General features: G+C 72.4%; 406 protein-coding genes, 12 tRNA genes and 8 pseudogenes (2 of these 426 only partly in view). 195 read left to right on the forward strand and 231 right to left on the reverse strand.

What is annotated here, in order from left to right:
- Positions 1-111, reverse strand: the beginning of a protein-coding gene (locus AF335_RS01975; protein WP_102916493.1) for a carboxymuconolactone decarboxylase family protein. 300 nt of this gene lie to the left of the window's left edge; the window shows 111 of its 411 coding nt (coding positions 1-111); it begins with the start codon at positions 109-111; its stop codon lies beyond the left edge, outside the window.
- 323 nt (positions 112-434) lie between these two features.
- Here AF335_RS01975 and AF335_RS01980 point away from each other — a divergent pair, with 323 nt between their 5' ends.
- Both AF335_RS01980 and AF335_RS01985 read left to right on the forward strand, forming a co-directional pair.
- Positions 435-848, forward strand: coding sequence for a hypothetical protein (locus AF335_RS01980; protein WP_102916494.1), 414 nt, complete (start codon positions 435-437; stop codon positions 846-848).
- 14 nt (positions 849-862) lie between these two features.
- On the forward strand, positions 863-3,601 hold the full coding sequence (locus AF335_RS01985; RefSeq protein WP_244926882.1) for a KGGVGR-motif variant AAA ATPase: 2,739 nt from the start codon (positions 863-865) through the stop codon (positions 3,599-3,601).
- A 58-nt stretch (positions 3,602-3,659) separates the two neighbouring features.
- On the opposite strand, the gene AF335_RS01990 is transcribed toward AF335_RS01985, so the two are convergent.
- Together AF335_RS01990 and AF335_RS01995 are read right to left on the reverse strand one after the other, a co-directional pair.
- Positions 3,660-4,241, reverse strand: coding sequence for a TMEM165/GDT1 family protein (locus AF335_RS01990; RefSeq protein WP_102916496.1), 582 nt, complete (start codon positions 4,239-4,241; stop codon positions 3,660-3,662).
- Between the two features lie 182 nt (positions 4,242-4,423).
- Complete coding sequence (locus tag AF335_RS01995) at positions 4,424-5,260, reverse strand: ABC transporter permease (protein WP_244926883.1); 837 nt, start codon at positions 5,258-5,260, stop codon at positions 4,424-4,426.
- Positions 5,261-5,486: 226 nt separating this feature from the next.
- On the opposite strand from AF335_RS01995, the gene AF335_RS02000 reads away from it, so the two are divergent.
- The 4 genes from AF335_RS02000 to AF335_RS02015 all read left to right on the forward strand — a co-directional run bounded on the left by AF335_RS02000 (position 5,487) and on the right by AF335_RS02015 (position 9,780).
- Positions 5,487-6,155: an HNH endonuclease family protein gene (locus tag AF335_RS02000; RefSeq protein ID WP_102916497.1), complete on the forward strand. Its 669-nt coding sequence runs from the start codon at positions 5,487-5,489 to the stop codon at positions 6,153-6,155.
- Positions 6,156-6,239: 84 nt separating this feature from the next.
- Complete coding sequence (locus AF335_RS02005) at positions 6,240-8,285, forward strand: alkaline phosphatase D family protein (protein ID WP_102916498.1); 2,046 nt, start codon at positions 6,240-6,242, stop codon at positions 8,283-8,285.
- A gap of 90 nt (positions 8,286-8,375) precedes the next feature.
- Positions 8,376-8,855 carry a DoxX family protein gene (locus AF335_RS02010; protein WP_102916499.1) on the forward strand — a complete coding sequence of 160 codons (480 nt, stop codon included), beginning with the start codon at positions 8,376-8,378 and terminating at the stop codon, positions 8,853-8,855.
- A gap of 286 nt (positions 8,856-9,141) precedes the next feature.
- Entirely contained in the window at positions 9,142-9,780 is a 639-nt protein-coding gene (locus AF335_RS02015) for a DedA family protein (RefSeq protein ID WP_102916500.1), read from the forward strand.
- Between the two features lie 308 nt (positions 9,781-10,088).
- Here AF335_RS02015 and AF335_RS02020 read toward each other — a convergent pair whose 3' ends face one another.
- Together AF335_RS02020 and snpA are read right to left on the reverse strand one after the other, a co-directional pair.
- Positions 10,089-10,313, reverse strand: a complete 225-nt coding sequence (locus tag AF335_RS02020) for a hypothetical protein (RefSeq protein WP_087928295.1) — start codon at positions 10,311-10,313, stop codon at positions 10,089-10,091.
- Between the two features lie 112 nt (positions 10,314-10,425).
- On the reverse strand, positions 10,426-11,088 hold the full coding sequence (snpA, locus tag AF335_RS02025) for a snapalysin (RefSeq protein WP_102916501.1): 663 nt from the start codon (positions 11,086-11,088) through the stop codon (positions 10,426-10,428).
- Between the two features lie 205 nt (positions 11,089-11,293).
- Here snpA and AF335_RS02030 point away from each other — a divergent pair, with 205 nt between their 5' ends.
- Complete coding sequence (locus tag AF335_RS02030; protein ID WP_244926884.1) at positions 11,294-12,268, forward strand: LysR family transcriptional regulator; 975 nt, start codon at positions 11,294-11,296, stop codon at positions 12,266-12,268.
- Positions 12,269-12,358: 90 nt separating this feature from the next.
- Here AF335_RS02030 and AF335_RS02035 read toward each other — a convergent pair whose 3' ends face one another.
- The 5 genes from AF335_RS02035 to AF335_RS02050 form a co-directional block, all read right to left on the reverse strand.
- Entirely contained in the window at positions 12,359-12,931 is a 573-nt protein-coding gene (locus AF335_RS02035; protein WP_102916503.1) for a dihydrofolate reductase family protein, read from the reverse strand.
- A 248-nt stretch (positions 12,932-13,179) separates the two neighbouring features.
- Positions 13,180-13,356: a hypothetical protein gene (locus AF335_RS34340; RefSeq protein ID WP_170127558.1), complete on the reverse strand. Its 177-nt coding sequence runs from the start codon at positions 13,354-13,356 to the stop codon at positions 13,180-13,182.
- Positions 13,357-13,537: 181 nt separating this feature from the next.
- Positions 13,538-15,814 (reverse strand): S9 family peptidase, encoded by a 2,277-nt coding sequence (locus AF335_RS02040; RefSeq protein WP_102916504.1) that lies wholly within the window; start codon positions 15,812-15,814, stop codon positions 13,538-13,540.
- A 47-nt stretch (positions 15,815-15,861) separates the two neighbouring features.
- Positions 15,862-16,527: a DUF4097 family beta strand repeat-containing protein gene (locus AF335_RS02045; RefSeq protein WP_102916505.1), complete on the reverse strand. Its 666-nt coding sequence runs from the start codon at positions 16,525-16,527 to the stop codon at positions 15,862-15,864.
- Between the two features lie 135 nt (positions 16,528-16,662).
- Positions 16,663-17,649, reverse strand: a complete 987-nt coding sequence (locus AF335_RS02050) for a methyltransferase domain-containing protein (protein ID WP_228773326.1) — start codon at positions 17,647-17,649, stop codon at positions 16,663-16,665.
- Between the two features lie 422 nt (positions 17,650-18,071).
- Here AF335_RS02050 and AF335_RS02055 point away from each other — a divergent pair.
- Positions 18,072-18,835: pseudogene (locus tag AF335_RS02055) on the forward strand (GntR family transcriptional regulator).
- A 25-nt stretch (positions 18,836-18,860) separates the two neighbouring features.
- Positions 18,861-19,307, forward strand: coding sequence for an NUDIX hydrolase (locus tag AF335_RS02060; protein ID WP_102916506.1), 447 nt, complete (start codon positions 18,861-18,863; stop codon positions 19,305-19,307).
- Positions 19,308-19,393: 86 nt separating this feature from the next.
- On the opposite strand, the gene AF335_RS02065 is transcribed toward AF335_RS02060, so the two are convergent.
- Positions 19,394-19,465: transfer RNA gene (locus tag AF335_RS02065), tRNA-Val, on the reverse strand.
- A 127-nt stretch (positions 19,466-19,592) separates the two neighbouring features.
- Between AF335_RS02065 and AF335_RS02070 the strand changes: the two genes are divergently transcribed.
- The 3 genes from AF335_RS02070 (at position 19,593) to AF335_RS02080 (ending at position 22,438) form a co-directional block, all read left to right on the forward strand.
- Positions 19,593-20,420 carry a DUF4097 family beta strand repeat-containing protein gene (locus AF335_RS02070; RefSeq protein WP_102916994.1) on the forward strand — a complete coding sequence of 276 codons (828 nt, stop codon included), beginning with the start codon at positions 19,593-19,595 and terminating at the stop codon, positions 20,418-20,420.
- Positions 20,421-20,617: 197 nt separating this feature from the next.
- On the forward strand, positions 20,618-21,925 hold the full coding sequence (locus AF335_RS02075; protein ID WP_102916995.1) for a coiled-coil domain-containing protein: 1,308 nt from the start codon (positions 20,618-20,620) through the stop codon (positions 21,923-21,925).
- 294 nt (positions 21,926-22,219) lie between these two features.
- On the forward strand, positions 22,220-22,438 hold the full coding sequence (locus AF335_RS02080) for an FmdB family zinc ribbon protein (RefSeq protein ID WP_102916507.1): 219 nt from the start codon (positions 22,220-22,222) through the stop codon (positions 22,436-22,438).
- Positions 22,439-22,540: 102 nt separating this feature from the next.
- Here AF335_RS02080 and AF335_RS02085 read toward each other — a convergent pair whose 3' ends face one another.
- The 4 genes from AF335_RS02085 to AF335_RS02100 all read right to left on the reverse strand — a co-directional run bounded on the left by AF335_RS02085 (position 22,541) and on the right by AF335_RS02100 (position 28,054).
- Complete coding sequence (locus AF335_RS02085) at positions 22,541-23,203, reverse strand: O-methyltransferase (RefSeq protein ID WP_102916508.1); 663 nt, start codon at positions 23,201-23,203, stop codon at positions 22,541-22,543.
- Positions 23,204-23,403: 200 nt separating this feature from the next.
- Entirely contained in the window at positions 23,404-24,207 is an 804-nt protein-coding gene (locus AF335_RS02090) for an HAD family hydrolase (protein ID WP_102916509.1), read from the reverse strand.
- Entirely contained in the window at positions 24,204-26,882 is a 2,679-nt protein-coding gene (locus AF335_RS02095) for a phosphoribosyltransferase (RefSeq protein ID WP_102916510.1), read from the reverse strand. The genes AF335_RS02090 and AF335_RS02095 overlap by 4 nt, the downstream gene beginning before the upstream one ends.
- Positions 26,879-28,054, reverse strand: a complete 1,176-nt coding sequence (locus tag AF335_RS02100; RefSeq protein WP_102916511.1) for an HpcH/HpaI aldolase/citrate lyase family protein — start codon at positions 28,052-28,054, stop codon at positions 26,879-26,881. Before AF335_RS02100 ends, AF335_RS02095 begins: the two co-directional genes overlap by 4 nt.
- Positions 28,055-28,290: 236 nt before the next feature.
- Between AF335_RS02100 and AF335_RS02105 the strand changes: the two genes are divergently transcribed.
- Positions 28,291-29,178 (forward strand): TerD family protein, encoded by an 888-nt coding sequence (locus AF335_RS02105; RefSeq protein WP_102916512.1) that lies wholly within the window; start codon positions 28,291-28,293, stop codon positions 29,176-29,178.
- Between the two features lie 120 nt (positions 29,179-29,298).
- On the opposite strand, the gene AF335_RS02110 is transcribed toward AF335_RS02105, so the two are convergent.
- The 6 genes from AF335_RS02110 to AF335_RS02135 form a co-directional block, all read right to left on the reverse strand.
- Positions 29,299-30,045, reverse strand: coding sequence for a TerD family protein (locus AF335_RS02110; RefSeq protein ID WP_184743727.1), 747 nt, complete (start codon positions 30,043-30,045; stop codon positions 29,299-29,301).
- A 104-nt stretch (positions 30,046-30,149) separates the two neighbouring features.
- Positions 30,150-31,280, reverse strand: coding sequence for a DUF475 domain-containing protein (locus AF335_RS02115; RefSeq protein ID WP_102916513.1), 1,131 nt, complete (start codon positions 31,278-31,280; stop codon positions 30,150-30,152).
- A 48-nt stretch (positions 31,281-31,328) separates the two neighbouring features.
- The gene (locus AF335_RS02120; protein ID WP_102916514.1) at positions 31,329-31,904 is read right to left on the reverse strand and encodes a TerD family protein; all 576 of its coding nucleotides are present in this window, start codon (positions 31,902-31,904) and stop codon (positions 31,329-31,331) included.
- A gap of 124 nt (positions 31,905-32,028) precedes the next feature.
- Positions 32,029-32,604, reverse strand: coding sequence for a TerD family protein (locus AF335_RS02125; protein WP_087928280.1), 576 nt, complete (start codon positions 32,602-32,604; stop codon positions 32,029-32,031).
- A 224-nt stretch (positions 32,605-32,828) separates the two neighbouring features.
- Positions 32,829-33,287 carry a peroxiredoxin gene (locus AF335_RS02130; protein WP_087928279.1) on the reverse strand — a complete coding sequence of 153 codons (459 nt, stop codon included), beginning with the start codon at positions 33,285-33,287 and terminating at the stop codon, positions 32,829-32,831.
- 210 nt (positions 33,288-33,497) lie between these two features.
- Positions 33,498-33,920: a DUF3052 domain-containing protein gene (locus AF335_RS02135; RefSeq protein WP_095584221.1), complete on the reverse strand. Its 423-nt coding sequence runs from the start codon at positions 33,918-33,920 to the stop codon at positions 33,498-33,500.
- Between the two features lie 493 nt (positions 33,921-34,413).
- On the opposite strand from AF335_RS02135, the gene aceE reads away from it, so the two are divergent.
- A complete protein-coding gene (aceE, locus tag AF335_RS02140; RefSeq protein WP_102916515.1) occupies positions 34,414-37,146 on the forward strand; it encodes a pyruvate dehydrogenase (acetyl-transferring), homodimeric type in 2,733 nt (910 codons plus the stop codon).
- 264 nt (positions 37,147-37,410) lie between these two features.
- Here aceE and AF335_RS02145 read toward each other — a convergent pair whose 3' ends face one another.
- Positions 37,411-37,818, reverse strand: coding sequence for a peptidase inhibitor family I36 protein (locus tag AF335_RS02145; protein ID WP_102916516.1), 408 nt, complete (start codon positions 37,816-37,818; stop codon positions 37,411-37,413).
- Between the two features lie 124 nt (positions 37,819-37,942).
- Complete coding sequence (locus AF335_RS02150; protein ID WP_102916517.1) at positions 37,943-39,535, reverse strand: MFS transporter; 1,593 nt, start codon at positions 39,533-39,535, stop codon at positions 37,943-37,945.
- Positions 39,536-39,653: 118 nt separating this feature from the next.
- Here AF335_RS02150 and AF335_RS02155 point away from each other — a divergent pair, with 118 nt between their 5' ends.
- The 5 genes from AF335_RS02155 (at position 39,654) to AF335_RS02175 (ending at position 44,902) form a co-directional block, all read left to right on the forward strand.
- Positions 39,654-40,313 carry a TetR family transcriptional regulator gene (locus AF335_RS02155; protein WP_102916518.1) on the forward strand — a complete coding sequence of 220 codons (660 nt, stop codon included), beginning with the start codon at positions 39,654-39,656 and terminating at the stop codon, positions 40,311-40,313.
- A 98-nt stretch (positions 40,314-40,411) separates the two neighbouring features.
- A complete protein-coding gene (locus AF335_RS02160; protein WP_184743712.1) occupies positions 40,412-41,635 on the forward strand; it encodes an alpha/beta hydrolase in 1,224 nt (407 codons plus the stop codon).
- Positions 41,636-41,929: 294 nt separating this feature from the next.
- Positions 41,930-42,790, forward strand: coding sequence for a DUF4429 domain-containing protein (locus AF335_RS02165; protein ID WP_102916519.1), 861 nt, complete (start codon positions 41,930-41,932; stop codon positions 42,788-42,790).
- Between the two features lie 124 nt (positions 42,791-42,914).
- Complete coding sequence (locus AF335_RS02170; RefSeq protein WP_102916520.1) at positions 42,915-44,228, forward strand: sensor histidine kinase; 1,314 nt, start codon at positions 42,915-42,917, stop codon at positions 44,226-44,228.
- A complete protein-coding gene (locus AF335_RS02175) occupies positions 44,225-44,902 on the forward strand; it encodes a response regulator (protein ID WP_102916521.1) in 678 nt (225 codons plus the stop codon). The genes AF335_RS02170 and AF335_RS02175 overlap by 4 nt, the downstream gene beginning before the upstream one ends.
- 209 nt (positions 44,903-45,111) lie before the next feature.
- On the opposite strand, the gene AF335_RS02180 is transcribed toward AF335_RS02175, so the two are convergent.
- On the reverse strand, positions 45,112-46,128 hold the full coding sequence (locus AF335_RS02180; RefSeq protein ID WP_102916522.1) for an aldo/keto reductase: 1,017 nt from the start codon (positions 46,126-46,128) through the stop codon (positions 45,112-45,114).
- Positions 46,125-46,568: a MerR family transcriptional regulator gene (locus AF335_RS02185; protein ID WP_228773339.1), complete on the reverse strand. Its 444-nt coding sequence runs from the start codon at positions 46,566-46,568 to the stop codon at positions 46,125-46,127. The genes AF335_RS02180 and AF335_RS02185 overlap by 4 nt, the downstream gene beginning before the upstream one ends.
- 130 nt (positions 46,569-46,698) lie before the next feature.
- On the opposite strand from AF335_RS02185, the gene AF335_RS02190 reads away from it, so the two are divergent.
- Entirely contained in the window at positions 46,699-47,538 is an 840-nt protein-coding gene (locus AF335_RS02190) for a serine hydrolase domain-containing protein (RefSeq protein WP_102916524.1), read from the forward strand.
- Between the two features lie 112 nt (positions 47,539-47,650).
- On the opposite strand, the gene AF335_RS02195 is transcribed toward AF335_RS02190, so the two are convergent.
- Entirely contained in the window at positions 47,651-48,334 is a 684-nt protein-coding gene (locus AF335_RS02195) for a pirin family protein (RefSeq protein ID WP_102916525.1), read from the reverse strand.
- A 56-nt stretch (positions 48,335-48,390) separates the two neighbouring features.
- Between AF335_RS02195 and AF335_RS02200 the strand changes: the two genes are divergently transcribed.
- The 7 genes from AF335_RS02200 (at position 48,391) to AF335_RS02230 (ending at position 55,256) form a co-directional block, all read left to right on the forward strand.
- Positions 48,391-49,575, forward strand: a complete 1,185-nt coding sequence (locus AF335_RS02200) for a PucR family transcriptional regulator (protein WP_102916526.1) — start codon at positions 48,391-48,393, stop codon at positions 49,573-49,575.
- Positions 49,576-49,664: 89 nt separating this feature from the next.
- Entirely contained in the window at positions 49,665-50,618 is a 954-nt protein-coding gene (locus AF335_RS02205) for an ACP S-malonyltransferase (RefSeq protein ID WP_102916527.1), read from the forward strand.
- Positions 50,619-50,632: 14 nt separating this feature from the next.
- Entirely contained in the window at positions 50,633-51,679 is a 1,047-nt protein-coding gene (locus tag AF335_RS02210) for a ketoacyl-ACP synthase III (RefSeq protein WP_102916528.1), read from the forward strand.
- Between the two features lie 93 nt (positions 51,680-51,772).
- The gene (locus AF335_RS02215) at positions 51,773-52,021 is read left to right on the forward strand and encodes an acyl carrier protein (RefSeq protein WP_102916529.1); all 249 of its coding nucleotides are present in this window, start codon (positions 51,773-51,775) and stop codon (positions 52,019-52,021) included.
- 67 nt (positions 52,022-52,088) lie between these two features.
- On the forward strand, positions 52,089-53,351 hold the full coding sequence (fabF, locus tag AF335_RS02220; protein WP_102916530.1) for a beta-ketoacyl-ACP synthase II: 1,263 nt from the start codon (positions 52,089-52,091) through the stop codon (positions 53,349-53,351).
- A 169-nt stretch (positions 53,352-53,520) separates the two neighbouring features.
- A complete protein-coding gene (locus AF335_RS02225; protein ID WP_102916531.1) occupies positions 53,521-54,177 on the forward strand; it encodes an RNA polymerase sigma factor in 657 nt (218 codons plus the stop codon).
- Positions 54,174-55,256: a CU044_5270 family protein gene (locus tag AF335_RS02230; protein WP_102916532.1), complete on the forward strand. Its 1,083-nt coding sequence runs from the start codon at positions 54,174-54,176 to the stop codon at positions 55,254-55,256. Before AF335_RS02225 ends, AF335_RS02230 begins: the two co-directional genes overlap by 4 nt.
- 132 nt (positions 55,257-55,388) lie before the next feature.
- Here AF335_RS02230 and AF335_RS02235 read toward each other — a convergent pair whose 3' ends face one another.
- Positions 55,389-55,883 carry a DUF3145 domain-containing protein gene (locus AF335_RS02235; protein WP_102916533.1) on the reverse strand — a complete coding sequence of 165 codons (495 nt, stop codon included), beginning with the start codon at positions 55,881-55,883 and terminating at the stop codon, positions 55,389-55,391.
- A 325-nt stretch (positions 55,884-56,208) separates the two neighbouring features.
- Between AF335_RS02235 and AF335_RS02240 the strand changes: the two genes are divergently transcribed.
- Together AF335_RS02240 and AF335_RS02250 are read left to right on the forward strand one after the other, a co-directional pair.
- Complete coding sequence (locus tag AF335_RS02240; RefSeq protein ID WP_102916534.1) at positions 56,209-57,117, forward strand: SGNH/GDSL hydrolase family protein; 909 nt, start codon at positions 56,209-56,211, stop codon at positions 57,115-57,117.
- A 421-nt stretch (positions 57,118-57,538) separates the two neighbouring features.
- Positions 57,539-57,979: a MarR family winged helix-turn-helix transcriptional regulator gene (locus tag AF335_RS02250; protein WP_102916536.1), complete on the forward strand. Its 441-nt coding sequence runs from the start codon at positions 57,539-57,541 to the stop codon at positions 57,977-57,979.
- Positions 57,980-58,482: 503 nt separating this feature from the next.
- On the opposite strand, the gene AF335_RS02255 is transcribed toward AF335_RS02250, so the two are convergent.
- The 3 genes and pseudogenes from AF335_RS02255 to AF335_RS02265 all read right to left on the reverse strand — a co-directional run bounded on the left by AF335_RS02255 (position 58,483) and on the right by AF335_RS02265 (position 60,493).
- On the reverse strand, positions 58,483-58,674 hold the full coding sequence (locus tag AF335_RS02255; protein WP_102916537.1) for a hypothetical protein: 192 nt from the start codon (positions 58,672-58,674) through the stop codon (positions 58,483-58,485).
- 11 nt (positions 58,675-58,685) lie between these two features.
- The gene (locus AF335_RS02260; protein ID WP_102916538.1) at positions 58,686-59,537 is read right to left on the reverse strand and encodes a helix-turn-helix domain-containing protein; all 852 of its coding nucleotides are present in this window, start codon (positions 59,535-59,537) and stop codon (positions 58,686-58,688) included.
- 138 nt (positions 59,538-59,675) lie between these two features.
- Positions 59,676-60,493, reverse strand: a pseudogene (locus AF335_RS02265) (IS5 family transposase).
- A 204-nt stretch (positions 60,494-60,697) separates the two neighbouring features.
- Between AF335_RS02265 and AF335_RS02270 the strand changes: the two are divergent.
- Complete coding sequence (locus tag AF335_RS02270; RefSeq protein ID WP_228773661.1) at positions 60,698-61,219, forward strand: ATP-binding protein; 522 nt, start codon at positions 60,698-60,700, stop codon at positions 61,217-61,219.
- 49 nt (positions 61,220-61,268) lie between these two features.
- On the opposite strand, the gene AF335_RS34345 is transcribed toward AF335_RS02270, so the two are convergent.
- The 3 genes from AF335_RS34345 to AF335_RS02285 all read right to left on the reverse strand — a co-directional run bounded on the left by AF335_RS34345 (position 61,269) and on the right by AF335_RS02285 (position 65,301).
- Positions 61,269-62,981: a choice-of-anchor A family protein gene (locus tag AF335_RS34345; protein WP_170127560.1), complete on the reverse strand. Its 1,713-nt coding sequence runs from the start codon at positions 62,979-62,981 to the stop codon at positions 61,269-61,271.
- Positions 62,982-63,200: 219 nt separating this feature from the next.
- On the reverse strand, positions 63,201-63,923 hold the full coding sequence (locus tag AF335_RS02280; RefSeq protein ID WP_376697776.1) for a L,D-transpeptidase: 723 nt from the start codon (positions 63,921-63,923) through the stop codon (positions 63,201-63,203).
- A 583-nt stretch (positions 63,924-64,506) separates the two neighbouring features.
- Complete coding sequence (locus AF335_RS02285) at positions 64,507-65,301, reverse strand: MgtC/SapB family protein (protein WP_102916540.1); 795 nt, start codon at positions 65,299-65,301, stop codon at positions 64,507-64,509.
- An 89-nt stretch (positions 65,302-65,390) separates the two neighbouring features.
- Between AF335_RS02285 and AF335_RS02290 the strand changes: the two genes are divergently transcribed.
- The gene (locus tag AF335_RS02290; RefSeq protein ID WP_102916541.1) at positions 65,391-66,680 is read left to right on the forward strand and encodes a C15 family peptidase; all 1,290 of its coding nucleotides are present in this window, start codon (positions 65,391-65,393) and stop codon (positions 66,678-66,680) included.
- A gap of 7 nt (positions 66,681-66,687) precedes the next feature.
- On the forward strand, positions 66,688-67,413 hold the full coding sequence (locus tag AF335_RS02295; protein WP_102916542.1) for a carbon-nitrogen hydrolase family protein: 726 nt from the start codon (positions 66,688-66,690) through the stop codon (positions 67,411-67,413).
- 51 nt (positions 67,414-67,464) lie between these two features.
- Here AF335_RS02295 and AF335_RS02300 read toward each other — a convergent pair whose 3' ends face one another.
- Entirely contained in the window at positions 67,465-68,262 is a 798-nt protein-coding gene (locus AF335_RS02300) for an EI24 domain-containing protein (RefSeq protein ID WP_102916543.1), read from the reverse strand.
- Between the two features lie 302 nt (positions 68,263-68,564).
- Positions 68,565-69,584 carry an NADP-dependent oxidoreductase gene (locus tag AF335_RS02305; protein WP_102916544.1) on the reverse strand — a complete coding sequence of 340 codons (1,020 nt, stop codon included), beginning with the start codon at positions 69,582-69,584 and terminating at the stop codon, positions 68,565-68,567.
- Between the two features lie 88 nt (positions 69,585-69,672).
- Here AF335_RS02305 and AF335_RS02310 point away from each other — a divergent pair, with 88 nt between their 5' ends.
- Positions 69,673-70,104 (forward strand): MarR family winged helix-turn-helix transcriptional regulator, encoded by a 432-nt coding sequence (locus AF335_RS02310; protein WP_102916545.1) that lies wholly within the window; start codon positions 69,673-69,675, stop codon positions 70,102-70,104.
- A gap of 19 nt (positions 70,105-70,123) precedes the next feature.
- Here the strand turns inward: AF335_RS02310 and AF335_RS02315 are convergent, their stop codons facing one another.
- From AF335_RS02315 to AF335_RS02325, 3 genes are all read right to left on the reverse strand, one after another.
- Positions 70,124-70,636, reverse strand: coding sequence for an isochorismatase family protein (locus AF335_RS02315; RefSeq protein WP_102916546.1), 513 nt, complete (start codon positions 70,634-70,636; stop codon positions 70,124-70,126).
- 298 nt (positions 70,637-70,934) lie between these two features.
- Entirely contained in the window at positions 70,935-72,794 is a 1,860-nt protein-coding gene (locus AF335_RS02320; RefSeq protein WP_184742987.1) for a DUF6297 family protein, read from the reverse strand.
- Entirely contained in the window at positions 72,791-73,513 is a 723-nt protein-coding gene (locus AF335_RS02325) for an ABC transporter ATP-binding protein (protein ID WP_102916547.1), read from the reverse strand. Before AF335_RS02325 ends, AF335_RS02320 begins: the two co-directional genes overlap by 4 nt.
- Before the next feature lie 166 nt (positions 73,514-73,679).
- On the opposite strand from AF335_RS02325, the gene AF335_RS02330 reads away from it, so the two are divergent.
- Together AF335_RS02330 and AF335_RS02335 are read left to right on the forward strand one after the other, a co-directional pair.
- Positions 73,680-74,279, forward strand: a complete 600-nt coding sequence (locus AF335_RS02330) for a hypothetical protein (RefSeq protein WP_102916999.1) — start codon at positions 73,680-73,682, stop codon at positions 74,277-74,279.
- 435 nt (positions 74,280-74,714) lie between these two features.
- Complete coding sequence (locus AF335_RS02335) at positions 74,715-75,278, forward strand: class F sortase (RefSeq protein ID WP_102916548.1); 564 nt, start codon at positions 74,715-74,717, stop codon at positions 75,276-75,278.
- 65 nt (positions 75,279-75,343) lie between these two features.
- Here the strand turns inward: AF335_RS02335 and AF335_RS02340 are convergent, their stop codons facing one another.
- From AF335_RS02340 to AF335_RS02365, 6 genes are all read right to left on the reverse strand, one after another.
- Positions 75,344-75,769: an OsmC family protein gene (locus AF335_RS02340; RefSeq protein WP_087928244.1), complete on the reverse strand. Its 426-nt coding sequence runs from the start codon at positions 75,767-75,769 to the stop codon at positions 75,344-75,346.
- A 162-nt stretch (positions 75,770-75,931) separates the two neighbouring features.
- A complete protein-coding gene (locus tag AF335_RS02345; protein WP_102916549.1) occupies positions 75,932-76,528 on the reverse strand; it encodes a histidine phosphatase family protein in 597 nt (198 codons plus the stop codon).
- Positions 76,521-76,910 carry a thioredoxin gene (gene trxA / locus AF335_RS02350; protein WP_102916550.1) on the reverse strand — a complete coding sequence of 130 codons (390 nt, stop codon included), beginning with the start codon at positions 76,908-76,910 and terminating at the stop codon, positions 76,521-76,523. Before trxA ends, AF335_RS02345 begins: the two co-directional genes overlap by 8 nt.
- Positions 76,911-77,185: 275 nt before the next feature.
- A tRNA-Ile gene (locus tag AF335_RS02355) sits at positions 77,186-77,259 on the reverse strand.
- A gap of 180 nt (positions 77,260-77,439) precedes the next feature.
- Positions 77,440-77,512: transfer RNA gene (locus AF335_RS02360), tRNA-Asn, on the reverse strand.
- Positions 77,513-77,517: 5 nt separating this feature from the next.
- Positions 77,518-77,590 (reverse strand) — tRNA-Asn (locus AF335_RS02365).
- A 210-nt stretch (positions 77,591-77,800) separates the two neighbouring features.
- Here AF335_RS02365 and AF335_RS02370 point away from each other — a divergent pair.
- Together AF335_RS02370 and AF335_RS02375 are read left to right on the forward strand one after the other, a co-directional pair.
- Entirely contained in the window at positions 77,801-78,088 is a 288-nt protein-coding gene (locus AF335_RS02370; RefSeq protein WP_095583351.1) for a hypothetical protein, read from the forward strand.
- A gap of 41 nt (positions 78,089-78,129) precedes the next feature.
- Positions 78,130-79,554, forward strand: coding sequence for an FGGY family carbohydrate kinase (locus tag AF335_RS02375; protein WP_102916551.1), 1,425 nt, complete (start codon positions 78,130-78,132; stop codon positions 79,552-79,554).
- Positions 79,555-79,609: 55 nt separating this feature from the next.
- On the opposite strand, the gene AF335_RS02380 is transcribed toward AF335_RS02375, so the two are convergent.
- From AF335_RS02380 to AF335_RS02400, 5 genes are all read right to left on the reverse strand, one after another.
- The gene (locus tag AF335_RS02380) at positions 79,610-80,806 is read right to left on the reverse strand and encodes an RNA polymerase sigma factor (protein ID WP_102916552.1); all 1,197 of its coding nucleotides are present in this window, start codon (positions 80,804-80,806) and stop codon (positions 79,610-79,612) included.
- Positions 80,807-81,393: 587 nt separating this feature from the next.
- Positions 81,394-83,313: a DNA primase gene (gene dnaG / locus AF335_RS02385; RefSeq protein ID WP_102916553.1), complete on the reverse strand. Its 1,920-nt coding sequence runs from the start codon at positions 83,311-83,313 to the stop codon at positions 81,394-81,396.
- A gap of 30 nt (positions 83,314-83,343) precedes the next feature.
- Positions 83,344-83,829: a GNAT family N-acetyltransferase gene (locus AF335_RS02390; protein ID WP_102916554.1), complete on the reverse strand. Its 486-nt coding sequence runs from the start codon at positions 83,827-83,829 to the stop codon at positions 83,344-83,346.
- Positions 83,826-85,091: an NAD(P)/FAD-dependent oxidoreductase gene (locus AF335_RS02395; RefSeq protein WP_102916555.1), complete on the reverse strand. Its 1,266-nt coding sequence runs from the start codon at positions 85,089-85,091 to the stop codon at positions 83,826-83,828. Before AF335_RS02395 ends, AF335_RS02390 begins: the two co-directional genes overlap by 4 nt.
- A gap of 165 nt (positions 85,092-85,256) precedes the next feature.
- Entirely contained in the window at positions 85,257-86,582 is a 1,326-nt protein-coding gene (locus tag AF335_RS02400; protein WP_102916556.1) for a deoxyguanosinetriphosphate triphosphohydrolase, read from the reverse strand.
- Between the two features lie 149 nt (positions 86,583-86,731).
- Between AF335_RS02400 and AF335_RS02405 the strand changes: the two genes are divergently transcribed.
- Positions 86,732-87,421: a SanA/YdcF family protein gene (locus AF335_RS02405; RefSeq protein ID WP_102916557.1), complete on the forward strand. Its 690-nt coding sequence runs from the start codon at positions 86,732-86,734 to the stop codon at positions 87,419-87,421.
- Positions 87,422-87,756: 335 nt separating this feature from the next.
- Here AF335_RS02405 and AF335_RS02410 read toward each other — a convergent pair whose 3' ends face one another.
- Both AF335_RS02410 and AF335_RS02415 read right to left on the reverse strand, forming a co-directional pair.
- Entirely contained in the window at positions 87,757-88,701 is a 945-nt protein-coding gene (locus tag AF335_RS02410) for a trypsin-like serine peptidase (protein WP_244926885.1), read from the reverse strand.
- Between the two features lie 88 nt (positions 88,702-88,789).
- Positions 88,790-89,575 carry a sulfite exporter TauE/SafE family protein gene (locus AF335_RS02415; RefSeq protein WP_102916558.1) on the reverse strand — a complete coding sequence of 262 codons (786 nt, stop codon included), beginning with the start codon at positions 89,573-89,575 and terminating at the stop codon, positions 88,790-88,792.
- Positions 89,576-89,763: 188 nt separating this feature from the next.
- Between AF335_RS02415 and AF335_RS02420 the strand changes: the two genes are divergently transcribed.
- Positions 89,764-90,681, forward strand: coding sequence for an oxidoreductase (locus AF335_RS02420; RefSeq protein WP_102916559.1), 918 nt, complete (start codon positions 89,764-89,766; stop codon positions 90,679-90,681).
- A gap of 110 nt (positions 90,682-90,791) precedes the next feature.
- Here the strand turns inward: AF335_RS02420 and AF335_RS02430 are convergent, their stop codons facing one another.
- Positions 90,792-91,373, reverse strand: coding sequence for a hypothetical protein (locus AF335_RS02430; protein ID WP_228773204.1), 582 nt, complete (start codon positions 91,371-91,373; stop codon positions 90,792-90,794).
- A gap of 244 nt (positions 91,374-91,617) precedes the next feature.
- Between AF335_RS02430 and AF335_RS02435 the strand changes: the two genes are divergently transcribed.
- From AF335_RS02435 to AF335_RS02450, 4 genes are all read left to right on the forward strand, one after another.
- Positions 91,618-93,498, forward strand: a complete 1,881-nt coding sequence (locus AF335_RS02435; RefSeq protein WP_102916560.1) for an APC family permease — start codon at positions 91,618-91,620, stop codon at positions 93,496-93,498.
- A 265-nt stretch (positions 93,499-93,763) separates the two neighbouring features.
- A complete protein-coding gene (locus AF335_RS02440) occupies positions 93,764-95,029 on the forward strand; it encodes an ABC transporter substrate-binding protein (RefSeq protein WP_102916561.1) in 1,266 nt (421 codons plus the stop codon).
- The gene (locus AF335_RS02445) at positions 95,026-95,970 is read left to right on the forward strand and encodes a carbohydrate ABC transporter permease (RefSeq protein ID WP_102916562.1); all 945 of its coding nucleotides are present in this window, start codon (positions 95,026-95,028) and stop codon (positions 95,968-95,970) included. The genes AF335_RS02440 and AF335_RS02445 overlap by 4 nt, the downstream gene beginning before the upstream one ends.
- Before the next feature lie 2 nt (positions 95,971-95,972).
- The gene (locus AF335_RS02450) at positions 95,973-96,839 is read left to right on the forward strand and encodes a carbohydrate ABC transporter permease (protein WP_102916563.1); all 867 of its coding nucleotides are present in this window, start codon (positions 95,973-95,975) and stop codon (positions 96,837-96,839) included.
- Here the strand turns inward: AF335_RS02450 and AF335_RS02455 are convergent.
- From AF335_RS02455 to dusB, 3 genes are all read right to left on the reverse strand, one after another.
- The gene (locus AF335_RS02455; RefSeq protein WP_102916564.1) at positions 96,797-97,825 is read right to left on the reverse strand and encodes an ArsR/SmtB family transcription factor; all 1,029 of its coding nucleotides are present in this window, start codon (positions 97,823-97,825) and stop codon (positions 96,797-96,799) included. The genes AF335_RS02450 and AF335_RS02455 overlap by 43 nt on opposite strands.
- Before the next feature lie 813 nt (positions 97,826-98,638).
- Entirely contained in the window at positions 98,639-101,353 is a 2,715-nt protein-coding gene (gene ppdK, locus AF335_RS02460) for a pyruvate, phosphate dikinase (protein WP_102916565.1), read from the reverse strand.
- A 390-nt stretch (positions 101,354-101,743) separates the two neighbouring features.
- A complete protein-coding gene (gene dusB, locus AF335_RS02465) occupies positions 101,744-102,895 on the reverse strand; it encodes a tRNA dihydrouridine synthase DusB (RefSeq protein ID WP_102916566.1) in 1,152 nt (383 codons plus the stop codon).
- An 86-nt stretch (positions 102,896-102,981) separates the two neighbouring features.
- On the opposite strand from dusB, the gene AF335_RS02470 reads away from it, so the two are divergent.
- Together AF335_RS02470 and AF335_RS02475 are read left to right on the forward strand one after the other, a co-directional pair.
- On the forward strand, positions 102,982-104,439 hold the full coding sequence (locus tag AF335_RS02470) for an MFS transporter (protein ID WP_102916567.1): 1,458 nt from the start codon (positions 102,982-102,984) through the stop codon (positions 104,437-104,439).
- Positions 104,436-104,894 carry a MarR family winged helix-turn-helix transcriptional regulator gene (locus tag AF335_RS02475; RefSeq protein ID WP_102916568.1) on the forward strand — a complete coding sequence of 153 codons (459 nt, stop codon included), beginning with the start codon at positions 104,436-104,438 and terminating at the stop codon, positions 104,892-104,894. Before AF335_RS02470 ends, AF335_RS02475 begins: the two co-directional genes overlap by 4 nt.
- Before the next feature lie 60 nt (positions 104,895-104,954).
- Here the strand turns inward: AF335_RS02475 and AF335_RS02480 are convergent, their stop codons facing one another.
- Complete coding sequence (locus AF335_RS02480) at positions 104,955-105,782, reverse strand: helix-turn-helix transcriptional regulator (RefSeq protein WP_244926886.1); 828 nt, start codon at positions 105,780-105,782, stop codon at positions 104,955-104,957.
- Between the two features lie 178 nt (positions 105,783-105,960).
- Between AF335_RS02480 and AF335_RS02485 the strand changes: the two genes are divergently transcribed.
- The 3 genes from AF335_RS02485 to AF335_RS02495 all read left to right on the forward strand — a co-directional run bounded on the left by AF335_RS02485 (position 105,961) and on the right by AF335_RS02495 (position 109,389).
- Positions 105,961-107,418 (forward strand): MFS transporter, encoded by a 1,458-nt coding sequence (locus tag AF335_RS02485; protein ID WP_170127561.1) that lies wholly within the window; start codon positions 105,961-105,963, stop codon positions 107,416-107,418.
- 151 nt (positions 107,419-107,569) lie between these two features.
- Positions 107,570-108,574 (forward strand): aldo/keto reductase, encoded by a 1,005-nt coding sequence (locus AF335_RS02490; RefSeq protein WP_102916570.1) that lies wholly within the window; start codon positions 107,570-107,572, stop codon positions 108,572-108,574.
- Between the two features lie 236 nt (positions 108,575-108,810).
- Complete coding sequence (locus tag AF335_RS02495) at positions 108,811-109,389, forward strand: TetR/AcrR family transcriptional regulator (RefSeq protein WP_102916571.1); 579 nt, start codon at positions 108,811-108,813, stop codon at positions 109,387-109,389.
- Positions 109,390-109,568: 179 nt separating this feature from the next.
- On the opposite strand, the gene AF335_RS02500 is transcribed toward AF335_RS02495, so the two are convergent.
- The 3 genes from AF335_RS02500 to AF335_RS02510 form a co-directional block, all read right to left on the reverse strand.
- On the reverse strand, positions 109,569-110,213 hold the full coding sequence (locus AF335_RS02500; RefSeq protein WP_102916572.1) for a response regulator: 645 nt from the start codon (positions 110,211-110,213) through the stop codon (positions 109,569-109,571).
- Positions 110,201-111,460 carry a sensor histidine kinase gene (locus AF335_RS02505; protein WP_376697777.1) on the reverse strand — a complete coding sequence of 420 codons (1,260 nt, stop codon included), beginning with the start codon at positions 111,458-111,460 and terminating at the stop codon, positions 110,201-110,203. Before AF335_RS02505 ends, AF335_RS02500 begins: the two co-directional genes overlap by 13 nt.
- 177 nt (positions 111,461-111,637) lie before the next feature.
- Complete coding sequence (locus AF335_RS02510) at positions 111,638-113,020, reverse strand: glycine--tRNA ligase (RefSeq protein WP_087928218.1); 1,383 nt, start codon at positions 113,018-113,020, stop codon at positions 111,638-111,640.
- Positions 113,021-113,206: 186 nt separating this feature from the next.
- Here AF335_RS02510 and AF335_RS02515 point away from each other — a divergent pair, with 186 nt between their 5' ends.
- From AF335_RS02515 to AF335_RS02530, 4 genes are all read left to right on the forward strand, one after another.
- Positions 113,207-114,187: a metal ABC transporter substrate-binding protein gene (locus AF335_RS02515; protein ID WP_102916573.1), complete on the forward strand. Its 981-nt coding sequence runs from the start codon at positions 113,207-113,209 to the stop codon at positions 114,185-114,187.
- A gap of 17 nt (positions 114,188-114,204) precedes the next feature.
- Positions 114,205-115,035 (forward strand): metal ABC transporter ATP-binding protein, encoded by an 831-nt coding sequence (locus tag AF335_RS02520; RefSeq protein ID WP_102917004.1) that lies wholly within the window; start codon positions 114,205-114,207, stop codon positions 115,033-115,035.
- Positions 115,035-115,925 carry a metal ABC transporter permease gene (locus AF335_RS02525; RefSeq protein ID WP_102916574.1) on the forward strand — a complete coding sequence of 297 codons (891 nt, stop codon included), beginning with the start codon at positions 115,035-115,037 and terminating at the stop codon, positions 115,923-115,925. The genes AF335_RS02520 and AF335_RS02525 overlap by 1 nt, the downstream gene beginning before the upstream one ends.
- A 96-nt stretch (positions 115,926-116,021) precedes the next feature.
- On the forward strand, positions 116,022-116,432 hold the full coding sequence (locus AF335_RS02530) for a Fur family transcriptional regulator (RefSeq protein ID WP_102916575.1): 411 nt from the start codon (positions 116,022-116,024) through the stop codon (positions 116,430-116,432).
- 62 nt (positions 116,433-116,494) lie between these two features.
- Here AF335_RS02530 and AF335_RS02535 read toward each other — a convergent pair whose 3' ends face one another.
- A complete protein-coding gene (locus AF335_RS02535; protein ID WP_102916576.1) occupies positions 116,495-117,328 on the reverse strand; it encodes an isoprenyl transferase in 834 nt (277 codons plus the stop codon).
- A 30-nt stretch (positions 117,329-117,358) separates the two neighbouring features.
- Positions 117,359-118,105, reverse strand: a complete 747-nt coding sequence (recO, locus tag AF335_RS02540) for a DNA repair protein RecO (RefSeq protein WP_102916577.1) — start codon at positions 118,103-118,105, stop codon at positions 117,359-117,361.
- Positions 118,106-118,353: 248 nt separating this feature from the next.
- On the opposite strand from recO, the gene AF335_RS02545 reads away from it, so the two are divergent.
- A complete protein-coding gene (locus tag AF335_RS02545) occupies positions 118,354-119,094 on the forward strand; it encodes a hypothetical protein (RefSeq protein ID WP_102916578.1) in 741 nt (246 codons plus the stop codon).
- 510 nt (positions 119,095-119,604) lie between these two features.
- Positions 119,605-120,213, forward strand: a complete 609-nt coding sequence (locus tag AF335_RS34350; RefSeq protein WP_170127562.1) for a hypothetical protein — start codon at positions 119,605-119,607, stop codon at positions 120,211-120,213.
- Between the two features lie 339 nt (positions 120,214-120,552).
- Here AF335_RS34350 and AF335_RS02560 read toward each other — a convergent pair whose 3' ends face one another.
- Positions 120,553-121,482, reverse strand: a complete 930-nt coding sequence (locus AF335_RS02560) for a zinc-binding dehydrogenase (protein ID WP_102916580.1) — start codon at positions 121,480-121,482, stop codon at positions 120,553-120,555.
- Between the two features lie 96 nt (positions 121,483-121,578).
- Between AF335_RS02560 and AF335_RS02565 the strand changes: the two genes are divergently transcribed.
- Entirely contained in the window at positions 121,579-122,238 is a 660-nt protein-coding gene (locus AF335_RS02565; protein ID WP_102916581.1) for a TetR family transcriptional regulator, read from the forward strand.
- 59 nt (positions 122,239-122,297) lie between these two features.
- Here the strand turns inward: AF335_RS02565 and AF335_RS02570 are convergent, their stop codons facing one another.
- On the reverse strand, positions 122,298-122,750 hold the full coding sequence (locus tag AF335_RS02570) for an ATP-binding protein (protein WP_102917005.1): 453 nt from the start codon (positions 122,748-122,750) through the stop codon (positions 122,298-122,300).
- Positions 122,751-122,997: 247 nt separating this feature from the next.
- Between AF335_RS02570 and AF335_RS02575 the strand changes: the two genes are divergently transcribed.
- The 3 genes from AF335_RS02575 to AF335_RS02585 are packed head-to-tail and all read left to right on the forward strand — an operon-like array spanning position 122,998 to position 124,586.
- Positions 122,998-123,849: a helix-turn-helix domain-containing protein gene (locus AF335_RS02575; RefSeq protein WP_102916582.1), complete on the forward strand. Its 852-nt coding sequence runs from the start codon at positions 122,998-123,000 to the stop codon at positions 123,847-123,849.
- 10 nt (positions 123,850-123,859) lie between these two features.
- Complete coding sequence (locus AF335_RS02580; protein WP_102916583.1) at positions 123,860-124,039, forward strand: DUF397 domain-containing protein; 180 nt, start codon at positions 123,860-123,862, stop codon at positions 124,037-124,039.
- 49 nt (positions 124,040-124,088) lie between these two features.
- Entirely contained in the window at positions 124,089-124,586 is a 498-nt protein-coding gene (locus tag AF335_RS02585; protein WP_102916584.1) for a hypothetical protein, read from the forward strand.
- A gap of 34 nt (positions 124,587-124,620) precedes the next feature.
- Here AF335_RS02585 and AF335_RS02590 read toward each other — a convergent pair whose 3' ends face one another.
- Both AF335_RS02590 and leuA read right to left on the reverse strand, forming a co-directional pair.
- Positions 124,621-125,367 (reverse strand): tellurite resistance TerB family protein, encoded by a 747-nt coding sequence (locus tag AF335_RS02590; RefSeq protein WP_102916585.1) that lies wholly within the window; start codon positions 125,365-125,367, stop codon positions 124,621-124,623.
- Positions 125,368-125,565: 198 nt separating this feature from the next.
- Positions 125,566-127,347 (reverse strand): 2-isopropylmalate synthase, encoded by a 1,782-nt coding sequence (gene leuA / locus AF335_RS02595; RefSeq protein ID WP_102916586.1) that lies wholly within the window; start codon positions 127,345-127,347, stop codon positions 125,566-125,568.
- 379 nt (positions 127,348-127,726) lie between these two features.
- On the opposite strand from leuA, the gene AF335_RS02600 reads away from it, so the two are divergent.
- Both AF335_RS02600 and AF335_RS02605 read left to right on the forward strand, forming a co-directional pair.
- On the forward strand, positions 127,727-128,785 hold the full coding sequence (locus AF335_RS02600; protein WP_102916587.1) for a M4 family metallopeptidase: 1,059 nt from the start codon (positions 127,727-127,729) through the stop codon (positions 128,783-128,785).
- Positions 128,786-128,814: 29 nt separating this feature from the next.
- Positions 128,815-129,087 carry a protealysin inhibitor emfourin gene (locus tag AF335_RS02605; protein ID WP_102916588.1) on the forward strand — a complete coding sequence of 91 codons (273 nt, stop codon included), beginning with the start codon at positions 128,815-128,817 and terminating at the stop codon, positions 129,085-129,087.
- Positions 129,088-129,132: 45 nt separating this feature from the next.
- On the opposite strand, the gene era is transcribed toward AF335_RS02605, so the two are convergent.
- From era to AF335_RS02645, 8 genes are all read right to left on the reverse strand, one after another.
- The gene (era, locus tag AF335_RS02610) at positions 129,133-130,074 is read right to left on the reverse strand and encodes a GTPase Era (protein WP_102916589.1); all 942 of its coding nucleotides are present in this window, start codon (positions 130,072-130,074) and stop codon (positions 129,133-129,135) included.
- A 262-nt stretch (positions 130,075-130,336) separates the two neighbouring features.
- Positions 130,337-130,684 (reverse strand): hypothetical protein, encoded by a 348-nt coding sequence (locus AF335_RS02615; protein WP_146045403.1) that lies wholly within the window; start codon positions 130,682-130,684, stop codon positions 130,337-130,339.
- A 50-nt stretch (positions 130,685-130,734) separates the two neighbouring features.
- A complete protein-coding gene (locus AF335_RS02620) occupies positions 130,735-131,085 on the reverse strand; it encodes a cytidine deaminase (RefSeq protein ID WP_102917006.1) in 351 nt (116 codons plus the stop codon).
- 87 nt (positions 131,086-131,172) lie between these two features.
- A complete protein-coding gene (locus AF335_RS02625) occupies positions 131,173-132,048 on the reverse strand; it encodes a helix-turn-helix transcriptional regulator (protein WP_221504903.1) in 876 nt (291 codons plus the stop codon).
- Between the two features lie 157 nt (positions 132,049-132,205).
- Positions 132,206-133,519 carry a hemolysin family protein gene (locus AF335_RS02630; RefSeq protein WP_102916592.1) on the reverse strand — a complete coding sequence of 438 codons (1,314 nt, stop codon included), beginning with the start codon at positions 133,517-133,519 and terminating at the stop codon, positions 132,206-132,208.
- A complete protein-coding gene (ybeY, locus tag AF335_RS02635; RefSeq protein ID WP_102916593.1) occupies positions 133,516-134,013 on the reverse strand; it encodes an rRNA maturation RNase YbeY in 498 nt (165 codons plus the stop codon). The genes AF335_RS02630 and ybeY overlap by 4 nt, the downstream gene beginning before the upstream one ends.
- Positions 134,014-134,042: 29 nt before the next feature.
- Complete coding sequence (locus AF335_RS02640; protein WP_102916594.1) at positions 134,043-136,118, reverse strand: PhoH family protein; 2,076 nt, start codon at positions 136,116-136,118, stop codon at positions 134,043-134,045.
- 165 nt (positions 136,119-136,283) lie between these two features.
- Complete coding sequence (locus tag AF335_RS02645) at positions 136,284-137,453, reverse strand: carbohydrate kinase family protein (protein ID WP_102916595.1); 1,170 nt, start codon at positions 137,451-137,453, stop codon at positions 136,284-136,286.
- Positions 137,454-137,524: 71 nt separating this feature from the next.
- Here AF335_RS02645 and AF335_RS02650 point away from each other — a divergent pair, with 71 nt between their 5' ends.
- Both AF335_RS02650 and AF335_RS02655 read left to right on the forward strand, forming a co-directional pair.
- Complete coding sequence (locus AF335_RS02650) at positions 137,525-138,865, forward strand: 6-phospho-beta-glucosidase (RefSeq protein ID WP_102916596.1); 1,341 nt, start codon at positions 137,525-137,527, stop codon at positions 138,863-138,865.
- A gap of 307 nt (positions 138,866-139,172) precedes the next feature.
- Positions 139,173-139,958 carry an HAD family acid phosphatase gene (locus tag AF335_RS02655; RefSeq protein ID WP_102916597.1) on the forward strand — a complete coding sequence of 262 codons (786 nt, stop codon included), beginning with the start codon at positions 139,173-139,175 and terminating at the stop codon, positions 139,956-139,958.
- Positions 139,959-140,033: 75 nt separating this feature from the next.
- Here the strand turns inward: AF335_RS02655 and AF335_RS02660 are convergent, their stop codons facing one another.
- From AF335_RS02660 to AF335_RS02680, 5 genes are all read right to left on the reverse strand, one after another.
- Entirely contained in the window at positions 140,034-140,945 is a 912-nt protein-coding gene (locus AF335_RS02660) for a ribonuclease Z (RefSeq protein ID WP_102916598.1), read from the reverse strand.
- A 4-nt stretch (positions 140,946-140,949) separates the two neighbouring features.
- Positions 140,950-141,309, reverse strand: coding sequence for a histidine triad nucleotide-binding protein (locus AF335_RS02665; RefSeq protein WP_102916599.1), 360 nt, complete (start codon positions 141,307-141,309; stop codon positions 140,950-140,952).
- 40 nt (positions 141,310-141,349) lie between these two features.
- Positions 141,350-142,441, reverse strand: a complete 1,092-nt coding sequence (locus tag AF335_RS02670; RefSeq protein ID WP_102916600.1) for a tetratricopeptide repeat protein — start codon at positions 142,439-142,441, stop codon at positions 141,350-141,352.
- Positions 142,438-143,802 carry an ATP-binding protein gene (locus tag AF335_RS02675; protein ID WP_102916601.1) on the reverse strand — a complete coding sequence of 455 codons (1,365 nt, stop codon included), beginning with the start codon at positions 143,800-143,802 and terminating at the stop codon, positions 142,438-142,440. The genes AF335_RS02670 and AF335_RS02675 overlap by 4 nt, the downstream gene beginning before the upstream one ends.
- A 308-nt stretch (positions 143,803-144,110) precedes the next feature.
- Positions 144,111-144,680 (reverse strand): hypothetical protein, encoded by a 570-nt coding sequence (locus AF335_RS02680; protein ID WP_146045404.1) that lies wholly within the window; start codon positions 144,678-144,680, stop codon positions 144,111-144,113.
- Positions 144,681-145,023: 343 nt separating this feature from the next.
- Here AF335_RS02680 and AF335_RS02685 point away from each other — a divergent pair, with 343 nt between their 5' ends.
- From AF335_RS02685 to AF335_RS02715, 7 genes are all read left to right on the forward strand, one after another.
- Positions 145,024-146,280: a glycosyltransferase gene (locus tag AF335_RS02685; protein ID WP_102916603.1), complete on the forward strand. Its 1,257-nt coding sequence runs from the start codon at positions 145,024-145,026 to the stop codon at positions 146,278-146,280.
- A complete protein-coding gene (locus AF335_RS02690; protein WP_102916604.1) occupies positions 146,277-147,917 on the forward strand; it encodes an ArnT family glycosyltransferase in 1,641 nt (546 codons plus the stop codon). The genes AF335_RS02685 and AF335_RS02690 overlap by 4 nt, the downstream gene beginning before the upstream one ends.
- 266 nt (positions 147,918-148,183) lie before the next feature.
- Positions 148,184-149,512: a glycosyltransferase gene (locus AF335_RS02695; protein WP_376697786.1), complete on the forward strand. Its 1,329-nt coding sequence runs from the start codon at positions 148,184-148,186 to the stop codon at positions 149,510-149,512.
- Positions 149,500-151,980, forward strand: coding sequence for a galactose oxidase family protein (locus AF335_RS02700; RefSeq protein WP_102916606.1), 2,481 nt, complete (start codon positions 149,500-149,502; stop codon positions 151,978-151,980). The genes AF335_RS02695 and AF335_RS02700 overlap by 13 nt, the downstream gene beginning before the upstream one ends.
- A 230-nt stretch (positions 151,981-152,210) precedes the next feature.
- A complete protein-coding gene (locus AF335_RS36105) occupies positions 152,211-153,389 on the forward strand; it encodes a DUF1266 domain-containing protein (protein WP_146045405.1) in 1,179 nt (392 codons plus the stop codon).
- Between the two features lie 29 nt (positions 153,390-153,418).
- Positions 153,419-153,697: a hypothetical protein gene (locus tag AF335_RS02710; RefSeq protein ID WP_146045406.1), complete on the forward strand. Its 279-nt coding sequence runs from the start codon at positions 153,419-153,421 to the stop codon at positions 153,695-153,697.
- A 61-nt stretch (positions 153,698-153,758) separates the two neighbouring features.
- Positions 153,759-154,217 (forward strand): ribonuclease domain-containing protein, encoded by a 459-nt coding sequence (locus tag AF335_RS02715; protein WP_170127563.1) that lies wholly within the window; start codon positions 153,759-153,761, stop codon positions 154,215-154,217.
- On the opposite strand, the gene AF335_RS02720 is transcribed toward AF335_RS02715, so the two are convergent.
- Positions 154,198-154,428: a DUF6255 family natural product biosynthesis protein gene (locus tag AF335_RS02720; protein WP_102916609.1), complete on the reverse strand. Its 231-nt coding sequence runs from the start codon at positions 154,426-154,428 to the stop codon at positions 154,198-154,200. The genes AF335_RS02715 and AF335_RS02720 overlap by 20 nt on opposite strands.
- The gene (locus AF335_RS02725) at positions 154,425-155,027 is read right to left on the reverse strand and encodes an ATP-binding protein (RefSeq protein WP_311775554.1); all 603 of its coding nucleotides are present in this window, start codon (positions 155,025-155,027) and stop codon (positions 154,425-154,427) included. The genes AF335_RS02720 and AF335_RS02725 overlap by 4 nt, the downstream gene beginning before the upstream one ends.
- Positions 155,028-155,183: 156 nt before the next feature.
- On the opposite strand from AF335_RS02725, the gene AF335_RS02730 reads away from it, so the two are divergent.
- Together AF335_RS02730 and AF335_RS02735 are read left to right on the forward strand one after the other, a co-directional pair.
- Positions 155,184-156,035: a helix-turn-helix domain-containing protein gene (locus AF335_RS02730; protein ID WP_102916610.1), complete on the forward strand. Its 852-nt coding sequence runs from the start codon at positions 155,184-155,186 to the stop codon at positions 156,033-156,035.
- A 10-nt stretch (positions 156,036-156,045) separates the two neighbouring features.
- A complete protein-coding gene (locus tag AF335_RS02735; RefSeq protein WP_102916611.1) occupies positions 156,046-156,243 on the forward strand; it encodes a DUF397 domain-containing protein in 198 nt (65 codons plus the stop codon).
- Positions 156,244-156,248: 5 nt separating this feature from the next.
- Here the strand turns inward: AF335_RS02735 and AF335_RS02740 are convergent, their stop codons facing one another.
- From AF335_RS02740 to hrcA, 9 genes are all read right to left on the reverse strand, one after another.
- Positions 156,249-156,608, reverse strand: a complete 360-nt coding sequence (locus tag AF335_RS02740) for a hypothetical protein (RefSeq protein ID WP_146045407.1) — start codon at positions 156,606-156,608, stop codon at positions 156,249-156,251.
- A complete protein-coding gene (locus AF335_RS02745; protein ID WP_102916613.1) occupies positions 156,608-156,955 on the reverse strand; it encodes a hypothetical protein in 348 nt (115 codons plus the stop codon). Before AF335_RS02745 ends, AF335_RS02740 begins: the two co-directional genes overlap by 1 nt.
- An 89-nt stretch (positions 156,956-157,044) precedes the next feature.
- The gene (locus AF335_RS33895; protein WP_146045408.1) at positions 157,045-157,407 is read right to left on the reverse strand and encodes a hypothetical protein; all 363 of its coding nucleotides are present in this window, start codon (positions 157,405-157,407) and stop codon (positions 157,045-157,047) included.
- Between the two features lie 59 nt (positions 157,408-157,466).
- Positions 157,467-161,750: a DUF6531 domain-containing protein gene (locus AF335_RS02750; RefSeq protein WP_102916614.1), complete on the reverse strand. Its 4,284-nt coding sequence runs from the start codon at positions 161,748-161,750 to the stop codon at positions 157,467-157,469.
- Positions 161,747-162,115: a hypothetical protein gene (locus tag AF335_RS02755; RefSeq protein WP_102916615.1), complete on the reverse strand. Its 369-nt coding sequence runs from the start codon at positions 162,113-162,115 to the stop codon at positions 161,747-161,749. The genes AF335_RS02750 and AF335_RS02755 overlap by 4 nt, the downstream gene beginning before the upstream one ends.
- 371 nt (positions 162,116-162,486) lie before the next feature.
- The gene (locus AF335_RS02760; protein ID WP_102916616.1) at positions 162,487-163,239 is read right to left on the reverse strand and encodes a 16S rRNA (uracil(1498)-N(3))-methyltransferase; all 753 of its coding nucleotides are present in this window, start codon (positions 163,237-163,239) and stop codon (positions 162,487-162,489) included.
- Positions 163,236-164,363 carry a nitronate monooxygenase gene (locus tag AF335_RS02765; RefSeq protein ID WP_102916617.1) on the reverse strand — a complete coding sequence of 376 codons (1,128 nt, stop codon included), beginning with the start codon at positions 164,361-164,363 and terminating at the stop codon, positions 163,236-163,238. Before AF335_RS02765 ends, AF335_RS02760 begins: the two co-directional genes overlap by 4 nt.
- Before the next feature lie 489 nt (positions 164,364-164,852).
- Positions 164,853-165,992 carry a molecular chaperone DnaJ gene (gene dnaJ / locus AF335_RS02770; RefSeq protein ID WP_087928174.1) on the reverse strand — a complete coding sequence of 380 codons (1,140 nt, stop codon included), beginning with the start codon at positions 165,990-165,992 and terminating at the stop codon, positions 164,853-164,855.
- The gene (gene hrcA, locus AF335_RS02775) at positions 165,993-167,009 is read right to left on the reverse strand and encodes a heat-inducible transcriptional repressor HrcA (RefSeq protein WP_095584345.1); all 1,017 of its coding nucleotides are present in this window, start codon (positions 167,007-167,009) and stop codon (positions 165,993-165,995) included. It lies immediately after the preceding gene.
- Positions 167,010-167,203: 194 nt separating this feature from the next.
- On the opposite strand from hrcA, the gene AF335_RS02780 reads away from it, so the two are divergent.
- A complete protein-coding gene (locus AF335_RS02780; protein ID WP_102916618.1) occupies positions 167,204-167,935 on the forward strand; it encodes an MBL fold metallo-hydrolase in 732 nt (243 codons plus the stop codon).
- A gap of 89 nt (positions 167,936-168,024) precedes the next feature.
- Positions 168,025-168,855 (forward strand): DUF3097 domain-containing protein, encoded by an 831-nt coding sequence (locus tag AF335_RS02785; RefSeq protein WP_102917008.1) that lies wholly within the window; start codon positions 168,025-168,027, stop codon positions 168,853-168,855.
- A gap of 163 nt (positions 168,856-169,018) precedes the next feature.
- Here AF335_RS02785 and hemW read toward each other — a convergent pair whose 3' ends face one another.
- The 3 genes from hemW to lepA form a co-directional block, all read right to left on the reverse strand.
- Entirely contained in the window at positions 169,019-170,251 is a 1,233-nt protein-coding gene (gene hemW, locus AF335_RS02790; protein ID WP_102916619.1) for a radical SAM family heme chaperone HemW, read from the reverse strand.
- A gap of 69 nt (positions 170,252-170,320) precedes the next feature.
- A complete protein-coding gene (locus AF335_RS02795) occupies positions 170,321-172,210 on the reverse strand; it encodes an AMP-dependent synthetase/ligase (protein ID WP_102916620.1) in 1,890 nt (629 codons plus the stop codon).
- A gap of 255 nt (positions 172,211-172,465) precedes the next feature.
- On the reverse strand, positions 172,466-174,328 hold the full coding sequence (lepA, locus tag AF335_RS02800) for a translation elongation factor 4 (RefSeq protein WP_102916621.1): 1,863 nt from the start codon (positions 174,326-174,328) through the stop codon (positions 172,466-172,468).
- 220 nt (positions 174,329-174,548) lie between these two features.
- On the opposite strand from lepA, the gene rpsT reads away from it, so the two are divergent.
- Positions 174,549-174,815 carry a 30S ribosomal protein S20 gene (gene rpsT / locus AF335_RS02805; protein ID WP_102916622.1) on the forward strand — a complete coding sequence of 89 codons (267 nt, stop codon included), beginning with the start codon at positions 174,549-174,551 and terminating at the stop codon, positions 174,813-174,815.
- A 534-nt stretch (positions 174,816-175,349) separates the two neighbouring features.
- Here rpsT and holA read toward each other — a convergent pair.
- Positions 175,350-176,336, reverse strand: a complete 987-nt coding sequence (gene holA / locus AF335_RS02810; RefSeq protein ID WP_102916623.1) for a DNA polymerase III subunit delta — start codon at positions 176,334-176,336, stop codon at positions 175,350-175,352.
- Positions 176,337-176,527: 191 nt separating this feature from the next.
- On the opposite strand from holA, the gene AF335_RS02815 reads away from it, so the two are divergent.
- Complete coding sequence (locus AF335_RS02815; protein WP_102917009.1) at positions 176,528-176,755, forward strand: hypothetical protein; 228 nt, start codon at positions 176,528-176,530, stop codon at positions 176,753-176,755.
- 202 nt (positions 176,756-176,957) lie between these two features.
- Here AF335_RS02815 and AF335_RS02820 read toward each other — a convergent pair whose 3' ends face one another.
- From AF335_RS02820 to AF335_RS35015, 7 genes are all read right to left on the reverse strand, one after another.
- Positions 176,958-177,746, reverse strand: a complete 789-nt coding sequence (locus AF335_RS02820; protein WP_102916624.1) for an arylamine N-acetyltransferase family protein — start codon at positions 177,744-177,746, stop codon at positions 176,958-176,960.
- 52 nt (positions 177,747-177,798) lie between these two features.
- Complete coding sequence (locus AF335_RS02825; RefSeq protein WP_102916625.1) at positions 177,799-180,261, reverse strand: ComEC/Rec2 family competence protein; 2,463 nt, start codon at positions 180,259-180,261, stop codon at positions 177,799-177,801.
- Positions 180,258-181,058, reverse strand: a complete 801-nt coding sequence (locus AF335_RS02830) for a ComEA family DNA-binding protein (protein ID WP_102916626.1) — start codon at positions 181,056-181,058, stop codon at positions 180,258-180,260. The genes AF335_RS02825 and AF335_RS02830 overlap by 4 nt, the downstream gene beginning before the upstream one ends.
- A 98-nt stretch (positions 181,059-181,156) precedes the next feature.
- Positions 181,157-182,002: a DegV family protein gene (locus AF335_RS02835; RefSeq protein ID WP_102916627.1), complete on the reverse strand. Its 846-nt coding sequence runs from the start codon at positions 182,000-182,002 to the stop codon at positions 181,157-181,159.
- A 112-nt stretch (positions 182,003-182,114) separates the two neighbouring features.
- Positions 182,115-182,864, reverse strand: coding sequence for a hypothetical protein (locus AF335_RS02840; protein ID WP_102916628.1), 750 nt, complete (start codon positions 182,862-182,864; stop codon positions 182,115-182,117).
- Between the two features lie 221 nt (positions 182,865-183,085).
- Complete coding sequence (locus AF335_RS02845) at positions 183,086-185,974, reverse strand: leucine--tRNA ligase (protein WP_102916629.1); 2,889 nt, start codon at positions 185,972-185,974, stop codon at positions 183,086-183,088.
- Between the two features lie 595 nt (positions 185,975-186,569).
- Positions 186,570-186,788, reverse strand: coding sequence for a hypothetical protein (locus AF335_RS35015; protein ID WP_146045410.1), 219 nt, complete (start codon positions 186,786-186,788; stop codon positions 186,570-186,572).
- A gap of 490 nt (positions 186,789-187,278) precedes the next feature.
- Between AF335_RS35015 and AF335_RS02855 the strand changes: the two genes are divergently transcribed.
- Entirely contained in the window at positions 187,279-188,805 is a 1,527-nt protein-coding gene (locus tag AF335_RS02855) for an NADH-quinone oxidoreductase subunit NuoF family protein (RefSeq protein WP_102916631.1), read from the forward strand.
- A 63-nt stretch (positions 188,806-188,868) separates the two neighbouring features.
- Here AF335_RS02855 and AF335_RS02860 read toward each other — a convergent pair.
- From AF335_RS02860 to AF335_RS34365, 10 genes are all read right to left on the reverse strand, one after another.
- Positions 188,869-188,941, reverse strand: a tRNA-Ala gene (locus tag AF335_RS02860).
- Between the two features lie 159 nt (positions 188,942-189,100).
- Entirely contained in the window at positions 189,101-190,906 is a 1,806-nt protein-coding gene (phsA, locus tag AF335_RS02865) for an O-aminophenol oxidase PhsA (protein ID WP_102916632.1), read from the reverse strand.
- Between the two features lie 145 nt (positions 190,907-191,051).
- The gene (locus tag AF335_RS02870; RefSeq protein WP_030366518.1) at positions 191,052-191,285 is read right to left on the reverse strand and encodes a hypothetical protein; all 234 of its coding nucleotides are present in this window, start codon (positions 191,283-191,285) and stop codon (positions 191,052-191,054) included.
- Between the two features lie 124 nt (positions 191,286-191,409).
- Positions 191,410-191,482 (reverse strand) — tRNA-Ala (locus tag AF335_RS02875).
- Between the two features lie 125 nt (positions 191,483-191,607).
- The gene (locus tag AF335_RS02880; protein WP_102916633.1) at positions 191,608-192,249 is read right to left on the reverse strand and encodes a histidine phosphatase family protein; all 642 of its coding nucleotides are present in this window, start codon (positions 192,247-192,249) and stop codon (positions 191,608-191,610) included.
- 32 nt (positions 192,250-192,281) lie between these two features.
- On the reverse strand, positions 192,282-192,716 hold the full coding sequence (gene rsfS, locus AF335_RS02885) for a ribosome silencing factor (RefSeq protein WP_087928157.1): 435 nt from the start codon (positions 192,714-192,716) through the stop codon (positions 192,282-192,284).
- A gap of 158 nt (positions 192,717-192,874) precedes the next feature.
- Positions 192,875-194,524 (reverse strand): LCP family protein, encoded by a 1,650-nt coding sequence (locus AF335_RS02890; RefSeq protein ID WP_102916634.1) that lies wholly within the window; start codon positions 194,522-194,524, stop codon positions 192,875-192,877.
- Between the two features lie 22 nt (positions 194,525-194,546).
- Positions 194,547-195,152, reverse strand: a complete 606-nt coding sequence (gene nadD / locus AF335_RS02895; RefSeq protein WP_102916635.1) for a nicotinate-nucleotide adenylyltransferase — start codon at positions 195,150-195,152, stop codon at positions 194,547-194,549.
- A 53-nt stretch (positions 195,153-195,205) separates the two neighbouring features.
- A complete protein-coding gene (locus AF335_RS34360; RefSeq protein WP_170127565.1) occupies positions 195,206-195,379 on the reverse strand; it encodes a hypothetical protein in 174 nt (57 codons plus the stop codon).
- 143 nt (positions 195,380-195,522) lie between these two features.
- On the reverse strand, positions 195,523-195,693 hold the full coding sequence (locus AF335_RS34365) for a hypothetical protein (RefSeq protein WP_170127549.1): 171 nt from the start codon (positions 195,691-195,693) through the stop codon (positions 195,523-195,525).
- Positions 195,694-195,805: 112 nt separating this feature from the next.
- On the opposite strand from AF335_RS34365, the gene AF335_RS02900 reads away from it, so the two are divergent.
- The gene (locus tag AF335_RS02900; protein ID WP_102917010.1) at positions 195,806-196,939 is read left to right on the forward strand and encodes a M48 family metallopeptidase; all 1,134 of its coding nucleotides are present in this window, start codon (positions 195,806-195,808) and stop codon (positions 196,937-196,939) included.
- Between the two features lie 153 nt (positions 196,940-197,092).
- Here AF335_RS02900 and AF335_RS02905 read toward each other — a convergent pair whose 3' ends face one another.
- The 5 genes from AF335_RS02905 to proB form a co-directional block, all read right to left on the reverse strand.
- Positions 197,093-198,184, reverse strand: coding sequence for an SCO2583 family membrane protein (locus AF335_RS02905; protein WP_102916636.1), 1,092 nt, complete (start codon positions 198,182-198,184; stop codon positions 197,093-197,095).
- A gap of 109 nt (positions 198,185-198,293) precedes the next feature.
- Positions 198,294-198,914, reverse strand: a complete 621-nt coding sequence (locus AF335_RS02910) for an SCO2584 family spore wall biosynthesis protein (protein ID WP_102916637.1) — start codon at positions 198,912-198,914, stop codon at positions 198,294-198,296.
- A 50-nt stretch (positions 198,915-198,964) separates the two neighbouring features.
- Entirely contained in the window at positions 198,965-200,284 is a 1,320-nt protein-coding gene (locus AF335_RS02915) for a glutamate-5-semialdehyde dehydrogenase (RefSeq protein ID WP_102917011.1), read from the reverse strand.
- A 508-nt stretch (positions 200,285-200,792) separates the two neighbouring features.
- The gene (locus tag AF335_RS02920) at positions 200,793-201,323 is read right to left on the reverse strand and encodes a hypothetical protein (protein WP_184742999.1); all 531 of its coding nucleotides are present in this window, start codon (positions 201,321-201,323) and stop codon (positions 200,793-200,795) included.
- A 155-nt stretch (positions 201,324-201,478) separates the two neighbouring features.
- On the reverse strand, positions 201,479-202,591 hold the full coding sequence (gene proB, locus AF335_RS02925) for a glutamate 5-kinase (protein ID WP_102916638.1): 1,113 nt from the start codon (positions 202,589-202,591) through the stop codon (positions 201,479-201,481).
- Positions 202,592-202,916: 325 nt separating this feature from the next.
- Here proB and AF335_RS02930 point away from each other — a divergent pair, with 325 nt between their 5' ends.
- Entirely contained in the window at positions 202,917-204,953 is a 2,037-nt protein-coding gene (locus AF335_RS02930) for a hypothetical protein (RefSeq protein WP_102916639.1), read from the forward strand.
- Positions 204,954-205,520: 567 nt separating this feature from the next.
- Here the strand turns inward: AF335_RS02930 and obgE are convergent.
- From obgE to AF335_RS03010, 18 genes are all read right to left on the reverse strand, one after another.
- A complete protein-coding gene (gene obgE, locus AF335_RS02935; protein WP_102916640.1) occupies positions 205,521-206,957 on the reverse strand; it encodes a GTPase ObgE in 1,437 nt (478 codons plus the stop codon).
- A 123-nt stretch (positions 206,958-207,080) separates the two neighbouring features.
- Positions 207,081-207,338: a 50S ribosomal protein L27 gene (rpmA, locus tag AF335_RS02940; RefSeq protein ID WP_087928146.1), complete on the reverse strand. Its 258-nt coding sequence runs from the start codon at positions 207,336-207,338 to the stop codon at positions 207,081-207,083.
- Positions 207,339-207,349: 11 nt separating this feature from the next.
- A complete protein-coding gene (gene rplU / locus AF335_RS02945) occupies positions 207,350-207,670 on the reverse strand; it encodes a 50S ribosomal protein L21 (RefSeq protein WP_087928145.1) in 321 nt (106 codons plus the stop codon).
- A gap of 226 nt (positions 207,671-207,896) precedes the next feature.
- A complete protein-coding gene (locus AF335_RS02950; RefSeq protein ID WP_425329106.1) occupies positions 207,897-210,821 on the reverse strand; it encodes an Rne/Rng family ribonuclease in 2,925 nt (974 codons plus the stop codon).
- A 64-nt stretch (positions 210,822-210,885) separates the two neighbouring features.
- On the reverse strand, positions 210,886-211,290 hold the full coding sequence (locus AF335_RS36540) for a hypothetical protein (RefSeq protein ID WP_425329107.1): 405 nt from the start codon (positions 211,288-211,290) through the stop codon (positions 210,886-210,888).
- 373 nt (positions 211,291-211,663) lie between these two features.
- On the reverse strand, positions 211,664-211,909 hold the full coding sequence (locus AF335_RS36110; RefSeq protein WP_211304070.1) for a hypothetical protein: 246 nt from the start codon (positions 211,907-211,909) through the stop codon (positions 211,664-211,666).
- 221 nt (positions 211,910-212,130) lie between these two features.
- Entirely contained in the window at positions 212,131-212,916 is a 786-nt protein-coding gene (locus tag AF335_RS02955; RefSeq protein ID WP_087930673.1) for a TIGR03936 family radical SAM-associated protein, read from the reverse strand.
- 247 nt (positions 212,917-213,163) lie between these two features.
- The gene (locus AF335_RS02960; protein ID WP_102916641.1) at positions 213,164-215,086 is read right to left on the reverse strand and encodes a TIGR03960 family B12-binding radical SAM protein; all 1,923 of its coding nucleotides are present in this window, start codon (positions 215,084-215,086) and stop codon (positions 213,164-213,166) included.
- Between the two features lie 136 nt (positions 215,087-215,222).
- Positions 215,223-216,851 (reverse strand): CYTH and CHAD domain-containing protein, encoded by a 1,629-nt coding sequence (locus AF335_RS02965; RefSeq protein ID WP_102916642.1) that lies wholly within the window; start codon positions 216,849-216,851, stop codon positions 215,223-215,225.
- A gap of 57 nt (positions 216,852-216,908) precedes the next feature.
- On the reverse strand, positions 216,909-218,108 hold the full coding sequence (gene rodA / locus AF335_RS02970) for a rod shape-determining protein RodA (protein ID WP_102916643.1): 1,200 nt from the start codon (positions 218,106-218,108) through the stop codon (positions 216,909-216,911).
- Positions 218,105-220,258 carry a penicillin-binding protein 2 gene (gene mrdA / locus AF335_RS02975; protein ID WP_102916644.1) on the reverse strand — a complete coding sequence of 718 codons (2,154 nt, stop codon included), beginning with the start codon at positions 220,256-220,258 and terminating at the stop codon, positions 218,105-218,107. Before mrdA ends, rodA begins: the two co-directional genes overlap by 4 nt.
- A gap of 34 nt (positions 220,259-220,292) precedes the next feature.
- The gene (mreD, locus tag AF335_RS02980; protein ID WP_102916645.1) at positions 220,293-220,961 is read right to left on the reverse strand and encodes a rod shape-determining protein MreD; all 669 of its coding nucleotides are present in this window, start codon (positions 220,959-220,961) and stop codon (positions 220,293-220,295) included.
- A 3-nt stretch (positions 220,962-220,964) separates the two neighbouring features.
- Entirely contained in the window at positions 220,965-221,897 is a 933-nt protein-coding gene (gene mreC / locus AF335_RS02985) for a rod shape-determining protein MreC (RefSeq protein WP_102916646.1), read from the reverse strand.
- A 224-nt stretch (positions 221,898-222,121) separates the two neighbouring features.
- Complete coding sequence (locus AF335_RS02990; RefSeq protein ID WP_004950903.1) at positions 222,122-223,141, reverse strand: rod shape-determining protein; 1,020 nt, start codon at positions 223,139-223,141, stop codon at positions 222,122-222,124.
- 287 nt (positions 223,142-223,428) lie between these two features.
- Complete coding sequence (ndk, locus tag AF335_RS02995; protein WP_102916647.1) at positions 223,429-223,842, reverse strand: nucleoside-diphosphate kinase; 414 nt, start codon at positions 223,840-223,842, stop codon at positions 223,429-223,431.
- Positions 223,843-224,024: 182 nt separating this feature from the next.
- Entirely contained in the window at positions 224,025-224,372 is a 348-nt protein-coding gene (locus AF335_RS03000) for a DUF4233 domain-containing protein (RefSeq protein WP_102916648.1), read from the reverse strand.
- Position 224,373: 1 nt separating this feature from the next.
- Entirely contained in the window at positions 224,374-225,906 is a 1,533-nt protein-coding gene (gene folC / locus AF335_RS03005) for a bifunctional tetrahydrofolate synthase/dihydrofolate synthase (RefSeq protein ID WP_244926887.1), read from the reverse strand.
- Between the two features lie 38 nt (positions 225,907-225,944).
- The gene (locus AF335_RS03010) at positions 225,945-227,402 is read right to left on the reverse strand and encodes a peptidoglycan D,D-transpeptidase FtsI family protein (protein ID WP_102916650.1); all 1,458 of its coding nucleotides are present in this window, start codon (positions 227,400-227,402) and stop codon (positions 225,945-225,947) included.
- A 109-nt stretch (positions 227,403-227,511) separates the two neighbouring features.
- On the opposite strand from AF335_RS03010, the gene AF335_RS03015 reads away from it, so the two are divergent.
- From AF335_RS03015 to AF335_RS03035, 5 genes are all read left to right on the forward strand, one after another.
- Positions 227,512-228,696 (forward strand): PAS domain-containing sensor histidine kinase, encoded by a 1,185-nt coding sequence (locus AF335_RS03015; protein WP_102916651.1) that lies wholly within the window; start codon positions 227,512-227,514, stop codon positions 228,694-228,696.
- A complete protein-coding gene (locus tag AF335_RS03020; protein WP_102916652.1) occupies positions 228,693-229,412 on the forward strand; it encodes a response regulator transcription factor in 720 nt (239 codons plus the stop codon). The genes AF335_RS03015 and AF335_RS03020 overlap by 4 nt, the downstream gene beginning before the upstream one ends.
- A 396-nt stretch (positions 229,413-229,808) precedes the next feature.
- Entirely contained in the window at positions 229,809-230,957 is a 1,149-nt protein-coding gene (gene wecB / locus AF335_RS03025; RefSeq protein ID WP_244926888.1) for a non-hydrolyzing UDP-N-acetylglucosamine 2-epimerase, read from the forward strand.
- 115 nt (positions 230,958-231,072) lie between these two features.
- Positions 231,073-232,437: an XrtP-associated glycosyltransferase gene (locus AF335_RS03030; protein ID WP_102916653.1), complete on the forward strand. Its 1,365-nt coding sequence runs from the start codon at positions 231,073-231,075 to the stop codon at positions 232,435-232,437.
- 173 nt (positions 232,438-232,610) lie between these two features.
- Positions 232,611-233,783: a hypothetical protein gene (locus AF335_RS03035; protein ID WP_102916654.1), complete on the forward strand. Its 1,173-nt coding sequence runs from the start codon at positions 232,611-232,613 to the stop codon at positions 233,781-233,783.
- A 161-nt stretch (positions 233,784-233,944) separates the two neighbouring features.
- Here AF335_RS03035 and AF335_RS03040 read toward each other — a convergent pair whose 3' ends face one another.
- The gene (locus AF335_RS03040) at positions 233,945-236,578 is read right to left on the reverse strand and encodes a valine--tRNA ligase (protein ID WP_102916655.1); all 2,634 of its coding nucleotides are present in this window, start codon (positions 236,576-236,578) and stop codon (positions 233,945-233,947) included.
- Between the two features lie 226 nt (positions 236,579-236,804).
- On the opposite strand from AF335_RS03040, the gene AF335_RS03045 reads away from it, so the two are divergent.
- The 5 genes from AF335_RS03045 (at position 236,805) to AF335_RS03065 (ending at position 240,978) form a co-directional block, all read left to right on the forward strand.
- Positions 236,805-237,755, forward strand: coding sequence for a hypothetical protein (locus tag AF335_RS03045; RefSeq protein WP_102916656.1), 951 nt, complete (start codon positions 236,805-236,807; stop codon positions 237,753-237,755).
- A gap of 65 nt (positions 237,756-237,820) precedes the next feature.
- Entirely contained in the window at positions 237,821-238,591 is a 771-nt protein-coding gene (locus tag AF335_RS03050; RefSeq protein WP_102916657.1) for a hypothetical protein, read from the forward strand.
- 24 nt (positions 238,592-238,615) lie between these two features.
- Positions 238,616-239,635 (forward strand): hypothetical protein, encoded by a 1,020-nt coding sequence (locus AF335_RS03055; RefSeq protein ID WP_102916658.1) that lies wholly within the window; start codon positions 238,616-238,618, stop codon positions 239,633-239,635.
- 125 nt (positions 239,636-239,760) lie between these two features.
- Positions 239,761-240,390, forward strand: coding sequence for a hypothetical protein (locus AF335_RS03060; protein WP_146045411.1), 630 nt, complete (start codon positions 239,761-239,763; stop codon positions 240,388-240,390).
- A gap of 51 nt (positions 240,391-240,441) precedes the next feature.
- On the forward strand, positions 240,442-240,978 hold the full coding sequence (locus tag AF335_RS03065; RefSeq protein WP_102916660.1) for a flavoprotein: 537 nt from the start codon (positions 240,442-240,444) through the stop codon (positions 240,976-240,978).
- Between the two features lie 81 nt (positions 240,979-241,059).
- Here the strand turns inward: AF335_RS03065 and AF335_RS03070 are convergent, their stop codons facing one another.
- The 6 genes from AF335_RS03070 to AF335_RS03095 all read right to left on the reverse strand — a co-directional run bounded on the left by AF335_RS03070 (position 241,060) and on the right by AF335_RS03095 (position 246,815).
- Positions 241,060-241,938 carry a hypothetical protein gene (locus AF335_RS03070; protein ID WP_102916661.1) on the reverse strand — a complete coding sequence of 293 codons (879 nt, stop codon included), beginning with the start codon at positions 241,936-241,938 and terminating at the stop codon, positions 241,060-241,062.
- A 161-nt stretch (positions 241,939-242,099) separates the two neighbouring features.
- Positions 242,100-243,377 (reverse strand): ATP-dependent Clp protease ATP-binding subunit ClpX, encoded by a 1,278-nt coding sequence (gene clpX, locus AF335_RS03075; RefSeq protein WP_087928123.1) that lies wholly within the window; start codon positions 243,375-243,377, stop codon positions 242,100-242,102.
- Between the two features lie 178 nt (positions 243,378-243,555).
- The gene (locus tag AF335_RS03080) at positions 243,556-244,230 is read right to left on the reverse strand and encodes an ATP-dependent Clp protease proteolytic subunit (protein WP_087930670.1); all 675 of its coding nucleotides are present in this window, start codon (positions 244,228-244,230) and stop codon (positions 243,556-243,558) included.
- Between the two features lie 65 nt (positions 244,231-244,295).
- The gene (locus AF335_RS03085) at positions 244,296-244,901 is read right to left on the reverse strand and encodes an ATP-dependent Clp protease proteolytic subunit (RefSeq protein WP_184743047.1); all 606 of its coding nucleotides are present in this window, start codon (positions 244,899-244,901) and stop codon (positions 244,296-244,298) included.
- A 314-nt stretch (positions 244,902-245,215) separates the two neighbouring features.
- Positions 245,216-246,607: a trigger factor gene (gene tig, locus AF335_RS03090; protein WP_170127566.1), complete on the reverse strand. Its 1,392-nt coding sequence runs from the start codon at positions 246,605-246,607 to the stop codon at positions 245,216-245,218.
- 131 nt (positions 246,608-246,738) lie between these two features.
- Positions 246,739-246,815: transfer RNA gene (locus tag AF335_RS03095), tRNA-Pro, on the reverse strand.
- A 152-nt stretch (positions 246,816-246,967) separates the two neighbouring features.
- Between AF335_RS03095 and AF335_RS03100 the strand changes: the two genes are divergently transcribed.
- Positions 246,968-247,038, forward strand: a tRNA-Gly gene (locus AF335_RS03100).
- A gap of 129 nt (positions 247,039-247,167) precedes the next feature.
- Here AF335_RS03100 and AF335_RS03105 read toward each other — a convergent pair.
- A complete protein-coding gene (locus AF335_RS03105; protein WP_102916663.1) occupies positions 247,168-247,362 on the reverse strand; it encodes a hypothetical protein in 195 nt (64 codons plus the stop codon).
- Between the two features lie 263 nt (positions 247,363-247,625).
- Here AF335_RS03105 and AF335_RS03110 point away from each other — a divergent pair, with 263 nt between their 5' ends.
- The gene (locus AF335_RS03110; RefSeq protein ID WP_102916664.1) at positions 247,626-248,711 is read left to right on the forward strand and encodes an acyltransferase family protein; all 1,086 of its coding nucleotides are present in this window, start codon (positions 247,626-247,628) and stop codon (positions 248,709-248,711) included.
- 61 nt (positions 248,712-248,772) lie between these two features.
- Here the strand turns inward: AF335_RS03110 and AF335_RS03115 are convergent, their stop codons facing one another.
- Both AF335_RS03115 and AF335_RS03120 read right to left on the reverse strand, forming a co-directional pair.
- Positions 248,773-249,261, reverse strand: coding sequence for an HD domain-containing protein (locus AF335_RS03115; RefSeq protein WP_102916665.1), 489 nt, complete (start codon positions 249,259-249,261; stop codon positions 248,773-248,775).
- A 28-nt stretch (positions 249,262-249,289) separates the two neighbouring features.
- On the reverse strand, positions 249,290-250,426 hold the full coding sequence (locus AF335_RS03120; RefSeq protein ID WP_102916666.1) for a PP2C family protein-serine/threonine phosphatase: 1,137 nt from the start codon (positions 250,424-250,426) through the stop codon (positions 249,290-249,292).
- Between the two features lie 148 nt (positions 250,427-250,574).
- Here AF335_RS03120 and AF335_RS03125 point away from each other — a divergent pair, with 148 nt between their 5' ends.
- A complete protein-coding gene (locus tag AF335_RS03125; RefSeq protein ID WP_102916667.1) occupies positions 250,575-251,804 on the forward strand; it encodes a GNAT family N-acetyltransferase in 1,230 nt (409 codons plus the stop codon).
- A 31-nt stretch (positions 251,805-251,835) separates the two neighbouring features.
- Here the strand turns inward: AF335_RS03125 and AF335_RS03130 are convergent, their stop codons facing one another.
- Positions 251,836-252,648 carry an Fpg/Nei family DNA glycosylase gene (locus AF335_RS03130; protein ID WP_102916668.1) on the reverse strand — a complete coding sequence of 271 codons (813 nt, stop codon included), beginning with the start codon at positions 252,646-252,648 and terminating at the stop codon, positions 251,836-251,838.
- 278 nt (positions 252,649-252,926) lie between these two features.
- Positions 252,927-253,412, reverse strand: a complete 486-nt coding sequence (locus tag AF335_RS03135) for a ribose-5-phosphate isomerase (RefSeq protein WP_102916669.1) — start codon at positions 253,410-253,412, stop codon at positions 252,927-252,929.
- Positions 253,413-253,608: 196 nt separating this feature from the next.
- On the opposite strand from AF335_RS03135, the gene AF335_RS03140 reads away from it, so the two are divergent.
- The gene (locus AF335_RS03140; RefSeq protein WP_228773237.1) at positions 253,609-255,039 is read left to right on the forward strand and encodes an amino acid permease; all 1,431 of its coding nucleotides are present in this window, start codon (positions 253,609-253,611) and stop codon (positions 255,037-255,039) included.
- A 19-nt stretch (positions 255,040-255,058) separates the two neighbouring features.
- On the opposite strand, the gene AF335_RS03145 is transcribed toward AF335_RS03140, so the two are convergent.
- The 3 genes from AF335_RS03145 to AF335_RS03160 form a co-directional block, all read right to left on the reverse strand.
- Positions 255,059-256,648 carry a protein kinase domain-containing protein gene (locus AF335_RS03145; protein ID WP_102916671.1) on the reverse strand — a complete coding sequence of 530 codons (1,590 nt, stop codon included), beginning with the start codon at positions 256,646-256,648 and terminating at the stop codon, positions 255,059-255,061.
- Positions 256,649-257,195: 547 nt separating this feature from the next.
- Entirely contained in the window at positions 257,196-257,663 is a 468-nt protein-coding gene (locus AF335_RS03155; protein WP_146045412.1) for a hypothetical protein, read from the reverse strand.
- Between the two features lie 86 nt (positions 257,664-257,749).
- Complete coding sequence (locus tag AF335_RS03160) at positions 257,750-258,352, reverse strand: biotin transporter BioY (RefSeq protein WP_102916673.1); 603 nt, start codon at positions 258,350-258,352, stop codon at positions 257,750-257,752.
- A 280-nt stretch (positions 258,353-258,632) separates the two neighbouring features.
- On the opposite strand from AF335_RS03160, the gene AF335_RS03165 reads away from it, so the two are divergent.
- The 3 genes from AF335_RS03165 to AF335_RS03175 all read left to right on the forward strand — a co-directional run bounded on the left by AF335_RS03165 (position 258,633) and on the right by AF335_RS03175 (position 262,461).
- Entirely contained in the window at positions 258,633-260,027 is a 1,395-nt protein-coding gene (locus AF335_RS03165) for an amino acid permease (protein ID WP_102916674.1), read from the forward strand.
- A 191-nt stretch (positions 260,028-260,218) separates the two neighbouring features.
- Complete coding sequence (locus AF335_RS03170) at positions 260,219-261,646, forward strand: amino acid permease (protein WP_102916675.1); 1,428 nt, start codon at positions 260,219-260,221, stop codon at positions 261,644-261,646.
- Between the two features lie 176 nt (positions 261,647-261,822).
- Positions 261,823-262,461, forward strand: coding sequence for a superoxide dismutase (locus AF335_RS03175; protein WP_095582548.1), 639 nt, complete (start codon positions 261,823-261,825; stop codon positions 262,459-262,461).
- A gap of 148 nt (positions 262,462-262,609) precedes the next feature.
- Here the strand turns inward: AF335_RS03175 and AF335_RS03180 are convergent, their stop codons facing one another.
- Positions 262,610-263,254: a hypothetical protein gene (locus tag AF335_RS03180; protein ID WP_102916676.1), complete on the reverse strand. Its 645-nt coding sequence runs from the start codon at positions 263,252-263,254 to the stop codon at positions 262,610-262,612.
- A gap of 60 nt (positions 263,255-263,314) precedes the next feature.
- A complete protein-coding gene (locus AF335_RS03185; protein ID WP_102916677.1) occupies positions 263,315-263,953 on the reverse strand; it encodes a DsbA family oxidoreductase in 639 nt (212 codons plus the stop codon).
- A gap of 107 nt (positions 263,954-264,060) precedes the next feature.
- Between AF335_RS03185 and pepN (AF335_RS03190) the strand changes: the two genes are divergently transcribed.
- Positions 264,061-266,658 carry an aminopeptidase N gene (gene pepN / locus AF335_RS03190; protein WP_102916678.1) on the forward strand — a complete coding sequence of 866 codons (2,598 nt, stop codon included), beginning with the start codon at positions 264,061-264,063 and terminating at the stop codon, positions 266,656-266,658.
- 176 nt (positions 266,659-266,834) lie between these two features.
- Positions 266,835-267,890 carry a hypothetical protein gene (locus tag AF335_RS03195; protein ID WP_102916679.1) on the forward strand — a complete coding sequence of 352 codons (1,056 nt, stop codon included), beginning with the start codon at positions 266,835-266,837 and terminating at the stop codon, positions 267,888-267,890.
- Positions 267,891-267,939: 49 nt separating this feature from the next.
- Here AF335_RS03195 and AF335_RS03200 read toward each other — a convergent pair whose 3' ends face one another.
- Entirely contained in the window at positions 267,940-269,661 is a 1,722-nt protein-coding gene (locus tag AF335_RS03200; protein WP_102916680.1) for a TIGR03767 family metallophosphoesterase, read from the reverse strand.
- Between the two features lie 497 nt (positions 269,662-270,158).
- Here AF335_RS03200 and AF335_RS03205 point away from each other — a divergent pair.
- The 4 genes and pseudogenes from AF335_RS03205 to AF335_RS03220 form a co-directional block, all read left to right on the forward strand.
- Positions 270,159-272,846, forward strand: a pseudogene (locus AF335_RS03205) (S8 family serine peptidase); the annotation flags it as partial.
- Between the two features lie 185 nt (positions 272,847-273,031).
- A complete protein-coding gene (locus AF335_RS03210; RefSeq protein WP_244926889.1) occupies positions 273,032-273,394 on the forward strand; it encodes a hypothetical protein in 363 nt (120 codons plus the stop codon).
- Positions 273,391-273,666, forward strand: a complete 276-nt coding sequence (locus AF335_RS03215; protein WP_102916681.1) for a hypothetical protein — start codon at positions 273,391-273,393, stop codon at positions 273,664-273,666. The genes AF335_RS03210 and AF335_RS03215 overlap by 4 nt, the downstream gene beginning before the upstream one ends.
- A gap of 139 nt (positions 273,667-273,805) precedes the next feature.
- Positions 273,806-274,834, forward strand: coding sequence for an aspartate-semialdehyde dehydrogenase (locus tag AF335_RS03220; protein WP_102917016.1), 1,029 nt, complete (start codon positions 273,806-273,808; stop codon positions 274,832-274,834).
- A gap of 65 nt (positions 274,835-274,899) precedes the next feature.
- Here the strand turns inward: AF335_RS03220 and AF335_RS03225 are convergent, their stop codons facing one another.
- Entirely contained in the window at positions 274,900-275,496 is a 597-nt protein-coding gene (locus AF335_RS03225; RefSeq protein WP_376697787.1) for a DUF1203 domain-containing protein, read from the reverse strand.
- A 72-nt stretch (positions 275,497-275,568) separates the two neighbouring features.
- Between AF335_RS03225 and AF335_RS03230 the strand changes: the two genes are divergently transcribed.
- The gene (locus AF335_RS03230) at positions 275,569-276,792 is read left to right on the forward strand and encodes a TerD family protein (RefSeq protein WP_102916683.1); all 1,224 of its coding nucleotides are present in this window, start codon (positions 275,569-275,571) and stop codon (positions 276,790-276,792) included.
- Positions 276,793-276,873: 81 nt separating this feature from the next.
- On the forward strand, positions 276,874-279,441 hold the full coding sequence (gene pepN / locus AF335_RS03235) for an aminopeptidase N (RefSeq protein WP_102916684.1): 2,568 nt from the start codon (positions 276,874-276,876) through the stop codon (positions 279,439-279,441).
- Between the two features lie 74 nt (positions 279,442-279,515).
- Here pepN (AF335_RS03235) and AF335_RS03240 read toward each other — a convergent pair whose 3' ends face one another.
- The 5 genes from AF335_RS03240 to AF335_RS03260 form a co-directional block, all read right to left on the reverse strand.
- On the reverse strand, positions 279,516-280,490 hold the full coding sequence (locus AF335_RS03240; protein WP_102916685.1) for an acyl-ACP desaturase: 975 nt from the start codon (positions 280,488-280,490) through the stop codon (positions 279,516-279,518).
- Positions 280,491-280,718: 228 nt separating this feature from the next.
- Entirely contained in the window at positions 280,719-281,570 is an 852-nt protein-coding gene (locus AF335_RS03245) for a DUF5753 domain-containing protein (RefSeq protein ID WP_102916686.1), read from the reverse strand.
- 265 nt (positions 281,571-281,835) lie between these two features.
- Positions 281,836-282,054, reverse strand: coding sequence for a hypothetical protein (locus tag AF335_RS03250; RefSeq protein ID WP_102917017.1), 219 nt, complete (start codon positions 282,052-282,054; stop codon positions 281,836-281,838).
- A gap of 61 nt (positions 282,055-282,115) precedes the next feature.
- Complete coding sequence (gene malQ / locus AF335_RS03255) at positions 282,116-284,263, reverse strand: 4-alpha-glucanotransferase (RefSeq protein ID WP_102916687.1); 2,148 nt, start codon at positions 284,261-284,263, stop codon at positions 282,116-282,118.
- Positions 284,264-284,467 (reverse strand): hypothetical protein, encoded by a 204-nt coding sequence (locus AF335_RS03260; RefSeq protein ID WP_102916688.1) that lies wholly within the window; start codon positions 284,465-284,467, stop codon positions 284,264-284,266.
- A gap of 217 nt (positions 284,468-284,684) precedes the next feature.
- On the opposite strand from AF335_RS03260, the gene AF335_RS03265 reads away from it, so the two are divergent.
- The gene (locus AF335_RS03265; protein WP_102916689.1) at positions 284,685-287,909 is read left to right on the forward strand and encodes a beta-N-acetylglucosaminidase domain-containing protein; all 3,225 of its coding nucleotides are present in this window, start codon (positions 284,685-284,687) and stop codon (positions 287,907-287,909) included.
- Positions 287,910-287,981: 72 nt separating this feature from the next.
- Here AF335_RS03265 and AF335_RS03270 read toward each other — a convergent pair whose 3' ends face one another.
- Positions 287,982-288,518, reverse strand: coding sequence for an HNH endonuclease (locus AF335_RS03270; protein WP_087928093.1), 537 nt, complete (start codon positions 288,516-288,518; stop codon positions 287,982-287,984).
- A gap of 258 nt (positions 288,519-288,776) precedes the next feature.
- Between AF335_RS03270 and AF335_RS03275 the strand changes: the two genes are divergently transcribed.
- Positions 288,777-289,859, forward strand: coding sequence for a mechanosensitive ion channel family protein (locus AF335_RS03275; RefSeq protein ID WP_102916690.1), 1,083 nt, complete (start codon positions 288,777-288,779; stop codon positions 289,857-289,859).
- A 19-nt stretch (positions 289,860-289,878) separates the two neighbouring features.
- Here AF335_RS03275 and AF335_RS03280 read toward each other — a convergent pair whose 3' ends face one another.
- On the reverse strand, positions 289,879-290,397 hold the full coding sequence (locus tag AF335_RS03280) for an FBP domain-containing protein (protein WP_102916691.1): 519 nt from the start codon (positions 290,395-290,397) through the stop codon (positions 289,879-289,881).
- 196 nt (positions 290,398-290,593) lie between these two features.
- Between AF335_RS03280 and AF335_RS03285 the strand changes: the two genes are divergently transcribed.
- From AF335_RS03285 to AF335_RS03355, 15 genes and pseudogenes are all read left to right on the forward strand, one after another.
- Positions 290,594-291,835: an ROK family transcriptional regulator gene (locus AF335_RS03285; RefSeq protein WP_102917018.1), complete on the forward strand. Its 1,242-nt coding sequence runs from the start codon at positions 290,594-290,596 to the stop codon at positions 291,833-291,835.
- A 91-nt stretch (positions 291,836-291,926) separates the two neighbouring features.
- Positions 291,927-293,273 carry an ABC transporter substrate-binding protein gene (locus AF335_RS03290; protein WP_102916692.1) on the forward strand — a complete coding sequence of 449 codons (1,347 nt, stop codon included), beginning with the start codon at positions 291,927-291,929 and terminating at the stop codon, positions 293,271-293,273.
- An 11-nt stretch (positions 293,274-293,284) separates the two neighbouring features.
- Complete coding sequence (locus tag AF335_RS03295) at positions 293,285-294,247, forward strand: carbohydrate ABC transporter permease (protein ID WP_102916693.1); 963 nt, start codon at positions 293,285-293,287, stop codon at positions 294,245-294,247.
- Between the two features lie 4 nt (positions 294,248-294,251).
- Complete coding sequence (locus tag AF335_RS03300; RefSeq protein WP_102916694.1) at positions 294,252-295,115, forward strand: carbohydrate ABC transporter permease; 864 nt, start codon at positions 294,252-294,254, stop codon at positions 295,113-295,115.
- Positions 295,116-295,148: 33 nt separating this feature from the next.
- Positions 295,149-296,420: a 6-phospho-beta-glucosidase gene (locus AF335_RS03305; protein ID WP_102916695.1), complete on the forward strand. Its 1,272-nt coding sequence runs from the start codon at positions 295,149-295,151 to the stop codon at positions 296,418-296,420.
- Positions 296,411-297,396, forward strand: a pseudogene (locus AF335_RS03310) (N-acetylglucosamine kinase). The gene AF335_RS03305 and the pseudogene AF335_RS03310 overlap by 10 nt, the downstream one beginning before the upstream one ends.
- Positions 297,397-297,835: 439 nt before the next feature.
- Positions 297,836-298,240, forward strand: a complete 405-nt coding sequence (melC1, locus tag AF335_RS03315; RefSeq protein ID WP_102916696.1) for an apotyrosinase chaperone MelC1 — start codon at positions 297,836-297,838, stop codon at positions 298,238-298,240.
- Positions 298,241-298,289: 49 nt separating this feature from the next.
- The gene (melC2, locus tag AF335_RS03320; protein ID WP_102916697.1) at positions 298,290-299,114 is read left to right on the forward strand and encodes a tyrosinase MelC2; all 825 of its coding nucleotides are present in this window, start codon (positions 298,290-298,292) and stop codon (positions 299,112-299,114) included.
- A gap of 272 nt (positions 299,115-299,386) precedes the next feature.
- Positions 299,387-300,775, forward strand: coding sequence for a hypothetical protein (locus tag AF335_RS03325; RefSeq protein WP_376697778.1), 1,389 nt, complete (start codon positions 299,387-299,389; stop codon positions 300,773-300,775).
- Between the two features lie 239 nt (positions 300,776-301,014).
- On the forward strand, positions 301,015-301,932 hold the full coding sequence (locus tag AF335_RS03330; RefSeq protein ID WP_376697779.1) for a glutamate ABC transporter substrate-binding protein: 918 nt from the start codon (positions 301,015-301,017) through the stop codon (positions 301,930-301,932).
- A 105-nt stretch (positions 301,933-302,037) separates the two neighbouring features.
- Positions 302,038-303,372, forward strand: a complete 1,335-nt coding sequence (locus AF335_RS03335; protein ID WP_102916699.1) for a hypothetical protein — start codon at positions 302,038-302,040, stop codon at positions 303,370-303,372.
- Positions 303,365-306,036 (forward strand): annotated as a pseudogene (locus tag AF335_RS03340) (serine/threonine-protein kinase). Before AF335_RS03335 ends, AF335_RS03340 begins: the two are co-directional and overlap by 8 nt.
- A 3-nt stretch (positions 306,037-306,039) precedes the next feature.
- Positions 306,040-307,302: a PP2C family protein-serine/threonine phosphatase gene (locus AF335_RS03345; protein WP_102916700.1), complete on the forward strand. Its 1,263-nt coding sequence runs from the start codon at positions 306,040-306,042 to the stop codon at positions 307,300-307,302.
- A gap of 154 nt (positions 307,303-307,456) precedes the next feature.
- On the forward strand, positions 307,457-308,818 hold the full coding sequence (locus AF335_RS03350; protein ID WP_102916701.1) for a vWA domain-containing protein: 1,362 nt from the start codon (positions 307,457-307,459) through the stop codon (positions 308,816-308,818).
- Between the two features lie 95 nt (positions 308,819-308,913).
- On the forward strand, positions 308,914-309,942 hold the full coding sequence (locus AF335_RS03355) for an FHA domain-containing protein (protein WP_102916702.1): 1,029 nt from the start codon (positions 308,914-308,916) through the stop codon (positions 309,940-309,942).
- A gap of 34 nt (positions 309,943-309,976) precedes the next feature.
- Here AF335_RS03355 and AF335_RS03360 read toward each other — a convergent pair whose 3' ends face one another.
- Positions 309,977-310,939 (reverse strand): methyltransferase domain-containing protein, encoded by a 963-nt coding sequence (locus AF335_RS03360; RefSeq protein ID WP_102916703.1) that lies wholly within the window; start codon positions 310,937-310,939, stop codon positions 309,977-309,979.
- Positions 310,940-311,032: 93 nt separating this feature from the next.
- Here AF335_RS03360 and AF335_RS03365 point away from each other — a divergent pair, with 93 nt between their 5' ends.
- Positions 311,033-311,437, forward strand: a complete 405-nt coding sequence (locus AF335_RS03365; protein ID WP_102916704.1) for a globin — start codon at positions 311,033-311,035, stop codon at positions 311,435-311,437.
- Positions 311,438-311,590: 153 nt separating this feature from the next.
- Here the strand turns inward: AF335_RS03365 and AF335_RS03370 are convergent, their stop codons facing one another.
- The 7 genes from AF335_RS03370 to AF335_RS03400 all read right to left on the reverse strand — a co-directional run bounded on the left by AF335_RS03370 (position 311,591) and on the right by AF335_RS03400 (position 321,156).
- On the reverse strand, positions 311,591-312,352 hold the full coding sequence (locus AF335_RS03370) for a DUF8185 domain-containing protein (RefSeq protein ID WP_102916705.1): 762 nt from the start codon (positions 312,350-312,352) through the stop codon (positions 311,591-311,593).
- Complete coding sequence (locus AF335_RS03375) at positions 312,349-312,825, reverse strand: acyl-CoA thioesterase (RefSeq protein ID WP_102916706.1); 477 nt, start codon at positions 312,823-312,825, stop codon at positions 312,349-312,351. The genes AF335_RS03370 and AF335_RS03375 overlap by 4 nt, the downstream gene beginning before the upstream one ends.
- A 2-nt stretch (positions 312,826-312,827) precedes the next feature.
- Positions 312,828-314,492, reverse strand: a complete 1,665-nt coding sequence (gene ettA / locus AF335_RS03380) for an energy-dependent translational throttle protein EttA (protein ID WP_102916707.1) — start codon at positions 314,490-314,492, stop codon at positions 312,828-312,830.
- Positions 314,493-314,708: 216 nt separating this feature from the next.
- Positions 314,709-316,151, reverse strand: coding sequence for a Cys-Gln thioester bond-forming surface protein (locus AF335_RS03385; RefSeq protein ID WP_102916708.1), 1,443 nt, complete (start codon positions 316,149-316,151; stop codon positions 314,709-314,711).
- A 221-nt stretch (positions 316,152-316,372) separates the two neighbouring features.
- The gene (locus tag AF335_RS03390; RefSeq protein WP_102917020.1) at positions 316,373-316,909 is read right to left on the reverse strand and encodes a single-stranded DNA-binding protein; all 537 of its coding nucleotides are present in this window, start codon (positions 316,907-316,909) and stop codon (positions 316,373-316,375) included.
- Positions 316,910-317,104: 195 nt separating this feature from the next.
- Positions 317,105-319,465 carry a YfjP family GTPase gene (locus tag AF335_RS03395; RefSeq protein ID WP_102917021.1) on the reverse strand — a complete coding sequence of 787 codons (2,361 nt, stop codon included), beginning with the start codon at positions 319,463-319,465 and terminating at the stop codon, positions 317,105-317,107.
- Between the two features lie 29 nt (positions 319,466-319,494).
- A complete protein-coding gene (locus AF335_RS03400) occupies positions 319,495-321,156 on the reverse strand; it encodes a dynamin family protein (RefSeq protein ID WP_102917022.1) in 1,662 nt (553 codons plus the stop codon).
- 305 nt (positions 321,157-321,461) lie between these two features.
- Here AF335_RS03400 and AF335_RS03405 point away from each other — a divergent pair.
- Positions 321,462-321,534 (forward strand) — tRNA-Arg (locus tag AF335_RS03405).
- A 204-nt stretch (positions 321,535-321,738) separates the two neighbouring features.
- Here the strand turns inward: AF335_RS03405 and AF335_RS03410 are convergent.
- The 10 genes from AF335_RS03410 to AF335_RS03455 all read right to left on the reverse strand — a co-directional run bounded on the left by AF335_RS03410 (position 321,739) and on the right by AF335_RS03455 (position 328,976).
- Positions 321,739-322,206 carry a hypothetical protein gene (locus AF335_RS03410; RefSeq protein WP_146045414.1) on the reverse strand — a complete coding sequence of 156 codons (468 nt, stop codon included), beginning with the start codon at positions 322,204-322,206 and terminating at the stop codon, positions 321,739-321,741.
- A 139-nt stretch (positions 322,207-322,345) separates the two neighbouring features.
- Entirely contained in the window at positions 322,346-323,773 is a 1,428-nt protein-coding gene (locus AF335_RS03415; RefSeq protein ID WP_102916710.1) for a tyrosine-type recombinase/integrase, read from the reverse strand.
- A complete protein-coding gene (locus AF335_RS35350; protein ID WP_244926891.1) occupies positions 323,770-323,970 on the reverse strand; it encodes a helix-turn-helix transcriptional regulator in 201 nt (66 codons plus the stop codon). The genes AF335_RS03415 and AF335_RS35350 overlap by 4 nt, the downstream gene beginning before the upstream one ends.
- Before the next feature lie 542 nt (positions 323,971-324,512).
- Positions 324,513-325,127 carry a hypothetical protein gene (locus AF335_RS03425; RefSeq protein WP_102916711.1) on the reverse strand — a complete coding sequence of 205 codons (615 nt, stop codon included), beginning with the start codon at positions 325,125-325,127 and terminating at the stop codon, positions 324,513-324,515.
- A gap of 92 nt (positions 325,128-325,219) precedes the next feature.
- Positions 325,220-325,471, reverse strand: a complete 252-nt coding sequence (locus tag AF335_RS03430; protein WP_102916712.1) for a hypothetical protein — start codon at positions 325,469-325,471, stop codon at positions 325,220-325,222.
- Between the two features lie 19 nt (positions 325,472-325,490).
- Positions 325,491-325,682 carry a hypothetical protein gene (locus AF335_RS03435; RefSeq protein ID WP_102916713.1) on the reverse strand — a complete coding sequence of 64 codons (192 nt, stop codon included), beginning with the start codon at positions 325,680-325,682 and terminating at the stop codon, positions 325,491-325,493.
- Positions 325,683-325,702: 20 nt separating this feature from the next.
- On the reverse strand, positions 325,703-325,840 hold the full coding sequence (locus tag AF335_RS36365) for a hypothetical protein (protein WP_311775555.1): 138 nt from the start codon (positions 325,838-325,840) through the stop codon (positions 325,703-325,705).
- Positions 325,841-326,094: 254 nt separating this feature from the next.
- A complete protein-coding gene (locus AF335_RS03445; RefSeq protein WP_228773209.1) occupies positions 326,095-328,215 on the reverse strand; it encodes a cell division protein FtsK in 2,121 nt (706 codons plus the stop codon).
- Complete coding sequence (locus tag AF335_RS03450; RefSeq protein WP_102916715.1) at positions 328,212-328,514, reverse strand: hypothetical protein; 303 nt, start codon at positions 328,512-328,514, stop codon at positions 328,212-328,214. Before AF335_RS03450 ends, AF335_RS03445 begins: the two co-directional genes overlap by 4 nt.
- 87 nt (positions 328,515-328,601) lie before the next feature.
- Positions 328,602-328,976: a hypothetical protein gene (locus tag AF335_RS03455; RefSeq protein ID WP_102916716.1), complete on the reverse strand. Its 375-nt coding sequence runs from the start codon at positions 328,974-328,976 to the stop codon at positions 328,602-328,604.
- A 360-nt stretch (positions 328,977-329,336) separates the two neighbouring features.
- Between AF335_RS03455 and AF335_RS03460 the strand changes: the two genes are divergently transcribed.
- Complete coding sequence (locus tag AF335_RS03460) at positions 329,337-330,125, forward strand: GntR family transcriptional regulator (protein WP_102916717.1); 789 nt, start codon at positions 329,337-329,339, stop codon at positions 330,123-330,125.
- A 5-nt stretch (positions 330,126-330,130) separates the two neighbouring features.
- On the forward strand, positions 330,131-330,889 hold the full coding sequence (locus tag AF335_RS03465; RefSeq protein WP_244926892.1) for a glycosyltransferase family 2 protein: 759 nt from the start codon (positions 330,131-330,133) through the stop codon (positions 330,887-330,889).
- Here AF335_RS03465 and AF335_RS03470 read toward each other — a convergent pair.
- Positions 330,882-331,637: a GntR family transcriptional regulator gene (locus AF335_RS03470; protein ID WP_102916719.1), complete on the reverse strand. Its 756-nt coding sequence runs from the start codon at positions 331,635-331,637 to the stop codon at positions 330,882-330,884. The genes AF335_RS03465 and AF335_RS03470 overlap by 8 nt on opposite strands.
- A 149-nt stretch (positions 331,638-331,786) precedes the next feature.
- On the opposite strand from AF335_RS03470, the gene AF335_RS03475 reads away from it, so the two are divergent.
- The 4 genes from AF335_RS03475 to AF335_RS03495 all read left to right on the forward strand — a co-directional run bounded on the left by AF335_RS03475 (position 331,787) and on the right by AF335_RS03495 (position 333,685).
- The gene (locus tag AF335_RS03475; RefSeq protein WP_102916720.1) at positions 331,787-331,996 is read left to right on the forward strand and encodes a hypothetical protein; all 210 of its coding nucleotides are present in this window, start codon (positions 331,787-331,789) and stop codon (positions 331,994-331,996) included.
- Between the two features lie 302 nt (positions 331,997-332,298).
- Complete coding sequence (locus tag AF335_RS03485; protein WP_102916722.1) at positions 332,299-332,532, forward strand: hypothetical protein; 234 nt, start codon at positions 332,299-332,301, stop codon at positions 332,530-332,532.
- The gene (locus tag AF335_RS03490) at positions 332,529-333,272 is read left to right on the forward strand and encodes a GntR family transcriptional regulator (RefSeq protein ID WP_146045415.1); all 744 of its coding nucleotides are present in this window, start codon (positions 332,529-332,531) and stop codon (positions 333,270-333,272) included. Before AF335_RS03485 ends, AF335_RS03490 begins: the two co-directional genes overlap by 4 nt.
- Positions 333,269-333,685, forward strand: coding sequence for a hypothetical protein (locus tag AF335_RS03495; protein ID WP_102916724.1), 417 nt, complete (start codon positions 333,269-333,271; stop codon positions 333,683-333,685). Before AF335_RS03490 ends, AF335_RS03495 begins: the two co-directional genes overlap by 4 nt.
- Before the next feature lie 60 nt (positions 333,686-333,745).
- On the opposite strand, the gene AF335_RS03500 is transcribed toward AF335_RS03495, so the two are convergent.
- Both AF335_RS03500 and AF335_RS03505 read right to left on the reverse strand, forming a co-directional pair.
- Complete coding sequence (locus tag AF335_RS03500) at positions 333,746-334,669, reverse strand: FkbM family methyltransferase (protein ID WP_102916725.1); 924 nt, start codon at positions 334,667-334,669, stop codon at positions 333,746-333,748.
- 86 nt (positions 334,670-334,755) lie between these two features.
- Positions 334,756-335,988 (reverse strand): amidohydrolase family protein, encoded by a 1,233-nt coding sequence (locus AF335_RS03505; RefSeq protein WP_102917024.1) that lies wholly within the window; start codon positions 335,986-335,988, stop codon positions 334,756-334,758.
- A gap of 565 nt (positions 335,989-336,553) precedes the next feature.
- Here AF335_RS03505 and AF335_RS03515 point away from each other — a divergent pair.
- On the forward strand, positions 336,554-337,096 hold the full coding sequence (locus AF335_RS03515) for a hypothetical protein (RefSeq protein ID WP_102916727.1): 543 nt from the start codon (positions 336,554-336,556) through the stop codon (positions 337,094-337,096).
- A gap of 208 nt (positions 337,097-337,304) precedes the next feature.
- Here AF335_RS03515 and AF335_RS03520 read toward each other — a convergent pair whose 3' ends face one another.
- Entirely contained in the window at positions 337,305-337,796 is a 492-nt protein-coding gene (locus AF335_RS03520; RefSeq protein ID WP_102916728.1) for an RICIN domain-containing protein, read from the reverse strand.
- A gap of 348 nt (positions 337,797-338,144) precedes the next feature.
- Here AF335_RS03520 and AF335_RS03525 point away from each other — a divergent pair, with 348 nt between their 5' ends.
- Entirely contained in the window at positions 338,145-338,654 is a 510-nt protein-coding gene (locus AF335_RS03525) for a DUF3515 domain-containing protein (RefSeq protein ID WP_244926893.1), read from the forward strand.
- A 638-nt stretch (positions 338,655-339,292) separates the two neighbouring features.
- Complete coding sequence (locus tag AF335_RS03530; RefSeq protein WP_146045416.1) at positions 339,293-339,868, forward strand: hypothetical protein; 576 nt, start codon at positions 339,293-339,295, stop codon at positions 339,866-339,868.
- Positions 339,869-340,523: 655 nt separating this feature from the next.
- On the opposite strand, the gene AF335_RS03535 is transcribed toward AF335_RS03530, so the two are convergent.
- The gene (locus tag AF335_RS03535) at positions 340,524-341,000 is read right to left on the reverse strand and encodes a DUF5994 family protein (protein WP_102916730.1); all 477 of its coding nucleotides are present in this window, start codon (positions 340,998-341,000) and stop codon (positions 340,524-340,526) included.
- 304 nt (positions 341,001-341,304) lie between these two features.
- On the opposite strand from AF335_RS03535, the gene AF335_RS03540 reads away from it, so the two are divergent.
- The 6 genes from AF335_RS03540 to AF335_RS03565 all read left to right on the forward strand — a co-directional run bounded on the left by AF335_RS03540 (position 341,305) and on the right by AF335_RS03565 (position 344,216).
- Entirely contained in the window at positions 341,305-341,865 is a 561-nt protein-coding gene (locus AF335_RS03540) for a DUF5994 family protein (protein ID WP_102916731.1), read from the forward strand.
- Between the two features lie 271 nt (positions 341,866-342,136).
- On the forward strand, positions 342,137-342,421 hold the full coding sequence (locus tag AF335_RS03545; RefSeq protein ID WP_102916732.1) for a hypothetical protein: 285 nt from the start codon (positions 342,137-342,139) through the stop codon (positions 342,419-342,421).
- 64 nt (positions 342,422-342,485) lie between these two features.
- Positions 342,486-342,734, forward strand: a complete 249-nt coding sequence (locus tag AF335_RS03550) for a hypothetical protein (RefSeq protein ID WP_102916733.1) — start codon at positions 342,486-342,488, stop codon at positions 342,732-342,734.
- Positions 342,735-343,186: 452 nt separating this feature from the next.
- Positions 343,187-343,531: a type 1 glutamine amidotransferase family protein gene (locus AF335_RS03555; RefSeq protein WP_102916734.1), complete on the forward strand. Its 345-nt coding sequence runs from the start codon at positions 343,187-343,189 to the stop codon at positions 343,529-343,531.
- 5 nt (positions 343,532-343,536) lie between these two features.
- Positions 343,537-343,860 (forward strand): hypothetical protein, encoded by a 324-nt coding sequence (locus AF335_RS03560; protein ID WP_102916735.1) that lies wholly within the window; start codon positions 343,537-343,539, stop codon positions 343,858-343,860.
- A 26-nt stretch (positions 343,861-343,886) separates the two neighbouring features.
- On the forward strand, positions 343,887-344,216 hold the full coding sequence (locus AF335_RS03565; RefSeq protein WP_102916736.1) for a hypothetical protein: 330 nt from the start codon (positions 343,887-343,889) through the stop codon (positions 344,214-344,216).
- A 229-nt stretch (positions 344,217-344,445) separates the two neighbouring features.
- On the opposite strand, the gene AF335_RS03570 is transcribed toward AF335_RS03565, so the two are convergent.
- Together AF335_RS03570 and AF335_RS03575 are read right to left on the reverse strand one after the other, a co-directional pair.
- Positions 344,446-344,685 carry a chaplin gene (locus AF335_RS03570; RefSeq protein ID WP_102916737.1) on the reverse strand — a complete coding sequence of 80 codons (240 nt, stop codon included), beginning with the start codon at positions 344,683-344,685 and terminating at the stop codon, positions 344,446-344,448.
- A 227-nt stretch (positions 344,686-344,912) separates the two neighbouring features.
- Positions 344,913-345,881, reverse strand: a complete 969-nt coding sequence (locus AF335_RS03575) for a polyprenyl synthetase family protein (RefSeq protein WP_228773210.1) — start codon at positions 345,879-345,881, stop codon at positions 344,913-344,915.
- A gap of 605 nt (positions 345,882-346,486) precedes the next feature.
- Between AF335_RS03575 and AF335_RS03580 the strand changes: the two genes are divergently transcribed.
- The 6 genes from AF335_RS03580 to AF335_RS03605 all read left to right on the forward strand — a co-directional run bounded on the left by AF335_RS03580 (position 346,487) and on the right by AF335_RS03605 (position 350,347).
- Positions 346,487-348,019: a styrene monooxygenase/indole monooxygenase family protein gene (locus AF335_RS03580; protein WP_228773211.1), complete on the forward strand. Its 1,533-nt coding sequence runs from the start codon at positions 346,487-346,489 to the stop codon at positions 348,017-348,019.
- Positions 348,020-348,329: 310 nt separating this feature from the next.
- Entirely contained in the window at positions 348,330-348,800 is a 471-nt protein-coding gene (gene crcB, locus AF335_RS03585) for a fluoride efflux transporter CrcB (RefSeq protein WP_102916738.1), read from the forward strand.
- A gap of 167 nt (positions 348,801-348,967) precedes the next feature.
- On the forward strand, positions 348,968-349,291 hold the full coding sequence (locus AF335_RS03590; RefSeq protein WP_102917027.1) for a DUF190 domain-containing protein: 324 nt from the start codon (positions 348,968-348,970) through the stop codon (positions 349,289-349,291).
- Positions 349,288-349,647, forward strand: a complete 360-nt coding sequence (crcB, locus tag AF335_RS03595; protein WP_102916739.1) for a fluoride efflux transporter CrcB — start codon at positions 349,288-349,290, stop codon at positions 349,645-349,647. The genes AF335_RS03590 and crcB (AF335_RS03595) overlap by 4 nt, the downstream gene beginning before the upstream one ends.
- Before the next feature lie 98 nt (positions 349,648-349,745).
- Positions 349,746-350,090 carry a DUF6247 family protein gene (locus tag AF335_RS03600; RefSeq protein WP_102916740.1) on the forward strand — a complete coding sequence of 115 codons (345 nt, stop codon included), beginning with the start codon at positions 349,746-349,748 and terminating at the stop codon, positions 350,088-350,090.
- A complete protein-coding gene (locus AF335_RS03605) occupies positions 350,087-350,347 on the forward strand; it encodes a hypothetical protein (RefSeq protein WP_102916741.1) in 261 nt (86 codons plus the stop codon). Before AF335_RS03600 ends, AF335_RS03605 begins: the two co-directional genes overlap by 4 nt.
- A 10-nt stretch (positions 350,348-350,357) precedes the next feature.
- Here AF335_RS03605 and AF335_RS03610 read toward each other — a convergent pair whose 3' ends face one another.
- The gene (locus AF335_RS03610) at positions 350,358-351,257 is read right to left on the reverse strand and encodes a LysR family transcriptional regulator (protein WP_102916742.1); all 900 of its coding nucleotides are present in this window, start codon (positions 351,255-351,257) and stop codon (positions 350,358-350,360) included.
- Positions 351,258-351,345: 88 nt separating this feature from the next.
- On the opposite strand from AF335_RS03610, the gene AF335_RS03615 reads away from it, so the two are divergent.
- From AF335_RS03615 to AF335_RS03625, 3 genes are read left to right on the forward strand one after another with little or no spacing between them, the layout of a single operon-like run.
- Positions 351,346-352,050 carry a succinate dehydrogenase cytochrome b subunit gene (locus AF335_RS03615; RefSeq protein WP_102916743.1) on the forward strand — a complete coding sequence of 235 codons (705 nt, stop codon included), beginning with the start codon at positions 351,346-351,348 and terminating at the stop codon, positions 352,048-352,050.
- Between the two features lies 1 nt (position 352,051).
- Positions 352,052-354,043, forward strand: a complete 1,992-nt coding sequence (locus tag AF335_RS03620; RefSeq protein WP_228773212.1) for a fumarate reductase/succinate dehydrogenase flavoprotein subunit — start codon at positions 352,052-352,054, stop codon at positions 354,041-354,043.
- The gene (locus tag AF335_RS03625) at positions 354,040-354,792 is read left to right on the forward strand and encodes a succinate dehydrogenase/fumarate reductase iron-sulfur subunit (RefSeq protein WP_102916744.1); all 753 of its coding nucleotides are present in this window, start codon (positions 354,040-354,042) and stop codon (positions 354,790-354,792) included. Before AF335_RS03620 ends, AF335_RS03625 begins: the two co-directional genes overlap by 4 nt.
- A gap of 98 nt (positions 354,793-354,890) precedes the next feature.
- Here AF335_RS03625 and AF335_RS36370 read toward each other — a convergent pair whose 3' ends face one another.
- From AF335_RS36370 to AF335_RS03640, 4 genes and pseudogenes are all read right to left on the reverse strand, one after another.
- Positions 354,891-355,724 carry a CAP domain-containing protein gene (locus AF335_RS36370; protein WP_342353941.1) on the reverse strand — a complete coding sequence of 278 codons (834 nt, stop codon included), beginning with the start codon at positions 355,722-355,724 and terminating at the stop codon, positions 354,891-354,893.
- A gap of 347 nt (positions 355,725-356,071) precedes the next feature.
- A pseudogene (locus tag AF335_RS36375) lies at positions 356,072-356,710 on the reverse strand (RNA polymerase sigma factor); the annotation flags it as partial.
- Positions 356,634-358,148, reverse strand: a complete 1,515-nt coding sequence (locus AF335_RS03635) for a PH domain-containing protein (protein ID WP_102916745.1) — start codon at positions 358,146-358,148, stop codon at positions 356,634-356,636. The gene AF335_RS03635 and the pseudogene AF335_RS36375, both read right to left, overlap by 77 nt.
- Positions 358,145-358,672, reverse strand: a complete 528-nt coding sequence (locus AF335_RS03640) for a PH domain-containing protein (RefSeq protein WP_102916746.1) — start codon at positions 358,670-358,672, stop codon at positions 358,145-358,147. Before AF335_RS03640 ends, AF335_RS03635 begins: the two co-directional genes overlap by 4 nt.
- Positions 358,673-358,758: 86 nt before the next feature.
- Here AF335_RS03640 and AF335_RS03645 point away from each other — a divergent pair, with 86 nt between their 5' ends.
- On the forward strand, positions 358,759-359,361 hold the full coding sequence (locus tag AF335_RS03645) for a TetR/AcrR family transcriptional regulator (RefSeq protein WP_102916747.1): 603 nt from the start codon (positions 358,759-358,761) through the stop codon (positions 359,359-359,361).
- Between the two features lie 117 nt (positions 359,362-359,478).
- Here AF335_RS03645 and AF335_RS03650 read toward each other — a convergent pair whose 3' ends face one another.
- Complete coding sequence (locus tag AF335_RS03650; protein ID WP_102916748.1) at positions 359,479-361,608, reverse strand: FUSC family protein; 2,130 nt, start codon at positions 361,606-361,608, stop codon at positions 359,479-359,481.
- Positions 361,609-361,780: 172 nt separating this feature from the next.
- Between AF335_RS03650 and AF335_RS03655 the strand changes: the two genes are divergently transcribed.
- Entirely contained in the window at positions 361,781-362,176 is a 396-nt protein-coding gene (locus tag AF335_RS03655) for a VOC family protein (protein WP_102916749.1), read from the forward strand.
- A 30-nt stretch (positions 362,177-362,206) separates the two neighbouring features.
- Here the strand turns inward: AF335_RS03655 and AF335_RS03660 are convergent, their stop codons facing one another.
- The 4 genes from AF335_RS03660 to AF335_RS03675 all read right to left on the reverse strand — a co-directional run bounded on the left by AF335_RS03660 (position 362,207) and on the right by AF335_RS03675 (position 365,944).
- Positions 362,207-362,413 carry a helix-turn-helix transcriptional regulator gene (locus AF335_RS03660; protein ID WP_102916750.1) on the reverse strand — a complete coding sequence of 69 codons (207 nt, stop codon included), beginning with the start codon at positions 362,411-362,413 and terminating at the stop codon, positions 362,207-362,209.
- Between the two features lie 526 nt (positions 362,414-362,939).
- Positions 362,940-363,950, reverse strand: coding sequence for a Gfo/Idh/MocA family protein (locus tag AF335_RS03665; protein ID WP_102916751.1), 1,011 nt, complete (start codon positions 363,948-363,950; stop codon positions 362,940-362,942).
- A gap of 5 nt (positions 363,951-363,955) precedes the next feature.
- Complete coding sequence (locus tag AF335_RS03670) at positions 363,956-364,978, reverse strand: Gfo/Idh/MocA family protein (protein ID WP_102916752.1); 1,023 nt, start codon at positions 364,976-364,978, stop codon at positions 363,956-363,958.
- A 48-nt stretch (positions 364,979-365,026) separates the two neighbouring features.
- Positions 365,027-365,944 (reverse strand): sugar phosphate isomerase/epimerase family protein, encoded by a 918-nt coding sequence (locus tag AF335_RS03675; protein WP_102916753.1) that lies wholly within the window; start codon positions 365,942-365,944, stop codon positions 365,027-365,029.
- A gap of 180 nt (positions 365,945-366,124) precedes the next feature.
- On the opposite strand from AF335_RS03675, the pseudogene iolC reads away from it, so the two are divergent.
- The 7 genes and pseudogenes from iolC to AF335_RS03710 form a co-directional block, all read left to right on the forward strand.
- A pseudogene (gene iolC, locus AF335_RS03680) lies at positions 366,125-367,117 on the forward strand (5-dehydro-2-deoxygluconokinase); the annotation flags it as partial.
- A 662-nt stretch (positions 367,118-367,779) separates the two neighbouring features.
- On the forward strand, positions 367,780-368,667 hold the full coding sequence (locus AF335_RS03685; RefSeq protein WP_102916754.1) for a Cgl0159 family (beta/alpha)8-fold protein: 888 nt from the start codon (positions 367,780-367,782) through the stop codon (positions 368,665-368,667).
- A 40-nt stretch (positions 368,668-368,707) separates the two neighbouring features.
- Positions 368,708-369,589 (forward strand): 5-deoxy-glucuronate isomerase, encoded by an 882-nt coding sequence (gene iolB / locus AF335_RS03690; RefSeq protein ID WP_102916755.1) that lies wholly within the window; start codon positions 368,708-368,710, stop codon positions 369,587-369,589.
- Positions 369,586-371,481 (forward strand): 3D-(3,5/4)-trihydroxycyclohexane-1,2-dione acylhydrolase (decyclizing), encoded by a 1,896-nt coding sequence (gene iolD, locus AF335_RS03695; protein WP_102916756.1) that lies wholly within the window; start codon positions 369,586-369,588, stop codon positions 371,479-371,481. Before iolB ends, iolD begins: the two co-directional genes overlap by 4 nt.
- Positions 371,482-371,500: 19 nt before the next feature.
- Complete coding sequence (locus AF335_RS03700) at positions 371,501-372,994, forward strand: CoA-acylating methylmalonate-semialdehyde dehydrogenase (protein ID WP_102916757.1); 1,494 nt, start codon at positions 371,501-371,503, stop codon at positions 372,992-372,994.
- 184 nt (positions 372,995-373,178) lie between these two features.
- Positions 373,179-373,406 carry a heavy-metal-associated domain-containing protein gene (locus tag AF335_RS03705; RefSeq protein WP_102916758.1) on the forward strand — a complete coding sequence of 76 codons (228 nt, stop codon included), beginning with the start codon at positions 373,179-373,181 and terminating at the stop codon, positions 373,404-373,406.
- 39 nt (positions 373,407-373,445) lie between these two features.
- Positions 373,446-375,716 carry a heavy metal translocating P-type ATPase gene (locus AF335_RS03710; RefSeq protein ID WP_102916759.1) on the forward strand — a complete coding sequence of 757 codons (2,271 nt, stop codon included), beginning with the start codon at positions 373,446-373,448 and terminating at the stop codon, positions 375,714-375,716.
- 390 nt (positions 375,717-376,106) lie between these two features.
- Here the strand turns inward: AF335_RS03710 and AF335_RS03715 are convergent, their stop codons facing one another.
- The 5 genes from AF335_RS03715 to AF335_RS03735 all read right to left on the reverse strand — a co-directional run bounded on the left by AF335_RS03715 (position 376,107) and on the right by AF335_RS03735 (position 383,251).
- Complete coding sequence (locus tag AF335_RS03715; RefSeq protein WP_102916760.1) at positions 376,107-377,393, reverse strand: citrate synthase; 1,287 nt, start codon at positions 377,391-377,393, stop codon at positions 376,107-376,109.
- Positions 377,394-377,603: 210 nt separating this feature from the next.
- Positions 377,604-379,823 (reverse strand): SF1B family DNA helicase RecD2, encoded by a 2,220-nt coding sequence (recD2, locus tag AF335_RS03720; RefSeq protein WP_102916761.1) that lies wholly within the window; start codon positions 379,821-379,823, stop codon positions 377,604-377,606.
- A 223-nt stretch (positions 379,824-380,046) separates the two neighbouring features.
- Positions 380,047-380,949 (reverse strand): sugar phosphate isomerase/epimerase family protein, encoded by a 903-nt coding sequence (locus AF335_RS03725; RefSeq protein WP_102916762.1) that lies wholly within the window; start codon positions 380,947-380,949, stop codon positions 380,047-380,049.
- On the reverse strand, positions 380,946-382,103 hold the full coding sequence (locus AF335_RS03730; protein WP_102916763.1) for a dihydrodipicolinate synthase family protein: 1,158 nt from the start codon (positions 382,101-382,103) through the stop codon (positions 380,946-380,948). Before AF335_RS03730 ends, AF335_RS03725 begins: the two co-directional genes overlap by 4 nt.
- Positions 382,100-383,251 carry a Gfo/Idh/MocA family protein gene (locus AF335_RS03735; protein WP_102916764.1) on the reverse strand — a complete coding sequence of 384 codons (1,152 nt, stop codon included), beginning with the start codon at positions 383,249-383,251 and terminating at the stop codon, positions 382,100-382,102. The genes AF335_RS03730 and AF335_RS03735 overlap by 4 nt, the downstream gene beginning before the upstream one ends.
- 64 nt (positions 383,252-383,315) lie before the next feature.
- Between AF335_RS03735 and AF335_RS03740 the strand changes: the two genes are divergently transcribed.
- From AF335_RS03740 to AF335_RS34370, 3 genes are all read left to right on the forward strand, one after another.
- On the forward strand, positions 383,316-384,119 hold the full coding sequence (locus tag AF335_RS03740) for a sugar phosphate isomerase/epimerase family protein (RefSeq protein ID WP_102916765.1): 804 nt from the start codon (positions 383,316-383,318) through the stop codon (positions 384,117-384,119).
- 68 nt (positions 384,120-384,187) lie between these two features.
- Positions 384,188-384,811: a TetR/AcrR family transcriptional regulator gene (locus tag AF335_RS03745; RefSeq protein ID WP_228773213.1), complete on the forward strand. Its 624-nt coding sequence runs from the start codon at positions 384,188-384,190 to the stop codon at positions 384,809-384,811.
- Between the two features lie 699 nt (positions 384,812-385,510).
- A complete protein-coding gene (locus AF335_RS34370; RefSeq protein WP_102917029.1) occupies positions 385,511-386,155 on the forward strand; it encodes a hypothetical protein in 645 nt (214 codons plus the stop codon).
- A gap of 48 nt (positions 386,156-386,203) precedes the next feature.
- Here the strand turns inward: AF335_RS34370 and AF335_RS03755 are convergent, their stop codons facing one another.
- The 5 genes from AF335_RS03755 to speB form a co-directional block, all read right to left on the reverse strand.
- Positions 386,204-387,637, reverse strand: a complete 1,434-nt coding sequence (locus tag AF335_RS03755) for a S28 family serine protease (protein ID WP_102916767.1) — start codon at positions 387,635-387,637, stop codon at positions 386,204-386,206.
- A 166-nt stretch (positions 387,638-387,803) separates the two neighbouring features.
- On the reverse strand, positions 387,804-391,652 hold the full coding sequence (locus AF335_RS03760) for an ABC transporter ATP-binding protein (protein WP_102916768.1): 3,849 nt from the start codon (positions 391,650-391,652) through the stop codon (positions 387,804-387,806).
- Between the two features lie 153 nt (positions 391,653-391,805).
- The gene (locus AF335_RS03765) at positions 391,806-392,852 is read right to left on the reverse strand and encodes an esterase-like activity of phytase family protein (protein ID WP_102916769.1); all 1,047 of its coding nucleotides are present in this window, start codon (positions 392,850-392,852) and stop codon (positions 391,806-391,808) included.
- Positions 392,853-393,649: 797 nt separating this feature from the next.
- Positions 393,650-395,803 (reverse strand): potassium-transporting ATPase subunit KdpB, encoded by a 2,154-nt coding sequence (kdpB, locus tag AF335_RS03770; RefSeq protein ID WP_376697782.1) that lies wholly within the window; start codon positions 395,801-395,803, stop codon positions 393,650-393,652.
- 184 nt (positions 395,804-395,987) lie between these two features.
- A complete protein-coding gene (gene speB / locus AF335_RS03775) occupies positions 395,988-396,968 on the reverse strand; it encodes an agmatinase (RefSeq protein ID WP_102916770.1) in 981 nt (326 codons plus the stop codon).
- Between the two features lie 180 nt (positions 396,969-397,148).
- On the opposite strand from speB, the gene AF335_RS03780 reads away from it, so the two are divergent.
- On the forward strand, positions 397,149-397,943 hold the full coding sequence (locus tag AF335_RS03780) for a phosphatase (protein ID WP_102916771.1): 795 nt from the start codon (positions 397,149-397,151) through the stop codon (positions 397,941-397,943).
- Between the two features lie 31 nt (positions 397,944-397,974).
- On the opposite strand, the gene AF335_RS03785 is transcribed toward AF335_RS03780, so the two are convergent.
- From AF335_RS03785 to AF335_RS03800, 4 genes are all read right to left on the reverse strand, one after another.
- Entirely contained in the window at positions 397,975-398,211 is a 237-nt protein-coding gene (locus tag AF335_RS03785) for a hypothetical protein (protein ID WP_146045418.1), read from the reverse strand.
- An 87-nt stretch (positions 398,212-398,298) separates the two neighbouring features.
- Positions 398,299-399,186: an acyl-CoA thioesterase II gene (tesB, locus tag AF335_RS03790; RefSeq protein WP_102916773.1), complete on the reverse strand. Its 888-nt coding sequence runs from the start codon at positions 399,184-399,186 to the stop codon at positions 398,299-398,301.
- A 10-nt stretch (positions 399,187-399,196) separates the two neighbouring features.
- Positions 399,197-400,354, reverse strand: a complete 1,158-nt coding sequence (locus AF335_RS03795; RefSeq protein WP_102916774.1) for an acyl-CoA dehydrogenase family protein — start codon at positions 400,352-400,354, stop codon at positions 399,197-399,199.
- Positions 400,355-400,462: 108 nt separating this feature from the next.
- Positions 400,463-401,089 carry an SACE_7040 family transcriptional regulator gene (locus AF335_RS03800; RefSeq protein WP_244926896.1) on the reverse strand — a complete coding sequence of 209 codons (627 nt, stop codon included), beginning with the start codon at positions 401,087-401,089 and terminating at the stop codon, positions 400,463-400,465.
- Between the two features lie 88 nt (positions 401,090-401,177).
- Here AF335_RS03800 and AF335_RS03805 point away from each other — a divergent pair, with 88 nt between their 5' ends.
- Genes AF335_RS03805 through AF335_RS03820 form a run of 4 tightly spaced genes read left to right on the forward strand, consistent with a single transcriptional unit; the run spans position 401,178 to position 407,096 of the window.
- On the forward strand, positions 401,178-402,809 hold the full coding sequence (locus tag AF335_RS03805; RefSeq protein WP_102916776.1) for a carboxyl transferase domain-containing protein: 1,632 nt from the start codon (positions 401,178-401,180) through the stop codon (positions 402,807-402,809).
- Positions 402,810-402,822: 13 nt separating this feature from the next.
- Positions 402,823-404,991, forward strand: a complete 2,169-nt coding sequence (locus AF335_RS03810; RefSeq protein WP_102916777.1) for an ATP-binding protein — start codon at positions 402,823-402,825, stop codon at positions 404,989-404,991.
- Positions 404,988-405,926 (forward strand): hydroxymethylglutaryl-CoA lyase, encoded by a 939-nt coding sequence (locus tag AF335_RS03815; protein WP_102916778.1) that lies wholly within the window; start codon positions 404,988-404,990, stop codon positions 405,924-405,926. The genes AF335_RS03810 and AF335_RS03815 overlap by 4 nt, the downstream gene beginning before the upstream one ends.
- A 9-nt stretch (positions 405,927-405,935) precedes the next feature.
- Positions 405,936-407,096, forward strand: coding sequence for an acyl-CoA dehydrogenase family protein (locus AF335_RS03820; protein WP_102917031.1), 1,161 nt, complete (start codon positions 405,936-405,938; stop codon positions 407,094-407,096).
- 126 nt (positions 407,097-407,222) lie between these two features.
- On the opposite strand, the gene AF335_RS03825 is transcribed toward AF335_RS03820, so the two are convergent.
- Positions 407,223-408,845, reverse strand: a complete 1,623-nt coding sequence (locus tag AF335_RS03825) for a beta-N-acetylhexosaminidase (protein ID WP_102917032.1) — start codon at positions 408,843-408,845, stop codon at positions 407,223-407,225.
- Positions 408,846-409,054: 209 nt separating this feature from the next.
- On the opposite strand from AF335_RS03825, the gene AF335_RS03830 reads away from it, so the two are divergent.
- The 3 genes from AF335_RS03830 (at position 409,055) to glmS (ending at position 412,211) form a co-directional block, all read left to right on the forward strand.
- Positions 409,055-409,966: a DUF4429 domain-containing protein gene (locus AF335_RS03830; RefSeq protein WP_102916779.1), complete on the forward strand. Its 912-nt coding sequence runs from the start codon at positions 409,055-409,057 to the stop codon at positions 409,964-409,966.
- An 87-nt stretch (positions 409,967-410,053) separates the two neighbouring features.
- Positions 410,054-410,329 (forward strand): hypothetical protein, encoded by a 276-nt coding sequence (locus tag AF335_RS03835; protein WP_087928022.1) that lies wholly within the window; start codon positions 410,054-410,056, stop codon positions 410,327-410,329.
- 61 nt (positions 410,330-410,390) lie between these two features.
- Entirely contained in the window at positions 410,391-412,211 is a 1,821-nt protein-coding gene (gene glmS / locus AF335_RS03840; RefSeq protein ID WP_102916780.1) for a glutamine--fructose-6-phosphate transaminase (isomerizing), read from the forward strand.
- A gap of 417 nt (positions 412,212-412,628) precedes the next feature.
- Here the strand turns inward: glmS and AF335_RS03845 are convergent, their stop codons facing one another.
- Positions 412,629-413,150 (reverse strand): universal stress protein, encoded by a 522-nt coding sequence (locus AF335_RS03845; RefSeq protein ID WP_087928020.1) that lies wholly within the window; start codon positions 413,148-413,150, stop codon positions 412,629-412,631.
- A 441-nt stretch (positions 413,151-413,591) separates the two neighbouring features.
- Here AF335_RS03845 and AF335_RS03850 point away from each other — a divergent pair, with 441 nt between their 5' ends.
- The 8 genes from AF335_RS03850 to AF335_RS03885 all read left to right on the forward strand — a co-directional run bounded on the left by AF335_RS03850 (position 413,592) and on the right by AF335_RS03885 (position 421,588).
- Entirely contained in the window at positions 413,592-413,948 is a 357-nt protein-coding gene (locus AF335_RS03850) for a hypothetical protein (RefSeq protein WP_244926897.1), read from the forward strand.
- Positions 413,949-414,316: 368 nt separating this feature from the next.
- Entirely contained in the window at positions 414,317-415,687 is a 1,371-nt protein-coding gene (locus AF335_RS03855) for a helix-turn-helix domain-containing protein (RefSeq protein ID WP_102916781.1), read from the forward strand.
- A 5-nt stretch (positions 415,688-415,692) separates the two neighbouring features.
- Entirely contained in the window at positions 415,693-416,298 is a 606-nt protein-coding gene (gene orn, locus AF335_RS03860) for an oligoribonuclease (RefSeq protein WP_102916782.1), read from the forward strand.
- Positions 416,299-416,399: 101 nt separating this feature from the next.
- Positions 416,400-416,472 (forward strand) — tRNA-His (locus AF335_RS03865).
- Positions 416,473-416,882: 410 nt separating this feature from the next.
- Positions 416,883-418,217, forward strand: coding sequence for an ABC transporter substrate-binding protein (locus tag AF335_RS03870; RefSeq protein WP_228773214.1), 1,335 nt, complete (start codon positions 416,883-416,885; stop codon positions 418,215-418,217).
- Complete coding sequence (locus AF335_RS03875; RefSeq protein ID WP_102916783.1) at positions 418,214-419,206, forward strand: carbohydrate ABC transporter permease; 993 nt, start codon at positions 418,214-418,216, stop codon at positions 419,204-419,206. The genes AF335_RS03870 and AF335_RS03875 overlap by 4 nt, the downstream gene beginning before the upstream one ends.
- Positions 419,207-419,251: 45 nt before the next feature.
- Entirely contained in the window at positions 419,252-420,124 is an 873-nt protein-coding gene (locus AF335_RS03880) for a carbohydrate ABC transporter permease (RefSeq protein ID WP_102917035.1), read from the forward strand.
- Between the two features lie 84 nt (positions 420,125-420,208).
- A complete protein-coding gene (locus AF335_RS03885; protein WP_102916784.1) occupies positions 420,209-421,588 on the forward strand; it encodes a GH1 family beta-glucosidase in 1,380 nt (459 codons plus the stop codon).
- 39 nt (positions 421,589-421,627) lie between these two features.
- Here AF335_RS03885 and AF335_RS03890 read toward each other — a convergent pair whose 3' ends face one another.
- From AF335_RS03890 to AF335_RS03920, 7 genes are all read right to left on the reverse strand, one after another.
- Positions 421,628-422,290, reverse strand: a complete 663-nt coding sequence (locus tag AF335_RS03890; RefSeq protein ID WP_102916785.1) for a class I SAM-dependent DNA methyltransferase — start codon at positions 422,288-422,290, stop codon at positions 421,628-421,630.
- A 95-nt stretch (positions 422,291-422,385) separates the two neighbouring features.
- The gene (locus AF335_RS03895) at positions 422,386-422,868 is read right to left on the reverse strand and encodes a hypothetical protein (RefSeq protein WP_102916786.1); all 483 of its coding nucleotides are present in this window, start codon (positions 422,866-422,868) and stop codon (positions 422,386-422,388) included.
- A 103-nt stretch (positions 422,869-422,971) separates the two neighbouring features.
- Entirely contained in the window at positions 422,972-423,259 is a 288-nt protein-coding gene (locus AF335_RS03900) for a hypothetical protein (RefSeq protein WP_102916787.1), read from the reverse strand.
- Positions 423,260-423,322: 63 nt separating this feature from the next.
- Positions 423,323-424,165: a helix-turn-helix domain-containing protein gene (locus tag AF335_RS03905; RefSeq protein ID WP_102916788.1), complete on the reverse strand. Its 843-nt coding sequence runs from the start codon at positions 424,163-424,165 to the stop codon at positions 423,323-423,325.
- A 33-nt stretch (positions 424,166-424,198) separates the two neighbouring features.
- Entirely contained in the window at positions 424,199-424,735 is a 537-nt protein-coding gene (locus AF335_RS03910) for a DUF6879 family protein (RefSeq protein WP_102916789.1), read from the reverse strand.
- 311 nt (positions 424,736-425,046) lie between these two features.
- Positions 425,047-425,916: a spermidine synthase gene (locus AF335_RS03915; protein WP_102916790.1), complete on the reverse strand. Its 870-nt coding sequence runs from the start codon at positions 425,914-425,916 to the stop codon at positions 425,047-425,049.
- A 29-nt stretch (positions 425,917-425,945) separates the two neighbouring features.
- Positions 425,946-426,383: a hypothetical protein gene (locus AF335_RS03920; RefSeq protein ID WP_244926898.1), complete on the reverse strand. Its 438-nt coding sequence runs from the start codon at positions 426,381-426,383 to the stop codon at positions 425,946-425,948.
- 302 nt (positions 426,384-426,685) lie between these two features.
- On the opposite strand from AF335_RS03920, the gene AF335_RS03925 reads away from it, so the two are divergent.
- The gene (locus AF335_RS03925) at positions 426,686-428,086 is read left to right on the forward strand and encodes an NsdA family TPR-like regulatory protein (RefSeq protein ID WP_102916792.1); all 1,401 of its coding nucleotides are present in this window, start codon (positions 426,686-426,688) and stop codon (positions 428,084-428,086) included.
- 16 nt (positions 428,087-428,102) lie between these two features.
- Here AF335_RS03925 and AF335_RS03930 read toward each other — a convergent pair whose 3' ends face one another.
- Entirely contained in the window at positions 428,103-428,705 is a 603-nt protein-coding gene (locus AF335_RS03930; protein WP_102916793.1) for a histidine phosphatase family protein, read from the reverse strand.
- Positions 428,706-429,020: 315 nt separating this feature from the next.
- Here AF335_RS03930 and AF335_RS03935 point away from each other — a divergent pair, with 315 nt between their 5' ends.
- The 10 genes from AF335_RS03935 to AF335_RS03980 all read left to right on the forward strand — a co-directional run bounded on the left by AF335_RS03935 (position 429,021) and on the right by AF335_RS03980 (position 437,572).
- A complete protein-coding gene (locus AF335_RS03935) occupies positions 429,021-430,022 on the forward strand; it encodes a phosphatase PAP2 family protein (protein WP_102916794.1) in 1,002 nt (333 codons plus the stop codon).
- The gene (locus AF335_RS03940; RefSeq protein ID WP_411158110.1) at positions 429,928-431,622 is read left to right on the forward strand and encodes a hypothetical protein; all 1,695 of its coding nucleotides are present in this window, start codon (positions 429,928-429,930) and stop codon (positions 431,620-431,622) included. Before AF335_RS03935 ends, AF335_RS03940 begins: the two co-directional genes overlap by 95 nt.
- Positions 431,613-433,193 carry a hypothetical protein gene (locus AF335_RS03945; RefSeq protein ID WP_102916795.1) on the forward strand — a complete coding sequence of 527 codons (1,581 nt, stop codon included), beginning with the start codon at positions 431,613-431,615 and terminating at the stop codon, positions 433,191-433,193. The genes AF335_RS03940 and AF335_RS03945 overlap by 10 nt, the downstream gene beginning before the upstream one ends.
- A 25-nt stretch (positions 433,194-433,218) precedes the next feature.
- Positions 433,219-434,589, forward strand: a complete 1,371-nt coding sequence (locus tag AF335_RS03950; RefSeq protein ID WP_244926899.1) for an AAA domain-containing protein — start codon at positions 433,219-433,221, stop codon at positions 434,587-434,589.
- Between the two features lie 248 nt (positions 434,590-434,837).
- Positions 434,838-435,059: a hypothetical protein gene (locus AF335_RS03955; RefSeq protein WP_228773216.1), complete on the forward strand. Its 222-nt coding sequence runs from the start codon at positions 434,838-434,840 to the stop codon at positions 435,057-435,059.
- Positions 435,043-435,555: a DUF6879 family protein gene (locus AF335_RS03960; protein WP_102916796.1), complete on the forward strand. Its 513-nt coding sequence runs from the start codon at positions 435,043-435,045 to the stop codon at positions 435,553-435,555. Before AF335_RS03955 ends, AF335_RS03960 begins: the two co-directional genes overlap by 17 nt.
- Positions 435,556-435,593: 38 nt before the next feature.
- Positions 435,594-436,403 carry a helix-turn-helix domain-containing protein gene (locus tag AF335_RS03965; protein ID WP_228773217.1) on the forward strand — a complete coding sequence of 270 codons (810 nt, stop codon included), beginning with the start codon at positions 435,594-435,596 and terminating at the stop codon, positions 436,401-436,403.
- A 62-nt stretch (positions 436,404-436,465) separates the two neighbouring features.
- Positions 436,466-436,759: a hypothetical protein gene (locus AF335_RS03970; RefSeq protein ID WP_146045419.1), complete on the forward strand. Its 294-nt coding sequence runs from the start codon at positions 436,466-436,468 to the stop codon at positions 436,757-436,759.
- Positions 436,760-436,794: 35 nt separating this feature from the next.
- Positions 436,795-437,019: a DUF397 domain-containing protein gene (locus AF335_RS03975; RefSeq protein WP_102916799.1), complete on the forward strand. Its 225-nt coding sequence runs from the start codon at positions 436,795-436,797 to the stop codon at positions 437,017-437,019.
- Positions 437,020-437,101: 82 nt separating this feature from the next.
- Positions 437,102-437,572, forward strand: coding sequence for a hypothetical protein (locus AF335_RS03980; protein ID WP_102916800.1), 471 nt, complete (start codon positions 437,102-437,104; stop codon positions 437,570-437,572).
- Between the two features lie 54 nt (positions 437,573-437,626).
- Here the strand turns inward: AF335_RS03980 and AF335_RS03985 are convergent, their stop codons facing one another.
- Complete coding sequence (locus AF335_RS03985; protein WP_102916801.1) at positions 437,627-438,631, reverse strand: recombinase family protein; 1,005 nt, start codon at positions 438,629-438,631, stop codon at positions 437,627-437,629.
- Positions 438,632-438,940: 309 nt separating this feature from the next.
- Here AF335_RS03985 and AF335_RS03990 point away from each other — a divergent pair, with 309 nt between their 5' ends.
- From AF335_RS03990 to AF335_RS04025, 8 genes are all read left to right on the forward strand, one after another.
- Positions 438,941-439,198 (forward strand): hypothetical protein, encoded by a 258-nt coding sequence (locus AF335_RS03990; protein ID WP_102917039.1) that lies wholly within the window; start codon positions 438,941-438,943, stop codon positions 439,196-439,198.
- Positions 439,164-439,685 carry a DUF6879 family protein gene (locus tag AF335_RS03995; RefSeq protein ID WP_102916802.1) on the forward strand — a complete coding sequence of 174 codons (522 nt, stop codon included), beginning with the start codon at positions 439,164-439,166 and terminating at the stop codon, positions 439,683-439,685. Before AF335_RS03990 ends, AF335_RS03995 begins: the two co-directional genes overlap by 35 nt.
- Positions 439,686-439,702: 17 nt before the next feature.
- Positions 439,703-440,551 (forward strand): helix-turn-helix domain-containing protein, encoded by an 849-nt coding sequence (locus AF335_RS04000; protein ID WP_102916803.1) that lies wholly within the window; start codon positions 439,703-439,705, stop codon positions 440,549-440,551.
- 62 nt (positions 440,552-440,613) lie between these two features.
- On the forward strand, positions 440,614-440,898 hold the full coding sequence (locus tag AF335_RS04005) for a hypothetical protein (RefSeq protein WP_102916804.1): 285 nt from the start codon (positions 440,614-440,616) through the stop codon (positions 440,896-440,898).
- Between the two features lie 33 nt (positions 440,899-440,931).
- A complete protein-coding gene (locus tag AF335_RS04010; protein WP_102916805.1) occupies positions 440,932-441,156 on the forward strand; it encodes a DUF397 domain-containing protein in 225 nt (74 codons plus the stop codon).
- 78 nt (positions 441,157-441,234) lie between these two features.
- Entirely contained in the window at positions 441,235-441,702 is a 468-nt protein-coding gene (locus tag AF335_RS04015) for a hypothetical protein (RefSeq protein WP_102917040.1), read from the forward strand.
- Between the two features lie 35 nt (positions 441,703-441,737).
- On the forward strand, positions 441,738-442,403 hold the full coding sequence (locus tag AF335_RS04020; RefSeq protein ID WP_102916806.1) for a nucleoside/nucleotide kinase family protein: 666 nt from the start codon (positions 441,738-441,740) through the stop codon (positions 442,401-442,403).
- A 72-nt stretch (positions 442,404-442,475) separates the two neighbouring features.
- The gene (locus AF335_RS04025; RefSeq protein ID WP_102916807.1) at positions 442,476-443,066 is read left to right on the forward strand and encodes a lytic polysaccharide monooxygenase auxiliary activity family 9 protein; all 591 of its coding nucleotides are present in this window, start codon (positions 442,476-442,478) and stop codon (positions 443,064-443,066) included.
- Positions 443,067-443,153: 87 nt separating this feature from the next.
- Here the strand turns inward: AF335_RS04025 and AF335_RS04030 are convergent, their stop codons facing one another.
- The 6 genes from AF335_RS04030 to AF335_RS04055 all read right to left on the reverse strand — a co-directional run bounded on the left by AF335_RS04030 (position 443,154) and on the right by AF335_RS04055 (position 447,250).
- The gene (locus AF335_RS04030; RefSeq protein WP_102916808.1) at positions 443,154-443,996 is read right to left on the reverse strand and encodes a cytochrome c biogenesis CcdA family protein; all 843 of its coding nucleotides are present in this window, start codon (positions 443,994-443,996) and stop codon (positions 443,154-443,156) included.
- A 7-nt stretch (positions 443,997-444,003) separates the two neighbouring features.
- Positions 444,004-444,816 carry a DsbA family protein gene (locus AF335_RS04035; RefSeq protein ID WP_102916809.1) on the reverse strand — a complete coding sequence of 271 codons (813 nt, stop codon included), beginning with the start codon at positions 444,814-444,816 and terminating at the stop codon, positions 444,004-444,006.
- A gap of 78 nt (positions 444,817-444,894) precedes the next feature.
- Positions 444,895-445,308, reverse strand: a complete 414-nt coding sequence (locus tag AF335_RS04040; protein ID WP_102916810.1) for a hypothetical protein — start codon at positions 445,306-445,308, stop codon at positions 444,895-444,897.
- 218 nt (positions 445,309-445,526) lie between these two features.
- Entirely contained in the window at positions 445,527-446,069 is a 543-nt protein-coding gene (locus tag AF335_RS04045) for a hypothetical protein (RefSeq protein ID WP_221504913.1), read from the reverse strand.
- Positions 446,070-446,351: 282 nt separating this feature from the next.
- Positions 446,352-446,425: transfer RNA gene (locus AF335_RS04050), tRNA-Lys, on the reverse strand.
- A 66-nt stretch (positions 446,426-446,491) separates the two neighbouring features.
- Positions 446,492-447,250, reverse strand: a complete 759-nt coding sequence (locus tag AF335_RS04055) for an IclR family transcriptional regulator domain-containing protein (RefSeq protein WP_102916811.1) — start codon at positions 447,248-447,250, stop codon at positions 446,492-446,494.
- A 418-nt stretch (positions 447,251-447,668) separates the two neighbouring features.
- Here AF335_RS04055 and AF335_RS04060 point away from each other — a divergent pair, with 418 nt between their 5' ends.
- On the forward strand, positions 447,669-448,793 hold the full coding sequence (locus AF335_RS04060) for an LLM class flavin-dependent oxidoreductase (RefSeq protein ID WP_376697788.1): 1,125 nt from the start codon (positions 447,669-447,671) through the stop codon (positions 448,791-448,793).
- Between the two features lie 228 nt (positions 448,794-449,021).
- Here the strand turns inward: AF335_RS04060 and AF335_RS04065 are convergent, their stop codons facing one another.
- The gene (locus tag AF335_RS04065; RefSeq protein WP_102917043.1) at positions 449,022-450,752 is read right to left on the reverse strand and encodes a putative bifunctional diguanylate cyclase/phosphodiesterase; all 1,731 of its coding nucleotides are present in this window, start codon (positions 450,750-450,752) and stop codon (positions 449,022-449,024) included.
- 436 nt (positions 450,753-451,188) lie between these two features.
- Here AF335_RS04065 and AF335_RS04070 point away from each other — a divergent pair, with 436 nt between their 5' ends.
- The gene (locus AF335_RS04070) at positions 451,189-452,409 is read left to right on the forward strand and encodes a M6 family metalloprotease domain-containing protein (protein ID WP_102916812.1); all 1,221 of its coding nucleotides are present in this window, start codon (positions 451,189-451,191) and stop codon (positions 452,407-452,409) included.
- 175 nt (positions 452,410-452,584) lie between these two features.
- Here AF335_RS04070 and AF335_RS04075 read toward each other — a convergent pair.
- From AF335_RS04075 to AF335_RS34375, 5 genes and pseudogenes are all read right to left on the reverse strand, one after another.
- Positions 452,585-452,658 (reverse strand) — tRNA-Lys (locus AF335_RS04075).
- Between the two features lie 218 nt (positions 452,659-452,876).
- Positions 452,877-453,431 (reverse strand): annotated as a pseudogene (locus AF335_RS04080) (bifunctional DNA primase/polymerase); the annotation flags it as partial.
- 490 nt (positions 453,432-453,921) lie between these two features.
- Positions 453,922-454,287 carry a hypothetical protein gene (locus AF335_RS04085; RefSeq protein WP_102917044.1) on the reverse strand — a complete coding sequence of 122 codons (366 nt, stop codon included), beginning with the start codon at positions 454,285-454,287 and terminating at the stop codon, positions 453,922-453,924.
- A gap of 95 nt (positions 454,288-454,382) precedes the next feature.
- Entirely contained in the window at positions 454,383-455,210 is an 828-nt protein-coding gene (locus AF335_RS36115; protein WP_146045420.1) for a C40 family peptidase, read from the reverse strand.
- Positions 455,207-455,318 carry the end of a hypothetical protein gene (locus tag AF335_RS34375; RefSeq protein ID WP_170127568.1) on the reverse strand. Its footprint extends 200 nt past the window's final position, so only the last 112 of its 312 coding nucleotides appear in the window; its start codon lies off the right edge, out of view; its stop codon occupies positions 455,207-455,209. The genes AF335_RS36115 and AF335_RS34375 overlap by 4 nt, the downstream gene beginning before the upstream one ends.

A 455,318-nucleotide genomic window follows, 5' to 3' on the forward strand; every position in this document is an offset into this window, starting at 1 on the left:
CAGGTCGTCGGGGATGCCGGAGATGAAGTGCGGAACGAGTCCCAGCCTCTCCTTGATCTCCGCCTCGACCTCGGCACGGCTACGGGCGGCCATGGCAGCCACCCCCTTCATGGGAGCCGGGTAGCTGTTTCTCCCTTCTCACAATAGGACAGATCAGAACTGGAGTGCGAGGGTTTCACCCGTTTCCACCCGTCCGAGATACGGCGCCGGAGCCGGGGTAGCCTCACCCCGCCTCATGGGCGGGCCGATCGGTAGTCCAGTCGTCGAAAACCTGCCCAGGAAGCAAGCAGCCCACCCCGAGCTGGACGATTCCCGCCGATGTGCCATCACCCGCCGATCGGCCGCAACCGCCCCCTTGACTCCCGTTCCCTTGCCGGTAGTTCAGTTGGTCGATACCTCGGAATGCGAAGTCACTCCGATGCCATGATGTTCATATGGTGCTTCAGGTGGGGGTCAGGGCACTCCAGCAGCGCAGGATTCAACTACGCGACAGCTCCGACGCGGTGACCGCGACCGGGGACGCAGCTACAGCCGGTTTGCTTCTGTTCTACGCGGCGGAGTGCGCTCTCAAGGAGCGGCTGCTGGTACGCCGGGGACTCCGTGACTCCTCGGGCCTGGAGCCCACTCATGATCTACGGAGGATCGCCAAGGAACTGCGGCTTCCCCGGCATCTCGGTGAGCGACTGGACCGGCTTCGGAATTGCCGACTGCATCCGGCCACCCGCGGCTCCGTGACCCTGGCCGATCTACACCAGGCCTGGCGTTATGGTGCGAAGCTGGACGCTGCGGACGAGAAGGAAGCCCACGAAGTGCTCCGCATTCTGATCACATGGTGCGAGCGGGACTGAGGAGTGGAATACCAGTGGCCGACCTGAACGAGCTGGAGGGGCCGAGGCCTCCCGACCATCTGTTCACCTGGGTCGACGTGGATGAACATCTCACCCTCCTGGCGGCTGAAGGCCGGTGGCCGGAGTGGCTGTACGCAGCGGACGGCTGGTGGGACGGCTTGGAACTCGTCGTCGCCCGCGACACGAACACGGACCGGGTGAGGGAGTGGCTGGATCTCGCCTTCGGCGCCGGCTCGACCGAGCGGCACGACGGGGAACTCATGCTGGGCCTTGACGACCCCCGGACAACCGCGTTCACAGGCGTGCCCGTGATCCTCAGTCATGAGCCGGAGAACGCCGAGCAGCCGCGTCGGGTCCCACTGTTGCGTGAGAAGCACATCACCCGGCAGTTGGCAGACCCCTTGGACCGCCCGAAGGACGGGCGCTTCGCCGGCGACGTCCAGTTGGTGGCTTTCCACTCCTTCAAGGGCGGTGTGGGTCGCACGGTGCACGCAGTCGCCATGGCCGACTCCGTGGCCCGGCGTGGGGGCAATGTGCTCCTGGTCGACGCGGACCTGGAGGCCCCGGGCATTACCTGGATGCACAAGGCCCAAGGGGGGCAGCTCGACTTCTGCTACGCGGACCTTTTGGCCCTGCTGCAAGGTTCCGATGAGGGGGGCTGCTCGGCGGCCATAGACATCGCAGCCGCGTATCTACCCAATCAGCAGGTAGGCCGGTACCCGGGGACCGGACGCATCACGGTCGTCCCGACAGGCCGGGGAAACCTGATGGGCCCCCCGTTGATCGAACCGGCGGATCTCCTCACACCCGGCCGGTCGCCGTACTTCCTCACCGAGGCACTGGCCGCCCTGGCAGCACGCGTCGGAGCGGACACCGTGGTCGTGGATCTCCGCGCGGGCGCGTCCGAGCTGTCCGCGCCCGTTCTGCTCGACCCTCGCGTACAACGCGTTTTCGTCACGACCCTGAGCCATCAGTCCCTCGCGGGTACCGGACAGCTCGTACGGCAACTGGGGCGTCGGGCGCCCGCTGTTCAAGGTGTCGACCCGGCGAGCTCGGTCATCATCACCCAGTGCCGTCCGGACGTGCACGCCGCGCAAGTGGAGCAGGCTCGTGACGAACTCGGCAGTGCCCTGTTGGCAGCGCTGACGCCGTCGAGCGAGGGCATCGACTCCACGACGAGCGGCGTGGACTCGGCCATCCTCTCGCGACCGGTGGTGAGCCCGTTCCGCGAGGAGCTACTGGCACTTCCTTCGAGCTGGGAAGCCGTCCTACGCGTCCTGGACAACTGCAAACTGGCGGATGTCCTGGAGCCGATCACTCCGATGCCCGCCCCGACCTCCGGGGCCCCGCAGGATTCCGAGGCCCCCCCGGCACCCGTGGACTACCGCGCGCTGCGCAGGAACCTCGCGGACACCGCGAACCGCTTCATCCACGCGGAGCGCGAGGGCATGTCCTCCGCCAGCGGCTTCCTCGTGACCGACCCGCTTCGCAGGCTGCTGGGAGACCATCGCACCGAGCCACCCCTCGCCCTGGTGGTCGGGGCCAAGGGGGCCGGCAAGACCTTCATGTACGCCAAGGCCTGCGCCGCCCGGTCCTGGGGCAGGTTCGCCGAGCAGTCCCAGGTGGAAGGGGTGCGGCTGGACGCTCCTGTGGTGCCCCTCCTGGAGTCGGTCAACCTCGAAAGCCACGAGCTGGCCCCGCAGGACCTCAGGGACGCCTTCGCTGCCGGTCACAGTGGAGGAAATGGAAAAGCGGATTCGTTCCAAGAGATCACCGATCGGCTGAAGAGCGGACTCTCCAGGCTCGACAGTCAGGACGAGGTCGGCTGGCGACGCCTCTGGCTGGAGTGCCTGGCCGCCGCGGCGGGTGTCCTGCCCCAACCCGGCGAGAGCGTGGAGAGCGCGCTGACCGAGCTGGGCAGACAAGCGAGGGCAGTTTTCGTCATCGATGGGCTGGAAGACCTTCTCCAGACGTTGGACAGCGAGGTCAAACGAACAGCGCTGCGCGTGCTGCTGATCGATGTGCTCGCATGGCTTCGGTCATTGCGAGGAAGGCCCCTGGGACTGGTGGTCTTCGTCCGCCAGGACCTGGTGACACGGGCTGTCCGGCAGAACAGCGGCCAGCTGCTGGGCAGGTATGAGTCCTACGCTCTGCGCTGGGACAAAGAAGAGGCACTGCGGCTGGCCCTGTGGGTGGCGGCTCACGCCCAGGCCCTCCCCTCCCCCGTGGCCACCACGGAGATCACCGAGCTGCCCGAGGAAAAGCTCCTGGAATCCCTCATCCAGTTGTGGGGATGGAAGATGGGGACGGAGAAATCCAAGGAGGCGCGCTCCCATCTCTGGGTGCCCGCCGCCCTCGGCGACTTCCACGATCAGGTCCAGGCACGGGACGTGGTCAAGTTCCTCGCCGAGGCGGCACGCCTCTCCATTCCCCAGACGACCTGGGAAGACCGCGTCCTGGTGCCCAGTGCCATGCGCAACGCGCTCCTCGAATGCAGCAAGAACAAGATCTCGGCGATCCAGGCGGAGAACCAGGAGGTCGGCGACCTCCTGGCCAGGCTCCAACTATTGGAAGCGGTGAACGTGCCTTTCTGGCTCAAGGCAGTGGGACTCACCGTCGAGGAAGCCGACTTCCTGGTGGACTCCGGCGTATTCGCCCGGGAGAAGGACGGCCGGTTCTGGGTCGCGGAGATCTACCGGCACGGTCTGGGGTTCGGAAGTGAGCGGCGGGCGAAAGTCTTGTGGCGCCGCTGAGGCGACGGGACGGCCGGGGGCCTCGCCTGTGCATACGCCCCCCGGCCGCCAGGCCCCCTCAGCCCGTGACCGCCTCATACAGGCTGAACCCCGCCAGCGCCAGCATCACCACCGCCGCGATCTTGGTGATCAGCGCCAGCGGTACGTACTTCATCAGGGTGCGCCCGCCCAGGATGCCGAGGCCCGCCACCGCCCACAGGGCCAGGACCGCGCCGACGCCGACCGAGACCGGGTCGTCGTAGCGGGCCGCGAGGTTGGCGGTCATGATCTGGGTGAGGTCGCCGAACTCGGCGACGAGGATGAGCATGAAGCCCGCGCCGGAGACCTTCCAGAAGGACTGGTCGGCGGGCTTCTTGATCTCCTCTTCGCCGTCGTCCTTCTTGAGGAGCAGCATGGCCGCGCCGCCGAGGAAGAGCAGGCCGACCACCGCTTGGACGAGCCGGTGCGGCAGCAGGGTCAGGACGCTGCCCGCCGCGATGGCGAGGGCGACGTGGACGGCGAAGGCGGCGGCGACGCCGACGAAGACGTAGCTCGCGCGGTAGCGGGCGCCGAGCATGAGGCCGGCGAGGGCCGTCTTGTCCGGCAGTTCGGCCAGGAAGACGACGCCGAAGACCAGGGCGGCGACGGTGAAGCTGAACACGGGGGTGATACCTCGATCGGTCGGGCTGCCGGACCGAGAGACCTGAGCTGATTCCGGGGTCGCTTCGGCACGGCAGCGTCGTGGACACTGCGGCCGAAGGTCTCGCTGGCCCTTCCGTGCGGACGGGCCTCCGGGCGCCGGCCGAGGCGAGCTCGGCAGTATGTCGACGGTCCGGCGAAGAGCTACTCCCCTTCTGCTCCGTCCAGGGTACGCGACCCCCGGCGGCGGCGTGCCGTACGGCCGGGGGCGCGGGGCTCCCGGTGCAGCCTGCCGCGGGCCACCAGCTCCAGGACCACCGCGGCCGCCACCGCCTGCACGGCCATCAGCGCGACCAGCACGAACAGCTGCACCGCGCCCGCCAGCACCGGGGACGCCCCGCCCAGCAGCATCCCCACGAAAGCGCCCGGCAGTGTGACCAGCCCCACGGTCCGCGTCTGGTCCAGGCCCGGCAGCAGGGCGTCGGAGGCGGCCGGGCGGGCGATCTCCAGGCGGGCGTCCCGGTCGAGGAGGCCGAGCGCCAGGCCCGCCTCCACCTCGCCGTGCCGGGTGCGCAGCTCGTCGAGCGCGCGGCGGCCCGCCAGCACGGTCGCGGTCAGGGCGCCGCCGATGAGGATGCCGGTGACGGGCACCAGGGCGATCCCCTTGAGCGGGACGAGCCCGGTCAGCAGCAGCACCACGACCACGGGCACCACTCCGGCCCCGATGGGCACCGCCGTCCACCACCAGGTGCCGTTCTCCGTGACGCGGCGCCCGGCGGTGCGTACGGCCACGGTGAACATCAGCGCGAGGAAGCACAGCAGCAGCGGGACGGCCCGGACCACCCAGCCGATCAGCGCGGACACGGCGGCCAGTTGGACGGCCGCCCGCAGCCCGGCGACGGCGATGGGCCGGGCGTAGCCGCGCCCCCGGGCATCGGTCAGGTGGGCGAGGGCCGCCACCCCCGCGGCGGTCACCAGCAGCACGGCGAGCACCGCCCCGAGGGTGGCGTTGACGGGCAGCAGGGCCGTGGCGGCGAGCACCCGGCCACCCTACGGGCGCGAACACTGTTACCGGCGGGCACACGTGGCGGCGTGTCAGAAACCGAGGCCGGGGCGCCTGTCGCGCAGTGAACTTCACGTCCGCAAGCCCTTGCTTTGACATGACCCCGTCGCCACGCTGTTACCTGGCGACCACCCCCCGGAAATCGGACGCCGCGATGCTGGCCGCGCTCGCCGGCCGACAGCCCCCCACTCCAAAGGAGTTCCCATGTCCGGAATATCTGGTTCCGTCTCCCGCCGCGCCGTCTACGCGCGTCGTACGGCCGTCGCCGGCGGCCTCACCGCCCTGCTGGCGTCCTTCGTGCTCAGCGCCCCCGCCGCCCAGGCCGCGCCCCCCACCCCGCCGGACGCCGCCACCGTGCGGACGTACCTGGCCGAGCTCAAGGTCGGCGCCGAGGGCACCATGGACGGCTACAGCCGCGCCAAGTTCCCGCACTGGATCACCCAGTCCGGGCAGTGCAACACCCGTGAGGTCGTTCTCAAGCGCGACGGCGAGAACGTCGAGCAGGACGCCAAGTGCGCGGCCGTGAAGGGCACCTGGTTCTCCCCGTACGACGGCGCCACCTGGACCGACGCGCAGGACATCGACATCGACCACATCGTGCCGCTCGCCCAGGCGTGGCGGTCGGGCGCCAACACCTGGACCACCGCGCAGCGGCAGGCGTTCGCCAACGACCTGACCCGCCCGCAGCTCATCGCGGTCACCGACCGCGTCAACCAGGCGAAGGGCGACAAGGACCCGGCGCAGTGGATGCCGCCGCTCGCCTCCTACGCCTGTACGTACGCCCGGATGTGGGTCACGGTCAAGCACCACTACGACCTCACCGTCGACCCCGCCGAGAAGAACAAGCTGACGTCCGTCCTCAGCGGCTGCTGACCGCGGGTTCCCCGCCGCTGAACCGGAAACTCCACCGGCCGCTCCCGTCGTTCCGTACGGTACGGAACGACGGAGGAGGGCCGGATGCCGGCAGCTCTGCGACTGGGCCCACTGCTGCGGTACGTCGACTGGGAGACGGGGACGAGCGCCACCGTCTGGGTGGAGACGGACCGGCCCTGCGAGGCCGAGGTCCGCTGCGCGGACGGCGCGGGCGGCACCGCGCGCACCTGGCGGGTGGCCGGCCACCACTACGCCCTGGTGACGGTGACGGGACTGAGTCCCGGCTCCGGGACCGCGTACGGGGTGTTCCTGGACGGCGAGCGCGTGTGGCCGCCGCCCGGCTCGCTCTTCCCGGAGAGCACGATCCGTACGCCCGTCGTGCCCGGCGGGACGGTCGCGGGGGCGCTCCGGGTCACGTTCGGCTCGTGCCGGTGGGCCGCGCCGCCGCCGGAGGCGGGCCACCACGGCTTCCTCCATCCGGGCGGGGCGGCGAGCTCCGACGAGCCGCCGGACCCGCCTGTTTCTGACGAGCCGCCGGACTCGCCCGTTCCCGACGACTCGCCGGGCCCGCTCGTCCCCGGCGACCCGGCCGGTGCCATCGATCCCACCGGCCCCACCACTGATCCCACAGGCCCCACCGGTCCCGTCGCCGACCCCGCCGGCCCGGACGCCCTGGACACCCTCGCGAGCGCCCTCGCCCGCGCCGGAGGCACGGGCGAGGCGCGGCCGGACGTCCTCCTGCTGCTGGGCGACCAGGTCTACGCTGACAAGACCTCCGCCGCCGTGCGCCGCTGGATCGCCCGCCGCCGCTCCCTCACCGAGCCGCCCGGCCCCCAGGTCGCGGACTACGAGGAATACACCCGCCTCTACTACGAGTCCTGGCTCGACCCCGAGATCCGCTGGCTGCTCTCCACCGTCCCCAGCCTGATGATCTTCGACGACCACGATGTCATCGACGACTGGAACACCAGCGCCGCCTGGGTCGCCGAGATGCGGGCGAAACCGTGGTGGCGGGAGCGGGTGCTGGGCGGCCTGATGTCGTACTGGGTGTATCAGCACCTGGGCAATCTCTCCCCGGCGGAACTGGCGGCCGACAAGCTGTACCAGGCGGTCTCGCGCGGCGGGGAGGGCTACGGGGAGGACGGCACGGACGGCGCGGGCGAGGACGGCACTGCGGTCCTGCGGGAGTTCGCCGCCCGCGCCGACGCCGATCCGGCCGCCGCCCGCTGGAGCTTCCGCCGTGACTTCGGCCGCGTCCGGCTGCTGGTGGCCGACAGCCGCGCCACCCGCGTCCTGGAGGAGGGCGGCCGGGCCATGCTGGACGCCGCGGAAGCGGACTGGCTGCGCGCGCAGGCGCTGGACGCCCCCGGTTCGTACGACCACCTCCTCATCGGCACCTCGCTGCCCTGGCTGCTGCCGCCGGCCGTGCACGACGCGGAGGCGTGGGACGCGGCGCTGTGCGCCGGGGAGCGCGGGCCGCGCTGGGCGCGCCTGGGCGAGCGGATGCGCCGGCGGGCCGATCTGGAGCACTGGGCGGCCTTCCCGTCGTCCTTCGAGGCACTCACCGCGCTCATCGCCGAGGTGGGCGGCGGGCCGGGGGCGCCCGCCACGATCGCCGTCCTGTCGGGTGACGTCCACCACTCGTACGTCGCGGAGCCGGAGTGGCGGGGGTCCCCGTCGAAGCCGGGGCCGGGGCCGGGGGCCGGGTCGCCCCGAGCCGTCCGGAGCCAGGTGGTGCAGCTCACCTGCTCCCCGGTGCACAACAGCGCCCCGGCCGCGCTCCGCCTCGCGTTCCGCTTCGGCTGGAGCCGGGCGGGGCGGTGGCTGGGCCGCGGCCTGGCCCGGCACGGCCGGACGGGCCGCCCGGCCATCGGCTGGCGGCGCACGGGCGGGCCGTGGTTCGGCAATCAGCTGATGACGCTGACCCTGCGCGGGCGCTCCGCCCGGCTGCGGCTCGACCAGGCGCGGCCGGGGAAGTGCCTGACGGTGGCGCACGAGGCGGTCTACGGAACGACGGACAGAGTGCCGTACCCCCGGGCAGAGCCCCTGGCGAGGGGCGTTCCGGCCGCCCCCGGAACCGGTGCCGGGGGCGGTTCCTCACAGGGATCCGACAAGGGACAAGCACAATGAATCAAGAACTTGAACTTGCAAGTATCGATTAGGGGTACCTAACCTGGACCCCTCGCGTTTCCTGTCCCCTGACACGAGGAGCCCCACCTCATGCCCCCCACCACCGCTCCCTCCCCTTCCGCCGCCGCCTCCACGGCCACCGCGGCGAACGCCTCCCCGGCGCTCTCCGAGCGGCTCGACGCCGCTCGCCCCTACGCCCTGTCGGCGTTCCGCATAGTCGTCGGCCTGCTGTTCGCCTGCCACGGCATCGCCTCGCTGTTCGGCGTGCTCGGCGGCGCCGCGGGCACCGGCGGCACGATCGAGGCGGGCACCTGGCCGGGCTGGTACGCGGCCGCCATCCAGCTCGTCGGCGGTGGCCTCGTACTGCTGGGCGTGGGCACCCGCACCGCCGCCCTGGTCTCGTCCGGTTCGATGGCGTACGCGTACTTCGACGTGCACCAGAGCATGGCGCTGTGGCCGATCCAGAACGGCGGCGAGGCTTCGGCGATGTTCAGCTGGGCCTTCCTCCTCCTCGTCTTCACCGGCCCCGGCGCCCTCTCCCTGGACCGCCTCTTCGGCCGTAAGAACTGACGCCCGCCGCGCCGGCGGCGAATGCGCGGGCCGGTGCACGGCCCGGCGCGAAGGCCGCCTCGCGCGCTCCCGTACGACCCCGTGCGGGTCGCACGTCGCGCACGTCCGGGAGGTCCGGCTCGTCCCGGACCTCCCGGACGTGCGCTTTTGTTAGTGATTCGAATAACATCTCCGGGCCCTGCTCGCACGTCACAGCAGCCCCAGGCGTACGCTGTGCGGTTGTGAAGGCCGCCCCTGCCGCTCCCCTGCGACGTCGCGGCGGGGGACCGTACCGGGAGATCAGGACGTGCTGGAGCAGTTGGGGGCCTTGGCCGGCTCACCATGGATCTATGTGATCGTCGGGCTGTCCGTACTCCTGGACGTCTTCCTTCCCGTCCTGCCGAGCGGGCTCCTCGTGGTCACCGCCGCCACCGCCGCGGCGGGCTCCGCCGCCGACGCGGTGGGGGGCGCGGCCCAGGGCCACGCGGGCTTCCCCGAGATGTTCGCACTGGCGATGTGCGCCGCGACGGCGTCCGTCCTCGGCGACATGGTCGCCTACCGCCTCGCCTGGCGCGGCGGCGACCGCTTCGACCGCGCGATGGCGCGCTCCCGCAGGCTCACGGCGGCCCAGGAGAAGCTGGGCACGGCGCTGCTGCGCGGCGGCGGCCCGCTCGTCGTGGTCGCCCGTTTCGCACCGGCCGGCCGGTCGGTGGTGAGCCTCGGCGCAGGGGTGATGCACCGCAGGGTGGCGGAGTTCCTGCCGTGGTCCGCGCTGGCGGGCCTGACCTGGGCGGCCTACAGCGTGAGCCTCGGCTACTTCGGCGGCCAGTGGCTGGGCGCGAGCTGGCTCGGCACGGCCGTCTCCTTCCTCGCCCTCTTCGCCGCGGGCGCGGGCGCCGCGTTCGTGGTGCGCCGCCCCGGTGAACCGGAAGCGCAAGCTCAGTAACCTTCCGTAGGCCCCGTTACGGCGGCGGCCGTACGCCCGGGTGCGCCCCGCCTAGGCCGGGGCGGAACGGCCGCGCACGAACATTCGTACGGATATGCCGGGCCCTCCTACGTCATCCGGGCCACACCGTCCCCGCACGCCCCCGAGGGGCTCCCCGGCCCGGCTACGGCCGGGCGGAAACGGCGGTGCCGTGCCCGGTGAGCATGGGCACGGCGAGGTGGAAGTTGCCGACGGGCAGCGCTCCGTCACTCCCGGTGGCGCCGGTCCGGGGACGGGTGAAGCGCGGGTTAACGGTCCTGGTGCGGCGCTCAGAGCTTGGTCAGTTTGGTGTACGGGCCCGGGATCCGCTCCTGCCTGGTGGCGAAGTCGACAAGCACGGCGATGTCTTCCTCGACACCGATGACCCGGCCGAGGCCGTACCGGTCGTGGGCCACCCGGTCGCCCACGTCGAACTTCTGCACGGGGCCGGGTGCGGGCGGGGCGTTGAAGGGACTGGTGGGCAGATGCCGTCGATGCGCTGGTGGCTTCGTCATTGGCCTCAGTATGCGCCCTCCGCGGGCGGGCGGCTCCCGCGAACGGGGCGGTGGCCCGGCTCCTCGGGGAGGAACCGGGCCACCGCGTGCGCGCGCGAGCGCTCCCGTCCGGTCAGTGGACCTTGGTGAAGGCGTCCTTGTCGAACGCCTTCAGGCCATTGGCCCACAGAGCGTTGACACGGCTCTTCTCGGCCGCGTTCGGGTAGGGGTTCTGGCAGGACGTGCCGGGACCGCCACCGGACATCAGCTCGCTGCACGGGCCGGAGTAGTGATCCGGGAGACCGAGGACGTGACCGGTCTCGTGCGCGGTGACGCGGGTGGAGTTGTACTGCTGGTTCTGCCGGTAGTCGAGGAAGACGTACCCGCGCCCGTGGCCGTCGGTGCTGGCGTACGAGCCGCGGGAGTCGTTGCCCTCGTAGTACCGGAAGTCGGCGTTGCTGCCCGCACGCAGCTGGACATTGCTGACGGAGCTGTTCCAGATCTGCGCGCTGCTGGCTATCTGCTGGGCGAATCTGGGCGCGGCGCTCGGGTCGTACGTGACGGTGACGACCTTCAGGCCGGGCGACTTCGCCGCCTTGGTCATCGCGGACTTCATCACGGCGTCGAAGAACGCCTTGTTGTTGGCCTCTTCGGCGGCCGAGCCGACGTACGAGGACTGGGTGACGGTCTGCGAACCGGTGACGGTCGGCGTGGCGGCGGAGGCGGGCACGGCCGTCATGGCCGCGGCCAGGCCGAGGCCGAGCGCGGCCGACAGCACCATGGTGGAGCGATTCATGTGGGGGACTCCATTCGTTCCGAGAACCCGGGGCCGCATGGGTGGGTCGGCCGGGGGTTCACCGGGTGAACTGCTGGTCCCGCAGAGTCTCTGACGAGTTATCAGTGGTACGGATGATGCCAATTGGCGATAGGCCCAGACAATCGCCTACCCTGCCCTCCGCTGTGCCTGGTGTGACTCGCGAGGTGCAGTTATGCTCCCTCCTGTGGAGCTCGAGGTCAGGCACCTCCGGGCGCTTTGCGCCATCGCGGATGCGGGAAGTGTGCGCAAGGCCGCGCTGCTGCTCGGTATGACCCAGCCCTCGCTGACCACTCAACTGCGCCGTATCGAGGGGGCCATCGGCGGCCTCCTCTTCACCCGCGGCCAGACCGGCAGCCGCCCCACGCCCCTGGGGCACTCGGTGCTCTCCCGCGCCCGGCCCATCGTCGCCGAGATGACCGCGCTGGTGACGGCCGCCCGGGACGCCGCCGTGGGTGCGGGCGGGGCGAGGCTGCGGGTGGGCAGCGTCGGCAGCCGGGTGGTGACGGGCTGGCTCCGCCGGATCCACGACCGGCTGCCCGATACGGACATCACCATCCACATAGAGGTGTCGGCGAACACCCTGCTCCAACTGCTCGCGACGAACCAGCTGGACGTCGCCTTCGTCCACGAGACCGCGGGCTTCCCGCTGCACCTGCCGGCGGAGGTGCAGCGACGCGTCCTCGTCGAGCGGGAGCCGCGCTTCGTCACCCTGTCCGCCGGCCATCCGGCGGCCGCGTCACCGGCGGTCACGCTCGCCGAACTGGCCGACGACTCCTGGATCGTGGACCCCACGGCCGACCACGAATGGGCGGCACTGCGCCGCGTCTTCACCGCGGCCGGGCTCGATCCGCGCCTGCTGCACGTCCGGGACAACACCACCGCCGCGGACCTGGTGGCCTCCGGCGAGGCCGTACGCCCCTGCCAGCCCACCGCCGAGGCCACCCCGGGCACCGTGATCCGCCCCCTGGCCGGCGACCCCCTCACCGCCGAACTCTCCCTGGCCACCCGCCCCTGCGCCCTGCCGCTCCCGGAACTCGACGCGCTCTACGGCGACCTGGCGGACGCGTACGCGGAGGCGACGTCCCGCAGCGCGGCCTACCGGGCGTGGCTGGCGGCGTCGGACCCTTCGGGCGGGCGGGTGTCCGGGCCGGGGCCCTAGGCCCGTGTCCGGTGGATCATGTGACCGTCTCGGATGCGACTCGTCGCCATGGCCGAAGACGCGACGGCACAGCGAGTGCGGGAACCGCTGTCAGCGGACGACGTCGAAGATGTTCTTCTGCAGGCCGTTGGCGTAGACCTCGTGCTCGACCAGCTTCAGCTTCTGCGTGTCCTTGTCCGTGGCGCTGAACAACCGCTTGCCGGCGCCGAGCAGCAGCGGGAAGACGAGCAGGTGGTAGCGGTCGATCAGGCCGGCGTCCGAAAGGGCCTGGTTCAGGGAGGCGCTGCCGTGCACGATGATCGGGCCGCCCTCCGTCTCCTTCAGCGCGGCGACCTCGTCGAGTGAGCGCAGGATCGTGGTCTCGCCCCAGTTCGCCACCAGATCGTTGTCGGTGAGCGTGGTGGAAACGACGTACTTCGGCATCACCTTGTAGCCGGCGAAGTCCGCCATGTCGGGCCACACCGGGCTGAACGCCTCGTAGCTGGTCCGGCCCATCAGTATCGCGGTGGCTTCCTGCTGCTCACGGCCCTTGATGTCGAACGCCTCGGGGAGGAACTCGATGTCCTTGAAGGTCCACCCGGAGTTCCGGTAGCCGGGCTCGCCGCCCGGAGCCTCCACGACGCCGTCGAGCGAGATAAAGGCCGTGCTGATCAGGGTGCGCATCAAGGGTTCCTCGGTGTCTCGTGTCCGGTTCTCAGCAGATCCGGTCGGTGCGCGATTGGACCACACTCGCGGCTCCGGCGCACCAACTTTGATCTTGACTGCGGATCACGGAGAAACTCGTCGGTCGTCGCCCATCCTTCCCAGCAGCACACCGGGGAGAGCCGCACACGCCGGACCGCTGCCTGATCGCCTACGAGATGTTGCCGTCGGGCATGATCCGCCGGACCGGGCCCGGCTCGCGCCGGGGCTCAGGCCACGGCACAGCGCGGCCCCCGCCGGCTCGCCGCGGCCCACTCCGCCCGCAGCCGCTGGTACATGCGCCGCTCGGCCCCGGTGAGGGCCCGCCCGCTGCGCGCGGACAGGAAGTGGCGGATCGCGCGGTTGATCTCCTCAGGGCTCCGCTGCCGGGATGGGGTCGAAAGCATGGCCCCAGACTATGATCCGCGGACGCCAGGGCGGCGCTCACCACGACCGAGTTCGCGGAACGCTCATCAAACGGTCATGAAGCCGACGGGTTGCGACGCGGGGCGGACATGGTCGGCAGGGATTCGGCGCGCGGGTGCCCTGCCGGCCTGGCAAGAGATCCGCCGCCACCCGCCGGACCGCTCAGGCGAACAGCTCGCCGAGCAGCTCGGGGCCGATGACGATGGGGGCGGGGCGGTACGCCGGGGGCCGCGTGCCCATCAGCTCGCGGACCAGGAAGTCCCAGGAGCGCTTGCGGACGTAGGCGAGGCAGTCGATGAACATGTGCTCGGCCCCGGGCACGATCAGCAGCTCGAAGTCCTTGTCCGCGGCGACGAGCCGGTCGGCCAGCCGCAGCGTGTGGTCCGGGTGCACCCGGTCGTCCATCTCGCCGTGGACGAGCAGCAGCTTGCCCGCCAGCCGGTCCGCGATCTCCACATTGGACGTACGGGCCCAGGCCCCGGGGTCGTCCGCGCCGTCGTACGCCTCCACGAAGTCCAGGCCGAAGCAGGGGGCGTCGTGCGAGCCGGAGAGGGCGACACCGGCCTTGTACACCTCGGGGAAGTCCAGCATCGCGCGTACGGTGGCGAAGCCGCCGCCGGAGTGGCCGAACGCGCCCACCCGGTCCAGGTCCATCCACGGGCGGGTCGCGGCCAGCTGCCGCAGCGCGGCGACGTGGTCGGCCAGGCCGCCCGCGTCGGCCAGGCGGCCGTACGAGGCGTCATGGAAGGACTTGCTCCGCCCCGGGGTGCCGCGCCCGTCGACCGCGACCACCACGAAGCCCAGCGCGGCGAGGGGCTCCGCGTCGAGCCCCATCCCGCCGGGGTCGAAGCCCGGCTCGACCCGGTTGACCTGCGGGCCGGGGTACACGTTGTCCACCACCGGGTAGCGCCGGGCCGGGTCGAAGCCGTGCGGCCGGTACAGCACCCCGTAGATGTCCGTCACCCCGTCGGCGGCCTTGACGCGGAACCGCTCCGGCGGCGTCCAGCCGGTGGCCGTGAGCTTGCCCGTGTCGGCGCGCTCCAGTTCGGCCAGCACCCGCCCGGTCCAGTCGCGGACGCGGGTCACCGGCGGGGTGTCGACGGTGGACGCGGAGTCGACGAAGTAGTCCTGGCCGTCGTGGAGGGTGACGACGTGGTCCAGCTCGTCGTCCGTGACCTTGGCGAAGCCGGAGCCGTCCAGACCGGCCCGGCACACCGTACGCCGGTACGGGTCCGCTTCGATCAGCCCGGAGGCGGTGAAGTACACGACCCGCTCGGCCTCGTCGACGTGCAGGATCCGCCGCACGGCCCACTGCCCGGAGGTGACCTGTCCGAGCGGCGCGCCGGTACGCAGGTCGTAGCGGTACAGGTGGCCCCACCCGTCCCGCTGCGAGTACCAGAGCACCTCGTCGGCCAGCACCCGCACGATCGGCGGCTCGTACATCCACTGGTTGGGCTCGACACGGGTGGGCCCGGTCTCGCTCAGTACGGTGGTGACCTCGCCGGTGGCCGGGTCCAGCCGGTGCAGGGTCAGCGTGCGCCGGTCGCGGGGCCGGGCGAGGTAGTACACCGCCGAGCCGTCGGGGGCCCACCACGCCCACTCGCCCGTGACCGGCGACACCATCGGCATGAGCAGCGGCTCGGCCTGCGCGCGGACCACCGTGCCCTCGGCGACGTCCAGCACCACCAGCTCGGCCAGCGGCATGTTCTCGTCCCCGGCGTAGGCGTACCGCTGGGTGTGCGTGCGGGGGGCGCCGCCGTCGGCGGGCCCGGCCTCCACGAGGTGGGTCCGCCGGACCGCGCGCTCGTCGGTCCGGTGCGTCAGCACCTTCGTCGAGTCGGGCGACCACGCGACCGCGGGCGGCAGGTGCGGAAGGCCGAACTTGCGCAGCAGGGTGCCGTTGCCGAGGCACTCCGGGTTGGTGCCGTACTGGTAGGCGGGCTCGCCGTCGGTGGTCAGCGCCCACTCGCGGCCGTCGGACAGCGAGCGCGCCCACAGGTCGTACCCCCGCTGGGACACGGCGACCGTCCTGTCGGGCGACGGCACCGCCAGCGGGTCGCCCGGCGGGGTGAACTCGGCCCGCTCGCAGGCGTAGTCGTCCAGGCGGCAGCGCCAGTACTCGCCGAACGCGTGGAACTCCACGGCGTTTTCCGCGGTTTCGAAGGATATGAACGGCAGGGCGTCGGGTTCGACCCGCTGCCCGGAGGCGACGGCCAGCGAGGCGGCGAGCCGGGCGTGGTCGAAGGCCGGCTCGCGGGTGCCCGCCGCCGGGTCGACGAGGACGAACCGTCTGCCGGCGCCGTTGCTCACCGCGTAACGGAAGCGGGCGCCTCCGTCGAGCCACTGCGGCCTGACCCTGTCGCCGACGACGAGCTCGCCGGGGCGGGCGAGTCGGCGGAGGAGTTGCTCGGCCGCCTGGTAGTCCTGAGTGGTGCTCATTCTTTCCGTCCTTCGTCGGTGCCGGTCCTGGGCGTGCGGGGTGTCGGTCAGAGGCTGCGGGCGGTGATGTCGCCGTAGGCGGTGGTGGCGTGGATGGTGAGGTCGGGGGTGCTGCCGGTGTTCTTGAGGGAGTTGTGGATCCGGCCGTAGGCGGTGCCCGCGTCGAGGGTGGCGGAGGTGCCGGTGGCGGTGGCGATCGTGAGGTCGCCGGCCTGGGTGCGCAGGGTGACCGTGCCGCGTACGGCTTCGGTGACGCGGATGTCGCCCTTCTCGGTGGCGATCTCCGCGGGGCCGGTCAGGCGGCCGACCTCGACGTCACCAGCGGCGACAGTGGCGTAGAGGCTCGCGGCCTCGTCGAGCTTGACCGACGCCTGCGCGCCCTCGAACGTGACGCCACCGAGCCGTCCGACGCCGCGGAGCTCGGCGGCGGCCGCCTTCGCCTGGACGTGGGAGCCGGCCGGCAGCTGCACCGTCACCTCCACGGCACCGGAGGCGCCCAGGATCTGGTTCTTCACCGGGCCCGCGATCCGCAGGACCCCGTCCGCGTATTCGACGGTGGTCTGCTCCGCGGCCTTTGTGTCGCGGTTCTTCGCGGGGTTCGCGGGGAGGACCTCGACCGTGGTGTCGGCCCGGTCGGCGGCGATGAACCGTACGAGACCGGCGGGGATGTCCAGGACGGTGGTGACCGGGGCGGCGGTGGCGAACTTCAGCATGGGGGCTCTCCTTGAGCTCGTCGTTTCTGACGAGGGAAAAGCTACGTTGCGTTTCGGTAGACGGCAACGCGCCCATTGCTTGCGATCTGCATTTATGCAGGTCAGGGCGGCAATATTGTTGCAACGGCTCTGGATTTAATGCAACGTTAACCGCTTGAGCGTTGCAATGAGATGAAGGTGAACGCTATGCGGACGGCATGGAGACGCGCGATCGCGTGTGAGGTCATGCGCAAACGACGAAGCGGCCGACCCCGAAGCGACGGGGCCGGCCGATGGTGCTGCTTTACGCCTCGGCGTCAGGGGCAGGAGCCCGAGGCCGGTTCGTCGAGCCGGACCCGCTGCCCGGCCTCGTCGACGGTCAGCCCGAAGCGCGCCCGCTCCGGGCTCCCGAGAGCGTGCCATCGGAGGAACGGCCCACGCACCTCGTCCCACAGCCTTCGGGGGCCGTACTGCTCGACCTCGTACGTTTCCCGTCCGGGGACGTACTCGACGGTCGCCCAGGACTTCCGGTCGTCGGCGAGGAGCCACAGCGTGGCCTCCCCGCTGCCGTCGTCCGCCTCGTACCACCGGTACCGCGCGTCGGTGACGTACAGACCGATGAAGAACGCGGGGTCGTCCTGGAGGACGTGCTGCGGTGCGATGTCCGTGACGCCCTTCGCCCAGGACCGTCACCGGGCGGTACCCGGCCTCCCGGAGATTCGCCACCGCGACCGTCAGGACGGCGGGGTCGATCTCGACGGTGATCACGTTCGAGTCGTCCAGCCGGTGGCACAGCCATGCGGCGTGGTAGCCCGTACCGGTACCGATCTCCAGGACGCGGTGTCCCGAGCCCACCTCGAGCAGGCCCAGCATTTCGAGCATGATCGAGGGCATGGACGAGGAGGAGGTCGCGAGCCGGAACCCGCCGTCCTTCAGGGCCTCACCGTCGTTCACCTGGGTGACGAGAGGGGCGTCCGAGTAAACGGACGCCGCCCAACGCTCGGAATCCTCCGCGAAGTTCACCCCTTCGAAGACCTCGGGCACGAACCGCGCGCGATCCACGGCCGCGACCGTGTCGCGCCACTCGGGGAGCAGCGCCCCCTTCTCCTCCAGGGTCCGGAGGAGACACCGCTGCGTGACCATCCGGCCTCACTTCTTCGGGGGTTCGTACGGCTTCGTCCGCCCCGGGGGCTTTTCCCGGTGACCGTCACTGTCGGAGGTGTCGGGCTTGCCGGAGTGGTCTCCGCCTTGCTTTCCCCTCTTCGCCGCGCTCCCTGGGGGGTGTGAGGGAATCTCGCTTGCTGTGGATCGGGGGGTGTGGTCGTCCGGTGGTCCCGCGAGCCGCCGGGGTGGCGGGCGGTGCCACGGCCGGGTGGGTGCCGACGTGTCGTCCGGCAGCCGAGCGACCTCGCCCGTCATCTCTAGAGATGACCCAGTGAATTCGCCTCTCCAGAGGCGCCAACTCCTTCTCTGGATAGGTTGTTTCCTCAAGGCGGGAACCCCGTTCCGTGATATCCGGCCGCCTCCCCTTACGCTGTTCCGGAGAGGAAAGAGGTGATCACCCGATGGCCGACCAGGGCGCTGGCCGCCGACCCAAGTACCAGCGGATCGCTGACGATCTGAGGAAGGCGATCCAGGCCGGGGAGTACGGTCCGGGTGAGCGGCTGCCGGGTGAGAACAATCTGATGGCGAGCTATGGCGTAGCGCGTATGACCGCCCGCCAGGCGCTGGGCATGCTGCAGAGCGAAGGAGTCGCCGAGGCGCGCAAGGGCGCGGGGGTCTTCGTCCGGTCCTTCCGGCCGCTGCGACGGAAGGGGATCCAGCGGCTGGCCGAGGGGACCTGGGGTTCGGGGCAGTCCATATGGGCCACCGAAATCGAGGACCGCGCACTCGCGGTCGATCAGATCGACGTCACGGAAACGACGGCTCCCGAGCACGTGGCCGAGGCGTTGGGGCTGGCCCCGGACAGCACCGTCTGCGTGCGGAGCAGGCGTTTCGTCCTCGACGGCAAGCCGGTGCTGCTTTCCACCTCGTATCTGCCCGCGGACATCGTGGCCGGGTCCCCGATCCTGCGGGAGGACACCGGACCCGGCGGGACGTACGCGCGTCTGGCGGAACTCGGTTACAAGCCCGTGCACTTCCGCGAGGAGATCCGCTGCCGGATGCCGTCCGGTGACGAGGCCGAGCGGCTCGGTCTCGCGCAGGGACCCCGGTCGTCCTCATCTGCCGCACCGCGTTCGCCCAGGGCGGCAAGGCCGTCGAGGTCAACGAGATGACGCTGGACGCCGCCGCGTACGTGCTGGAGTACGAGTTCGACGGGCCCGCCTGACCAGGCTCCTCCTATCCTTTCGCGCATGGGAGCCACCGCGCGTGAGTCCACACCCCTCCACTCCGTCTCCGTGGCAGGGGCCGTCGTACGGGAGGACGGACGGATGCTCGCGATCCGGCGGGCCGACAACGGCCGGTGGGAGCTGCCCGGCGGGGTGCTGGAGCTCGACGAGGCTCCGGGCGAGGGGGCGTGCCGGGAGGTGTTGGAGGAGACCGGCGTCGAGGTCGAGGCGCAGCGGCTGACGGGCGTCTACAAGAACATGGCGCGCGGCATCGTCGCCCTCGTCTTCCGCTGCCGGCCCGTCGGTGGCGCCGAGCGGCTGTCCGACGAGACCGCCGAGATCGCCTGGCTGACCCCCGACGAGGTCCTCGCGTCGATGACCGAGGCTTACGCCGTGCGCCTCCTGGACGCCCTCGGCGACGACGGCCCGTACGTACGGATCCACGACGGCCGGCGGCTGCTGCCCACGTGACAGGCGGCGGGCAGCCGGCTGGGCAGGTCCGCCCCCATGAACAGCGAAAGACCCCCGGCCGAGATCGGCCGGGGGTCCCGCAAGGGTGGGCACAGACGGATTTGAACCGCCGACATCTGCTTTGTAAGAGCAGCGCTCTACCGCTGAGCTATGCGCCCTGGATCGAAGCGACAGCCTACATCGCCGGGGGCGGGTCCTCGCAAACCGCCGGGCGGGGGTTATCCCCACCCCGGAACCGGTAGGGAGCTTCATGGCGCCGCACCCCCGTCCGTCCGTACGGTGATCATGCACGATCGGCCGCCGCCGTCCGCCTCCCCCGACTACGGAGTCACCGTGAAGCCCCGCACCCGCACCCGTACCCGTTCCGCCGCCCGTCTGTCCCTCGTCGCCGGAGGCGTGCTGCTCGCCGGTACGGCGCTGACCGGGTGCGGGAGCGCGGACCTCGACGAGGCCGAGCCGGAGTACAAGGCGTTCCCCCTCTCCGGGCGGGAGCTCACGGTGGACACGGACAACTCCGAGCTGGAGATCGCGCCCGCGGACGTCAAGGAGGTCAAGGTCACCCGCTGGTTCGCCGGGTGGACCATGGGCGGGTCGGCCAAGGCCGGCTGGGAGATGGACGGCGGCACCCTGAAGCTGCGCGAGCACTGCGACGGGATCAGCTCGAACTGTGCCTCACGGCACAAGGTCGAGGTGCCGCGCGGGGTCGCCGTCACCGTCAAGGACGGGAACGGCACGGTCAAGGCGCGCGGCTTCTCGACCGACCTCAAGGTGTCCTCGGACAACGGGGAGGTCCGGGTCACGGACGCGACCGGCGCCCTCGACCTCTCCAGCTCCAACGGCAACGTCATCGCCACCGGTACCGGCTCCCGCCAGGTCAAGGCCCGCTCCGACAACGGCAACGTCCAGCTCGCCATGGCCCGCGTCCCGGACCGCGTCGAGACCTCCAACCACAACGGCAACATCAAGATCGAGCTGCCCCGCACCCCGTACCGGGTCGACGCGTCGAGCAGCAACGGCACCGCCAAGGTCGAGGTCCCCACCGACGACGCCAGCGGTCACTCCGTCTCCGCGCGGGCCCACAACGGCAACGTCAAGGTCGTGATCGCGAACTAATGGTCCCGTGTGTTCGTCCTTAACGGGTGGGACAATGGCACCCGGGCCAGGGGCGATCCATCGGGAGAGGGCAAGTGACGGCGACCTTCGCACAGTCCGCGGATTCGGCGCGCCGCCGTTCCCTCCGTTCCGCGCGGGCCGGGACCGCCCGCCGGCCAGGCGCCGGCCGGGCCCTCGCCGCCGCCCTCCGGGACACCGTGGCGCTCGCGCTGCTCCCCGTCCCCCTGCTCCTCGCCGCCGCCCCCGCCGCCTTCGCCGGTGGCGGCACGCGCCGCTGGGGACGGGGGCGCGGCGAGAGCCGGCGCGCCGACGCCCAGGCCGCGAAGGACGCCGCCGCGGCCGCCTTCTACGAGCTGGACACCGCCCAGCGCGACCTGCGGATCTCCATCGAGACGATCACCGCCGTCGACCCCTCCCCCGCCGCGCGCAAGGCCGCCGCCGACTTCGCCCTCCTCGGGCACCGCATCGACGAGGTCTCCCACACCTACATCACCGCCGTCGACTCCCACGACCTCGACCGCGACGACCTCGACGCGGGTGCGGCCGGCCGGGCCCGTACGGACCTGGCCGGCGCCAAGGACGAGCTGGACCGGATCAAGGCCGAGCTGGACCGGTTCGGGCAGGGCCTCGGCCCCCTGCTGGCCACCGCCGAGACCCAGCTGGCCCGGCTCGCCCCCGCCGTGGAGCGGGCCCGCCAGGCGCTGCGCGCGGCCGGCGAGGCCCTGGAGGCCGTACGGGCCTCCGGGCTCACCGCCGACGACCTCGCCGCCCGCCTCGCCGCCCTCGGGCCCGAGCTGACCCGGCTCAACCAGGGCGCCGGGCAGCACGGCGTGCAGGAGACCCTCCAGCGCGCGGACCGCGTCCTGCGCGAGGCCGAGGCCGTCCGCGGCGAGGCCGACGGCCTGCCGCAGAAGGCCGCCGAGGTCGACAAGCGGCTCGTCTCCCTGCGCACCCGCGCCCAGGCGCTCACCACCCGCGCCGCCGGCGTCGAGCCCGTCCTCAGCGAGCTCCGCCGCCGCTACAGCGCCGCCTGCTGGCAGGACCTCCAGCAGGTGCCCGAGGAGGCGGCCCACGCCGTCGCCCAGGCCGAGGAGAAGCTCCGCGAGGCGCGCACCGCCCGCGCCGAGCAGCGCTGGCCGGACGCCCTGGCCCGGCTGTCGACGGTACGGGCCCTGCTGAACACCACCGACGAGGCCGTCTCCGCCGCGGGCGACCGGCTGCGGCGGCTGGACGAGGTGTCCTTCGACCACGGCAAGGAGGTCGAGCGCACCCGCTTCGCCATCCGCGACGCCCAGCGGCTCGCGATGGCCGGCCGCAACACCCCCGACCCCCGCCACGCCGGCCCCCTGGACGACGCCGTGGCCCGCCTGGACCGGGCCGTCGCGGGCCTGGAAGGCCGGCATCCGGACTGGTGGGCGTTCCTCACCGAGACGGAGGCCGTGCGGCGGACCGTGACCCGGGTGGTGCAGGAGATACGGGACTCTCGCGGCGCCGCCGGTCGCTGACCCCTCCGGGACGGCCCGGAGGGCCGGAAGGCCGGAGGGCCGGAAGGCCGGAGGGCCGGAAGGCCGGAAGGCCGGAAGGCCGGAAGGCCGGAAGGCCGGAAGGCCGGAAGGCCGGAAGGCCGGAAGGCCGGAAGGCCGGAAGGCCGGAAGGCCGGAAGGCCGGAAGGCCGGAAGGCCGGAAGGCCGGAAGGCCGGAAGGCCGGAAGCCGCCCCCGGATCCGCGGCGCGTCCCCCACCCGCCCCCACCGCAGGCGCCCCGTGTCCCGCCCCCGCCTCGCTGGCTATGCTGCCCGCATGCCTCGCTACGAATACCGCTGCAAAGCCTGTGGTGACACCTTCGAGCTCAGCCGGCCGATGGCCGAGTCCTCGGCCCCGGCGGTGTGCCCCGAGGGGCACACCGACACGGTGAAGCTGCTGTCCACGGTCGCGATGACGGGCGGCTCCTCGTCCGGGTCCGCGCCCGCGCCGTCCGCCGGTGGCGGAGGGTGCTGCGGGGGCGGCTGCTGCGGCTGAGGTTCGCCCTCGACCGCCGGGGCCGCCCTGACCGATGAGCTGCCCCGGCCCGCCCTGCCCCGGCCCGGCCTGCCCCGACCTGCCCCCTGCCTACCCCACCCGCTACCCCACCCGCCTCGCCAGCGTCAGCCCGTCCGCCACGGTGATCATCACGGACTCCATCCGCTTGTCCGCCGCCACATGCGTGTTGAACTCCTTCACCGCCGCCCCCATCGGCCCCGGCCGCTCCGCGACCACATCGCCGCTGAAGAGGACGTTGTCGGCCACGATCAGCCCGCCGGGCCGCAGCCTCGGCACCAGCTCCTCCCAGTACGGGATGTAGTTGCCCTTGTCCGCGTCGAGGAAGGCCAGGTCGATGTGCGGCTCCGCCGGCATCGCCCGCAGCGAGTCCAGCGCGGGCGCGATTCTCAGGTCGATCCGGTCGGCGACGCCCGCGTCGGCCCAGGGCTCGTGCGCGTAGGCCGTCCACTCCTCCGAGATGTCCAGGGAGATCAGCCGACCGCCGGGGGGCAGCGCCCTCGCCATGACCAGGGCGGACAGACCGGTGAAGGTGCCGACCTCGACGATGTGCCGGGCCCCGGTGAGCCGGACGAGGAAGGACAGCAGCGGCGCCTGTTCCTCGGCGGTCTGCTTGTTCGCCACGGCGGGGAGGACGGAGTGGGTGAGGTCGATCAGCGCCCGCTCCTCCGGAGGGAGCGGCGGGTGGTGGGCGAGCACGTACGCGTACAACTCGGGGGTGATCCGGGGGCCCTTGAACTCTGGCACGCGATTCTCCTCAGCGGGTAGGGGAGTTACGGCTCCGGTCCCGATGACGGATGCGTCGGACGTATCGGATACATCAAATACATCAGACACGTCAGGTACGACGTATCCGGCGCGGAAACCGACAAGCGGACACCGACAAAGGGCCCGGCCGCGCGCACCATGAGCGTGCGCGACCGGGCCCCTCCGAGCGTACGCCGCGGCTACCCCGCCACTCCCGCGAACGCCGCGAGGATCTCCTCCCCCGCCGCCACCCCTCGTGTCTCCAGCGCGGTGACGTGCGGGGCGGTCCAGCCGGCGTCCGCGAGCTCGCCGTGGCCCGGGCGCCAGCCCCGGTCGGCGGCGAGGAGCAGATCGGCGTCGAGCAACGAGTCGCCCGCGGCGAGCACTTCGGCCGCGCCCGTCCGCCGGGCGACCTCGGCGACCGCCGCGCTCTTGGTGAGCGGCCGGGGCACCGCGTAGAGCTTGCGGCCCTGGAGCGAGACGGACCAGCCGCGGGCGCCGGCCCACTCGGTGAGCTCCTTCACCCAGGCGTCCGGCAGCAGCGGGCGGTCCACGACGAGGTAGGCGAACAGATCCTCGGCCGTACGCTCCTTGAGCAGCCAGGCCGGGTCGGCGGTACGGACCAGGTGCGCCCGGACCTCGTCCAGCGGGGCGCACTCGGCGGCGAGCCGGCGCTCCACGTCCCGCCGCCAGCCGGGGTCGGACTCACCGCGTACGAGCAGCTCGCCACCGTTGGCGCAGATCGCGTACTCGGGTACGGGCCCGGGCAGGTGGATCCTGCCGTACTGCTCGCGGGTGCGGGTCGTGGTGGGGACGAACACGGCGGTGCGGGCGAGCGCTTCGAGCGTGCCGGCCGCGGTCTCCGTCATGTACGAGAGCGGCTTGCTGTCGTAGACCTCCACGCACAGCAGGCGCGGCGCCCGGTGGTCGGGCCCGGTGAGGCCGAGGGCCGCCGTCGAGTAGATCAGCGTGCGGTCGAGGTCGCTGGCGACGAGGAGGGTCACGGCGCCGTCACCGCCTTGCCGTCGGCGCCGGTCGCGCCGCGCGTGTAGCGGGGGTGGATCAGGCCGACGCAGCTGTACGGCAGGCCGTCCACCTCCTCCACGGGGACGCCGCGCTGCCCGGCGAGCAGCCGGACGTGGTCCAGGTCGGACCCGGCGCCGCGCTGGGCGAGGATCTTCCAGGGGACGCGGCGCAGCAGGACGCGCGTGGTCTCGCCGACGCCGGGCTTGACCAGGTTCACGTCGTGGATGCCGTACTCCTCGCTGATGCGCTCGACGGCCGCCCAGCCCTCCCAGGTGGGCGCGCGGTCGGCGGCGGCGAACTCCTTGACGTCGGCGGCGACGTCCTCCTCGACCTCGGCGAAGCGGGCGGCGACGGTGTCGAGGAAGGCGCGGGAGACGTCGGCCCCGGCCAGCTCGCGGTAGAACTTGGCGCCGTGGAAGTCGTCCGGGCCGACGAGGTCCGCGCGCAGCACCGTGCGGGAGATCAGCCCGGAGACGGTGGAGTTGAGGCAGGCGGAGGGGATGAGGAAGTCGTCCCGGGTGCCGTAGGTGTCGACGCAGTGGCCCGGGTCGGCGAGGACGGCGATCCTCGGGTCGAAGCCGTCGAACCCGCGCAGCGCCTCGGCGAGTTCGCGGGTGATGGCGCCCTTGCCCGTCCAGCCGTCGACGAAGACGACGTCGGCCGGGTCGTGGTGGGCGGCGAGCCAGCGCAGCGCGACGGGGTCGATGCCGCGGCCCCGGACGATGGAGACGGCGTAGTGGGGCAGGTCGAGGCCGTGCGCGTGGCGGGCCCAGCGGCGCATCAGGACGCCCACGGGGGTGCCGGCGCGGGCCAGCGAGACCAGGACCGGACGGGGGGACCGCTCGGCGAGCACGGTCTCGGTGACCACGCCGACCGCCCTGGCCATACGGGCGGCGGAGGCGTCGAGCGCGGCGTGGAAGAGGGCCTGGTAGTCGGCGCTCGGCTGGTACTCGACGGGCAGCGACTCGGCGTAGTGCGCGCCGCCGCTCTGGATGGCCTCCTCGCGCTCCTCGGTGGGCGCCTCCAGGCTGACGTCCGAGAGGTCCTGGAGCAGCCAGCCGACGTCTTCGGGGGCGTACGAGGAGAAGGCGGGGCCGCGAAGCGGTTCGGGCGTGGGGATGTGGACCTCCGGTGCGTAGGAGGGGACGGTGACGAGCACGACGTGCCCGGTATGGGCGCCGAGCCGGTCCAGCAGACCGCCGGGGGCGTGCAGTCCGGGCGTGTCGGCCGCCGAGTCGACGACGGCCACGACGGCGTCAAAGCCGGCGCCCGCGACGTTGTACGCGTAGCGCTCGCCGGGGCCGTCCGCCGGGTCGTCGTGGGCGGGGAAGGCGATACGGGTCCGGATCGCGTACCCGGGGTCGTCGACGGGGAGGACGGGCGAGCGGGTGGTGGTGGAGAAACGGACCTCGGCGGGGCCGGTACGGGGTTCCGTGCGGGGTCCGGTGCGGGGTCCGGTACCCGTGCCGGTGTCCCGGAGTACGTCCTGGAGCGCGGCGGCGAGGCGGAGGGGGGCGTACATGAGCTCTTCGTTGCCGAGCACGAGGACGCGGCGGGGCGCGTCCGGCCCCGCGGGAGGCGTTTCCCCGTCCGTGGGCACGGTGGCCGGCGCGGCCAGCGCGCCCGCGACGCGGGCGGCCATGCCCGGCAGGGCGGCCTCCAGGCGCGCCCGGTGCCCGGGGGTGAAGCCGTGCCGGCCCCCGTCGGGCAGGCCCTCGGGCCAGCCGACATCGACGCGGGTCAGGCGCGCGGAAGCCGCCCGGCCGCCGTCACCGGGCCTCGCCGGACCGGCCTCATGAACCCGGTCGCCGTCCCGCCGGAGTGCCTCCGGCCCTGCGGGGTCCGGAAGCGCGCCCGCACCCGGAAGAACGGCCCCTTCCGGCACCGCCCCGCGGTCACCCGCGTCCCGCCCGAGGCGCGCCTCGTGCCGGGCCACCAGCTCCTGGCCCCGTTCCAGCACCCCCTCCGGCAGGAGCACCGTGCCGGAGGCGAGGGCTATCAGGTCCACGCGGGCGCCCAGGCCCGCCGCGAAGTCGTCCAGGCGCGCGCGGTCCGCCGCGCTCCGCATGTCGACGAGGGCGACGACCACGTACCGCTCGCGCGGGAAGCTCGCGTGGAGGGTGGTGATGGTGTTGAGGACGGTGCGGCCGGTGGAGAACTCGTCGTCGACCAGGACCAGCGGTCCGTCGCCCGCCAGGAGCTCCGGGTCCTCCGGCAGCAGCAGGTGCGACGTGGCGTGGCTGTGCTCCTCCTCGAAGCCGCCGACCGGCCGGACACCGACGACCGGGCGGCGCGTGGAGTGCAGGTACGGGGCGAGGGCCAGGCCGTCCGCGACCGCGTGGCCCAGGCCCGTCGCGGTCTCCGCGTAGCCGAGGACGACCGCCCGCGCCGCGGCCTCGTCACCGAGCAGGTCCCGGACGCGGCGGCCGAGGTCCACCCCGGACCCGTACACGACGGCGGGCGCCGCCGGCACGTGCTTGCCGAGGACGTGGGAGACGAGGAGGTGCGCGCGCTTCTTGTTCCTCCGCACCGCGAGGCCCAGCAGCGACCTCAGTTCCGGGTCACCCTCCAGCCCCACGCCGAGCCGGTCCGCCACCCACTGCCCGGACCACTGCCCGGCCTCCTGCCGCGACTCCCGTCCCGATCCCGTCACGCCGTCGCCCCCACGCTCGCCGCCAGCAGCTCCACAAAGCTCACGTCCTCCCGCGCGACGCCGAACACCTCGGCGCGCAGCATGATCCGCTCGGCCCAGGCCCGGTGCGGCTTCACTTCGTTCATCTTGTTCGTGTAGGCGGAGCGCATCACTCCGCCGCCGTCGCGTTCCGGCCGCAGGATGTCCTCGGCGTCGCTGAACTCCTCGTGGCTGACCACGGACAGCGCGTGCACCAGGGCGACGTGCGAGGGGTGGATGCAGGTCTTGCCCTGGAGCCCGTTGGCCCGGTCCAGCTGGATCTCGCGGAGCAGGCCGTCCATGTCGTGCTCGATGAGGGCGGTGCGCAGCTCCTCCGCCGGGCCGGCGAAGGGCGTCCGGCGCAGCTGGGGCTTGAACATCCGCTCGTGCTGGCGGAAGTACTCCCAGACCGGTCCGGTGACGGTGAAGCCGCTGCCGTCCGCGCGGCCGAGGACGTTGACGACGTCGGCGATCACGGAGGCGACGAGCTGGACGTCGTAGGCGGTCATGTCGGGCGCCCGGCGCAGTCCGTACGCGGAGCAGAAGTCCGTCACGCCCAGCCGCAGGGCCAGCACCCGGTCGCGGTACTTGTCGACGGTGCGGGCTATCCCGGCGAGCGCCTCGGTGCGGGTCTCCAGGTGGAGGAGCTCGGGGGACTCCAGGACGGGCATGGCGAACAGCCGCCGGCCGCAGTCACCCTCGGCCAGGGCGAGCGCTTCGAGGAAGGGGACGCCGCGCTCCTCGGTGAACTTCGGCAGGACGAAGCCGGAGAGCAGGCGTCCGGCGGGGCCCAGGCGGCGCACGAGGTCGGTGATCTGGCCGGGTTCGCGGACCCGGACGAACAGCAGCGGCAGGCTCCGGCCGTCGGCGGCCTGCCGGTCGAGCTCGGCGAACTGGCGGACGAGGTTCTCCTCCGCGCCCTCCACCTCTTCGTCGCCGATCGAGTCCTCCAGGCAGAGGACCATGGACACCACGCCGCGCTCGGCCTGCTTGCGGATGTCGTGGGCGAGGGCGGGGCGGGTGGCGGGGCTGTAGAGCGTGGCGCCGAGGGCGACGGCGAGCGTACGGGCCGGGGAGTCGGCGTCGAACGCGCCGGGCTCTCTATGGAACAGCCCATTCCGCACCGAGGGCGCAAGGTGTTCGAAATGCCTCATTACTCTCCCCGTGTGCCACGTCCCACCGGACCGTCCAGCCGGAAGCGTGGCCGATTATCGTACGTCCGGCGACGGGTCAAGAGTTCCCCAAGCGCATGAAAATCTGGCCAGCCGCATGGGTACACTGCGCGTCTTCATCGCGACGTACGGCCGCTTCCCCGGCGTCTCCCCCACCGTCCTCCGGTCGGGTGGGACCTGCGTTGTCCCCGGCCCGCACGGGAGGGCAGGATTGCGGCATGACGCACGCCATGCCGAAGGGGTCGAACATCCCGCTGGACGCCCGGAACGTACGGGCCGTACTGCGCTGGACCCCCGGGCCGGGTGTCCCGGACGTGGACGCCTCCGCACTGCTGGTGGACGGCGGCGGCCGGGTGCGCTCCGACGAGGACTTCGTCTTCTACAACCAGCCCCGCCACCCCTCCGGGGCCGTCCGGCACCTCGCCAAGAAACGGCTGGTCGAGGGCGCCACGGACGCGATCGAGGCCGACCTCGCGGCCCTGGAGCCCGCCGTCGACCGCATCGTGCTCGCCGCGTCCGCGGACGGCGGCCCCTTCGGGCTCGTCCCGGACCTGTGCGTGCTGCTCTACGACGCCGCCGCGGCCGGCGCCCGGGCCGACGAACCCCTCGCGCGCTTCGACGTCCGGCCGGAGACCGGCTCGGAGACCGCCATGATCTGCGGCGAGCTCTACCGGCGCGGCGAGGGCTGGAAGTTCCGGGCCCTGGGGCAGGGGTACGCGTCCGGGCTGGTGGGGCTGGCGACGGAGTTCGGGATCTCGGTCGACGAGGAGGAGGGCGGCGAGGCCGACGACGCCGGGGCCGACTCCGCGGCGGCGGGCGCGGCCGTGGCCGAGCCCGCACAGTCGGCCGATCCGGAGCCTCAGCCTGTGCCGCAGCCGCAGCCGCAGCCGCAGCCCGTGGCACAGCCTCAGCCGCAGTCCGGGTACGGGTACCCGCCGCCGCCTCCCATGCCGCCTTCGCCGCCCGTGCTCCCGGCGCAGCCGGCGTACGGACATCCGCAGCAGCCCGCGGTGCAGCCCGCCTATGGGTATCCGCAGGGGCGGCCGGTGCCGGATCCCGGGTTCCGGCTGCCGCCGCAGGGGCCGCAGTTCCAGCCGAACCGGTAGGCCCCGCAGGGCTTTTCCCGGCCGCGCCCCTTCCCGCCGCCCGGGGGCTTCGCCCCCGGGCCCCCTTCCGCGCTGCCGCGCGGTGTCCTCAAGCGCCGGACGGGCTGAGAACTCAGCCCCTCACACCTTCGTCTTGTACCCCCGCCCCCACTGGAGTCCCCACCCGTACAGCCGGTCCAGCTCCGCCTGGAAGCCGTACACATACTTCATCTCACGCCGCAGCGTGACCTCCCCCTTGTTGTTCTCCAGCATCACCACGGCGCACGACCGGGCCTCCGGCGCGCGCTCGTGGAGCGCGATCTCGATCCGGGGGCCGTTGCCGGGGTAGAGCGTGACCATCGCGTGCGTACGGTCGAACGCCGGGGTCCCGTCATAGATGTAGACGAAGATCAGCAGGCGTTTGATCTGCGCGTGGTGGTCCATGTTGACGTAGATGGTCTCGCCTGAGCCGGAGCCGAACCGGTCGTCCCCGCTGAGCTTGACGTACGGCGGGCTGTTGAGACTGCCCATTATCGAGCCGAGGGGCTGGACCACCCCTTTCGAGCCGTCCGCCAGCTCGTACATACAGGCGAGGTCGAGGTCCACATTGACGAAGGCCGGACCCTGCGACTGCACCATCTCGGGCCGGAACTTCCGCAGCGGGTGGCGCAGTCCCTCGCTCAGCGAGGGGCGCTCGCCGAAGTCCGAGGAGGTGCGCATCCGCCAGGAGAGGTTCACCCGGAGGTTTCCGGTGACGGCGCCCTGCTTGGTGAGGGAGAAGGTGGGATGACGCTTGGTGAGCTCCACCGCGCCGCTGGCGCCGCCGAAGTCGAGCTGCTGTGTGCCCGGCCGTCCCCAGCCGCCGAGGAACTTGTCCCAGATAGCCATGGCCATGAAACCCCCACCCCATTCGAGCGCCGACCGCGAAAGGGGCGGCCGTGAGGTGACCCTCACGACCGCCCCGATCAGAGCGTTCCTCAAATGTGCCAGGGTCACACCCCGGAGGAGACTTCCGCCTTCTCCCCCGCGCCCTCGGCGATGGCCCGGTTGCGGCGCACCGAGGACCAGAAGGACCAGCCGATGAGCGCCACGCCGATGAGGCCCGTGACGAGCTCGGGGACCTCGTACCGGATGCTGATCATGAGGATCACGGCCAGCGCGCCGATGGCGTAGTGCGCGCCGTGCTCCAGGTAGACGTAGTCGTCCAGGGTTCCCTTGCGGACCAGGTAGACCGTGAGCGAACGTACGTACATGGCACCGATGCCCAGGCCCAGCGCCATCAGGACGATGTCGTTGGTGATGGCGAAGGCGCCGATGACACCGTCGAAGGAGAAGGACGCGTCCAGGACCTCCAGGTAGAGGAACATAAAGAACGCGGCCTGGCCGGCCAGCAGGATCGCCGGCTTCTTCTTGCCGGTCCTCTTGGCCTCCTCCTCCGCCTCATGCTCGCGCTCCTCCTCTTCCTCGAGCTTGTCCTCGAAGTAGCCGGAGAGCCCGCCCACGATCAGGTAGGTGATCAGACCCGCGATGCCCGCGAGCAGCACCGTGGCCGCCTTGTCGACATGCGTGCCGCCGTGCTGGTGCGCCTGCGTGGCGAAGGTCATCGCCGAGATCAGCAGGACGATCAGCGCGATGCAGACGGACAGCATGTCGATCTTGCCGAGCTTGGCCAGCGGCCGCTCCAGCCAGGCGAGCCACTGGATGTCACGGTCCTCGAAGATAAAGTCGAGGAAGATCATCAGCAGGAACATCCCACCGAAGGCCGCGATGGCCGGGTGGGCGTCGGTCACCAGCTGCTGGTAGTGGTCCTTCTCGTTCAGCGCGAGGTCGACCGCCTCGATGGGGCCGATCTTGGCGGTGATCGCCACGATCACCACCGGGAAGACGAGGCGCATACCGAAGACAGCGATCAGGACGCCGACCGTGAGGAAGATCTTCTGCCAGAAGGCATTCATCTTCTGCAGGACCCCGGCGTTGACCACGGCGTTGTCGAAGGACAGCGAGATCTCGAGGATGGACAGGATCGCGACGATGCCGAACGCTTTCCAGTCCCCATAGAGCCACGCTGCCGCCAGTCCCACGGCGGTGACGCCGAAGGACCAGCCGAAGGTTTTCAGAACCACTGGCCACCCAATCGTGTAAGTACGAGGTCCCCCGCGCGGTGCGCGGCTTTACGAAACGTTGACCCCGAAGTCTAGAGCGATGCCCCGTAGCCCTGACGCGTACCCCTGTCCCACCGCCCGGAACTTCCACTCGCCGCCGTACCGGTAGACCTCGCCGAAGATCATCGCGGTTTCGCTGGAGGCGTCCTCGCTGAGGTCGTAGCGGGCGAGCTCGGAGCCGTCGGCCTGGTTGACGACGCGGATGTAGGCGTTGCTGACCTGGCCGAAGCTCTGGCCGCGGGCGTCGGCGTCATGGATGGAGACCGGGAAGACGATCTTGTCGCAGGCCGCCGGCACCTTGGTGAGGTCGACCAGGATCGACTCGTCGTCGCCCTCGCCCTCACCGGTGAGGTTGTCACCGGTGTGCTCGACGGACTCCTCGGGGCTCTTGAGGTTGTTGTAGAAGACGAAGTACTCGTCCCCGAGCACCCGGCCCGAGGCGCACAGCAGGGCGCTGGCGTCGAGGTCGAAGGGCGCTCCGGTGGTGGAGCGCGCGTCCCAGCCGAGACCGACGGTCACATTGGTGAGGTTCGGTGCGGCCTTGGAGAGGGAGACATTGCCTCCCTTGGCGAGCGTGACGCCCATGTTTTCTGTTCCTCCCCGGGATGGAAAAAGGGTCGTGATGTACGTCCGGCGCCGCACGCCGGTGCCCATGACCATGCCATGGGCGGGCGTGCGGCGCCGGGCGCCGCCGGTGTACCGGCCGGACTCAGACGTTGACGCCGAAGTCCTGCGCGATGCCGCGCAGACCCGAGGCGTAGCCCTGGCCGATGGCCCGGAACTTCCACTCGGCGCCGTTGCGGTACAGCTCGCCGAAGACCATGGCGGTCTCGGTCGAGGCGTCCTCGCTGAGGTCGTAGCGGGCGAGCTCGGTGTTGTCGGCCTGGTTCACGACGCGGATGTAGGCGTTGCGCACCTGGCCGAAGCTCTGCTGGCGGCCCTCGGCCTCGTAGATCGAGACCGGGAACACGATCTTGTGGACGTCGGCGGGCACCCCGGCCAGGTTGACCTTGATGGCCTCGTCGTCGCCCTCGCCCTCACCGGTGAGGTTGTCACCGGTGTGCTCGACGGAACCGTCGGGGCTCTTGAGGTTGTTGAAGAAGACGAAGTTCTGGTCGTTGGCGACCTTGCCCTGGTCGTTCGTCAGCAGCGCGCTGGCGTCCAGGTCGAAGTCCGTACCGGTGGTGGTACGGGCGTCCCAGCCGAGACCGACGATGACCGCGGTCAGGTTGGGGGCCGCCTTGGTCAGCGAGACGTTGCCGCCCTTGCTGAGACTGACTCCCACGAGTCCTCCATTGGTTCGAGGGGGCCGGAACCATTCGGCGAGACCTGTGCCCCCGTTGTGCGATGGCATCCGATCAACGTTTGGATCCTAGTGACCGGTTCCCACCGATTACAGGCTTCTTGCACGCGGACCGTACCCGGAGCGCGCGGACGGCCGAACCTCGGCCGGACGAGAGCCCCGGGCGTCTGGGGAAAAACTTACGGAAAAGGGTTCGGCGAGGGACCTCAGAGGGCCGCGAGGGCCGCGGTGTACTCGTTCAGGTCGCGCGCGTCGGGCAGCCCGTTGACGACGGTCCAGCGGACCACGCCCTCCTTGTCGATGATGAAGGTGCCGCGCACCGCGCAGCCCTTCTCCTCGTCGAAGACGCCGTAGTCGCGGCTGGTGGCGCCGTGCGGCCAGAAGTCGGAGAGCAGCGGGTAGTCCAGGCCCTCCTGCTCGGCGAAGACGCGCAGCGAGAACGGGGCGTCGTTGGAGACGGCCAGCAGCTGCGTGTCGTCGTTGGCGAACTTCGGGAGCTCGTCGCGCAGGGCGCACAGCTCGCCGGTGCACACGCCGGTGAAGGCGAAGGGGTAGAAGAGCAGGACGACGTTCTTCTCGCCGCGGAAGTCGGAGAGCCGGACGGTCTCGCCGTGCTGGTTCTTCAGCTCGAAGTCCGGAGCCTTGGTGCCGACATCGATCGCCATGGATTCGCTTCCCTCTCTCGACAGGAGCCGGTCCCTGGGCGCTGGGCGAGTCGCTCCCTCCCGCGACCCCGGCCACCGGCGGGTAGGCGGCCAGTGTGTCACTGCGCGCCGGCGCACCACGCACCGCGCCCCCCGGTGGGGCCTTCCCCAGCCTTCGCTGGGTGGGGCCGCCGGGGGGCGCGGTGGCGGTTTTCGGCTACGCCGGGGGCGTCAGCGCTTGGGGGCAACCATGCGGGTGCCCGTCCAGTCCTTGGCCACGCTGATGCTCTTGGTCTGGCTCAGGCCCGCGGTCTGGGACGCCTCGTTGATGTCGCTCGGCTCGATGTAGCCGTCGCGGCCGGTCTTCGGGGTCATCAGCCAGATGTCCCCGCCGTCCTCGAGCATGCCGATGGCGTCCACGAGCGCGTCCGTCAGGTCGCCGTCATCGTCACGGAACCACAGGACGACGGCGTCGGCCACGTCGTCGTAGTCCTCGTCGACGAGGTCCTGGCCGGTGATCTCCTCAATGGCCTCGCGGAGCTCCTGATCGACATCGTCGTCGTAGCCGATCTCCTGGACCACCTGTCCGGGCTGGAAACCCAGCCTGGCGGCAGGGTTGGTCCGCTCCTCCGCGTGGTCCGCGGTCGCGCTCACGGATTGCCTCCTGTCATCTTTCGAGAAAGTGTCTTGTGTCCCTCGCATACGCGAGGCATTGGCGGTAGTCCACACGTGCCGGGCGGTTCGCGCAAGTACCGGGCCATCGAGACCGCCGAAACGGTGACGGAAGCGGCCGTCTCGCCGCAACTCCAACGACGGAAGAGCACAGGCGAGTGATTCACGCCACAGTATTCTGCCGGGTTTGCCGAGGCGCACCGCCGGATTGCGGCGATCAGGCCCGAACGGCCGTACACGAACGACCCCCATAGGGGGCGTATGGTTGCGATTTGGCCGTCGAAAGTCGGCCGGTCCTCGCCTTGTCGTCTCGCCAAGCGGTGGTTACCGCCCAGTAGAGATGACGTTTTCGCTGTCGCGGTCCACGATGGGAGCGCGCGCGACTTAGCCAGAGGCAGCAACAGAGACAGCGTTTGCCCGCGTGCGCATCGAATGCGTGCAGAGCACGACACGACCCGAACAGCGAAGGAACAGCGTGGCTTCCGGATCCGATCGCAACCCGATCATCATTGGCGGCCTTCCCAGCCAGGTCCCTGACTTCGATCCCGAAGAAACCCAGGAGTGGCTCGACTCGCTCGACGCAGCCGTCGATGAGCGAGGCCGGGAACGTGCCCGCTACCTCATGCTTCGCCTGATCGAGCGCGCACGCGAGAAGCGCGTGGCCGTGCCCGAGATGCGCAGCACCGACTACGTCAACACCATCGCGACCAAGGACGAGCCGTTCTTCCCCGGCAACGAGGAGATCGAGCGCAAGGTCCTCAACGCGACCCGGTGGAACGCGGCCGTCATGGTCTCCCGGGCCCAGCGCCCCGGCATCGGTGTCGGTGGTCACATCGCGACCTTCGCCTCCTCCGCCTCGCTGTACGACGTGGGCTTCAACCACTTCTTCCGCGGCAAGGACGAGGGCGACGGCGGCGACCAGATCTTCTTCCAGGGCCATGCCTCCCCCGGCATCTACGCCCGCGCCTTCCTGCTGGACCGGCTCTCCGAGCGCCACCTGGACTCCTTCCGCCAGGAGAAGTCCAAGGCGCCCTACGGCCTCTCCAGCTACCCGCACCCGCGGCTGATGCCGGACTTCTGGGAGTTCCCGACCGTCTCGATGGGCCTCGGCCCCCTCGGCGCGATCTACCAGGCCCGGATGAACCGCTACATGGAGGCGCGCGGCATCGCCGACACCTCCAAGTCCCACGTCTGGGCGTACCTGGGCGACGGCGAGATGGACGAGCCCGAGTCGCTCGGCCAGCTGTCCATCGCCGCCCGTGAGGGCCTGGACAACCTGACCTTCGTCGTCAACTGCAACCTGCAGCGCCTCGACGGCCCGGTGCGCGGCAACGGCAAGGTCATGCAGGAGCTGGAGTCGCAGTTCCGCGGCGCCGGCTGGAACGTCATCAAGCTCGTCTGGGACCGCTCCTGGGACCCGCTGCTGGCGCAGGACCGGGACGGCATCCTGGTCAACAAGCTCAACAGCACCCCCGACGGTCAGTTCCAGACGTACGCCACCGAGACCGGCGCGTACATCCGCGACCACTTCTTCGGCGACGACCAGCGTCTGCGGAAGATGGTCGAGGGCATGTCCGACGACCAGATCCTGCACCTGGGCCGCGGTGGCCACGACCACAAGAAGATCTACGCGGCGTACGCGGCGGCCAAGGCGCACAAGGGCCAGCCGACCGTGATCCTCGCGCAGACGGTCAAGGGCTGGACCCTGGGTCCGAACTTCGAGGGCCGCAACGCGACCCACCAGATGAAGAAGCTCACGGTCGAGGACCTCAAGCGCTTCCGTGACCGTCTCCACATCCCGGTCGCCGACAAGGAGCTGGAGTCCGGCCTGCCGCCGTACTACCACCCGGGTCGCGACTCGGAGGAGATCCAGTACATGCACGACCGCCGTAAGGCGCTGGGCGGCTATGTGCCGACCCGCGTCGTGCGGTCGAAGCCGCTGGCCCTCCCGGAGGACAAGGTCTACGCGACCGCGAAGAAGGGCTCCGGGCAGCAGTCGATCGCCACCACCATGGCCTTCGTCCGCATCCTGAAGGACCTCATGCGGGACAAGGAGATCGGCAAGCGCTTCGTGCTGATCGCCCCCGACGAGTACCGCACCTTCGGCATGGACGCGTTCTTCCCCTCGGCGAAGATCTACAACCCGCTGGGCCAGCAGTACGAGTCCGTGGACCGCGAGCTGCTGCTCGCGTACAAGGAGTCGCCGACCGGCCAGATGCTGCACGACGGCATCTCCGAGGCGGGCTGCACGGCCTCGCTGATCGCGGCGGGCTCGGCCTACGCGACGCACGGCGAGCCGCTGATCCCGGTCTACGTCTTCTACTCGATGTTCGGCTTCCAGCGCACGGGTGACCAGTTCTGGCAGATGGCCGACCAGCTGTCGCGCGGCTTCGTGCTGGGCGCGACCGCCGGTCGTACGACGCTGACCGGTGAGGGTCTCCAGCACGCGGACGGCCACTCGCAGCTGCTGGCGTCCACCAACCCGGGTGTCGTCTCCTACGACCCGGCGTTCGGTTTCGAGATGGCGCACATCGTCAAGGACGGTCTGCGGAGGATGTACGGCGAGAACGCCGAGGACGTCTTCTACTACCTGACCGTCTACAACGAGCCGATCCAGCACCCGGCCGAGCCGGCGGACGTGGACGCCGAGGGCATCCTCAAGGGTCTGTACCGCTTCAAGCAGGGCGAGGCGGGCGCCGTCCCGGCGCAGATCCTCGCCTCCGGTGTGGCCGTGCCGTGGGCGATCGAGGCCCAGCGCATCCTCGCCGAGGAGTGGAACGTCAAGGCGGACGTCTGGTCGGCGACCTCCTGGAACGAGCTGCGCCGCGACGCCATCGAGACGGAGGAGCACAACCTCCTGCACCCGGAGGAGGAGCTCCGCGTGCCGTACGTCACGCAGAAGCTCCAGGGCGCCGAGGGTCCGTTCGTGGCCGTTTCCGACTGGATGCGGGCCGTTCCGGACCAGATCTCGCGCTGGGTGCCGGGTGCGTACCAGTCCCTGGGCGCCGACGGCTTCGGCTTCGCGGACACGCGTGGCGCGGCCCGTCGCTTCTTCCACATCGACGCGCAGTCGATCGTCCTGGCGGTGCTCACCGAGCTCGCCAAGGAGGGCAAGGTCGACCGCTCGGCGCTGAAGCAGGCCGTGGACCGCTACCAGCTCCTGGACGTCACGGCGGCCGACCCGGGCGCCGCGGGCGGCGACGCGTAGTCGTTTCGCACTGGGCGGTACCACCGCTTTCCACGCCACGGCCCCCCGGCCGGCATCCGCCGGCCGGGGGGCCGTGGCGTTTCCCGGGAAGAGGCAGCCCTGTCGCCGCCTCTTCCCGCTTCGCGCGGTGTCCTCAATCGCCGGACGGGCTGGATTTGCCCGGTTCCGGGCGACAACTCAGCCCGTCCGGCGTTTGAGGACCGGGGCCCGGGGCGGAGCCCCGTTCGGGAAGGGGCGGGGTGGGGAAAAACCCGCCGTCAGCCCCTACCGCTCCCAGACCTTGTACGCCCGCACGACATACGCCGTCTCCGGCACCCACGTCCCCGACGGATACGTGTCGAACTCGCCCGTCTCCCCACAGGTCGCGCTCTGGTACGTAGTGACAGGGCGCCCCGTGCGATTGGCGAGGGACGCCGCCGCCGTGCCGGCCGGTAAGGTGACGCAGCTCTCGATGGAGATGTCCGCGAGTTCGCCGGTGGCGCGCGTGCCGTGGAAGCCGGGTTTCGACCAGAGGCACAGCTGTCCGGCGGCGCACTGGCCGAGCCGTCCCCTGTCCACGGCGTCCGCGGTGGGCGCGGCCAGCAGGGCCAGACAGGCGGCGGCGGTGACGGCGGCTGCCCCGGCGGTGATCCGGGCGGCGTTCCGGGTCGCGGCAGCGTGAATCGTACGCATAGGCTTCACTCCCTGTGTCGGCTGTGTCGCACACCGCATCCTGGCGGGGGTGGCTCGGCGATGCCAAGAGGGCCCCGCACCGCGGGGCCCTCTTGTGTCCGGATAGGGGAAAACGCCGGGCCCGTCAGACGTGGGCGGCGCCGGCGCCGGCCTCGGCGTTGTCGCCGCGCTTGGTGAACAGCGCGCACACGGCGGCGAGCAGTCCGACGCACCCGCCGACGGTGAAGGCCAGGCCCATGCCTGACACGAAAGTGTCATGGGCGACATCGGTGATCCGCTGGGCGAGCTCCGGTGTCGCCTTCGGCGGGACGGGCGCCATGCCGACGGCGACGGCGTCCGACGCCTGGGCCATCTGCGCGGGCGTGCCCTGCGGAAGGCCGGCCTCGGCCCACCGGTCGGGCAGCAGGTTGTCCACCCGGGCGGCCATCACGGCGCCCAGGGCTGCCGTGCCCAGCGAACCGCCGACCTGCATGGCGGCCTGCTGGAGTCCACCGGCCAGGCCGGCGTGCTCCATGGGGGCGTTGCCGACGATGACCTCGGTGGCGCCGACCACGACCGGCGCGAGGCCGAGGCCGAAGAGACCGAACCAGATGGACATCGCGACGGAGCCGGAGTCGGGCTCCAGGGTGGCCATGCCGAAGCACGCGGCGGCGGCGAAGATCATGCCGGCGACCATCGGGATCCGGGGACCGATCTTGGTGATGATCGCGCCCGCGGTCGGCGATCCGACGATCATCATTCCGGTGAGCGGCAGCATGTGCAGGCCGGCGTTGACCGGTGTCATGCCGTGCACGTTCTGGAGATAGAAGGTGACGAAGAACAGGCCGCCGATGAAGGCGAAGGCCATCAGCACCATCAGGATCGTGCCGGCGGTCAGCGGCAGGGAGCGGAACAGGCTCAGGGGCAGCAGGGGCTCCCGGACCTTGGTCTGCCAGAAGGTGAAGAGGACGAACGCGACGATCGCCCCGGCGAGGAACAGCAGGGTGCGGGAGTCGCCCCAGCCCCAGGCGGGTGCCTTGATCAGTGCCCACACCAGGCAGAACATCGCGGCGGAGAGCAGGACGATGCCCAGGATGTCGAAGGAGCTCGACGTTTGTTCGGGGCGGTGGTCCTTGAGGATGAGCACACCGACGACGAGCGCGACGACGCCGACGGGCACGTTGACATAGAAGACCGACTGCCAGTTCACATGCTCGACGAGCACACCGCCGAGGATCGGTCCGGCGGCCGTCGAGGCGCCGATGACCATGCCCCAGATGCCGATGGCCATATTGAGCTTCGCGGGCGGGAAGGCGGCCCGGAGCAGTCCGAGCGCGGCCGGCATCAGCAGGGCGCCGCACAGGCCCTGGACGACGCGGAACGCGACGACCGCCGAGACGCTGCCCGAGAGGGCGATGGCGCCGGAGGCCACGGCGAAGCCGGTCGTGCCGATCAGGAAGGTCAGCCGGTGACCGAAGCGGTCACCCAGCTTGCCCGCGGTGATCAGGGACACCGCGAGGGCGAGGAGGTAGGCGTTGGTGATCCATTGGACGTCGGCCAGCGAGGCCCCCAGGTCCTTCTGGATCGCGGGGTTCGCGATAGCGACGATGGTGCCGTCGAGCGTGACCATCATCACGCCTATCGCGACGGAGAAGAGTGTCAGCCAGGGGTGACCCCGTAAACCCTTTCGGGGCCCAAGATCCGGCGTCGCGTCGGCGACGGTGGTCTGTGACGTCATATTTCGAGATTATGGCAGCGTCTGACAATTGACAAACATGTGCATGAGTCGGTATCTGTCAAATCTGCTCATGTCTATCCTGAACAGCGGAAATGCGTCGGAGGAGAGGCGAATCCCCATGCACGCCATCGAGGGCGCGGGCGCCCGGACCGGGCCGCCCGGCCTACGCGAGCGCAAGAAGCGGCGTACCCGGGACACCCTGATCCGCTGCGCCCTGGAGCTCTTCGCCCTGCAGGGCTACGAGCGGACGACGGTCGACGCGATCGCCGAGGCCGCGGACGTCTCCCCGCGCACCTTCTTCCGCTACTTCGCGGGCAAGGAGGAGGTCGCCTTCGCGCTCCAGGACTCCGTGGAATCCTCCTTCTGCGCCGCCCTGCGCGAGCGCCCGGCCGCCGAGTCCCCGCTCGCCGCGCTGCGCGGAGCGGTGCTGACCTCCTGGGACAAGCTGGGCGAGGACGTCGGGTCGATCGTCCCGCTGGAGCTGCACATGCGGACGTACCGGATGATCGAGTCCACCCCCGCACTGCTCGCCGTCCATCTGCGCCGGCTGTCCGAGGTCGAGGAGCGGCTCGCGCACGAGATCGCCCGCCGCGAGGGGCTGGACCTCGCGGCGGACCCCCGGCCCCGGGTGCTGCTCGCGGCCTTCGGCGGGGTGATGCGGGTGACGGGCCGGATCTGGGGCGAGCAGGGCGGCGCCGGCATGACGGAGCTACGGCGGATCATCACCGCCCATCTGGACCAGCTCGGCCCGGCGTTGGCGGAAAACTGGCGGACCTGATCGCGAATCACCTGGGCACGAGCAATTGCCCTCATTCAAACGTGAGATAGCTCACTGACTTCCCGGACGCAAGCGGGTTTCTCCTACGCTGGTTCGCGGTGACTTCTTTCCCGGAGCTCGGCTCCCCCTCCTCCGTTCCCTGGACGACCACGGCCGCCGTGTGGCGCGCGCTGCTGGCGCTGGCCGTCGTGTTCGTCATGCTCGCGACGACCGGCTGGACGGCCGTAAGAGGTCACGCGGCGACCGGCGACGCACGGTCGAAGAGCCTCCAGGCATGGCTGCACGGCTCCATAGGCGGGCGGCCGCTGCCCGCCGCCACCTCGGGCCCCGACGTCCTGGCCCGGTTCTTCGGCTCCCTCACGGGCGCCGAGCGCGACCGGCTCGCGGAGCGCTACCCGCTCGTCGTCGGCAACCTCAACGGTGTCCCCGTGTCCCTGCGCTATCACGCCAACCGCGTCGCCCTGGACCGGGCCCGCGAGGTCGAGAAGCACCGCATGGGCGAGAGCGGCCTCACCCCCGTGGGCCGCCGCGAGGCGGGCCGCCGGATGCACCGCTTCGAGTCGCTGATGGGCACCGGCCGGCAGATCCTCGCCTTCGACCCCGGCGGCGCCGGCCGGGTCGCCGAGGTCATCGGCGACCTCGACCGGGCCGAGCGGGTCTCCGTCGTGGTGCCGGGCGTCGACACCAACGTCCTGTCCTTCGAGAAGACCCAGCGCGCCTACACCGCGCCGGTGGGCATGGCCCGCTCCCTGCACGACGCCGAGCGGACGGCCTCCTCCGGCACCAGGACGGCCGTCATCGCCTGGGACGACTACACCACCCCGGCCGGCGTCGGCATGGACGCGGCCACCGGCAAGCTCGCCGCCGAGGGCGCGCTCCGGCTGCGCGCCCTGGTCCGGGGCCTGCCCGGCACCTCCCCCGTCTCGCTCTTCTGCCACAGCTACGGCTCGGTGGTCTGCGGGGTCGCCGTCCGCGACATCTCCCCGCGCGTCACCGACGTCGCCGTCGCCGGCAGCCCCGGCATGCGCGCCGAGCACGTCTCCGAGCTGCGCACCTCCGCCCGGATCTGGGCGATGCGCAACCCCGACGACTGGATCCAGGACGTCCCCCACCTGGAGGTCGGCGGCCTCGGCCACGGCGCGGATCCGGTGTCCCCGGGGTTCGGGGCGCGCCTGCTGTCGGCGAAGGGGGCGGACGGTCACGGCGGGTACTTCGAGCCGGGGACGACGAGTCTGGCGAACTTCGCGGCGATCGGGGTGGGAGTACCGGGGGAGATCCGCTGTGCGGGTCCGGACACGGGGTGTGCGGCCGGCTTGGTCTGACGTGCGCCTGCGGCGGGCTTTGTCCCCTACCCGCCCCTTCCCGTAACCGGGGGCAGGCCCCCGGGCCCCCCTTTTCCTCGCTCCGCGCGGACCGGGGTCCGGGGCGGAGCCCCGCACGCGGCGGAGCCGCACATCGGATACAGCGGGAAGGGGCGGGGCCGGGGAAAAGCCCCGCGCAGCGGCACCCCGCACGCGCCCCGGCACCCTCCATTCCGCTTCCACCCCACCTTGACGCGCGTAGCGCATCCGCCCGGAGGGGGGACGCACAGCCCCCCGCCGCATACGATGAGCCGCATGGGTGATGTGCTGGCCGGTTTCCACGCCGCCTGGGAGTTCGACACCGACTCCGTGCTCATCCGCTTCGAACGGGGGATCCGCACGCCGAGGCTGCTCCAGGCGCTCGGCGAGCGGCGCATCCCCTACGAGGCGCTCGCGGCCGTCGAGCAGGCCCCGGGGAAGCGCGGCACGGTGGTGCTGCGCGCTGTCCCCAGACCGGGCGCGGATCCGCTGATGGACGTCGCCAACGGCCAGCTCAAGGAGGTCTGCGACCCCTACCGCCTGGTGCTGCCCGCCGAGCGCGACGCCCTCGCCGAGTACTACGCCGACGAGATACGGGCCTCGCTCGGCCCCTGCGCCGACCAGCCCGCGGAGCGCCACCTGGTGGCCGCCCCGGCGCCGCCGCTGTCCTTCAAGGCGTACGACGGCAAGGCGTCCTTCGACGGCGCGTCCGTCGCCTTCCGCTGGTTCTGGACGGGCGCCTCCTCCGCCAAGTGGAAGGCCGGCGACCAGCGGTTCGCGGTCGGTGAGCTGGCGGGCGTCGAGTGGCGCTCCCCCGAGTTCGCCGGCGGCCATCTGCGGCTCGTGCCGCGCGACGGGGACTCCCGGCAGCCGGGCCCGGCGGACCAGGACCCGGCGGCGGTCGTCTTCGGCATGGGCTACGGCCTCGTCCACGAGTCGCTGCCCTTCGCGGCCGCGGTCCTGGCGGCCGTCCGCGCCGGGGCCCGCGGGCTCCCCGCGGCCCGGGTCCCCGCGCCCCGCCCCGACCCGGGCGGCATCGCCGACCGCATCCGTCACCTGGGCGCGCTGCACGACGCGGGCCTGCTCACCGACGACGAGTTCAGCACCAAGAAGGCGGAGCTGCTCGCGGAGCTGTAGCGCGCCGGACGACCCCGTCCGGGACCCCGGCACCGGCTGGTACCCCTGCTACCCCGGTATCACCCGGAAACCGGCACTCCGGGGTGACGCCCCTGCTGACCAGGGCATCTAGGCTGAGGAAGTCATGTCCCAGTCACCCCGCGCCACCACCCGGCCGTCCCCGCTCGCCTTCGCGCGTGATGTGCTCACCCCCGCCGGACCGCCCGTGCCGCTGCTCGGCCGGGCGCGGAGCCGGTTCGTACGGTCCCTGCCGTATGTGATCACCGGGGCGTTCGCCGTCGTCCTGCTGGGCACCACGGCCACGGTCCTGTCCGAGAACTACGGGCTCCCGTCCGACCTCGCGTTCACGTTCGCCCTGCTCCAGGCCGTGCCCCTGCTCTTCGCCGTCCGGCGCCCCCTGCTGGTCTGGGCGATCGTCTTCCCGGCCGACATCGCCGCGGCGGCGGCGCTGCTCGCCCTGCCGATGCGGGGCGAACAGCCCTGGCCCTGGCCGCCCATGGCGATCTTCGGCATGCTGCTGCTGATGCTCCTCATCGGGCTGCGCGAGCGGCGGCGCACCCTCGTCGCCGTCTGGACCCTGACGGCCCTCGCGAGCCTCGTCTTCCAGTTCGTGTCGCCCGAGCGGAGCTCCCTCATCTCGGTGACGACGCTCGTGCTGGGCGCCGTGGTGCTGACCGTCGGCGGGGCGCTGCGCGAACGCGGCGACGCCCGGCGGGCGCTGGCCGAGCAGGAGACCATCAGCGAGGCGGAGCGGGCCCGGCGGACCCTGCTGGAGGAGCGCACCCGGATCGCCCGTGAGCTGCACGACGTCGTCGCCCACCACATGTCCGTGATCACCGTGCAGGCGGACAGCGCCCCGTACCGCCTGACCGGTCTGCCGGCCGAGGCGGAGGGGGAGTTCGCCTCGATCGCGGCCACGGCCCGCGAGTCGCTCACGGAGATGCGGCGGCTGCTGGGCGTGCTGCGCAGCGAGGACGCCTCCGGCGGGGAGCCGGGCGGGGTCGAACGGGCGCCGCAGCCGGGCGTCGAGCGGATCCCCCAGCTGGTCGAGGCAACGGTACGGGCGGGGCTGCCGGTGCGGCTGTCGATGCCGGATCCGCTGCCGGAGGCGGTCCCGCAGACCGTGGACCTCTCGGCCTACCGGATCACCCAGGAGGCCCTCGCCAATGTCGTCCGGCACGCCCCGGGCGCGGCGACCCGGGTGTCGGTGTCCGTCGATCCCGACCGGGGCAGCCTGATGGTGCTGGTCGTCAACACCGCCCCGGAGAACGACTCCCCGCCGCTGGAGACCAGCGGCACGGGCCACGGTCTGGTCGGGATGCGCGAGCGCGTCCGCCTGGTCGGCGGCACGCTCGACACCGGCCCGCTGCCGGACGGCGGCTTCCGGGTGGCGGCCCGGCTCCCGTTCACGACAGAAGAGGAACCCCCCACCGCATGACCATCAAGGTGATCATCGTCGACGACCAGGCCATGGTCCGCGCGGGGTTCGCCGCGCTGCTCGCGGCCCAGGCCGACATCGACGTCGTCGGCGACGCCCCCGACGGCCGGCAGGGCGTGGAGCTGAGCCGCCGCGCGCATCCGGACGTCGTCCTGATGGACGTCCGGATGCCGGAGATGGACGGCCTGGAGGCCGTGCGGCGGCTCCTCGATCCGCCGCCGGGCGTCATCCACCGTCCGAAGGTGCTGATGCTCACCACCTTCGACGTCGACGACTACGTCTACGAGGCGCTGCGCGCGGGCGCCTCGGGGTTCCTCCTCAAGGACGCGCCCCCGGCCGACCTGATCTCGGCGGTCCGGGTCGTCGCGGCCGGCGAGGCGCTGCTCGCCCCGTCCGTGACCCGCCGCCTCATCGCCGACTTCGCCCGGCAGCGCCCCGCCACCCGCCGGGACCCGTCCCTCCGTCTCAACGGCCTGACGCCGAGGGAGACGGAGGTGCTCGAACTGATCGCACGGGGGCTCTCCAACCAGGAGATCGCGGGGTCGCTGGTGCTGGCGGAGCAGACGGTGAAGACGCATATCGGGCGGGTGCTGGCGAAGCTGGGGCTCCGCGACCGGGCCCAGGCGGTGATCTTCGCGTACGAGTCGGGGCTGGTGGCCCCGGGAGGCCGGTAGGGACGGCCGGACGTGCCGGACGGACCCGCGCGGCGAACCGCCCGGCGCGATACCCCGGTCCGGAAGGCGGAAGCCCACCGGCCCGCAAAGCGGCCCGTCCCATGAGGCCCCGGTCCGGAAGGCGGGACCCCGCCCGGGCCCGCGGGGCGAGCCGCCCGGCGCGCGACACCCCGGGCCCGAGGACGGAACCCCGCCCACCGGCCCCCCGGTTACTCCCGGCCCACCGCCGTGAACGACATGTCCGCGTACCGCCCGCCGGCGACCTTGTCCGCGATCGGCTCCAGCTCGGCCAGCTCCGCCGCCGTCAGCTCCATGCTGATCGACGCCAGGTTCTCCTCGATGCGCGACCGGCGCCGCGTGCCCGGGATCGGGATCACGGCCAGGCCGTGCACCCGGGCCCGCTGCTGCACCCAGGCCAGGGCGATCTGACCGGGCGTCGCCCCGCGCTCGCCGGCGATCCGCCGCACCGGCTCCAGCAGGGCCGCGTTCGCCGCCGCGTTCTCGCCGGTGAAGCGCGGCTGCATGCGGCGCCAGTCGTCGCTCGTCAGCTCGGCGTCCGCCTGTACGAAACTGCCCGTCAGGAAGCCCCGGCCGAGCGGCGAGTAGGGCACGAAGGCGATGTCCAGCTCCGCGGCCGTGGCGACGACGCCCTGCTCCACGTCACGGCTGAAAAGCGACCACTCCGACTGCACGGCGGCGATGGGGTGCACCTTGTGCGCGGTGCGCAGCTCGCCCGGCGAGACCTCGCTCAGCCCGAGGTGGCCGACCTTGCCCTCCGCGACCAGCTCCGCCATGGCGCCGACGGTGTCCTCCATCGGCACCTCCACATCGCGGCGGTGCATGTAGTAGAGGTCGATGTGGTCGACGCCGAGGCGGCGCAGGCTGCCCTCGACGGAGGCGCGGATGTACGCGCGGTCGTTGCGGATGCGCTGGAAGGAGGGGTCGTCCTCGCGCCGCTCGATGGCGAACTTGGTGGCCAGCGTGATCTCGTCCCGGTGCGCCCGGACGAAGGGGGAGATGAACTCCTCGTTGCGGCCGTGGCCGTAGACGTCGGCGGTGTCGAAGAGGGTGACGCCGCGGTCCAGGGCGCGGCCCAGGGTGGCCCGCGCCTCGGTCTCGTCGGTGGGCCCGTAGGCGTAGGTCATGCCCATGCAGCCGAGGCCCTGCACGCCGACCTGCGGGCCGCCGTTGCCCAGGGCGACGGTGGATATCTTGTCGTTGCTCATATGCTCAGAACCCCTTCGGACGCCCGGCGGTGGGCGGCGTAGATATCGATCTTGAAGTCGAGGACGTCGAGCGTGCTGTGCAGTTCGGCGATGCGCCGCCGTACGTCCTCGCGATGCGCGCTCAGCAGGTGCTCCCGCTCGGCGAAGGTGTGGTCGCCCTCCCGTACGAGCTGGGCGTAGCGGACCATGTCGGCGACCGGCATCCCGGTCAGCCGCAGCTTGCCCACCAGATCGAGCCAGTCCAGGTCCTTGTCGGTGTAGCGGCGCTGGCCGGTGTGCGAGCGGTCCACGTGCGGCATCAGTCCGATGCGCTCGTACCAGCGCAGGGTGTGGGCGCTGAGGCCGGTGTAGTCGACGACCTCGCTGATCGTGTAGCGGTCGCGCCCCTGCGGGCGGGCGTGCCGCTGCCGGTCGAGCTGGCTGCAGGCGCGCACCGACATCGGTACGCGGTCCGTCACGGTCATGCGATTCCCCCTCGTGCCTTCGCGATGCCCCCACGCTAGAGACTTGGAGTGCACTCCAGGCAAGCGAGATCCGGAGGTGATTCCCGGCCGGGTTAGGCTCCTTGCCATGGAGAGCCTGCGCATGATCGAAAACTGGCCGGTCCCCACCGCCGCCGCGGCGGTCGTCCGGTCCGACGGCAGCCTGGCGGGGTCCTACGGGCCGACCGGCCACCGATTCCCGCTGGCCTCCGTCACCAAACCGCTCGCCGCGTACGCCGTGTTGGTGGCGGTCGAGGAGGGCGCGGTCGAGCTGGACGAGCCGGCCGGTCCCGAGGGTGCCACGGTCCGGCACCTGCTCGCGCACACCTCGGGCCTGGCGTTCGACGAGCACCGGTCGATGGCCGAGCCGGGGACCCGGCGGCTGTACTCCAACGCGGGCTTCGAGGTGCTGGGCGACCATATCGCCAAGGCGACGGACATCCCGTTCCCGGAGTACCTGCGGGAGGCCGTGCTGGAGCCGCTCGGCATGGCGGCGACGGACCTTCCCCCGGCTACCGCTGGGGGGACCCCCGGCTCGCCCGCCAAGGACGGCGTCTCGACCGTGGCGGACCTGGCCCGCTTCGCGGCCGAGCTCCAGGCGCCGCGGCTGCTGTCGCGCGCGACGCTGGACGAGGCGACGTCGGTGGCCTTCCCGGGCCTGACCGGCGTCCTGCCGGGGTACGGCCACCAGCGCCCCAACGACTGGGGCCTGGGCTTCGAGATCCGCGACGGCAAGGCGCCGCACTGGACGGGGGCGTCGTCGTCCCCCCGGACGTTCGGGCACTTCGGCCAGTCGGGCACGTTCCTGTGGGTGGACCCGGAGGCGGCCGCGGCGTGCGTGGCCCTGGCGGACCGCCCGTTCGGCCCGTGGGCGGTCGAGGCGTGGCCGCCACTGACGGACGCGGTACTGGCGGAGCTGCGGGGGTAATCAGCCCGTCCGGCGCTTGAGGACACCGCGCGGAGCGCGGAAAGGGGGCCCGGGGGGGGGCGCCAGCCCCCCCCGGTTCCGGGAAGGGGCGGGTAGGGGACAAACCCCCCGCTCACCCGAACCGCGGCTCCGCATGCATCTCCCACACCAGCAACTCCGCCGCCACCTGAACCCCCACCTCCACACCCTCGGCGTCGAGCACCCGCACCGCGTCCCCCGCGGACAGCGTGTCGGACCCCATCCGCACGACCCCCCGCACCACATGCACGTAGACCCAGGGCGCGTCCGGCAGCACCACCGTCCCCCCGGCCCCCGCCCGCCGCACGTGCAGCACCGCGTCCGCCCGCGCCAGGGCGTACGGCGCGTCCTCGGACAGAGCGCGCACCACCTCGTACGACGGTTCGCCGCCGTAATCCGAAGGGGTGAGCCACATCTGTACGAAGCGGAGCGGGTCCGGCGACTCGTTGCGTTCCGAGTGCCGCACGCCGGATCCGGCGCTGAGCCGCTGGAGGTCCCCCGACCGTACGACCGTGGCGTGGCCGGTCGAGTCCTCGTGGGTGAGCTCGCCCTCGACCACCCAGGTGACGATCTCGACGTCGCGGTGCGGGTGCGGGGGGAAACCCGCCCCGGCGGCCAGGTTCTCCTCGTTGCAGGCGGCGAGGGGGCCGAACCGGACGTTGTCGGGGTCGTAGAAGCCCGAGAAGGAGAAGGCGTGCCAGGTCTCGATGCCGGCCTCGGGGTCCCCGCCGGGGAAGCGCTCCCCGGCGCGCTGTACGGCGCGTCGCACGTGCGTCATCGGGCTACGGTAGCCCGGCGACCCCGCTCGGGACGCGAATAAGGCAGGCTTGTCCCGTGCCTGAACCCGCCGCTAACACCCCGCATCCGCACAGCGCCACCCTGCGCCGCCTGGAGAAGTCCGCCGGAACGCTGGCCGCCGCCGCCATCGCCCGGATGGACGCCCAGCTGCCGTGGTACCGGGCGATGCCCCCGGAGAACCGCTCCTGGATCGGCCTGGTCGCCCAGGCGGGCATCGCGGCCTTCACCGAGTGGTTCCGGCATCCGGAGACCCCCCAGGCGATCAGCACGGACGTCTTCGGCACGGCCCCGCGCGAGCTGACGCGGGCGATCACTTTGCGCCAGACGGTGGAGATGGTCCGTACCACCATCGAGGTCATGGAGTCGGCGATCGACGAGGTCGCCGCCCCGGGTGACGAGTCGGTGCTGCGCGAGGCGCTCCTCGTCTACGCCCGTGAGATCGCCTTCGCCACCGCACAGGTGTACGCGCAGGCGGCGGAGGCGCGCGGTGCCTGGGACGCCCGGCTGGAGTCGCTGGTCGTCAACGCGGTGCTGTCGGGCGAGGCCGACGAGGGGGCGCTGTCCCGGGCGGCGGCCCTCGGCTGGAATTCGCCGGCGCATGTCTCGGTGGTGCTGGGCACCGCTCCCAACGGGGACAGCGAGCTGACGGTCGAGGCGATCCGGCGGGCCTCGCGGCACGCCAAGCTCCAGGTCCTGACGGGTGTGCTCGGGGACCGGCTGGTGGTGATCGCGGGCGGCTCCGACAATCCGCTCCAGGCGGCGAAGGCCCTGATCGGGCCGTTCGCGGCGGGTCCCGTGGTGGCCGGTCCGGTGGTCTCCGACCTGCTGGCGGCGACGCGTTCGGCGCAGGCCGCGGCGGCCGGTCTGAAGGCGTGCGCGGCCTGGCCGGACGCGCCCCGCCCGGTCCTCGCGGACGATCTTCTTCCGGAGCGCGCGATGGCCGGCGACGCCACGGCCCGCGAGCAGCTGGTGGAGGAGATCTACAGACCGCTGGAGGAAGCGGGCTCCGCGTTGCTGGAGACCTTGAGCGTCTACCTGGAACAGGCGAGTAGCCTGGAGGGTGCGGCGAGGATGCTCTTCGTACACCCGAACACCGTGAGATACCGCCTCCGACGTGTGACGGACGTCACCGGATGGTCACCGTCCGATGTGCGCTCGGCGTTCACGCTGCGGATCGCGCTCATCCTGGGCCGTCTGGCAGACGCCGAGACACCCGCCTAGCATTTTGTCGAACATCAACAATTCCCCTGACGGTTCTTGGTCCCTGTCCTCACGGGTGGGCGAGGCCGTCCACGAGAGAGAGTGTGAGGGTGCTCGTACTCGTCGCTCCCGGCCAGGGCGCTCAGACGCCCGGCTTCCTGACCCCCTGGCTCGACCTCCCCGGTGTCGAAGACCGACTCCGTGAGTGGTCGGCCGCCATCGGCCTGGACCTGGTCCACTACGGCACGAACGCCGACGCGGACGAGATCCGTGACACCGCCGTGGCCCAGCCGCTGCTGGTGGCCTCCGCGCTGCTCTCCGCGCGGCAGCTCTTCGCGACGGCCGAGGACTTCTCCCGGCTGGTCGGCGCCGCCGCCGGGCACAGCGTCGGCGAGCTCGCCGCGGCCGCGCTGACCGGCGTGCTGCCGGACCGGGCCGCGCTGGAGCTCGTGCGCAAGCGCGGTCTGGCCATGGCCGAGGCCGCCGCCGTCACCGAGACGGGCATGGCGGCCCTGCTGGGCGGTGAGCCCGAGGTCGTGCTGCCGCACCTGGAGAAGCTGGGCCTGACCCCGGCGAACGTCAACGGCGCGGGCCAGATCGTGGCCGCGGGCACCGCCGAGCAGCTGGCGGCGCTGGCCGAGGACAAGCCCGAGGGCACCCGCCGCGTCGTCGCGCTGAAGGTCGCCGGCGCCTTCCACACCCACCACATGGCCCCGGCCGTGGTGGCGCTGGAGGAGGCGGCGCGCGAGCTGTCGGTCGCCGACCCGCACACCCGGTACGTCTCCAACAGGGACGGCGCGGTCGTCACCACCGGCGAGGACGTCGTCCGCCGGCTGGTCGGCCAGGTGGCCAACCCGGTCCGCTGGGACCTGTGCATGGAGACGTTCAAGGAGCTCGGCGTCACCGCGATCATCGAGCTCGCCCCCGGCGGCACCCTGGTGGGCATCGCCAAGCGCGCCCTGCCCGGCGTGCGGACGCTCGCGCTCAAGACCCCGGCCGACCTCGACGCGGCTCGCGCGCTCATCGCCGAGTACGCCACCGACGCCGCGACCCCGGCCGAATAAGGAGCCCCGAGAGCATGACCGCGAAGATCAGGCCCAGCAAGGGCGCCCCCTACGCGCGCATCCTCGGCGTGGGCGGTTACCGCCCCACGCGGGTGGTTCCCAACGAGGAGATCCTCAAGCACATCGACTCGTCCGACGAGTGGATCCGCTCCCGTTCCGGCATCGCGACCCGGCACTGGGCGGGCCCCGAGGAGACGGTCGCCGCGATGTCGGTCGAGGCGGCCGGCAAGGCCATCGCCGACGCGGGCCTGCGGCCCGAGCAGATCGGCGCCGTGGTCGTCTCCACGGTCTCGCACTTCCACCAGACCCCGGCGGTCGCGACCGAGATCGCGCACCGGATCGGCGCGGGCAAGCCGGCGGCCTTCGACATCTCGGCCGGCTGCGCGGGCTTCGGCTACGGCCTGACGCTCGCCAAGGGCATGGTCGTCGAGGGCTCCGCCGAGTACGTCGTGGTCATCGGCGTCGAGCGGCTCTCCGACCTGACCGACCTGGAGGACCGCGCGACGGCCTTCCTGTTCGGCGACGGCGCGGGCGCCGTGGTCGTGGGCCCGTCCCAGGAGCCGGCCATCGGCCCGACGGTCTGGGGTTCGGAGGGCGACAAGTCCGGGACCATCAAGCAGACGGTGGGCTGGGACGAGTACCGCACCACGCCCGTCCCCGGCGGCAACGGCCCCGAGGTCCGGCAGGCGCTGGAGGAGATCCGCTTCCCGGCCATCACCCAGGAGGGTCAGGCGGTCTTCCGCTGGGCCGTCTTCGAGATGGCGAAGGTCGCCCAGCAGGCGCTGGACGAGGCCGGCATCGGCGCCGACGAGCTGGACGTCTTCATCCCGCACCAGGCCAACATGCGCATCATCGACTCGATGGTGAAGACCCTCAAGCTGCCGGACACCGTCACGGTCGCCCGTGACGTGGAGACCACCGGCAACACCTCCGCGGCCTCCATCCCGCTGGCCATGGAGCGCCTCCTGGCCACAGGGGCGGCGAAGAGCGGGGACACGGCGCTCGTCATCGGTTTCGGGGCGGGTCTCGTCTACGCCGCCACGGTCGTTACCCTCCCCTAGGCGAGATCCGCGCGGCCGGCCGGGCCGCACCGCGCGGCATCGCACAGCAGTTTCCTATAACGCAGATCCACCGCACATAGAAGGAGCGCCGCAATGGCTCACACCCAGGAAGAAATCGTCAAGGGCTTCGCCGAGATCGTCAACGAGATCGCCGGCATCCCGGCCGAGGACGTCAAGCTGGACAAGTCCTTCACGGACGACCTGGACGTCGACTCGCTGTCCATGGTCGAGGTCGTCGTCGCCGCCGAGGAGCGCTTCGACGTCAAGATCCCCGACGAGGACGTCAAGCACCTGAAGACGGTCGGCGACGCCGCCGAGTACATCCTCAAGCACCAGGGCTGACCTGAGCGTTCGTCGCCACCCCAGCGGTGGCGGTTCCAGCACCTCTAAACGTGGAGACAGAATTCCTGTGAACCCGACCAATCGCACCGTGGTCGTCACCGGTATCGGCGCAACCACACCGCTGGGTGGCGACAGCGCATCGACCTGGGAAGGCATGCTCGCCGGCCGGTCCGGCGTGCGCCCCCTCGAAGGCGAGCGCTTCGCCGACCTCCCGGTCCGGATCGCCGCCCGCGCGGCCGTCGACCCCGAGGACGTCCTGCCCCGCCCGCTCACCCGCAAGCTGGACCGCTCGGCCCAGTTCGCGCTGATCGCCGCCCGCGAGGCGTGGGCCGACGCGGGTTACACCGCCAAGGCCGGCGAGGACCCCGCCATCTCGCCCGAGCGCCTGGGCACCGTCATCGCCTCCGGCATCGGCGGCGTGACGACCCTGCTCGACCAGTACGACGTGCTCAAGGAGAAGGGCGTCCGCCGCGTCTCCCCGCACACCGTGCCCATGCTGATGCCCAACAGCCCGTCCGCCAACGTCGGCCTGGAGGTGGGCGCCCAGGCGGGCGTGCACACCCCGGTCAGCGCCTGCGCGTCCGGCGCCGAGGCGATCGGCTACGCCGTCGAGATGATCCGCACCGGCCGTGCCGACGTGGTCGTCGCCGGTGGCACCGAGGCGGCCATCCACCCGCTGCCCATCGTGGCGTTCGCCAACATGATGGCGATGTCGAAGAACAACGACGAGCCCGAGAAGGCTTCCCGCCCGTACGACAAGGCCCGTGACGGCTTCGTCCTCGGCGAGGGCGCCGGCGTCGTCGTCCTGGAGTCGGCCGAGCACGCCGCCCGGCGCGGCGCCCGGGTCTACTGCGAGGTGCTGGGCCAGGGCCTGTCCGCGGACAGCCACCACATCGCCCAGCCCGAGCCGACCGGCCGCGGCATCGCCACCGCCCTGCAGCACCTGCTGGAGGCGACGGACCTCAAGCCGTCCGAGGTCGTCCACCTCAACGCGCACGCGACGTCCACCCCGCAGGGCGACGCGGCCGAGATCAAGGCGCTCCGCAAGGTCCTCGGTGACGACCTCGACCACGTCGCGATCTCCGCGACCAAGTCGATGACCGGTCACCTGCTGGGCGGCGCCGGCGGCATCGAGACGGTCGCGACCGTCCTCGCCCTGTACCACCGGATGGCCCCGCCGACCATCAACGTCGACGACCTGGACGAGGACATCGACGCGGACATCGTCCGCGGCGAGCCCCGCCCGCTCCCCGAGGGCACCATCGCGGCGATCAACAACTCCTTCGGATTCGGCGGCCACAACGTGGTCCTCGCCCTCCGCTCGGTCTGATCCCGCGCGTCCGACCCCGCGCCCAGGCGCATGACAGCGGCCCGCCCCGGTTCGTCCGGGAGCGGGCCGCTGTCGTTCCCCCGCCTCCCCCGGCGGCCCCTGTACGAGGTGACCTGGATCACGGGAACCCCCTGACCGCGAGCGGACAAGTCCTGGTGTGAAACATTCCATGCACGACCGCATACGTCGCGGAGATCCCGGAGCGTTCCGGGAGCTGTTCGACGCCCATGCCTCCCTGGTCTACCGGCACGCCGCCCGGGTGACCGGCGACCGGTCGCTGGCCGAGGACGTGGTCTCGCTGACCTTCCTGGAAGCCTGGCGGCTGCGGGAGAAGCTGCGCGACGAGGGGGACAGCCCGCGCCCCTGGCTGATGGGCATCGCGGTGAACGTCCTCCGCAACACCGCCCGGGCCGCGCGCCGCCACGAGCGGGCGCTGGCCCGCGTGCCGGTACGGGACACCCTGCCGGACTTCGCCACCGAGCTCGTGGGCCGGATGGCCGACGCCGAGCAGCTGGCCGCCGCCAAGACCGCGCTGGGCAAGCTGCGCCGCTCCGAGCGCGAGGTGGTGACCCTGTGCGTCTGGTCCGGCCTGAGCTACCCCGAGGCCGCCGAGGCCCTGGGCGTGCCCGTCGGCACCGTACGGTCCCGGCTGTCCCGGGCGCGCGGCCGGCTCCGCAAGCTCGCCGAACGCGAACTCCGGGAGAACGCCGACCGGGCGGCACAGCACGCGCAGCCGCCCAGGCCGCCACGGATACCGCAGACACCACGGACGCCCCGCACAGCACAGATCTCGCAGTCGCCGCAGAAGGAGGACGGGAACCGATGAAGCGCACCCCGAAGGGACGGCACGAGCCGATCGGCCACGCCGAGTTCGACCTGCTGCTGCCGGCCCCCGCCGAGCCCGCCCTCACCGCCGACCGGCACACCCGGCTCAAGGAGCACCTGATGGACGAGATCCTGGCGAGCCGCGCCGACGCCGCCACCGCCGGGACTCCCCGCCGTCCGCGACTGCGGCGCGCGGCCTGGATCGCCCTGCCGGTGGCCGCGACCCTGGCCGTCGGCGCCCTCGCCGTCGGGCCGTGGGACCTGGGTTCCGGCAGCGCCGACGGCGGCGTACAGGCGCTCACGGGACCGCACCCCGAGCCGCCCACCGTGACGCTGGAGCCCGGCACCACCGAGAACCTGACGGCCGTCGTCGACCGCATCTCGCTCGCGGCCGCGCGGCAGCCGGTGCTGGAGCCCCGGAGGGACCAGTACATCTACATCGAGAGCCTGGTGTCCTTCAAGAGGAGCGTGTCGAAGGGCGGCGAGGAGACGAGCTGGGTCGAGCCCCTGCACAAGCGCCAGATCTGGAAGTCGCCGGACGACAGGAAGGGGTGGCTGTACGAGCCCGCGGACAGCTTCGGGGAGAAGAACGGGGAGAGCTTGGACGTCGGCCCCGCCCGTGGCAGTTCCCGCCGGCACTCCTACGACCGGATGCGGGCCCTCCCCACCGACCCCGACGCGCTGCTCCGGAAGCTCTACCCGGAGGGCGGGAAGGCGGGCGACCCGGAGGCCGACTGGGACGCCTTCAAGGAGGCCGGCGACATGCTGCACGAGCAGCTCGCACCGCCGGAGACCAGCGCCGCCCTCTACAAGGCGGCGGCGAAGATCCCGGGCGTCACCCTCGTGGAGAAGACCACGGACGCGCGGGGCAGGCCCGGTGTCGCCGTCGCGTTCGTCCGGGGCGACAGCCGCTTCGAGTGGGTCTTCGACAGCACCACCTACGCGTACCTCGGCCAGCGCGAGGTGCTGACCAAGGAGTCCGACGGGATGAAGGCCGGCAGCGTGATCGGCCAGACCTCGGTCGTCACCCGGGCCGTGGTGGACGCCAAGAAGGAGCTCCCGGGAGGGGGCAAGGTCTGACGGAAGGGAACTCCGGCCCGTGCGGCGTTCCGGGGCCGGGCCGGTGTTCCGTGTACGGAGCCGGGGGCCGGGCCGGTGTCCCGCGTACGGGGGCCGGGGGCCGGAATCGTGCCGGCCCGTGCGTGCCCCCGCTCACACCACCTGGTGCAGCCACCGCACGGGCGCGCCCTCGCCCGCGTACCGGAAGGGTTCCAGCTCGTCGTCCCACGGCTTGCCGAGCAGCTTGGCCACCTCGGCCTCCAGCGCGGTCTCGCCCCGGCCCGCGCGGGCGAGCGCCGCCCGCAGCCGGTCCTCGGGGATGAGGATGTCGCCGTGCATACCGATGACCGCGTGGAAGATGCCGAGCTCGGGCGTGGAGCTGTAGCGCTCGCCCTCCGCCGTGGCGCAGGGCTCGGCGGTCACCTCGAAGCGCAGGAGATGCCAGCCGCGCAGCGCGGAGGCGAGTTTGGAGGCGGTGCCCACCTGACCCTGCCAGGAGAACTCGGCACGCCAGGTGCCGGGCGCGGCGGGTTGTCGGATCCAGTCGAGTGTGACGCGCACGCCGAGCACGCCCGCGACGGCCCATTCGACGTGCGGGCACAGCGCGCGCGGCGCGGAGTGCACGTAGAGAACTCCACGTGTCGTCACCGGGACCTCCAGTGCGGTTCGAGGTTCGCCTTCCCCAGCGGCCTCGCACCCGTACCGGTCCCGCCTGGGACAGCAACAGACATTCTGCCCCAATGGCCACTCCCGCACCAGCCCGCGAGGTTACCAACAGTAAACACCATCGGGAGCAATTCTCCCGAAAAGGGACAGGATGTGACGTGTTGTCGTTTCTTCCGCGGTGCCGGAGGGCGAAGGATGTCGGGGCTCGGCGCATCCGCCCCGGGGAAAAGCTACCGTGCGGCGACACCCTCCCGGTGACGTACCGTCGGACCCGAACGGATATCACCCGGCCGGATGGGGGAACGCGATGCGCGGCACCGCGAAGAGCAAGGTGCGCGGGGCCCTGAGGGGCGCCGTCGCGGTGGTCGCGGCGGCTTCGACGGCTCTGCTCGTCACGTCCTGTGACGGCCAGCACGACGCCGGGAACGACGCCGCCCCGCACGCCTCCGCCGCGCGGCCGAGCCCCTCCCCCACCCCCGACTGGAACCCGAGACCGCAGTCCATCGCCTCCCTCGGCGACTCCATCACGCGCGGCTTCGACGCCTGCTCGGTCCTCAAGGACTGCCCCGAGGCGTCCTGGGCCACCGGCACCAAGGTCGACAGCCTCGCCCGCCGGCTGCTGCCCTCCCCCGCGACCAGCAGCTGGAACCTCGCGAAGACCGGCGCCCGCATGGCGGACCTCCCGGACCAGATGCACACCGCCGTCGAGCGGAAGCCGCAGCTGGTGACCGTCCTCGTGGGCGCCAACGACGCCTGCCGCAACGAGGTCTCCTACATGACCCCGGTGGACGACTTCCGCGCCGACTTCGAGTCCTCGGTCGCGGAGCTGCGCAAGGCGCTGCCCAAGTCCCAGCTGTACGTGGCCAGCGTGCCGGACCTGAAGCGGCTGTGGACGGCCGGGCGGAACAACGGCCTCGCCAAGACGGTCTGGAAGCTGGGCCTGTGCCCGACGATGCTCCGCGACCCGGACGCCCAGGACCCTGCCTCGGAGGAGCGCCGCGCACAGGTCGACAAGCGGGTGGGCGAGTACAACGCCGTACTGAAGGACGTGTGCCGGCGGGACAAGCTGTGCCGCTACGACGCGTCGGTGCACAGTTACGACTTCGACGGTGACCAGCTGAGCAAGTGGGACTGGTTCCACCCGAGCAAGAGCGGGCAGGGACGGCTGGCGGAGATGGCCTACCGCGAGATCACGGCGGTCCGCCCCACGGGGTGACGGCTCGCCGCCACCGGCCGAGGAGGGGCGGGGCCCGTCAGGGAACCCCGCCCCGGTCTCGCCGGGCCGGACGACCGCCCGGGTGCGGCCGTACGGCGGGCCGTACGGCGAAGACGCGGGGGCCCGAGGCGATAACCTGGGCCGCCCTCCGGTCGAACCGCGCCGCGGTGTGCGCGGACGCGGACCGCCGACCGGACATCCGTACCCTCGCTCCAGATGCCCGGCCCTCGGCGACCGGTCGATAAGCCCAAGCCATGGCCAGAGGCGTAAGCCGGGACCACCCGCGCCTTCTGCCGAGCACGGTATCGGATGAACACACCTTCCTCATAAGCAAGTTCACCCCCACGCGGGTCAACTTCGCGCGTCCGGCCGCTCGCGCCGCCTTGACCTCGACCGGACTTGAGGTCCTACGTTCCGGGTCATGACGACGCCCACCGCCCCCACCGAACCCGCACCGCCCGCCGCGCTCCTGGCCTGGAAGGCGTACAAGTCGATCCTCGCGCACGTCCAGAGCGGACTGGCCCTCACCGACGTCACCCAGCCGATGTGGTGGACCCTCAACCACGTCTCCAAGGCCCCCACCGGCCTGACCCGCACCGAGGTCCGCTCCCGCCTCAAGGTCTATGACATGGACCCCGATCTCATGCTCCACGCCGTCGACAGCCTTCTCCACCGGGGGTGGCTCGCGGCGGAGGGGGATGTCGTGGTGCTGACGGACGCGGGACGTGAGGGGATGGAGCGGGTGCGGGAGACGATGGCGGGGGTACGAGCCGCATTGCATGCGGGGATCTCTGACGAGGAGTACGGGGTCGCTGTGGCGGTGCTTCAGCGTTTGATCGCGAATGCGGGTGGTGGGGCCTGAGGGGTTTTCCCCGCCCCGCCCCTTCCCGCTGTATCCGATATGCGGCTCCGCCGCGTGGCGGGGGCTGCGCCCCCGGGCCCCGGCCGCGCTGACGCGCGGTGGCCTCAAGCTCCCCCGGCTACCGCTGGGAGGTGCCCCCAGCCGGGCTTGATCCTGGCCCGCGTCGGGGCCGGGGCGGGATCCGGGGCCCGCGCCGGGGCCGGATCCGGTCAGGGGCGGCGCTCCCCGAAGCGCTCGGATCTCGCCCGGGCCTGCGCCGGGTCCGGTTCGCCGGGGGCGGCGTTCTCCCCCGGGCCCGGGCCCATCCCGACCTTCCCGCAGAGCGGGATCCCTGCCCGGTACGGGCAACCACATTCAGCCCGGCCTGCGATTGAGGCCACCGCGCGGAGCGCGGCCGGGTCTGGGGCGGAGCCCCCGCCACGCGGCGGAGCCGCACATCGGATGCAGCGGGAAGGGGCGGGGCTGGGGAACAAACCCCCGACCACCCCGGTGACGGCAACGGATCAAAGCAAGTGATCGGCCTTACCGGCCTTGATGTCACGGATCAGAGCGCGGAGCGCGTCCCGCGAATCGGTGAGATAACGGTCCTCCGCGCCGCTGACGGCGATGTACGCATTGCCAACGGCGTCGATGCCTATTCGGAAGCAATTGTTCCCAGCGCCGCAGAACGGCTCTTCCCAGACGATGTGGTTCATGATTGCCTTCCTCAAAGATCACGGGTGATGTGATGGATGAAGTCACGTGACCGCACCGGATCGAGGGCATTGCGCTCCATCCAGTCCAGATGCGCCCCATAACGGGCCACCTGCGCCTCCGCGTACTCAAAGCACGGGCCCCCGGCCGAGTCGAGCTGCACGCAATCGAGCTGGGGCACGGGCCCCTCGGCATACAGCGTCGCGTGACCCGCGCCGGGAAACGCCCCCGTTTCGACGGGCAGCACGCGCAGTTCGAGATGGTGGCGCTCGGACATGAGCACAAGGTGGTTCAGCTGCTCCAGCGTCACCTTCCTGCCTCCGAACTGCATGCGCAGCGCGGCCTCGTGGATGTACCCCACGTAATCGAGCGGGCTGTCCCCCTCGAAGACCTGCTGTCGTTGCATCCGATGCGCCACGTGGAGTTCGACCTCCAGGCGGGGCATGGGCGGAATCACCGACCCGAAGATGGCGCGCGCGTACTCCTCCGTCTGGAGAAGTCCGGGCAGGTGCATGACCTGCGAAGTGCGTACCCGCACCGCGTGCCACTCCAACTCCGCGATGTCCAGGAGACCCGCCGCCAATGTGCCTCGGAACTGCTCCCACCAGCCGCGCTTGCGGTCGGCGGCCATGTCCACGAGAGCCTCGACATAACGCGCGTCGGTACATGCGTAGTTGCAGGCCAAGGTCCGCAGACGGTCAGGCGTGATCGCGCGCACACCGGACTCGATATTGGAGATCTTCGTACGGTCGATGCCGAGCAGCCTGGCCGCATAGTCGGTCGAGCGCCCGGCGGCCAACCTCATTTTGCGCAGCTCGGTGCCCAGTCGCTTCTGTCGTTCGGTAGGTGTCGTCCTTGGCGGCATGCCACCTTCCTACAACGCGGCACCGGGACGCCTCACACCCACGATCCAGCGTTCACCCGATCGAGGCAATAACCCCCGAAGGGTGTGGCACTGGTGCCACGTCGTCATTACTTTTAGTGCCACATCGCTTAAGAGGCGCTAACAAAGGCGTTTAACGTGACGGTGGGTGATGAGGCAGGTGGCGAGGCCGAGGAATGCCTCGTGGATGTCATCGCGCCGCTCCCACCGGATCCGCAGGCGGCGAAAGCCGTGCAGCCAGGCGATCGTCCGTTCCACCACCCACCTGAAGGTGCCCAGGCCGGAGCCGTGTTCCCTGCCCCGTTCGGCGATGACCGGGCGGATGCCTCGTTGCCAGAGCAGGCGCCGGTACTTGTCGTGGTCGTAGCCGCGGTCCGCGAGCAGGGCATCCGGCCGCCGGCGGGGGCGGCCGACCGTACCGGCCACGGCGGGGACCTTGTCGAGCAGGGGCAGAAGCTGCGTGACATCGTTACGGTTCCCACCGGTCAGCGACACCGCGAGTGGGATGCCCTGTCCGTCGGTCAGGACGTGGTGCTTGCTGCCCGGCCGCCCACGGTCGACCGGGCTGGGCCCGCTTTTGGGCCCCGCCGGGCCGCCCTCACATGGGAGGAGTCGATCACCGCCCGCGACCAGTCCAGCTTGCCCTTCGGCCGCAGCTTCCTCAGCAGCACCACATGCAACTGGTCCCAGACGCCGGCGTCGTTCCACGCGGCCAGCCGCCGCCAGCACGTCATACCTGAGCCGAAGCCCAACTCCTGCGGCAGATACTCCCACTGAATGCCCGTATGCAGCACGAACAGGATCCCGCACAACGCCTGCCGATCCGGCACCCTCGGCCGGCCCTCCACCAGCTTCGGCCCCGGCCCGGGCAGCAACGGCTCCACCAGCGACCACAGCTCATCCGACACGATCCACGGCCGCGACTGACGTTTCCCCACGGCCAGACCAACGAGCAGACAAGCCCACAGTCACACGATCAACAGCTTTTGTTAGAGCCAGTAAGCGCAACGTGAGCCGGAAGCGCATCGGCGCGAGCACGCCCGCACACTCCTGCCCTGGGAGAGGCATGCCCCCGCCCAGGGAGACAAGCCACCGGCCACTGCGTGCGCACCCCAACACCCCACACCATTGGGAGCCGCCGCATGCCCATGCAGCCCCTCACCCTCTGCCCCCTGATCGTTCAGGACGTCACCCTCCACCCCGAGCAGGACCCCGCCCCGCCAAAGGACCCCGCCGGGCTGGCGTACAGCTTCACCGTGCCCGCCGAACCCCGTTCACCCGCCGTCGCCCGCAGGACCGTAAGGGCGGCCCTGTACGCCCACGGGCTGGCCGAATTCGTCGACCCGGCGCTCCAGGCGATCTCCGAACTGGTCACCTGCGGAGCCCTGTTCGCGCCGGGGCAGGACCTCTACTACTCCCTCCGCTGGCGTGACGGCGTCCTCCGGCTCGTCAACTGGGACCCGCACAGCAGCCACAGCGACCCCGCGCAGGCCGCGCTGTGCACCGGCAGCAGGAAGCGCCTCCTGCTCCTCCTCGCCTGCGTCGTCCGCGAGTGCGACGGGACCTGGGGCATCAGCGAACCCGCCCCGGCCACGGAAGGCACCAGGGTATGGGCCAACCTGCCCGAAGCCGGGGCGAAGTCCTACGGAGTACGACGCTGCTGAGGCCGGTCGAACGGGGACGGCGAGCGTCGTCCCCGCCCGGCGCCCGGGGTCACCTCCCGCCGTCCCCCTTCCCCTTCCCCGGTTCTCCCGGGGCGTTCTTCAGGGTCACCTTCACGCCCGCCGTCGCGTTCGCCGCCGTCAGGGCGTACGGCCCCGACACCGGGTTCTTCGGCATCACGTAGCCCTCGGGGACCGCCGTCTCGCGCAGGTAGTACGTGCCGAGCGGCTGGTTCGGGAAGGTGCAGCGGCCTTGCCGGTCCGTGGCGCAGCCGGTGCCGACGCGGGTGTCGGGCCGGGTGCCGGTGGTCTGGAGCCCGGTGACGCCGTTGGTCTCGCGCCAGAGTTCGAAGACGGCGCCCTGAAGCGGGTGCTTGGTCTTGGCGTTCTGCTTCACCAGGTGGACCGTCCCGGTCGGCTCCACGGGCTTGGTGTTCGTGACCGTCACGGAGACGCCCTGTGCGGCATTGGCCGCCGTCAGGGTCAGTGGGCCGAAGACCGTGGTCGCCGGGGCCGGGTAGCCGGCCGGGGGCCGGGTCTCCTGCCAGTAGTACGTCCCGGTCTCCACCGTGCTGCGGCACTCGCCCTTCGCGTCGGTGGTGCAGACACCGCCCACCGGGGTGTCCCGGCCGTCCCCGGCGGTCTGGAGCCCGGCGACGTCGTTCGTCTCGCGCCACAGCTGGAACCGGGCGCCCGGCAGGACGTTCCCGCTCTGGGCGTCCTTCTTGACCACTGTGACGTTCCCGCGCGTCGGGGGCGGCGGCGCGCAGTCGGGGAGGTCACCGTTGAAGGGGTACGCGTGGATCTCCTGCCCGCCCCCGCCCGTCGCGGCGGACGTGTGGGTCAGGGACCCGGTGGTGAGGAAGCGGCCGTTGATGCCGGGCAGGGTGACCGTCGTCTCGCCCGCCCGGTTTCCGGCCAGGATGCTGCCCTGGAACTGGCCGGTGCCCTTGAGCTCTACGGTGGCCGCGTCGGGGAAGTTCCACAGCAGCCGCTCCCGCAGCCTGTTCAGCGGGGTGTCGTCGGTGAGACCGCCGCTGAAGGTGTTGATGACGCGGGCGGGGCCGGTCAGGTTGACCAGGATCGTCGCCTCCGGCGGGATGTTGAGGAAGCGGACGCCCTGCTGCGCTCCGTCGCGTCCGACGAGGTCGAAGTCGACGTTGAAGACCTGGAGCCGCGAGGTGCCGTCGCCGGTGAACAGGGTCTCCGCCATCGTGTTCCGGGCGGTCCCGGTGGCCGGGCGGCCCTGTCCGTCGGCGCCGTGGGCGTAGCAGCGGCTGGCCGTGGCCAGTTCGTCGCGCAGCCGCTCGTAAGGCTGGGCGGCGTTCGGGTCGAGGGTGTTGCGGCCCCTGATCGTGCCGGTGGCCGGGCCCGCGTGCCGGACCACGCCGGCCTCCGCGTCCAGGATCTGATCGGGGGCGATCCGGACCGCGCCCCCGGTGGTCAGCCAGTCCGTGCCCGGGGAGGGCGGCACCCGGGAGCCGACGCCCGCCACGCCGATGTTGTACAGGCGGCTGACGCCGGAGACCTTCTCCATGTCGAAGGAGCCGAGGGTGACGACCTTGCCCTCGGCCTCCGCCGCGCGCCCGCGCACCCTGAAGTCACCGCCGACGAAGACGTTGATGTTGTCGTCCCGCCCGGCGATCGGGCCGTTGCTCACCTGTGGGTAGACGGCGGGGCAGTCGCCGGGCAGGCAGGGTCCCAGACCGCCGGGGAGGGGCGCGGCGACGGCGGGTACGGCCGTCCCCATGATCGCGAGCGCCATGAGACAGGCCACCGTGCGCAGCGGTGGGCCGGGGCGCCACCAGGACCGGGAAACGTCAGGAGCTGGATTCGGACCCTTGTTCATACCGCCCTCGCTTGGTCGACATTGTCACCCTGCGAATCATGACGATATGTCGCTATTTTGGTATGACGGCACGCCGGGACGCCGCCTCGAACAGCTCGCCTGCCCCATGTCCCGGCCCGGTCTCACGTCCCGGTCTCACGTCCCCGGCTTGCGCCCCCAGACGTAGACGCTGTCGTCCACCGCGAGCACGCCCCACAGCCGCTGCGCGTCCGTCACGGTGAGGTTGACGCAACCGGCGGAGCCGCCGCCGTCGAAGAGCTCCCCCGGGTGGCCGTGGAACGCCTGTCCTCCAGAGAAGAACTGGGCGTACGGCATGGGCGCGTTGGCGTACAGCGTGGAGAAGTGGTCCTTGTGCTTCCAGTAGACCTTGTGCCACCCGGTGCGGGTCTCCTGCCCCAGCCGCCCCGTCCGTACCGCCGCCGGGCCGAAGAGGACCCGCCCGCCGTTCTGCACCCACATCAGCTGCCGGTCGAGGTCCACGCAGGCGACCTTGCGCGCGGGCGTGGGCACGGGGCACGCGCCCGCCGCGTTGGGGGCCTTCCTCGCCTGCGCCACCAGCATCGTCCGGTACGTGACCAGGCCCGCGTACCCGTCGGCCGGCTTGATGCCCTCCTTGCGCTGGAACGCGGCGATCGCCGCGCAGTCGGCGGCGGACTGCCATCCGTCCTGGGGCCTGCCCAGGTGCTCCTCCAGTTGCCACTGGTACGGGCCCGTGCCGGCGGAACACGCGGCGGCCGCGCGCGCGGACCCGTCGGTGGCGGTCCCGGCGGTGGCGGCCGTACCGGACAGCAGCACGCCGGTGGATATCAGCAGGAGGAGCGCGAGGGCGCGGGGGGTGACAGTGCGTATGCCCGCCACTCGGGAGCCTGTGCCGCGTATGCCTGTGGCCGTGGCCGAGCGCTGACGGCGGGCCGCCGGGCGGCGTCTTCCACGCAGCCTCATGAGGGGGTCCCTTCGGAGATGCTCGCGGGGCCAGCCTCGCATCGCTCCCCGGCGCCCGCCTCCGGGGTCGGGCCATCCGGAGGCGGTGCGGTGGGGGGTGCGGCGGGAGGGGGTGCCGCTGCGCGGGGCTTTGTCCCCTACCCGCCCCTTCCCGAAACCGGGGGCAAGCCCCCGGGCCCCCGGCCGCGCTGACGCGCGGTGTCCTCAAACGCCGGACGGGCTGAGTTGTCGCCCGGAACCGGGCTGAGAGGTTGTTGCCCGGACCGGGCGGAAAGCCGAGCTCGGACCGGGCGAAAATCCAGCCCGGCTGGGGGCACCTCCTGGGGGCACCCCCAGCGGTAGCTGGGGGAGGTAGCTGGGGGAGTTTGAGGCCACCGCGCGTCAGCGCGGAACGGGGACCGGGGCGCCAGCCCCGGTTCGGGAAGGGGCGGGGTGGGGACAAAGCCCCGCGCAGCGGACCCGCACCGCACCGCCCCACCCCTCCCCCGCCCCGCCCACCTCACTCCGTGCTGTCGCGCACCGACCGCAACCCCACCCCCAGCACCCCCTCCCAATCCGTCAGCTCCTCCACCAGCGGATACGCCGACCCCTTGCCCTCCAGACTGAGGACGACGCCCGCTTCCTTGACCTTCCCCCGCTCCCGGCCGTCGGCCTTGTCGGGCCCCTTCTCGGCGGTCTTCTCCGTGGCCTCCGCGTCCACATGGACGTCCGTCACCCGGAACCCCTTCTTCGTGCACAGCTCCAGGATCCGGCCCAGCAGGCCGCGCCGGGTGCGGTAGGAGAGGTGGAGCTCGAAGCGGTCGCCGGGGACCATCGCCATGCGGCGGGTGACGACGGGGAAGCCCCGGACGACCAGGAAGTGCACCAGCGTGGCCGCCAGGCCGAGCAGGGGCAGGCCGCCGCCGCAGGCCATGCCCAGGGCGCACGTCAGCCAGATCGTGGCGGCCGTCGTCAAGCCGCGGACCGCGTCACGGCGGACGAAGATGAGGCCGCCGCCGATGAAGCCGATGCCGGACACGATCTGCGCGGCCACCCGGGAGGGGTCCTGCCGGACGTCCACGCCCACCAGCCCCGACACCGCGCCGAAGCCATGGATCGAGACCTCCATGAAGAGCGCGCTGCCCACCCCGACCAGCGCGTGCGTCCGGAGGCCCGCGCTCTTCTGCTGCAACTCGCGCTCCAGGCCGATGAGCGAGGAGAGCAGCAGCGCGATGCCCAACTCCGCGAACTGCCGCACTCCTTGGCCTCTGCCGGGATCGAAGAGCGGGGCCGCCGAGAGCTGCGCTATGTCCATTTCCTCATTGTGGCCGGAAATCGACTGTCCGCAAGGGTAGTTGGCCTCCCTCTATCGCCTGAGCAGCACCATTGGCTACCTTCCGCCTCATGAAGCCCTTGAGACTTGGCGCGATGGCCCTCGGTGTCGCCCTGCTGGCGGTCACCCCCACGCACGCCGCCCCCGCCCCGGCTCTCCCGCCGGCACCACTCCCGCCCACCGCCGAGGAGCAGCGCCTCCCCGGCAAGGTCCCCCAGGAGATCCTCCGGAGCAGCGGCTTCGACGACGTCGCGCCCGGCTTCTCCCGCGCCCTGGAGCGGGCCCGCGGCCTGTCCGACGCGGAGCGGCTGGCGACCGACGACGGGCGGCGGCTGTGGCGGCGGGCCGTGGACCGGGCGCAGGGCCGGGGGCCGGCCGCGGGCCCCGGTGGAGGGGAGCTCAGCCGGGACGACGACCGGCCGCTGTACTGGGCGCGGCTGGGCATGACCCGGGCCCTACGGGAATGGAAGCCGTCCTTCCAGGTGACCGGGCGGCAGCGCGCCGAGCTGATCGGGAAGGTGGAGCGGGCCTCGCGCGGGCAGGACTCCGTCGACCTGCCCGCGGGCGGCGCCGTGAAGCGCGTCCTGATCACCGGCTTCGACCCCTTCCAGCTGGACTCGGACGCCCGCCGCTCGAACCCCTCGGGCGCCGCCGCCCTGGCGCTGGACGGCACGACGGTCGACACTCCGTCGGGCCCGGCCCGGATCGAGGCCGTCGTGTTCCCGGTGCGCTGGGACGACTTCGCGGCCGGGACGGTGGAACGGACGCTCCTGCCGCACTTCCGGCCCGGCCCGCGCCGGGTCGACCTGTTCACCACGATCAGCCAGGGCCGGCCGGGCCGCTTCGACGTGGAGCGCACCAACGGCGCCTGGCGCGGCGGGTACCCGGACAACGTGAACCTGTCCCGTACGGGGGTCGTGCCGGTGCCGCCCGGCGTCCCGACCGTCCGGCCGCAGCCGCAGTGGACGACGACCACCCTCCCGTACGCGGCGATCACGGCCGCGCGGACGGGCCCGTACCCCGTGTACGACAACACGGCCGTCACCGAGATACCGGCGGGCGCGACCGAGCCCGTGGACCGGCCGGACGGGCCGACGCCGGGCTCGACCGCCCGGGAGGGCGGCGGGGGCGACTACCTCTCCAACGAGATCGCGTACCGCGCGACCCTGCTGCGGGACGCGACGCGCCTGCGGGTGCCGGGCGGCCATCTGCACACCCCCGTGCTGAGCTTCGGCGAGGGCAACACCGATCCGGCGACGGGCCGGATCAGCGACCCCGCGTTCGTGGCGAACCGGCTCGCGATCGTCGCCCAGGTGCGGTCGGTCACAAGCACGGCCGTCGCGGCCGCCGGGACGCCATGATGGGCGGGTGATCATCGCAGCAGCCCAGTTCTCCGCCCGGCCGTGCGACATCGGGGCCAACGTGGCCCGGATGGCCGGCTTCGTCACCGATGCGGATGCGCGCGGCGCCTCGCTCGTCGTCTTCGCCGAGCTCGCCGCCACGGGGTACGAGCTCGACGCGATCGTCTCCGGCGGGGACCGGCTGACCATGGAGCCGGACGACCCCCGGCTCGCCCCGGTGCGGGAGGCGTGCCGGGCGGCGGGGGTCGCGGCCGTGGTCAACTGCGCGGGACGGTCCGCCGCCGGGCCGGTGATCAGCTCGTTCGTGTACGGCCCGGACGGCGCCCCGCTCACCCGCTACGACAAGACGCGCGTCACGGACGACGAGCGGGCGGCGGGCTTCGTGCCCGGCTCCGGGGACGGCCGGTTCACCCTGGGCGGCGTCGCCTTCGGGCTCCTGATCTGCTTCGACGCGCACTTCCCGGAACTCACGGCCCGCGCCGCCGCCGACGGCTGCCGCGTCCAGCTGGCCAGTTCGCTGTACGGGCGGGGCGGCGGCGAGGAGGAGGTGCGGACGGTCTTCCCGGCGCTGGCGAAGGACCACGGCCTGTACATCCTGCTGGCCAACCACACCGGCCCGTCGGGCCCGTACGAGGGCTGCGGGCGCAGCGGGGTGTGGGGTCCGGACGGCCTTACGGTCGCTTCGGCGCGGGAGGGCGAGGGCCTGGTGGTGGCGGAGCTGCCGTTCGGCTGAGGCGGTGTCCCCGCCGCCCGGCCGGGACCGGGAACGCCGCGGTCCGGGCCGTCAGAGGCCGGGGACGTCCGCGCCCCGCCGGGGGTCCTCGGGGACGTCCTCGACCGCCGGCGTCTCGTCCATCAGATCCCTGACCAGCAGCGTCGCACCGGCCACCGCGCCCGGCATGACGAACACGGCGACGAGCGGCACCAGGAAGAGCAGGGTCAGCGGCACGCCGAAGCCGAGCGCGAGGAGCTTGCGGGAGCGCAGCAGCCGGAGCCGTTCGCGCAGGGGGACGCCGCGGCGCTGGAGGGCGACGGCGGTGAGCTCCTCGGTGAGGAAGAAGCCGGAGACGCAGAAGCCGAGCGCGGGGATGACGGTCTGCCCGGCGACGGGCACGAAGCCGAGCGCGAAGAGCAGGACGCCCCAGAGGGCGACGCGGACGAGGACCGCGAGGCTCTCGCGGGCGGAGATCCACAGTTCCCGCCAGAGCGGCAGCCCGGACTCGGGGGCCGTGCCGCCCTCGGCCAGGTCGACCCGCTCGGACAGCTCCTCGTAGAAGGGCTGGCCGACCAGCAGGGTCACGGCCGTGAAGGAGATCAGCGCGAGCAGCAGGCCACCGCCGAAGAACAGGGCGGTGAGCGTGGCACGGAGGATCCCGGGCCAGGGCGAGGACCAGTCGTCGGCGAAGGGGGTGGCCCGGACGACCACGTCGTCCGCCCAGAGGACGAGGGCGACGAGCGCGGCCGCGTAGCCGACGAGCGTGACCAGGCCGGGCAGCAGTCCGAACCCCCATTGCCGCCGGTTGCGCCCCACCCAGCGCTGGCCCTTGGCCAGGTAGGTCATGCCCGTCATCAGATCTCGCATGGCGGGAAGGGTATCCGCCAGGTGGCGGGTGGGTGGGTGTGCGGGTGGGTGGGGCGGGTGGGCCGCTGCGCGGGGCTCTTTCCCCAGCCCCGCCCCTTCCCGAACCGGGGCTCCGCCCCGGACCCCGGTCCTCAAACGCCGGACGGGCTGAATTTCAGCCCGTCCGGCGCTTGAGGACACCGCGCGTCAGCGCGGAAGGGGGTCTGGGGGCTTGCCCCCAGTTACGGGAAGGGGCGGGGCTGGGGAAAAGCCCCGCGCAGCGGCAACCCCGCCCCACCCCACCCGCCACGCGGACGACACCGTCACGCAGAAAGAGAAACGATCATCTTCCCCGTGTTCTCACCGCGCAGCAGCCCCAAGAACGCATCAAGCGTGTTCTCAATACCCTCAACCGTGGTCTCGCGGTACTTGAGCTCGCCCGAGCGCACCCAGGCCCCCACCTCCTCCACGAACCGCTGCTGCAGATGACGGTGATCAGCCACGAGCAGCCCCTCGATCCGCAGCCGCTTGGCGATGATCGCGATGAGGTTGCGCGGAGCCGGGTTGGGCTCGGTCGCGTTGTACTGCGCGATCATGCCGCAGACCGCGATGCGGCCGTGGGTGTTCATGGAGCCGATGGCGGCTTCCAGGTGCTCGCCGCCGACGTTGTCGAAGTAGACGTCGATGCCGTCGGGGGCGGCCTCCTTCAGCTGTTCGGCGACCGGGCCGTCCTTGTAGTTGAAGGCGGCGTCGAAGCCGTACTCCTCCACAAGGAGCTTGACCTTCTCGGCGGAGCCCGCGCTGCCGATGACGCGCGAGGCGCCCTTGAGCTTGGCGATCTGGCCGACGAGGCTGCCGACCGCGCCCGCGGCGCCGGAGACGAAGACGACGTCGCCTTCCTTGAGGGCGGCGACCTCCAGCAGGCCGGCGTAGGCGGTCAGGCCCGGCATGCCGAGCACGCCGAGGTAGGCGGGCAGCGGGGCGAGGGCCTCGTCGACCTTGACGCCCAGCTTGGCGTCGACCACCGCGTACTCGCGCCAGCCGAGGTGGTGCAGGACGTGGTCGCCGACCTGGAAGGCGTCGGAGCGGGAGGCCACGACCTCGCCGACGGCGCCGCCCTGCATGGGCTCGCCGAGCTCGTACGGCGGGACGTACGACTTCACGTCGTTCATCCGGCCGCGCATGTACGGGTCGACCGACAGGTGGATGTTGCGCACGAGGATCTGACCCTCGCCGGGCTCAGGGATCTCCGTCTCACGCAGCGCGAAGTCCTCGGGCTTCGGCCAGCCGTGCGGGCGGGCGACAAGGTGCCATTCACGGCCGGTGGTAGGCGTTGCGGGCATGGAACGTAGCCTCCTCGATATTTCAGCAGCTGAAACAACCATGCGCCTCGATATTTCATGTTGTCAAGCAACGCGGTAACCTGAAGGCATGACCCCTCGAACCGACGCCCTGAGCCGAGAAGTGGTCGACCTCATCGCGACCGTCGTGGCGCGCTACCACGAGGAGTACGAGGAGGCCGCCGCCAAGCACGCGCTGACCGGCGCCCAGGCGAAGGTGCTGGCCTTGCTCACACTGGAGCCGGTGCCGATGCGCCGCATCGCCCAGAAGCTGAAATGCGAGCCGTCCAACGTCACCGGCATCGTCGACCGCCTGGAGGCCCGCGGCCTGGTCGAGCGCCGCCCGGACCCGGACGACCGCCGCGTGAAGCTCGCGGCGCCGACACCGGAGGGCCGCCTCACGACGGCCCGGCTGCGCGAGTCGCTGGACTTCGCGCGCGAGCCGCTGGGCGGGCTGTCGACGGAGGAGCGGACGATGCTGCGCGATCTGCTGAGGCGGATGCTGGGCGACGACGCCGGGTAAGAGGGGCGGGGGCCCCGCGTCACACCACCCGTACCGCGTCCGCCTTCACGACCGTCCCCAGCCTCGGCATGTCCAGCGTCACGGACGCCCGGTGCTCGTCCTCCGTCAGCGCGCTCATCGCGTCCTCGACGAACACCAGCTCGTAGCCGTGGTCGGCCGCCGCGCGGGCCGTGGACTCCACGCCCAGGTTCGTCGCGACGCCGCCGAGGACGAGCGTCCGCACCCCGCGCTCCCGCAGCCGGGCGTCCAGGTCCGTGCCGTGGAACGCCCCGACGGTCCGTTTGACGACCTCGATGTCACCCGGCTCGGACACCCCGGCGAGCAGCCCGCTGCCGGGCGGCTGCTCCGCCGGCCCGGGCCGCTCGACCCGCACCACCACGACGGGCGCCCCGGCCGCGCGGAAGGACCTCGCCAACTCGCCTGCGGTACGGACCACTTCGTCCCCGCCGTACGGCGCGAGGGGCAGCGCGACGACGCGCTCCATCAGGTCGATCAGTACCAGGGCGGTGCGGCGCGGGTCGATTTCCGTCATGGCCAGACGGTACCGGCCGGGGCGGGGGCGTAGGAGGCCGGTGGATCACCGGACGGCTGACGGCGGGTAAAGCTTGCACGACACGGCGGTGAGGGGACGAGGGCGGTACCGGTAAGGGGAGTTGCCGCTGCGCGGGGCCTTCCCCGCCCCGCCCCTTCCCGAACGGGGCTCCGCCCCGGACCCCGGTCCTCAAACGCCGGACGGGCTGATTTTCAGCCCGTCCGGCGATTGAGGACATTCGGGAAGGGGCGGGGTGGGGAGTCCTCCGCCGTCAGAACCCACCTGCCGCGCGAGTCCGTCAGTGGCGCACCAGCCTGTTCGCCGAACGGGCCGCGAAGTACAGCAGACCCGCCGTCAGCAGCGCCGCCACGACGGCGACACCGCCCACGCCCGCCGCGTCCGGCCGGTGCGGCACGGCGCCCAGGGCGAGCGCGAGACCGCCGACGGTCACCAGCGGTCCGGCCGCGTACCAGGCGAGGAAGATCAGCACCCCCGGATCCCCGACGGGGGTGCTCACCCCGGTGAACATCAGGCTCGTACGGGCCGGTCCCCGGCACGCCGCGAACACCGCCGCCGCGGCGAACGGCAGCGCGCACAGGGGCCACAGCAGGAGCGCCCAGGGCGCGCCCGCCACCGCGAACGGCACGGCGGCCACCAGGGCCAGCAGGGCGCCGGTCACGGCCGGTACGACCGTGTGCTGGAGCATCAGCGTCCGCAGCCGGAACGGGGACCAGGCGGCGCGCCGCACGTCGTCGGTCTCCAGCCGGGCGGGCTCCGCGAGGGCGCCCACGGCCACGTAGCCGAGGAGCAGGGCGACGACCGTGCACAGGTCCCGCCTGCCGCCGTCGAGTTCCGTGCCCAGGGCGGCCGCCGCGGTGGCGCAGACCGTCCACATCAGGGCCTTCGCGAGCCGGCCGGGCGAGCGCAGCAGCGCCAGCGCGTCCCGCCAGACGGCCACGAGGTACTTGGAGCGCGGCGCGGGCAGCCGGGCCCGGTGGACGCGGCCGGAGCCGGTCGCGTCGAGCAGCGCGAGCCTGGCGGCCCTCAGCTCCACGGTCCACATCACCGACGACACGGTCTGCGCGGTCGCGGCCCGCCTGCGCAGCTGCGCGGTCGGCACCCGGGCCGCGTCCCGGTGCCCCAGGAGGAGACCGGCGGCGGTCAGCAGGACGAGCGCCGCGAGGGCGATCCACCAACCGGGCGCGGCGCCCCCGGTCGCGGCGATCACGGGCTGGGCGGCCCACCCCCAGGGCCCCGACCACAGCTCGGCCCGCTCCAGGAGGACGGAGCGGTGCCCGCGCACGGCGAGGACGACCTGTGCGGCGAGCAGCATCAGCACGAGGACGGCGAGGGGCGTGAAGCGGCGTACGCGCGCGGCGAGGACGGCCCGGCGCTCCACGGCCATGCCCACGGAGACCGCGAGCAGGGGCAGGCAGAGCGTGGCGGGGAGGAGGGCGAGCAGCGCGGACCCCAGGGAGGCCAGGCCCGTCACCCGCAGGGCGACGGCTCCCCCGGCCGCGACCAGCAGCCCGGGGACGACCGCGAGCCCCGCCGACAGCCGGAACCAGGGCCGTAGCACCTTCTCCCGGCGCACGGGCTGGGCCAGCAGCCACCCCACGGAGGGCGCGGGCACGACGACGGGCCCGCGCCACAGCGCGTCACGGGCGGCGGCCAGCGCGAGGGCGGCGGTGATCAGCGTGCAGAGGGCGGGCAGGGCGCGCTGGAGATCCGCGCCGAGCCCGCTGTAGTCGGCGCCGAGCTCGACCCGCCGCATGAAGTGGAAGGCGTAACCGCTGCCGTAGCCGACGACGACGAGAAGGAGGGTGTAGACGACGACGGCGAGGTCGCGGCTCTTCCGGCGGCGGTGCGCGCGGCGCTTGTCGCGCAGCCAGCGGAGGGTTTCGGGGGTGCGGTCGTCGTCCTCCACGGTCCAGGTGGGGGCGTCGTCCTCGGCGGGGGTGAGGGCGTCGTCCCCGGCGGGGGCGGAGGCGTCGTCCTCGGCAAGGGTGGAGGCGCCGTCCCCGGCAGGGGTGGGGTGGGGGTCGGTGGGACACCCGGCGTCGGGGCCGGGGACGTCTCCGTCCTCGGGCCCGGCCGGCGCCCCGGGCTCCCTCCCCCGCTCGTCCCCCCGCTCGTTCCCCCGCTCGTTCCCGCTCATCCGCGCAGCCCCAGCGTCCCCAGGACCTCCGCGGGCGGCCCCTCGGCCACCACCCGGCCGTCCTCCAGGGCGATCATCCGGTCCGCGACCGCCTCGGCGAGATCCGCCTGGTGGGTGGCGAGCAGCACCGCCACGCCGTCCGCCTTCTCGCCGGTCAGCAGCTCGGCGAGGCGGACGCGGGCGTCGGGGTCGAGGCGCTGTTCGGGCTCGTCCAGGACGAGGAGGTCACGGGGGCGTACGAGCGCGGCGGCCAGCAGCAGCGACTGGAGCTGGCCGGAGGAGAGCGAGCCGGGCAGCGCGCGGGCGTGGTCGGACAGGCGGCGGTCGGCGAGGACGTGGTCGATCCACCCCCGCGCGTCCTCCACCGCGTGGGCGACGGTGACCAGTTCGAGGTGCTCGCGCACGGTCAGGTCCGGGTAGGTGGCCACGGTGTCGCCGACGACGGCCACCCTGGCCCGTACCTCGGGGTCGTCCTCGGAGACCGGCCGGCCGGCGAAGAGGGCGCTGCCGGTGGTCGGGGTGTCCCGGCCGCTCGCGATGCGCAGCAGCGTGGACTTGCCGGAGCCGTTGTGGCCGAAGAGGGCCGTGCAGGTGCCGGGTTCGAGGTCGAGGTCGAGCGGGTGCAGCGCGTGCCGCTCGCCGTAGACGCGGCCGACACCGCGCAGCCGGAGGAGCGGTGGGGTGGTCGGGGTCGCTGCGTGGTCGCCGGGCGCGGCCATCGGGCCTCCGTATGTGGTGATCTTGTCGTCCCCGACCCTAACGAACCGGGGCGAACGGCCGTTCAGGAGCGGGCCCGCACGGAGTTGTCCGGTTCTCGCCCCCGCGCCCGTCCGGCGCCCGGCCGGGTGCGGGTCCGGGGTGCGGCGATGCGCGACCATGGCACGCATGAGCGCAGCGCCCGACCCCTTGTCCGGGTCCACCCCTGTCTCCGGTCCCCTGTGGTTCCAGCTCGTGCTGCTGCGGCGGATGGCCGACCACCACCCGGAACTGGTCGAGGACGCCCTGCGCGAGCTGGGCGTCGACCGCACGACGATGCGGGAGGCGAACCGCCGCTGGCAGGCCATGGTGCGCTCGCCGAAGAGCCGTGGCGCCGGGACGCGCTACCGCTCGGTGCTCGGCCCGCCCGGGACCACGGGCGAGCGCCGGATCGGCGACCTGACCTTCGACGTGGCGACGTGGCGGATGCCGCTCTGGCCCGCCCTGCGCTTCGAGGTCCTCTCGGCCCCCGGCGGCGCCGTCTGGAACGAATGGCTGGTCCGCGCCCCGGGGGCCCCGGCCCCCACGCTCCGGACGGTGGAGGACCTGCGGCCGTGGTCGTGCACGGTCGACGAGGTGGCGCGGGCGTTCGCGCCGGCCAGGCCGATGGAGGGGACGGCGCCTTCGCGGTGGGGGCTGGGGTTCTCGGCGGTGGATGCGGGTGGGGTTCGGGGGGCGTATGTGGCGGAGTTCACGTGGGGGTTGCTGCAGCGGGTTCGCTGCGCGTAGCGGGGGTTTGGGCGGGGTGGGGGGTGGGTTCGGGTGCGGGTGCGGCGGGCCTTTTCCCCTACCCGCCCCTTCCCGGAACCGGGACTGGCGCCCCGGGCCCCTTCCGCGCTGACGCGCGGTGGCCTCAAACGCCGGCCGGGCTGGATTTTGCCCCTGTCCGAGCTCGGCTTTCCCCCGGCCCCGGGCAACAACCTCCCAGCCCGGCCCCGGGCAACAACTCAGCCCGTCCGGCGATTGAGGACCGGGGTCCGGGGCGGAGCCCCGGTATCGGGAAGGGGCGGGTAGGGGAAAAAGCCCCACGCAGCGGCACCCCGCACCCGCCCACCCCTCCTCCTTTAGGCCGAGGCGGACTGGCCGTTTACCCGAAGCGCACCCCCGCCCGCCCTCCTAGCGTGGAAACCCGCCCGCCCCACCCGCCCACCCCAGACGGACCCCATGCGCACCAGAACCCTCACCGCCACCCTTCTCCTCACCCTCACCGCCCTGCTCACCGGCTGCTCCCTCACCGGCAGCACCCCGGGCAACGGCGAAGCCAGCGGCACCCCCGCCTCCGCCGAGGAGCCGTCCCGGGTGTCGATCCCGTCCATCGGCGTGGACAGCGCCCTGCTGCGCCTCGGTCTGAACGGTGACGGCACCGTGCAGGTGCCGCCGTCGGAGAAGGGGATGACGGCGGGCTGGTACACCGGCGGCGCCGAGCCGGGGACGCCCGGGGCGGCCGTGATCATCGGGCACAACGACACCCGCGCGGGCAAGGCCGTCTTCCACGATCTGGGGAAGGTCGGCGAGGGGGCGGCCGTGGACGTCGAGCGGGGTGACGGGAAGGTCCTGCACTTCACCGTCACGGGCACCGAGAAGGTCGGCAAGAGCGCCTTCCCGACGCGGAAGGTCTACGGGGAGACGTCCGAGCGGGCGCTGCGCCTGGTCACCTGCGCGGGCGACCTGGACCGGAACGGCCACCCGGTGGAGAACCTGATCGTTTACGCGACCCTGAAGTCGTAAGGCACACGGCTTCGGGGCCGGTGGAGCGCCCTGAGGCGTCCCACCGGCCCCGGTTACGGACCGGCTCAGACCAGCTCGGCCGTGAGCGTGATCGTCGTACCCGTCAGCGCCTGGCTGACCGGGCAGTTCTTCTTGGCGTCCTCGGCCGCGGCGGCGAAGCCCTCGGCGTCCAGGCCGGGGACCTCGGCGCGGACGGTCAGGTGGATGCCGGTGATGCCCTCGCCGGGCTGGAAGGTCACGTCGGCCTTGGTCTCCAGGCGGGTGGGCGGCGTGCCGGCGCCGGCCAGGCCGTGCGAGAGCGCCATGGAGTAGCAGCTGGAGTGGGCGCCCGCGATCAGCTCCTCGGGGCTGGTCTTGCCGTTGGCCTGCTCGGCGCGGGACGGCCAGGAGACCGGCTGGGAACCGATGCCGGACGAGTCGAAGGTGACGGTGCCGCTGCCCTTGAGCAGGTCACCTTCCCAGACGGTGTGCGCGGTGCGGGTCGTGGCCACGAGGACATCCCTCCATAGGAAAGAAATTGATCATATGAAGACCGGGGGTGGTCGGACCACCGCCCCCGATCACCGGCCCGGCCCCGATCATCGGCCCGGCCCCGCCCGGGGCCCGGTTCCGACACGCTCGGCGGAACCACCGGGGTGGGGCCGGGGGCGGCGTCAGGCCGAGGGCAGGTTCCAGGCCACGAGCGCGGGCCGGCCGTGCTCGGTGCCGATGCGGCTCACCGTAGCGGTGTCGAGCCGGAAGAGGGCACCGGCCGTGGCCGGCAGTCCGAGTCTGCGGGCCGTCAGGACGCGCAGGAAGTGGGCGTGGGCCACCAGGGCGACGTCCGGGCCGTCCGGCTCCGCCAGCCAGGGGGCGATCCTGGCCAGCACCCGGTCGGCGCGGGCGCCGACCTGGGCGGCGGTCTCCCCCGGGTGCCCGGCGTCCCCGGGGACGACGCCGTCGTCCCACAGGTACCAGTCGGGGCGGGTGCGGTGGATCTCGTCGGTGGTGACGCCCTCATAGCCGCCGTAGTCCCATTCCCGCAGGTCGGGATCGGGCTGCGGATCGAGGCCCGCCAGTTCGGCGGTGCGCAGGGCGCGCTTCAGCGGGCTGGCGAGCACCGGCCCGACCGTGCGCCCGGCGAGCAGCGGCCGGAGCGCCTCCGCCTGCCGCTCGCCGTGCTCGGTCAGCGGGATGTCGGTGAGCCCGGTGTGCCGTCCGGTGCGGCTCCACTCGGTCTCCCCGTGCCGGATCAGGAGCAGCTCACTCACCGGTGGGCTGCGCCTTCGCCTGCTGCTCGGCCACGGAGGCGCGCACCTCGTCCATGTCCAGGGCGCGGGCCTGCCGGATGACGTCCTCCAGCGCGGCCTCGGGGAGGGCGCCGGGCTGGGAGAAGACCGCGATGTTGTCCCGCACGATCATCAGGGTGGGGATCGACCGGATCTCGAAGGAGGCGGCCAGCTCGGGCTGCGCCTCGGTGTCGACCTTGGCGAACACCAGGTCGTCGTGGCGCTCGGCGGCGCCCTCGTAGACCGGCGCGAACTGCCGGCAGGGGCCGCACCAGGCGGCCCAGAAGTCGATGAGCACGAACCCGTTGCCGGAGACGATCTCGTCGAAGTTGTCCTTGGTGAGCTCCACCGTGCTGCTGCTCATGTACGGCTACCTGCTTCCGGTCTCGTGGCGTCGAGTGGCCCAGCAGCGGCAACAGGCCGCCACCGGGACGTATTCCTCCGAGCCCGGCACCTGCCCACCACCGCCGGTTTCCGAACGGACTCCCGTGGGACCTCGCGTACGGACCGGGCGCGGGCACCGGAGCCGTGCCGGGGACCCGCCCGCTCCGCCCCGGAAACACGAAACCCCGGCCGGTCGAAACCGGTCGGGGCACCGAAGACGCTGGTTGCATCGTTTCTGCACCAACGACGCGTGAGTGGGGCGGGTGGGACTCGAACCCACGGCCGACGGATTATGAGTCCGCTGCTCTAACCGGCTGAGCTACCGCCCCGTTCACGGCGCGTCGCGCACATCTGTGCGCGCCGTCTGCCGCAGCATAGCCGCTCATACGATCTGCTGCCCCTGAGGGTCCGCATTGCGTGACCGACCTGACCATGAGGACTTCGATCACGACCGGATGGTTCCCTCCGGGTACGAAAAAAGGACCCCTTTCGGGGTCCTTCTTCGTTTGCTCCTCCGACTGGACTCGAACCAGTAACCTGCCGGTTAACAGCCGGCTGCTCTGCCAATTGAGCTACAGAGGATCGCGCTCCCCCGACTGGACTCGAACCAGTAACCTGCCGATTAACAGTCGGCTGCTCTGCCAATTGAGCTACAGGGGATTGCTGCGGTTGCCTCGAATGCACTGTCGACCGGGGTTCCGGGCGGCGTGCGCTCGCTGCGACACATACATTAGCGCAAGCAGGGGGGTGCTCCGCCAATCGGTGCCCCGGGAGTGACCTTCGCACCCGGCGGGTAGGCGCGGAGCACAGCCCGCCGGCCTCCGCGATGACGTGTGGGGCACGAGGGATCCGAGGGAAGGGTGGAGCGTGATGCGCTACCGGCTGACGTTCATCATCGGAGCAGCCGTCGGGTACGTACTCGGCACGCGGGCCGGCCGCGAGCGGTACGAGCAGTTGCGCAAGGGGGCACAGCGGGTGGCCCAGAACCCGGCGGTGCGCAATACGGCGGAGTCCGCCGCGCAGAACGGCCGGGCCCTCGCCTCCCGGGCCCTCGACCGGGTCGGCGACCGGCTGCCGGGCCCCGTGAGCGAGCGGGTCCGCTCGCTGCGCGAGCAGCGCGCGGCCACCGAGGACGACTGGGGGACGAGCAACACCTGACCGGTGCTGGACGGCCGGCCGGGGTTTGGCAAAATCACCGCATGGGCATAGTCGCCGGGCTGGACAGTTCCACCGAGAGCACACGGATCGTCGTCTGCGACGCGGACACGGGGGCCGTGCTCCGGCAGGGGTACGCCCCGCACCCCACCACCTCCGAGGGCGATCCACAGGCGTGGCTGATGTCACTGGGCGAGGCCGCCGCCGGGGGGCTGCTGGAGGGCGTGCAGGCCATCGGCGTCTCCGCGCAGCAGCAGGGGATGCTGACCCTGGACGCGGGCGGGGTGCTCGTCCGGCCCGCCCTGCTGGGCAACGACAAGCGGATGCAGCCCGCCGCCGCCGACCTCACCGACGCGCTGGGCGGCCGGGCCGCCTGGGCGCAGGCCGTGGGGTCGGTGCCGCAGGCCGGGCAGGCGGTGGCGAAGCTGCGCTGGCTGGCGCGGAACGAGCCGGAGTCCGCGCGCCGGACGGCCGCCGTGCTCCAGCCGCACGACTGGCTGGTGTGGCAGCTGCTGGGCCGGCCGGTGCGGCGTACGACGGACCGCGGCGACGCCTCCGCGACGGGCTACTGGTCGGCGGCGACCGGCTCCTGGCGGCCGGACCTGGTGGAGCTGGCGCTGGGCCGCCAGGTGGCGCTGCCGGACGTGCTGGCGCCCGCCGAGCCCGCCGGGCACACCCCGGAGGGCCTGCTGATCTCCGCGGGCACGGGCGAGACGATGGCGGCGGCCTTCGGGCTCGGCGTCGGCCTCGGCGACGCGGTGGTCTCGCTCGGGGCCTCCGGTTCGGTCTTCGCCGTGCACCACGAGGCACTGGCGGACCCCACGGGCACCATCATCTCCTTCGCCGACGCGACCGGCATGCACCTGCCCGTGGTGCACACGCTGAACGCCGTGCGGGTGCTGCGCGGCACGGCGGAGCTGCTGGGCACGGACCTGGCGGGCCTGTCGGAGCTGGCGCTGCGGTCCTCGCCGGGGGCGTACGGGCTGGTCCTGCTGCCGTACCTGGAGGGTGAGCGGACCCCGCACCTGCCGCACACGGCGGGCACCCTGTCCGGGCTGCGGCGCGAGAGCATGAAGCCGGAGCACCTGGCGCGGGCGGCCTTCGAGGGCATGCTGTGCGGTCTCTCGGACGCGCTGGACGTGCTGCGTTCGCGCGGTGTCCCGGTGCGCCGGGTGTTCCTGCTGGGCGCCGCCGCGGAGCTGCCCGCCGTGCAGGCGGTGGCCCCGCAGCTGTTCGGCACGCAGGTCGTCGTCCCGCAGCCCGCGGACTACGCGGCGCTGGGCGCGGCCCGGCAGGCGGCGTGGGCGCTCGGGGTGCAGCACGGGCGGCTGTCCCCGCAGCAGCCCCCGCTGTGGCCCGCGGCGGCCAGCCAGGTGTTCGAGCCGGGCGAGGACCTGCCGGTGGGCCAGGCGGTGCGGCAGCAGTACACGACGGTGCGCGAGCAGACCCACCCCGGGGCCTTCCAGTAGGCCCTGCGGGGCCGTTCGCGGGAAGCGCGCGACTGACGGGCCCGGCCCCGGCCCGTCAGTCGAGGTAGCCGCGCAGCTGGTCCGCGAAGGCGTGGTCGCGGAGCTTGTTGAGGGTCTTGGACTCGATCTGGCGGATGCGCTCACGGGTGACGCCGAAGATCCGGCCGATCTCCTCCAGGGTGCGGGGGCGGCCGTCGACCAGGCCGTACCGCAGCTGGACGACCTTCCGCTCGCGTTCGCCGAGGGTCGACAGGACGGCCTCCAGGTGCTCGCGGAGCAGCAGGAAGGCGGCCGATTCGACGGGTGAGGCGGCGTCGCCGTCCTCGATGAGGTCGCCGAGGGCGACGTCGTCCTCCTCGCCGACGGGCGCGTGCAGCGAGACGGGCTCCTGGGCGAGCCGCAGGACCTCGCTGACCCGTTCCTGGGTGAGGTCGAGCTGGGCGGCGACCTCCTCGGCGGTGGGTTCGTAGCCGTGCTCCTGGAGCATCCGGCGCTGGACCCTGACCACGCGGTTGATGAGCTCGACGACGTGCACGGGGACGCGGATGGTGCGGGCCTGGTCGGCGAGGGCGCGGGACATGGCCTGGCGGATCCACCAGGTGGCGTACGTCGAGAACTTGTAGCCGCGGGCGTAGTCGAACTTCTCGACGGCCCGGATGAGTCCGAGGTTGCCCTCCTGGACGAGGTCGAGCATGGTCAGGCCGCGGCCGATGTAGCGCTTGGCGACGGAGACGACCAGCCGCAGGTTCGCCTCGATGAGGCGGCGCTTGGCCATCCGGCCGAGGACGACCAGGCGGTCGAGGTCGACGGCGAGCTGGGAATCGAGGTCGGGGGTGCTGCCGAGCTTCTCCTCGGCGAAGAGGCCGGCCTCGACGCAGCGGGCCAGCTCGACCTCCTCGGCGGCGGAGAGCAGCGGGATCCGGCCGATCTCGCGGAGGTACTGGCGGAAGAGGTCGGAGGAGGGGCCGCTGGTGTCGGCGCGGGCGGCGTCGGCGGCGCGCTCGGCGGGATCCTGGTCGGCGTCGGGGTCCGGCCGCAGCGTCGTGACACCGCCCCTGCGGGCGGCGGGGCGTGGCTCCGGTGGCGGGTCGGCTCCGGGCGGGGCGTCGGCGGGCAGGCGCTCGGCCGCGGGGGGTTCGGCCTGCTGGGGCACGGCCGGGACCTGCTGGGCGGTCGGCAGGGGCGGTGTCTGGGGCCGGGTGGGCGTCCGGGTCTGCACGGGGGCGACCTCCAAGGTGATCGCTGCTGTGATGGCGGAACGAGAGGGCGCGGCGGTGGCCGGGCCACCGCCGTCCCATGGATCACGTGCGGCTTCGCGGAGGGTTCCGGGTCCCTGCGGCCGGACCTGCCGCGCTCCGAGGACTCAGGCACCGCCCACCAGTGTGGGGTACGACGCGGGCCCGCCACGAGGGGCGTGCGGGTACTTTCTGAGTCCGTTCCGTGACCGGCGGTCACGGAACGGAACCGCGGATCCCGTCGGGTAGGGGCCGGGGCGGCGCGGCTGACGGGAGCGGCCCGAGGGGGGCGGCGTGTGCCGCCGCGCGGGGCTTTTCCTCCGCCCGCCCCTTCCCGGCCGGGGCTCCGGTCCTCGGATTCCCCCGGCTGAGCGGGCTCGGCGAAGTCCGGTGCGGTTCGGCAGCGCCCGAAGGGGCGCGGGGCTGTGACATGGTGCGGCTCCGCCGCGTGGGCGCGACCGGCCACGACGCACCCGCGGACGGTGCACCGGACTTCGCGCGGAGCGCTCAGCGCCGGGAGGTGCCCCCTGGCGGGCTGATTTCCGCCCGTCCGGCGTTTGCGGACACCGCGCGGCAGCGCGGAAAAGGCCGGCGCGGGGCCGGGTCAGAGAGCCGCCGCGCCGCGGTCCTTGAGGGCGCGGCCGTACTGCTCCAGCACCCAGAGTTCGTTCTGCACGGCGGCCAGGTGGTCCGGGGCGGCCTGGCCGCCCAGCCGGACCAGGCCGCCCTGGACCTCGCGGATGCGGCGCTCGACCGCCCGCAGGCGGACCTGGACGAGCTGCATGCCGGCGTAGACCTCGTCCACGTTCTTGCTGCGGATGGCCTCGACGGCGAGCTCGGTGACCAGCTTGCGGACGGTGTCGTCGGGCGCCGCGTCGCGGACGCGCGTGAGATAGCCGTCGGTGGCGCCGGTGACGCCGCCCGCCTCGTCGACGGCGCGGCGCACCAGAACGTACGGCGCGGCCGTGAACTCGTCCTCGCCGTAGGCGTCGAAGGCGGGGGCGACCAGCTCGGGTCGCTGGAGGGCCAGCTTGAGCAGCTCACGCTCGGTGAGCGCGGCGGGGCTCCGGAGGTTGAGCGCGGGGCCGCGGGCGCCCTGCGGCGCCCCTGCGGGCGGGTGTGCGGAGCCCGTGGCGGGGGCGGGGGCCGGTGCCCCGGCCCGGCGCTGGGAGCCGCCGCGGTCGCCTCTCTCGCGGGCCCAGCGGGCCAGCTGGCCCACTCTCATGACGACGAACTGGGTGTCGAGGATGCCGAGCAGGCCGGCGAGCCGTACGGCGTACTGGTGCCGGATGGAGGGGTCCTTGATGTTCGCCACGATCGGCGCGGCCTCTTCCAGGGCCGCGGCCTGTCCCTCGGGCTCCTCGACCGCGTGCCGGGCGACCAGGGAGCGGATGGCGAACTCGAAGAGCGGGGTGCTCTCCTCGACCAGCCGCCGCACCGCGTCGTCGCCCTCGGCGAGGCGCAGCTCACAGGGGTCCATCCCGCCGGGGCTGACGGCGATCTTCGTGCTGGCGGCGAACTTCTGGTCGTCCTCGAAGGCCCGCAGGGCCGCGCGCTGCCCGGCGGCGTCCCCGTCGAAGGTGAAGATCACCTTCGCGCCGGAGTTGTCCATCAGCAGCCGGCGGAGGATCTTGATGTGGTCGCCCGCGAACGCGGTGCCGCAGGTGGCGATGGCGGTGGTGACGCCGGCCAGATGGCAGGCCATGACGTCGGTGTAGCCCTCGACGACGACGGCGCGGCTGGTCTTGGCGATGTCCTTCTTGGCGAGGTCGATGCCGTAGAGGACCTGGGACTTGCGGTACAGCGGGGTCTCGGGGGTGTTGAGGTACTTCGGGCCGTTGTCGTCGTCGCGGAGCTTGCGGGCGCCGAAGCCGATGACCTCGCCGGTGATGTCGCGGATGGGCCACATCAGACGGCCGCGGAAGCGGTCGATGGGCCGGCCGTTGCGGCTGTCCTGGGCGAGGCCGGAGAGGATCAGCTCCTTGTCGCTGAAGCCCTTGCCGCGCAGGAAGCGGGTGAGGTGGTCCCAGCCGGCCGGGCTGTAGCCGACGCCGAAGTGCTGGGCGGCGGCCTGGTCGAAGCCGCGGCTCGCCAGGAACTTCCGGCCGATCTCCGCCTCGGGACTGTCGAGCTGCTCCGCATAGAACTTCGCGGCGTGCTTGTGGGCCTCGACCAGGCGGATGCGCTCGCCCTGCTGGCGGCCGGGGGTGTACCCGCCCTCCTCGTAGCGCAGGGTGATGCCGGCCTGGGAGGCGAGGCGCTCGATGGTCTCGGCGAAGGAGAGGTGGTCGATCTTCATGACGAAGTCGACGGTGTCCCCGCCCTCCTGGCAGCCGAAGCAGTAGAAGAGTCCCTTGGCCGGGCTGACCTGGAAGGACGGGGACTTCTCGTCGTGGAACGGGCAGAGGCCCTTGAGGTTGCCGCCGCCGGCGTTGCGCAGCTGGAGGTACTCGGACACGACGGCGTCGATCGGGACCGCGTCCCGGACCGCCTTCACGTCGTCATCGTTGATCCGTCCTGCCACGTGTGAAGTCTACGGCCGGGCACCGACACCTCAGGCCGCCGGGCGCCCGGGACCCCCTCCGGAGAGCTTGATCGTGAAGACGAGGTGGGGGCCGATGCCCGCCACGGTGAACTCCTCGCCACGGGCGGTGAAGCCGTGGTGCTCGTAGAAGCCCCGGGCGGAGGTGCGGCCGTTGCACCACACCAGGCCGGCGCCGCGGGCGGCGGCCTCGGCGAGGCCCGCCCGCAGGACGGCCGCGCCGTAGCCGAGGCCGCGCACGGCCGGGTCGGCGGCCATGCCGCGGAAGCGGTACGCGGCCTCGCCCGTACCCGGCACCGGCTCGGGGACGAAGGTGACGCAGGCCCGCACCGCCGCCTCCGCGCCGTCGGCCGCGGCGTAGGCGGCGATGTGGAAGGTGCCGGGCGCGGCGTCCTCGGCGAAGACCGCCGAGGACGCCGGGTGCCCGGGGCGCAGCACGGCGTGCCGCAGGGCGAAGACCTCCGCGACGGGCACCAGGGCGGTGCGTATCGCCCTCATGGGGTGATCAGGGAGTCGAGCGGGACGCCGGGGTCGGCGAGGGCGTCGGGGTCCGGCCGGGCGCCGGAGCGGATGAGCTTCTGGATGGGGTCGGTGACATCCCACACATTCACGTTCATGCCGGCGAGGAGGCGGCCCTCGGAGAGCCAGAAGGCGACGAATTCCCGCTTGCCGACGTCGCCGCGGCAGACGACCTGGTCGTACGAGCCGGGGGGCGCCCAGCCGGAGTACTCCAGGCCGACGTCGTACTGGTCGGAGAAGAAGTACGGGACCCGGTCGTAGGAGACCTCCTGGCCGAGCATGGCGCGGGCGGCGGCGGGTCCGCTGTTGAGGGCGTTGGCCCAGTGCTCGACGCGCAGCCGGGTGCCGAGCCAGGGGTGCTCGGCGGCGGCGACGTCGCCCGCGGCGTAGATGTCGGGGTCGGAGGTGCGCAGGGAGGCGTCGACGGCGATGCCGCCGCCGTCGGCGCGGTCGACGAGGGCGAGGCCGGCGGCCTCGGCGAGGGCGGTCCGGGGGGCCGCGCCGATGGCGGCGAGGACGTCGTGGGCGGGGTGCTCCTCGCCGTCGTCGGTGCGGGCGGCCAGGACCATGCCGTCCTGGCCGGTGATCTCGGTGAGGCGGGCGCCGAAGTGGAAGCGGACGCCGTGCTCGCTGTGCAGGTCGGTGAAGAGCTGGCCGAGCTCGGGGCCGAGGACGGGGTGCAGCGGGGTGGGCTCGGCCTCCACGACGGTCACCTCGGCGCCGTAGCCCCGGGCGGCGGCGGCGACCTCCAGGCCGATCCAGCCGGCGCCGGCGATGACGAGGTGGCCGTTGTCCCTGCCGAGGGAGGCGAGGACGCCGCGCAGCCGCTCGGCGTGGGAGAGGCGGCGCAGGTGGTGGACCCCGGCCAGGCCGGTGCCGGGGATGTCGAGGCGGCGCGGTTCGGAGCCGGTGGCGAGCAGCAGCCGGTCGTAGTGGACGCGGGTGCCGTCGCCGAGGCGGACGGTCCTGGCCGCGCGGTCGAGGTGGACGGCCGGCTGGCCGAGGTGGAGCTCGATGTCGGCGCGCGCGTACCAGCCCGGCTCGTGGACGAAGAGGCTCTCGCGGTCGTCCTTGCCGATGAGGTACCCCTTGGAGAGCGGCGGCCGCTCGTAGGGGTGGTCACGTTCGTCGCAGATCAGGATCACCCGGCCGGTGAAGCCCTCCGAGCGGAGGGTCTCGGCCGCCTTCGCGCCGGCCAGCCCCCCTCCGACGATGACGAACGTCTGGTGTGCGTCGACCACTTGCTGCCTCCTCGCTGCCACGCAGTGCGTCTGCGCTACCGCCCCCCGGTCGGAACCGCCCGTGCGAAGGGTCCCGCACGGAGCCGACGGCCGGAAGAGGGACTGTCCCGGACGGTCAGTACCCGCATGGTGCGGGGGAACCACCCGGATTCTGTGGACATTCGGTCACCCTTTTGCCACGGTCCGCCGCCGGGTGAGCCGGGTTCGCAGCGAACGGGCGGAGACATCGGTGAGCGCGGCGATCTGGTCGACGACGGCGCGCAGCCGGCCCGCGTCGTCGTCGGCCGCGGCGAAGAGGGAGCGGAACTGCGGGTCGAGGCCGTCGGGGGCGCCGGCGACGAGGGCCTCGGCGAGCTCGGCGATGACGACGCGCTGGTCGGCGCGGAGCTTCTCCTGGTCCTCGCGCTGGATGACGTAGCGGTCGGCGACGGCCTTGAGGACGGCGCACTCCAGGCGGGTGGCGCGGGGGACGACGAGTTCGGCGCGGTAGCGGGTGAGGCGGCCGGGGCCGTAGGCGGCCCGGGTGGCGTTCTCGGCGGCGAGGCAGAAGCGGCCGATGAGCTGGCTGGTGGCGTCCTTGAGGCGGGCCTGGGCGACGGCCGAGCCGTCGTAGCCGTGCGGCCACCACTCCTGGTCGAGGAGGCGGTCGAGGGCCTCGGCGAGCTCCTCGGGGCCGGCGCCGGGGGCGTAGCGGCGGGCGGCGACGGCGAACACGTCGCGCCGCTCGGGCTCGGCGAGGAGGCAGTTCGGGTCGAAGTGGCCGGCGTGCAGGCCGTCCTCGACGTCGTGCACGGAATAGGCGACATCGTCGGCCCAGTCCATCACCTGGGCCTCGAAGCTCCGCCGGCCCTCCGGGGCGCCCTCCCGGAACCAGGTGAAGACGGGGAGGTCGTCCTCGTAGACACCGAACTTCGGGGAGGCCGGGTCGGTGGGGTGCCCGCCGCGCGGCCAGGGGTACTTGGTGGCGGCGTCGAGGGCGGCCCGGGTGAGGTTGAGGCCGACGCTGACGGGCTCGGTGCCACCGGGGCGGGTCACGAAGCGCTTGGGTTCGAGGCGGGTGAGGAGGCGGAGGGACTGGGCGTTGCCCTCGAACCCGCCGCAGGCCCGGGCGACTTCGTCGAGCGCGTGCTCGCCGTTGTGGCCGAAGGGCGGGTGGCCGAGGTCGTGGGCGAGGCAGGCGACCTCGACCAGGTCGGGGTCGCAGCCGAGCGCGGCGCCGAGCTCCCGGCCGACCTGGGCGCACTCCAGGGAGTGGGTCAGCCGGGTGCGGGGGCTGGCGTCCCACGCCTGGTCGCTGACGCCGGGGGTGACGACCTGGGTCTTGCCGGCGAGGCGGCGCAGCGCGGCGGAGTGCAGGACGCGTGCCCGGTCGCGCTGGAAGGCGGTGCGCCCGGGGCGTTTGTCGGGCTCGGGCGCCCAGCGCTCCAGGTCCGAGGCGTCGTATCCGGCGAGGCCGGGCTGTTCCGGTGCGGTCCGTGCTGAGCCGTTCATACCCCGACGGTAACCGCAGGGTGTGACAGGAGCGACGGCGTGGGGAGCGGCGGCGGGCTTTCCGGCCGTTGTCGCCCGGGGCCGGGAACCGGGCGGTGACCTGCGACGTTTGTTCCAGGGCGACGGGGAGGTCGAGGAATATGGGTGGCATGGCCGAGCGGGTCCGGCGGCGTCTGCCGAGAACGCGGCGGGGCCGGCGGCGTGCGGTGTGGGCGGTGGTGGCGGGCTGTGTGCTGGCGCTGCTGCCGGTCACCTGGGTGTACGCGGCGGCGGAGCCCCGGGTGCGGGACCTGCGGAGCGTGCCCGCGGCGCCGGTCGCGATGGTGTTCGGCGCCGGGTTGTGGGAGGGCAGGCCGTCGCCGTATCTGGCGCACCGGCTGGACGCGGCGGTGGAGCTGTACAAGGCGGGCAAGGTCCGGGTGGTGCTGGTCACGGGCGACAACAGCCGTGCGGAGTACGACGAGCCGGACGCGATGCGCGCGTATCTGACGGAGCGGGGGGTGCCGGACGACCGCGTCGTCAGCGACTTCGCGGGCTTCGACACCTGGGACTCCTGCACCCGGGCCGCGCGGGTCTTCGGGGTGCGGAAGGCGGTGCTGGTCAGCCAGGGGTTCCACATCCGGCGGGCGCTGGCGCTGTGCGGGGCGGCGGGCATCGACGCGCACGGCGTCGGGGTGGACGCGGTGCACGACGTCACCTGGTACGCGGGTGGCGCGCGGGAGGTCTTCGCCTCGGGCAAGGCGGCGCTGGACGCCCTGGTCCGGCCCGGGCCGCGCTTCCTGGGCCCGCACGAGCCGGGGGTGGAGCGGGCGCTCCAGGACGCGGGGCGCGGGCGCTGACCGGGCGCGGACGGCGGCGGCCGGGGCGATGGGTGACCCGTACGGCTTCCGGGTGAGCGGAGCTACGTTTTCCACCGCCCGGGGCGCGCCCCGGGGGGGGCACTCCCGGAGGTGATGCGGGCGCCCCCCACGATCCCGGGGGCCCGGACACCCGGTCGGCCCGGGTGCGCGGCCTCGCACCACGGTCCGCCCGGCATCGGTCTCACCGCCCGGCCGGACAGGGTGGCCTCCGGCGGCGACCATGGCGGACGTGTCGGCAGGGACGCGGCACGGGGAACTCCCCCACCCGGAGCACGGGCCCGGCGGTGGTGGGTGCGGTCCGCGCCGGCAGGCGGTCAGTCGCGGCGCGGCTCACGGCCGTTGACAGCGTCGAGGTAGAGCCGGAAGATCGCGTCGTCGTTGACCGGGCTGTACGAGATCCGTGAGCCCTCGTCCCCGTCGGGGCCGCCGCCGTTGAGCCCGCCCAGCACGCCGACCAGGTCGCCCGTTCTCGTCTTCTCGTCGAAACGGGTGAGCCAGGGGCTGCCGGAGGTGCCGGAGAGGAAGCCCTCACAGGTCATCCGCTCCTGCTTCCGGTCCTCCAGCCGCTCCGTCAGGGCGGTGCAGCGGATGGCCTGGTCGGCGGGGTCGTCGTCGGCGTCCGGATAGCCGATGACCGTGACCCGGTTGACGTAGCCGGGCGTACGGACCAGCCGGTTGGCGCCCGTGACGCGCTCGATCTGGCGGCCACGGGCGTCCGGCTTGACGGTCGCGAAGGCGAAGTCCAGGTCGGACCCCTCGCCGCTGTCGGAGCGCCGCGGGTCGGTGAACGCCCGGTCCACCGGCCAGACCCCGTACGGCTGCCGGTCGGCGCCCGCGCGGTAGCCCGGCACGAAGACGGCGTCCTCGCCGACGGAGCAGTGGCCGGCGGTCACGATCAGATTGCCCTTGGGGCTGTGCACCACGCTGGCGGTGCAGTGGTGGTCCCGCATGTCCTCGCCGGCGGTGAAGAGGACGCCGACCGAGGGCACCCCGTCGAAGTGGCGCGCGCTGCCGGTGATCCGCTGGGCCTCGGGGGCGGCCGCGCCGCCGCCCGCGCCGTCGGTCCCGGGGGCGGCCGCCGCCCGCTCCGGCCCCCAGAAGCGCCGGGCCTCCGTGCTGGACCAGTTACCGGCCCGGGCGTGCCCGCCGGCGCCCTTCGGCACCGCGGCGGCCAGTGTGACGACATACAGCCCCGCGAGCACGGCCCGGACCCACCGGACCCGCCACCACCGGGAAAAACCCACGTCAAACCCCACCACGTCGGAACGGTAAAGGTAATCGACAGGCTAACCACAAGCACCACGAGCGAACCCTCACCGGTCCGATCAGCTGACGGACGTCACCCGATCAACCGCCCCACTGGTCGTACCCCAGCTTGCAGACGAGCGACACCACGACCACCACCAGCACCCCTCGTACGAAGCCGCTCCCCCGTTTGAGGGCCGCCCGCGCGCCGAACGCGCCGCCGGTGAGGTTGCACAGGGCCATGGGCGCCGCCAGCTGCCAGAGGACGGAGCCGTGCAGCGAGAACGTCACCAGCGCGCCCACGTTGGTGCAGACGTTGACGATCTTGGCGGTGCCGGAGGCCGCGACCAGGTCCATGTGGAGGATCCCGGCGAGGGCGATGACCAGGAACGTGCCCGTGCCGGGGCCTATGAGCCCGTCGTAGAAGCCGATGCCCAGCCCCGCCACGAGGATCGCCACCAGCACCCGGCGGCGGCTCACCGGCGCGGCGGTGTCCCCGGCCGTGCCGAAGGACGGCCGCAGCAGGAGGAAGGCGAGGACGGCGAGCAGCACCCCCATGATCAGCGGGCGCAGCACGGCGCTGTCGATGCCGGCCGCGAAGAAGGCGCCCGCCAGCGAGCCGCCGAGGGCGGCGAGGCCGATCCGGACGGCGGTGCGCAGGTCCAGCCGGGCGCCGCGGACGTAGGAGACGGCCGCCGCGGACGTGCCGCAGATGGCGACGGCCTTGTTGGTGCCGAGGACATGGGCGGCCGGGATGTGCGGCAGGGCCACCAGCAGGGCGGGCAGCTGGAGCAGCCCGCCGCCGCCCACCACGGCGTCGATCCATCCGGCGGCGGCCGCGGCGAGGCAGAGCAGGAGCAGTGTCGTCAGCGATATGTCGTGGACCACTGGGGGGATCGTACGGGGTTTCCCAACTGGGTTGGAGCGGCCGGGCGGTGGGGCGTGGGCGGCTCCGGCGGGGCCGATGCGGGGACGGGCCCCGTGGCACGGCCCGTGGGCGGCACCCTTCGCCTAGGCTGTGCCCGCAGGCTACTGACGCGTACGACCCGTACCGACGGCAGAGGAGCGCGGCGGACGTGAACGGCTGGACCGCGAACGACATCCCCGACCAGAGCGGCCGCACGGCCGTGGTGACCGGCGCCAACAGCGGCATCGGCCACGCCACGGCCCTGGAGCTCGCCCGGCACGGCGCGAAGGTGGTGCTGGCCTGCCGGGACGCCGCCCGGGGCAAGGCGGCCGAGGAGCGGATCCGGGCGGCGGCGCCGGGCGCGGAGGTGCGGTTCGCGCCGCTGGACCTGGCGGACCTGGCGTCCGTACGGGAGTTCGCCGAGGACCTCCCCGACGACCGGGTGGACCTGCTCGTCAACAACGCCGGGGTGATGGCGCTGCCGGAGCGCAAGACGGTCGACGGCTTCGAGATGCAGTTCGGCACCAACCACCTGGGGCACTTCGCGCTGACCGGGCTGCTGCTGCCGCGCCTGCGGGAGGCCGGCCCCGGGGCCAGGATCGTCACCCTGTCCAGCGGGCTGCACGTCCTCGGCACCGTCGACCCGCGCGACCTCCATATGGAGCACCGCTACCGCCGGTGGATCGCCTACGGGCGTTCCAAGAGCGCGAATCTGCTCTTCACGCATGAGCTGGCGCGCCGGCTCGGCGCGGCGGGCTCGCCGGTCGTGGCCGCCGCCGCGCACCCCGGCTACGCCTCGACGAACCTCCAGACCGCGGGCGTCCGCATGGAGGAACGGGCCCTGGCGGAGCGCGGGGTGGAGCTGCTGAACAGCGCTGTCGCGCAGAGCGCGGCGGAGGGGGCGCTGCCGGTCCTCCACGCGGCCACGGCCCCGGACGTCCGCCCGGACGACTTCTTCGGCCCCCGGCTGCTGATGTGGCGCGGGGCGCCGGCGCGGTCGTGGCGGGCGAAGTGGACCCTCGACGACCGCGCGAGCGCGGGCCTGTGGGCGGTGTCGGAACGGCTGACGGGGGTCGGTTACCTCTGACACGGGCAACCACATTCCAGCCCGTCCGGCGCTTGAGGACCGGGGTCCGGGGCGGAGCCCCGGAAGCGGGCAGGGTCGGGCAGAAGGGTCGGGCAGGGGACAGACCCGCCCTACCCCAGCCCCGCCCTCTCCAGCAGCTCGCGCGCACCGTCCCCGTCCACCCGCTCCCCCACCGCCAGCAGCACCGGCGCCCCCTCGCGCAGCAGCCCGCTCCGCCGGGCGCACCGCGCCCCCGCGTCGAGCTGGTGCCAGAGCAGCGGGTTCGCGATCAGCACCTGAGGGTCCAGTTCCACCCGGCCGCCGCCCACGTCGCGCAGGACCAGCCGGGGGGTGATCCCGTCCGACCGCCGGACCTGGGTGAGCAGGTCGGTGCGTACGCGCCGCTCGCGCAGCAGCCCCTTGGTGGCCAGCCAGCCGTCGCCCGCGGTGACCCGCTGCGGCAGCAGCACGGCGAGGAAGAGCGCGCCGAGGCAGGCCCAGCAGCCGCCGCGCCAGCCGTCGAGGGCGCCCCGCGCCAGGTCGATGGAGACCAGCACGCCGGCCAGGCCCAGCCCGCACAGCCAGGCGGCCCGTGCCTCGCCGCGCCATTCCCGGTTCCGGGCGAGCACCCGGCCGGCCGTCGGCGGCGCGCCCGGCCGCCCGTGCGCCGTCCGCCCGTGTGTCCGCACCCGCAGATGCTGTCGCCGTCCCATGGCCCGGACGCTAGGACCGCGACGGCGGCCGCGCGCCGGATGTTGATGCCGATCTGACGCCACAGCGCCCAACTCTGACGGCGCTCTGACGCGAAGCACATCCTTCGGCGTCAAGAACGCGTGAAGATCCCGCCAAATCGCGCCAAGGCGGCGCAAAGGCCGGACGCCCCGCCGCGCGGGCGGGCGCAACCTGAGCACCTCGGGCCGCACGGAGCGCGGCCCATCGCCCAGGAGGTACCCCCACATGTCCACGCCGGCCAAGACGGACGACCGGCCCGCGCTGCCCGCCGGGTCCGGCGAGGAACCGCCCGATACCGGGGCCGGGCGCCCCTCCGACGACAAGCACCGGCTGACCGCGACCCAGGGCCTGGCCGCCCTGTCGCTGGACGCCATGGCGTCCGTGGCCTACGGGCCCGAGGCCATCGTGCTGGTGCTGGCGGCGGCGGGCGCGCACGGCCTCGGTTTCACCCTTCCGGTCACGCTCGCCATCGCGGCGCTGCTGGCCGTGCTCGTCGCCTCGTACCGGCAGGTCATCGCGGCCTTCCCGGACGGCGGCGGCAGCTACGCGGTCGCGCGGCGGCACCTGGGCCGGCGCACCGGCCTGGTGACGGCGGCGTCGCTGGTGCTGGACTACGTGCTGAACGTGGCGGTGTCGGTGACGGCCGGCGTCGCCGCCCTCACCTCCGCCGTGCCCTCCCTCTACGACGACCGGCTGTGGATCTGCCTGGGCGTGCTGGCCCTGGTCACCGCGGTGAACCTGCGGGGCATCGTGGAGTCGGCGAAGGCGTTCCTCGTGCCGACCGCCGTCTTCGTCGGGTCGATCCTGGTCATGATCGTGGTGGGGCTGTTCCGGGACGCCCCGGCCGGCACGGAGGCGGCGGCGGGCCACGCCTCGGCGCTCTCCGGCAACGCCACGACCGTCGGCGCCCTGCTGCTGCTCAAGGCGTTCGCGGCCGGCTGCTCCGCGCTGACCGGCGTCGAGGCGGTGGCCAACGCGGTGCCGTCGTTCCGCGCCCCGGCCCCCCGGCGGGCCCAGCGCACGGAGGTCGCGCTCGGCGCGCTGCTCGGTGTGATGCTCGTCGGCCTCTCGGTGCTCATCGGCCGCTTCCACCTCCAGCCCGTCGAGGGCGTCACCGTGCTGGCCCAGCTCGCGGACGCGTCACTCGGCCACAACGCGGCCTTCTACGTGGTGCAGTTCGCGACCGTCGTGCTGCTGGCGCTGGCCGCCAACACCTCCTTCGGCGGGCTGCCGGTCCTGATGGGCCTGCTGGCCCGGGACAACTACCTGCCGCACGTCTTCGGCCTCAAGGCCGAGCGCCAGGTGCACCGGCACGGGGTGCTCGCCCTCGCCGCCGTCTCCGCGCTGCTGCTGGTGCTGTCCGGCGGCGACGTCAACACGCTGGTGCCGCTGTTCGCGATCGGGGTGTTCGTCGGCTTCACCATCTGCCAGGCGGGCATGGTCCGGCACTGGCTGCGGGAACGTTCCTCCGGCTGGCGGGGCAGGGCCCTGCTCAACGGCTTCGGCGCGGTCCTCACGGGCGTCTCGGCGGTCGTCGTCACGGCGACGAAGTTCACCGAGGGCGCCTGGCTGATCGTCCTCGCCCTCCCGCTGCTGGTGGCCGCCTTCGAGGCCGTCCACCGCGCCTACGGGCGGATCGGCGAGCGGCTGGGGCTGGGCCGGGTACCCGAGGCGCCGCACCGCTGCCGGTCCGTGGTCGTCGTGCCCGTCTCGTCGCTGTCCCGGCTGACCAGCAAGGCGCTGACCTCCGCCGTGTCGCTGGGCGACGAGGTGCTGGCGGTGACCGTCACCCAGCCCGACGCCGAGGGCCGGCGGGCCGCCGAGTCGCTGCGCCGCGACTGGGAGCTGTGGAACCCGGGCGTCCCGCTCGTCGAACTGCCGGCCCCCACCCGCGCCCTGGGCCGCCCGATCGTGGAGTACGTACGCGCGCTCGGGGACCGGCACCCGGACGACCGGGTCACGGTCCTGATCCCGGAGGTCGAACCCGCCCGGCTGTGGCAGCGGATGCTGCAGAACCAGCGCGGCGCGGTCGTCGCCCACGCCGTCCGCCGGGACACCGACGCGGTGATCTGCCGACTGCGGTTCCGCGTCGACGCCCGCGGCTGACGGCCTCGGGGCCGGCCGGGCACCTACGGGTACGGGGGTCACGGTGACGGCTGAGCCGGGGCCGGCCGGGTTTCCACGCCGGGGGTCGCCGCCACGCGGAGCCGGGACCGGGGTCCCGCCCGGACGCCGACCCCCGGCCCCCCTTCCGGGCCGGATCGCCGCCACCGGCCCGGAAGGGGACACACGGCGGTAAGCCCCCTGTCGTAATCCCCCCGCATCGTTGATCGTTGGTCCGTACGGTCCCGACGCGAGGGGAAGTGCCGACATGCCGATCAGCCGCAGACAGCTCATGGCCGGCGGGGCCGGCCTCGCACTCACCGGCGCCCTCGGCTCCGCGTGCGGCTCCAACACCGGGCGCGGGAGCGGGGGTTCGAACGGACCCCGCCTGTCGCAGTGGTACCACCAGTACGGGGAGGCGGGCACCCGGCAGGCGGTGATCCGGTACGCCGCCGCCTACCGGAAAGCGGACGTCCGGATCGAGTGGCGGCCGGGCAACTACGACCAGCAGACCGCGGCCGCGCTGCTGTCCTCCTCCGGCCCGGACGTCTTCGAGGTCGCCGGGCCGACGCTGGACCAGATCCAGGGCGGCCAGGTCGTCGACCTCACCGACCTGATCGGGGATGTCAAGGGCGACTTCAGCCGGACCGTCCTCGCCCCCAAGACCCACGAAGGCCGCGTCTGGGGCGTCCCCCAGCTCGTCGACACCCAGCTGCTCTACTACCGCAGGAGCATGCTGAAGGACGCCGGGGTGCGGCCGCCAGGCAGCCTGGACGAGCTGATCGACGCCGCCCGCGCGCTCTCGACCGGCAAGGTCAAGGGCCTCTTCCTCGGCAACGACGGCGGCGCGAGCGCCCTCCACGGCACCCCTTTGTACGCCGCCGGCCTCGCCCTCGTCACCGACGGGGGCGAGGTGGGCTTCGACGACCCGGCCGCGGCGCGGACCCTCGGCAAGCTGCACCGGCTGTACGCCGACAAGTCGCTGCTGCTGGGCGCCCCCACCGACTGGGCCGACCCCTCCGCTTTCCTCCAGGGGCTCACCGCGATGCAGTGGTCCGGGCTGTGGGCGCTGCCCCGGATCCGCAAGGAGCTCGGCGACGACTTCGGGGTGCTGCCGTTCCCGCCGGACGGGCCGGCCGGCAGACCCGCCGTCCCGGTCGGGGCGTGGACCGCCGCCGTCAGCGCCCGCAGCGAGCACCGCGACGCGGCCAAGGCGTTCGTGAAGTGGCTGTGGATCGACCGCACGGACCTCCAGGAGGACTTCGCGCTCTCCTACGGCTTCCACATCCCCGCCCGGAACTCCCTCGCGGCCAAGGCGGACCGGCTCAAGGAGGGCCCCGCGGCGGAGGTGGTGCGGTTCGCCGAGAAGCACGGCAGCCCCGCCCAGCCCCTGCTGTGGACGCCGCCGAGCCAGACCGCCTATCAGGACGCCCTCAACCGCGTCATCAAGGGCGGCGCCGACCCCGCCGCCGAGCTGCGGGCGGTCGTCCGCAAGGCCGGTGCCGAGCTGCGCCGGGTCCGGAAGCGGGCATGAGCGCGCCCGGGAAGGCGCGCGGGAGGCAGCGCGGGCGCCCGGTCCGGCAACGGAACCGTACCCTCTGGTTCTGGACCTTCGTCGGCCCGTTCGTAGCGGGCCTCGCCCTGTTCACGTACGTACCGCTGGCCTGGAGTGTGTACCTCAGCCTCTTCGACGCCCACAACACCGTCTCCCCCACCGACTTCGTCGGACTCGGCAACTACACGGCGATGCTGGGCGATCCGGCCTTCCGCTCCTCCCTGGTCACCTTCGCGGTCTTCACCGCCTTCATCGTGCCCGCGACCTACACCCTCTCCCTCGGCCTGGCCCTGGCCGTGAACAGGCTGCGCTTCGCCCAGGCGTTCTTCCGGTCCGTGTTCTTCCTGCCGGCCGCCTGCTCGTACGTCGTCGCCGCGATGGTCTGGAAACTGTCCGTCTTCAACGGGGTGCGCTTCGGACTGGCCAATACCGTGCTCGGCTGGTTCGGCGCCGAGCCGGTCGCCTGGCTGGCGTCGACCGATCCGCCCTGGTACTGGCTCGTCATCGGCACCGTGCGGCTGTGGCTCCAGGCCGGTTTCTACATGGTGCTGTTCCTCGCCGGGCTCCAGCGCGTCCCGGTCCGGCTGTACGAGGCGGCCGCGCTCGACGGCGCCCGGCCCGGCTGGCAGACGTTCCGGCACATCACCTTCCCCGCCCTGCGGGCCACCTCGGTCGCCGTGGTGCTGCTGCTGGTGATCGGCGCCTTCCAGGCGTTCGACGAGTTCTACAACCTGCTCTCGGACACCCGCGGCTATCCGCCCTACGCCCGGCCGCCGCTGGTCTACCTCTACTACACCGCGCTCGGGCAGGGGCAGGACCTGGGCCTGGGCAGCGCGGGCGCCGTGATCCTGGCGCTGATCATCGCCGTGGTCACCGTCGTACAGGCCCGCTGGTCGGGCCTCGGCCGCAAGGAGGAGTGAGGATGCGTGCGAGGAACACACCGGCGCGGACGACCGACGACGCCCTCGTCAGGGCCGGGCGGGCGCTGCGGCTGGTGCTGCTGATCGCGCTGGGCGCGCTGTTCCTGATCCCCTTCTACCTCCTCGTCCGCAACGGGCTCGCCTCCGAGGCGGAGATCACCGCCGCCGACTGGACCTTCTTCCCGCGCCGTCCCCACTGGTCGAACGTGCGCGAGCTGTTCGCCGACCCGGACGTGCCCATGGCGCACGCGCTGCTGAACTCCACGCTGATCGCGGTGGCCACGACCGCCGGGACCCTGCTGCTCGCCTCGCTCGCGGGGTACGGCCTGGCCCGCATCCCCTACCGGCACGCGAACGCCGTCTTCTACGCCGTCCTGGGCACCCTGATGGTCCCGGCGGCCGTCACCTTCGTGCCGTCCTTCGTGCTCGTCTCCTCGCTGGGCTGGGTGTCGACCCTGCGCGGGCTGATCGTGCCGACGCTGTTCAGCGCCTTCGCGTGCTTCGTCTTCCGCCAGTACTTCCTGGGCTTCCCGCGCGAGCTGGAGGACGCGGCCCAGGTCGACGGGCTCGGCTACTGGCGCACGTACTGGCGGGTGGTCGTGCCCAACTCCCGGCCGGTGTTCGCGGCGGTCGGCACGATCGTCTTCATCGGCGCCTGGAACTCCTTCCTGTGGCCGCTGGTCATCGGCCAGGGCCGGAGCTCCTGGACGGCACAGGTCGCCCTGTCGACCTTCACCACCGCGCAGACCGTCAACCTCCATGAGCTGTTCGTGGCGGCGACCGCCTCGATCGTGCCGCTGCTGCTGGTGTTCCTGCTGCTCCAGCGCTACATCGTGGCGGGCGTCGAGCGCTCGGGGATCGACGACTGAGCCGCCGACCGCACCCTGGGCCGGTGCCCGCCGCGCAGCAGCGCCGCGCCCAGGGGGGTGAGCGTGTGCATCACGGCGCTGCCGTTGCGCAGCGTCAGCACCAGGCCGGCCTCCCGGAGCACCCCGGCGTGCTGGCTCGCGGAAGCGGCGGACACCCCGACGCGGCGGGCGAGCTCGCTGGTGGTGCAGCCGCCGCCGATCGAGCCGAGGACGGCCGAGCGGGTGTGGCCCACCAGCTTGCCCAGCGAGCGGGGCGCGGTGACCTCGGCGGGCGCGCACTCCGACATGTGCCGGGCGGGGTAGACGAGCACGGGGGCCAGCTCGGGGTTGACGTAGGCGACGGGGGTGCGGCGGCAGAAGAAGGAGGGCACGAGGAGCAGCCCCCGGCCGCCCAGGTGGATGTCCCGGTCGACCGGGTAGTCGGCCTCCAGGACCGGTGCCCGCCAGCGCATCATCGGCGGCAGGGAGGACAGCAGGGCGTCGGCGCCGCCGTCGAGGAGGGCCCGGCCGCGCACCGCGCGGTCCGCCTCTATCTGGGCCTGGATGTGGGACCAGTAGGGCGCGATGGCCGCCTCGTGGTACGCCTGGAGCGCGCCGGTCAGCTTGGCGAAGGCCCTGGAGTCGCCCTCCGCCATGGATCGTATCCAAGCCGGGAGGGTGCGGACCGTGGAGAGCCGGCCGAGCTCCTGGTGGACCCGCTCGGGGGGCGTCTCGCGCAGCGCCTGCATGCCCGAGTCGAGTCCGAGTACGCCTTCGGGCGGGGTGAGGAAGTCCGGAAAATAGCCGCGGGAGGGAACCAGCGGCGCGAGAAGCCGCGTTTCACCATTCAACCGAGCCCGGGTTTCCGACCGCCAATCGCCGAAGATCGACTCGCCTTGTTTGTCCCGGAGTCGGTGCAGGCTCAATACGGATTCCCAGAGTGCGTCCGGGTCTCCGGCCAGGCGCAACCGGGCCAGATCGAGTCCCGTGAAATGGACGCGCAGCACCAAACCCCCACATGAGACATCGCAACCACCCCCCGCTCACTGAGTATGCACACCGATACGAGCTGTTACCACGCCCTTTTGGCCACAGTTGAAAGGACTCGCGCGGAACATGTCGGAAGCGAAATGCTATTCACGCACTCAGGGCCGCCTCCGCTCGTTCCCGTGGGGGGTGGCGGGCGAAAAAGCGGCCGCTGAGTATGCGAGTTGCCGCCCGAGCCGATGCGGGCGGCAACAACTCCCGGTGGGGGAGTAAAGAGGGGCGGCGCTCCCGCACGGGCGCCGCCCCTTCGCCGTCCGGCGGGGGTTGGCCGGGTGCGGTGCCGCGTTACACACGGGTTACCCCGGGACTCCGGCCCCTTCACCTGCGGGCCGGCGGGGCCTGATCACCCCTTGGCCTCCGGCCCTCGCCCGACTCCTTCACCTGCGGCCCGGTAGGGCTGGCCACCCCTCGGCCTCCGGCCTTGACCCGACTCCTTCACCTGCGGGCCGGTGGGGGCTGGTCGCGCAGTTCCCCGCGCCCCTGAGGGGGCCGATGCACGGTTCTCACGTGCGGGCCCTCGCCCCACGGCCCCCTGACGAGGCGTGGCACGCGGCCCTCGTGAGCCGGACGGGACGGCCCCGCGTCCCTGACACCGGTAATGCCGGACGGGCCGGAGCGCACCCGCAGGTGGTCTCCGGCCCGCAGCACATCCAGCCCGTCCGGCGATTGAGGACGCGACCGGAGGGAGCTCCCGCCGCAGGCGGCAGGCGACCCGCAAACGGCCTACGCGGCAGGCGACCCGCACGGCAGACCGCCCGCGTCACCCGGTCGGACTACCGGCTGTCACTACCCCCGCCCAGCGCGGCAGCGCGCCCCGCCTCCAGGCGGGCGACCGGGATGCGGAACGGCGAGCAGGACACGTAGTCCAGGCCCACCTCGTGGAAGAAGTGCACCGACTCCGGGTCGCCGCCGTGCTCGCCGCAGACGCCGAGCTTGAGGTCGGGGCGGGTGGCCCGGCCGGCCTGGACGGCCGAGCGGACGAGCGAGCCCACACCGTCCCGGTCGATGGTCTCGAAGGGGCTGACGCCGAAGATGCCCTTCTCCAGGTACGCGGTGAAGAAGCTCGCCTCGACGTCGTCGCGGGAGAAGCCCCACACGGTCTGGGTGAGGTCGTTGGTGCCGAAGGAGAAGAACTGGGCGGCCTCCGCGATCTGGCCAGCCGTCAGCGCGGCGCGCGGCAGCTCGATCATGGTGCCGATGGTCAGCTTGAGGCTGGTGCCGGTGGCGGCCTCGACCTCGGCGATGACCTGGTCGGCCTCCTCGCGGACGATCTCCAGCTCCTGGACCGTGCCCACCAGCGGGATCATGATCTCGGCGCGCGGGTCGCCCTTGGCGTTCTTCCGCTCGGCCGCGGCCTCGGCGATGGCCCGTACCTGCATGGCGAACAGACCGGGGATGACCAGGCCGAGGCGGACACCGCGCAGACCCAGCATCGGGTTCTGCTCGTGCAGCTTGTGCACGGCCTGGAGGAGGCGCAGGTCGTTCTCGTTGGCGTCCTCGCGGGCCTCGGCGAGCGCGACCCGGACCGACAGCTCGGTGATGTCCGGGAGGAACTCGTGCAGCGGCGGGTCGAGCAGCCGCACGGTGACCGGCAGCCCGTCCATGGCCTCGAAGAGCTCGACGAAGTCGGCCTTCTGGAGCGGCAGCAGGGCACCGAGGGCGTCGTCGCGCTCGGCGTCGGTGTCGGCGAGGATGAGCCGCTCGACCATCTCGCGGCGCTCGCCGAGGAACATGTGCTCGGTGCGGCAGAGGCCGATGCCCTGGGCGCCGAAGCGGCGGGCCCGGGAGGCGTCCTCGGCGTTGTCGGCGTTGGCCCGCACCCGCAGCCGGCGCATCCGGTCGGCGTAGGCCATCACGCGGTGCACGGCCTGGACGAGCTCGTCGGCGTCGTCGGCGCCCGCGTGCATCCGGCCCTCGAAGTACTCGACGACCGGGGACGGTACGACCGGTACCTCGCCGAGGTACACCTTGCCGGTGGAGCCGTCGATGGAGACGACGTCGCCCTCCTCGATGACGACCCCGCCCGGGGCGGTCATGCGGCGGCGCTTGGTGTCGACCTCCAGCTCCTCGGCGCCGCAGACACAGGTCTTGCCCATGCCGCGGGCGACGACGGCCGCGTGCGAGGTCTTGCCGCCGCGCGAGGTCAGGATGCCCTCGGCGGCGATCATGCCGTTGAGGTCGTCGGGGTTGGTCTCGCGGCGGATGAGGATGACCTTCTCGCCCGAGCGCGACCACTTCACGGCGGTGTAGGAGTCGAAGACGGCCTTGCCGACGGCGGCGCCCGGCGAGGCGGCGATGCCGCGCCCGAGGAGCTCGGTCTTGGCCTTCTCGTCGAAGCGCGGGAACATCAGCTGTGCGAGCTGGGCGCCGGTGACGCGCTGGAGCGCCTCGGCCTCGTCGATCAGGCCCTGGTCCACCAGCTGGGTGGCGATGCGGAAGGCGGCGCCGGCGGTGCGCTTGCCGATGCGGGTCTGGAGCATCCAGAGCTTGCCGCGCTCGATGGTGAACTCGATGTCGCACAGGTCGCGGTAGTGCGTCTCCAGCGTCTCCATGATCGAGATCAGCTGGTCGTACGCGGCCTTGTCGATCCGCTCCAGGTCGGCGAGCGGCACGGTGTTGCGGATGCCCGCGACGACGTCCTCGCCCTGGGCGTTCTGGAGGTAGTCGCCGTAGACGCCCTGGTGGCCGCTGGCGGGGTCGCGGGTGAAGGCGACACCGGTGCCGGAGTCAGGGCCGAGGTTGCCGAAGACCATGGAGCAGATGTTGACGGCCGTGCCGAGGTCGCCCGGGATGCGCTCCTGGCGGCGGTAGAGCTTGGCGCGCTCGCCGTTCCAGGAGTCGAAGACGGCCCTTATGGCGAGGTCCATCTGCTCGCGGGGCTCCTGCGGGAAGTCGCGGCCGGTCTCCTTGGCGACGATGCCCTTGAACTCGTCCACGAGGACGCGCAGGTCGGCGGCGTCCAGGTCGACGTCGGTGGTGACGCCCTTGGCCCGCTTCGCCTCGTCGAGCACGTCCTCGAAGAGCTCGCCGTCGACGCCCAGCACGGTCTTGCCGAACATCTGGATGAGACGCCGGTAGGAGTCCCACGCGAAGCGCTCGTCGCCGGCCTGGGCGGCGAGGCCGGTGACGGACTCGTCGGAGAGGCCGATGTTCAGGACGGTGTCCATCATGCCGGGCATGGAGAACTTGGCGCCGGAGCGCACGGAGACCAGCAGCGGGTCGTCGGCCTGGCCGAGCTTCTTGCCCATCCGCGCCTCAAGGGCGTCGAGGTGGGCGGTGACCTCGTCACGGAGTGCCGTGGGCTCGCTGCCGCTGGCGAGGTAGACCTTGCACGCCTCGGTGGTGATCGTGAAGCCGGGCGGCACCGGGAGACCGAGGTTGGTCATCTCGGCGAGGTTGGCCCCCTTCCCGCCGAGCAGGTCCTTGAGGTCCTTGTTGCCCTCGGTGAAGTCGTAGACGAACTTCTGGCGATCTGTGGTCTCCGGCACGGGACTCGACTCCTCACTGGGGTCCCCCCGTACTCAGGTGGGGGAGGGCATGCTCAAACGGGCTGACGGCGGGGAGCGTACCCAGATCGAAGGCCCCTGAGGAGGTCCACTCCACGGTCATAGGGCTGCAACCACCCGTCTGCCGTCAGATCGAAAGTCACGCTCCGGCAAAGGCGCCTTCGACCCCTTCTTCGACACTTAAAGCCAGGATGACAAAGAGCGTCCAAGCAAGCACGCACCGTCGATAAAAACCGTCAACTGCCATCAGGTGCCATCAAGAAATGAAAACAAGAAGGGTGGCACGGAGTGCCACCCTTCTGAAGATGCAGACCGGCTTCAGTCGCTCATCTGAGCGCACCCCTGATCAGGGGTGGCGAGAATCACGCGCCCTCAGCCGCCGGAAGTGTCAAGTTCGGCGTCCGCGCTCACGGCCACACAGGCGTACGGATCGTCCAGCCAGCCCTCCGGGAGAACCACCCGGTCGCGGCCGGACGTGCGGCCACGGGGGCCGTCCGCGCCGGCGGGCCACGCCTGGTCCAAATCGAGCTCGCTCAGAAGAGCGCCCAGTTCGTCCAGGGATGAGGCGATTGCCAGCTTCTTCCGCATGTCCGAGCCGACCGAGAAGCCCTTGGTGTACCAGGCGACGTGCTTGCGGAAGTCGATGACACCGCGCTCCTCGCTCTCCAGCCACTCCCCCAGCAGCCGCGCGTGGCGCACCATCACGGCGGCCACCTCGCGGAACGTGGGCGCCGTGGGCGCCCCGCCGTGCTCGAAGGCGGCCACCAGGTCGCCGAAGAGCCAGGGGCGGCCCAGGCAGCCGCGGCCGACGACCACGCCGTCGCAACCCGTCTCGCGCACCATCCGCACGGCGTCCTCCGCCGACCAGATGTCGCCGTTCCCGAGGACCGGTATCTCCGGCACGGACTCCTTCAGCCGGGCGATGGAGTCCCAGTCGGCCGTGCCGCCGTAGTGCTGGGCGGCCGTGCGGCCGTGCAGCGCGATGGCCGTGACGCCCTCGTCGACCGCGATCCGCCCGGCCTCCAGGTAGGTCATGTGGTCGTCGTCGATGCCCTTGCGCATCTTCATGGTGACCGGCAGGGGGCCGGCGTTGCCGACCGCCTCGCGCAGGATCGCGCGCATGAGGTTGCGCTTGTACGGCATCGCGGCGCCGCCGCCCTTGCGGGTGACCTTGGGGACCGGGCAGCCGAAGTTCAGGTCGATGTGGTCGGCCAGGTCCTCGTCCACGATCATGCGGACGGCCCGGCCGACGGTCTCCGGGTCGACCCCGTAGAGCTGGATCGAGCGCGGCTTCTCCGAGGCGTCGAAGTGGATCAGCCGCATCGTCTTGGCGTCCCGCTCGACGAGCGCCCGCGTGGTGATCATCTCGCTGACGAAGATGCCCTTGCCGCCCGAGAACTCCCGGCACAGCGTGCGGAACGGCGCGTTGGTGATGCCCGCCATGGGGGCCAGCACCACCGGCGGCCACAGGGTGTGCGGGCCGATGGAGAGCGGCGCGAACGGCGAGCCGGCGTCATTGGTCATACCTCCCATTGTCCCGTACCGCTCCGGCTCCTCCGGCTGTAGGCTGAAATTAATTGGACTCGTACAACTACTTCTGGTGGTGCCGTATGACGGAGCCCTCCGTACCGGCCGGCGACCCCGCCGATGGACCGGCCGCTCCCCTCTCCTCCCGCAGGCGCCTGCTGGTGCTGGCCATCTGCTGCACCAGCCTGCTGATCGTGAGCCTCGACAACACGATCCTCAACGTGGCCCTGCCGTCCATGCGGCGGGATCTCCACACCTCGATCGCCGGCCTCCAGTGGACGATCGACGCCTACACGCTCGTCCTCGCCTCGCTGCTGATGCTGGCCGGCTCGACCGCGGACCGGATCGGCCGCAGACGGATATTCCAGACCGGCCTCGTGCTGTTCGCCCTCGGCTCGCTGCTGTGCAGCCTGGCACCGAGCCTGACGTGGCTGGTCGTCTTCCGGATGATCCAGGCCGTGGGCGGCTCGATGCTCAACCCCGTCGCCATGTCGATCATCACCAACACCTTCACGGACCCCAGGGAGCGGGCCCGCGCGATCGGGGTGTGGGGCGGCGTCGTCGGCCTCAGCATGGCCGCCGGACCGATCGTGGGCGGCGCCCTCGTGGAGTCCGTCGGCTGGCGCTCGATCTTCTGGATCAACCTGCCGGTCGGCCTGGCGGCCCTGGTGATGACCGCCCGCTACGTCCCCGAGTCGCGCGCCCCCAGGCCGCGCCGGGTGGACCCGGTCGGCCAGCTGCTGGTGATCGCGCTGCTCGGCTCGGTGACGTACGGGATCATCGAGGGCGCCGCGGCGGGCTGGACCTCACCGCTGATCCTGGGCTGCTTCGCCGTCGGCGCCGGCTCGCTCGCCGGGCTGCTGGCCTACGAGCGGCGGCGCGCGGAGCCCCTCGTCGAGCTCGGGTTCTTCCGCAGCGCCCCGTTCAGCGGTGCCACGGTCATCGCGGTCAGCGCCTTCGCGGCGCTCGGCGGCTTCCTCTTCCTCAACACCCTCCACCTCCAGGACGACCGCGGTCTCTCGCCCCTCGACGCCGGGCTCTACATGCTGCCGATGGCCGTCATGTGCCTGGTCTTCGCGCCGGTCTCGGGCCGGCTGGTGGGCTCCCGGGGGCCCCGGCTGCCGCTGCTGCTCGCCGGAGCGGCGATGACGGCCAGCGGTGTGATGTTCGCGGGCTTCGACGCCTTCTCCTCCGACCTCACGACGATCACCGCCTATGTGCTCTTCGGCATCGGCTTCGGCCTGGTCAACGCGCCGATAACGAACACGGCGGTCTCCGGTATGCCGCGCTCCCGGGCCGGGGTGGCCGCGGCGGTGGCGTCGACCAGCCGGCAGGTCGGCAGCGCGCTCGGCGTCGCCGTGATCGGCGCGGCGGTCGCCGCAGGGCTCCAGCTCACCGGCTGGTGGATCATCACCGGCTGCGGCGCGGCCGTCCTGCTGCTCGGTACGCTCACCACCGGCCGCTGGGCCGCCGGTACGGCCGAGCGGACGGCGGCCCGTCTCGACCTCGAACGGACCAGGATCCCGGTGACGACACCATGACCACGCACTCACCCCCACCCGCGCGGAACGCGGCCGCCGAGCGCGCCTGGGGCAGCCTCCGGCAGATCGTCCTCGGTGGCAACGAACGCCGCAAGGAGGTCGTCGAGGCGCTCGGCATGAGCTTCTTCCGCGTCAAGGCGCTCCGCAGGATCGCCCGGGAGCCCGTCGCCCTCCGCGATCTGGCGGACGAGCTGCTGACGGACCGTCCGTACACGACGCTCGTCGTGGCCGACCTCGCGGAGCGGGGCCTGGTCGAACGCACGGCGAACCCGGTGGACCGGCGCTCGAAGATCGTCTCGGTGACGGCGGCGGGCAGGGCGGCGGCGGAACGGGCGGAACGGATACTGGGGGCGCCGCCGCCGGCGCTGCTGGCGCTGCCGGAGGAGGACCTGGCGGCGCTGGACCGCATCACCGCGCTCCTGGCGGGCGGCCCCCCGCACGGCCCCGGACGGTGACGGAGCCGCCGGCCGCCGCGGGAGTCGCCCGCGGGCCGGCCCGGCGGCACCCTCACCGCCTTACCGCAGCAGCTCCAGCCGTTCCCGCGTCGTCTCGTCCGCCGGGACGAACGTCACCAGCCGCGCCCCCGACTGCGGGCCCACCCACAGGCTCGTGAGGTTCAGCCGCAGCAGCCCGGCCTCGGGGTGCTGGAACACCCGGGCCGTGCGGGCCGTCGGCGGCGCCACCTCATGGCGGGCCCAGAGCGCCCGGAATTCGGGCGACGCGTCGAGCAACCTCTTGAGCAGGCAGTTCCACGCCGGGTCGGCGATGTGCTCGGCCATGGAGGCCCGGAACTTCGCGGCCATCGACTGGATCACCTCCGGCCGGTCCACGAACGTGTCGCCGATCCGGGGGTGGGTGAAGGCGAGCCACAAGCAGTTGTGCTCCTCGACGGGCAGCGAGTCGAGGCCGCCCATCAGCCGCCCGTACGCACGGTTGTAGGCGCGGATGTCGTAGCGGGCGTTCTGGACGCACGCGGGGAACGGCTCCAGGCGCTCCAGCATCATCCGCAGCTGTTCCGAGACGCCCAGGCAGGTCGTGTCGGGCATCGGATCGGCCGTCTCCGCGAGGGCGAAGAGGTGGCTGCGCTCGACGCGGTCGAGCATCAGGGCGCGCGCGATGGAGTCGAGGACCTGCGCCGACACCTTGATGTCGCGCGCCTGCTCCAGCCACGTGTACCAGGTGACGCCGACGGCGGCGAGGTGGGCGACCTCCTCGCGGCGCAGCCCGGGGGTGCGGCGGCGGGGGCCGCGCGGCAGCCCGGCCTGCTCCGGGGTGACGCGCTCGCGGCGGCTGCGCAGGAAGGCCGCGAGCTCGCCGCGGCGCGCGTCGGCGGCGCCGGGCACGGCGTGCGGGGCGTAGGGAGCGGCCGGAGCGGGGCGGGGGCGGGGAGGGGCCGGGTCTCCTGCAACATCGTGGTCATGCCTCCAGCGTGCGGGGCGCGCGGTCCCCGTTCCAGGTAGTACTTGTACCAGGATAAAGAGGCTCTGGTACCAGGCTGGGACCCACGGCATCGTCCTCCTCGTGAGCGATACCCGAACCACCCCCCTTGCCCCCGCGGCGGCCACCACCGCCGCCCCCGTACGACCGCCGGCCCCGGCGCCGGGCCTGAGCGCGCTCGGCCTGATCACCGTGCTGACCGGCGCGGCGCTGCCGATGCTGGACTTCTTCATCGTCAACGTCGCGCTGCCCACCATCGACCACGATCTGCACGCGGGCCCGGCCATGCTGGAGATGGTCGTCGGCGGCTACGGCGTCGCGTACGCCGTGCTGCTCGTCCTCGGCGGGCGGCTGGGCGACATGGTGGGGCGCAAGCGGCTGTTCCTGTGGGGCACCGCGGCGTTCGGCGTGACGTCGGTGGCCTGCGGTCTGGCGCCGGACGCGTGGTCGCTGGTGGTGGCCCGGATCGCGCAGGGCGCCGCGTCGGCCCTGATGCTGCCGCAGGTGCTGGCGACGATCCAGGCGACGACCGCCGGCGCGCGCCGCACCAAGGCACTGAGCCTGTACAGCTGCACGGCGGGCGTCGCGGCCTCGGTCGGGCAGGTGCTCGGCGGGGTGCTGGTGTCGGTGGACGTGCTGGGCACCGGCTGGCGCTCCATCTTCCTGGTGAACGCCCCGGTGGCCGTGGTGGCGCTGGTGCTGGCGGTGCGGGCGGTCCCGGAGACTCGCTCGGAGCACCCGACCCGCGTGGACGTACGCGGCACCCTGCTGCTGACGGTGTCGCTGGTCTCGCTGCTGGTGCCGCTGACGGAGGGCCGGTCGACGGGCTGGCCGGTGTGGTCGTGGGTGCTGCTGGCCGTGTTCCCGGTGTCGGCGGTCGCCTTCGCGGTGGTGGAACGGCGCGAGGAGGCCGCCGGGCGGACGCCGCTGATACCGCCGTCGCTGCTGCGGATCCACTCGGTGCGCAGCGGGCTGGCGGTGATCGTGCCGTTCTCCATCGGCTGGGGCGGCTTCATGTTCGTCGTCGCGGTGGTGCTCCAGGAGGGGCTGCGGCTGGGTCCGATGGCGGCCGGGCTGGCACTGGTGCCGATCTCCCTGGCCTTCCTGGCCGGCTCGCTGGCCGGGCCCCGGCTCGCGGCCCGGTACGGGCGCGGCGTGGTGACGGCGGGGACGCTGCTCCAGGCGGCCGGGCTGGTGGGCCTGGCCGCGACCTTCCACTGGGGCTGGGACGGGCTGGGCGCCGTGGGCCCGGCACCGGCGCTGGCGGTGCAGGGGCTGGGCCAGGGGCTGCTGTTCCCCGTGGCGATCCGGGCCGTGCTGAGCGAGGTGCCCGTGGCCCAGGCGGGTGTGGGCGGCGGGGTGATGACCACGACGCAGCAGGCGTTCATGGCGCTGGGTGTGGCCACGCTCGGCTCGCTCTTCCTGTCCCTCGCCGGGTCCATGGGGATGCGGGACGCGGTGGTGGTGACGCTCGGGGTGCAGCTGGTGACGGTGGTGATCACGGCGCTGCTGAGTCTGCGGCTGCCGCGGAAACTGGCCTGAAATCACCGCCGGGCCCCCGCACCGGGGCCCGGCGGCCTCCTTCGCGACACACATGGAATGACAGATATTGAAATCTGTCATTCCATGTGTCACTCTTCCTGTGTACGCACTCCGCCGTACGCACTTCCGCAGCCCCGCGAAGGAGTCCCCCGTGCTGCACCGCACCCTCGGCACCACCGGCCCCCAGGTTTCCGCTCTCGGTCTCGGCGCGATGGGCATGTCCGCCCTCTACGGCGAGGCCGACCGCGCCGAGTCGATCGCCACCATCCACGCCGCCCTCGACGCAGGCGTCACCCTGATCGACACCGGCGACTTCTACGGCATGGGCCACAACGAACTGCTCATCAACGAAGCCCTGCGCACCGCCCCGGCGGGCGCCCGCGAGAAGGCCCTCACCAGCGTCAAGTTCGGTGCGCTGCGCACCGTCGAGGGCGGCTTCACCGGCGTCGACGGCAGCCCGAACGCGGTGAAGAACTTCGCCGCGTACTCGCTCCAGCGCCTCGGCACCGACCACATCGACGTCTACCGCCTCGCGCGGCTCGACCCGAACGTCCCGATCGAGGAGACCGTCGGCGCCATCGCCGAGCTGGTCGAGGCCGGTCATGTCCGGCACATCGGCCTCTCCGAGGTGAACGCCGAGACGATCCGCCGGGCCGCCGCCGTGGCCCCGATCGCCGACCTCCAGATCGAGTACTCGCTGATCTCTCGCGGCATCGAGAAGGAGATCCTGCCGACCGTCCGCGAGCTGGGCATCGGCGTCACCGCGTACGGCGTCCTCTCGCGCGGCCTGATCAGCGGCCACTTCACCCGGGACCGGCAGCTCGCCGCGAACGACTTCCGCGGCATGAGCCCGCGCTTCCAGGGCGAGAACCTCCGGCACAACCTCGACCTGGTCGACGCCCTCCGCGAGATCGCCGAGGCGAAGGGCGCGACCGTCGCCCAGACCGCCATCGCCTGGGTCCTGGCCCAGGGCGAGGACATCGTCCCGCTGGTCGGCGCCCGCCGCCGCGACCGCCTCACCGAGGCGCTCGGCGCGCTGGACGTCCACCTGGACGCGCAGGACCTCGCCGCCATCGAGCGAGCGGTCCCGCCGGGCGCCGCAGCCGGCGACCGCTACCCGACCGACCAGATGGCCCACCTCGACAGCGAGCGGTAGACAGACCTGGTTGTGGGCAGGCGCTCCCGGACGGTTGTGGGCAGGCGTTCCGCAAGGGCTGGGGGCACCCCCGGCCGAAGGTTGGGGGAGGGTGGGCACAACCCACCCACCGGCCCGCACCCGCCCACGAGACGGCCAGCCCACCCGGGCCCCGGCCCACCCCGGCCGGGTACGGTCGCTACCAGGCGCCGCGCCCGCCGCGCGCCACCCCCGTCCCGAAAGGACCCCACCCCCCGATGCCCGAGCCGCTGACCCCCACCCGCATCCTGGAAGCCACCGAAGACGTCCTCCGCCGCTTCGGCCCGGCGAAGGCCACCGTCGTCGACGTGGCACGGGCCCTGGGCGTCAGCCACGGCAGCGTCTACCGCCACTTCGGCAGCAAGGCCGCGCTCCGCGAGGCCGTGACCCAGCGCTGGCTGGACCAGTCGCACACCACGCTGTCCGCCGTCGCCGACGCGGAGGGCCCGGCCGGGCCCCGGCTGCGCGAGTGGCTCGCCGCCCTCTTCGCCGCGAAGCGGCGCAAGGCGGGTGACGACCCGGAGCTCTTCGCCACGTACATGGTCCTCGTCGGTGAGAACAGCGGCGTCGTCGAGCGGCACATCGAGACGATGATCGAGCAGCTGGCCCGCATCGTGGGGAGCGGTGTCCGCGACGGCGAGTTCCGCGCGGCGGACCCGGCGGCGACGGCGCGGGCGCTGTGGGACGCGACGAACCGTTTCCACGACCCGGCGTACGCGGCGGAGTGGTCCCGCCCGGGGATCGACGAGGCGTTCGAGGTCGTGTGCGACCTGGTCCTGCGGGGTCTGCGGGCGTAAGCGCCTACGGCGCTTGTCCTCGATCGCCGGACGGGCTGGAAAATCCAGCCCGTCCGGCGCTTGAGGACCGGGGTCCGGGGCAGAGCCCCTCACACGGCGGAGCCGCACATCGGATGCGGCGGGAAGGGTCGGGCAGGGGAAAGCCCCCGGCACGGACCCCACCGACGCCACCCCACCCCCTACCCCACCCCCAGGAACCGCAGCACCGCCAGCACCCGCCGGTGATCCGCGTCGGCCCGCGGCAGGTCCAGCTTCGCCAGGATCCCGTTGATGTGCTTCGCCACGGCGGACTCGCTCACCACCAGCCGCTCCGCGATCCCCGCGTTCGACCGGCCGCCCGCCATCAGCTCCAGCACCTCCCGCTCGCGCCGGGTCAGCCGCTCCAGCGGATCCCGGTGGCGGCGCAGCAGCAGCTGGGAGACGACCTGCGGGTCGAGGGCCGTCCCGCCGGCCGCCACGCGGCGCAGGGCGTCGATGAACTCCTCGACGTCCGCGACGCGTTCCTTCAGCAGATAGCCGACGCCCCGGGTGTCACCGGACAGCAGGTCGGCGGCGTAGCGCTCCTCCACGTACTGGGAGAGCAGCAGGAGCGCCGTGTCCGGCCACTCGCGGCGGATGACGAGCGCCGCGCGTACGCCCTCGTCGGTGAAGCCCGGCGGCATGCGGACGTCGAGGACCGCGAGGTCCGGCCGGTGCTCAGCCACGGCGGCCAGTGCCGCCTCCGCGTCGCCCACTTCCGCGACCACGTCGAACCCGGCCGTCTCCAGGACCTTCACCAGGCCGATCCTGAGCAGGACGGAATCCTCGGCGATCACAGCGCGCACGGCAGCTCCACGGTCACAACGGTCGGGCCCCCGGGAGGGCTGCTGATCGAGAACGTGCCGTCGACCGACGCGACGCGCTTGGCGAGCCCCGCCAGGCCCGTACCGCCCGGGGAGACGTCGGCCCCGCCCACGCCGTCGTCGGAGACGACGACGAGAAGTATCCCCCCGAAGCGTTCGACCGTGACGTCGGCCCCGGACGCCTGGGCGTGCTTGACGACGTTGGTGAGCGCCTCGGAGACCACGAAGTAGGCGACGGCCTCGATGGTCGGCGACGGCCTCGACGCCAGGTCGACCTTGAGCCGGACCGGCAGCGGTGCCCGTGCCGCGATGCCGGACAGGGCCGCGTCCAGGCCCCGGTCCTCCAGCACGGCGGGGTGCAGACCGCGTACGAGGCTGCTCAGTTCGGCGATGGCCTCCTTGGCCTCGCGGTGCGCCTCGTCGATGACCTTGCGGGCGTCGTCGGGCAGGTCCGGCAGCGTGACCTTGGCCAGGCCGAGGTTGACGGCCATCGAGACCAGCCGCTGCTGGGCGCCGTCGTGCAGGTCCCGCTCGATCCGGCGGCGCTCGGCGTCCGCCGCGTCGACGACGTCCGCGCGCCGCTCGGTGAGGTCCTCGACCCGCCGGGCCAGCCGCTCCTCCCGGCTGGGGCCGAGCAGCCGCAGGGCCGTCCGGCCGTCGGCGCGGGCGAGGGCCCCGGTGAGCCAGGCGGTGGCGTAGAGCCCGGCGAGCCCGGCGGCGGTGAGGTACGCGGCCTGGGTGGTGTATCCGCTCTGGGAGAGCCGCCACCATGTGGGCAGCGCCCAGACCCAGACGTAGACGGTGGCCGCGCAGCACGACACCAGTCCCAGGAGGGCGGTGAGCGCCCCGCCGAGCGCGACCAGCGGCCCGGCCAGCAGGTGGTAGACGGCCTGCCGGCGGCCGGCCCGGGTCCCGATCCCGTACCGTCCGGCGCCCTGCCGGGCCTCCGGTATGTCCACCCTGACCAGCGCCCGGAACCGCTCCCGCTGCACGGCGGTCAGCCAGGGGGTGGCGGCCGCGACGACGGCGAGGGGCGCGAGCACGGCCGCGATGACGAGCAGCGGGTGCGAGGGGTTCACGGTGAGCCACGGCACGGCCAGCAGGAGGCAGGAGGCGAGCTGGACGCCGATGCCGGTGGCCATCAGGGCGAAGGGGCGCCGGGCGTCGCGGAAGGGCCGGAGGAGGGGCCGGATGAAGGAGGGGCGGCGCAGCGGGGTGGGGATTCGCATGTACCGAACGTTATGGGCGCAGGTCAGAGGCCGTCGATGGTGCGGGTTTCCGAGTCGGGGGTGTAGCCAGTGCCACCCTTCCGGCCCGGGAGAGACCGGAGGCCCCGGTTCCCACCGAGTGGGAACCGGGGCCTCCGGGTCCGGCCGGGAAGACCGGCCGGAAAGGACTGAAAAGGATCAGCAGCCCAGCAGACGCGCGCCCAGGTACGCCTGGATCTGGTCCAGCGACACGCGCTCCTGCTTCATCGTGTCGCGCTCGCGCACGGTCACGGCGTTGTCGTCGAGGGTGTCGAAGTCGACCGTGACGCAGAACGGCGTACCGATCTCGTCCTGGCGGCGGTAGCGGCGGCCGATGGCGCCCGCGTCATCGAACTCGATGTTCCAGTTCTGCCGCAGGTCCGCCGCGAGGCCCTTGGCCTTCGGGGACAGCTGCGGGTTGCGGGACAGCGGCAGCACGGCGACCTTGACCGGCGCGAGGCGCGGGTCGAGGCGCATCACGACGCGCTTCTCCATGACGCCCTTGGCGTTCGGGGCCTCGTCCTCGTTGTACGCGTCGAGCATGAAGGCGAGCATGGCGCGGTTGAGACCGGCCGCCGGCTCGATGACGTACGGGAAGTAGCGCTCGCCGGCCTCCTGGTCGAAGTACGACAGGTCCTGGCCGGAGCCCTTGGAGTGGGCCTTGAGGTCGTAGTCGGTGCGGTTGGCCACACCCTCCAGCTCGGAGTACTCGGTGCCGCCGAAGTTGAAGCGGTACTCGATGTCGACGGTGCGCTTGGAGTAGTGGGAGAGCTTCTCAGCGGCGTGCTCGTACCACCGCATGTTCTCCTCGCGCATGCCGAGGCCGGTGTACCAGTTCCAGCGCTGCTGCATCCAGTACTCGTGCCACTGCTCGTCCTCGCCCGGCTTGACGAAGAACTCCATCTCCATCTGCTCGAACTCGCGGGTGCGGAAGATGAAGTTGCCCGGCGTGATCTCGTTACGGAAGGACTTGCCGGTCTGGGCGATGCCGAACGGGGGCTTCTTGCGCGAGGTCGTCTGGACCTGGGCGAAGTTGGTGAAGATGCCCTGCGCGGTCTCGGGGCGCAGGTAGGTCACCGCGCCGGAGTCCTGGGTCGGGCCGAGGTGCGTGGACAGCAGGCCGGAGAACTGCTTGGGCTCGGTGAAGGCGCCCTTGTTGCCGCAGTGCGGGCAGTTGAGGTCGGCGAGGCCGTTCTCGGGGAGCTTGCCGTGCTTGGCCTCGTACGCCTCCTCCAGGTGGTCCGCGCGGAAGCGCTTGTGGCAGGAGGTGCACTCGGTCAGCGGGTCGGTGAAGGTGGCGACGTGACCGGACGCCTCCCACACCTCGCGGGCCAGGATGACCGACGAGTCGAGACCGACCACGTCGTCGCGCGAGGTGACCATGGAGCGCCACCACTGACGCTTGATGTTCTCCTTGAGCTCCACACCGAGCGGTCCGTAGTCCCAGGCGGCGCGCTGGCCGCCATAGATCTCACTGCACGGATAGACAAAGCCACGGCGCTTGCTCAGGCTGACGATGGTGTCGATCTTGTCGGCGGCCACGGTGCTCTCTTCATTGCGACGACGAACAGCGAATGGTTCAGGTTACCGGCGCTGCACCCCCTCTCATCAAATCGGCTCTGGCCTTGGCTTGACCCGATCCCTCCGGAAGCCGCCCATAAGCCGCTCCTCGGTCTCCTGAGCACAGCTTGTTGACAATCGTTTCCATTTTTGTTGAAAATGACTGTCATGAACGTAAGCCGTCGCCACCTCCGCGCCCCCCGAATAACCACGGCCGCCGTCGCCACGGCCGCAGCCCTGGGGCTGCTCACCCTGTCCGCGTGCTCCTCCGGCACGGCGGACGAGGCGGCGGACGGCAAGCTCAAGGTGGTGGCGTCGTTCTATCCCATGCAGTTCCTGGCCGAGCAGATCGGCGGCGACCACGTCAGCGTGACCAACCTGACCAAGCCGGGCCAGGAGCCGCACGACCTGGAGCTCAAGCCCAAGCAGACCGCCTCCCTCAGCGACGCCGGGGCGATCGTCTACCTCAAGGGCCTCCAGCCCGCCGTGGACGAGGCGGTCAAGCAGTCCAAGAACAAGCACATCGCCGACGCGGCCTCCCTCACCAGCACGGAGGAGCACGGCACCGAGGTCGACGGCCACGACCACTCCTCCGGCGACAACCACTCGCACTCGCACTCCGAGGCCGGCGCCGACCCCCACATCTGGCTCGACCCCGTGAAGTACGCCGAGGTCGCCAAGGGTGTCGCCAAGACGCTCGGCGAGGCCGCCCCCGACCACAAGGCGGACTTCCAGAAGAACGCCGACGCGCTGGCCAAGCGGCTGGACGGGCTGAACAAGAAGTTCTCGGACGGCCTGAAGAACCGCGCCTCCGACACCTTCATCACCACCCACGCCGCCTTCGGCTACCTCGCCGAGCGCTACAGCCTCACCGAGGAGGCCATCAGCGGCCTCGACCCGGAGTCCGAGCCCAGCGCGGCCCGGATCAAGGACCTCCAGAAGCTGGCCAAGGAGCACCACGTCTCCACGGTCTTCTTCGAGACCATCGCCAACCCGTCCACGGCCAAGACCCTCGCCAAGGACCTGGACCTCAAGACGGACGTCCTCGACCCGCTCGAAGGCATCACCGACAAGTCCAAGGGCGACGACTACTTCGGGGTCATGGAAGCCAACCTCGCCGCCCTCCAGAAGGCGCTCGGCACCAAGTGACGGAGGTCAACACCACCATGGACGATCGCCCCGCCATAGCGCCCGGCACGGAGCCCGGCGCCGAGCCGGCCCCGGAGCCGGCCGGCGAGCCCGTCATAGCCCTCCGGGGGGTGACGGCGACCCTCGGCTCGCGCCCGGTGCTGCGCGGCGTCGACCTGACCGTACGGCCCGGCGAGGTCGTGGCGCTGCTCGGCGCCAACGGCTCCGGCAAGTCCACGGCCGTCCGCGCCGTCGTCGGCCAGGTGCCGCTCACCGGCGGCGAGCTGGAGCTGTTCGGCCGCCCCCGGCGCCGCTTCCGCGACTGGGCGCGCGTCGGCTACGTCCCGCAGCGCACCACCGCCGCAGGCGGCGTGCCGGCCACCGTGGGCGAGGTCGTCGCCTCCGGGCGGCTGGCCCGCACCCGCTTCGGCATCCTGCGCAAGGCCGACCGCGAGGCCGTCGTCCGGGCCCTGGAGCTCGTCGGCATGGCCGACCGGATCAAGGACTCCGTCGACGCCCTCTCCGGCGGCCAGCACCAGCGGGTGCTGATCGCCCGCGCGCTGGCCGGCGAACCCGAGCTGCTGATCATGGACGAGCCGATGGCCGGCGTGGACCTGGCCAGCCAGGAGGTCCTCGCGGACGCCCTGCGCGCCCAGGTCGCCCGGGGCGCCACCGTCCTCGTCGTGCTGCACGAGCTCGGCCCCCTGGAGCCGCTCATCGACCGCGCGGTCGTCCTCCGCGACGGCTGCGTCGTGCACGACGGGCCGCCGCCCGAGGCCGTGGGCCAGCACGCGCTCCCCGGCCACGACCACGTACACCCGCACGCCGGCCCGGTGGCGGAACCGATTCGGACAGGGCTGCTGACCTGATGGAAATCCTCGAACCCGCATTCATGCAGCGGGCCCTGCTCGCCGCCCTGATCGTCGGCGTCACGGCCCCCGCCATCGGCACCTACCTCGTCCAGCGCCGCCAGGCGCTGATGGGCGACGGCATCGGCCACGTCGCCCTCACCGGCGTCGGCCTCGGCTTCCTGCTCAACGCCAGCCCGGTGTGGATCGCCACCGCCGTCTGCGTCGTCGGCGCCGTGATCATGGAGCTGATCCGCTCCTACGGCAAGGCCCGCGGCGACATCGCCCTCGCCATGCTGTTCTACGGCGGCATGGCCGGCGGTGTGATGCTGACGAGCCTCTCCGAGGCCGGCTCCAACGCCAACCTCGTCTCGTACCTCTTCGGCTCGATCACGACCGTCTCCGAGGAGGACATGACCGCGATCTGCGTCCTGGCCGCCTTCGTGATCCTGGTCACCATCGGCCTGCGGCGGCAGCTCTTCGCGATCTGCCAGGACGAGGAGTTCGCCCGCGTCACCGGCCTCCCGGTGCGGCTGCTCAACCTGCTGGTCGCGATCACCGCCGCGGTGACCGTCACCGTCGCGATGCGCGTCGTCGGCCTGCTGCTCGTCAGCGCCCTGATGGTCATCCCGGTGGCCGCCTCCCAGCAGATCTCCCGCAGCTTCGCCATGACCTTCGGCCTGGCCATGGGCATCGGGGTGCTGGTCGCCGTCTCCGGCACCGCCACCTCGTACTACGTGGACGTGCCGTCCGGCGCCACGATCGTGCTCCTCGCGATCGGCGTCTTCGTCGCCCTGACGGTCCTCGCCGCGCCCCTGGCGAGGCGGCGCGCACGGCGCACCGAGGCCGCCGAGGGCTGCACGCTCCAGGTGCCCGAGGCACGCGCCGCCACGGACGACGTACGGGTCTGAGCCCGGCGCGGACTTGGCCACCCGGTCGCGGAGGCTGGCACAATTGGCGGCGCGACATGTGCGGATGGGTGTTCAGGCGAGCTTTTGGAGGCAACTGTGGCGACCGCGGGTCCCCCGGTACGCGGCCGGTCCACCAAGCAGCGGGCGGCGGTCGCCGCCGCGCTCGACGAGGTGGACGAGTTCCGGAGCGCTCAGGAGCTCCATGACATGCTCAAGCACCAGGGCGCCTCGGTCGGCCTGACCACCGTCTACCGCACCCTCCAGTCGCTCGCCGACGCCGGCGAGGTGGACGTGCTCCGCACCAGCGAGGGCGAGTCGGTCTACCGCCGCTGCTCCAGCGGGCACCACCACCACCTGGTGTGCCGGGACTGCGGCAAGGCCGTCGAGGTCGAGGGCCCGGCCGTGGAGAAGTGGGCCGACTCCATCGCCGCCGAGCACGGCTTCGTGGACGTCGCCCACACCATCGAGATCTTCGGCACCTGCGGGGAGTGCGCCGCCAAGCGCTGACCCGCCGTGCACACGAAGGGCCCCGGGCGATGCCCGGGGCCCTCGTGCTTCCACCGGTCACCTCACGCGGTGCCCGGCTCCTCCTCCTGCTGCTGCTCATTGGGGATCGCCCCGCCGAACCGGCGGTCCCGCGAGGCGTATTCCAGGCAGGCGCGCCACAGGTCGCGGCGGTCGAAGTCCGGCCAGAGGACGTCCTGGAAGACCATCTCGGCGTAAGCGCTCTGCCAGATCAGGTAGTTGGACGTGCGCTGCTCGCCCGAGGGACGCAGGAACAGGTCCACGTCCGGCATGTCCGCGTAGTACAAGTACTTGGCGAAGGTCTTCTCCGTGACCTTCGACGGGTCGAGCCGGCCCGCCTTCACATCGGCGGCCAGCGCCTGCGCCGCGTCCGCGATCTCCGCGCGCCCGCCGTAGTTCATGCAGAAGTACAGCGTGAGCTTGTCGTTGTCCTTGGTCTGCTCCTGGGCGATCTGGAGCTCCTTGGCCACCGACCGCCACAGCTTGGGCATCCGGCCCACCCAGCGCACCCGGATGCCGAGCGCGTCGAGCTGGTCGCGGGTCTTGCGGATGAAGTCGCGGTTGAAGTTCATCAGGAAGCGCACCTCGTCCGGCGAGCGCCGCCAGTTCTCGGTGGAGAAGGCGTACAGGGAGATGCTCCCGACGCCCATCTCGATCGCGCCCTGCAGCACGTCCAGCACCCGCTCGGCGCCGACCTTGTGGCCCTCGGTGCGCGGCAGGCCGCGGTCCTTGGCCCAGCGGCCGTTGCCGTCCATGACGATCGCCACGTGCTCGGGGACCAGCTCGCCGGGGATCTTCGGCGGCCGCGCCCCGGACGGGTGCGGGTCGGGTGTGCGGTAATCGCGTCGGGAACGGCCCAGAATGCCGCGTCGTGCCATGCGTGCCACTACTCCTTGGTCCCTGTTTCCCTATTTCTCGACATACCGGAGCGAACGGAGGCCCCGCTCCAGGTGCCAGTGCAGATACGCCGCGACCAGGCCGCTGCCCTCTCTGACATGGCGCGCCTCACAGGCGTCCGCCGTCGCCCAGTCCCCCGTCAGCAGCGCGCCGAGGAGCTCGATCGACTCCGAGGAGGGTACGACGCTTCCCGGAACCCGGCACTCCGCGCAGACCACACCGCCCGCGGCGACCGAGAAGAACCGGTTGGGACCGGGCATTCCGCACTTGGCGCAGGCTCCGAAGCTGGGCGCGTAGCCGTTGACGGCCAGGGAGCGCAGCAGGAAGGCGTCCAGGATCAGGTGCGGGGCGTGCTCGCCCGCGGCGAGCGTCCGCAGGCCGCCTACCAGCAGCAAGTACTGCTGTACGGCGGGCTCGCCCTCGTGGTCGGTGAACCGCTCGGCGGTCTCCAGCATGGCGGTGCCGGCGGTGTAGCGCGCGTAGTCGGTGACGATGGCTCCACCGTACGCGGCGATGGTCTCGCTCTGGGTGCAGAGCGGCAGACCGCGGCCGACGAGCTCGCCCCCGCGCGCGAAGAACTGCACGTCCACGTGGGAGAAGGGCTCCAGCCGGGCCCCGAACTTCGATTTCGTGCGGCGCACCCCGCGGGCGACGGCCCGGACCCGGCCGTGCCCCCGGGTGAGCAGAGTGATGATCCGGTCCGCCTCGCCCAGCTTCTGGGTGCGCAGCACGATGCCGTCGTCGCGGAACAGACTCATGGAGCCATTGTCCCGTACGGGCGAGGTGGGACGGACCGGGGTGGGGCGGGAAGGGACCGGGAAAGGGGGCAGGACAGAGGGCGGCACAGCGGGCAGGACAGGGGACGGCACAGGAACGGACTGAACCACTCCGAAACCGCAGGCAGAATGTGCGCCATGTTGATCTCTCCCCCGATCTCCTCGCCATCCGGGAGCGCCCGTTGAGAACGGCCCGTCCGCGTAGCCGGAAGCGGCCGCCTGCGATAGCCGTGGCCCTTCTCGGCCTGCTTTGCGCCCTCATATCGGCGTACGTCCTGTTCGTCACCGTGCCGGACAAGCGCGCCGACGGCCGCGCCTTCGCGACCGCGCCGGCCTGCCTCCAGGCCGATCCGTCCACGGAGTGCCGGCGTCCGGACGCGGCCACGGTCCGGGACACCGCGACCGAGGGCGAGGGCAGGTCGGCCCGGCACTGGCTGACGGTCACGGAGAAGGACGGGCCCTCGTACCGGCTGGACATGATCGGCTCGCCCAAGGTGTTCGGGACGGTGCGGGCGGGTGACCAGGTGACGGTGACGTCCTGGCGGAGCAAGGCCCGCTTCGTCGAGTTCAAGGGCGCCCGGCAGTACACGGCCGACCAGCCGAAGGACGGCTACCGCCTCCCGCTCTCCTGCGGCCTGGCCCTGCTGGCCCTGAGCGGCACGCTCCTCCGCCTCACCGTGCGCTGGACCCGCCGCCCGGCGACGGCTCCCGCGTTCGGCTACCGGGAGGTGATCCTCCCCGGGGTGGCGGGCCTATGGCTGACGGCGGCGGCGTTTATGTCCCCCCTGGTCACGGACTCGGCCCAGACGGGCCTGCTCCTGGCGGCGGCCGGGGGCGGGGGGCCGGTGCTGGTGGTGTCGTTGTGGCGTGCGCGCATGCGGCGTGAGCCGCGACGGGGGTTTCCCCTACCCGCCCCTTCCCGAATGTCCTCAATCGCCGGACGGGCTGATTTCAGCCCGTCCGGCGATTGAGGACACCGCGCGGAGCGCGGAAAAGGGGGCCCGGGGCGCCAGCCCCGGTTCGGGAAGGGGCGGGGTGGGGACAAAGCCCCGCGCAGCGGACCCACACCGCCCCACCCCCACCCACCTCAGCGCCTCCCCGCCCCCCACCCCGCGGCCGAAGCAGCATCACCGCCAACACCGCCGGCGCCGTAATCAGCAACGTCATCGTCACCAACGTCAGCCCCCGCTGCATCTTCTTCCCCGAAGTCCCCGTCGCATCCCGGTAGTTCGGATGCGCGGGAAACCGCGGCGGAACCACCGCAGGCGGCGGAGCCGTACGGAACGGCGGCGGCGTTTCCGTCGACGGCGCGGCGGCCGGCGGCGCGGGAGCGTTCCCGATGGGTACGGGCCCGGGTGGCACGGCGGGAGCGGCAGGGGCGGGAGGAACGGGCGCTCCGGGCCCGGGCGCGGGCTCCTCGGGAGCCGCCGGAGGGGCGGGCGCCGCGGGAGCGGGCGGTACGGGGGCGGGCGCCGGTGGCGGTGCGGGCACCTCAGCTGCGGGGGGCGCGGGAGGTGCGGGAGGAACGGCAACTGGCGGCGCGGGAGCGGCGGGAGCGGGCGCGGGAGGAACTGCGGCGGGCGGTGCCGCGGGGCGGGTGCGGGAGGAGCGGGGCTGCGGGGGCGGGCGCGGGAGGGCGGGCGCGGGCGCTGCGGGGGCGGGCCCGGGAGGAACCGCAGCGGGAGGCGCGGGAGCGGCCGGCGCCGGAGGGGCAGGAGCCGGAGGGGCAGGGGCGGCCGGGGCGGGCGCGGGAGGGGCGGGCGCGGGAGGCGCAGGAGCCGGAGCAGGCGGCGCGGGTGCGGGAGGCGCAGGTGCAGGCGGAGCGGGCGCAGGCGGCGCAGGTGCAGGCGGCGCAGGTGCAGGCGGAGCGGGCGCAGGCGGCGCAGGTGCGGGTGGAGCGGGGCCGGAGGAGCGGGGCGGGCGGGCCGGAGCAGGTGGCGCGGGCGCGGGAGGAGCGGGGGCAGGCGGAGCCGGGGCCGGAGGAGCAGGAGCCGGAGGGGCCGGAGCAGGAGGAGCGGGCGCAGGCGGCGGAGCCGAATCGCGGCACTTCAGCCACGCGTTCGCATCCACGGCCACGACATGCGCCTTGACGTCCAGGCACCCCTGCCCGTTGTCCACCAGGTCGGCTCTGACCGCCCCGCCCAGCAGCTCCGCGTCGACCCGCGACGGCGGATGCCGAGGCAGCAGATCCGGCAGACCGGTGACCAGCGCGTCCACCACCGGCGCACCGCTCACCCCGACGTTCGCCCCCGCGTCGGCCGCCACCGCCTCGCCCGTGCACACGAGCACCGCGGTCATGGCCAGACCTGCCGCATACCTTGCCCTCAGGCGTCCCCTCACGCGGAACAGGCTGCGCGCCCGCGCGGTCGTCCAGTCCCCGTTCGCCCCGGAGTTCATCCGATAGACGGAACACCCGCCCAATCGTGCGATCAGGCGATGTCCAGAATCGCCTTCCCGTGCAGCCGCCGCTGGAGAAGGGCGTCGACGGCCTCGGCTGCCCCGCCCCAGCCGCCCCGCCACGAGATCTGCGGTTCGAGCTCGCCGGCGGCGACCCGGTGGGCGAGCCAAGTCAGATCGGACGCGAGGCCCGAGCACTCCGGCAGGGAAAAGGTGACGATCGAGCGATCGTGCCGCCCGTTGTCGGCGAAGAGCGCGCCGAAGGGGAAGTTCTCACCCTGGTGCGCGGAGTGCCCGACGGCGACCAGCGTGCCGCCCTGCGCCAGGAGCCCGTAGGCGTCGACGAGTTGCTGCCCGCCCACCATGTCCACGACGCCGTCCACCGGCTCTCCCACCGCCTGGGGCCCGGCCACGACCTCGTGCGCCCCGGCGGCCCGCAGGCTGTCACCGTGCTTGTCCGGGTCCCCGGTGGACGCGATGACGTGCGCTCCCCCGAGGCGCGCGAGCCGCACCGCGTACCGGCCGGCGCCGCCCGTCGCGCCCGTGACCAGTATTCGCCTGCCCAGGATCGGGCCGACCCGGTGCAGAGCGCGCAGCGCGCTCGCCCCCGCGACGGGGACCGTGCTGACCGCCCCCGGATCCGCCCCGGCCGGGACCGTACCGATCCAGTCGGTGTCCACGGCACGGAGTTCCGCCCACGCCCCGGCCACGCCGAGCGTGACGACGGGCGTACCGGCCGCCGGCCCGGACCCGTCGGCGGCGGCCCGCTCCACCACTCCGGCCGCGTCCCAGCCGAGAACGGCCCCGTCCGGCGCCTCCTGCAGCATGAACCGCACCTCGCCGTAGTTGAGGGACGTCGCCGTCACCCGGATCAGCGCCTGGTTCGGGGCCGGTTCGGGATCGGGCGCCTGACCGAGGCGCAGTCCGGCGGGGGCGGAACGGTCGACGAGCAGAGCACGCATGGCGGTGCACCCTTCACTGAGGATCAAGGAATCCAGTTATGCCACTGAGTGGCATAAGCGCGCAAGTGGCACTCGCCTCTCGGATACGATCACCCCATGACCGCTGAGCCCCCGCCGTCCGGCGACGCCCGCCTCCCCCTGCGCGAGCGCAAGAAGCTGCGCACACGGCAGGCGCTGATCGACACCGCCCTGGAGCTGTTCACCGCCCGGGGCTTCGGCGGGGTGACCCTCGACGAGCTCTGCGACGCGGTGGAGATCTCCAAGCGCACGTTCTTCCGCAACTTCGCGGGCAAGGAAGACGTGGCCATGGCGCCCACGCAGGATCTGTGGCGGACGTTCCTCGACGACCTGGAGACCCGCGAGCCGGGCGACCGCCCGGTGGCCGAAATGCTCCAGGAGGCCCTGTTCGCCTCGCTTGAACGAATGACCGAGGACGGCTGGGCCCACCGCGTCCTGCTGAGCCGGCGACTGGCGGGGAAGACCCCGTCCATGGACGCGCACGGCCTGCACTTCTGCCACGGGACGAGCCGTGCGGCTCTCGACATCCTGCACCGCCGGTTCCGCTTCGACGCCCCCGACGACCTCCGCCCGCGCCTCGCCCTGGACTTGCTGATCGCCGCCTCCCACTGCGCGATCGAGCAGTGGACGAACCGGCCGGGCACGCCCACCCGCGAGGACCTCGCGACGGACCTGCGCGCCGCGTTCGCGGCGCTGCCGGGCAGTCTGACGCTGACGGCCGCCGTACGGGCGGAGTAGGCGGGCCCGGGCGCCGGGCCGGGCGGCAGAGCCGACCCGGGCCGGGCGCCCCTCCCCACTCACCCCACGGACGAATCCCGCAGCTCGAACCACACCCGCTTGCCCACGAGCGTGAGCCCGTCCCACTCCCACGCCACCCCGGACGCCTCCGACAGCCGCTGCACGAGCATCAGCCCCCGCCCGCCTTCCGCGTCCACGGCAGCCTCACGCCGCCACGGGAGCCGACCGGGGTCGGTGTCGCTCACCCCCACGACCACGTGGTCGTGATGCACGGCCACCTCGACGGCGAGACTGGTCACGCGCGCGTGCCGCACGACGTTGGAGACGACGTCGGACACGCAGAGGCAGGCGTTCTCGATGAGGGCGTCATACCCGCTCGCGACGAGCGCGGCGGCGACGAACTCCCGTGCGACGCGGGCGGTTCCCGGCCAGGCGGGAGCCGTGAACCGGTAGTTGGACGCAGGTTCCGCGCCGTCGGTAGTGCGGGGACGGTCGAGCGTTGCCGTACTCATGGGGTCTCCCTTGAGGCTGATGACGATCTGCCGCGCCTTGTCGACACCCGTGGCCCGACTGCCGCAAACCCACAACTGGCATGCAGACAGCTGCACTTCGAGATGCCCCAGCGACATCACGCGATGTGAGCCAGACCATAGGGCACATGCATGTGACCACTCAAGCGAAGGCCAACGCCTGTGCCCCTTCGGTGGACCCGCAAGACTGTGCGCTGCACACTTGGCACGCAGACCAGAGAGGGAACCCATGCCACCCCGGAGCAGCCCAACCGCGAGGCAAGCACGGCTCGGCGCCGAGCTCCGCAAACTGCGTGAATCAGCTGGCCTACTCACACGAGCGGCCGGTGAGCTGCTCGGCGGAAACCAGGCGCAGATCAGCCACATCGAGTCCGGGCGCTGGGGCGTCAGCTCCGAGCGAGTCCGACGGTTCGCCGCCATCTATTCGGTTGCCGATTCCAAGTTGATCGCCGCTCTCTGCGCCATGGCAGATGAGCGAGGCAAGGGTTGGTGGGAGAGCTACCGAGCAGCCCTGCCTGTGGGGTTCCTCGACATCGCGGAGCTCGAACACCATGCGCAATACTTGCGGGCCTTCCAGACGCTCACCGTCCCGGGCATCTTCCAGACCGGGGACTACGCGCGCACGATCTTCAGTGGCCGTATTCCCGCACTGCCCGCCGCCCAACTCGATGTCAGGGTCGAACACCGCGTGCGGCGGCGTGCCATCTTCGAACGACCCACCCCGCCGCCCTTCGAGGCGATCATCCACGAGGCCGCCTTGCATGCGCTCTACGGCGGCCGGAACGTGGCTCGTGAGCAGCTGCGTTACTTGCTGGAGGTCTCCGAATGGCCCACCGTGGAGGTGCGGGTCATTCCGTTCACCACCGAAGAGTTCATCGGGTCCGCCCAGAGCATGCTCTACGCGGGCGGAGTCGTCCCGCAACTGGACACAGTGCAGCTGGACTCCACCTACGGTTCGATCCTCCTGGACGCCCCGTCGCAGCTTGCCAGCTACCGGGCCACGTATGACGCGCTCGAACGCGTATCCCTAGAAGTAGACGAGTCCCGAGATGTCATTTCCCGTATCGCAAAGGAACTGTGAGCGGCTCGCGATGAGCGGATCCATAACGTGGCAGAAATCCTCGTTCTCCGAGGCCGAAGGCAGCTGCGTCGAGCTGAGACGTCACGATGGGCACGTCGGGATCAGGGAGAGCGAGCATCCCGAGGCCGTTATCTACACCACCCCCACAACCGCCCGCGCCTTCCTGACCCGCGTCAGACAGCTCCCGTAACGGACACCCCACCACCCCGGGCTCGTCGAGCCCGCACCCGGAGGCGCACATGAACCACCCGTCACAGAACGCCCAACAGACCCCCCTCTGGCACAGATCCCTCCACTCCACATGGATGCTCGCCGCAGGCGTCATCCTGGCGGCAGCACTCCTCACAGTCGCGTTCCTCGACGCGGAATACCGGTCGGTGTCCCTGGTCCTGCTCCTGGCCGCCGCGAGCTTCCTCGCCGTAGGCGCGATCAAGGTCTCGGTCACGCCGCGAGGCGTCGCGGTCACCTCGGCTCTGCTGCCGTTCCTGCGTCGGCGCATACCGCTGCACCGGATAGACCGGGCCGACGCCCGCTGGACCCGGCCGATGGAGATCGGCGGCTGGGGATATCGCTGGAAGCCGGGGCTCCGTGCCGTGTCCCTCCGTGAGGGCGACGCCCTCTGGCTCACGCTGGATCGGGGCAAGCAGTTCGTCATCACCATCGACGACGCCGGAACGGCCGCCGAGCTGATCAACAGCCATGCGCCCGCCGCCCGCGAGGGGCGGGAAACGCGCTGACGACCCCCGCCCGGGACGCCGCCCAGGCCCCCGCCTAGGACGCCGCCGGCCGCGCCGCCGCCAGCAGCCGGTCCGTGTCCTCCGGACACAGCAGCAACGCCCGCCCCACCGTCGCCAGAACCTCCCGCTCCGCCGGCCGGTACGGGCCGTCCGCCAGGGCGATCCGCGCGCCCTGGAGCAGGATCGTTTCCCGGCCCGCCGGGGCGAGGTGCGGAGCCAGTGGTTCCAGGGCCTCGTGGAGTTCGATGGCGAGTGCCGTGCCCCGGGGGTCGAAGCCGTCGCGCCCGCAGCCCGCCGTGCCGTCGCCGAGGCCGCCGCCGCCCGCGTACATGCCGGGGAGGCGCCCCGTGTCCGCGGCGAGGGCCTCGATGAGGGTGATCAGCTGTTCCTCGCTGCAGTCGACGAAGCCCGCGGCCCGTACCGCGCCGACCGCCGCGCGGCGGACCGTACGGGCCTCGGTGCCACCCGCGGCGAGGACGGCCAGGGCGACGGTGTGGACCGCGTCGCGGAGCATCGCGGAGAAGCGGGTGGTGGTGGGGTGGTCGAGGACGTCCATGCCGTAGCGGGTGCGGCAGGCGGTGCACTCGACGACCGGGCCCACCGGGCCGCGCGGCAGCAGTGGGACGCCGAACGCGACGAGACGGCGGCGGCCGGTGCGGCGGCGGTAGTTGCGGTCGCCCCCGCACCCGGGGCAGTAGAACTCGCCGTCGCCGACGGTCCGCCATACGGTGCGCACGCCCACCACGCACCGGTCCGGACCGGATCGGCCTCGCGCGTACATCACGGCGCACCTCCATAACGCCACGACCCCATGGTCGCGTTGACGTGATGTTAGCCACATCGTTGATGTGGCGTCAGTACCCCGTGCGCTGAGTCCGGGCGCCAGTTGGCCGAATACCTCGCCGGGCCACCGGATACGGTGGATTCGGCAACGGCCGCTTGACGCCCGGACCGGACCCGGCCGGGCCGGGCGCCGGCCTCAGCCGCGGTGGGCGCGGTTGACCGCCGAGACGACGGCCTTGATCGAAGCGCGGGTGGTGTTGGGGTCGATGCCGATGCCCCAGAGGACCTTGCCGTCGATCACGCACTCGATGTACGAGGCGGCCTGGGCGCTGGCGCCCTCGCTCATGGTGTGCTCGGTGTAGTCGAGCAGGCGGGCGTCGACGCCGATGCCGGCGAGGGCGTCGAAGAAGGCGGAGATCGGACCGTTGCCGGTACCGGTCAGAACCGTTTCGGCACCGTCCACGACCGCGTCGACGGTCAGAACGTCGGTGTCCTCGCCAGCGGTGGTGGTCTGGTGGGAGCGGAGGGCGATCCGGCCCCAGGGGTTGCCGGCCATGGGCAGGTACTCGTCCTGGAAGACCGACCAGATCTCCTGCGGGGTGACCTCGCCGCCCTCGGCGTCGGTCTTGGTCTGGATGATCTTCGAGAACTCGATCTGCATCCGGCGGGGCAGTTCCAGCTTGTGGTCGTTCTTCAGGACGTACGCGATGCCGCCCTTGCCGGACTGCGAGTTGACGCGGATGACGGCCTCGTACGAACGGCCGACGTCCTTGGGGTCGATGGGCAGGTAGGGGACGGCCCACTCGATGTCGTCGACGGTCTTCCCGGCGGCGGCCGCCTCGGCCTCCATGGCCTCGAAGCCCTTCTTGATGGCGTCCTGGTGGGAGCCGGAGAAGGCGGTGTAGACCAGGTCGCCCGCGTAGGGGTGGCGCGGGTGGACCTCCATCCGGGTGCAGTACTCGGCGGTACGGCGGACCTCGTCGATCTGGGAGAAGTCGATCTGCGGGTCGACGCCCTGGGAGAAGAGGTTCATGCCCAGGGTGACCAGGTCGACGTTGCCGGTGCGCTCGCCCTGGCCGAACAGGCAGCCCTCGATCCGGTCGGCGCCGGCCATGATCGCCAGCTCGGCGGCGGCGACGGCGGTGCCGCGGTCGTTGTGCGGGTGCACGGAGAGGCAGATGTGCTCGCGCCGGGAGAGGTTGCGGGACATCCACTCGAAGCGGTCGGCGTGCGTCGAGGGGGTGGAACGCTCCACGGTGGCGGGCAGATTGAGGATGATCTCGCGGCCGGCCTCGGGCTGCCAGACGTCCATGACGCCTTCGCAGACCTCCAGGGCGAAGTCCAGCTCGGTGTCGGTGAAGATCTCCGGCGAGTACTGGTAACCGAAGACCGTCTCATCGCCGAGGATCTTCTCGGCGTACTCGGCGACCAGCCGGGTGCCGTCGACGGCGATCTGCTTGACCTGCTCGCGGGAGCCGCGGAAGACGACGCGCCGGAAGACCGGGGCCGTGGCGTTGTAGAGGTGGACCGTGGCGCGGTGGGCGCCGCGCAGGGACTCGACGGTCCGCTCGATCAGCTCCTCGCGCGCCTGGGTGAGGACGGAGATCGTCACGTCCTCGGGGATCGCGCCCTCTTCGATGATCGACCGTACGAAGGCGAAGTCGGTGGCGCCGGAGGAGGGGAAGCCGACCTCGATCTCCTTGTAACCCATGCGCACCAGGAGGTCGAACATCTCGCGCTTGCGGGCCGGGGACATCGGGTCGATCAGGGCCTGGTTGCCGTCACGCAGATCGGTGGAGAGCCAGCGGGGGGCGGCGGTGATCCGCCGGTCGGGCCAGGTGCGGTCGGGGATGTCGACCGCCTCGTAGCGGCCGTACTTGTGGACCGGCATTCCGGAGGGCCGCTGGGTGACGGTGGCGGCGGTGACGGGCGTGGGGCGGCCGACGGCCACGGTCTCGGAAGTGCGGGGCTCGGGCATCTGCGTGGGGCTCCTCGGGTGTCCGCGTGGACGGCCGACGGGGGCTGGCTGCACCGGGCGGGGCGACCACAGCACCGAACTCCGCGGGGAGGGGGTCGGCCTACGACTGCAAACCCTCACCGCGGCAGCTAAGGAGAAGCAGCCCGTAACGCATGATGTCCAGCACGCTAACCGAGGCGGCCGCGATGCGGAAGGTGCGTATCAGCATGCGGGACACGGCCCGGTCGCACGAGTGGCGTCGATGGCACGCGCGCGCCCGGCGGTACCGCGGGGAGGAAATGCGGAATCGCTGTCCTTCAAATGATAGCCAACCACTCGATTTAATTAATCGCGACGCCAAGCAGTGACAAACCGGAGACTCGGTGCCACATTGCACGCCATGAAACGCGCTATCCATCCGGTCTTCTGCACGATCGTGCCTCCGCACGTCCTCGACAAACTCGCCCAGTCGGAGGACCCGACGGTCTCCGGGCCCGCCCGGCGCACCCTGGAGCACGACTCCCTCCAGCGCACCCGGCGCCGGATCACCACGCTGCGCGGCGCCGCCGCGCCCACGGGCACCCCCTCCGACAAGCCGCAGCGCACCATCTACGACGCGGGGCACCAAGAGGTCACGCCCGGCCGCAAGGTGCACGCGGAGGGCGACTCGCCGGTCAAGGACGCCACCGTCAACCGCGCGCACGCGGGGCTGGGCGCCACCTTCGACCTGTACCTCAAGGTGTACGGGCGGCACTCCATCGACGACTCCGGGCTGCCACTGGACGCCACCGTCCACTACGGCGAGAAATACGACAACGCGTTCTGGGACGGCTCCCAGATGGTCTTCGGTGACGGGGACAACGACCTCTTCCTGGATTTCACTATTCCGGTTGATGTCATCGGCCATGAGCTCACCCACGGAGTCACCCAGCACACGGCCAATCTGGAGTACTACGGCCAGTCGGGCGCGCTCAACGAATCCGTCTCGGATGTCTTCGGCTCGCTGATCAAGCAGTACGCGCTGGGGCAGTCCGCCGACCAGGCCGACTGGCTGATCGGGGCCGGGCTGCTGGGCCCGAACGTGGACCGGGGCGTGGCGCTGCGCTCGATGAAGGAGCCGGGCACGGCCTACGACGACAACGTGCTGGGCAAGGACCCGCAGCCGACCACGATGGAGCACTACGTCAGGACCTCGCGCGACAACGGCGGGGTGCACATCAATTCCGGCATCCCCAACCACGCCTTCTATCTGCTGGCCACCGACCTCGGCGGCAACGCCTGGGAGCGGGCCGGGAAGATCTGGTACGCCACGCTGACCGGCGGCGAGCTGTCGTCCGACGCCGACTTCGCGGACTTCGCGCGGCTGACGGCGGCGACGGCCCGCAGCCTCTTCGGCGAGGGGGACGAGATCCAGGCCGTGCTCAAGGCGTGGTCGTCGGTGGGGGTGCCCGCCTCGTAGCGGCGGGCGAACGGGGTAAGGATGGCGTCATGCGGATTGCCATCACCCGAACCGGCGGTTTCGCCGGTATCGAGCGGCGGGCCGAGCTGGACACCACCGGCCGGCCCGACGCGACCCATGTACAGGCCCTGGCCCACCGGGCGCTCGCCTCGGCCGCCGAGGAGGGCACGGCGGTGACCGGGGTGCCGGACGGCTTCCGGTACGAGATCAGCGTGGACGGCCGTACGATCCACTGCGCCGACCCGCACCTCACCCACGATCAGCGTGAGCTGATCCGGTTTGTGCTCAAGGAAGGCGCCTGACGCGGGGCCGCGTCAGGCGTCGTCCACGGTGAGCGGCGGCGAGGCTCAGAAGCCGAGCTTGCGCAGCTGCTTGGGGTCGCGCTGCCAGTCCTTGGCGACCTTCACATGCAGATCGAGGTAGACCGGGGTACCGAGGAGCGCCTCGATGTGCTTGCGGGACTTCATACCGACCTCCTTCAGCCGGGAGCCCTTGGGGCCGATGATGATGCCCTTCTGGCTGGGGCGCTCGATGTAGACGTTGGCGTGGATGTCCAGCAGCGGCTTGTCGGCCGGGCGGTCCTCGCGCGGCAGCATCTCCTCGACCACGACGGCGATGGAGTGCGGCAGCTCGTCGCGCACGCCCTCCAGGGCGGCCTCGCGGATCAGCTCCGCGACCATGACCTGCTCGGGCTCGTCGGTGAGGTCGCCCTCGGGGTAGAGCGGCGGGCTCTCCGGGAGCAGCGGGGCGATCAGGTCGGCCAGCAGCGCGACCTGCTTGTCGCCGACGGCCGAGACCGGGACGATCTGCGCCCACTCGATGCCCAGCTCGGCGCCCAGCTGCTGGATGGCGATGAGCTGCTCGGCGAGCTGCTTGGAGTCGACCAGGTCCGTCTTGGTGACGATCGCGATCTTCGGGGTCTTCTTGATCCCCGCGAGTTCCTTGGCGATGAACTTGTCACCGGGGCCGAGCTTCTGGTCGGCGGGCAGGCAGAAGCCGATCACGTCGACCTCGGCCCAGGTGGTCCGCACGACGTCGTTGAGCCGCTCGCCGAGCAGGGTGCGCGGCTTGTGCAGCCCGGGGGTGTCCACCAGCACGAGCTGGGCGTCCGGGCGGTGCACGATGCCGCGCACGGTGTGCCGGGTGGTCTGCGGCCGGTTGGAGGTGATCGCGACCTTCGTCCCCACCAGTGCGTTGGTCAGGGTCGACTTGCCCGCGTTGGGGCGGCCGACGAAGCACGCGAAGCCCGCGCGGTGAGGGGGCTGGGAGGGGGAGGCAGCACTGTCCATACGGGGTATTCTCCCCGATCCGTCGGCGGGTGCCGACCAGTGGGCGGGTGGTGGGTTCCGTGCGGGCCGTATGCCCTGCGGGCGGCCCTTTCCCCTACCCGTCCCTTCCCGGAACCGGGGGCTGCGCCCCCGGGCCCCCTTTCCGCGCTGACGCGCGGTGTCCTCAAGCGCCGGACGGGCTGATTTTCAGCCCGTCCGGCGCTTGAGGACATTCAGGAAGGGGCGGGGTGGGGAACAGGCCCGCCGCAGGCGCCCCCACCGCTCAGGCCCGCCGCCTCGCCAGCACGCTCCCCAGCAGAAAGACCCCCGCCACCGGCAGCAGCAGCGCGGCGACGAGCACGATCCAGTCCGTGCCCTCCCCACGCCGCCAGCCGAGGATCAGGGAAGTCCACAACAGCACCGTGGCGGCCACGGGCGTCCACGCGCCCACGGCCTCGGCGCGGGCGGCCGCGCGGGGTCGGCCGCGTGTCAGCAGCAGCTGGCGGATGCCGTGCGGCCACAGGACGAGGAGCCAGGCGGAGGTCGCCCAGTCGAAGCCCTTCCCGAGCGCCCAGTCGATGAGAACGCCCACCGTAAGGATCGCTCCGGCGACCACCAGCGCGATGTTCATGACGCGCGACCCCCGGGCCGCCTCCGGCGCCGCCCGCTCCCCCATGGCGCTCAGCCCGCCGGGAGCGTGGCGCGCAGGGCGCCGTCGGGGCCCGCGAGCAGGACGGGCGTGCCGGGGCCGCCGAGGTCCCGTACGGCGGCCCGGTCCTCGTCCGGCAGGGCCTCGGCCTCGGAGACGACGGCGGCGGCCTCCAGGGACTTCGCCCCGCTGGCCACGGCCATCGCGACGGCGGTCCGGAGCGCGGAGAGGCGGAGGGAGTCGAGGGAGACGGTCCCGGCGACGTACGTACGGCCCGTCTCGTCGCGCACGGCGGCGCCCTCGGGGACGCCGTTGCGGGCCCGCGCGGAGCGAGCCAGCGTGATGATCTTGCGGTCTTCGGGGTCCAGCGTCGTCTCCGTCATAGCGGCGAGCATATGCAGCACGGCCGCCCCCGGGGAGGGAGGGTCCTCACCGGCCCGGGGAGGCTCCTCCCGGGCCTTTCCGCCGCCTTACGGAGAGCCGTATCGGTCCTCGACCGGCGGTATTCCGCCGCTCCTGCCCTCCAGGGAGTTCAGCCACGCCACCTTCGCCGCCGTGCCCGACTCCGGCACCGGGTCGTGCAGCACGATCACCAGGTCCGGCCGGGCCGGTACGGGCAGCCGGGTGGTCTCCAGGTAGAGCGTGCCGACGAGCGGGTGCTCGTACTCCTTCATGGTCCGGACCGGGGGCCGGACGTCGTCGCGCGCCCATATCCCGGCGAACTCGGGGCTCCCGGCCGACGCCTCCGCCACGACCTCCCGGAAGCCCTCGTCGCCGGGGTGCTCCGCGCAGGCGGCGCGGAACCGCGCGACGATGCGCCGGGCGTTCTCGTCCCAGTTGGTGGCGCGGGCCCGGTGTACGGGGTCGGTGAAATAGCTGACCAGGCAGTTCTGCTTGGCCCCGGGGCGGAAGCCGAGCACCAGGCCGGCCGAATCGTTGTGGGCGACCAGGTTCCAGTAGGGGTCCATGATGTGCGCCGGGCGGGGCATCATGCCGTCGACGAGCCTGCGCAGCCCGTCGCGCGGGTACTCCGGGGCGTACGCGGACTCCGGCCGCGGCGGCGGGTTCAGCCCGGCCAGCGCGTACAGCCGGCGGCGCTCCGGGCCGTCCAGCCGCAGCACGCGCGCGACCGCGTCGAGGGCCTCCGGGGGAACGGTGATCTCCCGCCCCTGCTCCAGCCAGCGGTACCAGGAGGCACCGACTCCGGCGAGGACCGCGAGCTCCTCGTGGCGGAGGGCCGTGTCACCGGGGTTCATGCGGGTCCGACAGCTCGTCAGGAAGGCCGCCAGTTCCTGGCGGGGGTGCGGGTGCGGTAGCGGGCGCTCTTCGGTAGGGCTGGCGCTCAACGGCGTCCCTTCGCGTGGTGGTCGGCCCCCACGATAGGCACGGACGTTCGGGGGTTTTCCCCACCCCGCCCCTTCCCGAATGTCCTCAATCGCCGGACGGGCTGAAAATCAGCCCGTCCGGCGATTGAGCGGAGCCGGGAAAAGCCGCCCGCAGGGCCTACCGCGAACCCGCCGCCTCCACCCGCACCGGCTCCACCAGCACCGTCACGATCCGGTTCCGCCGCCCCGCCGCCGACTCCGCCGTCAGCTTCAGCCCCCGCAGCACCGCGTCGGCCAGGCCGTACGCCGCCAGGTCCACCGTCGCCGTCGCGCCCGCGATCGGCACCCGGCCCAGCGACTTCGCCAGCAGGCCGCCGACCGTCTCGACGTCCTCGTCGTCGAACTCCTCCAGGCCGTACAACTGGCCCAGGTCGCCGATGTCGAGGCGGGCCGTGACGCGGTAGCGGCCGTCGCCGAGCTCCTCGACGGGCGGCAGTTCGCGGTCGTACTCGTCGGTGATCTCGCCGACGATCTCTTCGAGGATGTCCTCGATCGTGACGATGCCGGCCGTACCGCCGTACTCGTCGATGACGACCGCGCAGTGGATGCGCTGCTGCTGCATCTCGCGCAGCAGATCGCCCGCGTTCTTGGTGTCCGGCACGAAGACCGCGGGCCGCATCGCCGTCGAGACCAGCTCGGACTCGGCGCCCCGGCTGATGTGGGTCTTCCGGACGAGGTCCTTCAGATAGACGATGCCGACGATGTCGTCCTCGTTCTCGCCGGTCACCGGGATGCGGGAGAAGCCGGAGCGCAGCGCCAGGGTCAGCGCCTGCCGGATCGTCTTGCCCCGCTCTATGACCACGAGGTCGGTGCGGGGCACCATCACCTCGCGTACGAGCGTGTCGCCGAGCTCGAAGACGGAGTGCACCATGCGGCGCTCGTCGTCCTCGATCAGCGATTCCTTCTCGGCCAGGTCGACCATGGCCCGCAGCTCGGCCTCGGAGGCGAAGGGGCCCTTGCGGAAGCCCTTGCCCGGGGTGAGGGCGTTGCCGATGAGGATCAGCAGCTGGGGCACCGGGCCCATGATCCGGGCCAGCGGCAGCAGGACGTACGCCGCCGCGGTCGCGGTGTTCAGCGGGTGCTGGCGGCCGATGGTGCGCGGGGAGACCCCGACGGCCACATAGCTGACGAGGACCATCACCGCGATGGCGACGGTCAGCGCCTGCCAGGTGGTGTCGAACTCGCGCAGGCAGACGTAGGTGACGACGACTCCGGCCGCCATCTCGCAGGCGACGCGCACCAGCAGGGCGACATTGAGATAGCGGGTCGGGTCGGCCGCGACGGCCATCAGCTTCGCGCTGCCGCGCCGCCCGGACCGTACGGCCTCCTCGGCCCGGAACCGGGTGGTCCGGGCCAGGCCGGTCTCGGCACAGGCGGCGAGCCAGGCGACGACGAGCAGCAGGACGGCTACGGCGATGAGCTGCCCGGTCACGTGAACGTGGGGGCCGGCGAGGGCCCCTCGATGCCGCGCTCGGCGCGCCAGCCGTCGACGATCGCCGCCTGGAGGCCGAACATCTCGGCCTTCTCGTCGGGCTCCTCGTGGTCGTAGCCGAGCAGGTGGAGGACGCCGTGGACGGTGAGGAGCTGGAGCTCCTCGTCCATGGAGTGGCCCGTGGGGGCCTCCTCGCCCTGCTTCTTGGCGACCTCCGGGCACAGCACGATGTCACCGAGCAGGCCCTGCGGCGGCTCGTCGTCGTCCTTGGCCGGCGGGCGCAGCTCGTCCATGGGGAAGGACATCACGTCGGTAGGACCGGGGAGGTCCATCCACTGGATGTGGAGCTGCTCCATGGCCTCCGCGTCGACGACGATGACCGAGAGCTCGGAGAGGGGGTGGATGCGCATCCGGGCCAGGGCGTAGCGGGCGACGTCGAGGACCGCCTGCTCGTCGATGTCCGTGCCGGATTCGTTGTTGACGTCGATGGCCATGGTTCGCGGGTCTTCTCGCTTCTGGGGGTCTACAGCGCTTCGCGGCTGTCGAACTGCTCGTACGCGTCGACAATACGGCCGACCAGCTTGTGCCGGACGACGTCGGTGCTGGTGAGCCGCGCGAAGTGGACGTCCTCCACACCGTCCAGGATCTGCTGGACCTGCCGCAGGCCGCTCTTGGTGCCGCCCGGGAGGTCGATCTGGGTGATGTCACCCGTGACGACGATCTTGGAGTCGAAGCCCAGCCGGGTGAGGAACATCTTCATCTGTTCGGCGCTGGTGTTCTGCGCCTCGTCGAGGATGATGAAGGCGTCGTTCAGGGTGTTGTGCGTCAGCAGGTAGTCCTGTGTGACGTACAACGAGTCCTCCGCCGCGACCTGGATGCAGACGGCTTCCTCGCGGCCTGCGGGCTCGATGCTGTCGATGAAACGCATCGGGCGGCCACCGCCCCCGGCCGCGTGGTACTTGTCGCGTTTGCGGGCGAGGCGGAAGGGCTCGATGCCTTCGGGGAGACGGATGTCGACGATATGGGCGTCATGGCGGTGAGCAACCTCGCGGCCGTTCGCCTTCCCGGGCTTCCGTCCTTCGGCCGCCCGGCGACGGGTGTACGCGACACCGCCCAACGACTGCACCAGCGAGATCACATCATCCCGCAGGAGGATCGACGTGGTCGTGTACTGGATGCGACATGTGCGGTCCGCCTGCGAGACCGGACCGCCGTCGGAGTCGAGCAACCCTTGGAGGGCGGCCAGACGCACCTCGGCGGAGTTCTGGAGGTAATCGTCCGGGACGAACTTCGTGTGTGACCGGCTGCCCAGCAGGTCCAGGGTGCGCAGCATTCCGGTGACCGGGTTCTCCAGGGTGACCACGTCACCCTGCGCCTTCACACGGTTCAGGGTGTAGTCGGCCCGGCTCTTCCAGCGCACCTCGACACCGGGCAGAGCCGCTTCCAGAGCGTCGGCGAGCTCCGGGTCCCCGGTGGCGAACCCCGGGGTCGTACGCCCTGTGAGGCAGCCGTCGCCCAGCAGGAGGCCCAAGGCGTACGGGTCCATGGGGACCTCACGCTCGGGGAACTCGACCGGCGCAGTGAGCAGCGGCAGCTCGTAGCGTCGGGCGTGGGCAGCGCGCAGGTTACCGATCATCTCCTTGGTCTCCAGGACCCGCCACGGCTTGTCGCGACGCTTGTCCGAGGCCGTGCGGACCGTCCAGAGGTGCTCGCCGCAGCACAGGGTCCAGGCCCCGTCCTGGGCCGTGACGCGGTAGATGTCCTTCTCGCCCTGCGGATAGACGCCCAGGACCGGGGTGGGCTCACCGTTCGAACCGATGACCAGGTCACCGACCTGGAGGTCCCCGATGGGGCGCCAGCCGTCCGGCGTGAGGACGTTCGTGAAGACGGGCTGCGCACGGCCGCGCATATAGGCCAGCGGCGCCACCTCGATCGTGCCCGCCGCCATCAGCCGCGGGATCGAGTCCGGGTCGAGCATGTCGTGCAGGGCGTCGTAGAGCGGCCGCAGATAGGGGTCGATCTTCTCGTAGAGCGTGCCGGGCAGGAAGCCGAGCCGCTCGCCCGCCTCGACCGCCGGCCGGGTCAGGATGATGCGGTTGACCTGCTTGGACTGGAGGGCCTGGACGGCCTTGGCCATGGCCAGGTAGGTCTTGCCGGTGCCGGCGGGGCCGATGCCGAAGACGACCGTGTGCTTGTCGATGGCGTCGACGTAGCGCTTCTGATTGAGCGTCTTCGGGCGGATCGTGCGCCCTCGGTTGGAGAGGATGTTCTGGGTGAGGACCTCCGCGGGGGTCTCCCCGCCGCCCTCGCCCTCGTCGCGCAACATCGCGATCGACCGTTCCACCGCGTCCTCCGTCATCGGCTGTCCGGTGCGGAGCACCAGCATCATCTCGTCGAACAGGCGCTGTACGAGGGCCACGTCCCCCGGGGCCCCGGTGGCGCTGACCTCGTTGCCCCGGACATGTATGTCCGTGCCGGGGAACGCCTTCTCGATCACGCGCAGGAGGCTGTCGCCGGAGCCCAGGACCGTCACCATGGGGTGCTTGGCCGGGACCGTGAAGCGGGCCGTCGCCTGCGGCTGTGCGGGTGTCTGAGTCATGGGCCGGCTCTGGGGCCTGCTCATCCCTCTTTCCGTGTCTCACTGCGTCCGGTTCTCGGTCCGGCCCGGGTCCGCCGGGCCGGCTTTCGTCCGCTGACCTTGCACGTCAAGGGTACGACGGTCCGCCTGCGGGCCCGAGGGGTTTTACGGGTGGCGGAAGGGGTCTCACGGCTGGCGGAAGCCCAGCGTGGGCACGGCGCGGCGCAGCGGCCAGGGCCGGGCGGCGGCGGGCAGCAGGCCGTCGAGGAAGGCGTAGCGGCGGAGGGTGGCCGGGGTCTGGTCGTCGTAGGACCGCACGTGCTTCCACCAGGCGGCGACCTCCGCCCAGCCGGGCGCGGAGAGTGACCCGCCGAATTCCTGTACGGACAGGGCGGCGGTGAGCCCCGCGAAGGCGAGCCGGTCGGCGAGCGGCCAGCCGGCCAGGGTGCCGGTGACGAAGCCCGCGACGAAGACGTCGCCGGCGCCGGTGGGGTCGAGCGCCTCGACGCCGATGGCGGGCACCTCGGCGCTCTCGCCGGTGCGGCTGTCGACGGCGAAGGCGCCCTTCTCGCCCATGGTGACGACGGCCAGCGGCACCTTCTCGGCCAGGGCCCGGGCGGCGGCGCGCGGGCAGTCCGTGCGGGTGTAGCGCATGGCCTCCTCGGCGTTGGGCAGGAACGCCTCGCAGTGCTCCAGGTCGGCGAGGTCGGCGGGGTCCCAGCGGCCCGTCTCGTCCCAGCCGACGTCGGCGAAGACCCGGCTGCCGCGGCGGGCGGCGGTGGCGATCCACTCCTCCTCGCGGCCGGGCACCAGCAGGGCCACACAGGCGCGGGCCGGGGGCGGGCACTCGGGGGCGGGTTCCTCGGGCGGCGGCGCCTCGTGGCCGTGGGAGACCATCGTGCGCTCGCCCTCGTAGGCCATGGAGACGGTGACCGGGGAGTGCCAGCCGGGGACGGTGCGGGAGAGGCCGAGGTCGATGCCCTCGCCGCGCGAGAGGGCGTCCCAGCAGTACTCGCCGTACATGTCGTCGCCGAAGGCGGCGGCGAGCGAGGTGCGCAGGCCCAGCCGGGCGAGGGCGGTGGCCATGTTGGCGACGCCGCCGGGGCTGGAGCCCATGCCGCGGGCCCAGGACTCGGTGCCGCGCACGGGGGCGGAGTCCAGGCCGGTGAAGATGACGTCGAGGAAGACGGTGCCGGTGAGATAGACGTCGGTCTCCGGGTCACCCTCCCGGCGGACCTCGGCGAGGGGGTCGAGGACGGGTGCCGGACCGGTGCGGCCCTCGGGTTCCGCGGGCCCCGGGAAGCGCTCTCCTCGGAAGGCGGACGGCACCGTCGCATGAGGCGAATGGATCGTCATCCTCGCTCGCTGCTCCTCTCAGGGGATGCGGGTCCGGACAGTCTGCCCGATGCTGCGATACGTTCCGTTCCATGAGGCTGACGATTCTCGGCGGTGGCGGATTCCGGGTTCCTCTTGTGCACCGTGCCCTGTTGGACGACGCGCGGCGCGACGCGCCGGGCCGGTGCACCGAGCTCGTCCTGTACGACACCGACCCCATCCGGCTGAAGGTGATCGAGTCCGTGCTGTCCGCGCAGGCGGGCGACGTGCCCGGCGCGCCGGTCGTGCGGGTCGCGAGAGACCTGGACGAGGCGCTGCGCGGCGCCGACTTCGTGTTCTCGGCGATCCGGGTGGGCGGCACGGCGGGACGCGTGCGTGATGAAAGGATTCCGCTGGGCGAGCGGGTCCTGGGCCAGGAGACGGTGGGCGCGGGCGGGGTGCTCTACGGGCTGCGGACGATCCCGGTGGCGATGGACATCGCCGAGCGGGTCGCGGCGGTCGCCCCGGACGCCTGGGTCATCAACTTCACCAACCCCGCGGGGATGGTGACCGAGGCCATGGAGACCGTCCTGGGTGAACGGGTGATCGGCATCTGCGATTCACCCGTGGGGCTGGTGAGGCGTGCGGCGCGGGCGGTGGAAGCGGATCCGGACGAGGTGCGTTTCGACTACGTGGGCCTCAACCACCTCGGGTGGCTGCGGTCGTTGACGCTGGACGGGCGGGAGCTGCTGCCGGGGCTGCTGGCAAACGAGAAGGCGCTGCTCTCCTTCGAAGAGGGCAAGCTCTTCGGCCCGGAGTGGCTCCAGGCGCTGGGCGCCCTGCCCAACGAATACCTGCACTACTACTACTTCCGCCGGGAGACCCTGCGCTCGGTGCTGGAGTCGGTGGAGACCCGGGGCGAGTTCCTCGACCAGCAGCAGGGCGCCTTCTTCACCTCGGCCGCCGCCGCGCTCGACAAGGCGTACGAGCTGTGGGAGCGGACCCGGCGCCGCCGGGAGGAGACGTACATGGCCGAGAGCCGGGCGGCGAGCGGCGGCTGGCAGCGCGACTCCTGCGACCTGGACGGCGGCGGCTACGAGCGGGTGGCGCTCGCCCTGATGCGGGCGATCGCCGGGGACGAGCGGACCCGGCTCGTCCTGAACGTCCGCAACGGCACGACGGTGCCCGCGCTGGACTCCCGGGCGATCATCGAGACGGTGTGCGAGGTGAGCGCCAAGGGCGCCCGGCCGCTGCCGTGCGCCCCGCTGCGGGAGGACCAGCTCGGGCTGATGCTCCAGCTCAAGGCGGTCGAGCGGGCGGCGATCGAGGCGGCGCTGCGGGGCGACCGGGGCGCGGCGCTGCGGGCGCTGGCGCTGCACCCGCTCGTCGACTCCCCGGCGGTGGCGGCCCGGATCCTGGCGCGGTCGGAGATGTACTCGGTGCCGGCGGCGTAGCGGGAGGACGGGCGTGCGGGGACGGCGCGCGGGCGGCGTCCGCGGCCGGTGTCCGCGGCCGGGCATCGGCACCGCATCGGCACCGCATCAGCATCAGTGTGACGGGAGAGGCCGGGCGGCAGGCGGCCCCGGCGGCGGTCCAGCGCGGTCCGCCGGGGCCCCGGGCCGCCACCCGCACCACCCTCACCCTCCGGCCTGCGGCTTTCTTGACCTACTCATGGGGCGCCGCTGTGACCTCCGTCGTTGACCGGGCCGGTCCGGCCGCTTAGCTTCGCGCTGCACCCGTCGTGTTACCCAGGAGTATGAAGTGCCTTCGAAGCGCAACCGCATCCGTATCGCCGCCGTGACCGCGGCCCTCGCCGCCGGCGCCGGCCTCTACGCGGCGGGTGCGGCCTCCGCCGACCACTCCGCGCCGCGCACGGACAAGGAGATCCCGAACCTCGCGCAGGTCCAGGAGAAGATCAAGGCTTACTACGGCGACACCGTCGACAAGAACGGCCAGCACTTCGCCTCGCCCGACAGCAACTACGCCAAGCAGGTCGCGGAGATCGAGAAGAAGGCCAAGGCCCAGATCGACCGGGCGGTGCGCAACAGCAAGCACACCAAGACCAAGCCCGCCATCGTCCTCGACCTGGACGACACCACGCTGCTCACCTACAACTACGAGCTCCAGCAGGGCTTCCACTTCACGCCCGAGTCGCAGGACGCGTATCTGAAGTCCACCGACATGGCGGCGGTCTTCGGCATGCCCCAGCTGGTCAACTGGGCCCAGTCCAAGGGCGTGACGGTCTTCTACGTCACCGGGCGCGGCGAGCACCAGCGCGACTGGAGCGTGCGCAACCTCAAGAACGTCGGCTACAAGCCGGCCGCCGACCCCGCGCACTTCTTCCTGAAGAACAAGCAGACCCCGCCGGCCTACCTGCCCTGCGGCGCCACCTGCACCACGGTCGAGTACAAGGCGGGCACCCGCAAGCACATCGAGTCCCAGGGCTTCGACATCGTCGCCAACTTCGGCGACCAGTACAGCGACCTCCAGGGCGGCTACGCCGACCGGACGTACAAGCTGCCGAACCCGATGTACTACCTGCCGTAAGGGTCTCCGGAGCCTCCGTAAGGACGACGCCATTCAGGTCTCGTCCTTACGGACGGTGTCGTCCTTACGGGCGGCTCAGCGCTCCCGCTTGGGCACGGGGACGCGCAGCAGATCGCGGGCGACGGTCAGCCCGCCCGTGAAGCCCGCCGCCCGCGCCTGCCGCTCGAAGACGGCGGGGTCGTCGTAGCGCTGCGAGAAGTGCGTGAGCACCAGGTGGCGCACGCCGGCCGCGGCGGCCACCCGGGCCGCCTGGCCGGCCGTCAGATGGCCGTGCTCGACGGCGAGCGACTCGTCCTCGTCGAGGAACGTGGACTCGATGACGAGCATGTCGCACCCCTCCGCCAGGGCCTCCACGCCCTCGCACAGCCGGGTGTCCATCACAAAGGCGAACCGCTGCCCCCGGCGCACCTCGCTGACGTCGTCCAGGGTGACCGCGCCGAGCGCGCCCTCCCGCTGGAGGCGCCCCACGTCCGGGCCCGCGATGCCGGCCGCCGCCAGCCGCTCGGGCAGCATCCGGCGCCCGTCGGGCTCCGTCAGGCGGTAGCCGTAGGACTCGACGGGGTGCGAGAGGCGGCGGGCCTCCAGGACGTACGCCGGGGTGCGCGCGAGCACCGCGCCGTCGCCCGACACCGGCTCCTGGCCCAGGTCCACCGTCTCGCGGTAGGCCGTGGCGTACCGTAGCCGGTCGAAGAAGCGCTTCCCGCTCGCCGGGTAGTGCGCGGTGACCGGGTGCGGCACCCGGTCGAGGTTGATCCGCTGGATGACCCCGGCGAGCCCGAGGGAGTGGTCACCATGGAAGTGGGTGACGCAGATCCGGTTCAGGTCATGGGCGGCCACCCCGGCGCGCAGCATCTGCCGCTGGGTGCCCTCGCCGGGGTCGAAGAGGATGCCCTCGCCGTCCCAGCGCAGGACGTAGCCGTTGTGGTTGCGGTGGCGCGTCGGCACCTGGCTGGCGGTGCCGAGGACGACCAGTTCCCGTACGGACAAGGGTCTAGCCGGGGGGCCAGTTGAGGCCGCGTCCGCCGAGCACGTGGGCGTGCGCGTGGAAGACGGTCTGGCCGGCGCCGCTGCCGGTGTTGAAGACGACGCGGTAGCCCGAGCCGTCCACGCCCTCATCCTCCGCGACCCGGCCGGCCTCGCGCAGTATGTCCGCGGCGATCTCCGGCTCGGCGGCGGAGAGGGACGCGGCGTCCGGGTGGTGCACCTTGGGGATCACCAGGACGTGCGTGGGCGCCTGGGGGTTGATGTCGCGGAACGCGACGGTCGTCTCGGTCTCCCGGACGACGGTCGCGGGCACCTCCCCCGCGACGATCTTGCAGAACAGGCAGTCGGCCTGCGGTTCTCCCGCCACCGGTGGCTCCTCGGGGTCGTCGGCTCGTACGGTCCGGATGTTACCCGCGCGTCTTCAGGCGCTTGGACCTGGCGCTGTAGATCATGCATCCCGCCAGTCCCACCCAGCCGGAATTGAGGAACACGCCCACGAGCCACTGGGGGCCGTAGGGGAAGGTCAGCAGCAGCACCGCGCACAGGACGCACCAGACGACGCCGCAGGCCGTCACCTTCAGCGCGGGCTCGGTCCGGAGCATCCGCAGGAAGTAGCCGCGGACGGACCGGGGGAGCTTGCGGAGCGTCAGCAGGACGCAGCAGGCCCACATCGCCGCGATGGCGCCGAGGCCCACGGCCTGCGCGCCGAGCGGGATCGACGGGCCCAGCCCGCGTCCGCTCGGGGCCGTGTCCCCGGCCACCGCCGTCGCCATCGCGAGGACCAGGGAGGCCAGCGCCGGCCAGCGCGCCTGCTTCAGCAGCCTGGGCGCGATCACCCGGAGGTTGTGCTGGGCCTGCCGGGAGCCGGGCTTGACGGACAGGGCCGCCGCGAGGTCCTCGGTGGCGGCGAACAGGTCGCCGTTCGGGTCCTCCGTGCGCAGGGCCGCGAGGTTGGTGCGGGCGTCGGCGTTGCCGGGGTCGAAGGTGAGGACCTGGCGCATCGCCTGGGCCGCGATGTCCTTGCGGCCCAGGCCGTCGGCGGCGGAGGACAGCGCGAAGTGGGCGGTCGCGCGCTCCGGTTCCAGGCGTATCGCCTCCAGGGCCGCGTCGTACGCCTCCTGGAGCCCGGCCCCTTCCGGGAGCCCCCGCAGGGCGTGCGACAGGACCACCCGGGGCGCCGGGTCCTCGGGCAGCAGCCGGACGGCCTCCCGGGCCGCCTCGACGGCCTGCTTCGTCCAGCCGCAGACGCGGAAGGCTTCGCTGCGGCGCAGATACGCGTCCACGAACTCGGGGCTCACCCGGAGGGCCTCGTCCGCCGCCCGTACCGCGCCCGTCCAGTCGCGGGCCTCGAAGCGGCAGACCGAGAGCCGCTCCCAGGCCCGGGCGTCGTCCGGGAACTGCGCCAGATGGCCGGAGAGCGTCTCCTGCGCCTGGGGGTAGCGGTCGACGTCGATCAGCGCCATGGCGCGGGCGACGACGGGGTGGATCGTCTCGCTCACAGCATCTTCTTCCGCTTCAGGTACGCGAGCAGCTCGTCGTACGCGCCGCCGTCGTTGGCGAACTGCGCCACGTTGCGGGCGGCGGCGAACCACGGGCCGGTGGAAGGGCGCAGCTGGTCGAGGGCGCCGAGCAGGTCGGCCATCTCGATCATGCGGGCCCGGCCGGTGCGCACGGAGTCAAGGAGCGCGCGCTCGGCGGCCGACTCGCAGAGGTGCTGGAGGTCAGCGCCGGAGAACCCCTCGGTCCGCTTGGCCAGTTTGGCGAGGTCGATGCCGGCGACGGGCCGGTCCTTGAGGTGGTGGTGGATGATCCCCTCGCGGGCGGCCCGGTCGGGCGGCAGCACGAGCAGCATCCGGTCGAGGCGGCCGGGGCGGCGCAGCGCGGTGTCGACGTCCCAGGGGTGGTTGGTGGCGGCGAGGACGAAGACGCCTTCGTTGGCGCTGCCGTCGACACCGTCCAGCTCGGTGAGCAGCTGGTTGACGGTGTTGCGCATGCCGGTGTTGCGGATCTGGCTGCGCTTGGCGCCGAGGGCGTCCAGCTCGTCGAGGAAGAGGACGCAGGGGGCGTTGCGGCGGGCGGTCTCGAAGAGCTGCCGCAGGTTCCGCTCGGAGTTGCCGATCCACATGTCGAGGACGTCGCTGATGCTGACGGACATGAAGCGGGCGCCGAGCTCGCCCGCGACGGCGCGGGCGATGTACGTCTTGCCGCAGCCGGGCGGGCCGTACATCAGCAGGCCGCCGCGGAGGCTCTTGCCGTAGAGCTTGCGCAGCTCGGGGTTGCGCATGGGGGCCAGGAAGGCGGCCTCCAGCCGGTCCTTGACCTCCTGCATGCCGCCGACGTCGGCGAGGGTGACGTCGGCGGGCTCGACCTCCCAGAGGGAGGAGTCGTCGGCGGTGCCGGAGCCGTCGACGGCGAGGGGGGCCTCGGGCAGCGGGGGTTCCTGCGGGTCCTGGGGCGGGACGGCGGGCGACTGGACGAAACGGGGCGGGACGACGCCCGCGAGCTCGTTCTCGGCGCGCTTCCAGTCGTACGCGGGGCCGCCGGTGGCGGGGGCGGCGGTGGCAGGGTCCGCGGTCACGGTGGCGGGCGCGACGGGGTCGGCGACGGGAGGCGCGTCGGATCGCGTGGTGGCGCTCGGTGCGGCCGGGGGTGCGACGGGAGCGACGGCGCGGGCCATGAGGGTCTGCGCGTCGGTGTTGCCCGGTTCGCGCTGGAGGGCCCCGGCGGCCTGGGCGATGGCGTCCTGGACGTGTCCCGCGTCGAGCAGGAGCTGGGCGAGGTGCAGGCGCAGGGGCACGTCGTGGGGGGCGGCGTCCACGGCGGCGCGCAGGCTCTTGATGAGGGGGGACTCGTCGGGCATGCCCCCACCCTAAGCGGGGCCTTGCGGCGGGTGGAGCGGGGTTCTGGGGCGGGGGTGGGTGCCGCCGCCGGGGGTGCGGGGGTGCCGCTGCGCGGGGCTTTTTCCCCAGCCCCGCCCCTTCCCGATACCGGGGCTCCGCCCCGGACCCCGGTCCTCAAGCGCCGGACGGGCTGATTTCAGCCCGTCCGGCGCTTGAGGACACCGCGCGGAGCGCGGAAAGGGGGCCCGGGGGCTTGCCCCCGGTTCCGGGAAGGGGCGGGTAGGGGAACAGGCCCCGCGCAGCGGCAACCCCACCCACCACCCGCCCCCTACTTCCCCTTCGGCCCGCCACTCCCCTCCGTACAATCCGGCGACGGCCCAAGACGCCCCCCGGACTTCCCCGGCCTCACATCCGGCTTCGCATCCGGCTTCTCCGTCCCACCGCCACTCCCCCCGGTCGTCGTCCCGCTCCCCTCACACTCCCCCAGCACACTCGCCGTGAACGCCGTCTTCCCGTCCACCTTCCCCGTCAGCCTGCCCTGGACGCACGTCTCCCCGTGGATCCCCGTGACCCGCCCATAGACGATGATCTTCTGCCCGCCGCCCGTGCGGCCCTCGCAGTCGACCCCGACGGCCGAGACCGGGCGCGGTGAGCCCTTGTCCGTGGAGCCGCCGGGCTCGGCCGTGCTGATGCAGGACAGCCACTGCACGGGATAGCCGTCGTGCTGGAGCCGGCCGGTGGCTCGTTTGTCGGTGGTGACGGCGACGGACACCGAGTCGAGCCCGCCCGCCTCCGCCGGTTCGCAGCCGGCGAGCATCAGGGCGGCGGGGCCCACGAGCGCGGCCACCCCCGCGGCGTACAGCACCTGTCGGGCCCGTAGGCGCCTCAATGCACCCATAGAGGGCAGCTTCCCACCGCCCCGGGCGGCATGGAAGGGCGGCCCCGGCCAGGTCCGCGAGCGCCCCCGGAGCGCGCCCCTGTGACCCTTTCACCACCCAACTGCCGTTACTCGTCTGTAAGTTCGGAAACACGGGATTTATCAATTAAGCACCTGCGTTTCATCTTCCCCCCTTACGCTCTCCAGCGAAGGGGAGGCACACGCGCACTGGGGAGTCGCGTGAGGGGGCACGCCACACAGCGGCCGCCGGGGGGCTCGGCGGCCGTATGACCGATGGCCGACTTCGCGCTGCCGTAGCGCGCCGTCCCGCGCGTCCTATTTGTGGGTCCTAGGGGGGACTTCTGTGCTCACGTCGGTACTGGTCTGCGTCGTTTCGCTGACGCTCTTCTGGATGGCCGCCTTCACGCTCTGGTGGCAGATGCACGCCTGGCGCACGCCCGAGACGCTCGCGGCCACCCGTTTCGAGCGCCCGAGCGGCCACGGCACGCTGACCTTCTCCCTGCTCGTCCCGGCCCGCCATGAGCAGGCCGTCCTCGAACACACCGTCAGACGCCTGCTGCTCTCCACCCACACCCGTTTCGAGATCCTCGTCATCGTCGGCCACGACGACCCGGGCACGGCCGAGGTCGCCGAGCGGGTCGCGGCCGCCGCGCCCAACCGGGTGCGGGTGATCACCGACACCCACGCCGCGAAGAACAAGCCGAAGGCCCTGAACACCGCCCTGCCGCACTGCCTGGGCGAGGTCGTCGGGGTCTTCGACGCCGAGGACCAGGTGCACCCGGCGCTGCTCAGCCATGTCGACCACGCCTTCCGCAGCACCGGCGCCGATGTGGTGCAGGGCGGCGTCCAGTTGATCAACTTCCACTCCAACTGGTACAGCCTGCGCAACTGCCTGGAGTACTTCTTCTGGTTCCGCAGCCGGCTGCACCTGCACGCCCTGAAGGGCTTCATCCCGCTCGGCGGCAACACCGTCTTCGTCCGCACCGACGTGCTGCGCGAGGCCGGCGGCTGGGACCCCGAATGCCTGGCCGAGGACTGCGACCTGGGCGTACGGCTGTCCAGCAGGGGCAAGCGCGTCGTCGTCGCGTACGACGCGGAGATGGTCACCCGCGAGGAGACGCCCGGCTCCCTGATGAGCCTGCTCAAACAGCGCACCCGCTGGAACCAGGGCTTCATCCAGGTCTACCGCAAACGCGACTGGCTCCGGCTGCCGACCCTGGGACAGCGGATGCTCGCCCGCTACACCCTGATGACCCCCTTCTTCCAGGCGTTCACCGGGATCGTCATCCCGCTCAACGTCCTTGTGACGTTCCTCCTGCACGTACCCGTCCACGTCGCCGTGCTGACGTTCCTGCCGGCCGTGACCGCCTTCATCACCTTCGTCTTCGAGATCGTCGGCCTGCACGACTTCGGCAAGCAGTACGGGTTCCGGATCCGCCTGGTCCACTACCTCAAGCTCATCGCCGGAGGGCCCTTCTACCAGTTCCTCCTCGCCGGGGCCGCCGTCCGCGCGGTCTGGCGGGAGCAGCGCGGCCGCAACGAATGGGAGCTCACCCGGCACGTCGGCGCGCACCTCACCCGTGAGGACGTGACCTCATGACCACGTTCCTCCCCACCGCCCGGGCCCGCACCGGCACCCTCTACCGGCCCGTCCCGCCGGGGCGCGGCACCCCGGTCACGCCCCGGCGCGTGCTGCGGCTGCGCCGCTCCCGCCCGGACCTCGCGCTCTGCGGGCTGCTACTGATCGCGGTCCTGCTCGTCCAGGGCTGGAACATCACCGGCTACCCCAACCTCAGCGACGACGAGGGCACGTACCTCGCCCAGGCGTGGGCCGTCCAGCAGGGCAAGGGCCTCGCCCACTACACCTACTGGTACGACCACCCGCCGCTGGGCTGGCTGCAGATCGCCGCCCTGACCTGGCTCCCCTCGGTCATGGCGCCCGATCTCCTCACCGTCGCCCCGATGCGCGGCGCGATGCTGCTGGTGACTGCGGTGAGCGCGGTGCTGGTGTACGTGCTGGGGCGGCGGCTCGGCCTGCCGCTCTGGGCGGCGGGGCTCGCCATGCTCCTCTTCGGGCTGTCCCCGCTGTCGGTCGTCCTCCAGCGGGAGATCTTCCTCGACAACATCGCCGTGATGTGGACGCTGCTGGCCTTCTGCCTGGCCGCCTCCCCGCGCAGGCACCTGTGGCACCACTTCGGGGCCGGCGTCGCGGCCGCCGTGGCCGTGCTGTCGAAGGAGACCATCCTGGTCGTCCTGCCGGCGCTGCTGGTGACGATGTGGCGCCACACCCACCGCGACACCCGCAAGTTCGCGGTGACGGGCGCGGTGACCGCCTGTGTGCTGATCGGCCTGGCCTATCCGCTGCTCGCGCTCCTCAACCACGAGCTGTTCCCCGGTCCCGGGCACGTCTCGCTCGTCGACGGCGCCGTCTACCAGATGAGCCGGGCCGGTTCGGGCTTCCTGCTCGCCCCCGGTTCCGCCGCCCACCAGGTGCTGGGCGCCTGGCTGTACTACGACCGGGTGCTGCCGCTCGGCGGCCTGGCCGCCGCGGTGGCGCTGACGCTCCTCGCCCGCCGCTCCGTGACCGCCCGCGCGCTGGCCGGGCCCGCGCTCGCCGTGCTGATCCTCGCGGTCGTCGCCCTGCGCCCCTCCGGCTACCTCCCGGCGATGTACGTCATCCAGGCGCTGCCCTTCCTGGCCCTGTCCCTGGCCGGGCTCGCCGCGGCCGTCACCGGGAAGACACTGCGCACCCGGCCGGGTTTCCGGCGCCGCTGGTACCCCGCCCGCTGGACCGCGGTGGTCCTGCTGACCGGGGCGGCCGCGGCGTACACCGTGCCGCGCTGGTACGACGGGGACCGCGCCGCCGTCACCACCGACGTCAACTCCCCCTACCGCGCCGCGACGTCCTGGCTGCGCGACCGGGACCGGGTCGCGGACCCGGCCCGTACGCGCGTCCTCGCCGACGACGCGATCTGGCTCGACCTCGTGCACGCCGGCTACACCCCGGGCACGGGCGCCATCTGGTTCTACAAGGCCGACCTCGACCCGGCCGTCGCCCGCAGCCTGCCGGACGGCTGGCGCGACCTGGACTATGTGGTCGCCTCGCCCGCCGTGCGGCGCGACGCGGCCCATCTGCCGGTCGTCCAGGGGGCGCTGGAGCACTCGCGGACGGTCGCGGTGTTCGGGCGCGGGTCGGACCGCATCGAGATCCGGCGGATCACGGAGGCGGCGCGATGACGATCTCCCGGGACTATCGCGCGTCGCCGCCGGGGACGGAGGCGCACACGGGGACGGGGGCGGGGCTGCCGGCCGGTACGGGCCACCCGGCCGACACGGGCCATCCCGCTGACACGGGCTTCCCGGCCGGTACGAGCCACCCTGCCGGTACGGGCTTCCCGGCCGGCGCGGCCCACCCTGCCGATCCCGGTTTCGCGCCGGGTCGCGGCATCCCGGCGGACTCCCACCCCCTGACGGACTCCCGTCCCCTGACAGGCTCCCGTCCCCTGACGGACTCCAGACTTTCGGAATCGGAATCCGGCCTTCCGGCCGCGTTCCCCTCCCCCACGCGCACACGGGCCCCCGGTACCGGCGCCGCGACCGTCACCGTCATCGTGCCCACCTTCAACGAGTCGGCGAACGTCCGCGAATTCCTGCGGCGCCTCACCGAGGCGCTCCCCGCCCGCTTCCCCTGCGACGTCCTCTTCGTCGACGACAGCACCGACGACACCGTGGAGGCCATCCGGGAGGCGGCGCGCTCGTGCCCGTACCCCGTCTCCGTCATCCACCGCCGAGAACCCGTCGGAGGGCTCGGTGGCGCGGTCGTCGAGGGCATGCGGGGCGGGCTGCGCGGCGGCGCGCCGGAGCCCGGCTGGTTCGTGGTGATGGACGGCGACCTCCAGCACCCGCCCGCCCTCGTCCCCGACCTCGTCGAGGCGGGGCTGCGGGAGGGCGCCGACCTGGTCGTCGCCAGCCGTTACCGGCCCGGGGGCAGCCGCGCCGGGCTGGCCGGCGGCCACCGCGTCGCGGTCTCGCGCGCCGCGACCTGGCTGGCCAAGGGCGCCTTCCCCCGCCTGCTGAAGGGCGTCAGCGACCCGATGAGCGGGTTCTTCGCGATCCGCCGCGAGGCCGTCGCGCGGGCCGGCGCCGACACGCTCCGGCCGCTCGGCTACAAGATCCTGCTGGAGCTGGCCGTACGCTGCCGGCCGGCCGTCGTCACCGAACTGCCCTTCGCCTTCCAGGACCGCTTCGCGGGCGAGTCGAAGTCCACGGCCCGCGAGGGCCTGCGCTTCCTCGGCCATCTCGCCGCGCTGCGCACGGCGTCCTCCGTGGCCCGGATGCTTCTCTTCGGCCTCATCGGCCTCACGGGCTTCCTGCCGAACCTGCTGGGACTCCAGCTGCTGACCACCGCCGGGCTGCACTACCTCCCGGCGGAGATCGTCGCCAACCAGTTCGGCGTGCTGTGGAACTTCCTGCTCATCGAGGTGCTGCTGTTCCGCGACCGGCGGCGGCACCGCCACTGGGCGGACCGGGTCGGCCGCTTCGCGCTGCTCGCCAACGCCGATCTGCTGCTGCGCATCCCGCTGATCGCCTTCTTCGTGGGCTCGCTCCGCCTCGGGGTGCTGCCCGCCACGGCGGCCGCCCTGCTCACCACCTTCGTGCTGCGCTTCGCGGCCACGGAGGCCCTCGTCTACCTGCCCCGTAAGAGCACATCGGCGCGGCCCGGCAAGGGCGGCGCCGAGAACAAGCACCGCAAGCACCGCCACGGGACCGCACGGCGCCGGCGCGCCACGGCCGGGGACCGTGGGGAAGGGACCCGCACATGCCACCGCTGACGCCCTCGGCGCCCGCCGAGCCACCACCGCCGCCACCGCCGCTCACCGGCGGGCCGGCCGCCCGCGCCCGGCGGGCGCGACGGGCCCGTATCGCCGCCGCGACGCTGCTCGCCTCCACCGCCTCCTTCGGCCTGCTGCTGTCCGCGCCGGGCCCGGCGCGGGCCGGTTCGAATCTGATCGTCAACCCCGGTTTCGAGACCTTACGGACCGGTGGGGAGCCGACCTGCTGGGAGAAGTCGGGCTGGGGCGACAACGACTTCGCGTACGCCACGACGGACGACGCCCACAGCGGGAAGAAGGCCATGTCCGTCACCCTGACCCGGCGGGTCAGCGGTGACCGGAAGGCGCTGATGCTGGAGGACACCTCCTGTGCGCCCTCGGTGACGCCGTCCCATCAGTACGACCTGTCGCTCTGGTACAAGAGCACCACTCCGGACGTCTCCGTCACCGTCTTCCGGCACGATGTGAAGAACGGCTGGCAGTACTGGACGGACCTCAAGACCCTTCCGGTCAGCGGCGGCTACGCGCGCGCGGAGGTCCGTACGCCCGTGGTGCCGCCCGGCACGGACCAGATCACCTGGGGCGTCTCCGTCTACGGCACGGGCAATGTCACCACCGACGACTTCGCCATGGAGGACGCCACCCAGCCGGCCCCCGGCGACGTGTGCACGGCGGGCGACGCCTGCACCAAGGGGAGTTGGGCGGTGATGCCGTTCAGGAACCCGGTGCGCAGTATGCACTCGGTCGTCCTCCACAACGGCAAGGTGCTGCTGGTCGCCGGTTCCGGCAACGACCCGGAGCTCTTCAAGGCGGGCACCTTCACCTCGGCGGTGTACGACCCGAGGACGGGCGGGATGAAGACGATCCCGACGCCCGTCGACATGTTCTGCGCGGGTCACGTCCAGCTGTCCGACGGCCGTGTGCTGATCATGAGCGGCAACAAGGCGTACCCGGCGGCGGACGGCAGCCACGGCTACGAGGGCTTCAAGGACAGCTATCTCTTCGACCCGTCGTCCGAGACGTACACCAGGACCAACGACCTCAACGACGGCCACTGGTACCCCTCCGCCACACTGCTCGGCAACGGCGACGTGATCACGTTCGGCGGGCTGCGCGAGGACTCCACGGGCAGTGTGACGGCCGAGCGGTTCAGCCAGGAGCAGCAGAAGTGGCTGCCGGCGGGCCAGGTGAACCAGACCTGGTCGTACTGGGGCCTCTACCCGTCCATGATCCTCATGCAGGACGGGCGGCTCTTCTACTCCGGCAGCCATGTCTTCGGCAACGGCACCCCGGGCACGGGCGCGTCGGTCTACGACTACGACCGGAACACCGTCACCGACGCCCCCGGCCTCCAGGACAAGGACCACCGCGACCAGTCGGCGAGCGTGCTGCTGCCGCCGGCGCAGGACCAGCGCGTGCTGACCATGGGCGGCGGGAACGTCAACACCAACCCCGAGGGCAACCGCCTCACCGACGTCATCGACCTCAAGAAGCCCGCGCCGCGGTACGCGCCGGGGCCGCTGATCCCGCAGGGCACCGTGGACCAGGGCCAGGGGCCGAAGCCGGAGACGGGCGCGCAGGGCAAGATGTACGTGTCGGCGGTGCTGATGCCCGACGGCAAGGTGCTGGAGACCGGGGGCGGGCTGCACGACCGGGCGGATCCGGTGTTCGAGGCGTCGATGTTCAACCCGGCGGGCGACACCTTCCAGCCGGGCCTGGCCACGGACCCGATCCCGCGCACGTACCACTCGTCCGCGTTCCTGCTGCCGGACGGCAGGGTGATGGCGGTCGGCGACAACCCCGGCAACGGCTCGTTCGACGACCATGTGTCGATCTACACCCCGCCGTACCTCTACAAGGGCGCGCGGCCCCAGATCACCTCGGTCGCCTCGGACAAGTGGCAGTACGCGAGCACCCAGCGCGTCACGGTGGACCGGCCGGTCGTCAAGGCCGAGCTGATCCGCCCGGCGGCCGTCACCCACTCCTCCGACCCCAACCAGCGCTTCGTCGACCTGCCGATGACGGTCGGCGCGGACGGCACCACCATCGACCTCAACGTCACCAGCAACCCCAATCTGGCGCCGCCCGGCTGGTACATGCTGTACGCGGTCGACGCGGCCGGTGTCCCGTCCGTGGCCACCTGGGTCCACCTGGGCGGTCCGGAGGCGATGGCTCCGGCGGCCGGGCCGATGGTCCACGACTTCGCGCACGGGATGCCCCGGGCGGCGGCGCGGAAGCCGGCGGAGAAGCACGCGTCGGCCGAGGTCGGCACGCAGGTCGCCGGCTGCGACCGCCACTACGGCACGGAGAACGTGTGCGTGCCGACGAAGTTCCCGAAGTCGGTGCCGGCGACGACGGCGGCCCGGTGCGCGTGGCTGTCCTCGCACGGCTACAAGAACCTGCGGGTGAACGGCAAGGACGACCCGCTGGGGCTGGATCCGGACCGGAACGGGCGGGCGTGCGGGTGAGGTCGCGGGGGAACGGGGAACGTATGCGCCGACGGCTGGTTGCGCGGGTGAACGTACGTGTCTGCGGCTGAGGCTGCCGGAGAGGAACGTACGCGCCAACGGCTGAGGTCGCCGGAAAGGAACGTACGCCCGGCGGCTGAGGCCGACGCGCCCGGGCGGGTGCCCCCGGCCCTCCTCGGAGGCCGGGGGCGCCCGCGTACCGAGGGGCACCCGGGTCCTAGGGTGTCCCGGTGACGTCGACACCTCCGAGAACACGCGCGCTGGCGGCGCGCCGGCCCTGGCAGCCCCCGACCGAGTTGGAGCGGAGGTTGCGGGACGCCTCGCTCGCCGACGACGAGAAGGGCTATCTGCGGATCCTGACGGAGACCGACCTCTACCTGTACCAGTCGAAGGACGAGGTCGACGCGGGCGGCCCCCGGCACTGGCGGACCATGGAGGACGAGCTGGGGAACTGGTGCGTCACCGTCTGCACCGCCGGGGAACGGCTGCCCCGCCGCGCGGGGTGGGTGGCCGCGTGCCGGACGCTGGAGGACCTCGCCGAGCACTGGCCGGACGCCCGCTTCTCCCTCTATGTGAACCCGGGCTCCCCCTCCGGTATGCGGCTGCGGGCCCGTGCGTGGGACCGCCGCGGGTGGCGTAAGGCGGCGCGGGAGGCCGGGGTGGAGCACCCCCCGGCCGTGCTCACCAAGCTGACGGGCCCCCGGTCGGGCCCGCTCGCCCACGCCCTGGCCTGCGGGGCGCACCTGTCGGTGACCAACGGCGTGCTGTGGAACGAGATCGGTGACGTCTACCGCGACTACGAGCGGGACGTCCACCTGCTCCGGGACGTCTGGGGAACCGGGACGCCCCAGGAGTGGCAGCGCCAAATGAACGCCCTGCTGGCCGCCCGCAACAGCCCTCCGGAACCCGAACTCGCCCTCCGCGTCCGCCGCGAGCTCTCCCGGGACGCCGCCACGCTCGGCGCGGAGGCGTGGCGCCGCGCCTGCACGGCCGTCCTCGACGAGATGGCGGCCCCGGCGGAGGCGGGCGCCGCCGTACAGGAGGTCATCGGCCGCATCCTCCGCTACGAGGCCCGCTTCCGCGCCGACGGCCTCCTCCCGCCGGACGGCTACGTCCGCAGCGCCGTCGGCTACGACTACGGCCGCGCGGTCGGCTTCGCCCGCTGGGGCCTGAGCGCCCGGCTGTGCCCGGCGGAGGCGGCCGAGGGCGCGATCCTCCGCGCGGGCGCCGCGTGCCGCGAGGCGTACGACTCGTGGGAGGACTTCTCGGCGGGGTACGCGCTGGGGCGGGTACTCCGCTTCGACACGGAGGAGTTCGGGGAGTGGTACACGGCGGTGCTGGAGCCGCACCGGCTGCTGACGAGGGATGAGGGGAGCCCTTGGCGGACGGTGGGGTGGCGGGAGGCGTAGGGGCGCGGTTACGGGGCTACGATCCCCTGATGCCCATAATGATCGACATCCTCTTCATCGTGGCCGGCGTCGCGGCGGTGGCCTTCGGCATCGCCATCGCCTTCAACATCCGGGGCGTGGTGACCCGCAAGGTGGCACGCAATTACAAGAAGCTCGAACTCATCCACCAGGCGAACGGCCGTCTGGACCCGGTGTTCGTACCGTTCTTCGGTACGGCCGGGTATCTGCGGTTCCTGGGGGTGATCCTGATCCCGTCCGGTCTGCTCATGGCGCTGGCGGGGAGCGTACTGTTCTCCCACCGTATGTGAGGGGCCCCGGGCATACGGGTGACTCCGCGTATCGCGGGATCGTGATCCCCGTTGATCAGGCGTGAGAGCTTTCCTCAGATGTTCGCCCGCGGTCACCGGCGCCCTGTTCCTGACGTTCGCCGGCATCCCGCTGCTGACCGTCACGCCCGACCCGACGGTGCCGGCCGCGACCGTCCTTCCCGGTGGTGTATACGACCCGCCATGGCCGGTCGAGAAGTTCCCGGCCCAGGTGGGGAAGGCGTGCGACACCTGGAAGGACCTGACCTGGCCGACGGCACCACGGGCCAAGGACTACCCGGTCCCGGGTACCGCCCTCGTCATCCGCGGCAGCAACGTCTACCGCAACCTCGGCGGCGACCTCCCGAAGACGGGCCATTACCGCGAATACGACGTCAACCCGCGACGGCCGGGCGCACGCCGCGACGCGGAACGCGTCGTCCGGGACGAGACGGCGCACACCGTTTGGTACACGGGTGACCACTACGCCAACTTCAGGAAGATCACGTCCGGTTGCGAGTAAGGCGGGCGCCCGCGGCGATGTTCCCGGCGGCCGAGCGATCGGCGGCCCACCGTTCGGGGGCGCTCAGGGTGACGGCCCAAGGGGCCTCGGGGAGGAGCAGCGCCGCGTAGCCGGTGAACCGCCGCGTCCCGCAGTCGCCGCAGCGGGACTCGCCCCGGGCGCTGCTCCGCCCGAACCGGTGCGCGCAGCTCCGTAGCACCCGGGCGATCACCAGACCGCTCCCTTCGGGAGGAGATGGGCGCTACGGAAGTGCCTGCGCACGGCGATCCCGGCGTCGACGGCCTTCTCACCGCCCTCGTCGGCGACGAGCCGCCGTCGCTCGGCGTCGAGGTGGACGCACTCGCCGCACCCGAGGGGCGAGACGGACGAGGAACCGCGCGGCTCTCCCGCCGGGGCCGAGAGCTCGAACCACAGCGTCTTGCCACCAACGGCCCCGAACCGCTCGGGGTCGAAGCGGTGACTCCCCCACGTACTGGCACACCGCCGCACGAGGAGCAGCCCCCGCCCGGCTTCGAGACCGGCCTCCTCCGCACCGAAGAAACCCGGCACGTCGGGACTGCTGTCCCACACGCTCACCCGAATCCACCGCCCCTCCAGCCCCCGCAGCCTCAGCGACGAGGGCCCGTCGGTGTGCTCGTAGGCGTTGGTGACAAGCTCGGAGGCCAACAGCTCGGCGGTGTCGGAGAGTTCCCCCATGCCATGCCCGTCGAGCACGGCCCGCAGGGTGGCCCGGGCGATCCCGGGCGCGCGGGGGTCGTGCGGCAGTTCGAGGGTGTACGTCCAGGGCGGCGGCGCGGATACGGTGGCCATGAAGTCTCCTGGCGAAGAGTGGAGTTGAGCCACGTGCAGTGGCGTGCGCCACACCGTATCGCCAGATGTATAAGTTATTCGCCGAACTGGGCGTATAACTCACTTGAGTACCCGTACGGGCGACGAGTGCTCAGCGTGTACGAACGAGGAGAGAACGTGCCCGTCAGAAAGAGCTCGACATCCCGGCAGCTCCGCCTCGGCAGCGAACTGCGCAAGCTCCGCGAAGCCGCCGGAACGTCCTCGACCGAGGCAGGCCGACTGCTCGGCACCAGTCAGGCCCAGATCAGCAACATCGAGACCGGCCGCGTAGGCGTCAGCGGCGACCGCGTGCGCGCTATGGCGAGTAACTACCACTGCACGGACGAAGCGCTCGTCGAGGCACTGGTCGTCATGGCGGGAGAACGCCGACGCGGCTGGTGGGACCACTACCAGGACTTACTTCCGGTCAGCCTTCTCGATCTCGCCGAGGCCGAACATCACGCCGCTGCTCTGCGCGTCACCCAGGTCATCACCGTGCCGGGCCTCCTCCAGACACCTGAGCACGCCCGCGCGATCTTCCGTGAGTTCGTCCCCACGCTCAAGCCTCATGAGGTCGAGCACAGGGTGTCCCACCGGATCAAACGGCAGGAGGTCCTCTTCCGCGAGGATCCCCCGTCCTACACGGCGATCATCCACGAGGCCGCACTGAGAATGCAGTTCGGCGGACCGGAGACGGCTGCGGCACAACTCGCGCACCTCGTCGCCATGAGCGAGCACCCGCACATCACCCTGGCGGTCATCCCGTTCGACGGCACCTCGTTCCCGGTCTCGGGCCACGGAGTCGACTACCTGTACGGCCCCGTACCGCAGCTGGATACCGTTCAGCTCGACACCGGCCACGGCGGAGACACCCTCGACGCGGCGCCTCAGCTTGAGAGGTACCGCCTGATGCTGGACCGCATGCAGGACATCGCCCTCGCACCGGCGCCGTCACGCGATCTGATCAGCCGCATCGCACATGCCCTCTGAAGGGAAGGTCATGAGTACCGTCCACTGGCAGAAGTCGACGTACAGCGAGGCGGCATCCGCCTGCGTCTACCTGGCCGCCGCCCCAACGGGAACGATCCACCTCCGCGAAAGCGAAGCCCCCGAAACGATCCTCACGACGACCCCGCACAGACTCCGGCCTCTCATATCCCGCATAAAAACCGGCATGCTCACCCCAAACCAGGGCTGACCCGTTCACCAGCTTTCATACGGCTCGAAAGCCACCTCCCTGCCGGGGAACAGGCCGATCACCGGCGGCCCCTCCCGGTACTCCCATGTGGACGGGAGCCGAAGCAGCGCCTCAAGCGCCTCGCCGGTGACACGCTCCCCACCCTCATGAGCCGGCCACTCGTCACCGCGATAGACGCACACGTACCCGGCCTTGTCCCAGCGCTCGATGATCTCAGCGAAGACGGGCGCGACAGCCACCCACTCGGCTTCGTCCTCGCTGTCGGTCCAGTCGGCCAGGACGGACCACAGCGGCGACATCTCCCGGGCGTTGAGAAGCACGCACTCCTCTTCGTCCCCGGGAAGCCACTCCGTGGCGCCGTCCATCACTGCTCGAACTCCATGAAGTCCTCCAGGGCCGCGCGCAACCACGCGTAGAAGTCGGCGAATTCGCGCCGGTTCTCCCAACCAGGAGCGGCGAAATCGTGGATCACGCACACCACACCACCGGCAAGATCCCAGCACGCCACGTCGTCGTTGTCCTCACGCCGGGCGAAGGGCACGAGCCGACGTTCGGGGAAACGCTCGCGAATCCCGACCGCGCGGACCCGGAGGTTCTCTCCCTCCAGGAGCCACCACGGCTCAAGCCCGACCAGACCGGATTCGACCGCCCGAAGAAACCCCTTCGGGTAGGCGAACCCGCCAGGAAGCTCCGCCGCAGACAGTACGTCCATCTGTCCCCAGCTCTCTACTAGGACGGGACCTGGTCCCCGAGCGCGGCCTCGTCCTAGCCGCCGCACTTGATAGACCGCTCTGCGAGGATTCAAACAAGGAGGAACTTGTCCTTGATTGAAATAGTCGGAAACACTGCAACATTCATTCGCCCGGACCATCCATCACCCATGAATTCGATAGCGAAATAGACGTCTTTCCCTTCCGAGCGGATATCAACACTCACAGCCCCCTCCCTGAAAAGATCCAGAATCACTTCGCCATCACGTAGCCAACGAGTCCGAACAGACCGCCCCACAGGGTCGTAAGACAGCCTCAGTTCACCACCCGCCTCGTCCGACAGGCAAACTTCCCGCACGTCACCATCGGGCTGGATCTCAGGGGAGACGCCGATCGCTTGCAGGACATCATCGTCTTCCGGAATTCGAAGCGCTCCACCCATCACAACTCCCATCAGTATTTCGCCACACCAAATCGGACCAGCCCATCCCTGCACCGGCAGTCCAAGGACTACTACTTCCCGCCTCGGAAGATGGCTGTAGAGAATCTCCGAGTCCCGTCAGGCATTATCTGCCAGGTGCTCTCCACACTCAGTGCACCTATAGGACCATGCACGACTGAGCGAGTCACGCCGAACTCACCCCCTCCACCATCCCATTCTTTCTTAAAGGTCGAGTCGAATTTTTGATTAGCAGCCTCCTTCAGATGTTGCGTAACGTATTCTCGCATCTCGGGCGTATCATTCACACCGATACGGCGCAACTGCAACTCATTCTGCAGGGCTCGAGGAGAGTTGTGCGTATCCTGCTTGATGTTCTTATTGAAAAGGTAGTCAAGCTTTCTCGGGTCAACTTCCGCGACATCACCACAGGGTGCCAGACCTAGAGGGTCTGACTGGGCACCGACATTATGCACATACGCATTCGGGTTCGGTGCGGGTACGAGCCCCAGGGGGTCAAGACTGACATAACAAGCATTCTCCGGGTCGTAGTACCGGAAGTAGTTGTAGTTAAGGCCCGTTTCGGGATCGGCGTACTGACCCGGGAAGCGGAGGGGGCAGTCCACCTCGCCGTCCGCCGGGGCGGGCAGGCGGGTGCCCCACAGAGCGGTGCGGTGCTGCCACGCCAGGGCTCCGGCGGCCGTCAGGAGCTCCGTCGGGGTGCCGGCCCCGTCCGTGACCACAGCGTGGAACCGAGGCGTACACCCGTCACCCACGCTCTCGGCGAAACCCTCGATCAGCGACTTGCCCGACGCGCGGACCAGCGGCCGGTGGTTCGTCTGCGTCAGCGGCCGGTGGGTGCCCGGGGCGTAGTCCCAGGTCGTGACGGCGCCGTCCGAGCCCGTCTGCTCTGCGACCCTCGTGTCATCCCAGGAGAAGTCCGTACGGTCCGTGGGCGAGTCGCCCTCCAGGGCGACACGTTCCTTCGCTATTCGGCGCCCGAGCGGGTCGTACACATACCGCCATCGCTCGCCCTCCGGGTTCACCGCTTCCGTCAGGCGGTCGTCCGCGTCCCAGGCGTAGGTCCACGTGTGCTTCTTGCCATTGAGGAGCTTGCGGACCTTCCGGGTCAGCCGGCCCTGGGCGTCGTGCTCGTACGTCGTCCGGCCCGCGCGGCGGATGAGGGTGCCCTCGAACTCGCGCTCGCCGGGGGCCGCGTGTGCCGGTGCCACCGCGCGGGTGAGGTTGCCCGCCGTGTCATAGGCGTACCGCTCGGTCCAGCCATGGGCCCTGACCGTCGTGACGCGGCCGACGGGGTCGAGGTCGAAGCGGCGGGTGCCCGAAGTGAGTTCGCGGATCTCCCGGAGGTAGCCGTCCTCGCGGTACGCGTACTCGCGGTGCTGGAGGAGGCTTTCCCCGGCCCGTACGGCCTGTCGTATGAGGCGGCCTGTAGCGTCCCAGTCCTGGGTGAGGGCGATGCCGTCACCCAGCCGACGTTCCGTCTCGCGGCCCGCCGCGTCGTAGGCGAAGGTCAGTGTCCCGGCGTCGGCGCGCAGCTCCGTCGGACGGCCCGCCGCGTCGTACGCCCATTCCGAGGCGAGGCCGGACGGGGTGACCCGCCGGGTCCGGCGGCCCAGCGCATCGTAGGTGAAGGCCATCGTGCGGCCGTTGACCGTCTCCGACAGCACCTGCCCGAGGGCATCCCGCTCGTAGACGATCTCGGCGTCCGGGTTCGCCGCGCGGATCAGACTGCCCGACGCGTCGTACTCGAAGGCCGCCGCTCTGTCCGTCTCGTCGCGCTGCTCGGTCGTACGTCCCAGGGAATCGCGCGTGAAGCGCACGGTCTGGCCCGTGCCGTTCGTGCGCGCGACGAGGCCGCCGACCGCGTCGAGGGAGTAGGTGAGCGTACGGCCGTTGAAGTCCGTCTCCGACACCAGCCGGCCCGCCGCGTCGTACTCGTACGACCACGTCAGCCCCTCCGGATTGGTGACCTGGGACAGCCGGAGCCCCGTGTCGTAGCCGAAGAGGTAGGTCGCCCCGTCGGGGTCCGTGCGGGACGAAGGGAGGTCGAAGTGGCCCGCCGTGTACGTGGTGGTGTTGCCCGCGGGGTCCGTGTGTGAGAGGAGGTTGCCCTCGCCGTCCCAGATCCAGCTCTCGCTCGTGCCGTCGGGGTGTTCCCGGCGGCTCGGCTTCCCCTCGGGGGTCCAGGTCATCCGTGTCGTGCGGCCGAGCGGATCGGTCGTCTCCGCGATCCGGCCGAAGGCGTCGCGCCGGACCGTCGTGCGGTGGCCGAGTGGGTCCGTGAGGACCAGGGGCAGCCCGGCGGGGTCGCAAGCGACTTGCTGGGTATGGCCCAGCGCGTCGGTGACCGAAGCCAGGTGGCCCCGTTCGTCGTAGCCGTAGCGGGTCTCCGCCCCGGCGGGGTCCGTGGTGGTGAGCGGATTGCCCCGCTCGTCGTACGTGTGCCGCCAGACCGTCCCACCAGGTTCGGTGACCTCGACCGGCCGGCACAGATCGTTGTGGACCGCCGTGCCCGTGCTGCCGTCGGGAAGGACGACCCGGGCGAGGTTCCCCGCCTCGTCGTACGCGTAGCGCGTCGTACGGCCCAGCGGATCGGTCACCGAGAGGCGGTTCTCGCCGCGCTCGTCCCACTCCGTCAGCGTGGTGTGGCCGAGCGCGTCGGTCTCCTCGACGACAAGAGCGTCGGAGTTGTGCCGGAACGTCTGCCGGTTGCCCAGGGAGTCCGTGACCGTCGTCGTGCGCGTCTCGTCGTCGTAGGCGAGGCCGCCGGAGAGGAATCCGCCGCTGCCCTCGGTGCGGACGACGCGGCCGCGCTCGTCGTAGAAGTAGCCGTACGAGGAGTCGTTGCGGTCCGTCCAGGACGTTATTCGGCCTTCGGCGTCATAGGTGAAGCGGAGGGGGTTGCCGCTGGAGTTGATGACATCCGTGAGGTTTCCCTCGCCGTCGTAGCCGTAGCGGACCAGGACCGTGCCGCCGCCGGTCGCCCACGGCCGCTCGTACGGTGACGGGGCCTCTTCCAGCAGGCGCAGCGCCGTGATGCGCGCCTCTTCGGTCTCGACGGCGACGTAGTAACCGCCGGAGTGGCGCACGGCGGTGGGGACACCGTTCGCCGTGCGCTCGATGTCGATGCGCGCGCCGTTGCGGTCGTGCAGGCTGTCCAGCGGCAACTGGACGGCGCCGGGGACGTCCGTGGGGGCCGGGCTGCCGAAGGTTCGTACGACGCCGGTGGCCGGGTCGGTCAGTGTGAAGACGCCGTCGGGCCTGCCGTCCCATTCCAGGGCGAGGCGGGGGCCCTTCTTCGGCAGGATCGTCTCGCCCGGCGTCGGCACGGGGTAGACCAGGCGCATGCCGTCGGCCGCGACGAAGACCACGCCTTCGGCGTCGAGCTGGATCCGCTCGTCGAACGTGGAGGCCCAGGTGGGGCCGAACCAGCCGCCCGCCCGGTTCGAGGACAGATGGGTGCGTTCGAGGACCAGCGGCAGCGCTCCGGGAAGCGTGACATCGGTCTGGGGCAGCAGCATCGCCCCGGTCGCGACGTCGATCGGGTCCAGGCACGCCTTGACGTTCGACGGGGTGCGGGCCAGCGCGGCCTCTTCGAGCAGGTTGGGGCGGGCGCCCCTGAGCAGCGGGCCCCAGCCGCCGACCTTGACGCTGTTCCTCGCCATGGCCCCGAAGCCGCCGAAGGTACCGCCGTAGATCATGCCGTCCTTGGCGGCCTGGTTGATGTCGTCCAGGCTCACACCGTGCTGGAGGCCCGTGCCGATCTTGATCGACTGAGCGACGGCGAGGTTGACGGTGACGGACTCCACCCCGCTGAACGCCGCCGAGATGACCGTCGCCGCGACCACATCGGCCACGACGGTGGAGATGCTGACGCCCACCACGGCGCCGAGCTCGATGACCGCCGCTGCGGCGGTCGCGGAGGCAGCTGTCGAGAGCCCGAAGGTGAGCCAGGCCAGGCCGACACCGGCCATGATGACGCCGGCCTGGATGCCCAGCTCGGTCCAGAGCTTGTTGGTCGCGTCCTCGATGGCGTTCGCGAGCTGCTCAAGCGCGTCGGCCAGCTCCTTCGCGGCCTTGGGTATGTCGTGCAGCCAGCCCTTCCCCCCCTTGGCCGCATAGCGGGACCAGAAGACCTCGAAGGCTTCGATCGCCTCACCCTTGTTGTTGTGGATGAGGGTGGTCGCCGCGTTGTTCACGGGCGTGCGGATCTTCTCCACACTTTCGGCGAACGTCTTCCAGGCGGCCGCGGCCTTCCGCAGCTTGCCCGGGTCACCGTCCGGCCATTCGAGACCGAGCTTCTCGAGGACGTTCTTGGCCTCTTCCGCGACGCTCACTTGGTGCCCTTGCCGTGGTCGCCGGCGCCCTTGGGGTCCTTCTTGTTGAACATGCCTGCGATCAGGGCGTCGTTGTCGACATGGCCGTCCGCCATGTCGACCATCGCCTCGTGGATGCTGACCAGGCCCAGGATCAGCGTGCCGGTCGCCTGCTCGATCGCCTTCTGGTTCTTGGGGTACTCGGTGGCGAACTCCTTGACGGCGTCGTCCTTCCCCCACGGCTCGCCGAGGCCGTCAAGGGTGGTGACGAGTTTGGTGAGCGCTTCGCCCAGCTTGACGGCCTGTTCGTGGAAGACGGGAGCCGCCGACTTCAGGTCCGCCGTCTTGATGTCGAGTACCTTGCCGTCGCCAGGGCTGTCGCCCATCGCCTCTCCCCGGGGTCTCGCGTCCGTCGCATCGGGCGGCACTCGTTACCGAGCAACACACCGACGCCACATAATCGCACGTCAATTCGATGGGGTTCCCGGGACGCGCCATGCCCGGCGGCGGGCGGAAAGGGAGAGGGGCGCCGAACGTGTTCGAGCAGGTGCCCCGCCGTCAGGTGCCGGAGCACTTCGGGGCGTTGCTCCCGAGTACGGTCACGGCGAGGTCGAGCATGCGCTCGTAGTCCCGGGAACGAAGGTGCGGCATGACCAGTCCATGCCCGGAATCGGCCTGCTGAGCCGGTATGTGGCCAGGCCCACGGTCGGCCCGGGCTCCCGTCGCGCGCGTCGTCCCCCGGCCACCGCCCGCGGCCCTACGACCAGCGGCCCGTCCGGCCCAGCAGCAGGGCCGTCGCCGCCGTGCCCGCCGTCGACGTCCGCAGGACGCTCGGGCCCAGGCGGTACGGCTTCGCGCCCGCCTCCGCGAAGGCCGCGAGCTCCTCGGGGGAGACACCGCCCTCGGGGCCGACGACGAGGACGATGTTTCCCGTCGCCGGGAGCTCCGCCGTGGCCAGCGGGGCGCTGGAGCCCTCCTCGTGCAGCACGGCCGCGAACGCCGCGTCCGCCAGCAGCGTGGCGACCTGTTTGGTCGTCAACTGCTCGGAGACCGGCGGGAACCTCAGCCGCCGCGACTGCTTGCCCGCCTCACGCGCCGTCGCACGCCACTTGCCCAGCGACTTGGCAGCCCGCTCGCCCTTCCACTGCGTGATGCAGCGCGACGCCGCCCACGGGACGATCGCGTCGACGCCCGTCTCGGTCATCGTCTCCACCGCCAGCTCGCCGCGGTCGCCCTTCGGCAGCGCCTGGACGACCGTGATGTGCGGCTCCGGCAGCGGCTCGGAGCGGACGGACGTGACCGCGACGTCCAGCCGGTCCTTGCCCTCGACGGCGGCCACGGTGCCGAACGCGCCCGTGCCCTCGCCGTCCGTCAGGACGATCTCCTCGCCCACCCGCAGCCGGCGCACCGACACGGCGTGGCGGCCCTCGGGGCCGGAGAGCGGGAAGACCGTGCCGGGGAAGACGCCCGTGAGGGCGCCCTCCTCGACCAGGAACACCGGCGCTGTCATGACTCGCTCCCTCGCTTCGTACCGCTTCGCTCGCCCTGCCCGGCGATTCCGTACCCCTCGCCCCGGGCCGACGGCCCGCGCGCCGCCTCCAGTTCGGCGGCCAGCACCTCCACCAGGCGCGCCGCCGGGAGCTCCCGGGACAGCCGGTGGCCCTGGCCCGCCCAGAGGTTCATTCCCTGCGGGTCGCCCGCCGCCGCGGCCGCCTTGCGCAGACCGGAGGTCAGGTAGTGGACCTGAGGGTACGCCGCGGGGGCGTACGGGCCGTGCTCCCGGAGGAAACGGTTCACCAGGCCACGGGCCGGGCGGCCCGAGAAGGCGCGGGTCAGTTCGGTGCCGGTGAAGACCGGTTCGGGGTCGGTCAGGGCCCGCTTGTGCAGGGCGTGGGCCCCGGACTCGGGGCAGGGCACGAACGCCGTGCCGAGCTGCGCCGCGACGGCGCCGGCCGCGAGCACGGCCGCGATCTGGGCGCCCCGCATCAGACCGCCCGCGGCGATCATGGGAAGGTCCACGGCCTCGCCGATCTCGGCCAGCAGCGTCAGCAGGCCCACGCCCGCGCCGGTGCCGTCCAGGTGCGGGTCGTCGCGGTGGGTGCCCTGGTGACCGCCGGCCTCCACGCCCTGGACGCACAAGGCGTCGGCGCCCGCGGCGTGCGCGGCCCGCGCCTCGGCTACGGAGGTGACGGTCACGACGGTGACCGTGCCGACGGCGGCCAGCGCCGCCACGACCGCGCGGTCCGGGCAGCCGAAGGTGAAGGAGACCAGCGGTACGGGGTCCTCCAGGAGGATGGCCACCTTGGCGTCGTACGCGTCGTCGCACGGGCCGTCGGTGTCGCCGAGGGGCGTGCCGTACCAGGCGGACTCGCCGGCCAGCTGCTCGGCGTAGACCTCGACGGCGGCCGGGTCCGCCGCGGCGGGCTGGGGCATGAAGAGGTTCACGCCGAAGGGGGCGGTGGTACGGGCCCGGAGCTGCTTGATCTCCTCGTACATCGCCGCGGGGGTCTTGTAACCGGCCGCCAGGAAGCCGAGGCCGCCGGCGTCGGAGACGGCCGCGGCGAGCGCCGGGCAGGAGGGGCCGCCCGCCATGGGGGCCTGCACGATCGGGTGCCGGTACAGGCCGGTCGGCATGGTGGCTCCCCTGGATTCAAAGGCCATGACCACATCGTGTCACGCCCGGGGGGACACGCCGACCCCGGCCGGGCGGGAGGCGGGGACGGCACCGGTCCGACGGAAGGGCGGGCACGACGACGTTCCGGCGGAAGGCGGAGACGGCTCCGGTCCGGCTGAAGGCGAGGACGGCACCGGTCCGACGGAAGGACGAGCACGACGACGTTCCGGCGGAAGGCGGAGACGGCACCGGTCCGACTGAAGGCGAGGACGGCACCGGTCCGGCAGAAGGACGAGCACGACGACGTTCCGGCGGAAGGGCGGGCACCGGCCGGAGCGGGGCCCGGGCGGGACGGCCCCGGCGTCGACCGGAGCGGAACCCCGGGCGCCCCCATCGGCACCGGCCGGGCAAGGCGCCCGGGAACGCGCACCGGCCCCGGTCCGGCAGGAGACCTGCCGGACCGGGGCCGGACGCGGGCCGGGCGGTGCGCCCGGCGGGATGTCCGTGGCCTAGCGGCCGTTGAACGCGTCCTTCAACCGCGAGAACAGCCCCTGCTGCCCCGGCTTGAACTCGCCCATCGGGCGCTCCTCGCCGCGCAGCTTCGCGAGCTGGCGGAGCAGGTCCTCCTGCTGCGGGTCCAGCTTGCTGGGGGTGATCACCTCGACGTGCACGATGAGGTCGCCGCGACCGCCGCCGCGCAGGTGCGTGACACCGCGCTGGTGCAGCGGGATCGACTGGCCGGACTGGGTGCCCGGCCGGATATCGATCTCCTCGACGCCGTCCAGGGTCTCCAGCGGCACCTTCGTGCCGAGGGCCGCGGCCGTCATCGGGATGGTGACCGTGCAGTGCAGGTCGTCGCCGCGCCGCTGGAAGGTCGGGTGCGGGGTCTCGTGGATCTCGACGTAGAGATCGCCGGCGGGGCCGCCGCCGGGGCCGACCTCGCCCTCGCCCGCGAGCTGGATGCGGGTGCCGTTGTCCACACCGGCCGGGATCTTGACCGTCAGGGTGCGGCGCGAGCGGACGCGGCCGTCACCGGCGCACTCCGGGCACGGGGTCGGCACGACCGTGCCGAAGCCCTGGCACTGCGGGCACGGCCGGGAGGTCATGACCTGGCCGAGGAAGGACCGGGTGACCTGCGAGACCTCACCGCGGCCGCGGCACATGTCACAGGTCTGCGCGGAGGTGCCGGGGGCCGCGCCCTCGCCGCTGCACGTGGTGCAGACGACGGCGGTGTCGACCTGGATCTCCTTGGTCGTCCCGAACGTCGCGTCGTTGAGGCTGATCTCGAGGCGGATCATGGCGTCCTGGCCGCGGCGGGTGCGCGAGCGCGGTCCGCGCTGCGACGCCTGGCCGAAGAAGGCGTCCATGATGTCGGAGAAATTGCCGAAGCCCGCGCCGAAGCCGCCAGCCCCGCCACCGGCGCCGCCGGAGGCCGAGAGCGGGTCGCCGCCGAGGTCGTAGACCTGCTTCTTCTGCGGGTCCGAGAGCACCTCGTAAGCGGCGTTGATCTCCTTGAACCGCTCCTGGGTCTTCGGGTCCGGATTGACGTCCGGGTGCAGCTCGCGGGCGAGTCGGCGGAATGCCTTCTTGATCTCGTCCTGCGAGGCATCGCGCCGTACGCCCAGGACCGCGTAGTAATCCGTGGCCACTTACGACTCCGCCAGGATCTGTCCGACGTAACGTGCCACTGCGCGTACCGCTCCCATCGTTCCGGGGTAGTCCATGCGGGTCGGTCCGACCACGCCGAGTTTGGCGACTGCCTCGTCGCCCGAACCGTAGCCGACGGCGACGACCGATGTGGAGTTCAGTCCCTCATGAGCGTTCTCATGACCGATTCGCACCGTCATGCCCGAGTCCTTGGCCTCGCCGAGCAGCTTGAGCAGCACGACCTGCTCCTCCAATGCCTCCAGCACGGGCCGGATCATCAGGGGGAAGTCATGGCCGAAGCGGGTGAGATTGGCGGTGCCGCCGATCATCAGCCGTTCCTCGGTCTCCTCGACCAGGGTCTCCAGCAGGGTCGCGAGAACTGTGGAAACGGTTCCGCGATCTTCCTGCTCGAAGGAGTCGGTGAGGTCCTGCACCAGCTGCGGCACATCCGCGAACCGCCGCCCGACGACCCGGCTGTTCAGCCGCGCCCGCAGGTCCGCGAGCGAGTTCTCGCCGATCGGCGCCGGGCAGTCGACCATGCGCTGCTCGACCCGACCGGTGTCCGTGATCAGTACGAGCATGACGCGGGCGGGAGCGAGCGAGAGCAGCTCCACATGGCGCACGGTCGAGCGGGTCAGCGACGGATACTGCACCACCGCGACCTGCCGGGTCAGCTGCGCGAGCAGCCGCACCGTACGGCCCACGACATCGTCGAGATCGACGGCGCCGTCGAGGAAGTTGTGAATGGCGCGCCGCTCCGGCGTCGACAGGGGCTTGACGCCCGCCAGTTTGTCGACGAAGAGGCGGTAGCCCTTATCGGTCGGGATACGGCCGGCGCTCGTGTGGGGCTGGGCGATGAAGCCCTCGTCCTCCAGCGCGGCCATGTCGTTGCGCACCGTGGCCGGGGAGACGCCCAGCCGGTGCCGCTCGGTGAGGGCCTTGGAGCCGACTGGCTCCTCGGTGCCCACATAGTCCTGGACGATGGCGCGCAACACCTCGAGCCTGCGTTCGCTCAGCACCGCGCACCTCCAGTCCAGCCGTCCTACGGTTTCCGTCCCTGGCACTCAATGGTCACGAGTGCCAGATACCTCCAGCCAGTGTACGGCCGTCCACCACGGCCAGGGCAAGAGCCGTCTCCGCCGGGCGCCCGTCGCACACCTGCCGTATGCCCGCCGGGCGGGCAACCGTACCGCGCTCCGGATAGCGTCCGGGTATGGAAAGCGATGAGGCGACCGCGCGTTGGGAACGGCTCGCGCCAGGGGTCGCGCGCCGCAGAATGCCCGGGTGGGACGCGACGATCGGGGTGATCGCGGGGGCGTCCGGAGTACTGCTCGTGGACACCGGGGCGACCGTCCGGGAGGGCGCCGAGGTCCGCCGGGACGTACGCGAGATCTTCGGGCGGGCAGTGACGCATATCGCTCTGACCCACGCCCACTTCGATCATGTCTTCGGGACGGCCGCCTTCTCCGGCGTGGAGGTGTACGGGGCGGCGGGGCTCGCCGAGCTGCTGGAGCGCGGGCGCGAGGAGCTGCGCCGGGACGCGGTCCGGCACGGGGTGGCCCCGGAGGCCGCGGCGAACGCCGCCGAGCTGCTCGTACGCCCCCGCCACCGGGTCTCCGGCGAGCTCACCCTCGACCTGGGCGGCGGCCGGCGGGTGCTGCTGGCCGACATCGGCCCCGGGCACACGGCGCACGACCTGGCCGTGTTCGTCGCGGGCGAGGGCGGCGCACCCGAGGTCGTCTTCTGCGGCGACCTGGTCGAGGAGTCGGGCGAACCGCAGGCCGGGCCGGACGCGGTCCCCCGCCGGTGGCCGGACGCCCTGGACCGGCTGCTGGCGCTGGGCGGCGAGGACGCGGTGTACGTGCCGGGGCACGGGGCGGTGGTGGACGCCCGGTTCGTCCGCGCGCAACGGGACGCGCTGGCGGAGCGGTTCGGCGTGTCGTGACAGGGGAAGGCGGGGCGGGACTCACCTGAAGGGGGGCGGGGCGCGCAGCAAGATCCCGTCCACCGGGTTCACCCCGCAGAATGGCGGTCATGCGCAGCAGACAGTACGGACCGGACCTCACCCCTCCGTGGAAGCGCCGACAGCCCGCGCCCGAGGTGCCGGCCGACCCCGGCCTGGTGGTCGAGGAGGTCTCCACGGGCTTCTGCGGAGCGGTGATCCGCAGCGAGAAGACGGCCCAGGGGCTCACGGTGACCCTGGAGGACCGCTTCGGCAAGCACCGGGTCTTCCCGCTGGAACCGCGTGGCTTCCTGCTGGAGGGGCGCGTCGTCACGCTCGTACGCCCGGCCGCCGCGCGGGCGCCCCAGGGGCCGGTGCGGACCGCGTCCGGCTCGATCGCCGTGCCGGGGGCGCGGGCGCGTGTGGCGCGCGCCGGGCGCATCTACGTCGAGGGCCGGCACGACGCGGAGCTCGTGGAACGGGTCTGGGGCGACGACCTGCGCATCGAGGGCGTGGTCGTGGAGTACCTGGAGGGCATCGACGACCTGCCCGCCATCGTCCGCTCCTTCGCCCCCGGCCCGGACGCCCGCCTCGGCGTCCTGGTCGACCACCTGGTGCCCGGCTCGAAGGAGTCGCGGATCGCGGCCGAGGTGACCGGTGAGCACGCGCTGGTGGTGGGCCACCCCTATATCGACGTGTGGGAGGCGGTGAAGCCGTCCTCCGTGGGCATCCCGGCCTGGCCGCGGGTGCCGCGGGGACAGGACTGGAAAACGGGGGTGTGCGCGGCGCTGGGATGGCCGTCGAACACGGGGGCGGCCTGGCAGCGGATCCTGTCGGCGGTGGGGTCTTACAAGGACCTGGAGCCGGCGTTGCTGGGGCGGGTGGAGGAGTTGATCGATTTTGTGACGGTGCCGGTGGGGTGAGCGGGGGGTTTTGTTCCCCGGCCCCGCCCCTTCCCGAAACCGGGGGCTGACGCCCCCGGGCCCCTTTTCCGCGCTCCGCGCGGTGGCCTCAAGCGCCGGCCGGGCTGAAATCAGCCCGTCCGGCGTTTGAGGACATTCGGGAAGGGGCGGGTAGGGGAAAGTCCTAATCCACCAGGTCCCTGACCACCGCGTCCGCCAGCAGCCGCCCCCGCAGCGTCAGTACCGCGCGACCCTCCTCGTACGGGCCCGGCTGCAGCAGGCCGTCCGACAGGGCGCGGGCCGCGGCCGCCGCGCCCGCCGGGGCCAGCAGCGACAACGGGCACCCGTCGATCAGCCGCAGCTCCAGCAGGATCCGCTCCACGCGCCGGTCCTCGTCCGGCAGGACCTCGCGGCCCGCGCCCGGGGAGCGGCCCTCGGACAGGGCCTGGGCGTACGCGCCGGGGTGCTTGACGTTCCACCACCGCACGCCCCCGACGTGGGAGTGCGCCCCGGGGCCCGCGCCCCACCAGTCCGCGCCGCGCCAGTAGAGCTCGTTGTGACGGCAGCGGCCGGCCTCGCCGGTGGCCCAGTTGGAGACCTCGTACCAGGAGAAGCCCGCGGCCGTGAGCATCTCCTCGGCGATGAGGTAGCGGTCGGCGTGGACGTCGTCGTCGGTCATGGGGACCTCGCCCCGGCGGATGCGCCGGGCGAGCTGGGTGCCCTCCTCGACGATCAGCGCGTAGGCGGAGACGTGGTCCGGGCCCGCGCCGATCGCGGCGTCCAGGGAGGCCCGCCAGTCGTCGTCCGACTCGCCCGGCGTGCCGTAGATCAGGTCGAGGTTGACGTGCTCGAAGCCGGCGGCCCGCGCCTCGGCCACGCACGCCTCCGGGCGGCCCGGCGTGTGCGTGCGGTCGAGGATCTTCAGGACGTGCTGCCGGGCGCTCTGCATGCCGAAGGAGATCCGGTTGAAGCCGCCCGCCCGCAGCTCGGCCAGGTAGGCCGGGTCCACGGACTCGGGGTTGGCCTCGGTGGTGATCTCCGCGCCCTCGGCGAGGCCGAACTCGTCGCGGATCGCGGCCAGCATCCGTACGAGGTCGGCGGCGGGCAGCAGCGTGGGTGTGCCGCCGCCGACGAAGACGGTCTCCACCGGGCGCGGGTCGTCGCCCAGGACCTTCCGCGCGAGGCGGATCTCCTCGGCGACCGTCTCGGCGTAGTTGTCCCGGGACGCGAGCGCGCCGCCGGAACCGCGCAGCTCGCTCGCGGTGTAGGTGTTGAAGTCGCAGTACCCGCAGCGCGTCGCGCAGTACGGCACGTGCAGGTAGAACCCGAGGGGCCGCTGCCCGGCACCCCGCAGGGCGTGGAGGGGCAGCGCCCCGTCCTCGGGCATGGGTTCGCCGTCAGGCAGTACGGAAGGCATGGGTCCATTGTCCGGCATCGGCGGGCACCGGCCGGGCCACTCCCTCGGGGAGCCCGGCCGGCACCGCGCTCAGCTCTCCCGGGTGCCCGAGTACATCTCCTCGATCAGGTCCTTGTAGAGGCGCTCGACGACCGGTCGCTTGAGCTTGAGGCTGGGGGTGAGCTCGCCGTGCTCGACGTCCAGGTCGCGCGGGAGCAGCCGGAACTTCTTGATCGTCTGCCAGCGCTGGAGGCCGTCGTTGACCTGCTTCACATAGCCCTCTATGAGCTCCACGGTCCGCGGGTCGGCGACCACCTCGGCGTAGCTCTTCCCGGCCATGCCCTGCTCCTCGGCCCAGGTCATGAGCGTCGGCTCGTCCAGGGCGATGAGCGCGGTGCAGTAATTGCGGTCGGCGCCGTGCACGAGGACGTTGGAGACGAACGGGCAGACGACCTTGAACTGGCCCTCGACCTCGGCCGGGGCGACGTACTTGCCGCCCGAGGTCTTGATCAGGTCCTTCTTGCGGTCGGTGATGCGCAGAAAGCCGTCGGCGGAGAGCTCGCCGATGTCCCCGGTGTGGAACCAGCCGTCGGACTCCAGGACCTCCGTGGTCTTCTCGGGCAGGCCGTGGTAGCCGGTCATGATCGCGGGGCCGCGCAGCAGCACCTCGCCGTCGTCCGCGATGCGCACCTCGGTGCCGGGCAGCGGCTTGCCGACGGTGCCGGTGCGGTACGCCTCGCCGGGGTTGACGAAGCTGGCGGCGCTGGTCTCGGTGAGGCCGTAGCCCTCCAGGATGTGGATGCCCGCGCCGGAGAAGAAGTAGCCGATGTCGGGGGCCAGGGCGGAGGCGCCGGAGACGCAGGCGCGCAGCTGCCCGCCGAAGGCCGCGCGGATCTTGGAGTAGACGAGCGCGTCGGCGACCTTGTGCTTGGCGGACAGACCGAAGGGCGCGGTGCGGCTGCCGGTGCGGTGGTAGTTGTCCTGGGAGACCTTGGCGTACTCGCGGGCCACCTCGGCGGCCCACTGGAAGATCTTGAGTTTGGCCCCGCCGGCCTCGCGGGCCTTGGCCGCGACACCGTTGTAGACCTTCTCGAAGATGCGGGGGACGGCGGCCATGTAGGTGGGCCGGACGACCGGCAGGTTTTCTATGATCTTGTCGACCCGGCCGTCGACGGCCGTGATGTGCCCGGTGCTGAGGTGGCTGACGGTGAGCACCTTGCCGAAGACATGGGCCAGTGGCAGCCAGAGGTACTGCACATCGGTGGGAAGGACCAGCCCGGACGCCAGGATGGCGCGGGCCATATAGGACCAGGCGTCGTGGGGCAGCAGGACGCCCTTGGGGCGGCCGGTGGTGCCCGAGGTGTAGATGAGGGTGGCGAGCTGGTCGGAGCGCAGGGCCTTGATCCGGTCCATGACGGCGTCCGGGTCGGCCTCGAGGCGCTTCGCGCCGCGTCGCTCCAGCTCGGCGAGGGAGAGCACCCAGCCCTCGGGGTCGCCGGCGGCGGGGACGGCGTCCGCCTCCTCCAGCACGACGACATGGGCGAGGTCGGGCAGCTCGGCGCGGTGCGCGCGGGCCTTGGCGAGCTGGGCGGCGTCCTCGGCGATCAGCACCCGGCTCTCGGAGTCGGAGAGGATGAACGCCGTCTCGTCGGCGTTGGTGCTGGGGTAGATCGTGGTGGTGGCGCCGCCGCAGCAGAGCACGCCGAAGTCCGCGAGGATCCACTCGATCCGGGTGGAGGCGGCGAGGGAGATCCGCTCCTCGGGGCGCACCCCGAGGTCGATCAGGCCGGCGGCGATCGCGAAGACGCGGTCGGCGGACTGGCGCCAGGTGAGCCCGGCCCAGTCGTCGGGTCCCTCGCCGGAGGCCGGGGGCACCGGGTAGCGGTAGGCCACCGCGTCGGGCGTCAGCTCGACGCGTTCGAGAAAGATCGACGCCACCGAGGGCGGCCGGTTCTCGATCAAAGCCTGTGTCTCGGTCACGGCGTCCCTCCGGTCCGATTTCCTACTGGTGACTCACGAGTAACCTGCAAGCAGTGATCAGAGTAGAACGCACGGCGCCGCCGCGTAAGAGCCTTTGGCGGGCTTGTCGAAGCTGTGACCGGGCGGTACCTGTGGAGTGCATGTTTCCGGCCGTGGCCCGTGGGCGGCACGCGCACCCGGTGCTCACGGGCCGGTACGCGACGGCGCCCGCCCCCGGGTGAGGGGACGGGCGCCGTCGCCGCGGGCCGGGCGGGGCTACTTCTTCTTCTCGCCACCGTCGGTGTCCGAGGAGAGGACCGCGATAAAGGCTTCCTGCGGAACCTCGACGTTTCCGACCATCTTCATCCGCTTCTTGCCCTCCTTCTGCTTCTCCAGCAGCTTGCGCTTACGGGAGATGTCGCCGCCGTAGCACTTGGCGAGGACGTCCTTACGGATGGCGCGAACGGTCTCACGGGCGATGACCCGGGAGCCGATGGCGGCCTGGATCGGCACCTCGAAGTTCTGCCGCGGGATGAGCTCGCGCAGCTTGGCGACGAGCCGCACGCCGTACGCGTACGCCTTGTCCTTGTGCGTGATCGCGGAGAAGGCGTCGACCTTGTCGCCGTGCAGCAGGATGTCGACCTTGACCAGGCTGGCCTGCTGCTCGCCGGTGGGCTCGTAGTCCAGCGAGGCGTAGCCGCGGGTCTTGGACTTCAGCTGGTCGAAGAAGTCGAAGACGATCTCGGCGAGCGGGAGGGTGTAGCGCAGCTCGACGCGGTCCTCGGAGAGGTAGTCCATGCCCAGCAGCGAGCCGCGGCGGGACTGGCAGAGCTCCATGATCGCGCCGACGAACTCATTGGGCGCCAGCACGGTGGCCTTGACGACCGGCTCGTGCACCTCCGCGATCTTCCCCTCGGGGAACTCGCTCGGGTTGGTGACGGTGTGCTCGACGCCGTCCTCCATCTTGACCCGGTAGACCACGTTCGGCGCGGTGGCGATCAGGTCGAGACCGAACTCGCGCTCCAGGCGCTCACGGATCACGTCCAGGTGGAGCAGGCCGAGGAAGCCGACGCGGAAGCCGAAGCCGAGCGCGGCGGAGGTCTCCGGCTCGTAGACCAGCGCGGCGTCGTTGAGCTGGAGCTTGTCCAGCGCCTCGCGCAGCTCCGGGTAGTCCGAGCCGTCCAGCGGGTAGAGGCCGGAGAACACCATCGGCTTGGGGTCCTTGTAGCCGCCCAGGGCCTCGGTGGCGCCGTTCTGCTGGGAGGTGATCGTGTCACCGACCTTGGACTGCCGGACGTCCTTCACACCGGTGATGATGTAGCCCACCTCGCCGACGCCGAGGCCGTCGGAGGGCGTCATCTCGGGCGAGGAGACCCCGATCTCCAGCAGCTCGTGCGTGGCGCCGGTCGACATCATCTTGATGCGCTCGCGCTTCTTGAGCTCGCCGTCGATGACCCTGACGTAGGTGACCACGCCGCGGTAGGAGTCGTAGACCGAGTCGAAGATCATCGCGCGGGCGGGCGCGTCCTTGACGCCGACCGGGGCCGGGACGTCCCGGACGACGCGGTCGAGCAGCTCGGGCACGCCGACGCCGGTCTTGGCGGAGACCATGAGCACGTCGGAGGGGTCGCAGCCGATGAGGTTCGCGAGCTCGGCGGCGAACTTCTCCGGCTGGGCGGCCGGCAGGTCGATCTTATTGAGGACCGGGATGATCGTGAGGTCGTTCTCCATCGCCAGGTAGAGGTTGGCGAGGGTCTGGGCCTCGATGCCCTGGGCGGCGTCGACCAGGAGGATGCAGCCCTCGCACGCGGCGAGCGAGCGCGAGACCTCGTAGGTGAAGTCGACGTGACCGGGGGTGTCGATCATGTTGAGGATGTGGGTGTTGCCCTCGTCCTCGGTGGGCGCCCAGGGCAGACGGACCGCCTGGGACTTGATCGTGATGCCGCGCTCGCGCTCGATGTCCATCCGGTCGAGGTACTGCGCGCGCATCTGCCGCTGGTCGACCACGCCGGTCAGCTGGAGCATCCGGTCGGCGAGCGTCGACTTGCCATGGTCGATGTGCGCGATGATGCAGAAGTTGCGGATCAGAGCCGGGTCGGTACGGCTCGGCTCGGGCACGTTGGTAGGGGTCGCGGGCACGCAGGATCCATTCGGTGACTTCGGCGTTGGTACGCCAGTCTCGGCGGGAGTCGGGTATACGACCCCTCCATCGTCCCATGAGCGGCGGCCTCGGTCCGGTTTGGGAGGCCGGAGCGGCTGCTGGTAACCTGGTCCACTGTGCTTTGTACGTCTTCCGGCGATCGCCTTCCGACGCATGAGGCACTCATCGAAATCCAACGAACCTGTAAAGGCTCTTTTCGTGGCGAACATCAAGTCCCAGATCAAGCGGAACAAGACCAACGAGAAGGCGCGCCTGCGTAACAAGGCCGTCAAGTCCGCGGTCAAGACCGCTGTCCGCGCTGCCCGCGAGGCCCTGCTCGCCGGTGACGTCGAGAAGGCCACCGCCGCCGTCGCCGCGGCCGGCAAGAAGCTCGACAAGGCCGCCAGCAAGGGTGTTCTGCACAAGAACGCCGCCGCCAACAAGAAGTCGGCGCTGGCCAAGCAGGCTGCCGCTCTCAAGGGCTGAAGTCTCATCGGGGCATGAGCCCCGACCCGCCGGTACGGATCAAGCGGCCCCTCTACCGCTCCGGACCGGCACCCCGCCGCCCCCGGTCGTTCGCCACGCGGGTGCGGCATGAGCCCTCCGGGGCTCGCTGAACGATCCGAAGGCCCGGTGCCTGCCCTTCCCCAGGGCGGCACCGGGCCTTCGGGGTTTTCCGGGGGCGCTGCACCGTTCGGGGGGGCTGCACCGTTCGGGGGGGGCTCCGACGCTGGCTTCGGGGGGCGCTGACCTTCCGGAGGCTCCGACCCCTCGAGGGCTCCGGCCTTCTGGGGGCTCCGACCCTTCGGGGGCGCCGGCCTTCCGGGGCACCGGCCTTCCGAGGGCTCCGACCCTTCGGGGGGGCTCCGATCATGAAACGCCGGACAGGCCGGTATTCGGCCCGTCCGGCGTTCGAGGGCACCGCGCGTCGGCGTGAAGAACGTGAAGAAGGGGTGGGGGGCGCCGACCCCCGGTTTCATTTCGGAACGGACGGGGCGGGCGCCGGGGCTGAGCGCGGACTCAGCCGCGGCTGCGTGCCGCCCGCGCCACCGCCACGACCGCCTTCTCCAGGGCGTACTCCGGGTCGTCCCCGCCGCCCTTCACTCCGGCGTCCGCCTGGGCCACCGCCCGCAGCGCCGTGGCGACGCCGTCCGCCGACCAGCCGCGCATCTGCTGCCGCACCCGGTCGATCTTCCAGGGGGGCATGCCGAGGTCTCGGGCTAGATCGCCGGGGCGGGCGCCGCGCGGGGCGGAGGCGAGCTTCCCGATGGCGCGGACGGCCTGGGCGAGGGCGCTGGTGATCAGCACGGGCGCGACGCCGGTGGACATCGACCAGCGCAGCGCCTCCAGCGCCTCGGCCGCCCGGCCCTCCACGGCCCGGTCCGCGACGGTGAAGCTGGACGCCTCGGCGCGGCCCGTGTAATAGCGGGCGACGACGGACTCGTCGATGGTGCCCTCGACGTCGGCGACGAGCTGGGCGCAGGCGCTGGCCAGCTCCCGCAGATCGCTGCCGATCGCGTCGACCAGGGCCTGGCACGCCTCCGGGGTCGCGGAACGGCCGGTCGCCCGGAACTCCGAACGGACGAACGCCAGGCGATCGGCCGGCTTGGTCATCTTCGGACAGGCGACCTCCCGGGCCCCCACCTTGCGGGCGGCGTCCAGCAGGCCCTTGCCCTTGGCGCCGCCGGCGTGCAGCAGGACGAGGGTGATCTCCTCGACGGGCGCGCCGAGATAGCCCTTGACGTCCTTGATCGTGTCGGCGGACAGGTCCTGTGCGTTGCGCACGATCACGACCTTGCGCTCCGCGAAGAGCGACGGGCTGGTCAGCTGGGCGAGCGTGCCGGGCTGGAGCGCGTCCGGGCTGAGGTCGCGCACATCGGTGTCGGCGTCGGCGGCGCGGGCGGCCGCGACCACCTCCCGCACCGCGCGGTCCAGCAGGAGGTCCTCCTGTCCCACGGCGAGCGTGACAGGGGCAAGGGGGTCGTCGTTTGCAGTCTTCCTGGCCATCGCGTCAAGCATCCCACGCCCCGCTGACACTCCGGCCGCACCGCCGCGTACCCGTACCGCACGGTGGCCGCGTACCCGTACCGCGGGATGGCCGCGTACCCGTACCGCACAATGATCGGGTGAGCAGCGCTTCCCCTTACCCCGCTTCCTCCCCGTCCCCGGCCCTCGACGCCGCCGACCCCGTACGGCACCTGCTGGTGCTCCCCGACCGCGACGCCGCCGACGAGGTGGCCGAGGAGGCCGGGCAGCGCTTCCCGCTGGAGGAGACGCCCCAGATCGTGCGCGAGGCCCTCGCCGGCGAGGACGACGCCGAGGACGCGCAGTGGCTGGTGGTCGTGGAGGACCCGCACGGCGCCCTGGACCCGGAGGCGCTGCGCGAGCTGGCCGAGGAGTACGAGGGCTGGCTCGAGTCGGAGTGACCCGGCCGGGGCGGGACCCGGCCGGGGCGGGTGACCTGACCGGGGCGTGACCCGACCGAGACGGGTGACCCGACCAGGGCGTGTGGCTCGACCAGGGCGGGCCCGGCCGGGCGGTCGCGTCCGCCGGACCCTGGGCCGCCGGGCCCCCGACCCTGACCCCCTCCCCCGAGCTCCAGGACATCGAGCTCCCGGCCACCGGGCCTCAGGCCGCGCGGCCCGGGGCCCGTACCTCCGGTTCGTGGTCCAGCTCTATGCCGAAGTGCGTCCGGTACGCGGGCAGGACCTCCTCCTCGGTCAGCCGCCGCTCCTGACGGCCCGTCGCGTCGGTGGTCACGAACGTGCGGCCGCTGAGGGTGACGCGGCCGGTCGGTGTGAGGCGGGAACAGATCAGCGACTGGGTGAAGAACGCCTTCGGCGACGTGCTGTTCCACCAGCAACCGCTCACGAAGTCGACCAGCTCCCTCGGCCGCTGCTCCAGCCGGTACTGCACCTTGCCGTCGCGGAACACCTCCAGGTCGCCGTCCGCCGCCTCGGCGATCCGGAAGACGCCGCCGGGGTCGGTCTGCTCGCCCCGCTCTGCGTAGCGCAGCGGGTGGTGGGCGTTCTGGCCGAAGCCGACGTCCACCAGCCAGGGCTCGGGGGTGTCGACCCGCAGCGCCAGGTGGTCGAACGGCACCCCGAACTCGCCCGTCGGCCCCATCACCCGCCCGGCGAGCAGCGTCACCCGGAAGCCGAGCGCGGTCAGCAGCTCCGCGAAGGCGCCGTTGAGTTCGTAACAGAAGCCGCCCCGCCCACGCTCGACGATCTTCCGGACGAGCGCCTCGCCGTCCAGCACGATCTCGTCTCCCAGGTGGATGGACAGGTTCTCGAACGGCACGGTGCGCAGATGCCGGAGCTGGAGCTCGCGCAGGGCGGCCTCGTCGGGCGCGGCCGGGCGGCCGGCGCCGATACGGCGCAGATAGGCATCGGTATCGATCTTGGCAGTGGTCATGGATCAGTTATCCCTCTCTCCGGCGGCCGGGGCACAGTGACTGCGGCCGGAATCACGGTGGGTCCGGGAAAGCCGTGCCGTCCCCGGTCACGGCCACGGCACCGTCGGTGTCGGTACGCAGGACGGCCGCGCCCCGCGCCCTGAGCGCGGCGACCGTACGGGGTGACGGATGCCCGTACGGATTGCCGGCGCCGACCGGAACAACGGCCAGCCGCGGCCGGAGCTTCCGTATCAGCCCGGCGTCCTGGTGGGGTGAGCCGTGGTGGGCGACCTTGAGGACATCCACCGGGGGCAGCGTGGGGTGGCTCTCCAGCAGGGCGCGCTGCGCGGGCGGTTCGAGGTCGCCGGGGAGCAGGAGGGTGAGGCCGGCGGTGCGGACGAGGAGGGTCAGGCTGGCGTCGTTGGGACCGTCCTCGGCCACGGACGGGGTGCCCACCGGTGGGGGCCACAGCACTTCCCAGGAGAGGTCGCCGACGCTCCGCCGCTCCCCCGGCACGGCCTCCACCACCGGGACGCCCGCCCGCTCCGCCAGCCGGCGGACGAACGCGGCCTGGCCCGGCGGCCGGGCGTACGGCGTCGCCTCGATCGCCCCGACCGCCCGGCCCCGGAGGACACCGGGCAGCCCGTCGACGTGGTCCGCGTGGTAGTGGCTGAGGACCAGGAGCGGTACGCGGTCGACACCCAGGGCTCGCAGGCAGCCGTCGACGGCGCGCGGCTCGGGGCCGGTGTCCACGACCACGGCGGAGCCGGGGCCCGTGGCCAGGGCCAGCGCGTCCCCCTGCCCGACCGCGCACACGGCGAACCGCCAATCGGGGGGCGGCCAGCCGGTGACGGCCCTCGTCAGCGGTGCCGGGCGGACGAGCGCGACCAGCAGGAGCAAGGCGCAGGCGACGCAGGCCCAGGGGTGGCGGAGGATTCCACGGGCGGCGAACGCGACTCCGGCCAGCGTCACGGCCAGCAGCAGCGCGCCGGGCAGGCCGCCCGGCCAGCCGAGCTCGGCCCCGGGCAGGCCCGCGCCGGTGCGGGCCACGGCCGCCGTCCAGGACGTGGGCCAGCCGGCCAGCCGGGCGAGGGCCTCCGCGGCGGGCGGGGCGAGCGGGGCGGCGGCGAGGGCCGCGAAGCCGAGGACCGTGGCGGGGGCCACGGCCGGCTCGGCGAGGAGGTTGCACGGCACAGCCACCAGGCTCACCCTCGCCGCCATCACGACGATCACGGGCGCGCAGACGGCCTGCGCGGCCGCCGCGGCGGCGAGTCCCTCGGCGAGGCGGGGCGGCACGCCCCGGCGGCGCAGGGCCGCGCTCCAGCGGGGAGCGAGGGTCAGCAGGGCCCCGGTGGCCAGGACGGACAGCAGGAAGCCGTAGGAGCGTGCGAGCCACGGGTCGTAGAGCACGAGCAGGAGGGCGGCCGCCGCGAGCGCCGGCAGCAGGCCGCGACGGCGGCCGGTGCCCAGGGCCAGCAGCGTGACCAGTCCGCAGGCGGCGGCGCGCAGCACGCTCGGCTCCGGGCGGCACACGACCACGAACCCCAGCACGAGCCCCGCGCCCAGCAGCGCCGTCAGCCGCAGCGGGATGCCCAGCCGGGCGGCCAGGCCGCGGCGCTCGGCGCGGCCTGCCAGGTGGGGCGGGCCGATCAGCACCGCGATCAGGATCGCGAGGTTGCTGCCGGACACGGCCAGCAGGTGTGTCAGATCCGTGGCCCGGAAGGCGTCTTCGAGGTCGGGCGGGATGCGGGAGGTGTCTCCGACGACCAGCCCGGGGAGGAGCGCCCGCGCGTCCGGCTCCAGGCCGTCCGTGGCCGTCCGCAGACCCGCGCGGAGCCGGCCCGCGGCGCGCTGGAGCGCGGTGGGCCGCTCGATGACGTGGGGCGGACCCTGGCCCGCGGCCCGTACGACGACGGCGGCGCGGTCGCCCTCGCGGGAAGGCGAGGCGAGTCTGCCGTCCACCCGGATCCGGGTGGACGGCAGCAGCCCCAGCCATGACGGGTCGGCGATCACCAGGACGGGGGTACGGACGCGGACCGCGCCGCGCGTGGTGACGACGCGGGTGGCCTCCGCCTCGACCAGGGCGGCGGGCGCGGCCCGCGCGGCGCCCCGGACGCGGGGGCGGGCGGCACGGGGGTCGGCGGTCACGGTGACGTCGACGACGGCGTCCCCGTACCGCCGGGCCAGCTCGGGGAGGGGCCCGCGCCGGGTGTCGGCCGCCCGCAGCGCGCCCACCGCCGCCCCGGCCACGGCACAGAGCAGCACGGCGGCCAGTGCGACGGCCACCCCGTCCCGGCCGGCCCCCGACGACGGCGCACCGGCCCGCCGCGCCCGGAGGACGGCCCCGCAGGCCACGACCACGGCCAGCGCGGCCACGGCGGCGACGACCTCCTGACCGGCCGTCAAAGCCCAGGCGGCCCCCGCCCACGCGGCCCCCGCGGGCACCGCCAACCGAAGATCGATCGGCTGCCCGGCGTCCCCCGCCGCCACCGGGTCCGGGCCGTCGCCGGAGGCGCCGCCCGCCGCCCCTCTCACGGCCGCACCAAAGGTCGGAGGTCCGTGAGACGGCGCGTGCCGATGCCGTTGACGTGGCGGAGGTCGTCCACCGAGCGGAAACCGCCGTGCTGTGCGCGGTAGTCGAGGATGTGACGGGCGAGGACCGGGCCGACGCCCGGGAGGGCGTCCAGTTGTTCGACCGTGGCGGTGCTGAGGCTGACCGGCCCGGCGGGCGCACCCGATCCGCCCGGCGGCGGGGTGGCCGGTGGGGAGGCGCCCACCACGATCTGTTCGCCGTCGGTGAGGACACGCGCCCGGTTGAGGCCCGTCGTGTCCGTCCCCGGGCGGGCTCCCCCGGCCGCCTCCAGCGCGTCTTCCACCCGCGACCCCGCGGGCAGGTGCCGGAGCCCCGGCCGCGGCACCTTGCCCGCCACGTCCACGACCACGCCCGCTCCCCGGGCCGCCCCCTCCGAACGGGCCGGCGAGGGCACGGCCACCGGATCCGCCGACACCGCCGGCAGCCGTCGCTCCGGCGGGCGCACGGGCTCGGGGCGGCCCGTCCAGAAGTGGTGGACGGCCAACGCGCAGGCCGCGACCAGCACGACCGCGAGCGCACCCAGCGTCTTCGGTTCGATGCCGCACCGCAGCCGCACCCACAGCGGCAGCCGCTCCCCCCACGCCGACCGCCAGGAGGCCCGCCCTGGGCCGGGGGTGCCCGGCCCAGGGCCGTCCCGGACCGGTGCGGGCACGCCCGGGAACAGCGTCGCCGCGCGTTGACCCGGCGAGCTGCCGGCGAGGGCGGGAACGGGCGTCGGTCCGTCGAGGAGATCGGTCATGGCGACGACGGTAGGCGCGTTCTCGTACCTCCGCTCGAACGCCCCGAAAACCGTGGAAAACCCGTGAGTTGGGGATAACCCAGCCACTCGAACGGGGCCTACCGCGGTGCGATCACCACGCCCAGCAGCCCTGGTCCCGTGTGCGCCCCGATGACCGCCCCCACCTCGCTGACGTGCAGCTCCACCAGCCCCGGCACCCGCTCCCGCAGCCGCTCCGCGAGGAGGGCCGCCCGCTCGGGCGCCGCCAGGTGGTGGACGGCGATGTCGACGGGCGCGGCGGCGGCCCGCTCGACCGCGATCTCCTCCAGGCGGGCGATGGCCTTGGACGCCGTGCGGACCTTCTCGCGCAGCTCGATACGGCCGCCGTCGAGCTGAAGCAGCGGCTTGACGGCGAGGGCGGACCCCAGGAGCGCCTGCGCCGCGCCGATGCGGCCACCGCGCCGCAGGTAGTCGAGCGTGTCGACGTAGAAGAACGCGGACGTGCCCTGCGCCCGCTTCTCGGCGGCGGCGACCACCTCGTCCAGCGTGCCGCCCGCCTCGGCCGTCTCCGCCGCGGCCAGCGCGCAGAAGCCGAGGGCCATGGCGACCACCCCGGTGTCCACGACCCGCACCGGCACGGGCGCCTCCCGCGCGGCGAGCACCGCCGCGTCGTACGTGCCGGAGAACTCGGAGGAGAGGTGCAGGGAGACGACGCCCTCGGCGCCCGCCTCGGCCGCCGCGCGGTACGTGGCCGCGAAGACCTCGGGATTCGGTCGCGACGTGGTCACCGGCCTGCGCTTCTGCAGGGCCTGCGCGACGCACCGGGCCGAGATCTCGGTGCCCTCTTCCAGCGCCTCGTCACCCAGGACGACCGTCAGCGGCACGGCGGTGATGCCGTGTCTCCGCATCGCCTGCTGCGGCAGATAGGCCGTGGAATCGGTGACGACAGCGACATGGCGGGACATGTTCCGGAGGTTACCCGCCGGGGCCCTCCGACGGCAGTACGGGCCCCGTACGCGTGATCCTCCGGCCGGACGGCAGGACAGCGGGGCACCCCGTCAGGTAGTGCTCTCGGGGTCAGGTAGTGCTCTCGGGGCGGCGGGTCTTCTGCCAGGAGTAGCCGGGCTGCCAGGACTCGGCACCTCCGGTGATCGCGGGACGCTCGCCTGCGGCGGGCGCGGTCTCCGGGCGGCCGGCCGGGCCGGAGGCAGGACCGGCACCGGCACCACGCCCCGCACCGGCACCGGATCCGGCGGCACCCGCCGCCGTCTCCTCCGGCTCCTCCACCGTCCAGTGCCGCAGCGCTCCCGTCTCTATCCGGATCTGGCCGCTCAGCGCCTCCAGATCGTCCTCGGCGAAGCGCCGGGCGCGGTCCTGGGCCGCCCACCGCAGGGAATCGGCCGAGCCCCGGACGCGCTCCGTGCGCTCGCGCAGCCCGGGCAGGCACGCGGCCACCCTCGCCCGGTCCGGCTCGGCCTCCAGGCGCTTCAGCTCCTCGTCGAGCTCATGGCCGTGGGCGCTGAGCCGCTCGAACAGCTGGAGGGCCTCGGACAGCGAGGCGTCCTCGGGGGCGGCCTGCCGCAGCGCCTCCTGAGTGGCCCGCATCGACGTGCGCAGCGAGATCCGCAGCTCCGCGACCTCACCGGCCGGGCCCGGCTGGACGTACTGTCTCGCCTTGAGGCGGGTGTCCTCGACGGTCCGGCGGGCCTGGGTGACGGTCCGGTCGACGCCGCGCTTGACCGCGCGCACGGTCTTGACCGTGGCGATCACGCCGAGGGCCACGAGGACCGCGAAGATCAGCGCGACGATCACGGCCACGGCTTCCATGAACGCTCCTCAGCGATGCGACGGGCTCGGCAGGACTGACTCGGCAGGACTCGACCCGGGGGCGTGCCCACCCCTCCACGGTAAACGGAAAGGGCAGGCCGGGGGTTCCAGCGGAACCCTCAACCTGCCCGTAGGGACAAACCCTCACCCCGTGGGGCGAGGCCGTCCACCGCCTCCGTCACGCGGAGCCGGTACGACCCTCACCCGAGGCCGGCGCGCCGTCACGCGGGGACGATGTTCACCAGCTTCGGCGCCCGGACGATCACCTTGCGGATGCCCGCGCCGCCCAGCGCGGCGATGACCGCCGGGTCGGCCAGCGCGACCTTCTCCAGCTCCTCGTCGGAGATGGCCGGGGCGACCTCCAGCCGCGCCTTGACCTTGCCCTTGATCTGGACGACGCAGGTCACGGCCTCGTCGACCAGGTAGGCGGGATCGGCGACGGGGAAGTCCTCGTGGACGACCGAGCCGGTGCGGCCCAGCTTGCGCCACAGCTCCTCGGCGATGTGCGGGGCCAGCGGCGCGACGAGCAGGACCATGCGCTCGGCGACGGAGCGCGGGACCTCGTCCAGCTTGGTCACGAAGTTGTTCAGCTCGGTGACCTTGGCGATGGCGGTGTTGAAGCGCAGGTTCGCCATGTCCTGGGCGACGCCGTCCACGGCCTTGTGCAGGGCGCGCAGCGTGGCGTCGTCGGGCTCGGCGTCGACGACCGTGAGCTCGCCGGTGGCCTCGTCGACCACATTGCGCCACAGGCGCTGGAGCAGGCGGTACTGACCGACGACGGCGCGGGTGTCCCAGGGGCGGGAGACGTCCAGCGGACCCATGGCCATCTCGTACAGGCGCAGGGTGTCCGCGCCGTACTCGGCGCAGATCTCGTCCGGCGTGACGGCGTTCTTCAGGGACTTGCCCATCTTGCCGAGCAGCCGGCTGACCTTCTCGCCCTGGTGGTAGAAGGAGCCGTCGCGCTCCTCCACCTCGGTGGCCGTCACGGGGATGCCCCGGGCGTCGCGGTAGACGTACGCCTGGATCATGCCCTGGTTGTAGAGCTTGTGGAACGGCTCGGCCGAGGAAATGTGGCCCAGGTCGAAGAGGACCTTGGACCAGAAGCGGGCGTACAGCAGGTGCAGCACGGCGTGCTCGGCGCCACCGACGTACAGGTCGACGCCGCCGTGCGGCTGACCCTCGCGCGGGCCCATCCAGTACCGCTCGGCGTCGGCGGAGACCAGGCGCTCGCTGTTGTGCGGGTCCAGGTAGCGCAGCTCGTACCAGCAGGAGCCGGCCCAGTTGGGCATGGTGTTGGTCTCGCGGCGGTAGCGCTTGACGCCGTCGCCCAGGTCCAGCTCCACGTGGACCCAGTCCTCGTTGCGGGACAGGGGGGTCTCGGGGGAGGTGTCGGCGTCGTCCGGGTCGAAGGTGCGCGGGGAGTAGTCCTCGACCTCGGGGAGCTCCAGGGGCAGCATCGACTCGGGCAGCGGGTGGGCGACGCCGGCCTCGTCGTAGACGATCGGGAAGGGCTCGCCCCAGTAGCGCTGGCGGCTGAACAGCCAGTCGCGCAGGCGGAAGTTGACGGTCGCCTCGCCGATGCCCCGCTCGGTCAGCCACGCGGCCATCCGGTCCTTCGCCTCGGGCACGGTCAGGCCGTCCAGGGAGACGTCCGGGCCGGCCGAGGCGATGATCTCGGCGTCGTAGGAGTCGAAGGACTCGGTCCAGGTGGACGGGTCGGTGCCGCGGTCGTCGGCCGGCTGGACGACGCAGCGCATCGGCAGGTCGAAGGCGCGGGCGAAGGCGAAGTCACGGCTGTCGTGCGCCGGGACGGCCATGATCGCGCCGGTGCCGTAGCCCATCAGGACGTAGTCGGCGGTGAAGACGGGCAGGCGGGCACCGCTGACCGGGTTGATCGCGTACGCGCCGGTGAAGACGCCGGTCTTCTCCTTGGCGTCGGCCTGCCGCTCGACGTCGGACTTGGCGGCGGCCTCCTTACGGTAGGCCGCGACGGCGTCGGCCGGGGTGGCGTGCCCGCCGGTCCAGTCCTCGTGGGTGCCCTCGGGCCAGGCGGCCGGAACGATCCCGCCGTTCTCCCCGTCGGAGACGACCAGCTGGTGCTCCGGGGCGACGACCAGGTAGGTGGCGCCGAACAGGGTGTCCTGGCGGGTGGTGAAGACGGTGACCGCGGCGTCCGGGTGGCCCTCGACGGGGAAGTCGACGCGGGCGCCGACGCTGCGGCCGATCCAGTTGCGCTGCTGGAGCTTGATGGCCTCGGGCCAGTCCAGGGCGTCCAGGTCGTCCAGCAGGCGGTCCGCGTAGGCGGTGATCCGCATGTTCCACTGGCGCAGCTTGGACTTGAAGACGGGGAAGTTGCCGCGCTCGGAGCGGCCGTCGGAGGTGACCTCCTCGTTGGCCAGGACGGTGCCCAGGCCGGGGCACCAGTTGACCGGCGCGTCGGAGGCGTAGGCCAGGCGGTGGCGGCCCAGCACGTCGGAGCGCTCGGCGGCGGTCAGCTCGTTCCAGGGGCGGTCGCCCTCGACGGCGCGCTCACCGCTCTCGAACAGGGCGACCAGCTCGGCGATCGGCCGGGCCTTCTTCGCGTCCTCGTCGTACCAGGAGTTGAAGATCTGCAGGAAGATCCACTGGGTCCACTTGTAGTACTCCGGGTCGATCGTCTCGAACGACCGGCGCTTGTCGTGGCCCAGGCCCAGCCGCCGCAGCTGCGCCTTCATGTTCTCGATGTTGGCCTCGGTGGAGACCCGGGGGTGGGTGCCGGTCTGCACGGCGTACTGCTCGGCCGGCAGGCCGAAGGCGTCGAAGCCGAGGGTGTGCAGGACGTTGTGGCCCGTCATGCGGTGGTAGCGCGCGTAGACGTCCGTGGCGATGTAGCCGAGCGGGTGGCCGACGTGCAGGCCCGCACCGGAGGGGTACGGGAACATGTCCATGATGAACTTCTTGGGCCGGGCGACGACCGCCGGGTCGCCCGCCAGGTCACCGCTGGGGTTGGGCGCCTCGTAGGTGCCGTCGGCGTCCCAGAAGTCCTGCCAGCGTGCCTCGATGTCAGCGGCCAGCGCGGCCGTGTAGCGGTGCGGGGCAGCCACCTCGGCGGCGGTGTTGGTCTCGCTCATCGTCCTCAAAGCTCCATCGATCGTCGTCTCTACCTGCGGCACCTGCGGAAATGAAAAATCCCCTCGCACAGGAGGGGACGCCGCGCCGATGCCGACCGGATCTCACCGGTCGGTACTGATCAGCGCGGCCCGCTAAGCAGAAGGCGTACGGCACGCATGGGGTCAGGTTACCGCAGGGGCCGAAGGGCCCGCACGGAGGTGAGCGGCCCGGGCCCTTCCGCCCCCGGGGCGACGGCACCCGGGCGCCCCGGCGGGCACGGGGCCACGGCTCCTCCCGGCGGCGGTGGCGGACCCCCTGGGACACCCCCGGACGGCCCGTCGCGCCCGCTCGGGGGCGTCCGGGCGGGCGGGACGCGCGTCACGTCGCCCTTACGGACACCCGTTCCCCTCAGGGGCGCGCGTTCGCCCGAGGAGGCACCGGGGACGGACCGGTGAAATCCGGATCAACGCCCGTGAAAACCGGGCGTGTTGACGGGAAAAAGACCGGTGGAGTTGCCCGAGGGGCGGAAGTTCCGCCGAACGAACCGACGTTAGCAGCGCGAGCGCCCACCGCACCGGGCTTGCGGGAAGCGGACCCGGCGCCCCCGCGCGCTGCCTAGCGTGCGGGGGCATGAACCGCTTCCTCGACCACACCGGTGGAGTCCTCACCCTGGTCTCGCTCACCGCCACCGTCGTCTGGGGGCTCATCGCCGCCGACCGGCTGCTCCTCACCCCACGTGCCCGGCTGCTCGCCCAGGCCGTCCACCGGGCGACGGCGGCCGGCGCGCTCGGCTTCCTGCTCGCGCACATCGGCGTCAAGGTCGCGGAGTCCCACGCCTCGCCCGGTGCCCTGCTGCCCTTCTCCGGCGGCCTGCGGGGGCAGGCCGGGCTGATCGGGCTGGGCGCGCTCGCGGCCTGCCTTACGGTGCTCGCCGGGGCGACCGGCGCCCTGCGGCGCGTCTTCGCGGGGAAGAGTCGCACCGCCCACCTCTGGCGCGCCCTGCACGCCTGCGCCTACCCGGCCTGGTGCGCCGCCCTCCTGCACGGCCTCAAGGCCGGCCGGAGCCCGTCCCCCTGGGTGACGGCCTGCTACGCCCTGTGTCTGACGGCGGTGGCCTGCGCGCTGGTCCTCCGGCTGCGGCGCGCGCACCGCGCCCGGCCGGACGGAGCGGGGCCCGCCGGGCCGTCCGGAACAGCCGGGGCGGCCCGGACGGCGGCGCCCTCCCCGCGGCCGCCCACTGCGCTCGTACGGCCCGCCACGGGCTCCCCCGCGCCCGTTCCGCACCCCCACGCCCGGCCGCGCACGGCGCCACGGGCCGCGCGCGGTGAACGCCCCCCTTCCCGGTCTGCCGGCCGTCCTCGCCCTCGGGCGGCCGCGGCTGACGGCCGGCTTCGACTTGGCCGCCCGCCTGGACCGCCGGACCCACCTCGCCGTGCACGGCCCACCGCCCCAGCTCACCGAGGCCGAGCTCGTCACCCTCGCGGAAACGATCACTCTGCGCGGGAGGGGCGGCGCCGGCTTCCCCCTCGCCCGGAAGCTACGGGCGGTGGGCCTCGCCGCACGGCGGCGCGGCACGGGTGCGGCCGTGGTCGTCAACGGCTGCGAGGGCGAACCGGCCTGCCGTAAGGACGCGGTGCTGCTCGCCCGCGCCCCGCACCTGGTGCTCGACGGCGCCGTGCTGGCCGCCGAGGCCCTCGGCGCGGCCACCCTGGTCGTCGGAGTGACCCGGCCGGCGGCCGAGGAGTCCGTCCTGGCGGCCCTGGCGGAGCGCGGCCTCACGGACCGGCGCGGCCGCACCCTGCGCGCACGGGTGGTGCGGCTGCCCGAGCGGCTGGTCTCCGGCGAGTCCTCGGCGCTGCTGCGGGCCGCCGACGGCGGACCGCCCCTGCCGCCCGGCAGACACGCCCACGCCTCCGAGCAGGGCCTCGGCGGCGCCCCGACCCTGCTGTCCAACGCCGAGACCTACGCCCAACTCGCCCTGGCCGCCCAACTCGGCGCCGACCGCTACGCCGCCTCGGGCACCGCGGCCGAGCCGGGCACCCTGCTGCTCACGGTCTCGGGCGCGGTGCCGGAGCCCAGGGTCGTCGAGGCGCCCTGCGGGGTGCCGATGGCGCACCTCCTGCGGTCGTGCGGCGCCGGCCCCGACCTCCAGGCGGTGCTGACCGGCGGCTACCACGGGGCCTGGCTGGACGCGCCGACGGCGTACGCGGCGGCCGTCTCGCGGGAGGGCCTCGCGTCCTGCGGCGGGTCCCTCGGCTCGGGCGCCGTGCTGCCGCTGTCCGCGGGCACCTGCCCGCTGGGCGAGGCGGTCCGGGTGGCGCACTGGCTGGCCGCCGAGTCCGCCGGGCAGTGCGGGCCCTGCCGGCTCGGCCTGCCCTCGGTGGCCGGGTCCCTGGCCGACGTGGTCGCCGGGGGCGGCCGGGCCGCGCTGGAGACCGTGCGCCAGGCGGCCGGGGCCGTCCGGGGGCGCGGCGCGTGCGCCCATCCGGACGGTGCGGCCCGCTTCACCCTGACCGCGCTGTCGGCGTTCACCGACGACCTGGCCGCGCACGTCCTGGGCGGCGGCTGCGGGCGGCCCACCCTCGGGGTGCTGCCGCTGCCCCTCGCCGCCGGGGCCACCGAGGGGAGCCCGGAGAGCGCCGAGCGGCTGGCGGTGGACTGGACGCTGTGCGAGGGGCACGGGCTGTGCGCGGGCCTGCTGCCCGAGCTCGTACGGCTCGGCCCGGACGGCTATCCGGCGCTCGCGGAGGCGGGCGTACCGGCGCATCTGCGCGGGCGGGCCCTGAGAGCCGTCCGCCGCTGCCCCGCGCTCGCCCTCCGCCTCGACCGGGAGCTCGGCCGGGAGAGCTGAACGCGCACCCGGCGCAACGCAATGAGCGGGCCGCCCGTTTCCGGACGACCCGCTCATTCACTGTGGAGCTAAGGAGAATTGAACTCCTGACCTCCTGCATGCCATGCAGGCGCTCTACCAACTGAGCTATAGCCCCTTGTTTTGTTTTCCGCCCGGTTTCCCTGGCGACACGGATTACATTACACGGAGGTCCCCCCCATCTGCCAAATCGCTTCCCCGCCGGCGCCCGGACCGGGCCGGGGAGCGGGCCGGAGCGCCCCTCTTCCCGGCCCTCGGCCCCCGGCCGGTGCCGCCGTCAGGTCCCGCCGGGCCGGCCGCCGTGGTGCCCACCCGTCTCCCCGTGGTGGAACTTCAGCACCTCGCCCGGCATCACCACGAAGGGCCGCATCATCCCCATGTCCTCGTGCTCCAGCAGGTGGCAGTGGTACATGAAGCGGCCCTTGGCGCCCTGAAAGCGGCCGATGACGTTGACCATCTGCCCGGCGGGCACCTGGATCACGTCCTTCCAGCCGGCGTCACCGGCGGACACCGGGACCCGCCCGGCGAACTCCAGCGGCGTGCGCGTGCCGCCCAGGGCGGTGTCGAAGGGGCTGCCCGCCCCGGCCGGGTAGACGTCGCGGCTGAGCACCTGAAAGTCGATCAGGTGAATGTGCATGGGATGGGTGGGGCCGCCGAGGTTGAGGAAGCTCCACTGCTCCCACGCGTCGTGGGCGACCATGAAGCCGAGCGCGTCGTCGAAGGCGCGGGCGCCCCTGCGGTACGTCCGCAGCGTGCCGTCCGCGCCCTTGACCTGGATCACGCCCTCGGCGGGCACCGGGGCCCCGCCCGGCTCCACCGGGTGCATCTCCCAGAGGCCCGGGTGGGCGTCCCCCGCGGTGCCGGGCGGGGTCAGGGCGACCAGGCGGTGGCCGTGGCCGGGCGCGGTGTCGTGAGTGATGCGCCGGAACGAGCCGGAGATGACCTGCGGCAGCACGAACGGGTCCCGCACCGGCCGGGAGTCCACCCGGAACTGCATCACCTGCGGATGGGCCACCCCGGGCGCGACGTTGTCCAGCCGGACCCGGCGGCCCCGCAGCCGGCCGAAGTCGACCAGCAGGTCCATGCGCTCGGCGGGCGCCACCAGCAGCGGGCCGTCCAGCGGCACCGGGCGCGGCAGCAGCCCGCCGTCGGTGCCGATCTGCCAGGCCGCGCCGTCGACGGGCTCGCCGGTCTCCTCGTCGACCAGGCGGAGCCGGAAGACGCGGGCGTTGGCGCCGTTGAGCAGCCGGAAGCGGTACCACCGGGCGGAGACGTCCAGGTGCGGCCAGATGACGCCGTTGACGAGGGTGTACGGGCCGGTGAACGCGGCGGTGACGTTCTTGCCGTGGGCGTCCTTGCCGACGACGACGGTCTTGTGGAGCAGCCGGCCGGTCAGCCTGCCGTCCTCGTCCTGGTCGAGGTTGCGGTCCTGGAGGATCAGCGGGATCTCGTGCTCGCCGCGCGGCAGCCGCAGCGCGTCCTCCTCCTCGTCGCGGACGAGGTACATCCCGGCGAGGCCCGCGAAGACGTTCCAGCGGGTGATGTCCATGGCGTGGTCGTGGTACCACCAGGCCACCGCACGGTGGTCGTTGGGATATTCGGAGAGCTGGCTGTCGCCCGGTGAGACGGCGTTCTCCGACCAGCCGTCGTTGCCGCCGCCGGTGGGCGCGCCGTGCAGATGGGTCACCGTCCAGGGCGGCAGCGCGGCCACGTCGGCGAGCGGCGGTGCGTCGCCCCGGCCCGGTATGTCGCCCGGCGGCGGGGCGCCCGGCACGGGCGTCGCCTCCACGGCGGTCACCGGATGGGCGCCGGTGAGGCGGTTGTTCCAGGAGATCCTCAGCCGCCGGTCGCGGCGGACCTCGATCGTCGGCCCCGGGAAGTGGCCTTCGTAGGCCCACACCCGGGTGGGCGGCAGCTCCGAGTGCAGCCTGACCCAGGTGGCCGTCAGATCGATGTCGATGCCGGCGAGGGCTTCGGCGTGACCCGGGCGCAGCACCGGCGGTACGCGCAGGGCGTCGAGAAAGGGTGTGAGTCCGGCCGCCGCTTCTCCGTCGCGGACAGGACTGATCAATGTCTCGGTCACCAGGTGACCTCCGTCACTTCCCCCGTGTGCCACCGGCCGTTGCCGGCGGCAGCTTCACCCCGGAGGACGCGCCCGCGCGAAGGGAGGGTTGCCCCGGTCGGCGATCAGGCCGGGCGCGAAGGAGCCCAGGGGGGCGGTCAGGGGGTCAGGCGGTGGCGAAGGAGTAGAAGCGTTTCAACGCGCAGTGTTCGTCCAGGAGGCGGCCGTAGATGGGCTCGCCCTCCAACTCGCGGTAGGTCTCGATCGGGTCGCCTTTTATGATCAGCGCCCGCGCGCACTCCACGCACCAGTACTGGTAAGCGGAGTTGAGCGGTTCCATGTCGCGCACGATCGGCGTCCCGCTGCCGCACCAGTCGCACTTCCGGCTGTGTGCACCCATGGATCAGCCTGTTCCCTCCCCTTCGGACCCGTCCGCTCCCGGCTGTCCGATTCTGCCACGGGACCGCGTCCGAACAGCAACAATCCCGCCTCCCTGTGAGTGGGAGACGGGATTGTCCGGGTTGTGGAGCTAAGGAGAATTGAACTCCTGACCTCCTGCATGCCATGCAGGCGCTCTACCAACTGAGCTATAGCCCCGCTGTTCTCGGTTCCCCCGGAGGTTTTCCCTCCGCGTTCCCCGCGAACAAGATGAACTTTAGCCTGTGACCTGCCCAGATGTGAAATCGGGCCGATCGCGGCCCTCCGGAGCGGTCGGCGGGCCGTCAGTCGTCGTCGCCGAGGACGGGCTCCGGCAGCGTTCCGGCGTTGTGCTCCAGCAGCCGCCAGCCGCGCGCGCCTTCGCCCAGCACGGACCAGCAGCAGTTGGTGAGGCCGCCGAGCGCCTCCCAGGAGGTCGCCTCCAGACCGAGCAGCCGGCCGATGGTCGTGCGGATGGTGCCACCGTGGCTGACGACGACGAGGGTGCCGCCGTCGGGCAGCTTGCCGGCCTGGGCGAGGACGACCGGGGCGGCCCGGTCGGCGACCTCGGTCTCCAGCTCGCCGCCGCCGCGCCGCACGGGCTCGCCGCGCTTCCACGCCGCGTACTCCGCGCCGTGCCGCTCGATGATCTCGTCGTGCGTGAGGCCCTGCCACACGCCCGCGTAGGTCTCCCGCAGGGCCGCGTCGCTCTCCACCGGCAGACCGGTGAGGGCCGCCAGCTCGGCGGCCGTGGCCCGGGCCCGGCTGAGGTCCGAGGCGACGATCGCGTCCGGCCGCAGCGCCGCCAGCAGCCTGGCGGCCCGGCGCGCCTGCGCGACGCCGGTGGGGGTCAGCTCGATGTCCGTGGAGCCCTGGAAACGGCGCTCCAGGTTCCATGCGGTCTGGCCGTGGCGCCAGAGGACGATGCGCCGCCCCCTGCCGACCACGGCGCCCGTGCCGGTGCCGCGCTCGCCGCCGCTCAGCTCAGCTCACCGTCCAGGTCGGCGGCCTGCGCCTCGGCGTGCTCGGCGGCCTTGCCGCGGGTGGCGACGGCGTCGGCGGGCAGCTCGATCTCGGGGCAGTCCTTCCACAGCCGCTCCAGGGCGTAGAAGACGCGCTCCTCGCTGTGCTGGACGTGGACGACGATGTCGACGTAGTCGAGCAGCACCCAGCGGGCGTCGCGGTCGCCCTCACGGCGCACCGGCTTGGCGCCGAGCTCCTTGTTGAGGACCTCCTCGATCTCGTCGACGATCGACTTGACCTGGCGGTCGTTGGGGGCCGAGGCGAGCAGGAAGGCGTCGGTGATCGACAGCACATCACTGACGTCGTAGGCGATGATGTCGTGCGCGAGCTTGTCCGCAGCCGCCTGGGCGGCGGCCTTGATGAGCTCGATGGAGCGGTCCGTGGCGGTCACAAGCCATGCTTTCGCTAAAAAGGGTCAGTACCCGTCAAGGGTCTCACGAGCCGCCGACAGCCCTCCTGGGCATTTCGGCCCGCGTCTCCCCCGGCGCCGCCGCTCCCGCACGGCTCACGCCCCGCCCCACGCCCGCCCGGCCCTCGCGGTCCGCCCGCTCAGCCCTTGTAGTCCTTGCCCAGGACCACGGTGACGTCCGCGTTGGACGCCCCCTTCGCCTGCTTCACCGCGGCCGCGGGCAGCCCCAGGGTCTTGGCGACCTCCTTGGCCTCGGCGGCCCGGCGCTCGTCCGCGTAGGTGACCGCGGAGGCCGCCCCGGCCGGGCCCCCCGTACCGCCGTCGACCGCGGTGTACCCGCCGTTGACGAGCGTGACGAGCGCGGAACCGGTGGCTCCCTTGTTCCCTGTGGCGTTCTTCACGCTGACCCGGGGCGCGGTGTTCTTGTCGGTGTTCTTCACCGTGCCGCCCAGGACCTCCTTCACGACGCCCTCGGTCGCCTTGTCACCCAGCGTCCCGTCGGCCTGCACGGGCAGTGCGGACGTGTCGTACGAGCCCTTCCTCGCCAGCGCGGCGAGCTGCGCCAGGGAGGCGCCGAGCTGCTCGACGGAGAGCGAGGGGTCGGGGATCTGGGCGAGCGACTCCACGGTCCGCGTGGTCGCGCCGGTGTCGGCGGAGAGCTTCTTCAGCACCGCCTGCATGACCTGCCCGAAGCGCGCCAGCTGCTTGTCCGGCGCCTCTCCGGGCGCCCGGTACGTGGCGTAGGCGACGGCCATCTGCCCGCTGAGGTCCTGGGCGGCGCCCTTACGGACGACGGGGGTCTCACCGGCCTTGGCGGCGGCCACGTCGGTGTCGGTGTCCACGGCGATCCCGCCGACCAGCTCGACGAGGTTCTCCAGGTAGGGGGTGTCCAGCCGCCAGCTGCCCTTGATGTCGGCGCCGAGCAGGGTGTTCAGGCCGTCCCGGGTCGCCCCGGTGCCGTCGTCCTGCACGGACTTGCCGAGCGTGGTCGAGCCGCCGCCCTCCCTGGCGACGGCCAGCGAGTTGGGCAGCAGGACCGTGGTGCCCTTACGGGTGGTCTCGTTGTCGACCAGCAGGGCGGTGGAGCTGCCGCCGCCCTGGGTCTGCCGCAGATGGACGACGATCACGTCGCGTTTCTGCGCGCCGCCCGCCGCCACCGGGCCCTTCTTGTCGCCGGAGCCGGCGAACCACAGGTATCCGGCCACTCCGGCCGCCGTAAGGACGACGGCGACGACCAGGGCGACGACGCGGTTGCGGCCCTTGCGCTTGCGTTCGTCGCGCCGCTCGGTACGGCTCTCGCTGAACTTGAGCCAGTCGATGACGTCCTCGGAGTCCTCGTCCGGCTCCTCGATGAAGGAGAACTGCTCGGTGCGGTACTCCGGCGCGGGACGGGCCCCGGGCTCCGGCCCAAAGGCCGTCCCACGGGCCGGGCCGGTCTCCTCGGGGGCGGGCGGGCCGGCCTGGCGCGGGATCCACTCCTGCCGCTGTTCCTGGCCCTGTCCCTGGCCCTGTCCCTGGCCCTGTCCCTGGCCCTGTCCCTGGCCCTGGCCCTGGCCCTGGCCCTGGCTCTCCGGCCGCGGGTCGGCGTAAGGGGTGGTGTGACCGCTCTGGTGACCGCCGTAGCCGTAGCCCTGCGCCTCGACGGGCTGCTGGAGCGGCTGACCGTAAGGGTCGTACACGCGCTCCGGGGCGTCCGGCCGGTACACCGGCTGACCGTAGGCGTCGTAGCCGTACAGCTGCGGCTGCTGTCCGTACGGGTCCTGCGCGTACGGATCCTGTCGGTCGTTCACCAGTGCGCCCCTCAGTGCCCTGTCAGTCGCGGTAGAGCTTGCGCTTGTCGATGTAGCGCACCACGCCGTCCGGCACCAGGTACCAGACCGGGTCGGCCTTCGCCACGCGCGCGCGGCAGTCGGAGGAGGAGATGGCGAGCGCCGGCACCTCGACGAGCGAGACGCCGCCCTCGGGCAGCCCGGGGTTGGCCAGTATGTGGCCGGGCCGGGTCACGCCGATGAAGTGGGCCAGCGAGAAGAGCTCCTCGGCGTCCCGCCAGGTGAGGATCTGCGCCAGCGCGTCGGCGCCGGTGATGAAGAACAGGTCCGCGTCGTCGTTGAGGGCGCGCAGATCGCGGAGCGTGTCCGTGGTGTACGTCGGCCCGCCGCGGTCGATGTCGATGCGGCTGACCGAGAACTGCGGGTTGGACGCGGTGGCGATCACCGTCATCAGATAGCGGTCCTCGGCCGGCGACACCACCTTGTGGCTCTTCTGCCACGGCTGTCCCGTCGGTACGAAGACCACCTCGTCCAGGTGGAACTGCGCGGCCACCTCGCTCGCGGCGACCAGGTGGCCGTGGTGGATCGGGTCGAATGTCCCGCCCATCACGCCGAGCCGCCGCTTCACGGGCCCTGTCTGCTCTCCCATGCGTGCAGACCCTACTGGGCGTGGCCGAGCGCCCGACCCGCAGGGACCGGTGCTCAGCGGTCGCGGTTGAAGCGCGTGGTGATCCAGACCAGGAGCAGCAGGATGACGAAGGCGGCACCACCGGTCATGTACGGGCTGATGCTCGGGTGGGTGTCCACGTGCTCACCCTCGGAGGCGAGGCTGACCAGGGCGGTGTGGGCTGAGGCGAAGCCAGCGGAGGCAGTCATCTTCGGCAGGACCTATCCGGGACGTAGCGGGCGGAGATTTCTGCCACATCGTATGCGGGGGCCGCCCGCGGCATCACCCCGACTCCACCTGTCGGGGCCATCTCAGGGCCATCTCAGGGTCATCGGCCTCCGGCATGACCCGATCAGTCCTTCTTGCCGTATCCGCGCAGCAGGAACCAGGCGAGGAAGGCGACGCCCACGACACCGACCACCAGGACCGTGCGGAGCACCGCGCCGGGCCCCTGGTCCCCCTTGGATACGGCGAGGATGTCGGTGAACGCGGGGTGCGCGGTGAAAGCGTTGATGTCGGGCATGTCTCCACGGTAGCCATAGCCGCGGCAGCGCCTACTGTGGGGTCGGTGACCGGGGGACGGGCCATGACGCGGCCATGACGTGGGCCGACCGACACCGATCGAGGGGGTCTTCATGAGCGACAACACCGGCGCCGGCGCGGCGGGGAACGGCTCGGGCGAGGGACGGGAGCGGGTGCCCGGCGGGCAGCGGAAGCGCTTCCCCGGCATCTCCTCGCGCGCCTACGAGCACCCGGCGGACCGCTCCGCCCTGGTGGCCCTGCGCAAGCTGAGCGGCTTCGACACCGTCTTCAAGGCGCTGAGCGGGCTGCTGCCCGAGCGCAGCCTGCGGCTGCTGTACCTCTCGGACTCGGTGCGGGTGGGCGAGGAGCAGTTCCCCCATCTGCACACGATGCTGCGGGACGCCTGTCACATCCTGGACCTGCCGAAGGTCCCGCCGATGTACGTCACCCAGGACCCGCAGCCGGGCGCCATGTGCATCGGCCTGGACGAGCCGATCATCGTGGTGACCACGGGCCTCGTCGAACTCCTGGACGAGGAGGAGATGCGGGCGGTCGTGGGCCACGAGGTGGGCCACGCCCTGTCGGGCCACGCGGTGTACCGCACGATCCTGCTGTTCCTGACGAACTTCGCCCTGAAGGTGGCGTGGATCCCGCTGGGCAACATCGCCGTGATGGCGATCGTCACCGCGCTCCGCGAGTGGTTCCGCAAGTCGGAGCTGTCGGCCGACCGGGCCGGACTGCTGGTGGGCCAGGACCTCACGGCCTCCCTGCGGGGCCTGATGAAGATCGCGGGCGGCGACCACCTGCACGAGATGAACGTGGACGCGTTCCTCGCCCAGGCGGAGGAGTACGAGGCGGGCGGCGACCTGCGCGACTCCGTACTGAAGATCCTGAACGTGCTGCCGCGCTCGCACCCCTTCACGACCGTGCGGGCGGCGGAGCTGAAGAAGTGGGCCGGGAGCCGCGACCACCAGCGGATCGTGGACGGGCACTACCCGCGCCGCTCGGAGGACAAGGACACGTCCATGAGCGACTCGTTCCGGGAGTCCGCGAGCCACTACGCGGAGTCGGTGCGGGCCAGCAAGGACCCGCTGCTGGGGCTGGTGCGGGATCTGGCCTCCGGGGCGGGTGGGCTGGGCGGGCGGCTGCGGGATTCGTTCAAGGGTGGGGCGTCGGCTCCGCCGAAGGGGGCCGAAAGGCCCGGGGAGGGCTCTGAGGGGCCCGGGGAGGGCTCTGGGCGGCCCTAGGGGCGGCCCGGCGGCTGCGAGGGCCCTGGCGGCGCGCTGAGGACCCTGCGGGCGGCTTTTCCCGAGCCCCGCCCCTTCCCGTAACCGGGGCTCCGCCCCGGACCCCGGTCCTCAATCGCCGGACGGGCTGAAATCAGCCCGTCCGCCAGGAGATCACCGCCGCGGCGTCGGCTGCGCGCTGCTCGCCAGCGTGCCGCACAGGGCCGCCGTCACCTGGCCCGTCGCGTACGGGTCCGTGCCCGCCGGGCCCTCGCCCGTGGGGTGCCGGCCCGCCAGCAGGGGGCGCAGATAGACCTCGTCGTCCGCCGCGCAGGACTCCGGGCCCGCCTGGAGCTGGCTCTGGACGACGGCCAGGTGGTGCTCCTGGAGGCCCTCGCGGTCGAAGCGGAACTTCATCGCCCGCCGCACGGTGAACAGCGACGCCCCGTCCGCGGCCGCCCCTTGCTCGCTGCCCGCCTTCACCGGGCGCAGGGCGTAGACGAAGGTGTGGTCGGAGGAGACCTCCAGGGTCGAGGAGCCCGTCTCGGTCACGGTGAAGACGCCCTGCGTCCTTACGGGGGTCTCGACCAGGGCGACCTGCGCCGGGTCGAAGCGGATCAGCCAGGCGGTGGCCGCGTGCCGCCCGTCGTCGGCGGGGTGGTCGAAGCTGCGGTCGAACTGGTCGAGCTGCTGGGGATCGAGCAGCAGCCGTACGCCGCGCTGCGTCCCGCCCGTGAGCACGGCCGGGTCCAGCGCGGACTTCACGGTGTACTCCTTGGCCGCGGCGAGCGCGGCCATGACCTGGCTCTCGGAGAAGTGCTGGGTGCTGCGCGCGGCCGGAAGGGTGACGCCCTCCTGGCCCAGCCGGAACTGGGCGGCCGGGCTGTGGTCGAAGAGCTCCGCCGCCGGACCGCCGGGCACGGGGTCACGGGGCGCCAGCGGGATCAGGGTGGAGCGCATCGGCTCGGCGACCGGGACGGCCGGGTCCTTGTAGGGGTGGCGCAGGCCCATGTAGACGGCCGTGCCGAAGGCGAGGGCGATCAGGATCACCAGGACGACGACCTGGCGCGAGGTACTGACGCGCGTCCACACACGGCGGTTACGGACGGCGAGGGCGTGGTCGCCCATGCGCTCCTGGGCGGAGTACTCCTGAAGGCGGGCAGCGCGGACAAACGATTCGTCGAAGACGACGGATCGGTACTCGTCCTCCCCGCCTCCAGGGGCGCCTTCGGGCGTCCCCTCAGGAGGGTCTCCAGGCCCGTCCATACCTCAAGAGTAGGTCCGCCGGGCCTTCGGTAAACGCGCTGGTACACGACAAGTTGTGAGGAAAAATCCGACTGCTCGATGCACACATGTCACCGCTGGTCGGCGGGGCCTAGCGGCGGGGCGCCGCGGAGGCCACCGGGGGCTCGGAATCGGCCGAGACGGAGGGCAGGGGGCCGGGCCGCTCGGCCGCCGGGGCGTCCACCCCGGTCGTCGCGGGCGGCGGATCGGAGCTGGGCCGCCCGCCGGAGGAGGCGCTGCGGTAAACGGCGGCGAAGGCGAGGGCCACCACGCCGATGCCCATCAGCACGGCGAGCACCCACGCCACCGGGCGGTGCCAGCGGGGATGGCCGCGGTACGGGCGGCGGGCCGAGCCGTACCGCCCGTACGGACCGTAGGCGTCGTCGGGGTCGAGGTCGTGGGCCAGGGCGTACCAGCCGTCCGCGCGGGTGGCGGAACGGCCGGCTGCCGGGCCGGGGCCGTCCTCGGGGAAGTCGTCGAGATCGAAGTCGTCGTCGGCGGTGCCGCCGCCCGCCCTGGCCCGGGAGGACTCCGCCTCCGCGCGGGCCTGGGCGGCGGCGAGCATCCGCTCGACCGCTGAGGGTTCGTGGACCGCGGCGGACCGCACGAACTCCTCGTCGAAGACCACGGAGGCGAACTCGTCGTCCCCGCTGCGGTTGCTGTCGGGCTCCTCGCCGTCCGGGAACGGCTGGCCCCCCACGTCGTCCGGCACCCGTCCAGCGTAGCCCCGAACCGGTCAATCCGTGCGTCCGGTACGGGAATTCAGCCCGCCGCGGGCCCGCCTCCGCGCACATGGCCGTCGCCCGTGACGATGTACTTGGTCGAGGTGAGCTCCGGCAGGCCCATCGGGCCGCGCGCGTGCAGCTTCTGGGTGGAGATGCCGATCTCGGCGCCGAAGCCGAACTGGCTGCCGTCCGTGAACCGCGTCGAGGCGTTGACCGCGACCGTGGTGGAATCCACCAGCTGGGTGAAGCGGCGGGCGGCGGCCTGCGAGGTGGTGACGATGGCCTCGGTGTGGCCGGAGGTCCACAGCCGGATGTGCCGCACGGCGGCGTCCAGGGAGTCCACGACGGCGGCGGCGATGTCGTACGAGAGGTACTCGGTCTCCCAGTCCTCGGCCGTGGCGGGCACCACGGTGGCCGGGCCGCCCTCGGCCAGCGCGAGGACCCGCTCGTCGCCGTGCACGGTGACGCCGGCCTCGGCCAGCGCGGCCAGCGCGCGGGGCAGGAAGTCCAGGGCGATGTCCTGGTGGACGAGGAGGGTCTCGGCGGCGTTGCAGACGCTGGGCCGCTGGGCCTTGGAGTTGATCAGGATGTCCACGGCCATGTCGAGGTCGGCCTCGGCGTCGACGTACACGTGGCAGTTGCCCGTGCCCGTCTCGATCACGGGGACGGTGGACTCCTCGACGACCGTGCGGATCAGCGAGGCGCCGCCGCGCGGGATCAGCACGTCGACCATGCCGCGGGCGCGCATCAGCTCCCGCACGGACTCCCGGCTCTCGCCCGGGACCAGCTGCACGGCGTCCGCGGGCAGCCCGGCGCCGCCGACGGCGTCGCGCAGGACCCGCACCAGGGCGGTGTTGGAGGCGTACGCGGAGGACGAGCCGCGCAGCAGGACGGCGTTGCCGGACTTCAGGCACAGGGCGGCGGCGTCCACGGTCACATTGGGCCGGGCCTCGTAGATGATCCCGACCACGCCGAGCGGCACCCGGACCTGGCGCAGGTCGATGCCGTTGGGGAGGGTGGAGCCGCGGACGACCTCGCCGACCGGGTCGGGCAGGGCGACGACGTCGCGCACGTCCTTGGCGATGGCCCGCACCCGCTCGGGGGTGAGGGTCAGCCGGTCGATGACGGTCTCGCTGGTGCCGGCCGCGCGGGCGCGCTCCACGTCCTCGGCGTTGGCCTCGACGATCTCCTTGGTCCGGACCTCCAGGGCGTCGGCGATCGCCAGCAGCGCCTCGTCCTTCACCGAGCGCGGGAGTGGCGCCAGATCGGCGGCCGCGGCACGGGCCCGGTAGGCCGCGCGCAGCACCGGGGACTGCGGCATCGGATCGGCGAGGGGGGAGGGGAAAACGCTGCTCATGGCCCGCAGCCTAGCCGCGCCCGGCGCCCGGCCGACGGGCATTCCGGACTGTGGACGCCTTGTCCGGTCCGTGGGCACGGCGCGCGCCTCCGTCGGTACGGGTGCGCGCCGTCGCGGCGGAGGGGCCGGGCGGCCCCGGGGCTCCGTCCGCGATGGCGCGGCACGGCCGGTACGGCACGGCACGGCCGGTACGGCGCAGTCGGCGCCCCGGCTCACCCGGCGCCTCCGGTACGTACGTCCGGCACCCCGGCGCACCCGGCACTTCCGGTACGCCGTCCGACGCCTCCGGTACATCCAGCACCCCCGGTACATCCAGCACCCCCGGTACGTCCGGTGCCTCCGGTACGTCCGGTGCCCCCGGTTGTCCGACGCCCTCCGCAGCTCCGCGCGCCCCCGGCCCGGCCCCGCGCCCCCGCCCCGGCTCGTCCGCCCGCGCCAGGCGCCCCTCGCCGGTCCGTCGGTACGATCCGCCCCGCCCGGGCCCCCGGCCCGGGACGCCCCGGACCCGTCAGAACGGGTGCACCCCGACCGGCGTGGCCGGCAGCGGGCCGTAGCCCTCGGCGACGCGCTGGTGGTAGGTCTCCCGGTCGATGACCTCCAGGCCGACGATCTCCCACGGCGGGAGCCTGGCCGTGGAGCGGTGCTCGCCCCACAGCCGCAGCGCCACCGCCGCCGCGTCGTGCAGGTCGCGCGCCTCCTCCCAGTACCGGATCTCGGCGTGGTCGTCGGCGTAGCGGCTGGTCAGCAGAAAGGGGTGGTCGTTGGCCAGCTGTTCGAGGCCGCGGCGGACCTCCGCCAGCGGGGCCTCGGCGCCGGAGACGCTCAGGGTGATGTGCCACAGCCGGGACACCTCGCCATTGCCCTCCACGGCCGTGGCGGCGGTGCCCTCCGGCTCCCCGCCGTCCGCGCTCTCCCCCCTCTCCATGTGGTCCCGGCCCGCTCCCACGCTGGTCAGTGTGCGCTCCTCCCCCACGGCCCTGCGGGCGTGGGTGGGAGTGCCCCCACCTCGGGGCAGCGCTCCTGGGCGCGCTCGTCTCACCGGCGGCCTCCTGTTGCTCGGTGCTCGGGGCCGCCTGCCCATGACGGCCCCCCGCATCAAAGTTGACCAGCCTCCGGGCGGCCGCGTGGCGGTTTTCCGGAAGGTCCCCATGGAAAGGCTGGACTTACTTCACTCTCGCCCGAGGCTGACGTCCGTCAGCGGTGCAGCACGACCAGGTCGTCCCGGTGCACGACCTCGCGCTCGTAGCCGGGGCCCAGGTCCCGGGCGAGATCGCGGGTGGAGCGGCCGAGCAGCTGCGGGATCTCCGCCGCGTCGAAGGCGACGAGCCCGCGCGCCACGGCCCGCCCGGCCTGGTCCCGCAGCTCCACGGGGTCGCCCGCGGAGAACTCCCCCTCGACCGACGCGATGCCCGCGGGCAGCAGCGAGGCGTTGCCCTCGGTCACGGCCCGTACGGCCCCCTCGTCCAGGGTCAGGGCGCCGCGCGGGGTGGAGGCGTGCGCGAGCCACAGCAGCCGGTCGGCCGAGCGGCGGCCGGTGCGGTGGAAGAACGTGCCGGTCGGGCCGCCCGCGAGGGCGTCGGCGGCCTGGCTGGCGGAGGTGAGGACGACGGGGATGCCGGCCGCGGCCGCGATCCGGGCCGCCTCGACCTTGGTGACCATGCCGCCGGTGCCCACGCCCGCCTTGCCGGCGCTGCCGATGGAGACGCCCGCCAGGTCGGCGGGGCCCGCGACCTCGGCGATCCGCGAGGTGCCGGGGGTGCTGGGGTCGCCGTCGTACAGGCCGTCCACGTCCGACAGCAGGACCAGCAGGTCGGCCCGGACCAGATGGGCGACCAGCGCCGCCAGCCGGTCGTTGTCGCCGAACCGGATCTCGTCCGTGGCGACCGTGTCGTTCTCGTTGACGATCGGCACGGCGCCCATGGCCAGCAGCTGCTCCAGGGTCCGGAAGGCGTTGCGGTAGTGGGCGCGGCGGCTGGTGTCGTCCGTGGTCAGCAGCACCTGGCCGACGCGGCGGCCGTAGCGCGCGAAGGACGCGGTGTAGCGGGCGACCAGCAGCCCCTGGCCCACGCTGGCGGCGGCCTGCTGGCGGGCCAGGTCGCGCGGGCGGCGGTCGAGGCCCAGTGGTGCCAGCCCGGCGGCGATGGCGCCGGAGGAGACCAGCACGATCTCCTTCTCCCCCGCCGCGCCCCCGCCGGCCTTGGCCAGCGTGTCGACGAGCGCGTCAACGCGGTCGGCGTCCAGCCCCCCGCCCGCGGTGGTGAGTGAGGAGGATCCCACCTTGACCACGATCCTGCGGGCGCCCGTCACCTCCGCCCGCGCCGTCGCCGCTGCCCCTGTATCCGCCCCTGCCCCAGTCACGTACGCACACCTCAAGTGATCGCCGGTCGTCTGTCTGCTCCGGCCCGCAAATCTACCGCGCGGACGATTGTGGTCGTTCGGCCCTATTTTGCGATGATTGCCGTCGCGGAAGATTGCTCCCGGACCAGCCGTCGTCATACGGTCGGTAGCTGACCCCTGTCCGGCGCCTGTCCGATCGCAGTCCGACCGCGATCCGGCCACCCGCCCGGCCACCGGTCCCCCACCCCCAGCTCGACCCGCCCTATCCCCCGTTCTCCTGCCAGGAGCCCGCCCAGTGCCTTCTGCCGGAACAGCCTCCCGCCGAGCCGTACAGCTCGCGGCGCTGCTCGCGATGCTGGTGTTCTTCGCCACCCAGCTCGTGGGAGCCCTGCTGCCCAACGTGCCGCTCTTGATCACCGCCTCGGCGGCGGGCCTCGCACTCGATCTCTACCTCCAGCACCGGGACCCCGGTCTGGTCGCCGTGCTCGGCAAGATCCGCTTCGATGTCATGGTGCGGCAGCTGCTGCGCGACATGCTGCTCCTGGTCGGGCTGCTGCGCCTGCACGGCGACGGCTCGCTGCGCGACTACGCACCGGTGTTCGTCGGACTGGTCCTCTTCTACGGTTCGCACCTGGCCTGCCAGGCCACCGCGATCATGGTCCGCCGCAGCCGCACACTGCCCTTCCTCACCCGCAACATCGACACCACCGGCCTGCACCTGACCGCCGCGCCGCCGCGCCTGCTCGGCCGCCAGCACGGCCGCCGGCTGCTGCGCTTCGCGGTCCCGGCCACCGCGGGCCTCCTGGTCACCGCGGGCACCGAGCGGGCCCTGTGGGCCGAGATCGGCATGGGCCTCGCGGTCCTGCTCGGCCTCGGCGGCACCGCCTACCTGGCCACCTGGCTGCGCCCGAAGAAGCGCATCGCGGGCGACCAGCAGGCCCTGGAGTGGCTGGACCGCTGGCTGGCCGACTACAAGCCGACCGTCGGCATGTACTTCTCCGGCGGCACCAGCTCGGCCTACCAGGCCAACATGTGGCTCTCCACCCTCGGCGCGCTCGACGGCAACCCCGTCATCGTGCTGCGCGAGCGGTTCATGGTGCAGAAGATCGACGCGACCGACGTCCCGATCGTGTGCATCCCCAAGGTCGTGCACCTGATGGCGCTGGAGAAGTCCTCGCTGAAGATGATGCTGCACCCCGCGAACTCGGGTAAGACCTCGCAGGTCCTGCGCATGCCGTCGATCAAGCACGCCTTCACCAACCACGGCGAGAGCGACAAGCTCTCCAGCTGCAACCCGTACTCCAAGGCGTACGACGAGATCTGGGTCGCCGGCCCCGCCGCCCGCGAGCGCTACCAGCTGGCCGACATCGGCGTCGACGACCGCGACGTCGTCGAGGTGGGCCGCCCGCAGCTCGCGCCCATCCAGCCGTACGCCGGCGCCCCGGCGGGCGCGTACACCACCGTGCTCTACGCGCCGACGTGGGAGGGCTGGGACGGCAACCCGGGCAACACCTCGGTCATGCTCGCCGGCGAGAACATCGTCCGCGCGCTGCTGGCCGACCCCAAGGTCCGGCTGCTCTACAAGCCGCACCCGATGACCGGCTCCGTCGACCCGCGCGCGGGCCGCGCCAACGAGCGCATCCAGGCCATGATCCGCGAGGCCAACGCCCACCGCGGCGGGGACCGCCCCGGCCCGGAGGCCGCCGCCGAGCTGGCGCGCCGCGCCGCCGAGCTGGACACCCTCACCACCAGCTCCTTCCGGCGCAGCGCCGACGAGATCGAGCGGATGCTGCTCCAGGGCACCCCGGAGAAGGGCCGCTCGGCGCGCGTCGAGTCCGCCACCGCGGCCTGGGAGAGCGCCTACTGGGCCTCGCTGCCGGTCTGGGAGCACCAGATCATCACCTCGGCCCGGCCGGCCCTGTTCACCTGCTTCAACCAGTCCGACCTGCTGATCAGCGACGTCTCCAGCGTCGTCTCGGACTACCTGATCAGCGAGAAGCCGTACGCGGTGGCCAACACCAGCGGCATGGCCGAGGACGAGTTCCGGGCGGTCTTCCCGACCGTCAGCGCCGCCACGATCCTCAGCCCCGGGGCGGAGGGCGTGCCCGCGCTCCTGGCGGCCGTCCGCGCGCCCGGCCGGGACGCCCTCGCGGCGGCCCGCGCGGAGCTCAAGGTCCAGCTGCTCGGCCCGTCCGACCCGCCGTCGCTGGTCCGCTTCAACCAGGCCGCGCTGGCGCTGGCCGCGGAGGCGGACGAACGGCGCGAGCGGATGGAGGCGCGGGCCTCGGAGATCCCGACGCAGCGCGAGGCGGACGAGACGGCGGCCGTCTGAGCCGCGGTCCTCGGCGCGTAAGGGGAAGGCCCCCGGGAGTTTCCCGGGGGCCTTCCCTGTGCGCCCGGGGAGCGCGTGCGCGGGCGTACGGGCCTGTCCGTCACGCCGGAGTGCGGGCCCTGGGGCCGTGAGCGCGTGCGCGGGCGTACGCGGCCTGTCCGTCACACCGGAGCGCCGGCCCTGGGACCGTGAGCGCGTGCGCAGGGGTACGCGGCCTGTCCGCCATGCCGGAGTGCGGACCCTGGACCCGTTGACCGCATGCGCGGAGGTACGCGAGAGGCCGGTCCGCCCGCTGACGGACCGGCCGTCCCTGGCCCGTACGGACCGCGGCCGTCGCGTACCCCCACGGACCGGCCGCCCCGAGGCCGTACGGACCGACCGCCCCTGCCCCGTACGGACCGACCGCCCCGTACCCGCGTGCGCGGGCGTACGGCGGCAGGGCCCGGGCCGTGGGTCCCGCCGGTGTCCCGGTCCCGTGCGCGCCGGGTACGGGAAAGCCCCCGGACCCGGCGCGGACCGATCGGCCGCGCCATGTCCGGGGGCGAGAGGGCCGGGCCCTCACCCGCCTCAGAAAGGCTTGAAGTCGTCGAACTCGCGCTGGGCCTCGTCCCGCTCCGCCTCGCGCTCGCGGCGGCGCGTCGCGGCCGGGCGCGGGGCCTCCAGACGGTGGTCCTCGCCACGGCGGCCGAGCATCTCCGCGCCCGCCATCATGGTGGGCTCCCAGTCGAAGACGACCGCGTTGTCCTCGGCGCCGATGGCCACGCCGTCGCCCGCGCGGGCACCGGCCTTCATCAGCTGGTCCTCGACACCGAGGCGGTTGAGACGGTCGGCCAGGTAACCGACGGCCTCGTCGTTGTTGAAGTCGGTCTGGCGCACCCAGCGCTCCGGCTTCTCGCCGCGCACCCGGTAGATGCCGTCGTCCTCCAGCGTGACCGTGAAGCCCGCGTCGTCCACGGCCTTCGGGCGGATGACGATGCGGGTCGCCTCCTCCTTCGGCTTGGCCGCGCGCGCCTGCGCGATGATGCCGGCCAGCGCGAAGGAGAGCTCCTTCAGGCCCGTGCGGGCCACGGCGGACACCTCGAAGACCTGGTAGCCGCGCGCCTCCAGATCCGGGCGGATCATGTCGGCGAGGTCCTGGCCGTCCGGGATGTCGATCTTGTTGAGGACGACGATGCGCGGACGGTCGTCGAGGCCGCCGTACTGCGTCAGCTCGGCCTCGATGACGTCCAGGTCGGAGATCGGGTCGCGGTCGGACTCCAGGGTCGCCGTGTCCAGCACGTGCACCAGCACCGAGCAGCGCTCGACGTGCCGCAGGAACTCCAGGCCGAGGCCCTTGCCCTGGCTGGCGCCCGGGATCAGGCCCGGGACGTCCGCGATGGTGTAGACGGTCGAGCCGGCCGTGACGACGCCCAGGTTCGGGACCAGCGTCGTGAAGGGGTAGTCCGCGATCTTCGGCTTGGCGGCGGAGAGCACCGAGATCAGCGAGGACTTGCCCGCGCTCGGGTAGCCGACCAGCGCCACGTCGGCGACGGTCTTGAGCTCCATGACGATGTCACGGGACTCGCCCGGCTCGCCGAGCAGCGCGAAGCCGGGGGCCTTGCGGCGGGCCGAGGAGAGCGCGGCGTTGCCGAGGCCGCCGCGGCCGCCCTGGCCGGCGACGAAGGTCGTGCCCTCGCCCACCAGGTCGGCGAGGACGTTGCCCTGCTTGTCGAGGACCACGGTGCCGTCCGGCACGGGCAGGACGAGGTCCTGGCCGTCCTTGCCGGAGCGGTTGTCGCCCGCGCCCGGGGCGCCGTTGGTGGCCTTGCGGTGCGGGTTGTGGTGGTACTCCAGCAACGTGGTGACGGACTGGTCGACGACCAGGGTCACATCGCCGCCGCGGCCACCGTTGCCGCCGTCGGGGCCGCCGAGGGGCTTGAACTTCTCACGGTGAACGGAGGCGCAGCCGTGGCCTCCGTTACCCGCGGCGACGTGCAGCTCGACGCGGTCCACGAAGGTGGTCATTGCGGTTGCCTCCAGATACGTACGGGAATGTCTCTGTACTAACACGCCGAGGGCGGACCGGCTTCCCCGTCAGGAAAAGCGGCCCGCCCTCGGAAAGGTGCTTATGTCGTACCGAAAAGCTGATTACTCAGCGATCGGGACGATGTTCACGACCTTGCGGCCACGGTGCGTGCCGAACTCGACCGCACCGGCCTGCAGGGCGAACAGGGTGTCGTCGCCACCGCGACCGACGCCCGCGCCCGGGTGGAAGTGGGTGCCGCGCTGGCGGACCAGGATCTCACCGGCGTTGACGGCCTGGCCGCCGAAGCGCTTGACGCCGAGCCGCTGAGCGTTGGAATCGCGACCGTTCCGAGTGGACGATGCGCCCTTCTTGTGTGCCATGTCTCAGTCCCTTACTTCGCAGCCGTGGGGATGCCGGTGACCTTGATCGCCGTGTACTGCTGGCGGTGACCAATGCGCTTGCGGTAGCCGGTCTTGTTCTTGTACTTCAGGATGTCGATCTTGGCACCCTTGTGGTGGTCCACGATCTCGGCCTGGACCTTGATCCCGGCCAGCACCCACGGGTCGCTGGTGACGGACTCGCCGTCGACCACGAGCAGCGTGGAGAGCTCGACAGAGTCGCCCACCTTGCCGTCGGAAATCTTGTCAACCTCGACGATGTCGCCGACAGCAACCTTGTGCTGGCGACCACCGCTACGCACGATTGCGTACACGCGGATCTCACTCTCTCGCTGATAATCGGGACCTCTGATGCCAGCCGCTCACACACGGGCCGAGCCCGTGAACATCCGAGTGGACGAGCGGCCTCTCCCTGCCGGAGCAGGGAGGGATTTGCTCAGGGGTTTGGCGTACAGACGCCGATGGACAAGGTTACGGGGCCCGGCCCATCGGGTCAAACCGGAGGTCCGGGCCCCAAACGGGACCCGGACCCCGGTGCGCTCAGTCCTCCGAGGAGGACGCGGCGGCCGCTTCCGCGGCCTTCTTCGTCGTCCGCTTGGCCGGAGCCTTCTTGGCCACCGTCTTGGTGGCGGCCTTCTTCGCGGTCGTCGTCTTCTTGGCCACCGTCTTCTTCGCGACCGTCTTCTTGGCCGCGGCCTTCTTCGCCGGAGCCTTCTTGGCGGTCTTGGCGGCCGTCTTGCGCGCGGTCTTCTTGGCCGGCGCGGCCTCCTCGGCAGCCTCGGTGGCCTCAGCCTGCTCGACAGGCTCCACGACCGCCTCGGTGACCTCCTCGGCCGCCGCGGGCTCCGCCGGGGCCTCCGCCGGGGCCTCGTCGGCCTCCGGACGGGCCGTGGACGGGCTGCTGACGACCACCACGGCCGCCTCGGCGTCCGACGGCGAACCGGCGGGCGCGGACACCCGCCGGGTGGCCCGGCGGCGCGTACGGGCGGGGGCGGCCGGGGCCGCTTCCACCACGGGCGGAGCCACGGGCTCGGCGGGGACCTCGACGGGTGCCTCGACAGGGACCTCGGCCACGGGCGCGGCCTCCGGCTCGGGCTCGGCCACCGGCGCGGCCCGGACCGGCTCCACGACGGTCGCCGGCTCGGCCTCGGGCTCGCGCTCCGCCCGCGGGGCGCCGGCCGGGGCCGTCGCCTTACGGGTCGCACGGCGGCGCGTACGGCCACCGCGCTTCGCGGCGTTCTCGGCCTCGGCCGGGCTGCCGAACCACTCCTCGTCGCCACCGACCGACGGCTGGAGGTCGGCCTCGGCGACCGCGACGGGCTCCAGCTCGGGGGCCTCGGCCTCCATCGCGGACCCGGACTCGACCGGCTCCGCGGCCTCCGTCACGTGCTCGTGGTCGTGCTCGTGCGCCGGAGCGCCCTTGCCCTTCTTCTTGCCGCGCTTGCCGCCGCCACCGCCGCCGATCGACGTCGGCTGGTCCATGTGGACGATCACGCCGCGGCCGTTGCAGTGCACGCAGGGCTCGGAGAAGGACTCCAGCAGGCCCTGGCCGACCCGCTTACGGGTCATCTGGACCAGACCCAGCGAGGTCACCTCGGCGACCTGGTGCTTCGTACGGTCCCGGCCCAGGCACTCCAGCAGGCGCCGCAGCACGAGGTCGCGGTTGGCCTCCAGCACCATGTCGATGAAGTCGATCACCACGATGCCACCGAGGTCGCGCAGCCGCAGCTGGCGCACGATCTCCTCGGCCGCCTCGAGGTTGTTCTTGGTGACCGTCTCCTCCAGGTTGCCGCCCTGGCCGGTGAACTTGCCGGTGTTGACGTCGACGACGACCATCGCCTCGGTCCGGTCGATCACCAGCGAGCCGCCGCTCGGCAGCCAGACCTTGCGGTCCAGCGCCTTCATCAGCTGCTCGTCGATCCGGTACGTGGCGAAGACGTCGACGTCCGACGTCCACTTCTGCAGCCGGTCGGTGAGGTCCGGGGCGACGTGCGAGACATAGCCGTGGATGGTCTCCCAGGCGGTGGCACCACTGACGATGACCTTGGAGAAGTCCTCGTTGAAGATGTCGCGCACGACGCGGACGGTCATGTCCGGCTCGCCGTACAGCAGGGTCGGGGCGTTGCCGCTCTTCGCCTTCTTCTGGATCTCTTCCCACTGCGCCTGGAGGCGCTGCACGTCACGGGCCAGCTCGTCCTCGCTGGCGCCCTCCGCGGCGGTACGGACGATGACGCCCGCGTCCTCGGGGACGATCTTCTTGAGGATCTGCTTCAGACGGGCGCGCTCGGTGTCGGGCAGCTTCCGGCTGATACCGGTCATCGAGCCCTCGGGCACGTAGACCAGATAGCGGCCGGGCAGCGAGACCTGGCTGGTCAGGCGGGCGCCCTTGTGGCCGATCGGGTCCTTGGTGACCTGCACGAGCACGGACTGGCCGGACTTCAGCGCGGTCTCGATGCGGCGCGGGCCGTTGCCCATGCCGAGCGCCTCGAAGTTGACCTCGCCGGCGTACAGGACGGCGTTGCGGCCCTTGCCGATGTCGACGAAGGCGGCCTCCATGGACGGCAGCACGTTCTGGACCTTGCCCAGGTAGACGTTGCCGACGTAGCTGGTGGCCTGCTCCTTGTTGACGTAGTGCTCGACGAGGACGTTGTCCTCCAGCACGCCGATCTGGGTGCGCTCACCGCTCTGGCGGACGACCATGACGCGCTCGACGGCCTCGCGGCGGGCCAGGAACTCGGCCTCCGTGATGATCGGCACCCGGCGGCGGCCCTGCTCGCGGCCCTCACGGCGGCGCTGCTTCTTCGCCTCCATGCGGGTGGAGCCCTTGATGGACTGCACCTCGTCGAAGCCCGTGCCCGGCTCGCGCTCCTCGCGCTTGCGGGGCTCGCGGACCTTGACGACGGTCCGCTCCGGGTCGTCGCCACCGGCCTCGGCCTCGGCACCGTCACCACTGCGGCGACGGCGGCGACGGCGACGGCGGCTGCTGGAGGAACCCGCGCCGGACTCCTCGTCCAGGGCCTCCTCCGGCTCCTCGTCGGCGGCCTCGTCCGGCTCGGCGCCGTCCTGCTCGTCCTCGGCCGGCTCGCCCTCGGCGTCACCGGCCTCGCCACGGCGGCGGCGGCGGCCACCGCGGCGACGGCGGCGGGACGGGCGGTCGCCCTCGTCCTCCTGGGCCGCGCCCTCGGCCTCCTCGGCGCCCTCGGCCTCCTCGCCTTCCTCCTCCTGCTCGGCGGCGGGGCGGGGCGGCCGGGGCCTGCTCGGCGGCCTCGGCGGGCTCGCCGCGGCGGCGGCGACGGCGACGGCCGGCGGGCTGCGCCTGCTCGACGACGGGCTCGGCCGCCTCCTCCTCGGGCTCCTCCTCGGCCGGAACGGCGGCCGCGGCAGCGGCGGCGGTCTCCGGCGTCTGGAACATCGGCTCGGTGAAGACCGGCGCCTGGAAGACGGCGGTCGGCGGGCGCACGGCACGGCGGCGGCCGCGCGCGGGGCGACGGTCTCCTCGGCCGCGCGGCCTCGGCGGGCTCGGCACCGCTCACGGGGCCACGGCGCGGCTGGCCTCCTTGGCGGCCTCCAGCGCGGCCGCGGCGGCCTCGGCGTCACCGGCGGCGACACGGCGGCGCGTACGGCCCTTGGCCGGGCCTCCGCGGCCTCGGCGGGCTGCTCGCCGCCACCGGTGGCCCGGCGGCGGGTACGGCGGCCACGGGCTCGGCGGCGGGGGCCGGCTCCTCCTCCGGGCGGCGGTCTCGGCGACGGGCTCGGCGGCCTGCTCGGTGACGGGCTCGGCCTCGGCGGTCTGCGGGGCACCCGCGGGGGCGGTGGCCTTGCGCACGGCACGACGGCGCGTACGGGCCGGCTTGGCCTCGGCGACCTCGGCGGCGGGCTCGACGGGCTCGGCGACCTCAGGGGTCTCGACGGGCTCGGCGGCGGCCTCGGTCACGGGCTCGACGACCGTCTCGGCGGCCTGCGGGGCCCCGCGGGGCCGTCGCCTTGCGCACGGCGCGGCGGCGGAGCGGCGGGAGCGGCGGCCGGGGCCTCGGCGGCGGCGCCTCGACGACGGCCGGAGCCTCCTCGGCTACGGGCTCGACGGCCTGCTCGGCGACGGGCTCGGCCTCGGCGGCCTGCGGGGCACCCGCGGGAGCGGTGGCCTTGCGCACGGCACGACGACGCGTACGGGCCGGCTTGGCCTCGGCGGCCTCGGCAGCCGGGGCAGCCTCGGCGGCGGGCTCGACGGGCTCGGCCGGGGTCTCCTGGGCGGCGGGCGCCTCGGCGGCCTGCTCACCCTTACGGGGAGCGCCGGCCGGGCGGTGGCCTTACGGTCGCGCGGCGGCGGGGCGGGCCGGGGTGGCCGGCGCCTCGGCGGCGGCCTGCTCGGCCGGTGCGGCGGCGGGCGCGTCCGTCTCCGCGGCGGCGGCCGTCACGGCGGTCTGCGCGGCCTCGGTACCCGCCGACGGCGGGCCGGCGGGGCGGGACGCCGCACGGCGGCGGCGACGCGGCGGCAGTGTGTCGCCGGGTCCGCTGGTTTCGGGGTTGTTGGTGGGCTCAGTGGGTTCGAGCATGCGGGCGGTTCTCCCGTCACGCTCCCGGGCGCCGGGCCTTGATCCGGCCGCGGCACCGCGCGATGCGCGGATACCGCCGTCCGGGGCGTGGGCGCCGCACGGGAGCTGTCGTCTCGCTCGCCGGGGCCGAAGTGGTGGGCACCGGCGAAAGTCTCCTGGTCAATGCGCCTGCCGGACCTGGGTGGCTCCCTGGCGGCGCGGCGGCGCGGCGACGGCCGTCCTTACGCGGGACCTTCCGGCACCTGCGCGGCACCGGCGCTCGGTCCGGCGGCCGTGGTGGTTGTTGCGGCCGGGGAAGCGTCGCGGTCGGGCGCGAGCGGGTCGGTCACCGTGCCGGACTCCTCATCGAGCAGCCCCTGCGCCAGCCTGGTCACCGCAGCGGGGACCGGCGGCGCCAGGTCGGCCGTGGCGCGGAGACCGGACAGGACGTCGTCGGGTCGAACGGCAGGTGTCAAGTGCCGAACAACCAGCCGCAGTATCGCACAGGCACCGACGCCGGGCCTATCGGCCGGACCGTCGAGCGCCTCGAGTCGGGCGACGGCGGCACGCGCGTCGAAGGTGCGCAACCCGTTTTTGGTCCGGCGCTGCACCTCGACGGTCTCCGCGGCGAGGAACGCCGCGACGGCGCGCTCGGCGTCCGCGACCTCGACACCGTCGAGCCGCATCTCCCAGAGGGAAGCCTGCAGCCGGTCGGCGAACGAGGAGGTGTGGGCCTCCACCGCGTCCGTGATGTCGAGCCCGTCCGGCAGCGACTCGTCGAGCAGCTTGCGCAGCTCCTGCGGGTCGCGGACCTCGGCGAGCTGGATCTCCAGGAACTCGGCCTCACTGCCCGTGCCGGTGGGTGCGGCATTGGCGTACGACACCTTGGGGTGCGGGGTGAAGCCCGCCGAGTACGCCATGGGCACCTCGGCGCGGCGCAGGGCCCGCTCGAAGGCGCGCTGGAAATCGCGGTGGCTGGTGAACCGGAGGCGGCCGCGCTTGGTGTAGCGCAGACGAATGCGCTGCACCACGGGTGCGGGGGGCGGGCCTTCGGGCTGGCGCTTACCCAGTGGTCTTGTCCTTCGTGAGTGCGGTCGTACTGCTACCTAGAGTACGTGTCCGGCGGAGGGGTACGTCCCGGAGGGCGCGCGAAAGCCCCGCCGGAGAGCGGCGGGGCTTTGGCGCGGTGGAATCACGCGACCACGGACAGTGGTGGAAGCGGTCCTCCCCCGCACGGGCGGGGGAGGCTCGCGGTCACCGCGCGGCCGCCTCAGGTCACTTGACCGACAGCGGCAGCAGCTTCTTGCCCGTCGGGCCGATCTGGATGCTCGTGTCCATCTGCGGACAGACGCCACAGTCGAAGCACGGGGTCCAGCGGCAGTCCTCGACCTCGGTCTCGTCGAGGGCGTCCTGCCAGTCCTCCCAGAGCCAGTCCTTGTCGAGACCGGAGTCCAGGTGGTCCCAGGGCAGGACCTCTTCGTAGGTGCGCTCGCGCGTGGTGTACCAGGCGACGTCGACGCCCTGCTCGGGCAGCGTGCGCTCGGCGGACTTCATCCACAGGTCGTAGCTGAAGTGCTCGCGCCAGCCGTCGAAGCGGCCGCCCGACTCGTAGACCTCGCGGATCACGGCGCCGACGCGGCGGTCACCGCGCGAGAGCAGGCCCTCGACGATGCCGGGCTTGCCGTCGTGGTAGCGGAAGCCGATCGAGCGGCCGTACTTCTTGTCACCGCGGATCTTGTCGCGCAGCTTCTCCAGGCGGGCGTCGGTCTCCTCGGCGGAGAGCTGCGGCGCCCACTGGAACGGGGTGTGCGGCTTGGGGACGAAACCGCCGATGGAGACCGTGCAGCGGATGTCGTTCTGGCCGGAGACCTTGCGGCCCTCGGCGATGACCTTGACCGCCATGTCGCCGATCTGGAGGACGTCCTCGTCGGTCTCGGTGGGCAGGCCGCACATGAAGTACAGCTTCACCTGGCGCCAGCCGTTGCCGTACGCGGTGGAGACCGTACGGATCAGGTCCTCCTCCGAGACCATCTTGTTGATGACCTTGCGCATGCGCTCGGAGCCGCCCTCGGGGGCGAAGGTGAGGCCGGACCGGCGGCCGTTGCGCGTCAGCTCGTTCGCGAGGTCGACGTTGAAGGCGTCCACGCGGGTCGACGGCAGGGAAAGGCCGATCTTGTCCTCGGTGTAGCGGTCGGCCAGGCCCTTGGCGATGTCACCGATCTCGGTGTGGTCGGCTGAGGACAGCGACAGCAGGCCGACCTCCTCGAAGCCGGTCGCCTTGAGGCCGCTCTCCACCATCTCGCCGATGCCGGTGATGCTTCGCTCCCGCACGGGGCGCGTGATCATGCCGGCCTGGCAGAAACGGCAGCCGCGGGTGCAGCCGCGGAAGATCTCGACGGACATCCGCTCGTGGACGGTCTCGGCGAGCGGGACCAGCGGCTGCTTGGGGTAGGGCCACTCGTCGAGGTCCATGACGGTGTGCTTGGACACGCGCCACGGCACGCCGGAGCGGTTGGGCACGACACGGGCGATCCGGCCGTCCTCCAGGTACTCCACGTCGTAGAAGCCCGGGACGTAGACCCCGCCCGTCTTGGACAGGCGGAGCAGCAGCTCCTCGCGGCCGCCGGGGCGGCCCTCGGCCTTCCAGGCGCGGACGATGTCGGTGATCTCCAGGACGGCCTGCTCGCCGTCGCCGATCACGGCGCAGTCGATGAAGTCCGCGATGGGCTCGGGGTTGAACGCCGCGTGGCCGCCCGCGAGGACGATCGGGTCGTCGATCGTGCGGTCCTTGGACTCCAGCGGGATGCCCGCGAGGTCCAGGGCCGTGAGCATGTTGGTGTAGCCGAGCTCGGTGGAGAAGCTCAGGCCGAAGACGTCGAACGCCTTGACCGGGCGGTGTGCGTCCACGGTGAACTGCGGGACCTTGTGCTCGCGCATCAGGGCCTCGAGGTCCGGCCACACGCTGTACGTGCGCTCGGCGAGGACGCCCTCGCGCTCGTTGAGCACCTCGTAAAGGATCATGACGCCCTGGTTGGGCAGCCCGACCTCGTAGGCGTCCGGGTACATCAGGCACCAGCGGACGTCACAGGATTCCCAGGGCTTAACCGTGGAGTTGAGCTCTCCGCCGACGTACTGGATCGGCTTCTGCACATGCGGGAGCAGCGCTTCGAGCTGTGGGAAGACGGACTCGGCAGACATCTCGACCTTCGGGAGCTGGCAGGGGGCGACTCTCAAGCGTAACCCGACGGGCGTGGCTCCTCGCCCGGCGATCCCGGCCGCCGCCGCACCGCCGGCGGGCCGTGCGCGGTGTGCAACGACCGGGGGATCCACCCCGTCACGCCCCCAGCGCCGCCCGGTACCGCTTCCTGGACGCCTTGCGCCACACCTTCGGCAGCGCCGCCTCGTACGCCGCGGACAGCCGCTCCTCGTGCCCGTGCAGCAGGCCGAGCGTGAAGGTGCTCTCCCCCGCAGCGTGGGCGCGGACGGCGATCTCGCGGAGGGCGCCGCGCGCCATGACGCTGTCCTGGTGGTCGCCCAGCAGGGTCTGGACGGACTTCATCCGGGAGGCGAGGCGCTCCGCGGGCCCGCCCAGCGCGGGGCCGGCCGCCTCCGCGGCGTAGCGGGCGCGCTTGGCGGCCTTGCGGGCGTCGTGGAGGACGGTGTCGCGGTCCGGGCCGGGCCCGGTGGCGAGGGCGTGCTCGACGCGTGCCGCGAGCCGCCCGTAGTCGCGCAGGACGGCCTCGGCCAGCACGGTGCCGGCCGGGCGGGCGGCGGCCGGGCGCAGGGGCGGGTCGGCGAGGAGGGCGTCGAGGGTGTCGAGAAGGGTGAGGTAGCGGTCGCCGTCGAGGACGGCGGCGAGGCGCTTGCGGGAGCCCTTGCGGCGGCCCGCGGCCCAGACCCGCAGCCGGGCGCGCACGGGGCCGAGGACGAGTGCGGTGTCCAGCTCGGCCAGCCGCTCGCGGAGCCGCTCGGCGAGGACCTCGCGGTCGCGGTCGACACCGAGCTCGGCGGCGAGCCACTTCAGCTCGGCGCCGACGGGGTCGGTGGCCCGCCGGTCGAGGACCTTGCCGTAGGTGCGGAAGGCGCTGCGCAGGCGGCGGGTGGCGACGCGCATCTGGTGGACGGAGTCCTCGGTGCCGCGCCGGACCTCGGGGTCGAGGGCGAGGAGGGCCTCGACCTGTGCGCGGAGGTAGGCGAGGACGTGGTCGCCCGCCGTAAGGGCGGCGTCGCCCTTACGGCGCTTCCCCGGCGCTTTCCCCGGTGCCTTCCCCGGCGCCTTCTTCGTCCCCTTCTTCGTCTCCTCCCGCGCCTCCCTCTTCGCCTCCTTCCGCGCCTCCTTGCCGTCCGGCTCCGGCCGCGTCTCCGCCAGGGCGCGGGCCAGCTTGGACGGGGCGCCGGAGGGGCGCAGGCCGGCCTCGCGGAGGTGGGGTTCGACGGTGTCCAGGAAGCCGGGGTCGCCGCCGGGGGCGAGCTCGATCTCGTACTCGGTCCAGTGGGCCGTGCCGCCGCCGGGCGTGAGGAGGTCCGCGGTGACCGTGTCGGCACCGGCCTCGGCGAGGAGCGAGCCGTCGGCGTCGAGGAGGTGGCGCACGTCGCGGTGGGAGCGGATGCGGACGAGCGGCTGGAGCCCGCTGTGCCGGATCCGGGAGCGTACGAGATCGGTGAGGGCGCGGGGGACGTCCGGGGACAGCGGGGCGCGGATCTCGTCGCGCACCCCGGGGGTCACGGGCAGTTTGAGGTGCCAGCCGGCGTCCTGGCCGCCGGTGCGGCGGCGCAGGGTGATGCCCGCCGCGGTCAGGCGGCGGTCGGTGGTGTCGTAGTAGACGGCGTCGAGCTCGGCCGTCTCCCGGCCGGTGACGGCCGCGACGCCGGGGACCCGGCTCAGGTCGGGCGGCCGGGCCGGGCCGGCGCGGTTGTCGTCGGCTTCGTACTTCCGCTCGATTTCTCGCACGGTGTCCGCCATATGCCCGAATCTAGTGCGCGAACGGCCGTCGCGGCAGTCCCCGGCCGGACAGCGGTGTCAGGCGGAGACCGGCCGCTGCACCTTGATCGACTGAAGGAGGCCGATCGCGATCCAGGCGGCGAACATGGAGGAGCCGCCGTAGGAGACGAAGGGCAGGGGCAGCCCGGTGACGGGCATGATGCCGAGGGTCATCCCGATGTTCTCGAAGGACTGGAAGGCGAACCAGGCGATGATCCCGGCGGCGACGACCGTGCCGTAGAGCTCGGTGGTCTCGCGGGCGATCCGGCAGGCGCGCCACAGCACGACGCCGACGAGGAAGACGATCGCGCCGGCGCCGACGAAGCCGAGCTCCTCCCCGGCGACGGTGAAGATGAAGTCGGTCTGCTGCTCGGGGACGAACTGGCCGGTGGTCTGGCTGCCGTGGAAGAGGCCGGAGCCGGTGAGGCCGCCGGAGCCGATGGCGATCCTGGCCTGGTTGGTGTTGTAGCCGACGCCGGAGGGGTCCAGGGCGGGGTTGGCGAAGGCGGCGAAGCGGTTGATCTGGTACTCGTCCAGGACGCCGAGCTGCCAGATGAGGACGCAGCCGAGGACGCCGGCGCCGAGCAGGCCTGCGATCCAGCGGTTGGAGGCGCCGGAGGCGAGCAGCACGGCGAGGACGATGACCACCAGCACCATGACGGAGCCGAGGTCGGGCATCAGCAGGATGATGACGATGGGCAGGGCGGCGAGGCCGAGGGCCTCCATCACGGTGCGGTGGTCGGGGTGCCGCCGGTCGCCGGCGTCGACCTTCGCGGCCAGCAGCATCGCCATCCCCAGGGTGATGGTGATCTTGGTGAACTCCGAGGGCTGGATGGAGAAGCCGGCGCCGAGCTGGATCCAGGAGCGGGCGCCGTTGATGGTCGCGCCGAGCGGGGTGAGCACGGCCGCGGTGAGCAGCACGGAGATCGCGTAGAGGATGGGGACGCCGCCGCGCAGGGCGCGGTGGCCGACCCAGACGGCGGCGATGGCGAGGCCGAGTCCGATGCCGGTGTTGAGGATGTTGCGGAGCAGGAAGTAGTACGGGTCGCCCTGGTTGAGCTCGGTGCGGTTGCGGGTGGCGGAGTAGACGAGCAGGGTGCCGATGCCGGAGAGGGCGAGGGCGGCGAGGAGCATGACCCAGTCGAGGCGGCGGACGACGGAGTCGCGGGCGGTGAGCCGGCCCCAGGTGGAGCGCTCGGGGGTGTAGCGGCGGACGTTGTAGCCGTCGGTGGTGGTCATCCGTCCTTCTCCTCCTTCCGGGCGGCGTCGCTCTCCTTGGGCTTGGGGGCGGGCGGATCGATCTTCTGGGCCTCGATCGTGCCGTCCTTCTCGATGGTGGGGAGCTTCTCCTGGGGGTGCGGGAGGAGCGCCTTCCGCGGGTCGACCTTGCCCTTGTCGTCGACGCCGTAGAGGCCGTTGTAGATCTTGCGCACGGCCGGGCCGGAGGCGCCGGAGCCGGTGCCGCCCTGGGAGATCGTCATGACGACCGTGTAGTCCTGGGTGTACGTGGCGAACCAGGAGGTCGTCTGCTTGCCGTAGACCTCGGCGGTGCCGGTCTTGGCGTGCATCGGGATCTCCTTCTGCGGCCAGCCCTCGAACCGCCAGGCGGCGCTGCCCTGGGTGGCGACGCCGGCCAGGGCGGCGTCGAGCTGGTCGCGGGTGCGGCCGTCGAAGGGCAGCCTGCCGTGGGCGGTGGGCCGGATCTCCTGGACCGTCTTCCCGTCGGGGCTGACGACGGCCTTGCCGACGGTGGGGTTGTAGAGGGTGCCGCCGTTGCTGATGGCGGCGTAGATGGTGGCCATCTGGACGGGGGTGACGAGGGTGTCGCCCTGGCCGATGGAGTAGTTGACGGAGTCACCGGCGCGCATCCGCATCCCGGATTCGCAGTTCTCCTTGGCGATCTTCGCGGCGTAGTCCCCGGCGTTGTCGCCCTGCTTGCACCAGACGTCCTTGTTGGCCTCCCAGTAGCGCTTCTTCCACTCGCGGTCGGGGACGCGGCCCTTGACCTCGTTGGGAAGGTCGATGCCGGTCTCCTTGCCGAGGCCGAACTGGTGGGCGGTGCGGTAGAACCAGTCCTTCGGGTGCTTGGGGTTGTTCCCGCCGTCCTTCTGCCACTGGCGGTAGGCCAGGTCGTAGAAGACGGTGTCGCAGGAGACCTCCAGGGCGCGGCCGAGGTTGATGGGGCCGTAGCCCTTGGACTCGAAGTTCTTGAAGACCTGGCTGCCGATGCTGTAGGAGCTGGAGCAGTTGTAGTTGTCGGTGAAGGAGTAGCCGGCGTTGACCGCGGCGGTCGCGGAGATGACCTTGAAGACCGAGCCGGGGGCGGCCTGGCCCTGGATGGCGCGGTTGAGCAGCGGGTAGTCGGAGTCCTTGCCGGTGAGCTGCTGGTAGTCCTTGGCGCTGATGCCGCCGACCCAGGCGTTGGGGTCGTAGGTGGGGTTGGAGGCCATGGCGACGACGCGGCCGGTCCTGGACTCCATCACCACGACGGCTCCGGCGTCGGCCTTGTAGTTGACGCCGGTGTTCTTGTCGAGCTCCTTGCGGGCGTCCTTCATGGCCTGGTCGAGCTCGCGTTCCGCTATGGCCTGCACGCGGGCGTCGATGCTGGTGACGACGTTGGCGCCGGGGACGGCCTTGTCGCTCTTGGCCTTGCCGATGACGCGGCCGAGGTTGTCGACCTCGTAGCGGGTGACGCCGGCCTTGCCGCGCAGCTCGGCGTCGTACTGCCGCTCCAGGCCGGAGCGGCCGACCTGGTCGGAGCGGAGCAGCGGGGGGCGGCCGGCGGTCTTGGCCTTGATGATCTCGTCGTCGGAGACGGGCGAGAGGTAGCCGAGGACCTGGGCGGTGTTGGAGCCGCCGGGGCCGGCGTAGCGGCGTACGGCGGTGGGTTCGGCGGTGATGCCGGGGAAGTCCTCGGCGCGCTCGCGGATCTGGAGGGCCTGCTGGGTGGTGGCCTCGTCGGTGATGGGGATGGGCTGGTAGGGCGAGCCGGCCCAGCAGGGCTTGGGGGTCTTGGCGTCGCACAGCCGGACCTTGGCTGCGACCTCGTCGGCCGGGAGGCCGAGGACGCCGGCCAGGCGGCTGAGGACGGCCCTGCCGCGGTCCTTCATCTTCATCAGGTCGGTGCGGTTGGCGGAGACGACGAGGCGGGTCTCGTTGTCGGCGAGCGGGATGCCGCGGGCGTCCAGTATCGAGCCCCGGGTGGCGGGGGCGACGACCTGCTGGATGTGGTTGTCGGCGGCCTCGGCGGTGTACTGGTCGCCGTTGCGGATCTGGAGGTACCAGAGGCGGCCGCCGAGGGTGAGCAGGAGCGAGAAGACCAGGATCTGGATGACGACGAGCCGGATGTTGACCCGGGAGTCCCGGCCGGTCTCGGGGAGGTTGCTCATCGGGCCTCCTCCCGGGCGTCGGAAGCGCGTGGTCTCACAGGCGCTTCGCTCCCTTCATGCGGCCGGAGCGGTTGCGTGCCGACTTGCCGAGCAGGCCGGAGCGCTGGCCGCCGATCCGGCTGCCGCGGCCGCCGCCGCCGAGCCAGCCGTACGCGCCCTCGCCGCCGCCCATGGTGCTGGGGCCCTCGCCGGCCAGCGGGTCGTTCTCGGTGCGACGGGCGAGGGTCATGATCAGGGGCACGGTGAAGGGGGCGAGCAGCAGGTCGTAGAGCGCGGCGCTGAACAGCAGCCCGGTGAGGCCGACGTGGCGGGCCGAGGTGTCGCCGACGAGGGAGCCGACGCCCGCGTAGAGCAGGGTGGAGCCGATGGCGGCGACGACCACGACGATCATGGGCACGGTCGCGGACCGGAGCCGTCCGTTCTCGGGGCGGACGAGGCCGACGGCGTAGCCGACGAGACAGAGCACCAGGGCGTAGCGGCCGGTGGCGTGGTCGGCGGGGGGCGCGAGGTCGGCCAGCAGGCCGGCGCAGAAGCCGAGGAGGGCGCCGCTGGTATGGCCGTAGACGAGCGCGAGGCCGATGACGACGAGGAGGAGCAGGTCGGGGACGGCGCCGGGGAGGTGGAGGCGGGCGAGCACGGTGACCTGGACGACCAGGGCGACCACCACGAGCGCGGTCGAGAGCAGGATCCGGTTGAGGCGCATCGGTCAGTCCTCGGGTTTGGCGCTCGGGGTGGGGGTGACGGTGACGGTCACCGTGGGGGTGGGTCTGGGGCCCTCGGGCTTGGGCGGCAGGACGGTGTCGCGGGGGTCGGTGCGCGGTGCCTGGACGACGACGCCGACGATGTCGAGCTTGCTGTAGCCGACGTAGGGGCGGACCTGGAGGGTGCGGGTGAGGCCGCCGCCGGAGGGGTCGACGCGGGTGACCTCGCCGACCGGGACGCCGGGTACGAAGGGCTTGTCGTGGCTGGAGCCGAAGGTGACGAGGCGGTCGCCCTCGTGCACGACGGCCTTGCCGTTGAGGAGCTCGACGCGCAGGGAGCGGTCGCCCTGGCCGTTGGCGAAGCCGAGCTCGCCGGTCTTCTCCATGCGGGTGCCGACGGTGAACTTGGGGTCGTTGGCGAGCAGCACGGTGGCGGTGGAGCGGGCCACGGTGGTGACGCGGCCGACGAGGCCGTCGCCGTTGAGCACGGTCATGTCGCGCCGGATGCCGTCGTTGCTGCCGGCGTCGATGGTGACGGTCCAGGAGAAGCCCTGGGCCGCTCCTATGGCGATGACCTGGGCGCCCTTGATGCCGTACTGGCCGGCGCCGGCGGTCTTGAGCATGGCGTCGAGCTCGCGGGCGCGGCCGCGGTTGCGGTCGTCGCTGCCGAGGCGCTGCTTGAGGGTGGCGTTCTCGCGCTCCAGCTCGCTGATGCGGTCGTGCCGCTCACCGGAGTCCCGGACGGCCGCGACGGCGTTGCCGACGGGGTCCACGGCGGCGGCGACGCCGTTCTCGACCGGGCCGAAGACCGAGGCGGCGGCGTGCCGGACGCCGTCGAGCGGGGACTGCTCGCCGCCGCGGATGTCGACCGTGATCAGCGCGAACGCGACGGCGACCAGCAGCACCAGCAGCAGCCGGCTCTCTCGTGTGTCCCTCACGTGCGGCGGCGTGCCCTTCTCGTCGGACCGGTCCGCTGCGGGCGCGGGCCGGTCATCGGGAGCGTTCTGCCTGTATATCAGGTTGTTTCCCGGCGTCGGGTACGCCGGGCGCCGCCCTCGCGCGCCGGTCCGCGCCGGTCCGGTGCGGACCTGCGCGGGGCGGCCGCGAGGGCGTGGCCGACCGGGTCACCGCGGCCCCGGCGGGGGCCGCGGTGACCGCCGGGTCAGCGGCGGGGCTGGGCGTCCAGGACCTGCTGGAGGGCCTCGAACTCCTCGACGCACTTGCCGGAGCCGAGGGCCACGGAGTCCAGCGGGTCCTCGGCGATGTGGATCGGCATGCCGGTCTCCCGGCGCAACCGCTCGTCGAGGCCGCGGAGCAGGGCGCCGCCCCCGGTGAGAACGATGCCGCGGTCCATGACGTCACCCGAGAGCTCGGGCGGGCACTTGTCGAGGGTGGTCTTGACGGCGTCGACGATGGAGTTGACCGGCTCCTCGATGGCCTTGCGGACCTCGGCGGCGGAGATGACCACGGTCTTGGGCAGGCCGCTGACCAGGTCACGGCCGCGGATCTCGGTGTGCTCGTCCTGTTCGAGGTCATAGGCCGAGCCGATGGTGATCTTGATCTGCTCGGCGGTGCGCTCACCGAGGAGGAGGCTGTACTCCTTCTTGATGTGCTGGATGATCGCGTTGTCCAGCTCGTCGCCCGCGACGCGGATGGACTGCGCGGTGACGATGCCGCCGAGGGAGATCACGGCGACCTCGGTGGTGCCGCCGCCGATGTCGACGACCATGTTGCCGGTGGCCTCGTGGACGGGCAGGCCGGATCCGATGGCGGCGGCCATCGGCTCCTCGATGATGTGCACCTGACGGGCGCCGGCCTGGGTGGACGCCTCGATGACGGCGCGGCGCTCGACGCCGGTGATCCCGGAGGGCACGCAGACCACGACCCGGGGGCGGGCCATCCAGCGGCGCTTGTGGATCTTGAGGATGAAGTAGCGGAGCATCCGCTCGGTGATCTCGAAGTCGGCGATCACGCCGTCCTTCAGGGGGCGGACCGCGACGATGTTGCCCGGGGTTCGGCCGATCATCTTCTTCGCCTCGGCCCCGACCGCGAGGATCCCGCCGGTGTTGGTATTGATGGCGACGACGGATGGCTCGTTGAGGACGATTCCGCGACCTCTGACGTACACCAGCGTGTTGGCGGTCCCGAGGTCGACAGCCATGTCACGGCCGATGAACGACATGTTGTTCCCCATGAGGATACGTCTGGCCTTCCCAGCTGGAGCGATTGCTTACTTGAGGTCGGCAGGTGTGCGGTGCGCCGCGGGGCGCGGAAGCTTCATCGTAGTCTCGACGACTCGAACGCGGTGCGAGGGTTCCTCCGCCATTGTCGGCGGAACGGGAGCTCCCCCCAGTAATGGTGACGTCGTGTCGGAGTGAGAGGTTCCCGCGTACGCCCCGCATATGCCAGGGGGCGACCGAAAAGAAATCGGTCGCCCCTGATCAGAATGGGTCCGTGGCTGATGTGCTATCAGGCCAGGCCGGGAAAGAAAATCTTGATTTCCCGCTGTGCGGACTCCTCGGAGTCCGAGGCGTGGATGAGGTTCTCGCGCGTGATGGTGCCGAAGTCACCACGGATGGAACCGGGGGCGGCCGAGATGGGGTCGGTCGGGCCGGCGAGCGCGCGGACGCCCTCGATCACTCGCTCCCCGTCGACCACGAGCGCCACGACGGGCCCGGAGGACATGAACGTCATCAGGGGCTCGTAGAACGGCTTGCCCACGTGCTCGGCGTAGTGCTGCTCCAGGACCTGGCGCTCCAGCGTGCGCAGCTCCAGCGCCTCGATCGTCCAGCCCGCCTTGTTCTCGATGCGGCGGAGGATCTCGCCCACCAGGCGCCTCTTGACGGCGTCGGGCTTGAGCAGGACGAGGGTGCGCTGGGACATGGTGCGGCTCCTTGCGGGCAGGGTGCAGTGCGGCAGAGGCTACAGGGCCGCCGGGGAGGCGTGGCACCCGGACCGAGCTCCGGTCAGCCCTCGCCGGACGGCGTCCGGCGGGTCGCCCCCGCCTGCGCGGGGAAGGGGTCCGGGTGCCTCGCCCAGGTCAAGCACCCGGCACCGGCATCCGGCTACGCGGCCTCCGCCGCCGCCTGCGCCGCGAACCGGGCCTTCGCCTCGTCGATCTTGCGGCCGAAGTGGACCGAGGCCCACCACAGACCGCCGAAGACCACGCCCAGGATGAACATCATCGGAACGATGAAGCCGCTCAGGACCAGGCCGATCTGGAGCAGCCAGCCCAGCTGCACGCCACCGGGCCGGGCGAGCATCCCGCACAGCAGGACGCTCAGCACCATCGCCGTGCCGCTGACGGCCCAGACCGTGCCGGACGACAGGTCCGAGGTCTGCATGGCGACCAGGCCGGCGAATCCGATGACGAAGAATTCACCGATCAGAGTGCTGGCGCACAGCATTCGCATGTCAGTCCCTTCCCAGGAGCAGCCGGGCCTCGCCGACCGTGATCACCGAGCCGGTCACCAGCACGCCCGCGCCGGCGAACTCGCCCTCTTCCTCCGCGAGGGTGATGGCCGCCTCGAGGGCGTCGTCAAGACGGGGCTCGACCTGGACCCGGTCGGCGCCGAAGACCTCGACGGCGATGCCGGCCAGGGCGTCGGCGTCCATGGCGCGGTGCGTGGAGTTCTTCGTGACCACGACCTCGGCGAAGATCGGCTCGAACGCCTCCAGCAGACCGCGGACGTCCTTGTCGCCACTGGCGCCGACGACGCCGATGAGCCGGCTGAAGCCGAACGCCTCGGTGACGGCCTCGGCCGCCGCCGCGGCGCCGGCCGGGTTGTGCGCGGCGTCCAGCACCACGGTGGGGCTGCGGCGCACGACCTCCAGACGGCCGGGCGAGGTGACGGCCGCGAAGGCGCGCCGGACGGTGTCGAGGTCGAGCGTGCGGGCGTGCTGCGAGCCGATGCCGAAGAACGCCTCGACGGCGGCCAGGGCGACGGCGGCGTTGTGCGCCTGGTGGGCGCCGTAGAGCGGCAGGAAGACGTCGGGGTACTCGCCGCCCAGGCCGCGCAGCGTCAGCAGCTGGCCGCCGACGGCGACCTCGCGGGAGACGACGCCGAACTCCATGCCCTCGCGGGCGACCGTCGCGTCCTTCTCGACCGCGCGCTTGAGGAGCACCTGCGCGGCGTCGACGGGCTGCTGGGCGAGGACGACGGTGGCGTCGGGCTTGACGATGCCGGCCTTCTCCTCGGCGATCTCGCCGGTGGTGGTGCCGAGCCGGTCGGTGTGGTCGAGCGAGATGGGGGTGACCACGGCGACGGTGCCGTCGAGCACATTGGTGGCGTCCCAGGTGCCGCCCATGCCGACCTCGACGACGGCCACGTCGACCGGGGCGTCCGCGAAGGCGGCGTAGGCCATGGCGGTGAGCACCTCGAAGAAGGAGAGGCGGTGCTCCTCGCGGTCGTCGACCATCTCGACGTACGGCTGGATGTCGCGGTAGGTCTCGATGAACCGCTCGGCCGCGATCGGCGCGCCGTCGAGGCTGATGCGCTCGGTGACGGACTGGACGTGCGGGCTGGTGTAGCGGCCGGTGCGCAGGTCGAAGGCGCCCAGCAGGGCCTCGATCATGCGGGCGGTGCTGGTCTTGCCGTTGGTGCCGGTGATATGGATCGCGGGGTAGGCGCGCTGCGGCTGACCCAGGATGTCCATCAGCGCCTCGATGCGCACCAGCGAGGGGTCGAGCTTGGTCTCGCCCCAGCGCCCGGCGAGCTCGGTCTCCACCTCGCGCAGCGCCCGGTCGACCTCGGGGTCGGCCGGGCGGGCGGGGACGTCGCTCTGCGGGGGCCCGGACTGGGCGCGCAGGGTGCGGCTGCCGGCCTCGATCACGGCAAGGTCGGGGTCGCGGTCGGGGTCGGTCTCGGCATCGACAATCTCGGCGAAGCGGTCGTCCTCGCCGGTGCCGGTGTCGCCGTTGTCGTCGTTCAGGGGGCGCTCGCTCACGCCGACCAGTCTACGGAGCGGCACCGACACCGCGGGCATCAGGCGGCCGGGGCCAGCCCGGCGCGCATGATCTTCTCGGCCACGGGCGCGGCCAGTCCGTTGCCGCTGACCTCCGAGCGGGCGGCGTCGCTGTCGGCGATCACGACGGCTACGGCGATCTGCTTGCCCTGGGCGTTCTGGGCGTACGACACGAACCAGGCATAAGGCGTACCGCTGTTGTCGACTCCGTGCTGAGCGGTGCCGGTCTTGCCGCCGACCGTGAGTCCGTCGATCCGGGCGTTGCTGCCGGTGCCCTTCTCCACCACGGTGCGCATGGCGGACTGGAGCTGCCGGGCCGTGTCGGCCGACATCGCCCGGCCGTACTCCTTGGGGTCGCTCTTCTCCAGGACGCCGGAGGTGCCGTCGGTGACGCGGTCGACGAGGCGCGGCGTCATCAGCAGGCCGTCGTGGGCGATGGCCGAGGAGACCATGGCCATCTGGAGCGGGGTGGCCCGGACGTCGAACTGGCCGATGCCGGAGAGCGCGGTCTGCGCCTTGTCCATGCCGGTCGGGTAAAGGCTCTCGGCGGCGCGTACGGGCGTGTCGAGCTTGCCGTCGCCGAAGCCGAGCTTCTTGGCCTGCTCGGCGACCTTCTGCTGGCCGAGCCGCTCGGCGAGGTGGCCGAAGACGTTGTTGCAGGAGTACTGGAGGGCGGTGCGGATCGAGGCGTTCGCACAGGGTGCCGCGCTGTTCTCGTTGCGCAGATAGGTGGTGGTGCCGGGCAGGAGGTAGGGGTCGGGGCTGTCGGTCGCCTGATCGACGGAGGTGTAGAGGCCGTTCTCCAGGGCGGCCGCGGCGACGACGAGCTTGAAGGTGGAGCCCGGCGGATAGGTCTGGCGCAGGGCGCGGTTCAGCATCGGCTGGTCCTCGTCCTTCTGCAGCGCCTCCCACGCCCTGCGGTCGGCCGCCCCGGTGCCGGCGAAGCGCCCGGGGTCGTACGAGGGCGTGCTGGCCATCCCGAGGATCGCGCCGGTGGCGGGGTCCAGGGCGACGGCGGCGCCGGTCTTGCCGCCGAGCGCCTCGTAGGCCGCCTTCTGCACCGCCGGGTCGAGGGTGGTCAGGACGTCGCCGGGGGTGGGCTCCTTGCCGGTGAGGGCGTCCGCGGGGCTGCGCAGCCGGCTGTCGCGGCCGGTGAGGACGGACTCGTAGAGGTTCTCCAGCTGGGTGCTCCCGTACGCCTGCGAGAGGTAGCCGGTGACCGGCGCGTACATCGCGCCGTCGGTGTAGGTGCGCTTGTACTTCAGCTCGCCGTCGGTCTCGGTGGAGCCGGTGACGGGCTTGCCGCCGACCAGGATGTCGCCGAGCGGCCGGGAGTGGGCGGCGATGATCTGGCGGCGGTTGTGCGGGTTGTCGTCGAGCGCACCGGCCTCGGCCGCCTGGACCCAGGTGGCCCGGACGAGCACGGCGAGGACGAGCAGCAGGGCGAAGACGGCCACGTGCCGGAGCGGTCGGTTCATCGGGGGCGCGGTCCCTGTCTTTGGCTTACGGTTCGGTCGTACAGATGTCCCGAAAACTCCCGTAAGGGGAGTCGGGGTTCCCCGCCTCGATGAGAGCTGGGTGAGAAAAATGCCGTCCGAGGACCGGGACCGGCTCCAGGCGGTCCTGGAGGCGCTGCCCGCGGGCGCCGTGCTGCAGAGCCCGGCCGACGAGGTGCTGGCGGTCAACACCAAGTTCGTCCGCATGTTCGATCTGGCGGGCCGGGTGGACCTCTCCCCCGGGTCCCCCATGCGGGCGGTCGTCCCCCTCGTACGGGCCTTCTTCGCCACCGGCCCCGGCGCCCCGGACGAGCTCCAGACCCGCGGCCACGTCCACCGGACGGCCGAGATCCCGCTCACCGACGGCCGGGTCGTCCGCCGCGAGGTGGAGCCGCTGCGCCACGGCGGCGCCTCGCTGGGCGTCCTGTGGGTCTTCCAGGACATCACCGAGCGCAAGCGGCGCGAGCACGACCTGGAGCGCGACAACCGCGCCCTGACCGAGCTCGCCAGGCAGCGCAACGCCTTCACCGCCGCCGCCTCGCACGAGCTGCGCACCCCGCTCACCTCGATCCTCAGCTTCTGCGAGCTGCTCGCCGACCCCGCCTTCGGCGCGCTCACCGCGGACCAGCGGTCCTTCCTCGACGCGGTCCACCGCAACGCCGACCGCATGCAGCGGGTGATCACCGACCTGCTGCTGACCACCCGGATGCGGGCGGCGGCCCTGGAGCTGGAGTTCGGCGCAGTGGACGTGCCGGGGATGCTCCAGGAGGCCGTCCTGGACCGGCCGGCCTCGGCGAAGACTCCGGACGTCTTCACGGTCCTGGACTGCGCGCCGGGCCCCGCGCTCCGGGGCGACCGGCACCGGCTCCAGCACGTGCTGGGGAACCTGCTGGAGAACGCGGCGAAATTCACCCCGCCGGACGGCCGGATCACGGTCACGGCCGCGCCCCGGGACGCGTACTGGGAGATCGAGGTGGCCGACACCGGGATCGGGATCCCCGAGAAGTACCGGGAGGAGATCTTCACCGGCTTCGTCCGGGCGCCCAACGCGGAGGACGGCGGCTACCCCGGCACCGGCCTGGGGCTGGCCATCAGCCGCACGGTCGTCCAGCTGCACGGCGGCACGCTGACCGCCGGGGGCACGGAGGGCGAGGGCGCCGCGTTCCTGATCCGGCTGCCGGTGGGCGGACCGGCGGAGGGGACGGGCGGGGAGAGCGGGAACGCCGGGGACGGCGGGGGTGCCGCGTCCGGCGGGGCGGCAGGAGTACCCGCGTGAGCCGCGTCCTGGTCGTCGAGGACGACGCCGACCTGGCCCTGGCCCTCCGCACGCTCCTCACCCGCGCGGGCTACGAGGTCCTGCACGCCGACAACGGCCGCGAAGGGCTGCGGCTGCTCTTCGCCGAGCGGCCCGCGCTCATGCTCCTGGACATCGGGCTGCCCGAGCTCAACGGCTGGGAGGTGCTGGAGCGCACCCGCGACCTCAGCGACCTGCCCGTCCTGCTGCTCACCGCCCGGGGCGCCGAGACCGACCGGGTGCGCGGCCTGCGCGCCGGCGCCGACGACTACCTCCCCAAGCCCTTCGGCAACGACGAGCTGCTCGCCCGGGTCGAGGCGCTGCTGCGCCGCACGGACCCCACCCGGTGGGCGGGCGACTCCTTCGACGACGGGCTGCGGCTGGTGCCCGAGCGCCGCTCGGCGGTCTGGCAGGGCCAGGAGGCCCGGCTCAGCGACATCGAGTACCGGCTGCTCCAGGTGCTCGTCCGCAACCGGGGCCGGGTGATCACCACCGACCAGCTCCTCGACCGGGTCTGGGACGACCCCGAGGGAACGGGCCGGGAACGGGTGAAGTTCGCGGTGCTGCGCCTGCGCCGAAAACTCCGCCAGGCGGCGGGGGACGAGGCGGCGGACCCGCTGGAGGCGGTACGGGGGCTGGGGTACCGGTACCGGGCGGACGGCGAGGGGGGCGGGGGCTCCGGCCCGTCCGGCGCTTGAGGACGCCGGTGGAGCGCCGAACGGGGAGGGAGGCCAAACCCAGCCCGGCCGGCGTTTGAGGCCACCGCGCGGAGCGGGGAAGGGCATCCAGCCCGTCCGGCGTCTGAGGACACCGCGCGGCAGCGCGGAAGGGGGCCCGGGGGCGGAGCCCCCGGTTACGGGAAGGGGCGGGTAGGGGAAGGCCCCGCGCAGCGGCACCCGCACCCGCACCCGCACACCGCCCCGCACCCGCACCCGCACCCAGGACCAAAGTCCCACCCCCCACCAGGCCAAAAGCCCCCACAACCCCGCCCCACAAGATCGCAACCGTCCGGCAACCCAACCCCATCCCACCCCGCAACCGACCCCCCGCAGGCTCTGGAGCTGTCACCCCCGGCCAGCCCCAGGAGTCACCTCGTGTCGCACAGCTCGTCGAACAGCGCCCTGCCCACCCGTAGCGTCGCCGTCGTCCTCGGTACCCGCCCCGAGCTCGTCAAGCTCACCGACCTCGTCCGCCTGCTGGGCCCCGCCGCCCATCTGGTGCACACCGGTCAGCACTACGACGAGGAGCTCTCCGGCCGCTTCCTGGCCGAGCTGGGCCTGCCGGAGCCGACCTTCCTGACGGGCATCGGCGGACAGCCGCGCGCCGTGCAGATCTCCGCCGCCCTCGCTCAGCTCGACGAGCTGTTCACCGCCGAGCCGCCGCTCGCCGTAGTCGTCCAGGGCGACACCAACGCCGCCCTCGCCGGCGCGCTCGCCGCCAACGCCCGGGGCATCCCGCTGCTGCACGTCGAGGCCGGGCTGCGCAGCCACGACCGCAACATGCCGGAGGAGCACAACCGCGTCCTCATCGACCGCATCGCCGACGTGCTGTGCGCCGCCACCGAGGACAACCGCGCCAACCTCCTCGCGGAGGGCGTGGCGGACTCCCGCGTCGTCGTCACCGGCAACACCGTGGTGGAGGCCGTGCACGGCCAGCTGCCGGACGCCGCCGCCCGCGCGGAGCTCCTGGCCCGGCACGGGCTGACCCCGGACTCGTACGTCCTGGCCACGGTCCACCGCCCCGAGAACACGGACTCCGCCGAGGCGCTGCGGGCCATCTTCACGGAGCTCGCCGCGCTCGTGGCCGACGGCCGGCCGGTCGTCCTGCCGCTGCACCCGCGCACCCGGGCCCGGATCGAGGCCACCGGTCTGGAGCACCTGCTGGCCGGCCTGACCGTGACCCGCCCGCTCGGCTACGGCGAGTTCCTGGCCCTGGCCCGCCACGCGGCGCTGCTGGTCTCCGACTCCGGCGGCATCCAGGAGGAGTGCACGGTGCTGGGCCGCCCGCTGGTGGTCGTCCGCCGCTCCACGGAGCGTCCGGAGGCCATGGCGGACTTCGCGGACCTGGTGGAGCCGGGTGCGGAGATCGGGCACGCGGCCCGTCGCCGCCTCGCGGAGGGGCCGGAGGGCCTGGCCCGCCTGTCGTCCCTCCCCAGCCCCTTCGGCGACGGCCTGGCGTCGGACCGGATCGTGAACCTGCTGGCCGCGATCGCGGCCCCGGCGGAGCTCGCGGCGGCCGCGTAGGGGTCCTCTCCCCACCCCGCCCCACGCCCCCAGACCCCGTACCGCGCTGAACGCGCTCGTCCCCGAACGCCGGACGGGCTGAATTCTCAGCCCGGCCAGCCCCAGGAGCACCCGCATGTTCTCCAGCCCCTTCCTGCTCGCCTTCCCCTTCCTCCTCCTGATCTGCTTCCTGCTGTACTGGGCGGGGGCCCGGAACGCCTATCTGCGCCGCCCCGCCGTCGAGGACGGCGACCCGGCCTCCCACGAGTGGCACTTCTTCGTGCCCTGCCGGGACGAGGAGGCGGTCGTGGGCACCACCGTCGAGCGGCTGCGCACCGACCACCCCGGCGCCCACGTCTGGGTGATCGACGACGACAGCGAGGACCGCACCGGCGCGATCGTGGCCGGGCTCGCCGAGACCGACCGGCGCGTGCACCTCGTCAGCCGCCGCCGGCCCGAGGCCCGGCAGGGCAAGGGCGCGGCCCTGAACGCCGCGTACGACGAGCTGAACCAGTTCCTGTCCGAGGACACCGACCGCGAGAAGGTCGTCGTGTGCGTCATCGACGCCGACGGTCAGCTGGACCCGCGGGCCCTGGCCCGCGTCAGCGGCCCCGCCGGCTTCGGCGACCCGGAGACCGGCGGTGTCCAGGTCAGCGTGCACATGCGCAACGCCGAGGACCCGCGCCCGCTGGCCGACCGCGGCCGGATCCGCAACGCCTTCGCCCGCCTCCTGGTCCGGATGCAGGACATGGAGTTCTCCGTCTCCAACGCCGGCATGCAGCTGCTGCGCGGCCGCACCGGCTCCGTCGGCCTCGGCGGCAACGGCCAGTTCACCCGGCTCGCCGCCCTGGACCGCATCGCGGCCGCCGAGCGCCGCCCCTGGCAGCGCGGCGCGCTCCTGGAGGACTACGAGCTCGGGCTGCACATGATCCTCAACGGTGACCGGATAGCCCACATCGCCGACACCTGGGTCTCCCAGGAGGGTCTGCCGCACGGCCGCCGCTTCCTCACCCAGCGCACCCGCTGGGCCCAGGGCAACCTCCAGTGCGTCCGCTACGCGCCGCGCATCGTCTCCTCCCGCCACTACGGCGGCAAGGGCGTCCTGGAGACGCTGTACACCTTCCTCCAGCCCGTCGCCCACCTGGTGACCCTCGCGCTGTGCGCCGTGATGTTCGCCGTGCTCGGCCTGACCGTGGCCGAGGAGGGCTTCGGCGAGGCGTTCGGCGGCATGCTGGCGCTGTGGCCGCTGGTGCTCGTCCTGGCCGTCGTCTCCGTCCTGCCGTTCGTCCTGTGGGGCCCGGTCTACCGCCGGGACCGCGCGCCCGGCAGCTCGCTGCTGGTCTCCCTGCTGTGGGGCCTGGCCCTGTGGGTGTACGCGTACCACCTCTTCCCGGCGTCCGCGCGCGGCTTCGTCCGGATGCTGCGGGGCCGCAACGGCTGGGCCAAGACCCGCCGCAACGCCGAGGTCGTCACCTCCGGCCCGGTGGCCGTCGAAAGCTGACCCGCCGGCCTTCTGCGGCCGCCCGCGCACAAACCATGAAGTGCGTCACAGAAGTGCCCCACGGGGCAACCTCCGCTCCCGTTCCGCCATCTGACCCCCGGTGACTCATGTCCCGGAGCGGTTCCGGGTGGCGGAACGGGAGTGTTGTGCGGGTACCGGAAATCAGCACGCGGATGCACCTGCTGCTGCTCACGGCGTGGACCGTGCTGTGGTTCGCGGTCGTGGAGCCCAGCGGCGGCTTCTCGTGGCACTACCTGCGGACCGGCGGCGAGCTGATCTACCAGGGCGGGAACGGCGACGGGACCGGCGGGCTCAACCTCTACGCCCATCACCCCGAGCTCCAGATGGGGCCCATCAGCTTCCTGGTCGCGGGGCTGTTCAACCCCTTCTCGGAACACATGGGCCAGTTCCTCGCGGCGGCCTTCATGTCCGCCCTGGGCCTGGTCATCGTGGTCCTCGCGGGCCGCAGCGCCGCCATCCACTTCCTGGGCACCGGCACCAACCACCAGCGGCTGCGGCAGCGCGTCCTCATCGCCGGGCTGGCCTTCATCCCCATGTGGATCGAGGTCTCGGTGCGCTTCGGGCACCTGGACGACGTGCTCGCGCTGTTCTTCACCGCGCTGGCCGTCTGGTTCCTGACCCGCTGCAACCCGGCCGCCGTGGGCATCTGCCTGGCCCTGGCCATGGACTCCAAGCCGACCGCGCTGGCCTTCGTACCGCTGATCCTCGCCCTCCCCCGGGACCGCTGGATGCGGGCGGTCCTCTGGTGCGCGGCGCTGCTGGCCGTCGCCTGGCTGCCGTTCTTCGTGGCGGCCCCGGACTCCTTCGCCGCGGCGAAGTTCACCATCCCCAACAACCCGGCCTCCGCGCTGCGCTGGCTCGGCGGCAACACCCCCGTCACCCCCGACTGGGCCCGCCCCGCGCAGGCCGCGCTCGGCCTCGCGCTCGGCGCGATCGCCGTGTGGCGCGGCCGCTGGGCCGGGGTGGTGCTGCTGGGCGCGAACGCCCGCATCCTCCTCGACCCCAGCGTCTACACCTACTACACCGCCTCCGTGCTGCTCGGCACCCTGCTGTGGGACGTGTGCGGGCAGCGCCGCCTGGTGCCGTGGTGGAGCTGGATCGCGCTGATCGTGCTCTACGGCAGCGTCTTCGCCGTCCCCGACGAGTCGGTCAAGGGCCTGATCCGGCTGTGCTTCGTGGCGGTGTCGACGGCGTACGTGCTGTTCTGGCCGCAGCACCGCCGCGGTCGGCGCGGGCCGCTGCCGGAGGAGGGCGACGCCCTGGTGGAGGGCCCGTGGGGGCCGATGTGGGATCCGAACCGGTCGAGGCCGTGGGCGGCGCGTTAGACACTCCGCCGGAAGCGCGACGGAGTGCCGCGCCCCGTCAGGGGCGCGGGGAACTGCGCGACAAGCCCCCACCGGCCCGCAGGGACAGGGCCGGTCGAGACCTGCAAACGGCCCCCGTACCCATGGGTACGGGGGCCGTTTCAGAACCCGGCGGCGCCGACTCAGCCCTGCGGCAGAGCCGCCAGCTGCGCACTGATCCGCTCGATGTCCGCGTCGGCCGTCTCCAGCCGCTTGCGGATCTTCTCCACGGCGGCCTCGGCGGCCTTGGCGAGGAACGCCTCGTTGCCGAGCTTGGCCGTGGACTGCGCCTTGTCCTTCTCGGCCGCGGCCAGTGCCTTGGTCAGGCGCTTGCGCTCGGCCTCCACGTCGATCGTGCCGGAGAGGTCGAGGGCGACGGTGGCCCCGGCGACGGGGAGCGAGGCGGTGGCGGCGAAGCCCTCGCCGGCCGGCTGGAGGCGCAGCAGCGAACGGATCGCGTCCTCGTGGGCCGCGACCGCCGTGCCGGTCAGGTCCAGCCGGGCCGGGACCTTCTGGCCCGGCTGCAGGCCCTGGTCGGAGCGGAAGCGGCGGACCTCGGTGACGACCTGCTGGACCGTCGCGATCTCCTGCTCGGCGGCCGCGTCACGGAAGCCGCTGTCCTTCGGCCAGTCGGCGATGACGACGGACTCCTTGCCGGTGAGCGTGGTCCACAGCGTCTCGGTGACGAAGGGCACGACCGGGTGCAGGAGCTTGAGGGTGACGTCGAGGACCTCGCCCAGGACGCGGGCCGAGACCTCGGCCTCGGCGCCGCCCTTCTGGAAGGTGGTCTTGGACAGCTCGACGTACCAGTCGAAGACCTCGTCCCACGCGAAGTGGAACAGCGCGTCCGAGAGCTTCGCGAACTGGTAGTCGTCGTAGAGCGCGTCCACCTCGGCGACGACGGCGTTGAGGCGCGACATGATCCAGCGGTCGGTGGCCGACATCTGCTCGACCGGCGGCAGCTCGCCCTCGACCGTCGCGCCGTTCATCAGCGCGAAGCGCGTGGCGTTCCAGATCTTGTTGGCGAAGTTGCGCGAGCCCTGGACCCAGTCCTCACCGATCGGCACGTCGACACCGGGGTTGGCGCCGCGGGCGAGGGTGAAGCGGACGGCGTCGGAGCCGTACTTGTCCATCCAGTCCAGCGGGTTGACCGCGTTGCCGAAGGACTTCGACATCTTCTTGCCGAACTGGTCGCGGACCATGCCGTGCAGGGCGATGGTGTGGAACGGCGGGGTGCCGTCCATCGCGTACAGGCCGAACATCATCATCCGGACGACCCAGAAGAAGAGGATGTCGTAGCCGGTGACGAGGACGGAGTTCGGGTAGAACTTCTCGACGCTCTCGGTCTTCTCCGGCCAGCCGAGGGTGGAGAACGGCCACAGGCCGGAGGAGAACCAGGTGTCCAGGACGTCGGTCTCCTGGTGCCAGCCCGCGCCGCTCGGCGGCTGCTCGTCCGGGCCGACGCAGACCATCTCGCCGTCCGGGCCGTACCAGACCGGGATGCGGTGGCCCCACCACAGCTGGCGCGAGATGCACCAGTCGTGGAGGTTGTCGACCCAGTCGAAGTAGCGCTTCTCCATCTCCTGCGGGTGAATCTTGACCTTGCCGTCGCGAACGGCGTCGGCGGCGGCCTTCGCCAGCGGGGCGGTCTTCACCCACCACTGCATGGACTGACGCGGCTCCAGCGTCGTCTTGCAGCGCGAGCAGTGGCCGACGGAGTGGGTGTACGGGCGCTTCTCGGCGACGATCCGGCCCTCGGCGCGCAGGGCGCCGACGATCGCGGAACGGGCCTCGAAGCGGTCCAGGCCCTGGAAGGGGCCGTGGACGGTGATGACGCCGTGCTCGTCGAGCACGGTGAGGCTCGGCAGGTCGTGCCGGCGGCCGATCTCGAAGTCGTTCGGGTCGTGGGCCGGGGTCACCTTGACGGCGCCGGTGCCGAACTCGGGGTCGACGTGGGTGTCGGCGACGACCGGGATCGAGCGGTCCGTGAGCGGCAGCTTGATCTGCTTGCCGATCAGGTGGGCGTAGCGCTCGTCGTCCGGGTGGACGGCCACGGCGGTGTCACCGAGCATCGTCTCGGCGCGGGTGGTGGCCACGACGAGGGTTTCCTCGCCCTCGCCGTAGGTGATGGAGACGAGCTCGCCGTCGTCGTCCTGGTACTCCACCTCGATGTCGGAGATGGCGGTCAGGCAGCGCGGGCACCAGTTGATGATGCGCTCGGCGCGGTAGATCAGCTCGTCGTCGTAGAGCTTCTTGAAGATCGTCTGGACGGACTTGGACAGGCCCTCGTCCATGGTGAAGCGCTCGCGCGACCAGGCGACGCCGTCACCCAGGCGACGCATCTGGCCGGAGATCTGGCCACCGGACTCGGCCTTCCACTGCCAGACGCGCTCGATGAACGCCTCCCGGCCGAGGTCGTGACGGGACTTGCCCTCCTTGGCCAGCTCGCGCTCGACCACGTTCTGCGTGGCGATGCCCGCGTGGTCCATGCCGGGCTGCCACAGGACCTCGAAGCCCTGCATGCGCTTGCGGCGCGTGAGGGCGTCGATCAGCGTGTGCTCGAAGGCGTGGCCCAGGTGGAGGGAGCCCGTGACGTTCGGCGGCGGGATGACGATGGTGTACGGCTCTTTGTCGCTCTTCGCGTCGGCCTCGAAGTAGCCCCGCTCTACCCAGCGCTCGTACAGCGGCCCCTCTACATCGGCCGGCGCGTACTGGGTCGGCAGTTCGGGGTTGCTGTCGTTCGGCCCGCTGTCGGGGCGCTGAGTGTTCTCGGTCACGGGAGAAGTCTACGGGGGCGTGCGCGGGGGTTACGAATCCATTCGGGGCGGCGTGCGGGGGGTGCGGACGGGGCGTGCGGGCCGTGGGGTGCGGGCCTTGCCGATCAACTGTTCCGAAACCGTTGCCGCCTCGTGGTAAAGCCCCCGTAAGAGATCAGGAAGGATGATCGGACTGTCACGAGACTCCTGCCACTCCCCCCACGGACGCGAAGAGAGACACCCCGCGATGAGCTACCACCAGCCGGGCCCCTACGGCCAGCAGCCGCCACAGCAGCCGGGCCCGTACGGCCAGGGCGGCGCCCCCGGCCAGCCCGGCTACGGCTACCCGCAGCAGGCCCCGCCGCCCCCGCCGCCGTACGTGGGCGGCGGCCCGCAGGCTCCTTACGGCGCCCCCCAGCAGCCGGGCCCGTACCAGCAGGCGCCCTACGGCCAGCAGCCCGGGATGCCGGGCCAGTACCCGCCGCCGGTGCCGCCGCAGGGCGGGGGCAAGGGGAAGGCGATCGGGATCACGATCGGCGCGCTGGTGGTCGTGGGCGCGCTCGTGGGCGGTGCCGTGTGGTTCATGGGCGGGAGTGACGGGGAGGTGGCGCCGTACACGATGGTGATGCCGGACAAGTTGCTGGACGGCCAGTTCACCAAGGGTGGAAGCGCGGGCGCCCCCGGCGGCCAGGACTCCGAAAGCCTCACCAATGACAAGGATGCCAAGGAGATGGGCATCAACAACGGCACCGGCGTCAAGGGGGCCTACACCAATGCCCAGAAGCAGGCGCTCATGGTCGTGGGCGCCTACGGCGAGCTCCCCGACCCCGAGAAGTCGGTCGACGCGATGATCGCGAAGATGGACGAGGGCGAGAAGAAGAACCAGGCCGTCGTGAAGGGTGCCCAGGTCGAGACGGTCACCGCCTGGACCGCCTTCTCGCCGGGCAACTTCGACGGCGCGGTCATGAAGTGCGAGACGAAGAAGTCCAACTACTCCGTCGGCGCCATCTCCAGCAGCGCCGAGGTCAGCGTCTGCATCTGGGGCGACTCCAGCGCCGTGGGCGTCGTCCGGCACCAGGTCGCGAAGACCACTTCTCCTTACGGAGGCAGCTCCGCTGCCACCGGCAGCGTGATGTCCGCCAAGGACCTCGCCGAGGCCACCGCCAAGATCCGCAACGAAGTCCGCAAGAACAAGTAGCCCCCCAAGTAGCCCCCCTCCCCACACGTAACAGCACAGCGCGCCGAGCCCCGAGGAACCCCCACATGAACGACAACCAGCCGGGGCAGGTCCAGCCGCCCTCCGCCGCGTCCGCCGCCACCGCCCCGCGAAGCGGCGGCGGAGGCAGGGGGAAGGGCAAGGGCAAGGCCATCGGCATCGGGGCCGGCGCGCTCGTCGTGGCGGGCGCCCTCGTGGCAGGGGGCGTCCTCCTCTTCGGGGGCGGGGACGACAGCGAGGACGCGGGCTCGTACACGCTCGTGATGCCGGACACGCTCGTGGACGGCGCGTTCAAGAAGGACTCCTCGGGCGGCGACGCCAAGCCGGAGGAGCCGAGCGACTCGGACGTCGAGGAGATGAAGACGTTCGGCATCGAGAACGCGGACGGCGCCGACGGCTCGTACACCAACGCCGAGAAGCAGAGCCTCCGCGTCGTGGGCGTGCACGGGGACATCCCGGACCCCGTGAAGAGCGTGAACGACCTGCTCGCCAAGACCCAGAAGCAGGAGAAGGACGAGCAGAAGGTCCCGGGGGCGAAGACGGAGACGACCCCGTACCAGGACTACCACCCGGCCGGCTTCAAGGGCGCGGTGCTGAAGTGCACCGCCTCGAAGACCACGTACACCTTCGACGGCGGGGCCCCCATGGGCAACGCCCTGGAGACCAGCACCTGCGTGTGGGGCGACAAGGGCGTCCTCGGCATGGTCACGGTCGACAACATGCAGGGCGTCGCGGAGGGCAAGACCAAGGGGCTGTCCGCGAAGGAGCTGTCCGAGGTCACGGCCAAGGTCCGCACCGAGATACGCAAGAAGAAGTAGCACGAACCTGAGGGGGACCCCCACATGAGCCACCACCAGCCGGGACCGTTCGGTGCGCCGCAGCCGCCGCAGCAGCCGCCGTCGTCGAACCCGTACGGACAGCCGGCCCAGCCCGGCCCCGGCCAGGGGTACCCCCCGCAGCCGCCGTACGGGGCGCCGCAGCCGAACCCGTACGGCGGCGGTTCGCCGCAGCAGCCGCCGAACCCGTACGGGCAGCCTTACGGAGGTCCGGGCGCGCCCGGGCAGTACCCGCCGCCGATACCCCCGCAGGGCGGCGGCAAGGGCAAGACGATCGGCATCGCGGCCGGCGCGGTCGTGCTCGTCGCGGCGATCGTGGCGGGCGTCGTCCTCGTAGCCGGGGGCGGCAAGAGCGACGGCAAGGACGACAAGGCCGACGGCGGGAACTCGGCGAGCCCCTCGGCCGGCACCTCCTCCGCCCCGCCCGCTCCGGCGAAGAAGTACAAGCTCGTCGCGCCCGACGTGGTCGTGGGCGACTACAAGAAGGACACCGCGAAGTCCACGGGCGGGTTCGACTCCAAGGACCTGAGCAACCTCAGGCTGCTGGGCGTCGTCAATCCGCAGAACGTCACGGGCTCCTACAAGTCCGGTGGCGCGGAGAAGACCTCTCAGAAGCTGCTCCGGTTCACCGGTGCCTGGGGCGACGACGTCCGGGACCCGGAGGCGGTCGTGGACGGCCTGTTCAAGGACATCCGGAACAGCGCCTCCAAGGACACCGACAAGGACTCGAAGACCGAGTTCGAAGGCAGCCCGCAGCGGATGTCCACCGCGGGGCTGGGCGACGCGGTGCTGAAGTGCCAGATGAGCAAGTGGTCGACGCCCGGTTCGCCCGGTTCCAAGGAGCTGCGGATGCCGCTGTGCATCTGGGCCGACAAGACCACGGTCGGCACGGTATTCGCCCTGGACGCGTCCCTGATCGTGCAGGGCCTGGACCTGGACCTGGAAGAGGCCGCCAAGCGGACGGTGCGGCTGCGGCAGGACGTACGCGTGGAGACGACGGAGGAAGCCGGGACGCGGGCGAGCTGACCGGACTCGGGAAGTCCGGAGTACCGGACGCCGCGGAAAGCCGCCCCTGAAGGGCTCATCGACGCCATCATGAAATGCCACGGCAGGTAGACGATGACGAGCGGGAGTTTCACGATGCCGGTCCGATGCCCGCGTGGAGATCGCGAAGTGACGCGCTGAACAGGGCCGCGCTCGTCACATCGGTGGCGGGGGCCGCGGGGGCCGTGACCGCGGCGCTGCTCCTGCTGGGCGGCGGGGGCGACGAGGACGGTGCCCCCGCCACCCGGCTCGTCACCCCGCCGGCCGTCGCGGACGGCGCGTACCGGCTGGTGGCGGACACCGCGGCCCTGGAGAAGGAGGGCATCGCCGTCCAGCCCGGCATGCCGGAGGGCACGGTGTCCGTGCTGGCCCGCTACGCGCGCGCGGACGACCCGAAGGCCACCCTGTCGCTGTCCGGGGCGTACGGCGGCGTGGGCGAGCCGAAGGCCGTCCTGGACGGCATGCTGAAGGGCTTCGAGGAGGGCCCGGGCTCCCCCGCCGTGGTCTCGGCCCGCCACGTCCTCACCCCGGACGGCCCGGAGGGCCCGGCCCTCACCTGCGAGGTCGTCCGCCTCGACGGCCGCACGTACGCCCCGGCCTGCGCCTGGGCGGAGAAGTCGGACGCCGCGCTGCTGATCGGCTTCGACCCGCGGAAGACCTCGGCGGCCGGGGTGGACGAGACGGCCTTCGCGAAGGTCACGGCCAGGGTCTACCGGGACGTCCGCGGAACGGGCTGACCGTGCCCGGGACGGTTGCGCCTCCGGACGGGGCCGGTGTGGACTGCGCCTATGACTGCCCCCCGTGTGCTGTACCTGATCGCGTGCGCCGCCTCGCCCACGCAGCATGTCCGTACCGGCGTCGAGAAGGCCCAGGCCGCCGGGTGGGAGGTGTGCCTGGTCGTGACGCCCTCCGCCCTGCGGTGGATCGAGCGGGACATGCCAGAGCTGGAACGGCTCACCGGGCATGTGGTGCGCAGCGCGCACAAGCTGCCGGGCGAGCCGGACGTGCTGCCGCCGGCGGACGCCATGGTCGTCGCGCCCGCGACGTTCAACACGATCAACAAGTGGGCGGCGGGCATCAGCGACGCCCTCGCGCTCAGCCTCGTCAACGAGGCGGTCGGGCTGCGACTGCCACTCGTCGCGCTGCCGCACCTGAGCGCCGCCCAGGCGGCCCACCCGGCCTTCGGCCGCAGCGTGGCGCTCCTGCGGGAGTACGGGGTGAAGGTGCTGCTCGGGGAGGACAGGGGCGGCCTCACCGCGCCCGGGGCCGACCCGGCCGCCTTCCCCTGGGACACGGCCCTGGAGGCCCTTCCCTCGGTCTTCTAGGGCCGACGCCCCGGACTGCCGCGCGGCCACATCGCAGAGGGCGCCCGGCACTCGCCCGGGCGCCCTCTTCCAAGCTAACGCTCAGCTCTCGTCCTCGAAGAGTTCGTCGGCCGTGGAGACGGTGAGAGCGCGGTCCATCCAGCGCTCCAGGGTGTGCAGGTCGGTGCAGCTCGTGATGCGCTCCCGGGTCTCAGCGGGCACGAGGATTCCGCGCTTCTCCAGTACACGCAGCACCATCTGCGCGGATCCCTTGGCCTCGCCCTCCAGGAGCGTCTCCTCGATGAGGGTGCCACGGCCGGGGAAGTAGGTACGGATCATCAGGTTCCTCCAGGTCTTCCTCGCCGGGGATTCCCCCAGGCCGATCTCCAGCAGTTCCGAGTAGTACGCCACAGACTCTTTGTCAGCCGTTCCCAGGGCACGCGCCAGCGCATCCAGTATGGCCGGAGCATCCTGGCTCCGGCCATGTGTCATGGCGGAGAAGGTCGCCATGGCCAGGTCCTGGGCAGCCTCCTCCGGGTCGATGATCGGCGGAACGTTGCCGGGCCCCAGAACCAGTGGGTGCACAGACAGCGCCGTCCAGCCGTCGGGGCCGAGATCGAACGGCCCGGCCGCCCAATCCGCGGTCGCCTTGTCCTGGCAGACCACCAGCAGCAACGCCGGGCAGTCGTACTTGGCCTTCAGATACGCCAGGTAGTACGCCCAGCTGACCGCCTTGTCCCCGTCGCGGCGCCCCTGCGCCTCAATGGCCAGGAGAAGACCACCACTCCCATCAGGCGGCTCGATGCGCAGCACGCTGTCCACGCGCCGCTCCAGCGGTCTGATCTCCGTGGCGTCCGCCGAGAGCACTTCGACGACCGCATTCCGCGGTAACGGCACGCCCAGAATCCGGAACACCGGCTCGAGCAGCTCGGGGCGTTCCTGGAAGATCCGGTGCGATGCCTCGTGGTTCGCTGTAACCATGATCGGACCATAGAAGTGCCGTGGGAGCCACGTCCGGCAATCCGCGCCCGACCACCCGTTCGAGCATCGAGTCGTTCGCCAGTTCTACCGACATCAAGCAAGAGAAAGGGCGCCCGGCATAACGCCGGGCGCCCCCTCACCTACGCACAAGCGGCAAGCGCTTACGCGCTCTTCTCGTGCCGCTCGTCCTTCGGGACGATGCGCGGCACCAGCGTCGGGTTGACGTTGGAGTGGACGACGTCCGCGGTGATGACCACGCGGGCCACGTCCTTGCGGGACGGGACCTCGTACATCACCGACATCAGGACCTCTTCCATGATCGCGCGCAGGCCGCGCGCGCCCGTGCCGCGGAGGATCGCCTGGTCGGCGATGGCCTCCAGCGCCGGGCGGTCGAACTCCAGCTCGACACCGTCGAGTTCGAAAAGCCTTTGGTACTGCTTCACCAGGGCGTTGCGCGGCTCGACCAGGATCTGGAGGAGGGCCTCGCGGTCCAGGTTGTGGACGGAGGTGATGACCGGGAGGCGGCCGATGAACTCGGGGATCATGCCGAACTTCACCAGGTCCTCGGGCATGACCTCCTGGAACTGGTCGCTCGCCTCGATCTCCCGCTTGGAGCGGATCGTGGCGCCGAAGCCGATGCCCTTGGCACCCGCGCGGGACTCGATGATCTTCTCCAGGCCGGAGAAGGCGCCGCCCACGATGAACAGGACGTTCGTCGTGTCGATCTGGATGAATTCCTGGTGCGGGTGCTTGCGGCCGCCCTGGGGCGGGACCGAGGCCGTGGTGCCTTCGAGGATCTTCAGCAGGGCCTGCTGGACGCCCTCGCCGGAGACGTCCCGTGTGATCGACGGATTTTCGCTCTTACGGGCGACCTTGTCGATCTCGTCGATGTAGATGATGCCGGTCTCGGCCTTCTTGACGTCGTAGTCAGCGGCCTGGATCAGCTTCAGCAGGATGTTCTCGACGTCCTCGCCCACATAGCCGGCCTCCGTGAGGGCCGTGGCGTCGGCGATGGCGAAGGGCACGTTCAGCATCCGGGCCAGGGTCTGGGCCAGCAGCGTCTTGCCGGAGCCCGTGGGACCCAGCAGCAGGATGTTGGACTTCGCCAGCTCGATGCCGTCGTCGCGGTGACCGCCGTTCTCACCGGCCTGGACGCGCTTGTAGTGGTTGTAGACGGCCACGGAGAGGGCCTTCTTGGCCGCTTCCTGGCCGACGACGTAGCCCTCGAGGAACTCGTAGATCTCGCGGGGCTTGGGAAGCTCCTCCCAGCGCACCTCCGAGGTCTCCGCGAGCTCTTCCTCGATGATCTCGTTGCAGAGGTCGATGCACTCGTCGCAGATGTACACACCAGGACCCGCGATGAGCTTCTTCACCTGCTTCTGGCTCTTGCCGCAGAACGAGCACTTGAGCAGGTCGCCGCCGTCACCGATGCGTGCCACGAGGTGCTTCCCCTTCGCCTGGGATCCGCCTTGCTCTGCGAACCCGGGTGCTTGCCTATCGACGGTACCTTGCCGGGCCCCCCGAGCGGGCCCCCCTTGGACCTACTCGGTCCAAGGGGGCGGCCGGCGGCACGGTGGTTCCGGACGGACTTCCGGACGGAAGTCCCACCGGAAACGGTCAGGCCGTAACGGACGTCTTGCGCGTCGAGACGATCTGGTCGACCAGACCGTACGCGAGCAGCTCGTCCGCGGTGAGGATCTTGTCGCGCTCGATGTCCTCGCGGATCTTCTCGATCGGCGTGGTCGAGTGCTTGGCCAGCATGTCTTCGAGCTGGGCGCGCATCCGCAGGATCTCGTTGGCCGCGATCTCCAGGTCGGAGACCTGGCCCCGGCCCGTCTCGCTGTACGGCTGGTGGATCAGGACGCGGGCGTTCGGCAGCGCCATCCGCTTGCCGGGGGTGCCGGCGGCGAGCAGCACGGCCGCGGCGGAGGCCGCCTGGCCCATGCAGACCGTCTGGATGTCGGGCTTCACGAACTGCATCGTGTCGTAGATCGCCGTGAGCGCGGTGAAGGAGCCGCCCGGGCTGTTGATGTAGATCGAGATGTCGCGGTCCGGGTCCATCGACTCCAGGCACAGCAGCTGCGCCATGACGTCGTTGGCCGAGGCGTCGTCGATCTGCACGCCCAGGAAGATCACCCGCTCCTCGAAGAGCTTGGCGTACGGGTCGTACTCGCGCACGCCCTGCGAGGTGCGCTCGACGAAGCGCGGGACGATGTAGCGGGACTCGGCGCGGGGGCCGGTCGACTGCGACTGGGGGCCGGTGTAGAGGCCGCTGCCGGCGTAGTTGTTCATCTGCTTCTTCACCATCCTGATGGCGTTCGGTGGGGCGGGGTTTCGCTGCGCGGGCGCGCCGGGGCTCAGGCCCCGGTGCCGCCCCCGCCCGGAACGCCTGCGGCGGTCTTCATGACCTCGTCGATGAGGCCGTAGTCCTTGGCCTCCTCGGCGGAGAACCAGCGGTCGCGGTCGGAGTCGTGCGTGACCTGCTCGACGGTCTGACCGGTGTGCAGCGAGGTCAGCTCCGCCATCCGCTTCTTGGTGTACAGCAGCCGCTCGGCGTGGATCTTGATGTCCGAGGCGGAGCCCGCCAGGCCCGCGGAGGGCTGGTGGATCAGGATCTCGGCGTTCGGCAGGGCGAAGCGCTTGCCGGGCGTACCGGCGCTCAGCAGGAACTGCCCCATCGAGGCGGCGAGGCCCATGGCGATGGTCACCACGTCGTTCTTGATGTACTGCATGGTGTCGTAGATCGCCATGCCGGCCGTGATCGAGCCGCCCGGGCTGTTGATGTAGAGGTAGATGTCCTTGTCCGGGTCCGCGGCAAGGAGGAGCAGCTGCGCCGTGATCTTGTTGGCGATGTCGTCGTCGACCGGCTGGCCGAGGAAGATGATCCGTTCCCCGAGCAGCCGGTTGTAGACCTGGTCGCCGAGGCCACCGAAGCTCGGCTCGCCGGCGGCGGCGGAAGGCATCAGATTCGTCACGTATCCACCTGCTCGTTGTTCGACGGCCGCGAGCCGTCTCAGCGTCTTCTTCACGGGGCGGGGTGCGGGCGCGTCGTCCGGGCTTCCGCGTCGCGCCACGGGACTCCCCTGCCCCCGTATCTACGGACCCTAACGCGCTGGTAGGCGGGCGCCATCCCGCATCAGGAACTGTTCGCTCTGAGCGCAGGTTCACCAGGGGTCCGGAGACCACGGCGGGCCCGGCCGCGACACCCCGGTGGGGTGTCGCGGCCGGGCCCGTTTCCGTCACCGGTCGCGCGGACCGGTCACGAGGTGGGTGAGGCTCAGGCCTCGGTCTTGTCCTCGGTGCCCTCGGCGGCCTCGACGACCTCGGTGGCGGCCTCGACCGTCTCGGCGGTCTCGTCCTCGTCGTCCAGGTCGACGACCTCACCGTTGGTGTCCAGGACCTTGGCGACCTCGACGACGGACGCCAGGGCCTTACCGCGGGCGACCTCGCCGACGAGCATCGGCACCTGGCCACCCTCGACGACGGCCTGGGCGAACTGGTCGGGGCTCATGCCGGAGGACTGGGCACGGCGCATGAGGTGCTCGGTGAGCTCCTCCTGGCCGACCGACAGCTTCTCCTTGTTGACGATCTCGTCAAGGATGAACTGGGTCTTGATGCCCTTCTCGGCCTGCTCCTTGAGCTCGGCGTCGAACTCCTCGGCGGACTTGCCCTGGATCTCCAGGTACTTCGCCAGGTCCAGGCCCATCTGGCCCAGCTGGTGGTGCTCGAGGTTGTGCTTACGAGTGTTGACCTCGTCCTCGAGCAGCTTCTCCGGCATCGGGACCTCGACCAGCTTGATCAGCTCGTCGAGGACCTTCTCCTGGGCCTGGGTGGCCTGGTCGTACTTCTTCATGCGGGCGAGGCGCTTGGCGCTGTCCGCGCGCAGCTCCTCCAGGGTGTCGAACTCGCTCGCGAGCTGGGCGAACTCGTCGTCCAGGGCGGGCAGTTCGCGGGCCTTGACGGCGGTGACGTCGACCTTGACCTCGGCCTCCTTGCCCTCGGCGGAGCCGCCCTTGAGCTCGGAGGTGAAGGTGGCGGTGCCGCCGGCCTCGAGACCGGTCACGGCCTCGTCGATGCCCTCGAGCAGCTGACCCGAGCCGATGGTGTAGTCGACGCCCTTGGCGACGCCGTCCTCCAGCACCTCGCCGTCGACCTTGGCCTCCAGGTCGACGGTGACGATGTCGCCCTCGGCCGCGGCGCGCTCGACCGGGGAGGTCGTGGCGAAGCGGTCGCGGAGCTGCTCCAGCGACTTCTCGATGTCCTCGTCGGTCACCTCGGCGGCGTCGACGGTGACCTCGATGCCGGAGTAGTCCGGGATCTCCAGGGTCGGGCGGATGTCGACCTCGGCGGTGAAGGAGAGCAGCTCGCCGTCCTTCAGCTCCGTGATGTCGACCTCGGGCTGGCCCAGCGGGTTGAGGTCGGCCTCGTTGACCGCCTCGGTGTAGAACTTCGGGAGCGCGTCGTTGACGGCCTCTTCGAGGACCGCACCGCGGCCGAACCGCTGGTCGATGACGCGGGCCGGGATCTTGCCCTGACGGAAGCCCTTCACCGTGACCTGCTGGTTGATCTTCTTGTACGCCGCGTCGAGGCTGGCCTTGAGCTCCTCGAAGGGCACCTCGACAGTGAGCCGAACCCGAGTCGGGTTCAGGGTCTCCACGGCGCTCTTCACGGTTCGGTCTCCTTGGGGCTGACTTCTGGGATTCCGCTGAGGTTCAGCGAGTCGCGCCCGGCACACAGACACACGGGCACGCAGCTTGCATAGTAACCGCAAGCAGGATGGGCCCCACAATGTGATCTTGATGGTCGGGGTGGCCGGATTCGAACCGACGACCTTCCGCTCCCAAAGCGGACGCGCTACCAAGCTGCGCCACACCCCGTCGGTGCGAGACGTAGGGTACATGCCCGCAGGGCCTCCGGACGCCGACTTTCGCGGGCGGTCGCACGGCGGGCGGCCGGGTGTGCGGCGCGCGGCCGGGACCCGCTACGATGCACCACAGAGCCGTACGGCCCCCGGGCCGTCGCGGTGTGCGCGGGCGTAGCTCAATGGTAGAGCCCCAGTCTTCCAAACTGGCTACGCGGGTTCGATTCCCGTCGCCCGCTCCGTATGACGCCTCCGGCCCCGGGCCGGAGGCGTTTTTCGTGCCCGCGACCACCCCTGGGCGCCCCTGAGCACCTCTGATCGCCCGACCGGCCGCGCTCGCCGACGGGCTCCGCCGCACGCGGGGGCCGTCAGAACTTGATGCCGTTTATCGTCTCGGCGATCGAGTTCAGGAAGCGCTGGATCGACGGCGCCATGCCCGTCGACGCGAGGAAGAAACCGAAGAGGATCGCCACGAGCGCCGGCCCGCCCTTGATATTGCCGGCGCGGATCATCACCACCAGCACGATCGCCAGGAGCAGCACCACTGACAGCGAAATGGCCACAACTGATCACACCCTCGGTCGGAACACCTGGTAGCTCCGGAAGACATGCTGCCCCGTAGCCCCCACACATCAATCATGGTGCCATCAACTTGCCCTCTACAGGGGCAGTGTGACGTTTCGTCGACACCTCGTCGAGAATCGTCCGGAAAGCTGCGGGAGATGATATCGGGCGACTTGACTGGGACAGGACCGGTTCGTGATGAATAAGCAAATAAACGGAACAAGGTTTTACCACTTCCGAATCCATCGCTAAGGTGCCTCGAATGCCTTCCGCTGTCACCCCTCCCGCACGATCGGCGGTGCCCGCACCGCGCCTTCCGGGACTCCCGGGAGCGTCCCCCGCCGGAGCGGGGCGCGACCCGTTCTTCGACAACGCCAAGTACTTGGCGATCGTCCTCGTGGGCCTGGGACACGCCTGGGAGCCGCTGACCCACAGCAGCCGCGCGGCGCTGGCGCTGTATCTCACCGTCTACGCCTTCCACATGCCGGCCTTCATCCTGATATCCGGCTATTTCTCCCGTGACTTCGACCTGAGCCCCGCCAAGGTCAAGCGGCTGGTCACCGGGGTGGCCGTGCCCTACCTGGTCTTCGAGGTCGCCTACACCTACTTCCAGCACTGGGCGGAGGACGCGCCGCCGGAGCCGATCACGCTGCTCAACCCCTGGTACCTGAACTGGTTCCTGGCCGCGCTGTTCGTCTGGCGGCTGACCACGCCGATCTGGCAGAACCTGCGCTGGGCGATCCCGGTGTCGTTCGCGATCGCGATCCTCGCGGCGCTCTCACCCGAGATCGGCAATGATCTCGACCTTCAGCGGGTCCTTCAGTTCCTGCCGTTCTTCGTGATCGGCCTGCACCTGGAGCCGCACCACTTCAAGCTCGTCCAGCGTCGCGGGCTGCGGATCGCCGCGGTACCGGTGTTCGCGTCCGCGATCGCGGTGGCCTACTGGGCGGCGCCCCGGATGAACAGCTCGTGGTTCTACCACAACGACAGCGTCCAGGAGCTGGCCGCGCCGCTGTGGGCCGCGCCGGTGATGCAGCTGGCGATGTTCGCCTGCGCGGCGGTGCTGATCGTGTGCTTCCTGGCCTGGGTCCCGCGCCGGACCGTGTGGTTCACGGCGCTGGGCGCGGGCACCCTCTACGGCTTCCTGCTGCACGGCTTCCTGATCAAGCTCTCGCGCTGGTGGGAGTGGTACGACGCGTACGCGTGGATCCGGGAGCCGGTGGGCGGCGTGGTGGTGACGCTGCTCGCGGCCGTGGGGATGACCGCGCTGTGCACCGCGCCGGTGCGGCGGGTCTTCCGCTTCGCCGTGGAGCCGAGGATGGAGTGGGCCTTCCGCAAGCGGCCCTGACGGGACGGCTCAGGGCGGCCCCGGAAGGCCCGGGAAAGGCCCCGGAAGGCCCGGGGCGGCTTCAGGCCGCCCCGTCACGGCCTCCGGCGGCAAGGTCGTCCAGGCCCAGCAGTTCACCCATACGGGCGTACTTGTGCCGCAGCCTCTCGCGCGTGTCCGGGTCGAGGACGGCGGCCCGGACCGGGTCCGCGTTGTGTGCGAGGTCCGCGGCCTTGACCATGAGCGCGCCCGGCGTGGCGAGGATCCGTGCCGCGTACGCCTCCGGGCCCTCCCCCGGCCGCTTGGTCACCGCGAGGACGATGTCCACGGTCCCCTCCGGCAGGTCCGCCGCCGCCAGCCACTCCTCGGTGACGGCGCCGTCCTCGACCGCGTCGTGCAGCCAGGCGGCGGCGATCTGCGCGTCGGTGCCGCCCCGCGCCCGTACGCCCGCCGCGACCGCGGCCAGGTGCTCGGTGTACGGGCGCCCGGCCTTGTCCCTCTGGGCCGCGTGCGCCCGCCGGGCGAGCGCCTCGACGGCGGCGAGGTCCAGGGGTGCGGGACGGTGCGGCATACGGCTCCTCGGGGGCGTGGGCGACCGGTCAGTGGCGGCAGATGAGCAGTAGGGCCCGGTCGTCGTTGACGTCCTTGGCGACCGCCTCGATGAGGTGCCAGGCCGCGCCCTGGAAGCCGCCGGAGACATAGCGGTCCGCCTCGCCGGTGAGCCGGTCCATGCCCTCGGTCAGATCGCGCTCGGCCGTCTCGACCAGGCCGTCGGTGAAGAGCATCAGGACGTCGCCCGCGCCCAGCGTGCCCTTTATCGGGTCGAACTGGGCCCCGTCGTAGACGCCCAGGAGGGGGCCTTCGGCGGCCTTCTCCTCCCAGCGGCCCGTACCGGCGCTGAGCTGGAGACCGGGCAGGTGACCGGCGGAGAACATCTCGTAGTCGCCGCTGTCGAGGTCGAGGACGAGGTGGACGGAGGTGGCGAAGCCCTCGTCCCAGTCCTGCCGGAGCAGATAGCCGTTGGCGGCCGGCAGGAAGGCGTGCGGCGGCAGCGAGCCCAGCAGGCCGCCGAAGGCCCCGGACAGCAGCAGGGCGCGCGAGGCGGCGTCCATGCCCTTGCCGGAGACGTCGGTGAGGACGACCTCCAGGGTGCGGCCGCCGTTGGTCCGGGCGGCGACGACGAAGTCGCCGGAGAAGGACTGGCCGCCGGCCGGGCGCAGGGCCATCTCCCGGTGCCAGCCGCGCGGGAGTTTGGGCAGTTTGCTCTGGACGCGGATGCGTTCGCGGAGGTCGAAGAGCATGGTGCCGCCGCGTCGCCAGGGAACGCCGACGCGGCTGCGGAACTGGGCGATCAGCAGCCCGAGGAAGCCGACGGCCGCGACGACGAGGATGGTGCCCGGGGTGACCCGGTCGGCGCCGTCGCCGCCCGTGTCCAGGGCGGCGGCCTCCGCGATCAGCGCCGCGGCGGAGGCGGCGTAGAGGGCGAGCAGGCTGGCGGGGCGCAGCAGGAGCCCGCCCGCGACGATGGGCAGGACGAGCGCCGAGGGCGCGCACCACTCGGGCATGGCCACGGTGCCGAGCGCGAGGGCGGGGACGCAGAGCAGCAGGGCGCCCAGGGCGATCCAGTCGGAGCCGTCGCCGCGGAAGTAGTCGACACCGGCTTTGCGCACGCTCGTGCGAGCCCGGTGCAGTGCTTTGCGCATCCGGGCCGTCGGGGTCTCCGCACCGCCAGTCATTGCATCGTGACCTTATCCACCCATTCGGCGGTGCGTCGACTCACGCCGCGCCGACACGTCGACCGGGGGCAGGGCGCAAAGAAGCACGGAGAGCCACCATATGCGAAATTCGTTCGCCCGGAAGGGAATCCGCTGCTGTCATGAGGCCATGACGACGGAGATCCGAGTACTGCGTCAGGCCGACTGGGACGTCTGGTACGGCACGGTGGAGCTGGCGTTCGGCGGGGTCGCCGAGGCTCCCGAGGAGGCCGCGCTGTGGCGCGAGCTGACCCCCTTCGAGCGGTCGATCGGCGTCTGGGACGGCCCCGAAGTCGTGGGCACGACCGGGGCGTTCGCCTTCCGGATCACGGTTCCGGGCGGGGCGGCGGTGCCCGCCGCCGGGGTGACGATGGTGGGCGTGCGGCCGACGCACCGCAGGCGCGGCGTGCTGCGCGCGATGATGCGGCGTCAGTTGGACGACGTCCGGGCCTGGGGTGAACCGGTCGCGGTGCTGACGGCTTCCGAGGCGGGGATCTACGGCCGGTTCGGCTACGGCATCGCGACCCACAACATGCGCGTGGCCGTCGACACGACCCGGGTGCGTCTCGCCGTCCCTGGCGGCACGGACGAGGTGCGGTTGCGCTTGTCGAAGCCCGATGAAGCACGGGACGCCTGCGAGGCGGTCTACGCGCGCCGGGTAGCCGCCCGGCCCGGGATGCTGGAGCGGCTGCCCGGCTGGGCGGCGCTGCCGCTGCTGGACCCGGCCGGTCAGCGTGCGGGGGCCTCGCCGTTGCAGTGCGTCCTCGCGGAGGCCGGTGGCGAGGTGGTGGGGTACGCGCGGTACGCGATGAACCCGGAGTGGACGCCGGCGGGGCCGAACGGCACGGTGCGGCTGCGTGACGTCGAGGCCCTGACGCCGGCGGCGTACGCGGCGCTGTGGCGCTATCTGTGCGGGATCGATCTGACGTCGCGGGTCACCTGCTTCAGCCTGCCGGTCGACGATCCGCTGCTGCACCTGGTCGGTGACGTCCGGCGGTGCGAGCCGGCGGTGCGGGACCAGTTGCACGTACGGCTGGTCGACGTGGGCGCGGCGCTGGCTGCGCGTACGTACCGGACGCCGGTGGACGTGGTGTTCGAGGTGGCCGACGACTTCTGCCCCTGGAACGCGGGGCGCTGGCGGCTGACGGGGGATCCGAAGGGTGCCTCCTGCGAGCGCACCGAGGACGCCGCGGACCTGCTGCTGTCCGTGCGGGAGCTGGGCGCCGCCTATCTGGGCGGGGTGTCGCTGGCCGCGCTGGCGGCGGCCGGCCGGGTGACGGAGGTGCGGGAGGGCGCGCTGGAGGAGGCGGCCACGGCGTTCGGCGGCTCGGTCGCGCCGTGGCTGCCGCACGGCTTCTGAGCCTCCCCGGGCCCGGCCGGCCGGGAGCCCGTCAGCGCTGCTGGCAGGCGGGGCACCAGAAGAGGTTGCGGGCGGCGAGACCGGCGGTGCGGATCTCGCCACCACAGATGTGGCAGGGCTGCTGGGCCCGGCGGTAGACGTACACCTCGCCGCCGTGGTCGTCCACGCGCGGTGGGCGGCCCATGGCCTCCGGGGTGTGCTCGGGGCGCACGGTGTCGATTCTGTTGTTCCGTACGCCTTCGCGCATCAGCTCGGCCAGATCCGACCACATCGCGTCCCACTCCGGCCGGGTGAGGTCGCGGCCGAGGCGGTAAGGGTCGATTCCATGCCGGAAAAGGACCTCGGCGCGGTAGACATTGCCGACGCCGGCGATGACCTTCTGGTCCATGAGGAGCGCGGCGACGGTGGTGCGACTGCGGCTGACGCGGGCCCAGGCGGCCTCGCCGTTGTCCTGTGCGCGCAGCGGGTCGGGGCCGAGCCGGTCGTGTATCGCCTGCTTCTCCCCCTCGGTGACGAGGGCGCAGGTGGTAGGGCCGCGCAGGTCGGCGTACGCGGTGGCGGTCGCGAGCCGCAGCCGCACGGTGTCGGTGGGCGGGGGGACGGGGGCGTCACCGAAGGTGTACTTCCCGAAGAGGCCGAGGTGGATGTGGATCCACACGTCGGCTTCGCCGAAGCCGAGGAAGAGGTGTTTGCCGTGGGCTTCGGCGGTGGTGAGGGGGTTGCCGTCCAGGAGGGCGGCGCTGTCCGCGAATTTGCCTTGGGGACTGGTCACCCGGACCTCGCGGTTGCCGAACCGTTCGGCGTGATCCTGGGCGAGCCGATGAATGGTGTGCCCTTCGGGCAAGGCGTTTCTCCTGCGGAGTGCGGTCAGTGGTCAGGTGCGGCCCGATTGCCTGTTCCCCGGCCCCGCCCCTTCCCGCAGCATCCGATGTGCGGCTCCGCCGCGTGGCGGGGGCAGGCCCCCAGACCCCCGAAGCGGCTGCGCCGCTTGTCCTCAAACGCCGGACGGGCTGGATTTTCGCGGACCGCAGCCGGCGAAATCAGCCCGTCCGGCGCTTGAGGACACCGCGCGCCGGCGCGGTCCGGGATCCGGGGCAGAGCCCCGGAGGGTGAGCCGGTCGGTCAGGGCTGCGGGTGGTGGGCCGGGATCGGCGGGAGCTCGCCCGTCGTCTCGTAGCGGCTCAGCATCTCGATGCGGCGGGTGTGCCGCTCCTCGCCGGAGTACGGCGTCGCCAGGAAGATCTCGACGAACTTCGTCGCCTCCTCCTGGGTGTGCATCCGGCCGCCGATGCTGATCACGTTGGCGTCGTTGTGCTCACGGCCGAGCGCCGCGGTCTGCTCGCTCCAGGCGAGGGCGGCCCGGACGCCCTTGACCTTGTTCGCGGCGATCTGCTCGCCGTTGCCGGAGCCGCCGATGACGATGCCGAGGCTGTCCTTGTCCGCGGCGGTCCGCTCCGCGGCGCGGAGGCAGAACGGCGGGTAGTCGTCCTGGGCGTCGTAGATGTGGGGACCGCAGTCGACGGCCTCATGGCCCTGGGCCGTGAGCCACTCGACGAGGTGGTTCTTGAGTTCGTAGCCGGCATGGTCGGAGCCGAGATACACGCGCATACGACCGAGTGTGGCACGAGTACGGGCCCGGATCGCCCCAGGGGCACCCCCAAGCACAGGTGAACGTCAGGCAACGTCAGGCGATCACAACGATACGGATTCGGACCTTCCTAAATACGCCTTCGAAAAGTTCTAATGCGGGGGCTCGTAACCCGAGAACCTAAGGAACGTGCACATGGGCGCGACACCGCCGACTATGACAAAGGCGTCGACCACCGGCGACCCCGGGCAGGCCACCGCCGCGTCTGCCCAGGACGGCCTCAAGGCCGGGCTCAAGAACCGCCACCTGTCCATGATCGCCATCGGCGGTGTGATCGGTGCCGGCCTCTTCGTGGGCTCCAAGAGCGGTATCGCCGCCGCCGGGCCCGCCATCCTCGTCTCCTACGCACTCGTCGGCGCGATGGTCGTCTTCGTGATGCGGATGCTCGGCGAGATGGCCGCCGCCAATCCGACCTCCGGCTCCTTCTCCGCCTACGCGGACCGGGCGCTGGGCCGCTGGGCCGGTTTCACCATCGGCTGGCTGTACTGGTTCTTCTGGGTCGTCGTGCTGGCGGTCGAGGCGACCGCGGGCGCGGAGATCCTCGAAGGCTGGATACCGGCCGTTCCGCAGTGGGCCTGGGCCCTGATCGTCATGGTGGTCCTCACCGTCACCAACCTCGGCTCGGTGAGCTCCTACGGCGAGTTCGAGTTCTGGTTCGCGGGCATCAAGGTCGTCGCCATCTCCGCGTTCGTCGTGATCGGCGGGCTGGCGATGTTCGGCCTGCTGCCGGGCTCGGACAACCCGGGCGCGGGCCTGGACAACCTGACGGCGCACGGCGGGTTCATGCCCAACGGGCCGGGCGCGATCCTCGCCGGTGTGCTGATGGTCGTCTTCTCCTTCATGGGCAGCGAGATCGTCACCCTGGCCGCCGGTGAGTCCGAGGACCCGCAGCGCGCGGTCACCAAGGCCACCAACAGCGTGATCTGGCGCATCGGCGTCTTCTACCTGGGCTCGATCCTCGTCGTGGTCTCCCTGCTCCCGTGGGACTCCAAGGAGATCGCCGAGAAGGGCAGCTATGTCGCCGCCCTGGACTCGATCGGCATCCCGCACGCCGGCCAGATCATGAACGTCATCGTCCTGACCGCCGTGCTGTCCTGCCTGAACTCCGGTCTCTACACCGCCTCCCGCATGGCCTTCTCGCTCGGCCAGCGCGGCGACGCCCCCAGGGCGTTCGCCCGCGCCAACAAGAGGGGCGTCCCGCAGGCCGCGATCCTCGGCTCGGTCGTCTTCGGCTTCCTGTCCGTGTTCTTCAACTACATGTGGCCGGACACCGTCTTCAAGTTCCTGCTGAACGCCTCGGGCGCCGTCGCCCTCTTCGTCTGGCTGGTCATCTGCTTCACCCAGCTGAAGATGCGCGGCATCATCCAGCGCGAGTCGCCGGAGCGGCACGTGGTGAAGATGTGGCTCTTCCCGTACCTGACCTGGGCCACCATCGGCATGATCACCTTCGTGCTGGGCTACATGGTCTACGACGGCGGCGACAACCGCGAGCAGGTCCTGCTGTCGACGCTGCTGGGCGCGATCGTCCTGGTCGTCGGCCTCGTCCTGGACCGCCGCCGGCGCACGCGGGGCGCCGTCCAGGGTTAAGCACCTCCCGGCGGGCGCGTCACGAGGTCTCGAAGGACTTCTTGGCGCGCTCGTACACCGCGAGGGCGGTGGACTCGGCGGAGTCGGCGTACCAGACGCTCACCTGGTACGTCCGGCCTCCCTTCTCGAAGCCGAGCTGCCGCCCCTGCCGGGGCTTCCCGCCCTGCAGGAACGCGTACTCCCAGACCACCGCCGGATCACCGGAGAAGGTGGTCCTTTCCAGTTTCGTCTTCCGGTAGCCCGGTGTGTCGTGGAAGCCGCTCTCGAAGCGCTCCCAGTGCGTCAGCAGGTCCTCCGTCGTGCGGCCCTGCTTGGCGGAGAGCTCGATCGCACCGTCCTTCGAGGTGTACGTGACGTCGGCGGGCGACTGCTGCGTACGGTTCCAGTCGGCCGGCGGCTCCCAGCTGAAACCCTCCTCGGACCGGCGCGCCCCCACCGCGGCGCCCCCGGACGCCTTCCCTCCGGACGTCTGCCCGGCCGGTGCCGAGCTGCCCGGCGGCCGGTCCGTACCGCCCGCCGGGGCGCCCCCGCCCTCGCCTCCCCCGGGCCCGCGCGCCACCAGGACGATCCCCACGGCCACCGCCGACACGGTCACCACCGCTCCGGCGGCGAGCAGCGCGACCCGGCGGCGCGCCGGACCGCCGCCCCGCGGGCCCCGCACCGGCGCCGCCGGCCGCTCCGGGGGCGGTACGGGTGCGGGCACCGGCGGCGGTACGGGCACCACCGCCGGCCGGCCGGCGAGGACCGTCGGCGGGTGCGGCACCGGCTCGGCGAGTGCGGCCAGCGCCCCTTCCACCGCGTCGAGGGACGGCCGCCGCCCCGCCTCCTTGAGCAGCAGCCCGGCCAGCAGCTCGCGCAGCGGGCCCGCGGCGGCCGGAATCTCCGGCTGCTCGTAGAGCACGGCGTGCAGGGTGGCCAGGGTGGTCGCCCGGGTGAAGGGCGACTGGCCGGCGACGGCCGCGCACAGCGTCGCGCCGAGCGACCAGAGATCGGAGGGCGGGCCCTGCTGCCTGCCCTCGATCCGCTCCGGGGCCATGTACTCCGGTGAGCCGACCAGGGTGCCCGCCATCGTCAGGGCCGCGGCGTCCTGCATGGCCGCGATGCCGAAGTCGGTGAGCACGATCCGGCCGCCCGCGGTCAGCAGGACGTTGCCCGGCTTGATGTCACGGTGCAGCACCCCGACGGCATGCACCGCGCGCAGGGCGCGCACCAGCCCCAGGCCGATCCGGGCGGCCTCGCGCGGGGCGACCGGGCCGTCGTGGCCCAGCGCCTGTTCCAGGGAGCGGCCGTCGACGAGCTCCATCACGATCCACAGCCGGTCGTCCTCCTCGGCCACGTCGTAGACCCGCACGACGTTCGGGTGGTCGATCCGGGCGGTGGCACGGGCCTCCCGCAGACTCCGCTCCCGCTGGACGGCGCTGGCCTCGCCGACGAGCCCGTCGATACGGATCTCCTTGGCCGCCACCGGCCGGCCGAGTATCCGGTCGTCCGCCCGCCACACCCGGCCCATTCCACCGCGCCCGATCAATTCCAGCAGCCGGTAGCGACCCACCACCAGCCGCTGCCCCCGCCCCTCGTCGCTCGAATTCCCCACCAGGCCCGCCCCCATTGCGGAATTATCGTTCCGCACCCTCGGACATTGGAATCTTGTGGTACCTATTCAAATACCTCTGCAGGGAGCGGAGATAGGGGGGAGCGAAAATGTTCCGAAGTATTCGACGGAGGCGCCGCGCGGTATCGCCGGCGCTGCCGGTCCCGGTGGCCCTGGCCGCTTCGGCGGCCCTGGCGGCGGCCCTGGTACTGCCGTCCGCCGTTACCGCCCAAGGCGCCGCCGCGCGCGCCGCCGAGCCCACGCCCGGCAGCAGCCAGGGCGGCAGCCCCGGCCCGAGCGCCCCGGCGGGGTACCGGGTCACCACCGGCCTGCCGGCCAAGATATCCGTGGACAAAAAGACGGGGAACACCAGTCTGAATGCCACGATCCGTAATGGCGAGGCCAAGGAACTCGGGTCGGTCCGGCTGAAGGTGGTCGGATTCGAGGGAATGCAGATCAAGGCGGTCGAGGGATGCTCCCCCATCCCGGCCGGAGAGCTGCCCGAGGGTTCGAACAGCGGATTCTCCTGCACCGTCGACAAACTGGGCGCGGGGCAGAGCCGGGATTACCGGGTGACGGCGCGCTTCGACCTGGGGAAGACCGGCCGGATCTGTCTTCCCGTCACCTTGGGCGACACGAAGACCCTGCTGTGGCAGCAGGGCCCGGTGCACTTCGGCACCACCGACACCAGCTCCGACGCACCGGACACCCCGCTGCTGCTCGGCACCAAGAACGTGCCGTCCGGTGGGGCGGCCACCCCGGGCGGGGGCGCGGCGAGCGCGCCGACGGCGGCCGGGAAGTCCGGTGGCACGGGCGGCGGCACGGTGAGCTCCGCGCCGTCGGCGGGCAAGGGCAAGGAGGCCGGCCCGGCCCGGAGCACGGGCGGCGCGGCGCCCTCGACGAGCGAGTCCCGGGCGAGCTGCCCCGGACGGGCTCCCCGTCGGCGCTGCCGCTGGCGGGCGCGCTGGCCGGTGCGCTGCTGCTCGCGGGCGCGATCGGGATCTGGGCGACCCGCAGGCAGGGCCGCCGCCACTGAGCCCCGCGGCCGCCATGGACGCGAACCGGGCCCGCACCCCGGTGAGGGGTGCGGGCCCGGCCGCGCGTACGGGGGCGGTGGCGTCAGCCGCGCCGGCCCAGCAGCTTCCAGGCGGCGGGCAGGGCGCCCATGGCCAGGGCGGCCTTCAGGGCGTCGCCGATGAGGAAGGGCGTCAGCCCCGCCGCGACCGCCTCGGTGAGCGAGATGTGGGCGTACAGCGCGAGGTAGGGGACACCGACCGCGTAGATGATCGCGGAGCCGAGCGCCATGCTGCCCGCGGTGCGCAGGGCGGAGCGGTCGGCGCCGCGGCGGGCGAGCGCGCCCACGACGGTGGTGGCCAGCAGCATGCCGAGGACGTAGCCGAAGGAGGCGAAGGCCGTGCCGGAGCGGCCCTCGGCGAACCACGGCACGCCGGCCATGCCGACCACCGCGTACAGGGCGAGGGAGAGGAAGCCCCGGCGGGCGCCGAGGGCGGTGCCGACCAGGAGGGCGGCGAAGGTCTGACCGCTGACCGGGACCGGGGAGCCGGGGACCGGGATCGCGATCTGGGCGGTCAGGCCGGTCAGCGCGGCACCGCCGAGGATCAGGGCCGCGTCGCGGGCGCGGGCGCGCCCGGCGGAGGTGGCGGGGAGCAGATCGGCGAGGACCGTACCGGTCCGGGTGACAGAAGCAACGGCGGTGGCCATCGGTACTCCGCGAGATAGAGGTATAGGACAAGTAAGTAAGGGACCAGGGCGACGTTAGCCGAGCGTCGCCGTCCCGGCACCGTGTGGCGATGACAAAGGCACGACGTTCCGCTTGGCGGGTTCCCAGCGTGGGCGGATCGGTGGGTGATGCTCGTCACTGGGGAGCGGCGAGGCTTGGCTCAGACCGCCCTGCCGGGAGAATGTGGAGTCACCTATACCCCTTTGCGCTCCGCGCGCAGCCCCCCATGCGCCTCGTGCGCAGATCCGGAAGTACGAGCCCATGCACGACGCACCGCCGGCCGCCGGCACCCTCACCGGCGACAAAGAACCGCTGTCGGGCGGGCTCAAGCAGCGTCATCTGACGATGCTGGGGCTGGGCGGCGTGATCGGCGCCGGCCTGTTCGTGGGCTCGGGCGCCGGCATCGCCGTGGCGGGCCCGGGGATCATCGTGTCGTATCTGATCGCGGGCGCGCTCGCGATGCTGGTGATGCGGATGCTCGGCGAGATGTCCTCGGCGATGCCCGCGTCGGGCGCGTTCTCGGTGCACGCGGAGCGGGCGCTGGGCCGCTGGGCGGGCTTCACGGTGGGCTGGCTCTACTGGTTCCTGCTGGTGGTCGTGCTGGCGGTGGAGGCGACGGGCGCGGCCCAGATCGCGAACGGCTGGGTGCCGTCGGTGCCCCAGTGGGCCTGGGTGCTGATCTTCATGGTGGTCTTCACGGCCGCCAACCTCGCCGCGGTGAAGAACTTCGGTGAGTTCGAGTTCTGGTTCGCCACGCTGAAGGTCGGCGCGATCGTCCTCTTCCTGGGGCTCAGCCTGCTGGCGATCTTCGGCGTGCTGCCGGACACCAGCGCGGTGGGCCTGTCCAACCTCACCGGCCAGGGCGGCTTCCTGCCGCACGGCTGGAGCGGGGTGGTCTCCGGCGTGCTGGCCGTGGTCTTCGCCTTCGGCGGCCTGGAGGTCGTCACCATCGCGGCCGCCGAGTCCGACGACCCGGCGCGGGCCGTGGGCCGGGCCGTGCGCAGCGCCGTGTGGCGGATCCTCTTCTTCTACGTGGGCTCGATGCTGGTCATCGTGACCCTGCTGCCGTGGTCGTCCATGCAGCCGGGCAAGAGCCCGTACGTGGCGGTGCTGGACCACATCGGGGTGCCCGGGGCCGGGCAGATCATGAACATCGTGGTCTTCGTGGCGCTGCTGTCCGCCCTGAACGCCAACCTCTACGGCTCGTCGCGGATGGTCTTCTCGCTGGCCGAGCGCGGCGAGGCGCCCCGCTCGCTGCTCAAGGTCTCCGGTGGCGGCGTGCCGCGCCGGGCGGTGCTCGCCTCGGTCGCCTTCGGTTTCGCCTCGGTGATACTGAACCTGGAGTGGCCGGATTCGATCTTCCACTACTTGCTGAACGCCGTGGGTGCGGTACTGCTCTTCGTCTGGGGTCTGATCGCCGCCTCGCAGCTGCGGCTGCGGCGCCGGATCGAGCGGGAGATGCCGGACCGGCTGACGCTGCGGATGTGGGGCTTCCCCTATCTGACCTGGGTCGCGCTGGCGGCGATGGGCGCCGTGCTGGTGCTGATGCTCACCGACGAGGGCGCGCGGCCGCAGCTGCTGTGGTCCGCCGCGGCGACGGGCGCGGTGCTCCTGGTCGCCGGTCTGCGTGAGCTCCGGCTCCGCCGCGCCCGCTGAGAACCCCTCGCCGGCTCTCTCTCGGGCCGCTGGAACCGCGGATTCGCATCGGTTCTGGCGAGACGTCAGGCACGTACAGTCACACTCTCGTCTGAATATCGGACAGGCGTGTCACAGGTGTTGTCCTGAGCGAACATGAACCCCACACTGAGGCCACTTTTCCGCTCTCACCCCACGGGACACACACGATCATGACTCGGACACCTGCGACCTCCGCGCCCTCGCGCGACGGGGTCACCCCCCAGGAGCCGGGCGGCACGGATCTGTCGCACGGCCTCAAGCAGCGCCATCTGTCGATGATCGCCCTCGGTGGTGTGATCGGCGCCGGTCTGTTCGTCGGCTCGGGGCAGGGCATCGCCGCCGCCGGCCCCGCCATCGTGCTCGCCTACGCGGTCTCCGGGCTTCTGGTGATGCTCGTGATGCGCATGCTGGGCGAGATGTCGGCGGCCAACCCGGCCTCGGGCACCTTCTCCGTCCACGCCCACCGGGCGATCGGCCCCTGGGCGGGGTTCGCCGCCGGCTGGATGTTCTGGGTGGAGCTCTGTGTGGGCATCGCCGCCGAGGCGATCGGCGCGGCGGCGATCATGCAGTCCTGGTTCCCGTCGACGGACTCCTGGATGTGGGTCCTCCTCTTCATGGCGCTGTTCTGCGGCACCAACCTGGCGGCGGTCAGCAACTTCGGTGAGTTCGAGTTCTGGTTCGCGGCACTGAAGATCGGTGCGATCGGCATCTTCCTGGTGCTGGGCGTGCTCGCCATCCTCGGGGTGCTGCCGGGCACCGAGGCGCCGGGCAGCTCCAACCTCACCGGTCACGGCGGCTTCATACCCAACGGCGCCGACGGCCTGGTCGTCGGCCTGCTGGCCTCGGTCTTCGCCTACGGCGGCCTGGAGACGGTGACGATCGCGGCGGCCGAGTCCGAGCACCCGGTCAAGGGCGTCGCCCAGGCGGTCCGCACCGCGATGTGGCGCATCGCCCTCTTCTACGTCGGCTCGATGCTCGTCATCGTCACGGTGATCCCGTGGAACGACAAGTCGGTCACCGCCGACGGCCCCTACGTGGCCGTCCTGAAGTACCTCGACATCCCGGCCGCCGGGCAGATCATGAACGTGATCGTGCTGATCGCCCTGCTCTCCGCGATGAACGCCAACATCTACGGCGCCTCCCGGATGTCGCACTCCCTGGTGATGCGCGGCCAGGGCCCCCGCTTCCTGGCCCGGACCAGCGGCGGCGTGCCCCGGCTGACGGTGCTGGCCTCCTCCGCCTTCGGCTTCTTCGCGGTGCTGCTGAGCTACTGGTGGCCCGACACCGTCTTCAAGTGGCTGCTGTACGTGACCGGCGCCGCGGTACTGGTGGTGTGGCTGTTTATCGCCGTCACCCAGCTGGCGATGCGCCGCAGGCTGGAGCGCGAGGAGCCGGCGAAGCTGGTCGTGCGGATGTGGGCCTACCCCACCCTGACCTGGGTGGCCATCGGCGCCATCCTCGTGGTGCTCGCCCTGATGCTGCGCCAGGAGGAGACCCGGATCCAGCTCTTCGCCACGGCCGGCCTCACCGTCGTCCTCTGTCTCGTCGGCTACCTGCGCCAGCGCGCGGTGGCCGGCAAGGAGCCCGCCCGGAACTGACGCTCCACCATCACACCCCCCACGGAGGCGGGGTAGGTCCTGATCTTCTGGACCTACCCCGCCTCGGTCTTTGGTCCGAGACTCGTCAAATAGGGCACCCTTAACGGCGTGTGGCAGGTTGTTACTGGTAGCGTCTACCTGCAAGTTAATTGCAATAAGCAGTCGGAGGGCTCGGCATGGCCATCTACACACTTCCTGAACTCCCCTACGATTACGCGGCGCTGCAGCCGGTCATCGATGCGAAGATCATCGAGCTGCACCACGACAAGCACCACGCCGCGTACGTCAAGGGCGCGAACGACACGCTGGAGCAGCTCGCCGAGGCCCGCGACAAGGACCAGTGGGGCGCCATCAACGGCCTCGAGAAGAACCTGGCCTTCCACCTGTCCGGGCACATCCTGCACAGCATCTACTGGCAGAACATGACCGGCGACGGCGGCGGCGAGCCCCTGGACAAGGACGGCGTGGGCGAGCTGGCGGACGCCATCGCCGAGTCGTTCGGCTCCTTCGCGAAGTTCAAGGCCCAGCTGACCAAGGCTTCCGCGACCACCCAGGGCTCCGGCTGGGGCGTCCTCGCCTACGAGCCGATCAGCGGCAAGCTGATCGTCGAGCAGGTCTACGACCACCAGGGCAACGTCGGCCAGGGCTCGGTCCCGATCCTGGTCTTCGACGCCTGGGAGCACGCCTTCTACCTTCAGTACAAGAACCAGAAGGTGGACTTCATCGACGCCATGTGGGCCGTCGTCAACTGGCAGGACGTGGCCAAGCGCTTCGCCGCCGCCAAGGAGCGCGGCAACCTGCTGCTGGTTCCGTAACACCCCTGGACGCCCTGCTCGTGATCGTCTTCTCAACCTTCACGGGACAGGTGCCCGAGAGGCCCCCGCGCGGTCGATTCGCGCGGGGGCCTCTCCCTGTCTATCAGAGCCACTGTCGCCCCGGGGTTCCACTGCCGGAACGTTCTTCTCAGACGTGTCCGAACGCCTCACCGGTCACCGTGAATTCCCGCGCGAGACCCGTCTCGTGGAGACGTGCGAACACGGCGAACGGAATCCCGTATTCGGATTCTCCGCGTTCCTTCCGCGCACCCCGCGCGAAGTTCCCGTTCTTGCACACGGCAAAGCGATAGTCGACGTTCGTGGCGCCGTCGGCGGCCACCCGGACCGTGCCCGTCAGCCGGAATTCGACCCCGCGCAGGGCGAACCACCAGTCCAGGCTCCCGCGCCGGGCGAGCAGCACCCCGCGCCACCCGCTGTCGGCGGGATAGGCGGCCGGGGTGCGCGGTCCGCGGCGCCAGCGGCCCTGCGCCTCGGCGCGCCAGCGCGCCAGCTGCTCCTCGGCGGCGTACCGGACGGCCGGCAGCGCGAGCAGCTCCGCGGCGTCCACCCGGTAGGGCGTGCCGGTGGCCCGCAGATAGTGCCGCAGGACGCCCGCGGCCCGGCGCATGCCGAGCACCGACCACAGCACCGCCGTCAGCCGGCAGCCGGCCTTGAGCAGCAGGTCGTACGGGCGCACGGGCAGCTCGGCGAAGCGGGCGCCGGCGTCCGGCGGCCGCTCGTCGGCCCGGCCGCCGTCACGGCCGAGCGGACGGGAGAGGTCGGTGCGGCCCATACCGGGACATTAAGGGACCCGGCCCCATGGCGCCCGTCGAACCGCACCGACCGGTGCGGGCTAGTCGAAGATCGGGCCCTGCGTACGGGTGCGCTTGATCTCGTAGAACCCGGGCGTGGAGGCCACCAGCAGGGTGCCGTCCCACAGCCGCGCCGCCGCCTCGCCCTTGGGCGCGGGGGTGACGACCGGGCCGAAGAAGGCGATCTGCTCGCCGTCGGCGCCCGGCACCGCGATGACCGGCGTGCCGACGTCCTGGCCGACCTTGTCGATGCCCTCCTGGTGCGAGGCGCGCAGCTCGGCGTCGAAGGCGTCGCTGTAGGCGGCGTCCGCGAGCTCCACGGGGAGGCCGACCTCCGCCAGGGCCGCCTCGATGGTCGCGCGGTCGCGCGGCAGGCCCTGGAGGTGGAAGCGCTCGCCGAGGGCGGTGTAGAGCGGGCCGAGGACGTCCGGGCCGTGCTTGAGCTCGGCGGCGATGCACACCCGCACCGGGTGCCACGCCTCGGTGCGCATGACCTCGCGGAACTCCTCGGGCATCTCGTCGATTCTGTCCTCGTTCAGCACGGCCAGGCTCATCACGTGCCAGCGCACCTCGACGGGGCGCACCTTCTCGACCTCCAGCATCCAGCGGGAGGTCATCCAGGCCCAGGGGCAGAGCGGGTCGAACCAGAAGTCCGCGACGGTCTTCTCGGGAGCGGTCACAGGAATCTCCTCAAACGAGCTGGTCAGTAAGCGATTCAACAACGACACCCCGTGCCATGATTCCTGCTGTGTCCGATATACGAGACGAAGCCGAGGGAGCCCGCGTCGTGCCCGGTGAGAACCTGACCCGTGAAGAGGCCCGTGAGCGGGCCCGGCTGCTTGCCGTGGACGCCTACGACGTCGCGCTCGACCTGCGCTCCGCGGTAGGAGCGGGGCCCGAGCCCCGGACGTTCCGGTCGGTGACGACGGTCCGGTTCCGGTGCGCCGAACCGGGGGCGGCGACCTTCGCCGACCTGATCGCACCGTCGGTGACCGCCGTCACGCTCAACGGCCGGGAGCTCGACCCCGGGGCCGTCTTCGACGGCGCCCGCCTCGCGCTCGACGCGCTGGAGGCCGAGAACGTCCTGGTCGTCGACGCCCGCTGCGCCTACAGCCGCACCGGCGAGGGGATGCACCGCTTCGTCGACCCCGAGGACGGCGAGGTCTACCTCTACACGCAGTACGAGCCGGCCGACGCCCGCCGGGTCTTCGCCAACTTCGAGCAGCCGGACCTCAAGGCGCCCTTCACCCTCACGGTGACGGCCCCCGACGGCTGGACGGTGCTCGGCAACGGCGAGCGGACCGGCGAGCCCGAGCCCGCCGAGGGCTCCGGCGCCACCTGGCGGTTCGTCCCCACCCTGCCGATCTCCACCTACATCACGGCCGTCGTCGCCGGCCCGTACCACGTGGTCCGCGACCACTACAGCCGCACGTTCGACGACGGCACGGTCCTGGAGATCCCGCTGGCCGCGCTCTGCCGCAAGGGCCTGGCCCGGCACTTCGACGCCGACGACATCTTCACCGTCACCAAGCAGGGCCTGGACTTCTTCCACGACAACTTCGACTACCCGTACCCGTTCGGCAAGTACGACCAGGCGTTCGTCCCCGAGTACAACCTCGGCGCCATGGAGAACCCGGGGTGCGTCACCTTCCGGGAGGAGTTCGTCTTCCGCGGCAAGGTCACGCAGTCGTCGTACGAGCGGCGGGCCAACGTCATCATGCACGAGATGGCGCACATGTGGTTCGGCGACCTGGTCACCATGGAGTGGTGGGACGACCTGTGGCTCAAGGAGTCGTTCGCCGACTTCATGGGCTCCTTCGCGGTGGTCGAGGCGACCCGCTTCGAGAACGCCTGGATCACCTTCGCCAACCAGCGCAAGTCCTGGGCCTACCGCGCCGACCAGCTGCCCTCCACCCACCCGGTCACCGCCGACATCCGGGACCTGGAGGACGCCAAGCTCAACTTCGACGGCATCACCTACGCCAAGGGCGCGTCCGTCCTCAAGCAGCTCGTCGCCTACGTGGGCCGGGACGCCTTCCTGGAGGGCGCCCGCCGCTACTTCAAGCGCCACGCCTACGGCAACACCCGCCTCGGCGACCTGCTGTCGGTGCTGGAGGAGACCTCCGGGCGCGACATGAAGGCGTGGTCCGCCGCCTGGCTGCAGACCGCGGGCGTCAACGCGCTCACGCCGCTGGTGACCTACGACGCGGGCGACCGGATCACCGAGCTGGCGATCCTCCAGGAGGCCGCGGAATCCCACCCGCGGCTGCGCCCGCACCGGGTGGCCGTGGGCCTCTACCGCCGCTCCGAGGCCGACGGGGCGCTGGTGCGCTACGCCCGTGCCGAGGTCGACGTCGACGGCCCCCGTACGGTCGTCGCGGAGCTGGCCGGGGCCGAGCGGCCCGAGCTGGTGCTGGTCAACGACGAGGACCTCACGTACTGCAAGATCCGCTTCGACGAGGGCTCGCTGGCCACCCTGCGCAAGCACCTGGGCGACCTCACCGACCCGCTCGCCCGCGCCCTGTGCTGGTCGGCGCTGTGGAACCTCACCCGCGACGGGCTGATGCCCGCCCGCGACTTCCTGGACCTCGTGGAGCGCTTCGCGGGCGCCGAGACCGAGATCGGCGTCCTCCAGATGGTGCAGACGTGGGCGCGGACCGCTCTCGTCCACTACGCGGCGCCCGGGTCGCGCGCCGGGGCCGGCCGGTCGCTGGCCGGTGCCGCGCTGCGCGAGCTGCGGCTGGCCGAGCCGGGCGGCGGCCACCAGCTGGCGTGGGCGCGGTCCTTCGCCGCCCTCGCCGGCACCGACGCCGACCTCCAGCTGCTGCGCGGGCTGCTGGACGGCTCCGGGAAGATCGACGGGCTGGAGGTCGACCAGGAGCTGCGCTGGGCGTTCCTGGCGACGCTCGCCTCCCGGGGCGCGGCCGACGAGTCGGCGATCACCGCCGAGCTGGCCCGGGACAACACCGCCTCCGGCCGGCGGCACCAGGTGCGCTGCCTGGCCTCGCGGCCGTCCGCCGAGGTCAAGGCCGAGGCGTGGGCGGCCGTCGTGGAGGCCGACACGCTCTCCAACGCGCTGGCCGAGGCCACCATCGCGGGCTTCGACCAGCCGGGGCAGCGGGAGCTGCTGGCGCCGTACGCGCGGCCCTACTTCGAGGTGATCGAGCGGGTGTGGCGCGAGCGGTCCATCGAGATCGGCATGGCCGTGGTCCGCGGCCTGTACCCGGCGCTCCAGGACGACACCCGGACGCTGGACGCCACGGACGCCTGGCTGGCCGGGCACCCGGACGCCGCCCCGGCGCTGCGGCGGCTGGTGCTGGAGGCCCGGGACGACCTGGCGCGGGCGCTGCGGGCGCAGTCCTGCGACGTGGCCGCGGCGGGCTGACCGGCCGGCCGAGGGGGGAGAACGGCGGGACCGTTCTCCCCTCCGGCCGTTCGATCCTCCGGACGTTCAACCCCCCGGCCGTTCAACCCTCCGCCCCGAGAGCGAAGTTGTCCGGATTCTCCTACGGGCCTGTAACAGCGGTTAGGGGGCGGGCGCGGGGCGGGAATGGGGCGGGCATGAACCCCGACACCCCGCTCTCGCCGCGCCCCCTGCACCACCTCTCCGACGTCCGGCACCGGGTCCTGACCTCCCGTCAACTGCGGGAGCACGGGGTGCCGGGGGCGGCCGTGACGGAGCGCTGCCGTCCGGGAGGGCCCTGGCAGCAGCTCCTCCCCGGCGTCTTCCTGCTCCGCACCGGCCCGGCCACCAGCGAGGAGCGGCTGCACGCCGCGCTGCTGTACACCGTGCCCCGCACCCAGGGCCCGCCCGCCCAGCCCGGACCGGGCACGGCCACCGCCGCCGCGCGGGCGGCGGCCGGCGACCCGTACGGCGAGGCGATGATCACCGGGCCGGCCGCGCTGGCCCTGCACCGGTTCACCTCGGTGCCCCCGCTGCTCTCGCTCGACCGCATCGACGTGCTGGTGCCGCGCACCCGCCGGCTGCGGACGACCGGCTTCGTGCGCCTGGTGCGGGCCCCCGCCCTGCCGCAGGCGAGGAGGCTGACGGGCATCCCGGTCGCCCCCGTGCCGCGCGCCGTCGCCGACACGGTGGCCCAGCTGACCGACGCCGCCGCGGTGCGCCGGGTGCTGACCGAGGCGGTGCGCGGCGGGCACTGCGAAGCGGCGGCCGTCGTACGGGAGTTGACGCGGGCCCGGCTGCTGGGGCGGGAGCATGTGACGGAGGCCGTGGACGCGCTGCTGACCGAGAGCCGGGCGGTGGCCGAGGGGCGGCTCTACGACCTGGTGCGCGAGCACCGGCTGCCCGCGCCGCTCTGGAACGTGGACCTCCGGCTGCCCGGCGGGCCGCACCTCGGCCGGGTGGACGCCTTCTGGCCGGAGCACAGCGTGGCGCTGGAGATCGACTCACGGGCCCCGCAGGAGGACGACGAGGCGCTGTGGTCGGAGCAGTACCGCAAGCGGGAGCACCTGGAGCGGCTGGGCATCACGGTCGTGCACGTCACGCCGAAGAAGCTGCGGGACACCCCCGAGCAGCAGGCCGCGGTGGTCCGGACCGCCCTGATGGCGTCGGCCGACCGCGACCCGGCCGCTTATCTCGTCGTCCTGCCCAGGTGAGGGCGGCCCGCCCGGGTGAGAGCCGTGGGCGGTGGGGTGTCCGCGCCCGTCAGCGCCTGGGGAGCAGCAGCTCGGTGTTGCGGTCGCCGGCGGCCCCGGCCAGGGAGCCGTCGGCGCCGGGGGCGTTGAAGGCCAGCTCCCGGTAGAGGGAGGCGAGGCCGCGCTGGGAGAGGTCGCCGAAGTCGGTGCGGTAGGGGGCGGCGGACTCGATGAGGGTGGTGAAGAGCGAGACCGTGCCGTCGTGGTTGTCGGTGACCTCGATGACGCGCGCCAGCTGCGGATAGTCCACATGGGAGGCGGTGGCGATCTCCCAGAAGGTGCCGCGCGGCCGGATGCGGTTGCGGTGGCTGTGGCCGTTGATCCAGGCGAGGACGTTGTTGTGGTTCTGGAGGACGGAGATCAGCTCGTTGCCGTCGTGCCGGTCCTCGCCGGGGCGGGCGGGGTCGGGGGTGAGGTTGTCCATGCTCCAGCTGGGGTGGTGGCTGAAGACGAGCGCGTACTTGTCCTCGTAGCGCTTCAGGGTCCGCTCCAGCCAGCGGATCTGGCCGGTGCCCAGGGAGCCCTGGTAGTGGCCGCCGGGGTCGGTCGAGTCGAGGCTGATGCCGATCACGCGGTCGGAGATCCGGAAGGAGTAGTAGAGGTTGCCCGAGTCGAGGTTGTCGCGGGTGTAGCCGTGGCCCACGGGGCCGCGGCCCTTGTAGCGCGGTTCGAGGTGGGCGGCGACGTACTGGCGGGCGGTGAGCGGGGCGCGGCGGGGGTCGGGGGTGACGGTGCGCATCTCCTTGCGGTGCGCGCGCAGCATCTCCCGGATCCGCTCGCCCTTGGGGTCGACGCCCTTGGCCTCGCCCTCCATCAGCCATTTCGCCTCGGCGGCGGGGATGGTCTGGAGCTTCTTGTTCCCCACGGCGGCGTCCTGGAGGAAGGTTCCGGCAGCGGGGTAGCAGCCGCCGGAGAGCAGGTCGTGGTTGCCGAAGGTGGAGTACCAGGGGATGTCGAGGCCGGGGCTGTCGACCCGGCGGGTGGCGGCGGCGAGGTAGCCGTCGATGCGCGGGAAGCCGAGCTGCTTGTCGTCGTCGCGCAGGGCGGTGTCGGGGTGCCAGTAGAGCTTGAGGCCGCTGTTCTGGACGCCTTCGTAGTGGCGGGGGTCGCCGGTGTTGGGGTTCATCCGGCCGCCGCTGAGGGCGGTGAGGAACCACTCGACCTCGATCCGGGCGTTCTCGTCGCCGTTGTCGCCGGTGGTGATGACGAAGCTCAGCGGGGCGCCGGTGGCGGGGCCGCGGCGCAGCTTGTTGACGCGCTCGACGAGGGAGACGACGCCGGGCAGGGTGAGCGCCTCGTGCGGCCGCCAGGCGCCGGGCTCGCCGGAGCGGAAGAACTCGTAGCGCAGCGGGTGCTGGACGTCGGTCAGGTGGATGTCGGTGAACTGCACGAAGGAGGCCAGGGCGGTGCGCCGGTCCTGGCGGCCGGACTGGGCGTCGGCCAGTTCGGCGCGGACGAGCCGGGGCCAGCCGGGGCCGTCGCCGAGCCGCCGGTAGCCGCCGGTGCCCCGGGGGGCGGCGACCGAGGCGAGGGTGGTGCCGGCCGTGAAAGGAGGCGCCGGGGCGCCCGCGGCGGCCGCGGCGGCGACGTCCTCCGGGCCGGCGGCGCTGGCCGGCCGGTCGGGGCCGAGGGCCAGGCCGATGCCGGTCGCGGTGGTCACGGCACCCGCCGCGGCGAGGAACGTACGGCGGTCGAGGCCGGAGGCGACGGATCTGTCAGATCTGCGATTCATACGGTCTCCCCGAGTGCGAACGCGAAGGGCGAGCGAGCGGCTGTGGCGCGGTGCGGTCCGGGCCGGCGGTGGTTCTGTCACTGAGGATCGTTGGCAGGGCGGATGACCTGGGCGTGAACACGGCCGCAACGGCCGCCGCCGATCACCTCACATCGATCTTGGCGATTGCGAACGGACATATAGCACTCGTCCCCTGGCGGGCTGACGCTCACTCAGCGTTCACTCTCGGGGGGAAGCCCCGGCCGGTCCTGGGGCCACTGGTGTAGTCCGTTTGCTCTACACCCTCTGAGCTGCGGGAATGCCCCTGACCGCTTCACGCCCTTCGGCACGCTTCCTCCCGAGTGGCGGATGGCGGGTTTACGCCATCCTTACGTTCCCTCTCCGACAACTCTCCCCAAACCCCCGTCACTTCCATAAAAGTGATCGGTCATCCGGCTCCGATTTCCGGACGCCCGCAGTTCAGCGGGGCTTTCACGTCAATTCAGCTAGGGATGTCCATGACCCCCGAATCCCCCAACGCGCCGTTCGGCGGCGGCAGACGCGCCGTGCGAATAGCCGTCGCGGCCGGTCTGGTGGCCGCGCTCACCGCCGCGGGCGCCGCGCCCGTGTTCGCCGACGGGCCCACCCCCGGCCCCGGCCCGGTCGCGCCGCCCAACTCGGCCGCCGCCAAGCTCGGTTCGCAGGACGCTTCCCTGCTCGCCGAGGCCAAGGCCGACGGCGACAAGACGGTCACGATGATGATCGCGACCGCGCCGGGCCGGACCGGCCAGGTGACCGAGAAGCTCGAGGCCGTCAAGGGCGCCTCCATCGGCCAGGCGTACGACAAGCTCGGCTATGTCCGGGCCACTGTGCCGACCGCCAAGGCCGACGCCGCGATCGCCGAGGCGCAGAAGCTCGACTCCGTGCACGGCATCGACCTCAAGCAGGAGATACGGCTGCCGGACCCGACGCCCCGGGCCGACTCCGTCCCCGGCGCGCGGGGCGCGAAGGCGGGCGCCTACCCCGCCCCGGGCAAGGACACCCCGGCGAAGAACCCCTACCAGCCGGCCTTCGAGACCGGCGCCGTCGGCTTCGTCCAGGACCACCCCAAGGCCGACGGCCGCGGTGTGACCATCGGCATCCTCGACTCCGGCATCGACCTGGGGCACCCGGCGCTGCAGAAGACCACCACCGGCGAGCGCAAGATCGTCGACTGGGTCACCGCGACCGACCCGCTGGCGGACTCGGACGGCACCTGGCTGCCGATGACCACCGACGCGGCCGGCCCGTCCTTCTCCTTCAACGGCCGCACCTACACCGCGCCGGCCGGCTCGTACCAGGTCTCCCTCTTCCGCGAGAGCGAGACCGCCGGCGGCGACATGAAGGGCGACCTCAACCGCGACGGCGACACCACGGACTCCTGGGCCGTCCTCTACGACAAGGCCAAGGGCACCGTCCGCGTCGACCTGGACGACGACGGGAACTTCGGGAACGACGAGGAGCTGAAGCCCTACAAGGACGGCTTCCAGGTCGCCTACTTCGGCAAGGACAACCCGGACACCCCGATCGCCGAGCGCATCCCCTTCGTCGTGCAGATCCGCAAGGACGTGCCGATGGACCCGAAGGGCGGCGACTGGGTCGGCAAGAAGGCCGACTTCGTCAGCATCGGCGTCATCGAGTCCGAGCACGGCACGCACGTCGCCGGCATCACCGCCGCCAACGGCCTGTTCGGCGGGAAGATGAACGGCGCGGCGCCCGGCGCCAAGCTCGTCTCCTCGCGCGCCTGCACCTGGAGCGGCGGCTGCACCAACGTCGCGCTCACCGAGGGCATGATCGACCTCGTCGTCAACCGCGGCGTCGACATCGTCAACATGTCGATCGGCGGCCTGCCGGCCCTCAACGACGGCAACAACGCCCGCTCCGAGCTCTACACCCGCCTGATCGACACCTACGGCGTCCAGCTGGTGATATCCGCCGGCAACAGCGGCCCCGGCGTCAACACCATCGGCGACCCCGCCCTGGCCGACAAGGTCGTCAGCGTGGGCGCGTCGATCTCCAAGGAGACCTGGGCCGCGAACTACGGCTCCGAGGTGAGCACGAAGTACGCGATGATGCCCTTCTCCTCGCGCGGGCCGCGCGAGGACGGCGGCTTCACGCCGACGCTCACCGCCCCCGGCGCCTCGATCAACACCACGCCGACGTGGGAGCCCGGTGCCCCCGTCAAGGAGTCCGGCTACGACCTGCCGCCCGGCTACGGCATGCTCCAGGGCACCTCGATGGCCTCCCCGCAGGCCACCGGCGCCTCCGCGCTGCTGGTCTCCGCCGCCAAGCAGCAGCGGATGAAGCTCACCCCGGCCGATCTGCGCACGGCGCTGACCAGCACCGCCAAGCAGATCAAGGGCGCACAGGCGTACGAGCAGGGCGCCGGCCTGATCAACATCGAGGACGCCTGGGACGCGCTGCGCGACCGCGCGACCGCCCATGAGTACGCCGTCGAGGCGCCCGTCTCGACCATGCTCTCGGGCCGCCTCAAGAAGCCGGGCTTCGGCACCGGCCTCTACGACCGCGAGGGCGGCCTGAAGGCCGGCGAGACCCGGACGTACGACGTCACGATCACCCGTACCTCCGGCCCGGACAAGGCCGTGTGGCACGAGCTGAAGTGGAAGAACAACGACGGCACCTTCAAGCTGGCCGGCGACGACGAGGTGAAGCTGCCGCTGAACAAGCCCGTGACCGTCAAGGTCAAGGCCAAGGCGAAGACGGGCGGCCTGCACAGCGCGGTCCTCACCGTCGACGACGACCGCACCGAGGGCATCGACAAGCAGATCCTCACGACCGTGGTGGTCGCCGAGCCGCTGACCGGCCCGGCGTACACGGTGGAGAAGTCCGCCAAGGCCACCCGCAACGCGACGACCTCGTACTTCGTGACCGTCCCCAAGGGCGCGAAGTCCCTGGAGGTCTCGATGGGCGGCCTCACCGAGGGCAGCCAGACCCGCTTCATCGCCATCAGCCCCTACGGCGTCCCGGCCGACCCGACCTCCACGGTCAACTGCTACCCGAACTACCCGAACCCGGCGAACACGTGCCGCCCCGACCTGCGCACGTACAAGAACCCGCTGCCGGGCGTCTGGGAGATCGAGGTGGAGTCGCGGCGCACCTCGCCGCTGCTGGAGAACCCGTACACCCTGAAGGTCAAGGCGGACGGCGTCACCGGCTGACTCACCGGTTGACCCCTCTGCCGTCCGGCTGAGGGCGGAGCGGGGCGGGCACACGGTATGGGCGCCCGCCCCGCTTTCCGTTCGACTGCCGCACTGTCGGCGGGAATCCCGCCGGGTGCGGCAGACTGGCGTGAAGCGTGGCCACCGGTGGATACCGAAGGAGACCCAGCTTCGTGAGCGCACAGCCCGTACACCGTCACGATCCCGACGAGCCGCTGTTCCCCATGCCCCCGCTGACGGAGGCGGCGCTGCGCGTGGCCGTCACCACCCTCGACCTGTCCTCCGCCGTACGTTTCGAGCAGGAATTCCACGCGGCCTGGCAGGAAGCCGTACAGACGGACAGCACCGTGCCCATGCACACCTTCCTGCACCGGTGGGGAGTGTTCGTGGCATTGCGCCGCCACCCGGCCCGCGCCGCCAGGCTCTCCGAGCTGGAGAGCGCCGTGGCACGGGCGACCGACCGCGAAGCGGCCAGGGCCCTGTCCTCGGAGATCGCCACCCTGCTGGACGAAGCCGCGCGCGAGGTCACCGGATGACCGACTGGACGTGGGAGTACCTGCCCGACGCCGAGCAGGTGGTCGGCGGTCTCGACCCCGAGGTGAAACAGGACGTCGAACGCCTGGCGAGCAGGCTGGCCGATGCCGCCTCGGTGAAACACCTCGGCGACCCTCGCATCGAGGAGTCGGGGGTCTCACGCCTGCTGGATCACGCGGAGGGCCGCCTCATCGTCTGGTACCAGGAGCACCGCCGCCTGTCCCTGATCTTCGTCGTCCGGGTGCAGCACTGGCCCGCCGATCCCCGGCCGTGATCCCGGCCGCCCCCGTCCCGACCCCCGGACAATCGATTGGACTTTTGGTGCGGGTAGCACCACATGATGGAACTGCGCGGCCGGGGTGACCCGTCCCCGGCAGTGACGGATGTGGTTGCACATGAGCAAGGGAGTCCCCGTGAGGATCGGAATCGTCGGAGCCACCGGCCAGGTCGGCGGAGTAGTGCGCAGGATCCTCGCGGAGCGGGCGTTCCCGGTCACGCAGCTGCGGCTGTTCGCCTCGGCGCGCTCCGCCGGTTCCACGCTGCCGTGGGCGGGCTCCGAGGTCACCGTCGAGGACGCCGCCACCGCCGACTACACCGGCCTGGACATAGTGATCTTCTCGGCCGGCGGCGCCACCTCCCGCGCCCTCGCGGAGAAGGTCGCCGGCCAGGGCGCCGTCGTGATCGACAACTCCTCCGCCTGGCGGATGGACCCCGAGGTCCCGCTGGTCGTCTCCGAGGTGAACCCGCACGCGGTCGCCGACCGCCCCAAGGGCATCATCGCCAACCCGAACTGCACCACGATGGCCGCCATGCCCGTGCTGCGCCCGCTGCACGAGGAGGCCGGCCTCACCGCCCTCGTCGCCACCACCTACCAGGCCGTCTCCGGCTCCGGCGTGGCCGGCGTCGCCGAGCTCGACGGCCAGGTCCGCGCGGTCGCCGACCGGGCCACCGAGCTCACCCACGACGGCGGGGCCGTCGACTTCCCCGAGCCCGGCGTCTACAAGCGCGCCATCGCCTTCAACGTGCTGCCGATGGCCGGCAGCATCGTCGACGACGGCAGCTTCGAGACCGACGAGGAGCAGAAGCTCCGCAACGAGTCCCGCAAGATCCTGGAGATCCCGGAGCTCAAGGTCTCCGGCACCTGTGTGCGCGTGCCGGTCTTCTCCGGCCACTCCCTCCAGGTCAACGCCCGCTTCGCCCGCCCGATCGGCGTCGAGCGCGCCTACGAGCTGCTGAAGGGCGCCCCGGGCGTCGAGCTGTCCGAGATCCCGACCCCGCTCCAGGCGGCCGGCAAGGACGCCTCGTACGTCGGCCGCATCCGCGTCGACGAGACGGTCGAGCACGGCCTCGCGCTGTTCCTCTCCAACGACAACCTCCGCAAGGGCGCGGCGCTCAACGCCGTCCAGATCGCGGAGCTGGTCGCGGCGGAGCTGCGCGGCTGACCCCGGGCGTCACGCGAGTGGGCCGGGCACCCCGAGGGTGCCCGGCCCACTCGCGTCCTGCCGCCCTACCGGCCCGCCGGCCTGCGCACCTCGTAGTGGAAGCAGCCGTACTCCACGGCCCGCACATGGACGAGCGCGACACCGGGGTCCGCGAACGCCTCGCCGAGGGCCCGGCCCACCGCCTCGTCCGCCGCCTCCGGGAGCTCCAGGAGACGGCCGTCGCAGATGCGGCCCGCCGCGTCGTAGTACCGCAGGTTCCGCAGCGCGCCCGGCCGCGCGAAGGGGTAGCCCGTGCCCTCCGCCGGGCCCTCGCACTCCTCGCCGTGGACGAAGACGGGCCCCAGCTCCTCATAGGCCCCGGGCCGGGCCCCCGTCGCGGCCGCCCAGCGGCGCAGCGGGGCGTACGAGACCAGGGCGATCCGCTCGCCCGCCCGGCTCGGCCGCAGACAGCAGCGGAGCGGGGCGTCGCCCTCCGGGTCGGTGTACGGCTCGGCGGGGCGGCCGGCGTCGTCGCGGCGGCGGAGCTGCTCCAGCACGGCCGGGGCGATGGGCAGGACGGCGTACCGGGCGGCCGGAATCCGCCCGTCCGCGCCCCGTGCCGACGCCGCCCGCGCCGTGTCCCGTCCCGCCGTGTCCCTCGCGTGTGTGGTCATGTGCGGCAGCCTGTCCGGATCCGCTGTTTTCTGCTGGCGGAATCCGGTCATCATGCTCTATTTCGATGGCAGAGTTCGATCATGACCCGGATAGCAAAGGGCGGCAATCTGCCCGTACCCGTCGAACTCCTGCACATCGCCGTCAGCTGGCGCGCCGATGCCGGAGCGCCCGACGTGGATCTCTCCGCACTGCTCCTCGGCCCGACCGGCAAGGTCCGCGGCGACGCCGACCTCGTCTTCTACAATCAGCCCGCGCACCCGTCCGGCGCGGTGCGCCACCTGGGCAAGTCCGACGGCGCGGCCGGCGCCCGGGCCGACTGGCTGACCCTGGACCCGGCCCTGGTGGAGCCCGGCGTCGAGCGGATCGTGGTGTCGGCCTCGGCGGACGGCGGCACCTTCGGGCGGGTGCCCGACCTGGACATCCGCGTGGCGACCGCCACCGGCACCGCCGTCGCGTACTTCCCGATCGGCGACGCGACGACCGAGACGGCCTTCGTCTTCGGCGAGTTCTACCGGCGCGCGGGCGGCTGGAAGTTCCGGGCGGTCGGACAGGGCTACGCCGCCGGGCTGGCCGGGCTCGCGACGGACTTCGGCATCGTCGTGGACGGGGCCCCGCAGGACGCCGCGCCACAGCCGCCCGGCATACCTCCCGTACCCGCCCCTCCCATGCCCGCCCCGCCTATGCCCGCAGGGCCGCCCGGCGCCGCGTCGCAGCACCACCCGACCTTCGCACCGCCCGCCGGCGCGGCCCCGGGCTTCCCGGCCTTCGCTCCCGTGGTGCGCCACGGCCGTGGCAACGAGACCCTGACCCTCGACCGGACGCTGCCGCCGGGCCCGGTCCTCCTCCAGGTGGAGACGCGCGACAACATCTCCGTCGGCGTCTCGGACTGCGACGCCTACGGACGCACCGACAACTCACTGCTCTTCTACTACGGCGACGCGCCCCTCTGCGGCCGCACCATCGCCCAGGTCCCCGAGGACCGCCCGCTGACGCTGCGGATCGAGGCCGAGCGGGCCTGGACCCTCGCTGTGCTCCCCGTCGACGCCGCCCGGGAGCTGACCACGGCCCCCGTGCAGGGCCGCGGCCCGGACGTCCTGATCCACCGCGGCGGCCAGGGCGTCGGCTCCTTCGCCCACCGCGGCGAGAGCAACTTCTCGGTCGAACACGTCCCCCACGACCCCGATGCCTGGGGGGATCTGCTCGTCAACGAGATCGGCCGGGTCGACGTCGGCGCCCCGCTGTCCGGCCCGGGGCTGCTGAAGATCGAGGCGGACGGCTCCTGGACGTGCTCGCTCCGCCGCTGATCCCCCTCCCCCGCTGATCCACACCCGTCCGGCCGCCGTGGAAGGATGGCCGGAAAGTCACGATGTCAAGGAGATGCCCAGGTGCCTGGAACGAACCTGACCCGCGAAGAGGCGCAGCGGCGCGCGCGCCTGCTCACCGTCGACTCCTACGAGATCGACCTCGACCTCTCCGGCGCCCAGAAGGGCGGTACGTACCGCTCCGAGACCGTGGTGCGGTTCGAGGCGGCCGAGGCGGCCGAGTCCTTCATCGACCTGGTGGCGCCCGCAGTGCACGAGGTCGTGCTGAACGGGACCGCCCTGGACGCCGCCGAGGTGTTCCGGGACAGCCGCATCGCACTGCCCGGCCTGCTGCCCGGACGCAACGAGCTGAAGGTCGTCGCGGACTGCGCGTACACCAATACGGGTGAGGGCCTGCACCGCTTCGTCGACCCGGTCGACCAGCAGGCGTACCTCTACACGCAGTTCGAGGTGCCGGACGCGCGACGCGTCTTCGCCTCGTTCGAACAGCCCGACCTGAAGGCGACGTTCCGGTTCACTGTGAAGGCGCCGGAGGGCTGGACGGTCATCTCCAACTCGCCCACGCCCGAGCGCCCGGCCGACAACATCTGGCGCTTCGAGCCGACCCAGCGCATCTCCACGTACATCACCGCGCTGATCGCCGGCCCGTACCACAGCGTGCACAGCTCCTACGAGAAGGACGGCCGCAGCATCCCGCTGGGCATCTACTGCCGCCCCTCGCTGGCCGAGTTCCTCGACGCCGACGCGATCTTCGAGGTCACCCGGCAGGGCTTCGAGTGGTTCGAGGAGAAGTTCGCCTACGACTACCCCTTCCCCAAGTACGACCAGCTGTTCGTGCCGGAGTTCAACGCGGGCGCGATGGAGAACGCCGGCGCGGTCACCATCCGCGACCAGTACGTCTTCCGCTCGAAGGTGACGGACGCGGCGTACGAGACGCGGGCCGAGACCATCCTCCACGAGCTGGCCCACATGTGGTTCGGCGACCTGGTCACCATGGAGTGGTGGAACGACCTGTGGCTGAACGAGTCGTTCGCCACCTACACCTCGATCGCCTGCCAGGCCGCGGCGCCGGGCTCGAAGTGGCCCCACTCGTGGACCACCTTCGCCAACTCCATGAAGACCTGGGCCTACCGGCAGGACCAGCTGCCGTCGACCCACCCGATCATGGCGGAGATCCGCGACCTCGACGACGTGCTCGTCAACTTCGACGGCATCACTTACGCCAAGGGCGCGTCGGTCCTCAAGCAGCTCGTCGCCTATGTGGGCGAGGAGGCGTTCTTCCGGGGCGTCCAGACCTACTTCAAGGCGCACGCCTTCGGCAACACCCGGCTGACCGACCTGCTGGGCGCGCTGGAGGACACCTCCGGGCGCGACCTGAAGACCTGGTCGAAGGCGTGGCTGGAGACGGCCGGCATCAACATCCTGCGCCCCGAGATCGAGGTCGACGGAGAGGGCGTCATCACGTCCTTCGCCGTCAAGCAGGAGGCCCCCGCGCTGCCCGCCGGCGCCAAGGGCGAGCCGACGCTGCGCCCGCACCGCATCGCCGTCGGCCTCTACGAGCTCCAGGACGGCAAGCTCGTCCGCACGGACCGCGTGGAGCTGGACGTCGACGGCGAGCTGACGGCCGTCGAGGAGCTCGTCGGCCGCAAGCGCCCGGCGGTCGTCCTCCTCAACGACGACGACCTGTCGTACGCCAAGGTGCGCCTGGACGAGGAGTCGCTGCGGGTCGTCACCGCGCACCTCGGCGACTTCGAGGCGTCGCTGCCGCGCGCCCTGTGCTGGGCCTCGGCCTGGGACATGACCCGCGACGGCGAGCTGGCCACCCGCGACTACCTCGCGCTCGTCCTCTCGGGCGTCGCCAAGGAGTCGGACATCGGCGTCGTCCAGTCCCTCCAGCGGCAGGCGAAGCTCGCCCTGGACCTCTACGCCGCCCCCGACTGGCGCGAGACCGGTCTGGCCCGGTGGACCGAGGCGACGCTGGAGCAGCTGCGCGCGGCGAAGCCGGGCAGCGACCACCAGCTGGCGTGGGCGCGCGCCTTCGCGGCCACCGCCCGCACGGCGGAGCAGCTCGACCTGCTGGCGGCGCTGCTCGACGGCACCCGGGTGATCGAGGGCCTGGCCGTGGACACCGACCTGCGCTGGTCACTGCTGGCGCGCCTCGCGGCGACCGGCCGCGCGGACGAGCAGGCGATCGCGGCGGAGCTGGAGCGCGACAAGACCTCGGCGGGCGAGCGGTACGCCGCCTCGGCGCGGGCCGCGCGGCCGACCGCCGACGCCAAGGCCGAGGCGTGGAAGGCCGTCGTGGACTCCGGCGACCTGCCGAACGCGGTGCAGGAGGCCGTCATCGGCGGCTTCGTCCAGGCCGACCAGCGCGAGCTGCTCGCGCCGTACGCGGAGAAGTACTTCGCCGTCGTGAAGTCGATCTGGGAGTCCCGCAGCCACGAGATCGCCCAGCAGATCGCGGTGGGCCTCTACCCGTCGCTGCTGGTCTCCCAGGAGACGCTGGACGCCACGGACGCCTGGCTGGCCTCGGCCGAGCCGAACGCCGCGCTGCGCCGGCTGGTGACGGAGGCCCGCGCGGGCGTGGAGCGCGCCCTGAAGGCCCAGGGCGCGGACGCGGCCGCCGCCTGACGCCCCTCCTGACACGAGAAAGGTGCCCCCGGCCGTGGGAACGGCCGGGGGCACCCGTGTCTTCGTCCGCGGGCTCAGCCCTGCTCGGCCCGCGCCCGGCGCCGGGCCAGCAGCGCGGCACGGCGCTCGTCGAACCGGGTCGCCTCGCCGTCCAGGCCGTTCATGAACAGGCCGAGCTCCTCCTGGGCGCGCAGACCGTCCGGGCCCAGCCCGCCGATCTCCAGGACCTTGAGGAAGCGGAGGACGGGCTGGAGCACGTCGTCGTGGTGGATGCGCAGGTTGTAGATCCCGCCGATGGCCATCTGGGCGGCCGCCCGCTCGAAGCCGGGGATGCCGTGGCCGGGCATCCGGAAGCCGACGACGACGTCGCGCACCGCGGCCATGGTCTGGTCGGGCGCCAGCTCGAAAGCCTTGCCGAGCAGGTTGCGGTAGAAGACCATGTGCAGGTTCTCGTCGGTGGCGATCCGGGCGAGCATGCGCTCGCAGACCGGGTCGCCGGAGTGCTTGCCGGTGTTCCGGTGCGAGATGCGGGTGGCCAGCTCCTGGAAGGCCACGTAGGCGACCGAGTGCAGCATGCTGTGCCGGTTGTCGGACTCGAAGCCCTCCGACATGTGCTGCATCCGGAACCGCTCCAGCGCCACCGGGTCCACGGCCCGCGACGTCAGCAGGTAGTCCCGCATGACGATGCCGTGCCGGCCCTCCTCCGCCGTCCAGCGGTGCACCCAGGTGCCCCAGGCGCCGTCGCGCCCGAAGAGGGACGCGATCTCATGGTGGTAGCTGGGGAGATTGTCCTCGGTCAGCAGATTGACGACCAGGGCGGTGCGCCCGATGTCGGTCACCTTGGACTGCTCCGGCGCCCACGCCTCGCCGCCCATCACACCGTCGAAGTCGCGCCCGTCGCTCCAGGGCACGTACTCGTGCGGCATCCACTCCTTGGCGACCTTCAGATGCCGGTTGATCTCGGTCTCGACGACCTCTTCCAGCGCGTACAGCAGGCGGCTGTCGCTCCATACGGCCCGAGCGTGGTGACGGAGGGGGGCGACGGTCACAGACAGCTCCTGAGGGGGATGATCTTACTTACGGCTCCGTAGGTTACGACACCGTAGGTTAAGTGGGCCGTAAACACCAAACACTCCAGGTGGCGGGGATACCACTCGGCCCCCGCAACCGTGCGTGGCGGGTGCGGGGGCCGGGTTCCCGGTCATCCAGCCGGGCGGCCGGTCACCGAGCGGAGTCGGGGACGGGCGCGCCGGACGGGGAAGGAGGTACGGGAGCGGTCACAGCTCCTGGGCCACGTGGTGGACGAGCTTGCGCGACTCCTCGGGCCGGAGGGCGATCCCCGCCAGGGAGTCGAACAGCTCGCGGTACATGGCCACCAGGGCGTACGCGTCGACGAAGCCGCCGCCGAAGGCGCTGTCGATCTGCACGGTGTCCAGCTCCGGCAGCGGGCCCACCGCGTAGAGCATCGACTGGGCGGTGCCGATGAGGCCGTCCACGTCGAAGGGGATCACCCGAAGGGTGACGTGCGGCCAGCCCGCGGCCTCCGTGAGGAACTCCAGCTGCGCCCGCTGGACGGCGCGGCCGCCGTAGCGCATCCGCAGGGCGGCCTCGTGGACCACCACCTCCGTCTCCGGCGCCGGGGTGCGCGCGAAGACCCGGCGGCGGCCGACGCGGTGCGCGACGCGGGCGCACAGCTCCCGTTCCGGAAGCCTCGGCCGGGCGCTGCCGAAGACCACCCGGGCGTACTCCTCCGTCTGGAAGATCCCCGGCACATGGGTGAGCTGCATCAGCCGCAGGGCGGTGGCGTGGTGCTCCAGCTCCGAGACATCGAGGAAGCCGGGCGACAGGACGCCCCGGAACTCCTCCCACCAGCCGCGCCCGCGCTCCTCGGCCATCGCGCACAACGCGCCGACCAGCCGCTCGTCACCCGCTCTGTAGTGCGCGGCGAGCCGGCGCACCCGCTCGGCGCTCACGCCCCAGCGCCCGGCCTCGATATGGCCGATGCCCGCCGCGCCGCCGCCGATCAGGGCCCCGGCCTCCCCCGCGGGCATCCCGGACGCCTCCCGCAGCTTCCGCAGCTCGGCGCCTAATCGGGCCTGGCGTGCCGTCGGGTTGCTTCTCGGTGGCATGGGTACGGCCCTCCGCTTCGACGCCCATGGGTCTCCCCGGCCACCCTCCCACAGGTGCGCGCACCCGGAGGCGGGCTCGGCGGGGAGACCGCACGGGTGTGTGGTGCGGGGGACGGGCCTGCGGGGCGGGTACCCGGCGGCCGGTCCCGGAAACGGCCCTGGGAGCAACCCCGGAGACGGTCCCGGAAACAGCGCCGCCCGGCGCCCCTGGTCCTTACGGATCGAGGGGGCCGGGCGGAAGGGCTCGTGTCAGCGGCGAACGGTGTCAGCGCGTACGCGGGTGGTGGGTGTTGTGTCCGTGCGTGGCGGGGTTGTCCGAGCCGCGCGCGGCGACCATGGTGATGCCCGCGATGACCAGGAACAGCACGATCGGAGCGGCGACGTAGAGGCCGAGCGTGTTGATCACGCTCAGGCCCGGACCCGGGTCGTCGCCGTCGTCGCGGGTGAGCGCGAACGCGGGGGACGACATCAGCAGCATCAGCATCGTGCCGGTGGCGATGGCACCGGCACGCACGGCGTTCTTGTTGACCTTATTGCTCACGGGCTCAACGTATCGGACCGCCGCGCGCCCCGCGCGCCCGGGGTGGCCTATCGGCGGCCTGCCGCCGGGCACCGACCGCCTCCATCAGCGCGTGCAGCCGTGGCGAGACGGTCAGCTCCTCCAGCGGCACGGGCCGTCCCGAGGCGTCGGCGAGCGGCAGCCGCCAGTTCGGGTACTGGTCCCAGGTGCCCGGCAAGTTCTGCGGACGGCGGTCCCCGACCGTGTCCGGGAGCCAGACGCCGGTCATCCGGGCGGGGGTCATCAGGAGATAGCGGTGGACGGCCCGGACCGCGTCCTCCTCACCGTAAGGACCGTCGGGAAGCAGGCCCAGGCGGCCGAAGAGGGCGAGCCACTCCGCGACCTCCCGGGCGTCCTCGCGCTGCTCCTCGGCGAGCGGCCGGCCGAGCAGGCCCAGGCGGTGGCGCAGCTCCACATGGTCGCCGGTGAGCCGGGCGGCGGTGCTCGGCAGGTCGTGGGTGGTGGCGGTGGCCAGGCACTCGGTGCGCCAGCGGGCGGGCTCCAGCGGCTCCGCCCGGCCGTCACCCGCCGCCCAGTCCCGCTCGAACCACAGGACCGAGGTGCCGAGCACCCCGCGCTCGGCGAGCGCCTCGCGGACGCCCGGCCCGACCGTGCCCAGGTCCTCGCCCACCACGGCGGCGTTCGCGCGGTGGGCCTCCAGGGCGAGGACGCCGAGCATGGCCTCCGGGTCGTAGCGGACGTAGGTGCCCTGGGCCGGCTCCTTGCCCTGCGGCACCCACCACAGCCGGAAGAGGCCCATCACATGGTCGATGCGCAGGGCTCCGGCGTGCCGCAGCAGGGCGCGCAGGAGGTCGCGGTACGGGCCGTAGCCGGTGGCCTCCAGGGCGTCGGGGCGCCAGGGCGGCAGACCCCAGTCCTGGCCCCGGGAGTTGAAGGCGTCGGGGGGCGCGCCGACGGACATGCCGGCGGCGAAGGCGTCCTGCTGGGCCCAGGCGTCGGCGCCCGAGGGGTGCACGCCGACGGCCAGGTCGTGGACGAGGCCGACGCGCATGCCCGCCTCCCGGGCGGCCCGCTGGGCGGCGGCCAGTTGCTGGTCGGTGAGCCAGGCGAGCCAGCAGTGGAAGTCGACGCGGTCGAGGAGCTCGCCGCGGGCCTGGGCGGTGCGGGCGGAGCGGGGGTCCTTCAGGCCGCCGGGCCAGGAGCGCCAGTCGGGGCCGTGCGCCTCGGCGAGGGCGCACCAGGTGGAGTGGTCGTCGAGGGCCTGGCCCTGGCCGGCGAGGAAGGCGTCGTAGGCGGCCCGCCGGCCGGGGGACAGCGGGACGGCGCGGACGAGCTCCAGGGCGCGGCGCTTGAGGGCCCAGACGGCGTCCCGGTCGATGAGCTCGCCCTTGGTCAGGACGGCGTCGCGCAGGGCGGCGGCCCGGGTCAGCAGCCGGTCGGCGGCGTCCCGGCGGGCCCCGGTGAGGTAGGCGAACTCGGCGACGTCCTCGACGCGCAGGTGCACGGGGTCGGGGAAACGGCGGGAGGAGGGCCGGTACGGCGAGGGGTCGGTGGGGGCGCCTCCGGTGCCCGGCACGGCCGCGTGCAGGGGGTTGACCTGCACGAAGTCGGAGCCGAAGGCGCGGCCGGACCAGGCGGCGAGCTCCGCCAGGTCGCCGAGGTCGCCCATGCCCCAGGAGCGGGCGGACAGCAGGGAGTACAGCTGCACGAGGAAGCCGTGGCCGCGCTCGGGGGGCGCGGGCAGCCGGTGGGGCGCGACGATCAGCGAGGCGGTGGCGGCGCGGCCGTCGGGGGCGTGGGCGCGCAGCAGGTGGCGGCCGAACGGGAGCTCCCGGGCGGCGGCGTCCCCGTACGCCCACGGGAGGCTGTCGCCGTCCTCCGTGTCGACGCGCAGGGTGGTGCCCTCGGGGAGTGCGTCCAGCGCGGGCGCCGTCCCGCGCGCCTCTCCGGTGGCTCCCGACCGGAGCACCACCGTGGCCGGGAGCAGTCGCCGCCGCTCCGCCCGGGCGTGGGCCTCCAGGGCGTCCCGGACGGCGCGGGGGGTGGAGGCGTCGACGCCGAGCGCGGCGAGGACCGCGACGACGGTGTCCTCGGGCACCGGCGCGCCGGTGCCGGGCGAGGGCTCGTGGGAGGTGGCGACGCCGTGCAGGGCGGCGAGCCGCGCTCGGCCCATTCAGACCTCCGTGTGCTCCGTGCCGGATGCCGCGACCACGGCCGGTTCGCTGGTGAGGGGCGGTTCGGTGGTGAGCGGGGGCTCGCTGGTGAGCGGGGTGGCGTCGGCGAGGGGCGGCTCGCTCGTCAGCGGGGCGTCCGCGGGGCCGGGCAGGCAGGCGGCGGGTGTGAGGCCGGAGAGCAGGAGTTGAGCGGACGCGGCCACGGGGGCCTCCTGGGATGACGGCAGTGGGTCACGTCTGCCCTACCCACTCACGGCGGGCCCAGACGTACGGATGCCGAGAAGCGGACTTTGGGACGGAAGTCCAGGTGACACCCCATCTTTGGCCCTTTCTGCACCCTTCGAAACTACGTCCACACGCCGACGCGCCGGGCAATACAGGCACTTCGGTCACGTCCGTTGACACGTCCATCCGCTGGTGATGGGCTCGACCTCCGGCTGGGCTCGGCGCGGGGCTCCGCGGCGGGCTCCGGCGAAGGGGCCGGCGGGAACCGGCAGGGGCCGCCCGCCGGGGACGGGCGGCGCCCCTCAGCGACCAGCAGGGACCAGCGGGACATCCGAGGGCGAGGAGACGGCCGTGCACTTCCGGGGCGACGACACCTCTCCCGCTTCTCCCGCCGTCCCCCGCCCCCCGTATCTCCCCCACCCCCGCCGGGCCGGCGTCACCGTGCTGGCCGCCGCGCTGCTCGGCGGGCTGCTCGGCGGCTCCCCCGGCGCCCTCGCCGCCCCCCGCCCGGACGGCACCGCGGCGACCGTCCCCGACCGCGAGGGCGAGACCGCCCTGCCCCCGGTCTGGCCGCGGCCGCAGAGCGCCCGCGCCAGGGGCCCGTACGCCCGGATCGGTGACGAGGTCACCGTGATGGCCGACCCCGGCACCGACCCCTACGCGATCGAGGCCCTCCGCGGCATCCTGCGCGGCCTCGGCGCCCGCACGGTCGTCGACGCCGCACCGGGCGGCACCCCGCCGCCCAGTGGGCTCATCGTCTACGCGGGGGGACAGGCCGCCGAGAACGCCCTGCGGGCCCTCGGCGCGCCCGCCGCCGGCGACCTGCCCCGGGGCGGCTACCGCCTGGCGACCGGAGAGGTCGACGGCCGGCCCACGGCGGGCCTGGCCGGCGCCGGTGAGGACGGGCTGTTCCACGCCGCGCAGACGCTGCGGCAGCTCGCCGTGGACACCGGCGATCCCGCCGGCGGCCGCGCGTTCGCCGGCGCCGTGGTGCGGGACTGGCCGGGCGCCGCGGTGCGCGGGCTCACCGAGGGCTTCTACGGCACGCCCTGGTCGCAGGAACAGCGGCTGGCGCAGCTCGACTTCATGGGCCGCACCAAGCAGAACCGCTATCTGTACGCGCCCGGCGAGGACCCCTACCGCCAGGCACGCTGGCGCGCCCCCTATCCCGCCGGGGCGCGCGCCGACTTCCGCGCCCTGGCCGAGCGCGCCCGCCGCAACCACGTGACCCTCGGCTGGGCGGTCGCGCCGGGGCAGTCGATGTGCTTCTCCTCCGCCGAGGACCTGCGGGACCTCAAGCGGAAGGTCGACGGGATGTGGGCGCTGGGCGTCCGCGCCTTCCAGTTGCAGTTCCAGGACGTGAGCTACAGCGAGTGGCACTGCGACGCGGACGCCGAGGAGTTCGGGCGCGGGCCCAGGGCCGCGGCGAAGGCGCAGGCGAAGGTCGCGGGGGCGCTGGCCGCGCACCTGGCGGCCAAGGGCGCCGCGGCCGCCCCGCTGTCGCTGCTGCCCACGGAGTACTACCAGGACGGGGGGACGGCCTTCCGGCGGGCCCTCGCGGACGCGCTGGACCCCCGGGTGGAGGTGGCCTGGACCGGCGTCGGGGTGGTGCCCAAGACCATCACCGGCGGTGAACTGGCCGACGCCCGCGCCGCCTTCGGGCACCCGCTGGTGACGATGGACAACTACCCGGTCAACGATTTCGCGCAGGACCGTATCTTCCTGGGGCCCTACACCGGCCGGGAGCCCGCCGTGGCGACCGGTTCGGCGGCCCTGCTGGCCAACGCCTCCGCCCAGCCGACCGCGGCCCGGATCCCCCTGTTCACCGCCGCCGACTACGCCTGGAACCCCCGTGGTTACCGCCCGCAGGAATCCTGGCGGGCGGCCGTCGACGACCTGGCGGGCCCGGACGCCCCGGCCCGCGAGGCGCTGCGCGCGCTGGCGGGCAACGACGCCTCCTCGGTGCTGGGGAGCGACGAGTCGGCGTATCTGCGGCCGCTCCTGGACGGCTTCCTGGAGGCGCTCTCGGGCACGGACCAGGCCCGGGTCACCGAGGCGGCCGACCGGCTGCGCGCCGCGTTCCGCACGATGCGGGAGGCGCCCGAGCGGCTGGCGCGGACGCTGGACGGCTTCGAGGACGAGGTGGGGCCCTGGCTGGCGCAGCTGGCGCTGCACGGCGAGGCGGGCGGCCGGGCGGTGGACATGCTGACCGCCCAGGCGCGCGGCGACGGCGGGGCGGCCTGGCGGGCCCAGCTCGACGTGCAGCGGCTGCGCGAGCGGATCGTGTCCGGCCGGGCGACGGTCGGCAAGGGCGTCCTCACCCCCTTCCTGGACCAGGCCCTGGCCCGCGCGAACGGCTGGACGGGCGTGGACCGGCCGGTGCGCGGCGCCGGGCTGTCCACCGACGGCGACCCGGTCACGAAGGTGACGCCCGCGCCGGGCGGCCCGCTGACCGTAAGGCTGCCGCGGGCCCGCCCGCTGACGGCCGTCACCGTGCTGACCGCGCCCTCCGCCGGGGTGCGCGGCCGGGTCGAGGCGCACGACCCCGCCCGGGGCTGGCAGCAGCTGGGGACGGTGTCGGACAGCGGCTGGACGCAGGCGGCGGGCAAGGGGCTGCGAGCGGACGCGCTGCGGCTGGTGTGGACCGGTGGCGGTACGCCGCCCGACGTGCACGAGATCACCCCGTGGTTCGCGGACACGCCCTCGGCCGACTTCGAGCTCACCGACGAGGACGCGGACGCGGAGATCGGCGGCCGGCCGGCGGCCGCGACCGCCCGGATGATCAACCGGCGGCCGGAGCCGGTCCGCGAGAAGCTGACCGTAAGGGCGCCGGCGGGGGTCGTCGTGAAGGCCCCGGCGGAGCTGACGGTGGCGCGCGGCGGCGTGGCCACGGCCCGGATCGAGCTGTCGGTGCCCGCGGGCGGCGCGGCCCGGACGTTCACGGTGCCGGTGCTCCTGGGCGACCAGGAGCGGACGCTGACCGTAAGGGCGTACCCGGCGACGGACGGGCCGGACCTGGCGCGCGGCGCGCGGGCGAGCTCCTCCGGTGACGAGGGGGCGCGCTTCCCGGCCTCGGCGGCCGTCGACGGCGACCCCCGGACGCGCTGGTCCTCACGGCCGGTGGACGACGCCTGGTGGCAGCTGGAGCTGGCACGCCCGGCCCGGCTGGGGCGGCTGGTGCTGCACTGGCAGGACGCGCACCCCTCCCGCTACCGGGTGCAGGTCTCGCCGGACGGGCGCACCTGGCGGGACGCGGCGGTGGTGGCCACGGGCCGGGGCGGGGTGGAGACGGTCCGGATGGACGCCCCGGACGCCCGGTTCGTCCGGGTCCAGGGCGAGCGGCGGGCGACGGGGTTCGGCTACTCGCTGTGGGCGGTGGAGGCGTACGCGGTGCGGGACGCGGGCGCGGCGAAGCCCTGAGGCCGGCCCGGGACCGGGCCCCCGCCGCATCCGCGCGTGCTCACACGCCGATACGACGACGGCCCGGTCGACTCAGGCGGAAATGCCGTCGATCCGGGCCATCGCGTCCTCCGCGCCGAATGCCTCCAGATAAGGCAGCCAGCGCGGATCCCTATGCCCCGTGCCGATGATGCGCCACGCCAGTCCGGACGGCGGGGCCGGCTGATGGCGCAACCGCCAGCCCAGCTCGGCGACGTGCCGGTCGGCCTTGACGTGATTGCAGCGGCGGCATGCCGCCACCACGTTCTCCCAGGCGTGCTGTCCGCCGCGACTGCGCGGGACGACGTGGTCGACGCTGGTTGCGACGCCACCGCAGTACGCGCAGCGTCCGCCGTCGCGGGCGAACAGGGCACGGCGGGTGAGTGGAACGGGCCCCCGAAAGGGCACCCGCACGAAGCGCTTCAGCCGGACGACGCTGGGTGCGGGGACGGTGCAGGTCGCGCTGTGCATATAGGCGCCGGAGTCCTCAAGGCTGATCGCCTTTTCGTTGAGGACGAGTATGAGCGCGCGGCGGAGCGGTACGACGCCGAGCGGCTCGTACGACGCATTGAGGACCAGGACATGCGGCACGGGTGCCTCCTTGTACGCCGGCGGCGCGTGGCTCGCGCCGGGACGATCTCCTGCAAGTGTCCCCCGGCCCCTGGTCGGAGCGCCACCATCACCAGGTAACGGGCCACGGGTGTTTTGGAACACACCGTGTTCATCCCCCGCCCAAGACCTGTCCCATCTCGAACAGAGCTGCGGAGGATCTTCGCTGCCCCGTTAGTGTGGTGAGTCTGCCCGCGCCGCCCCTCGCCGCGGGCGTGTCTCATACGGAGGGTTCCTGCTGTGTTCTGGTCCGCTGCCCTGGCCGCCGACTCGACGCCCCGCCCCACCTCGCTCGACGAGGCACAACGGACGGCGAACGACGCCGCGGGCTGGGTGGAGGAGAACTGGTCCATCTGGCTCAGCAACGGTCTCCGCATGATCCTCATCGTGGTGATCGCGATCGTGATGCGTTCGCTGATCCGCCGCGCCATCACCAAGCTGATAGCGCGGATGAACCGCACCGCGCAGGCCGTCGACGGCACGGCGCTGGGTGGACTGCTCGTCAACGCCGAACGACGCCGGCAGCGCTCGGAGGCCATCGGCTCCGTGCTGCGCAGCGTCGCCTCGTTCCTGATCATGGGGACGGCCGCGCTCACCGTGCTGTCCGTGCTCCAGATCAATCTGGCCCCGCTGCTCGCGAGCGCGGGTGTGGCGGGTGTGGCGATAGGTTTCGGCGCCCGCAATCTGGTCACGGACTTCCTGTCCGGCGTCTTCATGATCCTGGAGGACCAGTACGGCGTCGGTGACGAGGTCGACGCCGGGGTCGCCACCGGCACGGTCATCGAGGTCGGGCTGCGTGTGACCAAGCTGCGCGGCGCCAACGGCGCCATCTGGTACGTGCGCAACGGCGAGGTCAAGCGCATCGGCAACCTCAGCCAGGGCTGGGCCACGGCCGGTGTCGACATCCAGGTCCGCTCGGACGAGGACCTGGACCGGGTGCGCGGGGTGATCGAGCGCGTCGGCGAGGAGATGCACAAGGAAGAGCCCTGGAACGAGCGGCTGTGGGAGCCGGTCGAGGTGCTCGGCCTGGACGCGGTCTACCTCGACTCGGCGGTCATCCGGGTGTCGGCGAAGACCATGCCGGGCGTGGCGCTCGGCGTGGAGCGCGAGCTGCGCTGGCGGATCAAGCGGGCGCTGGACGCGGAGGGCATCCGCATCGTGGGCCGCCCGGCGGACGCGGAGCTGGAGACGGCGACCCCGGCCGACCCGGCCTCGGCCGTCGCGGCCCCCTCCGCGCTGGCGAACCCGACGTCCCCGCAGTCGCAGGCGACGACCCCGATACCGCCCGTGCAGACGGTGCCGGGGCCGGCGCTCGGCAAGTGAGGGTACGGCGGGCGGACCCTCAGACCACCGGCGCGGCCGTCGTCCGGAACACCTTGTCCAGGAAGTCGTCGAGGTTCACGGCCATCCGCGTGAGCCGCTCCTCCTCGGTGAGCGACTCCTGGTACCGGGCCGTGAGCAGCGGCTTCCGCTTGCCTCGTACGTAGAGGGGGCAGGCGAGGTCGGCGCACATATAGGCGCCGACGGTGTTGCCGTCGCGGCCGGACGGGCCGACCTTGCGGGCGGCGAGCAGGGAGACGCCCGAGGCCACGTGCCCGGTCAGGCAGATCGAGCAGATCGACGACTTCATCATGCTCCGGGGCCCGCTCTGCGGGACGCGCAGCGTGATGCCGACGAGCTTTCCGGCCCGCTCGGCGACGACATAGCCCCGGTCGGGGGCGCCGGGGTCCCGCCAGCCCAGGAAGTCCAGGTCCGCCCAGGGGAGCTCGGCCAGCCCCCGGGGCAGGGAGATCCTGCTCGCCTCACCCTTCGAGCAGTTCACGAAGGAGGCGCGGATCTCTTTGTCACTCAGCGGTTCCATGGGTCATGAAGCTAACAGCGGGACAAGCCGGACGTCGCACGATTTTTTTCGCGCGCGGAGCATTGACGCCGCGCTGACCTGCCCTTACGGTCCTGTTCACCAATAGGAAACTTTCCTAACAGACTGCTTTCCTCCCAGACGGCGACAGGCGGGTGTCATGGCCGGAATCCCGGGTACCCCTCGTGTGCTGCGGGCCATGAACGACCGGGCCGCGCTCGATCTGCTGCTCTCCCACGGCCCCCTGACCCGTACCCGCCTCGGCGAGCTGACGGGGCTGTCCAAGCCCACCGCCTCCCAGCTCCTCGGCCGCCTGGAGAGCGCGGGCCTGGTGCGTACGACCGGGAACGTCACCGGCCGGCCGGGCCCCAGCGCCCAGCTGTACGAGGTGAACCCGGGCGCCGCCCACGTCGCCGCCCTCACCGTGGACCCCGAGGGGATCACCGCGGCCGTCGCCGACCTGACGGGCCGGGTCCTGGGCGAGCACCGCGTCGCGGCCCCGGCCACCGCCGAGGACGTCCGCGACCGCACCGCCGAGCTGGTCGTCCGCGCCGTGGACGGCGCCCTCGCCGCCGCCGGGCTCCGCCCCGGCGCCCCGCACCGCACGGTCATCGGCACCCCCGGCGCGCTCGACCCGCACACCGGCGCCCTGCGCTACGCCCCGCACCTGCCGGGCTGGCACTCCCGCACCCTTCGCGCCGAGCTCGCCGAGGCGCTCGGCACCCCCGTCGCCATCGAGAACGACGTCAACCTCGCCGCGCTCGCCGAACGCTACGACGGCACCGCGCGGGACACGGGCGACTATGTGTTCCTCTGGGCCGACGAGGGCGTGGGCGCGGCCGTCGTCATCGGCGGCACCCTGCTGCGCGGCGCCACCGGGGGCGCGGGCGAGGTCGGCTACATGCCGCTGCCCGGCGCACCGCTCGCCCCGCGCGGCGGCCCGTCGGACGCCGGCGGCTTCCAGTTGCTCGTCGGCTCCCCCGCCGTCGTCGAGCTCGCCCGCGCCCACGGCCTCGGCGCGGCCACGGCCGGCGAGGCGCTGCGCCTCGCGGCCGCCACCCCGGGCCCCGGTGACGCGGTCCTCGCCGAGCTGGGCCGGCGGCTCGCCACGGGGCTCGCGGCGATCGTCGCCGTCGTCGACCCCGAACTGATCGTGCTCTCCGGCGAGGTGTGCCAGGCGGGCGGCGAGCGGCTGCGGGAGCTGGTCGAGGCCGAGCTGACCGGGCTGGCCCTGCCCCGGCCGGGGCTCCGGCTGAGCACGGTCGAGGGCTCCCCCATCCTCAGCGGCGCGCTCCACACGGCCCTCGCCGCCACCCGGGACGCGGTCTTCGACACCACCGCCGGACCCGGGCTCCGCTCCGGCGCCCCGGTGCACCCCGCCCGGACGGGCGGGGTGCACAGCCCGTCCGGAGGCAACTCCTGGGGGAACCCCCAGCAATAGCCGGGAGAGCTTGAGGACACCGGGAAGGGGCGGGCAGCGGAAGGCCCGCCGCCCACGCCACCCCCACCCCATCCGTCGCGAAGGAGGTCCCATGCCCCGCCCGCGCACCAGACGCCACCGCGCGCTCGTCCCGCTCCTCGCCACCGCCGCGCTCCTCCTCACCGGCTGCGCCAACCCCTCCACCGGCAGCGCCGACGACGACCCCACCGCCCCCGTCACCCTGAGGTTCTGGCACGGGTGGTCGGAGAAGAACGAGGTCGAGGCGATCGACGACTCGATCGCCCGGTTCCGGAAGCTGCACCCCAACATCCGGGTGAAGTCCACCGGGAACGTCACCGACGCCACCGTCAACCAGGCCCTGCGGGCGGGCGGCGGCGACGCCCCCGACGTGGTGTCCTCGTTCACCACCGACAACGTCGGGCAGTACTGCTCCTCGGGAATGTGGGCCGACCTCGACCCCTTCCTGAAGAAGTCCGGCATGGCGAAGGAGCGGATATTCCCCGAGGTCCTGCTGGACTACACCCGCTACCAGGGCAAGCAGTGCGCACTGCCTCTGCTCGCGGACTCCTTCGGGATGTACTACAACAAGGACGCCTTCGAGAAGGCCGGCATCACCCGGCCGCCGCGCACCATGTCCGAATTCCGGCGAGCCGCCGTCAGACTCACCGAGCGGACCGCCGACGGCTCGTACCGGCAGCTCGGATTCATGCCCGACTTCCGGCTCTACCAGAACAGCCCGGACCGCCTCTTCGCCCAGTGGGGACCCACCTACTTCGACGGGGAGGGAAAGTCACGGCTGGCCCAAGGCGATACGGCCGAGGACTTCTTCACCACACAGCGCGACCTGGTCACCGCACTCGGCGGCTACGGCCCGCTGGAGAAGTTCCGCACCACCTTCGGCGACGAGATGTCCTCGCAGAACGCGTTCCTCACCGGAAAGCTCGCCATGCACATGGACGGCGAATGGCGCGGGCTGATGCTGGACGCCTCGAAGCCCGGCTTCCGCTGGGGCACGGCCCCGATGCCCGTCCCGGACGACCAGGCGGACGCGTACGGGCGCGGCTATCTCACCGGCACCGTCGCGGGCATCGCGCACAGCAGCAAACACCAGAACGCCGCGTGGGAGCTGGTGCGGTTCCTGACCGCCGACACCGAACAGGTCGTGGCCTTCGCCAACGCGATCCACAACATCCCCTCGACCAAGGCCGCGCTCGCCTCGCCGAAGCTGGCGCGCGACCCCGCCTTCCGCACCTTCCTCGACATCGCGCGGCACCCGCGCAGCGTCAGCATGCCCCCGTCCGTCAACGGCGGGAGGTACATCGTCTCGCTCCGGGACTTCGCCTACGAGGCGGAGGCGGGCCGGGTGCCCGACCTGGAGAAGGGCCTGCGCCGCCTCGACCGGCAGATAGACGAAGACAACCTCCAGTCCCGGAACTGACGGAGTCCGCCATGGCGACACCACCGGCCACCAGACCGGCCCCCGAACTGCGCCGCAGACACACCCGCGAGCGGCTGCGCACCCTCGGCTTCCTCTCACCGTGGCTGATCGGTTTCACCGTCTTCTTCGGCTATCCGCTGCTCGCCACGGTCTATTTCTCCTTTATGCACTACAACCAGATCCAGGCGCCGAGCTTCGTCGGCCTGCGGAACTGGACCTATGTGCTGGACCGGATGCCGCTCTTCGGGCCCGCGCTGTGGAACACCCTCTGGCTCGTCGTGGTGATGGTCTCCCTGCGGGTGGTCTTCGGGCTGGGCATCGGACTGCTCGTCACCCGGATAAAAACCGGGGCGGGATTCTTCCGCACCGCTTTCTATCTGCCCTATCTGGCCCCGCCCGTGACCGCGACCGTCGCCTTCGTCTTCCTCCTCAACCCCGGCACGGGCCCGGTCAACGAGGCCCTGGGCGCCCTCGGGATCCCCGCGCCGAACTGGTTCAACGACCCGGACTGGGCCAAGCCCTCCCTGGTGCTGCTCTCGCTGTGGGGCATCGGCGACCTGATGGTCATCTTCATGGCCGCCCTGCTGGACGTGCCCAGGGAGCAGTACGAGGCCGCCGAGCTGGACGGCGCGGGCGTCCTCGCCCGGTTCCGGTACGTCACCTGGCCGGCGATCACCCCGATCGTGATGTTCGCGGTGGTGACCGGCGTCGTGCAGACCATGCAGTACTACACCCAGGCGCTGGTCGCCGGGAAGCTCGCGTCGGGCGTCAGCATCGGCCCCGGCTCGGTGATCCAGCCCGGCTACCCCGACGGCTCGACGCTCACCGTGCCGCAGCTCGTCTACTCGCTGGGCTTCCAGAACTTCGACACCGGTGCCGCGTGCGTGCTCTCGCTCGTGCTCTTCGCGATCGCCATGGCCGTGACCTCGTTGCTGATGCGCAGAAGCACCGGCCTGCTGAGCGCGGAGGACTGACACCATGGCCCCGACGAACGCCCGGCCCCCGGCGATGCGCCGCGCCCGGCCCGCCCTGCACTGGATAGCGGTCCACACCACCGCCGTGGCCGCCGCCCTGTTCTTCGTCCTCCCCTTCGTCTTCGTCCTGCTGACCTCCGTGATGAGCGACGCGCAGGCGATGAGCGGCGAGCTGTGGCCGCACGAGTGGCACTGGTCGAACTACACGGAGGTCTTCCACACCCCGGGCTTCCTCACCTGGTGGCGCAACTCGCTGCTCTACGCGGGGCTCGGCACCCTCCTCACGGTGTGCTCCTCGGTCCCGGTGGCCTACGCGCTCGCCAAGTTCCGCTTCCGTGGCCGGCGGCCCGCCATGATGCTCGTCGTCGCCACGATGATGCTGCCGCCCCAGGTGATCGTCATCCCGATGTACCTGGTCTGGGCACAGCAGCTGCACCTCTCGGGGTCGCTGTGGCCGCTGATCGTGCCGCTGGCGTTCGGCGACGCCTACGCCATATTCCTGCTGCGGCAGTTCCTCCTCACCATCCCCCGGGAGTATCTGGAGTCGGCGAAGGTCGACGGGTGCGGGGAGCTGCGCACGCTGCTGCGGATCGTGGTGCCGATGGCGAAGCCCGGGATCGCGGCGGTCGCGCTGTTCCAGTTCTTCTTCTGCTGGAACGACTACTTCGGGCCGCAGATCTACGCGGCGCAGAACCCGGGCGCCTGGACCCTCAGTTACGGCCTGGAGTCCTTCAAGAGCGCGCACGGCGTCAACTGGAACCTGACCATGGCGGCGACACTGCTGGTCATGGCCCCCGTCGTGCTCGTCTTCTTCTTCGCCCAGAAGACCTTCGTCGAAGGCGTCACCCTCACCGGAGTGAAGGGCTGAACCCCCCATGAGCCTTAGGGAACCGAGGACCGTATGAAACTCACCGTGGTCGGCGGAGGCTCGACCTACACCCCCGAACTCATCGACGGCTTCGCACGGCTGCGCGGCACGCTGCCCGTGACCGAGCTGGTCCTGGTCGACCCGGCGGCCGACCGGCTGGAGCTGGTCGGCGGGCTGGCCCGGCGGATCTTCGCCCGGCAGGGCCACCCCGGCAGGATCACCTGGACCAGCGATCTGGACGCCGCCGTGGACGGCGCCGACGCCGTCCTGCTCCAGCTGCGCGTGGGCGGCCAGGCGGCCCGGCAGCAGGACGAGACCTGGCCGCTGACCTGCGGCTGCGTCGGGCAGGAGACCACCGGCGCGGGTGGGCTCGCCAAGGCGCTGCGCACGGTGCCGGTGGTGCTGGACATCGCGGAGCGGGTACGGCGCCGCAACCCGGACGCCTGGATCGTGGACTTCACCAACCCGGTGGGGATCGTGACGCGCGCGCTGCTCACCGCCGGGCACCGGGCCGTGGGGCTGTGCAACGTCGCCATCGGCTTCCAGCGGAAGTTCGCCCGGCTGCTCGGGGTGGACCCGGCGGCGGTCGCCCTGGAGCACGTCGGGCTCAACCACCTGACCTGGGAGCGGTCGGTGACGGTCGGCGGCCGGGACGTGCTGCCGGAGCTGCTCGCCGAGCACGGCGCGGCCGTGGCCGAGGACCTGCGGATGCCGCGCGCGCTGCTGGACCGGCTCGGCGTGGTGCCCTCGTACTACCTGCGCTACTTCTACCAGCACGACGAGGTGGTGCGGGAGCTGCGGACCAAGCCCTCGCGGGCCGCCGAGGTGGCGGAGATGGAGCGGCGGCTGCTGGAGATGTACGGCGACCCGGCGCTGGACGAGAAGCCGGAGCTGCTGGGGAAGCGGGGCGGGGCCTTCTACTCGGAGGCGGCGGTCGCGCTGACGGCCTCGCTGCTGCGCCCGGCGGGCGGCGCCGGGGACGCGGCGGACGTCCAGGTGGTCAACACGTTCAACCGAGGGACGCTGCCCTTCCTCCCCGACGACGCGGTGATCGAGGTGCCGGCGGCGGTGGACGCGCGGGGCGCGCGCCCGCTGCCGGTGCGCCCGCTGGAGCCGCTGTTCGCCGGGCTGGTCGCGAACGTCACGGCCTATGAGCACCTGGCCCTGGAGGCCGCGCTCAAGGGCGGCCGCGAGCGGGTGTTCGCCGCGCTGCTCGCGCATCCGCTGATCGGCCAGACCGAGCGGGCGGACCGGCTGACCGACGAGCTGGTGGCGCACAACCGGGAGCACCTCGCGTGGGCGTGACCGGGGTGCTGCTCGCCGTCGACGCGGGCAACAGCAAGACCGACGTGGCGCTGGTGGGCCCCGACGGCGCGGTGCTCGGGCAGGCGCGCGGCGGGGGCTTCCAGCCGGCGGTGGCGGGCGCCGCGCGGGCCGTGGCGGCCTCGCGCCGCTCGTCGCCGCGGCGGCGGCCCGGGCCGGGCTGCCCGGGCCGCCGGTGGTGGAGCACGTCCAGGCGTGTCTGGCCAACGCCGATCTCCCGGTGGAGGAGCGGGCGCTGGCCGCGGAGATCGAGGCCCGGGGCTGGGGCCGCGCGGTCACGGTCGTCAACGACACCTTCGCCCTGCTGCGGGCGGGCCTGCCCGACAGCGGCCCGGTGGCGGGCGTGGCCGTGGTGTGCGGCGCGGGCATCAACTGCGTGGGGCTGGCCCCGGACGGGCGGACCGCGCGCTTCCCCGCGATCGGCCGGATCTCGGGCGACTGGGGCGGCGGCGGGTTCCTGGCGGAGGAGGCTCTGTGGTGGGCGGCGCGCGCGGACGACGGCCGGGGCGAGCCGAGCGAGCTGGCCCGCGCGGTGCCCGCGCACTTCGGTCTGCCCGGGATGCCCGAGGTCATCGAGGCGCTGCACCTGGGCCGGGTGGCGCGGCACCGGCAGCACGAGCTGACGCCGGTGCTGTTCGCGGTGGCCGCCGGGGGTGACCCCGTCGCACGGGCGCTCGTCGCCCGGCAGGCGGAGGAGATCGTCACGATGGCCGCCGTGGCGCTGGCCAGGCTGGGGCTCACGGCGGCGCGGGTGCCGGTGGTGCTGGGCGGCGGGGTGCTGGCCGCCCGGCATCCCCTGCTGCACGACCGGGTGGTGGAGCTGCTGGCCGAGCGGGTGCCGGAGGCGGTCCCCCGGGTGGTCACGGCACCGCCGGTGCTGGGCGCGGGGCTGCTGGCCCTGGACCGCGCGGGGGCGCCCGAGGGGGCGTACGAGCGGCTGCGCGCGTACTTCGGATAGGTCCGCCGTGGGTGGCGGTCCCGGCTCTCACGGGGCCGCCGGAAACCCCTACGACAAGGGCCATCACCCATGGCTGGAATCCATGGGATCACCGCACTCTTCACGTCATGTTCACATCGTGAGAGGCGTCACCCCGGACCAGGCAATTCCGCAAAATCTCCGCGCGAGATCCCGTCCGGGCGTGAATTTTCCTGACACCGCGTCAATACGATCATGCGTCAGAAATTCCTCCCCTGGCAGTAGTTGACCTTTCATGCACCGAATGTCCGTAAAGAGGTCAACCGTTTCGCGCCCTCCTCGGCGGCGTGCAAGCATCCGGGCCGCACGGATTGATCACGAAATACGGGAAGCAACCGCCATCAAAAGGGATTTGCGGGTGCATTCGCGATCATCAGTGATCTTTCTGCTCCTGATCATCCTTCCGAGGGGGGTACGACCCATGTCGTCCAATGTCACCCGACGCCTTGTGCTCAGAGGAACCGCCGTCGCCGTCGCCGGCGCCGCGCTCGTCACGCCGACCGCCATGGCCGCGGCCCGCACCGCCACCGCGGGCATGACCGGCCACGGCGGCCATGACGGCCACGGCGGCCACGGCGCTCCCGCCGCGTTCGACGAGGTCTACCAGGGCCGCCGCATCGTCGGTAAGCCCGCGACCGGCGAGCACGCCGCCCACGGCGGCTTCTCCGCCTCGATCGACGGCAAGGAGCTGCACCTGATGCAGAACGCCGACGGCACCTGGATCAGCGTCGTGAACCACTACGAGACCTTCGCGACCCCGCTCGCGGTGACCCGCGCCGCCGTCGACAAGCTCCGCGGCGCCGTGCTCGTCCCGATCGCCACCTGACACACCGCTCTGCCGTTCCCCCGACCCGACCCGAAAGGACCGAACCCCCATGGCAGTGCGTAAGAACCAGGCGACGCTCAGCGCCACCGAGAAGCGCAACTTCGTCAACGCCTTGCTGGAGCTCAAGCGCACCGGCGTCTACGACGGCTTCGTGCGGACGCACAACGAGTTCATCATGAGCGACACGGACAACGGCGACCGCGTGGGCCACCGTTCCCCCTCGTTCCTCCCCTGGCACCGCCGCTTCCTGATCCAGTTCGAGCAGGAACTGCAGAAGATAGACGCCTCGGTCACCCTCCCGTACTGGGACTGGACCGTCGACCGCACGGCCAACTCCTCGATCTGGGGCGCCGACTTCCTCGGCGGCAACGGCCGCAGCCGCGACTCCCAGGTGACCACCGGCCCGTTCGCGTACTCCACGGGCAAGTGGAACATCAACGTCAGCGTCGACAACCGCCCCTTCCTCCAGCGGGAACTGGGCGCCGGCAGCGCCCAGCTGCCCACGCGCGCCCAGGTCGACGCCGTGCTCGCCATGACCACGTACGACATGGCTCCCTGGAACAGCGCCTCGGACGGCTTCCGCAACAACCTGGAGGGCTGGCGCGGCCAGGGCCGCGTCCACAACAGCGTCCACGTGTGGATCGGCGGCCAGATGGCCACCGGCGTCTCCCCCAACGACCCCGCCTTCTGGCTGCACCACTGCTTCATCGACAAGCTGTGGGCCGACTGGCAGCGCATGCACCCCACGTCGCCCTACCTGCCGGCCGGTGGCACCGCCAATGTCGTGGACCTCAACGACACCATGCGGCCCTGGAACAACGTGACCCCGGCCGACATGCTGGACCACACGAAGTTCTACACCTACGACCGCTGACGGCCCGCTCCGCCCGACGGAGCGCGCCGGTGCCCCACGGGCCCGTCCGGTGTCCCCGCCCACCCGGCGCGGGAACCGAACGGGCCCGTCGCGCGTGGTGGGTACGGAGGCCGGCGCGGGCCCGGCGCGGATCGCGATCCGAACAAGATCGAGTCGGTACCGGTGTGTTTGTCAGCCCCTGCGGCCATACTGCTGGCCGGGGCCCCTGCTCTTCCGGCGTTCTCGGCCGCCTGGAGAGACGGACCGCCCACAGCGACCGAGGGGGAGGTCCCGTGTCATACCCGCAGCCGGCCGGCGGCACCGCGCCACCGCCGCCCACGCCCGACCCTCCCACCGGCCGGCGGGAGGCGGTCGACCGGCTGCGCGCGGTGGCCACCACCGAGCCGGGGCGGCTGCGCGCCATCGGCGCCCTCCTGGCCCTGCTGCTGGTCGCGTTCGGCGCGGTGACCGCCTGGCAGGTCGCGGACCGGGCCTCGGCCGCCGACGCCGTGGTGGGCCGCAGCCAGCCGCTCAGCGCCGACGCCGCCGACGCCTACCGCTCCCTCGCCGACGCCGACACCACGGCGGCCAGCGGCTTCCTCGCCGGTTCGCGGGAGTCCCCCGCCGTCCGGCAGCGGTACGAGAAGGACATCGCCCTGGCGTCCGGGCTGCTGGTGAAGGCCGCCGCCAACGCCGAGGACTCCGACACCGCCCGCCGGCAGATCTCCCGGCTCAACGAACTCCTCCCGCGCTACACCGGACTGGTGGAGTCCGCCCGCGCCAACAACCGGCAGGGCCTCCCCCTGGGCGGCGCCTATCTGCGCACCGCCGGCGACCTGATGCGCGACGACCTGCTGCCCGCCGCCCGCGAGCTCTACGAGGCCGAGACCGGACGGCTCGGCTCCGACTACGCCGACGCGAAGTCCTGGCCCTGGGCCGCGCTGGGCCTCGGCCTGGCCGCCCTCGGCGCGCTCGGCTGGGCCCAGCGGCGCACGTACCTCCGCACCAACCGGGTCTTCAACCACGGGATGCTCGCCGCCACCGCGACCGCCGTGGTCGTGCTGCTGTGGCTGGTGGTCGGGCACGCCCTGGCCCGCTCCGACCTGGAGGGCTCCTCCACCGAAGGGGCCCGTTCGCTCCAGGTGCTCACCGAGGCCCGGATCGGCTCCCTCCAGGCCCGGGGCGACGAGAACCTCACGCTGGTGGCACGCGGCGCGGTGCTCACGGAGAACAAGGACGACGCGTACGAGGCGAGCTACCGCGACGGCATGCGCAAGCTCGTCGGCGAGGGCGGCGCCGCCGCCGCGCCGGGCACGCTGCTGGCACGGGCCCGGGACCTCGCCGACGACTCCGAGGGCCGGGACGCGGTCGACGCCGCCGTCAGGGGCGTCCGGGAGTGGCAGGCGCGGCACGCCGAGGCGCGCGCGGCGGACGACAGCGGGGACTACGACCGGGCGCTGCCGAAGGTGATCGGCGAGAAGGGCAGCACGGGCGAGTCCTTCGACCGGGTGGACGAGCAGCTCCGGCGCGCCCTGACCCATGAGCAGGCCGACTTCCGGGCGGCGGCCGACGACGGGCGCGGCGCCCTGGCCGGGCTGGCCGCGGGGGCGGTGGTGCTGGCGGTGCTGGGGGCGGCGGGCGCGGTGCTCGGGATAGGCCGCAGACTGTCGGAGTACCGGTGACGGGGGGAGGCGGAACCGTGAGAAGGACGACGCGAGGAAAGGTTCAGGGGCAGGCTCAGGGACAGGCGCACGCCCGGACGGGGCTCGTGAGCCGGGTGGTACGAGCGGTACGGGCACGGCGGGCGGTACGGCCGGAGTTGGCGGTGCCCGGGGGGTTGAAGGGTACCCAGGGGCCGAAGTCACCGGGGCGTCCGGGGATTTCGCGCGGGCGGCCCCTCGCCCTGGCCACGACGGCGGCCGTGTGCGCGCTCGTGGCCACGGTGGCGGCGCCGGCCGGCCCGGAGCGCCCGGCCCGCACCGCGCGGGACCGGGTCACGACCGTGGCCGCCGAGGCCCCCGCGGCGCCCGTGACCTGCACCGACCCGGAGGCGAGCCTGCGTCCGGGCGACGCCGCGGACGGCCCGGCGGTGCGGCGGATCAAGAGCCGTGGCCGGCTGATCGCGGGCGTCGACCAGGACAGCTTCCGCTGGGGCTACCGCAACCCCTCCACCGGCGAGCTCAGCGGCTTCGACATCGACCTGACGCGCGCGATCGCCAAGGACATCCTCGGCGACGCCGACAAGGTCACCTTCCTGGCGATCCCCACCAGCCAGCGCATTCCCGCCCTGGAAAAGGGCAAGGTCGATCTGATCGCGCGCACCATGTCCATCACCTGCGACCGGATCCGACAAGTGGCCTTCTCCACCGCATACTTCGTCGCCGGCCAGCAGATACTTGCCCCGAGGGGGTCCTCCGTCACCGCGTTCGACGACTCCCTGACGGGGAAGAAGGTCTGTGCGGCCAAGGGGGCCACGGCGGAGTCGAAACTGAGGGACCAGCCGCACGGCGCGCGCCTGGTCACCGTGCCCAACCAGCTGGACTGCCTGGTCCGGCTCCAGCTCGGCCAGGTGGACGCGGTGCTCACGGACAACGCCCTGGGCGCCGGCCTGGCGGCCCAGGACCCCTCCGTGGAGCTCGTCGGAAAGCCGTTCACCACCGACCCGTACGGCGTGGCGATGAACCTCCGGGACGTGGACCTGGTACGCCGGGTCAACAAGGTGCTGGACGACTACCGCGGCGGCGGCGACAACAGCCCGTGGATGCGGGCGTACACCAAGTGGCTGGCGGCCGATCTCAAGGGCATCACCGCGCCGCCGGTACCCAAGTACCGGGACTGAGCGGGCGCCGGGGCGGCCCGGTCCCGGCGGCACCGGCACGGAAACGAAGGGGCACCACCGTTACGGACACGTCCGCGGCGCGGCCGCGGACAGGAGAGGGGATCGATGGCGGTCGCGGGATCCACCGGGCCGGCCCTGAGCCGCGAGGAGGTGGACCGTGCGCTGGCGAGGCTCGGCGCCGAGCACGAGGCCGTGGAGTCCTCGCTGCTCGCCCTCCAGGACCACGCCGGCCGGCGCCTCCTGGAAGGCGCGGAACTCACCGGTACGACCAGGAGCCGGTGGGCCGTGGCGGAGCAGCTCGTCACCCGGCTCTGGACGTACTTCGACGCGTACACCTCGGCCCTGACCGCCGCCCGGGCGCTGCGCGGCCGGCGCCGCTGGCCCACCCAGGGGGAGCTGTCCGAGCTCACCGAGCTGCTGCGCGGCAGCGGCGTCACCCTGTCCGGCGGCGGCCACCTCTCCACGGCGGCCGGGGGCGCCCCGGACGGCACCGCCGCCCGGCTCAGCGAGCGGCTCAGTCTCCGGGAGCTCCTCGAACGGATGAACGGCTGGTACGCCGAGGCGCTCGACGTGGTCGTCACCGCCGACGCCGTCTGGTCGGCGCTGCCCGCCCGGATCGACCTGCTCGCCGCCGAGCTCCAGCGCACCCGCTCGCTCGCCCACTCGGTGGGCGTGCGCCCCGGCGAACACCCCTCCGGAGACGACCTGGAGCGCATCACCGACGAACTGGCGGCGCTGCGCACCGAGGTGATATCCGATCCGCTCGCCTTCTGGTCCGGCGCCTCGCCCAGCTCCGCGCCGGGCGGCGGCCGCCCCGACACCGGCCGCTACGACCGCGCCGCCCGCGCCCTGGAGGACGTCCGCCGCGAGGTCGAGGCCGTCCTGGACGTCCGGCAGGACGCCGAGCAGCGGCTGATGCGGGTGCGCGACGTCCTCTCCCGCGCGGACCGCACGCTCAACGAGGCCCGCCAGGCGCGGACCGAGGTCCTCTCCAAGATCGCCGCGTCGGTGGTGCCGGCCGTCTCCGGCCCCCCGACCGAGCTCTACGAACAGCTGTCGGCCGCGGCCGACCACCGCAGGCACGCCCGGTGGCACCGGCTCTCGCCGCTCCTGGAGGACCTGGAGCGGCGCGCCGAGGAGGAGTTGCTGCGCGCCCGTGACTCGCTGACGGCCGTCACGGCGCCGCTGGCCGTCCGGGCCGAGCTGCGCGGCAGGCTGGACGCGTACCGCGCGAAGGCCGTCCGGCTCGGCTTCACCGAGGACACGTTCCTCGTCGAACGCCATGACGTGGCGCGCCGCATGCTGTGGAGCGCGCCGTGCGACCTGATGGCCGCCGAACAGGCCGTCCTGCGCTATCAGCAGGCGCTGGCGGAGGCACTCGCCCCGCCGTCCGCGACCGGGCCCTCGGTGCCCGCCGACCGTAGGGGGATCCATGAGTGAGGGGGCCTGCCGCCGGCAGGGCTGCGGCGGGGCGTACGAGGACGTCGGCGGCGGCGAGCTGTACTGCGACACGTGCGGGCTCGCCCCCGCGGCGCAGCCGGGCGGGACACTGGTCTCACCCGCCACGGGCGTCGCGAGCACCGCCCTCACCCGGGTGTCGGGCGGCGCGTACGCACCTGCCGCGGCGCCCCTGCCGCCGTCGCCGCCCCTGGCGTCCCCGGTGTCCCCACCGCCCCTGGCGCCCTCGGGATCGGGCTCCTCGGGCTCCTCGGGCTCGTCCTCGCGGTCGCGGTCGTCGGCCTCCTCGTCCCGGTCCTCGCGGTCCTCGTCGTCGCGCCGGTCGGTCTCGGGGCGGCTGTCCGCCGGTGGCGCGGGCTCCACGGGCTCGGGGTCCCGCTCGGTGTCGGTGCGCAGCTCGCACTCCACGTCCGCGTCCTCCTCCGGGCGCGGCCGGCTGGGCGCCGGGCTGGTCACCGTGCCGGAGGTGCCGCGCCCGGACCCGCTGGCGGCGGTGCTGGAGAACCCCGAGGTGCCCGAGCGGAAGCGGTTCTGCAGCAAGGGCGACTGCGGCGCCCCGGTGGGGCGGGCGCGCGGTGACCGCCCGGGGCGCACGGAGGGCTTCTGCACCAAGTGCGGGCACCCGTACTCCTTCGTGCCCAAGCTGCGCCGGGGCGACGTGGTGCACGGGCAGTACGAGGTGGCGGGCTGTCTGGCGCACGGCGGCCTGGGCTGGATCTATCTGGCCGTCGACCGCGCCGTGTCCGACCGCTGGGTGGTCCTCAAGGGCCTGCTGGACACCGGTGACGAGGACGCGCTGGCGGTCGCCGTCTCCGAGCGGCGCTTCCTCGCCGAGATCGAGCACTCCAACATCGTCCGGATCTACAACTTCGTCGAGCACCTCGACCAGCGGTCCGGCAGCCTCGACGGCTACATCGTGATGGAGTACGTGGGCGGCAAGTCCCTCAAGGAGATCGCCAACGAACGGCGGACCCCGGACGGCCGGCGGGACCCGCTGCCCGTCGGGCAGGCGTGCGCCTACGGCATCGAGGCCCTGGAGGCCCTCGGCCATCTGCACAGCCGTCAGCTGCTGTACTGCGACTTCAAGGTCGACAACGCGATCCAGCAGCACGACCAGCTCAAGCTGATCGACATGGGCGCGGTCCGGCGGATGGACGACGACGAGAGCGCGATCTACGGCACGGTCGGCTACCAGGCCCCCGAGGTCGGCGAGACCGGCCCCTCCGTCGCCTCCGACCTCTACACCGTGGCCCGCACCCTCGCCGTGCTCACCTTCGACTTCCAGGGCTACACCAACGTCTTCGCGCACGCCCTCCCCGAGCCGGAGCACATCGACGTCTTCACCCGGTACGAGTCCTTCTACCGGCTCCTGGTGCGGGCCACGGACCCGGACCCGGGCCGCCGGTTCGCCTCCGCGCGGGAGATGGCGGAGCAGCTGACGGGGGTGCTGCGGGAGGTCGTGGCGGTCCGGAGCGGCCGGCCGCGGCCCGCGCTGTCCACGCTGTTCGGGCCGGAGCTGCGGGTGGTCGACAGCAGGCTGTTCGCGGAGGTGGGCGGCGAGACGTCCGCGCTGGGCGGCAGAGCGGGCGCCCGTAAGGCGCGCGCGGCGGTGCCGGCGCAGCGGCGGCCCGGCGGCCCGGCCACGGCCCGGCCCACCCCGCCCGCGCGGCCGGACCCGGCCGCCGGCGCGCCGCCCCGCTCCCGGCCGTCGCCGCGCTCGACGCCCCGGCCACGGCCCTCGCCCTGCCCGTGCCGCTCGTCGACCCGGCGGACCCCAACGCGGGCTTCCTCGCGGGCCTGCTCGCCTCCCGTCCCGCCGAGGTGTACGCGGCGCTCCAGGGGGCACCCGCCGAATCGCTGGAGCTGCGGCTGCGCCGGATCCGGGCCCAGCTGGAACTGGGCGAGGAGGACCAGGCGTCCAAGGCGATGGAAGGTCTGGAGGCCGCGCACCCGGACGACTGGCGGGTCGTCTGGTACCGCGGCCTGTACGCCCTGACCTCCGGTGACCACGGGACCGCCGCCCTCGCCTTCGACGCCGTCTACGACGCGTTCCCCGGCGAGCCCGCGCCGAAGCTGGCGCTGGGCGTGTGCGCCGAGGTGCTGGGCCGGCTCGACAACGCCGCCGACTACTACCACCTGGTGTGGGCGACCGACCCGAGCTATGTGAGCGCCGCGTTCGGGCTGGCCCGGGTGCGGCTGGCCGCCGGCGACCGCGCGGGAGCGGTCGCGGCCCTGGAGTCCGTACCGGAGGCGTCCATCCACTACACGGCGGCGCGGGTCGCGGCGGTACGGGCGAGGCTGCGGCAGCGCTCGCCGGCGGACCCGCTGCTGGACGACCTGCTGGCCGCCGCCGGGCAGGTGGAGCGGCTCACCGAGTTCGGGCTGGACGCGGTGCGCCGGGAGCGGCTGTCGACGGAGGTGCTGGGGTGCGCGCTGGACTGGGTGCTCTCGGGCGCGCGGGGCTCGGGCGCGCCCCCGGGCACGGCGGTCGCTGCCACACTGCTCGGCAGCGGCCTGGAGGAGCGCGGGCTGCGCTTCGGGCTGGAGCGCTCGTACCGCGTGCTGGCCCGGCTCGCCCAGCGCGGCGAGGAACGGATCGAACTGGTGGAGCGGGCAAACCGTTTCCGCCCCAGGACATGGGTGTGATCGATGTCGCAACTGCCGCGACCCCCACAGCTGACGGCCTGTCCCGTCTGCCACGAGCCGCTGGAGCCGGGTGACAACTTCTGCGGCGGCTGCGGCGCCGATCTGTCGGCGCCGCCGCCCGGCGAGCGGTTCCCGGCGCCCTCCGGCACCCCGGCGGCGGCGCCCGGCCGCCGCGCGGCCGGCCGCCCCGGGCCGCCGCCGGGCGCCGACGCCTCCGTTCCCGATCCCCGCGCGTTCGGCGGGGTGCCCGCGCAGTCGGCGCACGGCGCCCTGGCGGGCAGAGGGGACCGGCCGCGGCCGGACGGCGGCAGGTCCCCCCTGCCCGCCGCGAACGGCACCGGCCGCACCTGTGGGGCCTGCCGATCCGGCATGATCGACAAAGACGGGTACTGCGAACACTGCGGACACGCACCGCGCGAACGGGATCACATGGAGCACCAGTTGCCAGGCGTCGCGGCGGTCAGCGACCGCGGACTGCGCCACCACCGGAACGAGGACGCCTACGCGGTGTCCACCGTGCCTCTCGCGGACGGCGGCCCCGCCACCGTCGCCGTCGTCAGCGACGGCGTCTCCTCCGCGACCCGGCCCGACGAGGCGTCGGCCGCCGCCTGCGCCGCCGCGCGCGAGACGCTGGTGACGGCGCTCCCGCGGGGCACGGACCCGCGGCAGGCCACCCACGACGCGATCGTCCGGGCCGCCGAGGCGGTCACCTCGCTCGCGGCGCCGCCACCGCCCGCGAACGAGCCTCGCCAGCACGAGACGCACCGCCAGGAGAACGCCCCGGCCTGCACCATCGTGACCGCGGTCGTCACCGGCGACCTGCTGACGGTCGGCTGGATCGGCGACAGCCGCGCCTACTGGGTGCCGGAGGACCGGGCCACCCAGCCCGCCCGGCTCACCGAGGACGACTCCTGGGCCGCGCAGATGGTCGCGGCGGGCCTGCTGTCGGAGGCCGAGGCGTACGCGGACGAGCGCGCGCACGCGATCACGGGCTGGCTGGGCGCGGACGCGTACGAGGTCGATCCGCACACCGCGTCGTTCCACCCCGACCGCAAGGGCGTGGTCATCGTCTGCACCGACGGGCTGTGGAACTACGCCGAGTCCGCCGAGCGGATGGCCGAGATCACTCCGCCGGACGCCCGTTCCCACCCGCTGGAATGCGCCCGGCGGTTGCTGGCCCACGCCCTGGACGGAGGGGGCCACGACAACGTAACAGTGGCCGTACTGCCGTTCCCCCTGCCGCCCGAGGGGGCAGGATCGGCCTGACGGCCGACGTGGCCGTGACGACGGGGGATCACACCGGTGCCGCGCCCCGCGCCGTTCCGGCAAGGGTGGCCCTCCGCCCTGTCCGGCCGCCGGGCGCGCCCTCGCGCCCGTACCGCCCACGTGCCCGACGACAGTGACCGAGGAGCCGAATCAGATGGCCAACTTCGCCAAGCCGGGCGTGCCCCGCTTCGCGGTCGAGGTGTATCAGAACGCGCACCTGCCCGAGGGCGGCCGTGAGGTGAACGCGATCGTGACGGTCACCGCCACCGGCGGGGGCACCACCGGTGAGACGCCCCTGGTGCCCCACCAGTCCCCGGTGGGCGTCGCCGCCCGTCCCGCCGCGCCGGCCGCGGGCGTGGTCGTCATGGTCGACTGCTCCGGCTCGATGGAGTACCCGCCCACCAAGATGCGCAACGCCCGGGACGCCACGGCCGCCGCCATCGACACCCTGCGCGACGGGGTGGCCTTCGCGGTGGTGGCCGGCACCCACCAGGCCAAGGAGGCGTATCCAGGCGGCGGCCGGCTGGCGGTGGCGGACGCCACCACCCGGCACCAGGCCAAGGAGGCGCTGCGCAAGCTCACCCCGGGCGGCGGCACCGCCATCGGCACCTGGCTGCGCCTGGCCGACCGGCTGTTCGCCTCCTCCGACGTGTCGATCCGGCACGGGATCCTGCTGACGGACGGGCGCAACGAGCACGAGGAGCCGGAGGCGCTGCGGACCACGCTGAACGCCTGCGCGGGCCGGTTCACCTGTGACGCCCGGGGCGTGGGGACGGACTGGGAGGTCAAGGAGGTCACCGGCATCGCCTCGGCGCTGCTGGGCACGGCGGACATCGTCGCCGATCCGGCCGGGCTGGCCGCGGACTTCACCCGGATGATGGAGTCCACGATGGGCAAGGAGGTCGCGGACGTGGCGCTGCGGCTGTGGACCCCACAGGGCGCCGAGGTGCGGTACGTCAAGCAGGTCGCGCCGTCGGTGGAGGAACTGACCGGTCGGCGGGTCGAGTCGGGGCCGCGTACGGGCGACTACCCGACGGGTTCGTGGGGCGACGAGTCGCGCGACTACCACGTGTGCGTACGGGTGCCGAGCGCCGCGGTGGGCGAGGAGATGCTGGCCGCCCGGGTCTCGCTGGTCCTGCCCGCACCGGACGGCGGCCCGGCGCAGGTGCTCTCGCAGGGGCTGGTCCGGGCGGTGTGGACGGCCGACCCGGCCGTTTCGACGTCCATCAACCCCCAGGTCGCCCATTACACCGGGCAGGCCGAGCTGGCCCGGGTCATCCAGCAGGGTCTGGACCTGCGCAGGTCGGGGGATGTCGACGGGGCGACGGCGAAGCTGGGGCGGGCCGTGCAGCTGGCGAGCCGCTCCGGCAACGAGGACACCGCGAAACTCCTCGCCAAGGTGGTGGACGTGGTGGATGCCGCGACCGGTACTGTGCGGCTGAAGGCGAAGGTCTCCGCGGAGGCGCAGATGACGCTGGAAACGCGTTCGACGAAGACCGTGCGCGTGAAGAAGTAGCCGGGGGCGGTCGCCACCGCCCCACGGCCGGAGTTCCCGTACGACCAGCGGCGACAGCCTGACGACGAACGGCACACGAGGGGGAGTCAACCGACATGCCGACCTGCCCGAACGGCCACCAGTCGGCGGCCGACGACTGGTGCGAGGTGTGCGGCCACCGGATGTCGGCGACCGCCACGGGCGCCGTCCCCCGCCGCCCCGCCCGCCGGCCCGCCGCTGGGCGCGCCCCCGGCGGTCAGGGCTTCGGCGATCCGACGGTCCAGGCCGAGCTGTGCCCGCGCTGCCGCACGCCCCGTGAGGCCCAGGCGCCCTTCTGCGAGGAGTGCCGGCACAATTTCATGGCTCCGGCCGGGGGTTCGTTCGGGCCGCCGCCGGTGTCGCAGCCGCAGGGCCTCCAGTCGGCCCCGCCGCCCCCGCCGCAGCACACCCAGCCGCCGCAGTCGTACGAGTACTACGGCTCGCGTCCGTCCCGGATCAACCGGCCGGCCGAGCCGCTCACCCCGCAGACGCACCCGCCGGCGCCGGCCTTCGGCGACGACGCCGCGGACGACTGGCTGCTGTCCCCGCCGAGCGCGGGCCAGGCGCCGCCGCCCCCGCCCGCGCCGCCGTACGAGCCCCCTTACGAGCCCCCCAACAAGCCGCAGTACCCGTACGAGCCGCACACCGCGGAGGGCGTGCCCTCGGGCGTGCCCCCGCAGGGCCAGCCGCCCGTCCAGCCGGCCGGCTGGGTCGCGGTGATCGCGCCGGACCGCGAGTACTTCATGGCGATGATGAACCGCAGCGGGCCCGAGGCCGCCGGGCTCAACCTCCCGGCGTACTCCCCCGAGCTGCGGCTGCCGCTCGGCGGCCATCAGGTGACCGTCGGCCGCCGCCGGCACAGCACCGGCGAGTCCCCGGACATCGACCTGTCCAGGCCGCCGGAGGACCCGGGCGTCTCGCACCAGCACGCCATGTTCGTCCAGCAGCCGGACGGCAGCTGGGCGGTCGTGGACCAGGACTCCACCAACGGCACCACGATCAACGGCTCGGAGGACCCGATCCAGCCGTACGTGCCGGTGCCGCTGAGCGAGGGCGACCGGGTGCACGTGGGCGCCTGGACGACGATCACGCTCCACCGGGGCTGATTGACCGGGGCGCGTCCGTGCGCGGCCCGGTGGGTCAGTCCACGGGCTCGCCCAGCGGCCAGCGCCAGGGGCTGCGCGGGGTGTCCAGCCAGGCCCACTGGCGGCCGTCGGCCACGGTCACGCCGAAGCGCTCGCGCGGCGGGCGCCCCTCGTCGCGCCAGAAGGCGAGGGCGTCGGCCGGGTCCAGCCGGCCCGCGGTCAGCGCCAGCAGGAACCGGAATCGATCATTCCGGAGGAGTCCGCAGGGGATGCCGCCGGTGTCGTACGACGGCTGGGGCGCCGCCTCACCGCCCCGCAGCGGTACGAAGTAGGCGGGCGTCCGCAGGAACCGTCCCTCGGCGTGCGTGGCGTCCCTGACCCGCAGCGCGATCAGGCCGGTGGCGAGCGGGGCGAGGATCAGCGCGCCGGGGCCGCTCTGCGCGAGCCAGGCGGCCGGTACGGACGGGAGCGCGCAGGTGGCCATCGTCCGGTCGAAGGGGGCGCGGGAGGGGCAGCCGAGCGCCCCGTCGCCGGTGACGACCGTGGGGTGGAAGCCGGCCTCCGCGAGATGGGCGCGGGCCGCGTCGGTGATCTCCGCGTCGAGGTCGACGGTGGTGACGGCGTCGTCGCCGAGCCGGTGCGCGAGCAGCGCCGCGTTGTAGCCGGTACCCGCGCCGATCTCCAGGACCCGGTGGCCGTCGTGCACGTCCAGGGCCGCCAGCATCATGGCCATCAGGGACGGCTGGCTGCTGGAGGAGATCAGCTCCCCGTCCCGCAGATGGGTGGCGAGCGGCTCGTCCGCGTAGGCCCCGGACAGCCAGGCGGCACGGCCGCGGGGGTCGGGGTCGTCGCGCGAGAGCCGCCGGTAGCCGCCGGGGACCCCCGCGTAGTACGCGGGGACGAACAGCTCCCTCGGCACCTCCGCGAAGGCGGCCCGCCACCGGGGGTCGGTGAGCTCCCCCTCGGCCTGGAGCCTTCCGACCAGCCGCTCCCGCAGGTCCGCGCCCGTCTCGCCCATGACTCCACTGTGCGCCGCCGCGGGACGTCGCGCGAAGTGCGCGGGAGTCCTGGACCTCCGGTCCTAGGCCGGTCGGTCTGAGACCATGGAAGGGTGAACAAGATTCCGCGCGGCACGCTTCAGGAGCAGACCTTCTACGAGCAGGTCGGCGGCGAGGAGACCTTCCGGCGCCTGGTGCACCGCTTCTACCAGGGGGTAGCCGAGGATCCGCTGCTGCGGCCGATGTACCCCGAGGAGGACCTCGGCCCCGCCGAGGAGCGCCTGGTGCTCTTCCTCATGCAGTACTGGGGCGGCCCGCGCACCTACAGCGACAACCGCGGCCACCCCAGGCTGCGGATGCGGCACGCGCCGTTCACGGTGGACCGGGCGGCGCACGACGCGTGGCTGCGGCACATGAAGACGGCGGTGGACGAACTGGAGCTGGCCCCGGCGCACGCGGAGCAGCTGTGGAACTATCTGACGTACGCGGCGGCGTCGATGGTGAACGCGCCGGGCTGACATATCCAGCCCGTCCGTTCAGCCCGTCCGGCGCTTGAGGACCGGGGTCCGGGGCGGAGCCCCGGTTGAGGGAAGGGGCGGGTAGGGGAAAAAGCCCCGCAGGGCCCCACCATCCGCGCGGCGGCCCCTCAGGCCACCCCCGGCACCGCAGCCTCAGGCCGGCGTGACCGTAAGCCCCGTAACCCCACCTACGCGCACCACCACAGACCCGTACGGCGTGCGCAACCGCAGCCACCCCCCGGCCGCGAACAGCGTCAGTGGCTCGGGCGCCGGTCCGACGCCCCCGCCGACGCGGGCCAGCTGCCGGACCACCGCGCCCGCGGGAAGCGGCCGCAGGAACCCCAGCGCCTGCGCGGCGTGCACCGCGCGCAACGGCAGCCCCGTCTCGCCCAGCGTGCGGGACCAGATCTCGCGACCGATGCGGTCGCGCTCACCGCGGGTGCGGTGCTGCTCGGGCAGCGCCTCGTCCCGCGCGCGGAACTCCGCCACGGCGGCGGCGACGGCGCCCCGGACAGCGGCCACGTCGGGCAGGCCCGCCACCCGCTGCCAGCCGCCGCGCGGCGGCAGCACACCGGCCCACGGCGGGCCGGTGACGGCGTCGGGAACGGTGATCTCCAGCCCGCCGTCGGCCGAGGGGGTCGCGGTGTCCAGGGCGTCGGCCAGCTGACCGGCCGAGACCGTGGTGTCGAACACCGTCTCCCCGGCGCCCCCGGCCAGCCGCGCGGTGCGGATGGCGAGGACCTCGAAGGACGGCGGGCGGCCGAAGACGGCGAGCACGCCGCCGTCGGCCTGGAGCCGGACGGCGGCGGCGCGGTCGTAGTGGATCAGCCGGGCCAGGAAGGCGACCAGGTCGGCCGCCTCCCCGGCGTCGGCGAAGCTCAGCCGCTGCCCGTACGGGGGCTGGGACGCCGTCATGCGGCGACGGCCCCCTTCGCGGGCCTGCCGTCCGGACCCTGCCGGCCCTGCTGGCCCTCCTGGCCGGCGTCGTCCTGGAAGTCCGCCAGGAACATCCGCTCCTCGGCGGTGATCCGGCGGGGCCGGCCGGCCGCGAAGTCGAAGGGCACGACGACGGTGGAGGCCCGGACGTAGACCTGCTCCTCGTCCTTGACCTCATAGGCGACGGTCAGGGAGGCCGCGCCCACCTTCGTCACCCACGTCTCCACGGTCACCGGCGCATGCCGGTGGACCAGGGGGCGCAGGTAGTCGATCTCGTGCCGGGCCACGACGGACCCGCCCTGGAACGACTCGCTGCCCTCCCCCGGAGCCAGCCGGAACATGAAGTCGATCCGCGCCTCTTCGAGGTAACGGATGAAGACCGCGTTGTTCACATGGCCGAAGGCGTCCATGTCCGACCAGCGCAGGGGGCAGGAGTAGAGGTGGCGCGCCACGGTCAGCCCCGGGTGAGCTTCTTGTACGTGGCGCGGTGCGGACGGGAGGCGTCCGGACCGAGGCGCTCGACCTTGTTCTTCTCGTAGGACTCGAAGTTGCCCTCGAACCAGAACCACTTGGAGTCGCCCTCGTAGGCCAGGATGTGCGTGGCCACTCGGTCCAGGAACCAGCGGTCGTGGGAGACGACCACCGCGGCGCCCGGGAAGTCGAGCAGGGCGTTCTCGAGCGAGGACAGGGTCTCGACGTCGAGGTCGTTGGTCGGCTCGTCGAGGAGGAGCAGGTTGCCGCCCTGCTTGAGGGTGAGCGCGAGGTTCAGGCGGTTGCGCTCACCACCGGAGAGGACCCCGGCCGGCTTCTGCTGGTCCGGGCCCTTGAAGCCGAACGCGGAGACATAGGCGCGGGACGGCATCTCGACGTGGCCGACGTTGATGTAGTCCAGCTCGTCGGAGACGACGGCCCACAGCGTCTTCTTGGGGTCGATGTTGGCGCGGCTCTGGTCGACGTACGAGATCTTGACGGTCTCGCCGACCTTGATCGAACCGCCGTCCGGGGTCTCCAGACCCTGGATCATCTTGAACAGCGTGGTCTTGCCGGCGCCGTTCGGGCCGATGACGCCCACGATGCCGTTGCGCGGCAGGGTGAAGGACAGGTCGTCGATCAGGACCTTCTCACCGAACGCCTTGGAGAGGTTGTTGACCTCGACGACGATGGAGCCCAGGCGCGGGCCCGGCGGGATCTGGATCTCCTCGAAGTCCAGCTTCCGCATCTTGTCGGCCTCGGCGGCCATCTCCTCGTAGCGAGCGAGACGGGCCTTGGACTTGGCCTGACGGCCCTTGGCGTTGGAGCGGACCCACTCCAGCTCTTCCTTGAGCCGCTTGGCGCGCTTGGCGTCCTTCTGGCCCTCGACCTTCAGACGGGCCTGCTTGCTCTCCAGGTACGTGGAGTAGTTGCCCTCGTAGGCGAGCGCGCGGCCGCGGTCGAGCTCAAGGATCCACTCGGCGACGTTGTCGAGGAAGTAGCGGTCGTGGGTGATCGCCACGACGGTGCCCGCGTACTTCGAGAGGTGCTGCTCCAGCCAGTTCACCGACTCGGCGTCGAGGTGGTTGGTGGGCTCGTCGAGCAGCAGCAGGTCGGGGGCCTCCAGCAGCAGCTTGCAGAGCGCGACACGGCGCTTCTCGCCACCGGAGAGGTTGTTGACCGGCCAGTCGCCGGGCGGGCAGCCCAGGGCGTCCATGGCCTGCTCCAGCTGGGCGTCGAGGTCCCAGGCGTTGGCGTGGTCCAGCTCCTCCTGGAGCTTGCCCATCTCGTCGAGCAGGGCGTCGGAGTAGTCCGTCGCCATCAGCTCGGCGATCTCGTTGAAGCGGTTGAGCTTCCCCTTGATCTCCGCGACGCCGTCCTCGACGTTCTCCAGGACGGTCTTGGCCTCGTCGAGCTTCGGCTCCTGCATGAGGATGCCGACGGTGTAGCCCGGCGACAGGAACGCGTCGCCGTTCGACGGCTGCTCCAGACCGGCCATGATCTTGAGGACGGTGGACTTACCGGCACCGTTGGGGCCGACCACACCGATCTTCGCACCGGGCAGGAAGCTCAGCGTCACGTCATCGAGGATGACCTTGTCGCCGTGCGCCTTGCGCGTCTTGCGCATGGTGTAGATGTACTCAGCCAAGAGAAACCGTCCGGCAATCGAGAAGGGCCAATGTGCGGCTCCGCCGCGTGAGGGCAGATACACCCCATCTTGCCGCACCGGTACCCCTTGACGGAAACGGGTTCGCCGACGATCTCGCTCCCGTCCGCGCCCCGCGGCCGCCCGTTCGAGGGGCCCGCGGCGGCCGCGGGCCGGTGATCAGCGGATTCGATCACCGGCCCCGGCCGGATCCCGGGGTCACTCCCCGGAGGCCGCCTTCTCCCGGCGCAGGAGGTAGACCGCGCCGCTGCCGACGACGATCAGGGCGATCGCTATCCCGGTGAACTTCGGATTGGCGTTGCCACCGCCCGTGACCGCGAGGTCACCGTCCACGGAGGCGTTGACCGTGCCCTTGCCCGTGCCGCCCGTCGACGCCGGGCTCATCCGGGAGGCGAGGGTGGCCTTGGTGCCGCCGGCCCCGCCGCCGTCCGCGGTGGCGGCCGCGCCGGTCTCCGCCGTGGCGCAGTCCAGGATCCCGGAGAAGGTCCGGGCGAGACCGTGCGGGCCCCTGATCGTGAACTTGTACGCCTGGTCCTCGGCCACCTTTACGAAGATCGTCTCCGTGCGGCCGGCCGGGACGGTGTGCTTCGCGCCGTCGAGCTCGAAGGTGTAGGGGGCGTCGCCCTGGTTGTCGGCGGTGACCTCCACGCCGCCCTTGGGGCAGTTCTTCCGGGCGGACAGGGCCGGAATGGCGCCCTTGGTCGCCCAGGTCGCGGTGGCGGAGGCCGAGACCGTGCTCTCGCTGGAACCGGCCAGGATCTGGGTCTGCGTCGTGGTGTGGTCCCCGATGAAGACGCGGCCGACCGGGACCTTGGTGGCGGCCATGGCCCGCAGGGACAGGGAGCCGTCGCGGACGCCCGGCCGCACGTCGAAGAAGAGCTCGCCGCCGTCGGCCGTGGAGGTGACCGGCTTGCCGTCCTTATCGACGATCCGCACGCCCTTCGCGGCGGCGTCGCCGGAGGGGGTGACGGTGACGCTCCCGGCGTTGGTGTGGACGGTGACCGGGCCGAGCTTCTGACCGGACCGGCCGGAGACCGCCGACGGGGTCAGCCTGAGCGACGCGTCGGGCTCGTCGGTGTCGCGGGCGTTCTTGTAGAGGTAGTCGGCGAGCTTCTCGGCCGCGGGGTCCTTGGCGTCGACCTCGACGCCGTCGGAGTAGCGCCAGATGGCGACCTGGGTGCCCGCGGCGGCCGTGTCGGCGTTCAGCGTGCCCGTGTCGGCGTCCTTGGCGAGCGCGGCGAGGTCGTTCACCTGGGGGTAGGAGTGCTGGAGGATCCAGCGGATCTTCCCCGCGTTCTTGTTGGCGTGCAGGGACGACTCGCCCCAGCCCACCTCCTTGTACCGCGCGCCGTCCACGGTGTTGGTGAGTATGTCGACGCAGTAGGTCTGGAGGGCGCCGCCGCCGTCGACCTTCATCTCGAAGAGGCCGGCCGTCATCTCCCCGGTCTTGCGCCGGTCGTGCACGACGGCCCCGGAGCCCGCGGTGATCCTGCCGAGCGTGGCGGTGACCCCACCGGGACTCTGCGGCGCGTCGTCCGCCGCCGCCGGGTCTCCCGCGGCTATCGTTCCCACCGCGGCCAGGCCCGACACCAGCGCCGCCGCGGCACAGCGGACAGCCCTCCGCCTCATGACAGAAATCATCGATTTCCTTCCGGGCGATCGCAGAACCAGTCGATGCGCCTCGCCAGCGAACTCAAAACTCAGACGCCCCCGTTGCCACGTGCTGCGAACGTGATCTTAAAGAGCGAGCTGGTGATCATCCCCACTCAGGGCACTGCTCAACCGATCCGAATCGGAATCGTTACCCTGGCACGCCACCTGACCTGGCATTATCGATAAATCGCCGGGGCAAAACCCCCATTTCAAGCCGGTTCCACGACCGGTTCCGGTGCTCGTTCCGACCCGGGTTTCGACATGGGTTCCGGTACGGGTTCCGGCGCTCGCCCCGGTGTTCGTCCCGGCCGTCGCTCCGGCGGCCGTTCCGGTGCCGCCCCCACCATCCGCACCGGTTCGATCGGCAGCGGTCTGGCCGGCGACACCCGGCGGAAGGCCGAGGTGCCCCGCGCGAGGTCATGGCCGATCGACGCGGCGTCGATATCCGCCGACAGCCGGCGCCCGTCCCCGCCCTCCCGCCCTTCGGACTCCTGAATGCGCAACTTCCCCCGCACGATGACCGGTTCACCGATCGTCACCGACGCCACCACGTTCTCCGCGAGCGCGCGCCAGGCCCACACCGTGTAGAAGCTGGTGTACGCGTCCGCCCACTCCTCCTTGCCCCGGTCCCAGCGGCGCACCGTCGCCGCCAGCCGGAACCGTGAGACGGCCGAGCCGTTCACCGCCTCCCTGAAGTCGGGCTGTGTCGCGACGTTTCCCACGACCGTCACCACTGTCTCGTTCATCCGGACCGCCTCCCCCGCCGTCCCGCGGCTCGCGCCGCCTTCGCTGACGTGCACTCATGCTGCCGTCATCGGCGGGACTTCGCCGGGCCCTGTGGACGGGCGGAAAGTTGTGGACAACGCCACCACCCACAAGGGTCTACCGGTGCCGGCGGAGGCCCGCACGGACCTCACCCACGGGCCGCGCGGCCCGTCGGCTCACGCACCGCCCGCCGCGATCACGAACTGGGCCCGCACCTCCCGGTACCGCAGGAGCTCCGCCGCGACCGGTTCCAGCACCCGCTCCCGGCCGCAGCCGGCCGCCACGCTCCGCAGCCTCCGCTCCGTCTCCAGCCCGTGCCGCCGCGCCGGCCCGCGCGCCACCACCCGGCACCCCCACTCCAGCGCGGGACCACCCGCCCCACCACCCGTCAGAACCAGCCCGGCGATCCACCACTCCCCGGCGCACACCCCGAACAGAGTCCCCAGCAGCCACGCCGTACCCAGCAGTTGCAGCGCGGAGAGCACCCACTGCGCGGTCGCGGCCACGGCCCACCAACCGGGCCGCACCACCCGGGGCGCCCCACCGCCCCGGGTGCGCCACACGCCCGTACGCCCGGAACCGGACCCCGTACGTCCGGAGCCGCCGCGCGCCCCTCGTCCGCGTCCCGTCGCGGCCGGGCCGCTCGCCATCAGGGCGCCGGCCGCCGCGTCGAGCGCGTCCGCCAGCCCTTCCGCGCCGCGCCCGGCCGCCTCGCGCACGGCCCGCGCCCAGGGGTCGGGCAGCCCGGCGGACGCCTCGTACGCCAGGGCCCGTACGGCCTGTTCCACGAGCGGGCGGGAGACGGTGCGCCGCGAGGACGGCTCATGGCCGAGGGCGGGGGCGGCGGGCCGGGGAACGGGGGTCTCCCGCGCGGCGACGGCGGTCGCGGCACCGGGGAAGTCCTCGGCGCGGGCGTCGGGGAAGGGTCCGGAGGGACCGTCCGGGAGGAGCGCGTCCCCGGCGAAGGCCCCCGGATCGCCCTCCGGTGTGCGGCACACGGCCGGAACACCGGCGTCCGTGGCATACCCGGTCCCGATCGCGCGCCGCCCGCCGGTCGCGCACTCCGTCCCGGTACGGCCCCCCGCAGCCGGGCCCGTACCGCCGACCGGGCCCGTAGCCGTCCCCGGAGCCGTAGCCGTCCCCGTACCCGTAGCCGTCCCCGTGCCCGTGCCCGTCACGGGACCGCCCGAAGGCCCGCCGCCCCGCCACGCCGTCCGCTGCCGTCCGTACCACCGCAGCGCCACCGTCCACGGCGTCCCGCAGGCCCGTTCGGCGTCCCGCAGCCACGCGCGTTCCGCCGCGAGGCCGGTGGCCTGGGCGCCGACCGCCTCGGCCAGCCGGTCGTCGAACTCCTGGCGCGCGCGGTCCGTCAGCCCGGGCCGCCCGTCGGCCACGTACGCGGGCCGCAGCCGCGCCGAGACGCCGTCGATATCGGCGATCAGCCGCCGCTCGGCGACCGATCGCGCGGCGGTGAACTGCGCGAGGGTCTCCCTGAGTTCGCCCAGGCCCTTTCCGGTGAGGGCGGAGAGGGCGAGCACGGTGGCGCCCGGCTCACCGTGCTCGCCGAGCGCCAGCCCGTCCTCGTCGAGCAGCCGTCGCAGGTCGTCCAGCACCTGGTCGGCGGCGTCCTCCGACAGCCGGTCGATCTGGTTGAGGACGACGAAGGTCACCTCGGCGTACCCGGCGAGCGGCCGCAGATAGCGCTCGTGGAGCAGCGCGTCCGCGTACTTCTCCGGGTCCACCACCCAGATCACGGCGTCCACCAGGGCCAGCAGCCGGTCGACCTGTTCGCGGTGGCCGACCGACGCGGAGTCGTGGTCGGGCAGGTCGAGCAGGACGAGCCCGTGCAGCCCCGGGTCGTACGGGCGGACGGGCTGGCGGCGCGATCTGGGCGGGATGCCGAGCCGGTCCAGGAGCCCGTCGGCCCGGTCGGCCCGGTCCGTCCAGGCGCAGGCGATGGGGGCCGACGTGGTCGGCCTGCGCACACCGGTGTCGGAGAGCTGGGTGCGCGCGAGGGCGTTGAACAGCGTGGACTTGCCACTGCCCGTGGCTCCCGCGAGCGCGACGACCGTAAGGTCGAGCGAAAGCCGCTGGCGCGCGGCCGCCTCCTCCAGGACGTGACCGGCTTCGGCGAGCGTCCGCCGGTCCAGCCGGGCCCTGGAGAGGCCCACGAGCTCGCGCAGGGCGTCCAGGCGGCGGCGCAGGACGGTGCCGAGGCAGGGTCCGGCGGAGCGGGCCTCGGGCGCGGTCTGCGGGCGCGGGGGCGCGCTCACCGGTGGTTGCGCCTCGGCCTGCCGGGGCGTCCGTTCCGGGCGGGCCCGGCGGGCGATCAGCCCGTCGTCCCAGGCGCGGTGGAGGGCCTCGGCGTCGATGTCCGGGCGGGGCCCGGCGGGCTCGGCGGACCGCTCGCGCGGGCGGCCGGGGCCCTCGGAGCCGTCGTCCGGACGACCACCGGCGCCGGTGGTGGCACGGGCGCCCGCACCGCCGTCGCCGGGACCGGCCGCGGGTCCCGACGGGTGGCTGTCGGCTACGTCCACGTCGTGGCTGTCGGCCTGGGGCACCGTGGTCACCTCTCCCTCTGCAGTACGGACAGGGCGGCGATGAGGTCGACCTGGTGATCGGGGGTGACGTCGAAGGCTTCGAGGGGCGCGGTACGGCGGTCCCGTTCCGCGTCGAGCACGTCCTCCACGCAGTCGCCGAGGAGCCGCCGGCCGCGGTCGCGGAGCCGCAGGACGCCCTGGGCGCCGAGGGCTTCGGCGAGGCCCTCCCCGGCTCCGCCACGGGCCCGGCGGCCGCCGAGGAGGGAGACGGCGAGCAGGGCGCCGATCCGGTCGGGGTCGATGCCCGCGCCGCGCTCGGCGGCCCGTACCTCCTCCTCCGCGATCTCCTCCAGGCAACGCCGCCAGCGGCGTACGGCGACGCCGATCCGGCCGGCGGCACCGTCCGGGTCGCGCGGGGCGAGCACGGTCCCGGCGGCGGGGTCGCCGTTGGAGGCGGTCGCGATGTCCTCGTCGGCGGCGGCGACCGCGCAGCTCAGCAGGGCGGCGAGGGAGCTGGTGAGCGCGGTGAGCAGTTCGTCCGCGGTGCTGTCGTGGGGGTGGCCGCGCCAGTGGGTGAGGGCGTCGCCGGCCAGTGCCTCGCCGGCGGTGATCTCCCGCCCGACGCGGTCGGAGGCGCGCCCGTAGGCGTCCTCGACGCGCTGGACCAGCCTTACGGAGGCCGCGTGCTGCATCGCCGCGGCGGCGGCGAGGGCGGGCAGGCGGGAGCGGAGCGAGGCGAGGAGCCCGGCGACCGTGCGGGCGGAGGCGACGGTGCGGGCGGCGGGGTCCTGTGCGCGCTGGTCGAGCCAGGCGCGCAGCCCCGCGACGGCGGTGGCGGGCAGCAGTCCGCTGCCGCCGCCGGCGGACTCGGGGAGTTCGGGGATGGTGAAGCTCGGCACGTCGTCGAGACCGGCGGCGGCGAGCAGCGCCCCGTAGTGCCGGGAGACCTCCAGGGCGACCTGGTGCGGGACCCGGTCGAGGACGGTGACGAGCGTGACGTCGTACTCCTTGGCGGTGCGCAGCAGGTGCCAGGGCACCGCATCGGCGTACCGGGTGGCGGTGGTGACGAGTACCCAGATGTCGGCGGCGCAGATCAGCTCGGCGGCGAGCTCGCGGTTGCGCGCGACGAGCGAGTCGACGTCGGGCGCGTCGAGGAGGGCGAGGCCGCGCGGGAGGGTGCGGTCGGTCTCGATGCGCAGCGCCGGGGGTTCGCCGCTCCCGGCGTCCGGGTCGGCGTCGAGGTCCGCGTCGAGGCCGTCCTCCGCACCGCCGTTCGCCTCGCCCGCGGCGTGCGGCTCGGGGGCGGTGGTGTCCTGGGCGGGGACCCAGACCCTGCGGAGCTCGGGCAGCACCCGGGTGCCGGCGAACCAGTGGTGGTCGTCGGGATGGCAGACCAGCACAGGCGTACGGGTCGTCGGCCGTAGGACCCCTGCCTCAGTGACCCGCCGGCCCACAAGGGAGTTCACCAAGGTGGACTTGCCGGCTCCGGTCGAGCCCCCGACCACGGCGAGCAGTGGGGCTTCGGGGGCGCACAACCGGGGCACCAAGTAGTCATCGAGTTGCGCCAGGAGTTCGGCGCGGTTTCGCCGGGCGCGGGCGGCGCCGGGAAGGGGGAGCGGGAAGCGCGCGGCTTCGACACGATCACGCAGTGCGGTCAGCGCGTCGAGCAGCCGGGGCCGTACGTCCAAGGTCGCCACAGGTGCAGAATGCCCAATTCTGTGGTGATTTTGAAGCGTATGACCCGTGGCGCGCGAGGCGTGGCGAATGTTGCTCAGGCATAACGAGTACACAACACCCGTCGCCTGATGCGTAAAAAACGATGCAAGATTCGTACCTGCCTGCGATTATCAGGACCGCTTCACCAAACCTCCACATCGTGGCACGGAGGTGAAGCAACCGGGACGAGGTGAGCGGAGCCCTATCCTTGTCCCCGGCAAGGTCACGGCACCACCGAGCCCGGGGCTTCAGCCGTCCGCGACCGCCGCACACACCGGCCCCCGTAGCTCAGTGGATAGAGCAGGCGCCTTCTAAGCGCTTGGCCGCAGGTTCGAGTCCTGCCGGGGGCGCTCGCTCCATGTCGCACGCCCTTCCCTGCCGGGAGGGGCGTTTTTGCTGGTCAGAGGACACGGGGCGCAGACAGCAGGAGCCGGGGACCACCTACTCAATTGAGTAGGTGGTCCCCGGCTGCGTCCGGCTGGAGCCGGTCTCGAACGGCTCTCGGCGGGTGTTCTTCCCGAAAACCTCCCGAAGTTTTCGCGCGGCTACAGGGGTCAGCCGGCTGCTGTCCCTGCCGAGAGGCGGGCCCGTTCCTCGGCACGCGGTTCGGCCTTCCAGCCTGGCAGCAACATCGATAGCATCGGGTCGCTTTCGATCTCCTGCTGGGTGAGCCGCATGCCTTCGTCGATGAGCGCGTCCCACTTCTCTGTGGCGAGCTCGACCCGGCAGGGCAAGTCCTTGATGATCTTCTCGTCCACGGTCAGGTACTTCGACGCCCGTCTCCCAGCCCTACGGGCCGTAGGCACATAGGCGTCGGCGCCGACCTGATCAGGGAGCAGGGAGATGAGGACCGCCTTCCCGTCCTCGGCGATCCTTCGGGCCGCCTTATGGGCTGCCGAGACCTCCCCCGCGTAGGGATCCCGTCCCAGTAGCTCGATCAGGGTGCCGCGGATACTGACTGTGTCGCGACCGGCCAACGCATTCTGCAGGGCCTGGCGGAACGTCTCCGTCATCGATGTCATGACCGCGATTGTCACGACTGACTGCGCCGGGGCCGTGCGCTTGAGGGCGATGCCTGTTGTGTGTTCCCCCGTACGGCAGATACGTACGGGGCGTCGTCGCCGCCCGAGGGGTTGGGCTACCAACCCCTCGGACGGCCCCTCAGCTACCAGCTGCCGAACTTTCCGGACCATCAGTCGGAGAGGCCGGGCCCAAACCCACCGTGGGCAATTGCTGAGGGCCCTCGATGCGCTTCTGGAGGTCCGGCAACTGGCCGTTGATGCAGCGGGCGTAAGTGGCGAGCAGGACCGGGACGCTGTTGCCGGCCCACTCTGCGACCTGCGCTGGTGGGATCTGGTTGTTAAGCCAGGTGGTCAGACAGGTGTCGCGGAGGTCGTAGACGCGCCTCCCGAGGGGGGATTCGAACTCGTACAGGGTGAGTACTTCCTTGCGGGCCTTGCGCCAGATGCGGCGGAAGACCGAACCGGAGAGCAGGCCGCCTTTCTCTCCGGGAAAGAGGAGGTCACCCGGCCCGAGGCCGTCCCGTTTGATCAGGTCACGGAGGATCGCGGCCAGAGCGGGGTGGACCGGAACAGGGCGGGTGTCGCCATCGGCTCGCCCCTTCAGGTCGCGAGTCTCGTGGACCGCACCGTCGTCCGTCCAGGCGCTGCCGACTTCGGGCTCCGTGGTGTGAACAAGGAGCTCGCCCCAGCCTGACTCCGGCAGGGTGGCGGCGGCGACGCGCAGGGCCACAGCTTCCTCAGGACGCAGGCCCGCGTAGTAGAGGGTGGCGAAGAACGCGTGGAGGCGGTAGCCGGTGCGCGGGCGCGCGGCGATCCAGGCCAAGAACCGGGCCGTTTGGGCGGGACTGAGGAGAGACCGCTTGTCGATGGCCTGGGACACCTTAGGTGGAGCGTTCTCGTCCTTGCCCTTGGGGAGCGGATTGATCTTCAGGATCTTCTGCCGGATGGCGTACTTGATGACCACGTTGAGGATGCGCCGCTCGCGGTTGACCGAGCTGCCGGCGGCGCGCTTTCCGTCCAGGAGTGTGCTGAGCGCGAGCATGACGCGATCCACGTGCTTGGTGTCTTCCCAGACACTCATGGGCAGAGAGTTGCGCTGGACCCAGGAGAGAACCGTGCGGACCTGAGGCGGAGCTTCGTCTCGACGAAGCTTGTTGAAGGCGTACTCCCGCAGGGCCCTGCGCACCTCGACCGGCTTGAACTGTTTCGGCTCGTTGCGCAGCAGCGCGATGGTGACCTTGGTGAGGGTCTTGGCGGTGTTCTTACGGTTGTTCGCCGAGATGCGGGGCCACTTCATGTCGACGTAGTCCAAGGCGAACTCGTACCAGGTGGTCTCAGCAGCCGGCACGGCGTGCGATACCGGCTTGCCGGTCTCCATGTCGAAGGGTTCACCGTTGTTCGCGGCGACGAGGAGCGTGGCACGGAAGGAATCGGCGAGGGGACTCGTCTTGTAGGTCTCGCCCCATCGCTTGCCGTTGACGGACCACCGCACGGTGTAGGTGGTGCCGCGCTTTCCCTCGTAGACCTCTGTGTCGTAGAAGCGGACTCTGAAGGACCGGCCCGTCATGCGTGGTCCTCGCAGTCGGTGAGCCAGTTGTCCAGATCGCTCCGACGAATGCGCAAGGCTCCATTTGGGAGGCGCAGGCAGCGCGGGGCCCGCCCTTTCTGGCGCCAGTCGTAAAAGGTCGAGCGGGCGATGCGCAGTTCCTCGCACAGCTCTTCGACGGTCAGCTTGTCGCCACCCTTTCGGGCACGGTTCGTCACCGGGCCCCCTCTCCACGGGCCCTCGCCCAGGGGTTGGGTAAGGCAACGTCGGGGGTTCCATCGGCCCCAGGCAGCGGGGAGTTGTCGCTGTGGTGCATCCTGGTGGCACCTCCTGAATCCTGTACGGGATGGGGAGGCCGGGGCAGCGGGCTTCTTTGGCGGATGGCCGCTGCCCCGGGCGAAGTCAGTGGAGCTGGTCCTGACTCCACTTGACGTACTCGTCGCGCACGTACGTAAGGCAGTTCTCAGCGGTGACGATCTCGGCCGCCTTGAGCTCAGGCCGTTGCGCGCGACGTCGTACTCGATCAGCTGTCGCGCGACCTGAACCGCGGCTTCGGCGGCCGGCGCGGCGACCTCCGGGGCGAACCTGGCCGCCTCGGCGAGCGCCATGCGGTCGAAGACGGCGGCCTTACGGAGCCAGAACTCCCGCTCGTCGTCGGACAGGCGCGGGATGCTGTGCCGGATCACCCAGGTGATCTCCGAGGTGATCCCGGGGGCGGTCGCGTACGCGTGCGTGGATTCGGCGGCGTGGGATCCGGTGGTCACTGTTCCACCTCCGGCGTGCCGTGCGCCGGGCAGGCGGTGAGCAGCTGGTGGTGGAGGGCCATCTCGGCCTGCTCGCCGTAGGCGTACGCGCAGTCCGCCAGGCCGGCGAGGCCGCCTTCGCTCCGACCGGCGTACCGGTCCATCCAGCGGGCGCCGACGTGGGAACGCAACAGGGCCAGGCGCCGCTGCCCGGACCAGTTGCCGAGGTCGCCGCGGAAGTCCGGGAGCGGCTCGTCGGGGAGGTCGTAGTGCTCGGTCTGGTCGCGGCGGAGCTCGACGTACCTGGGGCGGTAGCCCTTGACGACCGCGAGCAGGGCGCCGGCCGTGCCGTAGGCGTAGGCGAGCGCGAGGTTCTCGTAGAGGTCGGTGGTCACGCTCTGGTAGGCCCTGCACAGGCCGCGGATCTGGCTGAGGGCGACGTCCTGGGGGCTGATCCGGTACTCCCCGCAGATGTTCACGTCGCCGATCTCCGCCCGCAGGCGTGCCGGGTCGATGTGCCAGGTGGCGACTTCCGCGGCCTGGCGGGCGAGCCGGGTCTCGCGAGCCGCCGCCCCTAAGGCGAACACGCTCGCGGTCAGGCTGTCGAACCATGCGAGGGTGGTGTGGGACATGGGTGTCCTCCCACTCGTGGAGCACGGGCCGGGCTGTCCGGCCCTCCGCACGGGTCCAGCTCCCGGTGGAGTTAGACCCGCACGGGGAGCCGTCAGCCGATGGCCGGAGCCTCCACGTCCGCTTCCGCGGCACGAAGTAAAAGCGTGCGCAGGTCGGTGCCGATGACCGCCGCGAGACGGTGCTCGATCGCCCGCCACGAGGCGGGGTCAATGGCCATGAGCGCGGCGACGGCCGCCGGCCCTTTGCCTTCTTCGAGAGCGGTCAGCGCGTCGCGCAGCTCCCCCGAGGCCATGAGCGAGATCCGGTACGAAGAGGAGCCGTTCCGTTCCTTCATGTCTTTCATGGGTGGATTCCTCCGGTGCCTAGTCGAGGTCGGGAATGGCGTTGCCGATGGCGCCCATGACCTGGTCGATGGGCGCGGAGATGCCGGTGCGGCTCAGGTAGTAGCCGAAGAGGATGGCCACCAGGGCGCCGCCGATGCCGACGGCCTTCGAGCGGATGAGCATGGCCAGGAGCAGGCCGAACAGCAGGAGCGCGGAGATCGAGAAGGACATGGAGAGGCTCCTCGGAGGGATCAGCGGAGGCCGTCGCGGTGGAGGCGGACGGCGGCGTTGTAGAGGCGGCGGCCGACGCGGATGCGCCTGCCGTATCCCTCGCAGCGTCGGCAGTCGCGGCCGCGCTTGAGCCGTCCGTTGCGGGTCTGCCGGATCACAGCGCCCCAGCCCTGGCACTTCCGGCAGGTTCCGAACGGGCTGGCCGCGCAGAGAACGGCATAGCAGAGAGTGATGAATATGAGGCCGGGCATAGCGTTGAGGAAGGAACCCATCAGAACCCTCTCCGGGTGGGATTCGGCAGGCGCTCGATGAGCGCTGCTAGGCGCTAGCGCGCAGGTCAGATGCACCTTGAGTCGCTAGCAGGGGTGCTAGGTCTAGCGGGCCACCCCGCTAGACCTAGCGGCGACGGCGGCTATGCCGCAGCGTCTCGGTCGTCACGTTCGGCGATCGCCGCGAGGACGTCGGCGCGCTTGATCCCACGCCGGTTCGCGCCCTTGCCGTCCTCGGTGGTGCCCCACACCTGAACGGTGCGGATGCCGTACGACTTCAAGGCCGCGGTGAGCTGCTCCGGCGTCCAGGTCCCGTACACGGCCGGCCGGAGCTCCGCGAGGCCGACGAGGATTGCCTCGTTCCAGAGCTTCGGCTTGCAGTCCGGAAGGGCGGTGAGCAGATCCGCGAGCAGATCGTACGAAGGGCCGGGCTCGGCCTCGGGCTGCTCCCCCAGCGCGTATCCGGCGAGTGTGCCGAGAAGCTCGCGCATCTTCCGGCCGCGCCGGGCGATGCCTTCCGCCGCCAGGGCGTCGATCTCGACCGCCCGAACGATCCGGGCGTCCTCACCTTCGCCGAGGAAGTAGCAGATGCCCTTGTCACCCCAGGCGAACATCGTCGCGCGCACGCCCCGCTTGTACGCGCCGGTTCCGAGCACCATGTTGTTCTCGACGTGGCTCATGACCTTCAGGCACCAACGGGCCGACGCGTTCGCGGAGATCCCCTTCGGCAAGCTGGCGTCGTCCGGCCGCTGGGTGGCGAGGAGCAGCACGATGCCCGTCGCCGGGCCGCGCTTGACGAGGTCCGTGCAGATCTCTTCGAGCTCCTTGCCGTACTTCGGGTGCTCGAACCACTTCTGGCACTCGTCGACGCCGACCACGATCGGATGCAGCCGGAGCGACCGCTTCGACGCCAGTTCCGTGGTCACCTTCGACTCAGGGCAGATGTCCCGGGGGAGCGTGCGGATCACTTTCGTGCGCCGCCGCAGCTCGGCTTGCAGCTCCCGCATGGCGGTCAGCGCGTAGAGGATGTCCTCGTCGTCGTCCCCGGCCCGGTGCCGGTAGCTGACGGCGCTGCCGACGGGATCGAGGTCGCCGGTTCCCTTCAGGTCGTAGCTGTGCACCTCGGCGCGCGGGTCGAGCGCGGCGATGAGCAGCAGGAGACGGAGAAGGAAGGTCTTGCCCATCCGCGGGATCGCGCCGATCACGCCCGCGAGGTACATAAGGGTGATCTCCACCTCGCGCCCGCGCTGGTCGGTACCCCACGCGACGGGCTTGAAGAGATCCACCGTGCCGGACTTGGCGAGCGGCCAGGCCGGCTGCTTGGACCGGGACATGTCCTGATCGCCGACCCACAGCCTCAGCCGTCCGGTGTGCTCCTCGGGAGCGGCCTCGGGCCACACCGTTCCCAACGGTCGGCGGAGCCCGGAGGCCAGTTTCTCCCGGCGCTCGATGATGTCGGTGACCGTGACGCCGTACGGGAGGTCGCCCTCGGCCAGCCACCCAGGGCCGTCACGGGTGATGGGGGCGGTGAAGCCGAACCCGTCCCCTCCCTTGGCCTGCGCCTGGTTGATCGCCGGGATGCCCAGGGATCCGAGAGCCCGGAGCACGATGTCGCTGGTGAGCCGGGTCGCCTTCGGGATCTCCACGGCGCGGTGGATGACGGGGGCGTCGGCCGGCTGACCCAGCCTGCCCGCCGCCATCGTCATGGCGAAGCCACAAAAGGCCAGCAGCCACGACGGGGCCATGACGTACAACGCCAGGGCCACCGTGAGCCCCGTGATCGAGGCCACGACGGCGACCGTCGCCCGCCAGCGCACACGGCGGTCCCTCTGGCGCGAGAGCTGAAGGTACTTGTTGATGTCCTCGTTGGCCGCCGCCGACTGCCGGAACGGCTCGCCCTCGGCGTCCGCGACCCACCGCAGGGAGCCACCGACGAACCGGGCGGCGCCGCGAGGAGCTTGCAGCGCCAGGCGGACCGTGTACCAGGGCGTACGTACCGCGTGGTACGCGGAAACGTGCCAGGCGTAGGCGGCGACGCCCTTACCGGCGGCACAGAACTCCCGACGCGACTTCGCCCACGCCGGTATGACCGGACGGCGCTTCGCGCCTTGCGCCCGTTCGGCCAGGCCGGGGCTCGAAGGCTCGTACGGGCGGTCGACGACAACGGTCTCGGCCGGGGGCGCGGGCGCGGGCCGGCCGGGGGCAGCCGGGTCTGCGGAGTGGTCGGGGTCCGGCCCGGACACATCGGCCGGCTGGTCGCTCAAGACACGCCCCTCCCCGCCTGCGTGTGAACCCTGTTCCTCATCGCCGCGACGCTGCTGAGTTTCGCGGCGTAACGCGCGTTCAGAAGGGCGAACTCATCAGCCTCGCTCTGATCCTGGAGTTCCTCCAGGACATCGCTGGCGGCAGACGTACGCGCAGCACGCTCCTCAGCGGACTCCCCGGGACGCCCGAGGAAAAGCTCTTTGAAGTCCTCGGCATCCGCGCCCTGCGATTCCTCGCCGCCGGATGCCCCTGACTCCACCACCTCGGCACCAGGTTGGTGGACAACGTACGTACGCATGGCCTCTCCAGATCCTGGACGGGATGGGAGAGCCAGAGGCGGCAGGCCCGCTCGGTCCGTCAGCCGCCGCCCCTGGCCGGAGCGCGCTCAGACGCGGAACCGGCGGGGGCCGGTGAGGTGGAGCCAGCACTCGTACGTGATCACCACGGCCTTGTAGCTTCCGAGGCCGGCGAGAACGGTCAGCAACCAGTCGGCACCGAGGTCCTCGGCCGACCGGCAGCCGATGAGGGCAGCGATCAAGGCGATGCCCAGGACGATCAGGGCCGCGACGCTGCGGCCGGGCGTCGTCGGCACCGCGCGGCGGGCGACGAGGGTCAAAGCACTCGGGTCAAGGAGGCGGAGGCCCCCACCGGGCACTCGCACCACGACGAGCTTGCCGTCGCCGTGGTCGGTGATCCCGGCCACGGTGCCGAGGGCCACCTCGTGATGACCCTGAACAACATCGCCGATGGCTAACTTCATTGGTCCCCCTTCGGGAGCAGAGGCAGGGGACCGGCACGGGGCGCGGGCTCGGCCACGGGGCTGAGCTCTCCCCGGAACCGGTCGCTTCGAAAACGAGTGGTCATCACCTCCGGCGCCAACGACTCACGGCGGCACCGGAGATCAAAAACACTCGTTCGTTCCAGGCACTCTGTGCAGTTCTCAAGGCACTGGCGCTTCCATCGAGCCGAGGCTCTCCAGGCGTCATCACTCCTAAAGAGGTCTTCTCCTCAAGTCCTCTTTAGGAGTTGCTCAGACTATGACGCGGCTCTCATCAAGTCGTCAAGTCCTCTTTAGGAGTCGTATGCTGAGCGCGGTCAGTGCAAGAGGACGGTGGGCACGATGGCGAAGGCGTACGAGCGGATCGCGGATGGCATCCGGGAGTCCATCCGCGCAGGTCAGCTGAAGCCCGGCGAACGGCTCCCCTCGGAGACCGCGCTCGCGGACAAGTACGGGCGGAGCGTCCCGACCATCCGTGAGGCCCTCCGGCTTCTGCGCGACGAAGGCTTGATCGAGAAGCAGCACGGCCGCGGCAACTTCGTCCGCCAGGCCCGCACCGCGGTGCTGCGCACGAACACGAGGCACCAGTGGGAGAAGGGTCGCGCCCGCGAACCCGAGCCGCTGAGGGCGAAGACCGGCGCCACCGAGCACGACACCGGGCTCCAGGTGAACGACCTCGTCTTCCACGCCGCCTACCGCGAGATCAAGGCCGGCAAGAACGTCGCGGACGCCTTCGGCGTCCCGGAGGGCGAGGTCCTCGTCGAGCGCACGTACCGCACGCGGTACGCCGCCGAGCGGGCGCCGTTCGCCCTGGTGACCTCCTACCTCGTCCGCGACCTGGTCGCGGAGAACCCGGATCTCCTGGACAGCGCCAAGGAGCCCTGGCCCGGGGGCACGCAGAACCAGCTCTTCACCGTCGGGATCGAGCTCGACCGCATCGAAGAGCACGTCACGGCCCGCCCGCCGACACCGGAAGAGGCGGAAGAGCTGGAGTTGCCGCCGGGAACCGCGGTGATCCTGCTCCGGAAGACCTCGTACGACACCAATGACCGCGTTGTGGAGCTCTCCGACATCACGCTGCCCGGCGACCGCACGGAAATGCTCTTCACCACTCCCCTGGAAAGGTGGTGAGTGCCGTGCAGCGGCGCATCATCATCGTCACGGCTGTGCACGCACCGTCCGCTCACCACCTGCACGACGCCTTCAAGTCGCTCTGCGACCAGGAGCTGCCGGAGGGATGGGAGTGGCACTGGGTCATCCAGGAGGACGGGAAGACCGACGAGGTCGCCCCGTTCGTCCCCGCCGATGAGCGGGTGACCTTCCGGCAGGGCCGCAGCGGCGGCCCCGGGGTCGCCCGGACCATGGCCCTGGCCCACGCCGACGGCGAGTACGTCAAGATCCTGGACGCCGACGACCAGCTCGCCCCCGGCGCCCTGGCCCGCGACATCGCGATCCTCGAACGCGACCCCAGCATCAGCTGGACCACGTCTCGCGTCCTGGATCTGCTCCCCGACGGCTCGACCCTGGGCTTCGACCAGGACCCGGAGGACGGGCCGGTCGAGCGGGGCGCCGTCCTCGAACACTGGCGGGCACACAACTACCGCGCCCAGGTGCACCCGGCGACGCTGTGCGTCCGCCGCGACCTGCTCCTCGCCTTGGGCGGCTGGATGGCACTGCCGGCCTCGGAGGACACCGGACTCCTCCTTGCCCTGGATTCCGTCAGCCGCGGTTGGTTCATCCGCGACGTGGGGCTCCTCTACCGCAAGTGGCCTGGCCAGGCGACCGGGCAGGCGGCGCACACGGACGCCGCGGAGCGCGATGCGCGCATGGCCGTCGTGGAGGCGCGGGCGCAGGCGCTCGCTTACTACCGCTGGAACTACCCGTCGACTAGCTGACGGGCACTTCGTAGACGATGGCGCCGAAGGCGGCGGGCATCACGATGTCCGCCGTCTCGACCGGTCGCCCGTCGTCGCTGTAGTACGTCCGCTGGATGCGCGTGACGAGCGCGCCCCGCTGCACGCCGAGGAGGGTCGCCTCCTCGGCCGTCGCGTTTCCGGGCTCCGGCTGCTCTACCGCGCGGGTGACCGTGATGCCGATCTCCGCCATGCGGTCGACCACGCCCTTGCCGGCGTGGGGTCCGCCTTCGGGCAGGACCACCAGCGTGCCGGCGGTGATGCCGTACGGCTCCCAACTGGTCGAGAGCTGGAAGGGCTTGCCGTCGACGAGGAACTCGTACGAGGTCCGGACGCAGAGGTCCCCCTCGGCGATGTCGAGGCGGGCGGCGATCTCTGCCGGGGCGGGGAGCTTCGCCTCCGTGCTGCTCTCCCAGGTCCCTCGCTTGCCGAGCGCCGACACGTCCGCGGCGAAGGGCGATCCGCCCCGCTGCTCACGGACCTGAGAGCGGACCACGCGCAGACGCTCGCGCGGCTCGGCGACGTATGTCCCTGAACCGGCCCGGCCCTCCAAGACGCCCTGCGAGATGAGAAGTTCCTGGGCGCGGCGAATGACGTTTTCGCCCACGCCGCCGCATTCCTCCGCAAGTTGCGCACGCGAGGGAAGCCGGTCGCCCGGGGCCCACTCCTGATCCGCGATGCGCTGTCTGAGCAGGTCAGCGGCGCGGAGGTAAGGCGGCTGCTCACGCATATGGAAAATCTAGTCCACTAGCCCTATCCTAGTTAACTAGCTTCACGCATTGTGATCCCGTGGCGACGGAGGAACACCTTGTGGCCGCATGCAGAAAACGCGCCGACCACATGGCCGAACGCCTTACGGCTGCTGGGTTCACTCCGCGCGTGAGGCACCGGAAGAACCACATCCACATCGAGACGAAGGTCCCGGACCCCGTCTCGGCCGAGGTGTGGCGAGAGCTCTTAGAGGTGCTGGAGACGGCCGACTCGTTCGGACTCGTCAACGGCCGGAGCGGCTGCATCGCGTGGGCCGCCATCGACAGGGAAACCCCCGCGACAGCCAACGCCGCCCGGGGGCACGGCAATCAGCTGTGAGGAGCTGATCACGTGTTGGACCTTATCCGCCGAATCGCCGCCTGGACCAGGCGACCATTCGTTCCCATTGTGGAACAGCGTCCCCGGCACACGCCGACGGAGCACCCAGCCGCTGGCCAGACGGCGCCGCCGCCCACGACCGTCCGTCGGCCCCGGTGGTGCACGGAGCTTCTCCACGCCGAGGAGACCGCGCTCGTCCGCCTGTACGTCACGGCCGAAGGCGAACGCGACCGGCTGAAGATCGAGGCTCGTTGGCGTCCGAACGCGGCCTGCCAGCACTGGAACATGGCGGAGGCTCACTGATGATCAGGGACACCGTCACGTCCAACAGGACGCACCGCTACGTCCGCGTGCAGGTCGATCGGGAGACGGTCCGGACGGGCGACGTCATCGACGTCGGCGGCCGCGGGCTCACGGTGGTCGGCATGATCGACATGGCCGACGAGACGAAGGGCCTGCGCTTCCGCACGGGACAGAGTCTGACGATGGACCCCACGACCCGGCTGTCCGCCCTGCGGGCCGTCGAGAGGCGGTGAACCGGGGAATGGCCGCCTACTACCACTCCATCGCCGATGACCTGCGGCGACGCATCGAGTGCGCGGAGTACGTGGTCGACGAGCCGCTGCCGTCGGAGGCGAAACTCGCGATCCGCTACCGGGTCAGCGTTCCCACCATCAGGATCGCGCTCGAAGTGCTCCAGGCCGAAGGAAGGGTCGAGAAGCTCCACGGCCGGGGAAACTTCGTCCGCCGGCCCGAAGAGCGCGCCGTCTACGGAAGCGCGGGGCATGCCGTGGGCCGGCGGGCGGCGGAGAGCCCTCCGATGCAGGTCAGTGCCGAGGTCCGCACGGTGAGCGCGACGGACGGCCTGTCCGCGCTCCTGCAAGTCCGACGCGGCGCGCTGCTGACCGAGTTCGAGTACGTCAGCGTGCTGGGGACTTCCGTACGCGGCCTGGCCCGCCTCTACGTTCCGCAAAGGGTGGTGAAGCTCAAGGGGCCGGTGGTGGACCCGTCGCCGTGGGGCGACGAGGTGCGGTCGTTACTCGCCGAGGCCGGGGTGCACGTCGCGTCCACGGTCGACCGCGTCGCCTCACGGCTCCCGAGCACCGAAGAGAGGAAGGTCTTCCGCAGCGCGGCACCCGTGCTGGCAGTCGAACGAACGTCGACCGACTTCAGCGGGCAGATCGTGGAGGGCGCGCTCCTCGCACTCCCCGGCGACCGCGCGGAGGCCGTCTTCACCACCCGCACGCACGTCGAGCCCATGGAGGCAGTGGGATGACCAACGACGAAGCTCTCGCGCCCGAACCGAACGACGGTGATCTCGACCTGCGGCTCCTGCCGTGGGACGCGCCTGAAGGAAAGCCGTGCTTCCTGAGCTCGGCGGACAGCCGCGGAGTGATGTCTCGGTACGCCGACAGCGTCGAGGCCGCCCAGATGACCATCGGGGCCGACGTCCTGGCGGACGTGGAGGAGCTGCTCGCGGACCCGGCCGCGTGCTGCCGGCGTCTCCGCCCCGCGCTTCAGCAGGCTGCCGATGCGCTGAGCGACGTCCTACGGGTCGCGGAAAGTCGCGGCGCTCGCTTACCGGCGCCGGACCCCGACGAGCCGGGTCCGGATAGTGGGGAGAGGGGCCGGCTGCTGGCTCTGGAGCTGACGGCGACGCTGACCGCACTTCCGCATCCTGCGGAGTAGTACCCCCCTGAACGCGATGCGGCCCCGGCTCATCAGAGCCGGGGCCGCATCGCGTTGCTTTCAGGGCAGCGTCTCGGCGTCCACCCGGGAGAAGACGAGGTCGCTCTCGTCCACGACGGGGCCGCGCCACCGCACCGGGACCGCGGGGGCGCCACGCAGCGCTGCCGGATAGCTCGCCGGGGAGTAGTCGTTGGCGAGCCGGTACACGTGGAAGCCGTGTTCCTTCATGGTGGCGAGCAGTTCGTCAGCGGAGTCGCCCAGTCGCGCCATCCGCTCCGGGGTCACCTCGACGGTGATCTCCACGTCCGGACGAAGCCGGTCGAGCATCGGAACCATCCCGCGGACGACGCTGCCCTCCGCGCCCTCCACGTCTATCTTGATCACCCGCGCGCCGGCGATCTCCGCCTCGGTCAGCAGCTCCGGCAGCGGACGCGCCTGCATCTCGAAGGTGGACTCGGCCGGCCCGTCGTACGGGACGATGCTGTTCGCCCCCATATTGCGGGAGCTGGCGAGGGTGAAGGTCAGAGCTTCCCTGACGTCCGATACGGCGGCGTTGATCGCGCGCACGTTCTCGCAGCCATTGAGCCGAGCCTGCGCGAGGGCCTTCTCGTGGAACAGCGGGGAAGCCTCGATGGCCACTACGCCGCCCGTTTCGCCCACGAGCTGTGAGGCGAGCAGGCTGAAGTACCCGATGTTGGCCCCGACGTCGATGAAGGTGTCGCCGGACCGTAATCGCCGGCTGAGCCACCGGGTCATGTGCGGTTCCCAGGTCCCGAACATGTAGATGTAGCGCTGGATGAGGTCCTGCGTGTCGACCGCGAACCTGGAGACTGAACGGGACTGCGTGACACGGCGACGAGGGTGGTCGCGTAGATAGGGGTTCAGGTACCGCGCGGCCAACGGCGCCTTTCCGAGCGTGCCAGGAGCACGCCGCAGGTACCAGTGCCCTAAGGAGGCCAGGGCCTCCGCCGTACGGGCCTTCATTTGATCGCCGCCTCTTCACAGGGTCCACGTGAGCACAGCTGCTCGTGCAGGCGCCTGCCCAGTGATCCACTACGGCACACTTCGCCTCAGGCAGTGGACGCGACCGCCCGCCCTGCGTCAAAGGGCAGGCCCAGCATGCGAATGGCGTTCCCCCGCAGGATCTTGTAAGCGACCTCCTCAGGGAGCCCCGCCACGTGTTCGGCTGCCACCTGCTTCGTGTCCGGCCAGGTCGAGTCGACGTGCGGGTAATCGGTCTCGAAGGTGGCGTTGTCGACTCCCACGGTCTCGATGGACTCGATGCCGTGCTTGTCGCGGAAGAAGCAGCAGAAGACCTGGCGGTAGTAGTACGTGGACGGGGGCTCGGGAATCAGGCCACGGACACCTCCCCAAGCCCGGTGCTCGCGCCAGACGTCGTCGGCTCGTTCCAGGGCGTAGGGGATCCAGCCCATTTGCCCCTCGCTGTAGGCCAGGGTGAGCCGGGGAAAGCGGACAAGGACGCCGCTGAAGAGGAAGTCCGTCAGTGACGACATCGCGTTGTTGAAGCTCAGGGTCGCTTGCACAGCCGGCGGTGCGTCCGGCGAGGCCGCCGGCATCTGGGACGAGGACCCGATGTGCATGTTGACCACGGTCCCGGTCGCCTCGCAGGCAGCGAAGAACGGGTCCCAGTACCCGGAGTGGATGGACGGCAGACCGAGATACGTCGGGATCTCGCTGAAGGTCACCGCACGCACGCCGCGGGCGGCGTTGCGCTCGATCTCGGCGACGGCGAGGTCCACGTCCCACAGCGGGATCAGGCACAGAGGGATGAGCCGACCGCCGCTTTCACCGCACCATTCCTCGACCATCCAGTCGTTGTACGCCCGGACGCAGGCGAGCGCGACCTCCTTGTCCTGCGCCTCGGCGAAGGTCTGCCCACAGAACCGGGGGAACGTGGGGAAGCAGAGCGACGCCTCGACGTGGTTCACGTCCATGTCGTCGAGCCGCGCCTTCGGGTCCCAGCACCCTTTCCGCATCTGGTCACGGGTGATCCCGTCCAAGGTCATCTCATCCCGGGAGAATCCCACGGCGGCGATCACGCGCTTGTAGGGGAAGACCTGCCCTTCGTAGGCCCACCAATCCGTGATCTGACCGCCGGGGTCGGTGGTGAACCGGTACTTCCCTCCGATGTACTGCAACCCTCCGATACCGGCCCGGAAGGGCTTCGGGCCCCTGTCGCGATACTTCCGCGGAAGCCACGTCTCGAAGAGATGCGCGGGCTCGATCACGTGATCGTCCACGCTAATGATCCGGGGAAGCTCTCGTACGCCACTCGCACCCATGGCCACCACCTTTCGCCGACTCCGACTCTCCTGATGCATTGTCAGATTGACGCTACGGCCCGCGCCCGTCGACGACAAGGGACGTTTCGGAGCGGCCAGCGCCTCCCACCCACGGGCAGGAGTTTGGCGAGAAGGCGAGTAGACAAGCGCCCGGAACCGAGCCGCTATGCACCGCGATTGAGGCATCCTCCGAAGGCCGCCCCCGAGCCGCGAATGCCCCCTTTAGCCTCGATGACCCACGATCACTAGGGGGCATTATGAGCAGTTACGAACAGCGGCTCGCGATCACCATCAGTGGGCTGCTGCTGGGCGGCACCCTGGTGTGCCAAGCGTTGATCGGAACCTGGGGCACCTTCACCACGGGGGCGGCCCCCATCGTCGTGACGTACGTCACGCCAATGGCCCATGAGGAGCTCGCCGTAAAGCGGTTCGCCGCCAGATCCGTCGGTGAGCTTCTCCGACCGCCAGCGACGGCATCGATGGCTGAAAGCACCCCGTTACAGGGGCCCACCGCACTCCTAAGATCCTCTAGACATCTTTAGGAGTTGACTTCTGGAGGGCCGGGGTGGGCGCCGTCGAGCAGCTCGTCACGGTCGCCGCCGTGGTCCTCGGCGCTCTGACCACCCACCTGACCAACGCGCTGGCCGAGCGCCGTCGCAAGCACCACCAGTTGCTGACTCGGTGGGATGACCGAAAGCTCGACGCCTACGCGAATTACATCGACCTGATCCGGACCTGCATCTTTCTCGCCGTCGAGCTGTACGAGCACAAGACGGGCCTCCGGGAGAGCCGACGGACCGAGGAAGAGATCAAGGCGGAGATGACGGAAACAGCCCGCCTCCGCGGTCGCGCCTTCGAACGCATCATGCTCCTCGGCGGCGACGAGGTCGTCGAGGCCGCCCACGCCCTCAACGCGATCACCCTCGAAGTGGACTGGCAGGCACTGGGGAGGATCGCCGGCAGCCTGGAGGAGTGGCGCGAGCGCAACCGCGCGTCGTTCCGCGCGATCAACACCTTCCATGATGCGGCCCGCGACGACCTCGGCGTGAGCGGCAGAGTCACGGGAGAGCAGCACCCCGACCGAGACCTACTCCTCCCTCCTTCCTGACCGCCTCCTTAACGAGCCCGACATTAGCCGTGGCCCATCGCCAAGGGGGAAGGTCGCAGCGTGCTGATGTAAGGGCCGTACGGCGACGGCTGGATAAATTCCTTTAGACACAATGGCTTACGTAAAAGGAAGCCCCGGACAGTAAGTTGAGCGAAGCACTGCTTCACCTGCCCACTGCAGGGGCTCCCGCCCTCATGCGACCTTCGGGTCAGTTGTTTCCATAGCTCCAATTCTGCCAGGTCTTACCGGCTATGCTCCACTGCTGAACGCGGGCGCCATTGGCGTCGCTGCCGTTGTCGATCTCTATGACCTTGCCGCTGTTCACGTTGTAGATGTAGCTGCTCGCGAACTTCCAGCGCTGGGTGTCCCGGTCCCCGCAAGACCACTGCTGGACGGGCGCGCCGTTATCTGTGCGGGAGTCCGCGATCTCCAAGCACTTCCCACTGTTGCGGTTGATGATCCGGTACGCACCGTTGTCGCCCTGAACCTTCCACCGAGCCCCGGCCTGCCCCGCACAGTTCCACATCTGAGCCCGGGCGCCGTTGCTCTGACTCGAGCCGTCGATCTCCAGACACTTCCAGTTCCAGTTATTTACCAGAGTGGTGTCGTTTTGATTGATGGCGAGGCTGACGTTAGGGGTCAGCAAGATGGCTGCAAGTGCGGCCATTACGAGCCCGATAAGCTTGCCGATTTTCTTCACCGAGTATTCCTCTTCCTGAGAGCTGGAGGGGGTCCGGATGAGTGACCTGGAACGTCAGAGGTATCGCCGATTGCTGCGCGCGCCAGGAGTGCTTGTGCTGGCGGCGCAACCATCAGCCCCTGAAGTGCGACTTGCCCTGACTTGTCATGAACACCCCTTGGTCATGATCATATATGCCATGATCATCGGCCCTCGCCGCCCGTGCCACCAGTGACAATCCCGCCAAGTCGGCAGCGAGACCGCCATGAGATCTGGCTGGAGCGCGGCCGCAGTGGTATAGACGTGTGTGCGGGCTCGCTCCGCCCCCCCCATGCCTGGCCGATGAGGTCAACTTCCTATGATCCTTAGGTGAAGCTTCTCCCTCGCTGGTTGATCAGCCTCTCTGCGGTCGCCACCCTGTTCGCCTCGGCCGGCTGCTCGTCCGACGACAGTGCCCGAGTCGCCGCCCCGGACCCAGCCCCTCCGGAAAAGCAGGCTCAGCTCTGTCGGGCGCTGAATAAAGAACTTCCTGAGGTCATCGATGAGAAGAAGCGTCGACCTGTCTCTCCAGCGTCGGATTTCACTGCCGCTTGGGGAAGACCCTCAATTTCGTTGCGCTGCGGAGTGAGACGCCCATTGCTGGTAACGGAGGGCTACAAGTACTACAGGCCCAATTCGCCGACGATCGAGATCAGAGACGTCGAATGGCTGCCTGAGGAGCAGTCGGACGGAAGTGTCCGGCTCACGACTTCAAAGCGAACCGCTTGGGTGGAAGTGACAATTCCAGCGAAGTACGCGGGCCTCAGCGGTGAGTTTAGTATGCTTTTTGATCTCTCTGACGCGGTCAGGGAAACCATCCCCTTCGGCTACATTGAATAGCGAATACCTGCCCGCATGATGGCCACCCATGCCCTCAACGCAGCGGCTCTCGAAGTCGGCTGGCAGGCGCACAGCAGCACAGGGAATCTGAAGAACCGGGCGATGTTCCGCGCGATCAACGCCTTCCACGACGAATCCGCATGGACTTCATCGTCAGCGGCAGAGTCACCGGCGAGCAGCACCCTGAACGTGACCTGCTATTACCGCCGAGGCGGTTTGACTCCTAGGCCCATCAGCTACTAACGCGGGTCGCCCAACAGGACGAGACCATCCCACTTGCATCGCCCTCCAAATGACCGCGCTCAGCACTCAGTCAAAGTTTCCCCTTTCGCCAAGCTCCCGGCTGCGCGTCCGCTCCGCCCCGGCTGCACCGACGCGCGCCCACATGGATAGCCCCGGGCCATGAGTCGCGAACCCAAGACGCCATAGCCACCGGTCAAAGCGATGCCTCCCGGCAGGGGATCGGCCGACTCCGGGATGGAGGGGGCGCCGTTGCCGAGTACGGGCCATGCGTAGCTGACGTAGGGAGCTCCTATCCCGTCTGCCATCGACCCAGGCAGAGGGATAGGAGCTGGGGCGAGTGGTGGGCTGAGGAAGAGGAGCAGCGTCGGCGGTCGAGTCACCGTTGCGAGAGTGAGATGTTCCTGCAACTGCCGCCGGTCGGCCGCAACAATGACGTCATGGATCAGGGACTCGCAGCTGTTCTTGGTGGTGCTGTCGGCGCTCTGGGCGCAGGGCTGACAGCAAGCCTTGGGTTCTGGCAAGCCCGCTGGGTGACCAGGCAGCAAATATCAGGCACCAACGGCCAATGGCGAAGGCAGGTGCAGCGAGACGCTTACGGGATCTTCCTCGACCGCTACCTGAAGCTGACCCGCTTCCTCGGCGAGACGGAGAAGAAGATAAGGAATCAGGAGTACACCGAGACGGATGCAGGCCGGATTGCTTCGTCAGTGGGCACCCAACTTGATGATCTACTGACCGCCATCATCACAGTGGATCTAGAGGGCCCTCCGGAGCTGGGAACCAGCGCACACCAGGGGTACGACGCGATGCGGGACTGGTGGATCGCCCTTACCAGGCTGGCCAACGCCCTTGCAGACGATGAGCTGGCGCCAGGCCACTCGCAAGCTGTGACGGAAGCGCAGCACGATGCGGGGGAACAAATCGGGCACTTTGCCAGACTGGCGCAACAGCACTTGAATGAGATCCGCTAATACCGTGTTAGTGCCGCCGCTAGAGAGCCGTTTCGACAGCTCAGCCCTCGGTGTGGGTGGGCACGCAGTGAGCGTCTAACTGCGCGACAGTCCTCGCGTACGGCAGCGAACACCTGCGAACGCCGGCGGACAGCAACAGCAGGTGAAGGGCACGCCAAGCCAAGTTCAGACACCCACGCCAGTTGCTTCGGGACAAAGATCAGGGATCGATACGCTGCGCCGTCATAGCCCCGGAACTGAACTCAGCCTTCCCGAAAAACGGGTAAACCTCGCCCAGAACGGGGTCAGGTAGGCAAGATGCCGCAGGTCAGATGCCTTCTGGCGGCCCCCACGCTAGGCGCCTTCTAAGCGCTTGGCCGCAGGTTCGAGTCCTGCCGGGGGCGCTCGCTCCATGGCGCACGCCCTTCCCTGTCGGGAGGGGCGTTTTTGCTGGCCCCCGGGTGCGGGGCGGGGCCGCCACCTGTCCCGGCGCCGGACTGCCCGTCAAAAACGGGAAAACCGGGGGGGGATCCCACGCAGCCCACTGGCCTTCGGCGCCTGAGCGGCGGCGGAACACGGTGCGACAAGGCAGAGGTCGCCGCCGGGGTACGGCCGTTGGCGGGAACGGCACGGCAGTGGGGCCCCGGCCGTGATCACATGCTCTCTGCTCCGGCGTTCAGGTCTGCCGGGTACTACCGGTGTCGATGAGGATCTGTCCGGCCCGGGTGATGTTGTCGGCCCGTACGGCCCTGGCCATCGCGGCACGTGCCGCGTCGGGCGTGGCGTCGGGCGGGACCACCAGCAGGGCGAAGTGATCGTTCTCGCCCCGTGTGATGAGGACAGTGTCGTCACCGACCGGGAAGGAATCGATGTGTACAACCAGGTCGTCAATGGTCAGCCGGGTCGGGAGCTCTCCCCAGGCGCTCGTGTCCAGGCCGACACGGGTGATGGGTCCGAGGTGCTCGGTCAGGGCGGTGACCAGGCCGGGAAGTTCGGCACCGATGTCGCGGGAGCGCGGCCACCACGCGCCGTCCAGGACTCCCCCGCGCTCCTGTGTCGTCTCCAGCCGCAGGAGCGCCGTCCCGGGTGTCACGGCGTGGTGGATCGCGTCCGGTAGAAGCCCAGGAAGGCGTGGGGTGTCGGAATCGGCCATGGTGTGCTCGCCTGCCTCCGAGGATTCGGCGCGTTCGTTCGTCGTCCGGGGTGCGTCGCGGTCACCGGGCGAAGCGCTCGCCGTGATCCCACCGTACTCCGCAGGCCGGCCGCGGGCCCGCCACAGGGCCGTCGCACGCCCGCGCTCCCGGGGATTGCCCTGGTCGCGCAGGGTCTGCGGACCGCCTGCCGGAGTAGGGTGGGGAGACCGGGAACCCTTCGTACACCGGCTTCCACGCGGGTGTCGTTCCCGGCGAGTCACCATGCCGGGCAGTCGACGACGAGCCCGGGGGCAGGTTCGCATCATGGCTGTCGCCCTCGACCATCCGATCACCGATGAGCATGCCCCTTCGCCGCCCGCTCGCCTGTCCCTGACACCGGGGACGACGCCCGGCCTTCTGGACGGCGCCTGGTGGCCCCGCTCACGCGATCTCTCCCGCGAGCTCCCCGCACTGGCGGAGAGGCTGGACCACTCCTGGGGGCGGGTCACCCGCGTCACGGTGAATCCGGCCTTCTGGCCCGTGATCCCCCGCAAGGTTCCCGTCACCGGGCACACGGTGCACGTGGGGTGGTTCTCGAATGAGCAGGACCCGCACAAGCTCCTCGTGTTCTCCTACACCGCGGACCGCCTGGACCTGCTGATCATCCCGCCGGAGACCGCCCCGGCCGCGGCCGCCCGGCTGATGTCCGCCGCGACCGTCCCCGGAAGCCTCCTCACCACGAGCAGGCTGATGGAGGACGAACGGGCGGCCGACGACGCGACGGAGTCACGGGGCCGCGAAGAGGAGTGGGAGACCGAGGGCGGGACCGCGCCGCCATCGGCCGGGATCCGGACCGGGCCGCCACGCTCCGCCCGAGGGATGTGAGAGGACCTTGGAGATCGCCGTCACTCTGGCCGTGATCCTCGGCATGATCGCTGTGGGAGCCCTTCTGATCCACCGGCTCAATGCCCAGCACAACGAAAGGATCGCCGGCTTCCGCTACAGCGGCGTCCTGCCGTGGCGTGACAGCCGAAGCCGGAACCGCCCACGGTCGGCCATCGACCCCGCCGGACCTCTCCTCGCCCGAAACCGCCGCGGGCAACCGCACGGGGGGCCGCAGGCGACTCCGGCTTTTCTCCGGCCTGAGGAAGTGACCATGACGCCCGCACGTCCCACCCGCGCCCCGGCGGAGCCGGTGCTGTCGGCGGGACGCGCCGACATTCGCATCGTCGCCGCGTCCCCCGAGACCGCCCGCCACGTCGCGGAGGTCCTCCGGCACTGCTTCGATTCCACCGAGCAACGCAGCTACCCGACCGGCCGCGAAGGCGGTACCCGGCTCCACCTCACCGTCGACACCACACATCCCGCCGAGCCCGCGCGGTCCTGGCTGGCGACCAGCCGGACTTCGGAGGCCGGCCGGCCGCCGAATGACGAGGTCTGAACAGCCCGCGGCCCTCCCCTCATCCCGGAGGGCGGAGCTCCCGAAAGGGCACTACCGTTGGCCCATGAGCGTCTTCATCAAGCTGGTGGAGAATCGTCCGCCGAAGGAGTACGCGAACGATCGGACGGCGGATATCTCCTACGGCGACACCACCGAGGGTAATTCCGAGGTCACTTACCAATACGACGTGCTTCCCGGCGGCACCCTGAGAATCCTGCGGGTCACAAGAGGAGAAGAAGCCGTCGTCCATGCGGTCTACGCCCCGGGCCTGTGGTTTCGCGTCGAGGGCCTCTGCCGCGGCACTACGGAATAGCACTACGGAATAGCGGCCCGGGCAGGAGACGTCATATCTCGCCCGCTGGAGCGAGGCCGGACCGCGGCAGCGGCCGCACGAGATCTACCGGCCGAGCCGGACACGGCGACGTCACCCGGCTCGGGCACCCGGTCGAGGCCGTGCAGCCCCCGAGGACGCGTTGCCGGGGGCGCTCGCTCCATGTCGCACGCCCCTCCCTGTCGGGAGGGGCGTTTTCGCTGGTCGGGTGGGGCTCAGGGGGCGGGCGCGGAGGGATGCCGGGCGGAGCCGCCCGGATGCTGACGGTCCGGTTGGCACCGGCCCCGGACAGCCCCCAGGATCCTTCCCGCGGCCGTATGACCCAAACGGGTGATTACGCTGACCAACTCTTCCAAAAATCCTCAAATCGGCGGACTCTTCTGACCATGGGTTCCCCGCCGCAACGGGGAATCGGGGGAAGGGAGTACGCACCCATGCACGTATCGAGGAGTGCCGTCAGGCGCGCGGCAAGACTGGTCCTCTCCTTCGGCGCGGCGCTCGCGCTGGTCACCGGCTTCTCCGCCGAGGCCCAAGCGGCCAACGGAAAGCTCAGCTTCAAGGACGCGGACGGGATCGTGCACGAGAGGGCCAATCCCACCGACGGCGTGTGCTACAGCTTCACCAAGCCCGCGGTGAGCGTCGACAACTTCACGGACACGGACGGCAGGCTCTTCACGGGCAGCCTGTGCGAGGAAGGCACCTTCCTCATCGACATCTTCAAAGGGACGTCCCTGGTCTTCGGCGGAACGAAGCCCATGAGTGCCAAGCTGGGGGGCTGACCGGCATGGGCGTCCGGGCACGGGCGGGGCGCGCGGCCCTCACCCTGGTCACATCGATCGCACTGGTCACCGGTCTCGCCGGCGAATCACCGGCGGCCACGGGGACGTTGACGTACACGGACGCGCAGGGCGTGGCACACCAGAAGGTCAATCCACCGGACGGCGAGTGCGCCTTCTTCGGATCCCCGGCGGTCAGGGTCGAAAACGCCACGGGTACCGATGCCGCGCTGTATCGCGACCAGAATTGCCAGGATTTCCTCATCACCGTGTTCAAGGGGACGGCGCTGACGTTCAGCTCATCAAAACCGCAGAGCATCAAATTCGGCTGAGCCGGCCGGGAGTCAGGACGGTAATCATGCACGCAGCACTCGCACGGACGGGACGGGCCGCGCTGGCCCTCGGCACGGCACTCGTACTGGCCACGGGGCTCTCCACCAGCGCCCAGGCCATGACGGGCACGTTCACCTACCGCAGCAATGACGGAAGCGTGGACTCCTTCCAGGACAAGCCGAACGGCACCTGCTTCTTCTTCCTCTTCGCGGCGTCCAAGATCTCCAACAACACGAACACCAAGGCGACGGTCTACCAGAGCGCGACGTGCGGCAGCGGCCCCACGGTGGTCGTACCGTCCCGTGGTTCCACGGACGTCGGTGCCGACACTCTCAACAGCGTGAAATTCGGCTGAGCGGAGCCCCGAGGTCCGCTCACTCCGCCGGGGCGCCGCCGCACCGGGCGCGGTCGCTCCGCGCAGGTCGGCGGACAGCTCCCCGTCGCCGGAGGCGGGGAGCACCCGGGAACAAGCATGGCGCCCGCGAAGGATCGAGGGCGCCACACGGGTGCGGTCCTGGGTGAGGGTGCCCGGGACCGCCGGCTGCTCGCACATCACCCGCGGGTCGTCGCCCCGCGGGTCTGTGTCACCCGTTGATGCAGGTGTTGCCGGACGCCGCGTTCAGCAGGCCGACGATGTCGATGGTGTTGCCGCAGAGGTTGATCGGAACGTGGACCGGGATTTGGATGACGTTCCCGGAGACGACGCCGGGCGAACCGGCGGCCACGCCATTGGCGCCGGCGTCGGCCACGGCGCTGCCGGTCAGGCCCGCGAGCGTGGCGCCGACGGTGGCGGTCAGAACAGCTGTTTTGGCGATACGTGACATGCGGAGAACACCTTTGCTCGGTCGTACTGGAGGGCACCCGGCCGGTGACGGTCGGGGCCCGGATCAACGCCGATCCCTCGCAAAGGTTTCGTACATGGCGCGGACGGGTGATTCCTTATTCCGCCCGTGTATTCCGGTCATTTCACCGGGCAGAGGGGAGAGCGGGACCGGTGCCCCCGGGAGCGAGCGGCACCCTGCCACCACCCAGGTCTCCCCCGCTCCTCCCGTCACGCAGGCTCCGCCGCCAGCCGTACCGCGAACGCCTCCAGCTCCTCGCGCCACCCGGCCGCCAGCCGCGTCGCCGCCGCCGTCCGCGAGGCGCGGTCGACCAGCTCCCGGATGAGGCGCTCCGCGATGCCCCGCTCCTCCCGCTCCAGGAGGATCTCCCGCAGCAGCTCCGCGTCCCAGTCGTACTCGGGGCCGCCGTCGAGGAAGCCGCGCAGCCGCCAGGCCGCGTGCAAGGAGCGGGCGTAGGCGTCGTACGGGGCGTCGAGGTCGGGGCGGTCGGCGAGCGCGGCGCCCAGCCGTAGCGGGTGGCGCACCGCGTACCAGCCGGCGGCGCAGCCGCGGTCGCATCCCGATATGCACCGCCCCGGCCACGGGTCGTCGAGGTATTCGGCGGCCATGGCCTCGTGGGCGTACGTGCCGACGGCCCGCTCCACGCGCATGTCGTCCCAGAGCTGCCAGGCGGTGCCGGGCAGCCGTGCCGCGAGCCGGTCGGCGAGGGTGAGCGCGAGGTCGCCGGCGAGGGTGGCGGTGGACTCGCCGAACCGCCTGGCCTCGCCCGCCCAGCCGTTCCGCTCGTGCTCGGCGGCCCGGCTGACGTGGAGGGCGGGGATACCCCGGCGCAGGGCGGCGTTGTCCCGGACGTCACCGCGGATGAGCGTGCAGGTGTCGAGGAGTTCCAGCGCGGCGGCGGCGTCCACGGCCTCGGGCGCCTCGGGGTCGCCGCCGGCCGCGAGGTAGCCGGTGACGAGGGTGAGCGGACGGACCCGGTCGACGCCCACGGCGACGAGCTCGGCGAGGGACTCGATCAGTCCGGCGCCCCGGGTGTCGGCGGTCCGCCAGCGCCGGTGTTCGTCGTTGAGGAGCCCGCGCAGGCGCTCCTCTACCCGGTCGAGCATCCCGGCGCGCTGGAGCTGGGGCGCCATCTCCTGAGGCGCCACCGCGCGCGGCGGCCTGGGTTGCGTCGTCATCGTGTGCCTCCCTGGATCGGCTTCGGCCCTGCGACCGACCCTGCCGGGCGGATGCTCCGCTCTCATCGGCGGAGCGTGACCGGCCGTAAGACTTCCCATCGCAGCGCGCGGGAAGCGACGGTTTCCTGCCATACCGGAATGGGTCATGCCTGGGGCGCACCAAGGGGCAGCAGGGCCTGGATGCGGGCGCCCCCCGGGTCTCCTGGTGCGCCCGTTGCGCGCTCTTGCCCCGCGACGGGGTCTCCTGCCCTGGCCGGCGGGGGTCAGGCGCACGTGAATGTGGCTCATATTCGGCTGTTGCGCAGATGCGCGAAATCGCTCTCGCCCGCCGCCGGGGCGGACGGTGGGGGTGTCGTGCCGGTTACCGCCGCACGTCAAGGTCGTACGGATCTTCGATCGGGCGGCGGGGGCGGGGCGCCGACCGCCGCCGTCCACCGCCGGGGTCGGTGTCCCTGACACACATCAGGCCAATTCCCCGGACCTCGCGGTAAGGGGACGGGCGGAGGCCCGGCGGGGCGGGCGGCGACCGGCCGTGGCACCCACGCGGCGTCTGTACACCGGCCGCCGAGCGCCGCTACAACGGATGAGGACCCGGCTTTCCGACCATGGGCACGGCTCCGGCCGAGGACTTCGGACTCCGCGCTCCGGGCCGCCGGCCCGGGTCGTCGGCTCCGGACCACGCGGCGGCCGGGCGGCGGACGACCCCCGGGCCCGTGGAGGCGGCGGTGCGCAGGATCGCGATTGTCGGCGCGGGGCAGGCGGGGCTGCAACTGGCCCTGGGGCTGCTGGCCGGGCGCGCCGGGGTGGGTACGGGGACAGGTACGGGGACAGGTACGGGTACCGAGAACGGCGCGGGCACCGGCGACACACGCCGCGCAGGAGACACCGGGGACACGGGGAACACCGGAGGCAGCAGTGACGCCCGCGACCGGGCGGACACCGGCTACGAAGCCACCGGTTACGAAGTCACCGTCCACGCGGCCCTCACGCCCGAGCGGCTCCGGACCGGCCGCGTCCGTTCCACCCAGGTGATGTTCGGCCCCGCCCTCGCCCTGGAGCGGGCCGCCGGGCTGGCCCTGTGGGAGGCGGAGACGCCCCCGCTCACGAGCCTGCGGCTGGCCGCCGCCGATCCGCCCGGCACCCCGTCCGCCCGGCTGACCGCGACGCTCGACGAGCCCGCGCAGTCGGTCGACCAGCGGGTGAAGACGGCCCGCTGGCTGGAGCTGGTGGAGGAGCGCGGCGGCCGGGTGGAGTACGGCGAGGTCGAGCCCGGCAGGTTGGAAGGGATCGCCGCCGGGCACGACCTTACGGTCGTCGCCACCGGCCACGGCCCCCTCTCGGAGATCTTCGACCGGGACGCGCGGCACAGCCCGTACGACCGGCCCCGGCGGCATCTGGCCGGCCTCTACGCGCACGGCGTGGCCCGGGCCCCGGAGGCACCCGGCGCGCAGGTGCGGACCAACCCCGTAGCGGACCTCGGGGAGTTCTTCGCGATGGAGGGCACGACCGTGTCCGGGCCGTGCGCGATGCTGATGTGGACGGCCCGGCCGGGCGGCGCGTTCGACTGCTGGCAGGACCGTCCGGGCCCGGACGCGACGGCCGCGCGCACGCTGGAGCTGCTGCGGACCCACCTCCCGTGGGAGTACGAGCTGTGCGCGGGGCTGGAGCCGACGGACGCGGGCGCGGCGCTCACGGGCGCCGTCACGCCCGTCGTCCGGCACCCGGTGGCGCGGGTCGGGGCGGACGCGTACGTCCTCGGCATGGCGGACGCGGTGGTGCTCAACGACCCGGTGTCGGGCCAGGGCGCCAACAGCGCGGCCCGCTGCGCCGACACGTATCTGCGCGCCGTCCTGGACCACGGCGACCGCCCGTTCGACCGTACGTGGATGCTGCGGACGTTCGCCGCGTACTGGGAGCACGCCCGTCATGTGACGGCCTTCAGCAACATGCTGCTGGAGCCGTTGCCCGGGCACGCGGAGCGGGTCCTGACCGCCGCGGTCGACCACCCCGAGGTGGCGCACCGGTACTTCAACGGCTACGCCGACCCGGCGGGCTTCCAGGACTGGTTCATGGAGGCCGACCGGGCCGACGCCTATCTGGCGGCCGTGACGGGGCGTACGCCCGTGGGCGACGGGTGAGGCCGGCGGGGCGGCAGGCCCCTCGCGCCGTCCGGGGGCGCCGCCGGTAGCCTGGAATCCGGTGGCGGCCGCAGCCGTACCGGTCACTCACGGGTACCGGATCGGCCGACCGGATCGGCGACAGGCCGGTACCGGACCGGCAACGGATCGGCCCGAGACCGGCAGCGGCCCGGCACCGGACCGGCGGCCGGACGAGCCGCCGCGCGGCGGTGGGGCCCGCCGTACCCGAACCGCGGCCCGGACGCCGCCGACGGTCCCTGCTTGCGTACGACCGCGCCTTCGCGAGGGGGCCTGCGAGTGGGAGGCGGAGATGGGCCCGTCACGGGCGGTGGCAGACAGCGGTCCCGGGGTGCGCGCGCCCGGGCGCGCGCAGGGTCGGCGGGACGGGCAGGGCCCGGTCGTCTGCGCCGTGTCGCTCGGCGGCGGCCTGGGCGCCGCCGCCCGCTACGGCGCGGGCCTGCTGTGGCCGACGCCGGCCGGCGCCTTCCCCTGGACCACGTTTCTGGTCAACACCGTAGGGTGCGCCCTCATCGGCGTCCTCCTTACGGTCATCGCGGCGCTTCCGGCGCCCCACCGGCTGCTGCGGCCGTTCCTGGGCACCGGGGTCCTCGGCGGGTTCACCACGTTCTCCACGTACGCGGTGGACGTCCAGCGGCTGGCCGCGGACGGGCGGCTGCCGACGGCGGTCGCGTACGTCGTGGGCACACCGGTCGCCGCGCTGGCCGCGGTGTGGGCGGCGGCGACCGCGACCCGGCGCCTCACCGTAAGGAGGACGGGATGAGCGCGAACCCCCCGAACGGCACGCCCGCGGACGGCACGTCCCCGAACGACACACCCTCCGGTGGCTCGTCCCGGAACGGCACACCCCCCGGCGGCTCGTCTTCTAACGGCGCGTCCTCCAACGGCGCGCCCGCCCACGGCGCGCTCCCGGGCGGCCCGGCGCTCCGGCTGACGGTCTATCTGGGCGAGTCCGACACCTGGCGCCACCGCCCCCTCCACACGGAGATCGTGCACCGCGCCCACGCGGCCGGGCTCGCGGGCGCGAGCGTCTTCCACGGCGTCGAGGGCTTCGGCGCCTCCTCGGTCGTGCACACCGCCCGGCTGCTGTCCCTGAGCGAGGACCTGCCGGTGGCCGTCGTGATCGTCGACACCGAGGAGCGCGTACGGGCCTTCCTGCCCACCCTGGACGAGCTCCTGGGCGAGGACCGCCTGGTCGTGCTCGACGAGGTGCAGGTCGTCCGCCGGCCGGGCGGCGGGGGTCGCCCCGCGTGAACTGGCTGTTCGTCGTCGGCGGGGCCATGGCAGGCGCCCCCCTGCGCTATCTCACCGACCGGGCCGTGCAGGCCCGGCACGACTCCGTGCTCCCCTGGGGCACGTTCACCGTGAACGTCATCGGCTGCCTGGTCCTCGGCGTCCTCACCGCCGCCGCGCCGGGCCACCTCCGCCTGCTCCTGGGCACGGGCTTCTGCGGCGCGCTCACCACGTACTCGACCTTCTCCTACGAGACCCTGAACCTGGCCACGACGGGCGCCCGCGGCTACGCGGCGGCGAACGCCCTCGGGAGCGTGGTGGTGGGTCTGGGCGCGGCGTGGGCGGGGGTCGGGCTGGGCGGGGCGCTGTGGGGGTGACCACTCATTCGAACGTGTGATCCTTCGACTGTTCCACGCCGGGGCCGGCTGCGGGGCCAGTACCGTGACGAGCACGCCCCACCCACAACGGAGGCCCCGTGAGCGCGCAACCCGACGGCCCGTACGGACCGCTGATCCCCATGCCCGAGCTCAATGCCGACGCGCTCAGAGTCGCCGTGGCCCAGATCCTGCCGAGCAGGCTCCCCGCCTTCACCAGACAGTTGTCCGAAGCGGCGACGAACGCGCAGAAGATGCAGAGTCTCGCTCCACTGAGGACCTTCGTCCACTACTGGGCCGTGATCGTCGCGATCGAGCGTCACCCGCAGCGCGGTGCCCGCCTGCACGAACTCGAACGCGCCCTCGCTGCGGGCGAGGCGGGCAGGGAAGCCGTTACGGAGGTCAGGCTCATCTGGGAGGCAGCGGAAGCCGAGGCCGGACTGTGAGCGATTGGGGCTGGGAGTACGACCCGAGCGAGGAATATCTCACCAAGGGTCTGCCGCCCGGAGCCGTGGCCGAGGTGGAGCGGCTCGCCACGGAACTCGCCGCGCTCGGCATGGACGCGGCCAAGGTGGGCGAGCCGGTCGGGAAGGAGGGCGGGCTGCGGGAGCTGCCGATCTTCGGCGGACTCGGCCTCATCGGCTTTCCAGCGGTTCCCCGGGACAGCCGCGTCTATGTCGTCAACATCGTCTGGTCCGGCTGACATCCCGGGATCATTCATCGCCTTCCCGTACCCCCAGGTGCTCCAGCAGCACCGCCCGTAGCTCCCGTGCCGCCCTCGGCGGGGCGACGTCCTTACGGTGGGCCACCGCGATCGTGCGGCGCATCCGGGTGCCCTCGAAGGGCGTCACGCGCAGCCCCGAGCGGGCCGCGACCATGCCCGGGACGACGGCGAGGCCGAGCCCCGCGCGGACGAAGCCCAGGACCGCGTCCATCTCGCCGCCCTCGACCGTGAACGCCGGCTCGAAGCCCGCCGCCCGGCAGGCCGCCGTGGTGATCTCGCGGAGGTCGTAGCCGCGCCGGAACATCACCATCGGCAGGCCCTCCAGGTCCGTCACGCGGAGCGCGCGGCGCCGGGCGGGCGGGGGCGCGGTGGGGGCGGAGACGACGACCAGGTCCTCGCGGAGGAGCTCCGTGGTGGCCAGGGCGGGGGCGCCGACCGCGAGCGGGGTGATGATCAGGGCCAGGTCGAGGCCGCCCGCCGCGAGGGTGCGGACCAGGTCCTGCGAGCCGCCCTCGTCGACGACGAGCTCGATGCCCGGATAGCGGGCGTGGTAGGCGCGCAGCACGTCGGGGACCAGGCTCGCGCACAGGCTCGGCGGGGCGCCGAGCCGGACCCGGCCGCGGCGCAGCTGGACGACCTCCTCGACCTCGCGGCGCGCCGTCTCGGTGTCGGCGAGGATCTGCCGGGCCAGCGGCAGCAGCGCCTCGCCCGCGTCCGTCAGCGTGATGTTGCCCCGGGCGCGGTGGAAGAGCTCGGCGCCCAGCTCCCGCTCCAGGGCGCGGATCTGCTGGGAGAGCGAGGGCTGGGCGACGTGCAGCGCCTCGGCCGCGTGGGTGAAGTGACGGACTTCGGCGAGAGTCGCGAAGTAGCGGAGCTGCTGAAACTGCACCCGAGCATCGTATATAGGCATCTCCTATCGAAACCAGCTCCACCATGTCTTGGACGGATCGAACACCGTGGTCCTAGCGTCGGGTTCCATGGCACTGGCGACCCGGACGGAACGGACTCCGTCCCTCATCGGCTCCGTGTGGCGCTCCACCGTCGGCAAGAAGGCGGTCATGGCGGTCACCGGCGTGATCATGCTGGCGTACCTGGTCGCCCACATGCTGGGCAATCTGAAGGTGTTCTTCGGGGCCGGGGAGTTCAACCACTACGGGGCGTGGATCCGCACCATCGGCGAGCCCTTCCTGCACCACAAGTGGTTCCTGTGGATCGCCCGGGTGGTGCTGGGCTCGGCGGTCGTGCTGCACGGCGTGGCCGCGTTCCAGCTGAGCCGCCGCGACCTCGCCGCCCGGCCGGCCAAGTACGCGCACGCCCGGCGCCGTGCGAGCTACGCGACCCGCACCATGCGCTGGGGCGGGGTGATCCTCGCGCTGTTCATCGTCTGGCACATCCTCGATCTCACCACCCTGACGGTGAACCCCAACGCCGAGGAGGGCCGCCCGTACGAGAACCTCGTCGCCTCCTTCGACCGGCCGCCCGTCACCGCCCTCTACATCGTGGCGATGCTCGCCCTCGGGCTGCACATCCGGCACGGCTTCTGGAGCGCGGCGCAGACGCTGGGCGCGAACTCACCGCGCCGCGACCGGCTGTTCAAGGTGCTCGCCAACGCCCTGGCGCTTTTGCTGACCTGCGGCTTCATCGCCGTACCCGTGGGAGTCATGACTGGAGTCGTGAGCTGAGATGGACACCACCCTGAACGACACCCTGGACAACAGCCCGGACGGAACCGGCGAGTACCACCGCTACCGCGTCGGCGCCCCCGTCGCCGACACCAAGGCGCCCGACGGCCCGATCGCCGAGCGCTGGGACCGGCGCCGCTTCGAGGCCAAGCTGGTCAACCCCGCCAACCGCCGCAAGCAGACCGTCATCGTGGTCGGCACCGGCCTCGCGGGCGGCGCGGCCGGCGCGACCCTCGCCGAGCAGGGCTACCGCGTGGTCCAGTTCTGCTACCAGGACTCGCCGCGCCGCGCCCACTCCATCGCCGCGCAGGGCGGCATCAACGCCGCGAAGAACTACCGCAACGACGGCGACTCCGTGCACCGGCTCTTCTACGACACCGTGAAGGGCGGCGACTTCCGCGCCCGCGAGTCCAACGTCCACCGCCTCGCCCAGGTCTCGGTCGAGATCATCGACCAGTGCGTCGCGCAGGGCGTGCCCTTCGCCCGCGAGTACGGCGGGCTGCTGGACACGCGCTCCTTCGGCGGCGTGCAGGTCTCGCGGACCTTCTACGCGCGCGGGCAGACCGGCCAGCAGCTGCTGCTCGGCGCGTACCAGGCGCTGAGCCGGCAGATCGACGCGGGCAACGTCGAGATGCACGCCCGCACGGAGATGCTCGACCTGATCGTGGTGGACGGGCGGGCCCGCGGCATCGTCGCCCGGGACCTGATCACGGGCGCCGTCGGCACCTACCTGGCCGACGCGGTCGTCCTCGCCTCCGGCGGCTACGGCAATGTCTTCTACCTCTCCACCAACGCCAAGAACTCCAACGCCACCGCGGCCTGGCGGGCGCACCGCCGGGGCGCCTACTTCGCCAACCCCTGCTTCACCCAGATCCACCCCACCTGCATCCCGCGCTCCGGCGACCACCAGTCGAAGCTGACGCTGATGAGCGAGTCGCTGCGCAACGACGGCCGCATCTGGGTGCCCAAGGCCAAGGGCGACACCCGCCCGCCGGCCTCGATCCCCGAGGACGAGCGCGACTACTACCTGGAGCGGATCTATCCCTCCTTCGGCAACCTCGTCCCGCGCGACATCGCCTCCCGCGCCGCGAAGAACGTCTGCGACGAGGGCCGCGGCGTCGGCCCCGGCGGGCAGGGCGTCTACCTCGACTTCGCCGACGCGATCACCCGCCTGGGCCGCGAGGCGGTCGAGGCGAAGTACGGCAACCTCTTCGAGATGTACGAGCGGATCACCGCCGAGGACCCGTACCGGGTGCCGATGCGGATCTACCCGGCGATCCACTACACCATGGGCGGCCTGTGGGTGGATTACGACCTCCAGACCACGCTCCCCGGCCTCTTCGCGATCGGCGAGGCCAACTTCTCCGACCACGGCGCCAACCGGCTGGGCGCGTCCGCGCTGATGCAGGGGCTGGCCGACGGCTATTTCGTCCTGCCGTCCACCATCAACGACTTCCTGGCCCGGCACCCGCACGACGCCGTGCCCGGGGACCACCCCGCCGTGGCGGAGGCCGTCGCGGAGGTGACGGACCGGCTGCGGCGCCTGCTGGCCGTCGACGGCGACCGCACCCCGGACTCCTTCCACCGCGAGCTCGGCGAGCTGCTGTGGGACGAGTGCGGCATGGCCCGCACGGACGCCGGGCTGCGCAAGGCGCTGGACCGCATCCCCGCGCTCCGGGAGGAGTTCTGGCGGCGCGTCAAGGTGCCGGGGACCGGCGCGGAGCTCAACCAGTCCCTGGAGAAGGCCAACCGGATCGTCGACTACCTGGAGCTGGCCGAGCTGATGTGCCTGGACGCCCTGCACCGCACGGAGTCCTGCGGCGGCCACTTCCGCGAGGAGAGCCGCACTCCGGAGGGCGAGGCCGCCCGTAAGGACGACGAGTTCTCGTACGCGGCCGCCTGGGAGTTCACGGGGACGGGCAGCGCGCCCGTGCTCCACAAGGAAGACCTGCGATTCGCATACGTCCACCCCACTCAGCGGAGCTACGCGTGAACCTCACCCTGCGCATCTGGCGCCAGCGCACCGCCGACGCGGCGGGCGCGATGACCTCCTACGAGGTCTCGGGCATCAGCGAGGACATGTCCTTCCTGGAGATGCTCGACCACCTCAACGAAGAGCTGATCCTCGCCGGCGACGAGCCCGTCGCCTTCGACCACGACTGCCGCGAGGGCATCTGCGGCGCCTGTGGCATGGTCATCAACGGGCAGGCGCACGGCCCCGAGCGGACCACCACCTGCCAGCTGCACATGAGGCACTTCGCGGACGGCGACACCGTCGACGTCGAGCCGTGGCGGGCGGCGGCGTTCCCCGTCGTGAAGGACCTGGTCGTGGACCGGTCCGCCTTCGACCGCGTCATCGGCTCCGGCGGCTATGTCTCCGTCCCCACGGGCTCCGCGCCCGAGGCCCACGCGACGCCCGTCCCCAAGCCCGTGGCCGACCTGGCCTTCGAGCACGCCGAGTGCATCGGGTGCGGGGCGTGCGTGGCGGCCTGCCCGAACGGGTCGGCGATGCTCTTCACATCGGCGAAGGTCGTCCACCTGAACGCGCTGCCGCAGGGGGCTCCGGAGCGGGAGTCCCGGGTGCTGGGCATGGTGGGGGCGATGGACGCGGAGGGGTTCGGGGGGTGCACGAATACGGGTGAGTGCGCTACGGCTTGCCCCAAGGGGATTCCCTTGCAGTCGATCGCGACGATGAACCGGGAGTTCTTGCGGGCGTCGCTGCGGGGTGGGCGCGGCGCGTAGCCCCTGCGGGGGGCTTTTTCCCCTACCCGCCCCTTCCCGGAACCGGGGGGCTCCGCCCCCGGGCCCCCGGTGGCCTCAAGCGCCGGCCGGGCTGATTCTCACCGCGCCCCGAACACCTGCGTCCACCGCGGCCCGCCCGGCGCGTGGTTCACGCCCACCCCGATCTCCTTGAACGAGCAGTTCAGAATGTTCTTCCGGTGCCCGTCACTGTGCATCCAGGAATCCATGACGGACGCCGCGCCCTGCTGCCCGTAGGCGATGTTCTCCCCGTACGTGCTCCACCGGTACCCCACCGCCGTCACCCGCTCCCCCGGCCCCGCCCCGTCCGGGTTCGTGTGGTCGAAGAAGTTACGGGCGGCCATGTCGTCGGAGTGGCCCTGGGCGGCCGCGTCGAGCTGGGGGTTCTCGGTGAGGGGGCCGCAGCCGGCCTTGGCGCGTTCGGTGTTGACGAGGGCCGTGACCTGGCGGGCGAGGCCGCCGCCCGTGACGCCCGACGGCGGCTTGGGCTTCTTCGGCCCGGCGGCCTTCTCCGTCGTGGCGTCCGGCTCCGGTGCCGGGGAGTCCGTGCCACGGCTCGGGGACGCGCTCGCCGGCGCGGAGGCCGAGGCGGACGCGCTCGCCTTCGGGGAGGCGCTCGCCGAAGCGGAGGCGCTCGCGCTCGCCGAGGCGGCCGGTGCGGACGGGACCGCCGAGCCCTCGGCGCCCAGCGGCCTGACCCGGCTCGGCCGCTCCTCGCCGGCCCGCACCGGCCGGTCCTCGTCAGGGGAGCCGGTGAACAGCTCCATGCCGCCCAGCACCCCGCCGGTCGCGAGGGCGAGCACCGCCGCCCCGATCGCGACCCGCTTCGCCGCGCGCGGCCGCCGCCCCGCGCGGTGACCGCCGCCCTTGCCCGCACCCGTACGGTGCCGCCCCGCGCCTGCCGGGGCGGGCACGGCGCTCGTGGCGGAGACGGGGCCGTGCCGCCCGTGCCCACGACCGCGCCGCCGCCCCACCAGCCGAGCAGCGCCCCGGCGACCGGCACCAGACCGAGGCCGACGAGGAGGCCCTCCGCGGGCACCAGCGCCGACCAGGCCCCGCCGCAGGCGGCGCAGCCGCGCGCGTGGCGGGCGATGCGCTTGCGCCACAGGGCGGACGGGGCGCCGTCCCAGGGGCCGGTGAGCTCGGCGAGCTCCCGGCAGCGCGGGGTGACGGCGAGGGCCCGGACGATCCCGCGCGCCGTGTCGAGCTGCTCCTTCGTGCGCTGCACGCGGACGGCCGTGTGCGCCGCGGACAGCTCCAGGGCGGCGGCGACCTCGGCGCGGGTGAGCTCGCCGGCGGCCTCCAGCCACCACAGGGAAAGGACGGTCTGCTCGCCCTCGTCGAGCCAGCGGGTGGCCTCGGCGACCTCCTTGCGCTGCCCCTGGAGGCCGAGGCGGACGATGGTCAGGTCGACGAAGTCCGCCCGGGGGTCGGGGACTTCGACGGCCTCCTGAAGGCCACTGACGGGTGCCTCGGGGCGGTCCCGCCAGTGGCTGCGTATCTGGTTGGTGGTGACGGCCACGAGCCAGGAGCGGAAGCGCGCGGGGTCGCGCAGCTCCTCCAGGCCGTTGATAACCCGGAGCATGGTCTCCTGCACCACGTCGTCGACGTCGGCGTGACCGTTCAGCGCCCGTCCGACGATGTTGTAGACCAGTGGCAGGTACGCGGCGACGAGCTGGTCCTGTGCCGCCGGGTCCCCGGCTCGCGCCGCCTCGACCACGGCCACGCTCTCACTCTTCACGCTCCGCCACCCCATTCCGTTCGGTCCGACACATAGGAGACGCGAGAGGGTACGCGGGATAACGAAAAGTGCGAAAAAAACTTCACCGTGGGACCGGTGGGACGATAAATTCCGCCAGGATGCCCGGAGTTGCCGCGTCCGCGAAGGCTGCGGCGTCATCCGCCGACATGTCCCGGATGCGATATCCGTCCTCTCCCCCGGCGACGGCCGCCGTCGCGGTGACGAGCCCGGCCCGGCGGCCGAACGGGGTGTCCGTGAACGTCCACGCCTGGACCGCCCGGCGCTCCAGGACCGTCGTCTCCCGGCCGAAGGTGCCCGACCGTACGACCAGGTGGCGTCCCCGCACCCCGTGCCCGAGGCCGCGGTAGGCGTCCCGGGCCAGGCCGTACGCGACCGGCGCGGCCAGCAGCGCGTAGCCCGCCGCGCAGTACAGCAGGACGGGCGTGAGCAGCCACCCGAGCACGGCGAGCGCGGCGGTGGGGAGCGGGACGGCCCAGGCGAGGGCCCGGACGACCCGGCGGCGGAGGGCGGCGCGCGGGTGCGGCCGCAGCCCGTCCGCGGCCCCGTCCTCGCCGGAGCGGCCGAGGGGGCCACCGAGGGGGCCCTCAGCCTCTCCGAGCACTCCCGCGCACACCCGCACCGCCTCCGCGCGCGGCGCGGGCGGCAGGACGACGCTCCGCCGGCGGTTCTCCTCCCGGTTGCCGAGACCGCCCGCCACCGCCCGTACGGAGGCGCCGCCGCCGGCCCGCAGCAGCAGCGGTTCGCGCAGGGTCACGCCGCGCAGCCGGGCGCGCTCGATGGAGACGGAGCGGGTGGTGAACATCCCCCGGCGGACGCGCAGCGTGTCGGCGTCGGCCCACTCCAGGCGGTAGTTCCACCAGTTCTCCGCGTACAGCGCCACGGCGCCGACGACGCCGAGGAGGGTGACGGCGAGGAGGGCGAACGGGACGGTCAGCCACAGCGCACTGCGCCCGAACTCCTCGAAGGCATGGCGTACGAGGCCGATCCGCCAGGGTTCGACGCCGATGCCGTCGAGGACCCGCCAGACCGCGCCCGCGGCGGCGAGGACGCCGCCGAAGACCCAGAACGTGAGGGGCGCGTAGCGCAGCCGGCGGAGGTCGGCGGCGGCCAGCAGGGGTTCGGCGGCGTCCCGGGCCCCGGCGCGGGCGAGGAGCTCGGCCCGCAGCCGTACGGCGTCGGGGCGGGCGAGGGCCTCCAGGGACAGTTCCCCGCCGTGGCCGCCGGTGCCCGCCCGCAGCACGGCGAGGCCGAGGAGACGCTGGACGGGGTTGGCGGTGAGGTCGACGTTGCGGACGCGGTGCAGGGGTATCGCGCGCAGGCGGCGGGTGAACAGGCCGGTGCGGAGCTCGAAGGAGTCGGCCGTGACGCGGTAGCGGGTGCGCCGCCAGGTGATCAGGCCCGCGGTGGTGACACACGCGAAGACCGCGGCCACGACGCCGAGGGTGATCCAGGCGCGGGTGTCGAGGCGGCCGCCGGTGGCGAGGGCGGTGAGGGCGAGCGAGCCGAGCGGTGCGCCCAGCCAGGCGCAGTGGACGAGGGGGGTCCGGGGGTCGAGGGTGCGCCAGGGGGTGCTCACGAGGCGTCCCCGGGGATCAGGCGGGCGGCGTCGGCGACCCGCTCGGCCAGCAGCCGGGCGTCGGCGTCGGAGAGGCCCGCGATCCGCACGGCGCCGGCCGTGGAGGCGGTGGTGACGGTGACCGTGGCGAGGCCGAACGCCTGCTGGAGGGGGCCCCGGGTGGTGTCGACGGTCTGGACGCGGGAGAGCGGGGCGATCCGGCGCCGCTGCCGGTACCAGCCGCTCGCCGTGTAGACCGAGGACTCGCCCAGTTCCCAGGCGTGGACGCGGTACCGCAGGCGGGGCATGACCAGGAGGTAGCCGAGGGCGGGCAGCACGAGGACGACGAGCAGCAGGGGCCCGAGCCAGGGCAGGGCGCCGGGGAAGAAGAGCAGAGCCAGGACGAGCAGGGCGACGGCGGTGAGCAGCAGCGGGCCGCTCAGGGTGAGCAGGGCCTGGACCGTCCACCAGCGGCGGGCGCGCGGGTCGACGGCGTGCCGCGGCGGGCGGAGCCCGGCCTGTGGGTGGTGCCGGTGTGCGGCCATCACTGCCCCCGATTCTTTCCAAGTCAGTCGTATTGGTGGCGCTAAGCTATAGCAATACAAACGACTTGCGAAATGGAGGGACCGGCGTGCCGAAGCGAGTGGACCACGAGGAGCGCCGCGCCCGGATCGCGGAGGCGCTCTGGCGGATCGCCTGCGCGCGTGGGCTCGACGGCGCGAGCCTGCGGGACGTCGCGGCCGAGGCGGGCATCTCGCTGGGCCAGCTCCAGCACTACTTCGCCAGCAAGGACGAGATGCTCGTCTTCGCCCTGGAGCACATCAGCGACCTCGCCGCGCGGCGCGTCGGCGAACGCCTGGGGGCGCTCGGCGGGGAGCCGTCGCCGCGCGACGTCCTGCTGGGATCGGTACGCGAGATGCTCCCCCTCGACGACAGGAGCCGTACGGGGCACCTCGTACAGATCGCGTACTTCGTCCGGGCCGTCCACGACGAGCGGCTGCGCGGCCACGCGAAGGAGGGGGTGCCGGGGCTGCGGGCGTTCTTCGCGGGGCAGGTGCGGGAGGGGCAGCTGCGGGGGGAGGTGGCGGGGGACCGGGATCCGGAGGCGGAGGCGGCGCTGCTGATCGCGCTGGTGGACGGGCTGGCGAGTTACGCGGTGCTGGATGTCTGGACGGCGGAGGAGGCGCTGGGGTTGGTGTCGGGGCATTTGGATCGGCTGTTCGGGGTGCGGTGAGGTGCCGCTGCGCGGGGCTTTTCCCCAGCCCCGCCCCTTCCCGTAACCGGGGGCAAGCCCCCGGGCCCCCTTCCGCGCTGACACGCGGTGTCCTCAAACGCCAGGAAAAGCCCCCGGCTACAACCGCCGCGCCGCCCTGTTCCGGCCGCCCGGCCCCGGTGACAGTGCCGCCGCCAGCTCCTCCAGCGCGTCCGTCAGCAGTTCCGTACCCCGCACCGCCACCCCCGTGTCGCCCGCCTCCGCGCGCCACGCGTCGAGGGCCGCGCGCGGGGCCGACCAGTCGGGGGCCCGGCGTTCGCGGACGGCCGTCGCGGCGGCCGGGAGGGCGGTGCGGAGGGCTCCGGCGAAGGCGGCGGCGCCCTTGGAAGGGTCGGTGGAGCGCTCCGGGAGGTGGGCCTCCATCAGCATCGTCGCCCGGCCCATCGTCGCGAGCGCGGACTCCGCCGCCCGCTCGGCGGTACGGGAGATACCGCGGTGGCGCACGGGCTCGGTGAGGGCGCGGGCGGTCGCGTCCTCCCAGGCCGTGCGCGCCGCCCGGGAGTCGAGCAGCGCCTCCCGCACCCGCCGCGGCCTGGCCTCGGCCGGCTCGGCGAACACGCCGAGCACGGCGAGGGAGTAGCGGCCGTTGGCCTCCAGCCAGTCGGCGAGCCGGTCCCGCAGCCGGGGCGTCTCCCAGGTGGGGAACAGGGCGTACGCGGCCATCGCGAGCAGCCCGCCCAGCAGGGTGAGCGCCACGCGCGCCTGCACGGTCTGCGACCAGCCCTCGCCCGCGATGCCGAGCAGGAAGACCACGTATCCGGCGATGCAGGCCGACGCCACGCTGTAGCCCGTGCCCATCAGCAGGTACATCAGCCCGATGCAGAGCACCGCGAGCGCCGCGCACACCCAGGTGCCGGGGTGGAACAGGGCCATCAGCGCACCGGCGATCAGCACGCCGACCACGGTGCCCACGAAGCGGCCGACGCCGCGCGAGTACGTCTGCCCGAAGTCGGGCCGCATCACCATCACCGAGGTCAGCGGCACCCAGTAGCCGTGCCCCAGCGGGAGCGCGCTGCCGAGCGCGTAGCCGATCAGCGCGACGACCGCCACGCGCACGCCGTGCCGGCCGATCGGCGAGGACCAGCGCGCCTCGCGGCGCAGCGCGCGCAGCACGACCGGCACCAGCCGGGGCACGGAGGGCCGCAGCAGATGGCGGTGCTCCCGCTTCGGCTCGCCCTTGGTCTCCCGCTTCGGCTCCCCGTTCCGCGGGGCCGTGGTGCGGACGGGCTCGTCGGTGGCCTCGACCGCGTCGCCGAGCAGGGCGATGAGCCGTAGCGCGGAGCGGCGGGCGGCGCCGTCGAGTATCGGCCCGGACTCGGGCACCTCCAGGGTGTCCACCGCCTCGGCCGAGAGCCGCACGGGTCTGCCCCAGCGGATGGCGCGCGCCACCGAGTCGAGCACCGAGGCGGCGGCGCCCAGCAGGTCGCGCGCCCGGTCCCGCTCGGGGCCCTCCGCGGGCGCGCCCAGCACGGGGTCGGCGAGCGAGGCGAGCACCGGCCGGATCCGCTCGGCGACGCCGCGCGGCCCGCCCAGCTGCCGGGGCCGGCTCCGGGCCTGGCGCGGGGTCAGCTCGGCGGCCTCGCGGGCGTCCATCAGCGGCTGCGGGTCGAAGCGGGCCACCGGGTCGTGGCGGAGCCGGCGGGCGTAGTCCGCCTCCGCGGCCAGCGCGTCGGCGAGCGCGTCCCGCTGGAGGCCCCAGGGGCGGATGGGCAGCAGCACGATGAGCGTCGCCTGGACGAGCCCGCCGAAGGCGATCAGCCCGGCGTGGTGCAGGGCGCCGGAGACGGAGGTCGGCAGGGTGACGGTGACCAGCATGACGGCGACGGTCTGGGTCGCGACCAGGCCCGACACCGGGCCGATGGCCCACGCCATGCCCGCCAGCAGCGTCCAGACGCCCAGCAGCGCGGCGAAGAGGAGGTGGTCGTGGGCGGCGACGTAGCCGAGGAAGGTGCTGACGGCGAGGCCGACCGCCACCGCGAGGGCCAGCACGGGCCGGGGCCGCCAGCTCCGCTGGAAGATCGCCACGCCCGCGGCGAACGCGCCGAACGCGGACGACACCGCCAGCTTCGGCGTCCCGAACCACAGCATCAACCCGATCACGATCGCGACGCCGAGGGCGCTGCGCAGGGCGAGGAGCGGCGTCAGGGTGGTCCGCTCGACCGTCAGGCCGGTCCGAACGGACTTCCGTAGCGCACTCGACCAGGTCATGCCCCCGAGCTTACGATCCCGCCCGGGTCGAACCGGACTTCGGTGGTCCGGCTCCGTTCGCGTCGGGGCCCGCGCACGCGTGTGATAGGAAATCGGCACGGCATCGCACGCTGCCACCGCCACGGTGGAGCGCGGAGGTGTCAGTGAGATGCCCGCTGGAGGCATTCCACCCATGTCGATCGAGCTGAACCACACCATCGTCCACTCCCGCGACCGCGAGGCCGCCGCCGCCTTCCTGGCCGGGATCCTGGGGCTGGAGGTCGGCGCGCCGGCCGGCCCCTTCGTCCCCGTCGTCACCGGCAACGGCGTCGCCCTGGACTTCGCGACCGTCGCCCCCGAGAAGATCGTCGCCCAGCACTACGCGTTCCTGGTGCCGGAGGCGGAGTTCCCCGCCATGTTCGAGCGGATCAAGGCCGCCGGGGCCGCGTTCTACGCCGACCCCGCCGGGCGGCGGCCGGGCGAGATCAACCGCAACGACGGCGGTTACGGCGTGTACTTCCTGGACCCGTCGGGCCACTACATGGAGCTCATCACCCGCCCTTACGGCAGCGGCGGGCCGGAGGCGTAGGACCGGCCGGGCCCGACGCCTCCGGGGCGGTCAGCCCCGCTGGTCGCGGCGCGAGCGGTTGCCCGGCCGCTCGGCGACCCAGGTGCGGATCGTGTCCGCGAACCAGTAGGGCTTGCCGTTCTCCGTAAGGTCGGGGGCGGGAAGCATGCCGTGCTTGCGATAGGTCCGGACGGTGTCGGTCTGCACACCGATGTGCGCCGCGATCTCCTTGTAGGACCAGAGTCGACGATCGGTCATCTCTCGCGCCTCTCCGCCGCGCCGTGGCGACGGAGGGGGATCCGTCGGGGGAGCCACGGGACGGCTGTCTCGATCACTTGAGCCTGTGCCGGGGGAACGACGCGGAGTGACAGGGCGTGGGCGGCTGTCGGGCTCCTGTGACGGAAGGCTCGCGGAGACGTGACGCTCGTAACCGGAAGATGACACGGGCTCGCCGCGCGCGGGCATGGCCGGAGACGGGCGCCCACCACGCCCGAGGGGCGGTACGGACGGCGCCCGGGCCGTCCGCCGGGGGCGGTACGAGGACGCCCGCGGGCGCCCGGCCGCTGTCGCGCCGAGCCGGCCGTGGTCACGGATCCGGTACGCGCACGGGCGCCCGCTAACGGAACGTCAGCCCCGGCCGGGCACGGCTCCGGTGCGCGCGGCCGCTGCCGGGCCGCGCCGCTCGGGCCGGTGCTCCGGTACGCGCACGGGCGCGCGTACCGTCCCGGCCGGCGCCCCTCAAGCCCCCCGTGAACGCCCCTACGGCGCGGGCGCGCCCCCCGCCCTACGTCCCGGCCCGCACCCGTACCGGTCGTCCCTCCCGCCGGGACGTCTCGCACGCCACGGCGATCCGCAGCGCGTGCAGGCCCTCCACGCCGGGGCAGGGGTTGGGCGCCTCGCCCCGTGCCGCGCGGACGAAGGCCGCCAGTTCCGCGCGGTACGCGTCCGCGAAGCGCTCCAGGCAGTCCGCCCACGGCCGCTCCGGCGGCGTGCCGAGGCCCGGTTCGGCGGACGTCACGGGCGTACGGGCGTCCAGGCCGGCCACCCACTGGTCCCGCTCGCCGGACAGCTCCGTCCGGACGTCGTAGCCCGCGCCGTTGCAGCGGGTGGCGGTGACCGTGACGAGCGTGCCGTCGTCGAGGGTGAGGAGGGCGCAGGCGGTGTCGACGTCACCCGCCTCCCGGTAGAGCGGACCGCCGGCGTCCGAGCCCCGGGCGTAGACCTCCACCACCTCACGGCCCGTCAGCCACCGTACGGCGTCGAAGTCGTGGATCATGCAGTCGTGGATCAGCCCGCCGGACCGGGCGAGGAACCCGGCGTCCGGCGGCGCCGCGTCCGAGGTGACGCAGCGGATGGTGTGCACCCGTCCCAGGGCCCCGCTCCGCAGGGCCCGCCGCGCCGCCCGGAACCCCGCGTCGAAGCGCCGCTGGAAGCCGATCTGGAGCAGCGTGCCCGCCGCCTCCGCCGCCCGCAGGGCGGCCTCCGTGCCCGCGAGGTCCGGTGCGAGGGGCTTCTCGCAGAACGCCGGGAGCCCGGCCCGCGCCGCCCGGCCGACCAGCCCGGCGTGCGTGGCCGTCGGGGTGGCGACGACCACCGCGTCGACGCCGGCCGTGAACACCTCGTCCACCGTGCGCGCGGCCCGGGCGCCGGTCTCCCGGGCCACGGCCGCCGCCCGGTCCGGGTCGGCGTCCGCGACCACCACCTCGGCGACGCCGGCCGTCCCGGTCAGGGCCGCCGCGTGCCGGGCGCCGATGCGCCCCGCGCCCAGCAGGCCGACGCGCGTCCCGGCCCGCATCCCGCTCAGCCCCCGTACAGCGCGGGCCGCGCCGCCAGTTCCACCGCGACCCGGGCGCCCGTCGCCTGGGCCCGTACGCCCGCCTCGCACACGGCCGCCGCCGCGTAGCCGTCCCAGACGCCGGGGCCCTCGGTCTCCCCGCGCCGGGTGGCGTCGACCCAGCGCTGCACCTGCCGGTCGTAGGCGTCCTCGAAGCGCGTCACGTAGTCCTGCGCGACCTCGCCGCCCCAGCGGCCGGCGGCGGTCACATACAGCCCGTGCGCGTCGCCGAGCCGTGCCGTGCCGCGCTCGCCGACGGCCTCGCAGCCCACCTGGTAGCCGAAGCCGCAGTTGACGAAGATCTCCACGTCGACGACCGCGCCGCCGGCGGTCTCCAGGAGGACGAGCTGGGGGTCGCTCAGCCCCTCGGGGGCGTTCTCCGAGGGGCGGGGCTTGAGGACGGTGACGGCGGTGATCTCCTCGCCGAGGAGCCAGCGGGCGGCGTCGATCTCGTGCACCACCGAATCGTTGATCATCATCTGCTCGGTGAAGCCCGGCGGGGTGGCGACGTTGCGGTGCCGGCAGTGCAGCATCAGCGGCCGGCCGAGGCCGCCGCCGTCCAGCAGGGCCTTGAGCCGCAGGTACTCCGCGTCGTACCGGCGCATGAAGCCCACCTGCACCCGCCGCCGCCCGAGCCGGGTCTCGGCCGCCAGCACCCGCAGCGCCGCCGCGGGGTCCGGCGTGAGCGGCTTCTCGCACAGCACCGGCAGGTCGTGCGCGAACGCGGCCAGCAGCGCCGCCTCGTGGGCCGGTCCGGGCGAGGCGATCAGCACGGCGTCCACGTCGGGCGCGGCCATGGCGGCGGCCGCGTCGGTGTAGGCCGCAGCGCCCTGGAGGCGGCGGGCGACGCCCTTGGCGCGCTCGGCGTCGACGTCGACCACGGCCGTCACCCGGGCCCCGCTGATGACCTCGTCGAGCCGCCGGACGTGGTCGGATCCCATCCGCCCGGTGCCGACGACGGCCACGCCCAGCGTGCTGTGCTGCGTCATGCTGTGACTCCTGACTCTTACGGGTGGCGCCCGCGGGCGGCCGGGGGCTCAGACGCCGCAGCCGCGCAGGAACCTCCGGGTGCGGCGCGCGATGGGCAGCGGGCGGTCCGGCGGGCACGGGTACATGTCCTGCTCGACGATGGCGAACAGCTCCGCGTCGAGCTTCGCGGCGGCGGCCAGGACGGGCTCCAGCGCCGGTACGCCGCGCGGCGGTTCGCACATCACGCCCCGGCGCACGGCGGGTCCGAACGGCGTGCCCTCGGCCAGCACGTCCGCGAGGACCCCGGGGTCCACCTGCTTGAGGTGGAGGTAGCCGATCCGCTCGCCGTAGGTCTCGATGAGCTTGACGCTGTCGCCGCCGCAGTACGCGTAGTGCCCGGTGTCCAGGCAGAGGCTGACGAGCTCCGGGTCGGTCGCGTCCAGGAAGCGCTCGACGTGGGCCTCGCCGTCGATGTGGGTGTCGGCGTGCGGGTGGACGACGATGCCGAGGCCGTACGTCTCGCGGACCTCGCGGGCCAGCCGCTCCATGCCGCTGGTCAGCGCCCGCCACTGATCGGCCGTCAGCTCGGGGTCCTCGATGACCTCGGCGGTCCGGTCGTCGCGCCAGAAGGAGGGGATGACGACCAGATGGCGGGCGCCCATGGCGCGCGTCAGCTCCGCGACCCGGCCGACGTGCTCCCACGTCGCGTCCCAGACCGCCGGGCCGCGGTGCAGCGCCGTGAAGACCGTGCCCGCGGAGACCGTGAGCCCGCGCCGCTCGGTCTCGGCGCGCAGCCGGGCCGGGTCGGTGGGCAGATAGCCGTACGGACCCAGCTCGATCCAGGCGTAGCCCGCGTCGGCGACCTCGTCGAGGAAGCGCCGCCAGGGGACCTGCGCGGGGTCGTCGGCGAACCAGACGCCCCAGGAGTCCGGGGCGGAGCCGACGCGGATGCGGGACGCGGGTGAGGGCGGGGGGCTGGCGGACATCGGGCGGTTCTCCTCGTCCTCGGGCCGCGGGCGCTTTCGTCCGTAGCTTCCCCGCGGGGTGGGGAGGTGTCAAGGGTTCGTCCGGACATACGGACGTAACGTCAAGTCACCCCGAGAGTACGTCTATATGTAAGGACAATTCCTTGACATGGTCGTGCGGGCCCGGCTAGACCTGACCCCATGACCGAGCCGAGACCGTACGACCTGCTCGCGATGGGCAGGGTCGGGGTGGACCTCTATCCCCTCAGGACCGGTGTGCCCCTCGCGCGGGTCGACACCTTCGGGAGGTTCCTGGGCGGGTCGGCGGCCAATGTCGCGGTCGCCGCGGCCCGGCTCGGCCGCCGCGTGGCGCTCCTCAGCCGCACCGGCGCCGACCCCTTCGGCGACTACGTCCACGAGGCGCTGCGGGACTTCGGGGTGGACGACCGGTGGGTGACGCCCGTCCCCGGCCTCCCCACGCCCGTCACGTTCTGCGAGATGTTCCCGCCGGACGACTTCCCGCTCTACTTCTACCGCCGGCCCAAGGCGCCCGACCTGGAGATCCGCACCCCCGAGCTGGACCTGGACGCCCTGCGCGCCGCCCGGATCCTCTGGGTGACGGGCACGGGGCTGTGCGAGGAGCCGAGCCGGGCGGCGACGCTGGCGGCGCTCGCGGCCCGTGCCAAGCGCGGCACGACGGTCTTCGACCTGGACTGGCGGCCGCTGTTCTGGGGCGGGGCGGGCGGCGCCTCGACGGACGGCGGCGCGACGGGCGCCGCCGCGATGGCCACGGCCCGGCCGTTCTACGCGGCGGCCCTCGCCCACACCACGGTCGCCGTCGGCAACGCGGACGAGTGCGAGGTCGCCACGGGCGAGCGCGATCCGTACGCCGCCGCGTGGTCCCTGCTCGACGCCGGCGTCGAGCTCGCCGTGGTGAAACAGGGGCCGAAGGGCGTCCTCGCCGTCCACCGCGACGGCACGACGGTCGAGGTGCCGCCGGTGCCGGTCGAGGTCGTCAACGGCCTCGGCGCGGGCGACGCGTTCGGCGGCGCGCTCTGCCACGGCCTGCTCGCCGGCTGGGACCTGGAGCGCGTCGTGCGCTACGCGAACGCGGCGGGGGCGCTGGTGGCGACACGGATCGCCTGCTCGTCGGCGATGCCGACGGCGGCGGAGGTGGAGGCGCTGCTGGCGGCGCCGCCGCGCGGCGGGGCCGGGGGGACCGGTGCGGGTGCCCCGGGCGCTCCTGCCCGCGGCGGCACCGGCGGCCCGGTCGGGACGGGTACGGACAGCCCTGGCACAGGCGGCACCCGCGGCCCGGCCGAGACGGGTTCGGGCCCTGCCGAAGACACCACCGGCGGCCCGACCGGCACCGGACCGGACCCCACCGCAGGCACCACCGGAGACCCGGCCGGGACCAGTTCGGACCCTGCCGAGAGCACCACGGGCGGCCCGGCCGGCACCGGACCGCACCCCTCCGCAGCCACCACCGGCGGCCCGACCGGCACCGGACCGCACACCACCGCAGGCACCACCGGAGACCCGGCCGGGACCAGTTCGGACCCTGCCGAGAGCACCACGGGCGGCCCGGCCGACTCCGGACCGCACCCCTCCGCAGCCACCACCGGCGACCCGACCGACTCCGGACCGCCCCCCACCACACACACCACCAGCAGCCCGACCGGCACCGGACCCGACCCCACCGCAGCCACCACCAGCGACCCGACCGGCACCGGACCGGGCGTTCCGCCCGAAGGGCACCCCGCTCCGCCGCCCCAGGCCCGGCGCGGCGCGCAGCCCCGGCCCAAGGCCCCCCGCCGCGGCAAACCGCCCCGCCCCGGGCAGGAAGCGCCCCGCCGGTGACCGTCGCCCTCGCCGAGCTCGCCCGGGTGCGGGCCCGGCATCCCGAAGCCGTCGCCGAGGCCGCCGCCCGGCGGGTCCGGCGGCCCCTCGTCGGGGACAGCGGCCGAGTGATGATCATCGCCGCCGACCACCCCGCGCGCGGCGCCCTCGCCGTCGGCGACCGCCCCCTCGCCATGGCCGACCGGGCCGGCCTCCTGGAGCGGCTCTGCCTCGCCCTCTCCCGCCCCGGCGTCGACGGGGTCCTCGGCTCCGCCGACGTCCTCGACGACCTGCTGCTGCTCGGCGCCCTGGAGAACAAGGTCGTCATCGGTTCCATGAACCGCGGCGGACTCGCCGGCGCCGCCTTCGAGATGGACGACCGCTTCACCGGCCACCGCCCCGAGGACCTGGCCGGGCTCGGCTTCGACGCGGGCAAGCTGCTGCTGCGCATCGACCACGACGACCCCGGCTCGCTGCGCACCCTGCACACGGCCGCCCGCGCCGTGAACGCCATGGCCGCCCTCCGGCTGCCCGTGTTCGTCGAGCCGTTCATCTCCCGGCGGGTGGCCGGCCGGGTCGTCAACGACCTGAGCGCCGACGCCGTCGTCCGGTCCCTCGCCATCGCCTCGGGGCTCGCCGGGACCTCCGCCTACACCTGGCTGAAGGTGCCGGTCACGGACGACCCGGCCGACATGGCCCGGGTGATGGCGACCTCCACGCTCCCCGCCGTACTGCTGGGCGGGGACCTCGCGGACGGCCCCGGGGGCCGGGACGCGGCGTTCGAGAAATGGCGGGCCGCGCTGCGGCTGCCGACCGTGCAAGGGCTCGTCGCCGGCCGCTCGCTGCTCTACCCCGCGGACGGGGACGTGGCGGGCGCCGTCGACACGGCCGTAGGACTGCTGTGACGCCCGCACCCCGCACGGCGTCAGGAGAGACGAGAACCGGATGACCTTCACGACCCCCCATCTCCCCGCCGGCAGTGCCGCCGACGGAGGCCCGTACACCCTGGACATCAGCCCGGAGCAGGCCGGCTGGGCGTATTCCTCGCTGCGCGTCCTGGTCCTCGCGCCGGGCTCCACGCACACCTTCGCCTCGGGCGACAGCGAGTGGATCGTGCTGCCGCTGGCCGGTGGCTGCACCGTGACCGTGGACGGGCAGCCCTTCGAGCTGGAGGGCCGGAAGAGCGTCTTCGCGGGGGTCACCGACTTCGCCTACGTCCCCCGCACCGCCCATGTGACCCTGGGCTCCCGGACGGGCGGGCGGTTCGCGCTGGCCGGGGCGCGCTGCGAGCGCCGGCTGCCCGCGCGCCACGGACCGGCCGGCGGCGTCCCCGTGGAGTTGCGCGGCACCGGCGCCTGCTCCCGCCAGGTCAACAACTTCGCCGCGGCGGGCGCCTTCGAGTGCGACCGGCTGATCGCCGTCGAGGTCGTCACCCCGGGCGGCAACTGGTCCTCGTACCCGCCGCACAAGCACGACGAGCACCGGGCCGGCCAGGAGTCCGAGCTGGAGGAGATCTACTACTTCGAGATCGACGGCGACGCGGGCCTCGGCTACCACCGCGTCAGCCCGTCCCGGCGCGGCGGCACGGACGTCCTCGCGGAGGTCCGGCACGGCGACGCGGTGCTGGTCCCGGACGGCTGGCACGGCCCGTCGATCGCCGCGCCCGGCCACGACATGTACTACCTCAACGTCATGGCGGGGCCGGGCCCGGAGCGGGAGTGGCTGATCCGCGACCACCCGGACCACGCCTGGATCCGCGCCACCTGGCCCGAGCAGCCCCTGGACCCGAGGCTGCCGTTCTACCTGGCTCCCGGGGAGATGACATGACCGTTCCGCCCGCCCGGCGCGCGACCCGCCGGCTGACCACGGCCCAGGCCCTGGTGGAGTTCCTCGCGCACCAGCACACCGAGCGCGACGGCCGGCGGCAGCGCCTGGTCGCCGCCTGCTGGGGGATCTTCGGGCACGGCAACGTGGCGGGCGTCGGTCAGGCCCTGCTGGAGTCGGCGGGCGCCCTGCCCTTCCTCCAGGGCCGCAACGAACAGGCCATGGTGCACGCCGCCGTCGGCTACGCCCGGCAGAGCGACCGGCTCTCGGCGCACGCCGTCACCACCTCGATCGGCCCCGGCGCCACCAATCTCGTCACCGGCGCGGCCCTCGCCACGATCAACCGGCTGCCCGTCCTGCTGCTGCCCGGCGACACCTTCGCCACCCGGCCCGCCGACCCGGTGCTCCAGCAGCTCGAACACCCCGGGGCGGGCGACGTCTCCGTCAACGACTGCCTGCGCCCGGTCTCCCGGTACTTCGACCGGATCACCCGGCCCGAGGCACTGGTCCCGGCCGCCCTCCAGGCGATGCGGGTGCTGGCCGACCCCGTCGAGACCGGCGCCGTCACCCTCGCGCTGCCGCAGGACGTGCAGGCCGAGGCGTACGACTGGCCGGCGGAGTTCTTCGCCGACCGCGTCTGGCACGTGCGCCGCCCGGCGCCGCCCGCCGACGCGCTCGCGGAGGCGGTGCGGGCGATACGGTCCGCCCGCCGGCCGCTCGTCGTCGCGGGCGGCGGCGTGGCCCACAGCGGCGCCGAGGACGCGCTGCGGGCGCTGGCGGACGCCACGGGCGTCCCGGTCGCGTCCACCCAGGCCGGCAAGGGGTCGCTGCACCACGCGCACCCGGCGGACGTCGGCGGCCTCGGCCACACCGGCACCGCCGTCGCCGACGCGCTCGCCCGCGAGGCCGACCTGGTGCTGGGCGTCGGCACCCGCTACACCGACTTCACCACGGCGTCCGCGACCCTGTTCGCCGCCCCGGGCGTCCGCTTCGTCAACCTCAACATCTCCGCCGCCGACGCCCACAAGATGGCCGGTCTCGCGGTCGTCGCCGACGCCCGGGCCGGACTGGCCGCCCTGGCCGGGGAGCTGACGGGGTACCGGGTCCCGGCGGCCTACGAGCGGGAGTACGCGGCCGGCAAGGCCGAGTGGGAGGCGGCCGTGCAGCGGGCGTACTCCTGGCGGGACGCCGGCGCGCCGCCCACCCAGGCCCAGGTGCTGGGCGCGCTGGACGCCGTCGTCGGCGACGAGGACGTGATCGTCAACGCGGCCGGTTCGCTCCCGGGTGATCTGCACAAGCTGTGGCGGTCCCGCTCCCGCCGCCAGTACCACCTCGAGTACGGCTACTCCTGCATGGGTTACGAGATCCCCGCCGCGATCGGGGTGCGGCTGGCCGCGCCCGACCGGCCGGTGTGGGCGCTGGTCGGCGACGGCACGTATCTGATGATGCCGACCGAGCTGGTCACGGCCGTGCAGGAGGGCATCCCGATCAAGGTGGTGCTGATCCAGAACCACGGCTACGCCTCCATCGGCGGCCTCTCGGAGCAGGTCGGCGCCGAGCGCTTCGGCACCGCCTACCGGTTCCGGGCGGCCGACGGCACGTACACGGGCGGGCCGCTGCCGGTCGACCTGGGGGCGAACGCCGCGTCCCTGGGCATGGCAGTGCTCCGGCCGCGCACGGTCGGCGAGCTGCGGGAGGCGCTGGCGGAGGCACGCGCCGCGGAGCGCCCCACATGTGTCTATGTGGAGACCGGAACAGCCGACACAGTGCCGGGCGCGCCCCCCGCCCAGGCGTGGTGGGATGTGCCTGTCGCCCAGGCCGCGACCCGCCCGGCGGCCCTTCGGGCCCGGGAGGAGTACGAGCGCCGCGCGTCGGCCCGCCGCCGGTACCTTTGAATGTGAGAGAGGCCGCAGCATGAAGACCGTCAACCACTGGATCGGCGGCAAGGCCGTCGAGGGCGCCTCCGGCACGTACGGGCCGGTGACCGACCCGGCGACGGGGGTGGAGACCACCCGTGTCGCGTTCGCCTCCGCCGACGAGGTGGACGCCGCCGTCGCCGCGGCCAGGGCCGCGTTCGCGACCTGGGGCGGCTCCTCACTGGCGGCCCGTACCGCGGTGCTGTTCCGCTACCGCGCCCTGCTCGACGCCCACCGCGACGAACTGGCCCGGCTGATCACCGCCGAGCACGGCAAGGTGCACGCCGACGCGCTCGGCGAGGTCGCCCGCGGTCTGGAGATCGTCGAGCTGGCCTGCGGGATCACCACCCAGCTCAAGGGCGAGCTGTCCACCCAGGTGTCGGGCGGCGTGGACGTGGCCGCGATCCGGCAGCCGCTCGGGGTGGTCGCGGGCATCACGCCCTTCAACTTCCCGGCCATGGTGCCGATGTGGATGTTCCCGCTGGCGATCGCCTGCGGCAACACCTTTGTGCTGAAGCCGAGCGAGAAGGACCCGTCGGCCGCGTTCCGGCTCGCCGAACTGGCCGCCGAGGCGGGTCTGCCGGACGGGGTGCTCAACATCGTCAACGGCGACCGGACCGCCGTCGACGCGCTCCTCGCGCACCCGGACGTGGCGGCGGTGAGCTTCGTCGGCTCCACCCCGATCGCCCGTCACATCTTCACCACGGGCACGGCGAACGGGAAGCGCGTCCAGGCCCTGGGCGGCGCCAAGAACCACATGCTGGTGCTGCCCGACGCCGACCTCGACGCCGCGGCGGACGCGGCCGTCTCGGCGGCCTACGGCTCGGCGGGCGAGCGCTGCATGGCCGTCTCGGCGGTCGTCGCGGTGGGCGGCACCGGGGACGAGCTGGTCGCGAAGATCCGCGACCGCGCCACGAAGATCAGGATCGGTCCGGGCGACGACCCCGCGTCCGAGATGGGCCCCCTGATCACCAAGGCGCACCGCGACAAGGTCGCGTCCTATGTGGCGGGCGCCGCCGCCCAGGGCGCGGAGGTCGTCCTCGACGGCACCGGCCACACGGTCGAGGGCTACGAGAACGGTCACTGGATCGGCCTGTCCCTGCTGGACAAGGTGCCCACGGACGCGGACGCCTACCGCGACGAGATCTTCGGCCCGGTGCTGTGCGTGCTGCGCGCGGAGACCTACGAGGAGGGCCTGGCGCTGATCAACGGCTCGCCCTGGGGCAACGGCACCGCGATCTTCACCCGCGACGGCAGCGCGGCCCGCCGCTTCCAGCTGGAGGTCGAGGCGGGCATGGTGGGCGTCAACGTCCCCATCCCGGTGCCGGTCGGCTACCACTCCTTCGGCGGCTGGAAGGACTCCCTCTTCGGCGCCCACCACATCTACGGGAACGACGGCGTGCACTTCTACACCCGGGGCAAGGTCGTCACGACCCGCTGGCCGGACCCGGCGGAGAGCTCCGTGGACCTGGGCTTCCCCAGCCACCGCTGACCGCCGCCGCGACCGGACGGCGAACCCCCGTGGGCCCCCTCGGCCCACGGGGGTTCCCGCCTTTCCGGGCGGTCTCCGCGGATCTCGGGGAAACCCTCCGAAGGAATACCCCCGGGGGGTAAGGTGTTCTCACTGGTGTACGACGTGCACGAGTACTGAAGACCCTTTTCCGAGGAGACCCACCATGAGCGACTCCCCTGCCTCCACCACCGTCTACAAGGTCACCGGCATGACCTGCGGCCACTGCGAGTCGGCCGTGACCGAAGAGCTCTCCGCGCTCGCCGGCGTCACCGCCGTGAAGGCCGTCGCCACGACCGGCGAGGTCAGCGTCACCGCCACGGCCCCGCTGGACGAGGAGGCCGTGCGCGCCGCCGTCGACGAGGCGGGTTACGAGCTCGTCGGCCGCGCCTGACGCCCGGCCGGTAACACCCCCCACCCCCGGGAACACGCCATGAAGAGCACGGCTCCCCCTCGCACGGACCCGGCACGGACCGAGGTCGAGCTCGCCGTCGGCGGCATGACCTGCGCCTCGTGCGCCGCCCGCGTCGAGAAGAAGCTCAACCGGATGGACGGCGTCGAGGCCACCGTCAACTTCGCCACGGAGAAGGCGCGGATCGCCTTCGGCGAGGGGGTGGCGGTCGCCGACCTCATCGCGACCGTGGAGAGGACGGGATACACCGCGGAGGTGCCCCGGGCCCCCGGGCCCACGCCCGAGGCCGGGCCCGATTCAGGCTCCGGCTCCGGCTCCGGCGACGAGGAGACCAGGGGCCTGCGGCAGCGGCTCCTGGTGTCGCTGGTGCTGTCAGTGCCTGTGGTGCTGATGTCGATGGTCCCCGCCCTCCAGTTCGACAACTGGCAGTGGCTGTCGCTGACCCTGGCCGCGCCCGTCGTGGTCTGGGGGGCACTGCCCTTCCACCGGGCGGCGTGGACCAACGCCCGGCACGGCGCCGCCACGATGGACACCCTGGTCTCGATCGGCACCCTGGCGGCCCTCGGCTGGTCGCTGTGGGCGCTGTTCCTGGGCACGGCGGGGATGCCGCACATGCGGCACTCCTTCGCGCTCACCGTCTCACGCACGGACGGGTCGTCGGCCATCTATCTGGAGGCCGCGGCCGGGGTGACGACGTTCATCCTCGCCGGGCGTTGGCTTGAGGCCCGGTCCAAGCGGAAGGCGGGGGCCGCACTGCGGGCGCTGCTGGAGCTGGGCGCCAAGGACGTGGCCGTGCTGCGCGGCGGGCGCGAGGAGCGGGTGCCGGTCTCCCGGCTGGCCGTCGGCGACCGCTTCGTCGTACGCCCCGGGGAGAAGATCGCCACGGACGGCGTGGTCACCGAGGGCTCCTCGGCGGTCGACGCCTCGATGCTCACCGGTGAGTCGGTGCCGGTGGAGGTCGCCGTGGGCGACGCCGTGGCGGGCGCGACGGTGAACACGGCGGGCCGGCTGGTGGTCGAGGCCACCCGGGTGGGCGCGGACACCCGGCTCGCCCGGATGGCCCGGCTGGTGGAGGACGCGCAGAACGGCAAGGCCGAGGTCCAGCGGCTCGCCGACCGGATCTCCGCCGTGTTCGTGCCCGTGGTGCTGGTGCTGGCCCTCGGCACCCTGGCCGGCCGGCTGCTGGCCACGGGCGACGCGACGGCGGCCTTCACGGCCGCCGTGGCCGTGCTGATCATCGCCTGCCCGTGCGCCCTGGGCCTCGCCACCCCGACGGCCCTGCTGGTCGGTACGGGCCGGGGCGCGCAGCTCGGCATCCTCATCAAGGGGCCGGAGGTGCTGGAGTCCACCCGGCGGGTGGACACGGTCGTCCTGGACAAGACCGGGACGGTGACGACGGGCCGGATGGGCCTGCGCGACGTGGTCACCGCGCCGGGTGTGACCGAGCGCGAGCTGCTGCGGTACGCGGGGGCGGTGGAGCACGCCTCCGAGCACCCGGTGGCGCGGGCCGTGGCGGCCGGCGCCGAGGACCGCGCCGGCGGGCTGCCGGCCGTCGAGAACTTCGAGAACGTGGCCGGGCTGGGCGTCCGGGGCCTGGTCGAGGGGCGTGCGGTCCTGGTGGGCCGGGAGGCGCTGCTGGCCGGGGCGGGCGTCGAGCTGCCGGCGGCCCTGGCGGCGGCGCTGGCCGCCGCGCGGGCCGAGGGGCGCACGGCGGTGGCGGTGGCCTGGGACAAGGAGGCGCGCGGCGTCCTCGCGGTCGCGGACACCGTCAAGGACTCCAGCGCGCGGGCCGTCGCGGAGCTGCGCGCCCTGGGGCTCCGGCCGGTGCTCCTGACCGGCGACAACCGGGCCGTGGCCGAGGCGGTGGCCCGCGAGGTGGGCATCGACGAGGTGATCGCCGAGGTGCTGCCGCAGGACAAGGTGGCGGTGGTCGAGCGGCTGCGGGCCGAGGGGCGTGTGGTCGCGATGGTCGGCGACGGCGTCAATGACGCGGCGGCCCTGGCCACGGCCGATCTGGGGCTGGCCATGGGCACCGGCACGGACGCGGCGATCGAGGCGGCCGACCTCACGCTCGTCCGCGGCGATCCGCGGGTGGCCGCGGACGCGATCAGGCTGGCGCGCCGGACGCTCGGCACCATCAAGGGGAATCTCTTCTGGGCCTTCGGCTACAACGTGGCCGCATTGCCCCTTGCGGCGGCGGGCCTGCTCAACCCCATGATCGCGGGGGCGGCGATGGCCTTCTCCTCGGTGTTCGTGGTGTCCAACAGCCTGCGGCTGCGTACCTTCAGGTAACCCACAAAAGAGACACAACACCCACACATTCACCCCTTGCCCTTGTACGTCCCTTATGGCAGCGAGACCTAGATCACAGCCTTTGGGAGGTAACCATTGAGGGGGGTCGTGGGTCTAACCGGGCAGTGCTGGATCGTCTTGGGGGACGGTACCGGCCACGCGTGGCCGGGGCACGTACCCGGGGAGCTTTGAGCGGCCCTCCCGTACGTACGCGTCCCGGCAGATCGCGTCGGCACCGCGCACCGCGGCTCCCGGCCGGATCCCGTGGGGGGAATCCGTTCCGGGGTATGGAAAGCGCCCCGCTCCGACCCGTGGGGGGATCGGCAGCGGGGCGCTTTTCTCTGCGCCGGTGCGCTCGCTACGGGCCGGCCGGCCGCGCAGGGGCGTGGCTCAGCCGCGGGTGAGCGGGAGGTCGCGCTCGACGACGCCGGTGTAGATCTGGCGCGGGCGGCCGATGCGGGAGCCCGGCTCCTTGATCATCTCGTGCCACTGGGCGATCCAGCCGGGCAGCCGGCCGAGCGCGAAGAGCACGGTGAACATCTCGGTGGGGAAGCCCATCGCCCGGTAGATCAGACCGGTGTAGAAGTCCACGTTCGGGTAGAGGTTGCGCGAGACGAAGTAATCGTCGGAGAGCGCGTGCTCCTCCAGCTTGAGCGCGATGTCCAGCAGCTCGTCGGACTTGCCGAGGGCCGAGAGGACGTCGTGCGCGGCAGCCTTGATGATCTTCGCGCGCGGGTCGAAGGACTTGTACACCCGGTGGCCGAAGCCCATCAGGCGGACGCCGTCCTCCTTGTTCTTCACCTTGCGGATGAAGGAGTCGACATCGCCGCCGTTGGCCTTGATGCCTTCCAGCATCTCCAGGACCGACTGGTTGGCGCCACCGTGCAGCGGGCCCCACAGGGCGCTGATGCCGGCGGAGATCGAGGCGAACATGTTCGCCTGCGAGGAGCCGACCAGGCGCACGGTGGAGGTCGAACAGTTCTGCTCGTGGTCCGCGTGCAGGATCAGCAGCTTGTCGAGGGCGTTGACGACGACCGGGTCCAGGTCGAACTCGGCGGCCGGCACCGAGAAGGTCATCCGCAGGAAGTTCTCGACGTAGCCCAGGTCGTTGCGCGGGTAGACCACCGGGTGGCCGACCGACTTCTTGTAGGCGTACGCGGCGATCGTGGGCAGCTTGGCGAGCAGCCGGATCGTGGAGAGGTGACGCTGCTGCTCGTCGAACGGGTTGTGGCTGTCCTGGTAGAACGTCGACAGCGCGCTGACCACGGACGACAGCATGGCCATCGGGTGGGCGTCACGCGGGAAGCCGTCGTAGAACCGCTTGACGTCCTCGTGCAGCAGCGTGTGCTGGGTGATCTCACCCTTGAAGGTGGCCAGCTCGTCCACGCTGGGGAGCTCGCCGTTGATCAGCAGGAACGCCGTCTCCAGGAACGTGCTGCGCTCGGCGAGCTGCTCGATCGGGTAACCCCGGTAGCGCAGGATGCCCTGCTCACCATCGAGGTAGGTGATCGCGGACTTGTACGCGGCGGTGTTGCCGTAACCGGAGTCCAGGGTCACCAGACCGGTCTGGGCGCGGAGCTTGCCGATATCGAAGCCCTTGTCGCCGACGGTGCTGTCGACCACCGGGTAGGTGTATTCGCCGTCCCCGTACCGCAGTACTACAGAGTTGTCGCTCACGTCATCCCTCACCGACGTTGTGCCTCTTCTTCGAGGTGCCCTGACTACCCCTACCTTCCCCCATTTGGACGATGCACGTGCACTCGGGGTCGGCCATAGGGCCTAAAGGCGGCACTCAGTGCCGCCCAGCCTGGCCATACTGCCCCGTTCGCCCCGGTTGGTAAACCGTCTGGAGACGAATCCCACCTCCGGGCACCCCCCGGGCCGGACTCAGGGGCCACCCCCGGATCCCCCCGCGAGCCGGTGGTCCAGGGCCGTACAACGACGCCCCGCGGAGACCGTGCGCACCGCCTGCCCCAGGGCCTTACGGGAGCCTACGAGCACTACGAGCCGTTTCGCCCGAGTCACTGCGGTATAGAGGAGATTGCGCTGAAGCATCATCCAGGCGCCGGTGGTGACGGGGATCACCACGGCGGGGTACTCGCTGCCCTGCGAGCGGTGGATGGTCACGGCGTACGCGTGGGCCAGCTCGTCGAGTTCGTCGAAGTCGTAGCCGACCTCCTCGTCCTCGTCGGTGCGGACGGTCAGCCGCTGCTCGACCGTGTCCAGGGCGGTGACCACGCCCACCGTGCCGTTGAAGACGCCGTTCTCGCCCTTCTCGTAGTTGTTGCGGATCTGGGTGACCTTGTCGCCGACGCGGAAGACGCGGCCGCCGAAGCGCCGCTCCGGCAGGTCGGGGCGGGCCGGGGTGATGGCCTGCTGGAGCAGGCCGTTGAGGGTGCCCGCGCCGGCCGGGCCGCGGTGCATGGGGGCCAGTACCTGGATGTCGCGGCGGGGGTCCAGGCCGAACTTCGCGGGGATCCGGCGCGCCGCGACGTCCACGGTGAGCCGGCCCGCCTCCTCGGTGTCCTCCTCGACGAAGAGGAAGAAATCCGTCATCCCCTGGGTGAGGGGCGGCGTACCGGAGTTGATGCGGTGTGCATTGGTCACCACCCCGGACTCCTGCGCCTGCCGGAAGATCCGGGTGAGGCGCACGGCGGGGACGGGGCTGCCGGGGGCGAGGAGGTCGCGCAGGACCTCGCCGGCGCCGACGGACGGCAGCTGGTCGACGTCGCCGACGAGCAGCAGATGGGCCCCGGGCGCCACGGCCTTGACGAGCTTGTTGGCCAGCAGGAGGTCCAGCATGGACGCCTCGTCGACCACCACCAGGTCGGCGTCCAGCGGGCGGTCCTTGTCGTACGCGGCGTCGCCGCCGGGCTTGAGCTCCAGGAGCCGGTGCACGGTGGACGCCTCGGCACCGGTGAGCTCGGCGAGCCGCTTGGCGGCCCGGCCGGTGGGCGCGGCCAGCACGACCTTGGCCTTCCTGGCGCGGGCCAGCTCGACGACGGACCGCACGGTGAAGGACTTGCCGCAGCCGGGGCCGCCGGTGAGCACCGCGACCTTGCTGGTCAGGGCGAGCCGGACGGCCTCCCGCTGCTCGGGGGCCAGCTCGGCGCCCGTGCGCCCGGCGAGCCAGGCCAGGGCCTTGTCCCACGGGACGTCCTGGAAGGCGGCGAGCCGGTCCTCGCCGGTCCGCAGCAGCCGGCCGAGCTGGGCGGCGAGGGAGATCTCGGCCCGGTGGAAGGGGACGAGGTAGACGGCGGTGACGGGCTCGCCGCCGTCCGGGCCGGGCACGGTCTCCCGGACCACGCCCTCCTCGGCGGCCAGTTCGGCGAGGCAGTCGATGACGAGGCCGGTGTCGACCTGGAGCAGCTTCACCGCGTCGGCGATCAGCCGCTCCTCGGGGAGGAAGCAGTGCCCCTGATCGGTGGACTGGGAAAGGGCGTACTGCAGCCCGGCCTTGACACGGTCCGGGCTGTCGTGCGGGATGCCGACGGCCTGGGCGATGCGGTCGGCGGTGAGGAAGCCGATGCCCCAGACGTCGGCGGCCAGCCGGTAGGGCTGGTTGCGGGTGACGGAGATGGATGAGTCGCCGTACTTCTTGTAGATGCGGACGGCGATGGAGGTGGAGACGCCGACGCCCTGGAGGAAGACCATGACCTCCTTGATGGCCTTCTGCTCCTCCCAGGCGGCGCCGATCATCTTCGTCCGCTTGGGGCCGAGCCCGGGCACCTCGATCAGGCGCCCGGGCTCCTGTTCGATGACGTCCAGGGTGTCGGTGCCGAAGTGCTCGGTGATGCGGTCGGCGATGCGCGGGCCGATGCCCTTGATCAGGCCGGAGCCGAGGTAGCGGCGGATGCCCTGGATCGTGGCGGGCAGCAGGGTCGTGTAGTTCTCGACGGTGAACTGGCGGCCGTACTGCGGGTGGGAGCCCCAGCGGCCCTCCAGCCGCAGGGACTCGCCCGGCTGCGCGCCGAGCAGCGAGCCGACGACCGTGAGGAGGTCCCCGCCGCCGCGCCCGGTGTCGACGCGGGCCACGGTGTAGCCGCTCTCCTCGTTGGCATAAGTGATCCGCTCCAGGACCCCTTCGACCACCGCCATGTGTGCCATGTCCCGACCGTACCGCCGGGGTCCGACAGGAAGTTCGGGCCCCCACGGGCCCCCGCCGCCCCTCCACGGGCGGGGAAAGGCCGAGGGGCCCGATCCGAAGACCAAGCCCCTCGGGTACCCCCCAAAACCGGCTTCCCCTGAATCCCCCCGGATCCCTCCCCGGGAAGCCCGACGCACAGTACGACCCGCCGTCGCGGCAAAGGGTTGCACCGCATTCAAGGAGTTATCGTTCCGTTACCGAAGGTGTGATCAAGGACCTTTCGGTTACCGCGGGTATCCCGGTGACGTACCGCCGGTAGCGGTCCAGGACCTCCGCGAGCACCTCGGCGCCGTCCCGCGCCCAGAGCGCGGGGCTGAAGATCTCGGTCTCGACGGGCCCCCGGTAGCCGGTCGCGTCGACCCGTTCGCGGAACCACCGCAGGTCCACGCACCCGTCGCCGAGCTGCCCCCGGCCCAGCAGCGCGCCCTCCGGCAGCGGGGTGACCCAGTCGGCGAGCTGGAAGGCGGCGATCCGGCCGCCCTCACCGGCCCGTACGAGCTGCTCGGCCACCGTGTCGTCCCACCACAGGTGGTAGGTGTCCACCACGACGCCCACCTGGTCGGCGGGGAAGCGCTCCGCCAGGTCGAGGGCCTGCCGGAGAGTGGAGACGGCCGAGCGGTCGGAGGCGAACATCGGGTGCAGCGGCTCGACCGCGAGGCGGACGCCGTACCGGGCCGCGTAGGGCCCGAGCGCGGCCAGCGCGTCGGCGACGCGCTCACGCGCCCCGGCGAGGTCGCGGTCGCCCTCGGGCAGGCCGCCGGGGACGAGGACGAGCGTGCGGGTGCCGAGCTCGGCGGCCTCCGCCACGGCCGCCCGGTTGTCGGCGAGCGCGGCCCGCCGGCGGTCCGGGTCGACGGCGGTCAGGAAGCCGCCCCGGCAGAGGCTGCTGACGGTCAGTCCGGCATCGCGGCAGAGCCGGGCGGCGGCCGCGGGCCCGTACTCCCGCACGGGCCCGCGCCAGAGCCCCACCCCGCGCACCCCGGCCGCCGCGCAGCCGGCGGCCAGCTCGGGCAGGCTCCACTGCCGTACGGTCTGCTGGTTGAGGCTGAACCTCGGGTCGGGGGGCGCCGGGGCGCGGCCGGTCACCGGTCGACCCCGTGCACGGCCAGCAGCCGGGCCATCCGGTTCTGGGCGAGCGGCGGGTCCGGGAACAGCCCGAGGCCGTCGGCCAGTTCGTAGGCCCGCGCCAGGTGCGGCAGGGTGCGCGCGGCGTGCTGCCCGCCGGGCATCGCGAAGTGCCGCTGGTGCCCGGCGAGCCAGGCCAGCAGCACGACGCCCGTGCGGTAGCAGTGGGTGGGCGGTTCGAAGAGGTGCCGGGCGAGGGCCACGGTGGGGTCCAGGAGGGCCCGGAAGCGCTGCCGGTCGTCCGCGTCGAGCAGCCGCGTGGCATGGGCGGCGAGCGGGCCCAGCGGGTCGAAGACGCCGAGCAGGGCGTCGCTGTGGCCGTCCGCGTCGCCCTCGATCAGCTCGGGGTAGTGGAAGTCGTCGCCGGTGTAGCAGCGCACCCCGGCGGGCAGGCGCCGGCGCAGGGCGCGCTCGCGCTCCTTGTCCAGGAGCGAGATCTTCACACCGTGGACCTCGGCCGGGTGGTCGGCGACGATCCCGAGGAGGGTCTCCATGGCGGCGTCCGGGTCGCGGCTTCCCCAGTAGCCCTCCAGGGCGGGGTCGAACACGGTGCCGAGCCAGTGCAGGATCACGGGCCGGTCCGTCTGCCGCAGCAGCCCGCCGTAGAGCTCCCGGTAGTCGTCGGGGCCGGTGGCCACGGCCGCGAGGGCCCGGGAGGCCATCAGGACGGCCTGTGCGCCCTCCCCCTCGATCAGGGCGAGCTGTTCCTCGTAGGCGGCGGCGACGTCCGCCAGGGTGCCGTACGGGGGCGCGAGCTGGTCCGTGCCGGCCCCGCAGACGACGCGGCCGCCGACGGCCCGTGCCTCGGTGGCCGAGCGGCGGATCAGCCGGGCGGCCGCCGGCCAGTCCAGGCCCGCGCCGCGCTGCGCGGTGTCCATGGCCTCGGCGACCCCCAGGCCGTGCGCCCACAGATGGCGCCGGAAGGCCAGGGTGGCCTCCCAGTCGAGCGAGGCGGGGCCGTGGGGGGTGGTGTTGCCGAAGGGGTCGGCGACGACGTGGGCGGCGGCCAGGATCCTGCGGGACGTGGGCGGGGTGCCCTGGGCGCTGAGCTCCAGGGGCAGGCACCGGGGCTCGTAATCGCGCAGGGCGCCGGAGGCGTCGGGCAGCCGGATCATGACCCGGTCACCCGCATCCTGCGGCCCTCCTTGGCGGAGATCCGGGCCAGCTGGGCGAGCCGTACGCCCCGGGCGCCCGCGAGGAGGTCGTGGGGCCAGGGCCCGCCGAGCGCCACATGGCGCAGGAAGAGCTCCCACTGGGCCTTGAAGGCGTTCTCGGACGGCCCGTCGTCGGGGACCTCCTGCCATTGCGCGCGGAAGTCGCCGGCCGCCGGGACGTCGGGGTCCCAGACGGGCCGGGGGGTGACCGAACGGTGCTGGACCCGGCAGTGCCGGAGCCCGGCGACGGCCGAGCCCTCCGTGCCGTCCACCTGGAACTCCAGCAGCTCGTCGCGGTGGACGCGCACCGCCCAGGAGGAGTTGAGCTGGGCGACGGCCCCGCTCTCCAGCTCCAGGACGGCGTAGACGGCGTCGTCGGCCCGGGCCTCGTACGGCTTCCCCCGCTCGTCCCAGCGGCGCGGGATGTGGGTGGCCCGGTGCGCCTGTACGGACCTGATGGGCCCGAAGAGCCCGGTCAGGACGTACTCCCAGTGCGGGAACATGTCGGAGGTGATGCCCTCGTCCTCCTCGCGGTAGTTCCACGACGGCCGCTGGGCGGGCCGCCGGTCGCCTTCGAAGACCCAGTAGCCGAACTCGCCCCGGACGGAGAGGATCCGGCCGAAGAAGCCCTCGTCGACGAGCCGCTTGAGCTTGCGGATGCCGGGCAGGAAGAGCTTGTCCTGGACGACGCCGTGCCGGACTCCCGCCTTACGGGCGCGCTCGTAGAGGTCGGTGGCGCCGCCGGGGTCGAGGGCGGTGGGCTTCTCGCAGTACACGTGCTTGCCCGCGGCGACGGCCTTACGGAGGGCGTCCTCGCGGGCGGAGGTGATCTGGGCGTCGAAGTAGACGCCGACGGCCGGGTCGGCGAGGGCGGCGTCGAGGTCGGTCGTCCAGTGCTCCAGCCCGTACCGCCCGGCGAGCGCGCGGAGCCGGCCCGCGTCCCGCCCCACCAGCAGGGGCTCCGGCCACAGCCGGGTGCCGTCGCCGAGGTCGAGGCCGCCCTGCTCGCGGAGGGCGAGGACCGAGCGCACGAGGTGCTGGCGGTGGCCCATGCGGCCGGTCACGCCGTTCATGGCGATCCGCAAGGTTCTGGTGTCGGTGCCGGTCATCCCTGGGACCCCCTTCTGCCGTACAAGGAGCATTTCCCGCCCGCACCCGGGGAACCCGGTCCCCATGAAACTGGCCTTCTCCACCCTCGGTGTCCCCGGTCTGCCGCTCCCCGACGTGGCGCGGCTCGCCCGTGCGCACGGCTACGACGGCGTCGAACTGCGCGCGCACCCGGAGGAACCGCTGCATCCGGGCTCGGGGCCGCGCGAGCGGTCCGCGGCGACCGAGGTGTTCGCCGCGGCGGAGGTCGCGATCCTGGCGGTGGCCGGGTACGTCCGGGTCGCGTCGGAGGAGCCGGACGAGACGGTGCTCGGGGAGCTGTCCGCGCTGGTCCGGCTCGCCGGCGACCTCGGCGCGCGGTACGCCCGGGTGTTCCCCGGGGGCGGGGACCGGCCGGCGGCGGAGGCCGACGCGGCCGCCGCGCGGCGGCTGGGGGCCGTCGCGCCGCTCGCCGCCGACCTGGGCGTGCACGTCCTGCTGGAGACCCATGACTCGCACCGCAGGGCGCGGGACGCGGCGCGGATCCTGGGTCCGGTCGGCCACCCGAACGTCGGAGCGCTCTGGGACGTCCTGCACACCTGGCTCGGCGGCGAGAGCCCGGCGCTGAGCTTCCCGCCGCTCTCCCCGCACCTGGGCTACGTCCAGGTGAAGGACGTGGCCTCGGCGGAGGACACCGCCCCGCTGCCGCTGGGCTCGGGGGTGCTGCCGCTGCCCGACTGCGTGCGGGTGCTCGGCCGGGCGGGCTGGGACGGCTGGCTGTGCTGGGAGTACGAGAAGCGCTGGTACCCCCAGGCGGCCGACTTCCAGCAGCTGGCGGGGCCCGGCCGGGAGTACCTGCTGGGGCTCGTCGACGGGGCGCGGGCGGCCTGAGCCCCCTCCCGGCGGCCCGGCCCGGCGGCGGGCCGAACCGTATGATCGACGGGGCGAGAGGGCTGCACATGACGGTGGACACCAAGGAACGGCTGATCGGCGCGGCGGAGACCGTCCTGCGGACCCAGGGGTACGGCAAGTCCAGCGCGCGGACGATCGCCAAGGAGGCCGGGGTCAACTCCGCCCTGGTCTTCTACCATTTCGGCGGGGTCGACCCGCTGCTGTTCGCCGCCCTCGACCGGTCCTCGGCCGAGCGGATGACGGTGCTCGCCGACGCCGTCTCCGGCTGCCGGACCCTGGAGGACCTCATCGAGGCCGCCACCCGGATCTACCGCCACGACATCGAGGCCGGACACCTGACGCTCTTCGCCGAGCTGGTCGCCGCCGCCGTGGCCAAGCCGGAGCTGCGGGAGGAGATCCGGGTGCGGGCCGAGCCGTGGATCGCCTTCATCGAGGCGACCCTGGAGCGGGTGATCGGCGGCACCCCGCTGGCCCGCCTGACGCCGCCGCGCGACCTGGCCAACGCGGCCATCACGTTCTACCTCGGCGTCAACCTCTTCACCGTCCTGGACGCCGACCGCTCCCGTACGGACTCGGTGTTCGCGATGGCCCGGCGGCTGGCCCCGCGCGCCCGCCTGCTGACCCGCCGGCTGCCCGCCCGGCTCGTCATCAAGCGGCGCGCGCACGGCTGACGCCCACCCCGCGCGGAACCGCTCCGGGGCGCCGCCCGTCCAAGGCGCGTGCTGTCGTCGAACGACCGCCGGACGGTGTCGGCGTGCGCCCCGGGCCGCGTCGCTGACCTCCCTCTCCGCCGTCCGCGGCAGGGCAGCGCACCGCCGCCGGCGCACCCCCTTCCACAGCGCCGGTGGCGGCTCCCCGGGGCACTGCGGCGCCGTGGGCCGCCGGAGTGCGGGCCGGGCCCCGGGCGCCGGCGCGACCGGCGTACGGGTCCGGCGGCGCGCCCCGCACACACCTTGTTCCGCCCGTCCCGGCCGCCCCGACGCGCCCCGCACGTCTGGCGTGCGCCGGGGCCGGGGAGCCAGGCTGAGGCGCGGGGTGGCACGGGGCCGGGCACAGGGCCGGGGAACGCCCCGGACGAAGGGCGCGACGGGACGGGCGGCGGACACCCCGGCGGCAGACGGCAGACGGCAGACGGCAGACGGCAGACGGCAGACGGCAGACGGCAGACGGCAGACGGCAGACGGCAGACGGCAGACGGCAGACGGCAGACGGCAGACGGCAGACGGCAGACGGCAGACGGCAGACGGCAGACGGCAGACGGCAGACGGCAGACGGCAGACGGCAGACGGCAGACGGCAGACGGGAACGTCCGGGGGTGCGGGGGAGACACGGCGGGACGTCCGGGGCCCGGCGGGGACAGGGGGGACACCATGCGGCATCGCGCGCGGCCGGTCGCGCTGCTCACGCTCGTCCTGCTCGCGGGACCGGCGGCGGGGGCCTCGCTGGCCGGCTGCCAGGCGCCGGTCCGGGCCGCCGGGGACGACCGGAGGCCGGTGGCCGCCTCCGTGCCGCCCTCGCCCGCGCTGCCGGAGCCGGGGGCCACGTTCCTGGCCCGGAGCGCCTGCGCCGGCGGCGGAGGGGCCTCCTTCACCGAGGTCTCGTGCGCGAGCGAGCGGGCCGTCGCCCGGGTCCTGGCCCGCTACAACGGCCCGCGGGACGACGGCCCCCGCTGCCCGGCCGCCACGGACTTCGTGCTGCACATCACCGCGGTGGACCGGGGCACGTCGGAGGAGGACAGCGCCCCGGAGGGCTACGCCTGCATGCGCAACCTCCAGGAGCCGCACCCCGGCGACCCGGGGCGCGGCGGCGGCCCGCTGACGGTGACCGGCGACTGCGTGTACGCCGAGCGGCGGGGCGTGGTGAAGGAGACCGCCTGCGACGGCTCGGGCCCGCACGCCCCGGAGTACCGGGTGACGCGCGAGGTCGGCGCGCGGGCGGACTGCCCGGCCTCGACCGACCTGTACGTACACGTCGGCGGCGGGACACCCATAGGGTGCGCCCGCCGCCTGGTGTGAACTCAGGGACCCGGCGGCCTTACGGACGACCGCGCGGCCCCGGCGTCCTTACGGACGGAGGCTGTTCTGCCGGTCGACGACCGGACGGTCGAGCTTCGCGTCGAACGGAGCCAGCGGCTTGGCGTGCGTGACGTCCTTACGGACGGCCGCGGGCGTGACGCCGGCCCACTCCAGGACCTCGGCCGTGGCCTTGGCCCGGTCGTCGGCGACGAGCTGGGCGATGTTCGAACCGTGGTTGCCGCCGGGGGCGTAGAAGCGGTAGTCGTCCCGCGCGGCCGCGTTCCGGCCGACGTTGAACGGCTCGCCGCTCCACGGGTCGTTCTGCCCGTAGACGAAGAGCATCCGCTTGCTGTCGTTGCGCACCCAGCGGTCGATGTCGGCCATCGCGCCGGGGCGGAACTTCATCGGGATGTCACGCGACACGTAGTTGCGCGGGCTGTAGATCCCGGGGTAGCGCAGCAGGCCCTTCAGGTGCGGGGTCTTGAAGCTCGGCGCGCCGAGCTCGGTGCCCGCCTGGTAGTAGTACGGCGTGAACCGCTCCAGGCCCTGGTCGGTGTAGCCGTCGAAGCCCGAGATGGTGTCGATGAACTTGTAGAGCTCGTCCGTGGAGGCGTTGGTCGCGGGCACGGACGCGCACTCGCTCTGCAGGTGGTACTGCCAGAACGCCCAGACCAGGTCCATCACGACGTTCTCGTACGCCTTGTCGGCGCTGCCGACGACCTTGAAGGTCTTGCCGTTGGCGTCGGCCCACTTCTGGTAGCGGCCGACGATCTCGTCACGGCGGACGAGGGCCTGCCGCTGCACCGAGTTGAGCTGGGTGCGGCACGCCTGGTCCCCGACGTTCGCGAAGAACTTGTCGTAGGCCGAGTCCTCGTTGTTGTTCACGTCGTTGGGCGCGACGTAGGCGACGGTGCCGTTCATGTCGTCCGGGAAGAAGCGGCGGTAGTACGTCGCCGTCATGCCGCCCTTGCTGCCGCCGGTGGCCAGCCAGTTCTTGTTGTAGACGGGCTTGAGCGCCTGGTAGAGGCGGTGCTGGTCGCTGGCGGCCTGCCAGATGTCCAGCTTCGACCAGTCGGCGGGCTGGGGCCGGGACGGGGTGAAGAAGCGGTACTCCATCGACACCTGGTTGCCGTCGACGATCCGGGTCGGCTCGCTGCGGCTGGGGTTGGTGTTGACGTTGTAGCCGGAGGTGAAGAAGACCGTCGGCCGGTCGGTGGACTTGTTCAGCAGCGTGAAGCGCTGCTTGAAGGTCCCCTTGGCCGGGTTCCGGTGGTCGACCGGCTGGTCATAGGTGAGGACGAGGTAGCGGTAGCCCTCGTAGGGCTTCTCCTCCACGAAGCTCATCCCCGGGATCGCGAGGACGCGTTCCTTGATGTCCGGCTCGGTGGTGGCCGCGGCCGCCGTTCCCGCCGTGGCACCGCCGACACCGACGGTGCCCGTGAGCACCGCCAGCGCCAGCAGCCCTCTGAGCGCCTTGCGCATTCGCCCTCCCCTGGGTTCACAAGTTCGCCGTGAACCTACCGGGGGCGACATCGGCTGCACCAGCCCCTCAGGCATATCAACTGACCAGCCGACCAGTTGGATACCGGTCGGCTGGTCTCTTTCTCCCGATCTGTCGGCCGGGCCCGCGCGGCGGCCGGCCGCCGGCCTACGCCGCGATCGCCTCGCCCGTGAACGTCCGCCACAGCACGGCGTACCGCCCGTCCAGCGCCAGCAGTTCGTCGTGCGTGCCGTCCTCCACCACCCGGCCGCGGTCCAGGACCACGACCCGGTCCGCGCGGGCCGCGGTGGTCAGCCGGTGGGCGACGACCAGCGTGGTGCGCCGGCCCGCCAGCTTCTCGGTCGCCTGGTTGACCAGCGCCTCGGTGGCCAGGTCCAGGGCGGCCGTGGCCTCGTCGAGCAGCAGTACGTCCGGATCGACCAGCTCGGCGCGGGCCAGGGCGATCAACTGCCGCTGCCCGGCCGAGAGGTTGCGGCCGCGCTCGGCCACGGTGTGCAGATAGCCGCCGTCGAGCGTGGCGATCATGTCGTGCGCGCCGACCGCCCGCGCCGCGGCCTCGACCTCGGCGTCGGAGGCGTCCGGCCGCCCGTAGGCGATGGCGTCGCGGACCGTGCCGGGGAAGAGGTAGGGCTCCTGCGGGACGACGCCCAGCCGGTGCCGGTAGGCCGTGACGTCCAGCTCGCGCAGGTCGTGGCCGTCGACGCGGACCGTGCCCGACGTCGGGTCGTAGAACCGCGCGACCAGCTTGACCAGCGTGGACTTCCCCGCGCCCGTCTCGCCGACGAAGGCCACGGTCTGCCCGGCCGGGACGGTGAGGTCGATGCCCGCGAGGGCCTGCTCGCCGTCGCCGTAGTGGAAGTGGACGTCCTCGAAGGCCACCGAGCCGCCGAGCTCCGACACCACGCGCGGCCGCGTCGCCGGCGGGGTGCTCGTCGGCTCGCGCAGCAGGTCCCGGATCCGGCCCAGGGAGACGGTCGCCTGCTGGTAGCCGTCGAAGACCTGCGAGAGCTGCTGGACCGGCGCGAAGAACAGGTCGATGTAGAGGAGGTACGCGACCAGGGCGCCCGCCGTCAGGGTGCCGGCGCCCACCCGGCCCGCGCCCACGATGAGCACGGCGGCGGCCGCCACGGACGACAGCAGCTGCACGAACGGGAAGTAGACCGAGATGAGCCACTGGCCGCGCACCCGCGCCTGCCGGTAGGCGTCGCTGCGCTCGGCGAACCGCCGGCCGTCGGTCGCCTCGCGGCGGAACGCCTGCACGATGCGCAGGCCCGCGACGCTCTCCTGGAGGTCGGCGTTGACGAGGCCGACGCGCTCACGGGCGAGCTCGTACGCCTTCACGCTCTGCCGGCGGAAGACGACGGTGCCGATCACCAGCAGCGGCAGGGTCGCGAAGACGACGAGGGCCAGGCCCACATCGATGACCAGCAGGGCGACGAGTATGCCGAAGAAGGTGAGGACGGAGACGACGGCGGTGATCAGCCCGGTCTGGAGGAACGCGGACAGGGCGTCCACGTCCGTGGTCATCCGGGTCATGATCTTGCCGGTGAGCTCGCGCTCGTAGTAGTCGAGGCCGAGCCGCTGGAGCTGGGCGAAGATCTTCACCCGGAGGGCGTAGAGCACGCGCTCGCCGGTGCGCCCGGTGAGCCGGGTCTCGGCGACCTGCGCGGCCCACTGCCCGAGCACCACCAGCAGCGCCAGGCCGGAGGCCGCCCACACCGCGCCGAGGGCCAGGCGCTGGACGCCCTGGTCGATGCCGTGCCGGATGAGGACCGGCAGCAGCAGCCCGGCGACCGCGTCCACGGCCACCAGGAGCAGGCTCAGGGCCAGCGGCCCGCCGAAGCCGCGCAGCAGCTGCCGCAGTCCGAACTCCTTCTCGGGCCGGGCGGCGCGCTCCTCGTCCACACCGGGGGTGTCGGTCGCGGGCGGCAGCGCGGCCACCTTGGCGAGCAGTTCGGGCGTGGCCGGCATCCCGGCCGTGTCGGCGGGCGCGCCGTCCCCGGCGCGGACCCACAGGGACGGGGTGACGCCGTCGACGACGGTCCGCTTGCGCGGCGCCGGCACGGACGCGGGGGCGTCGTCGGGAACCCCGGTCTCCTCCAGGGGCGCAGCGATGAGGCTCCCCGCGATCGCGGACTCCCCGCCGAAGCCGCCCGCGAGGGCGGCCGACGCCCGGCCCGCGGGGTCCTTGCGGACCCCGGCCAGCTCCTCCGGGTCCGTCAGCAGTCTGCGGTAGAGCTCGCTGCGCTCCTCCAGCTCCTCCGCCGTGCCGAGGTCGGCCAGCCGCCCGCCGTCGAGGACCGCGATCCGGTCGGCCAGGGCCAGGGTCGACGCCCGGTGGGCGATGAGCAGGGTCGTGCGGTCCGCGGTGACCGCGCGCAGCGTCTCGTGGATCTCGTGCTCCACCCGGGCGTCGACCGCGGACGTCGCGTCGTCGAGGAGCAGCAGCCGGGGGTCGGTGAGGATGGCGCGGGCCAGCGCGATGCGCTGGCGCTGGCCGCCGGAGAGGGAGAGGCCCTGCTCGCCGACCTCGGTGTCGTACCCGTCGGGCAGCCGGGAGACGAAGCCGTCGGCCTGGGCGGCCCGGGCCGCGGCCCGGATCTGCTCGGCGGTGGCCTCCGGGTGCCCGTAGGCGATGTTGTCGGCGATGCTCGCGGAGAACAGGAAGCTGTCCTCGGGCACCAGCCCGATCGCGGCGCGCAGCGAGGGCAGCGTCAGGTCGCGGACGTCGTGCCCGCCGACCCGGACGGCGCCGCCGGTGGCGTCGTAGAAGCGCGGCAGGAGCAGTGCGACCGTCGACTTGCCGCTGCCGGACGCGCCGACGACGGCGACGGTCTCACCGGGCTCGATGCGCAGCGAGAAGCCGTCGAGGACGGGCCGGTCGGGGTCGTAGCCGAAGGTGACGTCGTCGAACTCGACGGTGGCGGGCGCGTCGTCGGGCAGCGCGTGCGCGCCCGGGCGCTCCTCGACGACCGGCTCGGTGTCGATCAGCTCGAAGACCCGCTCGACGCCGGCCCGGGCCTGCTGGCCCACGGTCAGCATCATCGTGAGCATCCGCACCGGGCCGACGAGCTGCGCCAGATAGGTGGAGAAGGCGACGAAGGTGCCGAGGGTGATCTGGCCGCGCGTGGCCATCCAGCCGCCGACCGCCAGCATGGCGACCTGGCCCAGGGAGGGTACGGCCTGGAGGGCGGGGGTGTAGCGGGAGTTGAGCCGGACGGTGCGCAGCCGGCCCGCGAACAGGCGGCGGCTCACCTCGCGGAGCTTGCCGGCCTCCTGCTCCTCCTGGCCGAAGCCCTTGACGACGCGGACGCCGGTGACGGCCCCGTCCACGACGCCGGCGACGGCCGCGGCCTGCCCCTGGGCGTACCAGGTGGCGGGGAAGAGCTCGGTGCGGCTGCGCTGGGCGAGGAACCACAGGGCGGGGGCCACGGCGAGGGCGATCACCGTGAGCAGCGGGGAGAGGGTCGCCATGACGACCAGCGAGATCAGGAACAGCAGGATGTTGCCGATCATCATCGGCAGCATGAAGAGGAGGCTCTGCACCAGCTGGAGGTCGCTGGTGCCCCGGCCGACGACCTGGCCGGTGGAGAGGTCGTCCTGGCGCCGGCCGTCGAGGCGGGCGACCGAGGCGTACATCTCGGTCCGCAGGTCGTGCTGGACGTCGAGGGCGAGGCGGCCGCCGTAGTAGCGGCGCAGGTAGGTCAGGCCGTAGACGACGACCGCGGCGGCGACGAGGAGCGTCGCCCAGGGGGCGAGCGGCCGGTCGCCGGCGCCTATGACGTCGTCGATGATCAGCTTGGGTATGAGGGGGACGAGGGCCATGACGGCCATACCGCCCAGTGAGGAGCCGAGGGCGAGCAGCACGGTGCGGCGGTATCGCCAGCAGTACCGTGCGAGGCGCCTGGCCCAGCCTTGTCCGACGTCCGTCGCCTTACGGGGGTTTCCGCTGTCCTCTGCCACGGAGGGCCCAACGCCGTGGGCTGCGGTTTTCATCCCGCCGCAACAAAGTGGGGGCGGGGGCCGGGAGAGTTTTCCCCCACCCCGCCCCTTCCCGGTACCGGGGGCTGACGCCCCGGGCCCCCTTTCCGCGCTGACGCGCGGTGTCCTCAATCGCCGGGCGGGTGGGGAACAAACCCCGCGCAGCGGTCACCGCGGCCGGACCGTCAGCGCGTACAGCCGCGTCGTCTGGCGGGCACTCTCGTTGTCGTCGCTGACGAGGAGCAGGCGCAGCCGCCCGCCCGGCGCGCGGCCCAGGACGGCCATGCCCTCGATGTTGTCCAGCAGCGGGTTCGTCTGCGGCTGCTTCGCCGGGGCCCCCAGGGAGGGGCACTCCCCCAGGTCCGCCAGCAGCCGCTTGCGGACCTGGCGGGTGCCGGGGCCGCCGGGCAGCGTCTCCACGCCGGAGACGTCGCTCGCGCCACGGGTGTCCGCCGCGTAGAGCCGCACCGTGTTGCCCGCCCCGGGGGTGTATCCGCGTTCCAGGACCAGCAGCCGGCCGTCGTCCGCCGCGGCGGCCTCGGAGACGCCGAGGCCGGGGTCGAGGGGGTAGCCGTACTGCGGGCCGAGCCGGAACTCCGGGGCGCCCGGGCCCGTGCGGGGCCGCCACCAGCTCTGGAACCGGACCGTCCGCGTGTCACCGGCCAGCGGCCCCTCCATCGCGGCGAGGAGGGTACGGCCGTGGTCCCGGAGGGTGAGGCCCTCGAAGGTCTGGTTGGGCAGGGCCCGGCCCGCCGGGGCGGGCCGCAGCGCGCCGGGAACGGGCAGCCGCCCGAGGAGGGTGCCGTCGCGGGCGTAGCGGCGGACGGACGGCTCGGTCTCGGAGGCGACCAGCCGGGTGCCGTCGCGGTCGACGGCGAGGGCCTCGGAGTCGAGCTCGCCGCCCTTCTCGTCGGCGAGCGCCCGGACGCGTACGGGCCGGGCGGCGGTGGGCCCGCGCCGCACGTCCAGGGCGAACAGCCGGGAGCGGTCGGAGAGGGCGGCGACCGTGCCGTCGGTGTCGGCGGCGAGCGCGGAGAGGTTGCCGACGAAGGCCCCCTCGAAGGCGGTCTTGTCGAGCCCGTCACCGTAGCCGTCGATGCGGACGTACGGGGAGCAGGCGCGCGAGGGCGTCCCGGCGGCGGCCGGGACGCCCGCCGGGACGGCGGCCGACAGCGCGGCGACGATGACGGTGGTGAGTGCGGGTCGGATGCGCACGGTGTCCCTCCCGGTACGGCCTGGTCCGGCTGCGGCCGACGGTAGGGGCACGGAGGCGGGGCCGGAAGGACTCCGGGCGGAGTCACGGGAACGGCTGCGCGAACTCCCGGTGCGCGGCGGGTCGTGCCGGCCGACACGACCCGCGAGGCGCCGGATCCCCGGGCGCCGATTCCCCGGCCCCCGACGCGCGGGCCGCGGGCCGCCGGATCCGAAGGCCGGACCCGCGGCGCACGGCGGTCGGACGGTGCCCGCGCGCGACTCACGGCCCCGGCACACCGGACCCGTGAGCCCGGGCCCACGGTGCACGGCGGTACGGGGCCCTGCCCGGCGCACGGCTCGCGGCTCGCGGTGCACAGCGGTACGGGCCCTGCCCCACGCACGGCTCGCGGCTCGCGGCTCGCGGCACGCGGCACGCGGCACATCGGATCCGTGGGCCCAGCCACGGTGCGCGGCGGTACGGGGCCCTGCCCGGCGCACGGCTCGCGGTGCACAGCGGTACGGGGCCCTGCCCCACGCACGGCTCGCGGCACGCGGCACGCGGCACATCGGATCCGCGGGCCCGGCCACGGTGCGCGGCGGTACGGGGCCCTGCCCGGCGCACGGCTCGCGGTGCACAGCGGTACGGGGCCCTGCCCCACGCACGGCTCGCGGCTCGCGGCTCGCGGCTCGCGGCACATCGGACCCGTGGGCCCGGGCCCACGGTGCGCGGCGGTACGGACCCTGCCCGGCGCACGGCCCCCGCAGGAGCCGGATCCGCCCAGGCCGCCCCCGCCCCCACCCCGCCGCCCGGCAGCCCGTCAGATCCCGGGGACGTACTGGATCAGCAGATCGATGAGCTTGATGCCGGCGAAGGGGGCGATCAGGCCGCCGAGGCCGTACACGCCCAGGTTGCGCCGCAGCAGCGCGTGCGCGCCCGCGGGGGCGTAGCGGACGCCGCGCAGGGCGAGGGGGATCAGCGCGACGATAACCAGCGCGTTGAAAATGATCGCCGAGGCGATGGCCGAGGTGGGGCTGTGCAGGCCCATCACGTTGAGCTTCTCCAGGCCCTCGTAGCCCGTCACGCCGCCGAACATCGCGGGGACGATCGCGAAGTACTTGGCGACGTCGTTGCAGATGGAGAAGGTCGTGAGCGCGCCGCGGGTGATGAGGAGCTGCTTGCCGACCTCGACGATCCGGATGAGCTTGGCGGGGTCCGAGTCGAGGTCGACCATGTTGCCGGCCTCTTTCGCGGCGGAGGTGCCGGAGTTCATGGCGACGCCGACGTCGGCCTGGGCGAGGGCGGGGGCGTCGTTGGTGCCGTCGCCGGTCATGGCGACGAGGTTGCCGCCCGCCTGCTCCGCGCGGATCCGGGCCAGCTTGTCCTCGGGGGTGGCCTCGGCGAGGTAGTCGTCGACGCCGGCCTCGGCGGCGATGGCCCGGGCCGTGAGCGGGTTGTCGCCGGTGACCATGACGGTCCTGATGCCCATCTCGCGCAGTTCGGCGAAGCGCTCCGCGATGCCGGGCTTGACGACGTCCTTGAGGTGGACGGCGCCCAGGACGCGGGCGCCGCCCCGGTCCTCGACGGCGACGAGCAGCGGGGTGCCGCCGCCGGCGGCGATGGAGTCGACGATCCAGCCCGCCTCGGTGGGGACGTGGCCGCCGCGCCGGGTGACCCAGGCCGTGACGGCGCTGCCCGCGCCCTTGCGGATGCGGAGGAAGTCGCCCTCGTACGCGAAGTCGGCGCCGCTCATCCGGGTCCGCGCGGAGAACGGGACGAAGCGGCCGTGGGTGAAGTCGGCGGGGTCGTGGTCGATGCCGTAGCGGCGGGCGAGGGCGGTGATGGAGCGGCCCTCGGGGGTGCCGTCGGCGAGGGAGGCGAGCTGGGCGGCATCGGCCAGGAGTTCGTGCGGTACGCCCTTGACGGGCACGAAGGAGGTGGCCTGCCGGTCGCCGAGGGTGATGGTGCCGGTCTTGTCGAGGAGCAGGGTGTTGACGTCGCCGGCGGCCTCGACGGCCCGGCCGGACAGGGCGAGGACGTTGCGCTGGACGAGCCGGTCCATGCCGGCGATGCCGATGGCGGAGAGCAGGGCGCCGATCGTGGTGGGGATCAGCGTCACCAGCAGGGCGACCAGCACGGTGATCGTCTGTGGCGCCCCGGCCCAGGCGGCCATGGGCTGGAGCGAGACCACGGCGAGGATGAAGATCACGGTGAGGCAGCAGAGCAGGATGTTGAGGGCCAGCTCGTTGGGGGTCTTCTGCCGGGTGGTGCCCTCGACCAGGGAGATCATGCGGTCGAGGAAGGTGTGGCCGGGCCGGGAGGTGATGCGGACGACGATGCCGTCGGAGAGCACCTTCGTGCCGCCCGTGACGCCCGAGCGGTCGCCGCCCGCCTCGCGGATGACGGGGGCGGACTCGCCGGTGACGGCGGACTCGTCGACGGCCGCGACGCCGTCGACGACCTCCCCGTCGCCGGGGACGGTCTCACCGGCGGCGACGACCACGAAGTCCTGCGGGCAGAGCTCGGCGGCGGGTACCCGCTCCTCCTCCCAGTCGCGCCGGTCCATGCCGACCCGCCAGCGCCGCAGCCGGCGGGCGACGGTGCCGGAGCGGGCCCGGCGCAGGCTCTCCGCCTGTGCCTTGCCACGGCCCTCGGCGACGGCCTCGGCGAGGTTGGCGAAGACGACGGTGAGCCAGAGCCAGGCGCTGATCAGCCAGGCGAAGACGGAGGGGGCGAGCAGCGCGGAGAGCGTGGTGAGCACGGAGCCCACCTCGACGACGAACATCACCGGGTTCCGGACCATGACCCGGGGGCTCAGCTTGCGGACCGCGTCCGGGAGGGAGGCGATCAGCAGCTTGGGGTCGAGCGCTCCGCCGGCCACCTGCCGGTGGCGCCGCCGGGCCCGGCCGGGCGGGGGCGGGGCGGCCGGGCGCGGCGGGGTGACGTCCTGGTCGGGGAGCAGGTGCAGGGGCACGGCGTGGGCCTTCGACGGAGGTGGGTGATCACCTCAGCCAACCGTCCGGACACACCGCGTATCCGGGTCCTTACGGGGCCTTGTCGCCGGACGGTCCGGGCCTTACGGGCCCTTGACGCGCGGGATCCCCGGGCGCCGGACGGCGGGGTGCCCCGTCCGTCCGGCGCCCGGGGGCCGGGGTGCCTCAGGCGCGCGAGGCCGCGATCTGCCGCGACATGATCGTCGTCAGCTCGTACGCCGCGTGCGACGCCGCCACCGAGGTGATCTCCGCGTGGTCGTAGGCCGGGGCGACCTCGACCAGGTCGGCGGAGACCAGGTTGCAGGAGGACAGACCGCGGATGATCTCCAGCAGCTCGCGGGAGGTCAGGCCGCCCGCCTCCGGCGTGCCGGTGCCGGGCGCGTGGGCCGGGTCCAGGACGTCGATGTCGATGGAGATGTACAGCGGGCGGTCGCCGACGCGCTGGCGCAGCTGGTCGGCGATCTCGTCGACGCCGCGCCGCATGACGTCGGCCGAGGTGACGATGCCGAAGCCCATCTTCTCGTCGTCGGTGAGGTCCTTCTTGCCGTACAGCGGGCCGCGCGTGCCGACGTGGGAGAGCGCCTCGGTGTCGAGGATGCCCTCCTCGACGGCCCGGCGGAACGGCGTGCCGTGGGTGTACTCGGCGCCGAAGTAGGTGTCCCAGGTGTCCAGGTGCGCGTCGAAGTGCAGCAGGGCGACGGGGCCGTGCTTCTTGGCGACCGAGCGCAGCAGCGGCAGGGCAATGGTGTGGTCGCCGCCGAGGGTCATCAGGCGGGCGCCGGTGCCGAGGAGGTCGTCGGCCGCGCCCTCGATCGTCTCGACGGCCTCGTCGATGTTGAACGGGTTCGCGGCGATGTCACCGGCGTCCGCGACCTGCGCGAGGGCGAAGGGCGAGGCGTCCTGGGCCGGGTTGTACGGGCGCAGCAGGCGCGACGCCTCGCGGATGGCGTTGCCGCCGAAGCGGGCGCCGGGGCGGTAGGAGACGCCGGTGTCGAACGGCACGCCGACGACGGCGACGTCGGTGGTGCCGACCTCGTCCAGGCGCGGGAGGCGGGCGAAGGTGGCGGGACCGGCGTAGCGCGGGATGCGGGAGGAGTCGACCGGGCCGCGCGGTTCGCGGGGGGCGGAGCCGTTCTGGGGGGTCATAGGGATACCTCTCGAAATCACGGACGCGTTACGGTCGTACCAACGCGGGCCCGGCCGTGCGGGACGTACCCGAGGGTAGGCAGGGCGGCGGATTCCGCACATATACGTTTCCGAAGAGTCCGGCCCCGCCATATGGACAGGACGTCCAGCGAAGCGCCGTCGGGGGAGACAATGAGCCGTATGCCGATACCGAGCCACGCGCCCAGCCGCGCCGAACTGATCGATCACCTCGTCCGGACCCGTATCGCGGGCGCCGTGGCGACCCCCCGGGAGAACAACCTCGATCATTACCGCCGGCTGGCGAACGGCGACCGCCGGTACTGGCTGGGCCTGGAGCTGGGCGACCGCTGGACGGACGAGCAGGACGTGCTGGCCGTGATGGCGGAGCGGTGCGGGGTGAGCGACGACCTCGACCACCGGGCCGGGCAGGACACCATCGACCCGGAGCTGACCGTCGACGCGCTGGACCGGATGGCGAACGTGCTGCGCAAGGCGGCGGAGGGCCGCCGCCGGGTGCTGTTCGCGACGGGCCACCCGGGCGCGCTGCTGGACGTGCACCGGATGACGGCCGGGGCGCTGCGCGCGGCCGGCTGCGAGGTCGTCCGGATCCCGGGCGGGCTGCTGGCGGACGACGGCTGCGTCGTGCAGTTCGCGGACGTCGCGGTCTACGAGGGCGGGGCGACGCTCTGGCACACCCACTCCCCGCACCCGATGACCGCGATCCTCGACGGCCTGCTGCGGGAGGGCCGCCCGCTGCCGGAGCTGGTCGTCGCCGACCACGGCTGGGCGGGCTGCGCGGCCCAGCGCGGGATCGACGCCGTCGGCTACGCGGACTCCAACGACCCGGCGCTGTTCCTCGCGGAGGCGGAGGGCACCCTCCAGGTGGCGGTGCCGATGGACGACCACGTCGTCGACCCCCGGTACTACGAGCCGATGACGGCGTACCTGCTGGACGCGGCGGGCCTCAGCGCGTAGCCGGGCCGGGCGGAGGGCCTCGCCCTCCGCCTCAGTCCAGCCGCCCGTTCCAGCCCCGCACCGCGCACCACGCGCCGGCCGAGAGCAGGGCGAACTCCCCGGCGCGCAGGGCGAGACCGCTCACCAGCCGGGCGGTGCCGACCATGTCGATGATCCGGCTGTGCAGGAGGAACCCCACCACGATCGCGACGGCGATCAGCAGGACGCCGCCGACGAGGAGGAGGGCCCGGAAGGCGCCCGCCATCGGTTTTCCGGTCGTGCTGCCCATCGTGCGCCCCTCTTCCCCCGCCGCCCCGTGCGACAACCCACCGATATTACCCGGCGGATGGCGGGCGCAGGGGCGCGCGACGGCCGGTCAGGAGCCCTCCCGGGGGCGCGGCACCCGCACCACGCCCTCCTGGATGACGGAGACGGCCAGCTGCCCGCTCTCGGTGAAGATCCGGCCCCTGGCCAGGCCCCGGCCGCCCTGCGCGGTGGGGCTCTCCTGGTCGTACAGCAGCCACTCGTCGGCGCGGAACGGCCGGTGGAACCACATCGCGTGGTCCAGGCTCGCGCCGACGACGTCGCCGACCGTCCAGCCGCCGCGCCCGTGGGCGAGCAGCACGGAGTCCAGGAGCGTCATGTCGGAGACGTAGGTGACCAGGCAGACGTGCAGCAGCGGGTCGTCCGCCAGTTTGCCGTTGGTCCGGAACCACACCTGCGACTTGGGCTCGCGGGGCTCCCCCACGCTGGCGAACGGGGGCTCGTCCGCGTACCGCAGGTCGACCGCGGCCCGCGCGTCCGCCAGCCGTTCCGCGACCTCGGGGTCGATGAAGCGGTGGGCGTGCCGGGGCAGCAGCTCGGCGGCGGTGGGCAGCGAGAGCGGGTCCGGTGCGGGCGGCATCGGCTCCTGGTGCTCCAGCCCCGCCTCGTACGCCTGGAAGGAGGCCGAGAGGTGGAAGATCGGCTGCCCGTGCTGGACGGCCACCACGCGGCGGGTGGTGAAGGAGCGCCCGTCGCGGATCCGGTCGACGGTGTAGACGATGGGCGCGCCGGGGTCGCCGGGGCGCAGGAAGTAGGCGTGCAGCGAGTGCGGCAGGCGCTCCGCGGGCACCGTGCGGCCGGCGGCGACCAGGGCCTGGGCGGCGACCTGGCCGCCGAAGACGCGCGGTACGACGGAGGGGCGGCTGGTGCCGCGGAAGATGTCCCGCTCGATCCGTTCGAGGTCGAGGAGGTCGAGCAGGTCCTGGAGGGATTCGTTCATCGCGGGCCGTCTACAGACCCATCGACTTGGCGATGATGGAGCGCATGACCTCGCTGGTGCCGCCGTAGATGCGGGTGACGCGGGTGTCCGCGTAGAGACGGGCTATGGGGTACTCCATCATATAACCGTAACCGCCGTGCAGCTGGAGGCACTTGTCGATGACGGCGGCGGCCCGCTCGGTGGTGAAGAGCTTGGCGGAGGCGGCGTCGGCGGCGGAGAGGCCGCCCGCGTCGTGCGCCTCCAGGGCGCGGTCGACGACCGCTTCCATCGCGTCGACCTCGGCCTTGCAGTCGGCGAGGACGAACTTGGTGTTCTGGAAGGCGGCGACGGACTGCCCGAAGACCGTGCGGCTTTGGACGTAGTCCTTGGTGAACGCGACGGCCGCGGCGGACTGGGCGTACGCGCCGACGGCGATGGAGAGGCGCTCCTGCGGGAGGTTCTGTCCGAGGTAGCCGAACGCCTCGCCCTCCTCGCCGAGGAGGTCCGCGACCGGCACCTTGACGTCGGTGAAGGAGAGTTCGGCGGTGTCCGAGGAGTGCAGGCCGAGCTTCTCCAGCTTGCGGCCGACGGCGTAGCCCTCGGAGGTGGTGTCGACGACGAGGATGGAGATGCCGGAGCGGCGGTCCTCGGGGGTGGGCGGGGCGGTGCGGGCGCAGACCAGGACGCGGTCGGCGAGGACGCCGCCGGTGATGAAGGTCTTGGCGCCGTTGAGGACGTAGTGGGTGCCGTCCGCGGAGAGCTTGGCGGTGGTCCTCATGCCGGCCAGGTCGGAGCCGGTGCCGGGCTCGGTCATGGCGATGGCGGTCATCATGTCGCCGGAGACGAAGGCGGGCAGCCAGCGGCGCTTCTGCTCCTCGGTGGCGTAGGCCAGGAGGTAGGGCAGGCAGAGGGCGGTGTGCACGCTGCTGCCGCCGAAGCTGACGCCGGCGCGGGCGCACTCCTCGCTGATCACGGCCTGGAACTTGAAGCTCGTCTCGCCGGCGCCGCCGTACTCCTCGGGCACCCCGATGCCGAAGACGCCCAGCTCGCCGAGCTTCTTGTAGAAGTCGCGGGGCGCGGCACCGGCCTCGCGCCACTCGTCGTAAACGGGCACGACCTCCGCGGCGATGAAGTCGCGGATCGTCTCCCGGAACGCCTCGTGATCCTCGTTGTACACGGTCCGACGCATCGTGCCCCCTGTCCGCCAGGCCCGCCCGGGCGTGGCTAAGCGCTCGCTCAGGCGGCAAGTTACCCGGCGGTCACCTCGGCTGTCCAGGGTTCACCGACCGCCGGGGGCTCACCCCTCCGCGCCCCCGGAGAGGCTCGCGAGCGCGCCCAGCGCCAGCCTGCGCAGCAGGGCGGCGGTGGCGTCGCGGCCGGGCAGGGCGCCCGGGCGGCCGAGGTGCGGGGTGGAGTTGAGCAGGCCGAAGACGGCGTGGACGGCGGCGCGGACCTCCGCCTCACCGGCGGCGGGGTGCAGGGCGCGGACGACCTCGACCCACAGCTCGACGTACTGGCGCTGGAGGGAGCGCACCTGCTTGCGGTCGCTGTCCCTGAGCTGGCCCAGCTCACGGTCGTGGAGGGTGATCAGGGCGCGGTCGTCGAGGGCGAAGTCGATATGGCCGTCGACGAGCGAGTCCAGCACGGCCGCCGGGCCGCCGCCCTCGCCGGTGGCCGCCGCCACCCGCTCCCGGCCGCCCGCGAGGAGCCGCTCGCTGATGCCCACCAGGAGCTCGGAGAGCATCGCGTCCTTGCCGGCGAAGTGGCGGTAGAGACCGGGGCCGCTGATGCCGACCGCCGCCCCTATCTCGTCCACGCCCACGCCGTGGAAACCGCGCTCCGCGAAGAGGCGCGCGGCCTCCTGGAGGATCCGCTCCCGGCGGGTGGGGGCGGCGGTCGGGGTGCGGGTCACTACGTCATTCACGGAAGTGATTCTAGACAGCGGCGTTAGTGCTCGTTAACCTGAGGGAAATGTGTTAACGCTCATTAACCGAGCAAGGGAGCTCGAGCACATGCAGCAGGCACCGGTGCTGGGGAGCACCGCCGATCCGGCGTCCGACGCCTGGCGGGCCAATGAGACGGCCCACCGCGAGCTGTCCGCGGAGCTGCGGGAGCGGCTCGCCGCGGCCCGGCTGGGCGGGGGCGAGCGGGCGCGGGCGAAGCACACCGCGCGCGGCAAACTGCTGCCGCGCGAGAGGGTGGACGCCCTGCTGGACCCGGGCTCGCCGTTCCTGGAGCTGGCCCCGCTGGCGGCCGAGGGGATGTACGGCGGCGCCGCGCCCGCCGCCGGGGTGATCGCCGGGATCGGGCGGGTGTCGGGCCGCGAGACGGTGATCGTCGCCAATGACGCCACGGTCAAGGGCGGCACGTATTACCCGATGACGGTCAAGAAGCACCTGCGCGCCCAGGAGGTGGCCCTGGAGAACCGGCTGCCGTGCCTGTACCTGGTCGACTCCGGCGGCGCCTTCCTGCCGATGCAGGACGAGGTCTTCCCCGACCGCGAGCACTTCGGCCGGATCTTCTACAACCAGGCCCGGATGTCCGGCGCGGGCATCCCGCAGATCGCCGCGGTGCTCGGCTCCTGCACCGCCGGCGGCGCCTACGTCCCCGCGATGAGCGACGAGGCCGTGATCGTGCGGAACCAGGGCACGATCTTCCTGGGCGGCCCGCCGCTGGTGAAGGCCGCCACGGGCGAGGTCGTCACGGCGGAGGAGCTGGGCGGCGGCGAGGTCCACTCCAAGGTCTCCGGCGTCACCGACCACCTCGCCGAGGACGACGCGCACGCCCTGCGGATCGTCCGCACCATCGTCTCGACGCTCCCCGGCCGCGCCGCCCCGCCCTGGCCGGTGGAGCCGGTGGAGGAGCCCGCCGTCGACCCCGCGGGGCTCTACGGCGCGGTGCCCGTCGACCCCCGGACGCCGTACGACGCGCGGGAGGTCATCGCGCGGCTGGTGGACGGCTCGCGGTTCGCCGAGTTCAAGTCCGAGTTCGGGCAGACGCTGGTGACGGGCTTCGCCCGGATCCACGGCCACCCGGTCGGCATCGTCGCCAACAACGGCATCCTCTTCGCCGAGTCCGCCCAGAAGGGCGCCCACTTCATCGAGCTGTGCGACCAGCGCGGCATCCCCCTGCTCTTCCTGCAGAACATCTCCGGCTTCATGGTCGGCCGGCAGTACGAGGCGGGCGGCATCGCCAAGCACGGCGCCAAGATGGTGACGGCGGTGGCCTGCACCCGCGTCCCCAAGCTCACGGTCGTCGTCGGCGGCTCCTACGGCGCGGGCAACTACTCGATGTGCGGGCGCGCCTATTCGCCGCGCTTCCTGTGGATGTGGCCCAACGCCAAGATCTCGGTGATGGGCGGCGAGCAGGCCGCCTCGGTGCTCGCGACCGTCAAGCGCGACCAGCTGGAGGCGCGCGGCGAGAAGTGGGCCGCCGAGGAGGAGGACGCCTTCCGCGCCCCGATCCGGGAGCAGTACGACACCCAGGGCAACGCCTATTACGCCACCGCCCGGCTGTGGGACGACGGGGTCATCGACCCGCTGGAGACCCGCACCGTGCTCGGTCTCGCCCTTACGGCGTGCGCGAACGCGCCGCTGCCCGCCAAGGACCCCACGGCGCCCGGCTACGGCGTCTTCCGGATGTAGGGGGAAGCACACAGTGTTCGACACCGTCCTGGTCGCCAACCGCGGCGAGATCGCGGTCCGGGTGATCCGTACGCTCCGGAAGCTCGGCATCCGTTCGGTCGCCGTCTTCAGCGACGCCGACGCGGACGCCCGGCACGTCCGGGAGGCCGACACGGCCGTCCGGATCGGCCCGGCGGCCGCCGCCGAGAGCTATCTCTCGGTAAAGCGCCTCCTCGACGCCGCCGCCCGCACGGGTGCGCAAGCCGTGCATCCCGGCTACGGCTTCCTTGCCGAGAACGCCGCCTTCGCCCGCGCCTGCGAGGCCGCCGGTCTCGTCTTCATCGGCCCGCCCGCCGGGGCGATCGAGCTGATGGGCGACAAGATCCGCGCCAAGGAGACGGTGCGCGCGGCGGGCGTGCCCGTCGTGCCGGGCTCCTCCGGCAGCGGGCTGACGGACGCCCAGCTCACCGCCGCCGCCCGGGAGATCGGCATGCCCGTGCTGCTCAAGCCCTCGGCGGGCGGCGGCGGCAAGGGCATGCGGCTCGTCCGGGACGAGGCCCTGCTGGGCGAGGAGATCGCCGCCGCCCGGCGGGAGGCGCGCGGCTCCTTCGGCGACGACACCCTGCTCGTGGAGCGCTGGGTCGACCGGCCGCGGCACATCGAGATCCAGGTGCTGGCCGACGGCCACGGCGGCGTCCTCCACCTCGGCGAGCGCGAGTGCTCGCTCCAGCGCCGCCACCAGAAGATCGTCGAGGAGGCGCCCAGCGTCTTCCTGGACGAGGCCACCCGCGCCGCGATGGGCGAGGCCGCCGCGCAGGCGGCGCGCTCCTGCGGCTACACGGGCGCGGGCACGGTGGAGTTCATCGTCCCCGGCGAGGACCCCTCCGCCTACTACTTCATGGAGATGAACACCCGCCTCCAGGTGGAGCACCCGGTCACCGAGCTCGTCACCGGACTGGACCTGGTCGAGTGGCAGCTGCGGGTCGCCGCCGGCGAGCGCCTGGGCCTCGCCCAGGCGGACGTCACCCTCACCGGGCACGCCGTCGAGGCCCGCGTCTGCGCGGAGACGGCCCGGGTGACCGGCGAGCGGGTCGACTTCCTGCCGTCGGCGGGCGCGGTGCGGCTGCTGCGCGAGCCCGCGGGCGAGGGCGTCCGGGTCGACTCGGGCCTCTCCGAGGGCACCGAGGTCGGCACGGCCTACGACCCGATGCTCGCCAAGGTCATCGCCTACGGCCCCGACCGCCCCACCGCGCTGCGCAGGCTGCGGGCCGCGCTGGCCGGGACGGTGGTCCTGGGCGTCGACACCAACGTGGGCTTCCTGCGGCGGCTGCTGGCGCACCCGGACGTCGTCTCGGGCGCCCTGGACACCGGGCTCGTCGACCGCGACGCGGCGTCGCTGGTGCGGACGTCCGTCCCGGCCGAGGTGTACGCGGCGGCGGGCCTGCTCCGCCAGGCGGCGCTGGCCCCGGCGGACTCCCCCGCCGGTGCCCCCGCGGCCTGGGTGGACCCCTTCTCCGTCCCGACGGGCTGGCGCCTGGGCGGCGAGCCGGCGTGGACCCCGCACCATATGCGCGCGCCGGGCCTGGACCCGGTGACGGTGCGGGTGCGCGGCACGGGCGCGCGCACGGAGCTCGCGCTGCCGGCGGCGCCGGAAGGCGCCGGGCCGGTCGCGGGCACGTCCGCCGGGCCGGGTACGGGCGGAGGCCCCGGCCGGAACCCCTCCGCGGGGACCGGCACCACTCCGTCCGCCGGGCCCGGCCCGGTATCTCCCGCCCCGGGGCCCGGGGAAGGCTCCGTCCCCGCGCGGATCGTCCAGCTCACACCCACCACCCTCACCATCGAGCTGGACGGCCTCACCCACACCTTCAGCCACGCCCGGGGACCGGCCGGCACCTGGCTCGGCCGTGACGGCGACGCCTGGCACCTCCAGGACCACGACCCCGTCGAGGCCCTCGGCGGGGCCGGCGCCGCGCACGCCGGGGCGCTCACCGCCCCCATGCCGGGCACCGTCACCGTGGTCAAGGCGGCCGTCGGCGACACGGTGACCGCGGGCCAGAGCCTCCTCGTCGTGGAGGCGATGAAGATGGAGCACGTCATCTCCGCGCCGCACGACGGCACCGTCACCGAGCTGGACGTCACCGCCGGCACCACGGTCGCGATGGACCAGGTCCTGGCCGTCGTCACCCCGCAGGAGGAGTCATGATCGACGGACTGCCGATGCCCGTACCGGAACCCGGCCTCCCGGACCGCGTCCGGATCCACGAGGTGGGACCGCGCGACGGGCTGCAGAACGAGAAGACGGTCGTGCCGGTCGAGGTGAAGGCGGAGTTCATCCGCCGCCTCGCCGCCGCCGGCCTCGGCACCGTGGAGGCGACGAGCTTCGTCCACCCCAAGTGGGTGCCGCAGCTCGCCGACGCCGAGCAGTTGTTCCCGATGCTCGACGGCGTCGGCGCCCGGCTCCCGGTCCTGGTGCCCAACGAGCGCGGCCTGGACCGCGCGCTGGCCCTGGGCGCCCGGGAGGTCGCCGTCTTCGGCAGCGCGACGGAGTCCTTCGCCAAGGCCAACCTCAACCGCACCGTCGACGAGTCGCTGGAGATGTTCGCCCCGGTCGTGGCCAGGGCCCGGGAGGCCGGCGCCGGGGTGCGCGGCTATCTCTCGATGTGCTTCGGCGACCCCTGGGAGGGCGCCGTCCCCGTCGAGCGGGTCGTGCGGGTCGCCCGCCGCCTGCTGGACCTCGGCTGCGACGAGCTGAGCCTCGGCGACACCATCGGCGTCGCCACCCCCGGCCACGTCGGCGCCCTGCTGACCGCGCTCGACGCGGCGGGCGTGCCCGCCGGCCGGCTGGCCGTGCACTTCCACGACACCTACGGCCAGGCCCTGGCCAACACCCTTGCCGCGCTCCGGCACGGCGTGACCACCGTCGACGCCTCCGCGGGCGGCCTCGGCGGCTGCCCGTACGCGAAGAGCGCCACGGGCAACCTCGCCACCGAGGACCTGGTGTGGATGCTCGACGGCCTCGGCATCGACACCGGCGTCGACCTCCGTCTGCTCACCGCCACCAGCGTGTGGATGGCCGACCGGCTCGGCCGCCCCAGCCCGTCCCGCACCGTGCGTGCCCTCGCCCCCCAGGAGAACTGAGCCATGTCGCTGGACCACCGACTGACCCCCGAGCACGAGGAGCTCCGCCGCACGGTGGAGGAGTTCGCCCACGACGTGGTCGCACCGAAGATCGGCGAGTTCTACGAGCGCCACGAGTTCCCGTACGAGATCGTCCGGGAGATGGGCCGGATGGGCCTCTTCGGGCTGCCCTTCCCCGAGGAGTACGGCGGGATGGGCGGCGACTACCTCGCCCTCGGCCTCGCCCTGGAGGAGCTCGCCCGGGTGGACTCCTCCGTGGCGATCACCCTGGAGGCGGGGGTGTCCCTCGGCGCGATGCCCGTCTTCCGCTTCGGCACGGAGGAGCAGAAGCGGGAGTGGCTGCCCCGGCTGTGCTCCGGCGAGATGCTGGGCGCCTTCGGCCTGACCGAGCCGGAGTGCGGCTCGGACGCGGGCGGCACCCGCACCACCGCCCGGCTGGACGAGGCCACGGGCGAATGGGTGATCAACGGCACCAAGTGCTTCATCACCAACTCCGGCACCGACATCACGGGCCTGGTCACGGTCACCGCCGTCACCGGCCGGGGCGCGGACGGCAAGCCGCTGATCTCCACGATCATCGTGCCCTCCGGCACGCCCGGCTTCACCGTCGCGGCCCCCTACTCCAAGGTCGGCTGGAACGCCTCGGACACCCGCGAGCTGAGCTTCGCGGACGTCCGGGTCCCGGCCGCCAACCTGCTGGGCGAGCAGGGCCGCGGCTACGCCCAGTTCCTGCGGATCCTGGACGAGGGCCGGATCGCGATCTCGGCCCTGGCGACCGGCCTCGCGCAGGGCTGCCTCGACGAGTCGGTGGCGTACGCGAAGACCCGCGAGGCGTTCGGCCGGCCGATCGGCGGCAACCAGGCGATCCAGTTCAAGCTGGCCGACATGGAGATGAAGGCCCACACCGCCCGCGTCTCCTGGCGCGACGCCGCGTCCCGGCTGGTGCACGGCGAGCCCTTCAAGAAGCAGGCGGCGATCGCCAAGCTCTACTCCTCCACGGTCGCGGTCGACAACGCCCGCGAGGCCACCCAGATCCACGGCGGCTACGGCTTTATGAACGAGTACCCGGTGGCCCGGATGTGGCGCGACTCCAAGATCCTGGAAATCGGCGAGGGCACGAGCGAGGTCCAGCGCATGCTGATCGCCCGCGAACTGGGCTTCGCGGGCTAGCCCCACCCGGTCCTCAAGCGCGCCGGACGGGCTGATTTCAGCCCGTCCGGCGCTTGAGGACATCGTGCACGCCAGCCCGTCCGGCGCTTGAGGACATTCGGGAAGGGGCGGGTAGGGGAAAAACCCTCACCCCACCCACGGCACCTGCGGCGACCGGTAATACGCGATCCCCATCGCCCCCCACCGCGCCCCTTGAGCCGCGAGCCGCACCCGATACCCGTCCCACCCATGCGTGGACCGCGGCGACCACCCCAGCTCCGCGATCCCCGGCAGCCGGGGAAAGGTCAGGTACTCACGCTGCGCGCGGGTCGAGACCGTCTCCGTCCACAGCGGCGCCTCCACCCCCGCGACGGCGCTCTCCGGGACGCCCGGCAGATAGCTCCCGGGGTCCCAGTCGTAGGACCGCCGCACCTCGACCAGGCCGGCCCAGTCCAGGCCCAGCGGGGTGTCCTTGGTGTACTTCATGTCGAGGTAGGCCCGGTCCGCGGGCGAGAGGACCAGCCCGGCGCCCGCCCGCGCCGCGGCCACGACCTGCGCGCGCTCGGCGGCGCCGGTCCGGTCGTAGCCCCAGTACTGGAGGAGCGCGCCCGGCGCGGGGCGGGCCCCGGCCAGCTGGTGCCAGCCGATCACCCGCTTGCCGTGCCGGGCGACGGCCCGCTGGGCCTTCTCCATGAAGGCGGCGTAGTCGGCGTGGGCCGTGGAGTGGGCCTCGTCGCCGCCGATGTGCAGGGCGGGCCCGGGGGTCAGCTCCGCCAGTTCGCCGAGGACGTCGTCGACGAACTCGTCCGTGTCCGGCTTGCCCACGCACAGCGAGCTGAAGCCGACGGCGGTGCCCGTGTAGCGGGGCGGGGCGACGCCGTCGCAGTTCAGCCGGGCGTACGAGGCGAGCGCCGCGTTTGTGTGGCCGGGCATGTCGATCTCGGGCACGACCGTCACATAGCGGCTCGCGGCGTACCGGACGATCTCGCGGTAGTCGTCCTTGCCGTAGGAGCCGCCGGGCCCGCCGCCGACCTCGGTGCCACCGCCGTACGCGGCCAGCCGGGGCCAGGAGTCGACGGCGAGGCGCCAGCCCTGGTCGTCGGAGAGGTGCAGGTGCAGCCTGTTCATCTTGTACAGGGCGAGCTGGTCGACGGTGCGCTTCACCTCGTCGACCGGGAAGAAGTGCCGGGCGACGTCGAGCATGGCGCCCCGGTGGGCGTAGCGCGGGGCGTCGGTGAGGGTGCCGCCGGCGACGGTCCAGGGGCCGGGCTGCCGGTGGTCGCGCTCCACGCGCGGGGGCAGCAGCTGGCGCAGGGTCTGTACGGCGTGGAAGAGCCCGGCGGGCTCCCGGGCGCTGAGGGTCACGGAGCGGCGGGTCACCGTGAGGCGGTAGCCCTCGGCGCCGAGGGCCGCGTCCGGGTCGCCGAGGAGCAGCCGGATGCCGTCGTCGCCCCGGCCGGCGGCCGTGGTGACCGGCAGGGGGTGTCCGGTGGAGGGGCGCAGCAGCGCCGCGAGCCCATCGGCGATCCGGCGTGCCTCGGGTGAGTCGTGGGGCGCCTGGATACGGGTGCGCGCGGTGATCTCGTAGGGGTCGCCGCCGGGGCGTACGGAGGCGGGCGCCGGGATGACGTGGGTGAGCGGGACGGGTGCCGCCGGGCGGGGGCCGTCGTCGGCCGCGCGGGCCTGCGCGGCGCCGGCGAGGGCGGCGGCGACCAGCAGCAGGGCGGACAGCAGACGGGGCGGGCGGGCCGGGGAGGGGCGTCGTCTCACGAGGGTCCCTTCGGCGTGCTGCTCGGGGGAGGTACTCGGACGGAAGGCTCGGGTGGAGGTCTCGGCGGAGGAGCGGAAAACACGCGCACGGACGACCACTTGGCTACCGTCCGCCCCGCCCGGCGTCAAGCCTCCCGGCGGCGCGGCGGGGCCGGTTCCGCGTGTGCCGCACCCCTCTCGGCCGGGTTCCCGCCTGCGAGAATCCCCCCATGGCTGAGATCCTTCAGAAGGACGGCATGTGGACGTTCGACGGCGGCACGATACGCATCGTGCCGGGCCGCGAGCGCGGTGTGCATCTGATGCGGCAGACGCTCGGTGAGCTGACCGTGCCGCTGGCGGCGGTGGCGGGCGTGGCTTTCGAACCGGGCCGTAAGAACGGGCGGCTGCGGCTGCGGCTGCGGGACGGCGCCGATCCGTTGTCGCAGGTCGTCCGGGGCCGGCTGGCGGACGCGGCGGATCCGTACCAGCTGGTGGTGGAGAACGACCGCTCGGGCGTCGCGGAGTACTTCGTGGACGAGGTCCGCAACGCCCTGCTGCTGGAGCAGGTGCCGGCGGGTTCGACGGACCGCTATCTGCTGCCGGGCCCGGCGGTGCCGCTGTCGGTGGGCGCCGGGGACGGCACGGTCTCCTTCGACGGGGAGCGGGTCCGCCTGGAGTGGAACTGGACGACGGAGGAGAGCAAGAGCTCGGCGGGGCCCCAGGAGCTGCCGCTCACACAGATCGCTTCCGTGGAGTGGCTGCCGTCCGCCGGGCTGGAGAACGGCTATCTGCGGTTCACGACGACCGGGGCGCGGCCCAAGCTGTCGCCGAAGCACGATCCGTACGCCGTGGAGCTCTACGGCTTCAAGAAGGACCCGCTGATGGCGCTGGCCGCGGCGGCGGTCACGGTCCGGATGCCGCACCCGTACGGTTCGTCGGCGGCGGTCGCCGGGACGGCCGTACCGGCGCTCGGCCCGGCCGGCGGGACCACGGCGGCGCCCGCGCCGGCCGCCGTCGAGCAGGACGCGGATCATGACGCCCTGCTGCGCCGGCTGCGCGAGCTGGGTGAGCTGCACCACGCCGGTGTGCTCACGGAGGACGAGTTCAGTGCGGCGAAACAAGCCGTTTTGAAGCGTTTCTAGTCACTCATCCCCCCCGTTTTCATGGATCCCTGCCCGATTTCGGGCAGGATTCTTGCGAATGGCCCGGTTACCCATCAATATCAACGGGTGCTCGAACGCCGTATGACCCATGACGACCTGGTGGACCACCTGGTGCGCAGCACGCCGCTTCAGCGCGGCGAGGCCGCCCGGGTGGTCCTGGACGTCCTGGCGTACTTCGACGAGACGACCGAGACCTTTGTGCGCCGCCGGCACCGCGAGCTCCAGTCGGGCGGCCTGCACAACGCGGAGATCTTCGAGCGGATCGCGGCAGAGCTGCCGCACCGCGCGGTGGCTCCGCCGGAGCTCTCGCTGCGGCAGCTGCGCCGCATCGTCTACGGCTGATACGCGGCGGCTCCTGCCGCTGCCGAGCATCACTGATCGTTTGCCTGGGAGGGTCAACACCATGTGCGGAATCGTCGGATATATCGGTAAGCGCGATGTCGCGCCGCTGCTGCTGGAGGGCCTCCAGCGCCTGGAGTACCGCGGCTACGACTCCGCCGGTATCGCCCTGCACGCGAGCGGCAAGGCCGGCGGCCTGAAGACCGCCAAGGCCAAGGGCCGCGTCCGCGAGCTGGAGGCCCGCCTCCCCAAGCGCTTCGCGGGCACCACCGGCATCGCCCACACCCGCTGGGCCACCCACGGCGCCCCCAACGACGTCAACGCCCACCCGCACATGGACAACGACGAGAAGGTCGCCGTCGTCCACAACGGCATCATCGACAACGCCTCCGAGCTGCGCGCCCGGCTGACCGCCGAGGGCGTCACCTTCCTCTCCGACACGGACACCGAGGTCCTCGCGCACCTCATCGGCCGCTCCCGGGCCGAGACCCTGGAGGAGAAGGTCCGCGAGGCGGTCCGGCACATCGAGGGCACCTACGGCCTCGCCGTGCTGCACGCCGACTTCCCGGACCGCATCGTCGTGGCCCGCAACGGCTCGCCCGTCGTCCTCGGCATAGGCGAGAAGGAGATGTTCGTCTCCTCCGACGTCGCCGCGCTGGTCAGCCACACCCGCCAGGTCGTCACCCTTGAGGACGGCGAGATGGCCACCCTCAAGGCCGACGACTACCGCACGTACACCACCGAGGGCTCCCGCACCTCGGCCCAGCCGACCACCGTCGAGTGGGAGGCCGAGTCGTACGACATGGGCGGCCACGACACGTACATGCACAAGGAGATCTACGAGCAGGCCGACGCCGTGGACCGCGCCCTGCGCGGCCGGATCGACGACCGATTCTCCACCGTGCACCTGGGCGGCCTGAACCTCGACGCCCGTGACGCCCGCGCCGTGCGCCGGGTGAAGATCCTGGGCTGCGGCACCTCGTACCACGCGGGCCAGATCGGCGCCCAGATGATCGAGGAGCTCGCCCGCATCCCCGCGGACGCCGAGCCGGCCTCCGAGTTCCGCTACCGCAACCCGGTCGTGGACCCCGACACCCTCTACATCGCGGTCTCCCAGTCCGGTGAGACCTATGACGTGCTCGCCGCCGTCCAGGAGCTCAAGCGCAAGGGCGCCCGCGTCCTCGGCCTGGTGAACGTGGTCGGCTCCGCGATCGCCCGCGAGACCGACGGCGGCATCTACGTGCACGCCGGCCCCGAGGTCTGCGTCGTCTCCACCAAGTGCTTCACCAACATGGTGGTCTCCTTCGGGCTGCTCGCCCTGCACCTGGGCCGCACCCGCGACCTGTCCGTCGCCGACGGCAAGCGGATCATCGAGGGCCTGCGCAAGCTGCCCGCGCAGATCGCCGAGATCCTGGCGAACGAGGGCGAGATCGAGAAGCTCGCCGCGGAGTACGCCGACGCCAAGTCGATGCTGTTCATCGGCCGGGTGCGCGGCTACCCGGTGGCCCGCGAGGCGTCGCTGAAGCTCAAGGAGGTCTCGTACATCCACGCCGAGGCGTACCCCGCCTCCGAGCTCAAGCACGGCCCGCTGGCGCTCATCGAGCCGGCCATGCCGACCGTCGCGATCGTCCCGGACGACGAGCTGCTGGAGAAGAACCGCGCCGCGCTGGAGGAGATCAAGGCCCGCAGCGGCCGTATCCTCGCCGTCGCGCACCAGGTGCAGGAGAAGGCCGACCACACGATCGTGGTGCCGAAGAACGAGCACGAGCTCGACGCCATCCTGATGGGCATCCCGCTCCAGCTCTTCGCCTACCACACGGCCAAGGCCATGGGCCGGGACATCGACAAGCCGCGCAACCTGGCGAAGTCCGTCACGGTCGAGTAGGCACCCCGCAGGACCGGCCCCGCACGGGGCCCTCGATACCCGGACCCGCTCACCTGTCTGCGGCGGGTCCGTACAGGACAGCCCTCCCCACGCGTACCACCCGGCGCGCGGGGAGGGCTGTTCCCCTTGCCGGCGCCGCCCTCGCGCCGGCGGTGATGCCACCGGTTCCGGGAACCGTCACCTCCCGTCCGGCGGCACGCCATCCGAGCGGTACCTACCCTTCACCGGGACGGTCCCCACCTGCTACGCGCGGGTAGATTCCACAGATTCCACGGGTCCGCGCAGTGCCCGGCACAACGGGCGCGGACGATCACCGTCCGTACGGGGTGCCGGAGTTGACCCGCCGGAACGGGCCCCGCCACGGGGGCCGGAGGCGGGCCCCGCCAGAGGGGCTAGGGGCGGGCCCCGCCACAGGGGCTAAGGGATGACCACGACCGGCCGCTGGGCGCGCCGCGCCAGCCGCCCCGCCACCGAGCCGAAGATCCGGCCGACCAGGCCGTGGGTGGAGCCGACGACGATGGCGTCCGCCGAATACTCCCGCCCGACTTCTTCGAGTTCATGGCAGATGTCCCCACCGCGCTCGACGAGGATCCACGGGACCTCCGACAGGTGGTCCGCACAGGCCAGTTCCAGGCCGAGGACCTCGGTGCGGTGGTCGGGGACGTCCACGAAGACCGGGGGTTCACAGCCCGCCCACACCGTCGTCGGCAGCCGGTTGGCCACATGGACGATGATCAGGCCCGAGCCGGAGCGCCGGGCCATCCCGATTGCATACGCAAGCGCTCGCTCGCTCGAAGTGGAACCGTCGAAGCCCACCACGACGCCGTGCTGGAACGCCGGATCGCAGGAATGGCGTGTTTCTTCCGCCGCTTCGGGGTGCGCCGCGTGATCGGCGACCCGCTTGCGGTCCGCGGGTTCGGAGAATTCGTGACCGGCCATCGGTGTCTCGGCGAAGGGAGTCCTCGTGCGGAGGGGAAGGGCGGTGGGCTGGTTGGAGTTGTCAGGGGCTGTCGGGCGACGTCGGAGGGGCGGCGCCCGGATGGATCAAGGACGGAAAATCCGTCCGGGATTCATCTTTTCAAGCACTTACCCATAAGGGTACGGCGACACTCATCGCCTGCCCAGGGGCCGCCGGGCACGCCACGGGCGCCAGGGCGTTCCCCGGAGCATGCACGAGGCCGGGCCGTAGCGCAATGGCCCCGGAGCGTCCCACCCGTACCGCCGTCGCGCCGGCCCGGCACCGCGGCCGCGCCCTCCGCCGGGCCCCGGCACGGCCCGGGCGGGGCCGCGCCGCGTCCCCCCGATGCCCCCGCCGCAGTGACCCAGGCGGCCGGCCGGGCGTTGTACCACCGTCAGCCGCCGCCAGCAGGGAGCCGCTCCGTGCCCGGAACCCGTGATCACCACCGTGCCGACGACACCGGGGCAGACTCCCCCGATCCGGTGAGCGACGTGGTCCGCTGGGCGGCGTTCAGCTGCGTCCTGGTCCCCGTCGTGCTGCTGATGTGCGGTCAGTCCTTCGGCGGGGCGGCGGGCACGGCGGCCGGCCTGGTCGCCCTCACCTGCGCCTGCCGGGCCCTCCTGCGCCAGTCCGAGCGGACCGCCGCACGGCTGTCTGCGGAGCAAAGCGTTCCGCACCGGGGCCGGCACGGCCGCACGGGCGGCGGCGCGCACCGCGGCGGACGCCATCAGGGCACCTCCGGACCGGGTGATACGCCGGGTAGTACGTCCGGTGAATGACGCCTTCGTACGTATGGACCCGTTGCTTTTCAGCCAACTTCAGGCCGAACCCCTCACCTTGGCCTGAGCAGCCCCCAACAGCCGGTCGACCAGCAAGGAAAGGGCCACGGGGGGCGGTTGCACCCTACGGGGATTGGGCATGGGCGAGAGGCGTACTTTTCACCGAGCCCTGCAAGTGCAACGCTTCGTGATCGAACGCTTCGCGCCAAGTTGTCATGTCGACATAGAGCCGGGTGGTGAACTGGTCACCGCGACTCCATGCGACGCAGTAGATTCGATCTTGGCCATGACCGGCGGGGGAACCGTTCAGGACCGAGGGGAAACGTGCAGGACCGAGAGGACTCGACCGCCGAGGGGGGCTTAGCGCCATGAGCCAGGACTCCACGACCGTACCGGAGACCACGCGCAAGCTCTCCGGACGCCGCCGCCGGGAGATCGTCGCTGTGCTGCTTTTCAGCGGCGGACCCATCTTCGAAAGCTCCATCCCGCTCTCAGTGTTCGGTATCGACCGACAGGACGCTGGAGTCCCCCGCTACCGCTTGCTGGTGTGCGCGGGCGAAGATGTGCCATTGCGAACAACCGGCGGCCTGGAATTGACCGCACCGTACGGCCTGGAGGCACTCTCCAGGGCCGGCACCGTCGTCGTACCGGCCTGGAGGTCGATCACCCAGCCGCCGCCGACGGCCGCACTCGACGCGCTGCGTCGCGCCCATGAGGAGGGCGCCCGCATCGTGGGCCTGTGCACCGGTGCCTTTGTGCTGGCCGCCGCGGGGCTGCTCGACGGCAGGCCCGCCACCACCCATTGGATGTACGCGCCGACGCTCGCCAAGCGCTATCCCTCGGTCCATGTGGACCCGCGGGAGCTCTTCGTCGACGACGGTGACGTACTGACGTCCGCGGGCACCGCGGCAGGCATCGACCTGTGCCTGCACATCGTCCGCACCGACCACGGCGCCGACGCCGCGGGGGCCCTGGCCCGCCGGCTCGTCGTGCCGCCACGCCGAAGCGGCGGACAGGAGCGCTACCTCGACAGGTCTTTACCGGAGGAGATCGGCGCCGACCCGCTCGCCGAGGTCGTCGCCTGGGCGCTGGAGCACCTCCACGAGCAGTTCGACGTGGAGACCCTGGCCGCCCGTGCCTATATGAGCCGTCGCACCTTCGACCGGCGGTTCCGTTCGCTCACCGGCAGCGCGCCGCTGCAGTGGCTGATCACCCAGCGGGTGCTCCAGGCACAGCGGCTCCTGGAGACCTCGGACTATTCCGTGGACGAGGTCGCCGGGCGTTGCGGCTTCCGCTCGCCGGTGGCGTTGCGCGGCCACTTCCGCAGGCAGCTGGGGTCCTCCCCGGCCGCCTACCGGGCCGCGTACCGCGCGCGCCGGCCGCAGAACGGCTCGGCCGAGCGACCGGAGCGGGGTGAGCGGCCGGACCGTACGGACCGGGCCGAGCGCCACGACCGGTTCGACCGGCCGGACCCGGTGGAGCAGCGGAGCGGGGAAGCCTCGGTGCTGGGGCTGCGCAGGGCGGCCCTGGCCGCCACGGCGCACGCCGTCACCGGAGCGTCCATGTCCGCGCCGCCACCCCATACCGGGCACGGCGGGCACGGTGGTCATCCCACCGGGCACGGCGGGCACGGTGGCGGGCACGGCGGGAACACCTCCGGCGTGCCCGATCCGGGCAAGCCGGAGTCCGACCTCTACAGCCCACGCCTGCCCGGGCAGCGGGAACGCCCCGTAGGGTGAGACGCATGAACGATCGCATGGTGTGGATCGACTGCGAGATGACCGGGCTCTCGCTGTCGGACGACGCGCTCATCGAGGTGGCCGCCCTGGTCACCGACTCTGAGCTGAACATCCTCGGCGACGGTGTGGACATCGTCGTCCGCCCGCCCGCCGAGGCCCTCGTCACCATGCCCGAGGTGGTGCGCCAGATGCACACGGCCTCCGGGCTGCTCGCGGAGCTGGACAAGGGCACGACACTCCAGGACGCGGAGGCCCAGGTCCTGGCGTACGTCCGCGAGCACGTCCCGGAGCCGGGCAAGGCCCCGCTGTGCGGAAACTCGGTCGGCACCGACCGCGGTTTCCTCACGCGGGACATGCCGGCGCTGGAGAGCCATCTGCACTACCGGATCGTCGATGTGTCGTCGGTGAAGGAGCTGGCCCGCCGCTGGTATCCGCGGGCCTACTTCAACAGTCCCAAGAAGAGCGGCAACCACCGGGCGCTCGCCGACATCCGCGAGTCGATCGCCGAGCTCCGCTACTACCGCGAGGCGATCTTCGTACCGCAGCCCGGCCCGGATTCGGACGCGGCGAAGGCCATCGCGGCCAAGCACGTCCTGCCCGTTCAGGCATAGTGACGCAGCTCGCTCCCAGGACGCGGGTCACCTGGGAGCGAGCACCCCTGAAAACCCTGTACACTTTTTCTCGGCCGGTGGGAAACACACCAGCCGACATGGTGGGTATAGCTCAGCTGGCAGAGCACCTGGTTGTGGTCCAGGATGTCGCGGGTTCAAGTCCCGTTACTCACCCTGATCGAAGGCCCCGGTCCGCGGAAGCGGACCGGGGCCTTCGGCGTTCACGGCCGAAGGCGGCGGCGCCCCGCGCGGGTGCGAGGGCCCGCGCTTGAGGCGCACGGGCGGCGCGAGGCGACTGTGACCCGCGTCATATTTCGTGGCGCGCGGGTGGCATCGCGCGACGCGCCAGGGCTTCCTTGACTCTCCGCCGGGATCCGACGACTCTTCATCACATCGGCATCACATCGGCCCGGGGCTCCTCCCCTCCCCGCTCGTCCCGTCCCCCGGCGCCCGTCCCGGCCCCTGTTTCCCCTGTGCTCCGTATGCCGTACGCCGCGTTCCGCCGGACGGGCGGCACGCCCGACGAAGGCCCAGCACCGCTCCGAGCCCCCCGAGTCCGTACGCAGCGGCCCCAGGAGACGCCCATGCGCCGACGCTTCCGCACGCCCCCGCGCCGGATGGCGGCCGTCACCGCCGTCGCGGCGCTCGGCACGGTGCTGTTCGGGGCCTGCGCCCGGGACGGCGGGGGCGTGGAGAGCGCGGGCGAGGGGCCCGGGGGCGGCGGGCGGCGGACCACCGTCACCGTCGGCACCTTCGGCGTGTTCGGCTACCGCCAAGCCGGGCTCTACGCGGAGTACGAGCGGCTGCACCCCGAGATCACGATCAAGGAGAGCGTGATCGAGCGGAACGACGCCTACTACCCCCAGCTGCTGACCCACCTCGCGGCCGGCGGCGGGCTGTCCGACATCCAGGCCGTCGAGGTGGGCAACATCCACGACGTCGCCACCACCCAGGCCGACCGGTTCGTGGACCTGTCCCGGGCCGCGGGCGTCCGCGCGGACACCTGGCTGGACTGGAAGTGGGCGCAGGCGACCTCACCGGACGGCCGGACGATCGGCCTCGGCACGGACATCGGACCGATCGCCGTGTGCTACCGCAAGGACCTCTTCGCCAAGGCCGGGCTGCCCACGGACCGGGAGGGCGTCGGCCGGCTGTGGGCCGGGGACTGGCGGAAGTTCCTGGACACCGGCCGGGCCTACCGGCGGCGCGCCCCGGCGGGCACGGTCTTCACGGACTCGGCGGCCGGGATCTACAACGCCTCGGTCCACGGCTACGCCGAGCGGTACTACGACCGCCGGGGCCGCCGCGTCCACGCCCGGAGCCCCGCCGTCCGGGAGTCCTGGAACCTGGCGGTGCGGGCCGCCCGCGACGGTCTGACCGCCCGTCTCAAACAGTTCGAGAAGCCCTGGGACCAGGCGTACGCCAACGGCCGCTTCGCCACCGTCGCCTGCCCGCCCTGGATGCTCGGCTACATCAAGGAGAAGACCGGCCCGGCGGGCGAGGACAAGTGGGACATCGCCCCCGCGCCCCGCCCCGCCAACTGGGGCGGCTCCTTCATCACCGTCCCCAAGGCGGCCCGGCACCGGAAGCAGGCGGTCGCGCTCGCGATCTGGCTGACGGCGCCGGAGCAGCAGGCCAAGCTCTTCGAACGGCAGGCGAGCATCCCCTCCACCCCCGCCTCGTACGCCATGCCGCAGGTCAGGGACGCGCGGAACCCGTACTTCGGTGACGCGCCCACCGGGCGGATCTTCTCGGCGGCGGCCCTGTCGGTGCCCAGGCTGGTGATCGGCCCCCATGAGCAGCAGATCGGCACCGCCTTCACCGATGTGGGGATCCCTCAGGTGGAGCAGCAGGGCCGGTCCCCCGGGGCGGCCTGGAAGGCGGTCCAGAAGGAGATCCACAACGCGGTGGACGAATGACGACCGCGACCGAGGCGGTGGGCGACCGGCCGGCCCCGCCGCCCGAGGACCTCGACCGGCCGCGGCCGAGCGGGCCACGCCCGTGGCGCAGCCGCCTCTACCGCTGGGACGTCCGCTACAGCCCGTACGCCTTCGTCGCCCCCTTCTTCCTCTTCTTCTCGGCGTTCGGCGTCTTCCCGCTGCTCTACACGGGCTGGGCCTCGCTGCACCGGGTGGAGCTGGCCACCCCGGACCAGCTGGAGTGGGTGGGGCTGCACAACTACGCCCGGCTGCTCGGCGACGACTTCTTCTGGAACGCCCTGCGCAACACCTTCACCATCGGTGTCCTCTCCACCGTCCCCCAGCTGCTGATGGCCCTGGGCCTCGCCCATCTGCTGCACTACCGGCTGCGCGCGGCGGCCTTCTGGCGGGTCGCGCTGCTGACCCCGTACGCCACCTCGGTCGCGGCCGCGACGCTCGTCTTCGTACTGCTCTACGGGCGCGACTACGGGATGGTCAACTGGGCGCTGGGCGCGGTGGGCGTCGGCCCGGTGGACTGGCAGAACTCCACCTGGTCCGCGCAGCTGGCGGTCTCCTCGATCGTCATCTGGCGGTGGACGGGCTACAACGCGCTGATCTACCTGGCCGCCATGCAGGCCGTGCCGGCCGAGCTGTACGAGTCGGCGGCGCTGGACGGGGCCTCGCGCGCGCAGCAGTTCCGCTACGTCACGGTGCCGGCGCTGCGGCAGACGATCCTCTTCACGGTGGTCGTCTCGACGATCGGCGCGACCCAGCTCTTCGGGGAGCCGCTGCTGTTCGGCGGGGCGGGCGGGCAGAAGGGCGGGGCCTCGCACCAGTTCCAGACGCTGGGGCTCTATCTCTACGAGCAGGGGTGGTTCAACTTCCACCTAGGGCGCGCCTCCGCCGTCGCCTGGACGATGTTCCTGATCCTGCTGCTGATCGGCGCGGTCAATCTGCTGATCGCGCGAGGGCTGCGGAAGAGCCGGTGAGGGGCTGATGTGACGACGACCACCGGACGGCCGCCCGCCGGCCGGGTGCCGGACCCGGCGCGGGCCCCCGCCCCGGGGAGGCGGCCCCGGAGCCCGGCGGGCCGGCTGCGCGCGGGGCCGGTCACCTATGCGGTGCTGGCGCTGTTCACCGCCGGTTCGCTGTTCCCGCTGGTCTGGACGGCGGTCACCGCCTCCCGGGACAACGCCCGGCTGGCCCGGACCCCGCCGCCGTTCCGGTTCGGCGACAGGCTGCTGACCAACCTGGGCACGGCGTGGGGCGAGGCCCATATGGGCCTGGCGCTGTTCAACACGGTGCTGGTGGCCGGGGCGGTCGCGCTCGGCACCGTGGTCTTCTCCACCACCGCCGGCTTCGCCTTCGCCAAGCTGCGGTTCCGGTTCCGCACCGCCCTGCTGCTCACGACGGTCGGCACGATGATGGTGCCGCCGCAGCTGAGCGTCGTCCCCCTGTTCATGGTCGTCGCCGAACTGCACTGGACCGATCAGCTCCAGTCGGTGGTCCTGCCCACCCTCGTCAGCGCCTTCGGCGTGTTCTTCATGCGCCAGTACCTGGTGGAGGCCCTGCCCACCGAGCTGGTCGAGGCGGCCCGCGTCGACGGCGCGAGCAGCCTGCGGGTGCTGTGGCACGTGGTGTTCCCGGTGGCCCGGCCGGCGATGGCCGTGCTGGGGATGCTCTCCTTCGTCCAGGCGTGGAACGACTTCTTCTGGCCGGTCATCGCGCTGACCCAGGAGAACCCGACCGTCCAGGTCGCCCTCACCGGCCTCGGCCGGGGCTATGTGCCCGACCAGGCCGTGATCATGGCCGGCGCGCTGCTCGGCACCCTGCCGCTGCTGCTCGCCTTCACCCTCTTCGGCAGACAGATCGTCGGCGGCATCATGCAGGGCGCCGTCAAGGGCTGAGCCGCCGTCCCCCCTTCCCCCCCTTCCCTCACCGAGTTCCCCCACCGAGTTTCCCTCCACCGAGCCCCCACCGGGAGCGCATCCATGACCGTGAACTTCCCGCCCGGCTTCCTCTGGGGCGCCGCGACCGCCGCGTACCAGATCGAGGGAGCGGCGCGGCAGGACGGCCGCACCGCCTCCATCTGGGACACCTTCTCCCACACCCCCGGCAAGGTCCTCGGCGGCGACACCGGGGACGTCGCCACGGACCACTACCACCGCCGCGCCGAGGACGTGCGCCTGATGGCGGACCTGGGCCTGGGCGCGTACCGCTTCTCCGTCTCCTGGCCACGCGTCCAGCCCGGCGGGCGCGGCCCGGCCAACCAGGCGGGTCTCGACTTCTACCGCGCGCTCGTCGACGACCTCCTCGCCCACGGCATCCGGCCGATGCTGACGCTGTACCACTGGGACCTGCCGCAGGAGCTGGAGTCGTCCGGCGGCTGGCCGGAGCGCGGCACCGCGCACCGCTTCGCCGACTACGCGCACCTGGTCGCCGAGGCGCTCGGGGACCGGGTGGAGCTGTGGACGACCCTCAACGAGCCCTGGTGCAGCGCCTTCCTCGGCTACGGCGCCGGGGTGCACGCGCCGGGCCGGACGGACGATGTGGCGGCCCTGCGCGCCGCCCACCACCTCAACCTCGCGCACGGCCTCGGGGCACAGGCGCTGCGGGCCGCGCTGCCGTCCCGGGCCGCGGTCTCCGTCACCCTCAACCCCGGCGCGGTGCGGGCCCGCACGGACTCCCCCGCCGACCTCGACGCCGGGCGCCGGATCGACGCGCTGGCCACCCGGATCTTCACCGGGCCCATGCTGCACGGGGAGTACCCCGCGGACCTGATCGCCGACACGGCGGGCGTCACGGACTGGTCCTTCGTGCACGGCGGGGACGCGGCGGCGATCCACCACCCCCTGGACTCGCTGGGCGTCAACTACTACGCGCCGTTCCTGGTGTCGGGGGCGGCCCCGGACGGCTCCGGCCACGAGCCCTCGCCCTGGCCCGGAGCCGGGGGCGTAGTCTTCCACCGGCCGCCCGGCAAGCGGACCGCGATGGACTGGTCGGTCGACCCCACCGGGCTGTACGACCTGCTGACGCGCTTCACCCGGGAGGCCCCCGGGCTGCCGCTGATGGTCACCGAGAACGGCGCGGCGTACGACGACAAGCCGGACGGCGAGGGCGCGGTGCACGACCCGGAGCGCATCGCCTATCTGCACGCCCACCTCGACGCGGTACACCGGGCGATCGGCGACGGCGCGGACGTGTGCGGCTATTTCCTCTGGTCACTGCTGGACAACTTCGAATGGGCGTACGGCTACAGCAAGCGGTTCGGCGCGGTGTACGTCGACTACGCCACCCAGGTCCGCACACCCAAGTCCAGCGCCCGCTGGTACGCCCAGGTGGCCCGGACGGGTCAGCTGCCGCCGTTCTGAGCGGGCGGGCGGGGCGTTCTTGCTTTGCTTCGGCTCAGCTCAGCTCACCACAGCGCGAGCGATCAGAGTCCCGATGTGGTCAGGCTCGGGAGCGTCGAGAACCCACGCTTCCGCCTTCTCGAATCCGGCCCTCAGAAGGAGGTTCTCCCACTTCCGGGGCGTGTAGCTGTACCGGTACGTGTACATGGCCCTGCCCGCGAACCCTCCCTTGTACATGCCTTGCGGCCCGTACGCGCCGGGGATGGCCGGAGGCTGGGAGAAGGCGAGCACGCCGCCCGGATTCAACCGCTTGGCAACGAGCGGAAGCAGCCTGGCCGGGTCGGCGAACCAGGCCGCCCCGAAGATCGAGTAAATGGCGTCGTAGGTCTCCGTCGTGGCGCCCAGGTGGTCCAGCACCTCGGCACACACGAACCGCGCTCCCAGCGGCCCCCACCGTTCGGCGGTGCGGGTGACCATGACGGGAGAGAGGTCCACGCCCGTTGCCTTCACGCCCTGCCGCGCGAGGTGGCCCAGCGCCCGCCCGGTACCGCATCCGATCTCCAGGACGGTTGCCGGATCCCCCAGCAGTTCGGGCCCCGGCCCGTGCCCGGCGTACTGCGTCCAGCAGAAGACGGGGTCAGCGTCGAACACCTTGTCCTTGGTGCTCTCCGCGAAGGTGTCCCAGAGTTCGCGTTCGCTCTCGATGTCGTGTCGTGCGGGCAAGGGCGTTTCCTCTGTGTCGGGGCGGGCGAGAGGGCGGGCGAGAGGGCGCCCCGCCCTCGTTCGGAGTCCGGGGGCGAGGGCACTCCAGTCCCGCGTCAGTGGCTGTCGGGGACCTTGTTGTCGCACGGCGAGCAGTCGGACGCGTCCACCGACCACAGCTCGTCATCGACGGTGAAGCCGTTCTCGCGCAGCAGCTCGGCCGTGCGCATCACGGTGCCGTCCCGGCGGCGCTCAACGAGCGGGGCGTGGTGCTTGTACCGCCCGCCGTTGTACTCGTCGCACAGGGCGAAGTAGAGGGGCGTGTCGAGGATGAGCTGGTGGACGCCGATGTCCACGGTGTACCCGACCCCCATGTCCACACCAGGGTTCTCCATGGCTGTGATCAGGTAGGCGACGCCCTGTCCGAGGATGCGTTCGGCGAGGCTACGGACGGCCACGCTGTCACGCAGCAGCAAGCGAACCTCGCGCTCCCACAGGTCCTCTGCCCCCACCTCGGTGACCAGGTGCGGTACTCGTTCCTGCACGGCGTTGAGGATGATGCGCGGATCGCGGGTCCGCGTCTGGAGTGCTGTTGCCACCGTGTTCCCTTTCTCTCGACGGAGCGGGGTGGTGCGCCGGGACCCGTCCCAACCGTCGGCCGTCATGCAGGCGACGGGGACGGGGACTTCAGAAGGGCACGGGCTAGGCGCCTTGGCCTTGGTCGCGCCGGCTTCGCTTCGCCGACTCCGCGCGGAGCAGGGCGTCGATGAGCTTGCGGGCGGTGCGGAGGGGGACGGTTCCCAGGTGCACGTACGGCTCGCCCGAGAGCGAGGCGCGGCCGGTGAGCCGGGGCCAGGCATCGGGGTCACCGACGCGGATGTCCATCTCCGCGAGCACTCGCGTGAGCATGAACGCGGCGTCGTCGGCCTTGCGCTTGCCTGCGGTGAAGGCGTCCGGTGCTTGGGTGGCCGCCATGGTGTCCGTGGTCATGGGGAAGACAGTAGGAACGGAGGGTGCTCCGAAGCCATGAAGTTGCAGACGGTTGCAGGCCGATCACTCGAGGGTGTCGAGGGCGTCTTTGATGAGCGACCTTGCTCGGGAGCCGTACACCGCGTGGCGCTGGAGGTCGGCGAACGCCTTCACGTACATGGCGACCTCCCCAGGGGCGGTAACGGTGACTTGCGCGGTCAGGAGGTCGACGGCAGCTTGCTTGTCGTCAAAGACGTTGAATGTGGCCATCGGCCATACGCTGCGAGCCGCCTGAAACGGGATTACGCCCAGGGACACGGCCGGTAATGACATCGCCGACAGTAGATATCCGAGTTGGCCGGCCATTGCCTCGGCATCGCCCAGCCGGTAGCGCAGGACTGATTCCTCCACGAGCATGGCGAAGCGCCTGTTGCCGTCGTGGATGACCCGAGAGCGGGTGAGACGGGCCGCCACCGCGTCGGCGACATCGTCAGGTGCCTGGCGAAAGGACGCGATGGACGACAGCAAAGCCGTTGCGTACGCCTCGGTCTGGAGGAACCCTGGCACGACGCTGGAGCAGTAGACACGGAAGTGACGTGTCTGTTCGTACAGGGGAACGTAGGACTCCTGGATCCTGCGGAGCCCCGTCCTGTGGAGGCGCTTCCACTGGACGTACAGCGAGTCGGCGGTACGGTTCGCCGCGATGAGGTCAGCGGCCTGGTCTGCCGCGCCACAGGCGCGGCACCAAGCCTGGATGTCAGCGTCCGAGGGAGTCGTCTTGGCGTTCTCGATCCGGCTGGACTTGGCTTTGTGCCAGCCGCATCGGTCTGCCAGATCCTGCCCTGTCAGCCCCGCGTCCTGCCGGATCTCCTTCAGCCATTCGGCAAGTGCGGCACGGGTGGCTTGCGCGTTTGAATTTGGTGACATGGGCGTTTGCCGGTAGTCCGATGGTGACGAGCGTCAGACCGTGTATTTCTCGTGCGGGATCCCTCGCTCCCACACAGCTTCGAACGCGGTTGCCGCCAGCTGCGCCACGGCCGGCTCGTTATGGACCACCCAGCCGGGTTCAGACCAATCGCCATCACCTGAGAAGTGGTTGAAGAGCACGGTCTCAGAGTCGAACAACCAGAAGTCATTGCCCGGCAGGGCCAGGTCCGACGTCTGCCGACGAGGTAACCAGCGGACCTGTTCCCCGGCGGTGATGTTGACCGGAGTGCCCGCGTGCTCGAACCGGATGTACTCGGTAACCGGCTCGGACACGATGCGAGCCCTGCGAACGACGACCCCTCGGGCGACCGTCCTGCGGATGAGGTCGACCCACGGCGCCCAGTAGGCCGATGTGGGCTCCACATCGCGGTGCCCGGTGCGCTGCCAGCTCTCGAAGTCCTCCGCTTCGTCACCCACACCGTATGCGTCGCGCATCTCCAGGTGCACCGCCGAAGCCTGTGCAGACTCCAGGAGTTCCGTGAAGCTGGGTTGCTGCTTGCTCTGCGACATCGCATGCCTTCCTGGTCAGCGGCACCATCCCTGCGGGGATACGGACCACGCTTCCGTGTTGGGCTTGGGGCTTCCTTTCAGGCACTCAACTTGAGTCGCCTCGCTGGGCAGCCACCTTGGAAGAGGGCTTCAGGTTCGGCCCCTGCGCCTGTATCGCCCCACAGCGCAGGGCACTTGCCGTGCCCTGCGTTAGAGGCGACGTTGTGGAGGTTAGCGCCATGGTGGCCTCTCGTGTCGAGACTGTTGCGGTCAGTTGCAAGGCCCCGGGGGCCTTCGCGCCGATCAGTCGGCAGCCAGTGCCCGCCTGGCCCTCACTCGAACACAGACGGCGGCGGCACCGGCGAAGGCCGCGCCGCCGCGTCCGTGACCGGCGCCGCCCCGCCCGTGAAGTCGTCGAGGGCGCGGCCGTGTTCGACCCTGCCCTGGTGGGGGTCGGTCGCGGCCCGCCGGGTCAGTTCGGCGACCGGCAGTTCGCGGTCGGAGGCGAGCAGCACGGCGTTGCCGAAGCGGCGGCCGCGCAGCACGGCGGGGTCGGCGGTCAGGCACAGTTCGGGGAAGACGGTCCGTACGGTCGCGATCTGCGCCTTGACGTAGGCGAGGGGCGGGCCGTCGGCGAGGTTCGCGGCGTAGAAGCCGCCCGGGCGCAGCGCGCGCCGCACCTCGCCGGCGAATTCGACGCTGGTGAGGTGGGCGGGGGTGCGGGCGCCCGCGAAGACATCGGCGATGATCAGGTCGGCCCAGCCGTCGGGCACCTTAGCGAGTCCCTCGCGGGCGTCGCCGCCGCGCACCCGGATCCGCCAGCCGGCGTCCAGGGGGAGCTCGCGGCGGACGAACTGGACGAGCGGGGCGTCGATCTCCACGATCTGCTGGGTGGAGCGGGGCCGGGTGGCGGCGACGTAGCGGGCGAGGGTGAAGGCGCCGCCGCCCAGGTGCAGGGCCTGGACGGGCTTGCCGGGCGCGGCGACGAGGTCGGCGATGTGGCCGAGGCGCCGCTGGTAGGCGAAGTCGAGGTAGGCGGGGTCGTCGAGGTCCACATGGGACTGCGGGGCGCCGTCGATCAGCAGCGTGAAGCCACGGGGGCGGTCACGGTCGGGCCGCAGCTCGGCGACACCGCCCCCGACCTGCTCGGACACCGCCTCGGCGGCGCGCCCGCGCCCTTGCTTCTGCTTGCTTTTAGCCACATGGCAAGTATCGCCCCCTCTCGGGGGCCCTAGCGGCAGCGGTCCACGGCCTCGATCGTCCGGGCCGCCTCGCCCAGTGCGGCGCGGAGCACCGCCGGGTCCGTGGCCTCCGAGAAGGCGGCCTCGGGCGCGACCAGCCACCCCGTCCCCACGAGCGGCGGCTCGGCGAGCCCCGCCTGCTCGTCCTGGCCGAACGTCTGGGTGCAGGCGCTGCCCGGCACGTCCCAGGCGTCGGCGGTGCCGGGTGGCACGAGGAAGCCGAGGGTGTCGCACTCGCCGTCGTGCAGCACGGGGCCGACGCCGTCGCGCAGCCGCAGGATGTCGACGGCCTCCAGGCCCTGCCGGGCGGGGACGGTGACGAGGTCGCAGGGGCCGGCGTCCAGGGCCACCTGGGGGACGTGCGGGGACGGGCTGTGGTCCTGACGCGGCTGGTGCAGGGCCGTCGTCCGCGAGCTGCTGATGTCCACTCCGGCCTCCACCAAGGGAAACCCCTCCTCCGCCGTGCCACTCCGCGTCGAGCGCGCTCCAAGGAGTTCAACGCGCGTGAGCGTCAACGGCTACGGTGCCATGCCGTCACAAAGGATGGCAGTTCATGGCGGATGCCGGGTGAGATATCCCGTTTGTAGCCAAACAGGGTGTAGTGGGACCCCGTAAGCCGGTACGGTCTTCTCCGCCGACACGGCAGCCGACAGGCAGCACATGAGGCCAGCACAGCCGCACGCCGCGCGCACCACGCGGGGCGCGCGCTCGCCAGGGAGAGGGTCCGGCCATGGCGTCGTCCCAAGCGCACCACCCGAACACGGCCTTCCGGCAGTTGCGCGGAGCGCGGTCGCCGGGCGAGTTCGCGGCGGCCGTCCGGCGGGCGGCCCGCGAGATCGGCGAGCAGGTCTCGTGCGACGCGCGGTACATCGGGCGGGTCGAATCGGGGGAGATCCGCTGCCCCAACTACGCCTACGAGCGGGTGTTCAGGCATATGTTCCCCGGCCGGGAACCGGCGGACATGGGTTTCGTCCCACGGGACGTGGTACGCGGCCGGGGGGCACGTGAGAACGCCGACGCGGCACCGGCGCCCGGCGGGCCCGCCGACAGCCCCGTGGAAAGCCCGGCCCACATCCCCGACCGTCACAAGGAGAGCGACGTGTTGCGTCGCGCGTTCATGACCAGCGGCACGGCCGCGGTGGCAGCCACCTCGCTGGGCGCCTCCCTGGCCGGCTCCTTCGGCACCGCGTGGGGCGCCCCCGCGACCGGCCGCGACCGGCGCCGCGCGGGCGAGGCCGAGGCCGTCGCCGTGGAACAGGCCGTACGCCGGATCCGGCTGCTCGACGACCGCCACGGCGCGGACGGCATCTACCGGCGCGCCGCCCGGCCGCTGCGGGTGGCCTACGAGCTGCTCGACGCGGACACCCGCCGGCAGTCGGTCGCGGACCGGCTGCACACGGGCGCGGGCGAGCTCGCCCTGTCCGTCGGCTGGCTGGCCCACGACTCGGGCCGCTTCGCCGACGCCCGCTCGCACTACGCCGAGGCCCTGGCCACGGCGAGGATGGCCGGTGACGCGGCGCTGGAGGCCCATGCCTTCTGCAACACCGCCTTCCTCGCCCGGGACGCCGGGCGGCCCCGGGAGTCCGTAAGGGCGGCACAGGCGGCGCAGCGGGCGGCCCGCAGACTGCCGTCGCCCCGGCTGATGTCGCTGCTGACCCTGCGCGAGGCGGGCGGCTGGGCCGGGCTCGGCGACCGGGCGGCGTGCGAGGCGGCGCTGCTGCGCGCCCGTGACCTCTTCGAACGCGGGCCGGCCCAGGCCGACCCGGAGTGGATGTCGTTCTTCGGCCCGGCCGAGCTGGAGGGCCTGGAGGCGCAGTGCTGGTCGGCGCTGGGCGAGTGGTCACGCGCGGCGGAGCACGCCCGGCGCGCGGTGGACCTCCAGAACCCGCACTTCGCCCGTAACACCGCGCTGTTCACCACCCAGCTCGCGGGTGACCTGGCGCGCGGCGGGGCGCCGGACGCGGCGGCGGAGCGGGGCGAGCGCGCCCTGGACCTGCTGGCGGAGGTCCAGTCGACGCGGGTCCGTACGATGCTGGCGGCGACGGCCCGGCTGCTGCGCCGCTACCGCGCGGACTCGGTGGTGGCGGCGTTCCTGGACCGGCACGAGGGGGTGGCGGCGACCGGGGCCTGAGGGGGCGCGCCGGCTGTCAGGCGAGGTGGCCGGTGTCGTTCCAGCGCTCGATGGCCGGCTCGCCGTAGGCCCAGCCCAGGATGGACAGCGAGGTCGGGTCGAGGCGGATGCGGGCGGCGAAGGAGATGTCCAGGCCGAGCCAGCGGGCGCCGATCGTGCGCAGTATGTGGCCGTGGGCGAAGATCAGCACGTCGCGGTCGGCGGAGCGGGCCCAGTCCACGACCTGGTCCGCGCGGGCCGCGACCTCGGCCAGGGTCTCGCCGCCGGGGACGCCGTCGCGCCAGATGAGCCAGTCCGGGCGGTCCGCCTTGATCTCGGACGGGGTCATCCCCTCGTAGGAGCCGTAGTCGAACTCCATCAGGGCGTCCCAGTCGGCCGCCCGGTCGCCGAAGCCGGCCAGCTCGCAGGTCTCCTTGGCGCGCACCAGCGGGCTGGTGCGGACCTCGACGTCCGGCAGCCCGTCCCAGGGGGCGCGGTGCAGGCGCTCGCCGAGCAGCTTGGCGCCGCGGCGGCCCTCGTCCAGGAGGGGGATGTCGGTGCGGCCGGTGTGCTTGCCGGACAGCGACCACTCCGTCTGTCCGTGCCGGGCCAGCAGGATGCGCGACGTCGTCGAAGCCATGGAGGACCCAGACCCTTCAGAAGATTTCGGTGATTTTCACTACAGATCGTTATGTGGACCGGCAAGGGACCGGCCGCGATGATCTGTTCGCTTTTCCATCATCGCTCACACCAGCCACAGGCAACCCGCAGGTCAATCGGGGCGTCTCCCCTCCTGTCCCGCCCCGTCCGGCCCTCGCGCCCCGTGACCAGGACGGAACGGCGGGCGAACTCGAGGTTTCCGGTAAGCCGCGGGGCGGTGTGCGACCAATGTGGCGTACGCCGTACGGTTGCATGCGCGCTTGTTGGCCGCCTGAACATGATGGAGAGCGTCCCGATGTACCGCACACCACAGGGAAAGCGGCCGCGCTGGTGGACCGAGCTGCCGCTGATAGCCGTGGTGTACGCGGTGTACTCGGCGGGCAGGCTGCTGGTCCGCGGCGATGTACAGCCGGCGATCGACCACGGTCTGTCGATCCTCGACCTTGAGAAGACCTTCCGAATAAATTTCGAACACCCGCTCAACCGGCTGTTCACGGAGCACGCGTGGCTCGGCGTACCCGCCGACTTCGCCTACGCCTCCCTGCACTACATCCTGACCCCCGCGATCCTCGTGTGGGCCTTCCGGCGCCGCCCGCGCGACTACCGCTTCCTGCGCAGCTGGCTGATGATCTCGACCCTCATCGGCCTCGTAGGCTTCACCCTGCTGCCCACCTGCCCGCCCCGGCTGCTGGACGCCACGTACGGCTTCGTCGACACGATGGCCCAGTACGGCTCCTACGGCTGGTGGGGCGGCGACGCCAGCGCCCCGCGCGGCCTCGGCGGCATGACCAACCAGTACGCCGCGATGCCCAGCCTGCACGTCGGCTGGGCCCTGTGGTGCGGCGTCGTGATGTGGCGCTACGGGCGGACGACCTGGGCGAAGATCGCCGGGGTGGCCTACCCGGCGGCGATCACGCTGATAGTGATGGGCACCGCCAACCACTACTTCCTGGACGCCGTGGCCGGCGTCGCCGTGATGGGCGTCGGACTGGCGCTGGCCAAGCCGGCGCTGCGCCTGGTCGACCGCGTACGGGAACGTTTCGCCAAGGGTTCCCGCCAGGAAACGGCAGGGGCCGCCGCGAATGTCGGTGCCGGATGCGAGACTTCGGCGGGTACAGCGTCTTCGCTGACGGCGGTCTCCGGTTCCGGGGCCGGCGACGGCCGTCCGGGGGCGCCGGAGACATCTCGCGAGGCGGGCACCCGTGACCAGATCCCCCGAGAGCACATCCCCCGACAGCCGTCCCGCGGCGACGCCGACGGCAGCCGCGCCGACGACACTGCGGCGGCGGCTCGCTGAACTGCGCGGCCCCTCGGCCGCGCCGCGCCCGCTCGACGCGCGCGCCCTGGCGGCCCTGGCCGCCAACCCCGGCTGCCGCCGCCGGGTCCTGCTCGACGGCGCCGGGGTGGACAAGGGCGCGCTGGCCCGCGCCCTGGGCTCGCCCGCCACGCACGGTCAGTCGCAGTTCGCCATAGCGCGGGGCAACGTCTTCGAGGCCCGGGTCAAGGCGGACGGCGGAGAGGCCCTGGTCCGGCTGCTCCACGACCGGCTGCGCGACGACTCCCCCGCGCCCGGCCCCTCGTTCCCACCGGTCACCCCCGACCTGTCGGCGGCCGGCCCCGAGGGCCGTACGGCCCGTACGGCCCTGGCCCTGCGCGAGGCCACCGCCGCCGGCCGGTGGACGGTCCTGGACCACCCCCTGCTGGCCCTGGAGGTCGCGGGCACCCCCGCCTATCTGGAGCCGGACGCGATCGTCGTCCATCCGGGCGGCGACTGGACGATCGTGGAGATCAAGTCCTTCCCGATGATCGACGGCGCGGCGGACCCGGGCAAGGTGGGCGCGGCGGCCCGGCAGGCGGCGGTGTACGCCCTGGCCCTGGAGGGCGTGGCGGCCCGGCTGGGCGGGGGGCCGGGGGCGCCGGGGTCGCCGGGGGGCGACGCCCACCAGGCCGTCACGGGGACGGTGCCGCCGGCCCGTACCCCGTACGACGGAAGTGATGCCGCGCCCTGGTCGCAGGCTCCGGACGGCGGTCGCGTGGCGGAGGTCCCGGCCGTCACCGGGACGGTTCCGGCCCGTACTCCTTACGACGAGGGCCGTGCCGCAGCTCCGGACGGCGGTCACGCGGCGGAGGTCCCGGCCGTCACCGGGGCGGTTCCGGCCCGTACCCCTTACGACGAGGGCCGTGCCGCCGCGCCGGACGGCGATCACGCGGCGGAGGTCCCGGCCGTCACCGGGGCGGTTCCGGCCCGTACCCCTTACGACGAGGGCCGTGCCGCCGCGCCGGACGGCGATCACGCGGTGGAGGCACCGGCCGTGCCCCCGCCCCACCCCTCGGGTGTCGGCCGCGCGGCCGGAGCGCCCGTGCCCCGGGTGCGGGACCGCGTGCTGCTCGTCTGCCCCAAGGACTTCTCCAACCTCCCGGCCGCCGAGCTCGTCGACGTGCGCAAGCAGGTCGCCACCACCCGGCGGCAGCTCTCCCGGCTGACCCGCGTCGAGGACATCGCCGCCGCGCTCCCCGAAGGCACCACCTTCGACCTCCGTCCCGCCGACGACGGCCGGACGCCGACCCGGCCCGTGGCGGAGCTGACGGCCGCGGTCGAGGCGGCCCCGGCGGCGTACGCCCCGGAGTGCCTCGCCGCGTGCGAGCTGGCCTTCCACTGCCGGGCCCGGTCGCGGGCGGCGGACGCGGTGGAGGTCCTGGGCCGCGGGGTCCGCGGCGAGCTGGGCGGGCTGACGACGGTCGGGGCGGTGCTCGCCGCCGCCCGGGGCGAGGAGGGCGATCCGGCGGATCCCGCCGTCGCCGCCCTGCGCCGCGCGGCGGCCCTGCGCGCGGCGGCACTGGCGGCGACGGGCGCGTCCCGCACCGGAGCGCCGGAAGGGGCGGGCCCATGTCGCTGATCACCACACTCGCCCGGATGGAAGCCGTCCGGGAGGGCCGGGCGCGGCCCCTGGCGACCGTGCGCCACCGGCACCTGGCCGAGCGGCCGCTGGTCCTGGTGCCGCTGACCACCGCCGGTGAGGCCGGCGCCCCGCTGGGGGCGATGGTGGGGACGGAGCGGGACGCCCCCCGGCTGCTGGTCGTCACCCAGCCGCGCGACCGGGACCTGCGGTTCGCGTTCCTCGCGGAGCTGGCCGACGCCGTGCTGCCGTACGTCGAGGGGTTCGCCGGGGACGTCGAGCACGAGCAGCGCAAGGAGACCGACCCGGAGACGGGGAAGAAGGTCCCGGTCGAGGTCGAGCTGTGCGCCGGGGCCCCGCAGCTGCTGGTGCCGAGCGCGGCGGGTGTGGAGTACGTCCGGCTGCTCGGGCGGTCCATGCGGTTCCGGCGGACGGCCGAGCAGGACCCCGAGAACCCCTATCCGGCGCCGCCGCGCGTCCCGCTGCTGGGCCGCTGGCTGACGCACTTCGGGGAGCGGGCGCGGCTGCCCGGCTCGGCACTGCTGCTGCCGATGACGCAGCTGCTCGCCCGCCACTGGGCGACGGGCCAGAGCGGCGCGGAGGACCAGCACCTGGGGGCGCTGCTCGGCTGGCTGGCACCCCCGCCGGGGCTGACGGGCGCGGAGGCGGCCCTCCGCGCGGAGCAGGCGCGCGACGCCGAGGGCCTGCTGCTGTGCCCGCCCGCGGGCCCGGCGACGGACCCGGCCTTCGACAACCGGCGGCTGGCCCCGGCGACGGCGCGCTACGACCGGGCCCGCGCCGAGGCCGCGGCCTCCCCGAAAGCCCCGGAGGCCGCGCTGCGCGCCGCCGAGGAGGAGATCCGGGCCCTGCTGGAATCGCAGCTCCGCCCGACCTGGGACGCGGTGTGGCGGGGCGTCGACCTGCTGCGCGCGCTCCCCGAGGGCGAGCGGGTGGCCGAGCGGTGGAAGCGCGACCGCTGGTCGTACACCTCGCACCGGGACCGGGTCGCGGCCGGTGAGCCGCCGCAGCCCCGGCGGGACGACGCGGTGACCGCGGCCCGCAAGCTCGCGGCGCGGGAGACGGCGCACGCCCGGCTGGAGGCACAGGAGGCGCTGGACGACCCGCTGGTCATGGCTGGCCGGCGGCTGGCCGGCGAGGCGTTCGAGGGGGAGGTCACCGAGGTGGTGATGGAGTACTCGGAGGCGAAGGTGCCGCGCCCGCGCCCGCTGGTGACGGTGGTCACGGACGACGGCCCGCTGCTGTCGGAGGGCGTGAAGGTGCACCGGGTGCTGCCGGACGGCAAGGCGCAGCCGGCCGAGTTCGTCGGCCACGCGGCGGGCGGGGGCGGTGTGCTGACGGTCCGCCTGACGGGTGGCATGGGGCGCGGCAAGGTGCCCGACGAGGGATCCGTGCCGGAGAAGGGCGACCGCGTCTGCTGGACGCTCTTCGAACACGCGCCGCGCGGCGGCCCCGAGCTGCCCGAGCCCGAGCGGACGCCCTGGACCCACGGCGGCCCGCCGGACGGGTCCGCCGACGCCCCCGACCCGCTGACCGCGGAGGACCTCCTGTGAACATGACCGCGTACGGGGTGCGACGGTGACCGTCCGCGCGGTGGGAAGCCGCGCCTCCGCCGCCTTCGACCCGTCCGCCGCGGCCGCCGCCGCGACGGACGCGATCCTCCGCGACACCCTGCACGGCCCGGCCCGCGGCGTCGTCGTGGACTCCCCGCCGGGCGCCGGCAAGTCGACGCTCGTGGTCCGGGCGGCACGGGAGCTGGCCGCCGCCGGGCGCCCGCTCATGGTTGTCGCGCAGACCAACGCCCAGGTCGACGACCTGGTGCTGCGGCTGGCCGCGAAGGACCCCGAACTGCCGGTGGGACGGCTGCACAGCAGCGACGCGCGCCCGTACGACCGGGCGCTGGACGCGCTGCCGTCGGTGGTCACGTCCACGAAGGCGGCGGACCTCGCGGGGCTCGACGTCGTGGTCTCCACGGCGGCGAAGTGGGCGCACACCAAGGTCGCCGAGCCCTGGGGACACGCGATCGTCGACGAGGCGTACCAGATGCGGTCGGACGCCCTGCTGGCCGTGGCGGGCCTTTTCGAACGGGCGCTGTTCGTGGGCGACCCGGGGCAGCTCGACCCGTTCAGCGTGGTGGGCCCCGACGGCGCGGCGCAGTGGGCGGGCCTGTCGTACGACCCGTCGGCGAGCGCGGTCAGCACCCTGCTCGCGCACAATCCCGGGCTGCCGCAGCACCGGTTGCCGGTCTCTTGGCGGCTGCCCGCGTCGGCCGCGCCGCTGGTGTCGGCGGCCTTCTACCCGTACACCCCGTTCCGCAGCGGCACGGGCCACGGCGACCGCCGCCTCGCCTTCGGCGTGCCGTCCGACGGCTCGGGCCCGGACCGGGTCCTGGACGAGGCGGCCGCGTCGGGCTGGGGCCTGCTGGAACTGCCCGCCCGCCGGACACCGCGCACGGACCCGGAGGTGGTACGGGCGGTGGCCGTCGTCGTCCGCCGGATACTGGACCGGGGCGGCGCGGCCACGAGCGAGCAGTCCCCGGACCCGGTGCCGCTCACGGCCGAGCGCATCGCGGTCGGCACGGCCCACCGCGACCAGGCGGCGGCCGTCCGGGCGGCCCTGGCCGAGCTGGGCGTGAACGGCGTGACGGTCGACACGGCCAACCGCCTCCAGGGCCGGGAGTACGACGTCACGGTCGTCCTGCACCCCCTGTCCGGCCGCCCGGACGCGACCGCCTTCCACCTGGAGACGGGCCGCCTGTGCGTCCTGACCTCGCGGCACCGGCACGCGTGCGTGGTGGTGTGCCGGGCGGGGGTGGACGAACTGCTGGACGAACATCCGTCGACGGACCCGGTGCGGCTGGGGGTGACGGTGAAGTTCCCGGACGGCTGGGGGGCAATGCTCACCACGTGGGACTTCTGGTCCGAGCACCGCGTGCGCTGGCTCCCGTGAGTCACGGGATCGGATGCCTCCGAAAACAAGATCGCACAGCAGCATAGGGCAACGCTGCGCCTACTGTCCGGGCCGGGACGTCTGAAGGCCCCTGACCTGCGCAGACACCCCATGGTGAGGATGCCGCACCAGCACTGACCCATGGTGGGCCGGACGGGTCTATGCGGGTACGTGCATAGCGCTTGTTCGGCCCCATCGGCCCCTCTAGCGTCCTAGTCACGTATCCGCATAGAGAAGGGGACACGGCCATGGAACCTCAACTCAGGCTGATTGCTGGTGGACCCTGCAAGACCAACGGCGATGACCCGCCGTGCGGCCGGGACGACTGCCCGACGGTGTTCACTACCGACCGGGGCACCATCGCGGTGCAGGGCTACACCACGATCAATCGGGAGACTCCTGAGGGAGAGGGGATAGTGGAGATTCCCGAGGCAGTCCTTCGGGAGGCGTTCCGTGCGCTTGGATGGTGAGGCATGGCGTGCGTTCTTCGACCGCTACGAGCGGGAGGCGTTCCGGCTGGAGACGTTGTCCCTCTACTCGATGCCGGGTGAACAGGAAGAGTACGAGCGGTACCGGGCATCAGGTGAGCTGATCATCCCGGACGACGATCCATGGCTCACCAGAGTTCGTGGTTTCAGGAACTCGGGACGATGGATCGGCAGGGTCCACGTGATCACCCGGCCGCTCTCCGACTACCTCCAGTACGAGTTCGCCGTGTACGCCCACACAGCGAAAGCGGGGGAGGACATCCGAATTCTCGACCTGACTGACCACCCGAACCCCGGCCTTCCAGAGCAAGACTTCTGGATGTTCGACAACTCCACTGTCGTGCTGATGAATTACGGGCCGGACGGAACACAGAAAGGTCGAGATCTGCTGAGCTCCCCAGATCTCGACCAATACCGGCACTGGAAAGATCTTGCACTCTCTAGTTCAGTGCCATACGCGGAGTACATACAAGGTTGAAGCTAGACCCAAGGCAAGCCGGACAGAGCCGGAGAGACTTGGCCGCAGCGATCCGAAACCTGCGGCTGGCCTCCGGTCTGTCCGGCGAGCGTCTGGCCCTGCGGTGCGGCATGAGTCAAAGCAAGGTCTCGCGCATAGAGACCGGTCGCACCTTGCCCTCCGCGACAGATGTACAGCAGATCCTCAACGCCCTCGGCGTCGATGACGATACCCAGGAAGAATTGATCTCCCTGGCTCGCACGGCCAACGCCGAGTACCAGGACGTTCGAGCATCTGTCCGAAGAGGGCTGCATTATCGGCAACGCGAGCTCGCCTCCCTCGAAACCAACGCGAAGCGCATCAGGTTCTTCATGCCTACGCTCGTCACAGGACTCCTACAGGTGCCGGAGTACATGCGAGCAGCCATGAGTCCGCCCGTGGACCCAGCCAGCGGGGACGTATCAAGAGCTGTCGCATTCAAACTTGAACGGCAATCGCTGCTGCACGACAAGAGCAAACGATTGGAGTTCGTGCTCACCGAGTCGGCTATCCGTTGGCGACTGTGCGAGCCGTCGGTAATGGCACTGCAACTTGATCACTTGGTATCAGTCTCTCGAATTCCGCATGTTCGGCTTGGCGTACTGCCCTTGTCCGCCCCCGTTGGGGAAGGGGCGTATCACACGTTCACCGTCTATGACCGGACCCTAGTGACCATAGAAATGTTCACCGGGCGTGTGGTCCTGTTGGACCCAAAGGACATTGACCATTACCAGAAGCTGTACAGCTACTTCTCAGAACGTGCTGCTTTTGATGACGATGCCCGTTCTCTCCTTCAGGGCTGGGCTGAGGGCTTCCGCGCAGACGGATAGCAATCTATGCGGGTACGTGCATGATCGTGGATTCGAAACCTCTGCGGCATCACGATGTGCAGATGACCACGGACACCGAAGCAGCCGTACGGGAAGCCGATGCCTTCATGGCAGGCAAGCGGAAGTCTGACGACGCCGCGTTCATGCTCCGGCGGGTGTTAGCGGAGATGGGCATCAGGGTCGGGGACCGGGACTCGTGGCCCCAGATCACGGGCCGCGCTTCTCTCTCCGGCGAACCATACGTGCATCTGGGGTCCATCCCGCTGGCCACCGCCCGCAAGCTCATCGACGCCCTGATCTACGCGGAGTCGGCGAGGCGGAGGCAGCGCGACGGCGAATCCGGCCACGGCGCCTAGGCCGGTGTCCGTCCCACCTATCAGGAAGGTTCACCATGACTGACCTGTACGACCTGACCATCGCTGACGCGCAGTTCTCGAAGGCGTGCGGGGGCAACACGCACCCGGACGGGGAATCGTGCGTCACCCTCGCCCGGATCGGCGCGGACGCCTACGCCCTCGGTGACAGCAAGCGGCCGGACGCAGAGCCGCTGAGGTTCACCACCGCCGAACTGGACGCGGCAGGCATCGACCCGGCCCGCTTCGGCCTCTCGGCCTGACAGCCCCTCGTTGACTGGCGGTCCCGCCCTCCTCCCCCGGAGGGGGTGGGACCGTCTCTGTCTACTCAGAACGGGATGCCCGTTGCAGCATTTCCATGGCTATCTGTGGGTCGGCGACAAAGCGGTGTTCGACAAGGAAAGCCTTCGTCGGCCTCCCCCTTCGGTGGAGCCGACCGTGACCAGCCCACCGGACGTGATCGACAGGTACCGGCAAGCCGTGGCGGAGTGGCGGACGACCGCCGTGCCCCCGCTGGAGACGGCCTACTGGCTGGTGAAGCCGCCCAAGCTGATCCAGGGCACCTGGGACCACCCGAAGAAAGCTGCGGAATGGCTGGGGGAACAGCTGGCAGGGTACGCACCACGCTTCAACTCGCAGTCCGACCAGGACACGACACGGCTTGCGCAGACGGTTTCGTACGCTGCGCAGACCCTGGGATGGGGCGGGGACATCTCCCTTGGGCACTACCTCGGGCGACCGATGTTCCTCAGCCTTGCCGTGGCAACCTGTTCCCCCAACCGCACCCTTCCTGATCAACCGTGCCCGACCGCGTAGTCGAAACACCCAAGTTCGCCCCGGCCCTGAGGCCGGGGCGTTTTCTTGTCCTGGTCAGAGCAGGGCAAGGAATGGGTTGTCGTTGAGGGCAGGTGCGGAAGCGGCCGACCGCTTCACCGGCTGGGGGACGGTGGGCTGCTCCGCCGCTGGGCGGTAGGCGTCCAGGCGGACGACCGTGGCGCGGTTCCCGTGGCGCTCCGGAGTCGCCGGCTGCGGTTCTGCGTGAGGGAAAGCGTTCCGGTTCTCCTCACGATCCGCGCTGGCCGGCTGTCGGTCCGGGTGACGGGAAGTGTCACTGCGGAGCGTGAAAATGGTGGCCGGTCGGCCGGTCTTCCCTGACCGGTCGGCGGTGACGGCGATTCCCGACAGTGCCTTCACCTCGGCGGCCGTCGCCCCCACGAAGGGGAGGATCTGGGAGGACGTTGCCCGGCCGCCGTGCATCTCGATGCGGGCCCGGACCTTGTCGGCAAGGCTGAGTGGCGGGCCGGTCAGGGGATCGATGATCAGCTTGTACCGCTGCTTGCCCTTGTGCTCCCCCAGAGCCGGCCGGTACCCGAAGGGCCACGTCCCGCCGCCCCACAGGCTTTCGTCTCGGTAGTACTGGGTCTGGTTCCTGCGCTTCTTGACGATGGCTTCCCTGTACTCCTGCGCCTGCGTCGCCTTGATGTAGGCGATCATCCGCCCCCTGGGCGTGTGGATGTCCAAGGCGGGGTCATCGAGGCAGACGATCTCCTTGCCACCCTTGTGGCAGCGCTCCGCAAAGCGGTCCCAGTGGTGCTGATCCCTGGTGATGCGATCGAGGGAGGTGACCATGAGGGCATCCCACTCGTACCAAAGGGGGTCCTTCATCCACCGGCCGAGCTTCGGCCGCTCGTCCAGGTTCACCGCGCCGGACACGGTCGAGTCCTCGACCTCACCCGCCACGAGGTACCTGCCTGCCTCGGTCGCGGCGTCAAGCTCTTCACTCTGTCGGGCGAGGGCAGAGCTGTCCTCTGTGTCTCGGCTGATTCGCCGCACCTTGAGGACCCGCATACCGGGCAAGAGTCGTGTACTGGACATAGGTCCACCTTCTGCTACACCTGCCCTGGGCTCCAATTTGGTGATCTTGTTTTCCCAGGGCTGGGAGGCGAACCATGCGGTGCTGGCGCATTTGAAGGAGCATCGGGTGGGTTGGCGGGCGTGAGTGTTGAATTCCGGGCGCCTGTCTCGTTCCCCGCCTCGCCCGGGTCCGCCTGAGGGCGGCTGCCGCCGGAGTCAAGGGCGCGCGAGCGCACGAAGTGGCGCCGCGATGCGCCCTCTTGACGGGCTCGGCGTGAAGGGCCGATGGTCGTGCAACTGACCGCAACGGGCTCGGCACGGGAGGCAGTCATGGCACTGACATTCATCGGCATCGACCCCAACACCGACTACGACCACTGCCCGGCGGTATGGGTCGACACCGAGTCGAAATCGGATCCCCACCTGGTGGTGCAAGGGTGGCTGGCCGATGAAGCGACTCGGGCCGAGTGCTCGCAGAACAGCCCCAAGCCCGACACGGAAGCCGTCATCCGTATTCCGGCCCGGATGGCGCCGCTGATCAGGGAGGCGTGCGATGTCGCCGAACGAGCAGCAGCCGAGCTTCGCTGAGCTGCTGGCCTCCACGGAGCGGACGGCCGTCCACCTGGAGCTGCGGGATGCGTACGGGGACAATCCGCGCTTCGCGGCCTGGCGAGAGGGCCACCGCGTCGACTGGGACGACCGGGCATCGTGGTGGCACAGCTTCCATGAGCAGATCGCCCAGGCAGTGCGTCGCGGAGTAGCGATCCGTCGGGCCCGTGTGGTGAGCGAACCGGTGTCGGAGTACATCCGGTGGGAGCATTACGCCACGCACAGCAACGTAGCGGCGGGAGAGGAAGTCCGTTGGTTGCCTCGGCGACTCGCGTCCGGCCTTTTGCTTCCGCCGAACGACTACTGGGTGTTCGATGACCGGCTGGCGCGGATTCATCACTTCGCCGGTGACGGCGCCCACGTCGGCGACGAGCTCACCTCCGAGCCTGAACTGATCAAGCGGTTGTCCTCGGCGTTCACATCAGTGTGGGAGTACGCCTTTCCGCACGACGCGTACAAGATCTGAGCTGCCGGCAAGAACCCATGTCCACTTCGCCGTCGTCCAGCGTCCAGAAGGCCCGCGAAGCCATCGCCGCCCATCTTCGAGAAATGCGGCTCGACGCTGGACTGACGGTAGAGGCGCTGGCCGGACGATGCGGGTGGAACAAGTCCAAGTCGTCGCGAATCGAGAACACCAGAACCCTGCCGTCCGATGCCGACATCCGCGCCTGGTGTGCGGCTTGCGACGCCGAGGACAAGGCTGCTGACCTGGTGGCCGCTTCCCGTAGTGCCGACTCCATGTATGTGGAGTGGCGCAGGCTTCAACGCACCGGCCTGCGCAGGGGGCAGGAAGGACGCGTGCCGCTGTACGAGCGGACACGCCTGTTTCGCATCTACTGCGCGAACGTCATCCCCGGCCTCCTCCAAACGGAAACGTACGCGACGGCGTTGCTGTCCGCTATCACCGACTTCCGCGGGACGCCCAACGACGTGACCGATGCCGTGGCAGCGCGGCTCGCCCGGTCCCGCGTGATTCATCAAGGGAACCGCCGTTTCGGTCTCCTCATCGAGGAGGAGGTTCTGCGGCATCGCATGGGCAGCGCCGCGACGACGAGGGGGCAACTCGAATACCTCCTGACGATAATGTCCCTGCCGCGCGTATCCCTCGGCGTCATCCCTTTTACAGCCGATCGCCATATGTGGCCGGTAGAGACGTTCTCGATCTTCGACGAAAACCAGGTGAGCGTGGAACTGGTTTCGGCCGCGATCACCGTCACAGCTCCCAGCGAGATCGCTCTCTACGCGAAAGCCCATGCAGAGCTGCAAAAGCTGGCCGTCTACGGACCGCAAGCGCGGGCACTGATCAGGGCGGCCGTGCACGCCCTGGAGTGAATCCCCGCAACGAACTGCAACTTCGTGGCCGCGAACTCCCCCCGGTTCCTACCGTCTTCCCCATGACCACGGACACCAAGGCGCCCACCCAAGCACCGGACGCCTTCACCGCAGGCAAGCGCAAGGCCGACGACGCCGCGTTCATGCTCACGCGAGTGCTCGCGGAGATGGACATCCGCGTCGGTGACCCCGACGCCTGGCCCCGGCTCACCGGCCGCGCCTCGCTCTCGGGCGAGCCGTACGTGCACCTGGGAACCGTCCCCCTGTCCACCGCCCGCAAGCTCATCGACGCCCTGCTCCGCGCGGAGTCGACCAGGCGGAGCAGCCGCGACGGCGGCGGCCACTGAGGTGTCCGTACCCACCCACCAGGAAGGTTCGCCATGACTGACCTGTACGGCCTGTCGCTCGAAGGGGCCCGGTTCTCCAAGGCGTGCGGAGGCAACACGCACCCGGACGGCGAAGCGTGCGTCACCCTCGCCCGTATCGCCGAGGACGCCTACGCCCTCGGCGACAGCAAGCGGCCCGACGCCGAGCCGCTGAGGTTCACGACCGCCGAACTGGACGCGGCGGGCATCGATCCCGGCCGCTTCGGTCTCTCGGCCTGACCCCGGCCCTCGTCGACGGCGGTCCCGCCTTCCCTGGGAAGGCGGGGCCGCCCCCCCTCTGCCCGGAACGGGATGACGTTGCACTTCCATGGCTATCTCTGGGTCGGCGACAAGGCGGACTTCGACAAGGAGAGCGTCCGCCGTCCCCCTTCCCCCGTGGAGCCGACCACGACCAGCCCGCCCGACGTCGTGGACAGGTACCGGCGGGCCGTCGCCGAGTGGCGGGTCACCGACGTGCCCCCGCTGGAGACGGCCTACTGGCTGGTGAAGCCCGCCCGGCTGATCCGGGGCACCTGGGAGCATCCGAAGCCCGCCGCGGAGTGGCTGGGTGAGCGGCTGGCCGAGTACGCGCCGCGCTTCGCCTCGGTGCAGGACCGGGACACCACCCGCCTCGCCGAGAAGGTCTCCGGCTCCGCCGGGACCCTCGGCCGGGGCGGCGACGTCTCCCTCGGCTACTACCTGGCCCGCCCGCTGTTCCTCAGCCTCGCCGTGGTGACCTGCTCCCCCAACCGCGCGGCCCCCGGCAGGGAGTGCCCGGCCGGGTAGTGGGGGTCCCGGCCCGCAGTCGCCTAGGGTGCCCCATGAGCATCACCGAACTCGCCGCCGACGCCTGGCGCCTCACCGCCGACCGCCCCCGCGCGGCCCTGGGCGTCGCGGGCCCGCCCGGCGCCGGAAAGTCCACCCTCGCCAAGGCCCTCGTCGCCGAGGTCGATGCCCGGCACGGGCCGGGCTCCGCCGCGTATCTGCCGCTCGACGGGTTCCACCTCTCCAACGCCCAGCTGGCCCGCCTCGGGCTGACCGACCGCAAGGGGTCCGCCCCGAGCTTCGACGTGTGGGGGTACGTCGAGCTGCTGCGCCGGGTCCTGGCAGAGGCCGGCCCCACCGGCCGCGAGGTGTACGTACCGGACTACGACCGCACCCTCCACGAGCCGGTCGCCGCCCGGCACCTCGTACCGCCCTCGGCCCGGCTGGTCGTGACGGAGGGGAACTATCTGGCCTGCGACGAGCCGGGCTGGCGGGACGCCCGCGGTCTTCTGGCCGAGGTCTGGTACCTGGAGACGGCCGACGAGGTCCGTCAAGGACGCCTCCTTGAAAGACAAAGGAACGGCGGCCGGGACGAGGCCGCCGCACGGGCGTGGGTGCAGGGCAACGACCATCCGAACGGCGAGCGGGTGAAGGTCTCGCGACCGAACTGCGACCGGATTCTTCCCACCGTTGGCCTGGACATGACCAACGGCCGGTACTAGCCTCCGACTTGGTCTAGACCGCATTTCACTCGGCTCACAGAACCCCCCACGTTCTTCCCGAGGAGCGACAGCATGCGCAAAAAGATCAGTGCGGCGATCATCGGCATAGGCATCGTCGGCGTCTCCGTCCTCTCCACCGGCGGCGCCAGCGGCCACGGCTACACCGACTCCCCCACCAGTCGGCAGGTGTACTGCGCCAACGGCACCGTGAAGGACTGCGGCGAGATCCAGTGGGAGCCGCAGAGCGTCGAGGGGTCCAAGGGCTTCCCGGCCCGGGGGCCCGCCGACGGCACCATCTGCGCGGGCGGCAACACCCGCTTCCGCGAGCTCGACGACCCGCGCGCGGGCCAGTGGCCCGCCACCAAGGTCACGGCGGGCCAGAGCCTCGGCTTCCGGTGGAAGCTCACCGCCCGGCACGCCACCACGGACTTCCGCTACTACCTGACCAAGAGCGGCTACGACCCCACCAAACCCCTGACCAGGGCCGATCTGGAGAGCCGGCCCTTCCTGACCGTCCCCTACGGCGGACGGGTGCCCGACGCCACCGTCACCCACCAGGGCACCCTGCCCGCCGACCGGACCGGCAAGCAGCTCGTGCTCGCCGTCTGGACGATCGCCGACACGGGCAACGCCTTCTACGCCTGTTCCGACGTCCAGTTCTGACGGCGGCCGCCGTCGACCGGCGGCGCTTGCCGGCCGCCCAGGGCCTTCCCGGCCCCCACCCGGGGAGGCCCGCCGGCCGCCCAGGGCTCAGCCGTCCTCAGGATCCTCCGGGTCGCGCTCCGGCCGGAGCGCGATCCGGGCCAGCACCCCGGCCACGGCCAGCGCGACCACCGCCAGCAGGGCGTAGTCCGGCACGGCGTCGCCCACCGCCGAGGCGAGCTCCTCCAGCCGCGACTCCTGGTCGGCGTCCAGGAGTCCGGGCAGGCCCGTCGTCCCGTCGTAGGCGAGGAAGAGCACCCCGATGCCGATGAAGAACAGGCCGGACAGCAGTGCGGTGGTGTGCAGCCGCAGCCGGCCGAGGCGCAGCTCACGGCCGCGCAGCCAGCGCCTGCCGCCGAGCCCGAAGCGGTCCCAGCACAGCGCCAGGACGAACAGCGGCAGCGCCATGCCCAGGGCGTAGACCGCGAGCAGCGAGCCGCCGAGGAGGGAGTCGCCGCCGACCGCGCTCATGGTCAGCACCGCGCCCAGGATCGGCCCGGCGCAGAACCCGGCCAGCCCGTAGACACAGCCCAGCAGGAAGGTCGACGCGGCCGAGCGCGGGGTGATCCGGCCGGCCGCGGCCTGGGCCCGCTTCGAGGCGAAGCCGAGGCCGAGGATCTGCGCGGCGCCCATCGCGATCACCGTCCAGCCGCCGATCGTGATCAGCAGCTCGCGGTGGCCGTTGAAGAGCCTGCTGGCCGCGCTGGAGGCGACGCCGAGCGGGACGAGCGTGGTGGCGAGCCCCAGATAGAAGACGCAGGTCCGGGCGAGGAGCCGGCCCGGGCTCGGCAGGGAGTACGCGAAGAAGGCCGGCAGCAGCAGTGCGCTGCACGGGCTGACCAGGGCGAGAACGCCGCCGAGGAAGGCGGCGAGGTAACCGATGTCGGTCACGCGGCGGTCACTTCCCGCTCTGCTTCGCGGCCTTGGCGCGCGCGATCGCCGTCTCGAACACCTCAAGGGGCTGGGCGCCCGCGACGGGCTGCCCGCCCACCAGGAACGACGGGGTCGACTTCACGCCGATGGAGTAGCCCTGCTCCTGGTCCTTCTTCACGGCCGCCTCGGACTCGGGGCCGTTCAGGTCCGCGCGGAACCGGTCGAGGTCGGCGACCCCGGCGGTACGGGCCATGTCGGTGAGCTTGTCCTCGGCGAGCGCGTCGCCCTTGCGGGTCTTGGCGTAGACCTCGTCGTGGAACTGCCAGAACTTCCCCTGCCGGCCGGCGGCCCAGGAGGCGCGGGCGGCCCGCTCGGAGTCCTTGCCGAAGATCGGGAAGTTACGGAACTCGATGCGCAGCACGCCCTCGTCCACATACTTCTTGATCAGCTCGGGCTGGCTGTCGCGGGTGAACTTCCCGCAGTACGAGCACTGGTAGTCGGCGTACTCGACGAGCACGACGGGGGCGTCGGCCTTGCCGACGGCGAGGGCGTCGCCGTCCTGGCGGCGGGCGGCGGCCCGGTCCAGCTCCGTGTAGAGCTTCTGCTGCGGGTCGGCGGCGGACGCGGCATCGGATCCGGCGGATCCGGAGGGGTGGCGGGTGCCGGAGCCGGAGTGCTCGCCGAGGGCGATGCCGGCGGCGACGAGGGCGACGACGAGGGCCAGGACCGCGCCGACGGCCGCGAGGCGGCGCGGCGTGAGGGCGGACTTTCGCTTGGCGGACTGCCCGGCCGGGCGCTTGGCCGGGCGGGACGAGGGGCCGGAAGGCGTGCGGGACATGAGGGAAGAGCTCCTGGGACGTACGGACGCGAGGGCATGCCGGAGCGCGGCCCGGTGCGCGGGCCGTGCGGGGCGGACCTAGATCCGTAGGACGGGGAGGAGCTCGGCGCAGCCGGCGACCGGTACGGGCGGTGCCCGGGGCGCGCCCGGCCGTGGTGCCGGGGCCGGGGTCAGGGTGGTGCGCGCGGTGGCGGGCGCGGTGAGCGGGTCGATGTGGGTGCCGGGCGCGACGGCCTCGGCGCCCTTGAGCGGCACGTCCTGGGGGCGGCAGCTGCCTCCGGTGTCACCGGCTCCGGTCGCGGGCCGGGCCTCGGGGGCGCGCTCGCTCCGCGTCTCGGCCGGGGTGGACGAGGCCGCCGGGATCCCCGGGGCGGCCGAGACGGCCGTGGGGGTGAGCGGGGCGGTGGCCGCCACCGCCGGGGACGGGCAGAAGACCACCGAGAGGAGGAGCAGCAGCGCGGCGACGGCCGTCGGACGGCGGTACGGCGACATGCTCTCTCCTTCCTCTGCGGGGCCGGGCGGGTCCCGGACCGGCGTAGCGGCGCGGACCGGCGGATACGGCCTCACGTACGACCGGATCGTACGGCCGGACCTTGCGACTGGACCGTACGGCCGGACCGTACGGCCGGTCCTCCATGCTACGGGCCGGGCCCCGCACGCCGTCGCATGACCGCGCGCCGCCGGGCGCCGGACGCCCGCAAGGCGCCGCCTCAGGCCGCGTCGGCCGCGACCGCCCGCAGCGCGGTGCGCTGGACGAACCAGAGGAGGGTGACGGTCGTGACGCCCATCATGACCGCGAAGGCGAGGTGGGCCGCCGTAGAGACCACCGCCAGACCCGCCACGGCCAGCGCCGAGTGGCAGACGATGCGGAGCGCGACCAGGCCGAGGGCCAGCTTGCGGGTCTTCTTCCCGCGCCACAGCCGCTTGGCCAGGCGGACCCGGGAGCGGAGCACCGTCAGCGAGACGACGATGTTGACGACGGCGGCGGCGACGAGCAGGACCATCGACTGCGGGTACGCCTTGTAGAGGTCGAACGCGGCGGACATCAGGCCCTCGAAGGCGAAGAACCACACGGGGAGCGGCTTGATCTCCCCGAGGTCGGGGGCGGCGGCGCCGGCCTCGGTGCCCGCCTGGTCGGCGACCTGGGCGGCGGTCCCGGCATCGGTGCGGGCGTTGATGCGGGCATCGATGGGGGCGGCGGCCGGAGCCTGCGTGGTGGCGATCGGGGCGGGGGCGAGCGTCGCGGTGTCCATGGCAAGAATTCTGTCGGCGGGGCGGACGCGCGGGCAGATCCGCCTATCACCGGCCCCCGATGACTTTTGTCATCGCACGGAGCGCCGAGCCGCCCGGAGCCCGGAACCCCCGGACCTGGAGCCCGGGAGCCCGGCCCGGGGCCAGGAAGCCCGGCCCGAAGCCCGGAACCCATGGACCCGGAGCCGGAAAGCCCGGACCTGAATCCCGGCCCGGCTCCGTAGACACCGCTTCCGGACACGACGAAGGCCCCTCACCAAGGGTGAGGGGCCTTCGTCTGTCTGTGCGCCGCCAGGGACTCGAACCCCGGACCCGCTGATTAAGAGTCAGCTGCTCTAACCAACTGAGCTAGCGGCGCCTGCTGACAGAGATAAATATACCCGGTCCGGAGGGGTGCCCGTGACCACCCGACCCCGGGCCATGATCAGAGCGCCATCGACAGCACCAGGGGAGCGGCCCGCCGGTTCAGCGTGGCGGCCGCGTGGCGCAGCCGGTGGGCGTGCGCGAGCGGCAGGGAGAGCGCGACGCAGCCCACCGCGAGTCCGGCCGTGACCGGGACGGCGGCGCAGACCGTGCCCACCGCGTACTCCTGGAGGTCGAGCACGGGGACGGTGGCCGGCTGGGCGTCGAGCTTGCGGAAGAGGATCTGCTCGTTGGTGATCGCCCGGGAGGTGAGCCGGGCGGTCTTGTGGCGCGCGAGGTGGTCTCGGCGGTCGTCGTGGTCGAGCTGGGTGAGCAGGCACTTGCCGATCGCGCTGGCGTGGGCGGCCGAGCGGAAGTCGACCCACTCGTTGACCTTCGGGGTGTGCGGGCTGTCGGCGTACTGCGTGATCCGGACCTCGCCGTCGATGTAACGGCTGAGGTAGACGGCGGCGCCGAGGGAGTCGCGCAGCGCGGTCAGCGACTGCTGGAGCTTGCGCTGGAGCGCCTTCTGGCGGTCGCCGCCGGAGCCGAGCAGGACCAGGGCGTCACCGATCACATAGGCGCCGTCGCTCACCCGCTCCACATAGTCCTCGCGGCGGAGCATCAGCAGCAGATGGGCGAGGTGGGCGGCGGGCAGGCCGGTCTCGCGCGCGATCTGGGCTTCGGTCACACCGCCGGTGTGCTTGACGACCGCCTCCAGTACGCGCAGCGCGTACTGCACCGAATGGAACGGCGCGGTCGGGTCGGGCTTGAGCGCCACGGTTTCCCCCTTGCGGGCTTTCCAGCGAGTGTCCCGCTCACCACGATAACGGCGAAAGTGTCGTTAAGGAGAGGGTGTTGAAGAGAACTGCGCCGACCGCCCCGCCGTTGTCCTGCACCGCACCACCTTGGCATATGTCGATGTCATAGGGGCCGGGGCGCCGCCGGGTGGCCGAAAAGCGGAAGGTGCGGCTTGAGCGGCGGATGGGGAATAACCGGAGACCCTCTCCGGTTACCTTCGGGTGATCGAGGGACCGGAGCCCGGCGACCGGGTGCCGCGCGCCCCCGGACGCTCCCGAGCGCCCCCCGGGCCGCTCCGCACAACCGCGAAGAACGCCCGGCGCCCCCGGGCGACCGGACCGGACCGGGCAACCGGACGGACCAGACGGCCGGACGAACGACCGAACGACGTGAACGATGTGAACGACGAGGAAGGCGGACCCACCGTGGCCGAGGCACAGGACGACACCATACGAGGCACGGCCCTGGGCAGCGCCCCGGTGCCGCTCTCCGTACTGGATCTGGCGACCGTCGGCAGCGGCCGGACCGCCCGGCAGGCGCTCGGCACCACCGTGGAGCTCGCGCGGCTCGCCGAGCGCAGGGGGTACCACCGCTTCTGGGTCGCCGAGCACCACTCCATGCCCGGCATCGCCAGCTCGTCCCCGGCCGTGGTCCTGGCCCACCTCGCCGCGCACACCGAGCGGATCCGCCTCGGCTCGGGCGGGGTGATGCTGCCCAACCACGCGCCGCTGGTCATCGCCGAGCAGTTCGGCACCCTGGAGGCGCTCGCGCCCCGGCGCGTCGACCTCGGGCTGGGCCGCGCGCCGGGCACGGACGGCGCCACCGCCGCCGCCCTGCGCCGGAGCGACCGGCTCCACGAGGGGGCCGACGAATTCCCGCAGCAGCTCGCCGAGCTCACCCGGTTCCTGGACGACGACTTCCCCGACGGCCACCCCTACGCCCGCATCCACGCGGTGCCCGGCCCCGTCCAGGGCCGCGTCCCCGGCGGCGTCCAGCGGGCCGACCGCCCGTCCGTCTGGCTGCTGGGCTCCTCCGGTTTCAGCGCCCGGCTCGCCGGCGCGCTCGGTCTGCCCTTCTCCTTCGCGCACCACTTCTCCGCGGCCAACACCGTCCCCGCGCTCCAGCTCTACCGCGACTCCTTCCGGCCCTCCGAGGTCCTGGACCGCCCGTACGCCAAGATCGGCGTCCAGGCGTTCGCGGCCGACGACGCGAAGGAGGCCCGCCGCCAGGTCCTCACCGGCGCCCTCGCGATGCTGCGGCTGCGCCGCGGCAGGCCCGGCCTGGTCCCGACGCCCGAGGAGGCCGAGGCGTACGAGTACGGCCCGGCCGAGCGGGACTTCGTCGACGACTGGCTGGGCAACGTCGTCCACGGCACGCCCGACGAGGTGCGGGACGGGCTGGACGCGCTGGTGAAGCGGACGGGCGCCGACGAGCTGATGATCACGTCGAACGCGCACGACCCCGGGGCGCGGCTGCGCAGCTACGGGCTCATCGCCGACGCCTACGGCCTGCCGGGCGCCTGACACCGGCCGCCCGGTGCTCCGCCGGTTCCTACGGGGGTGGGGCCGGCGGGCGCCGTCGCCCCGCCCTTCCCCCGGGGAGGGCGGGGCGACGGATCCTCCCCCGCGGAAACCGGCGGGCCGGCCCGGTCCCGGGGCAGGACCGCGTCCGTCCGGGATCCTCCGCTCCCCTGCCGGCAGACCCGCTCCCGCCGGGGGCCCCGCCTCCGCCGGCGGGCCCCGGTGCGCCCCTCAGGGCCGTACGCCCGGCGCGCCGAGCAGGGCGGAGATCGTGTCGGGGGGCACCGGGCGGGAGTAGAACCAGCCCTGGCCCGTGTCGCAGCCGATCCGGCCGAGCCGCTCCGCCTGCTCCGCGCTCTCCACGCACTCGGCCGTGACCTTGATGCCGAGCCGGTGCGCGAGCTGGACGAGCGCCTCGACGATCGTCTCGTCCGCCGGGTTCGGCGGCTCCTCGGAGTGGAAGCCCCGGACGAAGGAGCCGTCGAGCTTCAGGGTGGAGACCGGCAGCCGGCTGAGGTAGGCGAGGTTGGAGTAGCCGGTGCCGAAGTCGTCGATGGCGATGGCCACGCCCATGTCGCTGAGCTGCTGGAGCTGCTGGAGCGGGCGGCCCGCCGAGCCCATCACGGCCGACTCGGTGAGCTCCAGCTGGAGCAGGCGCGGCGGCAGGCCGGTGTCGGTGAGGATCGCCGCCACGTCCGCGACCAGGTCGGAGTCCCACACCTGCCGCACGGCCACATTGACGCTGACCACGATCGGCTCGGTGGGGTGGGACAGCTGCCAGTGGCGTGCCTGGCGGCAGGCCGTGGCCAGCACCCAGCGGCCGAGCGGGACGATCGCGCCCGTCTCCTCGGCCAGCCCGATGAACCGGTTCGGCGCGAGCATCCCGAACTGCGGGTGGCGCCAGCGCACCAGCGCCTCCACCCCCCGTACGACACCGTCGCCGAGCCCTACCAGGGGCTGGTACTGGAGGACGAACTCGTTCCGCTCGACGGCCGGGCGCAGGGTGCTGGAGAGGGCCTGACGGGTCATCCGGTGGGCGTTGCGCTCCGGGTCGAAGAGGGTCCAGCGGGCCTTGCCGTCCGCCTTCGCCCAGTACAGCGTGGTGTCGGCGGCCTGCATCAGCTCGGTGGCGTGGGTGCCGGCCGCCGGGCGCTCCACGACGCCGATGCTCGCCGACACCGCCAGCCGGTGGCCCCCCACGTCGAACGGCCGCTGGAGCGTGGCCTGCACACAGCCGGCGAGGTCGACGAGCTGCTGGGTGCCGGTGGAGTTCTCGACCAGCAGCGCGAACTCGTCCCCGCCCAGCCGGGCGACCAGGTGGCCGCCGGGCGCCGCGCACTCCGAGAGCCGTCTGGCCACCGCGCCCAGCAGCCGGTCGCCGGCCCGGTGGCCGAGGGTGTCGTTGATGGCCTTGAAGCCGTCGAGGTCCAGATAACAGAGGCCGATCCGCCCGCTGCCCCGGCCGTCGGCCGCCGTGGTCAGCGCCGTGGTCAGCCGCTCGAAGAAGAGGCTGCGGTTGGGCAGCCGGGTCACGGGGTCGTGCATCCGCAGGTGCCGCAGCCGGGCCCGCAGATCGCGCCGGTCGCTGATGTCGGCGACCGACAGGAGGGCGTCACAGCTGTCCGGCAGCGGAGTGACGATCACCTCCGCCCAGACGCCCTGGTGGCCGCCGTGCCGCTTCAGCCGGCGGGTGCAGTGCAGCCGCTCCCGGCGGCCGAGCAGCACCTCGCGGTACGCGCTCCAGGTGCGCGGGTCCTCGCGCAGCCCGGTGAAGTCGGCGGCCGGGTCGCCCGCGAGCCGGGCCGGGTCGGTGCCCAGCAGCTCGCCGAGTGCGTGGTTGGCGCTGCGCACCAGGCCGTCGCGGCCCACCACGGCCATGGCGAGCTGCGCGGCGTTGAAGGCGGCACGGAAATCACTTGATTCGTTACGTTGCGTGACCACAGTAGGCGTCGAGCCGGGCATGCCGCCCTGGCCGTCGAGGGTTCCGCTCACCGCTCGCTCCCGCATGGCATTTGTTCCGCACTGGCTTCGTAAGGGTCTCGTGGATCTCGTACGCGTGGCCGGACGGGGGCGTACGGCCGCCTGCCCGGGGAATCCGTGCTGGAAATGTGGCGATCATAGGGCGCTGCTGCGGACCGTTCCAGCGGCCCGGCCCGCAGCACCCGGGCCGCCTTCTCCGGTTTGTCCATTTCTGCACGACCATGCGCGCCCCTGGCTGAGCCTGTTGTGCGGCGCCATGTCGATTGACCATCAGTGACTGAGTGTGATGTACCCAGAAGTCGGCTTAGTCACTCGACCGGGGTAACGGAACAGGGCATATCACCACAGAACCACTGAGGGTGGATGAGGTGTCCCGAATCCGTCCCGGGAGGTCGACGTGGTGCGTCCGCAGACACCCATGGGAGTGGACCGGCCACGGCTGCGCCGCTTCGGCGCCGTGGTGACCTCTCTCTGCGCGATCGCCACGACCGTCGTCGCGGTCCCCGCCCGGGCCGCCGGTCCGGGCGGGCCCTGTGCCCTGCCGCGCAGCCAGGCCCACCACTCCGAGGGGCTCGACAGCTGGAACCCGGCCTACCCGCGCCCGGCCGGCCGGCTCGACGCCGTCATGATCTTCCTGTCGTTCCCGGACGCCCGCCCGCGCGTCGAGCCCGAGCAGCTCGCGGCCGACCACTTCCCCGGCACCACCCGCTTCTTCGAGCGGGCCTCCTACGGGCGCTTCGCCCTCCACGCCCACCCCCAGAAGCACTGGGTCCGGATGCCCCGCCCGGCCACCTCGTACCGCATACAGCGCGACTGGGACAGCGAGCAGCGCTCGCGCTACCTCCAGGACGCCATCACCGCGGCCGACCCCGAGGTGGACTTCAGCCGCTACGACCTCGTCTATCTGGTCGCCGACCCGGACGCCCCGGGCGTGGACTCCGACGCGACCAAGGTCGTCAACCTCGACCGCCCCCTGGTGGCCGACAACACGGCGCTGCGCCGCGTCGTGACCGTCTTCGAGCGGCACCCGCCCGACCGCAACGTCCTCGCGCACGAGACCGGGCACGTCATGGACCTGCCCGACCTCTACCACCGGCCCACGGACGGGAAGGGCGACTGGGACACCCACGTCGGGGACTGGGACCTCATGGGCAGCCAGTTCGGGCTGGCCTCGGACCCCTTCGGCTGGCACAAGTGGAAGCTGGGCTGGCTCAGCTCCGCCCAGGTCGCCTGCGTCCGCGGCCCGGGCAGCAGCCTGCACACCCTCCAGCCGCTGGAGACGCCGATGCTGCCGGGCGGCGACGCCCGCACCCGCATGATCGTGGTCCGTACGGGGCCGGAGACCGCCGTGGCCATCGAGGCCCGCGCCGCGTACGGCAACGACACCGCCACCTGCACCGAGGGGGTGCTGGTCTACCGGGTGCTGAGCGACACGCCCTCCGGCGGCGGGCCGGTCCAGGTGCTGGACGGCCACCCCGGCCACCAGGCGTGCTGGGGCGAGTCGGTCTACCCGGCCCTGGCGGACGCCCCGCTGGGCGTCGGGGAGTCCCTGACCTCGGAGGAGGACAAGGTCAGGGTGACGGTACGGGGCCGGACGGCGGGCGGGTCCTGGACGGTCGGGGTGACCCGGCGCCGCTAAGCGCTCCGCTGGGACTCCGGCGAGTCATCCGCGGGTGCGTCGTGGCCGGCCGCGCGGTTCCCCGCGCCCCTTCGGGGCGCCGCCGAACCGCACCCGGCTTCGCCGAGCCGGCTCAGGCGGGCATGGCGAAGACCGAGGGCCCCTCACCAGTGGTGAGGGGCCCTCGGTCTGTCTGTGCGCCGCCAGGGACTCGAACCCCGGACCCGCTGATTAAGAGTCAGCTGCTCTAACCAACTGAGCTAGCGGCGCTTGCTGACGTGGAAGACTTTAGCACCCCGGTCCGGGGGAACGAAAATCCATACGTTTCAGCGGGGCGAAAGCGTGCTCGTGCTGGTCACAGGGGTGGACGCGAGCGGCTCGGGCACCGGCCGGGCCGCGATCCGGTCCGGCGGAAGGTCCTGCGAGAGGTCCTGCGACCGGTCCGGCGGGCAGTCCGGCGAACGGTCGTCCGGGGCGGGCGGCACGGGCCGGGCGGCGGCCGCCGCGGCCGTACGGGCGACCCGGACGCAGGCCCACAGCAGCACCTCGGCGTCGGGCAGCCAGGGGTGGCGCACCTCGGGGGCGACCAGCCAGCGGGAGGCGGGCGGCGCCGGCTCCTCCTCGTCCGGCGGGTAGAGCGGGGGGACGGTCACCGCGTCGCCCGTGCCGTGGCACAGCAGCGGGGGCATCGCGCGGGCCCATTCCTCCCAGCCGAGCAGCGCGGGCAGCCGCTGGGCGGTGCCGGGGGCGGCGAAGAGCAGCAGCCGGCCGCGCTGGGCGGCGACGGGGCCGGAGCCGGGGCCGCCGGCCCATAAGCGGTCGAGCACCCGGCGGCCGAAGAGCGCCGGGACGCCGACGACGTCGAAGACGCCGCCGCAGGGCAGCACCACCGGGGCGGCGGGGTTGTCGGCCCACAGGGCGTGCACGCTGCGCGGGAAGCGGCTGGCCGACGCGAGCCAGTCGGCGCCGGCGAGGGTGACGTACGAGGCGGTGGGCGGCTGCGTACGGGGGCCGGGCGGCCCGGACCGGCGCTGGGCGGGGATACCGGGCAGCCGGGGCGGGACGGGCCTGGTGGGGAGGTCGGGGGCGAAGGGATGAGCGGTGGGGAAGGGGCGCGCGGTAGGGAAGGGAGCGACCGGGGCGACGGGGACGGCAGGGATGGTGGGACGGGACGAGGAGGGGAGGGAGGGAGAGGGGAGGGAGGGGCGCGAATCGTGCGGCCAGGAGCTCATGACTCCCATGTTCCGGGGCGGAACCCCGTCCGCTCGCGACAGTTGCGGGAATTCGGGACAGGGGCACGGGTGGTGCGCTATCTTCCGCCGCGCATATGCCAACGGCCCATGGTCGGAAACTTCGGGACGCGGCCCCGGGCTCCCCGGGGGGCTGCTCCCGGGCGCTTCTCGGGTCCTGCTCGGGTCCCGGCTCTCCGACTCCCCGGCCGCCCGGCCCCCTGCGCGCCGTCGGCCCTCTCGGCCACGTCAGCTCCCCGGCCTCCTCCCCGGGCCGCGGTACCCGTCCGGTCCCGCTCCGGCCTCACTCCACCGTGCGGCTGCTCCGCAGCAGGTCACGGCCGAATTCGACCATCTTCTTCGCGTAGTCCTCGCTCCACTCGGCGCGCTCCGCGATCACGGCGGCCGGCAGCCGGTCGAAGCGCCGGGGGTCGGCGAGCTGGGCGGCGGCCACCGCCTGGAACTCGGTCGCCCTGTCGGCCGCCGCGCGGAACGCCAGCGCCAGCTCGGTGGAGCGGGCCAGCAGCTCGCGCGGGTCCTCGATGGACTCCAGGTCGAAGAAGTGCTCGGGATCGCCGAGGGCCTCGGGCGGCTCGAAGAGCAGTTGCGCGGGCTTCAGACGGCGCGGACCACTGTCGCGCGCGCCGGGAGCCGGCTTCGGCTCGCACATGTACATACCTCCAGGATCGTCTGCACCGCCCTCCATTGTCCTGCTGTCCGCAAGGGCGCCCACGGGGCGGGGGCGGCGTTCGGGTGCGCGAGCGCTCAGCGGACCCGGCCGTACAGGTTCGGGTTGTAGTACGAGAACGTCGAGATGCGGACCTTCCGGCCGGGGCGCGGCGCCTCGATGTAGCGCCCCCCGCCCAGATAGATCGCGGCGTGGTGGATGCCGGAGATCCTGCCGTTGTTCGTCCAGAACACCAGGTCCCCGCGGCGCAGCGCGCTCCGCGTGACCCGGGTCGTGGCGCGGTACTGGTCCGCCGCGATCCGCGGCAGCCGGACGCCGGCCTTGCGGTACGCCTGCTGGATCAGCCCGGAGCAGTCCCAGCGGCGCGGGCCGACGCCGCCGAGGACGTACGGGTCGCCGATGTGGGCGAGCGCGAAGGCGATCGCGGCCTCCAGGTCGTGGCCGCGCGTGGCCGTCGGCCGCGCGGGCGTCCCGGGGCCCTGCGGCTCCGGGGTCAGCCCGCCCTGCGGCCGGGCCTCCTCCGGCCCCCGCCCCGCGACCGGCGGGAGCTTCAGCGACGGGTCCTTCAGGGCCGGGTCCTCCAGGACCACGTCCGGGTCCCGGCCGGGCGTCTCGGGTGCCACGCCCGGGATGACCGGGGTGGCCGGCACGGCGTTCTGGTCCGGGCCGATGAAGCTGCCGGACTGCTCCAGGGCGACCGAGGTCACACCCCCGGCCGCGCCGCCACCCGCGCCCGTGCCCGTACCGGTGCCGCCACCCGTGCCCGTACCGGTGCCCGCGCCCGTACCCGTACCGCCACCCGTGCCCGTAGCTGCGCCCGGCCCCGTGCCGTCGGCCGGCGTCCCCGTCGCGGCACCGGCGGGCACGGCCGGCGCACCGGCCGGTTCGGCCGCTCCCGCGGTCACGGTCCCGCCCCGGCGACGGCGGCCGCGGCCGTGCCGCCCGGCACGGTGCCCGCCGTGCCGCCCGCCCCCTCACCGTCCCCTTTCCCGGGCCGCTGCCCCGGGGCCGCC

This window comes from Streptomyces eurocidicus, from assembly GCF_002891295.1.
GTDB lineage: Bacteria > Actinomycetota > Actinomycetes > Streptomycetales > Streptomycetaceae > Streptomyces > Streptomyces eurocidicus.

What these genes read in the sequence shown, in the direction of transcription:
- AF335_RS03390 (WP_102917020.1), bottom strand. Translation starts at nt 316,909, where the DNA reads ATGAACGAGACAGTGGTGACGGTCGTGGGAAACGTCGCGACACAGCCC.
- AF335_RS02250 (WP_102916536.1), top strand. Translation starts at nt 57,539, where the DNA reads ATGACGACGCCCACCGCCCCCACCGAACCCGCACCGCCCGCCGCGCTC.
- AF335_RS02255 (WP_102916537.1), bottom strand. Translation starts at nt 58,674, where the DNA reads ATGAACCACATCGTCTGGGAAGAGCCGTTCTGCGGCGCTGGGAACAAT.
- AF335_RS03200 (WP_102916680.1), bottom strand. Translation starts at nt 269,661, where the DNA reads ATGAATCGCAGATCTGACAGATCCGTCGCCTCCGGCCTCGACCGCCGT.
- AF335_RS03050 (WP_102916657.1), top strand. Translation starts at nt 237,821, where the DNA reads ATGAACGACAACCAGCCGGGGCAGGTCCAGCCGCCCTCCGCCGCGTCC.
- AF335_RS03085 (WP_184743047.1), bottom strand. Translation starts at nt 244,901, where the DNA reads ATGCCTTCCGCCGCCGCCGGCGAGCCGAGCTTCGGTGGCCTCGGCGAC.
- AF335_RS04000 (WP_102916803.1), top strand. Translation starts at nt 439,703, where the DNA reads ATGTCCACTTCGCCGTCGTCCAGCGTCCAGAAGGCCCGCGAAGCCATC.
- AF335_RS04020 (WP_102916806.1), top strand. Translation starts at nt 441,738, where the DNA reads ATGAGCATCACCGAACTCGCCGCCGACGCCTGGCGCCTCACCGCCGAC.
- AF335_RS03995 (WP_102916802.1), top strand. Translation starts at nt 439,164, where the DNA reads ATGTCGCCGAACGAGCAGCAGCCGAGCTTCGCTGAGCTGCTGGCCTCC.
- AF335_RS02195 (WP_102916525.1), bottom strand. Translation starts at nt 48,334, where the DNA reads ATGACGCACGTGCGACGCGCCGTACAGCGCGCCGGGGAGCGCTTCCCC.
- AF335_RS02315 (WP_102916546.1), bottom strand. Translation starts at nt 70,636, where the DNA reads ATGACGGAAATCGACCCGCGCCGCACCGCCCTGGTACTGATCGACCTG.
- trxA (WP_102916550.1), bottom strand. Translation starts at nt 76,910, where the DNA reads ATGAGCAGCAGCACGGTGGAGCTCACCAAGGACAACTTCGACGAGATC.
- AF335_RS02170 (WP_102916520.1), top strand. Translation starts at nt 42,915, where the DNA reads ATGTCCCAGTCACCCCGCGCCACCACCCGGCCGTCCCCGCTCGCCTTC.
- melC1 (WP_102916696.1), top strand. Translation starts at nt 297,836, where the DNA reads ATGTCGTCCAATGTCACCCGACGCCTTGTGCTCAGAGGAACCGCCGTC.
- AF335_RS03735 (WP_102916764.1), bottom strand. Translation starts at nt 383,251, where the DNA reads ATGACCGGCACCGACACCAGAACCTTGCGGATCGCCATGAACGGCGTG.
- AF335_RS03145 (WP_102916671.1), bottom strand. Translation starts at nt 256,648, where the DNA reads ATGGGGGCGGGCCTGGTGGGGAATTCGAGCGACGAGGGGCGGGGGCAG.
- AF335_RS03430 (WP_102916712.1), bottom strand. Translation starts at nt 325,471, where the DNA reads ATGAAAGACATGAAGGAACGGAACGGCTCCTCTTCGTACCGGATCTCG.
- AF335_RS02290 (WP_102916541.1), top strand. Translation starts at nt 65,391, where the DNA reads ATGAAGCCCTTGAGACTTGGCGCGATGGCCCTCGGTGTCGCCCTGCTG.
- dusB (WP_102916566.1), bottom strand. Translation starts at nt 102,895, where the DNA reads ATGACCAATGACGCCGGCTCGCCGTTCGCGCCGCTCTCCATCGGCCCG.
- AF335_RS03140 (WP_228773237.1), top strand. Translation starts at nt 253,609, where the DNA reads ATGACAAAGGCGTCGACCACCGGCGACCCCGGGCAGGCCACCGCCGCG.
- AF335_RS02300 (WP_102916543.1), bottom strand. Translation starts at nt 68,262, where the DNA reads ATGCGAGATCTGATGACGGGCATGACCTACCTGGCCAAGGGCCAGCGC.
- AF335_RS02565 (WP_102916581.1), top strand. Translation starts at nt 121,579, where the DNA reads ATGACCGCTGAGCCCCCGCCGTCCGGCGACGCCCGCCTCCCCCTGCGC.
- AF335_RS02020 (WP_087928295.1), bottom strand. Translation starts at nt 10,313, where the DNA reads ATGACGAAGCCACCAGCGCATCGACGGCATCTGCCCACCAGTCCCTTC.
- AF335_RS03080 (WP_087930670.1), bottom strand. Translation starts at nt 244,230, where the DNA reads ATGAACAACTACGCCGGCAGCGGCCTCTACACCGGCCCCCAGTCGCAG.
- AF335_RS02155 (WP_102916518.1), top strand. Translation starts at nt 39,654, where the DNA reads ATGCACGCCATCGAGGGCGCGGGCGCCCGGACCGGGCCGCCCGGCCTA.
- AF335_RS34360 (WP_170127565.1), bottom strand. Translation starts at nt 195,379, where the DNA reads ATGACTGCCTCCGCTGGCTTCGCCTCAGCCCACACCGCCCTGGTCAGC.
- mrdA (WP_102916644.1), bottom strand. Translation starts at nt 220,258, where the DNA reads ATGAGCAACCTCCCCGAGACCGGCCGGGACTCCCGGGTCAACATCCGG.
- AF335_RS02830 (WP_102916626.1), bottom strand. Translation starts at nt 181,058, where the DNA reads ATGACCGATCTCCTCGACGGACCGACGCCCGTTCCCGCCCTCGCCGGC.
- AF335_RS02400 (WP_102916556.1), bottom strand. Translation starts at nt 86,582, where the DNA reads ATGAACGGCTCAGCACGGACCGCACCGGAACAGCCCGGCCTCGCCGGA.
- AF335_RS03360 (WP_102916703.1), bottom strand. Translation starts at nt 310,939, where the DNA reads ATGGGCGAGACGGGCGCGGACCTGCGGGAGCGGCTGGTCGGAAGGCTC.
- AF335_RS02325 (WP_102916547.1), bottom strand. Translation starts at nt 73,513, where the DNA reads ATGGCCGCGCCCGGCGACCACGCAGCGACCCCGACCACCCCACCGCTC.
- AF335_RS02185 (WP_228773339.1), bottom strand. Translation starts at nt 46,568, where the DNA reads ATGTCGGTGCGCGCCTGCAGCCAGCTCGACCGGCAGCGGCACGCCCGC.
- ndk (WP_102916647.1), bottom strand. Translation starts at nt 223,842, where the DNA reads ATGTCCCAGCGCACCCTCGTCCTGCTCAAGCCCGACGCCGTCAAGAGG.
- AF335_RS03160 (WP_102916673.1), bottom strand. Translation starts at nt 258,352, where the DNA reads ATGGCCACCGCCGTTGCTTCTGTCACCCGGACCGGTACGGTCCTCGCC.
- AF335_RS03015 (WP_102916651.1), top strand. Translation starts at nt 227,512, where the DNA reads ATGCCGTCCGAGGACCGGGACCGGCTCCAGGCGGTCCTGGAGGCGCTG.
- AF335_RS03055 (WP_102916658.1), top strand. Translation starts at nt 238,616, where the DNA reads ATGAGCCACCACCAGCCGGGACCGTTCGGTGCGCCGCAGCCGCCGCAG.
- recD2 (WP_102916761.1), bottom strand. Translation starts at nt 379,823, where the DNA reads ATGGCACACATGGCGGTGGTCGAAGGGGTCCTGGAGCGGATCACTTAT.
- AF335_RS02710 (WP_146045406.1), top strand. Translation starts at nt 153,419, where the DNA reads ATGCCCATAATGATCGACATCCTCTTCATCGTGGCCGGCGTCGCGGCG.
- AF335_RS02310 (WP_102916545.1), top strand. Translation starts at nt 69,673, where the DNA reads ATGACCCCTCGAACCGACGCCCTGAGCCGAGAAGTGGTCGACCTCATC.
- AF335_RS03830 (WP_102916779.1), top strand. Translation starts at nt 409,055, where the DNA reads ATGGCTGAGATCCTTCAGAAGGACGGCATGTGGACGTTCGACGGCGGC.
- AF335_RS02190 (WP_102916524.1), top strand. Translation starts at nt 46,699, where the DNA reads ATGGAGAGCCTGCGCATGATCGAAAACTGGCCGGTCCCCACCGCCGCC.
- AF335_RS03500 (WP_102916725.1), bottom strand. Translation starts at nt 334,669, where the DNA reads ATGAAGGCCCGTACGGCGGAGGCCCTGGCCTCCTTAGGGCACTGGTAC.
- AF335_RS34370 (WP_102917029.1), top strand. Translation starts at nt 385,511, where the DNA reads ATGCGGCATCGCGCGCGGCCGGTCGCGCTGCTCACGCTCGTCCTGCTC.
- mreD (WP_102916645.1), bottom strand. Translation starts at nt 220,961, where the DNA reads ATGCGCCTCAACCGGATCCTGCTCTCGACCGCGCTCGTGGTGGTCGCC.
- AF335_RS03460 (WP_102916717.1), top strand. Translation starts at nt 329,337, where the DNA reads ATGGCGAAGGCGTACGAGCGGATCGCGGATGGCATCCGGGAGTCCATC.
- AF335_RS02765 (WP_102916617.1), bottom strand. Translation starts at nt 164,363, where the DNA reads ATGCCGACCGGCCTGTACCGGCACCCGATCGTGCAGGCCCCCATGGCG.
- AF335_RS03670 (WP_102916752.1), bottom strand. Translation starts at nt 364,978, where the DNA reads ATGACGCAGCACAGCACGCTGGGCGTGGCCGTCGTCGGCACCGGGCGG.
- AF335_RS02505 (WP_376697777.1), bottom strand. Translation starts at nt 111,460, where the DNA reads ATGCGAATCCCCACCCCGCTGCGCCGCCCCTCCTTCATCCGGCCCCTC.
- AF335_RS03125 (WP_102916667.1), top strand. Translation starts at nt 250,575, where the DNA reads ATGACGACGGAGATCCGAGTACTGCGTCAGGCCGACTGGGACGTCTGG.
- AF335_RS03180 (WP_102916676.1), bottom strand. Translation starts at nt 263,254, where the DNA reads ATGGGCCGCACCGACCTCTCCCGTCCGCTCGGCCGTGACGGCGGCCGG.
- AF335_RS02605 (WP_102916588.1), top strand. Translation starts at nt 128,815, where the DNA reads ATGCGGATTGCCATCACCCGAACCGGCGGTTTCGCCGGTATCGAGCGG.
- AF335_RS03385 (WP_102916708.1), bottom strand. Translation starts at nt 316,151, where the DNA reads ATGATTTCTGTCATGAGGCGGAGGGCTGTCCGCTGTGCCGCGGCGGCG.
- AF335_RS03285 (WP_102917018.1), top strand. Translation starts at nt 290,594, where the DNA reads ATGAACGACCGGGCCGCGCTCGATCTGCTGCTCTCCCACGGCCCCCTG.
- AF335_RS03815 (WP_102916778.1), top strand. Translation starts at nt 404,988, where the DNA reads ATGATCGACGGACTGCCGATGCCCGTACCGGAACCCGGCCTCCCGGAC.
- AF335_RS02515 (WP_102916573.1), top strand. Translation starts at nt 113,207, where the DNA reads ATGAACGTAAGCCGTCGCCACCTCCGCGCCCCCCGAATAACCACGGCC.
- hemW (WP_102916619.1), bottom strand. Translation starts at nt 170,251, where the DNA reads ATGCCTTCCGTACTGCCTGACGGCGAACCCATGCCCGAGGACGGGGCG.
- AF335_RS03845 (WP_087928020.1), bottom strand. Translation starts at nt 413,150, where the DNA reads ATGGCCGGTCACGAATTCTCCGAACCCGCGGACCGCAAGCGGGTCGCC.
- AF335_RS03665 (WP_102916751.1), bottom strand. Translation starts at nt 363,950, where the DNA reads ATGCGGGCCGGGACGCGCGTCGGCCTGCTGGGCGCGGGGCGCATCGGC.
- AF335_RS02915 (WP_102917011.1), bottom strand. Translation starts at nt 200,284, where the DNA reads ATGAGCAGCGTTTTCCCCTCCCCCCTCGCCGATCCGATGCCGCAGTCC.
- AF335_RS03230 (WP_102916683.1), top strand. Translation starts at nt 275,569, where the DNA reads ATGACCCGGATAGCAAAGGGCGGCAATCTGCCCGTACCCGTCGAACTC.
- AF335_RS02375 (WP_102916551.1), top strand. Translation starts at nt 78,130, where the DNA reads ATGGGCATAGTCGCCGGGCTGGACAGTTCCACCGAGAGCACACGGATC.
- AF335_RS02620 (WP_102917006.1), bottom strand. Translation starts at nt 131,085, where the DNA reads ATGACGGAGACGACGCTGGACCCCGAAGACCGCAAGATCATCACGCTG.
- crcB (WP_102916738.1), top strand. Translation starts at nt 348,330, where the DNA reads ATGGGCCCGTCACGGGCGGTGGCAGACAGCGGTCCCGGGGTGCGCGCG.
- AF335_RS02270 (WP_228773661.1), top strand. Translation starts at nt 60,698, where the DNA reads ATGCCCATGCAGCCCCTCACCCTCTGCCCCCTGATCGTTCAGGACGTC.
- AF335_RS04070 (WP_102916812.1), top strand. Translation starts at nt 451,189, where the DNA reads ATGGGAGTGGACCGGCCACGGCTGCGCCGCTTCGGCGCCGTGGTGACC.
- AF335_RS03565 (WP_102916736.1), top strand. Translation starts at nt 343,887, where the DNA reads ATGCACGCAGCACTCGCACGGACGGGACGGGCCGCGCTGGCCCTCGGC.
- AF335_RS03785 (WP_146045418.1), bottom strand. Translation starts at nt 398,211, where the DNA reads ATGGGCAGCACGACCGGAAAACCGATGGCGGGCGCCTTCCGGGCCCTC.
- AF335_RS03755 (WP_102916767.1), bottom strand. Translation starts at nt 387,637, where the DNA reads ATGCGCAAGGCGCTCAGAGGGCTGCTGGCGCTGGCGGTGCTCACGGGC.
- AF335_RS02580 (WP_102916583.1), top strand. Translation starts at nt 123,860, where the DNA reads ATGAGCGGATCCATAACGTGGCAGAAATCCTCGTTCTCCGAGGCCGAA.
- AF335_RS04010 (WP_102916805.1), top strand. Translation starts at nt 440,932, where the DNA reads ATGACTGACCTGTACGGCCTGTCGCTCGAAGGGGCCCGGTTCTCCAAG.
- AF335_RS03350 (WP_102916701.1), top strand. Translation starts at nt 307,457, where the DNA reads ATGGCCAACTTCGCCAAGCCGGGCGTGCCCCGCTTCGCGGTCGAGGTG.
- AF335_RS03335 (WP_102916699.1), top strand. Translation starts at nt 302,038, where the DNA reads ATGGCGGTCGCGGGATCCACCGGGCCGGCCCTGAGCCGCGAGGAGGTG.
- AF335_RS03435 (WP_102916713.1), bottom strand. Translation starts at nt 325,682, where the DNA reads ATGTCCTTCTCGATCTCCGCGCTCCTGCTGTTCGGCCTGCTCCTGGCC.
- iolB (WP_102916755.1), top strand. Translation starts at nt 368,708, where the DNA reads ATGACCTTCACGACCCCCCATCTCCCCGCCGGCAGTGCCGCCGACGGA.
- AF335_RS03560 (WP_102916735.1), top strand. Translation starts at nt 343,537, where the DNA reads ATGGGCGTCCGGGCACGGGCGGGGCGCGCGGCCCTCACCCTGGTCACA.
- AF335_RS03120 (WP_102916666.1), bottom strand. Translation starts at nt 250,426, where the DNA reads ATGACTGGCGGTGCGGAGACCCCGACGGCCCGGATGCGCAAAGCACTG.
- AF335_RS02725 (WP_311775554.1), bottom strand. Translation starts at nt 155,027, where the DNA reads ATGGCCACCGTATCCGCGCCGCCGCCCTGGACGTACACCCTCGAACTG.
- AF335_RS03555 (WP_102916734.1), top strand. Translation starts at nt 343,187, where the DNA reads ATGCACGTATCGAGGAGTGCCGTCAGGCGCGCGGCAAGACTGGTCCTC.
- AF335_RS03705 (WP_102916758.1), top strand. Translation starts at nt 373,179, where the DNA reads ATGAGCGACTCCCCTGCCTCCACCACCGTCTACAAGGTCACCGGCATG.
- AF335_RS02900 (WP_102917010.1), top strand. Translation starts at nt 195,806, where the DNA reads ATGAGCGACAACACCGGCGCCGGCGCGGCGGGGAACGGCTCGGGCGAG.
- AF335_RS03930 (WP_102916793.1), bottom strand. Translation starts at nt 428,705, where the DNA reads ATGGCTTCGACGACGTCGCGCATCCTGCTGGCCCGGCACGGACAGACG.
- holA (WP_102916623.1), bottom strand. Translation starts at nt 176,336, where the DNA reads ATGGCCAGGAAGACTGCAAACGACGACCCCCTTGCCCCTGTCACGCTC.
- AF335_RS02435 (WP_102916560.1), top strand. Translation starts at nt 91,618, where the DNA reads ATGTCCACGCCGGCCAAGACGGACGACCGGCCCGCGCTGCCCGCCGGG.
- AF335_RS02590 (WP_102916585.1), bottom strand. Translation starts at nt 125,367, where the DNA reads ATGTACGCGCGAGGCCGATCCGGTCCGGACCGGTGCGTGGTGGGCGTG.
- AF335_RS02735 (WP_102916611.1), top strand. Translation starts at nt 156,046, where the DNA reads ATGAGTACCGTCCACTGGCAGAAGTCGACGTACAGCGAGGCGGCATCC.
- AF335_RS34365 (WP_170127549.1), bottom strand. Translation starts at nt 195,693, where the DNA reads ATGCCCGACATCAACGCTTTCACCGCGCACCCCGCGTTCACCGACATC.
- glmS (WP_102916780.1), top strand. Translation starts at nt 410,391, where the DNA reads ATGTGCGGAATCGTCGGATATATCGGTAAGCGCGATGTCGCGCCGCTG.
- AF335_RS03045 (WP_102916656.1), top strand. Translation starts at nt 236,805, where the DNA reads ATGAGCTACCACCAGCCGGGCCCCTACGGCCAGCAGCCGCCACAGCAG.
- AF335_RS02070 (WP_102916994.1), top strand. Translation starts at nt 19,593, where the DNA reads ATGCACGATCGGCCGCCGCCGTCCGCCTCCCCCGACTACGGAGTCACC.
- AF335_RS03135 (WP_102916669.1), bottom strand. Translation starts at nt 253,412, where the DNA reads ATGCGCGTGTATCTCGGCTCCGACCATGCCGGCTACGAACTCAAGAAC.
- AF335_RS03760 (WP_102916768.1), bottom strand. Translation starts at nt 391,652, where the DNA reads ATGAAAACCGCAGCCCACGGCGTTGGGCCCTCCGTGGCAGAGGACAGC.
- AF335_RS02990 (WP_004950903.1), bottom strand. Translation starts at nt 223,141, where the DNA reads ATGTCGTTCATCGGCCGTGACATGGCTGTCGACCTCGGGACCGCCAAC.
- AF335_RS02785 (WP_102917008.1), top strand. Translation starts at nt 168,025, where the DNA reads ATGCGCAGCAGACAGTACGGACCGGACCTCACCCCTCCGTGGAAGCGC.
- AF335_RS02045 (WP_102916505.1), bottom strand. Translation starts at nt 16,527, where the DNA reads ATGCTGAAGTTCGCCACCGCCGCCCCGGTCACCACCGTCCTGGACATC.
- AF335_RS02870 (WP_030366518.1), bottom strand. Translation starts at nt 191,285, where the DNA reads ATGGGTGCACACAGCCGGAAGTGCGACTGGTGCGGCAGCGGGACGCCG.
- AF335_RS03250 (WP_102917017.1), bottom strand. Translation starts at nt 282,054, where the DNA reads ATGCTGATGCTGCTGATGTCGTCCCCCGCGTTCGCGCTCACCCGCGAC.
- AF335_RS02650 (WP_102916596.1), top strand. Translation starts at nt 137,525, where the DNA reads ATGAGGCTGACGATTCTCGGCGGTGGCGGATTCCGGGTTCCTCTTGTG.
- AF335_RS02050 (WP_228773326.1), bottom strand. Translation starts at nt 17,649, where the DNA reads ATGGTCACGCAGCGGTGTCTCCTCCGGACCCTGGAGGAGAAGGGGGCG.
- AF335_RS03875 (WP_102916783.1), top strand. Translation starts at nt 418,214, where the DNA reads ATGACGACCGCGACCGAGGCGGTGGGCGACCGGCCGGCCCCGCCGCCC.
- tesB (WP_102916773.1), bottom strand. Translation starts at nt 399,186, where the DNA reads ATGAACGAATCCCTCCAGGACCTGCTCGACCTCCTCGACCTCGAACGG.
- AF335_RS03415 (WP_102916710.1), bottom strand. Translation starts at nt 323,773, where the DNA reads ATGACGGGCCGGTCCTTCAGAGTCCGCTTCTACGACACAGAGGTCTAC.
- AF335_RS03740 (WP_102916765.1), top strand. Translation starts at nt 383,316, where the DNA reads ATGAAACTGGCCTTCTCCACCCTCGGTGTCCCCGGTCTGCCGCTCCCC.
- AF335_RS03910 (WP_102916789.1), bottom strand. Translation starts at nt 424,735, where the DNA reads ATGTCGCAGAGCAAGCAGCAACCCAGCTTCACGGAACTCCTGGAGTCT.
- AF335_RS02585 (WP_102916584.1), top strand. Translation starts at nt 124,089, where the DNA reads ATGAACCACCCGTCACAGAACGCCCAACAGACCCCCCTCTGGCACAGA.
- AF335_RS04025 (WP_102916807.1), top strand. Translation starts at nt 442,476, where the DNA reads ATGCGCAAAAAGATCAGTGCGGCGATCATCGGCATAGGCATCGTCGGC.
- AF335_RS03870 (WP_228773214.1), top strand. Translation starts at nt 416,883, where the DNA reads ATGCGCCGACGCTTCCGCACGCCCCCGCGCCGGATGGCGGCCGTCACC.
- AF335_RS03165 (WP_102916674.1), top strand. Translation starts at nt 258,633, where the DNA reads ATGCACGACGCACCGCCGGCCGCCGGCACCCTCACCGGCGACAAAGAA.
- AF335_RS02150 (WP_102916517.1), bottom strand. Translation starts at nt 39,535, where the DNA reads ATGACGTCACAGACCACCGTCGCCGACGCGACGCCGGATCTTGGGCCC.
- AF335_RS03305 (WP_102916695.1), top strand. Translation starts at nt 295,149, where the DNA reads ATGAAACTCACCGTGGTCGGCGGAGGCTCGACCTACACCCCCGAACTC.
- snpA (WP_102916501.1), bottom strand. Translation starts at nt 11,088, where the DNA reads ATGAATCGCTCCACCATGGTGCTGTCGGCCGCGCTCGGCCTCGGCCTG.
- AF335_RS33895 (WP_146045408.1), bottom strand. Translation starts at nt 157,407, where the DNA reads ATGGGAGTTGTGATGGGTGGAGCGCTTCGAATTCCGGAAGACGATGAT.
- AF335_RS02370 (WP_095583351.1), top strand. Translation starts at nt 77,801, where the DNA reads ATGCGCTACCGGCTGACGTTCATCATCGGAGCAGCCGTCGGGTACGTA.
- AF335_RS03485 (WP_102916722.1), top strand. Translation starts at nt 332,299, where the DNA reads ATGATCAGGGACACCGTCACGTCCAACAGGACGCACCGCTACGTCCGC.
- AF335_RS02390 (WP_102916554.1), bottom strand. Translation starts at nt 83,829, where the DNA reads ATGAGGGCGATACGCACCGCCCTGGTGCCCGTCGCGGAGGTCTTCGCC.
- AF335_RS01980 (WP_102916494.1), top strand. Translation starts at nt 435, where the DNA reads ATGGTGCTTCAGGTGGGGGTCAGGGCACTCCAGCAGCGCAGGATTCAA.
- AF335_RS02040 (WP_102916504.1), bottom strand. Translation starts at nt 15,814, where the DNA reads ATGAGCACCACTCAGGACTACCAGGCGGCCGAGCAACTCCTCCGCCGA.
- AF335_RS03300 (WP_102916694.1), top strand. Translation starts at nt 294,252, where the DNA reads ATGGCCCCGACGAACGCCCGGCCCCCGGCGATGCGCCGCGCCCGGCCC.
- AF335_RS02745 (WP_102916613.1), bottom strand. Translation starts at nt 156,955, where the DNA reads ATGGACGTACTGTCTGCGGCGGAGCTTCCTGGCGGGTTCGCCTACCCG.
- AF335_RS02690 (WP_102916604.1), top strand. Translation starts at nt 146,277, where the DNA reads ATGACCACGTTCCTCCCCACCGCCCGGGCCCGCACCGGCACCCTCTAC.
- recO (WP_102916577.1), bottom strand. Translation starts at nt 118,105, where the DNA reads ATGAGTCTGTTCCGCGACGACGGCATCGTGCTGCGCACCCAGAAGCTG.
- AF335_RS03580 (WP_228773211.1), top strand. Translation starts at nt 346,487, where the DNA reads ATGGGCACGGCTCCGGCCGAGGACTTCGGACTCCGCGCTCCGGGCCGC.
- AF335_RS03780 (WP_102916771.1), top strand. Translation starts at nt 397,149, where the DNA reads ATGCCGATACCGAGCCACGCGCCCAGCCGCGCCGAACTGATCGATCAC.
- melC2 (WP_102916697.1), top strand. Translation starts at nt 298,290, where the DNA reads ATGGCAGTGCGTAAGAACCAGGCGACGCTCAGCGCCACCGAGAAGCGC.
- AF335_RS02330 (WP_102916999.1), top strand. Translation starts at nt 73,680, where the DNA reads ATGAGCGCAGCGCCCGACCCCTTGTCCGGGTCCACCCCTGTCTCCGGT.
- AF335_RS03985 (WP_102916801.1), bottom strand. Translation starts at nt 438,631, where the DNA reads ATGTCCAGTACACGACTCTTGCCCGGTATGCGGGTCCTCAAGGTGCGG.
- AF335_RS02035 (WP_102916503.1), bottom strand. Translation starts at nt 12,931, where the DNA reads ATGCGCACCCTGATCAGCACGGCCTTTATCTCGCTCGACGGCGTCGTG.
- leuA (WP_102916586.1), bottom strand. Translation starts at nt 127,347, where the DNA reads ATGCCCGAGCCCCGCACTTCCGAGACCGTGGCCGTCGGCCGCCCCACG.
- AF335_RS02615 (WP_146045403.1), bottom strand. Translation starts at nt 130,684, where the DNA reads ATGAACATCGCGCTGGTGGTCGCCGGAGCGATCCTTACGGTGGGCGTT.
- AF335_RS03570 (WP_102916737.1), bottom strand. Translation starts at nt 344,685, where the DNA reads ATGTCACGTATCGCCAAAACAGCTGTTCTGACCGCCACCGTCGGCGCC.
- AF335_RS02450 (WP_102916563.1), top strand. Translation starts at nt 95,973, where the DNA reads ATGCGTGCGAGGAACACACCGGCGCGGACGACCGACGACGCCCTCGTC.
- AF335_RS03710 (WP_102916759.1), top strand. Translation starts at nt 373,446, where the DNA reads ATGAAGAGCACGGCTCCCCCTCGCACGGACCCGGCACGGACCGAGGTC.
- AF335_RS02845 (WP_102916629.1), bottom strand. Translation starts at nt 185,974, where the DNA reads ATGAGCGAGACCAACACCGCCGCCGAGGTGGCTGCCCCGCACCGCTAC.
- AF335_RS03290 (WP_102916692.1), top strand. Translation starts at nt 291,927, where the DNA reads ATGCCCCGCCCGCGCACCAGACGCCACCGCGCGCTCGTCCCGCTCCTC.
- AF335_RS03065 (WP_102916660.1), top strand. Translation starts at nt 240,442, where the DNA reads ATGACTGCCCCCCGTGTGCTGTACCTGATCGCGTGCGCCGCCTCGCCC.
- AF335_RS34345 (WP_170127560.1), bottom strand. Translation starts at nt 62,981, where the DNA reads ATGGCGCTCGCGATCATGGGGACGGCCGTACCCGCCGTCGCCGCGCCC.
- AF335_RS03855 (WP_102916781.1), top strand. Translation starts at nt 414,317, where the DNA reads ATGAGCCAGGACTCCACGACCGTACCGGAGACCACGCGCAAGCTCTCC.
- AF335_RS03550 (WP_102916733.1), top strand. Translation starts at nt 342,486, where the DNA reads ATGAGCGTCTTCATCAAGCTGGTGGAGAATCGTCCGCCGAAGGAGTAC.
- AF335_RS03990 (WP_102917039.1), top strand. Translation starts at nt 438,941, where the DNA reads ATGGCACTGACATTCATCGGCATCGACCCCAACACCGACTACGACCAC.
- malQ (WP_102916687.1), bottom strand. Translation starts at nt 284,263, where the DNA reads ATGGGCCGAGCGCGGCTCGCCGCCCTGCACGGCGTCGCCACCTCCCAC.
- AF335_RS02000 (WP_102916497.1), top strand. Translation starts at nt 5,487, where the DNA reads ATGTCCGGAATATCTGGTTCCGTCTCCCGCCGCGCCGTCTACGCGCGT.
- AF335_RS02165 (WP_102916519.1), top strand. Translation starts at nt 41,930, where the DNA reads ATGGGTGATGTGCTGGCCGGTTTCCACGCCGCCTGGGAGTTCGACACC.
- AF335_RS02320 (WP_184742987.1), bottom strand. Translation starts at nt 72,794, where the DNA reads ATGAGCGGGAACGAGCGGGGGAACGAGCGGGGGGACGAGCGGGGGAGG.
- AF335_RS02430 (WP_228773204.1), bottom strand. Translation starts at nt 91,373, where the DNA reads ATGGGACGGCGACAGCATCTGCGGGTGCGGACACACGGGCGGACGGCG.
- AF335_RS02960 (WP_102916641.1), bottom strand. Translation starts at nt 215,086, where the DNA reads ATGTCTGCCGAGTCCGTCTTCCCACAGCTCGAAGCGCTGCTCCCGCAT.
- AF335_RS03640 (WP_102916746.1), bottom strand. Translation starts at nt 358,672, where the DNA reads ATGGCCGCACACCGGCACCACCCACAGGCCGGGCTCCGCCCGCCGCGG.
- AF335_RS02495 (WP_102916571.1), top strand. Translation starts at nt 108,811, where the DNA reads ATGCCCGAGCCGCTGACCCCCACCCGCATCCTGGAAGCCACCGAAGAC.
- AF335_RS02240 (WP_102916534.1), top strand. Translation starts at nt 56,209, where the DNA reads ATGCGCGGCACCGCGAAGAGCAAGGTGCGCGGGGCCCTGAGGGGCGCC.
- AF335_RS02560 (WP_102916580.1), bottom strand. Translation starts at nt 121,482, where the DNA reads ATGCGTGCTCTGCTCGTCGACCGTTCCGCCCCCGCCGGACTGCGCCTC.
- AF335_RS03010 (WP_102916650.1), bottom strand. Translation starts at nt 227,402, where the DNA reads ATGAACCGACCGCTCCGGCACGTGGCCGTCTTCGCCCTGCTGCTCGTC.
- AF335_RS03655 (WP_102916749.1), top strand. Translation starts at nt 361,781, where the DNA reads ATGTCGATCGAGCTGAACCACACCATCGTCCACTCCCGCGACCGCGAG.
- AF335_RS02105 (WP_102916512.1), top strand. Translation starts at nt 28,291, where the DNA reads ATGACGCACGCCATGCCGAAGGGGTCGAACATCCCGCTGGACGCCCGG.
- iolD (WP_102916756.1), top strand. Translation starts at nt 369,586, where the DNA reads ATGACCGTTCCGCCCGCCCGGCGCGCGACCCGCCGGCTGACCACGGCC.
- AF335_RS02535 (WP_102916576.1), bottom strand. Translation starts at nt 117,328, where the DNA reads ATGGCACGACGCGGCATTCTGGGCCGTTCCCGACGCGATTACCGCACA.
- AF335_RS02575 (WP_102916582.1), top strand. Translation starts at nt 122,998, where the DNA reads ATGCCACCCCGGAGCAGCCCAACCGCGAGGCAAGCACGGCTCGGCGCC.
- AF335_RS03425 (WP_102916711.1), bottom strand. Translation starts at nt 325,127, where the DNA reads ATGTCCCACACCACCCTCGCATGGTTCGACAGCCTGACCGCGAGCGTG.
- ybeY (WP_102916593.1), bottom strand. Translation starts at nt 134,013, where the DNA reads ATGGCCATCGACGTCAACAACGAATCCGGCACGGACATCGACGAGCAG.
- AF335_RS02225 (WP_102916531.1), top strand. Translation starts at nt 53,521, where the DNA reads ATGCACGACCGCATACGTCGCGGAGATCCCGGAGCGTTCCGGGAGCTG.
- AF335_RS02445 (WP_102916562.1), top strand. Translation starts at nt 95,026, where the DNA reads ATGAGCGCGCCCGGGAAGGCGCGCGGGAGGCAGCGCGGGCGCCCGGTC.
- AF335_RS02965 (WP_102916642.1), bottom strand. Translation starts at nt 216,851, where the DNA reads ATGGCGGACACCGTGCGAGAAATCGAGCGGAAGTACGAAGCCGACGAC.
- AF335_RS02905 (WP_102916636.1), bottom strand. Translation starts at nt 198,184, where the DNA reads ATGGACGGGCCTGGAGACCCTCCTGAGGGGACGCCCGAAGGCGCCCCT.
- AF335_RS03505 (WP_102917024.1), bottom strand. Translation starts at nt 335,988, where the DNA reads ATGGGTGCGAGTGGCGTACGAGAGCTTCCCCGGATCATTAGCGTGGAC.
- AF335_RS03035 (WP_102916654.1), top strand. Translation starts at nt 232,611, where the DNA reads ATGCACCTGCTGCTGCTCACGGCGTGGACCGTGCTGTGGTTCGCGGTC.
- AF335_RS03530 (WP_146045416.1), top strand. Translation starts at nt 339,293, where the DNA reads ATGTTCCTGCAACTGCCGCCGGTCGGCCGCAACAATGACGTCATGGAT.
- AF335_RS02780 (WP_102916618.1), top strand. Translation starts at nt 167,204, where the DNA reads ATGGAAAGCGATGAGGCGACCGCGCGTTGGGAACGGCTCGCGCCAGGG.
- AF335_RS03495 (WP_102916724.1), top strand. Translation starts at nt 333,269, where the DNA reads ATGACCAACGACGAAGCTCTCGCGCCCGAACCGAACGACGGTGATCTC.
- AF335_RS02760 (WP_102916616.1), bottom strand. Translation starts at nt 163,239, where the DNA reads ATGACAGCGCCGGTGTTCCTGGTCGAGGAGGGCGCCCTCACGGGCGTC.
- rodA (WP_102916643.1), bottom strand. Translation starts at nt 218,108, where the DNA reads ATGACCACCACCGACGGCTACAACGTCCGCCGCTACACCCCCGAGCGC.
- AF335_RS02100 (WP_102916511.1), bottom strand. Translation starts at nt 28,054, where the DNA reads ATGAGGCATTTCGAACACCTTGCGCCCTCGGTGCGGAATGGGCTGTTC.
- AF335_RS02525 (WP_102916574.1), top strand. Translation starts at nt 115,035, where the DNA reads ATGGAAATCCTCGAACCCGCATTCATGCAGCGGGCCCTGCTCGCCGCC.
- AF335_RS34340 (WP_170127558.1), bottom strand. Translation starts at nt 13,356, where the DNA reads ATGCTTTCGACCCCATCCCGGCAGCGGAGCCCTGAGGAGATCAACCGC.
- AF335_RS03795 (WP_102916774.1), bottom strand. Translation starts at nt 400,354, where the DNA reads ATGCGTCGGACCGTGTACAACGAGGATCACGAGGCGTTCCGGGAGACG.
- AF335_RS02645 (WP_102916595.1), bottom strand. Translation starts at nt 137,453, where the DNA reads ATGACGATCCATTCGCCTCATGCGACGGTGCCGTCCGCCTTCCGAGGA.
- AF335_RS02080 (WP_102916507.1), top strand. Translation starts at nt 22,220, where the DNA reads ATGCCTCGCTACGAATACCGCTGCAAAGCCTGTGGTGACACCTTCGAG.
- AF335_RS02470 (WP_102916567.1), top strand. Translation starts at nt 102,982, where the DNA reads ATGACGGAGCCCTCCGTACCGGCCGGCGACCCCGCCGATGGACCGGCC.
- AF335_RS04085 (WP_102917044.1), bottom strand. Translation starts at nt 454,287, where the DNA reads ATGTGCGAGCCGAAGCCGGCTCCCGGCGCGCGCGACAGTGGTCCGCGC.
- AF335_RS02260 (WP_102916538.1), bottom strand. Translation starts at nt 59,537, where the DNA reads ATGCCGCCAAGGACGACACCTACCGAACGACAGAAGCGACTGGGCACC.
- AF335_RS02060 (WP_102916506.1), top strand. Translation starts at nt 18,861, where the DNA reads ATGGGAGCCACCGCGCGTGAGTCCACACCCCTCCACTCCGTCTCCGTG.
- AF335_RS03450 (WP_102916715.1), bottom strand. Translation starts at nt 328,514, where the DNA reads ATGCGTACGTACGTTGTCCACCAACCTGGTGCCGAGGTGGTGGAGTCA.
- AF335_RS03970 (WP_146045419.1), top strand. Translation starts at nt 436,466, where the DNA reads ATGACCACGGACACCGAAGCAGCCGTACGGGAAGCCGATGCCTTCATG.
- AF335_RS03030 (WP_102916653.1), top strand. Translation starts at nt 231,073, where the DNA reads ATGTTCTCCAGCCCCTTCCTGCTCGCCTTCCCCTTCCTCCTCCTGATC.
- AF335_RS03535 (WP_102916730.1), bottom strand. Translation starts at nt 341,000, where the DNA reads ATGGCCGATTCCGACACCCCACGCCTTCCTGGGCTTCTACCGGACGCG.
- AF335_RS03355 (WP_102916702.1), top strand. Translation starts at nt 308,914, where the DNA reads ATGCCGACCTGCCCGAACGGCCACCAGTCGGCGGCCGACGACTGGTGC.
- AF335_RS03345 (WP_102916700.1), top strand. Translation starts at nt 306,040, where the DNA reads ATGTCGCAACTGCCGCGACCCCCACAGCTGACGGCCTGTCCCGTCTGC.
- era (WP_102916589.1), bottom strand. Translation starts at nt 130,074, where the DNA reads ATGGACAGTGCTGCCTCCCCCTCCCAGCCCCCTCACCGCGCGGGCTTC.
- AF335_RS03955 (WP_228773216.1), top strand. Translation starts at nt 434,838, where the DNA reads ATGGAACCTCAACTCAGGCTGATTGCTGGTGGACCCTGCAAGACCAAC.
- AF335_RS02405 (WP_102916557.1), top strand. Translation starts at nt 86,732, where the DNA reads ATGGCCGAGCGGGTCCGGCGGCGTCTGCCGAGAACGCGGCGGGGCCGG.
- AF335_RS03650 (WP_102916748.1), bottom strand. Translation starts at nt 361,608, where the DNA reads ATGACCTGGTCGAGTGCGCTACGGAAGTCCGTTCGGACCGGCCTGACG.
- AF335_RS02600 (WP_102916587.1), top strand. Translation starts at nt 127,727, where the DNA reads ATGAAACGCGCTATCCATCCGGTCTTCTGCACGATCGTGCCTCCGCAC.
- AF335_RS03370 (WP_102916705.1), bottom strand. Translation starts at nt 312,352, where the DNA reads ATGACGGCGTCCCAGCCCCCGTACGGGCAGCGGCTGAGCTTCGCCGAC.
- AF335_RS03215 (WP_102916681.1), top strand. Translation starts at nt 273,391, where the DNA reads ATGACCGACTGGACGTGGGAGTACCTGCCCGACGCCGAGCAGGTGGTC.
- AF335_RS02700 (WP_102916606.1), top strand. Translation starts at nt 149,500, where the DNA reads ATGCCACCGCTGACGCCCTCGGCGCCCGCCGAGCCACCACCGCCGCCA.
- AF335_RS02835 (WP_102916627.1), bottom strand. Translation starts at nt 182,002, where the DNA reads ATGTCCCGCCATGTCGCTGTCGTCACCGATTCCACGGCCTATCTGCCG.
- AF335_RS03115 (WP_102916665.1), bottom strand. Translation starts at nt 249,261, where the DNA reads ATGCCGCACCGTCCCGCACCCCTGGACCTCGCCGCCGTCGAGGCGCTC.
- AF335_RS03060 (WP_146045411.1), top strand. Translation starts at nt 239,761, where the DNA reads ATGCCCGCGTGGAGATCGCGAAGTGACGCGCTGAACAGGGCCGCGCTC.
- AF335_RS03295 (WP_102916693.1), top strand. Translation starts at nt 293,285, where the DNA reads ATGGCGACACCACCGGCCACCAGACCGGCCCCCGAACTGCGCCGCAGA.
- AF335_RS02110 (WP_184743727.1), bottom strand. Translation starts at nt 30,045, where the DNA reads ATGGCTATCTGGGACAAGTTCCTCGGCGGCTGGGGACGGCCGGGCACA.
- AF335_RS03975 (WP_102916799.1), top strand. Translation starts at nt 436,795, where the DNA reads ATGACTGACCTGTACGACCTGACCATCGCTGACGCGCAGTTCTCGAAG.
- AF335_RS04040 (WP_102916810.1), bottom strand. Translation starts at nt 445,308, where the DNA reads ATGTCGCCGTACCGCCGTCCGACGGCCGTCGCCGCGCTGCTGCTCCTC.
- AF335_RS03620 (WP_228773212.1), top strand. Translation starts at nt 352,052, where the DNA reads ATGGACACCACCCTGAACGACACCCTGGACAACAGCCCGGACGGAACC.
- AF335_RS02305 (WP_102916544.1), bottom strand. Translation starts at nt 69,584, where the DNA reads ATGCCCGCAACGCCTACCACCGGCCGTGAATGGCACCTTGTCGCCCGC.
- AF335_RS03195 (WP_102916679.1), top strand. Translation starts at nt 266,835, where the DNA reads ATGAACCCCGACACCCCGCTCTCGCCGCGCCCCCTGCACCACCTCTCC.
- AF335_RS03660 (WP_102916750.1), bottom strand. Translation starts at nt 362,413, where the DNA reads ATGACCGATCGTCGACTCTGGTCCTACAAGGAGATCGCGGCGCACATC.
- AF335_RS03730 (WP_102916763.1), bottom strand. Translation starts at nt 382,103, where the DNA reads ATGATCCGGCTGCCCGACGCCTCCGGCGCCCTGCGCGATTACGAGCCC.
- AF335_RS03675 (WP_102916753.1), bottom strand. Translation starts at nt 365,944, where the DNA reads ATGTCCGCCAGCCCCCCGCCCTCACCCGCGTCCCGCATCCGCGTCGGC.
- AF335_RS03245 (WP_102916686.1), bottom strand. Translation starts at nt 281,570, where the DNA reads ATGCCACCGAGAAGCAACCCGACGGCACGCCAGGCCCGATTAGGCGCC.
- AF335_RS04005 (WP_102916804.1), top strand. Translation starts at nt 440,614, where the DNA reads ATGACCACGGACACCAAGGCGCCCACCCAAGCACCGGACGCCTTCACC.
- AF335_RS03905 (WP_102916788.1), bottom strand. Translation starts at nt 424,165, where the DNA reads ATGTCACCAAATTCAAACGCGCAAGCCACCCGTGCCGCACTTGCCGAA.
- AF335_RS03805 (WP_102916776.1), top strand. Translation starts at nt 401,178, where the DNA reads ATGCAGCAGGCACCGGTGCTGGGGAGCACCGCCGATCCGGCGTCCGAC.
- AF335_RS02120 (WP_102916514.1), bottom strand. Translation starts at nt 31,904, where the DNA reads ATGGGCGTCACGCTCGCCAAGGGAGGCAATGTCTCCCTCTCCAAGGCC.
- AF335_RS03540 (WP_102916731.1), top strand. Translation starts at nt 341,305, where the DNA reads ATGGCTGTCGCCCTCGACCATCCGATCACCGATGAGCATGCCCCTTCG.
- AF335_RS02180 (WP_102916522.1), bottom strand. Translation starts at nt 46,128, where the DNA reads ATGAGCAACGACAAGATATCCACCGTCGCCCTGGGCAACGGCGGCCCG.
- AF335_RS03925 (WP_102916792.1), top strand. Translation starts at nt 426,686, where the DNA reads ATGGCGTCGTCCCAAGCGCACCACCCGAACACGGCCTTCCGGCAGTTG.
- AF335_RS03545 (WP_102916732.1), top strand. Translation starts at nt 342,137, where the DNA reads ATGACGCCCGCACGTCCCACCCGCGCCCCGGCGGAGCCGGTGCTGTCG.
- AF335_RS02520 (WP_102917004.1), top strand. Translation starts at nt 114,205, where the DNA reads ATGGACGATCGCCCCGCCATAGCGCCCGGCACGGAGCCCGGCGCCGAG.
- AF335_RS02440 (WP_102916561.1), top strand. Translation starts at nt 93,764, where the DNA reads ATGCCGATCAGCCGCAGACAGCTCATGGCCGGCGGGGCCGGCCTCGCA.
- AF335_RS02285 (WP_102916540.1), bottom strand. Translation starts at nt 65,301, where the DNA reads ATGGACATAGCGCAGCTCTCGGCGGCCCCGCTCTTCGATCCCGGCAGA.
- AF335_RS03470 (WP_102916719.1), bottom strand. Translation starts at nt 331,637, where the DNA reads ATGCGTGAGCAGCCGCCTTACCTCCGCGCCGCTGACCTGCTCAGACAG.
- AF335_RS02215 (WP_102916529.1), top strand. Translation starts at nt 51,773, where the DNA reads ATGGCTCACACCCAGGAAGAAATCGTCAAGGGCTTCGCCGAGATCGTC.
- AF335_RS03175 (WP_095582548.1), top strand. Translation starts at nt 261,823, where the DNA reads ATGGCCATCTACACACTTCCTGAACTCCCCTACGATTACGCGGCGCTG.
- AF335_RS03455 (WP_102916716.1), bottom strand. Translation starts at nt 328,976, where the DNA reads ATGAAGTTAGCCATCGGCGATGTTGTTCAGGGTCATCACGAGGTGGCC.
- AF335_RS02740 (WP_146045407.1), bottom strand. Translation starts at nt 156,608, where the DNA reads ATGGACGGCGCCACGGAGTGGCTTCCCGGGGACGAAGAGGAGTGCGTG.
- AF335_RS03935 (WP_102916794.1), top strand. Translation starts at nt 429,021, where the DNA reads ATGTACCGCACACCACAGGGAAAGCGGCCGCGCTGGTGGACCGAGCTG.
- AF335_RS02175 (WP_102916521.1), top strand. Translation starts at nt 44,225, where the DNA reads ATGACCATCAAGGTGATCATCGTCGACGACCAGGCCATGGTCCGCGCG.
- AF335_RS03280 (WP_102916691.1), bottom strand. Translation starts at nt 290,397, where the DNA reads ATGGAACCGCTGAGTGACAAAGAGATCCGCGCCTCCTTCGTGAACTGC.
- AF335_RS02130 (WP_087928279.1), bottom strand. Translation starts at nt 33,287, where the DNA reads ATGGCGATCGATGTCGGCACCAAGGCTCCGGACTTCGAGCTGAAGAAC.
- AF335_RS03265 (WP_102916689.1), top strand. Translation starts at nt 284,685, where the DNA reads ATGGGCTCGACCTCCGGCTGGGCTCGGCGCGGGGCTCCGCGGCGGGCT.
- AF335_RS04065 (WP_102917043.1), bottom strand. Translation starts at nt 450,752, where the DNA reads ATGCCCGGCTCGACGCCTACTGTGGTCACGCAACGTAACGAATCAAGT.
- AF335_RS02010 (WP_102916499.1), top strand. Translation starts at nt 8,376, where the DNA reads ATGCCCCCCACCACCGCTCCCTCCCCTTCCGCCGCCGCCTCCACGGCC.
- AF335_RS02840 (WP_102916628.1), bottom strand. Translation starts at nt 182,864, where the DNA reads ATGGAAGCCGTGGCCGTGATCGTCGCGCTGATCTTCGCGGTCCTCGTG.
- nadD (WP_102916635.1), bottom strand. Translation starts at nt 195,152, where the DNA reads ATGGGAGAGCAGACAGGGCCCGTGAAGCGGCGGCTCGGCGTGATGGGC.
- AF335_RS03110 (WP_102916664.1), top strand. Translation starts at nt 247,626, where the DNA reads ATGCCTTCCGCTGTCACCCCTCCCGCACGATCGGCGGTGCCCGCACCG.
- AF335_RS02145 (WP_102916516.1), bottom strand. Translation starts at nt 37,818, where the DNA reads ATGCGTACGATTCACGCTGCCGCGACCCGGAACGCCGCCCGGATCACC.
- AF335_RS02570 (WP_102917005.1), bottom strand. Translation starts at nt 122,750, where the DNA reads ATGAGTACGGCAACGCTCGACCGTCCCCGCACTACCGACGGCGCGGAA.
- AF335_RS03900 (WP_102916787.1), bottom strand. Translation starts at nt 423,259, where the DNA reads ATGACCACGGACACCATGGCGGCCACCCAAGCACCGGACGCCTTCACC.
- AF335_RS03615 (WP_102916743.1), top strand. Translation starts at nt 351,346, where the DNA reads ATGGCACTGGCGACCCGGACGGAACGGACTCCGTCCCTCATCGGCTCC.
- AF335_RS02640 (WP_102916594.1), bottom strand. Translation starts at nt 136,118, where the DNA reads ATGACTCAGACACCCGCACAGCCGCAGGCGACGGCCCGCTTCACGGTC.
- speB (WP_102916770.1), bottom strand. Translation starts at nt 396,968, where the DNA reads ATGACCCCCCAGAACGGCTCCGCCCCCCGCGAACCGCGCGGCCCGGTC.
- AF335_RS03885 (WP_102916784.1), top strand. Translation starts at nt 420,209, where the DNA reads ATGACCGTGAACTTCCCGCCCGGCTTCCTCTGGGGCGCCGCGACCGCC.
- AF335_RS03700 (WP_102916757.1), top strand. Translation starts at nt 371,501, where the DNA reads ATGAAGACCGTCAACCACTGGATCGGCGGCAAGGCCGTCGAGGGCGCC.
- obgE (WP_102916640.1), bottom strand. Translation starts at nt 206,957, where the DNA reads ATGACCACCTTCGTGGACCGCGTCGAGCTGCACGTCGCCGCGGGTAAC.
- AF335_RS03945 (WP_102916795.1), top strand. Translation starts at nt 431,613, where the DNA reads ATGTCGCTGATCACCACACTCGCCCGGATGGAAGCCGTCCGGGAGGGC.
- AF335_RS03410 (WP_146045414.1), bottom strand. Translation starts at nt 322,206, where the DNA reads ATGACATCGATGACGGAGACGTTCCGCCAGGCCCTGCAGAATGCGTTG.
- AF335_RS03745 (WP_228773213.1), top strand. Translation starts at nt 384,188, where the DNA reads ATGACGGTGGACACCAAGGAACGGCTGATCGGCGCGGCGGAGACCGTC.
- AF335_RS03170 (WP_102916675.1), top strand. Translation starts at nt 260,219, where the DNA reads ATGACTCGGACACCTGCGACCTCCGCGCCCTCGCGCGACGGGGTCACC.
- rpmA (WP_087928146.1), bottom strand. Translation starts at nt 207,338, where the DNA reads ATGGCACACAAGAAGGGCGCATCGTCCACTCGGAACGGTCGCGATTCC.
- AF335_RS02230 (WP_102916532.1), top strand. Translation starts at nt 54,174, where the DNA reads ATGAAGCGCACCCCGAAGGGACGGCACGAGCCGATCGGCCACGCCGAG.
- AF335_RS03575 (WP_228773210.1), bottom strand. Translation starts at nt 345,881, where the DNA reads ATGACGACGCAACCCAGGCCGCCGCGCGCGGTGGCGCCTCAGGAGATG.
- AF335_RS02210 (WP_102916528.1), top strand. Translation starts at nt 50,633, where the DNA reads ATGACCGCGAAGATCAGGCCCAGCAAGGGCGCCCCCTACGCGCGCATC.
- AF335_RS04035 (WP_102916809.1), bottom strand. Translation starts at nt 444,816, where the DNA reads ATGTCCCGCACGCCTTCCGGCCCCTCGTCCCGCCCGGCCAAGCGCCCG.
- AF335_RS02005 (WP_102916498.1), top strand. Translation starts at nt 6,240, where the DNA reads ATGCCGGCAGCTCTGCGACTGGGCCCACTGCTGCGGTACGTCGACTGG.
- orn (WP_102916782.1), top strand. Translation starts at nt 415,693, where the DNA reads ATGAACGATCGCATGGTGTGGATCGACTGCGAGATGACCGGGCTCTCG.
- AF335_RS03070 (WP_102916661.1), bottom strand. Translation starts at nt 241,938, where the DNA reads ATGGTTACAGCGAACCACGAGGCATCGCACCGGATCTTCCAGGAACGC.
- AF335_RS02680 (WP_146045404.1), bottom strand. Translation starts at nt 144,680, where the DNA reads ATGGGTGCATTGAGGCGCCTACGGGCCCGACAGGTGCTGTACGCCGCG.
- AF335_RS02675 (WP_102916601.1), bottom strand. Translation starts at nt 143,802, where the DNA reads ATGCCCGACGAGTCCCCCCTCATCAAGAGCCTGCGCGCCGCCGTGGAC.
- AF335_RS02755 (WP_102916615.1), bottom strand. Translation starts at nt 162,115, where the DNA reads ATGGGCGACAGCCCTGGCGACGGCAAGGTACTCGACATCAAGACGGCG.
- AF335_RS04045 (WP_221504913.1), bottom strand. Translation starts at nt 446,069, where the DNA reads ATGGACACCGCGACGCTCGCCCCCGCCCCGATCGCCACCACGCAGGCT.
- AF335_RS36110 (WP_211304070.1), bottom strand. Translation starts at nt 211,909, where the DNA reads ATGCTCGAACCCACTGAGCCCACCAACAACCCCGAAACCAGCGGACCC.
- AF335_RS02820 (WP_102916624.1), bottom strand. Translation starts at nt 177,746, where the DNA reads ATGACCACTGCCAAGATCGATACCGATGCCTATCTGCGCCGTATCGGC.
- AF335_RS03000 (WP_102916648.1), bottom strand. Translation starts at nt 224,372, where the DNA reads ATGCGAATGCTGTGCGCCAGCACTCTGATCGGTGAATTCTTCGTCATC.
- AF335_RS02335 (WP_102916548.1), top strand. Translation starts at nt 74,715, where the DNA reads ATGCGCACCAGAACCCTCACCGCCACCCTTCTCCTCACCCTCACCGCC.
- AF335_RS02475 (WP_102916568.1), top strand. Translation starts at nt 104,436, where the DNA reads ATGACCACGCACTCACCCCCACCCGCGCGGAACGCGGCCGCCGAGCGC.